416 protein-coding genes, 6 tRNA genes, 1 other RNA gene and 10 pseudogenes (2 of these 433 only partly in view) are annotated in these 454,039 nt (G+C 64.9%); 220 read left to right on the top strand and 213 right to left on the bottom strand.

Annotation, left to right across the window (positions count from 1 at the left end; genetic code table 11):
- From ACYQ0R_RS03050 to ACYQ0R_RS03035, 4 genes are all read right to left on the bottom strand, one after another.
- On the bottom strand, positions 1-1,433 hold the 5' portion of the coding sequence (locus ACYQ0R_RS03050) for a MutS-related protein (RefSeq protein ID WP_459820869.1). The gene continues 355 nt to the left of window position 1, outside the view; 1,433 of the gene's 1,788 nt are visible here — the first part of the coding sequence; it begins with the start codon at positions 1,431-1,433; its stop codon lies off the left edge, out of view.
- A gap of 92 nt (positions 1,434-1,525) precedes the next feature.
- The gene (locus ACYQ0R_RS03045; protein WP_459820868.1) at positions 1,526-2,005 is read right to left on the bottom strand and encodes a DUF6691 family protein; all 480 of its coding nucleotides are present in this window, start codon (positions 2,003-2,005) and stop codon (positions 1,526-1,528) included.
- Positions 2,002-2,490, bottom strand: coding sequence for a YeeE/YedE family protein (locus tag ACYQ0R_RS03040; RefSeq protein ID WP_459820867.1), 489 nt, complete (start codon positions 2,488-2,490; stop codon positions 2,002-2,004). The genes ACYQ0R_RS03045 and ACYQ0R_RS03040 overlap by 4 nt, the downstream gene beginning before the upstream one ends.
- A gap of 292 nt (positions 2,491-2,782) precedes the next feature.
- Entirely contained in the window at positions 2,783-3,895 is a 1,113-nt protein-coding gene (locus ACYQ0R_RS03035) for an aminotransferase class V-fold PLP-dependent enzyme (RefSeq protein WP_459820866.1), read from the bottom strand.
- Between the two features lie 85 nt (positions 3,896-3,980).
- Between ACYQ0R_RS03035 and ACYQ0R_RS03030 the strand changes: the two genes are divergently transcribed.
- From ACYQ0R_RS03030 to gdhB, 3 genes are all read left to right on the top strand, one after another.
- Positions 3,981-6,941 carry a bacterio-opsin activator domain-containing protein gene (locus ACYQ0R_RS03030; RefSeq protein ID WP_459820865.1) on the top strand — a complete coding sequence of 987 codons (2,961 nt, stop codon included), beginning with the start codon at positions 3,981-3,983 and terminating at the stop codon, positions 6,939-6,941.
- A gap of 116 nt (positions 6,942-7,057) precedes the next feature.
- Positions 7,058-7,207 (top strand): rubrerythrin-like domain-containing protein, encoded by a 150-nt coding sequence (locus ACYQ0R_RS03025; protein ID WP_459820864.1) that lies wholly within the window; start codon positions 7,058-7,060, stop codon positions 7,205-7,207.
- On the top strand, positions 7,207-8,547 hold the full coding sequence (gene gdhB, locus ACYQ0R_RS03020; RefSeq protein ID WP_459820863.1) for a glutamate dehydrogenase GdhB: 1,341 nt from the start codon (positions 7,207-7,209) through the stop codon (positions 8,545-8,547). The genes ACYQ0R_RS03025 and gdhB overlap by 1 nt, the downstream gene beginning before the upstream one ends.
- 25 nt (positions 8,548-8,572) lie before the next feature.
- On the opposite strand, the gene ACYQ0R_RS03015 is transcribed toward gdhB, so the two are convergent.
- A complete protein-coding gene (locus ACYQ0R_RS03015) occupies positions 8,573-9,550 on the bottom strand; it encodes a DUF5787 family protein (protein ID WP_459820862.1) in 978 nt (325 codons plus the stop codon).
- A gap of 80 nt (positions 9,551-9,630) precedes the next feature.
- Between ACYQ0R_RS03015 and ACYQ0R_RS03010 the strand changes: the two genes are divergently transcribed.
- Positions 9,631-10,494: a transcriptional regulator TbsP domain-containing protein gene (locus ACYQ0R_RS03010; protein WP_459820861.1), complete on the top strand. Its 864-nt coding sequence runs from the start codon at positions 9,631-9,633 to the stop codon at positions 10,492-10,494.
- 28 nt (positions 10,495-10,522) lie between these two features.
- Here the strand turns inward: ACYQ0R_RS03010 and ACYQ0R_RS03005 are convergent, their stop codons facing one another.
- Positions 10,523-11,872 (bottom strand): alkaline phosphatase family protein, encoded by a 1,350-nt coding sequence (locus ACYQ0R_RS03005; protein ID WP_459820860.1) that lies wholly within the window; start codon positions 11,870-11,872, stop codon positions 10,523-10,525.
- Between the two features lie 165 nt (positions 11,873-12,037).
- Here ACYQ0R_RS03005 and ACYQ0R_RS03000 point away from each other — a divergent pair, with 165 nt between their 5' ends.
- Positions 12,038-12,952 (top strand): PhzF family phenazine biosynthesis protein, encoded by a 915-nt coding sequence (locus tag ACYQ0R_RS03000; protein ID WP_459820859.1) that lies wholly within the window; start codon positions 12,038-12,040, stop codon positions 12,950-12,952.
- Between the two features lie 73 nt (positions 12,953-13,025).
- Complete coding sequence (locus tag ACYQ0R_RS02995; RefSeq protein WP_459820858.1) at positions 13,026-13,220, top strand: DUF7333 family protein; 195 nt, start codon at positions 13,026-13,028, stop codon at positions 13,218-13,220.
- Positions 13,221-13,289: 69 nt separating this feature from the next.
- Here the strand turns inward: ACYQ0R_RS02995 and ACYQ0R_RS02990 are convergent, their stop codons facing one another.
- The gene (locus tag ACYQ0R_RS02990; RefSeq protein ID WP_459820857.1) at positions 13,290-13,907 is read right to left on the bottom strand and encodes a CDP-alcohol phosphatidyltransferase family protein; all 618 of its coding nucleotides are present in this window, start codon (positions 13,905-13,907) and stop codon (positions 13,290-13,292) included.
- 205 nt (positions 13,908-14,112) lie between these two features.
- Between ACYQ0R_RS02990 and ACYQ0R_RS02985 the strand changes: the two genes are divergently transcribed.
- Positions 14,113-15,918 (top strand): flippase activity-associated protein Agl23, encoded by a 1,806-nt coding sequence (locus ACYQ0R_RS02985; protein WP_459820856.1) that lies wholly within the window; start codon positions 14,113-14,115, stop codon positions 15,916-15,918.
- 14 nt (positions 15,919-15,932) lie between these two features.
- Here ACYQ0R_RS02985 and ACYQ0R_RS02980 read toward each other — a convergent pair whose 3' ends face one another.
- Together ACYQ0R_RS02980 and ACYQ0R_RS02975 are read right to left on the bottom strand one after the other, a co-directional pair.
- Positions 15,933-16,853: a DMT family transporter gene (locus ACYQ0R_RS02980; RefSeq protein WP_459820855.1), complete on the bottom strand. Its 921-nt coding sequence runs from the start codon at positions 16,851-16,853 to the stop codon at positions 15,933-15,935.
- 128 nt (positions 16,854-16,981) lie between these two features.
- Entirely contained in the window at positions 16,982-17,647 is a 666-nt protein-coding gene (locus tag ACYQ0R_RS02975; RefSeq protein ID WP_459820854.1) for an ArsR/SmtB family transcription factor, read from the bottom strand.
- A gap of 113 nt (positions 17,648-17,760) precedes the next feature.
- On the opposite strand from ACYQ0R_RS02975, the gene gpmI reads away from it, so the two are divergent.
- Both gpmI and dpsA read left to right on the top strand, forming a co-directional pair.
- Positions 17,761-19,275: a 2,3-bisphosphoglycerate-independent phosphoglycerate mutase gene (gpmI, locus tag ACYQ0R_RS02970; RefSeq protein ID WP_459820853.1), complete on the top strand. Its 1,515-nt coding sequence runs from the start codon at positions 17,761-17,763 to the stop codon at positions 19,273-19,275.
- Positions 19,276-19,449: 174 nt separating this feature from the next.
- On the top strand, positions 19,450-19,989 hold the full coding sequence (gene dpsA, locus ACYQ0R_RS02965) for a DNA starvation/stationary phase protection protein DpsA (protein ID WP_459820852.1): 540 nt from the start codon (positions 19,450-19,452) through the stop codon (positions 19,987-19,989).
- A 64-nt stretch (positions 19,990-20,053) separates the two neighbouring features.
- Here the strand turns inward: dpsA and ACYQ0R_RS02960 are convergent, their stop codons facing one another.
- From ACYQ0R_RS02960 to ACYQ0R_RS02950, 3 genes are all read right to left on the bottom strand, one after another.
- Positions 20,054-20,290: an H/ACA ribonucleoprotein complex subunit GAR1 gene (locus tag ACYQ0R_RS02960; RefSeq protein WP_459820851.1), complete on the bottom strand. Its 237-nt coding sequence runs from the start codon at positions 20,288-20,290 to the stop codon at positions 20,054-20,056.
- A gap of 2 nt (positions 20,291-20,292) precedes the next feature.
- On the bottom strand, positions 20,293-20,571 hold the full coding sequence (gene srp19 / locus ACYQ0R_RS02955; RefSeq protein WP_459820850.1) for a signal recognition particle subunit SRP19: 279 nt from the start codon (positions 20,569-20,571) through the stop codon (positions 20,293-20,295).
- Between the two features lie 100 nt (positions 20,572-20,671).
- Positions 20,672-21,793 (bottom strand): PGF-CTERM-anchored ABC transporter substrate-binding protein, encoded by a 1,122-nt coding sequence (locus ACYQ0R_RS02950; protein ID WP_459820849.1) that lies wholly within the window; start codon positions 21,791-21,793, stop codon positions 20,672-20,674.
- 62 nt (positions 21,794-21,855) lie between these two features.
- On the opposite strand from ACYQ0R_RS02950, the gene btuC reads away from it, so the two are divergent.
- From btuC to ACYQ0R_RS02930, 4 genes are all read left to right on the top strand, one after another.
- Entirely contained in the window at positions 21,856-22,998 is a 1,143-nt protein-coding gene (gene btuC / locus ACYQ0R_RS02945) for a vitamin B12 ABC transporter permease BtuC (RefSeq protein WP_459820848.1), read from the top strand.
- Positions 22,995-24,242 carry a heme ABC transporter ATP-binding protein gene (locus ACYQ0R_RS02940; protein ID WP_459820847.1) on the top strand — a complete coding sequence of 416 codons (1,248 nt, stop codon included), beginning with the start codon at positions 22,995-22,997 and terminating at the stop codon, positions 24,240-24,242. The genes btuC and ACYQ0R_RS02940 overlap by 4 nt, the downstream gene beginning before the upstream one ends.
- Before the next feature lie 82 nt (positions 24,243-24,324).
- Positions 24,325-25,377, top strand: a complete 1,053-nt coding sequence (locus tag ACYQ0R_RS02935; protein ID WP_459820846.1) for a presenilin family intramembrane aspartyl protease PSH — start codon at positions 24,325-24,327, stop codon at positions 25,375-25,377.
- 148 nt (positions 25,378-25,525) lie between these two features.
- The gene (locus ACYQ0R_RS02930) at positions 25,526-26,635 is read left to right on the top strand and encodes an AI-2E family transporter (RefSeq protein ID WP_459820845.1); all 1,110 of its coding nucleotides are present in this window, start codon (positions 25,526-25,528) and stop codon (positions 26,633-26,635) included.
- 17 nt (positions 26,636-26,652) lie between these two features.
- Here the strand turns inward: ACYQ0R_RS02930 and ACYQ0R_RS02925 are convergent, their stop codons facing one another.
- Both ACYQ0R_RS02925 and ACYQ0R_RS02920 read right to left on the bottom strand, forming a co-directional pair.
- A complete protein-coding gene (locus ACYQ0R_RS02925; RefSeq protein WP_459820844.1) occupies positions 26,653-27,474 on the bottom strand; it encodes an HD domain-containing protein in 822 nt (273 codons plus the stop codon).
- Between the two features lie 153 nt (positions 27,475-27,627).
- Positions 27,628-28,488, bottom strand: a complete 861-nt coding sequence (locus ACYQ0R_RS02920; RefSeq protein ID WP_459820843.1) for a hypothetical protein — start codon at positions 28,486-28,488, stop codon at positions 27,628-27,630.
- 452 nt (positions 28,489-28,940) lie between these two features.
- Here ACYQ0R_RS02920 and ACYQ0R_RS02915 point away from each other — a divergent pair, with 452 nt between their 5' ends.
- Positions 28,941-30,032, top strand: a complete 1,092-nt coding sequence (locus ACYQ0R_RS02915; protein ID WP_459820842.1) for an iron-sulfur cluster assembly protein — start codon at positions 28,941-28,943, stop codon at positions 30,030-30,032.
- 43 nt (positions 30,033-30,075) lie between these two features.
- Here the strand turns inward: ACYQ0R_RS02915 and ACYQ0R_RS02910 are convergent, their stop codons facing one another.
- Positions 30,076-30,444: a DUF7522 family protein gene (locus ACYQ0R_RS02910; protein ID WP_459820841.1), complete on the bottom strand. Its 369-nt coding sequence runs from the start codon at positions 30,442-30,444 to the stop codon at positions 30,076-30,078.
- A 124-nt stretch (positions 30,445-30,568) separates the two neighbouring features.
- On the opposite strand from ACYQ0R_RS02910, the gene ACYQ0R_RS02905 reads away from it, so the two are divergent.
- From ACYQ0R_RS02905 to speB, 4 genes are all read left to right on the top strand, one after another.
- Entirely contained in the window at positions 30,569-31,174 is a 606-nt protein-coding gene (locus tag ACYQ0R_RS02905; RefSeq protein ID WP_459820840.1) for a GNAT family N-acetyltransferase, read from the top strand.
- 63 nt (positions 31,175-31,237) lie between these two features.
- A complete protein-coding gene (locus ACYQ0R_RS02900; protein WP_459820839.1) occupies positions 31,238-33,004 on the top strand; it encodes a thiamine pyrophosphate-binding protein in 1,767 nt (588 codons plus the stop codon).
- A gap of 131 nt (positions 33,005-33,135) precedes the next feature.
- Entirely contained in the window at positions 33,136-33,513 is a 378-nt protein-coding gene (locus ACYQ0R_RS02895) for a translation initiation factor IF-5A (protein WP_459820838.1), read from the top strand.
- Between the two features lie 3 nt (positions 33,514-33,516).
- Positions 33,517-34,338, top strand: a complete 822-nt coding sequence (gene speB, locus ACYQ0R_RS02890; RefSeq protein ID WP_459820837.1) for an agmatinase — start codon at positions 33,517-33,519, stop codon at positions 34,336-34,338.
- A 23-nt stretch (positions 34,339-34,361) separates the two neighbouring features.
- Here speB and ACYQ0R_RS02885 read toward each other — a convergent pair whose 3' ends face one another.
- Together ACYQ0R_RS02885 and ACYQ0R_RS02880 are read right to left on the bottom strand one after the other, a co-directional pair.
- Positions 34,362-34,628: a hypothetical protein gene (locus ACYQ0R_RS02885; protein ID WP_459820836.1), complete on the bottom strand. Its 267-nt coding sequence runs from the start codon at positions 34,626-34,628 to the stop codon at positions 34,362-34,364.
- Positions 34,629-34,691: 63 nt separating this feature from the next.
- The gene (locus ACYQ0R_RS02880) at positions 34,692-36,251 is read right to left on the bottom strand and encodes an amidohydrolase (protein WP_459820835.1); all 1,560 of its coding nucleotides are present in this window, start codon (positions 36,249-36,251) and stop codon (positions 34,692-34,694) included.
- 229 nt (positions 36,252-36,480) lie between these two features.
- Between ACYQ0R_RS02880 and ACYQ0R_RS02875 the strand changes: the two genes are divergently transcribed.
- Both ACYQ0R_RS02875 and ACYQ0R_RS02870 read left to right on the top strand, forming a co-directional pair.
- A complete protein-coding gene (locus ACYQ0R_RS02875; RefSeq protein ID WP_459820834.1) occupies positions 36,481-37,146 on the top strand; it encodes a DUF7114 family protein in 666 nt (221 codons plus the stop codon).
- Positions 37,147-37,251: 105 nt separating this feature from the next.
- A tRNA-Thr gene (locus ACYQ0R_RS02870) sits at positions 37,252-37,323 on the top strand.
- A 145-nt stretch (positions 37,324-37,468) separates the two neighbouring features.
- Here the strand turns inward: ACYQ0R_RS02870 and ACYQ0R_RS02865 are convergent.
- From ACYQ0R_RS02865 to ACYQ0R_RS02840, 6 genes and pseudogenes are all read right to left on the bottom strand, one after another.
- Positions 37,469-38,083: a hypothetical protein gene (locus tag ACYQ0R_RS02865; RefSeq protein WP_459820833.1), complete on the bottom strand. Its 615-nt coding sequence runs from the start codon at positions 38,081-38,083 to the stop codon at positions 37,469-37,471.
- A gap of 62 nt (positions 38,084-38,145) precedes the next feature.
- The gene (tnpC, locus tag ACYQ0R_RS02860; RefSeq protein ID WP_459820832.1) at positions 38,146-39,600 is read right to left on the bottom strand and encodes an IS66 family transposase; all 1,455 of its coding nucleotides are present in this window, start codon (positions 39,598-39,600) and stop codon (positions 38,146-38,148) included.
- 102 nt (positions 39,601-39,702) lie between these two features.
- On the bottom strand, positions 39,703-41,199 hold the full coding sequence (locus ACYQ0R_RS02855) for a tripartite tricarboxylate transporter permease (protein WP_459820831.1): 1,497 nt from the start codon (positions 41,197-41,199) through the stop codon (positions 39,703-39,705).
- On the bottom strand, positions 41,199-41,774 hold the full coding sequence (locus tag ACYQ0R_RS02850) for a tripartite tricarboxylate transporter TctB family protein (protein WP_459820830.1): 576 nt from the start codon (positions 41,772-41,774) through the stop codon (positions 41,199-41,201). Before ACYQ0R_RS02850 ends, ACYQ0R_RS02855 begins: the two co-directional genes overlap by 1 nt.
- Before the next feature lie 183 nt (positions 41,775-41,957).
- Positions 41,958-42,998, bottom strand: coding sequence for a Bug family tripartite tricarboxylate transporter substrate binding protein (locus ACYQ0R_RS02845; protein ID WP_459820829.1), 1,041 nt, complete (start codon positions 42,996-42,998; stop codon positions 41,958-41,960).
- 503 nt (positions 42,999-43,501) lie between these two features.
- Positions 43,502-44,530: pseudogene (locus ACYQ0R_RS02840) on the bottom strand (IS630 family transposase); the annotation flags it as partial.
- A 50-nt stretch (positions 44,531-44,580) separates the two neighbouring features.
- On the opposite strand from ACYQ0R_RS02840, the gene ACYQ0R_RS02835 reads away from it, so the two are divergent.
- The 3 genes from ACYQ0R_RS02835 (at position 44,581) to ACYQ0R_RS02825 (ending at position 48,533) form a co-directional block, all read left to right on the top strand.
- The gene (locus tag ACYQ0R_RS02835) at positions 44,581-45,804 is read left to right on the top strand and encodes an IS701 family transposase (protein ID WP_459820828.1); all 1,224 of its coding nucleotides are present in this window, start codon (positions 44,581-44,583) and stop codon (positions 45,802-45,804) included.
- A gap of 369 nt (positions 45,805-46,173) precedes the next feature.
- The gene (gene tcuA / locus ACYQ0R_RS02830) at positions 46,174-47,589 is read left to right on the top strand and encodes an FAD-dependent tricarballylate dehydrogenase TcuA (protein ID WP_459820827.1); all 1,416 of its coding nucleotides are present in this window, start codon (positions 46,174-46,176) and stop codon (positions 47,587-47,589) included.
- A gap of 119 nt (positions 47,590-47,708) precedes the next feature.
- On the top strand, positions 47,709-48,533 hold the full coding sequence (locus ACYQ0R_RS02825) for an IS5 family transposase (RefSeq protein ID WP_459820826.1): 825 nt from the start codon (positions 47,709-47,711) through the stop codon (positions 48,531-48,533).
- A gap of 23 nt (positions 48,534-48,556) precedes the next feature.
- On the opposite strand, the gene ACYQ0R_RS02820 is transcribed toward ACYQ0R_RS02825, so the two are convergent.
- The 3 genes from ACYQ0R_RS02820 to ACYQ0R_RS02810 form a co-directional block, all read right to left on the bottom strand.
- A complete protein-coding gene (locus tag ACYQ0R_RS02820) occupies positions 48,557-49,780 on the bottom strand; it encodes an IS701-like element ISHala1 family transposase (protein ID WP_459820825.1) in 1,224 nt (407 codons plus the stop codon).
- A 68-nt stretch (positions 49,781-49,848) separates the two neighbouring features.
- Positions 49,849-50,388, bottom strand: coding sequence for a hypothetical protein (locus ACYQ0R_RS02815; RefSeq protein ID WP_459820824.1), 540 nt, complete (start codon positions 50,386-50,388; stop codon positions 49,849-49,851).
- A gap of 498 nt (positions 50,389-50,886) precedes the next feature.
- The gene (locus ACYQ0R_RS02810; protein WP_459820823.1) at positions 50,887-52,482 is read right to left on the bottom strand and encodes a transposase; all 1,596 of its coding nucleotides are present in this window, start codon (positions 52,480-52,482) and stop codon (positions 50,887-50,889) included.
- 102 nt (positions 52,483-52,584) lie between these two features.
- On the opposite strand from ACYQ0R_RS02810, the gene ACYQ0R_RS02805 reads away from it, so the two are divergent.
- The 3 genes from ACYQ0R_RS02805 (at position 52,585) to ACYQ0R_RS02795 (ending at position 56,031) form a co-directional block, all read left to right on the top strand.
- The gene (locus tag ACYQ0R_RS02805; RefSeq protein ID WP_459820822.1) at positions 52,585-53,550 is read left to right on the top strand and encodes an IS1595 family transposase; all 966 of its coding nucleotides are present in this window, start codon (positions 52,585-52,587) and stop codon (positions 53,548-53,550) included.
- A 223-nt stretch (positions 53,551-53,773) separates the two neighbouring features.
- Positions 53,774-55,228: an IS66 family transposase gene (tnpC, locus tag ACYQ0R_RS02800; protein ID WP_459820405.1), complete on the top strand. Its 1,455-nt coding sequence runs from the start codon at positions 53,774-53,776 to the stop codon at positions 55,226-55,228.
- Positions 55,229-55,452: 224 nt separating this feature from the next.
- Positions 55,453-56,031: a hypothetical protein gene (locus ACYQ0R_RS02795; RefSeq protein WP_459820821.1), complete on the top strand. Its 579-nt coding sequence runs from the start codon at positions 55,453-55,455 to the stop codon at positions 56,029-56,031.
- Between the two features lie 55 nt (positions 56,032-56,086).
- Here the strand turns inward: ACYQ0R_RS02795 and ACYQ0R_RS02790 are convergent, their stop codons facing one another.
- The 3 genes from ACYQ0R_RS02790 to ACYQ0R_RS02780 all read right to left on the bottom strand — a co-directional run bounded on the left by ACYQ0R_RS02790 (position 56,087) and on the right by ACYQ0R_RS02780 (position 59,721).
- Positions 56,087-57,334, bottom strand: a complete 1,248-nt coding sequence (locus ACYQ0R_RS02790; protein ID WP_459820820.1) for a site-specific integrase — start codon at positions 57,332-57,334, stop codon at positions 56,087-56,089.
- 507 nt (positions 57,335-57,841) lie between these two features.
- Positions 57,842-58,657, bottom strand: coding sequence for an IS5 family transposase (locus ACYQ0R_RS02785; protein ID WP_459820819.1), 816 nt, complete (start codon positions 58,655-58,657; stop codon positions 57,842-57,844).
- A gap of 41 nt (positions 58,658-58,698) precedes the next feature.
- On the bottom strand, positions 58,699-59,721 hold the full coding sequence (locus ACYQ0R_RS02780; RefSeq protein ID WP_459820818.1) for an SWIM zinc finger family protein: 1,023 nt from the start codon (positions 59,719-59,721) through the stop codon (positions 58,699-58,701).
- A 188-nt stretch (positions 59,722-59,909) separates the two neighbouring features.
- Between ACYQ0R_RS02780 and ACYQ0R_RS02775 the strand changes: the two genes are divergently transcribed.
- Together ACYQ0R_RS02775 and ACYQ0R_RS02770 are read left to right on the top strand one after the other, a co-directional pair.
- Positions 59,910-60,569: a DUF6498-containing protein gene (locus tag ACYQ0R_RS02775; protein ID WP_459820817.1), complete on the top strand. Its 660-nt coding sequence runs from the start codon at positions 59,910-59,912 to the stop codon at positions 60,567-60,569.
- Positions 60,570-60,885: 316 nt separating this feature from the next.
- A complete protein-coding gene (locus tag ACYQ0R_RS02770) occupies positions 60,886-61,101 on the top strand; it encodes a helix-turn-helix transcriptional regulator (protein ID WP_459820816.1) in 216 nt (71 codons plus the stop codon).
- A 391-nt stretch (positions 61,102-61,492) separates the two neighbouring features.
- Here the strand turns inward: ACYQ0R_RS02770 and ACYQ0R_RS02765 are convergent, their stop codons facing one another.
- From ACYQ0R_RS02765 to ACYQ0R_RS02750, 4 genes are all read right to left on the bottom strand, one after another.
- Complete coding sequence (locus ACYQ0R_RS02765; RefSeq protein WP_459820815.1) at positions 61,493-63,691, bottom strand: restriction endonuclease; 2,199 nt, start codon at positions 63,689-63,691, stop codon at positions 61,493-61,495.
- A gap of 274 nt (positions 63,692-63,965) precedes the next feature.
- The gene (locus ACYQ0R_RS02760; RefSeq protein WP_459820814.1) at positions 63,966-65,111 is read right to left on the bottom strand and encodes an ISH3 family transposase; all 1,146 of its coding nucleotides are present in this window, start codon (positions 65,109-65,111) and stop codon (positions 63,966-63,968) included.
- Positions 65,112-65,132: 21 nt separating this feature from the next.
- The gene (locus tag ACYQ0R_RS02755; protein WP_459820813.1) at positions 65,133-65,420 is read right to left on the bottom strand and encodes a hypothetical protein; all 288 of its coding nucleotides are present in this window, start codon (positions 65,418-65,420) and stop codon (positions 65,133-65,135) included.
- A 95-nt stretch (positions 65,421-65,515) separates the two neighbouring features.
- Positions 65,516-65,971, bottom strand: coding sequence for a hypothetical protein (locus tag ACYQ0R_RS02750; protein WP_459820812.1), 456 nt, complete (start codon positions 65,969-65,971; stop codon positions 65,516-65,518).
- 226 nt (positions 65,972-66,197) lie between these two features.
- On the opposite strand from ACYQ0R_RS02750, the gene ACYQ0R_RS02745 reads away from it, so the two are divergent.
- Together ACYQ0R_RS02745 and ACYQ0R_RS02740 are read left to right on the top strand one after the other, a co-directional pair.
- Positions 66,198-66,656 carry a hypothetical protein gene (locus ACYQ0R_RS02745; RefSeq protein WP_459820811.1) on the top strand — a complete coding sequence of 153 codons (459 nt, stop codon included), beginning with the start codon at positions 66,198-66,200 and terminating at the stop codon, positions 66,654-66,656.
- A 460-nt stretch (positions 66,657-67,116) separates the two neighbouring features.
- Positions 67,117-67,608, top strand: coding sequence for a CBS domain-containing protein (locus ACYQ0R_RS02740; protein WP_459825647.1), 492 nt, complete (start codon positions 67,117-67,119; stop codon positions 67,606-67,608).
- Positions 67,609-67,647: 39 nt separating this feature from the next.
- Here ACYQ0R_RS02740 and ACYQ0R_RS02735 read toward each other — a convergent pair whose 3' ends face one another.
- The 3 genes from ACYQ0R_RS02735 to ACYQ0R_RS02725 all read right to left on the bottom strand — a co-directional run bounded on the left by ACYQ0R_RS02735 (position 67,648) and on the right by ACYQ0R_RS02725 (position 71,449).
- Complete coding sequence (locus tag ACYQ0R_RS02735; protein WP_459820810.1) at positions 67,648-68,607, bottom strand: zinc-dependent metalloprotease; 960 nt, start codon at positions 68,605-68,607, stop codon at positions 67,648-67,650.
- A 97-nt stretch (positions 68,608-68,704) separates the two neighbouring features.
- Entirely contained in the window at positions 68,705-68,989 is a 285-nt protein-coding gene (locus ACYQ0R_RS02730) for a hypothetical protein (protein WP_459820809.1), read from the bottom strand.
- Between the two features lie 72 nt (positions 68,990-69,061).
- A complete protein-coding gene (locus tag ACYQ0R_RS02725) occupies positions 69,062-71,449 on the bottom strand; it encodes a DEAD/DEAH box helicase (protein ID WP_459820808.1) in 2,388 nt (795 codons plus the stop codon).
- A 553-nt stretch (positions 71,450-72,002) separates the two neighbouring features.
- On the opposite strand from ACYQ0R_RS02725, the gene ACYQ0R_RS02720 reads away from it, so the two are divergent.
- From ACYQ0R_RS02720 to ACYQ0R_RS02685, 8 genes are all read left to right on the top strand, one after another.
- A complete protein-coding gene (locus ACYQ0R_RS02720; protein WP_459820807.1) occupies positions 72,003-72,587 on the top strand; it encodes a helix-turn-helix domain-containing protein in 585 nt (194 codons plus the stop codon).
- A gap of 225 nt (positions 72,588-72,812) precedes the next feature.
- A complete protein-coding gene (gene extH, locus ACYQ0R_RS02715) occupies positions 72,813-74,138 on the top strand; it encodes a selenite/tellurite reduction operon rhodanese-like protein ExtH (RefSeq protein ID WP_459820806.1) in 1,326 nt (441 codons plus the stop codon).
- 324 nt (positions 74,139-74,462) lie between these two features.
- Positions 74,463-74,690 (top strand): 4Fe-4S ferredoxin N-terminal domain-containing protein, encoded by a 228-nt coding sequence (locus ACYQ0R_RS02710; RefSeq protein ID WP_459820805.1) that lies wholly within the window; start codon positions 74,463-74,465, stop codon positions 74,688-74,690.
- On the top strand, positions 74,683-76,971 hold the full coding sequence (locus ACYQ0R_RS02705) for a molybdopterin-dependent oxidoreductase (RefSeq protein ID WP_459820804.1): 2,289 nt from the start codon (positions 74,683-74,685) through the stop codon (positions 76,969-76,971). Before ACYQ0R_RS02710 ends, ACYQ0R_RS02705 begins: the two co-directional genes overlap by 8 nt.
- A gap of 2 nt (positions 76,972-76,973) precedes the next feature.
- Entirely contained in the window at positions 76,974-77,675 is a 702-nt protein-coding gene (locus tag ACYQ0R_RS02700; protein ID WP_459820803.1) for a 4Fe-4S dicluster domain-containing protein, read from the top strand.
- A gap of 5 nt (positions 77,676-77,680) precedes the next feature.
- Positions 77,681-78,751, top strand: a complete 1,071-nt coding sequence (locus tag ACYQ0R_RS02695) for a dehydrogenase (RefSeq protein ID WP_459820802.1) — start codon at positions 77,681-77,683, stop codon at positions 78,749-78,751.
- Positions 78,748-79,440 (top strand): TorD/DmsD family molecular chaperone, encoded by a 693-nt coding sequence (locus tag ACYQ0R_RS02690; RefSeq protein WP_459820801.1) that lies wholly within the window; start codon positions 78,748-78,750, stop codon positions 79,438-79,440. The genes ACYQ0R_RS02695 and ACYQ0R_RS02690 overlap by 4 nt, the downstream gene beginning before the upstream one ends.
- A complete protein-coding gene (locus tag ACYQ0R_RS02685; protein WP_459820800.1) occupies positions 79,430-79,813 on the top strand; it encodes a helix-turn-helix domain-containing protein in 384 nt (127 codons plus the stop codon). The genes ACYQ0R_RS02690 and ACYQ0R_RS02685 overlap by 11 nt, the downstream gene beginning before the upstream one ends.
- Positions 79,814-79,875: 62 nt before the next feature.
- Here the strand turns inward: ACYQ0R_RS02685 and ACYQ0R_RS02680 are convergent, their stop codons facing one another.
- From ACYQ0R_RS02680 to dacZ, 3 genes are all read right to left on the bottom strand, one after another.
- A complete protein-coding gene (locus tag ACYQ0R_RS02680) occupies positions 79,876-80,880 on the bottom strand; it encodes an arsenic resistance protein (RefSeq protein ID WP_459820799.1) in 1,005 nt (334 codons plus the stop codon).
- A gap of 187 nt (positions 80,881-81,067) precedes the next feature.
- Positions 81,068-81,859, bottom strand: coding sequence for a mechanosensitive ion channel family protein (locus ACYQ0R_RS02675; protein WP_459820798.1), 792 nt, complete (start codon positions 81,857-81,859; stop codon positions 81,068-81,070).
- On the bottom strand, positions 81,859-82,668 hold the full coding sequence (dacZ, locus tag ACYQ0R_RS02670; protein WP_459820797.1) for a diadenylate cyclase DacZ: 810 nt from the start codon (positions 82,666-82,668) through the stop codon (positions 81,859-81,861). The genes ACYQ0R_RS02675 and dacZ overlap by 1 nt, the downstream gene beginning before the upstream one ends.
- Before the next feature lie 125 nt (positions 82,669-82,793).
- Here dacZ and ACYQ0R_RS02665 point away from each other — a divergent pair, with 125 nt between their 5' ends.
- Positions 82,794-83,237, top strand: a complete 444-nt coding sequence (locus ACYQ0R_RS02665; RefSeq protein WP_459820796.1) for a DUF5799 family protein — start codon at positions 82,794-82,796, stop codon at positions 83,235-83,237.
- 19 nt (positions 83,238-83,256) lie between these two features.
- Here the strand turns inward: ACYQ0R_RS02665 and ACYQ0R_RS02660 are convergent, their stop codons facing one another.
- Positions 83,257-83,406 carry a DUF7557 family protein gene (locus tag ACYQ0R_RS02660; protein WP_459820795.1) on the bottom strand — a complete coding sequence of 50 codons (150 nt, stop codon included), beginning with the start codon at positions 83,404-83,406 and terminating at the stop codon, positions 83,257-83,259.
- A 268-nt stretch (positions 83,407-83,674) separates the two neighbouring features.
- Between ACYQ0R_RS02660 and trkA the strand changes: the two genes are divergently transcribed.
- The 10 genes from trkA (at position 83,675) to ACYQ0R_RS02610 (ending at position 92,611) form a co-directional block, all read left to right on the top strand.
- A complete protein-coding gene (trkA, locus tag ACYQ0R_RS02655) occupies positions 83,675-85,012 on the top strand; it encodes a Trk system potassium transporter TrkA (protein ID WP_459820794.1) in 1,338 nt (445 codons plus the stop codon).
- A gap of 1 nt (position 85,013) precedes the next feature.
- Positions 85,014-86,540 (top strand): TrkH family potassium uptake protein, encoded by a 1,527-nt coding sequence (locus ACYQ0R_RS02650; protein WP_459820793.1) that lies wholly within the window; start codon positions 85,014-85,016, stop codon positions 86,538-86,540.
- Positions 86,541-86,602: 62 nt separating this feature from the next.
- Positions 86,603-87,388, top strand: a complete 786-nt coding sequence (locus ACYQ0R_RS02645) for a CBS domain-containing protein (protein WP_459820792.1) — start codon at positions 86,603-86,605, stop codon at positions 87,386-87,388.
- 106 nt (positions 87,389-87,494) lie between these two features.
- Positions 87,495-88,409 carry an NOP5/NOP56 family protein gene (locus tag ACYQ0R_RS02640; protein WP_459820791.1) on the top strand — a complete coding sequence of 305 codons (915 nt, stop codon included), beginning with the start codon at positions 87,495-87,497 and terminating at the stop codon, positions 88,407-88,409.
- Positions 88,402-89,043, top strand: a complete 642-nt coding sequence (locus ACYQ0R_RS02635; RefSeq protein ID WP_459820790.1) for a fibrillarin-like rRNA/tRNA 2'-O-methyltransferase — start codon at positions 88,402-88,404, stop codon at positions 89,041-89,043. The genes ACYQ0R_RS02640 and ACYQ0R_RS02635 overlap by 8 nt, the downstream gene beginning before the upstream one ends.
- Positions 89,044-89,143: 100 nt before the next feature.
- Positions 89,144-90,223 (top strand): glutamate--cysteine ligase, encoded by a 1,080-nt coding sequence (locus ACYQ0R_RS02630; protein ID WP_459820789.1) that lies wholly within the window; start codon positions 89,144-89,146, stop codon positions 90,221-90,223.
- A gap of 93 nt (positions 90,224-90,316) precedes the next feature.
- On the top strand, positions 90,317-91,000 hold the full coding sequence (locus ACYQ0R_RS02625) for an ArsR family transcriptional regulator (RefSeq protein WP_459820788.1): 684 nt from the start codon (positions 90,317-90,319) through the stop codon (positions 90,998-91,000).
- A gap of 131 nt (positions 91,001-91,131) precedes the next feature.
- Positions 91,132-91,626 (top strand): phosphopantetheine adenylyltransferase, encoded by a 495-nt coding sequence (locus tag ACYQ0R_RS02620; RefSeq protein ID WP_459820787.1) that lies wholly within the window; start codon positions 91,132-91,134, stop codon positions 91,624-91,626.
- Positions 91,623-92,039 carry a hypothetical protein gene (locus ACYQ0R_RS02615; protein ID WP_459820786.1) on the top strand — a complete coding sequence of 139 codons (417 nt, stop codon included), beginning with the start codon at positions 91,623-91,625 and terminating at the stop codon, positions 92,037-92,039. The genes ACYQ0R_RS02620 and ACYQ0R_RS02615 overlap by 4 nt, the downstream gene beginning before the upstream one ends.
- A gap of 170 nt (positions 92,040-92,209) precedes the next feature.
- Positions 92,210-92,611, top strand: a complete 402-nt coding sequence (locus ACYQ0R_RS02610; protein WP_459820785.1) for a helix-turn-helix domain-containing protein — start codon at positions 92,210-92,212, stop codon at positions 92,609-92,611.
- Between the two features lie 60 nt (positions 92,612-92,671).
- Here the strand turns inward: ACYQ0R_RS02610 and ACYQ0R_RS02605 are convergent, their stop codons facing one another.
- The 3 genes from ACYQ0R_RS02605 to ACYQ0R_RS02595 all read right to left on the bottom strand — a co-directional run bounded on the left by ACYQ0R_RS02605 (position 92,672) and on the right by ACYQ0R_RS02595 (position 94,481).
- The gene (locus tag ACYQ0R_RS02605) at positions 92,672-93,340 is read right to left on the bottom strand and encodes a helix-turn-helix domain-containing protein (RefSeq protein ID WP_459820784.1); all 669 of its coding nucleotides are present in this window, start codon (positions 93,338-93,340) and stop codon (positions 92,672-92,674) included.
- Positions 93,341-93,798: 458 nt separating this feature from the next.
- Positions 93,799-94,071 carry a DUF7111 family protein gene (locus tag ACYQ0R_RS02600; protein WP_459820783.1) on the bottom strand — a complete coding sequence of 91 codons (273 nt, stop codon included), beginning with the start codon at positions 94,069-94,071 and terminating at the stop codon, positions 93,799-93,801.
- A 56-nt stretch (positions 94,072-94,127) separates the two neighbouring features.
- The gene (locus tag ACYQ0R_RS02595) at positions 94,128-94,481 is read right to left on the bottom strand and encodes a hypothetical protein (RefSeq protein WP_459820782.1); all 354 of its coding nucleotides are present in this window, start codon (positions 94,479-94,481) and stop codon (positions 94,128-94,130) included.
- A gap of 212 nt (positions 94,482-94,693) precedes the next feature.
- On the opposite strand from ACYQ0R_RS02595, the gene ACYQ0R_RS02590 reads away from it, so the two are divergent.
- From ACYQ0R_RS02590 to ACYQ0R_RS02575, 4 genes are all read left to right on the top strand, one after another.
- Positions 94,694-95,260 (top strand): DUF7110 family protein, encoded by a 567-nt coding sequence (locus ACYQ0R_RS02590; RefSeq protein ID WP_459820781.1) that lies wholly within the window; start codon positions 94,694-94,696, stop codon positions 95,258-95,260.
- A 114-nt stretch (positions 95,261-95,374) separates the two neighbouring features.
- A complete protein-coding gene (locus ACYQ0R_RS02585) occupies positions 95,375-95,548 on the top strand; it encodes a hypothetical protein (RefSeq protein ID WP_459820780.1) in 174 nt (57 codons plus the stop codon).
- Between the two features lie 187 nt (positions 95,549-95,735).
- On the top strand, positions 95,736-97,079 hold the full coding sequence (locus ACYQ0R_RS02580; protein ID WP_459820779.1) for an MFS transporter: 1,344 nt from the start codon (positions 95,736-95,738) through the stop codon (positions 97,077-97,079).
- 100 nt (positions 97,080-97,179) lie between these two features.
- Positions 97,180-97,896 (top strand): diphthine--ammonia ligase, encoded by a 717-nt coding sequence (locus tag ACYQ0R_RS02575; protein ID WP_459820778.1) that lies wholly within the window; start codon positions 97,180-97,182, stop codon positions 97,894-97,896.
- A gap of 37 nt (positions 97,897-97,933) precedes the next feature.
- On the opposite strand, the gene ACYQ0R_RS02570 is transcribed toward ACYQ0R_RS02575, so the two are convergent.
- Positions 97,934-102,661 (bottom strand): DUF7997 domain-containing protein, encoded by a 4,728-nt coding sequence (locus ACYQ0R_RS02570; protein WP_459820777.1) that lies wholly within the window; start codon positions 102,659-102,661, stop codon positions 97,934-97,936.
- Positions 102,662-102,822: 161 nt separating this feature from the next.
- On the opposite strand from ACYQ0R_RS02570, the gene malA reads away from it, so the two are divergent.
- The 3 genes from malA (at position 102,823) to ACYQ0R_RS02555 (ending at position 108,523) form a co-directional block, all read left to right on the top strand.
- Positions 102,823-104,889, top strand: a complete 2,067-nt coding sequence (gene malA, locus ACYQ0R_RS02565) for an alpha-amylase MalA (protein WP_459820776.1) — start codon at positions 102,823-102,825, stop codon at positions 104,887-104,889.
- A gap of 3 nt (positions 104,890-104,892) precedes the next feature.
- Complete coding sequence (gene gghA / locus ACYQ0R_RS02560) at positions 104,893-107,490, top strand: glucosylglycerol hydrolase (protein WP_459820775.1); 2,598 nt, start codon at positions 104,893-104,895, stop codon at positions 107,488-107,490.
- Positions 107,491-107,608: 118 nt separating this feature from the next.
- The gene (locus ACYQ0R_RS02555; RefSeq protein WP_459820774.1) at positions 107,609-108,523 is read left to right on the top strand and encodes a DUF4013 domain-containing protein; all 915 of its coding nucleotides are present in this window, start codon (positions 107,609-107,611) and stop codon (positions 108,521-108,523) included.
- 11 nt (positions 108,524-108,534) lie between these two features.
- On the opposite strand, the gene ACYQ0R_RS02550 is transcribed toward ACYQ0R_RS02555, so the two are convergent.
- The 4 genes from ACYQ0R_RS02550 to cobN all read right to left on the bottom strand — a co-directional run bounded on the left by ACYQ0R_RS02550 (position 108,535) and on the right by cobN (position 114,943).
- Positions 108,535-109,428 (bottom strand): bifunctional methylenetetrahydrofolate dehydrogenase/methenyltetrahydrofolate cyclohydrolase, encoded by an 894-nt coding sequence (locus ACYQ0R_RS02550; protein WP_459820773.1) that lies wholly within the window; start codon positions 109,426-109,428, stop codon positions 108,535-108,537.
- 115 nt (positions 109,429-109,543) lie between these two features.
- On the bottom strand, positions 109,544-110,338 hold the full coding sequence (locus ACYQ0R_RS02545; protein ID WP_459820772.1) for a cobalt-precorrin-7 (C(5))-methyltransferase: 795 nt from the start codon (positions 110,336-110,338) through the stop codon (positions 109,544-109,546).
- On the bottom strand, positions 110,335-111,087 hold the full coding sequence (locus ACYQ0R_RS02540; protein WP_459820771.1) for a precorrin-8X methylmutase: 753 nt from the start codon (positions 111,085-111,087) through the stop codon (positions 110,335-110,337). The genes ACYQ0R_RS02545 and ACYQ0R_RS02540 overlap by 4 nt, the downstream gene beginning before the upstream one ends.
- A complete protein-coding gene (cobN, locus tag ACYQ0R_RS02535) occupies positions 111,080-114,943 on the bottom strand; it encodes a cobaltochelatase subunit CobN (protein WP_459820770.1) in 3,864 nt (1,287 codons plus the stop codon). The genes ACYQ0R_RS02540 and cobN overlap by 8 nt, the downstream gene beginning before the upstream one ends.
- A gap of 48 nt (positions 114,944-114,991) precedes the next feature.
- On the opposite strand from cobN, the gene ACYQ0R_RS02530 reads away from it, so the two are divergent.
- Positions 114,992-117,133 (top strand): ATP-binding protein, encoded by a 2,142-nt coding sequence (locus ACYQ0R_RS02530; protein WP_459820769.1) that lies wholly within the window; start codon positions 114,992-114,994, stop codon positions 117,131-117,133.
- A 28-nt stretch (positions 117,134-117,161) separates the two neighbouring features.
- Here ACYQ0R_RS02530 and cobJ read toward each other — a convergent pair whose 3' ends face one another.
- The 6 genes from cobJ to cbiT are packed head-to-tail and all read right to left on the bottom strand — an operon-like array spanning position 117,162 to position 122,044.
- Positions 117,162-118,088 (bottom strand): precorrin-3B C(17)-methyltransferase, encoded by a 927-nt coding sequence (cobJ, locus tag ACYQ0R_RS02525; protein WP_459820768.1) that lies wholly within the window; start codon positions 118,086-118,088, stop codon positions 117,162-117,164.
- A 5-nt stretch (positions 118,089-118,093) separates the two neighbouring features.
- Positions 118,094-118,981, bottom strand: coding sequence for a precorrin-3B C(17)-methyltransferase (locus tag ACYQ0R_RS02520; protein WP_459820767.1), 888 nt, complete (start codon positions 118,979-118,981; stop codon positions 118,094-118,096).
- On the bottom strand, positions 118,978-119,940 hold the full coding sequence (gene cbiG / locus ACYQ0R_RS02515; protein ID WP_459820766.1) for a cobalt-precorrin 5A hydrolase: 963 nt from the start codon (positions 119,938-119,940) through the stop codon (positions 118,978-118,980). The genes ACYQ0R_RS02520 and cbiG overlap by 4 nt, the downstream gene beginning before the upstream one ends.
- Positions 119,941-120,759 carry a cobalt-precorrin-4/precorrin-4 C(11)-methyltransferase gene (locus ACYQ0R_RS02510; protein WP_459820765.1) on the bottom strand — a complete coding sequence of 273 codons (819 nt, stop codon included), beginning with the start codon at positions 120,757-120,759 and terminating at the stop codon, positions 119,941-119,943.
- Positions 120,756-121,490, bottom strand: coding sequence for a cobalt-factor II C(20)-methyltransferase (locus ACYQ0R_RS02505; RefSeq protein WP_459820764.1), 735 nt, complete (start codon positions 121,488-121,490; stop codon positions 120,756-120,758). The genes ACYQ0R_RS02510 and ACYQ0R_RS02505 overlap by 4 nt, the downstream gene beginning before the upstream one ends.
- Entirely contained in the window at positions 121,487-122,044 is a 558-nt protein-coding gene (cbiT, locus tag ACYQ0R_RS02500; protein WP_459820763.1) for a precorrin-6Y C5,15-methyltransferase (decarboxylating) subunit CbiT, read from the bottom strand. Before cbiT ends, ACYQ0R_RS02505 begins: the two co-directional genes overlap by 4 nt.
- 271 nt (positions 122,045-122,315) lie before the next feature.
- On the opposite strand from cbiT, the gene ACYQ0R_RS02495 reads away from it, so the two are divergent.
- Positions 122,316-122,876, top strand: a complete 561-nt coding sequence (locus tag ACYQ0R_RS02495) for a DUF420 domain-containing protein (RefSeq protein WP_459820762.1) — start codon at positions 122,316-122,318, stop codon at positions 122,874-122,876.
- A gap of 29 nt (positions 122,877-122,905) precedes the next feature.
- Here the strand turns inward: ACYQ0R_RS02495 and purF are convergent, their stop codons facing one another.
- The 4 genes from purF to ACYQ0R_RS02475 all read right to left on the bottom strand — a co-directional run bounded on the left by purF (position 122,906) and on the right by ACYQ0R_RS02475 (position 128,619).
- Positions 122,906-124,408 carry an amidophosphoribosyltransferase gene (gene purF / locus ACYQ0R_RS02490; RefSeq protein WP_459820761.1) on the bottom strand — a complete coding sequence of 501 codons (1,503 nt, stop codon included), beginning with the start codon at positions 124,406-124,408 and terminating at the stop codon, positions 122,906-122,908.
- Positions 124,409-124,571: 163 nt separating this feature from the next.
- Positions 124,572-124,955, bottom strand: coding sequence for a DUF5820 family protein (locus tag ACYQ0R_RS02485; protein ID WP_459820760.1), 384 nt, complete (start codon positions 124,953-124,955; stop codon positions 124,572-124,574).
- A 158-nt stretch (positions 124,956-125,113) separates the two neighbouring features.
- On the bottom strand, positions 125,114-127,366 hold the full coding sequence (locus ACYQ0R_RS02480) for an NADP-dependent malic enzyme (RefSeq protein ID WP_459820759.1): 2,253 nt from the start codon (positions 127,364-127,366) through the stop codon (positions 125,114-125,116).
- A 200-nt stretch (positions 127,367-127,566) separates the two neighbouring features.
- On the bottom strand, positions 127,567-128,619 hold the full coding sequence (locus tag ACYQ0R_RS02475; RefSeq protein ID WP_459820758.1) for a DUF7544 domain-containing protein: 1,053 nt from the start codon (positions 128,617-128,619) through the stop codon (positions 127,567-127,569).
- Positions 128,620-128,724: 105 nt separating this feature from the next.
- Between ACYQ0R_RS02475 and ACYQ0R_RS02470 the strand changes: the two genes are divergently transcribed.
- From ACYQ0R_RS02470 to ACYQ0R_RS02460, 3 genes and pseudogenes are all read left to right on the top strand, one after another.
- A complete protein-coding gene (locus ACYQ0R_RS02470; RefSeq protein WP_459820757.1) occupies positions 128,725-129,543 on the top strand; it encodes a DUF7117 family protein in 819 nt (272 codons plus the stop codon).
- Between the two features lie 87 nt (positions 129,544-129,630).
- Positions 129,631-129,858: a DUF7385 family protein gene (locus tag ACYQ0R_RS02465; RefSeq protein ID WP_459820756.1), complete on the top strand. Its 228-nt coding sequence runs from the start codon at positions 129,631-129,633 to the stop codon at positions 129,856-129,858.
- A 33-nt stretch (positions 129,859-129,891) separates the two neighbouring features.
- Positions 129,892-130,065: pseudogene (locus ACYQ0R_RS02460) on the top strand (IS6 family transposase); the annotation flags it as partial.
- A 225-nt stretch (positions 130,066-130,290) separates the two neighbouring features.
- On the opposite strand, the gene ACYQ0R_RS02455 reads toward ACYQ0R_RS02460, so the two are convergent.
- Positions 130,291-131,436 (bottom strand): ISH3 family transposase, encoded by a 1,146-nt coding sequence (locus tag ACYQ0R_RS02455; RefSeq protein WP_459820755.1) that lies wholly within the window; start codon positions 131,434-131,436, stop codon positions 130,291-130,293.
- Between the two features lie 157 nt (positions 131,437-131,593).
- Here ACYQ0R_RS02455 and ACYQ0R_RS02450 point away from each other — a divergent pair, with 157 nt between their 5' ends.
- The 6 genes from ACYQ0R_RS02450 (at position 131,594) to ACYQ0R_RS02425 (ending at position 138,823) form a co-directional block, all read left to right on the top strand.
- On the top strand, positions 131,594-133,435 hold the full coding sequence (locus ACYQ0R_RS02450) for a site-2 protease family protein (protein ID WP_459820754.1): 1,842 nt from the start codon (positions 131,594-131,596) through the stop codon (positions 133,433-133,435).
- Between the two features lie 96 nt (positions 133,436-133,531).
- The gene (locus ACYQ0R_RS02445; protein ID WP_459820753.1) at positions 133,532-134,830 is read left to right on the top strand and encodes a molybdopterin molybdotransferase MoeA; all 1,299 of its coding nucleotides are present in this window, start codon (positions 133,532-133,534) and stop codon (positions 134,828-134,830) included.
- Positions 134,827-136,758, top strand: a complete 1,932-nt coding sequence (locus tag ACYQ0R_RS02440; protein WP_459820752.1) for a molybdopterin biosynthesis protein — start codon at positions 134,827-134,829, stop codon at positions 136,756-136,758. Before ACYQ0R_RS02445 ends, ACYQ0R_RS02440 begins: the two co-directional genes overlap by 4 nt.
- A gap of 196 nt (positions 136,759-136,954) precedes the next feature.
- A complete protein-coding gene (locus ACYQ0R_RS02435; RefSeq protein ID WP_459820751.1) occupies positions 136,955-137,512 on the top strand; it encodes a hypothetical protein in 558 nt (185 codons plus the stop codon).
- 94 nt (positions 137,513-137,606) lie between these two features.
- The gene (locus ACYQ0R_RS02430) at positions 137,607-138,032 is read left to right on the top strand and encodes a universal stress protein (RefSeq protein WP_459820750.1); all 426 of its coding nucleotides are present in this window, start codon (positions 137,607-137,609) and stop codon (positions 138,030-138,032) included.
- A gap of 20 nt (positions 138,033-138,052) precedes the next feature.
- Positions 138,053-138,823 (top strand): MBL fold metallo-hydrolase, encoded by a 771-nt coding sequence (locus ACYQ0R_RS02425; protein ID WP_459820749.1) that lies wholly within the window; start codon positions 138,053-138,055, stop codon positions 138,821-138,823.
- 72 nt (positions 138,824-138,895) lie between these two features.
- Here ACYQ0R_RS02425 and ACYQ0R_RS02420 read toward each other — a convergent pair whose 3' ends face one another.
- On the bottom strand, positions 138,896-139,981 hold the full coding sequence (locus ACYQ0R_RS02420) for a hybrid sensor histidine kinase/response regulator (protein ID WP_459820748.1): 1,086 nt from the start codon (positions 139,979-139,981) through the stop codon (positions 138,896-138,898).
- A gap of 173 nt (positions 139,982-140,154) precedes the next feature.
- On the opposite strand from ACYQ0R_RS02420, the gene ileS reads away from it, so the two are divergent.
- The 3 genes from ileS (at position 140,155) to ACYQ0R_RS02405 (ending at position 144,433) form a co-directional block, all read left to right on the top strand.
- Complete coding sequence (gene ileS, locus ACYQ0R_RS02415; RefSeq protein ID WP_459820747.1) at positions 140,155-143,301, top strand: isoleucine--tRNA ligase; 3,147 nt, start codon at positions 140,155-140,157, stop codon at positions 143,299-143,301.
- 201 nt (positions 143,302-143,502) lie between these two features.
- Positions 143,503-143,973, top strand: a complete 471-nt coding sequence (locus ACYQ0R_RS02410) for a GNAT family N-acetyltransferase (RefSeq protein WP_459820746.1) — start codon at positions 143,503-143,505, stop codon at positions 143,971-143,973.
- Positions 143,974-144,103: 130 nt separating this feature from the next.
- The gene (locus tag ACYQ0R_RS02405; RefSeq protein WP_459820745.1) at positions 144,104-144,433 is read left to right on the top strand and encodes a 4Fe-4S dicluster domain-containing protein; all 330 of its coding nucleotides are present in this window, start codon (positions 144,104-144,106) and stop codon (positions 144,431-144,433) included.
- Between the two features lie 36 nt (positions 144,434-144,469).
- Here the strand turns inward: ACYQ0R_RS02405 and ACYQ0R_RS02400 are convergent, their stop codons facing one another.
- The gene (locus ACYQ0R_RS02400) at positions 144,470-145,747 is read right to left on the bottom strand and encodes an RNA-guided endonuclease InsQ/TnpB family protein (RefSeq protein ID WP_459820744.1); all 1,278 of its coding nucleotides are present in this window, start codon (positions 145,745-145,747) and stop codon (positions 144,470-144,472) included.
- 464 nt (positions 145,748-146,211) lie between these two features.
- On the opposite strand from ACYQ0R_RS02400, the gene ACYQ0R_RS02395 reads away from it, so the two are divergent.
- Positions 146,212-147,195: a prepilin peptidase gene (locus ACYQ0R_RS02395; RefSeq protein ID WP_459820743.1), complete on the top strand. Its 984-nt coding sequence runs from the start codon at positions 146,212-146,214 to the stop codon at positions 147,193-147,195.
- Here ACYQ0R_RS02395 and ACYQ0R_RS02390 read toward each other — a convergent pair.
- Positions 147,169-148,440 (bottom strand): M20 family metallopeptidase, encoded by a 1,272-nt coding sequence (locus tag ACYQ0R_RS02390; protein WP_459820742.1) that lies wholly within the window; start codon positions 148,438-148,440, stop codon positions 147,169-147,171. The two genes, ACYQ0R_RS02395 and ACYQ0R_RS02390, sit on opposite strands and share 27 nt — an antisense overlap.
- Before the next feature lie 326 nt (positions 148,441-148,766).
- On the opposite strand from ACYQ0R_RS02390, the gene trxA reads away from it, so the two are divergent.
- On the top strand, positions 148,767-149,111 hold the full coding sequence (trxA, locus tag ACYQ0R_RS02385) for a thioredoxin (protein WP_459820741.1): 345 nt from the start codon (positions 148,767-148,769) through the stop codon (positions 149,109-149,111).
- Positions 149,112-149,228: 117 nt separating this feature from the next.
- Here the strand turns inward: trxA and ACYQ0R_RS02380 are convergent, their stop codons facing one another.
- Together ACYQ0R_RS02380 and ACYQ0R_RS02375 are read right to left on the bottom strand one after the other, a co-directional pair.
- A complete protein-coding gene (locus ACYQ0R_RS02380; RefSeq protein WP_459820740.1) occupies positions 149,229-150,815 on the bottom strand; it encodes an HTTM domain-containing protein in 1,587 nt (528 codons plus the stop codon).
- Between the two features lie 56 nt (positions 150,816-150,871).
- Complete coding sequence (locus ACYQ0R_RS02375; protein ID WP_459820739.1) at positions 150,872-151,360, bottom strand: DUF7979 domain-containing protein; 489 nt, start codon at positions 151,358-151,360, stop codon at positions 150,872-150,874.
- Between the two features lie 76 nt (positions 151,361-151,436).
- Here ACYQ0R_RS02375 and ACYQ0R_RS02370 point away from each other — a divergent pair, with 76 nt between their 5' ends.
- Positions 151,437-152,141, top strand: a complete 705-nt coding sequence (locus ACYQ0R_RS02370; protein WP_459820738.1) for an SDR family oxidoreductase — start codon at positions 151,437-151,439, stop codon at positions 152,139-152,141.
- 27 nt (positions 152,142-152,168) lie between these two features.
- Here ACYQ0R_RS02370 and ACYQ0R_RS02365 read toward each other — a convergent pair whose 3' ends face one another.
- Positions 152,169-152,309 (bottom strand): hypothetical protein, encoded by a 141-nt coding sequence (locus tag ACYQ0R_RS02365; protein ID WP_459820737.1) that lies wholly within the window; start codon positions 152,307-152,309, stop codon positions 152,169-152,171.
- A 155-nt stretch (positions 152,310-152,464) separates the two neighbouring features.
- Here ACYQ0R_RS02365 and ACYQ0R_RS02360 point away from each other — a divergent pair, with 155 nt between their 5' ends.
- Positions 152,465-153,385 (top strand): HFX_2341 family transcriptional regulator, encoded by a 921-nt coding sequence (locus ACYQ0R_RS02360; protein WP_459820736.1) that lies wholly within the window; start codon positions 152,465-152,467, stop codon positions 153,383-153,385.
- 45 nt (positions 153,386-153,430) lie between these two features.
- On the opposite strand, the gene ACYQ0R_RS02355 is transcribed toward ACYQ0R_RS02360, so the two are convergent.
- A complete protein-coding gene (locus ACYQ0R_RS02355) occupies positions 153,431-154,762 on the bottom strand; it encodes a 5'-deoxyadenosine deaminase (RefSeq protein ID WP_459820735.1) in 1,332 nt (443 codons plus the stop codon).
- Positions 154,763-154,964: 202 nt separating this feature from the next.
- Here ACYQ0R_RS02355 and ACYQ0R_RS02350 point away from each other — a divergent pair, with 202 nt between their 5' ends.
- A complete protein-coding gene (locus ACYQ0R_RS02350) occupies positions 154,965-155,609 on the top strand; it encodes a non-canonical purine NTP pyrophosphatase (RefSeq protein ID WP_459825645.1) in 645 nt (214 codons plus the stop codon).
- Between the two features lie 158 nt (positions 155,610-155,767).
- Here ACYQ0R_RS02350 and ACYQ0R_RS02345 read toward each other — a convergent pair.
- The 7 genes and pseudogenes from ACYQ0R_RS02345 to ACYQ0R_RS02315 form a co-directional block, all read right to left on the bottom strand.
- Positions 155,768-156,235: pseudogene (locus ACYQ0R_RS02345) on the bottom strand (DUF7384 family protein); the annotation flags it as partial.
- A gap of 17 nt (positions 156,236-156,252) precedes the next feature.
- The gene (locus ACYQ0R_RS02340; RefSeq protein WP_459820734.1) at positions 156,253-156,396 is read right to left on the bottom strand and encodes a hypothetical protein; all 144 of its coding nucleotides are present in this window, start codon (positions 156,394-156,396) and stop codon (positions 156,253-156,255) included.
- 9 nt (positions 156,397-156,405) lie between these two features.
- Positions 156,406-157,467: a putative sulfate/molybdate transporter gene (locus ACYQ0R_RS02335; protein ID WP_459825643.1), complete on the bottom strand. Its 1,062-nt coding sequence runs from the start codon at positions 157,465-157,467 to the stop codon at positions 156,406-156,408.
- Between the two features lie 180 nt (positions 157,468-157,647).
- Positions 157,648-158,379 (bottom strand): fumarylacetoacetate hydrolase family protein, encoded by a 732-nt coding sequence (locus ACYQ0R_RS02330; RefSeq protein ID WP_459820733.1) that lies wholly within the window; start codon positions 158,377-158,379, stop codon positions 157,648-157,650.
- Positions 158,380-158,436: 57 nt separating this feature from the next.
- Complete coding sequence (locus tag ACYQ0R_RS02325) at positions 158,437-158,907, bottom strand: DUF8048 family protein (protein WP_459820732.1); 471 nt, start codon at positions 158,905-158,907, stop codon at positions 158,437-158,439.
- A complete protein-coding gene (locus ACYQ0R_RS02320; RefSeq protein ID WP_459820731.1) occupies positions 158,907-159,230 on the bottom strand; it encodes a MoaD-like domain-containing protein in 324 nt (107 codons plus the stop codon). Before ACYQ0R_RS02320 ends, ACYQ0R_RS02325 begins: the two co-directional genes overlap by 1 nt.
- The gene (locus ACYQ0R_RS02315; protein ID WP_459820730.1) at positions 159,223-159,507 is read right to left on the bottom strand and encodes a ubiquitin-like small modifier protein 1; all 285 of its coding nucleotides are present in this window, start codon (positions 159,505-159,507) and stop codon (positions 159,223-159,225) included. The genes ACYQ0R_RS02320 and ACYQ0R_RS02315 overlap by 8 nt, the downstream gene beginning before the upstream one ends.
- Before the next feature lie 162 nt (positions 159,508-159,669).
- Between ACYQ0R_RS02315 and ACYQ0R_RS02310 the strand changes: the two genes are divergently transcribed.
- Both ACYQ0R_RS02310 and ACYQ0R_RS02305 read left to right on the top strand, forming a co-directional pair.
- Positions 159,670-160,410 (top strand): SDR family oxidoreductase, encoded by a 741-nt coding sequence (locus ACYQ0R_RS02310; RefSeq protein WP_459820729.1) that lies wholly within the window; start codon positions 159,670-159,672, stop codon positions 160,408-160,410.
- A 320-nt stretch (positions 160,411-160,730) separates the two neighbouring features.
- Entirely contained in the window at positions 160,731-163,124 is a 2,394-nt protein-coding gene (locus ACYQ0R_RS02305) for an amino acid permease (protein ID WP_459820728.1), read from the top strand.
- Between the two features lie 83 nt (positions 163,125-163,207).
- On the opposite strand, the gene ACYQ0R_RS02300 is transcribed toward ACYQ0R_RS02305, so the two are convergent.
- On the bottom strand, positions 163,208-163,369 hold the full coding sequence (locus ACYQ0R_RS02300) for a hypothetical protein (protein ID WP_459820727.1): 162 nt from the start codon (positions 163,367-163,369) through the stop codon (positions 163,208-163,210).
- Positions 163,370-163,754: 385 nt separating this feature from the next.
- On the opposite strand from ACYQ0R_RS02300, the gene ACYQ0R_RS02295 reads away from it, so the two are divergent.
- A complete protein-coding gene (locus ACYQ0R_RS02295; RefSeq protein WP_459820726.1) occupies positions 163,755-164,771 on the top strand; it encodes a sulfurtransferase in 1,017 nt (338 codons plus the stop codon).
- Between the two features lie 152 nt (positions 164,772-164,923).
- On the opposite strand, the gene ACYQ0R_RS02290 is transcribed toward ACYQ0R_RS02295, so the two are convergent.
- Positions 164,924-166,516, bottom strand: a complete 1,593-nt coding sequence (locus ACYQ0R_RS02290) for an MATE family efflux transporter (RefSeq protein ID WP_459820725.1) — start codon at positions 166,514-166,516, stop codon at positions 164,924-164,926.
- A gap of 54 nt (positions 166,517-166,570) precedes the next feature.
- Entirely contained in the window at positions 166,571-167,530 is a 960-nt protein-coding gene (locus ACYQ0R_RS02285; protein ID WP_459820724.1) for a mechanosensitive ion channel family protein, read from the bottom strand.
- 94 nt (positions 167,531-167,624) lie between these two features.
- Here ACYQ0R_RS02285 and ACYQ0R_RS02280 point away from each other — a divergent pair, with 94 nt between their 5' ends.
- The 8 genes from ACYQ0R_RS02280 to ACYQ0R_RS02245 all read left to right on the top strand — a co-directional run bounded on the left by ACYQ0R_RS02280 (position 167,625) and on the right by ACYQ0R_RS02245 (position 174,169).
- Positions 167,625-168,365, top strand: coding sequence for a proteasome assembly chaperone family protein (locus ACYQ0R_RS02280; RefSeq protein WP_459820723.1), 741 nt, complete (start codon positions 167,625-167,627; stop codon positions 168,363-168,365).
- 64 nt (positions 168,366-168,429) lie between these two features.
- A complete protein-coding gene (trmB, locus tag ACYQ0R_RS02275) occupies positions 168,430-169,479 on the top strand; it encodes an HTH-type sugar sensing transcriptional regulator TrmB (protein WP_459820722.1) in 1,050 nt (349 codons plus the stop codon).
- A 128-nt stretch (positions 169,480-169,607) separates the two neighbouring features.
- Positions 169,608-171,209, top strand: a complete 1,602-nt coding sequence (locus tag ACYQ0R_RS02270; RefSeq protein WP_459820721.1) for a PAS domain-containing protein — start codon at positions 169,608-169,610, stop codon at positions 171,207-171,209.
- 198 nt (positions 171,210-171,407) lie between these two features.
- Entirely contained in the window at positions 171,408-172,079 is a 672-nt protein-coding gene (locus ACYQ0R_RS02265) for a helix-turn-helix domain-containing protein (protein WP_459820720.1), read from the top strand.
- Positions 172,079-172,606 carry a molybdopterin-dependent oxidoreductase gene (locus ACYQ0R_RS02260; protein WP_459820719.1) on the top strand — a complete coding sequence of 176 codons (528 nt, stop codon included), beginning with the start codon at positions 172,079-172,081 and terminating at the stop codon, positions 172,604-172,606. The genes ACYQ0R_RS02265 and ACYQ0R_RS02260 overlap by 1 nt, the downstream gene beginning before the upstream one ends.
- Complete coding sequence (gene mobA / locus ACYQ0R_RS02255) at positions 172,606-173,229, top strand: molybdenum cofactor guanylyltransferase (RefSeq protein ID WP_459820718.1); 624 nt, start codon at positions 172,606-172,608, stop codon at positions 173,227-173,229. Before ACYQ0R_RS02260 ends, mobA begins: the two co-directional genes overlap by 1 nt.
- Positions 173,226-173,756, top strand: a complete 531-nt coding sequence (mobB, locus tag ACYQ0R_RS02250) for a molybdopterin-guanine dinucleotide biosynthesis protein B (RefSeq protein WP_459820717.1) — start codon at positions 173,226-173,228, stop codon at positions 173,754-173,756. The genes mobA and mobB overlap by 4 nt, the downstream gene beginning before the upstream one ends.
- 92 nt (positions 173,757-173,848) lie before the next feature.
- Positions 173,849-174,169: a hypothetical protein gene (locus ACYQ0R_RS02245; protein ID WP_459820716.1), complete on the top strand. Its 321-nt coding sequence runs from the start codon at positions 173,849-173,851 to the stop codon at positions 174,167-174,169.
- 25 nt (positions 174,170-174,194) lie between these two features.
- Here ACYQ0R_RS02245 and ACYQ0R_RS02240 read toward each other — a convergent pair whose 3' ends face one another.
- The gene (locus ACYQ0R_RS02240; RefSeq protein WP_459820715.1) at positions 174,195-174,959 is read right to left on the bottom strand and encodes an SDR family NAD(P)-dependent oxidoreductase; all 765 of its coding nucleotides are present in this window, start codon (positions 174,957-174,959) and stop codon (positions 174,195-174,197) included.
- Between the two features lie 139 nt (positions 174,960-175,098).
- Between ACYQ0R_RS02240 and ACYQ0R_RS02235 the strand changes: the two genes are divergently transcribed.
- The 4 genes from ACYQ0R_RS02235 to ACYQ0R_RS02220 all read left to right on the top strand — a co-directional run bounded on the left by ACYQ0R_RS02235 (position 175,099) and on the right by ACYQ0R_RS02220 (position 179,278).
- On the top strand, positions 175,099-176,283 hold the full coding sequence (locus tag ACYQ0R_RS02235) for a PAS domain-containing response regulator (RefSeq protein ID WP_459820714.1): 1,185 nt from the start codon (positions 175,099-175,101) through the stop codon (positions 176,281-176,283).
- Between the two features lie 109 nt (positions 176,284-176,392).
- Positions 176,393-177,196 (top strand): PGF-CTERM sorting domain-containing protein, encoded by an 804-nt coding sequence (locus ACYQ0R_RS02230; protein ID WP_459820713.1) that lies wholly within the window; start codon positions 176,393-176,395, stop codon positions 177,194-177,196.
- A gap of 93 nt (positions 177,197-177,289) precedes the next feature.
- Positions 177,290-178,381, top strand: coding sequence for a COG1361 family protein (locus ACYQ0R_RS02225; protein ID WP_459820712.1), 1,092 nt, complete (start codon positions 177,290-177,292; stop codon positions 178,379-178,381).
- A 186-nt stretch (positions 178,382-178,567) separates the two neighbouring features.
- On the top strand, positions 178,568-179,278 hold the full coding sequence (locus tag ACYQ0R_RS02220; RefSeq protein WP_459820711.1) for a DUF47 domain-containing protein: 711 nt from the start codon (positions 178,568-178,570) through the stop codon (positions 179,276-179,278).
- 37 nt (positions 179,279-179,315) lie between these two features.
- Here the strand turns inward: ACYQ0R_RS02220 and ACYQ0R_RS02215 are convergent.
- Positions 179,316-179,400, bottom strand: a tRNA-Leu gene (locus ACYQ0R_RS02215).
- 120 nt (positions 179,401-179,520) lie between these two features.
- Between ACYQ0R_RS02215 and ACYQ0R_RS02210 the strand changes: the two genes are divergently transcribed.
- Both ACYQ0R_RS02210 and ACYQ0R_RS02205 read left to right on the top strand, forming a co-directional pair.
- Positions 179,521-179,829, top strand: coding sequence for a transcription initiation factor IIB family protein (locus ACYQ0R_RS02210; RefSeq protein WP_459820710.1), 309 nt, complete (start codon positions 179,521-179,523; stop codon positions 179,827-179,829).
- A 99-nt stretch (positions 179,830-179,928) separates the two neighbouring features.
- Complete coding sequence (locus ACYQ0R_RS02205) at positions 179,929-180,354, top strand: universal stress protein (protein WP_459820709.1); 426 nt, start codon at positions 179,929-179,931, stop codon at positions 180,352-180,354.
- A gap of 20 nt (positions 180,355-180,374) precedes the next feature.
- Here ACYQ0R_RS02205 and msrB read toward each other — a convergent pair whose 3' ends face one another.
- Positions 180,375-180,782, bottom strand: a complete 408-nt coding sequence (msrB, locus tag ACYQ0R_RS02200) for a peptide-methionine (R)-S-oxide reductase MsrB (protein ID WP_459820708.1) — start codon at positions 180,780-180,782, stop codon at positions 180,375-180,377.
- A gap of 113 nt (positions 180,783-180,895) precedes the next feature.
- Positions 180,896-181,426: a PUA domain-containing protein gene (locus ACYQ0R_RS02195; protein WP_459820707.1), complete on the bottom strand. Its 531-nt coding sequence runs from the start codon at positions 181,424-181,426 to the stop codon at positions 180,896-180,898.
- Positions 181,427-181,589: 163 nt separating this feature from the next.
- Between ACYQ0R_RS02195 and ACYQ0R_RS02190 the strand changes: the two genes are divergently transcribed.
- On the top strand, positions 181,590-181,973 hold the full coding sequence (locus ACYQ0R_RS02190; protein ID WP_459820706.1) for a TlpA family protein disulfide reductase: 384 nt from the start codon (positions 181,590-181,592) through the stop codon (positions 181,971-181,973).
- A gap of 28 nt (positions 181,974-182,001) precedes the next feature.
- Here the strand turns inward: ACYQ0R_RS02190 and ACYQ0R_RS02185 are convergent, their stop codons facing one another.
- The 3 genes from ACYQ0R_RS02185 to ACYQ0R_RS02175 all read right to left on the bottom strand — a co-directional run bounded on the left by ACYQ0R_RS02185 (position 182,002) and on the right by ACYQ0R_RS02175 (position 184,878).
- Positions 182,002-182,418 carry a hypothetical protein gene (locus ACYQ0R_RS02185; protein WP_459820705.1) on the bottom strand — a complete coding sequence of 139 codons (417 nt, stop codon included), beginning with the start codon at positions 182,416-182,418 and terminating at the stop codon, positions 182,002-182,004.
- A gap of 198 nt (positions 182,419-182,616) precedes the next feature.
- On the bottom strand, positions 182,617-183,870 hold the full coding sequence (locus tag ACYQ0R_RS02180; RefSeq protein WP_459820704.1) for a Glu/Leu/Phe/Val family dehydrogenase: 1,254 nt from the start codon (positions 183,868-183,870) through the stop codon (positions 182,617-182,619).
- Positions 183,871-184,017: 147 nt separating this feature from the next.
- On the bottom strand, positions 184,018-184,878 hold the full coding sequence (locus ACYQ0R_RS02175; RefSeq protein WP_459820703.1) for an HpcH/HpaI aldolase/citrate lyase family protein: 861 nt from the start codon (positions 184,876-184,878) through the stop codon (positions 184,018-184,020).
- Positions 184,879-185,029: 151 nt separating this feature from the next.
- On the opposite strand from ACYQ0R_RS02175, the gene ACYQ0R_RS02170 reads away from it, so the two are divergent.
- A complete protein-coding gene (locus tag ACYQ0R_RS02170; RefSeq protein WP_459820702.1) occupies positions 185,030-185,512 on the top strand; it encodes a MaoC family dehydratase in 483 nt (160 codons plus the stop codon).
- Positions 185,513-185,563: 51 nt separating this feature from the next.
- On the opposite strand, the gene cyaB is transcribed toward ACYQ0R_RS02170, so the two are convergent.
- Positions 185,564-186,154 (bottom strand): class IV adenylate cyclase, encoded by a 591-nt coding sequence (gene cyaB, locus ACYQ0R_RS02165; RefSeq protein WP_459820701.1) that lies wholly within the window; start codon positions 186,152-186,154, stop codon positions 185,564-185,566.
- 214 nt (positions 186,155-186,368) lie between these two features.
- Between cyaB and ACYQ0R_RS02160 the strand changes: the two genes are divergently transcribed.
- The gene (locus ACYQ0R_RS02160; RefSeq protein WP_459820700.1) at positions 186,369-187,313 is read left to right on the top strand and encodes an FKBP-type peptidyl-prolyl cis-trans isomerase; all 945 of its coding nucleotides are present in this window, start codon (positions 186,369-186,371) and stop codon (positions 187,311-187,313) included.
- A 65-nt stretch (positions 187,314-187,378) separates the two neighbouring features.
- Positions 187,379-187,651, top strand: a complete 273-nt coding sequence (locus tag ACYQ0R_RS02155) for a DUF8049 family protein (RefSeq protein WP_459820699.1) — start codon at positions 187,379-187,381, stop codon at positions 187,649-187,651.
- Between the two features lie 7 nt (positions 187,652-187,658).
- Here the strand turns inward: ACYQ0R_RS02155 and ACYQ0R_RS02150 are convergent, their stop codons facing one another.
- From ACYQ0R_RS02150 to ACYQ0R_RS02135, 4 genes are read right to left on the bottom strand one after another with little or no spacing between them, the layout of a single operon-like run.
- Positions 187,659-188,291: an RAD55 family ATPase gene (locus ACYQ0R_RS02150; protein ID WP_459820698.1), complete on the bottom strand. Its 633-nt coding sequence runs from the start codon at positions 188,289-188,291 to the stop codon at positions 187,659-187,661.
- Between the two features lie 4 nt (positions 188,292-188,295).
- Positions 188,296-189,027: a MinD/ParA family ATP-binding protein gene (locus ACYQ0R_RS02145; protein WP_459820697.1), complete on the bottom strand. Its 732-nt coding sequence runs from the start codon at positions 189,025-189,027 to the stop codon at positions 188,296-188,298.
- Between the two features lie 52 nt (positions 189,028-189,079).
- Positions 189,080-189,454 (bottom strand): YlbF/YmcA family competence regulator, encoded by a 375-nt coding sequence (locus ACYQ0R_RS02140; RefSeq protein WP_459820696.1) that lies wholly within the window; start codon positions 189,452-189,454, stop codon positions 189,080-189,082.
- Between the two features lie 55 nt (positions 189,455-189,509).
- On the bottom strand, positions 189,510-190,163 hold the full coding sequence (locus tag ACYQ0R_RS02135; protein WP_459820695.1) for an alpha/beta hydrolase: 654 nt from the start codon (positions 190,161-190,163) through the stop codon (positions 189,510-189,512).
- A gap of 144 nt (positions 190,164-190,307) precedes the next feature.
- Here ACYQ0R_RS02135 and dph2 point away from each other — a divergent pair, with 144 nt between their 5' ends.
- Both dph2 and ACYQ0R_RS02125 read left to right on the top strand, forming a co-directional pair.
- On the top strand, positions 190,308-191,351 hold the full coding sequence (dph2, locus tag ACYQ0R_RS02130) for a diphthamide biosynthesis enzyme Dph2 (protein WP_459820694.1): 1,044 nt from the start codon (positions 190,308-190,310) through the stop codon (positions 191,349-191,351).
- Positions 191,352-191,451: 100 nt separating this feature from the next.
- Complete coding sequence (locus ACYQ0R_RS02125; RefSeq protein ID WP_459820693.1) at positions 191,452-192,222, top strand: DUF8173 domain-containing protein; 771 nt, start codon at positions 191,452-191,454, stop codon at positions 192,220-192,222.
- A gap of 8 nt (positions 192,223-192,230) precedes the next feature.
- On the opposite strand, the gene ACYQ0R_RS02120 is transcribed toward ACYQ0R_RS02125, so the two are convergent.
- The gene (locus ACYQ0R_RS02120; protein WP_488193300.1) at positions 192,231-192,758 is read right to left on the bottom strand and encodes a TIGR00725 family protein; all 528 of its coding nucleotides are present in this window, start codon (positions 192,756-192,758) and stop codon (positions 192,231-192,233) included.
- A 32-nt stretch (positions 192,759-192,790) separates the two neighbouring features.
- On the opposite strand from ACYQ0R_RS02120, the gene ACYQ0R_RS02115 reads away from it, so the two are divergent.
- Genes ACYQ0R_RS02115 through ACYQ0R_RS02105 form a run of 3 tightly spaced genes read left to right on the top strand, consistent with a single transcriptional unit; the run spans position 192,791 to position 196,606 of the window.
- Positions 192,791-193,978: an MFS transporter gene (locus tag ACYQ0R_RS02115; protein ID WP_459820691.1), complete on the top strand. Its 1,188-nt coding sequence runs from the start codon at positions 192,791-192,793 to the stop codon at positions 193,976-193,978.
- A gap of 46 nt (positions 193,979-194,024) precedes the next feature.
- Positions 194,025-196,430 (top strand): ATP-dependent DNA helicase, encoded by a 2,406-nt coding sequence (locus ACYQ0R_RS02110; protein ID WP_459820690.1) that lies wholly within the window; start codon positions 194,025-194,027, stop codon positions 196,428-196,430.
- Positions 196,431-196,459: 29 nt separating this feature from the next.
- Positions 196,460-196,606, top strand: a complete 147-nt coding sequence (locus tag ACYQ0R_RS02105) for a hypothetical protein (RefSeq protein ID WP_459820689.1) — start codon at positions 196,460-196,462, stop codon at positions 196,604-196,606.
- 146 nt (positions 196,607-196,752) lie between these two features.
- On the opposite strand, the gene ACYQ0R_RS02100 is transcribed toward ACYQ0R_RS02105, so the two are convergent.
- Positions 196,753-198,069, bottom strand: coding sequence for an RNA-guided endonuclease InsQ/TnpB family protein (locus ACYQ0R_RS02100; RefSeq protein WP_459820688.1), 1,317 nt, complete (start codon positions 198,067-198,069; stop codon positions 196,753-196,755).
- Positions 198,070-198,072: 3 nt separating this feature from the next.
- Entirely contained in the window at positions 198,073-198,213 is a 141-nt protein-coding gene (locus ACYQ0R_RS02095; protein ID WP_152663333.1) for a DUF2080 family transposase-associated protein, read from the bottom strand.
- A gap of 246 nt (positions 198,214-198,459) precedes the next feature.
- On the opposite strand from ACYQ0R_RS02095, the pseudogene ACYQ0R_RS02090 reads away from it, so the two are divergent.
- From ACYQ0R_RS02090 to ffs, 3 genes and pseudogenes are all read left to right on the top strand, one after another.
- Positions 198,460-199,206 (top strand): annotated as a pseudogene (locus ACYQ0R_RS02090) (inositol monophosphatase family protein); the annotation flags it as partial.
- Positions 199,207-199,328: 122 nt separating this feature from the next.
- Positions 199,329-199,745, top strand: coding sequence for a DUF7548 family protein (locus tag ACYQ0R_RS02085; RefSeq protein ID WP_459820687.1), 417 nt, complete (start codon positions 199,329-199,331; stop codon positions 199,743-199,745).
- A 79-nt stretch (positions 199,746-199,824) separates the two neighbouring features.
- Positions 199,825-200,136: signal recognition particle sRNA (gene ffs / locus ACYQ0R_RS02080), an RNA gene on the top strand.
- A 62-nt stretch (positions 200,137-200,198) separates the two neighbouring features.
- Here ffs and ACYQ0R_RS02075 read toward each other — a convergent pair.
- Positions 200,199-200,645, bottom strand: a complete 447-nt coding sequence (locus ACYQ0R_RS02075; RefSeq protein ID WP_459820686.1) for a bis(5'-nucleosyl)-tetraphosphatase — start codon at positions 200,643-200,645, stop codon at positions 200,199-200,201.
- Positions 200,646-200,898: 253 nt separating this feature from the next.
- Between ACYQ0R_RS02075 and ACYQ0R_RS02070 the strand changes: the two genes are divergently transcribed.
- Positions 200,899-201,231 carry a 30S ribosomal protein S10 gene (locus tag ACYQ0R_RS02070; RefSeq protein ID WP_459820685.1) on the top strand — a complete coding sequence of 111 codons (333 nt, stop codon included), beginning with the start codon at positions 200,899-200,901 and terminating at the stop codon, positions 201,229-201,231.
- A 9-nt stretch (positions 201,232-201,240) separates the two neighbouring features.
- Here ACYQ0R_RS02070 and ACYQ0R_RS02065 read toward each other — a convergent pair whose 3' ends face one another.
- Positions 201,241-203,241, bottom strand: a complete 2,001-nt coding sequence (locus tag ACYQ0R_RS02065) for a heavy metal translocating P-type ATPase (RefSeq protein ID WP_459820684.1) — start codon at positions 203,239-203,241, stop codon at positions 201,241-201,243.
- Between the two features lie 138 nt (positions 203,242-203,379).
- On the opposite strand from ACYQ0R_RS02065, the gene ACYQ0R_RS02060 reads away from it, so the two are divergent.
- Positions 203,380-203,452 (top strand) — tRNA-His (locus tag ACYQ0R_RS02060).
- 51 nt (positions 203,453-203,503) lie between these two features.
- Here ACYQ0R_RS02060 and ACYQ0R_RS02055 read toward each other — a convergent pair.
- Positions 203,504-204,673 (bottom strand): CobW family GTP-binding protein, encoded by a 1,170-nt coding sequence (locus ACYQ0R_RS02055; protein ID WP_459820683.1) that lies wholly within the window; start codon positions 204,671-204,673, stop codon positions 203,504-203,506.
- A 66-nt stretch (positions 204,674-204,739) separates the two neighbouring features.
- Positions 204,740-207,808 carry an FAD-binding and (Fe-S)-binding domain-containing protein gene (locus ACYQ0R_RS02050; RefSeq protein ID WP_459820682.1) on the bottom strand — a complete coding sequence of 1,023 codons (3,069 nt, stop codon included), beginning with the start codon at positions 207,806-207,808 and terminating at the stop codon, positions 204,740-204,742.
- A gap of 128 nt (positions 207,809-207,936) precedes the next feature.
- Between ACYQ0R_RS02050 and rqcH the strand changes: the two genes are divergently transcribed.
- Complete coding sequence (rqcH, locus tag ACYQ0R_RS02045; protein WP_459820681.1) at positions 207,937-210,096, top strand: ribosome rescue protein RqcH; 2,160 nt, start codon at positions 207,937-207,939, stop codon at positions 210,094-210,096.
- Positions 210,097-210,121: 25 nt separating this feature from the next.
- Here rqcH and ACYQ0R_RS02040 read toward each other — a convergent pair whose 3' ends face one another.
- The 5 genes and pseudogenes from ACYQ0R_RS02040 to ACYQ0R_RS02020 form a co-directional block, all read right to left on the bottom strand.
- Positions 210,122-211,141 carry an acetamidase/formamidase family protein gene (locus ACYQ0R_RS02040; protein WP_459820680.1) on the bottom strand — a complete coding sequence of 340 codons (1,020 nt, stop codon included), beginning with the start codon at positions 211,139-211,141 and terminating at the stop codon, positions 210,122-210,124.
- Between the two features lie 365 nt (positions 211,142-211,506).
- Positions 211,507-211,710 (bottom strand): annotated as a pseudogene (locus ACYQ0R_RS02035) (helix-turn-helix domain-containing protein); the annotation flags it as partial.
- Between the two features lie 70 nt (positions 211,711-211,780).
- Positions 211,781-213,367 carry a replication factor C large subunit gene (locus tag ACYQ0R_RS02030; RefSeq protein WP_459820679.1) on the bottom strand — a complete coding sequence of 529 codons (1,587 nt, stop codon included), beginning with the start codon at positions 213,365-213,367 and terminating at the stop codon, positions 211,781-211,783.
- A gap of 148 nt (positions 213,368-213,515) precedes the next feature.
- The gene (locus ACYQ0R_RS02025; protein ID WP_459820678.1) at positions 213,516-215,972 is read right to left on the bottom strand and encodes an efflux RND transporter permease subunit; all 2,457 of its coding nucleotides are present in this window, start codon (positions 215,970-215,972) and stop codon (positions 213,516-213,518) included.
- 311 nt (positions 215,973-216,283) lie between these two features.
- Positions 216,284-218,098 carry a cobyric acid synthase gene (locus ACYQ0R_RS02020; RefSeq protein WP_459820677.1) on the bottom strand — a complete coding sequence of 605 codons (1,815 nt, stop codon included), beginning with the start codon at positions 218,096-218,098 and terminating at the stop codon, positions 216,284-216,286.
- Between the two features lie 245 nt (positions 218,099-218,343).
- Here ACYQ0R_RS02020 and ACYQ0R_RS02015 point away from each other — a divergent pair, with 245 nt between their 5' ends.
- The 6 genes from ACYQ0R_RS02015 to ACYQ0R_RS01990 all read left to right on the top strand — a co-directional run bounded on the left by ACYQ0R_RS02015 (position 218,344) and on the right by ACYQ0R_RS01990 (position 224,881).
- Positions 218,344-221,280, top strand: coding sequence for a molybdopterin oxidoreductase family protein (locus tag ACYQ0R_RS02015; protein ID WP_459820676.1), 2,937 nt, complete (start codon positions 218,344-218,346; stop codon positions 221,278-221,280).
- Positions 221,281-221,286: 6 nt separating this feature from the next.
- Positions 221,287-221,841, top strand: coding sequence for a 4Fe-4S dicluster domain-containing protein (locus tag ACYQ0R_RS02010; protein ID WP_459820675.1), 555 nt, complete (start codon positions 221,287-221,289; stop codon positions 221,839-221,841).
- Positions 221,842-221,909: 68 nt separating this feature from the next.
- Complete coding sequence (locus ACYQ0R_RS02005) at positions 221,910-222,299, top strand: hypothetical protein (protein WP_459820674.1); 390 nt, start codon at positions 221,910-221,912, stop codon at positions 222,297-222,299.
- Positions 222,299-223,342 carry a cytochrome b/b6 domain-containing protein gene (locus ACYQ0R_RS02000; RefSeq protein WP_459820673.1) on the top strand — a complete coding sequence of 348 codons (1,044 nt, stop codon included), beginning with the start codon at positions 222,299-222,301 and terminating at the stop codon, positions 223,340-223,342. Before ACYQ0R_RS02005 ends, ACYQ0R_RS02000 begins: the two co-directional genes overlap by 1 nt.
- Entirely contained in the window at positions 223,339-224,007 is a 669-nt protein-coding gene (locus ACYQ0R_RS01995) for a TorD/DmsD family molecular chaperone (RefSeq protein ID WP_459820672.1), read from the top strand. Before ACYQ0R_RS02000 ends, ACYQ0R_RS01995 begins: the two co-directional genes overlap by 4 nt.
- Positions 224,008-224,080: 73 nt before the next feature.
- Entirely contained in the window at positions 224,081-224,881 is an 801-nt protein-coding gene (locus ACYQ0R_RS01990) for a helix-turn-helix domain-containing protein (RefSeq protein WP_459820671.1), read from the top strand.
- Positions 224,882-224,949: 68 nt separating this feature from the next.
- On the opposite strand, the gene ACYQ0R_RS01985 is transcribed toward ACYQ0R_RS01990, so the two are convergent.
- Positions 224,950-227,508: a receiver/sensor box histidine kinase gene (locus ACYQ0R_RS01985; RefSeq protein ID WP_459820670.1), complete on the bottom strand. Its 2,559-nt coding sequence runs from the start codon at positions 227,506-227,508 to the stop codon at positions 224,950-224,952.
- Between the two features lie 117 nt (positions 227,509-227,625).
- Here ACYQ0R_RS01985 and ACYQ0R_RS01980 point away from each other — a divergent pair, with 117 nt between their 5' ends.
- Entirely contained in the window at positions 227,626-227,967 is a 342-nt protein-coding gene (locus ACYQ0R_RS01980) for a carboxymuconolactone decarboxylase family protein (RefSeq protein WP_459820669.1), read from the top strand.
- 16 nt (positions 227,968-227,983) lie between these two features.
- Here ACYQ0R_RS01980 and ACYQ0R_RS01975 read toward each other — a convergent pair whose 3' ends face one another.
- Positions 227,984-229,531, bottom strand: a complete 1,548-nt coding sequence (locus ACYQ0R_RS01975; RefSeq protein WP_459820668.1) for a carboxypeptidase M32 — start codon at positions 229,529-229,531, stop codon at positions 227,984-227,986.
- Positions 229,532-229,856: 325 nt separating this feature from the next.
- Here ACYQ0R_RS01975 and ACYQ0R_RS01970 point away from each other — a divergent pair.
- Positions 229,857-230,150 (top strand): annotated as a pseudogene (locus tag ACYQ0R_RS01970) (zinc ribbon domain-containing protein); the annotation flags it as partial.
- Between the two features lie 323 nt (positions 230,151-230,473).
- On the opposite strand, the gene ACYQ0R_RS01965 reads toward ACYQ0R_RS01970, so the two are convergent.
- Positions 230,474-231,646, bottom strand: coding sequence for a sensor histidine kinase (locus ACYQ0R_RS01965; protein ID WP_459820667.1), 1,173 nt, complete (start codon positions 231,644-231,646; stop codon positions 230,474-230,476).
- Between the two features lie 184 nt (positions 231,647-231,830).
- Here ACYQ0R_RS01965 and ACYQ0R_RS01960 point away from each other — a divergent pair, with 184 nt between their 5' ends.
- Positions 231,831-232,910: a zinc-dependent alcohol dehydrogenase family protein gene (locus ACYQ0R_RS01960; RefSeq protein WP_459820666.1), complete on the top strand. Its 1,080-nt coding sequence runs from the start codon at positions 231,831-231,833 to the stop codon at positions 232,908-232,910.
- Here the strand turns inward: ACYQ0R_RS01960 and ACYQ0R_RS01955 are convergent.
- The 8 genes from ACYQ0R_RS01955 to ACYQ0R_RS01920 form a co-directional block, all read right to left on the bottom strand.
- On the bottom strand, positions 232,907-233,833 hold the full coding sequence (locus tag ACYQ0R_RS01955) for an amino acid ABC transporter permease (protein WP_459820665.1): 927 nt from the start codon (positions 233,831-233,833) through the stop codon (positions 232,907-232,909). The genes ACYQ0R_RS01960 and ACYQ0R_RS01955 overlap by 4 nt on opposite strands.
- The gene (locus ACYQ0R_RS01950) at positions 233,833-234,579 is read right to left on the bottom strand and encodes an amino acid ABC transporter ATP-binding protein (protein ID WP_459820664.1); all 747 of its coding nucleotides are present in this window, start codon (positions 234,577-234,579) and stop codon (positions 233,833-233,835) included. The genes ACYQ0R_RS01955 and ACYQ0R_RS01950 overlap by 1 nt, the downstream gene beginning before the upstream one ends.
- On the bottom strand, positions 234,576-235,427 hold the full coding sequence (locus ACYQ0R_RS01945; RefSeq protein WP_459820663.1) for an amino acid ABC transporter permease: 852 nt from the start codon (positions 235,425-235,427) through the stop codon (positions 234,576-234,578). Before ACYQ0R_RS01945 ends, ACYQ0R_RS01950 begins: the two co-directional genes overlap by 4 nt.
- Positions 235,428-236,222 (bottom strand): basic amino acid ABC transporter substrate-binding protein, encoded by a 795-nt coding sequence (locus ACYQ0R_RS01940; RefSeq protein WP_459820662.1) that lies wholly within the window; start codon positions 236,220-236,222, stop codon positions 235,428-235,430.
- A gap of 236 nt (positions 236,223-236,458) precedes the next feature.
- Positions 236,459-237,307 (bottom strand): COX15/CtaA family protein, encoded by an 849-nt coding sequence (locus tag ACYQ0R_RS01935; protein WP_459825641.1) that lies wholly within the window; start codon positions 237,305-237,307, stop codon positions 236,459-236,461.
- 159 nt (positions 237,308-237,466) lie between these two features.
- The gene (locus tag ACYQ0R_RS01930) at positions 237,467-237,922 is read right to left on the bottom strand and encodes a DUF5814 domain-containing protein (protein ID WP_459820661.1); all 456 of its coding nucleotides are present in this window, start codon (positions 237,920-237,922) and stop codon (positions 237,467-237,469) included.
- A gap of 138 nt (positions 237,923-238,060) precedes the next feature.
- Positions 238,061-240,217 (bottom strand): DUF7527 domain-containing protein, encoded by a 2,157-nt coding sequence (locus tag ACYQ0R_RS01925; RefSeq protein WP_459820660.1) that lies wholly within the window; start codon positions 240,215-240,217, stop codon positions 238,061-238,063.
- 167 nt (positions 240,218-240,384) lie between these two features.
- Positions 240,385-240,888 carry a winged helix-turn-helix transcriptional regulator gene (locus ACYQ0R_RS01920; RefSeq protein WP_459825639.1) on the bottom strand — a complete coding sequence of 168 codons (504 nt, stop codon included), beginning with the start codon at positions 240,886-240,888 and terminating at the stop codon, positions 240,385-240,387.
- A gap of 266 nt (positions 240,889-241,154) precedes the next feature.
- Between ACYQ0R_RS01920 and ACYQ0R_RS01915 the strand changes: the two genes are divergently transcribed.
- Entirely contained in the window at positions 241,155-241,466 is a 312-nt protein-coding gene (locus tag ACYQ0R_RS01915; protein ID WP_459825637.1) for a DUF7471 family protein, read from the top strand.
- 1,791 nt (positions 241,467-243,257) lie between these two features.
- Positions 243,258-245,654, top strand: a complete 2,397-nt coding sequence (locus tag ACYQ0R_RS01910) for an APC family permease (RefSeq protein WP_459820659.1) — start codon at positions 243,258-243,260, stop codon at positions 245,652-245,654.
- 69 nt (positions 245,655-245,723) lie between these two features.
- On the opposite strand, the gene ACYQ0R_RS01905 is transcribed toward ACYQ0R_RS01910, so the two are convergent.
- A complete protein-coding gene (locus tag ACYQ0R_RS01905) occupies positions 245,724-246,128 on the bottom strand; it encodes a helix-turn-helix domain-containing protein (RefSeq protein ID WP_459820658.1) in 405 nt (134 codons plus the stop codon).
- A gap of 208 nt (positions 246,129-246,336) precedes the next feature.
- Here ACYQ0R_RS01905 and ACYQ0R_RS01900 point away from each other — a divergent pair, with 208 nt between their 5' ends.
- Complete coding sequence (locus ACYQ0R_RS01900; RefSeq protein ID WP_459820657.1) at positions 246,337-246,765, top strand: thioredoxin family protein; 429 nt, start codon at positions 246,337-246,339, stop codon at positions 246,763-246,765.
- 48 nt (positions 246,766-246,813) lie between these two features.
- Here ACYQ0R_RS01900 and ACYQ0R_RS01895 read toward each other — a convergent pair whose 3' ends face one another.
- Complete coding sequence (locus ACYQ0R_RS01895; protein ID WP_459820656.1) at positions 246,814-247,560, bottom strand: competence/damage-inducible protein A; 747 nt, start codon at positions 247,558-247,560, stop codon at positions 246,814-246,816.
- A 148-nt stretch (positions 247,561-247,708) separates the two neighbouring features.
- Between ACYQ0R_RS01895 and ACYQ0R_RS01890 the strand changes: the two genes are divergently transcribed.
- The 3 genes from ACYQ0R_RS01890 to ACYQ0R_RS01880 all read left to right on the top strand — a co-directional run bounded on the left by ACYQ0R_RS01890 (position 247,709) and on the right by ACYQ0R_RS01880 (position 249,735).
- Complete coding sequence (locus tag ACYQ0R_RS01890; protein ID WP_459820655.1) at positions 247,709-248,779, top strand: NAD(P)/FAD-dependent oxidoreductase; 1,071 nt, start codon at positions 247,709-247,711, stop codon at positions 248,777-248,779.
- Between the two features lie 117 nt (positions 248,780-248,896).
- Positions 248,897-249,391, top strand: a complete 495-nt coding sequence (locus ACYQ0R_RS01885) for a hypothetical protein (RefSeq protein WP_459820654.1) — start codon at positions 248,897-248,899, stop codon at positions 249,389-249,391.
- Between the two features lie 53 nt (positions 249,392-249,444).
- Complete coding sequence (locus ACYQ0R_RS01880) at positions 249,445-249,735, top strand: DUF8072 family protein (protein ID WP_459820653.1); 291 nt, start codon at positions 249,445-249,447, stop codon at positions 249,733-249,735.
- Between the two features lie 78 nt (positions 249,736-249,813).
- Here the strand turns inward: ACYQ0R_RS01880 and ACYQ0R_RS01875 are convergent, their stop codons facing one another.
- Together ACYQ0R_RS01875 and ACYQ0R_RS01870 are read right to left on the bottom strand one after the other, a co-directional pair.
- Positions 249,814-250,905: an aminopeptidase gene (locus tag ACYQ0R_RS01875; protein WP_459820652.1), complete on the bottom strand. Its 1,092-nt coding sequence runs from the start codon at positions 250,903-250,905 to the stop codon at positions 249,814-249,816.
- A gap of 75 nt (positions 250,906-250,980) precedes the next feature.
- Positions 250,981-251,592: a LysE family translocator gene (locus ACYQ0R_RS01870; RefSeq protein WP_459820651.1), complete on the bottom strand. Its 612-nt coding sequence runs from the start codon at positions 251,590-251,592 to the stop codon at positions 250,981-250,983.
- Positions 251,593-251,730: 138 nt separating this feature from the next.
- Here ACYQ0R_RS01870 and ACYQ0R_RS01865 point away from each other — a divergent pair, with 138 nt between their 5' ends.
- Positions 251,731-252,552 carry a DUF63 family protein gene (locus ACYQ0R_RS01865; RefSeq protein WP_459820650.1) on the top strand — a complete coding sequence of 274 codons (822 nt, stop codon included), beginning with the start codon at positions 251,731-251,733 and terminating at the stop codon, positions 252,550-252,552.
- A gap of 13 nt (positions 252,553-252,565) precedes the next feature.
- Here the strand turns inward: ACYQ0R_RS01865 and ACYQ0R_RS01860 are convergent, their stop codons facing one another.
- Entirely contained in the window at positions 252,566-253,084 is a 519-nt protein-coding gene (locus ACYQ0R_RS01860; RefSeq protein ID WP_459820649.1) for a hypothetical protein, read from the bottom strand.
- A gap of 388 nt (positions 253,085-253,472) precedes the next feature.
- Between ACYQ0R_RS01860 and idi the strand changes: the two genes are divergently transcribed.
- The 6 genes from idi to ACYQ0R_RS01830 all read left to right on the top strand — a co-directional run bounded on the left by idi (position 253,473) and on the right by ACYQ0R_RS01830 (position 257,251).
- Positions 253,473-254,075, top strand: coding sequence for an isopentenyl-diphosphate Delta-isomerase (gene idi / locus ACYQ0R_RS01855; protein WP_459820648.1), 603 nt, complete (start codon positions 253,473-253,475; stop codon positions 254,073-254,075).
- Positions 254,076-254,114: 39 nt separating this feature from the next.
- A complete protein-coding gene (locus ACYQ0R_RS01850; RefSeq protein WP_459820647.1) occupies positions 254,115-254,870 on the top strand; it encodes a DUF2064 domain-containing protein in 756 nt (251 codons plus the stop codon).
- 103 nt (positions 254,871-254,973) lie between these two features.
- A tRNA-Ser gene (locus ACYQ0R_RS01845) sits at positions 254,974-255,057 on the top strand.
- 226 nt (positions 255,058-255,283) lie between these two features.
- Positions 255,284-255,883, top strand: coding sequence for a superoxide dismutase [Mn] (gene sod, locus ACYQ0R_RS01840; protein ID WP_459820646.1), 600 nt, complete (start codon positions 255,284-255,286; stop codon positions 255,881-255,883).
- A 100-nt stretch (positions 255,884-255,983) separates the two neighbouring features.
- Positions 255,984-256,280, top strand: a complete 297-nt coding sequence (locus ACYQ0R_RS01835) for a DUF5827 family protein (RefSeq protein ID WP_459820645.1) — start codon at positions 255,984-255,986, stop codon at positions 256,278-256,280.
- Entirely contained in the window at positions 256,277-257,251 is a 975-nt protein-coding gene (locus ACYQ0R_RS01830; protein WP_459820644.1) for an ATPase, read from the top strand. Before ACYQ0R_RS01835 ends, ACYQ0R_RS01830 begins: the two co-directional genes overlap by 4 nt.
- A 1-nt stretch (position 257,252) precedes the next feature.
- Here ACYQ0R_RS01830 and ACYQ0R_RS01825 read toward each other — a convergent pair whose 3' ends face one another.
- The gene (locus tag ACYQ0R_RS01825) at positions 257,253-258,152 is read right to left on the bottom strand and encodes an ATP-grasp domain-containing protein (protein ID WP_459820643.1); all 900 of its coding nucleotides are present in this window, start codon (positions 258,150-258,152) and stop codon (positions 257,253-257,255) included.
- Positions 258,153-258,252: 100 nt separating this feature from the next.
- Here ACYQ0R_RS01825 and ACYQ0R_RS01820 point away from each other — a divergent pair, with 100 nt between their 5' ends.
- The 6 genes from ACYQ0R_RS01820 (at position 258,253) to ACYQ0R_RS01795 (ending at position 265,001) form a co-directional block, all read left to right on the top strand.
- Positions 258,253-258,798 carry an NUDIX hydrolase gene (locus ACYQ0R_RS01820; protein ID WP_459820642.1) on the top strand — a complete coding sequence of 182 codons (546 nt, stop codon included), beginning with the start codon at positions 258,253-258,255 and terminating at the stop codon, positions 258,796-258,798.
- Between the two features lie 426 nt (positions 258,799-259,224).
- Positions 259,225-260,679 carry an IS66 family transposase gene (gene tnpC / locus ACYQ0R_RS01815; RefSeq protein WP_459820641.1) on the top strand — a complete coding sequence of 485 codons (1,455 nt, stop codon included), beginning with the start codon at positions 259,225-259,227 and terminating at the stop codon, positions 260,677-260,679.
- A 297-nt stretch (positions 260,680-260,976) separates the two neighbouring features.
- On the top strand, positions 260,977-262,032 hold the full coding sequence (locus ACYQ0R_RS01810) for a CPBP family intramembrane glutamic endopeptidase (RefSeq protein WP_459820640.1): 1,056 nt from the start codon (positions 260,977-260,979) through the stop codon (positions 262,030-262,032).
- A gap of 211 nt (positions 262,033-262,243) precedes the next feature.
- On the top strand, positions 262,244-263,260 hold the full coding sequence (locus ACYQ0R_RS01805; RefSeq protein ID WP_459820639.1) for an ABC transporter substrate-binding protein: 1,017 nt from the start codon (positions 262,244-262,246) through the stop codon (positions 263,258-263,260).
- Positions 263,260-264,135 (top strand): ABC transporter permease, encoded by an 876-nt coding sequence (locus ACYQ0R_RS01800; protein ID WP_459820638.1) that lies wholly within the window; start codon positions 263,260-263,262, stop codon positions 264,133-264,135. The genes ACYQ0R_RS01805 and ACYQ0R_RS01800 overlap by 1 nt, the downstream gene beginning before the upstream one ends.
- An 11-nt stretch (positions 264,136-264,146) precedes the next feature.
- Positions 264,147-265,001, top strand: coding sequence for an ABC transporter ATP-binding protein (locus tag ACYQ0R_RS01795; RefSeq protein WP_459820637.1), 855 nt, complete (start codon positions 264,147-264,149; stop codon positions 264,999-265,001).
- Positions 265,002-265,186: 185 nt separating this feature from the next.
- On the opposite strand, the gene ACYQ0R_RS01790 is transcribed toward ACYQ0R_RS01795, so the two are convergent.
- From ACYQ0R_RS01790 to ACYQ0R_RS01765, 6 genes are all read right to left on the bottom strand, one after another.
- Positions 265,187-265,378 carry a hypothetical protein gene (locus ACYQ0R_RS01790; protein WP_459820636.1) on the bottom strand — a complete coding sequence of 64 codons (192 nt, stop codon included), beginning with the start codon at positions 265,376-265,378 and terminating at the stop codon, positions 265,187-265,189.
- 3 nt (positions 265,379-265,381) lie between these two features.
- Positions 265,382-265,618: an Rdx family protein gene (locus tag ACYQ0R_RS01785; protein WP_459820635.1), complete on the bottom strand. Its 237-nt coding sequence runs from the start codon at positions 265,616-265,618 to the stop codon at positions 265,382-265,384.
- Positions 265,619-265,730: 112 nt separating this feature from the next.
- Positions 265,731-266,450, bottom strand: a complete 720-nt coding sequence (locus ACYQ0R_RS01780) for a DUF7546 family protein (protein WP_459820634.1) — start codon at positions 266,448-266,450, stop codon at positions 265,731-265,733.
- Positions 266,447-267,805, bottom strand: coding sequence for a heme o synthase (locus ACYQ0R_RS01775; RefSeq protein ID WP_459825635.1), 1,359 nt, complete (start codon positions 267,803-267,805; stop codon positions 266,447-266,449). Before ACYQ0R_RS01775 ends, ACYQ0R_RS01780 begins: the two co-directional genes overlap by 4 nt.
- 97 nt (positions 267,806-267,902) lie before the next feature.
- Entirely contained in the window at positions 267,903-268,340 is a 438-nt protein-coding gene (locus ACYQ0R_RS01770; protein WP_459820633.1) for an FAD synthase family protein, read from the bottom strand.
- Positions 268,337-268,927 (bottom strand): Mov34/MPN/PAD-1 family protein, encoded by a 591-nt coding sequence (locus tag ACYQ0R_RS01765; RefSeq protein WP_459820632.1) that lies wholly within the window; start codon positions 268,925-268,927, stop codon positions 268,337-268,339. Before ACYQ0R_RS01765 ends, ACYQ0R_RS01770 begins: the two co-directional genes overlap by 4 nt.
- A 145-nt stretch (positions 268,928-269,072) precedes the next feature.
- On the opposite strand from ACYQ0R_RS01765, the gene han reads away from it, so the two are divergent.
- Positions 269,073-271,019, top strand: coding sequence for a Hef-associated nuclease (han, locus tag ACYQ0R_RS01760; protein ID WP_459820631.1), 1,947 nt, complete (start codon positions 269,073-269,075; stop codon positions 271,017-271,019).
- Between the two features lie 96 nt (positions 271,020-271,115).
- On the opposite strand, the gene ACYQ0R_RS01755 is transcribed toward han, so the two are convergent.
- Positions 271,116-273,149, bottom strand: a complete 2,034-nt coding sequence (locus tag ACYQ0R_RS01755) for an AMP-dependent synthetase/ligase (protein WP_459820630.1) — start codon at positions 273,147-273,149, stop codon at positions 271,116-271,118.
- A 213-nt stretch (positions 273,150-273,362) separates the two neighbouring features.
- Here ACYQ0R_RS01755 and ACYQ0R_RS01750 point away from each other — a divergent pair, with 213 nt between their 5' ends.
- Positions 273,363-274,625 carry an RNA-guided endonuclease InsQ/TnpB family protein gene (locus ACYQ0R_RS01750; protein ID WP_459820629.1) on the top strand — a complete coding sequence of 421 codons (1,263 nt, stop codon included), beginning with the start codon at positions 273,363-273,365 and terminating at the stop codon, positions 274,623-274,625.
- A 51-nt stretch (positions 274,626-274,676) separates the two neighbouring features.
- Here ACYQ0R_RS01750 and fer read toward each other — a convergent pair whose 3' ends face one another.
- Positions 274,677-275,333 carry a ferredoxin Fer gene (gene fer / locus ACYQ0R_RS01745; RefSeq protein WP_459820628.1) on the bottom strand — a complete coding sequence of 219 codons (657 nt, stop codon included), beginning with the start codon at positions 275,331-275,333 and terminating at the stop codon, positions 274,677-274,679.
- Positions 275,334-275,525: 192 nt separating this feature from the next.
- Positions 275,526-276,083 (bottom strand): diadenylate cyclase, encoded by a 558-nt coding sequence (locus ACYQ0R_RS01740; protein ID WP_459820627.1) that lies wholly within the window; start codon positions 276,081-276,083, stop codon positions 275,526-275,528.
- A gap of 188 nt (positions 276,084-276,271) precedes the next feature.
- Between ACYQ0R_RS01740 and ACYQ0R_RS01735 the strand changes: the two genes are divergently transcribed.
- Entirely contained in the window at positions 276,272-276,700 is a 429-nt protein-coding gene (locus ACYQ0R_RS01735; protein ID WP_459820626.1) for a hypothetical protein, read from the top strand.
- Positions 276,701-276,761: 61 nt separating this feature from the next.
- Here the strand turns inward: ACYQ0R_RS01735 and ACYQ0R_RS01730 are convergent, their stop codons facing one another.
- Positions 276,762-277,022: a hypothetical protein gene (locus tag ACYQ0R_RS01730; RefSeq protein WP_459820625.1), complete on the bottom strand. Its 261-nt coding sequence runs from the start codon at positions 277,020-277,022 to the stop codon at positions 276,762-276,764.
- Positions 277,023-277,049: 27 nt separating this feature from the next.
- On the opposite strand from ACYQ0R_RS01730, the gene ACYQ0R_RS01725 reads away from it, so the two are divergent.
- Together ACYQ0R_RS01725 and ACYQ0R_RS01720 are read left to right on the top strand one after the other, a co-directional pair.
- Complete coding sequence (locus tag ACYQ0R_RS01725) at positions 277,050-278,150, top strand: potassium channel family protein (RefSeq protein ID WP_459820624.1); 1,101 nt, start codon at positions 277,050-277,052, stop codon at positions 278,148-278,150.
- Between the two features lie 114 nt (positions 278,151-278,264).
- Positions 278,265-279,941: an acyl-CoA mutase large subunit family protein gene (locus ACYQ0R_RS01720; protein ID WP_459820623.1), complete on the top strand. Its 1,677-nt coding sequence runs from the start codon at positions 278,265-278,267 to the stop codon at positions 279,939-279,941.
- A 62-nt stretch (positions 279,942-280,003) separates the two neighbouring features.
- Here ACYQ0R_RS01720 and ACYQ0R_RS01715 read toward each other — a convergent pair.
- The 4 genes and pseudogenes from ACYQ0R_RS01715 to ACYQ0R_RS01700 all read right to left on the bottom strand — a co-directional run.
- Positions 280,004-280,177, bottom strand: a pseudogene (locus ACYQ0R_RS01715) (ferredoxin); the annotation flags it as partial.
- A 52-nt stretch (positions 280,178-280,229) separates the two neighbouring features.
- The gene (locus tag ACYQ0R_RS01710) at positions 280,230-281,135 is read right to left on the bottom strand and encodes a mechanosensitive ion channel family protein (protein WP_459820622.1); all 906 of its coding nucleotides are present in this window, start codon (positions 281,133-281,135) and stop codon (positions 280,230-280,232) included.
- Positions 281,135-281,380: a YhbY family RNA-binding protein gene (locus ACYQ0R_RS01705; RefSeq protein WP_459820621.1), complete on the bottom strand. Its 246-nt coding sequence runs from the start codon at positions 281,378-281,380 to the stop codon at positions 281,135-281,137. Before ACYQ0R_RS01705 ends, ACYQ0R_RS01710 begins: the two co-directional genes overlap by 1 nt.
- A gap of 66 nt (positions 281,381-281,446) precedes the next feature.
- Positions 281,447-283,966, bottom strand: coding sequence for a DUF2298 domain-containing protein (locus ACYQ0R_RS01700; RefSeq protein WP_459820620.1), 2,520 nt, complete (start codon positions 283,964-283,966; stop codon positions 281,447-281,449).
- 119 nt (positions 283,967-284,085) lie between these two features.
- On the opposite strand from ACYQ0R_RS01700, the gene ACYQ0R_RS01695 reads away from it, so the two are divergent.
- The 7 genes from ACYQ0R_RS01695 to ACYQ0R_RS01665 all read left to right on the top strand — a co-directional run bounded on the left by ACYQ0R_RS01695 (position 284,086) and on the right by ACYQ0R_RS01665 (position 292,145).
- The gene (locus ACYQ0R_RS01695; RefSeq protein WP_459820619.1) at positions 284,086-284,550 is read left to right on the top strand and encodes a universal stress protein; all 465 of its coding nucleotides are present in this window, start codon (positions 284,086-284,088) and stop codon (positions 284,548-284,550) included.
- 61 nt (positions 284,551-284,611) lie between these two features.
- A complete protein-coding gene (locus tag ACYQ0R_RS01690; RefSeq protein WP_459820618.1) occupies positions 284,612-285,442 on the top strand; it encodes a glycosyltransferase in 831 nt (276 codons plus the stop codon).
- A 22-nt stretch (positions 285,443-285,464) separates the two neighbouring features.
- Positions 285,465-285,920: a GtrA family protein gene (locus tag ACYQ0R_RS01685; RefSeq protein ID WP_459820617.1), complete on the top strand. Its 456-nt coding sequence runs from the start codon at positions 285,465-285,467 to the stop codon at positions 285,918-285,920.
- A 107-nt stretch (positions 285,921-286,027) separates the two neighbouring features.
- A tRNA-Met gene (locus ACYQ0R_RS01680) sits at positions 286,028-286,102 on the top strand.
- A 92-nt stretch (positions 286,103-286,194) separates the two neighbouring features.
- Positions 286,195-287,745 carry a hypothetical protein gene (locus ACYQ0R_RS01675; RefSeq protein ID WP_459820616.1) on the top strand — a complete coding sequence of 517 codons (1,551 nt, stop codon included), beginning with the start codon at positions 286,195-286,197 and terminating at the stop codon, positions 287,743-287,745.
- A 75-nt stretch (positions 287,746-287,820) separates the two neighbouring features.
- Positions 287,821-290,868, top strand: coding sequence for an FAD-binding and (Fe-S)-binding domain-containing protein (locus ACYQ0R_RS01670; protein ID WP_459820615.1), 3,048 nt, complete (start codon positions 287,821-287,823; stop codon positions 290,866-290,868).
- A gap of 107 nt (positions 290,869-290,975) precedes the next feature.
- Positions 290,976-292,145 (top strand): hypothetical protein, encoded by a 1,170-nt coding sequence (locus tag ACYQ0R_RS01665; RefSeq protein ID WP_459820614.1) that lies wholly within the window; start codon positions 290,976-290,978, stop codon positions 292,143-292,145.
- A 28-nt stretch (positions 292,146-292,173) separates the two neighbouring features.
- Here the strand turns inward: ACYQ0R_RS01665 and ACYQ0R_RS01660 are convergent, their stop codons facing one another.
- Positions 292,174-292,395 (bottom strand): hypothetical protein, encoded by a 222-nt coding sequence (locus tag ACYQ0R_RS01660; RefSeq protein ID WP_459820613.1) that lies wholly within the window; start codon positions 292,393-292,395, stop codon positions 292,174-292,176.
- Between the two features lie 170 nt (positions 292,396-292,565).
- On the opposite strand from ACYQ0R_RS01660, the gene ACYQ0R_RS01655 reads away from it, so the two are divergent.
- The gene (locus ACYQ0R_RS01655; RefSeq protein ID WP_459820612.1) at positions 292,566-293,825 is read left to right on the top strand and encodes an FG-GAP-like repeat-containing protein; all 1,260 of its coding nucleotides are present in this window, start codon (positions 292,566-292,568) and stop codon (positions 293,823-293,825) included.
- Between the two features lie 45 nt (positions 293,826-293,870).
- Here ACYQ0R_RS01655 and aspS read toward each other — a convergent pair whose 3' ends face one another.
- The 8 genes from aspS to ACYQ0R_RS01615 all read right to left on the bottom strand — a co-directional run bounded on the left by aspS (position 293,871) and on the right by ACYQ0R_RS01615 (position 304,018).
- A complete protein-coding gene (aspS, locus tag ACYQ0R_RS01650) occupies positions 293,871-295,175 on the bottom strand; it encodes an aspartate--tRNA(Asn) ligase (RefSeq protein WP_459820611.1) in 1,305 nt (434 codons plus the stop codon).
- Between the two features lie 134 nt (positions 295,176-295,309).
- Positions 295,310-296,710, bottom strand: coding sequence for an ABC transporter ATP-binding protein (locus ACYQ0R_RS01645; RefSeq protein WP_459820610.1), 1,401 nt, complete (start codon positions 296,708-296,710; stop codon positions 295,310-295,312).
- Positions 296,703-297,941 (bottom strand): ABC transporter ATP-binding protein, encoded by a 1,239-nt coding sequence (locus ACYQ0R_RS01640; RefSeq protein WP_459820609.1) that lies wholly within the window; start codon positions 297,939-297,941, stop codon positions 296,703-296,705. Before ACYQ0R_RS01640 ends, ACYQ0R_RS01645 begins: the two co-directional genes overlap by 8 nt.
- 1 nt (position 297,942) lies before the next feature.
- The gene (locus ACYQ0R_RS01635) at positions 297,943-298,947 is read right to left on the bottom strand and encodes an ABC transporter permease (protein ID WP_459820608.1); all 1,005 of its coding nucleotides are present in this window, start codon (positions 298,945-298,947) and stop codon (positions 297,943-297,945) included.
- 28 nt (positions 298,948-298,975) lie between these two features.
- Positions 298,976-300,043 carry an ABC transporter permease gene (locus ACYQ0R_RS01630; RefSeq protein WP_459820607.1) on the bottom strand — a complete coding sequence of 356 codons (1,068 nt, stop codon included), beginning with the start codon at positions 300,041-300,043 and terminating at the stop codon, positions 298,976-298,978.
- Between the two features lie 292 nt (positions 300,044-300,335).
- Positions 300,336-301,991, bottom strand: coding sequence for an ABC transporter substrate-binding protein (locus ACYQ0R_RS01625; protein WP_459820606.1), 1,656 nt, complete (start codon positions 301,989-301,991; stop codon positions 300,336-300,338).
- A gap of 408 nt (positions 301,992-302,399) precedes the next feature.
- Entirely contained in the window at positions 302,400-303,704 is a 1,305-nt protein-coding gene (locus ACYQ0R_RS01620) for a M28 family peptidase (RefSeq protein ID WP_459820605.1), read from the bottom strand.
- 160 nt (positions 303,705-303,864) lie between these two features.
- A tRNA-Met gene (locus ACYQ0R_RS01615) sits at positions 303,865-304,018 on the bottom strand.
- Between the two features lie 260 nt (positions 304,019-304,278).
- On the opposite strand from ACYQ0R_RS01615, the gene ACYQ0R_RS01610 reads away from it, so the two are divergent.
- Positions 304,279-305,430, top strand: a complete 1,152-nt coding sequence (locus ACYQ0R_RS01610; protein WP_459820604.1) for a DUF7115 domain-containing protein — start codon at positions 304,279-304,281, stop codon at positions 305,428-305,430.
- 64 nt (positions 305,431-305,494) lie between these two features.
- On the opposite strand, the gene ACYQ0R_RS01605 is transcribed toward ACYQ0R_RS01610, so the two are convergent.
- Positions 305,495-305,884, bottom strand: a complete 390-nt coding sequence (locus ACYQ0R_RS01605) for a DUF5830 family protein (protein ID WP_459820603.1) — start codon at positions 305,882-305,884, stop codon at positions 305,495-305,497.
- A gap of 107 nt (positions 305,885-305,991) precedes the next feature.
- Between ACYQ0R_RS01605 and ACYQ0R_RS01600 the strand changes: the two genes are divergently transcribed.
- The gene (locus tag ACYQ0R_RS01600; RefSeq protein WP_459820602.1) at positions 305,992-306,660 is read left to right on the top strand and encodes a TVP38/TMEM64 family protein; all 669 of its coding nucleotides are present in this window, start codon (positions 305,992-305,994) and stop codon (positions 306,658-306,660) included.
- 69 nt (positions 306,661-306,729) lie between these two features.
- On the opposite strand, the gene ACYQ0R_RS01595 is transcribed toward ACYQ0R_RS01600, so the two are convergent.
- From ACYQ0R_RS01595 to ACYQ0R_RS01565, 7 genes are all read right to left on the bottom strand, one after another.
- Complete coding sequence (locus ACYQ0R_RS01595) at positions 306,730-308,403, bottom strand: ABC1 kinase family protein (protein WP_459820601.1); 1,674 nt, start codon at positions 308,401-308,403, stop codon at positions 306,730-306,732.
- A 3-nt stretch (positions 308,404-308,406) separates the two neighbouring features.
- A complete protein-coding gene (locus ACYQ0R_RS01590; protein WP_459820600.1) occupies positions 308,407-308,856 on the bottom strand; it encodes an Hsp20/alpha crystallin family protein in 450 nt (149 codons plus the stop codon).
- 87 nt (positions 308,857-308,943) lie between these two features.
- Positions 308,944-309,669, bottom strand: a complete 726-nt coding sequence (locus tag ACYQ0R_RS01585) for a DUF2391 domain-containing protein (RefSeq protein ID WP_459820599.1) — start codon at positions 309,667-309,669, stop codon at positions 308,944-308,946.
- Between the two features lie 297 nt (positions 309,670-309,966).
- Positions 309,967-310,737: an alpha/beta fold hydrolase gene (locus ACYQ0R_RS01580; protein WP_459820598.1), complete on the bottom strand. Its 771-nt coding sequence runs from the start codon at positions 310,735-310,737 to the stop codon at positions 309,967-309,969.
- 86 nt (positions 310,738-310,823) lie between these two features.
- Positions 310,824-311,222, bottom strand: coding sequence for a DUF5778 family protein (locus tag ACYQ0R_RS01575; protein WP_459820597.1), 399 nt, complete (start codon positions 311,220-311,222; stop codon positions 310,824-310,826).
- Between the two features lie 39 nt (positions 311,223-311,261).
- Positions 311,262-313,538, bottom strand: a complete 2,277-nt coding sequence (locus ACYQ0R_RS01570) for a CDC48 family AAA ATPase (RefSeq protein WP_459820596.1) — start codon at positions 313,536-313,538, stop codon at positions 311,262-311,264.
- A complete protein-coding gene (locus tag ACYQ0R_RS01565) occupies positions 313,535-313,780 on the bottom strand; it encodes an Hsp20/alpha crystallin family protein (RefSeq protein ID WP_459820595.1) in 246 nt (81 codons plus the stop codon). Before ACYQ0R_RS01565 ends, ACYQ0R_RS01570 begins: the two co-directional genes overlap by 4 nt.
- Positions 313,781-314,006: 226 nt before the next feature.
- Here ACYQ0R_RS01565 and ACYQ0R_RS01560 point away from each other — a divergent pair, with 226 nt between their 5' ends.
- The 4 genes from ACYQ0R_RS01560 (at position 314,007) to ACYQ0R_RS01545 (ending at position 317,370) form a co-directional block, all read left to right on the top strand.
- The gene (locus ACYQ0R_RS01560; RefSeq protein WP_459820594.1) at positions 314,007-315,023 is read left to right on the top strand and encodes a beta-ribofuranosylaminobenzene 5'-phosphate synthase family protein; all 1,017 of its coding nucleotides are present in this window, start codon (positions 314,007-314,009) and stop codon (positions 315,021-315,023) included.
- A 168-nt stretch (positions 315,024-315,191) separates the two neighbouring features.
- Entirely contained in the window at positions 315,192-316,028 is an 837-nt protein-coding gene (locus ACYQ0R_RS01555; RefSeq protein WP_459820593.1) for an RAD55 family ATPase, read from the top strand.
- A gap of 86 nt (positions 316,029-316,114) precedes the next feature.
- A complete protein-coding gene (locus ACYQ0R_RS01550; protein ID WP_459820592.1) occupies positions 316,115-316,924 on the top strand; it encodes a hypothetical protein in 810 nt (269 codons plus the stop codon).
- Positions 316,921-317,370: a DUF8135 domain-containing protein gene (locus ACYQ0R_RS01545; protein WP_459820591.1), complete on the top strand. Its 450-nt coding sequence runs from the start codon at positions 316,921-316,923 to the stop codon at positions 317,368-317,370. Before ACYQ0R_RS01550 ends, ACYQ0R_RS01545 begins: the two co-directional genes overlap by 4 nt.
- 181 nt (positions 317,371-317,551) lie before the next feature.
- On the opposite strand, the gene ACYQ0R_RS01540 is transcribed toward ACYQ0R_RS01545, so the two are convergent.
- Complete coding sequence (locus ACYQ0R_RS01540; protein ID WP_459820589.1) at positions 317,552-317,986, bottom strand: hypothetical protein; 435 nt, start codon at positions 317,984-317,986, stop codon at positions 317,552-317,554.
- 369 nt (positions 317,987-318,355) lie between these two features.
- Between ACYQ0R_RS01540 and ACYQ0R_RS01535 the strand changes: the two genes are divergently transcribed.
- From ACYQ0R_RS01535 to ACYQ0R_RS01520, 4 genes are all read left to right on the top strand, one after another.
- Positions 318,356-318,589 (top strand): hypothetical protein, encoded by a 234-nt coding sequence (locus ACYQ0R_RS01535; RefSeq protein ID WP_459820588.1) that lies wholly within the window; start codon positions 318,356-318,358, stop codon positions 318,587-318,589.
- 36 nt (positions 318,590-318,625) lie between these two features.
- Positions 318,626-318,955, top strand: a complete 330-nt coding sequence (locus ACYQ0R_RS01530; protein ID WP_459820586.1) for a transcription factor S — start codon at positions 318,626-318,628, stop codon at positions 318,953-318,955.
- 66 nt (positions 318,956-319,021) lie between these two features.
- Positions 319,022-320,860 carry a radical SAM protein gene (locus ACYQ0R_RS01525; protein WP_459820584.1) on the top strand — a complete coding sequence of 613 codons (1,839 nt, stop codon included), beginning with the start codon at positions 319,022-319,024 and terminating at the stop codon, positions 320,858-320,860.
- Positions 320,861-320,869: 9 nt separating this feature from the next.
- Positions 320,870-321,664, top strand: coding sequence for an MBL fold metallo-hydrolase (locus ACYQ0R_RS01520; protein ID WP_459820582.1), 795 nt, complete (start codon positions 320,870-320,872; stop codon positions 321,662-321,664).
- Positions 321,665-321,730: 66 nt separating this feature from the next.
- On the opposite strand, the gene ACYQ0R_RS01515 is transcribed toward ACYQ0R_RS01520, so the two are convergent.
- The 7 genes from ACYQ0R_RS01515 to ACYQ0R_RS01485 all read right to left on the bottom strand — a co-directional run bounded on the left by ACYQ0R_RS01515 (position 321,731) and on the right by ACYQ0R_RS01485 (position 327,319).
- Positions 321,731-322,543 (bottom strand): adenosylcobinamide amidohydrolase, encoded by an 813-nt coding sequence (locus ACYQ0R_RS01515; protein WP_459820580.1) that lies wholly within the window; start codon positions 322,541-322,543, stop codon positions 321,731-321,733.
- Positions 322,540-323,547 carry a threonine-phosphate decarboxylase gene (locus ACYQ0R_RS01510; RefSeq protein WP_459820578.1) on the bottom strand — a complete coding sequence of 336 codons (1,008 nt, stop codon included), beginning with the start codon at positions 323,545-323,547 and terminating at the stop codon, positions 322,540-322,542. Before ACYQ0R_RS01510 ends, ACYQ0R_RS01515 begins: the two co-directional genes overlap by 4 nt.
- 149 nt (positions 323,548-323,696) lie before the next feature.
- Positions 323,697-324,383, bottom strand: a complete 687-nt coding sequence (locus ACYQ0R_RS01505; RefSeq protein WP_459820576.1) for an NTP transferase domain-containing protein — start codon at positions 324,381-324,383, stop codon at positions 323,697-323,699.
- A complete protein-coding gene (gene cobS / locus ACYQ0R_RS01500) occupies positions 324,368-325,201 on the bottom strand; it encodes an adenosylcobinamide-GDP ribazoletransferase (protein ID WP_459820574.1) in 834 nt (277 codons plus the stop codon). The genes ACYQ0R_RS01505 and cobS overlap by 16 nt, the downstream gene beginning before the upstream one ends.
- Positions 325,198-326,142 (bottom strand): adenosylcobinamide-phosphate synthase CbiB, encoded by a 945-nt coding sequence (cbiB, locus tag ACYQ0R_RS01495; protein WP_459820572.1) that lies wholly within the window; start codon positions 326,140-326,142, stop codon positions 325,198-325,200. The genes cobS and cbiB overlap by 4 nt, the downstream gene beginning before the upstream one ends.
- On the bottom strand, positions 326,139-326,759 hold the full coding sequence (locus tag ACYQ0R_RS01490) for an HAD family hydrolase (RefSeq protein ID WP_459820571.1): 621 nt from the start codon (positions 326,757-326,759) through the stop codon (positions 326,139-326,141). The genes cbiB and ACYQ0R_RS01490 overlap by 4 nt, the downstream gene beginning before the upstream one ends.
- Before the next feature lie 74 nt (positions 326,760-326,833).
- Positions 326,834-327,319 (bottom strand): DUF7321 family protein, encoded by a 486-nt coding sequence (locus ACYQ0R_RS01485; protein ID WP_459820569.1) that lies wholly within the window; start codon positions 327,317-327,319, stop codon positions 326,834-326,836.
- Between the two features lie 103 nt (positions 327,320-327,422).
- Between ACYQ0R_RS01485 and ACYQ0R_RS01480 the strand changes: the two genes are divergently transcribed.
- From ACYQ0R_RS01480 to ACYQ0R_RS01440, 9 genes are all read left to right on the top strand, one after another.
- A complete protein-coding gene (locus ACYQ0R_RS01480) occupies positions 327,423-328,286 on the top strand; it encodes a DUF7319 domain-containing protein (protein ID WP_459820567.1) in 864 nt (287 codons plus the stop codon).
- Between the two features lie 97 nt (positions 328,287-328,383).
- Positions 328,384-329,034, top strand: a complete 651-nt coding sequence (locus ACYQ0R_RS01475; protein WP_459820565.1) for a halocyanin domain-containing protein — start codon at positions 328,384-328,386, stop codon at positions 329,032-329,034.
- Complete coding sequence (locus tag ACYQ0R_RS01470) at positions 329,031-329,420, top strand: DUF7318 family protein (RefSeq protein ID WP_459820564.1); 390 nt, start codon at positions 329,031-329,033, stop codon at positions 329,418-329,420. The genes ACYQ0R_RS01475 and ACYQ0R_RS01470 overlap by 4 nt, the downstream gene beginning before the upstream one ends.
- Positions 329,421-329,427: 7 nt before the next feature.
- Positions 329,428-330,237 carry a cytochrome b gene (locus ACYQ0R_RS01465; RefSeq protein ID WP_459820563.1) on the top strand — a complete coding sequence of 270 codons (810 nt, stop codon included), beginning with the start codon at positions 329,428-329,430 and terminating at the stop codon, positions 330,235-330,237.
- Positions 330,238-330,241: 4 nt separating this feature from the next.
- Positions 330,242-331,090: a cytochrome b family protein gene (locus ACYQ0R_RS01460; RefSeq protein WP_459820562.1), complete on the top strand. Its 849-nt coding sequence runs from the start codon at positions 330,242-330,244 to the stop codon at positions 331,088-331,090.
- Positions 331,091-331,148: 58 nt separating this feature from the next.
- Positions 331,149-331,580, top strand: coding sequence for a DUF7315 family membrane protein (locus ACYQ0R_RS01455; protein WP_459820561.1), 432 nt, complete (start codon positions 331,149-331,151; stop codon positions 331,578-331,580).
- 4 nt (positions 331,581-331,584) lie between these two features.
- A complete protein-coding gene (locus tag ACYQ0R_RS01450; protein ID WP_459820560.1) occupies positions 331,585-331,863 on the top strand; it encodes a DUF7314 family protein in 279 nt (92 codons plus the stop codon).
- A 139-nt stretch (positions 331,864-332,002) separates the two neighbouring features.
- Entirely contained in the window at positions 332,003-333,049 is a 1,047-nt protein-coding gene (locus ACYQ0R_RS01445; RefSeq protein ID WP_459820559.1) for an ABC transporter ATP-binding protein, read from the top strand.
- A complete protein-coding gene (locus tag ACYQ0R_RS01440; protein ID WP_459820558.1) occupies positions 333,046-333,801 on the top strand; it encodes an ABC transporter permease in 756 nt (251 codons plus the stop codon). The genes ACYQ0R_RS01445 and ACYQ0R_RS01440 overlap by 4 nt, the downstream gene beginning before the upstream one ends.
- Before the next feature lie 61 nt (positions 333,802-333,862).
- On the opposite strand, the gene ACYQ0R_RS01435 is transcribed toward ACYQ0R_RS01440, so the two are convergent.
- The 3 genes from ACYQ0R_RS01435 to ACYQ0R_RS01425 all read right to left on the bottom strand — a co-directional run bounded on the left by ACYQ0R_RS01435 (position 333,863) and on the right by ACYQ0R_RS01425 (position 338,170).
- Complete coding sequence (locus ACYQ0R_RS01435; RefSeq protein WP_459820557.1) at positions 333,863-335,101, bottom strand: RNA-guided endonuclease InsQ/TnpB family protein; 1,239 nt, start codon at positions 335,099-335,101, stop codon at positions 333,863-333,865.
- 5 nt (positions 335,102-335,106) lie between these two features.
- Positions 335,107-335,235 (bottom strand): AbrB/MazE/SpoVT family DNA-binding domain-containing protein, encoded by a 129-nt coding sequence (locus ACYQ0R_RS01430; protein WP_411799027.1) that lies wholly within the window; start codon positions 335,233-335,235, stop codon positions 335,107-335,109.
- 136 nt (positions 335,236-335,371) lie between these two features.
- The gene (locus ACYQ0R_RS01425) at positions 335,372-338,170 is read right to left on the bottom strand and encodes an ATP-dependent helicase (protein WP_459820556.1); all 2,799 of its coding nucleotides are present in this window, start codon (positions 338,168-338,170) and stop codon (positions 335,372-335,374) included.
- 123 nt (positions 338,171-338,293) lie between these two features.
- Here ACYQ0R_RS01425 and cmk point away from each other — a divergent pair, with 123 nt between their 5' ends.
- Together cmk and ACYQ0R_RS01415 are read left to right on the top strand one after the other, a co-directional pair.
- Positions 338,294-338,908, top strand: coding sequence for a (d)CMP kinase (cmk, locus tag ACYQ0R_RS01420; RefSeq protein ID WP_459820555.1), 615 nt, complete (start codon positions 338,294-338,296; stop codon positions 338,906-338,908).
- Between the two features lie 95 nt (positions 338,909-339,003).
- A complete protein-coding gene (locus ACYQ0R_RS01415; RefSeq protein WP_459820554.1) occupies positions 339,004-340,338 on the top strand; it encodes a HEAT repeat domain-containing protein in 1,335 nt (444 codons plus the stop codon).
- A 986-nt stretch (positions 340,339-341,324) separates the two neighbouring features.
- On the opposite strand, the gene ACYQ0R_RS01410 is transcribed toward ACYQ0R_RS01415, so the two are convergent.
- The 3 genes from ACYQ0R_RS01410 to ACYQ0R_RS01400 all read right to left on the bottom strand — a co-directional run bounded on the left by ACYQ0R_RS01410 (position 341,325) and on the right by ACYQ0R_RS01400 (position 342,863).
- Positions 341,325-341,534 (bottom strand): DUF7979 domain-containing protein, encoded by a 210-nt coding sequence (locus ACYQ0R_RS01410; RefSeq protein ID WP_459820553.1) that lies wholly within the window; start codon positions 341,532-341,534, stop codon positions 341,325-341,327.
- A gap of 112 nt (positions 341,535-341,646) precedes the next feature.
- The gene (gene moaA, locus ACYQ0R_RS01405; protein ID WP_459820552.1) at positions 341,647-342,642 is read right to left on the bottom strand and encodes a GTP 3',8-cyclase MoaA; all 996 of its coding nucleotides are present in this window, start codon (positions 342,640-342,642) and stop codon (positions 341,647-341,649) included.
- Between the two features lie 98 nt (positions 342,643-342,740).
- A complete protein-coding gene (locus ACYQ0R_RS01400; protein ID WP_459820551.1) occupies positions 342,741-342,863 on the bottom strand; it encodes a hypothetical protein in 123 nt (40 codons plus the stop codon).
- 57 nt (positions 342,864-342,920) lie between these two features.
- Between ACYQ0R_RS01400 and ACYQ0R_RS01395 the strand changes: the two genes are divergently transcribed.
- The 6 genes and pseudogenes from ACYQ0R_RS01395 to ACYQ0R_RS01370 all read left to right on the top strand — a co-directional run bounded on the left by ACYQ0R_RS01395 (position 342,921) and on the right by ACYQ0R_RS01370 (position 346,982).
- The gene (locus ACYQ0R_RS01395) at positions 342,921-344,708 is read left to right on the top strand and encodes a DNA polymerase/3'-5' exonuclease PolX (RefSeq protein ID WP_459820550.1); all 1,788 of its coding nucleotides are present in this window, start codon (positions 342,921-342,923) and stop codon (positions 344,706-344,708) included.
- 16 nt (positions 344,709-344,724) lie between these two features.
- Positions 344,725-345,142, top strand: a pseudogene (locus tag ACYQ0R_RS01390) (Mut7-C RNAse domain-containing protein); the annotation flags it as partial.
- A gap of 76 nt (positions 345,143-345,218) precedes the next feature.
- Positions 345,219-345,425, top strand: coding sequence for a ubiquitin-like small modifier protein SAMP2 (gene samp2 / locus ACYQ0R_RS01385; protein ID WP_459820549.1), 207 nt, complete (start codon positions 345,219-345,221; stop codon positions 345,423-345,425).
- A complete protein-coding gene (locus ACYQ0R_RS01380; RefSeq protein ID WP_459820548.1) occupies positions 345,422-345,958 on the top strand; it encodes a redoxin domain-containing protein in 537 nt (178 codons plus the stop codon). Before samp2 ends, ACYQ0R_RS01380 begins: the two co-directional genes overlap by 4 nt.
- On the top strand, positions 345,955-346,458 hold the full coding sequence (locus tag ACYQ0R_RS01375; protein ID WP_459820547.1) for a GNAT family N-acetyltransferase: 504 nt from the start codon (positions 345,955-345,957) through the stop codon (positions 346,456-346,458). Before ACYQ0R_RS01380 ends, ACYQ0R_RS01375 begins: the two co-directional genes overlap by 4 nt.
- 92 nt (positions 346,459-346,550) lie before the next feature.
- Complete coding sequence (locus ACYQ0R_RS01370) at positions 346,551-346,982, top strand: universal stress protein (RefSeq protein ID WP_459820545.1); 432 nt, start codon at positions 346,551-346,553, stop codon at positions 346,980-346,982.
- 56 nt (positions 346,983-347,038) lie between these two features.
- On the opposite strand, the gene ACYQ0R_RS01365 is transcribed toward ACYQ0R_RS01370, so the two are convergent.
- Positions 347,039-347,581 carry a GNAT family N-acetyltransferase gene (locus ACYQ0R_RS01365; RefSeq protein WP_459820544.1) on the bottom strand — a complete coding sequence of 181 codons (543 nt, stop codon included), beginning with the start codon at positions 347,579-347,581 and terminating at the stop codon, positions 347,039-347,041.
- On the bottom strand, positions 347,578-347,946 hold the full coding sequence (locus ACYQ0R_RS01360; RefSeq protein ID WP_459820543.1) for a universal stress protein: 369 nt from the start codon (positions 347,944-347,946) through the stop codon (positions 347,578-347,580). Before ACYQ0R_RS01360 ends, ACYQ0R_RS01365 begins: the two co-directional genes overlap by 4 nt.
- A 108-nt stretch (positions 347,947-348,054) precedes the next feature.
- Between ACYQ0R_RS01360 and ACYQ0R_RS01355 the strand changes: the two genes are divergently transcribed.
- Entirely contained in the window at positions 348,055-348,702 is a 648-nt protein-coding gene (locus ACYQ0R_RS01355) for a DUF5806 family protein (RefSeq protein WP_459820542.1), read from the top strand.
- Positions 348,703-348,804: 102 nt separating this feature from the next.
- Here the strand turns inward: ACYQ0R_RS01355 and ACYQ0R_RS01350 are convergent, their stop codons facing one another.
- The 4 genes from ACYQ0R_RS01350 to ACYQ0R_RS01335 form a co-directional block, all read right to left on the bottom strand.
- Positions 348,805-349,665 (bottom strand): hypothetical protein, encoded by an 861-nt coding sequence (locus tag ACYQ0R_RS01350; protein WP_459820541.1) that lies wholly within the window; start codon positions 349,663-349,665, stop codon positions 348,805-348,807.
- A 232-nt stretch (positions 349,666-349,897) separates the two neighbouring features.
- Positions 349,898-351,616: an aldehyde ferredoxin oxidoreductase family protein gene (locus ACYQ0R_RS01345; RefSeq protein WP_459820540.1), complete on the bottom strand. Its 1,719-nt coding sequence runs from the start codon at positions 351,614-351,616 to the stop codon at positions 349,898-349,900.
- A gap of 44 nt (positions 351,617-351,660) precedes the next feature.
- A complete protein-coding gene (locus ACYQ0R_RS01340) occupies positions 351,661-353,226 on the bottom strand; it encodes a phospholipase D-like domain-containing protein (protein WP_459825633.1) in 1,566 nt (521 codons plus the stop codon).
- Between the two features lie 1,447 nt (positions 353,227-354,673).
- Positions 354,674-355,528, bottom strand: a complete 855-nt coding sequence (locus tag ACYQ0R_RS01335) for a lipoate--protein ligase family protein (protein WP_459825631.1) — start codon at positions 355,526-355,528, stop codon at positions 354,674-354,676.
- Between the two features lie 265 nt (positions 355,529-355,793).
- Between ACYQ0R_RS01335 and ACYQ0R_RS01330 the strand changes: the two genes are divergently transcribed.
- Positions 355,794-357,038, top strand: a complete 1,245-nt coding sequence (locus tag ACYQ0R_RS01330) for an alpha-hydroxy-acid oxidizing protein (protein WP_459820539.1) — start codon at positions 355,794-355,796, stop codon at positions 357,036-357,038.
- A 104-nt stretch (positions 357,039-357,142) separates the two neighbouring features.
- Positions 357,143-358,555, top strand: a complete 1,413-nt coding sequence (locus ACYQ0R_RS01325; RefSeq protein ID WP_459820538.1) for an Nramp family divalent metal transporter — start codon at positions 357,143-357,145, stop codon at positions 358,553-358,555.
- 37 nt (positions 358,556-358,592) lie between these two features.
- Here ACYQ0R_RS01325 and ACYQ0R_RS01320 read toward each other — a convergent pair whose 3' ends face one another.
- The 3 genes from ACYQ0R_RS01320 to ACYQ0R_RS01310 all read right to left on the bottom strand — a co-directional run bounded on the left by ACYQ0R_RS01320 (position 358,593) and on the right by ACYQ0R_RS01310 (position 362,405).
- Positions 358,593-359,975 carry an FAD-binding oxidoreductase gene (locus ACYQ0R_RS01320; protein WP_459820537.1) on the bottom strand — a complete coding sequence of 461 codons (1,383 nt, stop codon included), beginning with the start codon at positions 359,973-359,975 and terminating at the stop codon, positions 358,593-358,595.
- A 77-nt stretch (positions 359,976-360,052) separates the two neighbouring features.
- Positions 360,053-361,414: a 3-phosphoshikimate 1-carboxyvinyltransferase gene (aroA, locus tag ACYQ0R_RS01315; protein WP_459820535.1), complete on the bottom strand. Its 1,362-nt coding sequence runs from the start codon at positions 361,412-361,414 to the stop codon at positions 360,053-360,055.
- Positions 361,415-361,493: 79 nt separating this feature from the next.
- A complete protein-coding gene (locus ACYQ0R_RS01310; protein ID WP_459820534.1) occupies positions 361,494-362,405 on the bottom strand; it encodes a ZIP family metal transporter in 912 nt (303 codons plus the stop codon).
- A gap of 146 nt (positions 362,406-362,551) precedes the next feature.
- Here ACYQ0R_RS01310 and gyrB point away from each other — a divergent pair, with 146 nt between their 5' ends.
- From gyrB to ACYQ0R_RS01295, 3 genes are all read left to right on the top strand, one after another.
- Positions 362,552-364,468, top strand: coding sequence for a DNA topoisomerase (ATP-hydrolyzing) subunit B (gene gyrB, locus ACYQ0R_RS01305; protein WP_459820533.1), 1,917 nt, complete (start codon positions 362,552-362,554; stop codon positions 364,466-364,468).
- Entirely contained in the window at positions 364,465-366,930 is a 2,466-nt protein-coding gene (gene gyrA / locus ACYQ0R_RS01300; protein ID WP_459820532.1) for a DNA gyrase subunit A, read from the top strand. The genes gyrB and gyrA overlap by 4 nt, the downstream gene beginning before the upstream one ends.
- A gap of 78 nt (positions 366,931-367,008) precedes the next feature.
- Entirely contained in the window at positions 367,009-369,045 is a 2,037-nt protein-coding gene (locus ACYQ0R_RS01295) for an AMP-binding protein (RefSeq protein WP_459820531.1), read from the top strand.
- A gap of 88 nt (positions 369,046-369,133) precedes the next feature.
- Here ACYQ0R_RS01295 and dnaJ read toward each other — a convergent pair whose 3' ends face one another.
- The 3 genes from dnaJ to tpiA all read right to left on the bottom strand — a co-directional run bounded on the left by dnaJ (position 369,134) and on the right by tpiA (position 373,326).
- A complete protein-coding gene (gene dnaJ, locus ACYQ0R_RS01290) occupies positions 369,134-370,291 on the bottom strand; it encodes a molecular chaperone DnaJ (protein ID WP_459820530.1) in 1,158 nt (385 codons plus the stop codon).
- 216 nt (positions 370,292-370,507) lie between these two features.
- Entirely contained in the window at positions 370,508-372,442 is a 1,935-nt protein-coding gene (dnaK, locus tag ACYQ0R_RS01285) for a molecular chaperone DnaK (protein ID WP_459820529.1), read from the bottom strand.
- Positions 372,443-372,681: 239 nt separating this feature from the next.
- Complete coding sequence (tpiA, locus tag ACYQ0R_RS01280) at positions 372,682-373,326, bottom strand: triose-phosphate isomerase (protein ID WP_459820527.1); 645 nt, start codon at positions 373,324-373,326, stop codon at positions 372,682-372,684.
- Positions 373,327-373,506: 180 nt separating this feature from the next.
- Here tpiA and ACYQ0R_RS01275 point away from each other — a divergent pair, with 180 nt between their 5' ends.
- On the top strand, positions 373,507-374,283 hold the full coding sequence (locus ACYQ0R_RS01275; protein ID WP_459820526.1) for a DICT sensory domain-containing protein: 777 nt from the start codon (positions 373,507-373,509) through the stop codon (positions 374,281-374,283).
- Positions 374,284-374,444: 161 nt separating this feature from the next.
- On the opposite strand, the gene ACYQ0R_RS01270 is transcribed toward ACYQ0R_RS01275, so the two are convergent.
- The 3 genes from ACYQ0R_RS01270 to ACYQ0R_RS01260 form a co-directional block, all read right to left on the bottom strand.
- The gene (locus tag ACYQ0R_RS01270) at positions 374,445-374,768 is read right to left on the bottom strand and encodes a transcription factor S (RefSeq protein WP_459820525.1); all 324 of its coding nucleotides are present in this window, start codon (positions 374,766-374,768) and stop codon (positions 374,445-374,447) included.
- 114 nt (positions 374,769-374,882) lie between these two features.
- Positions 374,883-375,104 (bottom strand): DUF5789 family protein, encoded by a 222-nt coding sequence (locus tag ACYQ0R_RS01265; protein ID WP_459825629.1) that lies wholly within the window; start codon positions 375,102-375,104, stop codon positions 374,883-374,885.
- Between the two features lie 66 nt (positions 375,105-375,170).
- Positions 375,171-375,449, bottom strand: a complete 279-nt coding sequence (locus ACYQ0R_RS01260) for a transcriptional regulator (RefSeq protein WP_459820524.1) — start codon at positions 375,447-375,449, stop codon at positions 375,171-375,173.
- A gap of 125 nt (positions 375,450-375,574) precedes the next feature.
- On the opposite strand from ACYQ0R_RS01260, the gene ACYQ0R_RS01255 reads away from it, so the two are divergent.
- The gene (locus tag ACYQ0R_RS01255) at positions 375,575-376,549 is read left to right on the top strand and encodes a nucleotidyltransferase family protein (RefSeq protein ID WP_459820523.1); all 975 of its coding nucleotides are present in this window, start codon (positions 375,575-375,577) and stop codon (positions 376,547-376,549) included.
- A 17-nt stretch (positions 376,550-376,566) separates the two neighbouring features.
- Here ACYQ0R_RS01255 and ACYQ0R_RS01250 read toward each other — a convergent pair whose 3' ends face one another.
- The 7 genes from ACYQ0R_RS01250 to ACYQ0R_RS01220 all read right to left on the bottom strand — a co-directional run bounded on the left by ACYQ0R_RS01250 (position 376,567) and on the right by ACYQ0R_RS01220 (position 384,116).
- Entirely contained in the window at positions 376,567-379,008 is a 2,442-nt protein-coding gene (locus ACYQ0R_RS01250) for an efflux RND transporter permease subunit (RefSeq protein WP_459820522.1), read from the bottom strand.
- 30 nt (positions 379,009-379,038) lie between these two features.
- A complete protein-coding gene (locus ACYQ0R_RS01245; protein WP_459820521.1) occupies positions 379,039-379,554 on the bottom strand; it encodes a macro domain-containing protein in 516 nt (171 codons plus the stop codon).
- A gap of 120 nt (positions 379,555-379,674) precedes the next feature.
- Positions 379,675-379,938, bottom strand: a complete 264-nt coding sequence (locus ACYQ0R_RS01240) for a DUF8145 family protein (RefSeq protein WP_459820520.1) — start codon at positions 379,936-379,938, stop codon at positions 379,675-379,677.
- 5 nt (positions 379,939-379,943) lie between these two features.
- Positions 379,944-380,699 carry a hypothetical protein gene (locus ACYQ0R_RS01235; RefSeq protein ID WP_459820519.1) on the bottom strand — a complete coding sequence of 252 codons (756 nt, stop codon included), beginning with the start codon at positions 380,697-380,699 and terminating at the stop codon, positions 379,944-379,946.
- Positions 380,700-380,784: 85 nt separating this feature from the next.
- A complete protein-coding gene (gene lrpA1 / locus ACYQ0R_RS01230; RefSeq protein ID WP_459820518.1) occupies positions 380,785-381,213 on the bottom strand; it encodes an HTH-type transcriptional regulator LrpA1 in 429 nt (142 codons plus the stop codon).
- A 66-nt stretch (positions 381,214-381,279) separates the two neighbouring features.
- The gene (locus ACYQ0R_RS01225) at positions 381,280-382,218 is read right to left on the bottom strand and encodes a thiamine pyrophosphate-dependent enzyme (protein WP_459820517.1); all 939 of its coding nucleotides are present in this window, start codon (positions 382,216-382,218) and stop codon (positions 381,280-381,282) included.
- 2 nt (positions 382,219-382,220) lie between these two features.
- Positions 382,221-384,116, bottom strand: a complete 1,896-nt coding sequence (locus ACYQ0R_RS01220; RefSeq protein ID WP_459820516.1) for a 2-oxoacid:acceptor oxidoreductase subunit alpha — start codon at positions 384,114-384,116, stop codon at positions 382,221-382,223.
- A 280-nt stretch (positions 384,117-384,396) separates the two neighbouring features.
- Between ACYQ0R_RS01220 and dph5 the strand changes: the two genes are divergently transcribed.
- The 3 genes from dph5 (at position 384,397) to ACYQ0R_RS01205 (ending at position 386,108) form a co-directional block, all read left to right on the top strand.
- Entirely contained in the window at positions 384,397-385,188 is a 792-nt protein-coding gene (gene dph5, locus ACYQ0R_RS01215; protein WP_459820515.1) for a diphthine synthase, read from the top strand.
- A 94-nt stretch (positions 385,189-385,282) separates the two neighbouring features.
- Positions 385,283-385,666 carry a CBS domain-containing protein gene (locus ACYQ0R_RS01210; RefSeq protein ID WP_459820514.1) on the top strand — a complete coding sequence of 128 codons (384 nt, stop codon included), beginning with the start codon at positions 385,283-385,285 and terminating at the stop codon, positions 385,664-385,666.
- A gap of 67 nt (positions 385,667-385,733) precedes the next feature.
- Complete coding sequence (locus ACYQ0R_RS01205; RefSeq protein WP_459820512.1) at positions 385,734-386,108, top strand: CBS domain-containing protein; 375 nt, start codon at positions 385,734-385,736, stop codon at positions 386,106-386,108.
- A gap of 51 nt (positions 386,109-386,159) precedes the next feature.
- Here the strand turns inward: ACYQ0R_RS01205 and ACYQ0R_RS01200 are convergent, their stop codons facing one another.
- On the bottom strand, positions 386,160-387,407 hold the full coding sequence (locus ACYQ0R_RS01200; protein WP_459825627.1) for an MgtC/SapB family protein: 1,248 nt from the start codon (positions 387,405-387,407) through the stop codon (positions 386,160-386,162).
- A 1,303-nt stretch (positions 387,408-388,710) separates the two neighbouring features.
- The gene (gene artA / locus ACYQ0R_RS01195; protein WP_459820511.1) at positions 388,711-389,673 is read right to left on the bottom strand and encodes an archaeosortase A; all 963 of its coding nucleotides are present in this window, start codon (positions 389,671-389,673) and stop codon (positions 388,711-388,713) included.
- Between the two features lie 197 nt (positions 389,674-389,870).
- Here artA and ACYQ0R_RS01190 point away from each other — a divergent pair, with 197 nt between their 5' ends.
- Entirely contained in the window at positions 389,871-391,469 is a 1,599-nt protein-coding gene (locus ACYQ0R_RS01190; protein ID WP_459820510.1) for a glutamate-cysteine ligase family protein, read from the top strand.
- 58 nt (positions 391,470-391,527) lie between these two features.
- Positions 391,528-392,001 (top strand): hypothetical protein, encoded by a 474-nt coding sequence (locus ACYQ0R_RS01185; protein ID WP_459820508.1) that lies wholly within the window; start codon positions 391,528-391,530, stop codon positions 391,999-392,001.
- 115 nt (positions 392,002-392,116) lie between these two features.
- On the opposite strand, the gene ACYQ0R_RS01180 is transcribed toward ACYQ0R_RS01185, so the two are convergent.
- Together ACYQ0R_RS01180 and ACYQ0R_RS01175 are read right to left on the bottom strand one after the other, a co-directional pair.
- Complete coding sequence (locus ACYQ0R_RS01180) at positions 392,117-394,573, bottom strand: efflux RND transporter permease subunit (protein WP_459820506.1); 2,457 nt, start codon at positions 394,571-394,573, stop codon at positions 392,117-392,119.
- Positions 394,574-396,274 carry a COG1361 S-layer family protein gene (locus tag ACYQ0R_RS01175; protein ID WP_459820505.1) on the bottom strand — a complete coding sequence of 567 codons (1,701 nt, stop codon included), beginning with the start codon at positions 396,272-396,274 and terminating at the stop codon, positions 394,574-394,576.
- A 189-nt stretch (positions 396,275-396,463) separates the two neighbouring features.
- Here ACYQ0R_RS01175 and ACYQ0R_RS01170 point away from each other — a divergent pair, with 189 nt between their 5' ends.
- Positions 396,464-397,087, top strand: coding sequence for a TetR/AcrR family transcriptional regulator (locus ACYQ0R_RS01170; protein ID WP_459820504.1), 624 nt, complete (start codon positions 396,464-396,466; stop codon positions 397,085-397,087).
- A 105-nt stretch (positions 397,088-397,192) separates the two neighbouring features.
- Here ACYQ0R_RS01170 and ACYQ0R_RS01165 read toward each other — a convergent pair whose 3' ends face one another.
- Positions 397,193-398,476, bottom strand: coding sequence for a PGF-CTERM sorting domain-containing protein (locus ACYQ0R_RS01165; RefSeq protein ID WP_459820502.1), 1,284 nt, complete (start codon positions 398,474-398,476; stop codon positions 397,193-397,195).
- A 205-nt stretch (positions 398,477-398,681) separates the two neighbouring features.
- Here ACYQ0R_RS01165 and ACYQ0R_RS01160 point away from each other — a divergent pair, with 205 nt between their 5' ends.
- The 4 genes from ACYQ0R_RS01160 to ACYQ0R_RS01145 all read left to right on the top strand — a co-directional run bounded on the left by ACYQ0R_RS01160 (position 398,682) and on the right by ACYQ0R_RS01145 (position 400,875).
- On the top strand, positions 398,682-399,167 hold the full coding sequence (locus ACYQ0R_RS01160; protein WP_459820501.1) for a hypothetical protein: 486 nt from the start codon (positions 398,682-398,684) through the stop codon (positions 399,165-399,167).
- Between the two features lie 130 nt (positions 399,168-399,297).
- Complete coding sequence (locus tag ACYQ0R_RS01155; protein WP_459820500.1) at positions 399,298-399,765, top strand: DUF8159 domain-containing protein; 468 nt, start codon at positions 399,298-399,300, stop codon at positions 399,763-399,765.
- A 108-nt stretch (positions 399,766-399,873) separates the two neighbouring features.
- Complete coding sequence (locus ACYQ0R_RS01150) at positions 399,874-400,488, top strand: hypothetical protein (protein ID WP_459820499.1); 615 nt, start codon at positions 399,874-399,876, stop codon at positions 400,486-400,488.
- 192 nt (positions 400,489-400,680) lie between these two features.
- The gene (locus ACYQ0R_RS01145) at positions 400,681-400,875 is read left to right on the top strand and encodes a hypothetical protein (protein ID WP_459820498.1); all 195 of its coding nucleotides are present in this window, start codon (positions 400,681-400,683) and stop codon (positions 400,873-400,875) included.
- A gap of 42 nt (positions 400,876-400,917) precedes the next feature.
- On the opposite strand, the gene ACYQ0R_RS01140 is transcribed toward ACYQ0R_RS01145, so the two are convergent.
- The 3 genes from ACYQ0R_RS01140 to ACYQ0R_RS01130 form a co-directional block, all read right to left on the bottom strand.
- Positions 400,918-404,580 carry a BGTF surface domain-containing protein gene (locus tag ACYQ0R_RS01140; RefSeq protein WP_459820497.1) on the bottom strand — a complete coding sequence of 1,221 codons (3,663 nt, stop codon included), beginning with the start codon at positions 404,578-404,580 and terminating at the stop codon, positions 400,918-400,920.
- 764 nt (positions 404,581-405,344) lie between these two features.
- A complete protein-coding gene (locus ACYQ0R_RS01135) occupies positions 405,345-405,839 on the bottom strand; it encodes a type IV pilin domain-containing protein (protein WP_459820496.1) in 495 nt (164 codons plus the stop codon).
- Between the two features lie 559 nt (positions 405,840-406,398).
- Positions 406,399-407,919 (bottom strand): hypothetical protein, encoded by a 1,521-nt coding sequence (locus ACYQ0R_RS01130; RefSeq protein WP_459820495.1) that lies wholly within the window; start codon positions 407,917-407,919, stop codon positions 406,399-406,401.
- A gap of 2,510 nt (positions 407,920-410,429) precedes the next feature.
- Here ACYQ0R_RS01130 and citZ point away from each other — a divergent pair.
- On the top strand, positions 410,430-411,581 hold the full coding sequence (citZ, locus tag ACYQ0R_RS01125) for a citrate synthase (protein ID WP_459820494.1): 1,152 nt from the start codon (positions 410,430-410,432) through the stop codon (positions 411,579-411,581).
- On the opposite strand, the gene ACYQ0R_RS01120 is transcribed toward citZ, so the two are convergent.
- A complete protein-coding gene (locus ACYQ0R_RS01120; protein ID WP_459820493.1) occupies positions 411,533-411,805 on the bottom strand; it encodes a hypothetical protein in 273 nt (90 codons plus the stop codon). The genes citZ and ACYQ0R_RS01120 overlap by 49 nt on opposite strands.
- A 187-nt stretch (positions 411,806-411,992) precedes the next feature.
- Between ACYQ0R_RS01120 and ACYQ0R_RS01115 the strand changes: the two genes are divergently transcribed.
- The 4 genes from ACYQ0R_RS01115 to ACYQ0R_RS01100 all read left to right on the top strand — a co-directional run bounded on the left by ACYQ0R_RS01115 (position 411,993) and on the right by ACYQ0R_RS01100 (position 413,448).
- Positions 411,993-412,166, top strand: coding sequence for a hypothetical protein (locus tag ACYQ0R_RS01115; protein ID WP_459825806.1), 174 nt, complete (start codon positions 411,993-411,995; stop codon positions 412,164-412,166).
- Complete coding sequence (locus tag ACYQ0R_RS01110) at positions 412,120-412,482, top strand: PGF-CTERM sorting domain-containing protein (protein ID WP_459820492.1); 363 nt, start codon at positions 412,120-412,122, stop codon at positions 412,480-412,482. The genes ACYQ0R_RS01115 and ACYQ0R_RS01110 overlap by 47 nt, the downstream gene beginning before the upstream one ends.
- 232 nt (positions 412,483-412,714) lie before the next feature.
- Positions 412,715-412,963 (top strand): UPF0175 family protein, encoded by a 249-nt coding sequence (locus ACYQ0R_RS01105; protein ID WP_459820491.1) that lies wholly within the window; start codon positions 412,715-412,717, stop codon positions 412,961-412,963.
- On the top strand, positions 412,960-413,448 hold the full coding sequence (locus ACYQ0R_RS01100) for a PIN domain-containing protein (protein ID WP_459820490.1): 489 nt from the start codon (positions 412,960-412,962) through the stop codon (positions 413,446-413,448). The genes ACYQ0R_RS01105 and ACYQ0R_RS01100 overlap by 4 nt, the downstream gene beginning before the upstream one ends.
- On the opposite strand, the pseudogene ACYQ0R_RS01095 reads toward ACYQ0R_RS01100, so the two are convergent.
- Positions 413,445-413,669: pseudogene (locus ACYQ0R_RS01095) on the bottom strand (creatininase family protein); the annotation flags it as partial. The gene ACYQ0R_RS01100 and the pseudogene ACYQ0R_RS01095 sit on opposite strands and share 4 nt — an antisense overlap.
- 207 nt (positions 413,670-413,876) lie before the next feature.
- On the opposite strand from ACYQ0R_RS01095, the gene ACYQ0R_RS01090 reads away from it, so the two are divergent.
- The 7 genes from ACYQ0R_RS01090 to ACYQ0R_RS01060 all read left to right on the top strand — a co-directional run bounded on the left by ACYQ0R_RS01090 (position 413,877) and on the right by ACYQ0R_RS01060 (position 420,218).
- Complete coding sequence (locus tag ACYQ0R_RS01090) at positions 413,877-414,359, top strand: helix-hairpin-helix domain-containing protein (RefSeq protein ID WP_459820489.1); 483 nt, start codon at positions 413,877-413,879, stop codon at positions 414,357-414,359.
- An 81-nt stretch (positions 414,360-414,440) separates the two neighbouring features.
- On the top strand, positions 414,441-416,195 hold the full coding sequence (locus tag ACYQ0R_RS01085) for an anthranilate synthase component I family protein (protein ID WP_459820488.1): 1,755 nt from the start codon (positions 414,441-414,443) through the stop codon (positions 416,193-416,195).
- The gene (locus ACYQ0R_RS01080; protein WP_459820487.1) at positions 416,188-416,835 is read left to right on the top strand and encodes an anthranilate synthase component II; all 648 of its coding nucleotides are present in this window, start codon (positions 416,188-416,190) and stop codon (positions 416,833-416,835) included. The genes ACYQ0R_RS01085 and ACYQ0R_RS01080 overlap by 8 nt, the downstream gene beginning before the upstream one ends.
- Entirely contained in the window at positions 416,825-417,889 is a 1,065-nt protein-coding gene (locus ACYQ0R_RS01075) for an aminotransferase class IV (protein WP_459820486.1), read from the top strand. Before ACYQ0R_RS01080 ends, ACYQ0R_RS01075 begins: the two co-directional genes overlap by 11 nt.
- A gap of 25 nt (positions 417,890-417,914) precedes the next feature.
- Positions 417,915-418,340, top strand: a complete 426-nt coding sequence (locus tag ACYQ0R_RS01070) for a hypothetical protein (RefSeq protein ID WP_459820485.1) — start codon at positions 417,915-417,917, stop codon at positions 418,338-418,340.
- 84 nt (positions 418,341-418,424) lie between these two features.
- A complete protein-coding gene (locus ACYQ0R_RS01065; protein WP_459820484.1) occupies positions 418,425-418,859 on the top strand; it encodes a universal stress protein in 435 nt (144 codons plus the stop codon).
- Between the two features lie 156 nt (positions 418,860-419,015).
- On the top strand, positions 419,016-420,218 hold the full coding sequence (locus tag ACYQ0R_RS01060) for a methionine adenosyltransferase (RefSeq protein ID WP_459820483.1): 1,203 nt from the start codon (positions 419,016-419,018) through the stop codon (positions 420,216-420,218).
- 142 nt (positions 420,219-420,360) lie between these two features.
- On the opposite strand, the gene ACYQ0R_RS01055 is transcribed toward ACYQ0R_RS01060, so the two are convergent.
- Positions 420,361-420,558, bottom strand: a complete 198-nt coding sequence (locus ACYQ0R_RS01055) for a hypothetical protein (protein ID WP_459820482.1) — start codon at positions 420,556-420,558, stop codon at positions 420,361-420,363.
- A 115-nt stretch (positions 420,559-420,673) separates the two neighbouring features.
- On the opposite strand from ACYQ0R_RS01055, the gene ACYQ0R_RS01050 reads away from it, so the two are divergent.
- Together ACYQ0R_RS01050 and ACYQ0R_RS01045 are read left to right on the top strand one after the other, a co-directional pair.
- On the top strand, positions 420,674-421,072 hold the full coding sequence (locus ACYQ0R_RS01050) for a hypothetical protein (protein ID WP_459820481.1): 399 nt from the start codon (positions 420,674-420,676) through the stop codon (positions 421,070-421,072).
- A 38-nt stretch (positions 421,073-421,110) separates the two neighbouring features.
- Positions 421,111-421,671, top strand: a complete 561-nt coding sequence (locus ACYQ0R_RS01045) for a thioredoxin family protein (protein WP_459820480.1) — start codon at positions 421,111-421,113, stop codon at positions 421,669-421,671.
- A gap of 42 nt (positions 421,672-421,713) precedes the next feature.
- Here ACYQ0R_RS01045 and ACYQ0R_RS01040 read toward each other — a convergent pair whose 3' ends face one another.
- Positions 421,714-422,010, bottom strand: coding sequence for a DUF7565 family protein (locus ACYQ0R_RS01040; protein WP_459820479.1), 297 nt, complete (start codon positions 422,008-422,010; stop codon positions 421,714-421,716).
- Between the two features lie 153 nt (positions 422,011-422,163).
- Between ACYQ0R_RS01040 and ACYQ0R_RS01035 the strand changes: the two genes are divergently transcribed.
- The gene (locus tag ACYQ0R_RS01035) at positions 422,164-422,955 is read left to right on the top strand and encodes a PHP-associated domain-containing protein (RefSeq protein WP_459820478.1); all 792 of its coding nucleotides are present in this window, start codon (positions 422,164-422,166) and stop codon (positions 422,953-422,955) included.
- A gap of 63 nt (positions 422,956-423,018) precedes the next feature.
- On the opposite strand, the gene ACYQ0R_RS01030 is transcribed toward ACYQ0R_RS01035, so the two are convergent.
- From ACYQ0R_RS01030 to ACYQ0R_RS01020, 3 genes are all read right to left on the bottom strand, one after another.
- Entirely contained in the window at positions 423,019-424,386 is a 1,368-nt protein-coding gene (locus ACYQ0R_RS01030) for an MFS transporter (protein ID WP_459820476.1), read from the bottom strand.
- 205 nt (positions 424,387-424,591) lie between these two features.
- Positions 424,592-425,014, bottom strand: a complete 423-nt coding sequence (locus ACYQ0R_RS01025; RefSeq protein WP_459820474.1) for an OsmC family protein — start codon at positions 425,012-425,014, stop codon at positions 424,592-424,594.
- Between the two features lie 92 nt (positions 425,015-425,106).
- Entirely contained in the window at positions 425,107-425,700 is a 594-nt protein-coding gene (locus ACYQ0R_RS01020; RefSeq protein ID WP_459820473.1) for a cadmium resistance transporter, read from the bottom strand.
- A 139-nt stretch (positions 425,701-425,839) separates the two neighbouring features.
- Between ACYQ0R_RS01020 and ACYQ0R_RS01015 the strand changes: the two genes are divergently transcribed.
- Positions 425,840-427,225: a glycerate kinase type-2 family protein gene (locus ACYQ0R_RS01015; RefSeq protein WP_459820472.1), complete on the top strand. Its 1,386-nt coding sequence runs from the start codon at positions 425,840-425,842 to the stop codon at positions 427,223-427,225.
- 163 nt (positions 427,226-427,388) lie between these two features.
- Here the strand turns inward: ACYQ0R_RS01015 and ACYQ0R_RS01010 are convergent, their stop codons facing one another.
- Both ACYQ0R_RS01010 and ACYQ0R_RS01005 read right to left on the bottom strand, forming a co-directional pair.
- Positions 427,389-427,787, bottom strand: coding sequence for an OsmC family protein (locus ACYQ0R_RS01010; RefSeq protein WP_459820471.1), 399 nt, complete (start codon positions 427,785-427,787; stop codon positions 427,389-427,391).
- Positions 427,788-427,933: 146 nt separating this feature from the next.
- Positions 427,934-428,659 carry a metal-dependent hydrolase gene (locus ACYQ0R_RS01005; RefSeq protein WP_459820470.1) on the bottom strand — a complete coding sequence of 242 codons (726 nt, stop codon included), beginning with the start codon at positions 428,657-428,659 and terminating at the stop codon, positions 427,934-427,936.
- Positions 428,660-428,806: 147 nt separating this feature from the next.
- On the opposite strand from ACYQ0R_RS01005, the gene ACYQ0R_RS01000 reads away from it, so the two are divergent.
- The 3 genes from ACYQ0R_RS01000 (at position 428,807) to ACYQ0R_RS00990 (ending at position 431,907) form a co-directional block, all read left to right on the top strand.
- On the top strand, positions 428,807-430,030 hold the full coding sequence (locus ACYQ0R_RS01000) for a sensor histidine kinase (RefSeq protein WP_459820469.1): 1,224 nt from the start codon (positions 428,807-428,809) through the stop codon (positions 430,028-430,030).
- Positions 430,031-430,624: 594 nt separating this feature from the next.
- On the top strand, positions 430,625-431,368 hold the full coding sequence (locus ACYQ0R_RS00995; protein ID WP_459820468.1) for a fumarylacetoacetate hydrolase family protein: 744 nt from the start codon (positions 430,625-430,627) through the stop codon (positions 431,366-431,368).
- Positions 431,369-431,442: 74 nt separating this feature from the next.
- On the top strand, positions 431,443-431,907 hold the full coding sequence (locus ACYQ0R_RS00990; protein ID WP_459820467.1) for a hypothetical protein: 465 nt from the start codon (positions 431,443-431,445) through the stop codon (positions 431,905-431,907).
- A gap of 1,313 nt (positions 431,908-433,220) precedes the next feature.
- Here ACYQ0R_RS00990 and ACYQ0R_RS00985 read toward each other — a convergent pair.
- From ACYQ0R_RS00985 to ACYQ0R_RS00975, 3 genes are all read right to left on the bottom strand, one after another.
- Positions 433,221-434,384: an acyl-CoA dehydrogenase family protein gene (locus tag ACYQ0R_RS00985; protein ID WP_459820466.1), complete on the bottom strand. Its 1,164-nt coding sequence runs from the start codon at positions 434,382-434,384 to the stop codon at positions 433,221-433,223.
- 154 nt (positions 434,385-434,538) lie between these two features.
- The gene (locus ACYQ0R_RS00980; protein WP_459820465.1) at positions 434,539-435,525 is read right to left on the bottom strand and encodes a branched-chain amino acid ABC transporter permease; all 987 of its coding nucleotides are present in this window, start codon (positions 435,523-435,525) and stop codon (positions 434,539-434,541) included.
- Positions 435,522-436,379, bottom strand: a complete 858-nt coding sequence (locus tag ACYQ0R_RS00975) for a branched-chain amino acid ABC transporter permease (RefSeq protein ID WP_459820464.1) — start codon at positions 436,377-436,379, stop codon at positions 435,522-435,524. Before ACYQ0R_RS00975 ends, ACYQ0R_RS00980 begins: the two co-directional genes overlap by 4 nt.
- A 135-nt stretch (positions 436,380-436,514) precedes the next feature.
- On the opposite strand from ACYQ0R_RS00975, the gene ACYQ0R_RS00970 reads away from it, so the two are divergent.
- On the top strand, positions 436,515-437,444 hold the full coding sequence (locus tag ACYQ0R_RS00970; protein WP_459820463.1) for an ABC transporter ATP-binding protein: 930 nt from the start codon (positions 436,515-436,517) through the stop codon (positions 437,442-437,444).
- A complete protein-coding gene (locus tag ACYQ0R_RS00965; RefSeq protein WP_459820462.1) occupies positions 437,441-438,136 on the top strand; it encodes an ABC transporter ATP-binding protein in 696 nt (231 codons plus the stop codon). Before ACYQ0R_RS00970 ends, ACYQ0R_RS00965 begins: the two co-directional genes overlap by 4 nt.
- 965 nt (positions 438,137-439,101) lie before the next feature.
- On the opposite strand, the gene ACYQ0R_RS00960 is transcribed toward ACYQ0R_RS00965, so the two are convergent.
- The 4 genes from ACYQ0R_RS00960 to alaS all read right to left on the bottom strand — a co-directional run bounded on the left by ACYQ0R_RS00960 (position 439,102) and on the right by alaS (position 445,039).
- Positions 439,102-440,343: an ABC transporter substrate-binding protein gene (locus tag ACYQ0R_RS00960; RefSeq protein ID WP_459820461.1), complete on the bottom strand. Its 1,242-nt coding sequence runs from the start codon at positions 440,341-440,343 to the stop codon at positions 439,102-439,104.
- A 199-nt stretch (positions 440,344-440,542) separates the two neighbouring features.
- Entirely contained in the window at positions 440,543-441,256 is a 714-nt protein-coding gene (locus ACYQ0R_RS00955) for a type 1 glutamine amidotransferase (protein ID WP_459820460.1), read from the bottom strand.
- A 155-nt stretch (positions 441,257-441,411) separates the two neighbouring features.
- On the bottom strand, positions 441,412-442,248 hold the full coding sequence (locus ACYQ0R_RS00950; protein ID WP_459820458.1) for an alpha/beta fold hydrolase: 837 nt from the start codon (positions 442,246-442,248) through the stop codon (positions 441,412-441,414).
- Between the two features lie 13 nt (positions 442,249-442,261).
- On the bottom strand, positions 442,262-445,039 hold the full coding sequence (gene alaS / locus ACYQ0R_RS00945) for an alanine--tRNA ligase (RefSeq protein WP_459820457.1): 2,778 nt from the start codon (positions 445,037-445,039) through the stop codon (positions 442,262-442,264).
- A 127-nt stretch (positions 445,040-445,166) separates the two neighbouring features.
- Here alaS and ACYQ0R_RS00940 point away from each other — a divergent pair, with 127 nt between their 5' ends.
- The 3 genes from ACYQ0R_RS00940 to ACYQ0R_RS00930 all read left to right on the top strand — a co-directional run bounded on the left by ACYQ0R_RS00940 (position 445,167) and on the right by ACYQ0R_RS00930 (position 448,194).
- Positions 445,167-445,322, top strand: coding sequence for a DUF2080 family transposase-associated protein (locus ACYQ0R_RS00940; RefSeq protein ID WP_459820456.1), 156 nt, complete (start codon positions 445,167-445,169; stop codon positions 445,320-445,322).
- A 201-nt stretch (positions 445,323-445,523) separates the two neighbouring features.
- Positions 445,524-447,509 (top strand): ATP-binding protein, encoded by a 1,986-nt coding sequence (locus ACYQ0R_RS00935; RefSeq protein ID WP_459820455.1) that lies wholly within the window; start codon positions 445,524-445,526, stop codon positions 447,507-447,509.
- 130 nt (positions 447,510-447,639) lie between these two features.
- Positions 447,640-448,194: a GMP synthase subunit A gene (locus tag ACYQ0R_RS00930; protein ID WP_459820454.1), complete on the top strand. Its 555-nt coding sequence runs from the start codon at positions 447,640-447,642 to the stop codon at positions 448,192-448,194.
- Positions 448,195-448,241: 47 nt separating this feature from the next.
- On the opposite strand, the gene ACYQ0R_RS00925 is transcribed toward ACYQ0R_RS00930, so the two are convergent.
- Both ACYQ0R_RS00925 and ACYQ0R_RS00920 read right to left on the bottom strand, forming a co-directional pair.
- Entirely contained in the window at positions 448,242-448,706 is a 465-nt protein-coding gene (locus ACYQ0R_RS00925) for an MFS transporter (protein ID WP_459820452.1), read from the bottom strand.
- Positions 448,707-448,714: 8 nt separating this feature from the next.
- On the bottom strand, positions 448,715-450,115 hold the full coding sequence (locus tag ACYQ0R_RS00920; RefSeq protein WP_459820451.1) for an RNA-guided endonuclease TnpB family protein: 1,401 nt from the start codon (positions 450,113-450,115) through the stop codon (positions 448,715-448,717).
- Between the two features lie 123 nt (positions 450,116-450,238).
- Between ACYQ0R_RS00920 and ACYQ0R_RS00915 the strand changes: the two are divergent.
- Positions 450,239-450,556: pseudogene (locus ACYQ0R_RS00915) on the top strand (PIN domain-containing protein); the annotation flags it as partial.
- Positions 450,557-450,681: 125 nt separating this feature from the next.
- Here ACYQ0R_RS00915 and ACYQ0R_RS00910 read toward each other — a convergent pair.
- Together ACYQ0R_RS00910 and ACYQ0R_RS00905 are read right to left on the bottom strand one after the other, a co-directional pair.
- On the bottom strand, positions 450,682-452,502 hold the full coding sequence (locus tag ACYQ0R_RS00910) for a ribosome biogenesis/translation initiation ATPase RLI (RefSeq protein ID WP_459820450.1): 1,821 nt from the start codon (positions 452,500-452,502) through the stop codon (positions 450,682-450,684).
- Positions 452,503-452,808 carry an EMC6-like membrane protein gene (locus ACYQ0R_RS00905; RefSeq protein WP_459820449.1) on the bottom strand — a complete coding sequence of 102 codons (306 nt, stop codon included), beginning with the start codon at positions 452,806-452,808 and terminating at the stop codon, positions 452,503-452,505.
- A gap of 264 nt (positions 452,809-453,072) precedes the next feature.
- On the opposite strand from ACYQ0R_RS00905, the gene ACYQ0R_RS00900 reads away from it, so the two are divergent.
- Positions 453,073-453,351, top strand: a complete 279-nt coding sequence (locus tag ACYQ0R_RS00900; RefSeq protein ID WP_459820448.1) for an ArsR family transcriptional regulator — start codon at positions 453,073-453,075, stop codon at positions 453,349-453,351.
- Positions 453,352-453,442: 91 nt separating this feature from the next.
- Here the strand turns inward: ACYQ0R_RS00900 and ACYQ0R_RS00895 are convergent, their stop codons facing one another.
- Positions 453,443-453,751 (bottom strand): DUF7536 family protein, encoded by a 309-nt coding sequence (locus ACYQ0R_RS00895; protein WP_459820447.1) that lies wholly within the window; start codon positions 453,749-453,751, stop codon positions 453,443-453,445.
- Between the two features lie 172 nt (positions 453,752-453,923).
- Between ACYQ0R_RS00895 and ACYQ0R_RS00890 the strand changes: the two genes are divergently transcribed.
- Positions 453,924-454,039: the 5' end (the start) of a C-terminal binding protein gene (locus ACYQ0R_RS00890; protein ID WP_459820446.1), read on the top strand. 859 nt of this gene lie beyond the right edge of the window; only the first 116 of its 975 coding nucleotides appear in the window; it begins with the start codon at positions 453,924-453,926; its stop codon lies off the right edge, out of view.

Below are 454,039 nucleotides of genomic sequence, written 5' to 3'. Positions count from 1 at the left end.
TCAGTGATCGCCTCGAACTCGTCGACGAGCATGAGCGTTCGTCCCTCCTCGACGAGCGGCGGGACGACGGATTTCAGCGTCGACTCCAGTACGCCCGCGTTGAACGAGGCGTGACGGCGGTGGAAGACGATCCGGTCGAACCAACCGACCTCGGCGTCGTCGGCGGGTACGGGAAGCCCCATCGACGCCAGAAGTGCGACCGAACACAGCGTCTCGAGGAGCGTCGTCTTGCCGCCCGAGTTCGCGCCGGTAAGGACGCTCACGCGCTGGCCGGACGGGGGCGTTACGGCATCGGCGCGCTCGGAGCGTTCCGAGATCCCGTGCGTGCCGACCCCGTACGACACCGGCTGGACCTCCCCGTCGACGAACAGTGCCCGTGCATTCCTGACGGCGATCCCGTCGTCGACGAGCCGCGGCCGCGTGAGATCGTGCTCGGCCGCGAACCGTCCGAGAGAGAGCTGGAAGGCGATGTCGGAGACGGCGTCGACAGCGCGGTCGACGTCGCCGTCCGTGTCGCCGACTCGGTCGCGAAGCTCCTCGGCGACCGCCTTCTCCCGCTTGGTTACGGACGCGTCGAGGTCGGCGACGAGCGTGCGGAGCGTTCCGGAGACGAAATCGGCAGCGTCGACGGCCTCGTCAGGAGTCGAAGATCGGATGGTAGCCGGATCGATTCCCGCCTCCGTCGCGACGTGGTCGACGACGCCGCTTTTGAACGCCTCGAAGTCACGAACCGAGCCGTCTCGGACGCTGTCGATCACGTCGAACGCCGAGCTCTCGAGCGCTTTAGCGGCCTCGAGTCGGTCTCGCCGTCGGTCGAGCTCCTCGTCGGCTCCCTCGACGACGACGATCTCCGCGGTGTCTCCGTCGACCGGCCCGCGGATCGCGGCCAGCGCGTCGGCGGTGTCACGGAGGGCGTCGCCATCCAGTCCGTCGAGCGCCTCGAACGTGTCTCCCTGGAACCCAGCCTCCCGGAGCGCGATCGCGGCCTCCACGGCTGCCCGATCGGTCCCACCGGCCGCGTCGTAGTCGGCGAAGGCATCGAGCAGCGTCTCGCGGTCTGCCTCATCGAGACGCTCCCACGCAGTCCGGGCCGCGAGCACGTCATCGAGCCGGGCGTCGATCGCTTCGCGGTCGGACAGCGGCGTCAACACGCGAATCCGGTCGCCCGCATGCTCGGTAACGGCGTAGCTCGCTGCCAGCGTCAGCAGTTCGTCGTACACCGACCGGGTGTCGCCGGTCGCGAGCACGTCGACGCTCGCTTCGCCGTTCGCCCGCCGAAGAATTCGCGTCGCGCGTCCTCGCGAGAGTCCCGCGTCGACGAGGGTCCGAACGTCGGCGGCCTCGATCGCATCGATCGCGCGCTCGACGCCGAGAGTCTCGCGCAGCGTCTCGCTCGTTTTCGGGCCGATCCCCCAGTAATCCTCGAGTCGCATACGGGCCCGTGTCCGCGAGCCACCTTTGCGCTTTCGTCGGAGGGATGACTGATGCGTTGTCTCGACGGGAGGGGACGGAGCGGTGTTACGATTCAGTCGGCCGGAGCGGGAGCGGTCGAGTCGACGCGTCGCTCGCGGAGGTATCCGTGGAAGTATGCGCCGACGAACATCCCGGCGACGCCGTAGAGGATGACGACGTTGCCGATCCCGAGGCTCGCGTACGCCGCACCCGGACAGATCCCGGACAGTCCCCATCCCACACCGAACACGCCGCCGCCGAGAATCACGTCGCGATCCATCGACTTCAGGCGGCGTCCGAACCGCTTTCCGGTCAGTGGTGCCGATCTCCCGGACAGCGTGAGCGCCCAGAACGAGACGGCGACGACAACGCTCGCGCCGCCCATCACGAACAGGAGTCCGAGATCCCGAAGCTGGAGAAACTCGATGACGATCTCCGGACGCGCCATCTGGCTCACAGCCAGCCCAGCGCCGAACACCGATCCGCCGAGGAAGACGAGCGGAAGGAACAGCGGATGGCTCTCGTGGTCCGCAACGACGCCGCCACCGCTCATGGCCGAACCCCCGCGGCCATCACCAGCTGTGCGACGCCGATCGCGACGAGCATGAACGTGGCGACGTTGACGAGGGATGCCCGTGAGGCGGACCCGACGCCGCAGACGCCGTGCCCGGACGTACACCCCTTCCCGAGCCGGGTACCGACGCCGATGAGGATCCCGCCGAGGAACAGCCGCCACGGCTGTACCTCCGTGGTCCAGCCGAACTCGCCGGTCGCCACCGAGTAGACGGCGGCCCCGAACACGATCCCGAGCGTGAACACGACCCGCCAATCCCGGGACGAGACGAACCGCGGCTGCTGGAAGCGCCGAAGCTTCGAGCCGTACGACAGCGTCGACTCGAGGAACGTGCTCGCACCGGCGTGGATGCCGGTCCCCACGTAGATGATCGCGGTGCCGAGTCCGATGAGCAGTCCGCCGAGGAGATAGTGGTCCCACCCCCTGGGGAACAGCGCCTCGGCGAGCAGCGTGATCTCGTTCATACGGGCTCTGTGCGTCGCGTCCGGGAAAACGCTCCGCTCACAACCGATGTTGCCGGGCTCGATGACGGGATCCGGTGCGGTGACGGGCACGGACCGCGTCCGAGCCGGCGGCGTCTGCGGTCGATACGAGCCAACCAAGCGAGATGGCTGACAGGCGACACCCGTGTCGGCGTTCACGCGGCGACGTGTCGCACACCCGCTGCCCGCCGCGCGGTGGTCGTATCAGGTCACGGCGGACCTGGCCCCGGCATCGTATATAAGGGTTGCACCGTTCGACGGTAGCCGATCGTCGTCAATCGATCGTCGACAGCGCGTCGAGGACGGCGTCGATCTCCGCTTCGGTCGAGACCGCGTGGACCGAGACGCGGATCGCCTCCGGATGCGGCAGCGACCGGACCACGATGTCGCGGTCTGCGAGCCGGTCGACGGCGTGTTCGGGGTCGTCAGCGGCGATCGTCACGAGCCCGGAGTGGAACTCCCGCGGGCTCAACAGGCGGTCGTCGTCGAGACCGGATTTGAGTCGGTCGGTCAACGAGGCGATCCGAGACTCGATCTCGTCGATACCGACCTCCTCGACGATGTCGAGCGACTCCGCGAGCCCGACGTGTGCGGTAGGCGTCGTGCTGCCGACCTCGAACCGGCGTGCGCCCGGTTTATACGTGATCGACTCCGCGGTCGGCGTCTCGACGCTTCGGTAGCCGATCGCGCCGGGCACGAGATCGGCGGCGGAGTCGCGGTCGACGTAGAGGAACCCGGCACCCCACGGACCGAGAGGCCACTTGTGACCGGCGGCCGCGACGGCGTCCGCGTCCCACTCGGCGACGTCCATCGCCCGATGGCCCGGTAGCTGGACGGCGTCGACGAGCGTGAACGCGCCCGCGTCGGACGCGATCTCGACGAGCTCTCGAACCGGAAGGCAGGTCCCGTGCGTCCACGTGATCGCGCTGAAGCAGACGAGTCTGGCGTCCGCGACGGCGTCGGCGAACGCGTCGATGTCGATTCGGCCGCGGTCGGTCTCGATCACGCGGACCTCGACGCCTTCGCGTTCGAGCCGTTGCCACGGCAGGACCCCGGCGGGATGTTCGAGGTCGGTCCGGACGACGACGTCGCCCGGCTCCCAGTCGATCGCGGCGGCGATCCGGTTTATTCCGTCGGTCGTGCTCTCGGTCAGGGCGATCTCGTCGGGGTTGGCACCGACGAACGACGCGACCCGCTCGCGCACCCGATCGTACGTCTCGAACGCGCGCTCGTAGGGGCCTTTTGACACGGGGTCGTACTCGTGGTCGGCCAGAAACGACGACGCGGCCTCGACGACGCGTGTCGGACTCGGACCGTGCGCCCCGAAGTTGAGATACGTCGCGTCCTGTAACCCCGGCGTCTCCGCCCGGAGGTCGAGTGGATCCATGATTCGGATCGGGCGGACCGGGACCAAAAACGTCCCGACGACGACGGCCGACACGCTCAACCGGCTGAGGATCGAAGCGTCGTCAATGGATATCGGTGATGCGACGCCACGCGACGACATAGACGTGTTGGTCGTCGGCCCCGACGACCTGGCGACGTCGCTTTCGGAGGCGAGTCGGGAGGACTCGTGCTCGGAGTCGACGTCGCCGAGCGTCGTTCGCTCCGTGGAGGAGGTCTCCGAGGCGCTCGCGGCGATCGACGACCGACTCCCCGATGTCGTGGTCGCGGCGTACGATCTCGGCCCGGATTCGGAAACCGGGCTGACGCTGCTCCGGTCGGTTCGTGACCGCGAGGAAGCCGTTCCGTTCGTGCTGTGTTCGACGGCCGGTGACGACCGCGTCGCAAGCGACGCCGTCTCGGCCGGCGTCGACGAGTTCGTCGTCGCCGACGAGCTGATGGCCAACGGGCTCGACTTCGAGACGCTCCGTGACGCGATCGGGCGGGCGCTCGACCGCGGGCGGAGACGGAGCGAACGTGAGCGGTCGGCGCGCGGGTTCGAGGCGGTGTTTCATGACGACCGATCCGCGACGCTGATGCTCGCTCCGTCGGGTACGGTTCAGCGCGCCAATCGGACCGCACGCGATCTCCTCGACAGCGGCGACGCGTCCATCCGAGGTACGAACGGGGATGTCGCCGACGGTCCGTCGTCCGAGTCCGGGCGACCGGTCCCGTTCTGGGAGCTGCCGTGTTGGACGGACGATGTCGTCCGGCGAGACGTGCGGACCACCATCGAGGACGCGATGGACGGGCGTACCGGAAAGGTGGTCGTCGAGCATGGTGGCGGGGACGAGGACGAGGACACTCGCGTGACGGAGCTGTCGGTCCGGCCGGCGCTGGACGGGCGTGGCGGGGTCGACGGTGTCGTCGTCGATGCGGTCGACATCACCGACCGCGTTCGCCTCGAGCGGGAGCTCAGACGGTCCGAGGAGCTTCACCGCGTCACCCTCAACAACATGACGGATACGGTCCTGATCACGAACGAGGCGGGCGAGTACACGTACGTCTGCCCGAACGTGAACTTCATCTTCGGCTACACGGCCGAGGAGATCCGCGAACTCGGCACGATCGACGCGCTGCTCGGCGAGGAGCTGTTCGACCGCGAGGAGCTCGCCGAACGCGGCGTGTTGAAGAACATCGAGTGCACTGCGACCGACAAGGCGGGACGCGAGCACAGCCTGCTCGTGAACGTCCGCGAGGTGTCGATCCAGGACGGGACGCTGCTGTACAGCTGTCGGGACGTCACGAAACGGAAACAGCGTGAGGACGCGCTGGCGACGCTGCAAGGTACCGCTCGGGAGTTTCTCTATGCGGAAACCGAAAACGGGATCGCGGAGCGCGTCGTCCGGGACACGTCGGACGTCGTCGGTATCGACGCGGCCGCGATACACCTGTTCGACGAGGAGTCGAACGTGCTTCGCCCGGCTGCATCGACGCGGGAGATGGAGCGTCAACACGGGCCGCTCTCCCCGGTCGGCATCGACGAGGAGACGCTTCCGGGGTACGCGTTCGTCGCCGACGAACCCCTGTTTTACGGCGACGTCCACGGGGCGGAGCGACTGTCGAACCCCTCGACCGGCCTCGCCAGTCTCGCGTGTGTTCCGCTCGGTGACCACGGGGTGTTTCTCGCCGGGTCGTCGTCCGCGGACGCGTTCGACGAGGTTGCACGCGAGCTGGTCGATCTGCTGGCGGCGACTGCCGAGGCGGCGCTCGATCGGGTCGCTCGCGAGGCCCGGCTTCGGAGCCAGGAGCGGGAGCTGCAGTGGCGCAACAGTCAGCTGTCGGCGTTGAATCGGATCAACGAGACGATCCGGGAGGTCGACCGCGCGCTCGTTCGTGCCGAGACGCGCGAGGAGATCGACCACGCGGTCTGTGACCTGCTCACTGCCGCCGACCGGTTTTCGTTCGCGTGGATCGGTGCCCCCGACGCCGCGGGGGAGGTCGTCGAGCCGCGGGCGTGGGCGGGCGACGGACGCGGCTATCTCGACGAGCGATCGATCCCGATCGCGGCCGACCGGGTCGAGCCCGCGGGTCGAGCGCTCGCGACCGGCGACGTGACGACGATCTCGAACGTCGGACGCGACCTTCGCGAGGCGGCGTGGCGAACCGACGCGCTCGCACGCGATTTCCTCTCCGTGTCGAGCATTCCGCTCGTGTACAACGACGTCTCCTACGGTGTGTTGACCGTGTACGGCGACTCACAGAGCGCGCTTGACGACACCTCGAAGGCGGTGTTGGCCGAGCTCGGCGAGACGATCGCCTCGGCGATAAGCGCGGTCGAACGGACGAACGCGCTGGTGTCGACGTCGATGACGCGAGTCGAGTTCGCCGTCGGGGATCCGACGTTCGTTCTCACGCGACTCGCCCGCGACGCGGACTGTACGCTAACGTACCAGGGCGGAGTGCAGCGGACGCCGGACGGAACTGGGGTGTTCGTCACCGTCGACGACGCCTCGGTCGACGCGGTTGCGGACGTCGCGGCCTCGCTAGTCGACGTCGAGTCGGTCCAGCAGATCGCGGCCGACGCGAACGGCGGCGTCCTCCGGCTCCAGCTCTCGCGGCCGTTTCTGGCGACGAATCTGGCGGACCACGGGGCGGTGTTCCGGAGCGCATCCGCCACGCCGGAGACGACGACGATCACCGTCGACGTCCCGGGTAGCGTCGACGTCCGTCACGTCACCTCGGTCGTTCGGCAGTCGTTCGACGGCGTCGAACTGCGCTCGAAGCGGAGTCACGACCGCGTCCCCGACCGAACCACTCGCTCGCGGTTCCTCGAGGCACTCACGCCGAGACAGATGGAGGTGGTTCAGACTGCCTACTACGGCGGATTCTTCGACGCGCCGCGACGGAACACCGGTGAGGAGGTGGCAGAGATGCTCGATATCTCCTCGACTGCGTTCTACGATCACGTCAGATCCGCCCAGAGCAAGCTGTTCAGCGTGCTTTTCGAGGAGAACGCCGCCATGGTAGAGACCGCCAAGCAGGGTTGATTATCAAACCCTCTTGGTGCATTGGGGTTCGTCATCGAACCGTTCAGCATTACCTTATACACCTTTTACTCCTAGGCGAGCACGTCCGCCGACGTGACGTCGCTCGCTTTCGAACCATGATGGACCTACCCACCGACCTCGAGACGGCCGACACGACACCGTACGAGTGTTTCGACTGTGCGACGATCGTTGACGAGGCGGACCACCCGGGAGCGTGCCCGAACTGCGGCGGGACGATGCGAAACCGAAGTCTCCCGATCGAGTGATGACGAGCACGAGCGGCGCGATCCACGACGATAGCGGCAGCACTGACTCGACCGACGACGATCCGGACGCGACCGAGGATCGGAGTGACGCCGAGCCGACCGAGACGGCGCTGGAGACCGCACAACGGCAGCTGTACAGCGTCGCCGACCGGATCGACATCGATCCGAACGTCGTCGAGCGGCTCGCCGAGCCGAAGCGCGTCCACGAAGTGGCGGTCCCGGTCGAACTCGACGATGGCTCCGTGGAGGTGTTCACGGGATATCGCGCACAACACGACTCCGTCCGCGGACCGTACAAGGGTGGAATCCGGTATCATCCGGAGGTGACGCGGGACGAATGCGTCGGGCTCGGCATGTGGATGACCTGGAAGTGTGCCGTGATGGATATCCCGTTCGGCGGCGCGAAAGGCGGCGTGGCGGTTGATCCGAAGTCTCTCAGCGACGACGAGCGGGAGCGGCTCACCCGGCGGTTCACACAGGAGCTTCGGGACGTGATCGGACCGAACACGGATATCCCGGCACCGGACATGGGGACGGATCCGCAGACGATGGCGTGGCTGATGGACGCGTACTCGATGCAGGAGGGCGAGACGACGCCCGGCGTCGTCACCGGGAAGCCGCCGTCCGTCGGCGGTAGCGAGGGACGGGACGCGGCCCCGGGCCGCAGCGTCGCCATCATCACGAGACGGGCGGTGGAGTACTACGACGACGGGCTCGAGGGCACCTCAATCGCCGTGCAGGGATACGGGAGCGTGGGTGCGAACGCGGCCCGCCTGCTCGACGACTGGGGCGCGAACGTCGTCGCGGTCAGCGACGTGAACGGCGGAGTGTACGATCCCGACGGACTGGAGACGCGATCGATCCCCTCACACGACGAGGAGCCCGAGGCCGTGATGCGACAGGACGCGCCGCGAACGGTGACGAACGACGAGCTTCTCGAACTCGACGTTGACGTCCTCGTCCCGGCCGCGATCGGCAACGTGGTGACACGCGAGAACGCGAGCGACATCCAAGCCGCGCTCGTCGTCGAGGGTGCGAACGGCCCGACGACGAGTCGCGCGGACGAGATCCTCGCCGACCGGGGGATCCCGGTGATCCCGGACGTTCTGGCGAACGCGGGGGGCGTGACGGTGAGCTACTTCGAGTGGCTTCAAGACATTAACCGACGGTCGTGGTCGCTGGAACGCGTCAACGAGGAGCTCGAAAGCGAGATGGACGGCGCATGGGAGACGGTCCGTGAAGCGTACGAGACCCACGAGGGAACGTGGCGGGACGCCGCCTACGTCGTCGCGCTGTCACGGATCGCCGACGCACACGAGGCACGAGGTCTCTGGCCCTAGCTGGGCCGTCACGTTTCGACGCGGATCACTTCTCGAACGTTCGCTCCCGCCTGCGACGTCGCTCCAGAAGTCGCCTGATCCCGGCACCCGGTCCGCCCGCTATCGGCCACCCGTTGGTTCGCCAGCCGGGCGGTTCGGGCGCAAACGACGGACAGGAGCCGGCACACTCCCGGGCGGTCGGGACCTTCTCTTTGGCCGCGCAGTACGGGACCAGCCCGCGTCCGTTCCGCCGAAGCTCGAACGACCGACAGTCCGGTCGCATCGTCTCGTGGAACGACCGCCACCCCTTTCCGTAGGCCCGCTCGGCGATCTCGAGGCGACGTGTGACGACGCCGGGCTCGCGCTCCGTGGGTGCGAGACTGCTCGGGAGCCAGTGGACCCGAGCGCCGCCAGCGTCGACGCCGTCGGTGAAATCGGTGGTGAGGACGCCCGCCTCCACGGGCACCGTGTGGAGGAGTGCGGGTTCGACGGCGTCGCCGGTCGTCTCGGTGGCGAGCCACACCTCGTCCGCGAGGGCAACGTCGATGTCGTGTGTCAGCTGGTCGGCGAGCGCGTCGGCCGCGCTCGCGTCGAGGTCCGGCTTGTTCTCGATGGCGACGATCCGGCGAACCCAGTCCGGATACGGTCGTCTCCGCCGGAGCTCGATCCGGTTTCCCCGTCGACGCTTCTCGATCAGGTCGCGTCCGTCCGCGCGATGGACCGCTTGCCTGACGTGACGCCACGGGTAGCCCGGGTGCGGCAGCGCGTCGCGGTACCATTCCCACTCCGCGGGAGCATGGCGAACCACGTGAAGGAGATCGGAGTCGAGGGCGCGCTCGCCGAACGCGCAACGGCGCGAGAACGCTTCGGGATCGATTTCGATCACGACCGTATCCCAGCGTCGGCGTTTGGTCCCGAGCTGTCTGGAGACGACGACCGGACGAGGCCCCTCCGTGGGATGCCACGCCAGCTCGGCGTACCGGCAGACGGTCAGCTCGTAGCCGAACTCTGCGTCCGGGGTCACGGTCGTCGTACGCGCCGCCGACCTAAAAGACGGACTGATCGACCGCGGATTTAACCACCGACGGGTTCACTCTCATCGTCATGGAGACGACGGCGGAGCTTCCGCTGGCATCGGGTGCCGTTTCGCTCGGCGAGCTCGCCGATCCGCTGGTCGTCGACCCCGATCCGTGGCTTCTCGAAACGGTCGTGTTGGCGCTTGAAGACGTCGATCCGTCGCTCGCCGATCCGGGACTGGACGAGCTCCGATCTGCCGCAGCCGCTGACGTGCCCCCGTGGTCGGCGGTCGACGCGCACCCAACCGTCTCCGTCCTCGTACGCGAGGAGGTGTTCGAGAGGCTTATTGACGGCTTTCACGAGGCGAGCCGCGTCGCGGCGCTCGTGGACGCGGCGCTGCTCGCCCCGCTCCGGCTCGACACGCCGCAACCGAACGCCGTCGTCGCCGGGCGGGACGAGGGGTTCGCGGTCGTCGAGACGCCGAACGGTCGACTGGCAGTCGGCTCGGACGCAAGCCTCCGACGGCGATACGCCGAGACACGAGCGGAGGCCGACCCCGTTCGAATCCCAGCACCGAGCCGACATCGGCTGTACGCGGCGTTTTTCGACCGCTGTGGGCGCGAGATGGCCGACGACGTGGTGCGTGCGCTCGACGCGTCGCCCGACCCCCACGCCGACGTCGTCGGCCCCCGGATCCGTGCGTACCTCGTCGGCGCGCGGCACGAGCGTTTCGACCACACCGTTCGTCGGGCCTGCGAGGACGCCGGAATCGGGAGTTCGGCGACGTTCACCGGTGTGAAACGTCGACTCGTCGACGCCGACGTCGTGACGACCGACCGGGTCGGCCAGCCAGTCGGGCGACCCCGAAAACGACTACGGGTGTGCAGTTCGGTCGAGGCGACATCGATGTCGGCGTTGTTGGCACGGACGCGGGAGCTGCTCGACGACTGAGAGACCTCCACGGACGGCTGCAAAGCGGTCAGATGAGACTCGCGCCGTCGACGTCCGTCCGACCGTAGTCGACGTCGAGTAGCGTCAGCAGAGTCGGTGCCACGTCGAGCAGATCGGCATCCTCGACGGTCGCATCCGGATGATCCACGAACAGCGCCGCGTTATCGAACGTGTGCATCCCGGTTCGGGGGCCGTCGGGATCGAACACCGTTTCGTGGGGTTTGAAGCCGGATTTGAGGTCGAACCCGTCGTTCGGGACGGCGACGAGGTCGGGCGCGATCTCGTCGTGATCGCCACGGAAGACGTCCTCCCGCTCGACCACGCGTCTGATGACGGAGCGACCGTTCGGCCCCTCCATCGACTCCAGTTCGGCTTTCAGTTCGGCGCGGACCTCGTCGTACTCCGCTTCGGGGACCGCGCCGCGCGGCTCGCGCCCCTCGAGGTTGAGATAGAACCGACCCGGCATGAGCGAGTACGCCCGGGTGTCGTCGTCGATGTCGGCGAGTGCGGCGTGGTCGTCATCGGTTTCGTAGGAGAGCCACCCCTCCTGCTCGAGCCACTCGTTGCAGTAGACGTCGTATGTGAGCGTCGTGAACCCGTGTGGAGAGCCGACGACCAGCGTAACGTCGTCCGGCAGCGCCCGTCGGATCTCGCCGATCCGATCGTCGAGCGTCTCGTAGAACTCGAGGAACGCGTCGCGGTACTGACCGTCCTCGACGTACTCGCGCCACAGGAAGTGGTTGACCCGGTCGGGCGTCGTGAACACGCCGACGAACAGCTCCCAGTCGTCGCGTTTTACGTATCGCTCGAACGCCGCCGCCCGGCGGTCGAGCGTCCGGTGTGCGTGGTCGAGAAACGCCGACTTATCCGACTGATGACCGAGCTTCGCGTTGACGTCGAGGACGTATCCGGACTCATCGAGGTACGATCGGAGCTCCTCCGGATGTGCCGCCTCGTCGACGCCGGGTGCCAACACGCCGGAGACCATCCGCTGGACGTCCCGCTGTGGCGGGAACGTCACCGGGACGTTCATCACCGTTGCGTCGAGCCCGGCGTCGGTCGCCCGGTCCCACACGCGGCTGGCCTGAACGTCTCGTCCCATCGGCACGTACGTGTCGTACGAGCCGACTTCGCGGTCCTGGAATCCGTACACGCCCGTCTCGCCCGGGTTGACGCCGCTCGTGAGCGCCGGCCAGCAGGCGCTGGAATCCGGCGGAATGATGCTGTCGATCGCGCCGCTAGAGCCCGTCTCGGCGATCGTCGTCAGCGTCGAGAACGTCTCCGGCTCCTTCCGGACGAGGTCGTACGGGACGCCGTCGATCCCGATGAACGCGACCCGTGGCGTGTCGTCGCCTCGTAACCGGTCGAATAGCCCCATACCACCCCTTCCGGTGTAGAGCCCAAAAGAGTTGACATCCGATCTATCGGCTGTACGCTCGTTCCCGACCGCACTCGAATCGCGTGGCCGGTCGGTTCGGACCGGTGGGAACGTCCGACCGTTTCTCTCGGGTAGGCTTTTGGGTCCGGGTCGAGAGAAGACGGTATGGAAACGCGACGCGCGCTGCTCGTCGACGCGTTCACCGACGAGCCGCTCGCCGGCAACGTCGCCGGCGTCGTACCGAACGCCGAGGGGCTGAGCGACGACCAGATGGAACGGATCGCCGCGGAGCTCGGCGCGTCCGAGACCGCCTTTCTCACCGAGTCGTCGGCGGGTAGCGACGCCGACCGACGGATCCGGTACTTCTCCCCGACGACGGAGGTCGACCTCTGTGGCCACGCCACGATCGCGAGCTACGCGACGCTCGTCGCCGACGACGCGCTCGCGCCCGGCGAGGAGACGCTGGAGACGAACGTCGGGGAGCTGACGGTCACCGCCGACGACGACGGCACGGTCTGGATGCGTCAGCAGCCGCCGACCGTTAGACGTGTCGACGTCGAGCACGGCCGGCTCGGTGCGGCGCTCGGGGTCGATCCCGCTGCGCTGCGGGACGTCGGCGCGGACCTTCCGGCGGCGGTCGCGTCGACCGGGCTGCCGTTTCTCATCGTTCCCGTCAACTTCCTCGAGCGGCTCGGGGAGGCCGATCCGGAGACGGACGCCGTCGTGGCGCTGTCGGAGGAGTTCGACGTTGCGGGGGTGTATGCGTTCACCTTCGACGCGCTGGACGCCGATGCCACCCTTCACGGACGTGCGTTCGTCCCGGCGCTGGGCGTCGACGAGGACCCCGTGACGGGAACCGCAAGCGGGGCGTGTGCCGCCTATCTCCGTGAGGTCGCCGCCTTCGACGGCGAGTTTCCCGAGGAGCTACGGCTCGAACAGGGGCACTTCCTCGACAGGCCGGGGTCGGTCCGGGTGCGGCTCGACGGCGACGACGTCCGGGTCGGCGGCCGGGCGACCGTCTCGCTCGACGGCGAGATCCGGATCCCCGACGCGGACGACGACGACCTGATAGTCGCGTGAGCGACCGGTGCACTGCCCCGGAGCCGTCCCGGACCGAACGCCTTACGACTCCGGAACACCGATCCGCGATCGTATGGAGTTCGACTTTCCACGCGCCGCCGGTCTGCTCGTACTCGTGATCGCAGTCGGTCTCGCGGGTCTCGTCGGGAGCGGCATGATGGTGCTCGAAACGACGCTGATGATGGTTGCACCGTCGATGATCGCGTTCGGTGCAGTGGCGTTTTTCCTCGGCGTGAAACATGGTGAGTACCGGTCGACTCACGGCTGAGTAGGCTTCACGCCGGCGTTCGGGCGGGATCGGCCAGCCAGCCCCCGGTGTGTTTTTTCTACGTTGCGGTCAGTGCTCGGTGAGTTCGCGCCACGACCAGACGAACCGCTGGAGCGCGGTGACGTGTGTAAAAACGGCGAGCACGACGAGCGTCGCGTCGACGAGGTCGAGCCCGTACAGAAGCGTCGGGTTCGCGACGGCGGCGACCGCACAGACGACACCGACGAGCACGAGGATGTCGGCCCGCCCGAGCAGCCCGCCGTAGATCCGGCCGAGTCCGAGCGCGTCGCCCTGCGTACCGAGATACGCCGTGAGCAGCACGCCGGTGAGCGCGAGCATGCCGAGCTCGTACTGGTCGGCACCGATCGCGAGGCCGCCCAGGATCAACACGTCGCCGTAGCGGTCGAGAACGTGATCGAGGAAGTCGCCAGCGTCGGTCGCGGTGTCGGTCGCGCGAGCCAGTGCGCCATCGAGCACGTCAAGAAACCCGGTAAATAAGACGAGCGCCGACGCGAGCAGGTACCACGACTGGCTCGATCCGGCGACGACGAGCACGTAGCCGGCGGCCGCGGCGGTGACCACCGAGGTGACCGTGATCGCGTTTGCCGAGATGCCGAGCCGCCTCGCAGCCGAGACGAACGGACCGATCGCCTTGTTGGACAGCGGACGGAGTTTGTCGAGCGTCATGGCTGCTCTCGGAGCTTGTCGAGCGTCATCGCTGCTCTCGGAGCTTGTCGAGCGTCATCGTTTGCATGCCCGTCCATCGACTCCGCTTCCGTCGTCCGTCGGCTGCCATTCGTGCTGGAGTGTACTGCCGTGCGTCTTATACCCGGCGGGATCGGGACCGTGGCGAACGAAAAGAGTTGTATCTCCCCGCCCGCATCGACACGTCATGTCGCGGTCCCCACTGCGGAGTCGTCTCCGATCGGCCGCATCCCGTGGTTCGCCGGACGCCCGGCTCCTGTTTGCCGTGACGACCGTTTCGCTCGTCGCGCTCGTCGTCCGCCTGTGGGAACTCGGCGAGCGAGTGTTCCACTGGGACGAGGGGCGGGTCGGGTACTGGACGCTCCGGTACGCCGAGACGGGCGAGTTCGCGTACGATCCGATCATCCACGGGCCGTTCCTCCGTATCGTCAACGCGACCGTCTTCGGCATGCTGCCACCGACCGATGCGACCGCACGGCTCGTCGTCGCCGTGGTCGGCGGGCTGTTACCCCTCGCAGCGTGGCTGTTTCGTGAGCATCTCGACCGGGTCGAGGTCGTCGCACTGGCGACGCTGCTCGCGGCGAACCCCCTCCTCGTGTACTACTCGCGATTCATGCGTAACGACGTGCTCGTCGGCGCGTTCGCGTTCGTCGCGCTCGGGTTCGCCGTTCGAGCGCTCGACACGCGACGGGTTCGGTATCTGTATCCGAGCGCCGCGTTTCTCGCCCTGTCACTGTCGACGAAGGCGAACACGCTGTTGTACGTCCTGTGTTTCGCCGGTGCGGCGGTGTTGGTGGCGGATCACCGGCTCGTTCGGCGCGTTCGGGATGGGGACTCGCTCACGCACGCGCTTCGGTCGTGGGCGTCGAGCGTTCGCGACGCGGCTCGTACACTCTCCGGCGACCGATCGGCGGTCCTCGTGCTCCCCGGTCACGCTATCGGGCTTGCGGCCACGTTTCTCGCCGTGGTCGTGTTCCTGTATGCCCCGCGTCCGTTGCTGTACACCGCGTTGGGGACGCCCTCGCTGTGGGGTGAGCTCGTCCACGAGGCGACCGTCGGATCGGCTCGTGCACTCGTCGACCTCTGGATCACGGGCGACATGCAGGATAACCCGTATCTCGAGTATCTCGGCCACGAGCTGGAGACGCTGGCGCACGGGGCGGCAGTCGTCTGCGTCTTCGCGCTCGTCGGATTCGTCGTCGACGGATACGGCCGACGCGGGGACGATGTGGACGACGGTCGGGTATCGAACGTGCCGTCGGGACGGTCGCGCGCGCTCGTCGCGTTCGCGAGCTACTGGGCGCTAGCGAGCCTCGTCGGCTACCCGGCTGCGACCGACATCAACGCCCCGTGGTCGGCGGTCCACGTCGTGCTCCCGCTGACGATTCCCGCCGCGGTCGGGGTCGCCTACGTGGCCCGCGAGGCGGTCGCCGCGGTCGATCGGGCGGACCGCCGGACGACGATCGCGGCCAGCGCCGTCCTGCTCGTCGCGGTCGCGGGCGTCGTCGCGCCGACGGCGCTGTACTGGAACTCCGCGGATCCCGACCACACGGAGGTGGTGCAGTGGTCACAGCCGCACAACGACCTCCGCGAGTCGCTCGACGACGCGGAGTCCGTCATCGCTACGGCCGACCGCGACGTCGACGTGCTGTTCGTCGGCGCGGACATCGACAGCCGTGACGGATCCTTTTATATCGAGGACGAGACGGCCGCGGAGACGAAAGGTGCGCCGGGCGGCTGGTACGACCGACTGCCGCTGCCGTGGTACTTCGAGCGGGCGGACGCGTCCGTCGACAGCGTGCCCCCCGACGCCGACCACGCCGAGGCGCTCGCGGATCCGCCGCCGGTCGTCGTCGCCCACGCCGACAATCGCTCCGCAGTCGACCCACATCTCGACGGCTACGTCGACCGCGAACACGACCTCCGGCTCTGGTCGTTCCGGGTCGTCGTGTACGTCGACGCCGAGGCGCTCGCGACCGTCGAACGCGACTGAAACGGTTAAAACAGTCAGGACACGAGCCCGCGACGCCGGAGCTCATCCCTGAGAGCCGACCGCTTCACGAGCACGAACCCGACGCAGATGAGGAGGAATCCGGCGATCGTCGTGAGCGTGATCCCCTCGTTTAAAAATATCCAGCCGGAGAGCGCGGCGAAAATCGGTGCGACGTAGGAGACGAGATTGATCTCGATCGGGCCCAGTCGGTCGAGGAGATCGAAGTAGATGAGAAAGCCGACCGCGCTGGCCGCGATCGCGAGATACGCCAGTGCCAGCAGCGCCTCGGTCGTCCAGACGATCTCGTCGATCGACTCCCCGACGCCGACCGCGATGGCGTGCATGATGAGCGCGCCGACGACCATCGACCACGCCTCCATCGTCTCTATCGGCAGCTCCGCCTCGACGGCCCGGGTGAGGACGCTCCCGAGGGCGAACGCGGCGGCCGCAAGGAACACGAGGAACTTCGCGACGGTTCCGTCGCCGGTCAGGTTTGACGGATCCGGCGCGGCCAACACCGTCGCTCCGGCGAGTCCGACGAGTAGGCCGATCACGCCGACGAGCGTGAGCCGCTCGGACGGGAGAAACGCTCGCGCGAACACCGTCGTGAGCACCGGGGAGAGACTCACGATCACGGCAGCGATCGCGCTCGTCACTGCGGGGTCGCTCTCGCCGACGAAGAGGAACACGTGGTACGCCGCGATTAGCAGCGTCGCCCCGACCGCGACGAGCGTCCACTCGCTCCGGCCGCGTGGGATCGGGTCGTCGACGACGTGCCACGCGTATACGAGCATTATCACACCGGCGATATCGTACCGAAGGGCCGCGAAAAGCACCGGCGGAAAGTACTCCAGCCCGGCGTTGATCGCCATGAACGCGGAGCCCCACACCGCAGCGAGGACGAGGAACAGCGCGAGGTTCCGGTAGCGGGTCACGGGAACACTCCGACGGGTGCGGTTCAAAAACTTCCGAAACCGGTCGGTCTCGTGGGGGAGTCGGTTCCGTGGGGGAGTCGGTTCCGTGGGGGAGTCGGTTCCGTGGAGGAGTCGGTTCCGTAGGGGAGTCACCGAACAGCGTACCCGTCACCGTCTCGACGAATGACGCCGACATCGGAGAGACGTTCTAGCGCGTCGGCGACGCTGTCTTCCGGGGCACCGACCTCGTCGGCGACCGACCGTGGAGTCCCATCGGTTTCGGCCAGTGCGGCGAGGACGGCGGCGAAAAACCGGCTGTCGACCTCCGTCCCGAGCCGTTCGTCGATCGCGGCCAGCGTGTCCTCGACCCGACCGTGGACCCATCGCTGAGCCAGCGAGAGCTCGCGGTCGATCTCCTGTAGCCGACCGTACTCGGCAGCTAGCTCGGCGATATCGTCCGGTGGCTCGGGATCCGAACAGGGAGGACCGTCGATCGAGATGTGTGGACAGCGTCCGGACATATCGAGGCTGCTTTTCGCCGGATACGCGCTCTTGGCACCGAAGCCGTACGGTGAAACGCTCACCTCCAGCCGGAGACTGCGCGTGATCCGGAAGTACTTCCGGCGCTTGTCGTCCGTCGTCGACTCGATCAGTCCGGCTTCCTCCAGCTTCCGAAGGTGGTCGATCACCGCCTTCGGGCTCACGTCGAGGTACTCCGAAATCTCCGTCACGTAACACGGTTTGTGGGCGAGAAGCCGGAGAATTCGCCGCCGGTTCTCGTTCCCGAGGAGATCCAGCAGTACCGCGGAGTCCATTAACGTGTGGTTAGCGTCCGATACGTAAAAGGCTGACTTCACGAATCGCGCGAAGCAAAGTCACGAATCGCGCGAAGCAAAGAGTAGTTACCTTGCGCCGGGAACGGAGACGTATGCGCACCGCACTTATCGTTCTCGACGGATGGGGCCTCGGCGACCACGATCGACGCGACGCGGTGAAAGCCGCCGACACGTCGACGTTTGACGCCGCCGCCGATCGAGGCGCGCATGGACGACTCGTCGTTCACGGGCGGCGGGTCGGACTGCCGGACGGACAGATGGGGAACTCCGAGGTCGGGCATCTGAACATCGGCGCGGGGCGCGTGGTCAAGCAGGCGTACACACGGATCACGGACACGCTCGTCGACGGCTCGTTCGTCGACAACGACGCGATCGCCGGTGCCTTCGAGCACGCCGCCGACCACGACGGTCGCGTACACTTCATGGGACTCGTCTCCGACGGGGGGGTCCACTCCGATCTCGCGCACCTCAAGGCGCTCATCGACGCGGCGGCCGAGGTCGGCGTTCCCGCTACCACGCACGCGTTCACCGATGGCCGTGACACCGCCCCGGAGATCGCTGACGAGTTCCTCGCCGAGCTGAGCGAGCACGCGGCCGACCGGGGAACCGACGACGTCTCGACGGTGATGGGTCGGTACGTCGCGATGGACCGGGACGAGAACTGGGACCGGACGAAACGGGCGTACGACGCGATCGTCGACCGCGAAGCCCCGAACACGGCCGCAACCGCCGAGGCAGCGGCACGCGAGGCGCACGCCCGCGGCGAGACCGACGAGTTCATCGAGCCGACGCTCGTCGAGGGCGGCGAGCCGCTTCGCGACGGCGATGCGGTCGTCTTTTTCAACTTCCGTGCTGACCGCGTCCGCCAGCTCGTTCGGGTGCTGTCGGAAACGCGACCGGAATGGGCGTTCGACGTCGACGCGCCGGACGTGAAGCTGGTAACGATGACGGCGTACGACGAGACGTTCGAGTTCGACGTCGCGTTCCCGCCGGAGATTCCGGTCAACACGATCGGCGAGGTGGTCTCGGAGGTGGGGCTCACACAGCTCCGGATCGCCGAGTCCGAGAAGTACCCCCACGTCACCTACTTTCTCAACGGCGGTCGCGAGGTGAAGTTCCCCGGCGAGCGCCGCGAGATCGTGAAAAGCCCCGACGTGGCGACGTACGACCACAAACCGGAGATGTCGGCACTCGAGGTGACCGACACCGCCATCGACGTGATCGAGAGCGACGATCCGGATCTGCTCGTGTTGAACTACGCGAACCCGGATATGGTCGGGCATACGGGCGATTTCGAGGCGGCCGTGGCGGCCGTCGAAACTGTCGACGACCAGCTCGACCGTCTCCTCGACGCCGTCGCAGCTGCTGGAGGCCACGCGGTGGTCACGGCGGACCACGGCAATGCGGACGACATGGGCACGGTGGACGACCCACACACCGCGCACACGTACAATCCGGTCCCGTTCGTGTACGTGACGCCCGACGGCGACGCTGGCGGCCGCTCGATCCGAGCCGACGGCTCCCTGTGTGACGTCGCGCCGACGTTGCTCGAACTCATGGAGATCGACAAGCCGTCCGAGATGACCGGCGAGTCGCTACTTCGGTAAACGGACGATCATCGGCACGCGAACGACCCCGAGCGCGTTCCGGTTCCGGCACAGGATGTCAAGCTAGCGATCGTGCGATGTGGTACCAATATATAAAAATATTTTTCGAGTTTAGAAACTCTTGTTTTGTTCGTAACAACGCTTAAGTGGAATGCAGCCGAACGTAGGGATGCAATGAGTACCCAGAAGCACGCCCGTCAGCAGTACGGTGACGTTCACGAGAGCGAGGCGATCCGGATCCCCGAGGAGAAAGCCGAGCAGCTCGTCGACGCGCTCAACACGGATCTCGCGGCGACGTACGTGCTGTACCACCAGATCAAAAAGCACCACTGGCTCGTCGAGGGCGCGGAGTTCCTCGACATCCACGAGTATCTCGGCGAGGTCGCTGCCGATCTCGAGGAGGGTGCGGACGTCATCGCGGAGCGTGCGCAGGCGCTCGGCGGCGTCCCGCTCTCGGGCGGCGCGAACTACGAGGAGCACGCTCCGGTCAGTCCGGAGGGGAAGGACGCGTACGACATCCGGACGTCGCTGGAAAACGACCTGGAGATGTTCGGTGACATCACGGAGACGCTACGCGAGCATATCCAGCTTGCGAGCAGCCTCGGCGACTACACGACCGAGGAGCAGCTGCGTGACGTGCTCGAGACCGTCGAGGAACACGGCCACCACCTCGAGCACTACCTCGAGGACGACACCCTCGTCCAGCTCGAGTAGACGCGCTCGCTGACGCCGTCGTCTCTCGTCTCACCGCCCTTTCTTTTATAAAGACCGGATCGGATCATCGAGCGTACAGCTTCCCACCCATAAGCGACGCGAGCGTGATACCATCGGCGGGTGTCACGGCGACGTACGGGCGCTCGACCGGTCCGAACACGTCGACCACGCGACCGACCGTCGAGAGCGACTCGTCGACGACCATCAGCCCGATCTCGGGTGGCTCGCTCTCGTTCTCGGCGTCGACGCGGGCGATCGCGAGCCCCTGTGCGGTCCTGACGACCGTTCCAACGCGCCGCATCGTCACTCCCGAATGAGTCCGAGATACGCGGCGATCGCCTGGACGAGGTCGTTTTTCGCGGTGTCCTCGGTACCCTGGACGACGACCGCGCCGCGCGGTTCGAACTCCCGTGAGTACGTCTTCTCGCGCTCTATCACCGCGTCGTAGCCGACCTGCTGGACCGCCTTCGCGATCTCGTCGACGGTCGGGTCCTCGACCGCGAGATCCGTCGGCACGCGACGACCCTCCGACCGGGAGCACTCCGCGTCGAAGTAGGCGGGATACACGACGTTCTCGACCATACCGACACAGCGAGCGCGCGGGGTAAGGTCGTTTCGACTGCGGGACGAAACGCGAGATGGGCCACGAGTGGATCGACGGAAGCGAGCGGCTTCGTCGCTGCTACCGCTCTCGACGAGCCGTCGTTGCGGCGGCGAGCGTCGCGAGCAGCGCGGCGACGATCGCGGTCACGACGCCGAATCCGGGCGCCTCGTCGTCGACTGCGTCGTCCTCGGCGTCCTCGGCGTCGGTGTCGTCCGCGTCGTCGGTCTCGTCACTCTCCGGAGTGTCATCCGACTCCGCGGCGGCGTTGTACTCCTCGACCGCGTCGGCGAGCGTCGCGGTCGACTCGACCACGCTGATCGGTGCGGGCTGGTTGAGGTAATGCACCTGCATCACGACCGCGTTCCGCTCCTGTCCGGCGGTCGTCCGCACGTACGGCTCCTCGTCGAGTATCGGTGCATCGGGATCGGTGACGAGGATCAGCTCGGGATCCATCCCGATGACGACCTCGCCGGAGAGCTGTGGGTACCCCTCGTGTTCGGCAGCCGCGACGTTTTCGACCCCGCCGATCGTCATGATCTCGTCGATGAACGTGTTGCCGGCGGCGACGAATCCGGACCCGAGCGGATACAGCGCGGCCGGTCGATCGATGTCGGCGGTCCTGTCCTCGACGGCCTCGACCTCCTCGTACATCCACTCGTTCGTCTCGGCGGCGGCCTCGCACTCGCCCGTCAACAGCCCGATCCGCTCGGTTTTGTGCGCGATGTCGTCGATGTCGGTCGCTTCGGGGAAATGGTAGACGGTCTCGCCGGCGTTGCGAAGCGGCTCGACGTCCTCCGCGGAGGCGTTGGGTGCCAACACCAGATCCGGCTCGGTGTCGACGACTCGCTCCACGTCGATCCCGAACTCGGCGGAGACGTCGGTCTTCTCGTCGGCCCCCTCGAGATACATCGCGAACTGCGTGACGCCGACGACCCGGTCCCGCGCGCCGATCGCCCACAGCGTCTGCGCGGCCGACGGGTTCGTCGTCGTGATCCGCTCGGGCGGCCCCTCGAGCGTTATCTCCTCGCCGGTCGCGTCCGTGACGGTGATCGGAAACTCGCACTGTTCGGCGGTGTCGGCCGCCGCAGGGGCGTCGACCGCGGCCGTCGACGGTCCGGATCCCGCCGCAACCCCCGCGAACCCGCCGACGAAGGCGGTCACGACGAGCACCGCGACGACGACTCCTGAACTGTTTCGCATCGCAAAGATGGCCGTGCCCGTCCAATAAGTATTTATCTACTACAAGTTTTGTTGGTAACCGAATGGGAGCGACCGCGAGAGCGACGGCGTGGTCCGCCGGGTTAGCCGCGCTGCTCGTCGCCGTCGTGGTCGTCAGCGCCGGGATCGGGCCAGTCCGGATCCCGCCGGGAGAGGTGCTAAAGGTGGCGTTGAACGCGCTCGTCGTACCTGCGGGAGTCGAGACCGGCTCTCGGGAGGCAGGTGCGCTGTTCGTGCCGACGCTGGATATCGTCTACCGGTCGCCGTTCTCGTTCCCGGTCGATGACGTCCACCATCGGATCGTGATGTACGTCCGGCTGCCGCGGATCCTGCTCGCGGCGGTCGTCGGCTTCGCGCTCGCGGCCGCCGGCACCGTCATGCAGGGGTTTTTCAGGAACCCGATGGCCGACCCGTCGATAATCGGCGTCTCCTCGGGCGCGGCCGTCGGCGCGGTCGCGTTCATCGTGTTCCCGGTGGCGCTGTCGACGACGCTCGCTCTTCCGGTCGTCGGCGCGGTCAACGTGGGGCTCTCGCACGGCGCGGGAGTGAGTATCTTCGCGTTCGTCGGCGCGGTGACGGCGGCGTTCGGCGTGTACGCCATCGCGACGCGCCACGGTCGGACGCCGGTTGCGACGCTGCTTCTCGCCGGCGTCGCCGTGCAGACGTTCCTCGGCGCGGTGATCTCGTACCTCCAGCTACAGGCCGGGGAGTCGCTCCGCCGGATCGTCGCGTGGCTGATGGGCCATCTCTCGGCCGCCTCATGGAGCGACGTGACGGTGACGGTGCTCATCGTCCCGCCGCTTTTCATCATCCTCCTCGCGTACGCTCGCGATCTCAACGTCCTCCTCCTCGGTGAAGAGGAGGCACAGGGGCTCGGGATCGAGGTCGAACGGACCAAGCGGATCCTGCTCGCAGCCTCCTCGTTGATCACTGCCGCCGGGGTGGCGTTTGCGGGCGTCATCGGCTTCGTCGGCCTGATCGTTCCACATATGCTCCGACTCGTCGTCGGCCCCGACCACCGCGTTCTGCTGCCGACCGCCGCTCTCGCCGGTGGCTCCTTTCTCGTCGCTGCCGACACGCTCGCCCGGTCGGGAAGCGCGGAGCTTCCGGTGGGAGTCGTCACCGCCGCAGTCGGCGCACCCTTCTTCATCTACCTGCTTACGAAACGTGAGGTGCACGAGCTGTGAGCACCGACGATACCCCCAACACGGACGCCGGAGAGGAGACGCCCGGCGACGGGAATGGGCCGAAAGCCGGCACCCACGCTGGCGGACAAACGCCGGTGATACGCGTTCGAGATCTCTCCGTCTCGTTCGGCGAGCTGTCGGTGCTGTCCGGCGTCGACGTCGACGTTGCGTCGGGAACGCTCGTCGGGCTCGTCGGCCCGAACGGGGCGGGGAAAACGACTCTGCTGCGGGCGATCAAGGGGACGCTGACTCCGGATGCGGGCGAGGTTCGGCTGGCCGGTGATCCGGTGTCGGAGCTGTCCGCAAAGCGCACGGGTCGACGCGTCGCAAGCGTGCCACAGGAGACGAGTCTCTCGTTCGACTTTCCCGTTCGGAACGTCGTCGAGATGGGGCGAACGCCCCACGTCGACCGCTTCGGGAGTCACGACGGCGACGACGCGGCGGCGGTTCGAGCGGCGATGGCCGCCGCGGACGTCGAGCAGTTCGCCGACCGTCCGATCACGGAGCTGTCTGGCGGTGAGCGTGGCCGCGTCCTGCTGGCTCGGGCGCTCGCACAGGAGACGCCGGCGCTCCTGCTCGACGAGCCGACGGCGAGCCTCGACGTGAACCACGCGATCCGGACGCTGGAACTCGTGCGCGAGCGCGTCGTCGAGGGGAAAGCCGCCGTCGCCGCGATTCACGACCTCGAGATGGCGGCGCGATACTGTGACGAGATCGTTCTGCTCGCCGACGGCGAGGTCAGCGCTGCCGGACCGCCGGAGGCCGTGTTGACGGCACGAAGCCTCAAAACGGCGTTCGACGCCGAGGCGTTCGTCGGTCGCAACCCAACGACCGGTCGTCCGACCGTGACGTCGTTCCCCGCCACTGACGCCGCGGCGCGACGAGTCCACGTCATCGGCACCGGCCCGGATGCGGCCCGCGCGATCGGTCGGCTTTCGGCCGCCGGACACACGCTCTCCGTGGGCGTCGTTCCCGAGGGAGACGTTGCGGCGCGAGCGGGAGACGCAGCCGAAGCGACCGTCGTCACCGTGCCGCCGTTCGAGCGCGTTGGATCCGGGTCCGAGGCGGTGTCTCGCGCTCGCGAGCTTGCGACGGCCGCCGACGTGACCGTGGCCGTCGGCGATGTCGCGACCCCGAACCGTGCCGTCCTCGACGGATGCACGGCGATCGTTTCGGTCGATATCGACACGGAGGCCGATGTCGATCGACTGCTCGACGACGTGGCGTCCGCTCCGGACGGTTGACGCGACGGGCTTCGATCCGCGATGTTCGTGGTCGCGGAGAAAGCGCAAGGACGAAACCCCCCGTTCGCCTACGGATACACAGATGCTCCCCCGTGAGTACCGCGGCGTTGCGTTCGCGGTCGCGCTGTTCGTCGTGGTGCAGATCGGTGCTCTCGCGCTGGTTCCGGAGTTCGCCGAGAGCGGCTACCAGCCGGTCGATGACCCGCAGGACCCGACGAACAGTCTGATCTACATCGCCGCCATTCTCGTCATGACGGGGCTCATGCTGGCGGCGTTCCGATACGAGTTCGACTGGGCGATCCGGCTCCTGATCGTCGGCGTTTCCGGCTGGCTCGCGTGGTACGTGTTCGCTGCGGTGCTTCCGCCGCTTCTCGCTGCAATTCCGGCCGTCGCCGTCGCTGTCGGGTTGCTGGTCCATCCGGAGTGGTACGTCATCGACGCTGCCGGCGTGTTGATGGGCGCCGGCGCTGCTGGCCTGTTCGGGATCACCTTCGGAATTTTACCCGCGTTGATCCTGCTCGTCTTCCTCGCGGTGTACGACGCGATCTCGGTGTACGGAACCGAGCACATGCTGTCGCTTGCCGAGGGCGTCATGGATCTCAACATTCCGGTGGTGCTCGTCATCCCACTGTCGCTGTCGTACTCGCTGCTCGACGACGATTTCTCCGGTGCTGCCGACGTTCACGAGACCGAGGCGCAGACGGTGGACGATACGATGGCTGGCGCGGCGAGTGACACACCGGACCGGGGAGAAGCCGACCCGACGGCTAGTGTGGAGGACGATACAGGAAGCGATCGGGAAGACGACGCGGCTCCTCCCGAGGACGGCTCCCGTGACGCCTTCTTTATCGGTCTCGGCGACGCGGTCATTCCCGCAGTGTTGGTCGCCAGCGCGGCGACGTTCTCGCCCGCGCCAAGCCTCTCAGTGCCGCTCATCGGGATCAACCTTCCCGCGCTGCTTGCCATGGGCGGCACGGTTCTGGGACTGCTCGTGCTCATGAGCTGGGTGATGAAGGGACGTGCCCACGCCGGACTCCCCTTGTTAAACGGCGGCGCGATCGGCGGATATCTCCTGGGCTCCGTCGTTGCGGGCGTGCCGCTCGTCGACGCGTTCGGACTAACGCCGCTACTGTAGCGGTCTCGTCCCTTGGCGGGCCGTTTTTGTCGCGGTCTCGTCTCCTCAAGCCCTGGCACGGCCTCGGCGACGGTCGTCGTCGAGGTGACGCTCGGATCGGAGCCTCTTTCGGGGCAAAGTTGAAGCCGGGCCACCAAGACGGGCCTTCATGGACGAGAAGCGTTTCGTCATCGCCCTCTTCGGACTGGCAGTCGCCGGAATCACCGGCTACATCGCCTACCGATTCGTCGCCCCGCTGACGGTCGCGGTGTTCCTGTACTACTCCACGCGACGGTTCTACCACGGCCTCGAACGGTTCCGGCTCCCCGCACGGATCCGCGCGGCGGCCGCCATCTCGCTCATCGGCGTCCCGCTGATCGGGCTGTTGAGCTACACGGTCGTGCTGATCGTACTCGAGGCGCGACGCTTCATCGACCAGTATCCCGTAGCCGAGACGGTGGGTGCCGAGGAGGCGTGGATCCAGGGGTTGGCGGATCTCACTGACCCCACGTTCGAAGGCCTGATCGAGACGTATCGCTCCGGCGACTTCGACCCGCTCATCGAACTCCTCGCCGAGCACGCGGCGCTTTTGACGAACACGGTGACCGGGTTCGCGCTCAACGCACTCATCGCCGTGATCGTTACCTACTACCTGCTTCTCGACGGCTCACGCTTCCACGACTGGCTGCTCTCGTTCGACGACGAGGCTATCGTCAGGGAGTATTTAGAAGCGGCCGACGCGGAGCTCGAGGCCGTCCTCTACGGGAATCTGCTCAACGTCATCGCCATCTCGCTCATCGCGGTCGTGACGTACACCGCGTACAATCTCGCCGTCCCGACTGCAGCACAGGTTCCGTATCCCGCGCTTGCGGGTGCGCTCACCGGGATCGCGAGTCTGATCCCGGTCGTCGGCATGAAAGTCGTCTACTTCCCGCTGGCGGCGGCCGCGGCGACGCCGATCGTCCTCGATAACGAACTCGGACTACTCGTGTACGTCGCGGGCTTTCTCGCGGTCGTGGTCGTGGTCGTCGATACGATTCCGGATATCGTTCTCCGGCCGTACTTCAGCGGCAAAACCACCCACGTCGGGCTGCTGATGTTGGCGTACGTGTTCGGCCCGGTCGTCTTCGGCTTTCACGGGCTCTTTCTCGCGCCGATCGTGTTGGTGATCGCGCTCACGTTCGCCGACACGGCGCTGCCGCGACTACTCGGAGTCGACCGCGAGAGCGACACCCGGCGCGTGCCGCCGGCTCAGCGCCGACTCGACGAGTTTCGCTGACGACGCGAGCAAGGCGGCTACAGCTCGATCCGCTCGACGATCGAGTCGTCCCCGTTCTCCTTGCTGTTGATGGCGACGATACGAACCTCCTGTTCGAGCAGGGAGCCGTCGACCTTGGCTTTGAGAAGCGAGTCGACCTGATACACGCCCGCGGCGTTCAACATCCTGATCTCCACGCTGACCGGCGATCGCTCGCCTTCACACAGGAGGACCTGCTCTATCGCCTGCGAGGAGACGGTGTTGATCCCGCGTCCTCCCTTCTCGTAGGGTACCCGCGAGCGACCGCGCTCCATGTCGAGTCCGTCGGCGATCCGGATGACGCCCGCCTCGCGGGTGAGGGGTTGTTCTTCGGTGTGATGACAGAGGATCGCGTGTAACACCTCCGACTTTATCCGGACTCGCTTGGCCGTGTCGTAGAACTCCTCGAGCAGCCGATCGAGGATGTCCGCCGCCAGCGGCAGCGAGTAGTACGAGTGGTCGTCGCGGTGAACGACGTGGCCGATGTCGTGCAGCGTCGCCGCCAGCGCGATGATCACCGGCTCGTCGGCCTCGTCCAGCCCCTGATCGCGTGCGCCGTTAAACTCGACGCCGCCGCGTTTCAACAGTTCGTACAGACGAAGTGCGCGGTCACGGACGATCTCGATGTGTTTCGTTCCGTGGTCGTTGTACCCCTTCCGAGTGACCGCGTTCACGTTCTGCGCCTCCAGATACGTCGTGATCTCCTCGTCGGCCGTGATCGACTCTAAGACGGCGTTGAGCCGCTCGTCGGGAAACGGGTGGTCCGCGCTCGGATCGTACTCGCGACGTTCGACGTGCGCATCGTCCGCTGGTTCGGTCATCGTGCCGCGAGGACGCGTGCCGGACGTAAAAACGTGCGCCGTCGGTGCCGGAATGTGACTCGCGTGGTGGCCTCACTCGGGGGCGGTGTAGCCTCACTCGGGCCGGTGTAGCCTCACTCGGGCCGGTGTAGCCTCACTCGGGCCGGTGTAGCCTCACTCGGGCCGGTGTATCTTCCCCTCGCGCGCATCGGCATCCTTGCGGCGGAGCGCGGCTGCGGCGTTGCTGGCGTCGTAGCCGAACAGGACGTCTTTCGCGTACGTCTCGGCGACTTCGGTCGCGTGGATCAGCTCGTCGACGTCGACGTCGACGGCGTACAGCTCCAAGGAGAACGGGGTGTCCGGGGGTGCGCCGTGGACGTCGTAGTCGCCGCCGAGCAGCGACCGAAACCCGCGAGCGATGGATTCGAGCCAGTAGGTGGTTCCGTACGCCGTATCGTACACGGGGACGACGAACTCGTCGACGTGCTCCGTGAGGCGATCGATGTCGAGTCCCGACCGTTCACACAGGTGGCCGGGGTACGGGTCGGGGTACAGCGTCAGCAGCGTGCGTCCGGGGATCCGGTCGCTGGCGTCGGCGACGAACTCGGTGATGACGTCGGCTCGCCACGCGGTGCGGTCGTCGTGGTCGCTCTCCGTAAACAGCCGTTCACAGCGGTCGCAGCGGCAGAACCCCTCCCGCGGAAACCCGACATCGTCGAGTCGGACGTCGTCTGCCTCCGCGGCGCAGTCCTCGATGATCTCGAGGAGCCCCCGTCGGTACTCGGGATGGGTCGGACAGATGTACGCCCAGTCGAAGTACTCGCGATCGCGTGTCGCGGGCTCGCCGCGCTCGTCGACCGGAACGAGCTCCGGGTTCTCGCCCGCGGCCGCGTTGTCCCCGAAACACGACACCATGTTCACGGCGTTCGGAAGCGGTGCCGCGGCCCGTCCCGTGACGTCTTTCACCTCGTAGAAGCCGACGTCGAACGGATCCATCTCCACCTCGTCGGCGTTGCGCGTGACGACCCCGTACATACGAGCCGCTAGGGAGGTAGACGGGTAAAAATTCGGGTGTTGCGGATCGACTCTGCTCGGTGTACAAGCGGTACAAGGCGACTGCCCCGGGGCTTGACCCCGGGGTGCGTTCACGTGCTCCGCTACTCGACTTCGACCGGCTGTTTGTCACCGGCAAACAGGAAGTACGCGACGACGACGAGCGCCAGTACGACGACGAGTTTCGCTTTCGTGCTCATATCGGATCATGTGCTCGGAACCGGCTAAAATCTACCGACCAACTTCGGTCGCGCACCTGGATCCGTCCACCTCGTTCGTGCGGTTCGTTCGACTCGTTCGTGCAGTCGCTCCGACATGCTCTCAGCGGGCACCCTCGACCCGCTTCCCTCCGACGATCTTCATCTTTTAACATTCTGGATATTGGAGCCGAACGGGGATACGGACGGAAGACAAGATGTTCGTATTGACCACCCATGTCAGACGCGCCACAGCCCCCGACTGCAGGGTGTCGGATCTCCGACCCTCGGGTCACGGACGGGATCGGGCCCCCGACGTGTGACGAACTGTACGCCCAGCTTCGAACGGTCGACGACCCCGTCCTCGGCGACGACATCGTGTCGCTCGGGCTCGTCGACGACGTGAGCGTCGACCGCGACCTGATCGTCGTCGAGATGGGGTTGTACGCACCGTACGCGCCGAACGAAAGACGGATCGTCGAGGATGTCCACGAGGCGTTGCGCTTCTTCGACCGGGAGATCGTTACGGTCGTTGGGACACGCGGACGGGCACGTGCCCGGCGTGGGCGACTTCCGAGCATCAGAAACGTCGTTCCGTTCGTTGGTCGCGGGGGTGCGGTCGACGTCTCGACGGTGACGGTCAACGTGGCGTTCGCGCTCTCCCGGATCGGTGCCCGCGTCGGCGTGCTCGCACTGGGTGACGGGGTCAGCGACGACGTGGCGGACGGAGCCGTGACGGACGCCTCGGTCACGTCGGGGACGCCGGCGACGGTGTACGGCGTGTCAGTCGCGAGGGCGTCGACGATCGAGCGGGCTGCACGCGACATCGAATGGGGCGGGCTGGACTACCTGTTCGTCGCCGTCCAGTCCGACGAAAGCGAACTCCGAACCGCGCGTTCCGACCGTCTCTCGACGACGGGCCCGGTCGTGGTCGCGGCGTCAACGAGATCGGCCCGGGAATCGCAACCGGTGTCCTCGGAATCGAGTACGTCGACCGCGAACGGATGGGAACGCCCCGACCGAGCGGATGGATGGGTGCGGCCGCCGCTCGGCGTCATCGAGATGTCGAACGGTACGGGTTGTGAGGAGACGGACCGGCGCGTCGAGCATCTCGGCGGTGAGCGACTCACCGATGGGTCGAAGCTTCCCGTGTTCGGTCACATCCCTGATCTGGCAGCTATCGATACGGAGTACGGGACGCCGGTCGTCTGGGCCGACCACGAGTTCTCGACGATGTTCGACTCGCTTGCGTCGGGCATTGCGGATGCGATAGGTGCACGCGCGCGCAGAGCACACGGTAATCGGGTCCGAAGCGGCGGCGATCACTAGCCGTTCGCTCCGAACCGGCCGTCACTCGTCCTCGAACCGACGCTCACTCCCACTCGAAAAGCAGCGACGTCACCGCAGCCGCCGGATCGATCCCGTCAGCATCGGCCGAGATCACCACGCTTCCGTCCGTTTCACCGTCGACGGGGAGGTGTACGACGGCGACCTCGTCGTAGATCCTGATCCCGGTGCGATACGCTCCGAACGGCGTTCGCTGGCCACCGGACTCGACGACCGAAGAGAGCACTCCAGCTTTTCGCTCCAGCGTGTCCGGATCCGCGTCCGCCTCCACGTCGTCCCGAAAGAACAGCGGTTCGACGCCCTCGTCGGTCGAGACGACGATCGCACGAAGCGAATCCGGCTGCCGGTCAAGCAGCTCTTGGACCGGACGGGGAAGTGTTTCAGTCGATGTCATCGGAGTAGTCCTCGTTCCGGACACGCGAGTACGCTGGGCTGTATTATGCTCTTTTTTACTGTCGATTCTCAGAAACTGATACCGCGACTCGGTACATAAGTTCCGGGCTCTCCAACGATCGCGTATGAGCGACCCGACCGGCGTGGGGTGTGACGGCTGGAACAGCTCCGAATGCGTGGGCACGGAGCACTGTCCCCCTCGCTGTCCTCGGTTCGTCGACAAACACGGCGCGCGATGGACGCTCCGTCCGGCACGCGACGGGGATCGTGACCGACTCGACGAGATGTACGAGGCGTTCGGTGTTCGCGACCGCGCTCAGGGCGTGCCGCCGGCGGTCGACCACCGTCGTCGGTCGTGGATCGACACGCTGCTTTCGGACGGCACCAACGTAGTCGCGGCTGGTCGGGACCGGCTCGTGGGGCACGTGGTGTACACGGCGACCGACGATCCGCGACCGGAGCTCGCGGTGTTCGTCCATCCGGAGTTTCAGGGGCGGGGGATCGGAACGGAGCTGTGTCGGCACGCAGTCGCGGCAGCGTCGGAACACGGCAGGAAGGCGCTCGAACTCCACGTCGAGGCTTCGAACCGTACCGCCCTTTCGGTGTATCGCCGGATCGGGTTCACCGTGGTCGACCGCGACGGCGACATCCGCATGGAGCTCCCGCTCGAAGAGCCGGTGACGGAAGCGGTTCGTCTGCCGCCCGCGAAGCGCCGAGCTCCGTCGCCCTGACCGCCCGCTCACGGGGAACGCCACGGCCGAAGCTTTCAACATCGTGTCCGGCAAGCGCCGACTATGGATGACACGGATCCGGAAACGAGTGTCGACAGCGCCGAACACCGGCATCTTGACGGTCACGAGCGCCCCTCCGTCGCCGAGGCGGTTGTCGACCGTCTTCTTGACGCCGGGATCGACACGGTGTTCGGGATTCCCGGTAAGCAGACGCTTCCGTTGAATCGGGCGCTTGCCGACCGTGACGCGGAGTTCATCGTTGCTCGTCACGAGACGGCCGTCACCCACCAGGCATGGGGGTACGCCGAGACGAGCCAGCCGGGAGCGATGGCCGCGACGGTGGTCGTGCCGGGCCCGGGCGACATGAACGCGATGAACGGACTGAAGAACGCGCTCAACGACGCAGTCCCGATGGTCCACCTCGCGGTCGAAACAGAACGTGACGTTCGCGGCGGGGACGGGATCCACGAGACACCGCCGGAGACGTACGACACCGTGGTGAAAAGGAACGTTCTGGTCGAGTCGCCGGCGGGCGCAGTCGCCGCCGTGAGCGAGGCGATCCGGACCGCTCGCGAACACCCGCAGGGACCGGTTCGGATCGGTATCCCGAAGGACGTGCTCGCGAGCCGGACGCCGCAGGCGGCTCCCGCCGAGCGATCCGTGCGGACGCCCCCCACCCCCTCGGCGTCTGCCGTGACCCGAGCAAGCGAGCTGCTGTCCGTGGCGGAGACCCCTGTCGTGCTCGCCGGTGGCGGCGTTCGACGATCGGGCGCGACCGAGCGACTTCGTCGCGTGGCCGAGCACCTCGACGCCCCGGTGGTCACGACGTATAAGGGAAAGGGGTCGATTCCGGAGTCGCATCCGCTGTCCGCCGGCGTGCTCTGTGGCGGGGCAAGCTCCGAGCTTCGCGGACTGCTCGCGGCGTCGGACGTGGGACTCGTCGTCGGCTCCGACCTCGACGCGGTCGCGACGTCGACGTGGTCCGTGGCGCTCCCCGAGTCGCTGATCCACGTGACGCTCGAGGCCGACGACATCGGGTTCGGCTACGACACCGACCTCGGTGTCGTCTCCGACGCCGACCGATTCCTGTCGGCGCTTCTCGACGAGCTGCCGAGCGGACGCCCCGACCCGGACGTCGAGCGCTCCGACCCGGACGACGGGCACGCCTCGACGGACGGCGTATCCCGGGCACGTTCGGTTCGGGTGGCGGACCGCGAGCGGTTCGAGGCGCTCGCGGCAGACCGCGACGCTGACACACCCCTGCGGTCCGTCGAAGTCGTTCGGGAGGTTCGGTCGGTCATCCCCGACGAGGCGATCGTCACGGCCGACGCGGGCGGATTCAGAATCTGGACGCTCGTGGCGTTCGAGGCGATGGGGCCGCGGTCGTACGTCAATCCGGGCTCGTGGGCGACGATGGGGACCGGCGTTCCGTCCGCGATCGGGGCTGCGCTCGCGAATTCCGACCGACCGATCGTGGCGCTCACCGGCGACGGCGGACTCATGATGTGTGTCCACGAACTCCACACGTTGGCGACCGAGAGACTCGACGTCACGGTCGTCGCCCTGAACAACGACGACTACGCGATCATCAGCGAGGAGGCCGAGCGGTCGTACGGATTCGAGACCGGTGCGTACGGCTGGGATGAGTCGGGACTCAACCTCGTCGCGGTCGCTGAGGGGATGGGCGTTTCCGGTGAGCGCGTCCGTGACCGCGACGAGCTCGGTGATGCGGTCGCTGCCGCCGTCGCCCATGACGGCCCCGCCCTCGTCGAGGTGATCACGGATCCCAACGAGCCGCAGGCGAGCGAGTGGATGACACCGTCCGAGTGAGCTGCCGGGACGAGCGCGGGTGGCTCGGCGAGCGCTACCGGATCCCCGACCGGTCGGCGTCTCCGACGACATCGTTTCTCCTCCGACGACGTTCCAAACCGTTTATACCTGCCCCGCGGGAAAACGGTGATATGCCGCGAGAGCAGAAGCAGGTTCGCGAACTACAGGAGGGAAGCTACGTCATGATGGACGACGCCCCCTGCAAGATCAACCACTACAGCACCGCCAAACCCGGGAAACACGGGAGTGCGAAGGCCCGGATCGAGGGGAAGGGCGTGTTCGACGACAGGAAACGCTCGCTCTCGCAACCGGTCGACGCGAAGGTGTGGGTGCCGATCATCCAACGGAAACAGGGACAGGTCGTCTCCGTCTCCGGAAACGACGCACAGGTGATGGACTTGGACACGTACGAGACGTTTACCATGCGCATCCCCGAGGAAGAGGAGTTCTCCTCGGACGACAACATCGAGTACCTCGAGTACGAGGGTCAGCGAAAAGTCGTCGGATAGTCGATGTTTCCGGGAGCGACGGCGGACCGCGCGGCTGCTTCCTACGTGGTCGTCGGCGCTCCGCTCGACGCCACGACCACGTTTCAGCCGGGTACCCGGTTCGGGCCGGACCGGATCCGGCGGTTTTCACGCACGTACGACGACTACGACCACCGGACGGAGACGTTCTTCTCCGAACTCGGCGTCCACGACGCCGGTGACGTCCATCCGTGGGACGACGTGCCGGCGTATCTCGATCATCTCGCCGCGGAGGTCCGGAGCATCGTCCTCGACGACGCCGTTCCACTCCTCGTCGGTGGAGAACACACGATCACGTACGCCGGCGTCGAGGCGACTGCTCCCGACGTTCTCGTCGTCTGTGACGCGCACCTCGACCTCAGGGAGGAGTACGACGGCAATCGGTGGAATCACGCCTGCGTGACTCGACGCGCGCTCGATGTCGTCGACCGCGTCGTCGTCGTGGGGGCACGGACCGGCTCCCCGGCGGAGTGGGAACGAGTTGCCGACGCGGACGTGGAGGTCGTCGCGCCGGGGGACGCTCACGGCTGGCTCGACGGGCTCGACGCCGACACGTTCGCCGGGGAGTCCGTGTACTGCTCCGTCGATGTTGACGGTCTCGACCCGGGGTTTGCTCCCGGAACTGGGACGATGGAGCCGTTCGGACTATCGCCTCGGGAGGTCCGTGATCTGGTGCGGACGGTCGCACCCCACGCGGACGGCTTCGACGTCGTGGAGGTGAACGACCGCGACGACGGACAGGCCGCCGCAGTCGCCGGAAAACTTCTCAGGGAGTTCGTTCGACATCGGGCGGCGGTAGCCGGTTGAGACCGGCGGGCCGGTGATCGTACTCACTGTGGGTCGGATCGAGCCAGCTCCGCGAGCCGCCGCCGTGCAGCCGATACCGCCTCCATCGAATCGATCCACTCGCCGGGGTTCGTACACCAGATACGGTCGCCCTCGACGCTGACACAGAATATCGACTCCGACGACGGCGACAGCACCACGTCGTCGACGTCGGACCGATCGCCGAGGTGCGCGTCGATCAGCCGCCGTGCCGTTTCAGCTTCGGTCCAGAGGCGCTTACCCGTCGCGTACTCGACCGCTATCTCTGCCATACGCGCACGTTGGAACTACATGATTAATAACTACTGTATTGTGGCAGTGCTTGCGAGCTACGGTCACCGACCGTCGTAGACGATCTCCCCGCCGACCACGGTCATCGACACGTCGATCTCTCGGATTCGCTCCGGGTGCTCCCACGGAGACTCCGCGAGAGCGACGAGGTCAGCGTCCGTTCCGGTCTCGATCGTTCCACGTCGGTCCTCGTCGAAGCCGGCGTACGCCGCGCCGGTCGTGTACGCCTCGATCGCTTCGCTCACCGTGAGTCGCTGGGACTCGTCCGGCGCGTTGACGGCGTGATGCACGCCGAGCAGAGGGTCCATCGGCATGCCGTCGGAGCCGAACGCGAGCTTGACGCCCGCATCGAGCATGTCTCGGAAGCGGTTCGTCTCCGTCCGGCGGTCGTCGAGTCGCGAGTCGTACAATCCCCCCTCGTCGGCCCACTTGTGGAAGTTCGGCTGCACGCTCGCAACGACGCCCATATCGGCGATACGGTCGATCGCCTCGTCGGTGGCGAGCTCGACGTGTTCGATCCGATGCCGGGCGTCGCCCGGGTCGTCGACTGCGGCACGATCGTAGGCGTCGAGTACGGCGTCGACCGCCTCGTCGCCGATCGCATGGGCGGTGAACTGGAACCCGTTCGTGGTTGCGTCCGTAACCATGTTCCGCAGCTCGTCCGGAGCGACCACCCACCGACCGGTTTCGTCGGGTCGGTCCGCATACGGTTCGGAGAGCTTCGCTGTGTGACCACCGATCGTTCCGTCGGTGTACGACTTGATCGCTCCGGTTTCGACGAGCTCGGAGCCGGCGTTCGTTCGGAGCCCGACCTCGTTCAACGCGTCGAGGTGGTCGCTCCAGTAGTTGAGCCGGACCCGTGCGGTGAGCTCACCCTCGCGGTCGAGGTCGCGGTACACGCCGGGTGCCTCCGAGCCTCGAACCATATCGTGGAATCCGGTGACTCCCTTCCGCGCACAGTCCGCGAGCGCGGCCTCGACGAGCTCCCGAGTGTTCCGACGACCGGGCTCGACGGCCTCGTAGATCGGGTCGATCGCCGTCTCCAGCAGAACGCCCGTCGGTTCGCCGCTCTCGTCGGTCGGCACGGTTCCGTCCGGTTCCGCGGCGAGGGCGTCCGCGAACCGATCGAGAACGACGGAGTCCACCGTGGCGACGTGCATGTCCTCTCGGAACGCCGCAACCGGACGGTCGGTGGGGACGCGGTCGAGGTCCGCACGCGTCAGATAGCGCTCGTCCTCCCAGGTCGACTCGTCGTAGCCGTAGCCGAGCACCCACGCGTCCCGTGTCTCCTCCAGCTCCGCCGCGCGGTCGGTCAACAGATCGACCGCCGCTTCGGGGGAGTCGGCGGCCGAGAGATCCGCGTGCACGAGGTATCGGCCCACGGTCGTCAGGTGCGTGTGTGCGTCGATAAACCCCGGCAGCAACACCCGACCGTCGAGGTCGACGACATCGGTGTCGACGCCGGCGAGAAACGTGACGTCGTACGTCGACCCGACGCGGACGATCCGACCGTCCCGAACCGCGACCGCCTCGTACGTCTCGTCGGGACCCGTTACCGTGTGGACCTCGGCGTTCACGAACACCGTGTCCGCGGCTTCACTCATATCTCTCGTCGCGGCCGGAGCGCGGTTAACCGTTCGGGAATCGGTCGTCGTGCAGGGTCGGTGGCGGCGGTTGTCGTTCGGCTGCTCGTCGCTCGGGCGAGAGTCGGGATCGGACCCGATTGTCGCCCCCGATCGTTGCCTCCGATCGTCGCCGTCACGGCTGCGGATCGTGGGTGATCCCTCCGTCGTTTCCAAAGGTCTTTGCCCCTGCCGGCGCTACGCTGACGTAATGGACGATGCCGCGCGGGCGCGTGAGGCCGCACGCGATGCGCTCGTGGATGTCGAACCCGAGCAACTGCGTGCAGCCATCGACGAGCGACTGCTTGACGCGGCGGTGACACCCGGCGTCCTGTCGCTCGTCACCGCCCGTGCTCTCGAAGCGACCGTACCGACCGAGCAGGTGGTCGACCGTGCTGCCGGAGTGCAGCTGATATACGAGGGGCTCCGGCTCACCCGCCGGCTAGCACACGAGGAGCCGTGGGCGACCGCCGCAACTCACGACGCCGACATCGACGCGGACATGGAGATGCTCGCCGCCGACGTGCTCGTCTCCCGCGGATTCTCGCTTCTGGCGTGTACCGACGCCGCGGCAGCCGCCGTCGACGTCGTCCGTGCGTTCGGTCGCGACCAGACGATCCGGAGTCGGGAAACCGTCGACCCCGAAACGGCCACGGCGCTCGACCGCAACCTGGAGGTCGACGCGCTCGAGCTCGCCGTGATCGCCGGCACCACCGCGGTCGGCGGCGACCCCCCCGAGGAGCTGTTGGCGTACGCTCGCGAGCTCGCGGCCGACTACGGTGGGGAGTTCCCGCCGCCGGGTCGAGCGCTCCCCGAGACGACCGCCGATCGAATCGCCGACATCTCGGAGCGGACCGTGAGCGCGACCGATCGATAACTCCGTTACGGGACGCCGTCTCTTCCCGTCGCTGGCGTGCGTATTCGTCTCGTGACGGACCCGGATCGAAACCCCTAAAGTCGGCTCCGGTCAACGAACGAACGCGCCTGGGTAGCTTAGCGGTAAAGCGCGTCCTTGGTAAGGACGAGAGCCCGGGTTCAAATCCCGGCCTAGGCTTATAACATTTCCTTCAAATCCTAGAACGACATTCAGTTACCGACTCTCCGTACATTGTTCTCCGACATTCTCCGTTGTATAATATTTCTGTCTTGTTTGACGATCTCTTGTACAGAGCGGTCTTTGTTCAACAGATCATCCAGATTCAATTCAAGTCATTACTTTCGATGTAAGTGGCTGAGATTCTGGCTGCGACTCTGTATATGTCTAATAGTAGTGTTGAGGCTAGTTTGTAGTCGTTTGCACCGTATCTGATTTGTCCGTGTGCTACACGATTTCTAATGTTTTGGCCTGAGGTGTTGGTATATCTGTACTGAAGATATTTTCCGAAGTTCAGACTGACATCTTCTTCGATCAGTCCGAACAAGCCACCTAACCCTTTTTGCTGGTAGACGTTTCCTTGGTTTTTGGTTGGTGCTTTACCCATCTCTTCGTAGACGTTTGCTGTAACACTCTCTAACCGAGGTATTGCCAAGTGAATTGCTTCGGCGTATTTTTCTTCGAAAAAGTTGATGAGCGCGTCTGTGAGGAACGCTTCATCATGTATCGAGATTCCCGGAATTAGTGAGAGCACGGTGTAGAAATCAGCTTCAAATAACAGATTTTCGTCGATAAGACGTTGAAGAGCTACGGCCAACGTATGATTTGCAACTCTCATACTCCCGATGTAACCGGACGGTGCTCGTTCACCATCTTGTTCAATTCCTGGTTCGAAACCTACAGAATCGCCTTCTGGTGAAATCACGTTACGGGACATCATATTAGCTGCCGGGTAGTTGGATAGCAAGACAAAGATACACCGCACAGTGATGCCTCTCGTCCTTACCGAAGTTCTCTCCCACCCAGAATTGACTGGAGCTGTTCAGGTGGATCAAGTCCTCGTCGTTTCCACGTCGCCAACATCGTTGTTATTGTCTCGTGAATCTGGACCCCTTCTGCCGAACGCAGGGTCCGAAACATCTTCCGAAGGACTACTTGCTCGCGCAGAGCCCGCTCTGCGCGATTATTCGTTGAATCAACACCCCGTTCGGTCACGAACGTCAGCCAGTGACCCAAGCCATTGCTGATCTTCTTGATCAGCTGCTGAACCTCTTGGGCCTCGTAACCTTCCCTCACCAGGCCCTCCAAGTGTAAGGATGCTTCCGCCCGCTTCTGCTCGCGGGCGGAAGCGGACGGATCTCCTTCGACGAACGTCGTTAGATCGTCGTGGAGTGCGTGCAACTCTTCAGACAGCCGCTCTGCTTCCTCGTACCGTTCAGCGACGTACTCAGCCTCCCGCAACAGGTGCGCCCAGCACCGCTGCAGTTTCGTGTGATAACTCGAATACGCCGACCAGCCGTCACAACTGAGCGTCGAGTCCTCGGCGAATTCCTCGCCGAGGACGTCTTCTAAGACTCCACTTCCTCGGCTTTCATCAACCCAAAACAGCACTTCGTCATCAGTGACGAACGTCCACGCCCAGTGTTGTTCTCCATCGACCGGAAAGCCTGTTTCATCGCAGTAGACGACCTCACTCTCCCGAATCTTCTCTTTGACATCCTCGTAAGCGGGTCGCAGACCGGCTGCGACCCGCTTAGTCAAGTTGTAGATCGTCCGGTGAGAGATCGGAAGGTCGAAGTCCCAGTCAAACAGCTCGGCCTGTTTCCGGTTCGGCAGTCGTTGATGGAACCGACCGAGAGCGGTTTGGGCCATGATATTTGGCCCAAACCGCCCCTTTTCGGGACAGTCAGGATGCTCAGCAACAACCTCGTTACCACAAGAACAGTGGTGTTTGCCGAGCTTGTACTCGGTAACAGTGGTTGGAACAGGAAGCGGTACGTCAATAATAGTCCGTGAAACGTAGCTATCAGGGCTAGAGAGGATTTGCTCACAGTCTGGACAGAATCCCTGATCAACGAGGATCGTCTCTTCTGGTTCAGGTGCTGTTCGAGTTGTTCCCTCGTGACCTTCGCTGCGTCCAGGCGATGAGTCGCTGGCGGCGTCAGAGTCGCCGCCAGCGTCGTCTTCATCAGGTTCTTGGTCTTCGTCCTCGGTTTGGTCGTCATCGCCTGGTGAATTAGCCGCACCACCCTGTCTACTGGGTGGTGTGTTTGGATTTTCGTACTGCTTGAGGCGAGCCTCAAGCTGTTCGATCTTCTGTTGTTGTGCAGTAATCTGGCGTCGCAGCAGCTGGTTCTCAAGCTTCTTGACTACGAGCTGCTGGCGGAGTAGCGAACTGTCGTCGGTGCGGATCACGGAATCTGTCGATTCCGTTGATCCGCGACTCCCCAGCGACACAGTAATTCAGCAGTAGTGAACGATCTATGAGACTGCTACGAAATCGTCTCGACATGGAACTGCTATCCAACTACTCCCATGATAATCAGGAGATTATAAATATCATCTAAGATAGTTATCGACTTTGTTTAGTGCAATTCTAATATAAGGTCCTCCAACAATGAGGAAGATAATAACAACCAAAAATAGCGGTAACGGTTCTGAGACAAATATCATGGGGGACCCGTCAGAAATCCTTAGTGCTCGTGCTAAGTTTTCTTCGGCAATAGGGCCTAGGACAATTCCTAAAATGAATGCTATTATCGAATAATTATGGACCTTCATAAAGTAACCGATGAAGCCTAAAATACCGATCGCAAACACATCTATCCAGTTATAATTGAGGGTGAAGCCACCCATCATAGCTAGCCCTATTACTAATGGTATAATTATTGCGGTGTCTATTTTCGTTATGTACCCTAGATATACAATAAAAACTATCCCTCCTACTAGTATAAGCAATCCGGCGATAATTAGCGCTATGTATACTGCATAGGTAATTTGAAGATTATCCGCGAAGAGATCAGGACCTGGTTGCAACCCGTGCATTATTAGTCCACCCAATAACACGGCTGTAGATGCACTTCCTGGGATCCCGAATGACATCGTCGGGATCAATGAGCCTCCAACTGTACCATTATTGGCAGCTTCAGATGCGACTAGACCTTCTGGATTACCGGATCCGAAAGAATCGGCATTTTCGGAAGAGCGCATTGCTTCTGTATATGATATGAAGTTCGAGACAGACGCTCCTGCACCCGGAACAGATCCGATAAATCCACCAATACTAGCAGATTTTACTAATAGTATTGGTCTTGAGATTACTTCCCGTATTCCTTTGGTTCGACTGCCTTTTAGTTTGGAGGTACCACTCGCAATACCACCAGACTGTCCTGCTAATGCAATCATTTCACCGATAGCAAAGATACCAATCAATGCAGCGACGAAGTCGAGACCATCATAGAGACCTGGTACTCCAAACGTGAAACGGTGAGTAGGCGCTGCCGGTGCCATTCCAATAGTCGTAAGTGCTAATCCAAAAAAGCCTGCAGTCAACCCTTTTACCATTGAACCCCGGCTTACAACAGTAATCATTGCTAAACCTAATAAAGCAATTAAAAAGTATTCCACAGTACCAATTATTAGTACAACCTCTATTAATAGAGGGGACAGCAGTATTAATAATACAAACACAAGTATTCCCCCTAGAGATGAGGCCGTAGCCGAAAGTGCCAGAGCAGTTATTGCCGATCCTTGCTTTGCCATTGGGTACCCATCAAATGTAGATGCCGCTGCGGATGCTGTTCCTGGAACGTTAAGCAATATTGCGGCTATTGCCCCGCCGTACATACCCCCACCATAGATCGTTGTGAGGAATATTATTGCATCTGCGCTGTTGAGGGGTAATGTGAGTGGAAGAACAATTGCCATTCCTAAGGTAGGCCCAATACCAGGAGCTGCTCCTAATATAGTTCCAATTATTAGTCCAAGGACTAGCCAGAACGGTGTTGGCCAACTTAACACAATGCCTAATGCATTGCTTAGTGGCTCTACAACCATTAGCCCATCACCCACTCATGAACCATTCCAATATCAAATCGAACGTAGACTAATTCCATGAATAGATAGGGTATTATGAATCCAGCAATAGTGAGTGGAATTATTATTTTCCAAGGCTGCTTGAACCAGTATAAGTAGATTCCTATCATTATGGGAGTTATCCATAAAAAGCCAAACATATAACTAAGAGTTGGATAGGTTATGATAGTTGCCGACACAACAATTTTATCATCCACCCCATAGCGAGTGGAAGAACCATTTTCTTGCTCATCCAACGCAGGTTCTTGATTTTCTATTTCATCGTCTAGCTCTCCATCACTAATGTCCTTAGGAGAATCAAGTAATTCGATTCCACTTGGTAATTTATTTCGGAAGCCACTGGGCATATATTCCTGAAGGAACAAAAAAGTGGACCCGAGTAAAACAGCTGCTCCTGTATATTTGGGAAATGTGGCCACAGACCCTGGAGATAAAGAAAAGGATTTAATGAACATATATCCTCCAATGGCCCCCATTAAGGTTAGTAGCGCCTTCTCTGATAGGTCTTTTTGGTGATTTTCCCTATGCTCAGTCATTGCTGATTACCTGGATATTGGTTGTTGACCAGTATGAACTATTCGTGAAAACTGTACGCCCGTCCACACGGAAATTTAAACTTTCCATTCTGCTTAAACCACAATTCTGCTGTTAACTTTCCATTCTGCTTAAACCACAATTCTGCTGTTAATTGGTCCTCTATTTGATTTATTCAATATTTATTAATCACCAACAACACGTTCTCTGAAGTCGTCCATATCTAACCGTTCAGGCATTTCTTCAACAGGTCCCTGAAGCGCATCATCCGCTACGTCTGGTCCACCATATTCAATGGCAGTACCGCTCTCTTCTGCCCATTCTTGGTAATCTGGATCTTGTAGGGCCTCTTCTACTGCTTCTGTTAAAAATTCAATTTTATCTTGCTCAACCCCTTCTGGGAAAAACATACATCGAGATAGACGTGACGCCCATGTTAACGAGTCCTCAATCTGGTCGTACTCATAGGAAGATGGAACATCAGGGAGGATAGGTGAAGGCGGGTCAGGTTCGGATGGCCCCGTTGCTATGGGATCAATATCACCGGAATCAATAAACCCTCGAGCAGCGTCTGCTGTAGCGATACCGGCTGGTACTTCTCCACTAGCTATTGCTTCAGCCGTAGGGCCACCTCCGTCATATGGTATGAATTCATCGTATTCAAGGCCAAAGTCGTTGAGTATTTCAGCTGTGATGTGGGTACTACCTCCTAAACTATCTCCTGCAAAGAGTTCAAATTCGCCACTTTCATACCTACTAAAAAGATCATCTAAATCTTCAACATCATGGTCGGCATGAGCATGAATTACTTGTGCCGAATAAGTGTACATCGCGATTCCCTGGAGCGAAGTGATATCGAATCCAGGATCGTCTACAACTGCCGTTGAGACTGTTCCCGGTGGATTAAAGCCACCAAAAGTATAACCATCAGGATCTGCTCGCACTAGTTCTTCAGTTCCCCTCATAGACCCACCTCCAGGAATGTTGTCGATCTCAATGTCTTGTCCAATTACATCGGACAAGGCAGGGGCAAGCTGGCGCATTATTGTGTCCGTTCCACCGCCTTGACTGAAGGGGATAATGAACCGCAATGGTTGATTAGGATACTCACCTTCCCCACCACCGCCGAGACATCCAGCCAAGCCGACCGCTGCACCTGCTGCTGAAGTCTTCAAGAATTGTCGCCGTTTCCTACTCACTACTGTGAGGTTGTCTTTCTCTGTCATCCTTCATCCCAACAGTATGATTTATCATTTATAAAGATTTCGTTATCGACACTTATTCGATTTTGCATATGGTGTGAGAGCCATAGCAAGGGTTGCATGACATTCCTTTCGCTCCCTGAGGTCGAGTTATCACTACGTCGTGAAGCTGTTAATTAGAGCGTTTACTTGCTGTGAATGTGCGTATAGGGAGTGAAGTCTAACTCATAGATTCAGGGCGCGTATAGTCAGATATGATGAAATATGGTGGAAAGTTAGTCGGTGCCGGCGAGGAGCAGTTTCGCGAGCAACTGGGCACGGAGCGTGGTCCCAAAGAGATTAAGCGTCTTGTGGCGGAGCTCAAATACAAATCAGGCCTTCCACCAGCCAAAATCCAGGATCAGTACCTCACAAAGCGTTACCAGCTAATTCGATCTGAGTCTCCCAGTTTCGTCCTGACGAGTCATCACGAGTAGGGTGAAGTACGCTGATCGAAGAGGGACTGTCGCTGTCGGCGGCAATAGTACCTAGCGTAACTTCTGAAGGTATCCACCAAGAAACTCGTCAATCCATGAGGCTGCAAAACTCAGCCGAGTCGTAAGTTCCTCAAAGAGCTTAGTGAGGAGAGCGCGGTATTCTGCCGCGCTCTCCACGATCAACGGCGATGCTTCCCATTTGAGGCTTTTCCAGACCTGCTCGATTGGGTTGAGGTCAGGCGAGCCAACTGGGAGAAACACGAGATCAATGCCCAGTTGATGGGCTCGCCTACGCGTGTACTCACACACATGCGACGAAAAGTTGTCCAAGACGAGCAGAATCCGTTGGCCCGGATTCTGCTCGCGGATTCCTTCGAGACAGCCACAGATCCGTTCTTTCTCTTGATTGGCCGGAAACTGAATGACACTCTCACCAGAGAGTGCGTAGAACCCGACCGCTGGTTCGTCTAGCTTCACCAGCGGTCGGGTGATATGTGGATCATCCACCGTGTAGAGCCGCTGTGAGTTGTCCCATGGTTGGGGATGCGACGTATCGAGAAATCCAAGGACAGTTCCGCCGTCCGTACAGATTTCCTCGTCAACGACCCACCCTTCTTCGTCATCTCCTTCGCGTTGGTTGTGCGGCTCATCAGCCCCCTCGTCGAACGCGTCGCCGACGCGTTCGTCGAGAATCTCTTCGGCGTTCTCTGGACGTGATGGACGCTTTGTCCGTGGAATCGCGTAGGAGAGACCGAGATCTTCGAGGAACGTACTCAGGTATACCGGATGAAATTCTACGTCGAATTCCTCGTTGATGAGATGCTGAATTTCCTGTTTCTTCCACGGCTGCCCGTCACGAAGTAGTTCCAAGAGGCGTTCTTGTTGGTCCTCGCCGAGCTTCGGGGGCCTGCCGCCCCCGAAGTTCGGCATCAGCAGTCCGAGGCCGCCCTTGTTCCATCGTCGAGCCCAACGCGTTCCTGTCGCGGAGGACTTACCGACGTCATCGGCAGCGTCCTCCAGCGTTGCTCCCTTGTAGACTCGTTTGATGAAGATCAGCCGCTCAGTGAGTTTCTCATCACTCAGCTTTGAACGTTGAAGTAGGATCGTGACATAGGCGGTAGCGAACACGGATGATGCCGATTACGGACTTCTTGTCGTGCACGCGTGTATTCGACGAGTTCGAGTCGCTGTCACCCGCACAACGTCAGCACGCGAAAACCTACGCCACAGGTCTTGTTGCGGCCAGCAACAAGACCGTGGCAGGCATCGCACGCGAAGTCCTTCCAGCTGGAGACAAACGCGCTCTCAACAAGTTCCTCACCGAGTACGACTGGGACGAACAGCAATTTAACCACGAACGCCTCGAAGAACTCCAAAAACACGGCGAAACACGTTGGTCGAAGGATGGGTACATCATCCTCGACGACACGATCACCGAGAAAGCCGGGGACGAAGTCCCCGGCGTCGGACACTTCTATGATCACGCCGAAGGTGACACTGTCTGGGGCCAAGACCTCATCTACGCCTTCTACGCTGACGACAAAACTGCCTACCCACTTACTTTCCGCCTCTACGAAAAACAGGACGAAGATGACCAAAACCACGCCACCAAGTACGATCTCGCCCGTGAGATCGTCACCGAACTCGAAGACAAGGTAGGTGTCCCGGCGGACACCTACCTCTTCGACTCGTGGTTCGCTCACGATTCTGCCCTCGTCGAACACATCGAATCCTACGGCAACGACTGGATCGGCCCGCTCCGGAGCAACCGACAGGTAACCTACGCCGGCGAAGAGATCAGCGTCGATGCGCTGGCAGAGCGCATCGACACCGTCGAGCGTGATGTTGAGGACGAGACCTACCACATCTGGACGAAGAAGCTTCCCGTCTCCCAACTGGGAGACGTGAAGCTGGTCATCGCCGAGAAAGAAACTGACGAAGACGAAGAGAACCCGGTCAAATACCTCGCCACGAACAAGATCGACGCACCGACCGAACACGTGATCCGCTCCTACGGAATGCGATGGCGCATCGAGACGTTCTTCGAGGACTCGAAGCAGGATCTCGGCCTAGGAGACTGCGAGATGCAGACTGACGAAGGTGCCAGTCGGCACTGGCACCTTCTGATGGCTGCCTACAGTCTCGTTCGTCTTGATCCCGATTCGAGCGCCTTGGGGACGGTTCGCTCGAAAGCGTCATCGCTTCGAGCGAACCTCGAACATTCCCTGAAAGAAGCCGTTTACAACCTGCTCTCGTGGGTTCGAGACAACGATGATCGTGGCGTCGATGACCTCATGGAAGAGATCGATCACCTCTTCGTTCACTCAACAGCCGACGCTAACGTTCAAAGCTGAGTCATCAGTAGACTCCGCAAGAAGTCGGTCGAGATCGTCCTCACTGAGGTGATGGACGATCTCTTTACGGCGATCTCTAGGCATACTCTCATATCAGATGCCACCTTCATAACTTCCCTTGACCACTATCGGAGGTCGCTGCGTGGGAGGCTGAGCGCAATGAGTTGGATGCCACGATCAATTGGCAATTCACGAACGAGGACGCTCGAACGAAACTACACCGACTCTATCCAACTATTGAGGAGGCCCAGAACTAGTCACTCGACGGTTGGGACGGTACTAGACAGTGTCTTAGGAGATAATATCCGACTGGGGTAAATTTATTATGTTCGGATCACTCCGTTTATTTACTGGAGTCAGTAATCGCAAATGACAGCTACTGAATCGTACGACATCGTCGTCGTGGGCTGTGGAATCGCTGGAATTACCGCCGGGCTTCGTGCAGCAGAACGAGATCTCTCCGTTGCAATACTCGAGAAGGCTCCGAAGAAACACCGTGGTGGTCATACACAATTCACTGAATCATTCCGTATTCCGACCGAAGACATCGAACTAGAGCAAGACGTTGAGTTTAACGTTGAGGATTATTCAGCCTCTGATTTCTATTCGGACATAATGAAGGTCACTCACTACCGCGCAGATGAGGATCTCGCGGAAGTCGTAACTCAAGAAGCCGCTGAAACGTTTGAGTGGCTTACCGCCCAGGGAATGGAGTGGGAGTACCAAGCCCCCCATCCAGGATACACAGCGGGCCGGGTTTGGCTGGATGGAGAAGAGATGATCGACGAGCTTGTCGACGTGCTTGAGGACAAGGGTGTCGACATCTACTACAACGCGGAGGCTAGGGGAGTCAATCGCGACGACAACGGCAGAGTTGACAGTGTTACAGTCTTCCTTGACGGACAGCGCACAGAGTTTGAGGCTGGAGCAACGATCCTTGCCGCTGGGGACTATGGTTCAAGTAAAGAGAAGCGAACCCGCTACTACGGCCCTGGATACGGTAATATGAAGGTTCGCGGAAGCCGGTACAATACAGGGGAGGTTATTGATGCAGCCATAGATGCTGGCGCTAAGTCCGATGGCGAGTGGGGGGATGCACACATGGCACTGATCGACGCTGGCTCGCCTGATGTTGAGGGCGGCATCACTCGCATCGACGGATATCAATATGGGCTCATCCTAAACCACGATGGAGAGCGGTTTGTGGACGAAGGTGAAGATTCACGAGCACATACGTATGCAAAGTTCGGTCAGCGAATATTTGAGCAGCCCTACCATGAGGCCTTCATTATAGTTGACTCAAAAGTTGTCGATGATGTAGCTCATATGGGTCCATCAAGAGCGATTACCGCTGACTCGATCGAGAGTCTTATTCATCGACTCGACATTGAAAATGTTGAGCAAGCAGTCGAGACAGTCGAGGAATATAACGATGCATGCGATCCAGACGCCGCGGAGCAATATGAGCCCGAGGTTCTGGACGGGAATTCCACCGATGGACTTGCTCTCCCTAAATCTAACTGGGCACTTCCACTCGACGAACCACCGTATACGGGGTATCCGGTTACCGGAGGAATGACCTTTGCTTTCGGTGGAATTGCGATCACGTCTGATGCAGAGGTTCTAGATACAACTGACTCTATCATCCCCGGACTTTATGGGGCCGGCAATGTGACTGGAGGTCTATTCTATAATAACTATCCGGGAGGAACTGGGCTGACGAATGCTGCCGTCTTTGGAAAAGTCGCCGCCGAAAGCGCAGTCGAGTATATTCTTTCTAAATAATCGGCTGTGGCGAATCGCCATCGGACGTTAGAATTGAGAGCATAGTGCTCTGTTGAAGAGCGATCTAATCAGCTGATATCACGGGTTAGAAGGGTGAAGTCGAGGAAATCGAGGTTGATATGGAAATCGACATCCTCGACTTCGTTGAGCAGTGTCGAGACCTAGCTAAACAAGCGTTGGGGAAGCACGCGGGCGAGCCCGCCAGCGGCGGGTTCGCCCGCTGGGTACACGTCGTTTTGCACTGTTTTCGGCTCGAAGAGGGCCATAGCTACCGTGAAACGCCGAACCGGCTGAAGTACATGTCTGAGGTTCGTGACGTACTTGACCTCGATCAGGACGAGCTGCCGGATTACAGCACGATTTACAAGTCGTTCGATCGGCTGAAAATGTGGGTGTGGCGGGCGTTGCTGCGCGTTTCAGCGCAGCAACACCCGCAATCTGGGCACGTCGCTCTCGACAGTACGTTCTTTGATCGACGCGCTGCTTCATCGTACTACCGTCAGAGATCCGGGAATAACGTCCAGACACTGAAAGTGACCACATTAACCGATGTAGAGTCTCTCGCAGTTCTTGACGTCCATATTTCGGCCCGGTGGAAGCATGATACGAAGACAGGGCCGCAGGTCGTCCGCCGAAACGCGGACGACCTGCTTTCCGTGGCGGCTGACAAAGCCTTCCACAACTGGCACACCAAATACGAGTTCTACGCACTCGGTGTCGAACCACTGATCTTACAGCGTGGATCGAGATCACTCACGACAGGGGATAATGCGCTCATCCGGACAAAAGGCTACGCTCAGCGCTGGATGGCGGAAACTTCGTACTCGACGACGAAGCGCTCGCTCGGCGATGCCGTGCGAGCGCTGGGCTGGTATCGACAGTTCCGTGAAATCGTCCTCATGTTCGCCATCATCAACATAGAAAAGCTCTGTGAGCCACTCTAACCCTCATTCAGCAGCTATTCAACTCAGCTTTGCACGTTAGCGTCAGCGGTTGAGTGAACGAAGAGGTGGTCGATCTCGGTCATCAAGTCATCGATACCGCGATCATCGTTGTCTCGAACCCACGAGAGAAGGTTGTAGACGGCTTCCTTCAGGGAGTGTTCGAGGTTCGCTCGAAGCGATGACGCCTTCGAGCGAACAGTCCCCAAGGCGCTCGACTCAGGATCAAGACGAACGAGACTGTAGGCAGCCATCAGAAGGTGCCAGTGCCGACTGGCACCTTCGTCGGTCTGCATCTCGCAGTCTCCAAAGCCGAGATCCTGCTTCGAGTCCTCGAAGAACGTCTCGATGCGCCAGCGCATCCCGTAAGAGCGGATCACGTGCTCGGTCGGTGCGTCGATTTTGTTCGTAGCGAGGTACTTGACCGGATTCTCTTCGTCTTCATCGGTCTCTTTCTCGGCGATAACCAGCTTCACGTCTCCCAGCTGGGAGACGGGAAGCTTCTTCGTCCAGATGTGGTAGGTATCGTCCTCGATGTTGCGCTCGACGGTGTCGATGCGCTCTGCCAGCGCATCGACGCTTAGCTCTTCTCCGCCGTAGGTCACCTGTCGATTGCTCCGGAGCGGGCCGATCCAGTCCTTGCCGTAGGATTCGATGTGTTCAACGAGACCAGAATCGTGAGCGAACCACGAGTCGAAGAGGTAGGTGTCCGCAGGCACACCTACCTCTTCTTCGAGTTCGGTGACGATCTCGCGGGCGAGATCGTACTTGGTGTCGTGGTCTTGGTCATCTTCGTCCTGTTTTTCGTAGAGGCGGAAAGTGAGTGGGTAGGCGGTTTTATCGTCGGCGTAGAAGGCGTAGATGAGGTCTTGGCCCCAGACAGTGTCACCTTCAGCGTGATCGTAGAAGTGGCCGACGCCGGGGACTTCGTCCCCGGCTTTCTCGGTGATCGTGTCGTCGAGGATGATGTAACCACCCTGTGACCAGCGCGTTTCACCGTGTTTTTGGAGTTCTTCGAGGCGTTCGTGGTTGAATTGCTGTTCGTCCCAGTCGTACTCGGTGAAGAACTTGTTGAGGGCGCGTTTGCCCTTGGCTGGAAGGACTTCGCGTGCGATGCCTGCCACGGTCTTGTTGCTGGCCGCAACAAGACCGGTGGCGTAGGTTTTCGCGTGATGGCGCTGGGCTGGAGACAGCGACTCGAACTCGTCGAACACACGCGTACACGACAAGAACTCCGTAATCGGCATCATCCGTCCTTGCCACCGCCTACGTCATGCACCTACTTCAACGTGCAAAGCTGAGTATTCAACAAAGGAGGTTATTCTTCTTCTGCATCTACAGAAACATCAGCATTGATGACTATCTCACCTTTGAATTGCTGCGTCTCTTCCCGGTCTTCTGCGTTGACACGGATTCCTATGCACTTACAGACACCGACTTCGAGGCGAAACGCATCGTCGATGCTATCGACACGACTCTGTTCCCTTTCGTCTTCTTCGTAGAACCAGAGTCGGTCCCTGTCCTCATCGTCATCGTCTGAGAGTCCGAGATCGTCTTCCGCTTCGATCCAGACGCCTACGTCCTCTTTGCCCTGGTTACAGATCTCGAACACGTTATCGAACCAGGTGACGTTATCTGCCGGCGGTTCGCCCTCGATTTTGAGGTTATCGTCGAACTCGACGTCAATCTCACCTTCGAACGCCTCCGCATCCAATTCTGGACATTCCCCCAACCCGAGGAGGGCGTCCGAATCATCGGCGATTTTGATATTCGTCTCTTGGCGGGTAGTAATCCTCGAGAACGCACCAGATCCGACAAGGGACACGCTCCCGAACGCCCCCGTTCCGAGTCCAGCCACGAGCGTTCTCCGTTTCATTGGACGCGACGAATGTACGGAAATATGGTTGTCACGTTTCGACGCATATCTCGAGTCATCGCTATCGATCCCCTTGTGTATGCGTTGACTGCAGAAATGGTAGGAATTCCCTAGATACGCTGCTTCGACACGGCGATCAGATCATCGCTTTGCAACCGGCCCAGGATCAACTACCTGCCGAGCTGAAGGACAGTATTTGATGACTGAATGTCCGTTTACGAATACGCTCTCTCAATCATGGGGTTCATAGTAAATTACCCTGTTGCACGTTCAATCTTAGTTCGCCAGAGGGGAGCAGGTTCCCGCCAGACTCCACTTTCTCGGCTGAATTAGCTCGATGAAGGACGAATTCTTGATGGATCACAATTACACAGCCAGTTGATTGCCCCGATTGATCGGGCCTCAGTCAAGAAATACAGCCGCCTGAGAGCGATGCCTCTCAGGCGGCGAACCCTGGTTTTCGGACAGGTGGGTTGCCGATCAAATGAGCCGTCCTGGCGAGCGTATCAGCCCCGGTTTTCCCTGCCGCTTTGCGGTGAGAGACGCTGCGACGAGTGCAACCGCTGAAAGAACGACGTGCGTCTCAACATTGTCTTCCTTGCGTGCCCGCACGCGATCAAGGCCGGTGAAAGATTTCAGCCGCGAGAAGACCCGCTCGACACCTGCTCGCAGGTGTCGATGCATTCGTTCTTTGATCGCCTGGAAAATGTAGGTCTCCTCGACGCTACCGGCCTCAACGCCGTACTCAGAGAGTTGCTCTTGTGGGAGTCGCTCCAGAGCATCGTAGGGACTCTCGATCTCCTCTCCGTGTTCCTCGAAGAGCTCTTTGATTTCCTCCTTGATCGTCGCTAACGGCGACGATCTGCGGGGATTAATCGACGTCAGGAACGGACAATTGAGCCGGTCTTGGCAGAACTCACGGTTGGCCTGACTATCGAAGCCGGCATCAGCCAGTGCCGCTTGGAGTTCGTCGGTATCGTACCGCTCATCGAACTCCTCGATGAGTGGTTCAAACGCCGCAGTATCGTTCCGTTTGCCGGTCTCCATCGTGATGGCGACCGGCAACTCGGTTGCGGCATCGACGACAAGAAACACCTTGTACCCGTAGAATGATCCTTCGTGTTTCCCCCAACTCGCCCCTTCAACGTCGCCGTTTTCGATCTCTTCGCGTGTGTTTGCCCAGGCGGCAATGTGGGTTCCGTCGATGATGATGAACTCTCCGGCGTGGTCGTGATCATCGAGCAACTCACCACACATCGACTGGAGGCAGTCACGGAGTTCGTCCGGTTGGAGATCGTCGAAGGCCCGCCAGAGGGATGTCCCGTCGGGGACATCCTCTGGCTCGACGTAGTCCAGTGCCTCCCTGAAGGAGTGATTCCGACGAATACGGCGTTCGAGGGCGTCGAACGAGTCGCCCTCGAACTGTCGAAGAACGAGCGCAGCTGCTCGTTCGGGAGGAATTGACTGGATTTGTGAGAGAGCGACCGAGAGGAACGTAGCGACGAGTTCGTCACGGTAGAGGTAGCCGTCTTCGGTTGGTTCTTCGGGCGTGACGTCGGTCGGTTGGTCGGTCTGACGTTGTGACAGCTGGTCGTCCCGTCGGGACGGCCAGCTGTGGAGGTAGAGAGTGGTGTTTTGCCAATCAACGGCATGAACCTCTTGTTCTTCAGCGAGCTTACGAAGTGGACGGTAGCAGCGACGACCGAGAAGATCGTGGGCTTCGGCTGGCGTGAGTCCGGATGGACGCCTGAATGCGAGGTGTTTGAGCGTCGATTTGGTGTCTTCTTTGCGGTGGAAGACGGCGACGCCGTCATCCACCTCGGGTCGCCAGAACCCGTCATGAGTAGCGCGGTGACCGACAACGTGTTTGGTAGCGACGTATCCGCCGTTGTGGTTCAGCGAGGTGTAGAAGGAGTCTTCAGAAGCGATCTGATCAATATACCACGCTGGCACCTCGGTGCCAGCGCGGAGTTGTTCCTTCGAAGCAACCTCACCGTGGGTGCGGAGGAACTCACGACCAGCAGTCTTATGAGGCGTTGCTGTGTTTTCACTCGTGTCGGATCTAGTACTGGACATACTATCGATCCGACTTCTAGTCTAGTTAAAGTGACTGGCTCTTGCCGAACTGAGTGAAACAGCACCCTGAGAATTACAGCATCCCGCCGTGCGCTAGTTGCTATGTGCAAGCGGACAGCCTTCGGCGGGATGCTACAGGATCTTGTTGAGCTCACCTCAATAGTGTTGCGCCCAGAGCCGCTCGATGCGGAGATCGAGCGGCGCTGTAAGCAAGCTTGGGAAGAAGCTCCCTGTCCGGAATGTGGTGAAACCGCCATCCAGAGCGGGGACGACAGTCCCCGACTCTGGTGTCGAAACTGCCGCTACGGCTTTACCTACACACGCAACACTCCCTTCGAAGGACGTACTCTCACACCCGGAGAGGTCGTCATCGCGTTCGTTCTCTACGCTGATACACTCCTCAGCATCAACCAGGTCGCTCGGCTCTTTGAAGCGGTCTACGATACCGTTCACACGACAATTCGAGAGGTAGAAGCCGCTTTCGAGCGCGGCTTCTACCTCGTCTTCGAACGCATCCAACACACCATCGACGGCCCAACACAGATCGACGAAACCGGTCACAAGTGCTCGGGCTACAAGGGACAGACGCCGCCGCGGGACGGGCTCTCCCGCGGCGGCTCTGGAAAGAAGGGACGATCACGGTGGAAGGGTGCCCCCGGTGATACCATGACGTTGATCGGTGCCTGTCGTGACGTGCTCCGCGTCATCCGCCCTGAACGAGGAGCTCAACCAGAGGAACTCAAGCCGGCACTTGACGAGGTCGAGATCCTTTCTGGGAAGCTTGACGAAGTCTGGCACGACGGGTGGCGCGGGTACGCGCCACTCGTCTACGAAGACGAGCAAACGGTTGTCCACTCCGAAGAGTTTGTCACTGATGAGGGCGTTCACATCAACCAGGTCGAATGCCTCTGGTCACTCGTCAATCCGTGGCTACGGAAGTTCCGCGGCCTCTCAAAGCAGGGCTTGGAGCAGTCCGTCCGAACCTACGGGTTCGTACGGACATTAAACCTCGCTGGAGCACCGCTACACGGCCTTCTTGACTGCTTCGTCCTCGACGTGTTTCACTGAGTTATGCAAGAGCCAAGTGACTATTTTAGACGCTAGTGACTACACCGCGATAGGTCGGAGCTAATTTCGAAACCGTGCAACGGGCTATCAAATCTCATAGAATCGCATACAAAGAGACTGTGTGACTTTTCTAGTTCAATGACCCAAACGTAGTTGGATAGCAGTTCCATGTCGAGACGATTTCGTAGCAGTCTCATAGATCGTTCACTACTGCTGAATTACTGTGTCGCTGGGGAGTCGCGGATCAACGGAATCGACAGATTCCGTGATCCGCACCGACGACAGTTCGCTACTCCGCCAGCAGCTCGTAGTCAAGAAGCTTGAGAACCAGCTGCTGCGACGCCAGATTACTGCACAACAACAGAAGATCGAACAGCTTGAGGCTCGCCTCAAGCAGTACGAAAATCCAAACACACCACCCAGTAGACAGGGTGGTGCGGCTAATTCATCAGGCGATGACGACCAAACCGAGGACGAAGACCAAGAACCTGATGAAGACGACGCTGGCGGCGACTCTGACGCCGCCAGCGACTCATCGCCTGGACGCAGCGAAGGTCACGAGGGAACAACTCGAACAGCACCTGAACCAGAAGAGACGATCCTCGTTGATCAGGGATTCTGTCCAGACTGTGAGCAAATCCTCTCTAGCCCTGATAGCTACGTTTCACGGACTATTATTGACGTACCGCTTCCTGTTCCAACCACTGTTACCGAGTACAAGCTCGGTAAACACCACTGTTCTTGTGGTAACGAGGTTGTTGCTGAGCATCCTGACTGTCCCGAAAAGGGGCGGTTTGGGCCAAATATCATGGCCCAAACCGCTCTCGGTCGGTTCCATCAACGACTGCCGAACCGGAAACAGGCCGAGCTGTTTGACTGGGACTTCGACCTTCCGATCTCTCACCGGACGATCTACAACTTGACTAAGCGGGTCGCAGCCGGTCTGCGACCCGCTTACGAGGATGTCAAAGAGAAGATTCGGGAGAGTGAGGTCGTCTACTGCGATGAAACAGGCTTTCCGGTCGATGGAGAACAACACTGGGCGTGGACGTTCGTCACTGATGACGAAGTGCTGTTTTGGGTTGATGAAAGCCGAGGAAGTGGAGTCTTAGAAGACGTCCTCGGCGAGGAATTCGCCGAGGACTCGACGCTCAGTTGTGACGGCTGGTCGGCGTATTCGAGTTATCACACGAAACTGCAGCGGTGCTGGGCGCACCTGTTGCGGGAGGCTGAGTACGTCGCTGAACGGTACGAGGAAGCAGAGCGGCTGTCTGAAGAGTTGCACGCACTCCACGACGATCTAACGACGTTCGTCGAAGGAGATCCGTCCGCTTCCGCCCGCGAGCAGAAGCGGGCGGAAGCATCCTTACACCTGGAGGGCCTGGTGAGGGAAGGTTACGAGGCCCAAGAGGTTCAGCAGCTGATCAAGAAGATCAGCAATGGCTTGGGTCACTGGCTGACGTTCGTGACCGAACGGGGTGTTGATTCAACGAATAATCGCGCAGAGCGGGCTCTGCGCGAGCAAGTAGTCCTTCGGAAGATGTTTCGGACCCTGCGTTCGGCAGAAGGGGTCCAGATTCACGAGACAATAACAACGATGTTGGCGACGTGGAAACGACGAGGACTTGATCCACCTGAACAGCTCCAGTCAATTCTGGGTGGGAGAGAACTTCGGTAAGGACGAGAGGCATCACTGTGCGGTGTATCTTTGTCTTGCTATCCAACTACCATAGAAACACTCTAATCACATATAGAATTGTTGCTCAAGCGAGTAGAGATGCTGGCTTATCAGCTTCAAGATACCTCATTAACCACATACTAAAAAAGTGTGATCTTGTTCCCTTGAATTCTGTACAGCCAAATTCTGATCAAACAAATAAGACGGAGATTGGGGCAGAATATATGAACAAATTAGAAGAAAAGTTGGGACCAGAGGTCAATCAGTTGGATCAGTTAGATGAATCAAAGTCTGTTGATGAGCGCAAACGTGAGTTAGAAGACGATATAGAAATAGATATCCATCAGTTAGATGGGATAGAGCCAATTAATAAGTATATAAAAGAAATAAAAGAAAATACGAAAATATGTGATATAGAAAATCTCTTAGAAATAGTTGAACAGAGCCTCTACCAATTAGAATTTTTAAAATCAAATGCTGATGAAGTATTGGATAAAACCTATACCAAAAGAAAAGCCCTTTCTCCCGATGATCTAAACAAGGATGAGTCTGGAGACGCTATGCACGATGCTATGATCCTTGCAGGTGAAAAAGAGTATTCTTATATTTGGAAAGATTATCCCTTGGTTGAAGGTTCATCTTCTAGTGGATGGGAGACAACAGCATTGGGTGATCTCGTAGGAGCTATTCGGCACCAAAATCAATATGAAGCACCAGAGGTACTCCATCGATACGCTCTTGACGATGAATCATCAGTAGAACAAGCAATTATCGCAAATGCTATAAAAGAAATAAACATCTAATAATCTCACTAATTTCAGGATCGATGATCCAGCAGTCGTTTTGAGATTTAAACGGCTACTCGACAGCTTCTGTGAAGCTTGCGGCGGCATCAATCAAATCTGCATTCCCTCCAAGAGCTTCGATTAGAGGCTCCATCTCTTCCATCGATTCGAGCAAGTCCGGATATTCTTGGGCGATTTTAAGCAGATTACGTCGCTGCTCTTCCTCTGTCTCCTCAATTTCTCGTACTGCGTCGTGTTCCAGCGCTTGTCGACACCAGACGCAGAACGCTTCATCTGCCGGCGTCTCTCGATGGCATCGCGGACACTCGATTGGTGCGTGTAATTCAGGATCATCGTCTTCGACTTCTTTCCCGTGAAGTTGGGCGTATTTATCGTCTACTTCACCACCAAACTTTGCGACGTAGTGGGCTGTCGCTTCACTTCCCCGTTTGCGACCCTGTCGATCTTCGATGAACGCTTGGGGCATATCCTGGCGTGCCAGATATGTTGCGTTTGACTTGCGGAAGTTCGTTGGTGTAGCCGGTTTTGTCACGCCTGCTCGGTCAGCAGCATCTTTGAATGCGTTGTTGAATGACCGATAGCTAATCGACTCGGGCTCGTCCAGTTTTGACCAGAGCGGAGCATCTGGGTCATCCGGTGCAGGATGTTCATTCAGCCATCGGTTGAGATATGGAACAGACGGAATGAGCGGTACTGACCGTTCCCCGCGTCGCCCATCGACTCGAAGCTGCAAGCCGTATTGATGATCGGAGACGTCGCCGACAGTCGGATCCTGGAGTTCTCCGCTTCGTGCACCTGTATCGAATGCAACTGCGATCAGTGCTTTATCCCGTGGATTACGAGCCTCTTCAATCATCGGCTTCACATCGTCCTTCCACTCGAGCATGTCTGCCGGATCAGGGCGGGGATCGTGACTGTTACTTGTCCCAGACGGGATCCAACTGATCGTGTCCGGCTTCTCCTCGACGTCTCCTTCTGTAACGTTGCCGGCGAATACACGAAGAGCGTCGCGGTAGTCCGCGTTCGTCCATTCGTTTTCGTAGTTGCGATTAATCCAGAGGACGATCTCTTCTGCTTCTTTTCGCTCTTCTAGTGCCTTTTCTAAGCTACAGCCTGATTCTTCGATGATGCGTACACAGCGTCCGATAAGATCTCGATGACGGAGCTCGGAATACTCCGACTGTTTCAGTTCCATCTCTCTGCTGAACTCCATCAAGAGTTCGGCATCGGTTTCGGAAATCTCATCTGATTCCTCAATTCGCTGATGAAGATTCTCAATTTGATTTCGGGAGTCTGTCATCGTTGAACCTTGGTTCCTCTAAATACCTATTTTATACGTAGGCTATTGAAGGTATGGTTCAAAGCCCGGCCTAGGCTCTCTTTCCCCGTTACGTCCGGTTATTACACTGTTCTTCGCGGATGTAAGAATGACCCGCACTCAAGGACGAGCACCCGGGTGTAATGGACGCACCCCTACGACGTACAGCGATTACAGGAAAAGATCAGGCTCTTTAGATAACGCATTTAAAAGTTTGCTACAAACTAGACTAGATCTAGATAGGGAGATTCGATGAGTATGTCGCCTGAAGACGAAATGTCCTGTTGATCGCAAGACGGCATAGGGGCGGGGTCAGTAATTCGGCGAGCCATGGCGTTAGAAGCGGTATTCTGGATACAGAAGATGCAGTAGCGGTGGCTAAAGGTGGCTGTCGAAGAGTCAGAACTATGGTAGCTAGCGATCTTGTTCTGATGACGACGGCGATACCTCTCCCGGATACGTCCGGAGAAGGGGAGCAGGCGGCGAGCCCTAACTCGCCGCCTGCGTGAGGTTATGCACGATGCACTTCCGCGTGAGCTCCCGGAACTGGCCGTGCCAAGTCCGGGAGCGTAGTTTCTCGCCGTCGTCTTCCTTCAACTGCGAGAAGCCCGTTTCACTCATCCACCGCTGGTTGTAGTCCTCGTTCATCCGGGCGTTGTGAGCCTTCTGAAGCGGTGTCTGCTCTCTGTGTTTGATCAACGGTCGCGTCGAGTTGGAGCGACACTCCTCGCGGAGCTCACCCCACGAGTAGTTCGCATCAGCGGACAGGACCCGCAGGTCTTCCGCGTTCCGGCGGAAGACCTGCATCCCGATATGGCCGTCCCACGCCTTCTGCGTGGTGAAATGAACGTCTTTGATCGCTAGTGAGTTCACGTCGATCAAGATCGTCGTCTTCATCGACTGGAACGAGTAGTTCGCGCGGTCGCGGTAGTGGTAGCTGGTCTGATCGCGTTGGAAGCCACTGGCGTCGATTGCAGCTTCACCGCTCCAGCCCGCCTGCTCCGCCGAAGCGCGGAGCAGGCGGCGGAGTTCACGCATCTGGTACTCTTTCTCCCAGCGACAGAGGGTCGTATGGTCTGGCGAGGCTTCGAGATTCAGTTCCTCACGGATGGCGAGAGAATCGTTAAACCACGCTTCGGTCTCGCGGAAGCTTTTGTCGAGTTCAGCGTGCATGAGAATCAAGGCGATCTGAACCCACTCGGCGAACCCGCTGTCGCCGTCCGGCGCAGCGGGTTCGTCTGGGTTATCAGCGTGCTGTTTAGCAAGGTGCTTACACTTCTTCACCAGCGGTCGTTTCGACCTCATACCGCAAGACAGCGTCCAATTCCTCCGTCAATTTCACGAAATCACTCGCAGACCGACTGCACAGTCCGCTGATCGGACCCGCAACAAGGCATGTCTTCTTGAACGTCGTCCTGAGTCGTCCCCGTCGAAGAACCGACCGATGCTTCGAGGGCCTCTGGCTCAAGGTCGACACCCGAAACGTGTGCGTCCAACAGTTCGAGCCAGTATTCGAGATCCGCCCTCGTCGTACAGATTGCCCGTAATGCCTCGTCGTAGTCCTCGCTGGCAAAGCCGTAGTCTGCCTCGATGAATTCCTCGAAGAGATATTCGATGTGCGGTCGCTTTTCTGGGTGTCCATACCCTTGTTCGGTGATCGTCTCAGCGTACTCCTCAATAGCACGGTTCAATTCGCGACCGTAGTGCCCGCTACTGTCGTCGATTCGATTCATGTTTTCGCGGATTGCCTCCGCCAGCGCACGGTAGATATCGGTCGCTGTGCCAATGTTCCCACGGCCTCGGTGCATTTCCGCCAGGTCGTGATACTGGGAAAAGTCGATACGAGTATCGTATTCGATCATGCCACCACGACCGGCTGCATCCTCGAACAGACAGTCGATTTCTTGTTTGTAATCGTAGACCGTCTTGCCTGGCTCTTCACCAGCAAATGCGACGAAGCGATCACGGATATCACGGTCGTCCGCGATGAGGTCGAGGAGAAAAGTCCGAAGCTCGTCGTCAGGCGTCCGATCGGTCAGGGCTTCAACATCGACCGTCTCGGAGCTGTCTGATGAAGTGGTTGTCTCAGCAGTTGACTCGGATGAGCGATCTTCGACGGCCAAGAGTACAGCGACGATGTGCTTGCAATCCCCAGCATAGTCGTAGGGACAACTACAGACGGTCCGAATCGTGTCGTCGTCGATGTCGATTGAGATATCGTAATCGCGAGATCCACGAACGATTGCAGTAATGTCTCCGCCCTCGACCTCCAGTTTCTGAATCCTATCCTCCTCGTAGTACTTGACCCCCCGTTCGAAGGACTGTTCCGTACAGAGCGAACGAATATCCGATCGGGTCGGGTACTCCATTCCTGGGCTATCTTTTCCTATGAAAGAGCGTGGCATAGAAACCTTCGCACGGTAGATCCATCCAACTTTTGTCAAAAATATCGTGCAAGATGGAACGCGCGAGTGTGGCATATCTCGAGCTATGGTGTTCTCTGTAGTGGTCAGTCAAATCCACAAAATTAACTCCCCCACCACTGTCACGATTACGCGTGCATCCGTCGTGGAAACGAGCAGAGTGGTCGTTCGTCGGGGTACTCCTGGCAAACCTCGCATCGCTGGCCGTGATTTGGTGGTCCGACTGGCAAGTCCATGCACTCCTGATAGCCTACTGGCTTGAGGCTGGTGTTGTCGGGGGTATCTACGTTCAAAAGATTTCCCGAGCAGAGGGAACCGATGACCCCGAGTCCATTCGGGCGTTTTGGAATATTGCTGGCGAGCCCCCTCGTTCGTACATCGGCAAGCCGAAAGGAGACATTCTGGGCGCGCTCCTTGAGCAGTACGTAGTCATTTGGCTCCTGCTGGGTTTGTTTGTGGCTGGTCCGCTCGTTGGTGCTCTAGAGATCGAGCCTGCGAGTCCACTTACCGTGGTTCTCATCGCCGTTAGCCTCGTTGTCTCCCACATCTATTCATACTGGGCCGAGTATCTCGGCAACCGAGAGTACGAACGCCGCGGCCCTGTCTCGTTGCTGGTCGAACCGGCGGCCCGGTTCGTGGCGCTGTTTGGTGTGGTCTTTATTGGGGGACTCACCGCCAACCTCACCCAAGAACCGCTTGGCGTGGTCGTCGTTCTGATCTTTTTCAAGACCTGTGCCGATCTGTTCCAGCACCGCCGCGAGCGAAAACGGGTGCTGCGGACTCATGAACACTAGCTGTTCAGTCTCCGCCACATACGCAGTCAACCATCTAGGCCTCACAAATTCCAGCAGGGATGAGTAAACGACGAGATTGCTGAATACATCCTCTATATCTTGCACGGCAATTTCAACATATCCGTTGTCTGCCCTTCTGGAAAGTAGGAGGGTCTACGCTAAGCTCTATCAGTAATTCGAAGTGTCGAGGGGTACTCGACATCGTCTGGCGTTACGCGAAGGTATATGTCAATCAAAGCAAGACATTCACAGCATCTATACTCCTAAGTGAATATGAAAAGAGGTCAAATACAGGACTGTTGAAGACTCACGTACGATGGACGATCTCATTGGATTCCAGCGCGACCTGCTGTACGTCATCGCAGGTGCCGATCAGCCGTCGGGTCAGGGCGTCAAGGAGGAGATCGAGACAGACTACAACGCCGAAATCAATCACGGGCGACTGTACCCAAATCTCGATACTCTGGTCAACAAGGAACTGATCGAAACGAAAAGCAGCGCGAGTTCCCCGCCCCACCGTGGGCGGGGGTGAAGCGCGTCCGCTCGGCTACGTCCCTGTTTTAAGTATCGGGACGCCCTACTACAGTATGGAACCCACGTTATCGGCCTCGCAAAACCCGCGCACCCACTTCGGGGTAAGACGCGGTGCGCCGGGCCTGTGTCGCGCCCTCGTGAAGGGGCGGACGCCCACGGACACACCCGCCACGGCTGCAACAGACGACCTCTGTTGCGGTGGCACTCCCGGTGTGTTCGGGTGTTACCGGTTCCACGCGAGTCCCCCACAGGGACGAGCGCGGGCGGAATTAAATTCGCCACCGGTCGTTTCGCTGGCTCCACGCCAGAGACCACGGCGAAGCCACGGGCCACCGCGCCCGTGGTACTTCACTGTCGTCTTCGTCCATATTCGTAGGGATTTGTGAGCCTTATACGATCGAGTCGTGTTCCGGACCGATCTGTTCGGAGAGATCGTTGAGCTGTTGTTCGTCGGCTTCCGTCAATAGCTGAACGCCGTATTCGTCTTCGAGGCGTTCGATCTCTTGGAAACACTCGTATGCCGTCTCATGATTGTCGCGGTCTATGTAGTATTCTCCCTGTTTTCGGAGAACCTTCGCAACGCCAGCTTTGCCGTCGTACCATGGGAGCAACTCGAAGTAGAGTTCCTTGGCTCGGTCGAGATGCTCGAGCATTGCCTCCTCGTCTGACCTTTCAAGCGCCTTCGCAATCGACCAGTGTGTATCTGCCAGCTGCTGAGCAACTTCCTTGCGATCGCGTTCATCGTCAATTGCTTCGTATCGCTCCTGTAATCGGTCGATTGCCGTTCGCAGATCCGACAGGTCGTCGCTTTCGAGGAGATGATCGATATGATCCTCCCCACGCAGCCGGGTACTCTCCCAGACGACTTCTCCGTCGACATCGATCGCATAGAGAGGTTCGCTGCCGTGATCGTCCTGCAGCAAGAGCTGCCACTCGTTGTTTTCCAGTTCGAAGGCAATTGATTGCTTGAGGCCCTGAAGATTTTCGTGTTTAGCTTGGAGTTGACCGGCATCGACGTCGAACACGTACGTGCTGCAGTCAGGATTGTAGGTCGTCGCTGCAGCGAAGTTCCCATCAGGAGTGATCGCGCAGTCGGCAACGTTGGCGTTGAAATAATGGGTGAGTTGCTCTTCGCTGTTGGGTTCGAAGACGGTGATCTTCCCGGATTGTTCGTCGGGATCGAGGCCCTCGATGACGATCGCTCGGCCTGTGTTCGCGATTTCTGCATCGACCGGATCCGCAAGCTGTTCCGAAAATCGGAGCCCGTCCTCGTCGTAGACGAACAGTCGATACTGGTTGCCATCCATACTTCGCCCGTACGCAACCGTCCAAGCGTGATCCGGCGACCACGTCACCTCGCAGGTATACCGTTCGTCCTCGTAGCCGATCGTCCTGATCTCGTCGTCTTCTTGGGCTTGATGAGACTCGTTTTGAGTAGCGGCTGGTTCCTGCTCAGGTGTAGGACCGGTTTCGGTCGCGCTTTCCGGAGCTGAGGGAGATGTCGTTTTGGACTCGGGATCGGTCTCGGCGGTAGATTGGTTGGCCGCAGCCGTCGTAGTCGACTCGGTCAGCGAGGACGAGCGACGTCGCCGTTGCCACAGGTAGATCGCTCCGGCGAACAGTGCGACGAACCAGAGTAGTGCGCCAATCACGTAGGCCCACGTGTAATTCGGCCAGTCGACCTGATCAGGAATCGACTTGACGTCTTTGTAGATCGCGACTGGAAGGAGAATCCACGATCCCAGAAAGAGGAGACCCCACAGTGCATCTGGGAGGAGTTCGGGACCACCGTCTATGATGAGGACAAGCCAGCCGACTGTCGCTACGGCGGTCGCCTTGTGCCAGCCTGTCGACGGAATCAGAGCCGATTCTGTGGCCTCGGACTCCGTCTCGGAACTTGACGTTCCCGACGCCGATGCCGGAGTTGGCTGATCTGGAGCCGGTTCTTCTACTTCTTCTTCTTCTTCGACGATCTCGATGAAATCGAGGTATTTGGCAACGAGATCCGCTGCTTCGGCATCGTTGAGCAGTTCGATGAGATCATCTCCATTGACGAGTTTGACGTTCAGCCGATCGGCTAGTTCTCGAGCCTGACCGGTGAATTCGTTTGTCGTCACGATCACGACCTTGTCGACGCCCGAGTACTGGTTTTTGAGGCTGGCGTACTGCTGAACTTCAGGCGATCCGACGGTCGTGTTCGGACCGTAGCGTTTGGCCTGGATCAGTGTGGTTTGCTCGTAGGGGCGCTGCTTTCTGGCGATGACGTCGACGCCCTTGTCAGCGGCTTCCGCGGATACCTCCGTCTTCCAGCCCAGCCGCTCCCAGATGTCTGCGACGAAGTGCTCAAAGTCGTAGGCATCCATCTGTTGCAGAACAGATTTCAGCTGCGCCGGGTCGTCGATCGTAGTACCATCGGCAGGGAACGCAGAAGGGTCCATATTCGAGGAGACCGCTTCCGGCCCACGCTCTTCAACGGCTTTGTCAGGTTCAACTGGCTGAGAATCGTCGTTTGAGCCAGAATCCCGCATCGCTTTGCGGAGGTGTCGATAGACCTCCCGGTAGAGCATATACCGCAGGAGGCGTTTCATATCTGAATATTATTGACCACTGATTGGTTAGCTTTTTCCATAAGGCATCGATTCACGGGGTCAAAAGTTCAGTCGATCACATCAGAAGGCCCACGACTCCGTCCAGTAGCCGCTAAATCGTTGCCCTCGGCCCCTCGATAGTCTTCGGAAGGATGGAGCGGCTGAATTCTGGCGTTGCTCGGCTGTCGAGGCGTTAGTCAGTCGCTGTCGGCGGCGGTCAGCCGCCGACGCGACAGCGTCGCCACTCACGACCGCTGTCCAGATCGGTGGACAGCTACCGGAAGAACCGGTCGTCGAGTGGTTGGTTCGCTGGGACAGCCCTGCGTACGCCCAGGGCTGTCCAGGCCGCTCGCAGTACCATCTCACGGAACTCCGTGAATGACCACTCCCAGAGGCGTCGCCCCCCTCGGCGGGGCGACGCCACGTACTTCCAGTGGAGATACCGCCAACTGTTCTGGAACAGCAGGCTCACCACAAACATCACCAGCCGCAGGCCAGCGTCTTGAGAACTGGTGAACGCGAGGCTCTGTTTGGCTAACCGATAGCTCGATTCGATGCCGAAACGCTTGCTGTAGTGTTCTCGGGCATCGCGTGGCGTGTCGATGAACGGCGCGTCAGCGGCGTAGCCGTGACGCGCCACTCCGTGTTCATCGTACCGCCCCTGCTGGTACACACAACCGATGAACACGGGGAACGTTACCTTGCCGGCGAGATCGTGTTCGATCTCGCGGCTCCAACCTCTGCTGAGTTCGTCTTGAATCGTCTCGCCCCACTTGACGATCGGCATAACGTAGGCGTAGTTGTGCGCGTACAGCAGTCCGAGACAGGTGCTGTTGTAGAAGCCGCGATCAAGGTAGACGGCCTTGACGGCGTGGTCAAGGCCGTCGAGCAGTTCGAGAAACTCAGCGAGGACATCGCTAGTGGTATCGCCAGCGACCAGCTGGCGAACCGCCAGCGTGTAGCGCTTGTTACGTACCCGCGCGTACAGTGTCGCATAGGCGTGAAACGCAGTTGTTCCTCGTTTCGCTTGCGAGAAGTACAGCGCCTCCGTCTCGTCCTCGTCACCGTAGTAGGGATCAAGGTGGAGGTCTACGCAGACCTCCACCGGTCGATCCGGGAGTGTCTCGAGGGCATCTCGTTGTAGGAGCGTGTCTCCAACCGCCTCAACCGAGTCAAGCTCAAACTGCTCAGTGAGATGTCCCCGGACGGTGTTGGCGTGTGGCGAGTCGTCGGTCGTTTCGCAGACGTGGTTGATTGAGGTCCCGCCGGCGCTGGCGCCGGCGAGGACCTCGTACAGTTTCTCTGTCGTGACCTCGACGTCCTCACCGAGATCTATCGCAAGCTCTTCGTCAAGGCTGTTGACGACAAAATTAAGCAGGTGCTCTTCCTCTAACTCGTTGTCTGCTTCGGGTTGTTGCACATCTTCCCAAAGCAGACACTTTCACTCAAACCCGATGTGATCGACTGATCCACCATCTTTGTTGTCGTGGTAGGTTTCGATTTCACCGAGTGCCTTGTCAACGATGAGTTGAGTGGTGTTGTTGACGTGGTTGGCGTTGGCAACAACAGTCGATTTGATGTCACCCCACCCCCATCCTTGTCGATCAAGCCGATTGGTTTCGTTGCGGATACGGCGGGCTTCAAAACAGCCCGTTTGCAGATCGTCTCCGCTCCCCGTTCCAATGTCCAATCCGAACGAGAGAGTGTGGGTGAGTTTGGACGACTGCACTGTAATCTAGTATGGTTTGCTATCTGTTAAAAGTTCGTGATGTGATGCGCTTCACCCTCGACCACGGTGGGTCGGGGTACTCGCGCTGTTTTCTTTTATAAATACACGGTCGGCGGTAGCGCTTGCATTCGATCCTGTAACGCCTCGTGGATCTCGGCGAAGGCGGCCACTCCCTGTGATGATTTCCATGCCGCAAACGGGTCCGACAGGTCCTCGGCGACTGCCGCCACCGACGCGTGATCCCGAGCGGCTTCATCGGGGGCTCCGATGTTTGACGCCCGGAAATACCCCGCAAGCTCCTTGGTGAGCCGTGCGTATGCATCCTCGTCCCATTCAATGCGGCTGACAAACCGCTCAAGTTCCGTCTCCGGATCCTCACACGTTGCCGCCGAGACGATTTCGACGATCGTCCGCTGTCGCAACGATCCGTCCCCCAGCGCCGCACGCGAGCCATGATGAGCTGACAGGACTGCTCGCGCGATCTCCTCAATCGAGGTGTATTCCGCCGCCTGTGACGCCGGCACGCCGGCCGCCACCAGCGACCGCTTCACATTTCGTTCCGCAATTGACCCTGCCGTCACGCACAGCCGGCCCGACCGATCCCCGAGTTCATGCGGTGTCCCTGCTTCCCACCGCCGAATCAGGAACCGATCTAGCCGCTCACCGCGGACCACAACCATGCGAACATCATCCAGTCCGGGACGGAATGATACTTTGCATTTTCACGGTGTCTCCTCACCTCAGGCTATTAGCATCTCCAGTACGATCTCACAAATGATGCGGTGGGCGCTGATCGTGGTGGTCGTGGTCCTGCTCGGGGCATACATGCTCGGTCCCGGAGCCATGCTTACTGCTGGCAGCGAGGTGGATATCGACACCGTCTCAGGAGACACCGAGCAGATCGATCTCGCGGTTGAGGAGATCAGGCCGTGCGGACCTAGTTGTGGGACGGGGACGATCCAACTCACGAACACTGGCCCGGAACCGGCAACGAACGTCTCGATTAGGACTAGTGTGTATGCCGGCCAAGAGATTGATGGACCACAGCTCTGGACGGACACCACAGTCGTCACCGATATCGCGGCTGGTGAGACGGTCAGCCAATCCAAACGAGCCACGTGGGACGAAGACACCGTCGGGCTCGTCCGGAGCACAAACGGATGGGTCACATTTGAACTGATTGTGCGCACCGACGAGTCGACGGTGCGATTCAGTGGGACGGAACGAGTTGGTTGATCCGGAGCGAGTCGCGTTCGTGTATTCTCGTTGCGATGAACAGCGACGGTCCCGATGCGGCCCGGCTTCGTGTCTGCGTTCGACCGCGTGTCTGGGTTCGACCCCGTGTATAGGTTCATTCCGCGTGTGGGTTCGATCGCCGCGATCGAACGCCTCCTCAACTCGAACACACGTTCCCCACAGTCGTATCGGGAGTACTGAGGACTATTGTCCTCGAATCTCCGCGGTGAACGCTGGGTATACATAGCGCGGTCACTCCCGGCCCTGTATGTCAGACGATGACAGTCGACGAGTGGATGAACCCGAGCATTGCTGCCGGGGAATGACCGGCGTCTCGGGGGTGGCAAGTCCGGCAGGCCAGTGGGTCGGCGTGCGCTGGCAGACGTGGCGGGCGTGCGTGCGCTGGCAGACATCCGAGCGTGCCGTAACGACTACGGCACCCGGCGGCGACGAGTCACGTATGCAGGCTCGTGATCTGATGGTGACCGACGTGAAGACGGTTGCTCCCGACGACGACGTGTCGACGGTGTTCAAGCGGTTCGCCCGTCACCCGTTCAGCGGCTTCCCCGTCGTGGAGGAAGGGCTCGTGGTCGGTGTGGTAACGGAGTCGGACCTCGTCGACCTGTTCGAGCCGGACGACGAGACGCTGTGGATCCCGATCGGTCTCCCCCCGTTCGTCGACACCCTCACGTATCAGGTGAAGCCGCCGTGGACCGACCTTGATATCGGCGTCGACTTGGTCCGCAACGCGGGCCGACCGGTTTCCGACGTGATGAGCACGGACGTCGAAACGGTCACTCCTGACGCCGACATCGACGAGGTGTTCGGTCTGCTCGCGAGCGACGACCCGAACATCAACCGGGTTCCGGTCGTCGATGAAGAGGGTCAGCTCGTGGGTATCATCGCTCGACAGGACGTGATCAAAGCGGTCCGCGACCGCCGGATCGAGTAGCCAGTGGCCCCCCGGCTACGGAAAGCTCCCCGGAAGTTGCTAGGGGTCAACGCGGATCAGCCACGTCTCGGGGTGGTCGAGCTCCGCGTTCGTGGGCAGATACTCGGGACGTTTCCAGACGGCACTCGCCGCGTCGAGCCCGCGAGCGTCCGCGACGTGCTCGAAGAACGCCGCGCCACGCTCGTACTGTCGGCGCTTGAGGTCGAGACCGAGCAGCCGGCGCATGAGTCGCTCGACCGGCGTTCCGCCGCTGCGACGCTCGTCGAGTTTGCGACGGAGATCATCGTACTCGTCGTCGAACGCGCGGTCCATCAGTAGCTCCGCGTACCCCTCGACTGCCGTCATCGCGACCTGAAGATCCACGAACGCCTCACGATCGAGCCCGCCGCCCACGATCGTGTGGACGCTCTCCTCGAGCCGGGACTCGAGATATCCGGGGAGCCACGGAGCCGCCCCGAACTCGGCTGCGTGTGTCACCTCGTGGAAGGCGATCCATCTGCGAAACCGCGGATACTCGACCCGTAACTCCGTCGCGGCGGCGACGATGTTCGGATGGACGAAGTAGAGTCCGTGTTCGGAGTCCGGCTCGTTCGCCAACAGCAGCGGGTCGTACTGGCCGAGCACGTTCCGCGCAAGAAAGCCGAGCGTCATCGCCATCGATCCGGTGTTGACGACCCGCGAGACGTCCGGCATCGCCGGAGTCGCCACCTCCTCGATCGGTCCCATCACGTTCTCGAACGTCGTCAGACTGGCGTCGATCCAGTGGTGTCGGTTCTGGATCTCGACGGCGTCGGGGACGTCGAACTCGATCCCCGAAACGTCCCGAACCCGCGTTCGAGCGTCTCGGACGTCGGCCGCGTACCCCTCTCGGTCGGCCGTAGTGAGGTCGATCGACCCCGGCTCGGTGCTTGCCTTCGCGGCCTCCGCGGCACGATCCCAGTCGACGACGCCCGTGCCGGACGCCTCGGAGATCGCGCGGAGACTTCGAAGTACGTTCATATGTGATCGAGGCGTGCCGGCCTCAAATCGCTTGTGTCCCCCCAACGACGACACGGTCGAGCACGAGACGGCGCTCGCGGAACGTGTCCCGGAACGATCAGTACTCGGCGAGCTCGTCGAGCTCGGCCGCCGCCTCGAGGTCGGTATCCCCGAGGAGCTTCCACGCGATGACGGCGAGCGCAACGACGACTGCGACGAGGAGCATCGCCCCACCCACCGCGCGTCCGAGAGCGCATCCGGAGTCGCCGTCGTCCGGCCCGGACGCTGCGGCCGCCTCGTGGTCGTCGCTCTCGTCGGCTGCCGTTCCGAACGTCTTCGAGCCGAGCTGGACGCTCGCTTCGTCGAAATGGATCTCGAGGAGCGTCAGCGATCGTTCAGTCATACGTCGACGTTCGCCGGCCAGCCGCTTAATGCTGCGGGGGATCCGCGCGCCGCGTGCCGGCAATCCGTGGATTCAATCGTGGACGGTAGACGTCTTCGCATCGTCGGTCCCGCCTTCCACGTCCGTCAACGCCTCCAGCAGGTGAACCGCCGGCGCCTTCGCGAGGGGCTCGTTCGCGTTCCCGCAGTGGGGTGACTGGACGCAGGCCGGACAGCCGTCCGTACAATCACAGCCGTCTATCAGGCGGGCCGTCCGGCCGATCAGCTCCTCGATTCGCTCGTGGCCCCGCCGGGTGAGCCCGACGCCGCCGGGGTAGCCGTCGTACACGAACACTGCAGGACCGTCGGTGTGTGGGTGGTACGGCGTCGAGAGCCCGCCGACGTCAGCGCGGTCACACAGGAGGTGGAACGGGAAAAGCGAGATGAGCCCGTGTTCGGCGGCGTGGATCCCGCCGTTGAACGCGTGTTCCCCGGCTCCGTCACCGTCGCACATCGACCGCATCGCAGCCTCGATCCCCTCTGGAACCGGGATGTAGAGCGCTCGCGTCCGGAGCGTCGTCTCCGGCAGATCCAGCGAGGACTCACCAAGCGACTCGCCGGTCGCCGCGTCCTTCCGAACGAACCCCGTGATCTGCTCGGTGACCGTCACGTCGGCGAACCGGATCGGCGTATCCGGTCGTCCGGCGAGGCTCCGCTCGTCGAGATCAGCGTTCACCACGACGTCCTTCTCGGAGAGCACCTGTGTGTAGTAGTCCGCCCACGACGACTGGAGGTGCGCGACATCGCGGTCGAGATCCAGTTCGGTCACCTCGTACGTGCGCCCCTGCTGATGGTAGATCGCACCCGGGTGTGCGTCGCGGAGCGCGTCTGCGAACCCGAGCGAGGCCACCGTCTCGTTCGAGGAGCGGTCCCGCAGGTCGATCTCGCGCTCCTCGGCGGTTCGGAGGCTCATCTCGTGTTGGGGGCTCGCTGCACCGTCGAACGTCCACCGCATCCCGCTCGCCGTGCTCCGCTGGTCCAGCCGCCCCTCCTCAGTCAGGTCGGCGACGACCGCCGGAAACGAGTCGCCGAAACGGCTCCGGTCGTCCGGCGACAGCCAGCTCTCGTCGGCGGCACACGCGACGTGACGGGCGAGCAGTCGGTCGTTCTCCGGGTCGCAGATCGCGTCCTCCGGCGGTGCATCGAAGAAATCGTCCGGATGGTTCATCAGGTACTGGTCGAGCTGGTCCTCACCGGCGACCATCACGACGAGCGCCGGGTCGTCGCCGCGGCCCGCGCGCCCAGCCCGCTGGTGCGCCGACATCCGCGTGCCGGGATAGCCGTCGAGGATCACCGCGTCGAGCCCGCCGACGTCGACGCCGAGCTCCAGCGCGTTCGTCGACCAGACGCCACGCAGCTCGCCCGCGTGCAGCTGCGATTCGATCTCCCGGCGCGTCTCGTTCGACAGCGCCGCCTGATACGCCCCCACGTTCGCAGCGAGCTCGTTGTGCCCCCGCTCGCGGAGTTCGCCGGCGCTGTCGGTGGCGTACTGCTCGGCCGTCTGTCGGGCCCGCGTAAACGTGAGCGTCTGCCGGCCGGACGCAACGAGGTCGACGAACAGCCGCTTGCTCTCGGTGTGACTCGAGCGGCGTCGGCCGCTCCCTCGCTCCCGCCAGTCGTCGTCGTACTCCGGCGGGTTCCACAACACCCAGTCGCGGGGCCCGTGGCCGGAGGTGTCCTCGTCGACGAGCGCGATCCGCTCCGGGTCGCGGCCGGTGACCGTCGCGGCGTGGTCGACGGGGTTGTTGATCGTCGCCGAGCAGCAGACGAACTGCGGGTCGGCGTCGAACCGCTCGCAGGTACGCGCGAGTCGCCGGAGCGTCAACGCGACCTGCGAGCCGAACACGCCGCGGTAGGTGTGGATCTCGTCGATGACGACGTACTCCAGCGAGGCGAAGAACCACTCCCACAGCCGTCCGGCGTACGGCAACAGCGCGTAATGGAGCATATCCGGATTCGACAGAAGCACCGTGGGTCGGCGGTCGCGAACGTCGCGTTTCTCCGCTCGCGAGAGTCGTCCGGTGTACGAGTCGACGGAGACGCGGCTCCCGAAGCCGAGCCCGCGAGCGAGTTCGGAGAGCGTCTCCTCCTGGTCGGCGATCAGCGCGTTCTGCGGACCGATGTACAGCGTCCGTCCGCCGTGGTCCATCGCGGCCTCGAACGCGGGAATCGTGTACGCGAGGGATTTGCCGCTCGCGGTCGCCGTGGCGAGCACCACGTCGTCGCCGTCGCGGAGCGCCGTGATCGCCTCGGCCTGATGGCGATACGGCCGATCGACCCCTCGGTCGGCGAGCGCGCTTGCGAGCCGAGCGTCGACGTCGACGTCCGCAAACTCCGGATCGCGTGCTGGGATGCGTCTGTGCGCCGCGATCTGTCCCTCGTAGTACGGGCGGCTGCGAAGCCAGTCGATGACGTCGTCCACGGTTCCGGAAAGGGCGGCAACGGCTAACAGATTGTGGTCGTCGGGTGGGAGGGTGTCGTCGCGACGACCGCAGGGGAGGAAGGCGGTCGTCCCGACCACGACGGGAGACAGGGTCGCTCACGAGTGCCGGTCGAGGACGGCTGTCACCACGATGGATGGGTGTCGTTCCGTCGCCGGTGTGAAACCGGCACGTGGACGAATGGCCTGTACGAGCACAAACGTTTGCCTCAGTATGACGGCTGTTTACGTACCCGAGTGCTCGACTCGCACGAGCGCCGAGAAGAGCTCACACGAGGATTTCTCACACACTGACAACCGAAGCGCAGTCGTCCGGTCCCGTTCCTACTCGTTGAGAATCCGTCGTTCACTTATCCTTCCCGGAGCCGTATCTGTCGCCAGGCAGATGGCGAACCACGGCACCGCGATATCCGACGAGGAAACGGCCGCTGACCCCCGCACGAGTCACGACACCGGATCGTCATCGGAGTCGACGATCGCGGAGGCTTGCACCAGGTTGGAACGATCGCCGTATCAAGATCGTGGTGTCCGAGCGGTGCTGGAGGTCGAGCGCGGCGGCTTCTGTCCGATGGACGAGTTCGAGGGGAACGTGCTCGACGTCGACGTTCGATACCAGATGGGGCAGTGTCTCGCGGAGGTCGAGCTGCTCGAGTGCGGCGAGACCAGCTCGTCGACGAAGCAGTTCTCCTCGCCGATCTGCGAGCACTGTCCGGGGATCGTGTTCTCACGCTACGGCTGTATCCCTCGCTTCTTAGAGACCGGCGAGGGCTCGTTCGTGGTCGAGACGCGGATCGACGACGTCGACACGCTCTCGACGATCGTCAACGAGATCCGACAGCGCTGCGCGAGCGTCACCGTCCGGTCGCTCACCTCGACCGAGGGTCCGGACGGGGTGGAGTCGTGTTCGGTGGATCTCACCTCGCTGACGCCGAAACAGCGCGAGGCGGTCTCGATCGCGCAGGACTGCGGCCACTACGATCCGGACTCGGACACGTCGCTTTCCGACGTCGCCGCGGAGCTCGACATCTCGACGTCGGCGCTCTCCCAGCGTCTCCAGCGCGCGGAGGGCAACGTCTTCAGACAGCTGAACTGCGAGTGTAGCTGCTGGCAGGACTCCTGACGAGGCTGCGACGTCGCAGTGGCGTATATAACATTCTAAACCGCCGTCGTCGCGGCCGGGAAGACGAAGAACCGCAGAAACCGACGCTCGCTGCACTGAACCCGCGTTTCTCTCGCACCCGGCGCTTCAGTGTCGATCACTGAGTCCGGATAGCGTATATAAAACCTTAATCGGTCCCGAGCATCTCCTATGGCCGGACGGAATAAACGTCTACCTGTGAGAGATATGAACGACGACTCCCACATGGACCGACTTAGCCTCAACCGCCGGTCGGTGCTCGCGGCGACCAGCATCGGTATCGGAGCCGCAGTCGCCGGCTGTGCCGACGACGAGCCGGAACCCGAGCCTGAAGAGGAGCCGGAGCCCGAAGAGGAGGAGCCCGAAGAAGAGGAACCCGAGCCCGAAGAGGAACAAGAGGAGGAGCTTCCGGACCCACAGGCGACCGAGAACGCCCTCATCGAGCCCGCGACGCTCAAAGAGTGGCAGGACGCGGGTCTCGTAAACAAAGAGGACGTGGACGGTGAGGACCGCGTCGTCATCCTGCGCGTCGACGACTGGTACGTCGACGCGGATCAGGAAGCAGAAATTCAGTCGTTCGAGGAGGGTCACGTTCCGGGGGCCGTCCCGATCGAGGCGGACGATATCCACGCGATGCGGCTCGAGGGGCTCGCCGAGGCCGCTCCGCTCGTCGCCACGGGCGACCAGATGGACGCCGTGATGGACAAAGCCGGCGTCTGTCCCGAAACGACGGTCGTCGTCTCGGGGTCCAGTCCGCTCCGGACCGCACGCGTGTACTGGACGCTGCGCTACTGGGGATTCCCCAGAGAGCGCGTCAAACTCCTCAACGGCGGCTACCACGCCTACGGCGAGGAGTACGGTCTCGAGGAGGGCGAGTTCGACCCCGGCGTCACCGCCGACGCCGACTTCAGCGTCCAGGCGAACGACGAGCTGAACAACGACCTCCGCCTCGGCGTCGCACAGATGATCCAGCGCGTCGACAACCTGAACGACGGGGAAAGCGACGACGTGATCCTCGAAAACCGCACCCACCCGCAGCCGGACATAATGATCTCGAACGCTGTCTGGGACGACGCGACCGCCACCCACGGCCACGATCACTACCGCGGGATGTACGACGACACCGCGACGTGGCTCGATCCCGACGAGGTCGAAGCTCACTACGACGAGCTCGGCGTTGGCCCCGACGACACCGTTCTCACCTACTGTGGGAGCGGCTACCGCGCCACCAAGAGCTTCTTCGCACTCGACGGGATCCTCGAGTACGACGACGTGATGGTGTACGACGGCTCCTACAGCAGGCAGTGGATCCAGTACGCGGGCGACGAGGTGCCCGACGAGTGGCGCGTCGACATGCACGACCGTACCGATGGCGACGAGGAGTGGGCCGACATCGAGGTCGCCGTCGACGAGATCCCCGACCTCGAGTCCGCGGAAGCCAACCAGGTCGAAGCCGAGGACATCGGCTACATGGGAGGCGAGATCGAGGAGGGCGACGGCGAGGACGGCGAAGGCGGCGACTGGGGCTGCTAATCGCTTCCCACTCCGGCCGCGGCGACCGACGTTCGACGGATCCCGTCGGAGTCTCGAAAGAAGCGCCGATGGTGGATCCCGAACGGTCCTCGAACGTTCGGCCATCTTCTGTCGGATCAGTATTTAAATCATTAAATCCGCTTCGCGAACGCGCGAAAATCGAGAGCGGCGGTGTTAGGCCCTAAAACCCGGAATGTATGGTTCTTTACGGATCTCCCTTCGTTCGGTGTTCGTACCAACGCACGTGGGGTGGTTATAAAACCTTCATCGGTCCCGAGTGTCGGCTATGGGGATCGGTCCCCTTGTTAGATATGTGAGCTACTGATGTCCCGAAACGACAAACTGGATCCGTTGGAAACGCTCGAATCGCTCGACACCGAGCCGGAACCGAGCGAGTACGATCAGGAGCTCGGCCGCGAGGTGGGCGAGGCCGCGATGCGCGTCGCGAACGGGGAGCTCTCCGAGGAGGAGTTCCACGAGCAGTACCACGAACGCTTCAAAGCCGAGTTCGGCGACGACTACGTCGCGCCAGGAGGGATCGACGATGAGTAGCGACCAGGGTGGCGGACTGAGCCTCTCCCGTCGGACGCTGTTGAAAACCACCGGTGCGGCCGCGGGAGTCGCGGGACTGAGCGGCTGTACCGACCTCATCGAGGGGGACACCGACCGCGACCTCAACCGCCTCGGTGACGCGGAGGTCGCGTTCGGGAACTGCTGGATGTGCTGTCACGACTGTAGCCAGAAGGCGTTCGTCAACGACGGAACCGTCGTGGACATCACGGGCGTCGACGGCAACCCACGAGGAAGCGCCGGCGCGGGCACCGAAGGAACCCTGTGTCCGAAGGGGCTGAACCAGCTCGATAAGACGCACGACCCCGACCGGATCAAACAGCCGTACATCCGCGAGGACGGCGAGCTTCGCGAGGCGTCGTGGGAGGAGGCGTTCGAGTACACCGCCGAACGATTGGAGGAGTTCGACGAGGAACACGGTGCGGAGACGTTCCTCGACGCCGGGAGCTGGGCTGAAACCCCCATCTTCCGCAACATCTGGCGGGACCTGTACGGCACGCCGGAGCGGATCGGTCGCGGCGTCCACGTCTGTGCCGGTCCGACGTTCGTCGCGGGCGGCATGATGGGCGTCGGCTCGAACAACCGGATGCCCGACTACCAGAACTCCGAGTACATCATCGCCTGGGGGCGAAACATGATGGAGGCGTTCGCCGGACAGTTCGAGCCGAAAGGCGTGCTCGAGGCGATCGACAACAACGACGCGACGCTCGTCACGATCGACCCCCAACACACCGAGACCGCCCAGAAATCCGATAAGTGGCTCCCGATCAAGCCGCGGACGGACGGCGCGCTCGCGCTGGCGATGGCGCACGTCATCATCGAGGAGGAGCTGTACGACGAGGAGTTCGTCGAGAACCACACGTACGGGTTCGAGGCGTACCGCGAGGCGGTCGAGGACAAAACCCCCGAGTGGGCCGCCGAGATCACCGGCCTCGACGCCGACGACATCCGGGAGGTCGCGATCGGCTTCGCCGAGGCAGCGCCGCAGGCGGGGATCAGCATCTGGACCGGCGTCGCACAGGTCGGTAACGGCTGGAAGAACGCCCAGAACATCACCGCGCTGAACGGGCTCGTCGGCAACATCGACCGTCCCGGCGGACTCCGGATGTGGCAGTCCGCGGAGCTCGCGGACCCGTTCGAGGTGCGGGACATCGACCTGCCGAACAACGCGGAGGGGAAGACCCCGGCGCTCCAGCAGTACGACGAGTATTCGGAGTACCCGGCACGCCACATCGAGGGGATCGCCCACAACCTCGTACCCGATATGGTCGAGAACGGCCACATCAACGGCATCTACTGCCACCACGACATGCCGTTGAAGGACGGCAACGCGCAGGGCTGGCTCGATGCCATCGAGGAGATGGATCTGGTCATCGCCGTCGACGCGTACTGGAACGGGGTCACCCGGAACGCGGACGTGGTGTTCGCGGACGCGACGCAGCTCGAGAAGGATACGGTGAACAACGGTAGCTGGAACGCCTACAGCGACAAGACGTGGGTGACCGGCGGGCAGGCCGCCGTCGAGCCGCAGTTCAACACGAAGCCGGACTACGACATCCTCGTCGGGGTCGCCGAGGCGATGGGCTGGGGCGAGTACTTCCCGTGGGACGACGCCGAGGAGTTCATCGACGACCAGCTCTCGATCCACGACCTCACGCTCGCGGAGCTCAGCAGTGGCGAGAAGAACTACGAGCTGATAGACGAGTACCCGTACGAGCAGTGGGGTGACGACTACGAGTTCCAGTTCGATCTCGACCGGATCCCGCCGCTCGTGCAGGCGGCAGAGGAGGCCGGGATGGACACCGCTCCCGAGTGGATCCCGCCGGGAACGTACGGCGACGAGCTGAGCGACGAGTACCCGCTCAACTTCTTCGACACGCGAGCCGTGTACTTCTCGCACGGCAGCGACCAGGCGCTCGACCGACTGCTCCAGAAGTACGCCGAGCGACACGATCTCGAGGGCGAGGAGTACCGCGGGAACTACCTCGTGATGAACCCGCGGGACGCCGAACCGCGCGGGATCGAGAGCGGCGACACGGTTCGACTCGAATCCGAGACCGGAAGCGGCGAGCTGATGGCGTACGTGAGCGAGCGAACCCAGCCCGGCTTCATCACGTCGGAGTACGGGTTCGGCGAGGGGTCGCTCCGACCCGACGACGAGGGGATGAACACGATGTTACTACACGACAAACAGATGGATCCGATCACGGGACAGCCCGACAGACACGTCGCTTCCGACGTTACGAAGGTGGGAGGTGACTGACGATGGGAGAACAGTGGATGTTCTACTTCGACCCGAACCGGTGTATCGGCTGTCACGCCTGTTCGATCTCGTGTAGTCAGCGACACAACCGCGACGCCGACGCCGACGACTGGCGGACGGTGACCCACCTCAGCAGGGGGGAGTACCCCGACTTCGAGGAGGTGCCGGTGTCGATGTCGTGTATGCACTGTCACGACGCGCCGTGTGAGAAGGTGTGTCCGCCGGACGCGATCGAAAAGCGCGAAGAGGACGGCATCGTCACCGTCGACCGGGACCTCTGTATCGGCTGTCACTACTGTGCGTGGGCGTGTCCGTACGGCGCGCCGACGTACGGCGAGGAGGGGCTCATGTCGAAATGTAACATGTGTCTCGGCGAGGGGCCCGGAAGCGGACACGGGAAGCCGGCGAAACGGAAGCCGGAGGACGGCGGCGCCAAACCCTCGTGTGTCGACAACTGCGTCGGCGACGCGATCAAGGCCGGTCCGGTGACTGACGTGATGGAGGAGGCGTCCGAGTCGGCGGCACAGCGGTTCAGGAACGGCGCATACGACTCACGCGTTATCGTGGAGCCGATGGACGAGGACGCGACCGCGTCGCTGGGCGAGGCCGGCGATGCGGCGGCGGACGCCAGCGGCACCGACGCGACCGCCTCGGTCGACGGGGGCGGCGTCGATGGGCGTGAGTCCGACTGGCTCAACGGGTGATCACGATGACGACCGCACTCATCGCACTGGAGACGTTCGTCGGGTTCCGGTGGCTCCCGGCCGACTACTGGGATCTGTCGATCCCGGTGTATCTCTACCTCGCGGCGCTCGCCGGGGGTGCGTATCTCACGGGCGCGTCCGCCTGCTTCATTCGGTCGTGGCGGGGGTCCGGAGCCTGCTGTTTGGAGTCGGAGATCGCCCGGTGGGGGTTCCTGATCTCGGTGTTCAGCGCCGCGGGCGCGGGACTGGCCGTGATATCACACCTCGCGGTGGTGTACCGAGCGCTGCTGTTTCCGGTGTATCTCACCAACTTCAGCTCGTGGATCACGATCGGGACGTGGATCCTCGTGATCCTGTCGGTGCTCGCCACGGTGTGTCTGGTGCTCCAGCTGTTCGGCGAGTCCGCGGCGGCCGACGACGGTGCGAGCCTCTGGCCGCGAGTCATCGTCGCGAAGCTGGGGATCCTCGGAACGGTCGACCGACTCGTCGACCGGGTTCGCCCGCCGATGGCGGGGTTCGCGGCGCTACACGTGCTCGGGAGCCTCTTCGCGCTGGCGACGATCTACACGGGATTCGAGCTGTCGATCGTCGAGACGGTGCCGCTGTGGAACGAGCCGGCGATCGTTCCGGCGCTGTTCCTGACCAGCGGCGTCGCAGCCGGGATCGGCCTCACGCTCGCGGTCACGATGCTGTTCGAGCGGGAGATCGGTCCGGTGTTCGGTGGCTACGCGGTCGCCGTCGGCGTGCTCTCCGGCGTGAGCTTGCTGATCGCGGGGTACGGCTGGACGCTCCTCGCCGGAAGCGAGGCGCCGGCCGCGAGCGCCTCCTACGGCGCGCTGACGAGCGGCACGCTGGCGATCGGCGTCTGGGTCGTCGTCATCGGCCTGGTGTTGGCACTGCTGGCCGGCATCGCGTTCGGCGTCGCCGCGGTCGCGGGACGGCTACCCGAGCCCGTCGAGCGAGCCGGCGGCCCGATACTGATCGGTTCCTTCGGGCTCCTCACGGTGAGCGGGCTCGTGATGCGGATCCTGTTCCTGCTCGCGGCCGAACAGCACCCGGTGGTGGTCGTCGCATGACGGCCGCCGAACGCGAGGCGGTCGCGACGGACGGACTCGGCGAGGACGACGTCGCCGACGAACCTGCCGGCGGTGACCTTGCAGACGAGGAACCCCCTCTCGAGGCGCTCGCGGAGCTGCACACGCTGCTCGCGCGGTGTTTCGAGCAGCCGAGCGACGAGACGTCCGAGGCGCTCCGGTCCGGCGCGGTGGTGGAGCACATTCGGGAGCGAGCCGACGGCCTGGAGATCGACCTCGACCGGCCCGAGCTTCCGGACCGCCCGAGTGAGGCGTATCTCCGGACGTTCGAGGGGTTCGAGGGTGGCGGGTACGCACCGCCCGCGGAGTCGGTTTACAAGCCGTGGTGGGACGGGACCGACCGCGGTATCCTCTCGGGTCCGCCCGCACACGACATGGAGCGCCGATACGAGGCGGTCGGGATCGAGACGCCCGACGCGTATCCGGCGGACCACGTCGCGCTCGAACTGGAGTACGCGAGTCTTCTGTTGGAGCGCGGGGCCGACGCGGAGTACGTCGCGTTCGCCGAGACACATCTCGACTGGATGCCGGCGCTCCGCGAACGCATCGAACGGACCAGCGACGTGGCGCTCCACCGGTGGGCGGCTCGGACGCTCGAAACCGTCGTGCAGCGATCGGTGACGGCTCTCGAAGGAGGTGCGGATGGGGGTGACGCCACGGATGAGCAGTAGCTCGTCGTGTGAGGTCGACCCGTCGGAGCAGGGGCGCGGCGGCGAGGTTCGAATGAGTCTCTCGGTGTCCGACCCCGAAGCCGCTCGCGACCTGCTCGTGTGTCTCGGGGACAACGCCGGGATCTCACTGTCGATCGACTGCGTGACGCAGGAGGGGTCGCCGCCGTGCGTGATCACGGTCGACGACCTGTCGGAGCAGCAGCTCGAGACGGCCGAAGTCGCCGTCGAGCGGGGCTATTACGAGAAGCCCCGGGAAGCGTCGCTCTCCGAGCTCGCCGAGGAGTTCGACGTGTCGAACTCGGCGGTGTCACAGCGGCTGAGCAACGTCGAGCGGAAGCTCGTTCGCTCACTCGTCGAGTCGTGCCGGGTTTGAGTGGGTCGGCACACCGACCCACCGATCCACCGTTTTCGGCTTGCCAGCTCCCGATGACGACGTTATAACACCGACGAGATCGCCTCTCGAAGACTCAGTCCTTCGTCGACGACGTCGCGCCGGTAGTGCATATAAAAGGCTCCGAGCGGCGGCTGGAGCACGTACGCAAGCGCGATGGGGAGGACCGCCGTCTGCGGTATCGTCGGCGAGGCGACGACGACCGCCACCGCGATCGAGAGGTTTCGCATGCTCGTCGCGTACACGAGCGCGACCCCGCTGGCGGTGTCGAGCAGGAGCCGTCCCAGCGCCGCGCCGACGGCGAGGATCGCCGCATAAAACAGCACGAGCGGGACGACAGTGAGCGCGGAGGCGATCGGGTCCGCGAGGATGCTCTCCGAGCGCATCGCCATCGCGATGAACACGATGAGCATCACGCCGAACGAGCTGAGGCCGCCGAACGTCGGTTTGAGCCGCTTGAACCCCTGCTGTCCGTAGCGGCGGAGCAGCCCTCTGCGCGTGAGATTGCCCGCGACCATGGGGACGACGACGATCAGCGCCAGCTGGCGGTACAGCGCGCTCGGATCGAAGCCGACCTCCGCCGGAATCAACGCGGCGAGGTACGCCGGCAGAACGGCGACGGCGACGAGGAGGTTGACGGCCATCGCCACGAGCGCGGACTCGAGGTCGCCGTTCGCGAGCCCCGTCCACGCCGCGGTCATCCCCGATGTCGGGATCAGCGCGATGAAGTATAAACCGATCGCGTAGCCCACGTTGCCGTCGAAAAACAGTCGTGCGAGCCCGACCGCAACCAGCGGCGCGATCCCGAAGTTCACGACGAGACTCAAAAACACCGTTCCCGCGTGGCTTCTGACGTTCACGACCTCCTTGAGGTCGATGTTGATCATCATCGGATAGATCATGAGGAACAACACCGGGAGGACCGCGGCCTGGAGGGCGCTTTCGGCCTCGGCACCGACGACCTGCCCGAACGCGAGTCCGGCCACGAGCGACCCGAGAACGACGTAGATCAGGTTCGATTTGATCGCCGTGAGAAACGCTCGTATCATGTTGGTTTAAATTGGAATATACGTACAAGACTATTTCGGTCCCGAACGGGGCCACGGACGGAGCTCTCTGGCGGAGTCGAAACGGCCGCTACGACACGCCGTCGTAGACCGTCGGTGGAGCCGCCGTCGTGGGTCGTCGGTGGAGCCGCCGTCGTGGGTCGTCCGTGGGGCCGGCGCCGGCGAGTGGTCACTCCCGGATGCGGACGATTCCGTCGCGAAACACCACGTGGTTCGGCACGACGTGCTCTTCGCCGTCGGTTTCGATGTGTGTGACGAACAGGTCGACCTCCTGGACGATCCCGCGCCGGTTCGCCACCTTCACCTCGTCGCCGATCCCGTACGGCTGCCGCAACAGGAGAAACACGCCCGCGGCGGCCGACGCGAGCAGATCCTTCGTCGCCAGCGCGGTGAACAGCACGACTGCGAACGCGTACGCCGCGAGCAGCACGACGAGCGCCAGCGTCTCGATGCCGATCTGTCCGAGCGCGATGAGCACCGCGACGTAGACGACGCTGTACTTGACGAGCGGCGGGAAGAGTCCGCTTTCGGGGAGCTTGACGCCGCGGAGCCGCTCGGCGACGAGCAGCTCGACTTTGTCGCCGAGCACGACGCCGACGATCAACACGAGAGCGGCGACGAACAGCTTGGGGAGAAAGGTGGCGACGTCCGACCAGAACAGATCGACGTACTCGACGTTCGCAACTGTCAACGCGACGATGATCGTGACGCCGGCGATGAAGTATCCCGATAGCTTCGCGACGATGCTGACCGTCGAAGTGCCGAACTCCCGGGCGGTCCGCTCGAACGCGGTCCCCTCGATCGCTTCGGGCACGCCTGCCCGTCGCAACAGCCGCCGGTTCACCACCACGACGAGATACGCCAGTAACAGCCCGACGATGAGAACGAACAGGGCGAGCCAGATTCGGTCCGGGACGGGATCCAGAAGCTCCGAAAGTCGGGAGACGGTCTGCGGCGTCATCAGTACTCCTCCGGATCGATCTCCATGATGAGTGCACCGCGTTTAAACGCCCGGACGAGCCCGTCGGACTCCGACAACACGATCGCCGTCGCGTTCGTGTCGCGGGTGATCGCACCGCCGGCCATATGGCGAGCACCGAGTCCTTTCGGGATGTCGACGCCCTCGGCGGCCGGCTCGAGATACCGATACGCGGAGACGATCTTCCCGGAGTCGGAGATGACGAACGCGCCGTCGAGCCGCGAGAACTCCTTTAACATCACGTTGACGATCGGATCGCCGACGTGGACGTGTGACTTCTCGAACGGGTTGTAGCTCAGGGGCCGCGATTTGTTCATCACCTTTCCTGCGTCGCCGACGACGAACAGCGCGCCCACCGGCTTCCCTTTCTGTCCCTTCTTGCCGAGCTCGATCGCGACCTCGAACACGTCGCGGATCACGCCGGGGTCCGCTCGGGAGTTGACGAACAGATCGTAGATCCCCGTATGTAACGCGTCGTCGACCGAAACGCGAACGACGGCGTCGGTCTCACCGTCGAAGACCGACGCGACACAGACGACCGAATCGCCCTCGGCGACGAGATCGCCGTCGATCGCACCCTCGATCCCGAACCGAATCCGGTCGCGGACGTTCTCGAACTGGAGCGGCAGCTCGACGAACGTCTCCGCGTTGACGTCGTTGTCGGGTGCGACGACGACGACGTCCGTCTCGTCCGCAGTGAACCGCTCGTGGAACGAGCCGGTCGGCGAGAACAGGAACACCGCGTCCGCATCGTCGACGAGGTCGGCGAGATGATCGGTGAGAGACGCCATCGGTACGTACGGCAACTCCCGGCGTCCCTATAGACGTTGCGTCGGCGTCACGCGGACGTCCGACGCGCCGCAGTGGTGGTCCGGTGCAGGAACGGCCTTTTTATTCTCACCCGCCAACGTCCGGTATGAGCGATTGGACGGACGCGATCGTCGGAGAGCGGATGGCCGTCGACAGACAGTTCAACGACCGGCTGGCGTCATCCCGGTTTTCGAGCCAGGAGTGGGGGTTGATCATGACCGCGGCGGAGTTCGAGATCGAGAACGCGGACGACCCGGACGCGGCGCGGATCGTGGCAGACACGTCGAACCTGCCCGCGATCATGCCCGAACTGGAGAACGTCCGGTCACAGGTCGCCGCGATGGGCAGTGCGCCGGGTGGCGAGAGCGGCTCCTCAGGCGGCGTGCTCGACTCGATCAGGGACGCGATCGGACTCGGGGGCGGCGATGGCCCGGACGACGAGGAGCTGGAGGCGGCCGAGCGGCTCCTCCAGGAGTACGCCGACGAACTACAGCGTCATCTCGAGGACGCCGGAAAATGGGAGCAGGTGCGCGTTTCCTATCAGGAGTAAACCGGAGGGAGTGGCGTGCTCACTCCCATTCGCTTCCGCGGAACAGCGCCAGCTCGCCGGCTTCGTAGATGTTGATCAGCTCGTTCACGATCTCGTCGTACTCCTCGTCGTCGATCCGAAGCGCGTCGAGCCGCTCGACCGTCTCCTCGTCGAGGTGTATCTGGGGCATGCGTGGTAGTTCTCGGTCCCGGGTAAAAAACCCGCTGACCGATCGCACCGCTTCGTCCCGTCGTCGTCACCGATCGAGATCCACGACGACCGCTCCCGACGGAGTCCTCTCACGCCTCTGTCCCGGAAGCCGGGCCCGGCCCCTCGTGTCCGGCGTGCACGACTCCGCACGTCGGCCTCGGTGATCCGTTGGCATCGGTGATCCGTTGGCTGCAACCGTCCGCACCCCGATAGTAACCCACTTTACGCTCCCGTGACTCGTGGAGACCATGCATGTGGTCATCATCGGCGCTGGCGAGGTCGGAACGGCGATCGCCGCCAATCTCGCGTCCGACCACGAGGTCGTCGTCGTCGATATCGACCCGAACACCGCGGAGCGACTCAAGTTCGAGTTCGACGTGCTCACGCTGGCCGGCGACGGCACGACGACCGCGACGCTGGAGGCGGCCGACGTCCCGAACTCGGACATGGTCATCGCCTGCACCGATGACGACCGGACGAACCTCGTCGCCTGCGGCACCGCGAAGACGCTCGGCGACGCGTTCACGATCGCGCGGACGAAAAACACCGAGTACCTCCGGACGTGGGAGCGGGACGAGACCGCCTACGGCGTCGACTTCATGGTGTGTACGGATCTCCTCACCGCGGAGAACATCGTTCGCGTCATCGGGCTCCCGGCGGCCATCGACGTCGACCCGTTCGCCGGCGGGATCGTTCAGATGGTCGAGTTCGAGGTCGGCTCGGAGAGTCCGGTCGCCGGCCAGACCGTCGCGGAGGCCGACCGGTTCGAGTCGCTCACGTTCGCCGGCCTGTTCAGGGACGGTGAGATGATCCTCGCTGCCGGCGACACCGTGATCGAGGCGGGCGACCGGGCGGTCGTCATCGGCAGTCCGGAGAGCGTCCAGGCGTTCGCGATGGACATCGCTCCCGAGACGACGCCGGACAGCGCCGACGAGATCGTCGTCGTGGGCGGTAGCGAGATCGGGTATCAGTCCGCACGCCTCCTCGAGGAACGTGGGCTGAAACCACGGCTCATCGAGGAGGACGGGGATCGGGCCCGCTGGCTGGCCGAGAAGCTCCCGAACACGGTCGTGATGGAACACGACGCGACCGACACGGAGTTTCTCTCACGCGAACACGTCGACGAGGCGGACATCGTCGTCGCGGCGCTCGAGTCCGACGAGAAGAACCTCCTCGTGTCGGTTCTCGCGAAGCGGCTGGGCGTCGATCGGGTCGTCGCCGTCGTCGACAGCTCCGACTACGTCACCGTGTTCGAGGAGATCGGCATCGACGTCGCGGTCAACCCGCGGACGGTCACCGCCGAGGAGATCACGCGGTTCACCTTCGAGAGCACCGCGGAGAACATCGCGGTGCTGGAGAACGACCAGGCCGAAGTCCTCGAGCTCGAACTCGCCGCCGACTGCGCGCTCGTCGGGCGGCCGATCAGCGAGTTGGTCGAGGAGATCGACGCGAAGTTCGTGGTCGGCGCGATCACGAGGGACAGAGAGCTCGTCACACCCCGTGGGGACACGGTGCTTCGCCCGGGCGACCACATCGTCGTCTTCGTCGAGTCGGCGTTCGTGAGCGAGCTCGCGTCGATGGCCTGAGATGCTCGGCGTGAGCGACCGGCTCGACGGGATCCGCATCCGCGTCCGTTGGCGCGCGAGCAGCGACCTCACCGGCACCGTGCTCACGTATCTCGCGGGACCGCTCGCGTTCCCCCTCCTGCTGGCGGTGTACTACGGGGAGTCGGTGCTCCCGTTCGTCGCGGCGATCGCGGTCACCCTCGCGCTGGGCGGCGGGCTCCGGTACGTCGGGGACGCCGAGGCGGATCTGGGCCCGCGCGAGGCGTTCCTCGCGGTCGCGCTGATCTGGCTGCTCGTCGCCGCCGTGGGCGCGATCCCGTTCGTCGTCGCCGGCGTCGGAACGATCGCACATCCCGTCAACGCGATGTTCGAGGCGATGAGCGGACTGACGACGACCGGCGCGACCGTGCTCGAGGACTTTTCCGTCCACTCGCGGTCGGTCATGATGTGGCGGCAGGTGATCCAGTGGCTCGGCGGGCTCGGCATCCTGATCCTGGCGACCGCGGTGCTCTCCGAGCTCGGCGTCGGTGGCGCACAGCTGATGGAGTCGGAGACACAGACCCGCGACCTCAACAAGCTCACGCCGAAGATATCGGAGACCGCGCGGCTCCTCTGGGGACTGTACGTCGGTATCACGCTGCTCGCGGTCGGCGTCTACTTCGCGCTGGGGCTCGCGCTCGACCCGCGCATGGACCTGTACAACGCGGTCGCACACGCGTTCACCTCGGTCGCGACCGCCGGCTTCTCCCCGGAGCCGCTGAGCGTCGGCGCGTTCCACCCAGTCATCCAGTGGGCGGTGATCCCCTTTATGATCGTGGGGTCGACGAGCTTCGTCCTGCTGTACTTCTTCATCAACGGCGATCCGGAACGGCTGCTCCGCAACGAGGAGTTCCACTTCTATCTCGGCGCGCTGGCCGCGATCTCCGGGATCGTCGCGCTGTCGCTGTTTTTTGATCCGGGCACGGAGTTCGGGTTCGAGGAAACGGTCCGTCACGCGCTGTTCAACGTCGCCTCCCTCGTGACGACGACCGGCTACGCGAGCACGGATTTCGAGCTGTGGTCACCCGCGGCCAAGAACATGCTGTTTCTCAGCATGTTCATCGGTGGGATGGTCGGGTCGACCACCTGCTCGATAAAATCGCTCCGGTGGCTCGTCGCGCTGAAGGCGTTCCGGCGGAACCTGTTCACCAGCGTGCATCCGGACGCCGTGCGACCCGTTCGCGTGTCCGGGTCACCGGTGGACGAGGAAGTGATCCGCGACATCTACGCGTACCTGCTTTTGAGCATCATCATCTTCTTTCTGCTCACCGTCTTCGTCGTCGTCGACGCGGCTCGCGTCGGGATCAGCGTCTCCGAGTTCGAGGCGATGGGTGCGGCTGCCTCGACGTTTTTAAACATCGGTCCGGCGTTCGGCGACGCGGGACCGTACGGTACGTACGCCTCCTTCCCGCTGAGCACGCGGGCCGTCATGATCGTGTTGATGTGGATCGGGCGGATCGAGATCATCCCCGTGCTCGTGCTGTTCACGAAAGCGTTCTGGACGTCGTAGGCGGTCGAAACCGGGCGACGCCTCCCACCTCTTTTTAAGACGCCGTCACCTACGTCGGTGACATGAGCGGCAAACCGACCGTCAAGGAGTATATGACCCGCGAGGTCGAGACGGTCTCGCCGGACGACACCGTCGGCGAGGTCTCCGCGCGGATGATCGAAAGCGCCGGTCACAACGGGTTTCCCGTCACGAGCGGTCGGACGGTCGAGGGGTTCGTGTCGGCTCGTGATCTCCTCGGTGCCGAAGACGAGGACGCGCCGGTGTTCACCGTGATGTCCGCGGAGCTGGTCGTCGCGCATCCGGAGATGAAGATAACGGACGCGGCTCGCGTCATCTTACGCTCCGGGATCCAGAAGCTCCCCGTCGTCGACGACGCGGACAACCTCGTCGGGATCATCTCGAACACCGACGTCGTTCGGTCACAGATCGAGCGGGCGACGCCCGGAAAGGTGGGAAAGCTGATGCGGACGCTCGAGCAGATCCACGGCGTCGAGATCGAGGAGGAGCGGCGCGAGATCCGCCTCGACAAGCTCACGCCGACACAGGCGCGGGTGTACGCCGACGAGCTCGAGGGGCGACAGTACGAACTGGAGCGTGGGCTCGCCGAACCGCTCGTCGTCATCGACAACGGCGGGAAGCTGTATCTCGCCGACGGCCACCATCGCGTGATGGCCGCCCACGAGATGGGGCTGGCGGAGATGGATGCGTACGTTATCATACCGAACAGTCCGGTAGAGCTCGGGATGGCGAAGACTGCCGAGAAGGAGGATCTCTCCCAGATAGCCGATATCGAGATCGTCGACTACGCGCGACACCCGCTCGTGGAGACGACGAAGCGATTACAGTGAACGGTATTTTTCAGCCAGACATATCTTTCCCTAGGACGGCGAACGTCCACGCATGAGTCAGAACCCGGTCGGGACGTCTTTATATACCCGGCTGTAACTTTGCGGCATGACCGACGACAGCCGCGGGACGGAGGCCGGATGGTTCGCGGGCGTCGACCCGGACGACCCGGCGTCCGGCGCGACCGCGGTCCAGGAGGGAACCGCCGACTCGCCGCGGGACTGGCCGCGACTCGCCGTCGAGAGCGGCTTCACAGCGGACGAGCAGGAGTACTACGATCGGCTCCGCGAGGCGACGACGACCGCGACTCGGGAGGCGGTTCGCGAACGCGAGCGGGCCGACGACCGACAGCTGATCCACGCGATCCGCGCCGTGGACGACTGTGAACGAACCGCAAACGAGCTGGCAGAACGCGCCGCGGAGTGGGCGGGCGGACTGTTCGACGACGCGTCGCCGGGGATCGACGGTGCACGCGAGGTCGCGCGGCGGGAGCCCGAGACTGACGCGGAGCGGCGGGCGGTGTCGCTTTCGACCCGCGTCGTCGACCTCGCCGACGAGCGCGACGAGCTGGCGGCGTACGTCGAGCGCGTCGCGCCGGCGGTTGCTCCCAACCTCTCTGCGATGGCCGGCCCGGAGCTCGCCGCGCGGCTCATCGATCTCGCCGGGGGGCTGGAGTCGTTGGCGAAGAAGCCGTCGGGAACGGTGCAGCTGCTCGGCGCGGAGGACGCGCTGTTCGCACATCTCTCCGGCCGGGCTCCCTCTCCGAAACACGGCGTCATCTACACGCACGAGTTCGTCCGCAACACCCGCACAGAGGATCGCGGTTCGGCTGCGCGCGCGTTCGCCGGCAAGCTGACGCTTGCGGCCCGGGTCGACCACTACTCCGGAACGTTCCGCGAGGAGCTGCACGAGGATCTCCGCGAGCGGATGGCAACGATCCGAGCGCGCGCGGAGACTCACTCCGACGGTGCGGACGCTGCCGGCGCGGACGATGACGGCACGACGGGGGTCGGCGATGAGTGAGCAACCTCCCCTCCCGGACGGCGTGGAGCACCGCGAGTTCGACGGGGAAGCGCGACTCGCGACGCGTGGCGAGCCGGTTTACGGCGAGCCGACGGACGGTGCGTGGCGAGCGTGGAACCCGGATCGATCGAAGCTGGGCGGCATGCTGGAACTCGGCTTCGACACCGGCCTCTCCGGCGGGGAGACGGCTCTGTATCTGGGCGCTGCCGCAGGGACGACCGTGAGCCACGTCGCCGACTTCGCCGGTCCGACGTACGCGATCGAGTTCGCGCCACGGCCCGCACGCGACCTGCTCGCGGCAGCCGAATCGCGCGAGCAGCTGTTTCCGCTGTTGAAGGACGCCCGCAAGCCGGAGACGTACGCCCACGTCGTCGAGAGCGACGTCGACGTCGTCGTCCAGGACGTCGCCACGCGCGGGCAGGCCGCCGTTGCGGTTCGGAACGCTCGATTCCTCGCCGACGATGGGCGACTCCTGCTGGCGGTGAAAGCGCGAAGCGAGGACGTGACCGCCGACCCGGACTCGGTGTTCGATCGCGTCCTCGACGAGCTTCGGAGTCGTTACGAGATTCTCGACACCGGACGACTCGACCGCTACCACGAGGACCATCTCGGCGTCGTGGCGACGCCCCGATGAGCGCTCTCCGGGGGAGGACGTCGTCGGCCGCACGGATCGATACCGACACGCGCGTCCGGCTTCACACCTTATAAGAACGGCCGGGGGTTATGGGGGTGTAATGGAACTCGGTTCGCGGGACGCCTTCGAGCGCATGGGGACGCTCGGTATCGAGGAGGAGTTTTTCATCGTCGACGCCGACGGGCGTCCGACCTCCGGAACCGACGATCTGGTGTACGGCAGCGAACCGCCGGACGCGGTTCCAAACGGGTTCGACCACGAGCTTTTTAAATGCACCATCGAAGCGCAGGTCCCCAGACTGTCGGGCCCCGAGGAGGCTCCGGAGGCGATCGCGGCGGTTCGGGAGGCGCTCGTCGACCACGCTGCCGACCACGGGTACGGGATCGCCTCGGCCGGACTTCACCCGGCCGCGAAATGGCGCGAGCTCGACCACGCCCAGAAACCCCGCTACCGGTCACAGCTCGATCGTATACAGTACCCACAGCACCGAAACACGACGTCCGGACTCCACGTCCACGTCGGCATCGACGACGCTGATAAGGCCGTGTGGATCGCGAACGAACTCCGGTGGTACAGTCCGATTCTGCTCGCACTGTCGGCGAACTCGCCGTTCTGGAACGGGTTCGACACTGGGCTCGCATCCGCCCGAGCGAAGGTGTTCGAGAACCTACCGAACACCGGGATGCCGTCCGCATTCGACGATTTCGAGGCGTTCCAGCGGTTCGAGCGGCGCATGTTGGAACACGGCTCCATCGAGGACCGCGGTGAACTCTGGTTCGACGTGCGCCCACACACGGCCCACGGCACCGTCGAGGTCCGGGCCCCGGACGCACAGGCCGATCCGGACGTGACGCTGGCGTTCGTGGAGTACGTACACGCGCTCGTCGTCGACCTCGCGGAACGCTACGAGAACGACGAGTCGACGCCGACGCTTCGCCGCGAACTGTTGGACGAAAACAAGTGGCGCGCGATCCGGCACGGCCACGACGCCTCGTTCGTCACCCGGGACGGTGAGGACACGGTATCGCTCGGCGAGGTCGTCGCGTCCGAGACCGACCGACTCGGCGTCGATCGCCTGTCCGCGGTGTACGACGGGGAAAGCGGCAGCGCGCGACAGCGCCGGATCCGCGACGCCGAGGGGATGGACGCGCTGTGTGCGGACCTGTTGGTCTCGCCGTGACGGCGTTCGCGTTCGCGCTCGCGCCCGCCCTGGGTTTCGTTGGCTCGAAGACGACGAGAAACCCTTTTGAGCACGCGGAGCCCAGTGTCCGACATGACTGTCGACGACGAGAGCGAGGAGGACTCTCCCACGGAGCGGACTCGCGAGGAGCTCCGAAAAACCAAGGAGCGACTGGGAGAGGGAGCCGACAAGGCGGTCAAGGGGTTCGACGATAACGTCGTTGACCTCCTCTCGTGGCTGCTGGATACGGAAACGAGAGCCCGGATCTACGTGTTTCTCCGCGAACACCCGAACAGCACCAGCGAGGAAGTGGCGGACGGGACGGGGCTGTACCCAAGCACCGTCCGCGAGGCGCTTGCCGAACTTCACGACGAGGAGAAACTCGAACGGCGCAAGCGGGAGGCGAGCGGAGCCGGCAACAACCCGTACGAGTACGAGGCGATCGCGCCGAGCGAACTCGTGCAACGCGTCGTCGGCGACGTGCAACAGGAGTTGAACGCAGTGTTCAACCTCGACCGCCGTCTCGGTGGTGAGTCGCCCGAGGGAGATGCGGAGCCCGTACAGATCTCGGTCGACGGTGTCGACTCCGAGTCGTCCGTCGATGACGAGGCTGGCTCCGAAGACGACGAGGCTGGCTCCGAAGACGACGAGGCTGGCTCCGAAGACGACGAGGCTGGCTCCGAAGACGACGAGGCTGGCTCCGAAGACGACGAGGCTGGCTCCGAAGACGACGATGACGTCCCGGATGGCGAGTCGACCGCCGACTCGCGGGAGTGAGCCGTCAGCGGTACGTCCACTCGTAGCTCGGTGCGAGAGAACACACCTGTACTCCGGCCCGAACGTGGAGACGTTTCGCGTATCGCGTCGGCTTCGGGACGTTTTAAGGGTTTGCCACCGGACCGGTAGGTATGAACGTCGCGCTGGGTGGCACGTTCGATCCGATCCACGACGGCCACCGGAAGCTGTTCGAGCGGGCATTCGAGATCGGCGACGTCACCGTGGGCCTCACGTCCGATGAGCTCGCTCCGCGGACTCGTCACGTGGAGCGGTACGTTCGCCCGTTCGACGCCCGAAAGCGCGATCTCGAAGTGGAGCTGCAGTCGTTCGCGGAGACGTACGACCGTGAGTTCGAGGTGCGTCGGCTCGACGAGCCGACCGGTATCGCCGTCGAGCCACAGTTCGATGCGCTCATCGTCTCGCCGGAGACGAAGGAGGGTGGCAAGCGCATCAACGAGATACGGACGAACCGAGGCCACGACCCGCTCGAGATCGTCGTGGTCGATCACGTTCCCGCCGCGGACGGCGAACGGATCTCCTCGACGCGCATCGTCAGCGGCGAGATCGACGAACACGGAAACCTCACCCCCGACCGTGAGGGACGGGGGGCGACCCGACCGGAATGACGAGTCTCAACGCGACGCTGGTCGGCGAGTCCGGATTCGAGCGAGCGACCGTCTGGTGTGCGGTCGGGTTCGCGCTTACCGCCGCGGCGTTCGAGGCTGCCGCCCGCTTCGGTGCGCCGCCGACAGACTGGCTCCTCGTTGTCTGTGTGTCGCTCACGGCGGTCGCGGCGATCGCCTTTGCACGAATCGGTGGGGGCGTCGGTCCCACCGTGCTGCTCGCCTTCGGTCCGTTCGCGGGAGCACTGGTCGGCCCGTTTGTTGGGGCGCTGATCGGCCCGTTTGACACCGTGCCCGCCGTAGCGTCACCGCTCGAGTCCTTCGGGATCGCCGTCCTTGCAGCCACCGCGGCCGGCGTGGCGAGCTATCTGATCGGGCGGGCGCTCGCGTCGTCCGAACGGGCCGCGTTGAGTTAGCGGCAAATCCGGTCGGAGTCAGTTGACCGAATAGCTCGTCGTTGAGGACGGTTCGGCCGGCGCTCGCTCCGTCGGTGAGTTCTAAAGGGGTTTATATTACAGCCCGAACCGTTTGCCCGTCCGTCTCGAAGCTGTACTCGGTTGAGACGACAGACCCCGCCAACAGAACGATGATCGACGACCCGGACATGGACCACACTGACGAGACGTACACCATCACCGTCGACGCCGGAGCTGCGGGTGGCATAGGCGACGTGCTCAAAGCGATCGCGAGCATCGACGGGACCGATCTCGCGATCCGCGACGTCCGGACGTTGGACGGGGAGACGGTGACCGTCGACACGAGCGTGTTAACCGACGTTCAACGCGAGACGCTGGTTCGTGCGGTCGAGGCCGGCTACTACTCGACGCCGCGAGCAGTGAGTCTGGACTCCCTCGCGGATGAGTTCGACGTCTCGAAGTCGGCGGTGTCACAGCGACTCAGAAAGGCGGAAGCGACGATCGCACAGCGGGTCGTGAGCGAGATCGCGCCGGATCGGTCGGGGAACCACGCAACCGACGGCGTCGAGTAGCGGCCGTCGAGTAGCGGCCGCCGTACACGTTTTCACGGTCGCCGTTTGTATCGAGCTGTGCTACCGCGTTCCGACGGTGGATTCGAGTTCGTACAGCTGTTCGATGAGCGTCGACTCCGCGGCCGTGAGCCGTTGGGAGACCGCCGAACGCGACACGTCCAGTCGTGCCGCGAGATCGCTGAGGTCGGCATCTCTCGGCGTCTCGTAGTACCCCTCCTCGAAGGCGACCTCGATCGCCTCCCGCTGTTTGTCCGTGATCGATTCGGCATCGAGGGTGATCTGTCGTCGAGACCGAGATGACTCGGTGCGTGCGATGCTCCGAAGTTCGACGGTCGCGCCGCGATCCCTGAGCGCCTCGATGATCGACGAGAGCACCGCTCTCGACGGAAGCGAGACGGACACAACTACCTCTCCTCTCGAGACGGCCTCGACGGACGAGACACAGTCGTGCTCGCAGAACACCGGACAGATACAGCCGTCCTCCAGCCGCTTGCCGACCATGCGCGTTCCGGACGACGTTTCGACGGTCGCCCGGCATTCACAGGCGCCCCCGCAAGACCCGTCGGGACAGACGAGATCGTGGGCGACGACGGTCCGCTCGCGGTTGTCGCCGCTGAGGGGACACGAGTGGCCGCTGCGCGGCTGCACGCGAAGCTCTGCCCGAAGTCCCTCGCGGTCGTCGGTGCGCGGCTCCGCGAGCGAGCCGGAGGCGCAGTGTGTCGACGTCATACCATCCCGTTCGACTTCGACCGTTTAGTAAACGCCGTGGTTTTTCAGATCGCTGGAATCACGCCGCTAACGCGAGTAAAGCGGCTCTCAACAGCTGAGGACCACTCGAAGAAACCCTTCAACTGTCCACACCCGTCATATCATTGAAATTGGCGTCCGCAGGTGGACGCCGTCTCGGTCCGTGAACCCTTGTGCGAGCACGTCGATCGGCCCTCCGAACCCGTCGACGCCGTCTCACTCCCACCCGACCGAACCCGAGCGTGTCGGCTGCGTGACGTCCCCATCGACGCCACGCGCCGTCGTACGGTCGGGACGGGGAATGAGACGATCGATGGTAGGGCCGTTCGTAGCCTAACGCTTCGCCTGCAATATACGTTCGATTAAAACCGTGCGGTCGGTTCGTCCGCCCTGGGACCGAATTCGGATCGGCGCGGGCGGAGTCAGCAGCAGCGCCGCCGTCAGATTCCCATATCGGTGGCGGCATCGGGCACGGGGAGGTCGGCGACGGCGACGTCCAGCAGCTCCGCGGCGTGGTCGAGCGCCATGTCGAACCCGTAGTACCGCTCCAGCTCATCACCGTCGGGCCCGGTCCGCACTTTCAACATCGCGTACCCGTCGGCGTTCTGTGCAACCGTTGCAGTGCGACCGTCAACCGAGAAGGTGAGGCGGCGCTCGTCGTCGGTTTCCTCGTATCGGACCGCGACGTCGGACGTCCGTGACGTGTCCGTCATACTTCCCGTAAGCGTCGGAGCCTGTCGAATGTATCGGTTCGGGCAGGAGCGTGAGCCTAGACGAACGGGACGCCGACGGCGTCAGTGACGCCAGCGAGCGGCAGGATGGAGAGAACGAGGATCGCCGACGCCCACGCGATGAACCCGATGATCCCGGCGTGCAGCCATGACGTCCCGTACCGGCGTCGGATCACCCATATCCACGCGATCAGCGGAACGAACTCGCCGACGAGCGGGATCCACGAGAGGAGTAGTTCCGAGAGCCCCCACACGATCGCGCCGACCAGCGCGGTGAACACGGCGTGTCCGTACGCCTTGGTTCCGGTGACGACGCTCGCGGCGATGAAGATCGCGAGCCCGCCGACGAGGAGACTGACGACGAACGCGACGAGCGACCCGATGAGGCTCATGCCGGATGCGTGCGGCCGAACGGACTTGAGACTACTGACCGATCGGGTCGGTCTCGGTTCTCGCGGTCACGGAAAACGGCTGACCTAACCACGATCCAAGCTCGGATATCGAAGGACAGCCCATATAAGCCTACGCCTCCTAGATGGGGTAGGTGCAGTCGCTCCCGCCCGGGTCGCGACGATCGGTTCGGTTCCACCAATCCCTATCAACAATGTCAGGCCGCGTGTTCCGACTTCACTCGACGCTCGAACTGCCCCTCGAAGACGTAGAGACGTACTTCGATGAAGACCCAGATCTCCCGCCCGAGATCGACGATATCGATATCACGCGTCGAAACAACACCCTCATTATCAAGGCGCTCTCGGACGACGAGAGCATCAGCAAGTACACGCCGACGGCCCAGTTGAAGGCGTCGGTGACGGAGACGCGGGTGTACGAGGAGGAGCCGCCGCGGGCGGGTGGCCCTCAGTGGATGGACGACGAGGAAGAGGAGATCCCATCGGAGCTCGTCGAGTTCGCCTGTTTTAAAGGCGATCGCGAAACCGTCCTGCAGAACACCGCGCTCCAGTATCCGATGTTCCTCGTGTTGCGCGAGCTGGCACTGCTCGCCGAGAAGGGAACGCTGACCGCGATCACGGAGGCCGACGGCGATCTCGAGGCGACGCGGATCGTGGAGGGTGAGCCGCGCCCGGCCAGCGTCGAAGTCGTCGAGAGCCCACAGGGCGCCGGTGACGGCGACGGCGGCGTGAACTGGCGAGACAACAAGTTCATCAGTTAACTTCGTCCGGCAGCGTTCGTTTTGGAGCCGTCACCACCGTTTCCACGTCGAGCGCGTCGACTCCCCGTTTTCCGGGAGCGTCATCCATTCGGCTTCCGACGGCAACCGTTCGATATGCGACGATCCATCGAGGTGGCTACGCCCGGACTTCTCGCCGCGGCGATCGCGGTGACGTTGTTGATGCAGATCGACGCCTCCCCCGTTCCCGCCATTATGGCGGCGCTGGGGGCGGCCATACCGGTTTCGATGCTGTACGCGATACTCACGTACGACGAATCCACGCCGTAGTCGAGGACGACGAATCCACGCCGTAGTCGAGGACGACGAATCCACGCCGTAGTCGGAACGGAGTCCACGACGATCCCCCGTCGCCCGCGAACACTCGACGGTCCTCCGACGGGCGGATCGGGGTGTTCGGGGAAAAGACGACCGGTTTGGACATACAAATACGTCTTAACGATGAGGTGCTGAACGAATGAACTCTCCGCTGAGCGGCTTCCGAGACCTCTCGGAGCCCCGGAACGTGACGCTCATCAGCGCGACACACGGCGTCAACGAGTTCTTCTCGATCGCCATCCCGCCGATCATCCCGTTTCTCGTGGCGGATCTCGACATCACGTACACGCAGGGCGGGCTGCTGTTGACCGTGTTTTTCGTGATGTACTCCGTGTTTCAGCTTCCGGCCGGCGTGGTCGCGGACCGCGTCGGGAAGAAACGGCTCCTCGTCGCCGGACTGGTCGGCATGGTCGCGGGGATCTATCTCGCCGCGATGGCGACGAGCTACGAGGCGCTGGTCGCGTCACAGATCGTCGCCGGGATCAGTGGAAGTACGTACCATCCGACGGGGATGTCGTTGATAAGTGACTTCGAAACCGATACGACAGAGGGGAAAGCGATGGGCGTGTTCGGCTTCTTCGGGATGGTCGGCGTCGCCGGCGCACCGCTCGTTATCGGCGGGCTCGCCGGCGTGCTCGACTGGCGGTTCGGCCTCGCCGTCGCCGCCACGCTCGGACTGGCGTTCACGATCGTGTTCGCCGTGCTGTTTGCCGACCCCGACCGGGACGACGGAAGGTCAGAAGACGAGGCGGACACCGACGAGACACGACTCGAGGACCACGGGAACCGGCCTGACGGCACCGACAACCGCGGATCCTCCACCGGCGCTGCCGGGACGTCGGCGCCTCGAGGGACGCGGCTCTCGCGGCTCCGCGAGCGGGTCGTGGAGGTGCTTCGAGTACCATTGACGCTCACGGTGGTGCTGCTTCTCGCGATGACCGTTCTCGTCTCCCTGCAGACGCGGGCGATCATGACGTTCACGACGTCGTACGTCGCCGACACGACCGGCGGTACCGCGACGGTCGGGAACGCGGTGTTTTTCACCATGCTCGTCGCCGGCAGCGTCTCGTCGCTGTGGGCGGGAAGCCTCGCCGACCGAGTACACCGCGGCGCGCTCGGCGTGGGGGTGTCGGTCGCGACGGCCGCACTGCTCGTCGTGACGTATCTCCTCGTTAGCGGAAGCGGCGCGCTCCCGCAGAATCTGCTCATCGGCGCGCTCATGGTGTTGTTCCTGTTCATCGGGCTGGCGATGTACGCCTGTGTGCCCGTTAAAAACGCGATCATCTCCTCGGAGGCCGAACGCGAGTTCAGCGGGAGCCTGTTCGGGCTGACACAGACATCGTCGGCGATCGGGAGCGCAGTCGGGCCCGCACTGTTCGGATACCTCGCGACCGCATTCGGCATGGAGATCGCATATCCGCTCATCGGTGGGGTGAGCCTGCTGATCGGTGCCGTGTTCCTGTTGCTCTCGCGTGGCGAGTGAACCTCGCGCCAGCATCGATCGTCGTACGGTTTCCGCCGATTCGATCCGTAGACACTGGGAGACCGGAGCCGATTTACCCGACGCTCCCGTCGTCTCTCTAATGACTGGCGACTGGGTGAGTCTCTTTTCAGGCGGGAAGGACTCCTCGTGGGCGCTGTACCGGGCGCTCGAGGCGGATCTGAACGTCTCCCGACTCCTCACGGTCCACCCCGAAGGCGACTCGTACATGTACCACACGCCGGCGACACGGCTCGCCGGACTCGCAGCCGAGAGCGTCGGGATCGAGCTGACGGAGGTCGAACCTGGCGAGCTCGGCGCCGACGATGTCGACGACTCGGGACAGCAGGGTGACGCCGAGCTCGAGCCGATGGAGGCAGCGCTCCGGGAGATCGCCGCCGAGGACGAGATCGATCTCGCCGGCGTAACCGCCGGCGCCGTCGAAAGCGCGTTTCAGACCGACCGGATCCGGGGGATGTGTGACCGACTCGGGATCGACCTCTTCGCGCCGCTGTGGCAGGCCGATCCGGTGGAGCTCGCGGAGGCGATGTTCGACGCCGAGTTCGAGATCCTCATCGTCCAGGTCGCCGCCTACGGACTCGACGAGTCGTGGGTGGGTCGTCGATACGACGCTGCGGCACTGTCCGAACTGCTCGACCTTCGCGCGGAGTACGGCGTCCATCCTCTCGGCGAGGGCGGGGAGTTCGAGACGTTCGTGGTCGACGGCCCGCATATGGACCGACGGATCGACGTGACGTACGACGCCGTCTGGGAGGGCGACCGCGGCCACCTCGTGGTGACCGACGCCGCACTGGAGTGAGCTGTCGGCGGCGACCGGATGAGGAGTCGAGCGACTCTCACACGAACAGTCGCTCGACTGCCGTGCCGGCCGTTTCGATGTCGTCGTCGCCGACCGCCGCGACGACGAGAACGTCCGCGTCGAACGCGGCGTCGAGCGATACGGAGAACTCCTCGTCGGTCGGCTCCGCGAGCCACGACCCGTTCGCGGCGTGGACGGCGACGCGAGCGCCGTTCGTCGTCCCGGAGACGACGAGTCGGTCGCCGGTGTACTCGATACTGGCATCAAGCTCCGGGCCGGTCGATCGGTCGCGCTCGACGTACCGCTCGCGGACGACTGCGGGCGTCTCGATCGGCTCTCCGGCGTCGATCCCGTGTGCAAGTCGGATGAAGCCGGCCATCGACCACGCGAGCGGCGTCGCCCCGCCGGTTCCCTCGCCGAACTCCCAGCCGTACTCGGTCGGATGCTCACGGTCCCACACCTGCTCGGGAAGCATCCGTCCGGAGTTACCGAATCCGGCCATCGTCTCGAGTAGCCTCTCCGGCTCCATTGCGGGCTCGTCCGTCCCGCCGAAGCCGTCGTCGCCATCGGCACGAGCCCGAAGCTCGTACTCCCCGCGCTCACCGGTAAAGATGGGCCAGAGCCGCCCCTTCCCGTTGCCGGCACCCGCCCACGGACCGCCGGGGTCCCTGCGCTGGAGTTCGCCGTACGCGTCGCCGACGTACCGATACCACGCTGGACCGTGCGGCGTGTCCACGCGGATCGACTCGTCGACGATCTCGACGGAGTTCCGCACGACCGGATCGTCAGCCGGCTTGATCCCGAGCCGGACGAGCTCGAGGAACCCGCCGTCGACGATCTCCCGCTCGTCGTACGTCGGTCCATCGTTCGCGATCGTCCGCGGGCGGCCGGATTCGGGGTCGCCGTGGGCCGTAATCCGGAGGTAGTATGGCGTCTCGGTGTGACGTTCACTGCCCGTCTCCGTGGCACACCACTCCTCGACGCGCTCGGTCCACTCGTCGGCGAGCGCGAGCCACGCGATCGCGTCGGCGCGAAGCGCGTCCGGATCGAGGTCGCTCCCCGTCGACGAGGTGTCGTCGGTCTCCGTCGTCGGGATGTCGTCGGACCCGCTCTCCGACGTTGCCTCGCCGCCGTCCGCTGCGGCCCCCGAGGCGGTGTCGACCCGGTCGGCTTCCGCGAGCGCGAGCGACGCCGCACACGTCAGCCCGGCGATCTCCGCGGCGATGCTCGACGGCGAGTAGCCGCTCTCCTCCTCCCAGCGCTCCTGGGCCGTCTCGGGACCGTTCGTGGCGACGTAGCTCGTCGACTTTCGCACGTGGTCGTACGTGTACGCCGCCTTGGACAGCGTCACGCCGCGCCTGTGGAGGTCCCACGCCATCACGGCCGGATACGCGATGTTGTCCATCTGCTCGCCACCCCACCGCGTGCGACCGTCGATGTACGTGTTCTGCGGGAGGAACCCGTTCTCGTCCTGTTGGGTGGTGTACAGGTACGTCAGCGCGTCGGCGGCGCGCTCGGTCTCGCCGACCTCGACGAGCGCCGTAAACACCTGATACAGGTCGCGAGACCAGACGAAGTTGTATCCGTATCCGCGGTCCTCCACGGCGTGTTCCGTCTCACCCCACGGCACCGACGGGCTCGCGATCCCCGCGCCGTCGTGGCGCTTGTCCTCGACGGCGGCGAGCGTCATCAACGCGAATCGGTACTGGGTTTCGAGGTCGGTGTCGCCGGCGACGGCGTCGGGAAGCGGCCGCCCGGCGAGCCACTCCCGCCACGTCTCGACGTAGGCGTCCCGAACGGCGTCGAATCCCCGCGCGATCGCGCCTTCGGCCTCGCCGAGCGCGGCCGCGGTGTCGGCCCGTTCGGCGAACCCGATCGCGACCGTGTTCGACACCGACCGACCGCTCCCGACGAGCCCGGTCAACACCACGTTTCCGGTGGCCTCCGCGGATCCCTCGACGCGTTCGCCGGTCGCGAACAGCGTCTCGAGCGCGTCGCTTTCGGCGCCCATCGCGCTCGCCCACGAGAACCTGTCGTCGCTCGTCATCGCGAGCGCGACCTCGAACGGGTCACCGTCGTCGTCGACCAGCTTTCCGGGATGTCTGTTCATGTGCTCGTTGCGCGCGAGGAGGTGGTAGCCGTCCTCGCCGACGCGGAGACCGTAGTCTTCGACGCCGACGTTCGCGATCGTCGTGTCGACGACCGCGTACACGTCGTACTCGCGACACCCCTCGAAGGAGACGTCCGCGAGGATCGCGTCGCCGTCGGTGTTGACCGCGTACTCCACGGTCAGCGTCCACTCGTGGCCGTGGCCGTCGCCCGTCTCCCGGATCGTCTGCGTGTACGCCAGCGCGTCGTCGACGCTCGGCTCGGTCGTCCGCTCGATCGTCTCCGTCGCGGTCACGTGGCTCGTCTCGTCGAACGTTCGGATCGTGTACTCCGTCTCCGGATCCGTTACGAGGAACTCGAACGTACGGAGGTTCATCACGTCGATCCGCGGGAACCGCGCTTCCGTCAACGCCCCCTCGGTCAGCGTGAACCAGACGGGAACCGGGTCGGCGTCCTCGTGGTCGGCGGGCGTGCCGACGCCGAACTTCCGACCAGTCGTCCAGTTGGGCGCGGCCTCCGGCGTGGTCGGCTCGTCGTGGGGGACGGGAAGCGCGCCGTATCGAGCGAGCGTCGCCGTCGTCGTGAGTCGTAGCGCGTGCGACCAGCCGAGCGGGGTCGCGCTGTCGAGCTCGCCCGTGTCGAACGCCTGTTCCGCGAGCAGTCCGACGTGGTTCGTCAGGTCACCGTCCGGCCCACACAGGGCGTACAGCTCGCGGGCCTCCGCGAACAGATCGCCACCGTCCTCGCCACGGCTCGCGAGGAGTCCGCCCATTTCGGCGGCCGCCTCGGCCCCGAGCAGCGTTGCGACCGACCACACCTTCGCGCCGCCCTGCTCCGCGGTCCGCCAGTCGTCGCCGACGAACCGGACGAGCCCTTCCACGTCCGAGCTCTCGCGGCGAAGCTCCTCGATCGAGGTCTCGACGTGCGTCGCGACTCGGGAGACCAGCGTCGAGACGCGGTCCGGCTCCGACACGCTGGACCCATCCGCTTCCATCCGCTCCTCGACGAGGGCGACGTACTCCGTCACCGCGTTCACGAGCCCGAACGTGCTAGCATCGGCGCGTTCGTCGACGACCACGTCGCCGTCGGAGCGCTGCGGGAACCGTTTCGCGTCGGGGATCCACCGGTCCAGCAACCCCCCGACGGCGTCGTCGGCCGCCGCAGCCGCACTCGCACGAAGATCGTCGGCGACGGGCGCGCGAGCAACCGCCGAGAACGCCCGTAGATACGTCGCCGCCGTGTGCGTGAATCGCCCGTGTGCGTTCTCCCAGCAGTTCTGGCACCGCCGCGGAAGCCCGTCGGACTCCGTCGTCGACTGAAGGAAGGCGACCGCGTCGGCTATCGTCTCGTCGATCCGCGCTTCCCGTGCTGCCGACAGATCGGTCGTGCGTCTGAGTCGGGCGAGGAACGTCACGACCGCCGCCGGCTGGTCGAGCTGATCGTCGGGGCCGGGCTCGGTGCGTGCTCCCTCGATCCGCGAGTTCGCCCAGCCGGGCGCGATCTCCCCGGAGTCGGCCCACACTCGGTGCGGCCAGCCTCCCTCGGCGTCCTGCGTGCGACACAGGAACTCGGCGGCTGCGACCAGCTCCTCGCGGACGTCGAGGCCGAGCTCCTCGCTGGCCGACAGCAGGGCGTTCGACACCTCGGCATCGTCACGGAACCACGTGTACCCGTAGCCGCCCGTCGTCGAATAAAACGGGTCGAACTCGGGCCCGGCGATTCGTGCTCCCGACTCGGCGGTGAGCAGATCGAGGCTCCGGAGATCGCTCGCGATCAGGCTCCGTCTCGGCGTTCCCTCGGGCACCGTCGGCGCGCGCTCGGACGCGGCAGCACGCAGGTCGTCGGCGGTCGAATACGTCGTTGCGACTCGCGAGACCGCGTCGATCCGATCGGCTCGCTCGACCGACTCGTCGAGGTCGGCGGCGGAAGCGTCGTCGAGCACCGCGCGGCTCGCGAGCGTCACCCGCTCGATGCGGCCGTCCCGCTCGAACGGAGCGTTGACGATGACCTCGCCGGTGAGGTGGGAGTCCTCCCGCTCGTCGATCTCTCCGCGGCGCGGGAACGGGTCGTGCCCCTCGCCGAGCAGCTCCGCGATCGTGTCCTGGCGTCGGCCGTGGGCGGCCGAGAGCCCCGTCGACGCGGTCAGAAAGTCGTGCTCGCGGCGATGGAACGCCTCGATCACGTCGCCGCCGTTCGGGCCGGCCTCCTCGTGGACGAGGTTGCCGACGCGTCCCTCGACCATCTCGGGTGCGAACGCACAGGCGACGACGAGCTCGGCGTCGGCGGGCGGCGCACCGCGGAGTTCGACGTGTGTGACGTGGGCGTCACCGACGGTGAGGTCGAACTGGTGTACCGTGAATCGTCCGGCGTCGTACTCCGTCTCGACGAGTGGCGTCTCGCCGTCGTAGTGCTGTCGGGTCGCGTCCAGCTCGTCGAACCATCTGACGGTCCCGCTCCCGTCGAGGCCGAGCCGTAGCCAGTCGATTCCGCCGACGCCGGACAGCGGATACGAACAGTCGTGTAACGTTCCGTTCGGACCGACGTACACGAGTCGCCCGTCGTCGCCGGCGAACGCCCCACCGGTCGTCGGACGCTCGGCGGGGAATCGCTCCCCGTTTCGACGTCTGTGTTCCGTGAGGGCGGTTCGCAGTCTCATGCTCGTTCCGCCGTGCTCCGTGATAAAAGCCTTGGCGGAGTCGGCGAACTGACAGGGACGAAATAGAGTTGACGGGGAGAGGTGGAGTTGACGGGCTGACTGGGAGAGGTGGCGTCGGCCGGGAGAGCAAAACCGAAGGTGCTTGATGCATACGGTGTGGTATGCACCATCCCGGACCACCGCGATTTCTCGCCACCGGCGAGACGACCAGCATCGCCCCACGGGACCCGGATCCGGAAGCGGCCTACGAGTGGCGAGTCGTCGACGCGCCGCCCGGCAGCGAGGCGACGGTCGGAGTCGAGCCAGTCACCGAGTTTACCCCCGACGTTCCGGGCCGATACACCCTGGGACTCTCCGCGCCGGACGGCGACCATCTCCTCACGATCCGCGCGTTCGACGTCACCTACGAGGGCGCCGACGTCGCGGGCGGTAGCGGCACCGCGATCCGAACCCGAGACGCCGGACATGGAGAGATCGACTACGCCGATGCGCAGCCACACGAAGAGACGGGTCCGCCCCGCGTCCGCCTCGACGCCGCCGTCGACGCCGACGGTGAGAAGCTGCGTGTAACCGCGACCGCGAGACCGAATCCGGATTCGGGGCTCGATGCCGCCGACCTCGACGTGACGTTTCTCGTCGACGATCGCGACGTCGCGGCCGCCGTCGCGGAGGGGCGGACGAACCCGCGGGACGCGCTCGAAACGTCGCTGACTGCCGACGGGGCGACGCTTCGGCTCCCGACCGATGTCGTCGCCGACCGGCTTCGCGTGCACGCCGTCTCGACGGCCCGCGATCCGGACGGAACGTGCCGGTTCAGCGTCGCCGACTCGATCGCGATCGACCGCCTCGAGGAGCCCGGTGACGCCCGCGCCTCGGCCTCCCCGACCGCTGCGAGATTCGAGACGGTACGGCTCAACCAGCCGCCGGAGTGGACCGAGGACGCGCGGGTGTACGAGGTGTACGTTCGGACGTTTGCCGGCGATGCCGGCGACGGGGAGACGTTCGACGCGATCGCCGATCGGGTCCCGGAGCTCGCAGACCTCGGCGTCGACACGCTGTGGCTCACCCCCGTGCTCCAGCACGACGGAAAGCCACACGGGTACAACATCACGGACTTCTTCGACGTCGCAGACGACCTCGGTGATCGGGCCGACTACGAGGCGCTGATCGAGACGGCACACGACCACGGACTGCGCGTGTTGTTCGATTTCGTCGCGAATCACACCGCCCGAGACCACGAGTGGTTCGAGGACGCCTACGGAGATCCGGCGTCGCCGTACCGCGACCGCTACGAGTGGCAGGAGTCCGGCGAGCCGGGGACGTACTTCGACTGGGAGCTTATCGCCAACCTGAACCACGCAAACCTCTCGGTACGACGGTTCCTGCTCGACGTCGTCGACGAGTGGGCACCGCTCGTCGACGGTTTCCGATGTGATATGGCGTGGGCGGTCCCGGACGCCTTCTGGCGGGAGCTGCGGGACCGCGTGAAAGCGATCGATCCCGAGTTCCTGCTGATGGACGAGACGATCCCGTACATCCCCGACTTCCACGAGGGGATGTTCGACATCCACTTCGACGCGACGCTGTACTTCCAGCTACGACAGGTGGGTCGTGGGGTGGCGTCGGCGGAGTCGATGCTCGACGCGATCAACCAGCGGGCACGAGTCGGCTTCCCGGAGCACGCCGGCTTCCTCCAGTACATCGAGAACCACGATGAGACGCGGTACCGCGTCGAGTGCGGCGACGCGGCCGCGGCGGCCGCGGGGGCCGCGACGATCACCCTACCGGGCGTGCCGATGGTGTACGCCGGCCAGGAGATCGGCCAGCGCGGCCGACGCGACGAGATCGTATGGGACCACGCCCGCGAGGAGGTGCGCGAGCGCTACGAGCGACTGCTCGCGACTCGCGCGGACCACTCCGCGCTCGGGCCGGCTGGCGACCTCCACCGTGTCGACTACCACGTCGCCAGCGGCGACCTCACCGAACGACCGATCGAGGCTGACGGCGAGGTCGTCCATCCGGACGACGTCGTCGCGTTCGTCCGCGAGGACGATACGGAGACGCTCGTCGTCGTGCTCAACTTCGCGCCGGGCGAGGCGGCGGTCGCGGTCGACGTCGATCACGCCGACTGGAACGTCGTCACCGGCGAGGACTGCGTCGTCACCGACGGCGACGGCACCGACCGTATCCTGGCCGACGACGTCGCGATCGTCTCAGTCCGCCAGTAACCGATGTCGGACGGTTCCCCTCGTTCACCGTCGCGATCCCCCTCGCGGCTCCCGAGGCACACGGCCGAGCTCGTGCAGCACGCGCGGAGCGACCGGGAGGACGCAGCCGACGAGTTCGACGCGGCGAAACGGATCGCGACTCGGCTCGGCGCACGGCCCATCCGGCCCGAAGGTGCCGATCCTGCCGACACCGTCCCGGAGGGTGTCGCGTTCGGCTTCTGGACGCCTGACGTCGTCGACGCCGGCGTCCCCGCCACGAACGTCAAACTCGAGCTGTTCGCGCCGACGCGCCGAGTCGACCCCGGACGCGACGACCTCCGTGAACTCGAGTTCCGCGTCGATCGGCTGTCCGTCGTGCGCGACGGCGCGTTCCACTGGATCGCCGCCGAGGACGTTCGGGTCGGCACCCGCGACCGCCTCGGGGCGTTGTATCAGCTGGTGTACGAGCAGCCTGACGGCGAGTGGGAGACGGTCCGTGATCCGGTGCCGTACTCCGTTCCGTTCGGCACGTTCGCGCCCGCGGAGGTGTACGACTGGCCGCGGCTCGACGCGACGCGTCCGGACCGCGATCACTTCGAGTCGCTCGGAACCGGATCGGAGTCACTCCCGACGTCATCGGACGACGGGCTTCCCCGGGTCGATCCCGCGACGAGCATGCTTGAAATCCATCCGGGCACGTCGACCGCGGAGGGGTCGCTCGCCGCGCTCGCACAGCGGTTCCGCGAGATCGGCGAGAAGCTCCGCGCCAACGAGCCACTTGACCCCCACGAACGTAACTACGCCGGCTACGACGCCGTTCAGCTGATGCCCGTCGAGCCGCTTACGCAGGCGTACGACAGACAGTGGTACTGGCGGCCCGGCGGGACGTACGAGCGGACGGCGGACGACGCCAGTCCGGAGCCCGCAGTCGACGCCGACCCGATCGATCCGGTTTCGGCGTTCGATCGCGACCGCGACGCCGAAACCGTCACGGTCGGTGTAACCCGACCCGACCAGACGAACTGGGGATACGATGTCGTCGTGAGCGGATTCTCGGCCGCGAATCCGGCCATTCTGGAAACTGGTCGCCCGGACGAGCTAGTCGAGTTCATCGCGGCGTGTCACGCGATGCCCGACCCGGTCCGGGTCGTGTTCGACGTCGCGCTCGGCCACGCGGACACTGCCGCCGAGGGGCTCCTCCCGTCGCCGTTTTTCGAGGGGCCCGGGATGTACGGCCTCCATCTGAACTACCGGCAGCCGGTGGTCCGGGCGATCCTGCTGGAGCTGCAGCGACGGAAGATGAACTTCGGCGCGGACGGGATCCGCGTCGACGGCGCACAGGATTTCACGTATCACGACCCGGAGACGGGGGAGGACGTTCACGACGACGCGTTCCTCGCGGAGATGGACGCGGTGACACAGACCGTAGCGGGCACGGAGTATCGCCCGTGGATGATCTACGAGGACGGCCGTCCGTGGCCACGGGAAGACTGGGAGCTCGCGTCGACGTACCGGACGCTGATCGACCAGCATCCGCACGCGTTCCAGTGGTCGCCGGTCACGTTCGCGCACAACAAGCCCGCGTTGTTGACGTTCTGGGCCACGAAGTGGTGGCGGATGCGCGAGGTCGGCGAGTTCGGGAGCCAGTGGATCACCGGCGTTGCGAACCACGACACACTCAGACGAGGGTCACAGGTGGAGGTGACCGACGACTGGAGCGGCGCACTCATCAATCCGCACCTCGCGGATTCGCCGCCGGAGACGCTCCGCGAGGCGTACGATAGTCCGGCCGCGATCGTCTGGTTTCACGTCGCGATGCCGGGCGTTCCGATGGACTTCCTGCACGCGAACCACCGTGCGCCGTGGGGGTTCGTGCGAGACACCGACCCCATGTGGAACGTGAAAGTCGTCGCCGAGGAGGCCCCGTGGATCGACTGGCATATTCCGGCTGGATCGTTCGCCGCCGGCGACGAGTTCCCCCGGCTGAAGGCACTCGGGTTCGAGACACGAGCGGAGCTGAAGCGGTTCGCGCGGACGCTCGCCTCGCTCGTCGACGCCACCGACTACGACGTCGACCTGATCGCCGAACTCCTCTCCGTGCAGGGGACGCCGCTGGGCGACGAGATCGACGCGACGGACCTCCAGCGGTTCTCGTTCGCGTGGACCGCGGACGTGAGCGAGTATATGAATCTCACCAACTGGCTCGACGACCAAGACGACGACCGTACCGCGTTCGACCGGAGGGTACGCGAGTTCCGACAGGCGCGTCCGTGGCTCCGAGACGACGTCGATCCCGACGCCGGCGAGGCGTTCGGCTATCGCCATCCCACCGATGGAACGGTTCTCTACTACGCGCTCCGCCGGGGTCCCGACGGCGACGAGGACCTCCTCGTCGCCTGTAACGTGGAGGGGACGCCGGTCGACGTCGACGTCGCGGGACTGCTCGGCGAGATGGACGTCGATCACGGCCGGAGCGACACCACTTCCGCCGACGCCGACTCGTCCGACTGGACGGTCGCGATCGCGGCGCCGACTCTCGATGCCGAGCCGGGATCGGACACCACGTCGGTGACGCTGGCGAACCCGGAGGCGATCGTGTGGCGTCGCCGGACGGCGGAGTAGCCGCATCGACGCGAGCGGTCGTCCGGGCCGACGCAAGATGTCGTCCGGAACACGGATCTCACTGACGGTCCCCACGGCATAACTATATATGCGTGTTGCGTCGTTCCCCGCAGGATATATGACAACAGATCAAGGATCCCCCGGCAGTTCGGGGGACACGGAGGAGCAGGCGGACTCAGGAGAGCCAACCGACTCGGGAGAGTCGGTGGACCGGGGAGAGTCGGCGGACCGGGCAGCGCCGACCGACACGGGGGTGCGGACGGATCGAGCCGATCCGGTCGACCGACAGGACCCGATCGAGAGCGAGTACGACGGGGTTATCGGCGAGATAGAGCGGGCGATCAGATACCCCGCCGAGGGCGACGAGTTCGTGAAAACGATCCTCATCGGTGGACTGCTCTCGCTGTTCTCCGTTCTCATCGTGCCGCTGTTCCTGCTCGCGGGCTACGTCGTCCACGTGCTCGATCGCACCGCCGACGGCGACGAGACGCCGCCGACGTTCGACGAGTGGGGAGAGCTGGCGGTCACTGGCATCAAGGCGGTCGTCATCGGGTTCGCCTACACGCTCGTTCCGGCGATCGTGGGCGGGCTGATCGTCCTCGTCGGGATCGTCGGTATCGGTGCCGGAGGGGACGGAGCGCTGGCCGGCCTCGGCGTGCTCGGCATCCTGGTCGGCGGGTTCGTCTGGTTCGCGCTCGCGATCGTGGTCGCGTATCTGCTCCCGGCGGCGGTGGCGAACTTCGCTCAAGAGCGCTCCATCGGCTCCGGGTTCGACGTCGCGAGACTGAAAACCATCTGGCTCTCGCGGTCGTACGCCATCGCGTGGGGGACGATGGTCCTCGTGCTGGTGATCGGCGGGTTCGTCGCCGCGATCCTCAACGTCGTCCCGGTTCTCGGGACGATCGTCGGCGCGTTCGTCGGCTTCCACTTCGGGATCGCCGCCTACTCCGTCATCGGTCGATCGTGGCACGAGTTCCCCGTCGACGGCGGCGTCGAACAGGAGACGACGGTTTCGAGCGTCGCGGGACGGTAAGCCGGTCCCAGCTACGGGAGCTCGACGTCGACGTCGTGCTGGAGGCCGGCCGCCTTCACCGTGTTATAAAGGAGCATCGCGCGGGTCATCGGGCCGACGCCGCCGGGGACGGGAGTGATCGCGCCCGCGACCTCGCTGGCGGAGTCGTAGTCGACGTCGCCCACGAGCTCGTACCCTTTCTCGGTGTCCGCGTCGACCTTGTTGACGCCGACGTCGATCACCGTCGCGCCCTCCGCGATCATCGAGCCGTCGATGAACTCCGGGAGCCCGGCGGCCGCGATCACGATGTCGGCGTCGCCGACCTTCGCCTCGAGGTCTCGCGTCCGGGAGTGACAGACGGTCGTCGTCGCGTTGCCCGTTGGAGCCTTCTGGATCAGCAGATTCGCCATCGGCTTGCCGACGATATCCGAGCGACCGACGACGACCGCGTCGGCACCCTCGGTCTCGACGTCGTACGCGTCGAGCAGCTTCTGGACGCCGTGCGGAGTGCAGGGTTTAAACCGGGCGTCGCCCGCGACGAGGCGCCCGACGTTCTCCGGGTGGAACCCGTCGACGTCCTTTTCAGGGACGATCCGCCGGAGCACCTCTCGCTTGTCGACGTGGTCCGGAACGGGAAGCTGGACGAGGATCCCGCTGACGTCCTCGCGCTCGTTGAGCTCGTCGATCGTGTCGAACAGCTCGGCGGCGGGTGCGTCGGCGTCGATCTCGACGTGGATCCCCTCGATGCCGACCTCCTCGCAGTCGCGTTGTTTCATCGAGACGTACGTCTCGCTGGCGGGATCGTCGCTCATCAGGACGGTTGCCAGTCCCGGTTCGACGCCCGCGTCCACCAGCGTGTCGACGCAGTCGGCGACACCCGATCGGATCTCCGCCGCGACCGCCTCGCCGTCGATGATCTCGGCCATATCGAAAGCTGCGACGCGGCCGCTTATAAAGAATTTCGGAACGCGAGTCGACACCGTGCGTCCGGCCGGATCCCCTCGGACTCCGGCGGTTCCGATGCGGGGGTGCCGCGAACTCTCAGCCGACCGTCACCTCTCGACGAACCGCAAGCACCACCATGTCCGAAAACGGCGTCTCGTCTCGGCTGTCGCCACCGGCGTGCTCGGACAGCCCCGTAAGCGTAAACCGATGCACGATCTCGTCGTCGTGCGTGAGATTTTCGAGCACGAGCGCGTCGAGATCGGGGTCAGCACCACGCTCGAGCAGGAACTGTGCGATCTCCCCCGGCATGAGATCGTACGGACGAGGCAGCACGAGCAGATGACGCTTGCCGACGGCGTTGGCGAGTCGAGACAGCTCTTCCGAGACGTCACCGCTTTTATGCAGCGTGACGAACTCGGACTCCTCGATCGGCGTCCGAGCGCGACTCGCCGCCATCTGGACCGAGGAGATTCCGGGGATCACCCGCATGGGACGTTCCGGATCCGCGCGTTCGACGGCGTCCTGCACCTTCCCGACGAACTGGTAGCCGGAGTGGTTGGGGTCGCCCATCGCGACGGCAGTTCCGGATTCGCCGCCCGCGACTCGCCGGCCGAACTCCTCGAGGGCCTCGGCTTCGTCTTTGTACCCACAGGTCAACAGGTCGGCACCGGTCCGATCGGCGATACACTCGACGACGGTGGTAAAGCCGACGACGACGTCCGCCTTTCGGATGGCTCGCTCCCCCCGGGGGGTCAAGTACTCCGGGTTCCCCGGCCCGATGCCGACGACGTACACCGGGTCGTCCGTTTCCTCGTCGATATCGGACTCCGCTCGCTCGGCCGCGAACGTCGCCGGATCGGGACCGGAATCGAGGTCGTACTCACCGCTCATCTCTCCCTCCGGTCCCCTCTTCGCTCGTCTGCCGTGTGGTCGAGTTCGAGTTTCCCCGTCCGGACGTCTTTTGCGACGTGGATCAGCTCGTTGGTCAGCGCGGCCGCGAGGCCGCTGCCGCCGCGCCGGCCGACGTTCGTGATCGCAGGGATGTCGTACGTCTCGCTGACCTCGCGGATCCGCTGACGGCTCTCTTCGGCCTTGACGAATCCGACGGGGGTCGCGACGATAACGGCCGGTCGAGTGCCGTTTTCGATACAGTCGGCGAGTGCAAAGGCGGCCGTCGGGGCGTTGCCGACCGTCGCGATCGAACCATCGTACATCGAGTTTCCGTCGAGTTCGAGTACCCCCGCAGCCGTCCGGGTGATCCCGGTTTCCTTTGCGAGCTCTCCGCCGTGGCCGATCGCCTTGTGGTTGTCACAGTCGTGGCCCCGGCTAGTGATCCCCGCTTGAGACATCGTGATGTCCGTGACGATGTTCGCCTCCTCGAGAACGGCTCGTGCACCTGCTCGAACGGGTGCGTCCTCGTCGTCCCCGAGATGGTCTTCGCCCGTTAGCCGAAGCAAATGCTGGAACTCGATGTCTCCCATCGAGTGGACCGACTTCTGTCTGATACGGTCGGCAAGCGTCTCGTCGGGGACGAACTGCCGGACGATCTCCATGCTCGTTTCGGCGATGTTCATCGCTTCGCGTGTCGTCGCCCCCAGATCCGCGTAGTCGTCCTCGTGTTCGCCGTCCGTGTCAGTCATCGATTGTCACCCCTTCAGCCTCGTTCGTGGTTCGGGCTTCCAACTCGCCCTCGACGGACAGGTTGATGTCCCGGAGTCCGTCCTCGATCGCTTCGCTCGCATCCCAGAGGTCCCGGTCGATGGCCTCGAGTAACGTCGCCGTGATGGACTCGAGAGCCCACGGGTTCACCTCGGTCATCCACTCCTGACGATCCTCGTCGAAGGCGTACGCCTCGGCGACGTCCTCCCAGAGCCGGTCGCTGATGACGCCCGTCGTGGCGTCCCACCCTAGCGTGACCTCGACCGTCGTCGAGAGGTCGCCCGCACCCTTGTAACCGTGTTCCTCCATCGACTCGAGCCAGTCCGGATTGAGTACGCGAGCACGCATCGACTTGCGAACCTTCTCCTCGTTGGTGTACACCGCCACGTCGTCGGGATCGGACGAGTCGCCGACGTAGGCGGCTGGCCGCTCGCCGGATACCTCCGCCACCGCCGAAACGAAGCCGCCATGGAAGGCGTACCAGTCCGAGGAGTCGAACTCGTCCTGTTCCATCGTGTCCTCGAGCTTGACCGTCGCCTCGACGCTCGACAGTCGTCGCTCGAAGGAGTCGTGAGCGTCAGCAACCCGACCGCGCGATCCCATCGCGTAGCCGCCCCACTGGGTGTAGACACGCGCGAGATCCGACCGATCCTCCCAGTTCCCTTCGTCGACGGCCTTGTTCGTCCCGGCACCGTAACCGCCGGGTTTCGTGGTGAACACACGGTCCATGACCGCATTTCGGGCCTCCTCGTCCCCGAGACTCTCCTCGCCGGCGAGTTTCTCCGCTTCTTTCTCGACGTGTTTTTTTACGTAGTTCATCTCGTGAGGCTCGTCGAGACCGACCACTGCGTCCACGGCGTCGTGGATGACGCCCGCCGCGGTGGGGAAGGCGTCCCGGAAGAGTCCCGAGACGCGGGTCGTCACGTCGATCCGCGGTCGTCCGAGTTCGTCCAGTGGTATGGGATCCACGTCGTCGATCCGGCCCGCGTCGGTCCAGACCGGTCGGACGCCCATCGTCGCGAGCACCTGGGCGATGGTCTCCCCGCGGGTGCGGATCGTGGGGGTTCCCCAGGCGACGACGCCGATCTCTTCGGGGTACTCCCCGTTTTCGTCCCGGTGGCGTTCGAGGACGCCTCCGGCGACCTCGCGACCGACCTGCCAGGCGGATTTCGCCGGCACTTTGCGGGGATCGAGCGTGTAGAAGTTCCGCGCGGTCGGCAGCAGATCGACGCCGCCGCGGGTCGGTGCACCCGATCCGCCCGGCGGAACGTACTCGCCCGCAAGGGCGTCCGCCGTTCGCGGAACTTCGTCCGCTGCTCCGAGGACACGCGGGACGGCTTCTTTACAGATGAACGCCAGCACTTTCCGCAGGTCGTCGTGTGCGCCCGGTTTCGCACGTGCGTCGCCGATCGTTTCGAGGTCGACGATGAGGAGGTTGAGATTCACTTCGTCGCCGGGACCACCGTCGCGTTCCGAGCGCGGAACGTCGAACTCGTGGTCGGCCAGCGTCTCGATCAACTCGATGCTTTGCTCGTACACGACGTCGGCGGCCTCGGCGTAGGTCATGCCCAGGTCCACGTCGTAGGCGCCCGGCGAGGAGAGCATGGTCTCGTAGTCGACCCCGAGCGCGCCCGCAACGCTCTCACGGAGGCTCGGCGCGCCGGGGTTTTCCAATCTGGTCAGCGCGACCAGATACTCGACCAGCCGCTCGCCCTTCGGAGGTTCGCTCATCGTGTGCAGGCCCATCCGGATCTGGGTAGTTTTGACGTCGGTGAGGTACTCGTGGATCCGCTCGACCAGTTCGTCGATGTCGACCTCGCCGCCGTCGACCTCGTCGCCGTTTCCCGCGTCGCGTAGCGTCCTGCTCTCGTTGCTGGTGCCAGCGATGCCGAGTTCGACTGCCAGGTCGAGCTCCTCGACCGTCTCCCGCAGAAGGGTTTCGAGGTGTTCACCGTCGTCGGTTCGGGCGTCTTCCAGCCCGGCCCGACGGTACTCACTCGCCAGCTCCTCGAGTTCGGCCAGGTCGTCGTAGGTCCCCGCCGCCCGCATGACCGGCGTGAGGTAGTCGACGACGGCGGCGTAGGAGCGGCGTTTCGCCTGGGTCCCTTCGCCGGGGTTGTTGACGATGTAGGGGTAGACGTTCGGGAGGTCGGAGAGGAGGGCGTCGGGGGCGCTCTCGCCGTTTAAGCCGACCGTTTTCCCGGGAAGCCACTCGACGCTGCCGTGAGTCCCCAGATGGACGACGGCGTCTGCCTCGTACTGCTCGCGTAGCCAGGCGTAGAAGGCGTAGTAGTCGTGTGGGGGCTGCAGATCGGAGTCGTGGTACACCTTCGAGGGGTCAATTCCGAATCCGCGAGGGGGCTGGACGGTCACTAAAACGTTACCACACTCCATGCCGGGGATGGCGAACGGTCGTCCCGGCGGTTCGCCCCACTCCTCGACGACGTGCTCCCGGAACCGCTCGTCAGCCCTGTCGAACCACTCGGCGTACTGCTCCGGTGGGACTACGTCGACGCTCAACTCGCGGACGTCGTCGGGGGCGACCCATCGGTCATCGAGGGTGAGTTGTGCGGACAGCGCCTCGATCAACGCCCGTCCGTCCTCCGGCCGATTCTCGAGGTCGTAGCCGCGAGCTTCGAGCTCGTTCAACAGGTTGATCGTGCTCTCTGGAGTGTCCAGTCCGAAGGCGGTGCCGATACCGTCGTCGCTTGGCGGATAGTTGTGGAGGACGACGGCGACCCGTTTCTCCTCGTTGGGAGTGTGTCGAAGCTGCGCCCAGTTGACCGCCAGGGCGGCGATGTGGTCGACGCGGTCCTCGATCGGCAGGTGCTGTTCGGGCGCGCTGCCGACGCCGGCCGCATCGTCCATGCGCTCTTTGCCGCTGATGGGGTGAGTGATGACGGTGCCGTCGAACTCCGGGAGCGCCACCGAGAGAGCGAGCTCGAACCCCATCACGCCCGTGTCGCTCGCCTCGTAGCGCGACCGGGAACGCATCGTCGTGATCGCCTGGAGGACGGGGACGCCCAGCTCCTCGAGGAAGATCCTCTTCGTCCCACCCTCGTCGCTTGCCGATCGGCCGCGCTCGCTCATCCCCAGCGAGAACATGAAGCTACTCACGACGGCGTCGACGGTCGGTCCGTCCTCGTTGCTGAACCAGTTGCTCGCGACCCACTCGGCGTTCTGCTGGCCCTTCTCGTCGGTCGCGGGGTTACAGAAGGCGGGAAGGACGTTCACGCCCTTCGCCTCGAGTGTCCGGACGAGCGCGTCGACGTACCGGGTGTTGGCGTGGGTCCAGTGGGACTCGTAGAACCAGATGCCCACCGTCGGCTTCCCGTCGTCGTGGGTCTCGAGTAGCTCCTCGTACCCGACGGCTGGATGGTCCGGATGGTAGACACCCTCCGTCGGCAGGGAGACGGGGTCGTCGACGTTCCCGTCGTAGTCGCCGTACACTGCGGCGAGATACCGACAGCAGTGCTCCAGGTTGACTACGCCACCACGCTCCACGTACTCGTACACCTGCTCGCGGTCCGTCTCGGAAACCGTGGTGTCCTCAAGTGCGTAGGCACCGCCGGTCGCTTTCACGACCAGCGGGACGCCAGCGTCGGCGAGTCGGTCGGTCGCCAGATCGTACCCCGGCATGCTGTCTTCGCCTCCGTGAAGCCAGAAGACGGCGGCGTCGGCCGACTCGAGGGCAGCAAGAAAAGCCTCGAGTTCGGTCTCGTCTTCGAGATCGCTCTCGGAGCGAACCACCAGGTCGATCCCCTCGAGTCGGGTCGCGGCCTCCTGCAGTGCGCCCAACTCGTTTTCCGTCGCAGTGTATACCCCGATCGTCGACATCGATGGTAAAGCATTATTTCGGTAGTTCAAATAAGATTTCACATCGACATGGAGCGTCATCGAACGCCGTTTCCGGCGATCGTCGGACAGGACGAACTGAAGCGAGCGCTGTTGGCCGTCGCAGCCAACGACGCCCTCGACGGGCTGCTCGTCCAGGGGGAGAAAGGGACCGCCAAATCGACGGCCGTGCGCGGGCTCGTGGACCTGTTGCCCGAACAGGACGCAGTCGCGGACTGTCCTTACGGCTGCCCGCCCGACGACCCCGGTCGGCAGTGTGCGGAGTGTCGGTCCCATGACCCCACGGAGCTCGCGGTCGAGACCCGTCCCGTTCCGCTGGTGACGCTTCCGCTCGGGGCCACTCGCGAGCGCGTCGTCGGGACCCTGTCGGTGGCCGATGCGCTCGAGGGCGAGGCCGAGTTCGATCCCGGCCTGCTCGCTCGCGCCCACCGTGGCATCCTCTACGTCGACGAGGTGAATCTGCTCGAGGATCACCTCGTGGACGTTATCCTCGATGCGGCCGCAGGCGGCGTCAATCGTGTCGAACGCGACGGCGTAAGCATCGAACATCCGGCCGAGTTCACGCTCGTGGGAACGATGAATCCCGAGGAAGGCGACCTGCGCCCACAGCTTCGGGACCGCTTTGCACTGCAGGCAACCGTCGCCGGCTGTCGTGACCCCGAGGACCGGATCGAGGTCATCGACCGCGCACTCGAGCGAAAGGCGGACCCGGAGCAGTTCGTCGACGAGTACGACGGCGAGACGGCCGCCCTCGCCGAGGAGGTACTCGAGGCTCAGCAGTTGCTCGAGGACGTGTCCCTCCCCGCCGATTTCAAACGCGACATCGCCGAACTGTGTCTCGAGGCCGGCGTCGACGGACACCGTGCCGACATCGCAATCGCCCGCACTGCCCGAACGCTGGCCGCCCTGGACGGCAGAGGGAAGGTGATCCAGACCGACCTCACTGAGGCCGCCCGTCTCGCGCTCCCCCACCGCCTCGAGAGCCGCCCGTTCGAGGACGCCCCGGACCCGGACGACGTCCTCGAGGATCATTTCGACCACGGCGACTCGGGGAACGACCACGGCGACTCTGGGAACGACCACGGCGACTCTGGGAACGAGGACCGCGACTCGGGGAACGAGGACCGCGACTCTGGGAACGAGGACCGCGACTCGGGGAACGGGGAGGCGGACGAGGCCGATGGGACGGCGACGGTCGACGACGATGGCAACGGTGGCGACGACGGCTCCGGAAGCGGGGGTGGGGAGTCGAGCGGGTCCTCGAAAAACGTCCCCGCTGACGGCGGCAGCACGGGTGACGACCGGCCGGAGGGTGGTGAGGACTCCCCGGATCGAGATGACGACGAACCGGAGGCGACACCGCTCCTCCCTGGCCAGCGACGGGCCGAGATCGGCAATGCGGGAAGCCCGCCGGTCGAAGACGTCGAGTCGGAGACGGCCGCCTTGAGTGAGGGTTCTCGGGCGCGAGTCGAGCCCTCCGACAGGGGCCGTGGCGCACGGGTGCGGACCGAACGCGCAACCGCTGACGAGGCCGTCGACGCAGCCGCTTCGATCCGGGCCGCCGCGGCAGACGGCCGAACGCACGTCGCAGCGGACGACCTTCGCAAATCAGTCAGACGGTCTCGAGCGGGCACCCTGATCGTCTTCGTCGTCGACGCCAGTGCCTCGATGCGTCCGGCGATGGCCGACGCCAAGGGGACGGTGATGTCCCTCTTACAGGACGCCTACGAACGACGCGATGAGGTGGCGTTCGTGGCCGTCGCCGGCGAACAAGCCGAGATCGTCCTGCCGCCGACTGACAGCGTGACCCTCGCTGCCCGCCATCTGAAGGAGCTTCCCACGGGCGACCGGACGCCGCTTCCTTCGGGCCTCGCGGAAGCCACCCGGCTCGTGACTCGAGCCGACGCTGACGCGAGTCTCGTGGTCGTCGTGACCGACGGCCGGGCGAACGTCGCCGAGGGGAGTCCAACGGCGAAGACACGGGAGGCGGCCCGACGGCTGGCTCGAGCCGACTGCGAGACCGTCGTCGTCGACGCGAGCGACGACGGCGACCGGACGGGACTGATCGGCGTCCTTGCGAGCGAGACCGGTAGTCGGCGCATTCCGCTTTCGGAGCTGTCTGCTGAACGGGTCGCCGAAACGGCGGCGACGGCTAGGGACGACGAGCGTTGACCTCGAAAACGAGCTCGCAGACGGAGTCTCAGTAGTCGTATTTCGTCTCGTAGCCACGGGGAGTGACCATCCGATCGTCCCAGACGTATGTTTCCTCGTTGCCGACGACGACCGTCGTCGTCATATCGATGATCTCGCTTTCACCTAGCGCATCGAGCTCGCCGAGTTCGGTGATCATCACCTGCTCGTCTTCGCGACCGGCACCGTGGACGATTCCCACGGGCGTGTCCGGGTCACGGTGGGTAAGGAGGATCTCACAGCACTTCTCGAAGTTCTCCCGGCGCTTGCGGCTCCAGGGGTTGTAGATCGTGATGATGAAACTCTCCTTGGCCACGGCGTGAAGCCGGGACTCGATCTCGGACATCGGTACGAGGTGGTCCGACAGCGAGACCGAGACGGTGTCGTTGACGAGGGGTGCGCCGAGACGGGCCGCACACGACTGTGCGGCGGGGACGCCCGGAACGACCTCGAAGTCAACCATCGAAGCCGTCGCACCCTTCGATTCGAGGATCTCGAGAACCAGTCCCGCGAGCGCGTACACGTTCGGGTCGCCACTGCCGACGATCGCCACGTCGTTGCCCGCGAGCGCGCGGTCGACCGATTCCTCCGTACGCGACACTTCGCCACACATCGGCGTGTCGTACACGTCGTCGGTCTCATCGATTATCTCGTCCGGGATGAGGTCGACGTAGGTCGTGTAGCCGACGATGTGGTCGGCCGCAAGCAGCGTATCTTTCGCACGCTGGGTCATCCCGTCCGGGTGGCCGGGACCGAGACCGACGGCGATCAGCTGGCCGGGTTCGGCGTCGAACTCGTCGACGGTCGCGCCGACTTTCTTCTCGATGCGTGCCCTCTTTCCCGAAGCTCCACACTGCGAGTCGGAGCTCTCGCCGTCGTCGGTTGTTCCTCCATGCTTCGGAGTCGATTCGTCGGAGTCGGTGGTGGTGTCAGTCATGATAGTTAGAACTCGCCGACGTCACGCCCGCCGCGCGGGGTGACCAGGTACGTTCGGTCGTCGTTGCTCCAGGTCTTTGTCTCGCAGTTGCCGATGATGAGCGAGCTGCCCATCCCGGAGACGTCCTTCTCGTGATTCGCGGCGTCGCCCAGCGTCGTGACGACGTGACTTTCGCCGATCCGCCCGGCGTCTTCTCGCCCCGCGTCGTTGACGATCGCCACGTATGCGTCGTCCATGCGCTCCTCGCGGACGATATCGACAGCTTTCTCGTAGTTTCGCCAGCAGTTATATAAGACGATCACGAAGTCGGCGGCCGCCGCGGCGCGCAGCTTCTCCTCGATCTCGTCCCAGCCTCGCCACTTGTCGGACAGCGAGACGGTACAGAAATCGTTGCAAAGCGGTGCACCGACCATCGCAGACCCGCCGAGAGCGGCGGTCACGCCGGGGACGATCTCGATCGGGACGTCCGACGCCTCCTCCTCGTCGGCTATCAGGAAGAGAAGGTCAGATTTGCCGTAGACGGAGGGGTCGCCACCGGAGACGTGGGCGACGTCCTCGCCCGCACGAACGCGCTCGAACGCCTCTTTTGCCAGCTCGATCTGTCGTCCCATCGACGAGCGAACGATCCGTTGTTCGTGGCCGTCCGCGCGGGTCACGAACCCGCGGTCGTCAATCGCATCCTCAGGCGGTAACGTTCCGTCCTCGCGGAGGAACGCCTGATAGAGGCTCGAGGCGATCACGCAGTCGGCCGTCTCGATGACGCCCCTGGCACGCTTGGTCATGTGATCGGGCAGGCCGGGGCCGATACCGACGACGTAGAGAGTACCGTACTCCTCCGGCGTCCCCGTCGCGTCGGTGTCGTCAGCCGTATCAGCGTCGTCGGCTCCGCTCATCGGCCGATCGCCACCGTTACCTCGCCCTCATAGCCGACCTTCTCGAGCACGAGTTCATGCTCACGGCCGCCGGCGATCGCCGACGCCTCGGAGACGCCCGGCCAGCCGAGCAACTCCCTGGATCTCGAAGGGGTCGGCCCCTCGTGTTCAAGTAGAGTCTCCTTCTCGAAGGCGACGACGCCGAAGCCGAGTTCCTCTGCTGCCTCGAGTAGTCCCTCCTCGTCTTCCTTCCGGGTCGCCGTCGCGACGAACTCGACGTCCTCGATATCGTACTCCGTCTGCTCGAGGGCGGTTTTCCAGGCTGCCAGAAACGTCTCTTTCTGCGCTCCGGAGACGCTCCCGGTACCGATGACGACGCCATTGTCAGCGTTGCGCTTGAGAACCGTCACGTCGTCGCCGACGAGCACCGCCCTCGGGCCGTCGAGTCGCGCGACGGGACCGAGTTCGTCGTCGAGGACGGCGAGGTTCGTCGCAACCGTCGAGCTACCGTTGACGACGTGGAGATCCATCGCCTTCGCGCGGGCCTCGACACCCTGCTTACCCGCCGCCTCGCTCGCGGTGGTCATCGCCGGGATCGCGCCCATCGTCGCCAGATCCTTCGCGACCTGGTTCGCACCGTGATGCCCTCCCATGATCGGGATCGCCCAGGTCAGTTCCTCGTCGGCGACGACGATCGCCGGGTCGTCCCACTTGTCCTCGAGCAGATGGGCGGTTTTTCGAATCGCGATGCCACTCGCCATCAGTCCGACGAAACAGTCGTACTCGGCCCAATGCTCCTCGAAGACGTCAGCGTGGTAGCTGATGGCGTCCACCGTGTCGTACCGATCGCCGAGGCCGCCGGCGATCGCTTCTGCGGCGTTCATCTTTCGCTCGAACGCGATGATAGCGACCGCTTCGGCGGCCTCCCCGTCCGAGTCGGGCGTCTTACGCTGCCTCCCATCGATGTCGTCGGTACTCATTCAGTCGGACCCCTTCTCGTCTCCCTCGGCGTTGCTCGCACTCCGGCTCGCCCAGTCCCCGTACAGGTACGAGCGCTCGTACCCCGCGCCCGTGACGGCCTCGCCGATCAGGACCAGTGCGGAAGCACGGTACCCGGCCGCTTCGACGGCGTCAGCGATCGTTGCGATCGTTCCCGTGATGACGTCCTCGTCGGGCCAGGAGGCGTGATACACGACCGCGACCGGCGTCTCCGGATCGTGACCGTCCTCGAGCAACCGGTCCATCGTGTCACGAACGGAGTGAGTGCCCAGGTAGATGCAGGTCGTCACGTCTCCCATCCCGACGAACTCGCTGATGTGGTCTTCCTCCTCGCTCAGAGTCTTTCCCTGCGGGCGGGTGAACGCCACGTGGTTGGCGGCCTCGTTCAGCGTCAACTGGGTACCGAGAGCCGCACTCGCCGCGAACGAGGACGTGACGCCGGGAACGACGTACGTCGGCACGTTCTCGGCCTCCAAGGCGTCCATCTGCTCGAGTGCAGCGCCGTAGATGGCGGGGTCGCCACTGTGGAGGCGAACCACCGAGCGTCCCGCGTGGTAGGCATCAGCCATGAGCGGAATCAGCTCCTCCAGATCCTTTCCGGCGGAGTCGACCTGTCTGGCATCCGCACAGTACGCCTCGAGGAGTGCGCTGTTGACCAACGAGCCGGCATGGACCACGAGATCGGCGTCTTCGAGCAGTCGTTTGCCCGTAACCGTCAGCAGACCCGGGTCACCCGGGCCGGCTCCGATGAACGGGACCCCCTCGCGGACGTCGCCCGCGGTGTAGTTCTCGTCGGTCATGTGGAACCTTCCGATTCGACGGTGATCTCCGTGTCAGCGTCCTCGTCGACGTGAAAATTCGCCGTCGCGAGCTGGCACTCGAGCCCCTCTCGCTCCGCATACGCGAGCGTGTAATAGTCGCGTTCCTCCAAGTCGGTTGGGTCATCCGTGACGAGCGTCTCGCCCCGTTCCATAAACAGCCGACGACCGAAGCGGACCTCGTAGCCCGCCTCGGTCAGTTTCTCGTGGGTGGTCAGTGCGTCAGTAACCTTGAACAGAACCAACCTATCGGGCCCCGTGGGCGCCGACCCGTTGGCCGCCTCGCGCAACGCGAGACCGGTACCCGACTCGATTTCGACACCCAACGCCGTGGTGAACGCGGTCATCGCGCTTACCCCGGGGATCACCTCGAGATCCACGTCGGGATGGAACGTGTCGAGAGTGCGACGAAGATGACCGAACGTCGAATAGACGTTGGGATCACCCAGCGTGACGAACGCCACGTCCTGCTCGCGAGCCCGTTCGGCCACTTCCTCGGCGGCCTCCTTCCACGCACTCCGAAGTGCCTCTGGGTCCCGGGTCATCGGAAACTCCAGCTCTCCGATCGTCGACTCCTCGACGTGTTCGAGCGCCACCGACCGGGAGAGCCGCCCCGGGGAGTAGACGGTCTCGACGCTCTCCAGGACCCGCTTCCCTTTAACCGTCACCAGGGAGGCATCGCCCGGGCCGAGGCCGACGCCGTAGACGGTCACGCCAACCCACCCCCTTCACCGCGGCCAACGATCACGTAGACCGGATTCCGTGCGTCGAAGCTCGTCGCGCCGGCGAGCTCGTATCCGTGGCTTACCTGCAACCGGACGACCTCCTCAAGGATACCGCGCTCCCGGAACGCTTCAACGGCACGGCCGGCGACTTCGAGACGGGCGGCGTTCATCACGATGCGTTCGATCCCCGCCTCCACGGCGACGTCGAGTACGGCCTCAAAGTTTCGGCTCCCGCCGAGAAACATGGCATCCGCCTCCTCGGGGATCCCCTCGGGCGCTTCGGCTGCACGGACGCCCACTTCCGCGTCGTACTCGTTCGCGGCGAGATTCTTTTTTGTGATTTCTAATCGCTGCGGGTCGCGCTCGATGGCAGTTACGTGTCGAACGCGGTGGGCCGCCTCGATGCTGACCGAACCAGTACAGGAACCGACGTCGACGAAGTGGTCCGTCGGCTCCAACGCGAGCTTTTCGAGCGTCACTGCCCGGACTTCCGGCTTCGTCGGTCCGGCCGTCGCGTCGTGTGGCAAAGCTACCTCGGGCATTACGGGCACTCTCCGACCGCTGCGTAAAAACAATTTTGTTTGTGATACAAAAAGCAAGATTTCACTCTCGGCGACACTGGTGTCATGGAAGATCGGACTCTTCGATTCTTGCCGATGTCGTCATCCCACGCTATCCACGTCGTCATCCCACGCTGTCCACGTCGTCATCCCACGCTATCCACGTCGTCATCTCACGCCGTGCGTTGGGATCGAGGCCACGAAGCGCGACCGTATCGCCAACCGTTATGGTCGCGCGCTCGGAGATCCACGTATGCAGAACTGGGCCCGTGAGAACGTTCCCCTCCTCACCGCCGTCCTCTCGGTCGTGTCGCTCGCACTCGTGTTCGGTGCCGTCGGCGGCGTCATTCCGAGCAGCCTGCTACCCCGTGCGAGCGACGACGTGCTCGCCGCGATCCCACACTTCAACGCCGCGGTCTCCGCGGCCGCGATCGTCACGATCGTCGCCGGCTGGCGGGCGATCGGTCGCGGGGACGTTCGCCGTCATCGGGCGTTGATGCTCACGTCGTTCGCGCTGTTCGCGGCGTTTCTCGTCGCGTACCTCTACCGACTCACTCTCGTCGGCACCGCCGAGTTCCCCGGTCCGGAGACGGTGTACACGTTCGTCTACCTCCCGTTTCTCGCAGTCCATATCCTGCTCGCGATCCTCTGTGTGCCGTTCGTGTTCTACGCGCTCCTGCTTGCGGCGACCCGTCCGTACGAGGAGCTGTACCACACGCGACACGCACAGGCCGGCTCCGTCGCGGCCGTCCTCTGGCTGATCTCCTTCGCGATGGGGATCGGCGTGTACCTGATGCTCCATCACGTGTTCTGAGTCGGTCGGTCGAGTTCGACGGATCCCCGTCAGTCGTCGGCCGGTGCGGGGCCGGCTTCGGGCCGGTCGACCTCGCGGTCGGTCGCTTCTCCCTCGACATCGTAGGGATACTCGCCGGTTACACACCCCAGACAGAGGTCCGCACGGCTCGCGTCGAGCGCCTCCGCGACCGCGTCGATCGACAGGTACGCGAGTGAGTCCGCCTCGACGGCGTCACGGATCTCTTCGGTCGACTTGTCGGCGGCAATGAGTTCCTCGCGCGTCGCCATGTCGATGCCGAAGTAACACGGCGCGACGATCGCCGGAGCCCCGATCCGCAGGTGAACCTCCTCCGCACCGGCCTCGCGAACGAGGTCGACGAGCTGTGTCGAGGTCGTTCCACGCACGATGGAGTCGTCGATGATCGTGACGGTTTTTCCTTCGACGGTCGACCGGATCGGGTTGAGCTTCAGCCGGACTGCGCGTTCGCGCTCGTCCTGGGTCGGCATGATAAACGTCCGACCGACGTATCGATTCTTCATCAACCCCTCAGCGAACTCGACGCCGACGTCACCGTCCGCTCGCGGGTCGCCGTCGGCAGTCGTCTCGTTCGCGGCGTCCGCGTAGCCGGACGCGAACGCGCGTCCGGAGTCGGGGACGGGCATTACGACGTCGGTCTCGACGCCCGACTCCTCCCACAGCTTCCGACCGAGGTTCCGGCGCACCTCGTACACGAGATTCTCGTCGATTACCGAGTCGGGCCGTGCGAAGTACACGTGCTCAAAAAAGCAGTGGGCAGTCGAGGGGGATTCGACGAGCTGGTACGTGTCGTATCCAGCTCCGTCCGGATCGAGCACGACCAACTCGCCGGGTCGAACGTCTCGAATCAGCTCTCCGTCGAGCGTGTCGATCGCGGCCGACTCGCTCGCGAGTACGTAGCCGTCCTCCAGCTTTCCAAGACACAGCGGACGGTTTCCGAGGGGGTCTCGAACCCCGAGGACGGTGTCGTCGTGGGTTATCGTCAGCGAGTAGGAGCCGTGGATGCGCTGCATCGTGTGTTTGACCGCGCGAACGAGATCCTCCTCGAGGAGGTTACGCGCGAGGTCGTGGGCGATCACCTCGGTGTCGCCGTCGGAGGTGAACGCGTGGCCGGACGCCGCCAGCTCCGAGCGAACCTCGTCGGCGTTGACGAGGTTCCCGTTGTGTGAAAGTCCCAGCGATCCGGACTTAAACGAGACGGAGAACGGCTGTGCACAGCTTTTATCCAGGCTGCCGGCCGTCGGATACCGTACGTGACCGATCCCGGTCGAGCCCGACAGCGTCTCCAGATCCCCGGGCTCGAACGCGTCCCCGACGAGTCCGCGTTCGACGTGGCTATGCTGTTGAAACCCGTCGTGCGTGACGATGCCAGCTGACTCTTGACCGCGATGTTGCAGCGCGTACAGCGCGTAGTACAACGGCCGTGCAGCCGCCCGGTCCGTGAGCGAGACGCCGACGACGCCGCATTTCTCACGCGGCGCGTCGTCGACGCGTTGATCCCCACCGGAGTCCATACGATCAGATCGGCAGGGGTCGATAAAAACCCTCGTGTTCGTGGTTTGAATAGGGTGTAGTTTCAACTATTTATGCAAGAATATGTATATTCGACGGTGCATCGGTCGTTCCCCCGATGCAACTGCGACTACGCCGAGATCCACTCCCGGAACGCCCTCAGATTCACCCGTCTCCGGTGAGTTCGTCCAACCGCTCGAAGTACGCATCTCGTGGCACCTGATACGCGGCGCGATACTCCACGTCACCCTCGACGAACCGGGCTGCAATATCGACCGCGGCATCGACCGCTACCGACCGCTCGTCGTACGTCTCGGCGGCCGCCTCGATCTCGGGTTCCAAGAAGAGCACGACGTGCCATTCCTCGGTAACGTACTGGCCGGCTCCCGGTCGTGCTCGGCGTGAGCCGTTCGTCAGGTAGATCGTCGGAAGACACTCCGGTGGAAGCCGGTCATCGTTGAACACGTCGGGACGGAACACGAGGATCGTCCGCCCCTCGGGCTCCTCGTTCCATATCTCCCACCCGTCCGGCAGCGCCTCGAAGCTCATGGTGTCGTTCGGTCGCCGACGCTTGAAAACGTCGCGCTCCGCGAGCGACCGACCAACTACCAGCCGTTATCTCCCTCGCGGGAGTGGTACGCAGGGCCGTCCTGACGCACTGAACAGCGGGCCGGGTCGGTGTGTGAGGTACCGGATCCTGCCGATCGCTACTCCTGGGCGTCGACGACCGCGACGCCGGCGAGGTTGACGATGTCTTTCACCTCGTCGCCTCGCTGGAGGACGTGAACTGGCTCATCCATGCCGACGAGCATTGGTCCGATCGCCTCTGCGCCGCCGAGCCGCTGGAGCAGCTTGTAGCCGATGTTGCCGGCGTCGAGATTCGGGAAGATGAGCACGTTCGCGGCCTCATCGAGCTCCGCGAACTCGTACGTTCCCTCCAGAATATCCTCGACGACGGCCGTGTCGGCCTGCATCTCGCCATCAACGGCGAAATCGATATCGGGATCGTTGTGGAGGATCTCGACCGCCTCCCGCGGCTTGCGCGTCCCGGCGTTGTCGACGCTGCCGAAGTTGGAATACGACAACATTGCGGCGCGTGGCTCCACGTTGAACCGTCGTGCGAGCCCCGCCGTGTGTCGAGTGATCTCCGCGAGCGTCTCCGCGCTCGGATTCTGGTTGACCGTCGTGTCCGCACAGAACACCACGCGGTTTTTGAACGTCAGCATGTACACGCCGGCGACGGTGTCGGTGTCCGCGGTCGAACCGATCACCTCGAGCGGCGGGCGGAGTGCCGACGGGTAGTGGTGCGTCAATCCGGTCAACATCGCGTCGGCGTCGCCGGTTCGCACCATCACGCTTCCCAGATAGTTCGTGTCGTGTTCGACGAGGTCGGCCGCCTCACGGCGCGTGACCCCCTTCCGTTTGCGGAGTTCGTGGAGCTTCTCGCCGTACACGGAGACGTCCCGTTCGGAGGGGTCGACGATCTCCGGCGTGAACGAGAGCCCGAGCTGCTCGGCGGTCCGTCGTATCTCCGTCTCGTCACCGAGCAACACGGGCTCCGCGATCTCCTCTTCCGCGAGCTGGTAGGCGGCGCGGATCATCTTCTCGTCGGTTCCCTCCGCGAGCGCGATCCGTTTGGGATCGCTTTTCGCCTTGTTCAACACGACCCGCATCATCTCGCGGGACTTGCCGAGCCGGGCTTCGAGACGCTCGCGGTACTGCATGAGATCGATGCTCGTTCGAGCGCAGCCGGACTCCATCGCCGCCTGCGCGACCTTCGGCGCAACCTCGAACAGCACGCGGGGATCCAGCGGCTTCGGGATCACGTAGTCGGGACCGAACTGGAGCGGATCGTCGCCGTACGCCTTCACGACGGCGTCTGGGACGTCCTTGCGCGCGAGCTCCGCCAACGCCTCCGCGGCGGCAGCTTTCATCTCCTCGTTGATCTCGGTTGCCCGCACGTCCAGCGCGCCTCGGAAGAGGAACGGGAACCCGAGCACGTTGTTCACCATGTTCGGGTAGTCGGAGCGCCCGGTCGCCATAATAACGGTGTCCTTACGGGCCCGTTTTGCGTCCTCGTAGGTGATCTCCGGGTCGGGGTTCGCCATCGCGAAGATGATCGGGTCGTCGGCCATCGACCGCACCATCTCCTGGGAGACGATTCCGCCAACCGAGAGGCCGACGAACACGTCCGCCCCCTCCATCGCGTCCGCGAGGTCGCCACCCTCGACGTCGCGGGCGAACTCTCGTTTGTACTCGTTGACCTCACCGGCGTCCGCGCGCGCCTCGGTGATGATCCCCGAGGAGTCACACAGCGTGATGTGCTCCCGTTTCGCGCCGAGCGAGACGTAGAACCGTGCGGTCGCCAGCGCGGACGCACCCGCTCCGGAGAAGACGATGTCGAGCTCCGACAGCTCCTTGTCGGCTATCTCGGCCGCGTTCATCAGCGCCGCGCCGGAGATGATCGCGGTGCCATGCTGGTCGTCGTGGAACACCGGAATCTCCATCTCCTCGCGGAGTCGCTCCTCGATCTCGAAACACTCGGGTGCCTTGATATCCTCCAGGTTGATGCCGCCGAACGTGGGCTCCATCGCGGAGACGGCCTCACAGAACGGCTCGACGTCGTCGATGTCGAGTTCGACGTCGAACACGTCGATGTCGGCAAACCGCTTGAACAGGACGCCTTTTCCCTCCATCACCGGCTTTGACGCCTGCGCGCCGATGTCGCCGAGCCCAAGCACGGCCGATCCGTTGGAGACGACCGCGACGAGGTTCCCCTTTGCGGTGTACTCGAACGCCCTGTCCGGGCTTTCCGCGATGTCGCGACACGGTGCGGCGACACCGGGAGAGTACGCCAGCGAGAGGTCACGCTGGGTGTTCGTCGGCTTCGTTGTCGAGATCTCGATCTTCCCCGGCGGCTCCTGGCGGTGATACTCCCGCGCGTCGTCATCCAGTCCCATGTGCTACCGCTTTCACGAAGAGGGTAAAAAGCTGTTCGACCTGTCGATCTGACGGTTCGACGGATGTCGATCCGTGTCGTGCCGTCCGTCGACTCGGCACGCCGTGCCCGATCGTGTCCGATTCGTCCGCGGTCGCATCGTCCGATTCGGGAGCGGCGAGGGAGGTGTCAGCAACTGTGTGACGTCGGAGTGCGGAATCATCAGCCGTTGCCGTCGCGAGCGGACTCCCTCGACGGGGGCTCGGGGGAGACTCCCTCGTCCACGGACGGGTCGATCTCGGACGCGAGTAGCGCAAGGTTCGCGTCGATGCCGCCGAGCGTTGACACCTCGTAGGCGATCAGGTACGTCCGCGTGAGCAGTCGGATCGGAAGCAACACCACGAGCAGCGCGAGAAGGGTGAGGATCACCACCGCGAGTATCACGGCGAGTCCGGTCGTCGTCCCGGTGAGTGCAGTCATCCCGCCGAAGGCCCCGGCCGCGACGAGCAGCACGAGGGCTGCGAGCACGACGGCGATGCCGCCGACGAACAGCACGACGACGCTCTCGGCGATGGAGATTCCGAGCGCGAGAAAGAAGTGAACCAGGAGATAGACGAGGAAATCGGTCCACGACGCGCGGAGCGTCCCCCAGAATCGACGCCAGGCGGCGAACACCCCGTCGTTCCGGAGCACCATCACCGGCACGACGAACTCGTACGTCAGCCGTGCGATGAGTAGCCCGACGACCACGAGGGCGACCGCGACACCAGCCGCACCGATCAGCGCGCCGGTCGACAGCGCGTCGAACGACACCGCACCGCGCTCGCTCGCCAGCGCGGCGAGTGCGAACGGGCCGCCGAGCAACAGTCCGACGAGTAGCGAGAAGCCGAACAGTCCGACAGCCTGCCGGAGCCGGCGTTTGAACGGGCTGCGGAGCCGAACGTCGTTCGTTCGCAGCGCGTCATAAAAGACGAGCCGGAGGGTAAGCGAGACGACCGCAACGAGCACGGTAACGACGGTCATGGCGACCGTGAGCCCGATCAGCACGTCCGTCCCGACGCCGACCTCGGTCGCGAGCGCGGTGAAGTCGGTTATTCCTGCGGTTCCCGTCTCGACGGTCGGAACCGGCGGTACGGAGACGCTCGTGCTCACTCCGGCACCCATACACAGCACGAGCAGAATGAGCTTCGTCCACCGGACGACGCTGAACGGGAACAGGAACCGACGAGTGGCACCGACGGCGTCGTCGACGGCATCGACGGCGTGCCAGGTCATACGTCCGCGTTCTTCGGGATCGCTTAAATATCATCACCTCACGACGGCGTTGCAGGCGGGACGCAGACGCAGCGTTTTACCGCGAACGCGACGAACGTCGTCGACATGAAGATCCGTGGCGAACGGGAGTGTCGCGACTGCGGGGCCCGCTGGTCGTACTACGAGACCGGTAGCGTCGCCTGCCCTGATTGCGAGAGCCTCCGGAGCGTCGGCGTCGACGACCGAACGGCTCACACGGACTCCCCCGCCACGTTGGACGTGAGTTCCCATCGCGAGGCGGTCAGCGACGCGGACGGACGGCTTCCGTCGGAAAGCGTGGACGGGCTGAAACGCGAGCTCCGCGAGTACGTCCGGAAGCGGGGGTTCATCCGCGGCGGTGAGCTCCGCCCGCTCGACGATACGTACCTGACCGCGCAGGAACTCCTCGAGGCGGCCGACGCGTTCGACCGGTTGATCGATCCGACGGATTCGGACCGGGAGTATCTGCTCGCGCTACTTGCCGGCGTCGAAGCGGGCGATCGACCACCCGCGGCCGCGGTTCCGGAGTCGCTCCGCGAGGCACGCGGCATGGCTGCCGCGAGCGCTGTCGACGCATACCGAACGGACCTCCTTTCGTTCCTCGACGAGCTCGATACCGCGGGCACCGGAGCCTCTGGCGATGACGAATCCGCGACCGGGTCCGCTCCGCCGGTTACGGTCGAAGGGGAGAACCCGGCCGCGCGGATCGCTCCCGCACGTGCGGCGCTCGAGCGACTCCGCGACCGCACGAAGCGTGTGGAGGCGCTCCACGGTGACGTCGACCCCGAGGTCGCAGACGGGATCGTCGACGCCGCTGACGCGATCGGCGAGTACGTTCGGACGGGAACGGAAGCGTCGCTCGCGACCGCGCGAGCCCGTATCGACGACAGCAGTTCACACTCGTGAATGTCAGTTCACGCTCGTGAGACGCCGATTCCCGCTCGTGAGAGCTGGAGGGGTATATTCAACACCGGGCGGAAAGAGCGACCGCGTATGACCGGGTTCGACGTGCACGATCACCGCCACGCGCTGAAACAGCTTCGTGACACCGGAGAGACGCGTCTCTGGGAGAATCGGAAGTCGATTCCCTGCCCCGCCTGCGGCGAGCCGTTCGACCGCCTGTTCACCACTCGGAAGCGGTCGACGCGGTTCCCCGACAACGACGGCGCGCCGTTCTGTCTGGTGCGCGACGACGACGCGATCCATCTGTTTCGACATTGAACGTCCGCATCGAGTGGTGAGTTGCCCGTTCGACTGCCGCGAGTTCGCTTCAACGCTCGCGTCCGCGAACGGATCGCCTGGATAGCGTTGTCGTTTGTGGAGCGAGATCCGACGCCGCGCTGGGCGATTGAAGTAGGGATCCGCTGTCACTTGGCCGGTATGTCACTACGTGAGGTACGTACGCATCTCGACGGTTTGGATCGATCAGTCGCGTCGCTATCCATACCCAGTCGATCACATCAGAAGGCCCACGACTCCGTCCAGTAGCCGCTAAATCGTTGTCCTCGGCCCCTCGATAGTCTTCGGAAGGATGGAGCGGCTGAATTCTGGCGTTGCTCGGCTGTCGAGGCGTTAGTCAGTCGCTGTCGGCGGCAGATCGCCGCCGACGCGACAGCGTCGCCACTCACGACCGCTGTCCGGATTGGTGGACAGCTACCGGAAGAACCGGTCGTCGAGTGGTTGATTCGCTGGGACAGCCCTGCGGACACCTAGAGCTGTCCAAGCGGCCCGCAGTACCATTTCACAGAACTCCGTGAACGACCAGTCCCAGAGGCGTCGCCCCCCTCGGCGGGGCGACGCCACGTACTTCCAGTGGAGATACCGCCAACTGTTCTGGAACAGCAGGCTCACCACAAACATCACCAGCCGCAGGCCAGCGTCTTGAGAACTGGTGAACGCGAGGCTCTGTTTGGCTAACCGATAGCTCGATTCGATGCCGAAACGCTTGCTGTAGTGTTCTCGGGCATCGCGTGGCGTGTCGATGAACGGCGCGTCAGCGGCGTAGCCGTGACGCGCCACTCCGTGTTCATCGTACCGCCCCTGCTGGTACACACAATCGATGAACACGGGAAACGTTACCTTGCCAGCGAGATCGTGTTCGATCTCGCGGCTCCAACCTCTGCTGAGTTCGTCTTGAATCGTCTCGCCCCACTTGACGATCGGCATAACGTAGGCGTAGTTGTGCGCGTACAGCAGCCCGAGACAGGTGCTGTTGTAGAAGCCGCGATCAAGGTAGACGGCCTTGACGCCGAGGTCAAGGCCGTCGAGCAGTTCGAGAAACTCAGCGAGGACATCGCTGGTGGTATCGCCAGCGACCAGCTGGCGAACCGCCAGCGTGTAGCGCTTGTTACGTACCCGCGCGTACAGTGTCGCATAGGCGTGAAACGCAGTTGTTCCTCGTTTCGCTTGCGAGAAGTACAGCGCCTCCGTCTCGTCCTCGTCACCGTAGTAGGGATCAAGGTGGAGGTCTACGCAGACCTCCACCGGTCGATCCGGGAGTGTCTCGAGGGCATCTCGTTGTAGGAGCGTGTCTCCAACCGCCTCAACCGAGTCAAGCTCAAACTGCTCAGTGAGATGTCCCCGGACGGTGTTGGCGTGTGGCGAGTCGTCGGTCGTTTCGCAGACGTGGTTGATCGAGGTCCCGCCGGCGCTGGCGCCGGCGAGGACCTCGTACAACGTCTCTGTCGTGACCTCGATGTCCTCACCGAGATCTATCGCAAGCTCTTCGTCAAGGCTGTTGACGACAAAATTAAGCAGGTGCTCTTCCTCTATCTCGCTGTCTGCTTCGGTAGGTTTCACACTTTTGCCAAGCAGACACTTTCACTCAAATCCGATGTGATCGACTGATACCTGGGTTCATAAACTGAATGCGCGTGGCGTTTGGCGTTCGCACGCACTCCCGGATCGGTTCGGCGAACCGAACGCCTTACACACGGCCAACGCCAACCGATGTGCAATGAGTACCCTGCTGTGGATCCTGACGGGGATCCTCGCGTACACCGCGGCCACGATGTGGCTCCGGAATCGGGGGGTTCTCCCCGACTCCGTCCGTGTCTCCGGGCCGCTCACGACGGTTCACACACGCCGCGGTCGAGCGTTTCTCGACCGGATCTCCGCCCCGAAGCGGTTCTGGCGCGCGGTCGCGAACCTCGGTCTGGGCGGAGCCTTGGTCGCGATGGTCGGCTCGTTTCTGCTGATCGTCACCTCCGGCCTCTCGGCGCTCGCCGCCCCCCAACCCGCCGCCGTCCAGCAGCCGCAGAACTTCCTCATCATCCCCGGCGTCAACGAGTTCCTCCCGCTCGAAGTCGCCGCCGAGATCGTGGTTGGACTGGCGATCGCGATGGTCGTTCACGAGGGCGCACACGGCCTGCTGTGCCGGGTCGAAGGGATCGATATCGAGTCGATGGGGCTCGTTTTCTTCGCGCTGATCCCCGTCGGTGCGTTCGTCGAGCCCAACGAGGAGACGACGAAGGAGGCGTCGCGGGGCGCTCGTGCCCGGATGTTCGCGGCCGGCGTCACCGCGAACACGCTGTTGACGATCGTCGTGTTCGCGCTGCTTTTCGGCCCCGTGGTTGGCGCGATCTCCGTTGCGCCGGGCTACGCCGTCGGCGAGGTAAACCCCGGCTCACCCGCCGACGCAGCCGACATCGCCGACGGGGACCGACTGGTAGCGGTGGACGGTGACCCCGTCGACACCGCCGCCGCGTTCGAGTCGGCGATCGCCGACGCTGGAACCGACGTGACGGTGACGATCGACGACGGTGACGCCGAACGGGAGGTGGACGTCGCCCGCGAGCTCCAGATCGTCGGCTCTGCCGGCGGCAACCAGCTCGGCGTCACGATAACCGACGAGCCGGTGACTATCCAGGCGGTCGATGGAGAGCCGATCCGAACCGAGACCGAGTTCTTCGAAGCCGTCGGTGACGACGAGCGAGCCACGGTCTCGACGGACGCCCACGAGGTCGATCCCGACATCGAAACGGGCGAGGTCGAGATCCCGATCGGCGCGTACATCGTCGGTATTCAGGAGGACGGCCCGATCCACGAGGCGGGCGCGCCACTCGCGGAGCCGCTCACGATCGTCGAGGTCGACGGCGACCGGATCCGGGACGACGACGAGCTCTCGGCGACGCTGCAAACTCAGGAGCCGGGCGACACCGTCGAGGTCGTCGCCTACACCGTCGACGACGAGCGCGTGAGCTACGACGTCGAACTCGACCCGCACCCGAACCGCGAGGGCGGCTTCGTCGGCGTCAACATCTTCCCCGGAACGAGCGGGCTCGCGCTCGACGACTTCGGCGTCGACGAGTACCCCGCGGGGGCGTACCTCGAACTGCTCGGCGGCGACGGTGGTGAGAGCAGCCTCAACGGCGTCCCGGTCGGGGGTCTCGTCGACTCCCCGCTCGGACTCGTGTTCGTCGCGCTGATCCTTCCGCTCGGGAGTCTGTTCGGGCTGCCGTACAACTTCGCCGGCTTCACCGGAGTGGTGACGAACTTCTACGTCGTCGACGGTGGGCTCGCGGTGCTCGGCGGCGGGGCGTTCCTCCTCGCGAACGTGCTGTTTTGGACCGGTTGGATCAACATCCAGCTCGCGCTTTTCAACTGCCTGCCGGCGTTCCCGCTCGACGGCGGACGGATCCTCAGGATGGCCGCGGAGGCCGTCACAAGTCGTCTCCCGATCAGCGACCGCCACGCCGCCGTTCGAACCGTCACCGTCTCCTCCGGCGTCATCATGCTCGTCGGACTGGTCACGATGATCTTCGGCAACCAGATCATGGCCGCGCTCGGGGTCATCTGACTGTCCGGAGCATCGATCGAGGCGACGGCGGATGAACACCGACCCGGCACCGCCGGGAGAGCGGGCTTTTTCCACCCGGAGCGGCTACGACTCTCCATGAGTCACGACAGACGCGAAGCCGGGTTCAAGCGTCGGACCCGCGTCGACGACGCGCTCGCGACGCTGCTCGATGCTGCGGAGCCGCACGGCCGGACCGAGACGGTACGGGTCGCCGATGCCGACGGGCGCGTCGTTGCCGAGCCGATCGACGCGCCAGCGCCGGTCCCGAACTACGACCGCGCGGCCATGGATGGATACGCCGTGCGCGCCGCCGACACGTTCGGTGCATCGGACCGCTCGCCAGCCGTGCTCCGGCAAACCGACCGCGACGGACCAGTCGGACCGAGCGAGGCGGCACGGGTCCACACCGGAAGCGACGTGCCCGAGGGCGCGGACGCGGTGGTGATGATAGAGCAGATCGAGGAGGTCGGCGATGAGGTGGAGACGTTCGACGCCGTCGCGGAAGGAGAAAACGTCGGCGACGCCGGCGAGGACGTGGCCGAGGGACAGCGGCTGTACGAACCGGGCCACGTGCTCCGACCGTCCGATCTCGGACTGCTCAAGTCGGTCGGGCTCCGGGAGCTGTCGGCGTACGCTCCGCCGCAGGTCGCCGTGATCCCGACCGGCGAGGAGCTCGTACAGGCCGACCCGGACCCGGGCGAGGTGATCGAGACGAACGGGCTCACCGTCTCGCGACTCGTCGAGCGATGGGGTGGAGAAAGCCGATACCGGGACGTCGTAACCGACGACGAGGCGGAGCTGGCCGCAGCCATCGAACACGACCTCGACGCCGACGTCGTCGTGACGACCGGCGGCTCCTCCGTCGGCGAGCGCGACCTGCTTCCCGAGGTCGTCGACGAGCTCGGCGAGGTGCTCGTGCACGGCGTCGCGCTCAAACCCGGCCACCCGGTCTGTCTCGGCGTGGCCGACGGCACGCCGATCGTCTCGCTGCCCGGCTACCCGGTCGCGTGTATCGTCAACGCCGCCCAGTTCCTTCGACCGGTCCAGAAACTCGTCGGCGGCACGGCGGCGGAGCCGTTCCCGGTTCGCCGGGCACGGCTCGATCGGAAGATCCCGAGCGAGCCCGGCACGCGGACGTTCGCGCGCGTCAAACTCGATCCGGCCGACGCCGATAGCGACGAGTCGGGAGCGTCGACCGAGAACGCCAGTTCGTCGAACGGCGGGCCGGACGGCAATGCTGACCCGCCGTTCGTCGCGACCCCCACGCGTGCGAGCGGCTCGGGCGTGCTCTCGAGCGTCGCGCTCGCGGCCGGCTGGGTCGTCGTCCCGGAGCCACGGGAGGGGCTCGACGCCGGCGAGCTCGTCGACGTCGAGCTGTGGGAGGTGACGGAATGAGCGACCGGAAGGAGTTTCGGGATCTGGTGGAGCCCGCGGCGGTTCACGAGGCGATCGAATCGCTCGATCTCTCCGCAGAGCCGGAGTCGGTCCCGCTTACGGATGCCCGTGGCCGGGTGCTCGCCGAGCGGATCGACGCCGCTATCGACGTCCCGGGATTCGACCGCGCTTCGATGGACGGGTACGCGGTCCGCGCCCGGGACACGTTCGGAGCCGACGAGGCCGATCCCGCCGAACTCGACCTCGTCGGTGCGGTCCACGCGGGTGCGGCCCCGGACGTGACGGTCGAGCCCGGGACGTGTGCGGAGATCTCCACGGGGGCCGTGATGCCGGACGGAGCCGATGCGGTGGTGATGGTCGAGCGGACCGACGAGCGTCGGGACGCTAGTTCCGAGGCCGCGGAGCCGGCCGACCGGATCGCGATCCGTACCTCGGTTGCGCCCGGCGACCACGTGATGGTCGCGGGCGCCGACATCGCTGCTGGGGCCCGCGCGCTCGGGCCCGGAACCCGGCTGACGCCCCGCGAGATCGGCTTGCTCTCCGCGCTGGGCGTCGAGGCGGTGCCGGTCCGCGGGAAGCCGACGGTCGGGATCGTCTCCACCGGCGACGAACTGGTCAGGCCGGGTGAGGAGCTCGCGTCCGAACGCGGAGAGATATACGACGTCAACTCGACGACGATCGCCGCAGGGGTCGCGGAGGCCGGCGGCGACCCGGTGTTGTATCCACACGCGGGCGACGACTACGCCGAGATGGAGCGACTGCTCCGGCGAGCCGCCGACGAGTGTGACCTCGTGTTGTCGTCGGGTTCGACATCCGCCAGCGCGGTCGACGTCATCTACCGCGTGATCGAGGAGCGCGGCGAGCTGCTTGTCCACGGCGTCGCGGTGAAACCCGGGAAGCCGATGCTGGTCGGCCGACTCGACCGCGAGGACGGCGAGGAGTCGGCGTACGTCGGCCTTCCCGGCTACCCCGTCTCCGCGCTCACGATCTTTCGGACGTTCGTCGCGCCCGCGATCCGGGAAGCCGCCGGCGTGCCGGAGCCCCGGACCGCGACCGTCGAGGGGCGGATGGCCATCAGAGAGCGGTACGGCGAGGGACGACTTCGGCTGATGCCGGTCGGTCTCCTGGAGGTGAGCGACGCCGAGCTGCCGGTCGTCTACCCGGTCGATAAGGGCTCGGGCGCGACGACGAGTCTGGTCGAGGCTGATGGGGTCGTCGCGGTCGATCCGGACACGGAGTATCTCGACGTCGACGAACGGGTTACGGTGCGGCTGTTCTCCCCCGAGGTCCGTCCCCCGACGCTGCTCGGCGTCGGCGAGGACGACCCGACGATCAATCGCGTGCTCGACCGGCTTGAGAACCCCCGGTATCTCCCGGTGGGCTCGCGGGAGGGCCTGCGTCGGCTCCGCGACGGCGTCCCGGACGTCGCCGTCACCGCCGGTCCCGTCGACCGCGACGTCGACGCGGTCATCCTCGGGAGCTTCGATCGCGAGTGGGGGCTCGTCGTCCCCGCCGACAACCCGGACGACGTTAGCGGGGTGGCCGACCTCGTCGACGACGAGATCAGATTCGTGAATCGGTCGACCGACTCCGGGCTGCGTCGAAGCTTCGATGAGCTGCTCGCGGAGCTTGCCGAGGACCGGGCGACGTCCCGTGGCGCGCTTGCGGAACGGATCGACGGGTACGAGCTGACGGTCAGGGCGTTCGAGAGCCCCGCGCGAAAGGTGATGGGTGGGGCAGCCGATGTCGGTCTCGGGCTTCGCGAGACGGCCGATCGGCTCGACTGCGGCTTCGTCTCGCTCGGCAAGCAGTCGGTCGTCGTCCACGCCGCGCCCGATCGGGTCACCCGCGAGTCGGTCGCGGAGCTGGCAGCCGAACTCGACGGGTCGTCGGACGCGGGCACCGAGCCGGGCGACGGCCCGATGTAAGTGGTTTGGGCTCCAGCGCCTGGCGTGAGCCGGGACGTTCTCGTCTGACTGCGGAGTTCGACTTCGACGTCCCTTTCGTCAACTCCGAGCCAATGTCACTGCGGGAGCGGTCGCGACCAGTCTCCACTTATATCGCCGATTACGAAGGGAGAGACATGCACCAGTGTGAGACGGACCGATCGGGTGATTGGGCTCGATGACGGAACTCGAAATCGACTACGGCACGCACGACCACGTGCAGGACATCGTCGAACGGTTGCGGTACTGCGCGGAGTGTATCAGCATCGGGTTCGACGGCTGGGACGAGCCACACGTAAAGGGACCGGGGCTCTACTTCGCCGTCGTCGCGGACAGGGATTACGGCTCCTACGCGGACCCGATGGGAGATAACCGCTGGCCACGAGATGTCTGTGCGTCGGCGTTCGACGAGGACGCACTCGTCGAGGCGGCTCGTCCGGTCAGCGTCGAACAGGACGGTGGGATCGTCGTCGCCGTCGACGGGGAGATCGAGTCCCAGATGGTCCGGTTCAGGGATCTCGGCACGCGGAGCTGGGAGTCCGATCTCGTCGGCGATGTCGAGTACGAGCCGTGGATGGGGTCACGACATATGAGCGCGATCGAAACGTCGATCCGTCCGGAGGTAGTCGCAACGGTCACTCTCGGCGAGGAGACCGGTCGCGTGACCGTGTTCCACGACGGCGAGGCGGATAGCCAACTGCGGTCCGAAGTCGGCGACCCGTGGCGAGGCGAGTGACCGTCGCCGGTTCGCTGGGGCCGAGTGTCGCGATCGATGTAGCATCCTCTCCGCGAGCCGTACGGTTAACATCCTGCCGCGTGAACGGTGACCCATGTACGATCACGTACTCGTGCCGACCGACGGCAGCGAAGCCGTGGAGCGAGCACTCGATCACGCGATCCGCCTGGCGACGGACCACGACGCGACGATACACGCGCTGTACGTCGTCGACCGACGGATCGCGACCGCGAACTCCGGCGATCTCCACGACGAGATCATCGCCGACCTCGAATCACAGGGTGACGACGCGACCGCGGCGGTCGCCGAACGGGCGAGCGACGCGGGCCTCGCCGTCGAAACCGCGGTGTGTCACGGCACCCCCGACAGGGAGATCGTCGAGTACGCCGACGAGGAAGGGATCGACGTGATCGTGATGAGTCCGGAAGGGAAGTCCCCGCGGGAGCGGATACAGGCGCTCGGAAGCGTCTCGGACCGGGTTACCGACGACGCGACGGTTCCCGTGTTCCTTATCAAGTGATCGATCGAGACGCCGCCACCATGGAACTCACCGTTCTGGGATCCGGGAGCGCGATGGCAGTCCCGGACCGTGCACAGGCCGGATACCTGCTGTCCGACGAGGACAGACACCTCCTCGTCGACTGCGGCAGCGGGGTTCTGCAGCGACTCGCCGCGACGGACCCCGGCTACGAGGGAGTGTCGACCGTGCTCGTGACCCACCATCATCTGGACCACGTCGCGGACGTGCTCCCCCTGTTGAAAGCGCGCTGGCTCGCGGGCGAGGAGCATCTCGAACTGGTCGGTCCGTCCGGAACGAAGTCGCTGATCGACGGACTGCTCGACGTCCACGAGTACCTCGACGGGCGCGTCGACCTCGCGGTGCGAGAGGTGTCGCCCGCGCGGCCGTTCACCGTGGCCGGCTTCGAGGTGGCCGCTCGCGAGGTCCGTCACTCCATGCCGGCGTGTCACGCCTATCGGTTTGCGCCGCCGAGCGAGGATGTCGAGCCGACCGACGGGCCGCTGACGCTCTCGGGCGACACCGAAGCGTTCGCCGGGCTCGCAGCGTTCGCCGACGGCAGCGACCTGCTGGTTCACGACTGCTCGTTTCCCGACGACGTCGACGTGTCGAATCATCCGACGCCGACGAGCCTCGGCGAGTCGCTTTCGGGAGTCGACATCGACACGCTGGTGTTGTCACACCTGTATCCACACACCGCCGGGCGAGAGCGGGAGATGGTCGAAAGCGTTCGCCGTGCGGGGTTCGACGGCGACGTGGAGGTCGCCCGCGATGGACTCTCCGTCGAACTGTAACAGTTGTTGGCAACGTGATCGAGTACAAGAGATCCCAACCGGTCCAAGCAGTTTTGCGGAGCCGGACCGGTCTCATGCGGGTTCGACACCCGTGATCTCGAACCGCGCGCCGCCGCCCCGACTCTCCGTGACGGCAATATCCCAGTCGTGTGCGGTCGCGATTTCACGCACGATGTTGAGACCGTACCCGGTACCGTCCTCGTCGGTCGTGTAGCCGACCTCGAACACGCGGTCGCGGTGCTGTTCCGGGATTCCGGGGCCATCGTCGGCGACGTGAAACCCCGACGCAAGGCTGTCGTCGGCGCGGGTCGCGGTGTATATCGGTGCCACGTCGCCGACCGTGATCGTCACGTCCTCACCGCCGTGGGTGACCGCGTTGGTGAACAGGTTCGCCAGGAGCTGTCGCAGCCGACTCGGATGAGCGTTGATCCGCTGGTCGGTCTCGACGACGAGCGTCGCATCGCCCGTTGCGGCCGTCGCCCAACAGCGCTCGCTGATCGTCCGAAGTTCGACGGGCTCGAGCCGTTCGGGTCGCTCACCCTGTTTTGCGAGCGTCACCAGGTCCTCAAGCAGGTCGATCGAGCGGTCGATCGCGTCCGTCGCGATGTCGACGTGGTCGCTTTGCCGCTCGGTCCCTTCGAGGTCGAGCCGTCCCTTCGCGACGTTGAGCGGGTTCCGGAGGTCGTGTGAGATCCCGCTGACGAACTGGTCGAGGCGTCGCTGCTGACGTTCGGCCTCCGACATCACCCGGCTCGCCGCCACGGCGTTCGCGATCCGGTTGGTCACCATCCGGCTCCAGCTCCCGTCCGGCTTCGTCGCCACGAAATCCGTCACCCCGGCCGACAGCGCCCCCTCGATGATCTCGTCGTCGAGTGCACGATCGCCGGACGCGTCCACCGCAAGCAGACAGGGGAGGGTCGACCGATTCTCTCGAACGGACCTGAGGAACTCGATGCCGGTGCCGTCCGGAATGTCACGTGCGGCGACGACGCAGTCGAACTCGCGGTGACGAAGCAGGCGATGGCCCGCATCGACGGTGTCGACGACGTCGACGACGAACCGATCGTCATGGTCGATCGATCCACCCGTGTCCGAGCCGGCGGACTGATGGCCGACCGATAGCACGCGGATCGGACCGGAGACGTTTCGACTGTCCATACGTCCGTACAGCCGCGATCCGAGCGGAAGGGTATATAACATTCGCCCGTACCGTTGAGAACCCCGATGACCCCGTCGTTTCCGATCGTGGACATCTTACCGTTCCATCGAGCCTGCCGTAGCCGCCCGCCGACTCCGCCGTATTCAAATACGCGGGGACGGAGTCACAGTGTATGGAGCAGATCGATGACCAGTACACCCCCGCGGACGTCGAGTCCACGGTCCAGGCGTACTGGGACGACGCTGACGCCTACGAGTCGGCACGGGAGGCGCACGCCGACGACCCGCCGTTCTTCTTCGTCGACGGGCCGCCGTACACCTCCGGCCAGATGCACCTCGGCACCGCGTGGAACAAGGCGCTGAAGGATGCCGTCATCCGGCATAAACGGATGACCGGCCATCGCGTCACCGACCGGCCGGGCTACGACATGCATGGCCTGCCGATCGAGGTCAAAGTCGAGGAGAAGCTCGGCTTCGAGAACAAAGGCGACATCGAGGCGTACGGAATGGAGGCGTTCATCGAGGAGTGTAAACGCTTCGCGGAGGAGAACCGCGAGGCGATGGACGAGGATTTCCAGTCGATCGGCGTCTGGATGGACTGGGCGGATCCGTATAAAACAGTCTCACCCGAGTACATGGAGGCTGCGTGGTGGGCGTTCTCCGAGGTGGCGGAAAACGGACTCGTCGAACAGGGGAAACGCTCGATCTCGCAGTGTCCCCGATGTGAGACCGGGATCGCGAACAACGAAGTTGAGTACGAACACGTCGAGGATCCGTCGATCTACGTGAAGTTCCCCCTCGCCGACCGTGAGGGCAGTCTCGTCATCTGGACGACGACCCCGTGGACGATCCCCGCAAACACGTTCGTCGCCGTCGACGAGGATCTCACGTATCAGGCCGTTCGCGCCGAGACGACCGGGGAGTCGGAGCTGTTGTACGTCGCCGAACCCTGTGTCGAGGACGTCCTCTCCGAGGGGCGATACGAGGAGTACGAGGTCGAAGCTGAGCTGTCGGGCGCGGAACTTGTCGGCTGGGCGTACGACCACCCGCTTGCGGATCACCTCGCCGAATATCCCGACTTCGAGGGAGCCGGCGAGGTGTACGCCGCCGAGTACGTCGAGGCCGACCGCACCGGGCTCGTCCACTCCGCACCCGGTCACGGGGAGGAGGACTTCCAGCGCGGGACGGAGCTCGGACTGGACATCTTCTGTCCGGTCGAGCCAAACGGCGAGTTCACGGCGGCAGCGGGCGAGTACGCCGGCGAGTTCGTCCGCGACGCCAACGAGGCGATCATCGAGGATCTGGTCGAGGACGGTCACATGCTCGCGCACGGGACGATCGACCACAGCTACGGCCACTGCTGGCGCTGTGATACGGGGATCGTCCAGCTCGTCACCGACCAGTGGTTCATCTCGATCACGGACGTCAAAGAGGAGCTCTTGGAGAACATGGAGGGGTCGGAGTGGTATCCGCAGTGGGCCCGCGACAACCGATTCCGTGACTTCATCGAGGACGCGCCGGACTGGAACGTCTCCCGGCAGCGATACTGGGGGATTCCGATCCCGATCTGGGTTCCGGAGGATGCAGAACCCGGGAGCCTCGACGAGGAGATGATCGTGATCGGCACTCGCGAGGAGCTGGCCGAGCGCGTCGATCAGACGGTCGATCCGGAGTCGATCGACCTCCACCGTCCCTCCGTGGACGACCTGACGATCACGGAGGAGGGGACGACGTATCGACGCGTCGAGGACGTGTTCGACGTCTGGCTCGACTCCTCGGTCGCCAGCTGGGGAACGCTGGGCTACCCGGGCGAAACGGACGAGCACGAGGAGCTGTGGCCCGCAGACCTCATCATCGAGGCGCACGACCAGACTCGCGGCTGGTTCTGGTCACAGCTCGGGATGGGGACCGCGGCGGTCGGCGAGGTGCCCTACGAGCAGGTGCTGATGCACGGGTTCGCCAACGACAGCGAGGGGCGCAAGATGTCGAAGTCGGTCGGGAACATCGTCACACCCGACGAGGCGATCGAACGCGCCGGCCGTGACCCGCTCCGGACGTACCTCCTCTCCCACGACCAGCAGGGCGTCGATCTGGCGTTCGAGTGGGACGGCCTCGGCGAGATCCAAGGGAAGCTCAACATCCTCTGGAACGTGTTTCGGTTCCCGCTCGAGTACATGGAGCTCGACGGGTACGACCCCGCGGCGGCGACTCTCGACGACGGGGAACTCGAGGTCGTGGACCGCTGGGTGCTCTCGCGGCTCCAGTCGGTCGAGCGGGAGATTGCCGATGCGTGGGACGAGTACCGCGTCAGCGACGCCGTCAACGCGCTGATCGAGTTCGTCACGCAGGATGTCTCCCGATTCTACGTGAAGGCGGTGCGCGACCGAATGTGGGAGGAGTCGGACTCCGCGTCGAAACGCGGCGCGTACGCGACGCTCGCGACGGTGCTCGACGAGGTGATCCGGCTGCTCGCGCCGATCGCTCCGTACGTCACCGAGCGAATGTACCGGACGCTCGACGGCTCCGCGACGACGGTCCACGAGCTGTCGTACCCCGAGCCGGACGAACGGCTACTGGACCCCGAGCTCGAACGCGACGTGGCCGTCCTGCGCGACGTCGAGGAGGCGGCCGCGAACGCTCGCCAGCAGGCCGGCCGGAAGCTCCGATGGCCCGTACCGCGCGTGGTCGTCGAGACCGACGACGACGGGGTTGCCGAAGCGGTCGGAAACCTCGAATCGCTGATCCTCGACCGCGTGAACGCTCGCGAGCTGTCGGTGACGGAGACGTTCGACGAGCTCGTCGAGACTGCGGAGCCGCGGATGGCGGAGATCGGTCCGGCGTTCGGCGCGGACGCACAAACGGTGATGGAGGCCGTCGAGGGGGTGACTCGCGAGACCGTCGAGGCCGGAATCGACGTCGACGGCGAGACGGTCGAGCTCGACGACTCCATGGTCGAGTACGTCGCGGAGCCCCCCGAACACGTCTCGGGAGCCGAGTTCGACGGCGGTACGGTGTACGTCGACACGTCCCTGACGCCCGAGATCGAATCGGAGGGGTACGCCCGCGACGTGATCCGCCGAACTCAGGAGATGCGTAAGGAACTCGACCTCGACGTCGAGGCGCGGATCCGCGTCGGCGTCGCGGTCGACGACGACCGGGTTGCGGCGTTCGTCGACGAGCATGCGGACCTGATCGCCGGAGAGGTCCGCGCGGACGCCTGGCTCGACGATCCGACCGACGTGGATGAAGCGACAGGGCTGCTCGAGACGTGGGACGTCGAGGACGTCGCGGTCACCATCGGGATCGAACCGGTTGCGTAGCGGCCCTCCAGCCGGGCGTAATGGTACCTGCCAGCCGGGCGTAATGGTTGGCCACCTGTCGAGCACGACGAGCATCCGTGGTCGACGCGGGGGACGTGTCGTGGCCGAACGTTGACTCGAACCCGAGTGCTCGTTTCCACCGACGGCGTCGAGGTTGCCATTCCCGTAAGCTATACACGGCTGCTGTGTTTCCTCTCGTGTATGCGAGTCCGACCGGCGCGTCCCGGCGACGCCGAGGCGCTACGGGCGGCGGTCTCACGAGCGCGCGAGACCACCGTGTTCGACGATATTGGGGCACCGTTACTCGACGTCTCAGCTGCGGGAGTCCGCGAGGCGGCCTCCGAGGCGGACTGCTGTTATCTCGTCGAGGACGACGATGCTCCGATCGGACTGGCGATAGCTCATCCGGACGACGACGGTACCGAGGCCGAACTGCTCGCGCTGTGGGTCCACCCCGAATACGTCGGCGACGACATCGAGAACCGACTACTGGAACGCGTGGCGTCGTCGCTGTCGGAGCGGGATGTCGAACGGCTTCGAGCGACTATCGAGCGCGATCAGCCGAGCTCACGCGAGTTCTACCGGGCACACGGGTTCAGCCACCGCGAAGTCGTCACGAACCGCGGCGGCTCCGAACTGGTCGTCGTCGCCCCGGTGGAGTCGTTCCTGTAGCCGTGGTGTCCGAAGTCGATCGGTTGTCGTGATAGGTCGGCTGTCGTGGTGGATCGATCACGGCGCCGTCCGGTGCGGCCGCGTCCTCGTCGTCGAATTTATAAGTCCCGAAACGAGTGATACGTTACCGATGGCCATCGACCCGAACTTCGAGGAGAACAGAGAACAGGTGGACGAAGAACACAACGTCGCGGTGTGGGGTCCGGTCGATCCGCCGGAGGAGCTCGGCATTCGCGGCACCCACGTCGCGGTCGACTTCGACATCTGTCTCGCCGACGGTGCGTGTCTTGAGGACTGTCCAGTCGACGTGTTCGAGTGGGTCGACACGCCGGGGCATCCCGAATCGGAGATCAAGGCGAACCCGACGAACGAGGACCAGTGTATCGACTGCATGCTCTGTGTCGACGTCTGTCCGGTGGACGCGATCGACGTCGACCCCGGCCGAGCCGGACGGATCTGAGGCGTTCACGATTGCCCGCGGGTAAACTACCCCACCCTACTCGCTCACGGCTTCGCCGTTCGCTTCGTTGAGGGTGGGGCTTTCGCGTGGACTCCCGCTCTGGCCGGAATCTCCGGCAGGGGGGTCATATCCTCCGTTCGCGTTCAACGTCCCGCGATTCAAGCGCACGCCTACGGGTGCGCCTCCGTCGTCCCCAGTTTGGTTACGGCGGAGATACCGCAAGCCGATGTTCTTGGCGGCGTTGTAGTCGGCGTGGTTCTCGTAGCCGCATTTCAGACACTCGAAGTCCTCGCCGTCGCGGTTGTCAGGGTGGGTGAACCCACAGTGTGAGCAACGGCGTGACGTATTCTCTGGGTCCACCTGATCCACGTCGATACCGTGGAGTTCGGCCTTGTATTCGACGTACTCGTACAACCGCTCGAACGCCCACTTGTGCCCCCACGAGGCACCGGAGAGGCGGTCGCGGATGCCGGTCAACTCCTCGAAGGCGATGACCGTACAACCGTTTTCGGCGGCTTCCTCAATGATACCGTTCGCAATCCGGTGGAGCATCATCTTGAACCGACCCGTCTCCTTGCGACCGACCGCTTGGATGTTCTCGTGAGCGTGACGCGAGCCACACTGCTGGAGTGAGCCCCGACGCTTCTCGTACTCGCGCCGCCAGTGGTCGAACTCGTCGCCCGACCAGAACGTGCCCGTCGAAGTGACCGCGAGTTGGTTCACACCGAGGTCAACGCCGAGGACTGTGCTGTGCTCGGTCGTTGCCTGCTTCGGCGTGTGCGACTCCATCTCCGCCTTTGTGCGGAGATGAAGGAACCACTCACCATCTCTGTGGTGCAGTTCTGCGCCCGTCACCTCGTAGTCGTCGTTGTCGAGATACCGGCTGTGGGGTGTGTCGCGGTCGCCGTCTGGTAGGACGTACTCGACTTCGATGCGTCCGTCTATCGTGGCGAGGGAAACGTGGTCGTCGTGGAACGTCGCACACCGCTTGTCGTAGACAACGGTCGGCTTCGAGAAGTGTGGTTTGCCAGCATACTCACCTTGCTTCCAACGAGCAACGACGCCCTGTACGGCGTCGGCGGCCTTGTTGCGGGCGTTCTGGACGAGATTCGCGTGTAACCGGGTCCGGTCGCGCACGTCGTCGTAGGTTTCCGCCTGCAACTGGGCCTTGCTCGTGGTCTTGTAGGTGCCTTGCCAAGCGTGGTCAACGACGTAGTTGGCAGCCCATAGAAACTCATCGACTGTCTCGCGGAGAAGTGCGGCGTCGTCGCCGTCCACGTCGAGTTTCACCGGGACAGTACGCCGCACCTCCATACGTCAGATGTATGGTTGGTAGTTTATCAACGTTGGGGAGAAAGGGCGGCAACAGTCCGTGGTGTGTTTCGGGGTTGTCGGCTTCTGCGCGCGGGCCGCAGGCCCGCTCGCACGGCCCGAGGCGCGGAGCGCCTCGCTGTCCTCTCCGGCCTACTCGCGTCGTCCTTCCGACTGTCGTCGGAAGTCCTCGCTCTCTCCTCACGGGCCATAGGCCCGTTCGGATGGTCAGCGGGACCGACGGTCCCGCACGACTTAAGGCCGGAGGCTCCGCCTCGAAACTGCTGACGGGCCGCGTCGTCTTCCGAACCGTGCGTCCACCGATTCACACGTCCGCCCGTCCCGGAGCGACCACGGCGTCCACGTCGCCACTCCCGCAGGACCCGGCCGGTCGCGGATGCTGAGAGGTCAACAGGACCGAGAGCCGAACCCAAACCCCTAATTCCCTCGCACTCGCGGATGCGAGTATGCTGGCAACGCTGTCGGATCTCCTGCGGCTGCTCGTCGTTCCCGTGTTCGCGTGGGCGGCCCTCCGCGACATCCGAACGCGAAGGCTTCCGAACCGAATCTGGCCGCCGATCTACGCGTTCGGACTGCTGCTTCTCGTCTGGGAGATCGTTCGACTGTGGCCGATCGCCGGACTCCACGGTCGACTGTTCGTCGTCCAAGCCGCCGTGAGCCTGCTGTTCGTTGCGCCGCTCGGCTACGCGTTCTGGTATTTCGGCGCGTTCGGGGGTGCCGACGCGAAGGCGCTGATCGCGATCGCCGTCGTCTTTCCGACGTTCCCGACGTACGCCGTCGGTTCGACGGTGTTCCCGCTCGTGGTGACGGATCTGGGCGTGTTCTCGCTGACGATCCTCACGAACACCGTGCTGATCGGGGGAGCCTACCCGCTCGCGCTCGGGGCGTACAACCTCGCAAACGGCGAGATCGCTCCAGTCGCGCCGCTCGCCAGACCGGTGGCGACCCCCTCGCTCATCGATCGGCACGGGATGCTGTTCGAGAACACGGACGGGACGACGCGTAACGGCCTCGATCTCGACGCCCTCCGGATGTACCTCCGATGGCGAGGTGTCACCCTTGCAGACCTCCGTGCGGAGCCGGGTCGTCTCCGCGATCCGGCCACCGTCACCGAGACGTTCGCGCCGACTGACGGCGGTACTCACGTCGGCCCGCGGACGGACGGTGGGGTCCACGACACCGGCCCGGACGAGGAACCGTTCGACGATCCGTGGGCGGCCGAACGATTCCTCGCGGAGATCGACGGCACTGCCTACGGCACCGACCCCGAGACGCTTCGCGAGGGGCTCACGGTCGTGGCGACTCGGGACGAGGTGTGGGTGTCGCCGGGGCTTCCGTTCGTCGTGCCGATGTTTCTCGGAATTGTCGTCTCGTTGACGTACGGTGACGTGCTGTTCGCGGGGTTAGCTGCCGTCGGCCTCGTGACGTGACCGCTCGGCGAGCCAGACTGCCGGCAGGCGAGCGTACAGTTCGGCGTTCCGCGTGAGCGCCTCCAGGGTCGTGTACTCGTCGACCGCGTGAACCGTGTCGGTTCCGAACGCGAATTCGACGGTCGGAACCCCCGCGTTCCGGAACGTCTTCGCGTCGCCACCGCCCGTCGCACTCCGGCGATAGATCCGGTCGCCGATCGCCTCGGAAGCGGTCGCCGCGACCGCCTCGACGATCGGCTCGTCGACCGGTTCGTAGGTGCCAACCGACCAGCTCACCTCGGCGATCGAGACGCCGTCGTGCTCGTCGAGACAGTCGCGAACGTCCGCAAGCACGTCGCTCGTGTCGACTCCGGCAGTCAGCCGAACGTCCAGCCGTGCGGTCGCGTCGCTCGGAACGGTGTTTATCGCCTCGCCGCCCTCGAACGTTCCGAGGTTGACGCTTGGCTGCTCGAACAGCTCGCGCGCCGCCGCGCCCATCGTCGGCTCATAGTATTCGACCGACTCCTCGACGATCCGTTCGATCTCAGGGTCGAGCGACAAGCGTCGTCGCGAGAGCCGTCGTCGAACGGTTCCGACGGCCTCCCAGAGCCGGTCGATGGCATTGTCACCGAGCATCGGGCGGGAGCCGTGCGCGGCGGTTCCGGTGGCGCGGAGCGTCAGCCAGATGCTGCCACGGTCGGCGACCGTGACGGAGTGGCGACCGCCGGCACACGTCGTCTCGCCGATGACGCAGGCATCGGCGTCGAGATCGTCGAGCACGCCGCGCTCCTCGAGCGCAGACACGCCGGCCGATCCGCCCGTCTCCTCGTCGCTCACGAACGCGAACGCGAGCGAAACCGGCGGCGTAACGTCGCGCTCGACGAACGTCTCCGCCGCGTGTAACATCGCGGCCAGCGGCCCTTTCATGTCGGTCGCGCCCCGTCCGTACAGCCGGTCGCCGTCGCGCTCACCGAGCGGGTCGCGACGCCACTCGTCGGCGTCGAACGGCACCGTGTCCAGATGCCCGTTGTACAGCAGCGTTCGGTCCGTTTCGCCCGGAAGCGTCGCGAGCACGTTCGGCTTCGCGGGGTCCGTGGCCACGCGCTCCGTCTGTACGCCGAGTTCCGAGAAGAACCCCTCCACACGGTCGGCGAGGGCGCGTGTGTCGCCCGGCGGATTCCGCGTGTCGATCGCGATCAGCTCCGCCGCCAGATCGAGCACCCGCTGGCCGGAAACCGACGAGACGACGGGGGCGACCGAGCTCATGACCGTCGCACGCCCGATCGACCCTCTCGACGACTCGACCGAGTGCCCCGTCGTGGTCGACGTCGATGCATACGTGAACCCACACCCGCGACCAACTTAACTGTTGGCCCAGTATTTCTCACTGTTTACAACATACGTCTCTGCAGTCCGCGGAGACACGACCGTTTATATTTCCCGCCACACACTAGAATTGGCGTTATCCGACGTATTAGCCGTTGTACGAGATGTTCGCCGAAACGAACCGGGTGTCGGGTGGGAGTTAGGATTGTGATTAATACACAATACTTCCAAAACCCTTATCCGTCGTCGCCGTGAAGAACGTGGTGATGAGTTCCCACGAAGACCCCGTCCCGTCGGAGCCGATCCATCTGGGTGGGGAAGCCGAGCTCGAAGAGCTAGTATCGTCGTACGACGTCGTTTTAGTCGACTTCTACGCTGACTGGTGTGGTCCGTGTCAGATGATGGAGCCGACGATAGAGACCCTCGCAGCCGAGACCGACGCCGCCGTGGTGAAAGTCGACGTCGACGAGTTCCAGGCGTTGGCCGCGGAGTACGGAGTCCGCGGCGTTCCGACGCTGATCGTCTTTTCCGATGGCGAGATGGAGGAGCGGCTCGTCGGCGCACAGTCCGAGGACGTACTGACGAACGCCGTCGAGAGTCACGCGGCGTAAGCCGCCAAGGGATCGCTTCGGCCCGCCAAGGGATCGCTTCGGCCCGCCAAGGGATCGCTTCGACTCGCCGGTCGATCGAACGAAGCCGACGTCGCAGTGCTACCGACTGCCGACGGTTCAGCCGTCCGGTGGCGCGATCGTCGTCGGATTCGCTCCGTCACAGCCGTGTCGCGAGAGCAGGTGTTCGCTCCGGTCTCGAGCGTCCGGATCATCTATCGTCTCCCACGTGATGTTCTCGTCGACCGCATACATGTTGATGTGCGTGAGCGACGCACCCGACTCGGTCTCATACGTCGCACACAGGTGTGCAGCGAGGTGGTCGCCGACCGCGCCGTCGACGCTCCGAAGCGACCCCATGTAGAACCGCTCCCTGTACGTCCCGTGTTGTCGCTGAAGCTCTTCGTAGGGTCGCTCGTAGGTGAGCTCCCTGTCGTTTCGCGCGTCGACCGCCTCGCCGTTGACCGTCCGCGCGGGGAACACGTAGTAGCGGTCCGAGGTCCGGGGATTCGGCGCGAAGATCGACCAGTCGGTCTGGAACTCGACGAGCGCCGCCCCGCCGGCCGACAGCTCCGCCTCAGGCGTGTCGTCGGCAACGACACCGACCGACGAAAGCGACGCCGTCACGGCGACCGCGACCACCGCGACCGCGACGACGGCGGCGACGTACTCGTAACGTGGACGGTCAGCCACGAAACGTTCTCCGACCGCCAGACGCCGTGCTGGCGAGAGGGTCGGTCGGGGAACTCGCTCCGCGGCGCGGTGTGTTCGCTCACGAACACCGGCGGCCCGGTCTCGACTCCCGTCCAACGCTGCCAGCGGCCCGAACGCGAGTCGCCGTCGGAGTGCGTCGATATCCCGCCACGCCGACGGCTGGTAAAACAGCAGGAGCCCGGCGAGACAGACGTACGAGAACGCGCCGATCCGGACGGTCACCGCCATCGAGAGATGGGCGATCATGAACGCTGCGACGAGCAGATGTCTGGGTCGGTCACGGAGCGCGAGCAACAGCCACGATCCGAGCAGCATGCCGAACCACGTGAGTCCGCCGAGCTGCAGCAGCGTCGGCGACGCCCGCAGCACATCGCCGAACAGGAACGTCATCTCGTCGATTCCGAGGACCAGCGCGGCCGCCTCGCCGCTCCACCACAGCTCGGAGGCGGTCTTGTGGTAGCCGTTGACCGCGTACATCGTCACCATCTGCGCGAGGATGAGCGCCGTTGTGACGCCCGCGACCGCTTCCCGTCGTGGCCGGTCGGCTGCGACGGCGTCGACGGACCAGCGCTCGCCGAGCGGCAGAAAAATCGCCAGAAACAGCAACGTCGTGAACAGCGTGTCGGCGAAGCTCGTGACGAACGGGTTGCGGAGGTCGAGCGAAACGACGAGCACGAACGCGATCACCGTCGCGATCCGGGTGTAATAGCCGAGCGCGAGTGCGACACCGACGATCCCGGTGAGCGCGAACAGGACGGCGGTCGCTTCGGGCGTCGGTGCGAGCGCGTACACTGAGTATCCGGCCATCGGCTCCGCAGCGACGGCGAGTTCGTGCGGTACGACGCCGTCGTCGGTGTAAAAAAACGTCAGATTACGCGAGCGCGCCAGCACGTCGGCGACGATCAGGACGCCGGCGAGCATCCGGAACAGCGCGAGCGACCGGGTGTCGATCAGGATCCGACTGCGAACGAGCGCGCGGAGCCGAGTCGTCATCGTAAGTGGTCTCCTACACTCTCCGGAGATGATATATGCGTTGCGTCCGGAGGATGTCAACGCGATCCGGACGGTGAGTCACGCATCGCGACCGCGACGGCCGCGATCACTGCGAGGAATCCGACGAGGAAGGCGGCTGGCTGGACGACGACCCGTTGAGCGACGACGGCGTCCGAGTCGCGCTCGACGGTTCGGGTCCAGAACTCGTAGCGGTCTCCGTCGTGTGACACCACGAGCAGCCCGTCGCCGAGCGACGGTTCGGTCGGGTACGAGACTGATTCGGCTCGCTCGTCAGGGTCCTCGACGACGAACCCGGCCTCCTCCGCGTCGAGCGCGCGCTCGAACGCCTCGCGAGCGTCCGGATCGAGATCCGTGGCCGGCACGACATCGGATGCATCGACGGGAGGTGAGTCCGGCCCGACCGGCTGGACGGCGTGCGTGTACACCGGCGTCGACTCACCCACGGTGACCGGGAGGTACAGCGGGTTCGCCATGAGGGCAATCCCGACGACCAGCAGGGACGCGGCGAGGAGCCGACCGTGCATGGGTCGGCTTCATCGGGGACCAGCAAGAGGCTTTCCGCTGCTGTGGGTTTATCACCGTTGCGTGCCATGATGTCACATGAACGTTCAGTTCGAGTTCGAGGGCGACGTAGCAGTAGTGACCGGCGCGTCCGGTGCGCTCGGCAGCGCGACCGTCGAGGCGTTCGCGAACGCCGGCGCGACGGTCGCTGCGGCCGATCTCCGGCCGCCGGAGGACGACGACGCCTTGCTCGATCCTGCGCACACGGCGTCGTTCCACGAGGCGGACCTCACCGACGAGGATGACGTCGAGCGAGTTGTCGACGAGGTCGTGGCTGCTCACGGCGGGCTCGATCACCTGATAAACATCGCGGGGACGTGGCGCGGCGGCGACCCGATCCACGAGACGGACGCGGACCTGTTCGACTTCCTGTTCGACGTGAACCTGAAAACGATGTTTCTGGCGAGCAAACACGCCGTCCCGCAGCTCCGCGAAACCGAGGGGACGGTCGTCTCCGTCTCCGCGCGCTCCTCGCTGTCGGGTGGCACCGGCGATGGGATCTATCGTGCGAGCAAGGCGGGTGTACGACTCCTGACGGAGACGCTGGCCGAGGAGAACCGCGGCGTCGTGCGGGCGAACGCCGTGATGCCGAGCGTGCTCGATACGCCGATGAACCGAGAGATGATGACGCCGAGTGACGACTGGGTCGATCCGGCCGACGTCGCGGAGACGATACTGCTGCTCTGCTCGGACGCCGCGAGCGTGACGAGCGGCGCGGCCGTTCCCGTGTACGGCGAGGCGTGAGCCGGACTCTCGGCGGAACTCGAGGCGTCAGCGACCCGATCGGCCCCGTTCGGGATCGTACTCGCAGGCCCCGTTCTCACACCCGCGCCCCTCGACGCTCCGGTCGATGAGCCACCGGTGCAGCCGGGTCAGCACTCCGGCGTCGTCCGTATTGTTTTTCGTACCCATTACTATACAATACATCTGAGACAACAAAACTCGTTCGGTGACACGTGCGGTCTCCAGGCGTGGTCCGGTGTCGGTTCTGCCTGGTGCTCCGGTGTTTTATTATCGGCATCGCGGTGATCTGGTGTTTTTTTAAGCGGCGTCGCCACGTTTCGCGTATGCAGACGCATATCGTGCCGGTCGGCTTCGACTACGACCGGCTGATCGCCCCGCTCATCCGGGATCAGTTCGACGTCGACCGGGTAATTCTGCTCGAGGGGTCGGTCGGGAGCGAGGCGAACGTCGAATACTCCCGAAACATCGCTCGGAAGCTCGAGCAGGACTTCCGGAACCTCCTCGGTGCGGAAACCGTTCGCGAGCGCCTGCCGGACGTGTACGACTACGACGCAGCGTTCGAGCGGGCGTTCGACCTCATCAACGCCGAACTCGATGCGGGAGACGACGAGCGCGAGGTGTGGGTCAACGTCTGCTCGATGCCCCGCCCCGTCTCCTTCGCGTTCGCGACAGCCGCCCATTCGATCATGGTCGAACGCCAGGCGGACAGAGACCGGATCCACACGTACTACACTGCTCCCGAGAAGTACCTCGAAACCGAGCTCGCCGAGGAGCTCCGCGCGAATCGGGACCTCCTCCGGACGCTACGGACCGACGGCGACATCGACGACGACCGCGTCGCCGAGCGCCTCGAGACGACGACGGAGCTGCTCTCGGAGTTCGACGAGCGCGGCACGACGATCGGAGCCAAGCGGATCGGCGAGAGCCACATCGTCGAGCTGCCGGTCGCCTCCTTCCAGAACGTCAAACCGTTCGAGGAGCTCGTGCTGTTCACGCTCGGCGAGCACGGGGAGTTCGAGTCCGTCTCCGAGCTCGCCGAAACGCTCGCGGCCGAGCTCAACGAGGAGTACACCGACTCGTTCCGGTCGAAGGTTATCTACAACGTCGACCGCCTCGGTCCGGGCGGGAAGGGGTACATCGAACAGGAGTCACACGGGAAATCACACCGGACGACGCTGTCCCGGATCGGCGAGCTGTGGGTCCGGGCGCACGGTGGCGAGGATATCGACCTCGCACGCCGGTAGGTGGCCGCGCCGCCCGGCCCGTCCGGCAGCTGTGCAGCGATCGAGTCACCTGCCTCGTGCCGGCAGCTCGACCCCGGCCTCCTCGAGCACGCGTTCCGCGTGACGGGTCGCCCGCGACCGAACCGTCTCGACGTCGATGCCGACGTGTTCGCCGTCGTCGTATCTGATCGCCCCATCGACCATACTGAACACGACATCGTCGCCGTGGGCGGCGTACACGAGATGTGACAGCGGGTCGTGCACTGGGGTCGCCCGCGTTCGATCGGTCGTGAGGCCGATCACGTCGGCTCGATACCCCGGCTCGAGCCGTCCGATGCGGTCGAATCCCGCGGCGCGTGCGCCGCCAATCGTCGCCATCTCGAGAACGCTCTCGGCCGGCAGCCGGGTCGGGTCTCGAGCGTCGACTTTGCCGAGCAGGCTCGCCTGCCGCATCTCGGTGAACGGGTCGAGCGTGTTGTTACACGGCGGACCGTCGTTGCCGAGCGCGACCGTGATCCCGCGTTCCAGATAGTCGTGGATCGGCGCGGTCCCGGAGCCGAGCTTCATGTTCGAGGAGGGACAGTGCGTGACGACCGTCCCCGATTCGGCGAGAATTTCGCGCTCGCGCTCGTCGGTGTGGACGCAGTGTGCGAGGGTGACGTCCGGACCCGTCAGCCCGACCTCGTCGAGCCAACGAACGTTCCGCATGCCGGTGTCGGCCTCCACCGTCTCGATCTCGTCGACGTTCTCGCTCGCGTGCGTGTGGATCCTGACGCCGTCGTACGCGTCGGCCAGCTCTCGGCACCCGCGGAGACACGCCTCGGTGCAGGTGACCGCAAAGCGCGGCGTCACCGCGTATCGAACCCGACCGTTCGCGGCGCCGTGGTACTCGCGAATGAGCGACTCGGTTTCGGCAAGCCCGGTCGCGGTGTCCTCCTCGAGACCGTCGGGTGAGGACCGGTCCATCAGCACCTTCCCGAGTCGCGCGCGGATGCCGGTGTCGATCGCCGCCTCGAACGCCTCCGAGGCGTGGTTCACGGAAAGGTGATCGAGCACGGTCGTCGTCCCCGACTCCAGACACTCGAGGTAGCCGAGCGTCGCGGCCGCCCGCATCGCGTCGGCGTCCATCGCGGACTCCATCGGCAACACGGCGTCGAACAGCCAGTCAAGCAGTGGCTTGTCGTCGGCGATCCCCCGGCCGAGCGACTGGACCGAGTGGATGTGTCCCCCCACGAGTCCGGGCGCGACGAGATCGAACGTTCGCGACTCGTGGTCGGGGTGCGTTTCGCGGAGCTCCGAGGCGTCGCCGACCGCGGCAACCCGATCCGCGTCGACGATGACTGCTCCGTCTTCGATAACCGTCTCCGAGTCGACGATGACCGTTCCGGCGATCAACATCTCCGTCCGTTCCTGTCGGTCGATTCTTAAGAACGTGTCCGTTCGATAGCTCTCTTACACCACCGCCGTTTTCTCACACCATCGCCGTTTTCTCATCGTCTCCGTTCCGCCATCGTTTCTTCCTCGAAGTCGATCGATGATAAAAGAGCGTGTCGTCGCCCGCTATCGACGCCTATTCGTGGCGGCCACCCGGATGAGCATCATGCTCAGATACGTGACGACCAACGCGGGGAAGCTGCGCGAGGCCGAGAGCTATCTCCGAGACGGCTCGGTCTCACAGCTCGATTTTGACTATCCTGAGATCCAGGCTGACGAGCTCGGGCCGATAGCGGCACGCGGCGCTCGAGAGGCGTATCGGGAGGCCGGCGAACCCGTCATCGTCGACGACGCCGGACTGTTCATCGAAGCGCTCGACGGATTCCCCGGTCCCTACTCCTCGTACGTCGAGGAGACGCTCGGCATCGAGCGCGTGTGGCACGTCGCGCGCGATCTGGACGACCGGCGAGCCGCCTTCCGATGTACACTCGCGTACTGTGACGGCGAGTCGTTCGCGGCCAGTCCGGACCCGGTCGACCGCGGCGATCGGGCCGCCGCGGCCGCGACGGGACCCGAAGACGACAGTTCCGTGTCACGGAACACTACCGACGAAACTCTCCCGGTCAAACTGTTTGAGGGATACGTTCCGGGACGGATCGTCGCCCCGCGGGGAGACGGCGGCTTCGGCTACGATCCGATCTTCGAGCACGGCGACGAGACGTTCGCGGAGATGAGCACGGAACGGAAAAATGCCGTCTCACATCGTGGCCGGGCGCTCGAGAAGTTCGCCGAGTGGTACGCGGATCGATAGCTGAGGACGGTCGCTATCGCTATCGCTTCGGGATCGCGAGCCGTGTCGCCCGTGTGCCCTTATGAACCGAGTCCGTATATCCCCGTCCAGGGGACACACGCTACCCACCGCCGAACGCACCAGACGATGACTCCGACATCGTGACAGCTACCGACCGTTCACGAACGGGGATCCCGGTCCGGTCCCGGATACTCTCCGTCCTCGATCTCCGGATACAGTCGTTCGGGGTCGAAAACAGTGGCGAACGCTCGCGGCTCACGAACGCTGACCTGCATTCGACCACGGAGTCCGGCGGCAGCGGCCGGTCCGGTCAACTCGCTATCGAGGCTGATCACGTGCATCGCACCACCGTGATACGCCGAGGCGAGCGCGGGATGGTCGCCCGCAGGGTGGTCGACGGGCTCCCGCCAACTTTCTAGTTTCGTCCGCCAGGCCGCGGCCAGCGACGGATCGGTCAGCGTCGCGATCACGGCCTCCGCGTCGTCCAGGAGCGCGTCGCTCGCGACGAGCGTGGTCCACGAGTGGCGACGAAGGGAGTCAAGCGCGTTCCGTGCGTCTCCCCCGACCAGTAGATCAGCAGCGAGCACGTCGGCGTCGGCGACGACCCGAGCGGGGCTCGGGGACCGTGGAGCAGTGTCAATGGTCATTCGTCGGTCTCCTCCTTCGACCGACGCGTAGCCAGCGTCCGCCGAATTGCGGCCTCATCGACGTCGTAGGTGGCCGCCCGGTCGAACAGCTCCGCGAACGTTACGTCGGGCCCGCTCGTCGCGTCCTCTCCGAGCTTCATGTGAGACGCTCATCCGCGCCGCATATCGGTGTTACGGAGCCCGTGATCGAGGAGGGCTCCGAGGAGGAACGCGACCCCAACGTTGGTGAGGGCGCCGAGCACCCCAACTCCGATCGTCAGCAGCTGATCGTCGCTTCGGAGCGCCACGCGGGCCAACTCGACACCGACGACACAGAGCAGCACGCCGAGCATCGCCATGGGAAACGCGACGACGACTCCGGCGACAAGCGCCAGTCCGATGTACGCCACTCCGAGGATCACGTTCGCACCACCCGTCCGTGCCCCGAACGCGTGCTTTCCGGCGAGGCCGCCGCTTCCGTGACACATCGGGAGCCCCCCTATCGGCACCGCCGCGAGGGTCATCGCTCCCATGCTCTCAGCGAGCCGATCCGCGGAGACATCCCTGTCGAAGAGATCCGAACACAACAGGGCGGTCGCAACCGCCGCGTTACCGATAGTCATGGCCAGCTGGGCAGCGACGCCCTCGAGCGCACCGCGTGTGAACGATGGACTACCGCTGGCGAACGAGGTGAACTCGGGCAGCGTCGGTGTTGGAACCCCAGTGGTCCACGCGGCGACGATACCCCCAAGCGACAGGACGATCAGGGTTCCCGCATCGCGATACCCGGCAAGCGCGACGACGCCGACGAGGCCGGCAGCCACGAGCGCGGGAATCGGCCGACGGACCGCGAGTTCGATCCCCGTGATCAAAAGCAGGAGCCCGACCGCGAGTTGGATCCCCCGGACCACGGGGAGCCCGACCGCACGCTCTATTGCGCCGACGATGCCGAGACGACCGGCAACGAGCAGCACCACGCCAGCGATCAGTCCTGCAGCAACGAGTTCACCCATCGATATCGTTCCGGCGATCGCCAGCCCGGCGAGGGCTTTCATTGGCTCGACGGAGAGCGGGATCCCGTACACGACACCCCAGAGGATCTGGAACACGCCGAACGCGACGAGGGTATGTGCAAGCGACAGGGGCGTCAACAGCGCAAGCGAGACGACAATTGGAAGAACTGTAATCGAATCCCCTAACGCTCCGGTCATCTCGTCGAAGCCGAACTCCATACCGTATTCGAACGAGATCTGTCGTAGCGCCACGTAACGCCCATCTAGACACAGATGGAAAGGCGTTTTCAGTAATCGTATGTGGGATCTCCGAACCGGCGAGAAACTATGTTTAGTTACTCTCGGAGTTCAGCCACGCTGGCCTTCGAATGGGCTGTGACGCGCTGCCGCGGACGTGCGTCACCGCTCCCCCGTCGACGGCTCGGCGACCGTGTTAACAAGGGTACCGATCCCCTCGTAGGTGATCGAAATGCGGTCACCCGGCTCGATCAGTCCGGGGTTCGCGGGACTTCCGAACGCTACACAGTCGCCCGGTTCGAAGGTGAATCGCTTCGAGAGGTACGCGATGGTCTCCCTGGGGCCGAACAGCAGTAGTTCGGTGTTCGCGTCCTGTCTCGTCTCGCCGGAGACAGTCGTCCTGATGTCGAGGTCGGTCGGGTCGACATCGGTTTCGATCCACGGCCCGAGCGGCGCGGAGCCGTCGAACGCCTTGCGCTCGGTCAGCCCCTTCTGGTCGAGCGCGTCCACGTCGTTGAGGATCGTGTATCCTCGGACGACATCCGGCACGTCGGCCGGATCGAGCTCACGACACCGCTCGCCGATCACGGCGACGAGCTCACCGGCGTACGTGAGCTCGTCGGTCCACTCGGGGTACGGAATCGACTCGCCGTCCGCAAGGAGGCTCGTCGGAGGCTTGAGGAAGAACTTCGGCTCGTCGGGGCGCTCGTACTCCATCTGTTCGAGCGTCTCCGCGTAGTTTCGTCCGATGCAGTACAGCGCCGTCGGTTCACACGGCGGAAGCAGTCGCCCGTCGCGGCCGACGTCGTAGCGTCCGTCGTCGGTTACTACCGCACCGTCCTCGTAGCGTCCGGCAACCGGACCGTCCGGCGTAAGCAGGCGTGCGAGTCGCATGGCTCTTTCACCCTCCGGTGAGGGGAAAAGCGCGTCGGTGGATATGTGGGGGACGGCTCACCGCGGAGGAGCGTCCTCGGAGTCGACGTCAGCGCTCTCGGAGAGGCCAGTGTCCGTTCCGGAATCGTCGGCATCCGTCCCGATCACGACGCCCGTACGGATCTCGAGTGCGACGTCGAACTCCTCGCGACGGTCCTCCGCCGAGCCGACGCGTTCGAGCGCCGCCTCGTGGGCACGCTCGACTGCGTCGCGCTCGCGGGCAGAGAGACCGAGTCTCGTTCCGAGGCGTTCCCAGTGGCCACGCTCGACGAGGAACGTCTCTCGATCCGGTTCGGCGGCGACGCGTTCGTACTGCCGCCGATACTCGTCGATCCGCGGCCCGAGGTCCGATTGGACGCGGGCCAACAGATCCGGGAGATCGTCCGCCGGAACGCTTGCGAGCGCAGCCGCCTTGAGAAACGCGGTTCCGTCGATCGGATGCTCCGAGTCATCGGAGTCGCTCCCGTCGGAAGCGTCGTCGCGGGTCATTAGCCTCCGGCGCGCATCGCCTTCAGTGTGAAATCGGCGATCAGTTCGTCGAGCACCTCCGGCTCGCCGGCGAACGACACCGTCACCTCAGTGAGCGTGATCGACCCGGCTACGGCTACCGTTTCGGCGGAAAGCGTCGCTCGCCAGCCGTCGCCGTCGACCCGAGTCGCCGCCGACGGGTCGTCGGTCCCGACGAGTTCACCGCCGAGATTCCGAAGGTAGTGTGCCGTCAGACGGCGGGAGACCCCCCGGTAATCTCGCTGCTCCCGGACCCACCCCTCCTCGAGGGGAGGCGACGCCGCTTCGTGGTCAGGATCACTCATGACCGCCCGCGACCGGGGGAAAGATCGAGAGCTGGTCTCCGTCATCGATCGCAGTGTCGAGGCCGTCCATGTGTAACACCTCGCGGCCGTTCTTCAGGACGCTGATCTGCGGTGCCAACTCGCCGTCGGCGATGAGCTGGTCCGCGAGCCCGTCGTACTTCCCCTCCAGCGATCGGAGCACGTCACCGACCGTCGCGTCGTCGTCGACTTCGTAGGGAATCGTCTTGCCGCCGACCGCCTCCCTGAACGTCGCAAAGAACCGAAGTTCCAGTTCCATACCCGAGCGTCGGGTCGAAGCGTCTTAAAAAAGGCGACGCCGAGCGTCCGCGATGCACACGAGGCCGGATGACCGTCGTCGACCCTCCGAAACGGTATCGGCGACCGCTGTCAACGGTGCGAGCGATGCTCTCTTGATAGGTCGTGCTTTTGTACGTCGTGTATGGAAACGCTCGATGACACGACCGCCGTACTCACCGGCGCAAGTTCGGGGATCGGCGAAGCGGCGGCACACGCGTTAGCCACACGTGGAGCGGACCTGACGCTCGTGGCCCGCCGGGAGCACCGTCTCGAAACGATCGCGACCGCGCTTCACGAGGAGTACGGCGTCGACGTGCTCGTTCACGTCGGCGACGTCCGCGACCGGGACACCTCCGATACAGCGGTCGAGCGCACGAACGCCCGTTTCGGTGGCGTCGATGTCGTCGTCGCAAACGCCGGCGTGGGTCGCGGCGGCGACGTGGCGACGATGACCGACGAGGAGTACCGGACGATGCAGGAGACGAACGTCGACGGGACGTTCTACCTCACGCGCGCGGCGCTCCCGGCACTCGTCGCGAGCAACGGCACGCTGGTGGTCGTCGGGAGCTTCGCCGGGAAGTTCCCTCGACCGTTCAACCCGGTGTACGCGGCGACGAAACACTGGGTCCGGGGGTTCGCCAACAGCGTCGCCGCACAGTACGGCGACGAGGGACTCGCTGTCTCGGTCATCAATCCCTCCGAAGTTCGCACCGAGTTCGGCAGCGAGGACGGCGACCCGTTCACGGAGCGGTTCGAGCCGGGAGCAGTCACCGAACCCGAGGAGGTCGCCGAAGCGGTCGCGTTCGCGGTCGAGAGCGACCCGTCGGTCCCACAGGAGATCGATCTGTATCGCCGCGACAAGTTCACTGACACGCTCTCGTGAGAGAAGCGTCGACGTCCTCACGTTCGGTGCCCGCCACACGATCCGACTGGTCGACGGATGTCGAGGAGTCACGGCCCCGACTCCACGTCCGAGGAACGGTGTTCGATATGTGTAATTAATAATCGTTGTGTTTTTCGCAGACGAACGTTTTTTATCGCTTTCCCGCACACGGGTAGCCATGATGGCCGCGCGTACGGTCGACGGGTTCACGCGCTCGGTCCTCCAGTCGGCTCGGTAAACGAGCGACGTTTCTCAACCATGTACACCATACACAGAGTCAATCGGTACACATCGACACGACGCGAGAGGGGTGAGGTCACGTGAGCGACGAGGAGCTCGCGAAGGATCTCGGTCTCGTCTCCGCGATGACGATCGGCATCGGCACGATGATCGGCGCCGGGATCTTCGTGCTTCCCGGCGTCGCGGCACAGGAGGCGGGGCCGATCGTCGTCGTCTCCTTCCTCGCTGGTGGGGTGATAGCGATGGTGAACGCGCTGTCCGTCTCCGAACTCGGCACCGCGATGCCGAAAGCCGGTGGCGGCTACTACTACGTCAACCGCGCGCTCGGCCCGATGTTCGGATCCATCGCCGGGCTCGGTGACTGGCTCGGGCTCGCATTCGCGTCGGCGTTCTACTCCATCGGATTCGGTCAGTACCTCGTCTCCATGCTCGGCGACGTCACTTTCGCTATCCCCGCCGTAGGGACGATCGCGCTCATACCGTCTATCGGTCCGCTCAACCAGATCCAGATGGGGGCGCTGCTCGCGGGCGTGCTTTTCGTCGCGGTGAACTACATCGGCGCGAAAGAGACCGGCGGGATCCAGACGGTGATCGTCACGATCCTGCTCGTCATCCTCGGCGCGTTCGCGCTCGCCGGCTGGTTCTCGTTCGACTACGGAACGCTCGTCGGCGAGGGCGGCTGGGCACCGACGCCCGAGGGGTACGGCGCGATCCTCCCGGCGACGGCGCTCGTGTTCGTCTCCTTTTTGGGGTATGCGAAGATCGCGACGGTCGCGGAGGAGCTGAAGAACCCCGGACGCAACCTCCCGATCGCGATCATCGGATCGGTCGGACTCGTCACCGTACTCTACGGGATCCTCGTGACGATCATGCTCGGTGTCGTCCCGTGGACGGAGCTCGACCTCAACGCCCCCGTCGCACAGGCTGCGGCGATAGCGTTTCCCGACCAGTTCCTCGGGATCGGCGGATTCGCGGCGGCAGCGGCGACGATCATGACGGTCGGTGCGCTCCTCGCGACCGCCTCCTCCGCGAACGCCTCGATCCTCTCGTCGGCCCGGATCAACTTCGCGATGGGACGGGACGAGATCGTCACCAACTGGCTCAACGAGATCCACCCGCGCTACACCACGCCGTACCGGTCGATCCTGCTCACCGGCGGGATGATCGTCTTTTTCATCATCCTGCTCGGCCAGGACCTCGCGATCCTCGCGCAGGCGGCATCGGTGCTCCACCTGATCGTGTACGCGCTGATGAACGCGGCGCTCATCGTGTTCCGCGAGGCCGACGTTCCCGAGTACGATCCGGATTTCACCGTCCCGCTGTATCCGATCACACCCATCGCCGGAATCGTGTTATCGCTCGGCTTGATCGGGTTTATGAGCCCGGTCGAGATCGCCCTCTCTGCCGCGTTCGTCGTCGGTGCGGTGCTGTGGTACTTCCTGTACGCTCGCGGCGAGACGACTCATCAGGGGTTCCTCGGGCAGTACATCCTCGACCGGGCGGACGAGATGCCGGAGTCGGCGGTGTCGGCTGCGGAGTCGGTCCAGCCGGACAAGACGGACTACCGGGTGATGGTGCCGCTCGCAAACCCCCGGACGGAGGGCGAGCTGATCGAGTTAGCGTCGATCATGGCGAAGGCGAACGACGGCGTGGTCGACGCGGTCCACATCGTCTCCGTCCCGGACCAGACGCCGCTGTACGCCGGAGCCGAACACGTCGAGCGGATCGACGCTGAGTCACAGCGCCTGCTCGATTCCGCACGGGAGAACGCCCAGACGTTCGGCGTCGACGTCGAGACGCGGACAGTGATCTCACACAAGTCGTTCGAGGAGATCTTCGGTGCCGCCGATAGCGGTGACGCGGATCTCGTCGTTATGGGATGGGCGAACCAACCGTTCTGGTCGTCCGGTACGGTCACGCGCGGACTCGACGAGCTCACTCGCGAACTGCCGTGTGACTTCCTGGTGTTGAAAGATCGTGGATTCGATCCACAGCACGTGCTCGTTCCGACGGCCGGTGGAAGCGACTCGGACCTCTCGGCGGAGGTCGCCAGAACGCTTCGCGACGGTCGGGGATCGGACGTGGAGCTGCTGTACGTCGTCGACGGCGACGAGAAACGTGCCGCCGGCGCGGAGTTCCTCGGAAGTTGGGCACAAGAACACGATCTCGGCGACGCCGAACTCACCGTCGACACCGGCGGCGACGTCGAGCGAGCCATCGGCCGCCACTCTCGTGACTCGTCTATGGTAATCGTGGGCGCGACGGAGCGTGGACTGCTCTCACGGCTGTTCAGCGGGTCGCTCGTGTACGACATCGTCAACCGTGTCGACTCCTCGGTGCTTTTGTGTGAGCGACCCGACAAGCGGTCGCTGTGGCAGCGCCTCTTTAGCGCCGGCTCGGCGGCGAACAGAGAGGATGATGCGGTCACTAGCGAGGAGGACGTGGCCGCAAACAGAAGCAACACGGACCGCTAGTCGGGCCAGCGATCCGCCGGCTTCGACGATCGCGGGTCACACGCCACGAGGCGTCTGCCGGCAACGCACGCAAAAAGAGACGTTCAGCGCTCGAGATCGACCGTGACGTCCGTGGCGATCCACGCGTCCGTGTTCCCCTCCTCGACGAACACGATTCTGCCCGGCGACGTTCGACTCGTCGCCACGCAGGGGCGTTCATCAGCGGTGTCGGCCGAGTCAGCTTCGATCCCGTCGCCGGTACTCATATATCGTGATATCGGCGGTGCTTGCTCATATAGGTTTCGGCCAGCCTAAACTGCTGGGAGCAGGATCGGGGTTCCCGACGGCGACCGTGTCCTGCCGTGGCGAACGCTAGCGTGGCACGACCGGTACTGTGCGGCGAATCCGCAGCAATCGGTTGTCGGTGTCTCCGGCTGGGTCCTAACGGTCTCGGTCGAAAGCTCCCAGTCGCCCGCAAGTTTTACGCGTGTCGGGGATTCCGCGATCCACCGGCCAGTGTCGGCTTGACTCGGGTTCTCGCCGGATATGCGTCCGTTTACTCGGGCGAGGAGCGCTCCCGTGCGTCGTGGACGACGGTCGAACGAGCCGCCGATAACAGGGTTTTGAGGGTCCCACCCGTTGGGTTCACCAATGAGGGAAGAAACGAGTTCGACGTCGGTGAGTCGGCGAGGGTTCCTCGCGACTGCAGGAGCAACGATCGCGGCTGCGACCGCCGGCTGCGCCGGGATCGCGGACGGAGAGACGGAGCAGCCGGACGCGTACACGACGCCAGCGGCGGCGACGTACGACGGGGTCGTCGACAGCCAGTGGCTGAGCGAGAACCTCGATGACGTGGCGCTGCTCGACGTCCGCGACGAGACCGCGTTCGAGGAGGCCCGGATTCCGGGTGCACACCACTTCTCGAACGAGAACATGCTCAGGAGTCACACCGAGGAAACGGGCGACGGCTTCGAGGCGTCGCCGGACGCTATCGCGTGGCTCCTCGAGAACGCCGGGATCGCTCCCGACGACGACGTCGTCGTGTACGGAGCGGAGTCGAACCTCTGGGAGACGTACGCGATCTACACGCTGAACGCCATCGGGCACGAAGGGCAGGTTTCGCTGCTCGACGGCGGATACGAGGTCTGGACGTCTGGCGACGGAGAGACGGTGTCGGAGCCGCCGGAGACGCCGGTGACGTCGTACGAGCCGGAGATCGACACCGACATCGTCGCCACACGCGAGTTCGTCGCCGATCACGTCGATGAGGACGGCGCGACGGTGCCGATCCTGGACATGCGGACCCCGGAGGAGTACCACGGGATAGACGAGCGCGACGGCACCGAACGGTTCGGTCACGTCAGAGGGGCGACCAACCTCAACTTCCCACAGAGCATCGACGGCGAAGCCGGTCGACTGCGGACACCCGAGGAGCTCGAGACCCTGTGGATCGACGACGCCGAACTCTCACCCGACGAGACGACGATCGTGTACTGTCAGACGGCGGTGCGCGCGTCGGTGGGCTGGTTCGTCCTCGAGGAGCTCGGCTGGGAGGACGTGCGCAACTACGAGGGGAGCTGGGCCGATTGGGGTACCCTCGCGAACGAGAACGGCTACTACTACACGACCGGCGAGGGAACCGGAACCGTCGTCGACACGTTCGCCTAGCAGGTCGCGGAGCGGTCCGATCCCCCGTCGGCGCTCCGAGCCGACGGCAACCTGATCGGCGTCTTCGGATCCCCCGGATACGTCCCGGTCCCGGTGTAGCGACCTTCGATCGGTTTTTGTTTTGATCTGTTCCACTCCCGAACGGACGGGTATCAGTTCTCACCCGCGCTCTCACCGGGCGTCGCGGCGTCGACACCCGATCCCGGCTCGTCGATGTACCGCTCAGTCCACGTGCCGCGGGCGAACCACGCCACTGCAACGATCGCGCCGAGGACGTTCCCGAGCGCCATTCCGACCCAGATCCCGGTCGCGCCCCAGCCGGCGACGAACACGAGATATCCCACGCTCGCGACCCGGCCGACCCAGAGCGTGAGCATGGAGATCACCATCGCAGTCTTCGTGTTTCCGGCACCGCGGAACCCGCCGAGAATCACCTGCGTCACGCCGATGAACGCGAACTCGACCGACCGGATCCGCACGTACTCGACGGCGTAAGCGATCGTCGCCGGCGCGTCCGGCACGTCGCCGAGGAACGCGCCGACGATCGGCTCCGTGAACGCGACCGCGACCACGGCGACGAGGAGCATCACGCCCGCCCCGGTCCCGGCAGCGAGTTTCACCGCCCGCGCGGCTCGGTCCGCTCGATTCGCGCCGAGATTCTGTCCGACCACCGTGTCGATCGCCCGCCCAAGTCCCATCGCGGGGAGGAAGACGAGCGAGATGAGTCGGTTTCCGAGCCCGTAGGCGGCGACGACCGGCGGCGAGAACGTGACGACCATCGCGGTGAGCGTGATCATCGCCATCGCGCTCGTCGTCTGCTCGACGCTGGAGGGCAGCCCGAGACGAACGATATCCTCGATGAACTCGAGGTCCGGCTTGAGATGCGCGAGCGTGACCGCGGGACCGACACCGGTCGCGAACAACAGCCAGAGACCGACCGCGGTCGCGACGCCGCGGGAGACGATCGTCGCGAGCGCCGCGCCCTCGATCCCGTAGCCGGCGAACCCAGTGGCGGCGAACAGCGCGGCCTCGACGGCGACGGGTTCGAGCGCGGCCACGCCGGGTACGGCGGCGAGCCAGTCGAACACCGGGTTGTCGGTGAACCCGAAGATGAGAAACGGATCGAGCACGACGTTCAACAGAACCGAGAGGAACATCACCGCCATCGGCGTTCGCGTGTCGCCGTAGCCGCGCATCAGCGCGGAGAACACGAAGAAGCCGAACATCAGCGGAATTCCGAGGAAGAGAATCTCCATGTAGTCCGCGGCGAGAGGAATCACGCTTGCGGCGGTGTCAGGATCGCTCGGAAGTAGCTCCAGCGCGGGACGAGTGTAGAAGTAGCCGCCGACGCCGATGAACACCGATAACACGCCGACCGCGGTTATCGTCTGTCCGGCGACGAGCCCGGCCGACTCGTCACCCTTCGCCCCCGTGTACTGCGCGACGAGGATCGCTCCCGCAGTCGTGAACCCACCGGCGACGGCGATGAGCAGGAAGATGAGGGGAAACGCGAGGCTAATCGCACCGACCGCCTCCGCCGAGAGCCGACCGAGGTACAGCGTGTCGACGACGTTGTACGTTACCTGCAACAGCTGAATGACGATGATCGGCCACGCGAGATGAAACAGCGGCCGGATGAGACTCCCGTCGGTGATCGATTTCGTGTCCGTGTCGTCGGAGTCCGGCCGATCGTCGGCGCCCGACGGCTCTTCGGAGGAGGGGTCACTGGAGGGCTCGTCCGTCACTGTCTTATAAACCGCTCCCGCCGGTCATCAGCGTTCCGATAGCGTGAAATCGCGTCACACGGAGCGGTTCGTATCGTCGGGGTCAGCACTGGCGGTCGCGTCGTCGGGAGGGCCCTCGGAACCGACGCCGACGCGAGCGACGCCGGAGGTGTCGTCGAAGACCAGATGGCGATGCGGATACGCCATCTCCACGTCGGCGTCCGCGAGAAGTTCACGGATCCGCGTGTTCACGTCCGATTGAACCTTTCCGAGCTTGTACGGCTTCTTTACCCAGTAGCGGAGCCGGAGCAGCACCCCGTCGTCGCCGAACTCGTGGATTCGACAGTCCGGACTCGCGTTGTAGCGGGCGACGCCGATCCGGATGTCGGGCCCGCCGTCGATGACGGCCTCGCAGTCGCGGGCGGCCCGTTCCACGAGCCGACGCCCCCTCGAAACGTCGCTTTCGTAGGTGACGAGCACGTCGATCGTCTGTCTACTCCGCTCGTCCTCCGCGGAGTAGTTGATCACGTCCCGGTCCCGCATGTTTCCGTTCGGAATGACGAGAAACGTGTTGTCGAGAGTGAATATCTTCGTGTACCGGATCGTGATGTCGTCGACGAACCCCTGTGTCCCGTCGTCGAGCTCGATCATGTCGCCGATCTCGTACGGCTGGTCGGCGAGGATGAACACGCCGTTGATGAAGTTTCCGATGAGCGGCGCGAGGATGATCCCGACCACGGCGGAGAGCACGGTCCCGATGAGCAGCACGTCGGTGAACCGGACGCCGACGGCCCACAGCGCGAACAGCAGCGCGCCGACGATCGTCCCGGCCCTGATTCCGCGGATCACCGTCTGTGCGACGCTCTGGCGGGCGAACCTGCGCGCGACCGGGCGTCCGAGGAGTCGGACGAGGACGTTCGAGAGGACGACCCCGACGGCGACCACGAGAAGGACGAAAAGCACTAGGGTTCCGGGGATCCCCGCGAGCCACGGCACCCAGTCGTACAGCGGAATCGTCCCCTCCGTCTGCACCATGGGCTATCCGCGTCCCCCACCCGAAAAAGCGTTTCCTCCCGTGTCCGTCCACCCGCAGGGGAAACGCTAACTCTCACCCGGGCGAACGTCGTGTATGTTCGGCATGCTTCACAAGACTCCCTCGTTTGACGTTACACACGAGTCCTCGCCGAGCGAGGTGCTCGTTGCGGGGTTTTCCGCGTACGGGCTCGCCGGTCTCACGGCGGTCGACTATCTCGTCACCCAGCTCGAACTGACGGAGACCGGCCACGTTCGAGCCGAGGGAGTTCCCTCTATCACGCCGTTCGAGCAGGGGCGTCCACGTCACCCGAACCGTCTGTACTCGCGTCCAGATCTCGACGTGACCGTGCTCGTCGGCGAGCAGTTCGTGCCGTCCGTGCTCGGCGAGGCGCTCGCGGGCTCGATCCTGGAGTGGACCGAGACCGCCGGCGTGGCCGAGGTCGTCGTTCTCGCCGGCGTTCCGTTCCCGCACGGTCAGGAGGGGCACCGAAGCTTCTACGTTGCAACCGACGACTTTCGCGGGCGACGGCTCGCCGACGCCGATGTCGAGCCGATGCCCGGTGGATTTCTCGATGGGATGAACGCAACGCTTCTGGAACGCGGTATGGACTCCCCGCTCGGCGTCGGACTGTTCGTCACGCCAGTGCACGCTCGCGCCCCGGATGTCGAGGCGGCGGTGCGGCTCGTCGAAACCGTTACCGACGTGTACGACCTCAGCGTCGACCCCGACCCGCTGTCGGCGTTCGCCGACGAGGTCGGGCGCTACTACGAGGACCTCGCGGAGCGGATAGCGGAACGCGAGCCGGAGGGAACGTACGACCGGATGTACATGTAACCGAAACAGTGTGCAACTCGCGTTATAGTAAAACCCTATATCCAGTGAGTGTGTTGGATCCGATATGGCAGATGACCTCCGCGCGACGCTGGATTACGTCGGGGACCGGTTCAATCTCGGGGAGTACGAGATCGACGCGTACCTCGCGGTGTTAGAACACGGCGAACTGACCGCAAGCGACATCGCCGACAGCACCGACATACCACAACCACGCGTGTACGACACGGTTCGGAGCCTCTCTGACCGGGGGCTCGTCGAACTCCGGGAGTCACGGCCGATGAAGATCGTCGCGGTCGACCCGGAGGAGGCGTTCGGGGATCTTCGGTCCTCGTTCTCGGAGATGGTCGACGAACTGGAGGCTCGGTACACGGCTCCCACCCGGGAGACGGAGGCGGTGTCGCTCGTGAAATCCCGATCGACGATCCTCCGGTATATCGAGGAGGTGATAAACGGTGCGGAGTACGAGCTGGCCGTCTCGCTGACGCCCGAGCTGCTTCGTCGTTTCCGCGAGGACCTCACGCGAAAGATAACCGAGGGCGTCAGCATCGAACTGCTCGTCACACCCGCCTCGCGAGCCCCGAACCCGGCGGAGTTCGACTATCTCGAAGTCGCGACGATCGCCCGCGCTCGACGCGGGATCACGACGCCCGTCCTCGCGGTCGGTGACGGAGAGTACTCCGTGTATGCCACGCAGGACGCGCTGCGTGACGACCGCGAGCGCTACGGCGTCATCTTCAACCGCTCCGCGCTCGGCTTCCTCGTCTCCGGGTTCTTCGGAACCGTCCTCTGGACGACCGCGGAGACGTTGGCCGCGGACGGTACATCTCGCCCGTTCCCTCGCCGGTACGCCTCGATCCGTCGCGCGGTGAAAGACGTCATGGAGATGGACGGCGAGTGCTACGCGACCGTCGAGGGACGGGATATCGAGACCGGGAAATCCGTCACGGTGAGCGGTCGCGTCGTCGACGTTGCTTTTAAAGACACCGAGGAGGTGGCGTCGCTCGTCGTCGAAACCGACGCCGGCCCGGTCGAGATCGGCGGTCGCGTGGCCGCGCTGGAGGATATCGAGGGGCAGGAGATCGTGATCGGCCGCAACGAGCCGCCGAACCTGTGAGCATCGTTCGATCCTTCAGCTGATAAAGACAGTTCACCATATTTCCGTCGCGTTAACTTAGAGAATGCGGCGCTCGAGTTCACTACGCCAGTTTAATATATCCTAGTTACGGAGAGTCGTGATAGTGTATGTCTATATCGGGCAATATTCGGACGCTACACGTCGACGACGATCCGTCTCTTGGCGATCTCACGGCGGATTTTCTTGAACGTGAGCGGGACGATCTTGAGGTCGTTACCGAAATGCGACCATCCGAAGCGATCGATCGACTCGAACGAGAGACGGATTCGATCGATTGTATCGTCAGCGATTACGAGATGCCCGGAATGGATGGCTTGGAGTTTCTTGAAGCTGTCAGAGAGATTGATGAGGAGCTGCCGTTTATCCTGTTTACTGGAAAAGGTAGCGAAGAGATTGCAGCCGAGGCTATCACCGCAGGTGTTACCGATTACCTCCAAAAAGGTGGCACCGAACAGTACGTCGTCCTCGCCAACCGCGTTGTTAACAGTGTCGAGCAGTACAAGGCAGCACAGATCGAACGACGACTTCGTACGCTGTCCGAAGAGACCGACGATATGCTGTGGATGTTCTCCGCAGACTGGGAGACGCTCCTCTTCGTGAACTCTGCAGTGGAAGACGTTCTCGGGGTTTCCCGATCACAACTGTCCGACGACCCCCGGCAACTTTTCGAATCGATCCACCCCGACGACAGACGGACGCTTGAACGCGCGTTAGATCGACTCTCGAATGGAGAACCCATCGACCTCGAACACCGTGTGGTGCGGGACGACAACCACCGGTGGGTGTGGGTGCAGGCGAAGCCGCTCTTTGACGATCGGGAGTCGGTCGATCGGGTCGTCGGCCTCACTCGCGATATCACCGAGCGGAAAGAGCGAGAGCTCCATCTCCAGAAAGCACAGGAAGTGGGAAACCTCGGCTGGTGGAAAAAGGAGATCCCATCCGATCAGATCTACTGGTCCGAACAAGTCGTGAAGATGTGGGATGCCAACGGACAGGGACGAACACTCGATCACGACCGGTTCTTGGAGTATCTCCATCCCGACGATCAAGAGCCCGTCAACGAGGCATGGAAAGCCGCCTTAGCGGGTGAACAGTACGATATCGAACATCGGATCATCACTGGATCCGGCGATCTCCGATGGATGCGGGAAAAAGCCGAATTCGAGTACGACGAAGATGGGTCTCCTATCAGAGCAGTGGGGGTCGTTCAGGACATAACCGAACGGAAAGAGCGTGAACGCGAGCTGCAACGAGCCCGTGAGCGATATCAGTCGTTGTTCGAGAATAACCCCCTCCTCCTCTGGGAAGAGGATTTTTCCGCCGCGAAGGCGTACGCGGAGCAACTCGCGGATCGTACCGACGACTTCGAGACGTACTTGGCGGAACATCCGGAGGAGCTCCGTCGAATACTGGAGAAAATAGACGTGATCGACGTCAACCAGAACGCCGTCGACTACTATCGTGCCGACACGAAAGACGACCTCCTCGAGAACATCTGTCGACTGCAAACCGACGAGTCGATGGAGACGAACGGGCGAATGTGGAGTGCGATCGTCGAAGGAGAGACGGAGTTTAGCGGAGAAACGGTCGCAAAACGGTTCGATGGGACGATCAGACGACAACTAATTGATATGAAGGTGCCGGAAGCGTACGCCGACGACTACTCCCGTGTGTATATTACAGCAACGGACATCACCGACCACGAGTGACTCGAAGCGGCGCTCCGTCCGCCCGGGAGACGAACCGGTTCGTCTATTTAAAACACGAAACGAATGAAGGGATATCCAGAGGGGGGAGCGATTCGTTCGTCGATCCGTGATGAACGCCGACGCCGTCTCCGGTTCGTCCCCGTCGAGAACCCCAGTTGAGGCCATCGGCCACGCCCGGACGCCTCCGGGGGGATACCGATGACGTGGGTCCAGTTCCGTCTCGGACTCCCGGACGGTTCGTGGATCGCCGACGTGTCACGCGCGAATCCGCGGACGACGTATCGGATCCTCGGCGTCGTCACCGACGACGGGGTTGGCTACACGCTGCTTTCGGTCGCGGGACCGGGAACGGACACGGTCGACGATCTCCGCGACCACGACGCCGTCGACCGCGTCGAGACGCTCGGCACCGGCGAGTTCGAGACCACCCTTCACGTCACCGCCGAGACGCCACGCTTCTTCGACGCGGCCCGCCGTTCCGGACTCCCGATCGAGCCGCCGATCGAGGTCGTCGACGGCGGCGCCGAGCTCGAAGTCGCCGGTGACCACGAGCGCATCTCGGCGCTCGGCCGCCGGCTCGCGTCCCTCGATGTCACGTTCGACGTGGAGCTCGTCGGTCGCTACGACGCCGCCACTCGCGTGCTCACGGACACCCAGCGAGAGCTCGTGTTGGCGGCGATCGACGCCGGCTACTACGACACCCCGAGGCGGTGTACGCTGACGGAGCTTGCCGAGCGAGAGGGTATCGCCAAATCGACCTGCAGCGAGACGCTCCAGCGCGCCGAAGAACGATTGATGAAACGGTTTATCGACGGCCTCCCGCACGACGAGCGAACTGAATCCGACGCGACACGGGAGGTGTTCGCGTGATGCCGCCTGCATCGGGGACCGACCGTGATGCCGACGACCTGCTCGACGATCTTGAGACCGTCCGGGAGCGATGCGGATCGGTTACGACCGCGTGCGAGTACGAGTGTCACTCCGGAGAAACGTTCGGCGGGCGGTGGCGCGGGGTGGCTCTCGCGGACCTGCTGGCGTCGGCCGATCCGGAAACGACGCACGTCCGCGCCGTCTCGGCCGATGGGTACTGCGTTCCCGTCCCGGTTGCGGTCGCGCTCGAAGCGATCGTCGCGACCGAACGACTCGACGATCCGCCGTCGGCGGATGACGGCGATGCGGCGACTGCCACCGAGACCGACGATGGCGGCCCGGGGCTCCCGCGGCTCGTCGGCGAGGCCATCGAGGGGTCGTGGACGGTCCGCGACATCGTCCGCCTCGAGGCCGTTTCGCTCCCCGCGAACGCGGATACCGAACCGTGTTACGTCGACGATCTCGCCGACGCGCTCGACGAGTCGTCTCCGTCCAGCGACGACGACCGAACGGAGGTGGTCGGCTGATGGTGCTCGACGCGACGCCGGTCGTCGTCGCCGGCGGTCGATCACGCCGATTCGGCGAGCAGGACAAGCTCGTCACCGAACTGAACGGGCAGCCGCTCATCGACCGTGCGGCTGCGGCGGCGGCGCGCGCCACGCGACGGGATCCGGTCGTCGCCACGCGCGGTGGGGGGCATGCCGACCGGCTCGCCGACGCGATCACCGGCGTCAGACCGTCGTTCGTCCACGACGATCCGGCGTACGAGGGGCCAGTCGCTGGCGTCGCGGCCGCGCTCGATGCGGTCGACACGCCATGGGTGTTCGTCTGCGGCGGCGACATGCCGTGGCTCTCCCCGCGGGCGATCAGACTCCTCGGTGAGCGTGCCGAGCGACTCTCCCCCGCCGGCGTCGTTCCGCTCTCGGACGGTCGTCCGGAGCCGCTGCACGGCGTCTACCGAGTTGCGGAGCTCCAGCGAGCGGTCGATGACGCCTGTCCTCGAACGAGCCTCCGCGGCATCGTCGAGCGGCTTTCCCCGCTCGTCACCGTCCCCGCGACACACGCTGACGACTCGCTCCGCGGTTCGCTTGCCGACGTCGACGAACACGCGGATCTCTTAACTCCCGACGTCGCCACGATCAGTCGATGACAGATGAGGGCTCTCCCTCGGAACCGTCGAACCGGTCGCCCACACTCGCGGTCGTTCGCGTCACCGGGCCGAGCGACGCCGGCAAGACCACGCTCGTCGAGCGGCTGATCGCGGAGCTACGCGGCGAGCGTACCGTCGGGACGGTCAAGTCGATCCATCACGAGATCGAGCCCGACACGCCCGGAACTGACACCCATCGTCATCGGACTGCGGGTGCGGCGTCGGTCGTAGGGATCACGCCGACGCTCTCGTTCGAGGTGTCGCCGATCGGTGACGCCCCGGGAGTCGGAGATGCTGACGCGATCAAGCGCGACGCCCTGTACGCGACGCTTCGTCGGTTCGCCGACCGCGACTACGATCTGGTTCTTCTCGAGGGGTTCTCGGGAACGCCGTTTCCGACGATACGCTTCGGCGTGTCGCCCGACGACTCGGCGGGCAACGTGATCGCGACCGACGACGACGGGTTCGCGGAGATCCTCGCCGCGGTGCGAAACGTGGAGCCGACGACGCTCGCGGCCGATCGGTAATCCGCTTCGGTAGGGATCGCGGTCGACCGGTACTCCGGCGGCTCGCTCCCGGGCGTCGCATCGTTTTTGTCCGTACCCGGTGTAACGCCGGTATGAAAACCGTTCTCCTGCTTGTCGTCGGACTCCTCGGCGTCGTCGAGCTGCTCGTGCCGAACTGGGTGGTCAGACTGTTCACGCGCGTCGCGTATCGGAACGCTGCGGATGCCGAGGCGCGCGAATGGCTCCACGTCGTCGCTCGGATCGAGGGGGCGATCCTCGTCGTCGTCGCGCTCGTCGGACTGTTTCGGTCCGCTCGAACGTCGGAGAGCCAGGAACACACGTCGGAGAGCCGGGAACACACGTCGGAGAGCCGGGAACACACGTCGGAAAGCCGGGAGGCGACTGGCGCGTCGGCTGCACCGACGAACAAATAGCGAGTATCGTCCGTCGCCCGGCCGTTCACGCACTCGCCGTGAGGCCACCGTCGACGACGAGGTTGTGTCCCGTGACGTACGACGCCTCGTCGCTCGCGAGGAACAGCGCCACGTCGGCGACGTCCTCCGGCAGCCCATCTCGCTGTAGCGGGATGGTCCCCGTCATCGTCCCGGCAACCTCCTCGTCTTCGGTCGTCATCGCCGTTTCGATCACGCCCGGATTGATCGCGTTCACCCGGATCCCATCGGGGCCGAGCTCCATCGCGAGCTCCCGGGTCAGGTTGGCGACGCCGCCCTTCGAGGCACAGTACAACGACGAGTCGTCGAATCCGTTGAGTCCCGCGATGGAGGACAGGTTGACGATCGCGCCGCCGTCCTCCTGCTCGCGCATTACTTCGGCAGCGAGCTTGCTCCCGAACAGCACGCCTTTGAGGTTGATGTCCATCAGCGTGTCGTAGTCCTCCTCGTCGACGTCCGTGACAGGCTGCATACCCGGGAACACGCCCGCGTTGTTGACCATGACGTCGAGAGCGCCGAACGTCTCGACGGTTTCATCGACCGCGTTCTGTAGCGCGTCGACGTCGCTGACGTCGGTTTCGACGAACAGCGCCTCACCGCCGCGCTGCTCGATGAGTTCGTGGGTCGGTGTGCCGTCCTCCCGCGGCTCCTCACGAACGTCTGCAACCGTGACGCGCGCTCCCTCGTCGGCGAACGTGAGCGCGATCTCACGGCCGTTTCCTGACGATCCTCCCGTGACCAGTGCGACCGCTCCCTCCAGTCGTTCAGTCATGACTCCACGTTGCTGGTACGGTCGCCCAGATGATCAATCTCGTGTATTTATATAACGGTCTTTTATTATACACTGTTTCTTTTCATTCCCCGAAAGCACCCGTAAAAACATATGGCTGGATGGAAAACGTTGTCAGCGTATGCGAACGTCCGATCGACGATCGAGCTCCGAGGTGGTCGAAAAGCGTCGGATCCTCCACGTCGACGACGATCCGGCGTTCGTCGACCTCACGACAGCGTATCTCGATCGGATCGACGGATCGATCGACGTCACCTCCGAGACCAGCGCGTCCGCTGCGCTGGAGCAGCTCGCCGACGAACGGTTCGACTGCGTGGTGAGCGACTACGACATGCCCGAGATGAACGGGCTCGAGTTCCTCGAACGGGTCCGCGATCGGGACGTGGACGTGCCGTTCGTGCTGTTCACCGGGAAAGGGAGCGAGGAGATCGCGAGCGAAGCGATCTCCGCGGGCGCAACCGACTACATTCAAAAGGAACCGGGCAGCGACCAGTTTACCGTCCTCGCGAATCGGGTCAGAAACGCCATCGACCAGCACCGGTCGAAGCGAGCACTCGCAGCGAGCCAGGAGCGACTCTCACGGTTCATCGACCAGTCGCCGCTCGGGACGATCGAGTACGACGACCGATTCCGGATCGTGCGGGTGAACGCGGCGGCCGAGTCGATCCTCGGGTACGACGCGTCGGAGCTCGTGGGTGGGACGTGGATGCCGATCGTTCCTGACGACGAGGCGCGGACGGTCGCGGAGGTCGAGCGACAGCTGCTCGACAACAAAGGCGGGTTCCGGAGCGTTAACGAGAACGTTCGGGCCGACGGCGAGCGGATCCGCTGTTCGTGGCACAATCAGGTCGTCACCGACGATGCGGGAGACGTGATAACCATCTTCTCGCAGTTCGAGGATATTACCGACCGGGAGGCAAGAAAGCGGGAGCTGGAGCGGACGAACGCGGTCCTGTCGACCGTGTTCGACTCGCTCTCGGCGGGCGTCCTCGCGGAGGACGCCGACCGTTGCGTGCTCACCATGAATCAGCAGCTGTACGAGATGCTCGATCTCGAGGGATCGCCTTCGGAGGCGGTCGGCCGCGACTGCGAACGGTTCGCCGTCGAGGTCAGTCAGCTGTTTGCCGACCCGGATGGGTTCGTCGAGCGGATCAACGAGGTCGTCGCTGCGCGCGAGCCGGTCACGAACGAGCGGATCGAACTGGCCGACGGCAAACGATTGCGGCGAACGTACCACCCGATCGACTTGCCCGACGGGGAGGGTCACCTGTGGGTGTATCAGCACGTGACGAGCGATGCGGTGTGATTCGTTCTCCTCGACCCAACAGCTTGACACCGAGGGACACAGCGGTTTTCCACCGAACATGTTCCGATCGAGGATAATTTTATACTTTTGTATCGTAGCATGCTGATCTATGTCGGGTGGTACTGAACCAGACACTGCTGGTTGGTATAGACGGAAACTACTGCAAACTTCAGCGGTTGGCGTACTCACCGGAACGGCCATCGGTGTCGGGTCAACGCCGGTCTCGGCGCAGGACGACGACACCGACGAAGATGATGACGCTTCGGGTGATGAGACCAACGACGAGGAGGAAGCGGAGACCGACGACGAGGAGGAAGCGGAGACCGACGATGACGAAGAGCCTGACGACGACTCCGACGACGATGCGGAAACGGCATGTGATGGCGCTCCCAGTATGAGCCGGACGAGTGTCACCACGCCACACAGTCGGATCACGAGCGAGGATCCGGCCGTGGTCGAGGCCAACTTCCGGCCGGATCAGATGATCCCGGATGACTGCACCATCATCGTCGATCTCGAGTTCAGCTTCACTGACGCGGGCTTTCAGTGGGGTGGCGGCGCGGAGTGGGACCAGGCCACCACGGACCTCGTCGTGGGAACCTTCGAGGTACGGCCCGGAGAGATCCGCGACATCCGCGCTGAGCTCCACACGCAAGGTGCCGAAGCCGGTGACAGCGTCACCGTCGTCGCGGACTACGAACTCTGGTTCGAGGGCAATCCGGAGGAGTCCGTCCAACAGAGCGGCATCAGACACACCATCGACGTCGAGGCACCGAACCCGGCTCCGGACGATCCGGACGACCCGGACGAAAGCATCTTCAGCGCCCCCGGATTCGGCGCTCCGAGTGCCCTCGCAGGGATCGGCGGCGCTGCGTACGCACTCAAAGCTAGGCTGACCGGCGACGGTGAGTAGTCGCGCTTGTGATTCCACAGTGGAGATGCACACACACGCCACCGACAACGAAACGACTGCTGTGACGACCTCTCGTCACCGCGGTCGCGTCTCGTGGTCCAGTTGGATCCGTACGAGAGGCTCTGCTACTCGATGGAGGGCGGCACGGGCGATGCCGATTCGCTCAGCTACCACCCCGGTCAAATAATGAGTACTCGGCTGCACCAGGGGCTGTTGATAGCTCTCGTGGTACTCCTGCTGTGCGGGTTTGCGGTGGGAGGAGCGGGGGGATCCGAGGAGACCTCCGAAAACGTCACTCAGACCGACGAGGAGCTCGTTATCGACACCGATTGGGTGAACATCAATCTCCAGACCCAGCGGACGACCGTGGAGCCAGGTGAGACGGTCCAGCTGAGCCATTCGGCTGCAAATCTCCATCCCGAAGACGAGTTAACGGTCCAGCTCGTTCTCGAGGCTCCAAGCGGTGCCGACGTGTCGGGAACCGGCGACATCGACAGCGGAACCGCGGGTCAGTTCATCACCACAACGGAGCTGGACCCCGGAGCACTCGAAGAACAACGGATAACCATCGATCTGCTCGAACCGGGCGAGTACGAACTAACCGGGCAGGCGATCTACTACTTTGGCGACGATCCTGACGACGGTCGGACGGTGGAAATATCGCTGCCCATAGAGAAGCAACCGCCGCCGCCGACGGCCACCGAGAGGATCACCGACGTCACGACCGGACTGCTACTGGCAGTTCCAAACCATCAGAGCTCGCTGGCCGAGGAGCTGGAAGCCCGGGCAGCCGGCGTGGACACCGACATGATCCTCGGGATCTATGCCGGCGGCGTCATTGCAGTGGCCCTCCTCCTCGTCGTGGTGCTCTCTCCGGTCATCCAGCTGCTCACGGGTCGTAGCATCGCCAGAAACATCCGCAGGTATCCGGGAGGAATGGGTATCGGGGAGAGTAACCTCGGGACGTTTATCATGCTGATCGGGTTCGCGCTGTTCATGATCGACGCGACGTCCATCGCCGGCGAAGGGGCCGGAACCATCTGGTCGGCTCAGGTCCTTTCGGCCCTGATAGTACTCTCTCCGTTCGTGATCGTCGTCAGCCTCCTCATCCTGACCAAAGCACGCATTGTCGGGGCCGTCGTGCAGGCCAAATCCCTCCTGTTCGAACGGTTACTCGATCGATGAGAGGTGGGAGCAGCCGAATCACGCCGGGAGTTCCACGCCGAGAGTGCACCCGTCTATCGGGGTCGGCGGGCAGTCGTCGTAGGCGGCTTCGAACTCCCCCGGCTCCACACACCCGTCCTCGAGCTTCCTTTGCCGGTTTGAGGTGCCGAACGAACGGTTTTTCGGTCACCGCCGATACGTACGAACGTGACTACCGACACCGATTTCGGCGCGTCCTTGGAATCCAGAACCGCCGCGTACTGCGATCGGCTCGGCGATTGTGCCGCGCTGTTGCCGGAGCTGTTCGACCACTACGCGAACGACGGCGACTACCGAGACACCGTCGAGCGCATCGAGTCGATCGAAAGTGAGTGTGATCAGCGTCGGCGGTCGATCACGGCAGCGATCACGAACGCCGATGCGAAGGAGATCGGGCTGTTGAACACCAGAATCAACCACAACCAGTCCGCACTGATAGACTTCGTAAACGAACTCGACGTGGTCGCGAACCACACCGAGCGGATCGCCCAGGAGCTTGAGATGATGCAGCCGGACCCGGACGCCGCAGCGTTCGAGCGACTCGCCGCGATGGCCGATCCGATCGTCGAGATGACCGACGTGCTGTCGGACGTCACCGAGCGGTTCATCCACGGGCTGGCCCGGAGCGATGCCACGGAGACGCTCACGGACGGTATCGAAGCGATCCGGGAACTCGAAAGCCGCTGTGACGAGCTTCGGAACGACGCCATCACGACCGCTTTCGAAACCGGCGTCGACCAACCGCTGGTCTATCGTGAACTCGCCGTGCTGCTCGACGAACTCGCGAACACGATGGAGGATCTAACCGACCGGATCATCATCATCACGAGCGAGGAGTCCGGCATCATCACGGAAGTCGATCCTGACGTCGACGCGTAGCCGTCCGGACGCCGACGTATAGCCGCCCGGATGTCGATGCGCGGGACCGGATTCGAACCGGCGGACCCCTACGGGACAGCGTCCTAAGCGCTGCGCCTTTGGCCTGGCTCGGCAACCCGCGCGCATCCTCTCGTAGACGAAACCGACTCAAGAACCTAACGAACCGACGCGGTCGCGGACACGCCGGATCGTCGTGTGCACGCCGCGCGAGCCTTTTATACCTCGACGGGCAACCACCGAACATGTATCGGGCGAGCGACCGGGTCGACAACGCCGAATGGGTCGATCGGATCGACGACGCCCGGGAGTCGCTAGATCTCGACGACGAGGCGTTCACGACTGCGACGGATCTGTTCCTCTCTGCGGTCCCCGACGAGGAGCGATCAAAACCTGCGGCTGCGGCCGCAAGCCTCTACGCCGCCGCCCTGATAACCGGTCAGGAGCGAGCGCAGGCCACAGTCGCCGACGCGATGGACGTCTCCCGTCTCTCCGTTCAAAAACGGTGGAAACCGATCCTCGACGACGCCGGCTTCTCGCCACCGACGTGGTAGCCCATCATATTGCCCGAACTTCCGGGCTGGAGCCGCCACAACCTGGCATCATAGGGGGGAGGGTTTTTACCAATCCGATGTGAACTGCAACATGTAATCATGTCGAGGACTATTCTGGTTCCGATGGACGGTTCCGAATCGGCCGAAGAGGCGCTTACGTACGCCATCGAAAACGATCCGGACGCGGATATCGTGGTCACCCACGTCATCGATGTCACGGCCGTGACGACGGCTGCCGGTCCTGCCGTCGTCCTGGATGACAAGGTCGCGGAGGCGGCCGAAGCACACGCGAAAAACGTCTTCGAGCGCGCACACGAGCTCGCGGACGCCGCCGGTCACGAGGGGGATCTGGACACGGCGATGGACGAGGGGGATCCCGCCGCCGCGATCGTCTCCCGAGCCGAGAATGTCGACGCGGTCGTCATGGGTAGCCAAGGACGAGATGGAGCGGCGCGACTCCTGCTCGGCAGCGTCGCGGAGACGGTCGTCCGCCGTGCGTCCGTACCGGTGACGGTCGTCCGGTGAGGACCGTTCGGTCTCGACGACTACTCCGCGTCGAACTCCATCGCGACGGAGTTGATACAGAAGCGATCCCCGGTCGGCTCGGGACCGTCATCGAACACGTGTCCGAGATGTGAGTCACAGCTCGCACAGCGCACCTCCGTGCGGCGCATCCCGTGGCTGGTGTCGAGCGTCGTCGTCACTGCGTCCTCCTCGGCTGCATAAAAGGCGGGCCAGCCGCAGCCGGAGTCATACTTCGTCTCCGAGTCAAACAGCGTTTCGCCGCAGGCGGCACACCGATACGTCCCGTCAGCCTTGTGGTCGACGTACTCCCCGGAGAAGCGCGCTTCCGTGCCGCTCTCACGAAGGATCCGATACTCCTCGTCCGAGAGTCGCGCTCGCCACTCCGCGTCGGTCAGCTCCGCCGGATCCGCGGGTTCACCCTCGCTCATACGAGCTCTTCGGGACGAACGGATAAGCCGGTTGTGCCGCGGACAGGTGTGGGAGTGCGAACTGTCGACGCCTCGTTTGCATTCGGCCCGTCGGGACGGTCACGGAGCGGACGCTACGACGGGTGTTCGGCGTCGTCCGTCCGTCCGACACCGCTTCGGACCATAACGGCGACTCCGGAGTCGAACGCGAGCGCCTCCGCGCCGGAGAGTTCGGCTCGGCCGACCGCAAAGAGCTCGTCGTCGTCGTTCACGACGAGCACCTCGTCGCCGGGTCGGATCCCGTCGTCGGCCACCGTCACGAACTTCGCGAACGCGTTCCGGCCGTCGCGGACGAACGGCTCACTCTCCTCACCGACGACCACCCGACGCGCCGGTGCCGGAAACGCGGACAGGAGCCGCAGCCCCCCCGTGATCCCCAGGGTGAACCGCCCGTCGGTTCCGTACGAGGCGATCCGGTCCCCCTCGGCGCTGCCCGGCGTGTCGTCGACGTCGCCCGCGATGATCTGTCTGGGGCGCCCGCCGCTCGACCGCCGGATCGTCGTCGACCCTTCCGACGGGAACAGCGCCGCGCCGGCGCCGGCACCGAACTGGTAGTCGGCACCGGTCCGGAGATCGGCGAGGGTGTCGCTTTCGGCGTCGCTCATACGCCGCCTATCGCCGGGAGCCGCAAAGCGGTTGCGACACGGAGTGCCGGACGAGTCACGGAGTGCCGGACGAGTCACGGATCCGCACGCTCCGGTCTCGCTCGTGGTGCGAGCCGTTGCCACCGACGCGCTTGTTAAAAGGATTCGCGACGTACCGGCGGCCATGACGCTGGAAACGCTCGCGCCGGATCCGGAAATCGACGAGGAGACGTTCGACGAGGACGTTCTCGCGGCGCTCGACGGCGACTACGTGTACAAGGTGTGGGGTGGCGACTGGTGTGGCGACTGTCAGGCGCAGCTACCGCGGTTCGGCGCGGCGCTTGCGGCCGCCGGCATCCCGGACGACCGGATCGAACAGTACCCGGTTACGAAGGGGGAGAACGGCAAGGACGGACCCGGCGTCGACGAGTACGGGATCGAACTGATTCCAACGGTCGTCGTCGAGGCGGCGGACGGAACGCAGCTCGCGCGATTCGTCGAGGACGCGGACGTCCCGATAGCGACGTTCCTCGCGCAGGAGCTGTCGGACGTCGAAGCGACTGCCTGACGATCGCATCCCGACGCGTCGCTTGGAGTTATCGCATCTCGGCCGGGAGTGCGCTGCCACGTCGGTCGAACAGACGCGTCCACCGCTCGATGCGGTCGAGCGCGAACGAGAGTCCGTCGGACAGCGACGACCGACGGACCGGAAGCTCTCGACGGGTACCGGAGCTGCGGTCGAGATGGTAGAACTGCACCGGGCCGGTCGGGTCGAGGTTCGACTCGGGGACGACGACGAGCTCCTGTCGGGTCCGGTCGTGTCTGAACACGAGGACGTCGGTGAGCGTGTCGTTTCCGTACAACACGATATCGGAGCGGACGCTCCAGCCGGGTGGAACGCGGCTCGCGAGCGCCTCGCGGTCGGCCGCGTTCCGCATCGTCTCGGCATCACGAACGGCGTCGAGGTCATGCACACCGGAAGGGGCGATCCGTTCGATCAGTCGCGAGACCACGTTTACTCCCTCTGATAGCTGTGACGCCACGCTCGCGTCTGCCGATTCGTGGCGTCGGAGACGAGCCGTCTCTCCCCGGCTCGCGGGACTTTCACCGAGTTAGTACGACCAGCCATGTGTGAGGGTATCATTTCTAATCGAATATATGTGTCGGTTGGTAGCTGTCGCCACATCACGATAGCACCCTATTACGTCAGCTCAGGGCCAATTACCGCCCTGTTCGTACGCGTCGGCGACTCGCTCGATCGCGACGACGTATGCGGCGGTGCGGAGGTTCGGCAGGTCGTGAGTCTCGTAGGCGTCGACGATTCCACCGAACGCGTCCGTGATCAGTCGTTCGAGCTCCTCGTTGACGCGCTCTTCCGTCCAGTGGAAGCGCTGTCGGTTCTGGACCCACTCGAAGTAGGAGACGGTGACGCCGCCGGAGTTCGCGAAGATGTCGGGGACGACCCACACGTCCCGGTCGGCCAGTACCTCGTCGGCGCGGGGCGTGAGTGGACCGTTCGCCGCCTCGGCGATCACGTCCGCCCGAACCTCCGCCGCAAGGTCCCCGTCGATCGCGTTCTCGAGCGCTGCCGGCACGAGCAGATCGACGTCGAGCGTCAGCAGCTCCTCGTTGGTGAGAATGTCGGCGTCTCCGTAGCCCGAAACGCTTCCCGTTTCGGCTTTGTGCGCCTTCACTGCTCGTGTGTCGATCCCATCGGAATCGTAGATGCCGCACGAAGAGTCGGAGACGGCAACCACCTCGGCTCCGAGATCCTCGAGGAGGTAGGCCGCGACCGAGCCGGCGTTCCCGTATCCCTGCACGGCGACGGTTTTTCCCTCGATGCTGTCGCCGATCCAGTCGAACGTCTCCCGTGCCGCAAGCGCCGTGGACCGTCCGGTCGCCTCCACGCGTCCCTCGCTACCGCCCGAGTCGAGCGCCTTTCCCGTGATGACGCCGGGAGCCGTCGTGTTCTCTAACGTCTCGTAGGTGTCTTTGATCCAGTTCATCTCCCGTTGGCCCGTGTTAACATCGGGTGCGGGGATATCCCTATCCTCGCCGATCAGGGGTCGAAGCTCGGTCGCGAACGCGCGGGTGACGCGTTCGAGCTCCGTCTCGGAGTACTCCGTCGGATCGATGACGATGCCGCCTTTGCCGCCGCCGTATGGAATGTCAACCACTGCACACTTGTACACCATCCACCCCGACAGCGCCTTCACTTCGTCCCGGCTGACGGCCGGGTGATACCGGATACCGCCTTTATATGGACCGCGGTCGCCGTTGAACTGTGACCGGTAGGCTCGGACCGTCTCCAGCGTGCCGTCGTCGCGCTCGAACGTCAAGTTCATCTCCAACACCCGCTCGGGGTTTTTCAGGCGCTCGATCACGTCGTCGCCGGCGTCGACGTGCGCGGCGGCGTCGTCGATCTGCTCCTGTAAGCTTTCGAACGGGTTGATATCTCTTGTCATACTCGTAATCGTCAGGGCCGGTTGGTTAACTGTGTCGAAATCCGGAACTCCCGGGTTCATCCGTGGCTACCTCGCGGTGCGGATCTTGGCTCGCGGCGACGGTCGCCCCTCGCAAGGCCGGTTTCGAGTACACCAATGACCGCCAGTTTACGGATCGAGTCCGGCCGCTCGCGCCCGCTCGAGGACACGCTTCGCCTGTGCGATCAGTGGCGCGTCGATCATCTCGCCGTCGACCTCGAACACGCCGCGTCCGTCCGCGTCCGCCGTCTCGGTGGCGTCGAGAACGGTCGTGGCCCACTCGATCCGGTCGGGATCGGGCGTGTACGCCTCGTTGATAACCGGAACCTGTGCGGGATGGATCGCCATCTTCCCGTCGTAGCCGAGCGACACGGCGGCCCGCGCCTGATCGCGGAGCTCCGCCTCGTCGTCGAAGTCGGTAACCACCGTGTCGATCGCGTCGACATCGGCAGCGCTCGCCGCGAGCACGACGTGTTGGCGGGCATGAGAGAGCTCCTCGCCGGAGGTCGACCGGACGGCGCCGACGTCGGCAGCGAGATCTTCCGCCCCGAAAAGCACCGCTGCAGTCGAATCGGCCTCGGCGATTTCGCGCGCTGACAACACACCGCGTGCGGTCTCCACGAGGCAGAACACTGCCACGTCGAGGTCGCGTTCCGCGCACATCCCGGCCACCGTCTCGATGCGCTTTTCGGTTTCGACTTTCGGCAACAGGACGGCGTCGAGTCGACGAGCGTCGTCACCGACGGCGTCGGCGAGCGCATCGAGATCGGCACCGACCGTCGACGCCGTGAGACGGACGCACACCTCGGCAGCCGGGTCGAACTCGGGGTCAGCGAGGACGTCGCTTACGGCATCCCGCGCCTCCGCTTTCCGGGACGGTGCGACGGCGTCCTCCAGGTCGAAACAGACGACGTCAGCACCCGAACCGGGCGCTTTTCGCAGCAGTTCCGGTCTGTCGCCCGGCGAGAACAGCAGGCTTCGGCGTGGCATGTTCGCACCCTGCGTCGGTGTCGACTTAAGCATCCGCGTTGGAGAATCGTCGACCGCTAACGACCGTCGAAAGACCGCGGTTCGCCACCGAGTCGTCGCGCGGTGCGGCGGTCGCCGACAGGTTTTTTAGCTACCTCCGGGAGACCCGGACGTGACTGGCCTGTACTACGAGGAGTTCGAGGTCGGCGAGCGGATCGATCACGAGCGACGGCGGACGGTAAGCGAGTCGGACAACCAGCGGTTCTGCGATATGACGATGAACCAGCAGCCGCTGCATCTCGACGAGGCGTTCGCGACCGGGACACCGTTCGGCGAGCGGATCGTCAACGGGCTGTACACGATGTCGCTGGCGGTCGGTCTTTCGATCCCGGAGACGACCGACGGGACGATCGTCGCGAACCTTTCGTACGACTCCGTCGAACACCCGAACCCGGTCGTCCACGGGGATACGATCCGCGCACGGTCGACGGTCACGGAGAAACGGGAGACGAGCGACGGGGACCGAGGCGTCGTCACGATGCACGTCGAAGCGTTCGTCGTCAACACCGAGGACACAGACGCCGACGGCGACACGCTCGTCTGTGAGTTCGATCGGACCGTTCTCTCCGTTAAAAAGCCGGACGAGCAGTCGTGAACGGATGCGGCTCCGGGAACCACGACGAGCGGTCGGAGCGACCGGCTGGCGTCAGTTCGTCGCGTCGCGGTCGTCCGTCGAAGCCAGTAGCAGTCCGAGATACGACGTTCGAACCTGGGTATCGGCATCGAGCCCGATCCGGTCGAGAGCGGCGACCGCCTCCTCGCGAGCCGTCTCGATCGCCGACTCGTCGTCCACTGCACGCTCGATCTCGACGAACTCGCCGACACCCTCGACGACATCGAGCGTCACGGTGAACCCCGCAAACGTCCAGAACTCGCGTCGCTTCCGCACCGTCGCAGCGGGATCGAACCCGAGTCCCGCGAGGACGCCCTCGACGGCGTCGCCGTCGTCGACGACCGTCTCGTGTTCGCTCCGAGTTTTCGAGTCGGCGTCGAGCAGCGGCCCCTTATACGTGAGCTTCGTCGTCGGCTCCTCGACCGGCTCCGAATCGATCCCATCGACGAGCGGTGACTCGTATCTGAGCCGAAGCGCCTCGTCGGTCTCGGCGAACTCCCGATGCGGCGCGTCGTAGTACACGTCCCGCTGGCTCCGGGCATCGACGGGCTCCGCGTCCGTCTCGCGGAGTCGCCGTCGAACCGCGTCGACGTCGGCGGGCACCTTGATCTCGACTTCGTACATACTCGCTCGTCACGGTGGGGATTGAAAAAGATCGTCGAGAGCAGCGTCGGCTCTCGGAGATCCTCGTCGGCCCGGGTTAGTCTCGTTCACCGGAGCACTCCTTACCGACTCGTTCGGCGTGTTACTCGAGGACACGGCCCCACGCCGAACCGTTCGCCTTAAGGGTGGAACGGGAACCGTGCGCCTTAAGGGTGCAACGGGAGATGTTTCGTGCATGAGCGATCAGGAGCAGGCCGACGCGGCAGCTGACGCCGAACAGGCCGACACCGACGACACGACGGAATCGGAGACGACCGGCCTGCAGGACGGGGATTTCGTCCGTATCGCGTACACGATCCGAACGACCGACGACGGGCAGGTCATCGACACGACCGACCAGGACGTTGCCGAGGAGTCCGAGATCGACGTCGACGAGTACGAGTTCGAGCCGCGCGTGATCGCGGTCGGTGCCGGCCACGTGTTCCCCTCCGTCGACGAGGCGCTCGTCGGTGCGGAGGTCGACGACGAGGGAACCATCGACGTCCCCGCCGAGGACGCTTTCGGCGAGTACGATCCCGAAGAGGTCGAGACCGTCAAGGCCGACAAGATCCCAGAGGACAGTCGCTACCCCGGCGCACAGGTCCAGATCGACAATCGCCAGGGCCACCTCGAAACGATCATCGGGGGTCGCGCCCGCGTCGATTTCAACCACCCGCTGGCCGGTGAAGACCTCGAGTACGAGTACGAGATCCTCGAGATCATCGAGGACCGCGAGGAGAAGGCGGCCGGTATGCTGGGGATGTACTTACAGGAGGCTCCCGACGTCCGCATCGAGACCGAAACCGAGGAGGAGGAGGAGACGGTCACCGAGGACGACGACGGCGAGGAGGTCGTCGAAACCGAAGAGGTCGAGACGGACGTTCTCTACATCACGGCGACTCCCGGCATGCAGATGAACCAGCAGTGGATGTTCCAGAAACAGCAGATCGCACAGGACCTGATGGGCCGTCTCGATCTCGACCGCGTCATCGTCGAGGAAGTCATCGACGGCGGCGGCATGGGCGGTATGGGCGGCATGATGGGCGGTATGGGCGGTCCCGGCGGAGCCGACATCGAGGAAGCGCTCGAGGACGTCGACGTCGACGCCGACGAGATCCTCGACGAGATCGACGAGGAGTAGACGGCTTACCTCCGTCCCCGACGACGAACCGATCCTTTTGAACTGTCGCGCTCCCACCGACCGGTATGGAGATCGAACGAGCCCGCGAGGACGTGCTCGTCGCAGGAGCGGCCGCGGCGACCACGGTCGCGGTCGCGGCGCTGTCCGGAGTAACGGTCGCCGTCGACGTGGGTCCCCTCGCGACGCTCTCACCGGTGGTCGTCTACTTTGCGTACCTGTTCACGCGGAAGGGCGGGCCGTACGGCCCGTGGGACAACCCGCGCAACTGGGCTATCGGCGCCGTCCTGATCGGCGTCGTGGTCCTTGCGGTCGCCATCGTCGACCCGACCGCGGCGTGACCCGCGGCTAGGCGATGTCCCGGCTGGTGTCGACGGTCACGGAGTCGGTGAGCTTCAGCTTTAACGTTTCCTCGAGCGCCGCGCCGCCGCGGACCTTCGAGATCGCGAGGCGGTTGATGATCTCCGTGCCGGCGGTCGTCGTCCGCAGGTCGAACACGACGTCGGCGACCTGCTGGGAAATGACCCGATTGTCGACGTCTCCGTCGTGTTTCAGCGCGTGTAACACCGCGATGCTATCGGTTTCGCGAACTCGTTCCCTGAGATCGTCGAGAAACCGCCGATACGCCGCGGAGTCCGCCGGCTCCGCACGTTCCAGTGGACCGACCGAGTCGACGATCAGCGTCGATCGCTCCGCCATCGACGCGAGCTGTGCAGACGCGTCCTGGATCGGAGCGTCGTCGTCGATCCGCAGCACGGTCGGGTCACCGACTGCGGTCGTCGACCGCTCGAACCCGTCCTCGACGGCTGCCGCTGACCGAACGGTCGTGAGATACAGCGTCTCGCGGACGGTGGTGAACGTGTTCAAGAACAGCTCCGACTGGCTCGCCGGATCGGCCGTCAACACGACGACGCTCCCTGCGGGGAGACCGCCGTTGAGTTGGCGATCCAGCACCGACACGCCGGTTGCGAGCCGCTCCATACGCTCACCTGTTGTCCGTGCGGCTTTGGCTCTGTCGATACGGCGAGGCTCCGGTCCCGGAAGCGGCCGGTAGTGAGTCAGCCACCTCACCGTACGCCGCCCGGACCGCTCTGTCAGCAAGCGGAGTCGGCGGGGCGGACGGGACCGTGCCGAGAACCGGACAGTCGAACACCTCCGCGAGACGGTTTGGAGCCGACTCCGTCCGTATCACGACGACGCCGAGCGGCGGACAGTCGAGCGCTCGTGCCATCGCCGCCGTTTTTACCGTGTCGCGTAACGCCGCCGGCCGTAACGGTGTGACGAGTATCGAACGGTCGGCGGCCCGAAGCGGAGCGGCCGCGTCAGGTGACGCGCCGGCCGGACAGTCGGCGAGAACGGTCACCGCCGAAGAGTCGATCTGACCGTCGACCGCCCGAACGGCCTCGCGGTCGAGTCGCCGAAGGAGCTCGTGGGCGTCGTGGGCGCCGGGATCGTCCGGAGCCGCCAGAACGGTCGGTCCCGGAGTTCGTGTGTCGACCGAGCCGTCGGTGCCTACGGCGTCGACGATCGTCGGACGACGCATCCGTCCGCTTCCCTCACCGGTCGTGTTCGCGAGCCGTGCGAGATTCGGGAGGTCCCAGTCGGCGTCGACGGCGACGACGCCGTCAGCCCGGTCGCTACGCACGAGCGCCCGGGCTACCCCGAGCGTTGTGGTCGTTTTCCCGCTTCCACCCTTGCCTCCGGCGACGGCGATCACGATGTCGGTTGGCCGCTGCTCGGAATATAAACAGTTGGTTCGTCGGACGCAACTACTCCTGACAGCAGCCGCCCGCTTCACCGCCGAAGTCGACGTCGAGCGGCTCCGAGATGGCTTCGTTTACCGCCTCGAGCGTGTCGTTCAGCTCCGCTTGGGCGTCGAGAAAGTCGCTCATAACCGGCATCGAGTGAAGCTCCTGTTGGGCGCTCTGGACTCGCTGCAGGTCCGACTGTGTCGCCTCGCCGGTTCGACGCGCCTCCATGAACTTCGCGCGGAGCTCCTCGAACTCGTCGATCCGGCGCTGGACCGCCTCGTCGCGCTGGACGGCTTCGCGAGCCTCCTCGAAGCGTTCGTACTCCGGCGTTCGCGCGATCCGCTCGCCGAGTTCGCGACCGAGCTCCTCGATGGACACCTGTTCCGCGCTCATACACTCGATCCGGGCTAGAGCGGTTTTAACCTGCCGGAGCCGGCGGTGGATACGCTCACTCGAGACGTGCCTCGACGAACGCGACGACGTCACCGAGCTCCGCCGGGCCGATTCCGTGACCGGTCGGATACGTCTCGTAGGTGACGTCGGCACCGACGGCCTCCAGTCGGGACGCGGCGGAGCTCGCGCGCGACTCGGGGATCACTCTATCGCCCGATCCCGCCCCGACGAACACGGGTTTCCCCTCGATCCCCGGCGGCGAACGCTCCGCGTGTGCGTCCGCGAGGTAGCCATGGAGTGCGACGACCCACGCGTATCGGTCCGGCTCCTCTAACAGCAACGAGAGGCTCGATATCGCCCCCTGGCTGAACCCGAGGAGGCCGATCCGATCCGGATCGAGGTCGTAGGCGTCGACGGCGGCGTCGATCGATTCGGTCACGAGGTCGAGACTCCGCCGGAATCCCTCGGGCTCCGGCTGGCTCTCGTGGAGTCCGCCGGCCGAGAGGTCGAGGTCGTACCACGTGTAGCCGCCCTGAAGCGGCTCCGGAGCACGGAGACTGACCACGTGGAGCTCGTCCGGCAGCTCGCTTGCGACCGGCAGGAGATCCTGCTCGTCGGCACCGCGGCCGTGCAACACGAACACGGCCGGACCGTGCTCATCCCCGCCGTCGGGCGCGACGTGGACGTGTTCGAGCGGAAGCGTCGACATACCCCCAGTTGAGCGGCTCCCGGGTTGTGTCTGTCGACTGCGGCAGCGTCCGGCGCTGCGGTTCCGGTCGTCTCGGTGTTCCGGTCGTTTCGCGTCCGTTCCCGAACGGGTCGTTTAACCGTACTGGGACGCAATCGAGGCTGTATGAGTCGCGGGTCCACGGAGGGTGACCTCACGAAGACGGGCATGTCCCTGAAACACGACCGGGAGTGGGACTACGAGCTGGAGCGGATCGTCGACGCCATCGAGGAGCGGGACGCAACGAAGGTCGGGCTGCAGTTCCCCGAGGGGCTCAAACGGCGCGGGCCGAGCGTCGCCGACGACCTCCGCGAGGCTGCTCCCGACGAGGTCACGTTTATGATCTCCGGGCAGCCCTGCTACGGGGCCTGCGACCTCGACACCTACCTGATGCGTCGAACCGACGTGTTCGTCCATTTCGGTCACACGCCGATGAAGGAGTCCGACAGCATCATCTACGTTCCGCTGTTCTCGAACGTCGACCCGTTCCCGATCATGGCGGACGCGCTCGCCGAGCTGGCGGCCCCCGACGACGACTCCGACGTCGGACTCGTCACCACGGCACAGCATATGAACCGCTTCGAGGAAATGACCGACTGGCTCGAGGACCGCGGCTACGAGGTCCACACGCGCCGTGGCGACGACCGTCTCACGAAGGAGGGGCAGGTGCTCGGCTGCAACTACGCCTCCGCGGACATTCCCGCCGAGCAAGTGTTGTACGTCGGCGGCGGAAAGTTCCATCCGGTTGGCCTCGCGATGGAACACCCAGACAAGCGCGTCGTCATCGCCGATCCCGTCAACAACGTCGTGAAGATCGCCGAACACGACCAGTTCCTCAAACAGCGGTACGCCGCAGTCCACAAGGCGATGGACGCCGAGAAATGGGGTGTCATCTTCTGTACGAAGATCGGTCAGGGTCGGTGGGAGCAGGCGCAGGAGATCGTCGAGAACAACGAGAACGCGTACCTGATCACGATGGACGAGGTGACGCCGGACCGGCTGCGGAACTTCGATATGGACGCGTTCGTCAACACGGGGTGTCCGCGGATCACGACCGACGACGGGCCGCGGTTCCACAAGCCGATGTTGACCCCCGGCGAGTACCGCGCCGCGATAGGGGAGAAGCCGCTCGACTCCATCGAGTTCGACACGTTCCACGACACCTGGTAACGCAGTCCGGGATCGTCGACCGTCGGCATACGGCGGGCGTCGGCATACGGCGACCGTCGGAATGGGGAAAACGTTTCACGAATCGACCTGATCGCAGCGTATGGTCCCTCCACACGACGCCGGCCTCGAAGGCCTCCTCACCGGAGCGCACCCCGATCTCCTCGCCGGAGCGTCTTTCGACCTCCTCCGTCTCGCGACCGTCCAGCCGCCTCGGCAGACGGCCGGTGACCTCCTCGTCGGTGCGACGGTCGAGTTCGTCTTCAGTGCCGTCGTCCTGAGCGTTATCGGCGCGATCGTGATGGCGATCGCGCCCGAGTTCACCTCGGAGGGTGTCGCGTACGTCCACGAACACCCGGGAGAGGCGTTCGTGTACGGCGTCATCGCCTACGTCGCGCTGATCGCGGCGACGATACTGCTCGCGATCACGATCGTCGGCTTGCTCGTCGTGATACCCGGGTTGATCCTCGTCGCGGTCCTCGGCTTGGGCGCGACCACGGTCGCGATCGTGTCGCTTGGCGGATGGCTCCTGTCGGCGTTCGACGGTCGATCGGTGACGGCGTCCGGCACAGCGCTCGTCGCCGGCGCGGTCGCGTGGGCGGTGGTCGATCTCGTTCCGGTGCTGGGCGGACTCGTCACGTTCGTTCTCAGCGCGATGGGGTTCGGCTACCTCGCACTGTACCTCGTCAACGGCCGGTCCGACCGCTACTACGGCTCGCTCGGCGAGGCGTCCGACGAGACGGACGACCGCTCCGCGTACGACCGATACGATCCCCGACGCGAACACGGCGACCGGCGCGACGACGTCGCGCGCGAGCAGGGGGACGTTGCTCGCGACGAGACCGACGACGGCGACTCCCGGTCGGATCGGTGACCCCTGCCTCACTCGACTCGCCGCTCAACGTACGCGACCGCTTCGGCGGGGGAGTCGACCGGCGTCACGCCGTCGACCTCGTGGGTGTCGAGGCCGGCCACCGGTCGGTCGTGTGCGAGCGCGAGACCGATCTCCGAGAGCGTACCGTACGACCCGTCGACGGCGACCGCGGCGTCACCGTTCATGACGACGATGGCGTTTCGGGCGTGGCCGAGCCCGGTTGCGATCGGCGTCGTCACGTACGGGTTGGCGTCGAAGCGTCGGTCGGTCGGGAGGATTCCGATCGTCTCACCGTCCGCATTCCGCGCACCCCGACACACGGCCTCCATCACACCGCCCAGCCCGCCGCAGACGACTGTGTGGCCACGGGTTGCGAGCCGCTCGCCCAGTTCCTCGGCGACTGCCGCGGTCTCCGGCGGAACGCTGCTTCCCCCGATGACGCTGACGCGCATGCGTCGTCTCGGAGAGGAACCGACAAAAAACGGCCGGACGACGGGTCGGCGCGTGTTCGGCGAGGGTCGGCCGCAGGTTCGCAACCCTTGTCACGACGGGCAGCCGAAACCGACGCGTGACGCGTCGGCTCTTCGGAACCCTCTGCGGGCTCGTCTTCCTCGTGAACCTCGGCCGGGTCGGGTTTGCACCGCTCGTGCCGACCATCAGCGCCGAGTTCGCCGCCAGCACCGCGGTCGTCGGCTCGGTGACGACGCTCGTGTGGGTCGGCTCCGCACTCCCCCGGATCCCGGTCGGCTACCTCCTCACGCGGGTGCCGCGCCACCACGTCGTGCTCGGATCCGGCGTCGCGCTCGCCGCCGCCGCCGTGTTTACCGGCTCGGCAGACTCCGTCCGCGCACTGCAGGTCGGCGCTCTGTGTTTAGGACTCGCATCGGGCGCGTACTTCGTCGCCGCCGTCCCACTCATCGCCGAGCTGTTTCCGAGCGGACGCGGCCGCGCGATCGGGATCCACGGCACGGCGAGCCAGCTCGCTGCCGTCGTCGCGCCCGGCGTGGTCGTCGCGGTCCTCCTCGTCGCCGGGTGGGGTGCCGTCTTCCACCTGCTCGCGGTCGGCGCGATGATCGTCACGGCGATACTGTTCGTCGTCATCCGACGAAATCCGCTTCCCGAATCCGCCGGAGCGGACAGGAACTTTCGCTCGGCGCTCGCGTTCTGGCCGCTGATCCTCGTCGGCGTCGCCGTCGTCGCCGTGCCGGGATTCGTCTGGCAGGGCGTATTTAACTTCTACGTGACGTATCTCATCGGAGTGAAAAGCGTCTCAGAACCCGTCGCGAACGCGCTTCTCACCGTTATCTTCGCGGCCGGACTCCCCGCGTTCTGGTTCGGCGGGCGACTCGCCGACCGACTCCCGCACATCCCGTATCTGCTCGGGATCATGGTGTCGTTCGCCGCCGCGCTCGTGGTGCTCGTCGTTGCCGAGGGCGTCGTCGCGCTCGTGGCCGTGACCGTGCTGCTCGGCGTCGTGATCCACGCGCTGTTTCCGGCCATCGACACGTTCATGCTCGAGTCGCTGCCCGCCGACAACCGCGCGAGCGTGTACGCGGTGTTCAGCGGCGTTGCGATGTTCCTCGAGGCGACCGGCAGCGGCGCGGTCGGGTTCGCCGCCGACCGCGCGAGCTTCGACGCCGCATTCGTCGTCGGAGCGGCCGGCGTCGTCGTCGTCGCCGCCATCGTGGGAGCGATCCATGCCGCTGGACGACTCCCGGGCGGGACGCGGTCTCGTGGAGACGACGGGGGAGCGTGACGCGCCCTCTGAAGGTTTAAACCCGGTGAGGAACAACTCCGGCGTAGTGACCGACGCGCCGCCGTGGGCCGATATCTTCGGCCACGAGGAGCCGTATCCCGAACAGGCGGACGGTATCGACGCCGCGATAGATGTCGCCGATGACGGCGGCTTCCTCGCGCTGGAGGGAGCCTGCGGAACCGGCAAGACGATGCTCGCGCTGACGGCCGGGCTCGACCGGGTGCGCGACCCGGACTCACCGTTCGAGCGCGTGTTCGTCCTCACAAGCGTGAAACAGCAGCTTCGTCAGTTCGAGACGGATCTCGCGACGATCAACGAGAACCTCCCGGCGGAGTACGCCCCGATCTCCGGGCTCACCCTCGTCGGCAAGGCGGATGTCTGCCCGTATGCCAGACAGCGTCGTGCCGGAATCGACCGTAAAAACGTGTACGAGCGGTGCGAGGGACTCCGAGAGCGGACGCGGCAGCTCGTCGGCGAGGACGGGCCGACGACCACGTCGACGCTCGTGAGCGAGGCACGGAGCCAGCAGATCGGCCTCACCGACTCCGCGACATCACGGAGCGACGGCTCCGGATCGGGTGCGCCCCCGCGAGGAGGATCCGACGCTGGCGGAGCGGACGGCGACCGAGGAGCCACCGAGTATCTGACCGTCGACGGCGAGCCGACACCGTACCGGCCGGACACGGAGGAGTTTCGGGAGACGGAGTTTTGCCCGTTTTACGCGGGGTTTCTCGACGATCTCCCGGACGAGGGTGATCCGGCGGAAGCGGTCCCGTTCGATCTCACCGACCGCGGGCACGTCGACGCGACGGAGCTCGTCCGACTCGCTGCCGGTCACGGGAGCTGTCCCCACTCGATCATGGGTGCGCTCGTCCCGGAGGTCGAGGTCGTTATCGGGAACTACTACCACGCGTTCGATCCGACGACGACGGCGACGTTCACCGGCGCGCTGCTCGACGAGTCGACGTTCGTCGTCTGTGACGAGGCGCACATGCTCGAACCGCGCGTGCGGGATCTCGTCAGCGACGGGGTCGCCGATGCAAGCCTCCGTGACGCGGAAACCGAGATAACGCGTCTCGTCCAGCCGCTGGAGTTCGAGCGCGACGGAGCCGAGTCGGACGATGCGGAAACCGTCCGCGGCGAGCTCGCGGACAGCGACGTCACGCTCGAGGAGCTGAAGCGCCTCCGAACGTTCATCGTCGACCTCCGAGATGAGCTCGACCGGCGCGTGACCGCACACCTCGACCGGGAACGGCCCGACTGGCGGGCGGCGATGAGCAAACTCGACGACGCGGAGATCCCCCTTCGAGACCCCAAGCAGCCGGCAGAAGACGAGATCACGACGTGGGCGAAACGCGAGGGGTACCGTGACCGCGTCTGGGCGCGTGCGCCTGCGGTTGGATCGGTCGTCAAACGCGTGCTGGACTCGCTGGAGGACGAGGACAAACAGCGCGCCGCGCCGGGCGTCGGGATGACGCTCAACGCCTGGTACCGGGAGGACCACGAGGAGTTCTTCCGCGCGATCGACCTCGAACGGACGTTCGACGACACGGAGCCGCCGGACTCGTGGCGACGGGCGTACAACGCGAGCCTCGCGCTGTACAACTGTCTGCCGAGCGAGCCGATCGGTCAGCGGCTCGGCGAGTTCGGCGGTGGGGTGTTGATGAGTGCCACTCTGGAGCCGATGGACGTGTTCCGGGAAGTGACCGGACTGGACCGACTCGAGTCGGTTGGCCGACCGGTCGCCGAGCGAACGTACGGGCTCACGTTCCCGGAGAAGAACCGGGCGAGCTTCGCGGTGGACGTCCCGAAGTTCACCCACGAGAACCGCGGTGTGCCCGGCGAACGAAACGAGACGCGGATCGCCCACCTCGACGCAATCGCCGAGATCGCGAACCGCGACGGCAACGTCCTCGTGGGTGCGCCGAACTACGCCGAGGCGACGTGGGTCGCCGACGAGCTCGGGAAGCGGATAGACAAGCCGGTGCTGATCGACGAGTCGTCCGGAGATCGGGAGACGGAGGCCCTCAAGGAGACGTTCTTTGCCGGCAGCGGGAAGGTGCTCGTCACCAGCCTCCGTGGAACGCTGACGGAGGGTGTCGACTACCGTGGCGACCGTCTCGCGGCGGCGGTCGTCTGCGGCGTTCCGATCATCAACACCGCCCGTCCGCGAACCCGCGCGGTCGTGACCGCGTACGACGAGCGGTTCGATTCCGGATTCGAGACGGCCCTTACGGTGCCGGCGGTGCGGAAGGCGAGACAGGCGGTCGGCCGGGTCATCCGTGGCCCCGAGGAGCATGGCGTTCGCGTGTTGCTCGACGCCCGCTACGCTCGCGACTCGTGGAACGGTGTTCGGGAGTACCTTCCAGCACACGAACGCGAGGAGTTCCAGCCGGTGAGTCCGGATATGCTTGGGTTCGCGCTCGAGCGGTTCGAGTCGTCGATCCGGTAACTACCTCCCTCCGGCGACACCATCGCGGTATGACCGCAACCACCTGTTCGTTTCACGTCGTCTGTCGACAGTGTCGGACCGAACGGCTTCTCGACTCGGCCGCCGAGGCGAAACGGGTTGCCGACGACCACGCAGCGAAGACGGGCCACGTCGTGGTGTACGACCGGATCGACTGAGGCGGGATCCGAAACGTTTCCTCCCGACGGACGGTGCGGGGCGTATGGACGATACGGCGCTCCTCGATGCGCTTCGACTCGCAGCCCGGGAGGGGGCGGACGTCGCGCTCGATAGGTTCAGAAGCGATCTAGACGTGGAGAGTGAACTACCCCTGCCTACTCGCCGCCGTTGGCGTCTCCTTGAGGCAGGGGCTTCCTGTTTCAACGACGCGCTTTGCAGACACAACCGCAGTGTCCACAGGGAGCGCAGTCTCCACAGGCGTTGACGAATCGCTCCGCGATTCGTTCGCACACCAGAAATCTTCGATTTCTGGGGACGTTCCTTCGGAGTGACCCACTCCTAGATTGGTGAGACCGCGAGAAAGAATGTTCCACGCTGCGTTTGCGTCCCTGTCTGCCTCGAAGCCACAGGCAGGACAGGAGTGCTCACGCACCCAAAGTGGTTTGTCGGTTTCGACGCCACACTGAGCGCACTCTTTGGTGGTTCCTTCGGGTTCCACGTCCACGAAGTGCGTGCCTTCACGTTTGCACTTGTATTCGAGCAACGAGAGGAACGTTCGCCACGCCGCCGATGCGGTGTTGCGGCTGTTCGACGGCGATTCTAGCATTCCTTTCACGTCAAGGTCTTCGACGGCCACCAAGTCGTATTCCCGAGCATAGTAGTTCGACAATTTATGCAGGAAGTCACGCCGCTTGCGCTTGATTTGTTGGTGACACTCGGCTACCGTCTGCCGTTGTTTCTCCCAGTTGTTCGACCCATGCTCTTTGCGCGAGAGGTTCCGCTGCTCTCGTTCAAGCCTGTCGCGTTCCTCCGAAAGGTCGAGTGAACCAACTGCCGTGCCGTCAGTGTCGTGGGCATACTTCAGAACCCCCACGTCGATGCCAACCATCTCGTCGGCGTCGATCTCCGCCAGCGACGGTTTGGGCGGTTCCTCTTTGTCGTCAACGGCGAAGGAGGCATACCACTCCCCGGTTGGTTCTTTCTTGAGCGTGGCTTCTTTGACTGTTTCATCGTCGGGAATGTCTCGGTGGCACTCTATTGGAATATCCGCGAGTTTCGACAGTGAGAGCACAGTCTGACCGTTCTTCTTGTCGAACTCGAAGCCAGACTGGACGTATGTGAAACTGCGGAAGTCTCTGGGAGCTTTCCAGTTTAGACTCCCGACGTTGTAGCCCTTGTCTTTCAGTTCACCGAGTGCCGTGATACTGTCTTCGATCCGCATGACAGCGGCCTGTGTAACCGTTGAATACAGGTCGTTCAATTCGTCCCACCACCCTTTGAGGTCAGTGAGTTGATCGCGGACTTGTCGCACTCGTTGGTTGAGTGTACCCTCTGATTCGGGAATTTTGTTAAACTCCCTGAGAGCGTGGTTGTAAAGTTGCCTACAGGTGTCTCGGTGGTAATCCAACAACTCACGCTGTTCGGTGGTTGGCTTGAGCCGGAACCTGTAGGCGTAGTGCATCGGTTACTCGGTTGGTTCTGACGTTCGGACGATCTTCACGTCTGCGCCACGCCAGTCTTTGGGAACGAGGACGTGTGCGCCGTTGCCGGTGGCTTTTACCTCGCCTTCGATGACTTCGTGGCCTTCAATTTCGTGTCTATCCATCACCTATGTTTAGACATTGTTTCAACATAAACGTATCGGTTCGTGGGCCTGTGGGCCAGCAACAAGCAGGCGCATGATAGATGATGACGGCGGTGTATCCCCTCCCTACTGCGTCCTCAGAAATCTTCGATTTCTGATGTGCGAACGAGAGCTTGCTCTCGTTAACGCTACTCGGCCTTCGGCCTGCGTTGCTCCTTGAGGAAGGGGGCTTACCGCCTGTAATCAGCTAAAACCGGCCGGTTCGACCGCGTGACGCGGATCGACCGGGCGGTGCAGCGTCGCGTTTCGGAGTCGCTATCGAGCGCCGCACCGGACGTGCCGGTCGTCGGCGAGGAGGCGGACGCGCGAAAGGACGTTCCGGACGCCGGTCTCGCGTGGGTCGTCGATCCGATCGACGGGACGAACAACTACGTCGCGGGCGGCGTGGTTTGGGCGGTCGCGGTCGCGGCGACGCGTGACGGCGATCCGGTCGCTGCGGTGACCCACCTTCCCGTCATCGGCGAGACGTACACCGTCGGCGCGGTGAGTGACGCCGCCGAGCGTGCTGACGCGTCGATAACCGAATTCGACGGGGACGCCGAAGCGAGTCCCGTCGCCAGACGGAACGGGGAGCCGATCCATGTGAGCGACGCCGACGAGCCGTCCTCGTTCACGGTCAATCCGATCTTCGGGTTTTCCGACCGACACCGACGTCGTCATCGACGGGCGGTGGAGACGATTTTCGAGACGTTCGGCGACTACCGTCGCGTCGGCTGTGCACAGGCCGCGCTCGCAGCCGTCGCGAGCGGAGAACTGGAGGCCGCGGTGTCGACGGTCCGGCTCAACCCGTGGGACACGGTCGGCGGAGCTCGCCTTATCAGGGCTGCCGGCGGCCGAGTAACCGACGTCCACGGTGACCGCTGGGTGCCGGGAGCGACGGGGGTCGTCGCCACGAACGGGACCGCACACGACCGCGTGGTGGAGGCGCTCGACGGCGACTCGACGCACCGATGATGCGGGTCGTGCCGTCCGGTGAGGGGTTCTCGGATCGGCGGCGTCTCGTCGGTGAGTGACGTTCGGTGGGGAGTACGCGACGGATCCGGTCCTTTTACCGCGCCGCCGGCCGGACCGTCAGTATGGACGTCCGCGACCTGGCTCGGCGAGTCGGAATCGGGGCCTCGATCGTCACCGTGCTCGTGCTCGTCGCGCCGTACGTACTGATATCCGAACAGCAGGACCTGCTTATCGCCTACTACGCGGCGGGACCGGTCGGTGCCGGCGGCGTCGGTCTGTTCGCGCTGCTCAGCGCGGTCGTGTTCGCCTCAATCGAGCGCGGAAACGTGGATCCGGGAACGCTCGCGGGGGTCGTCGTCGTGCTCGGGATCGCGACGTTTCTGCTCGCGGTCGTCTGGGAGGTCGCGATCGATCCGACAGTTCGGTTCGGGTTCCCGGCCGAGTACCGCTGGCTGGAGTGGCATTCGATCGCCGTCATCATAACGTCGCTTCCGATCCCCGTCTGTGCCGGGATCTACGCGCAAGACCTGCTCGGCTAGCCGGGGGAGCGTTGCTCACGAATCGCCGATTCGCGTGGGTCGTGAACGAAAGGCCCTTATGTGCCACTCGTGTACCTCAAAACGGACTAGGTCGGGCGGTTAGGCCCCGCTCGCAACCCGTGAGGAAGTCTTCAGCGGGGACCGAACACCGGGCACGTCCGGTCAGACCGGAGCGGGCCTCGGGAGCCAACGTGGAAGCCTCGTCCGACGGGGACAGCGGTCCACGGCGCTCGCTCGCAGGAGCGATACGTCGTGGTTCGGCGGCGACAACGGGTCAGGCGCGGAAGCGAGCAGCCCATCGCCGGACGCCCGTCGCTCGTCGGGTCGCGGGGTGGAGAAGGCAACCGAGATACCCCGTTCCGGAACGCCGGGCAACCCCGCTCGTCCACCATTCATACCCGTTTCATCACGCCGAAAGCGATCGCTTTGACCGGCGGTTCCACCATCTGACCGTCAGATGTACTCTCCGGTCTCCTCGTCTTTCAACTCGTCCAGATACTCGTGTGCCTCCTCGAAGATCTCTCGGGGACCGTCCTGAGTGATGGTGTTCACCGCCTGTTCGTAGTCTCGCCACTGGAGGTCGCGGTGCTCCTTCGACAGCTCCGCGCTCGCCTCGAACGAACGGGCGATGAACAGATGCACCGTCTTGTGGATCGTCTTGCCGTTCGCCTCGAACACGTAGTCGTACTCCTCGCGGAAGCCGTCGATCAGCCGGAAGTTCTCGATTCCGGCCTCCTCCGACACCTCCCGTATAGCCGTCTGCTGGAGCTCCTCGTCCCCCTCGACCCCGCCTTTGGGGAACTCCCAGTCCCCCGGTCGGCTTTTGAGGAGCAAATACTCCCGTTCGCCGCGGGTGTCGCGGAAGAGGATGGCTCCAGCGCTTGTCGCTTCGACCGTCATTAGCGTCAGGTAAGCGACCCCCCGTAAAGAGGGTGTCGGACTCGTCGGTTCCTCGCTTGTTTCCGGTGCTCTCGTCCGATCTGCGGGCTCGCATCGCGTGAAATGTACGATCGAACAAACGATCCATTGCTCCGACGTCGAGCAGGACCCGCTGCTCCGACGCTGCTGTCGCTCGTGTCATCCCCTCGCAGTCGGCGTCCCGGTAGATGCGTTTTTACCCCTCGAACGACCATCAGCGAACGACCCCCCAGCCATGACCTTCGTTACGAAACTCTCGTTCTCCTCCGGCGACCGCGACGTCCTCGCGGAGACGGTCGAGGAGCTCAAATCCACGCTCGAACGCAAGGGTGCGGAGTGTAAGGGCCCGCACGCCGATCCATCGGAACGGATTCGCGTACCGCTTTATAAACACCTACGCGAAGGGGAGGCGTTTGATCCGTGGAGCTACACGGTGTACAAGCGCTCGATGGAGATCCACGGCTCCGACGAGATCGCCCGTTCGATCGTGGACCGGGAGTTTCCGGATTCCATCCACGTCGAGGTCGAGGTCGACCGGAAGAAGCCGCTCGGTCACCGTCGAGACTGATCGCCGCGGTCACCCGTCGAAGCCGAGCAGGCGCAGCCCGATAAGCGAAACGAGCACGGTCGATCCCTCGTGGCCGATCACCGCGACCGGGAGGGGGATCCCCGCGGTAAGGATCGCGACGATCATGATCGCGATCGCTCCGAACGCGATCGCGAAGTTCGTGTACAGCGTCCGTCGCGTCGCTCGGCTCAGCGCCAGCGCGTAGGGGAGTTTTTCGAGGTCGTCGGACATGAGAACGACGTCCGCCGTCTCGAGGGCGACGTCCGTCCCCGCACCACCCATGCCGACGCTAACGTCCGCGGTTGCGAGTGCGGGCGCGTCGTTGACGCCGTCCCCGACCATCGCGACGGCCTCGTACTCCGTCTGAAGCGCTTCGATCCGGTCGACCTTCCGTTCGGGAAGCAGCTCCGCGTACACCTCGTCGATCCCGACCTCGTCGGCGATGTACTCCGCGACACGCTCGTTGTCGCCGGTTAACATCACCACCCGCTCGACGCCGTGATCGCGGAGTTGCTGGATCGTCTCCGCGGCGTTCTCCCGGATCGTGTCGGTGAACGCCAGCCATCCGAGCACGGTCAGCCCGTCGGCGGTCTCCTCCGCGACGAGAACGCTCGTCTTCCCGTTCGACTCGAGCCGCCGGAGCGCGCGGACTCCCTGGTCGTGCCCGTCGATCCGTGCGTCGGCGGTCACCGTCTCGAAGTATCGCCGATTGCCGATGTGGACCGTCCGCCCCCGGATCGTGGCGTGAACGCCTTTCCCGACGACGGCCTGAAACTCGTCCGCGTTCGGCACGTCGAGTCCCCGCTCCTCGGCCGCGTCGACGGTCGCCTCCGCCAGGTGATGTTCCGATCGCGACTGCACGGCGGCGGCCACCGCGAGCAGTCGGTCGGCGGTGACCGACGGACCGTCGATCACCGAGTCGGCGTCCACCCTGACTCCGGGTCGAGGCGAGGCATCGGTGAGTCGCGTGTTCCCCTCCGTCAGCGTACCCGTCTTGTCGAACGCGACCGCGTCGACGTCGGCCGCCGTCTCGACGTACTCTCCACCTTTAAACAGCACGCCCCGGCGAGCTCCGGCGGTGATCGCCGACAGCACGGCTGCGGGCGTGGAGATGATGACCGCACAGGGGGATGCGGCGACCATCAGCGTCATCGCACGATAAAACGTCGACTCGAACGGGTGTGCGAGGAGAACGTACGGGACCGCGATCGCGACCGCCGTCATCGCGAGCACGCCGAGCACGTACGGCTGTTCCAATCGGTCGATGAGCCGCTGGGTCGGCGCGCGCTTGCTTTGAGCCTCCTCGACGAGATGGATCAGGCGGGAGATCGCGGACTCGTGGGCCTTGCGGGTCACGCGGATCTCGAGGCTCCCGGTTTCGTTTATCGTCCCGCCGAACACCTCGTCGCCCGGCTCCTTCGGCACCGGGACCGACTCGCCGGTGAGCGAGGACTGGTCGACGGAGCTCTCCCCGTCGACGACGACACCGTCGAGCGGCAGTCGGTCGCCCGGGCGGACGACGAACACGTCGTCGACGTCGACCTCCTCGATCGGGACGATCTCCTCGTCGCCGTTTTCGCGAAGCACTCGCGCGGACTCCGGTCGCATCTCCATCAGCGATTCGATGGCGGTCCGGGATCGTCCGATCGCGTACTCCTCGAGCACCGTCGACAGCGAGAACAGGAACAGCAGCATCGCACCCTCGAACGGCGCACCGATGAGCAGCGCGCCAGTGGCGGCGAGGATCATCAGCAGGTCGATCTCGATGGCCGGCTCGCGGAGCGCCTCGATGCTGTCTTTGAGTCCGTACCAGCCGCCGAAGACGTACGCGACCGCATAGCTGACGTCCACGACCGTCCCGGGTGCGCCGAACCAGCTCCCGAGGAGACCGCTCATCATGCCGACGAACGTGAGGACGACGAATGCGGCACGTCGCCGGAGCAGCGATCGGTCTATTGTCGGCTCCGATCCGGAGATATCCTCTCGATCAAGAGCCGATTGCTCCGCCATGTCAGATCGTTTCGTCTCCGCGGGAATGACTATTTGGATCACGGATCGGCGCGGAGTCATCCGGTTCGACACGCAGTGACACGCCCGAACCAGAGTCGTAACGGTTATCCGTGAAAACGGGGTACGTGACGATGCGTGTCCGGGTTAGGGTAGTGGACTATCCTTCAGCCTTGTGGAGGCTGAGACGCGGGTTCAATTCTCGCACCCGGACCTTTGTACGCCGACCGAACCGGTGCCCGGTCGAGAGCCGTTATGACATCGTTCACAGGGGGAACGCCGCGTCCGCCGCCTCCATCGTCTGCTTCCCGCTCTCGTTGCCGTCGACGAGCAGCTCACCGAGCTCCGCGCGGAGCCGGGGCTCGTCCATCTCCTGACCGATAAACACGAGTCGCGTTCGTCGCTCGTCGCGGTCCCCCCACTCGCCGATCGGTCCGGCCTGCACCGACGGGCCCGCCTGACTCACGCCGATGACATCGTCCGTCCCGGCGACGTGTGCGACGCCCTTCGCGCGGACGATCGACCCGTCCCAGTCGTCGAGCCACGCCGCAAGCGACTCGGGGTCGAACGGTGACTCCGACCGGTAGACGAACGACTCGACGCCGTGAGCGGCCGCCGCACCCTCGGGATGGGCATGGTCGTGACCGGCGTGGTCGCCATCGTCATCGTGGTCGTGACTGACGTGGTCGCCATCGCGCTCCCCGGCGGCCTCCGTTTCGACGATCGCTTGCTTCCAGCCGGCGGAGCGCTTGGCGGTCTCGAAGTCGAACCGGCCGGTGTCGAGCACCTCGTCGGGATCGACCGCCGAGTACGTCGTCCGGATCCGTTTGGCTCGGGGGCCGAGCCGCTCGGCGACGGTTTCGATACGGTCGAGCACGTCGTCGGGAACCATATCCGTCTTGTTCAACACGAGCACGTCACAGAACTCGATCCCCTCGACGAGCACGTCGGCGAGCGGACGCTCCGAGTCCGGCTCCGCCTCCCCCGGAAGATTCTCGCCGGCGTCGAACTCCTTCCAGAACCCGTACGTGTCGAGCACGGTCACCATCGTGTCCAGACGGAACCGCTCGGTCGGGTCGACGTCGGAGCTTTCGGTCCCTTCGGTAAACGCTCGTGCGACGGGGATCGGCTCGGAGATCCCGGACGATTCGACGAGCAGGTAGTCGAACTCCCGCGACGCCGCCAGCTCCGTCGCCTCCGTGAGCAGATCGTCCTGTAGCCGACAACAGATGCAGCCGTTCGAGAGGTCGATCACGCCCTCCTCCTCGTTCTCGCGTGCAACGAGCTCTGCGTCGACGTTCACCTCGCCCATATCGTTGAGGATCACGGCGATTCGCCTGTCACCCGGATTCGAGAGCAGGTGATTGACCATCGTCGTCTTGCCAGCGCCGAGATAGCCGCTGAGCACGGTGACTGGGATCCGGTCGTCCGTCATGGTACGGATCGACGCCGCGAGGAGGTATCAAACGATCGATCGGGTTGATTCTGCCGGGATGGCGACTCAGTCGAGCGCCGCCGCGAGCTTCTCGACCGGGTGTGGCGGCTCACGCACCTCGCCGTCGCGACCCTTCAGTTGGCTTCGACACGACGCGCCGGGGGCGATGACGACATCGCCGTCGCTTGCGTCGACCTGGTCGAACAGGATCCGACCGATCGCCTTGCTCATCGAGTAGTGCTCGGACTCGTAGCCGAACGAGCCGGCCATCCCACAACAGGTCGAGTCGAGCGGGTCGACGCCGTAGCCCGCTCGACGGAGTACGCCGACCGCGTGGTGGTCCTTCTTGGTCGCCTTCTGGTGGCAGTGCCCGTGGTACGTGAGCCGCTCGCCGGGTGCGTCGAACCTGAGCGTCTCGTCGAGACGGTGCACGTCGACGTACTCCAGTATGCCGTACGTGTTGGCTGCGACCGCAGTGACGTCCTCGTCCGGCACGTCGCTCGCGTCGCCGGCGAGCACGTCGAGATAGTCGGACTGGAGCATGACGGCGTCGGAGGGCTCGACGACGACGACGTCCCAGCCGGTGTCGACGTCAGGTGCGAGCGTCTCGACGGTGTCGCGTGCGATGGCCCGAGTCTCGTCGACGAGGCCCTTCGAGTACGCCGGGCGACCGCTTCCCTCGACGTCCGCGATCCGGACGTGACAGTTCGCGGCCTCTAACACCCGTACCGCCGCTTTGCCCGCTCCGGGGTTCGTGTACGTCGTATACACGTCCGGGAACAGCATGACGTCGCGGTCGGCCTCCTCACGCGGAACCAGTGGCCCTCCGCGTGCCGCGAACCAGTCGGTCAGACTCTCCGAGCGGAACGACGGGAGTTCACGCTCGCTCGCGATCCCGAGCGTCTTTTCGAGCAGGAGCCGCACGCCGGGAACCTTCGGGGCGACGTTCGAGAGAGGCGCGAACGTCGAGCCGAGCGGTGCGAGCGACTCGAACTTCCCGAACAGCTTCGTCCGCAGGCTCGCGCCGTGTTCCTCGTGATACGCGTGCTCGACCTCGGTTTTCAGCTTTGCCATGTCGACCTCGCTCGGACAGTCCATCGCACAGCCCTTGCAGCCGATACATAGATCCATCACTTCCGTGACAAACTCCTCGTCGGTCGGATCCGCCGGCAGGTCTCCGGACATCGCACCGCGCAGCATGTTCGCCCGGCCGCGCGTCGTCTGGATCTCCTCTTCGGCTGCGCGATACGTCGGACACATCACGCCGCCGGTGGTCTCCTGTGGTCCGCGACAGCCGCCACAGCCGTGACAGAGCTCCACCATCCCCTGTAACCCGTTCTCGTTGTTCCACGACAGCGCGGGGTCGAGACCAAACTCGAGGTCGTACTCCGGATCGAACCGGAGGTGTTCGCGCATGTCGAACTCCCCGCAGACGTTGCCGGGGTTAAGCAGCCAGTCGGGGTCGAACGCCGTCTTGAGCTCGCGGAACGTCTTCCACAGGTCGTCGCCGTACAGCTTCCGGTTCCACTGGGTTCGCGCCCGTCCGTCGCCGTGTTCGCCGGAGACGGAGCCGCCGAGTCGGACGACGGCGTCGGTGACTCGGTCGGCGATGTCGACCATCGCGTCGACGCCGTCGACGTCTTTCGTGTTGATCAGCGGTCGAACGTGTAACACGCCGGGACCGGCGTGTGCGTAAAACGTCGCGAACGTCCCGTTGTCCTCGAGTATCTCCTGGAACTCCTTCGTGTACTCCGGGAGATGCTCCGGCGGGATCGCACAGTCCTCGATAAAGGAGATGTGCTTCTCGTCGGAGGTTCGCGACAGCAGGATCGGGAGGCCCGACTTCCGCATCTTCCAGAACCGGTCGCGCTCGTCCGGGTCGTGTGCCTCCATCGCCGCGAACGCGCGCCGGGGCTGGTCGGTCGTCTCGGCGGCTCCTGCGGACGGCTCAGCCGCGGGCTGGGAGCCGTCTGCGAGCGTCCCGCCCGCACGGTCCGCGATCAGGTCCGCGACCTTGCGTCGCCCCTCCTCGTCGCTGTCGGCATAGAACTCGACGAGCAACACGGAGTCGGTTCCGTCCGGCAACGTGCCGACGAGTTCGCCGAACTCGGCGGTGTCGGCGGCGAGTCCGAGCAGCACGTCGTCCATCACCTCGACCGCGGCCGGATCGTGTTCGAGGGTGGGAGCGACGTCCTCCATCGCGTCGAGCAGATCCTCGTACGCCAGCAGCGCCACCGCCTTCGTCTCGGGAATGTCGACGAGCGACACGGTCGCTTCCGTCACCGTCGCGAGCGTTCCCTCGCTTCCGGCGAGCAGTCGACCGAGGTTGACGGTGCCTTCCTCACCGAACTCGCCGCGATACTCCGCGAGCAGCCGGTCGAGGTTGTAGCCGGAGACGTTCCGTTTGAGCTCCGGGAATCGCTCGTCGATCGCGTCCGCCTCCTCGTCGATGATCCGAACGACCTCGGCGTGGACCCGGTCGAGGAGGTCGTCGCTGTCCGGGTCGGCGGACTCGCGAAGCTCCTCGACGGCGACGTCGCCGAACGTCGCCACGGCGCCGTCCGCGAGCACGACCTCCAGCTCCTCGACGTAGTGGTCCGTTTTTCCGTACTTCAGCGAGTGCGAGCCGGTGGAGTTGTTGCCGATCGCGCCGCCGATCGCGGATTTGTCGCGCCACGCCGGGTCGGGTGCGAACTTGAGTCCGTGCGGCTCCGCCGCCGCGTTGAGGTCGCCGACGTACGCACCCGACTGGAGCGTGGCGGTCGCCGCTTCCGGATCGATCGAGCGGATCGCGTCCATCGAGTGCGTGGTGTCGAGCACGACCGCCTCGTTCACCGTCTGGCCCGCGAGTGACGTGCCGCCGCCACGCGGGAGCACCGGAACCCCCTCCGCATAACAGTACTCGTGTACCGTCGCGACGTCGGCCGTCGACTCCGGAAACACGACGCCGATCGGCGTCGCCTCGTATGCGGAGGCGTCCGTCGCGTACAGGCGCCGGGAGTATTCGTCGAACCGAACGTCGCCGTCGACTCGGCGATCAAGCGCGTCGACGAGATCGGGGCGGTTCACGTCACCGCCCGTGTAATCGAAGTCGCTTCGATCCCGGGGGTCGGAATCCGGCGTGTGTGTGGCCATGGGTGTGCGTGGCGCTTGGAGGTTGAAAAGCTCCCGAACCGTGCACGGACTGGGAGTCGTTCGTGTCACTCGCGTCGATCTCGCCGTCACAACGACACGTCTTTTTCCGGCCCGCGTGTGTGCCCGGTATGGACCCGAAGCGGGAGCTGTCGAGCATCGACCTCCGTGCGCTCGTCACCGAGTTCGGTCGGTACGAGGGCGCGAAAGTCGACAAGGCGTACCTGTACGACGACGACTTGCTCCGGCTGAAGCTCCGGGATTTCGACCACGGCCGCGTCGAGCTCATGATCGAGGTCGGCGACGTGAAACGCGCTCACGTCGCAGACCCCGAACACGTCGCCGACGCGCCGGGACGACCCCCGAACTTCGCGAAGATGCTTCGTAACCGGCTGTCGGGCGCGGATTTCGCTGGCGTCTCCCAGTACGAGTTCGACCGAATCCTCACCTTCGAGTTCGAGCGTGGCGACGAGAACACGACGGTGGTCGCGGAGCTTTTCGGCAAGGGGAACGTCGCCGTGCTCGACGAGACGGGAGAGGTCGTCGGCTCGCTGTCGACCGTGCGGCTCAAATCCCGGACCGTCGCACCCGGAGCCCAGTACGAGTACCCCTCCTCCCGGCTCAATCCGCTCGAGGTGAGCTTCGACGCGTTCAGCCGCCACATGAACGACTCCGACAGCGACGTGGTGCGGACGCTGGCGACGCAGCTCAACCTCGGCGGGCTGTACGCAGAGGAGGTGTGTGCCAGAGCGAGCATCGAAAAGGAGACGCCGATCGACGAGGCAACCGAGACGGAGTATCGGGCCCTCCACGACGCGATCGCCCGGATCGCGGAGCGACTCCGCTCCGGCGAGTTCGAGCCGCGGGTGTACGTGGAGACCGACGACGCTGACGCCGACGCCGGATCCGGTCGCGTCGTCGACGCCGGATCCGGTCGCGTCGTCGACGTCACTCCGTTCCCACTGTCGGAACGCGAGGGGGTGCCGAGCGTCGGGTTCGACTCGTTTAACGCCGCAGTCGACGAGTACTTTTATCGGCTGGAGCGCGCCGTCGATGGCGACGAGCCGGTCGACCCGGAGCCGACCCGCCCCGACTTCGAGGCGGAGATCGCCAAGCAAAAGCGGATCATCGAACAGCAGCGGGGAGCGATAGAGGGATTCGAAGAGCAGGCCGAAACGGAACGGGAGCGCGCGGAGCTGCTGTACGCCAACTACGACCTCGTCGACGAGGTGCTCTCGACCGTGCAAGAGGCCCGGCAGAACGACGTCTCGTGGGCCGAGATCCGGGAGACGCTCGAAGCCGGCGCGGAGCGCGGGATTCCGGCCGCCGAGGCGGTGGTGAACGTCGACAGCGAGGCAGGAACCGTTACGGTTGCTCTCGACGACGCCGAGGTCGAACTCGACGCGTCGGCCGGCGTCGAGGTGAACGCCGACCGGCTGTATCAGGAGGCAAAGCGGATCGAGGAAAAAAAGGCGGGTGCAAAGGAGGCGATCGAGTCGACCAGAGCGGAGCTGGAGGCGGTCAAAGAGCGGAAGCAAGCGTGGGAGGCGGAAGACGAGGGCGACGAGATGGAAGCCGAGGACGAGGAGACGGATCCCGACATCGATTGGCTCTCCCGGTCGTCGATCCCGATCCGCAGTCCGGACGACTGGTACGAGCGGTTTCGGTGGTTCCACACCTCTGACGGGTATCTGGTGATCGGCGGGCGGAACGCCGACCAGAACGAGGAGCTGGTGAAAAAGTACATGGGCAACCACGACCGCTTCTTCCACACGCAGGCACACGGCGGTCCAGTCACCCTGTTGAAGGCGGCTGGGCCCTCGGAGTCGGCAGATCCCGTCGACTGGGCGGAGTCGACGCTCCGGGAGGCTGCGCAGTTCGCGGTCTCGTACTCCTCCGACTGGAAGGACGGTCGCGGCGCGGGTGACGCGTACATGGTCGAGCCGGACCAGGTGTCGAAAACGCCGGAAAGCGGCGAGTACATCGAGAAAGGAAGCTTCGTGATCCGCGGTGAACGGAGGTACTTCGAGGGCGTTCCCTGCCGAGTCGCGGTCGGCGTCCAGTGTGAGCCGGTGACGAGAGCGATCGGCGGACCGCCGTCCGCGATCCGTGACCGCGCGGAAACCACCGTTACCGTCGAGCCGGGGATGTACGCCCAAAACGACGCCGCGATGATGGTGTACCGGGAGCTGAAACAGCGGTTCGCGGACCAGTCGTTCGTCCGAAAGGTGGCGAGCGCCGACCAGCTACAGGAGTTCCTGCCGCCGGGCGGCTCCGAGATCGTCGACTGAGGAAGCGCCGCGAATGCGCCGCCAGTTAGCGTTCCGGGAAGATGCTTTTCGGGATGTACGCGGAGACGGTCCAGTTCGGCGCGTCGACGACCTCGCTTATTTTTAGATCCATCGCGGCCGAACAGAGGATGTACGCCTCACCCCGCGTCAGATCCCGGGTGTCGGCGAGGTGGTCGATCATATGTTTCGTCGCCTTCTTCGTCGCATCCATCAGGTCATCGGAGATCCCGGTCGTTCCGTACATCGGCTCGTCGTGGCCCGTCGGCGTAAACGGTCCCGTCGTCTCGAACTGCGGCTGCTCGATCGACATGTCCGTGCGGACCGAAAACCGGGCCGTAACGAACATCGGGGCTTCGATCCCGGTGACACACACCTCGCCGTCACCCTGCGCGGCGTGACAGTCCGCCGTCGAGAACAGCCCGCCGTCGACCTCGACCGGTAGGTACACGGTCGAACCAGCAGTCATGTGTTTGACGTCCATGTTGCCTCCGGTCGACCGCGGCGGGAGGGTGTCGTGTTCGCCGTCGTCGCCGGGGGCGACGCCGATCACGCCCGGGAACGGATCGAGCGGGACCTCGATCCCGTTGGTGAAGCGTCCGACGTCGCCCTGCAGGTCCCAGATGTGGACGCCCGCGTCCGGGAACTCCTCGGGAAGCAGCCCAAGTCCCATGTCGCCGGGGAGATAGCCGGTGTACCCCCACCCTTTATGTTGGAGATCGAGCAGTTCGACTTCGAGGACGTCGCCCGGCTCCGCGCCCTCCACTGCAACCGGCCCCGTCAGCGGATGCACCGGATCGAAGCTCACGTCCGCGAAGTCGTCGACCGTCGACTCCACGTCGAGCTGGCGATCGACCGCGTCGCGGCACTCGAAGCGTACGACGTCGCCGTCCTCGACGGTAAGCACCGGGTCCAACGAGTTGTCCCACACCCGGTGGATGTTCTCCTCGGCAGCCGAGAGCCGGTGGTCGACGACGTAGTCGTTCGCCGCGTCGTCAGTGCTGTCGATGTCTCCGGTCGTGTCGTCCGCACGTTCGTAATGTGGCATTCGCAACCACGTCGCATGTTGACGCCCGATGGCTTAAAACACCCGTCGAGGGCGTCGGCGGTCGGTCGGACGACGGGTGGTTACAGCGGCAGCGAGGCGAAAGCCCACCCCTTCAGGGCTGTCTCTTACCCACAAGTTCACCGAGACCCAAACAGACGTTTTCAGACGCTGTCGGACCTGATCTGTACTCGATAGATCGAGATGAGGAGCGATTCGGGCGGTGATATCGGCGGTTGGGAGTTGCTGAATGCGGATAAACGAGATCGACAAAATCGCTTCATGAGGGCATTACGTCTGTAGATATCGGTATTTTCAGCCGAGTTCATCGATCTCGGTAGCGACTTGATTTGTGGGTAAGAGACAGGGCTGGAGACGCGGGCGTAGAGGGCAACTTGGTCGCGGGGGCGAGCATCACCAGCGAGGCGCAGGAGTTCGCGGTGTGGGATGCGTTGGTCGCCGCCGGGTGTACGGGTGTGGTCGAGGTCGCCGTTTCGGCACCATCGTTTGACGGTTTCGGGGTGGACGCCGAGTTCCTCCGCGAACTCGCCGATAACGTACGACCGTGGCATCGTCTTGTTGCTAATTGTTTCTTATTACTGCTTAAAATTCGGAATTCAGAAACAGTTACAAACCCCGCCGTCACAGGAAGTCGCTGAGTCCAGCCTGCCCGTCGTCCTCGTCGGATGTTGACTCCGTCTCGGGATCCGACTCCGTCGCTGCATCCGATTCCGTCGCTGCATCCGATTCCGTCGCTGCATCCGAACCCGTCGCTTGCGTCGGCATCGACGCTGACTCGTCGGTAGTCGCAGTTCGGCTCGACGCGTCATCGGCTCCGGATCGGCCAGCTTCCGCATCGGCCGGATCCGCTCCCGCTGTGTCGGCATCGTCTCCCGGGTCAGGCGATCTGGCGGCGAACGCCCCGTCGGCGTGGGCTTCGACGCGCTCCTCCCGACGCGCTCGTGCGTCCTCGACGATCGATTCGACCTTGTTCGTCGACTCGCCGGAGCCGGTGACGAAAGCGACGCCGGCCTCGTCGAGATCGTACGCCGCCGCCATCTCGACGGTAAGCTCTCGGGGCTTGCAGTGGTGCGTCACTGTCGAGAGAAACGGCAGTATCTCGCGCCGAGCCGTCTTCATGCTACAGCCGCTTGCGGCGGCGATCTGTTGAACGACCTCGTCGGCGGTGGCGTCGGAGGAGGGCCAGAACTGCGGGCGTCCGTATCTCGTCCACCCCCCTTTCGTACCGTCGCGCGCGGCCGCCACGCCCGCCGCAGCGTTGTCGGTCGCGTACCGCCAATACGTGTAGTTCTGTGTCGCGCGCACGCGACCGAGCCATCGATCCGCGTTCGCGAGAACGTCGTAGGCACGGGTCGCCTCCATCGGATCGTACACGTCGAGCATGTTGTCCTCGATCCACTTCGTCAGGTCGTCCGGGGTTTCATCGACTGCGTACGCCGACTGCAGGGCCTCCTCCGCGGACTCCTCTTTGAGCACCGCATCGAGGAACGGAAAGATACCCATCGCCTTATCGCGGTCCCCGGTGACGATGTCCGCCAACGTGATGGCGTCGCGTCCCTCGGTGGCGGCCTGGAGATCGTTGACCGCGCCACGGAGATCACCGCGATTGCGCTCGGCGATGCGTTCCAGCGCGTCCGACTCGAACTCAATATCCTCTTTCCGACAGATATCCCGGAGAACGGGAACGATCGACCGTGCGGAGACGTCACGAAACTCGATATCCTGACACGCGTTTCGGAGCCCACGCGAGATGTCGTAGAACTCGTTGGCGATGAGCACGATCGGCTGCCCCGACTCCTTGACGAGTTGCGTTATTGCCGACGCTCCGCCGCGGTCGTAGTTACCGTGGATGTTGTCCGCCTCGTCGAGAATGACGAGCTGTCTGGAGGCGGTGTCACCGCCGTGAGCGCCCCCGCCAGCCGCGCTCCCGCCGAGCGTGGCGTTGCGCGCGGCACGCCCTGCGAACCGTTCGATAACGTCGGCGGTCCGCTGGTCGGAGGCGTTGAGCTCGACGGTCTCCCAGCCCATGTCGTTCGCGAGCGCGTGAGCCGCACTCGTCTTCCCGACCCCCGGACTGCCGTGAAGAATCACTGCCTCGCCGTGATCGTCCCACGAGCGCGCCCAGTCCGCGAACGCGTCCCGAGCCTTGTCGTTCCCGCGGACCTCCGAGAGTGTGCTCGGGCGGTACTTCTCGGTCCAGTCGGCCATTACCGGAGATTGGCGCGTCCGTCGTTTAGTGGTTCCGAAGCGTCCCATCGGAACGTAGCCTGACACCACAGTTCCGGGGCGGCAATCCGACCTGTGTCGCGTGCGAGCGACGAATGGACCGCCGTGAACCGATCCGCACCCGAGTCGCTCATCCCGCCGGATCGGGGGCGATGAACCGGTCCCACAGAAACAGCGCGGGCGGGAGCGCAACGATGGATCCCACGAACGAGTACACTACGCTCAACCCGATCAACAGGCCAAAATCGCCAAGAACGGGCGTGATCGCGAGCGTAAGCGCGCCGGTGCCGATCGAAGTCGTAAGCATGCTTCCGGTGAGCGCGCCGCCGGTCGTCGCCAGCGTCGTCGTGAGCGCGCCCGTCACCTCGGCTCGTTCGTTGTATTCGTCGATGAAGCGATGCATAAAGTGAACAGTGTAATCGATCCCGATGCCGATCGAAAAGGAGAGCAGTAGCGCAGTGACGGCGTTCAGCGGCATATCGAGCAGCCGCATCGTTCCGAGAAGACAGGCGATCGCCAGCGCGATCGGGAACACGTTGATGACGCCGAGCCACGGCCGTCCGTCGAGGCCCCCGTAGATGAGTACGAGGACGATGGTCGAAAGCACGAGCGCGAGCACCATCCCCTGAATCGCCGACTCGAAGATCAGCTCGGTGATCTCGTGGTAGAGGATCGGCATCCCGGTGGCGGTGGCGGAGTGTCGGAAGGCGTCGGCATGATCGGCCGCATCCGCCGCGATCTCATCGAGCGTGGCGTCCGCATCGATGGAGTACTCGATCCGCGTGGCGCGACGGTCGTCGGTCAGATGCCGTTCGGCTTGCGGTCCTGCCGGTGACGCGAACAGCTCGTCGTAGATCAGTCCGAGGTTGCGGTCGGGGACCCCGTCACCGCTCCGGTCGTTGCGCGCGACGAGTGCGGCGAACTCGGGATCCTGTTCGGCGTAGGAGTCGATCACGGTCACGATGCTCCGTGCGTCGGTTCCCCCCTCCGGACCGACGGCCAACGTCTCCGGCGGATCGTCGTCGGGTGCGTCCAACGCCGCGAGCGCGTGCCCCTCTTCGAGGTGACCTTCCACGTATATCGTGACCGTCTGGTCCTGACTGACCGCAAATCGGTCCTCAAGCAGGTTGAGCGTCTCAGTGGCGACGTACTCGTCGGGAGCCAGCGGCTCCGGAATGTGGTCGACGTACCACGCTTCCTCCTCCGGCGGGAGGAAATCCTCATCCTCGAACGTGGTGTCGACGCCGGTTCCATACGCCCCCATCCCGATCCCGAGAATCAACAGACAGACGATCAGGACGGCCGGAGCGCGTCCGCCGAGATCCGCCGAGATGGATAGCGTGCGACCGAGCGAGGACTCCTCGGAGGCGATCGGCGTCGAGTCGAACTCCGGGAGCCCGTACTGCTCCCGGTATCGGTCGACGCGAAGTTTTATCGCCGGCAGGAACCCGCCGAAGATGAAGAACGTGAAGACGATGCCGACGGCAGCCGCCAGCCCCAGCTCTCGCATCGGACCGAGCTCGGCGAAGACGTTCGATCCGAAGCCGAACACTGCGGTGACGGTGACGATAAAGAACGCGACCGTAAGCTGCGTGATCGCGATGCGCATCGCCGGAATCGACTCACGACCGCGGACCTTCTCCTCGCGGTATCGATTGATGCTGTGGATCCCGAAATCGACGCCGACCGCCAACAGCAGCACCGGGACGACGAGCATCTCCTGTCCGATCGATATCCCCGCGTGTCCGAGGAAGCCGAACGTCCAGATGAGCGTCATCACGAGCGCGACCAATCCCAACAGCAGATCGAACGGGTCCCGATAGGCGACGGCGAGAAATCCCAACAGCAGCGCTCCGACCACCGGCATGACCATTACGAACGAGTCGCCGATGATATCCGCAAGCTCCGACTCGACGATGTCGCTCCCGAACGCGCGGAGGCTCGCCGGCTCGTCATCGGCGATCGAATCGATCGTCGTGATGATCCGCTCCATCTCGTCCTCGCCGATGTCGGTCGGAGCGTCATGGGAGATCACCGTTACCGACGCTGACGCCGACGCCTGACGATGGTTGTAATCGTCGGAGATCAACACCGAGAACTCGGACGTGGTACTGGCCTCGCGGACCGCCCGTCGGACCTCAGTCTCCGTTGCGCGCTCGACCGCTCGACGTTGTTCGGCTGGAGTCGCAGCCGTGGGGTCAAGCGTCCGTGCGACCATCGTTGGTGGACCGCTCGCGGACTCCATCCGCAGCTCCTGTCTGTCGTCGACGCGCTCGAGGAGACGGAGAACGTGGACCAGCTCCTCCCTAGTGAGGACGTCGGTGCCGTCATGAATCAGCTGTGTCGATCGGTCGTCGGCCGCAAACGGCTGCTCGAACTCCTCCTCGACGGCGTCTTGGACCTCCCTGACCTCGAGTCCCTCCGAGTATCGATCGCCGAGCTCCGTTTCGGTTTCGACGGCGGGGATCCCGGCGGCAAAAAACGTAGTGACGACGAGAAACAGCAGAATGACGGCTCGCGGGTTCGAGACGACGAGTTCGGTGAACCTCGAGACTCCCCCGTCGACACGCCCGCGCGGCTCGGTCATCGGTGCGACTGTGTACCCTCCGACGGAGCGCCTGCGTGCAGCCGTATGGAGAACAGTGCCGCTCCGTCACTCGGATGGAAGGTGATCGCACTGACCGGTCGGAACGGTCGACCTCGATGGTGTAAACGGCGGCGTAACATGACACACGAGTGAATATCCAAGCACCGAGGCAAAAGTCCTTTTCACGTCGTTCGAGAATCGAAGACTCTCGTGAGCACGCACTCGGATCCTACAGCTCCGTGCGACCCTCCCGTCGCTCGTAGCTATCTTGATACAGCGAGAGAATCCCGCCGTTCACGACCGGGAGGGTGTCATTCACATGCACTGTCGTCGTCACCGGTCGGTAGCTCCAACGCGGCGAGATCCACGTGGTCGTAGAGGAGATCAGCGGCGCGGTCGTACGGCGTGGAGCCATCAGAGCCCGCCCGCTCGGACGATCCTTTGGACGGGGGCTCTACGCCCGCGCGATCCTGTAGCTCACGGATGAATGCCCGCCGAACGGGCTCGTTCTCGAACAGTCCGTGGAGGTACGTTCCTACCACTCGGTCGGTCGCCGCACCGAGTTCGACGCCCGAGCGATCCCCCTCGGATTTCACCCTCGAGCTGTCCCCGCCGTCGTCCGGATTGATAAACGGCGTCGAGAGCGTCGCGTCCGTGTCGCTTGCGACGCGCGTCTCTCCCATGTGGATCTCGTAGCCGGCCACCGGAACTATCTCGGTCTCGGCGTGCTCTCCGGAGCTGCTCTCGCCGAGTCCGTATAGGGGGCTAGCCGCGTCCGGATCGACCGCCAGCTCGGTCGCGACGACCCGCTTGTCGGCGTCGAACGTCGTCTCGACGGGGAGGAGCCCGAATCCATCGACGACGTCGGACACGTCCGGATCTGCGCTCTCGACGGCGGCGTTCGCGATTCGTTCGCCGAGCAGCTGGTACCCCCCACAGAGTCCGACGACGGGGCCGTCGAACGCGCGGAGCATCTCGTCGAACCCGGCCTCTCGACACGCGAGCAGATCGTCGACCGTGTTTTTCGTGCCCGGCAGCACGACCGCGTCCGTCCCGCTCAGATCGTCGTCCAGCGGAACGTAGATGATTCGGACGCCCGGCTCGGCAGCCAGTGGTTCGAGGTCGGTCGCGTTCGAGATCCGCGGGAGTCGCGGCACGGCGACGGCGACCGCGCGATCGTCCGGAACGCCGTCGTCCGCGCCGTAAACCGCGCGCTCGCCCGCCGCGGGAAGCGCCACGCTGTCCTCCTCGGGAAGCCCGGGGTCGTCGTACGGGACTACGCCGAGAACGGGAACGCCGGTTCGCTCCTCGAACGCGTCGACGCCGTCGGCTAGGAGCGCAGCATCGCCACGGAACTTGGTGATGACCGCGCCGACGACCCGGTTCCGGAGGTCGTCGGGGAGCAGCTCGAGCGTGCCGACGAGCGAGGCGAACACCCCGCCGCGTTCGATGTCGGCAACGAGGAGGATCGCCGCGTCGGAAAAGCGGACCGTCTCCACGTTCGCGAGGTCGCGGTCGTGGAGGTTGATCTCGGCGATCGACCCCGCCCCCTCCGCGATCACGACGTCGTGAGCGGCGGCCAGCCGGTCGTAGGCGGCTTCGGCGGCATCGCGCGCGTCGTGCCAGTGGTTCGCGTAGTAGTCGCCCGCGGCGTAGTGTGTGACCGCCTCGCCGTCCACGACCAGCTGGCTCTCGCCCTCGCCGCGAGGTTTCAGGAGAACGGGGTTGTGGTCCGTCTCCGGCCGCACGCGCGCTGCCCGTGCCTGCACGTACTGGGAGACGCCGATCTCGCCGTATCCGGAACCTTCGCTCTCGCCGGGTTCGCTGGCGTCGCTCTCGCCGGATTCGCTGGCGTCGCTCTCGCCGGGTTCGTTGGCGTCGCTCTCGCCGGGTTCGTTGGCGTCGCTGAACGTCGACGGGTAGGGCTCCGCGCCGGCGGCGCTTGGCTCGGCGACGGTCGTCGACTTCGGCACCGCCCGCGCGTTGTTCGACATGTTTTGCGCTTTAAACGGTGCGACGTCGACGCCACGGTCCGCGAGCAGTCGGCAGACGCCCGTGACGACCGTCGATTTCCCGACGTGCGAGGCGGTTCCGGCCACCAACAGGGTCGGTGTCTCGTTCGACATAACTCCCTAAATATGAGCGTACGTTCCCATCACAACGGTGCGGCTTGCCTTTATCGATCCGCCGACCGGGGCGTTCAGTTGGTGTCATATCGATATCATACATTGGATATGTGGTATGATATCACCTGAATAGGGAGTGAACATCATCGAAGTCGAGTGTCACATTTCCTATGATTGGCTTATTATAAAGGGCCACTATATTTGCACGGATCACTCAGGGAGTTGAGTCGATTATGATCGTTTGCATGAGCCAGAACACCGGGAGTAGCAGCCTCGGCCGGCGAGGGTTTCTCAAAGCGGGGGCGGCGGCGACGCTTGCGGCGGGCGTCGGCAGCCGCACGCTGGTCGAGGATGCGCAGTCAGCGACGGACGACGCCGACGACGAGACGGACACCGAACTGGTCAAAACGATCTGTTCCCACTGCGCGGTCGGCTGCGGGCTCAAGATGGAGGTCGAAAACGACGCCATCGTCGGGCAGGAGCCCTGGGAGGACCACCCGGTCAATCAGGGTGGGCTCTGCTCGAAGGGCGCGAGCCTGAGCCAGACCGTCAACTCCCCGAACCGACTGAAAGAGCCGATGAAAAAGGAGGGCGGGGAGTGGGTCCGCCTCGACTGGGACGAGGCGATGTCGGAGGTCGCCGAGGAGCTCTCGCGGATCCGCGAGGAGTACGGCCCCGACAGCACGATGTGGATGGGGTCGGCGAAGATCTCCAACGAGGAGGCGTATCTGTTCCGCAAACTCGCCGCCTTCTACGGCACGAACAACGTCGATCATCAGGCACGCATCTGCCACTCCACGACGGTCGCCGGGCTCGCGAACACGTGGGGGTTCGGCGCGATGACACAGTCCGCCAACGACGTGCAACACGCCGACGCCAACCTGATCATCGGGCACAACCCCGCGGAGTCACACCCGGTGATGATGCGGTACATCCAGCAGGCGCGAGACGACGGCGGCGAGGTGATCGTCGCGGAGCCGCGGGCGTCGAAAACCGCGGCGCACGCCGACGACTACGTCCAGTTTCGTCCCGGCACCGACATCGCGTTCATCAACGGGCTGTTGTACCACATCGTCTACACCCTCGAGGCGCACGACGAAGCGTTCCTCTCCGAACGCGTGTACGGCTGGGAGGAGGTGAAAGAGACGATCGCCGACTACGACCCCGAAACCGTCTCCGACATCACCTGGGTCGATCCGGCGGAGATCGAGACCGTCGCCGAGACGCTCGTCGAGGCCGACGTCAGCACCGTCGAGTGGTCGATGGGGTCGACCCAGCACACGGTCGGTACGCAGAACATCCGCTCGTACGCCCTGTTGAACCTGGCGCTCGGCCACACCGGCCAGCCGGGCGGCGGCAACAACCCCGTTCGCGGCCACGACAACGTGCAGGGCGCGACGGACATGTGTATCCTCTCGCACACGCTACCGGGGTACTACGGGCTCGACCGCGGGGCGTGGGAGCACTGGACGAACGTCTGGAGCGAGTCCGCCGGAACCAGCGGCACGGTGAGCTACGAGGAGATGCGGGACCGCTTCGCCTCCCAAGAGCTCATGGAGAAAAACGGCCTCACCGTCAGCCGCTGGTTCGAGGGCGCGCTCGACGACGAGCAGCGAAAGGGTGACCTGTATCAGCCCGAGCAGGTGAAAGCCGTCGTCGTCTGGGGCCACTCGCTGAACTCCATCAGCGAGATGAAGCGGGTGAAAGAGTCGATGGAGAACGTCGAGCTCGTCGTCGGCATCGACCCGTTCCCGGGGCTTCACAGCTCGCTGCCCGAGCGTGAAGACGGGATCGTGCTGCTCCCGGCGGCGACGAACCAGGAGAGTCGCGGCTCGGTTACCGCCACGAACCGCTCGGTCCAGTGGCGCTACCAGCCCGTCACGCCGCGACACAACTCCCGGCACGACTTCGACATCCTCACCGAGCTGGCCGACCGGCTCGGCTTCGGCGAACACTTCGATTACGACGAGATCGAGGAGGTGCTCGAGGAGATCAACCTCGGCACCCGCTCGATCGGGATGATCGGTCAGACCCCCGAGCGGATCAAAGCCCACATGGAGAACAGCCACGTCTTCCGCAGCGAGGACCTCAAAGCCGAGGTCACGGACGACCACGAGCTCGCGGGCGAGTACTTCGGACTCCCGTGGCCCTGCTGGCACGACGACCACCCGGGCACGCCGATCCTCTACCGCGACGAACTCCATCCCGCGGAGGGCGGGCTCGACTTCCGCGCCCGCTGGGGTACCGAGGCCCCCGACGGGGAGACGCTGCTCCGTGACCAGTACGAGCCCGACTGGTACGACGGGGTCATCGAGGGCGTCCCGCAGTATCCGGGGTACGCCACGGAGCTGCCCGACGGCGGCGACCCCGCGGCGGCGACGACGCCGATCGAGTACGCGCTGAGCGAGAACCACTCGCCGTACGACGCCGCACAGGCCCTCGCCGCCGACGGCGCCGACGTCGACCCCGAGGAGTTCGCCGAGTTCACCAACGAACAGCCCGATCCGCCGACGGGGAGAGGCCGCGCTCGGGCGTCCACGTGGAACCTCCCCGACGAGACGCCGGTTCACCGCGAGCCGGTGGAGACGCCGCGGCCGGATCTCATCGACGAGTATCCGAACTACGACGTCCAAGAGGACTTCTACCGGCTCGACCTCGACAACCGTGGCAATCAGGAGTCGTTCCGGAACCTCGTCGACGAGTTCCCACTCGTGTTGACGAGCGGCCGGCAGGTCGAACACCAGGGCGGCGGCTACGTCACCCGGAACACGGTCGGCACGGCGAACCGGGAGCCGATGATGTACGTGGAGATCAACCCACGGGTCGCCAACGAACACGGGCTCGACACCGGCGACTGGGTGTGGGTCCGGACGGAGCCGGGGAGCATGCTGGTTCAGGCCCGCGTTACCGAGCGGGTCAACGAGGAGGAGGCGTTCATGCCGTTCCACTGGACCGGCCTGTTCGAGGGCGAAGATATCACCGACCGCTATCCGGACGGGACGGAGCCGATGGTGATCGGCGACTCCGTCAACATCGGGACATCGGTCGGCTACGACGTCGTCACGAACATGCAGGCGACGAAGGCCACGCTGTGTGGCCTCGAACCCGCGGACCCAGCGGAGGTCCCGGAGCTGCCCGAGGAGCAACGTGCCTACCAGCGCCAGCGCGGCTACACGCGGTGATCATCAATGAGTGGAACGCCACGAGTCATTCCGAACCTCGACGCATGTATCGACTGCGGGGCCTGTGAGGTCGCCTGTAACCGGACGTGGGACCTCCCCCAGGACAGCAACCGGATCCGTGTGGTCACACACAACGAGGGCGAACAGGGCGGCCGGTTCAACGAGGGCGAGACGAACGTCCCGATGTCGTGTTACCACTGCGAGGAGGCCCCCTGTATGGACGTCTGTCCGACCGACGCGCTGTACAAGGACGAAGAAGGGCTCGTCCAGATAACCAAAGAGGACTGCATCGGCTGTTCGTACTGTGCGTGGTCCTGTCCGTTCGGCGCGCCACAGTTCCCCGAAGAGGGCGAGTCGACGGGTGATGCGGGACCGATGGACAAATGCGACCTGTGTAAACCCCGGCTCGACGAGGGGAAAGACCCCGCGTGCGTCTCCGAGTGTCCGACCGACGCGCTCGTGTACGGAAAACCCTCTGAGATCTCCGCGGAGGTCCGGGAGAACCGCACGGGCGACCTGTTCAAAGGCGACCTCGCGGGGGTCGTGTTCGGCGATGACTGACGGCGCCCGAACCCGCCGAAACGAGTTCGTCGACCGCGCGGTCGGCGATCCACATCGGAGGTGATCCCATGGCGACGGACCACACGACGACACACGAGGAAGCCGACACGGTACCGGAGCGCTCAGACACGACACACGACGGGTCCGGCGGCGGAGCCAACGTGCTCTACGAGTACCGGGTCCACGTCGCCGCCGCGCTCACGGTCGCGATAGTCGCGGCGCTTCTGTGGGGGCTCGAGTCGATCGCCGTCCCGCTCGCGGAGGCCCCGGTACTCCGTGAGACCGGCGGTGCGGCGGCCGCCGGCGGACCGATGGCGTACAACATGTACGAGGGGCTCTGGCTCGCCGTCAGAGCGCTGCTCGGCCTGTACATCGCCGGGGTCGCGATGCTCATCTCGCTCCTCGCGCTCGCGAGCTGGCGGGAACTGGCTGCCGACGGTGAGGGAGGTGACCGCTGATGGCGACTGAAACCCCGACACGAACGGAGAGCGGAGCCGTCCTCGAGCGGTTCTCCGGCGTGCAGGTGTACGTCCACGGGCTGATAGCGCTCAGCATCTTCGTGTTGTACCTGACGGGGCTTCCGTTGACGTTCAACGACCAGCTCGGCTGGTTGTTCGCGGTCGTCGGCCACGCGAACGTGATCCTCGTCCACGTGATCGCGGGCGTCGTGATGATCGGTGTCGGCACGTTTTATCTACTGTACCTCCTGTTGACGGCCGGGCTGTCTCGGCGGAGTCTGCCCGTCCTGCCGACGGGTTCGGACGTGCGGGAGGCGGTCGCGTACGTGAAGTATCTCGCCGGTCGCGGCGAGCAGCCGGCGGCGGGCAAGTACACGTGGCTCCAGAAAGCCGAGGTGTTCGTGCTCGCCGTCGAGCTCGTCTTACTCAGCATCACGGGGCTGCTGTTGTGGTACCGCGGGATCTTCGTCTCGCCGGAGTTCCGCGCGGTTCTCGGCGACCATCAGGCGCTGGCGGACACGCTGCTTCTGATCGTGCGCGACGTCCACGTCGTGATCGCGATGACGGCGCTGATGGGGATCTCCTTCCACCTCTACATGGTGAACGTGAAAGAGAAGTTCCCGTTCAACGACGGGATGTTCTCGGGAACCGTCTCGGCCGAACGCGCCGCCCACGAGTGGGAGGCGTGGGCCGACGACCACGGCGTCGCTGACGCGGACGACCACGGCGTCGCTGACGCGGACGACCACGGCGGAGCCGGAGGCTCGGCGACTGCGACCCCGTCACGGCGCGTCCTCGTCGGCGTGACGCTGACGCTTTTGTCCTTCTTCGCCGTCGTGTTGCTCGCGACGCTTTTCGCGTCCGTGCTGTCACCGCTTCCGACTCGCGAGTACCTCCTCGCGCTTCCGTTCGACCCGCTCGCACACGGCGTGCCGGCGATCGTCTTCTTCGTGGGGCTGAACGTCGCCATCCTCGTGATCCTCGCGGGGAGTGTCGCGATCTGTTACGGTCTCGCGAACCGACTCCGAGGTGCGTATCAATGACGAACACCGAGATCAACCCGTCCATGACTGACGACGAATCGAAGGCCGGCGGGCCGAGTCGCACCCCGGACGAGACGATCGGCGCGCTGTACGAGTTCTGTGCGGGGGTGATCGCGGACCCGCCGGACGCCGACGCGATCGATCGGCTCCTCGACGCCCCGCTCCCCGGTTCGCGTGACGCGCCGAACGAGTCGCTCGAGCGAGGGTTCGAGCGGCTCGACGCGTGGCGGCGAGCGGTCGACGACCCGGAAGCGGAAGCGGATCGACTCGCGGTGGAACACACGCGGCTGTTCGTCGGCCCGCGACCGGCCCTGCAGGTCCACGAATCGTACTACGCCGAGGAGTACCTCGGCGAGCCGCTTGCGAGAGTCCGCGGCACGTTGGACGCCGTCGAGGTAGATCCGGCCGCGGATCTTCGAGAGGAGGCCGACCACGCCGCAGTCGAGCTGTCCGCGCTCGCGACGCTCTCGCACCGCGCGGCCCGATCGGAACATGCCGCCCCCGACGCGACGCTGTTCCTGCGGGAACACGGCTGGTGGCTCCCGTCGCTCGCAAGCGACCTCGAGGACGCGAGCGGTGGCCAGTTCTACGCTGGCGTGGCGGCGCTCGTTGACGGACTCGTCCGGCTCGATGCCGAGAGACGGGGCGTGTCGCTCGAGGGGTGATACAGCGTCCACGCGTTCCCGTTTCGTGAGGAGGGTGGAGGTGTTTATGAGCCTGAATCAACCATATTCCGATATGGGACGGATCGTTCGCGCGGAGATAGTGATCCACGACGTGGAGACGTGCCCCGTCGCGAACGCCGCGAAACGGGCACACTCGTCGGTTACCGGGGTCGCGAGAACGACCATCGGTGACACCGTCGTCGAGGAGTTCAGCGTCGTCGACGACGGGTCTGTGGAGGAGACTGCGAACGGGCCGGCGGTGGAGGACGCGGACGGGTCGGTGGAGGACGCGGACGGGTCGGTGGAGGACGCGGACGGGTCGGTGGAGGACGCGGACGGGTCGGTGGAGGACGCGGACGGGCCGGTGGAGGACGCGGACGGGCCGGTGGAGGACGCGGACGGGTCGGTGGAGGAGGTGTTCTCGACGCGTGGCGAGACGGTGTACAGGTTCGAACACTCCAAGCTGGACGACTGTATCTGTGAGACCATCGAGGAGCACGGCGTCCCGGTCCGAGAGACGACGTTCGAGAACGGCGATCTCGTCGCGGTGTTTCACGCGACCGTCGAGACGGTCGGGGATGTCGTGGACGACCTATCGGAAATCGGCGTTGACGTCTCGGTCCAGCGGCTCGTTACTCCCGAGGGGGAGTCGGGAGGCGATCTCGTGCTCGTCGACCGATCCGAGCTTACCGACCGGCAGCTGGAGGTGCTGGAGACGGCCCACCGGATGGGGTACTTCGATCCTTCCGGCGGGGCGAACGCAAGCGACGTCGCCGAGGAGTTCGATCTGGCCCTGTCGACGGTCACGCAACATCTCTCGGCGGCACAAGGCAAACTTCTCGACGCGGTGATTGCGTCATCGAATTCGGAGTGAACCGGCTCGGGATCAAGCCTCGGGACAGTGATCCATACCGCCGACGGAACCGACGAACGAACACAGTTTCAGCGTCGGGCGGATCCGTGAGACTCCGTCCGGAACTCGAACCGTGCACCGCCGGCATCGCTCTCCGAGAGCTCGGTCGACCAGTCGTGTGCGTCCGCGATGGCGGCGACGATCGACAGTCCGAATCCCGTCCCTCCGTGTGAATCCGTGTATCCGAACTCGAACACCTCCGACCGTCGCTCCGCTGGAATCCCCTGTCCGTCGTCTTCGACGTAAAATCCCTCGCCGTCCGGAAGGCCACCGACGGTCACCGTGATCGCGTCGGCGGCATCGTCAGCACCGTTCCCGCCGTCGGCTCCGCTCGTAGTGTCTTCGTCGTGGCGGTCATCAGCGGCGGCGTGTTCCGCGGCGTTTCGAAACAGGTTCTCGAACAGCTGTCTGAGGCGGGTGGGGTCCGCGTGGATCGTCGCGTCGGTCCCCACGCGAAGGTCCGCGGCGTCGGTTTCGACCGTCTCCCAGCAGCGCTCGGCGAACGAACTGAGTTCGACCGGCTCGGTATCAGTGACGGTATCGTCTTCGCGTGCGAGCGTGAGCAGGTCGTCGATCAACTCCTCCATCCGGTCGTGGGCCCGTTCGATCGCCGCGTGATGTTCGGAGTCGCACTCCTCGGTTGCCAGCCGGAGCCGTCCCTGGGCGACCGTGAGCGGGCTTCTGAGATCGTGACTCAGCACGTCCGCGAACCGCTCGAGACGAGCGTTCTGCTGCTCCAGTTCGTCCCGCTGTCGCCGTAGTTCGGCCTTCCGGTCGTTCGCGGCCATCACCGTCTCGACGGTCGTCGCGAGAATCCGCGCGAGCGAGATGTCAGTGTCGTCGAACGCGTCCGGCTCCATCTCGCCCACGGAGAGCGTCCCGTACTCCCCGATCGGAAGGATCATCAGGCTGCGAAGCGCGGTGCCGGAGTCGAGGGCTCGTGTCGACTCGATGTCGTCGTAGACGGCCACCTCGCCGCGCTCGTACGCCCGCCAGTTGAGGGATCCACCGTCCGGAGTGAACACCTCCCGGGGCGGCAGATACTCACTGACACGGTCACCCTCCGCGACCGGAACAAGCCCGCCGGCCTCCTCGTCGTACAGACGAACGAGGGTGATCGTGAACTCGAGAATCTCCTCGGCGGCCGTGACGGTGCGCTCCGCTACCTCCTGTTCCGTCTCCGAGGCGATCAGGTCCTGCGTGGCCTCATGGAGTCGACTCAGCCGGCGCTCGCGCTCGCGGCGCTTCCGTTCCTGGTCGACGCGGTTCAGCGCGGTCGTGAGCGTCCGTGCCAGTATCTCCGCGAGCGCCTCGTCCGTGTCGGTGAACGCCTTCGGCTCGGGTGCCGACACGATGAACACGCCGTGGTCCCCGATCGGGTGGATGATGACGCTTCCGGCGGGGCTCTCCTCGCGGATCCGGTCTTCGTCGTCGACGTCGTCAACACGTCTCGGCTCGCCGCTCTCGAACACCTCCCAGACGAACGCATCCCGCGTCCCGGGCGGCGCGTCCCGGTCGTAGCTTGGCGGGGTGTCGAACGCCTCCGTTCCGCTTTCCGTCATCACGGCAGGACCCAGCCGGTCGCCGTCCTCGCTGCGGATGTGGACGCCGCTCAGTCGCGCACCCATCACCCGCTCCGCGGCATCGACAGCGACGCGAGCCGTTTCCCGTTTCGTCGTGGTGAACGCCAGCTCCCGTAGCTGGGTCCGGAGCTCGTCCACCCGCCGCTCCCGCTCGATTCGCTCTGTCACGTCCTGAAACGTCGAGATCACCCGCCGGATCCCTCCCGAGTCGTCGGCGACGACCCGGTGATGCCACTCACAGGAGACCGTCTCGCCCGTCGCCGTCACGTTTCGGTTGACGAGCGTGACGCGAGACTCGCCCTCACGGAGACGGTCGACCGTCTGCTGGACCCGGTCGATCTCGTCGTCGGGAACGATCCTCGTCCATCGCTCGCCTATCAGACGCTCCCGATCGTAGCCAAGGATTCGTTCGGCCGCCGCGTTGACCCGGTCGAACTCCAGCGACTCGGTCCACACCACCGCACCGACCGGGAGCCGATCGAACGGCGTCACGTCCCGGTTGTCGACCGCGTCGACGATACGATCGACGAGACCGTCACCGTCCGGACCATCCGACGTCGCCGTCTCGACGTCGGACACGTCCCCTATCGTCGCCCCGGACACGTAATCCGTCGCCCCGAACACGTAATCCGTCGCCCCGGACACGTAATCCGTCGCCCCGTGACGAACCGCCATCGTCGCGACGCGCTCGGAGCCGGAGCGGGGCGCGAGCACGAACGGAAGGTCCCCCCAGCGCTCTCGGACGGCTCGGAGAAGGTCGATCCCGGTCCCATCGGGCAGCTCGTGCCGTGCCACCACGCAGTCGACAGCGTTCGCCTCCAGCGTTTCGAGCGCTGCCGACACCGACCCGGCCGTCGTAACGTCGAGGGGACCGACACGTTCTCCGGGGGAATGGCGTCCGTCCTGAACGTCATCGTCCCGGTTCTTCCGATCTGCCGCCGGATCGAGACCCGGTCGATCCCGATCGTCGTCGTCGACGGACAGCACGCGGATCGGGAACTCCATGCATACGCTCACAACGACCCGCCGCAAAACAGTTTGGATGACGACGAGTTCAGCGACTCCGTGTCAACGTGGCTCCTCCAGGAAACCTTTCGTACCAGCAGTGATGACTAAGACGTGATGACGGAAAATGAAAACCTGGAACTTCCCGAGGAGATGTCCACACAACCGACCGAACTCGCCAAAGCTCACCCCGACGTGTGGAACTCCTATGCAGCACTGGGCGAGGCGTGTGCTGAGGCGGGGCCACTCGATGATGAGACGCGACGGCTGGTGAAGCTCGCGCTCGCGATCGCCAGTGAGTCCGAAGGGGCGACACACTCGCACGCCCGACGAGCGCTCGACGACGGCGTCTCTCCCGAGATGCTCGAGCAGGTTGCCGTCCTCGCGATCCCGACCATCGGGTTCCCGAAAGCGGTGGCCGGACTGAGCTGGATCGACGACGTTACTGACGACGCGTAACGGATCCTTCGGTCCGTTACGAGACGGAGTCGATCTCGTACAACTCGCCGTACTTGGCGTCGACGTACTCGAGGAACGCGTCCGCCTCGAGCGGCTCGCCAGTCGCACGCTCGACGAGCTCGTTCGTCTCGTACCGCGCGCCGTGTGCGTGCACGCGGTCCGCGAGCCACTCGTGCAGCGGCTCGAACTCGCCGTCGGCGATCCGTGCGTCGAGGTCGTCGATCTCGGCGTCGGCGGCATCGTACAGCTGTGCGGCCATAACCGATCCGAGCGAGTAGGTGGGGAAGTAGCCGAAGTTGCCGTGGCTCCAGTGGATATCCTGTAAGCATCCCTCGGCGTCGGTTTCCGGGCGGATTCCGAGGTACTCCTCGTACTTGTCGTTCCACGTTTCGGGGACGTCCTCGACGGCGAGGTCACCACGGATCAGGTCGCGCTCGATCTCGAAGCGGACGACGATGTGGAGGTGATAGGTGAGCTCGTCGGCTTCGACGCGGATGAGGTTGTCCTCGTACACCTGATTGACAGCCTCGTAGGCGTCCTCGACGGTCGCGTCCGCGGTCTCGGGGAACCGGTCCTGGAACCGAGACAGGAACAGCTCCCAGAACGCCCGACTCCGTCCAACGTGGTTCTCCCAGAGCCGAGACTGCGACTCGTGAACGGAGAGGTCACGCGACTCGCCGAGTGGCGTTCCCCAGTGCTCCTGCGGGAGTCCGAGGCTGTACTGGGCGTGGCCGAACTCGTGGATCGTCGAACCGAGCGCGCCGAGCGGGTCGGACTCGTCGAACCGGGTCGTCACCCGACAGTCGAACTGGTTGCCGGAGGTGAACGGATGCGAGGAGACGTCGAGACGGCCCCGAGAGAAGTCGTAGCCGAGCAGCTCCAGCGCCTCGCGGGCGAGCGCCTCCTGTTCGGCTTCGGGGAACTCGCCGGCAAAGGTGTCGACTGCGAGCTCTCGATCGGAGTCGCGGATCGCGTCGATCATGGGCACGAGCGTCTCACGGAGCGCCTCGAGGATCGCCTCCGCGCGGTCGATCGAGAGGCACGGCTCGTACTCCTCGAACAGCACCTCGTACGGGTCCCGGTCCGGGTCGACGTGGTCGGCGTACTTGCGTTTGAGTTCGACGTGTTTCTCGAGGTACGGCGCGAACGTTTCGAACTCGTCGTCGGCTTTCGCCTCCTCCCACGCGGCGAGCGCCTCGGAGCTGGTTTCCGAGATCTCCTCGACGAGTTCGACCGGAACGGCGTCCGCTCGTTCGTACTCCCGACGGATCTCCCGGACGACTGCCGCCTGCTCGTCGGTCAGGTCTACGCCGTCCAGCTCATCGAGCAGCTCGCCGGTCTCCTCGTCGGTGAGGAGCTCGTGTCGGAGCGACGAGAGCGTCGAGAGCTGTTTCGATCGGGCTGGCGTACCGCCCTCCGGCATCATCACCTGCTGGTCCCAGCTGAGCACGCCCGCGGCACTGCCGACCGCGTTCCAGCGGCGAGCGCGATCGAGGAGGCTTCCGTACGCATCCGGCGCATCCGCCGCATCCGCCGAGTCGGACTCCGTGGACTCCGTTGACATACCCTGATCTTCGTCGCGCGGCTTAAGAAGGGTCCGAACGCGGTCGTTTCCGGGCGGACCGTACTACGAAACCAATGTTGACCTCCTCCCACGGCTGAAGCCCTGTCTCTTACCCACAAATCAAGTCGCTACCGAGATCGATGAACTCGGCTGAAAATACCGATATCTACAGATGTAATGCCCTCATGAAGCGATTTTGTCGATCTCGTTTATCCGCATTCAGCAACTCCCAACCGCCGATATCACCGCCCGAATCGCTCCTCATCTCGATCTATCGAGTACAGATCAGGTCCGACAGCGTCTGAAAACGTCTGTTTGGGTCTCGGTGAACTTATGGGTAAAAGATAGGTCTCCGCCGTCGGGTGAAGGCGGGTTGTCGTGGGAGCTGTCGAGTTGGGCGCGGCGCGAGATCATCGAGAAGATCGAGTACCGCTGCAAGTACGTCGGCGTGGAAGTGAAGCGGGTGTTTCCACGGGGGACGAGTCGCGTGTGCCCGCGGTGTGGGTCGCCCGGGCATACGTGCAAGTCGCCTGATCACGATGAGGAAGTGTGGTGGGGCGGGCACTTCCGGTGCGACAACGCTCGATGTGGATTCGAAGGCGACCGGGATTACGTCGCGGCAGTGAACGTGGCCCGCGTGTTCTTCAGCGCGACGGATGGGTTGGATCACGGTTTTACGTCCTCCTACACGGGGGATTGCGAAACCGTGCCAGCCCGCCGTTCCGCTGGCACGCGGCTCACGTTCGGGCATGGCGTTGTTGCCTACAAGCCCGAACAGGCAGGGGCGACCGCTGGTGGTGGGTCGGCCCGCGTGGCGCCCGCCGTCGCCCTGCCAGAGTCGAATTCGGATGGTAGTGATGGGTGTGGCCCAACCACCCGCCAGTACACCCAATTCCAACGGGTCACTGCGGAAAATAGGAACGGTGACGCAACTCGGACGGGCTACCTGTCGGCCCGGAGCCCGCTGCCCGGCAGCGTCGGTGTCGTCTTCGTTTCCGTCGAGACGATGTCGACGCCGCTGAGCTCGAATCGTGCACCGCCGGCCTGGCTCTCGGTGACATCCACGGACCAGCCGTGTGCCTCAGCGATCCGTTCGACGATCGCGAGGCCGAATCCGGTTCCGTCCTGGGTCGTGGTGTGGCCCGGGTCGAACACGCGTTCGCGAACGTCCGGGTCGATACCCGGTCCGTCGTCCGCGACGTAGAACCCCGTACCGTCGGCGAGCATCCCGACTTCGATCTGCGGTTCGTCGGCGCCGTGTTCGTTCGCGTTCCGAAACAGGTTCTCGATCACCTGCCGGACGCGGCCGCGGTCACACTCGATCCGAGGGAGCGGATCCGTCACGTGGAGATCGGCCGCTGCCTCACCGCCGACCGTGCCCCACGCTCTGTCGACCACCGTACGGAGGTCGGTTTCGCTGGTTTCTTCGACCGTTTGGCCTTCCCGGGCGAGCGCGAGGAGATCGCCGATGAGTTCGTCCATCCGTCCGAGCGCGTCCTGTGCCCGAGCGATCCGTTCGGTTGCGGCGTCGCCGTCGAGGTCGGCCGCCACTTCGAGATTTCCGACGGCTACCGACAGCGGATTTCGAAGATCGTGCGAGACGACGCTCGCGAACTCCTCGAGTCGCTCTCGCTGGATCTCCAACTGCCGTTCTCGCTCGACGCGCTCTCCAGCAAGAAAGAGATATCCGACGACGTCACCGCGGCCCCCACCAGCGACGGTGGTGTTGCTTGCGCCGTCAGGATCGACGTGGTCCGGGTTTGCGGAGTCGTTGGGGTCCGTGTCCGTATTTGCGGAGTCGTTGGAGTCCGTGTTCGTGGAGTCGCCGGTGTTTGAATCGGCAGCAGCGGCGTCGACGAATCGTCCACGTTCGTGAATCCACGTCTCATCGTCCGTGACGAGACGGTACGCTACGTCTACCCGTCGTTGATCGTCGTGGAGCGCGCTCCGAAGCCGCTCCCGATCCTCGTGATGGACGGCGTCGAGCCACGATGAACGACCGAGTTCCCCGACCGGAATCGGTAGTTCGTTCGACGACTCGACGACCAGCCGGTCGGCGGCACCATTCGGACGCCGGTACGCGACTCCCGGACGATGATCGTTCCCACGGGGCATATGTTGCCTAGAGTCGTGGCCTCAGATAAGTCTTATTTATTTTATAATTCTCCGGCGTAGTTTTATCTGCTCGTCCGATGAACACACGGATCGGTCCTGGTGACACCGCGCAAGCATGGTGTCTTGGGTGGTCGAACAGTCGTCCTCCCGTCACCACTTTGTGCTCGTCGTGTGATGTGAGCGTATGCGCGCAGCCGTCCTTCGCTCGCACGGGGAACCGCTTGCGGTCACTGACGTGCCGGAGCCCGACCCGGGACCGGACGGGGTCGTCGTTCGAGTCGACGCCTGTGGCGTCTGCCGGAGCGACTGGCACGCCTGGAAGGGGCACGGCGAGTGGGCGAACGACCACGTACCGACTGGACAGGTGCTCGGCCACGAGCCTGCTGGCGAAGTCGTCGATGTCGGCGAACGCGTCGATCGGTTCTCGGTCGGCGATCCGGTCGTCGTCCCGTTCTCTCTCGGCGACGGCACCTGTCGGTCCTGTCGGCGGGGACACGGTAACGTGTGTGCGAACGGGCGAGCCCTCGGATTCGAGTCCGACGCGCCGGGTGCGTTCGCCGAACTCGTCGGCGTGCCGGCAGCCGACTACAATCTCGTCACGCGCCCCGACTGGCTCTCGCCCCGGGACGCCGCGGCGCTCGGCTGTCGGTATATGACCGCGTATCACTCGCTCGTCGAGCGTGCCGACCTCGACGGCGGCGACTTGCTCGCGGTCCACGGCTGCGGCGGCGTCGGCCTCTCAGCCGTCCAGCTCGGGACCGCACTCGGTGCCACCGTCGTCGCGATCGACGTCGACGACGACGCGCTCGCACGCGCCGTCGAGGTCGGTGCGGACCGCACGGTGAATCCAACGGAACTCGATCCGAGCGGTCACGACGTCCCGGAACGAGTTCGATCGGTCGCCGGTGGGGGCGTCGACGTCTCAGTCGACGCGCTGGGGATCGCCGAGACGTGTCGGAACTCGGTTCGTTCGGTCCGGCCTCGTGGGGTCCACGTCCAGATCGGTCTGACGACCGACGCGGAGCGCGGCGAGGTGTCGCTACCGACCGACTGGATGACCCGCTGGGAGGTGTCGTTCGTCGGCTCCCGCGGCATGCCGCCGACGAGCTACGACGACCTGTTTTCGCTCATCGAAGCGTCCGAGATCGATCCCGGCGACCTCGTCGGTCGAGAGCTTGCGCTCTCGGAGGTGTCCGACCGGCTCGCCGCGATGGACGAGTACGACAGCCGGGGTGTCGAGGTCGTCACCGAGTTCCACGGCTAGCGTTCCCGCTCCGCGCCGAGTCCGGGGATCGCGACGGCGTCTTCGACCCGACCCATCAGCTTCGAGGCCGTGAGCACCAGAGCGAGGTACGCGAGACCGGTCACCGCGAAGATGACGGTGTACCGGAACGTGTTCGACGCGATCTGGAACGCCCGGTAGTACAGCTCCGGAACGGTGATGAACGCCGCCAGCGAGGAGTATTTGATCAGGTAGACGAACTCGTTCGTCCACGAGGGGATCGCGTACCGGAGCCCCTGCGGTAACACGACGTAGTAGATCGTCTCCACCTTCGAGAGGCCGATGGCGCGCCCCGCCGTGATCTGTCCCTCCTCGACGCTTTCTAAGGCTCCGCGGATATACTCCGCCTGATACGCGGCGCCGTTGAGCGTGAATCCGACGATGGCGACCCAGACGACGTTTCTGGGGAACACCCCCGACAGCGCCGCCGGAACGTACTGGCTCAAGTTCAGTCCGTAGTGGAGCACGAACAGCTGTGCGAGAAGCGGTGTTCCCCGGAGCAGCTCCGTGTACGTCAACGAGGCGTACGCCGTGTACCGCCCGTACACGCGAGCGACCGACAACGGCACTGCGATGAAGAACCCGACCACGAGACTCACGAGCGTGATGACGATCGTGAGCCACATGCCGCGGGCGATATCCGGCGAGATCTCCACCGCGAACGCGACGTCGTTCGCGTACGCCGCGAGCCCCGGCAGCGTCGCGAGGACGGTCTCGACTGCAGCCGGCGAGACGAACGGGTCGCCGACGGGAACGACCACGCCGCCGAGCCAGCGGTTGAGCCAGCTTGCGACCAGCCACGTCCAGAACAGCGCGCCCGCAGCGAGCAGGAGGACGCGGCCCGCGGAGAGCTTCGACTCGGCCGCACGCTCGCGGATCGTGGCCGGTCTCGTCGCGCTCGCCATCAGTCGTGTCCCGCGATGCGTTCGAGGAAGCGGCCGGTCCGCTCCCGTTCCGGGCGTTCGAAGAGCTGTTCAGGCGGTCCCCGTTCGATCACGTGTCCGCCGTCGAGGAAGACGATCTCGTCGGCGACGGCTCGTGCGAAACTCATCTCGTGTGTGACGACGAGCATCGTCATTCCATCCGCAACGAGGTCGTGCATCACCTCGAGCACCTCGCCGATCAGCTCGGGATCGAGCGCGCTCGTCGGTTCGTCGAACAGCATGAGCTTCGGTTCCATCGCCAGCGCCCGAGCGATCCCGACTCGCTGCTTTTGGCCACCCGACAGCTCCGCCGGATACGACGCCGTCTGATCGCTCAGCCCGACGCGGTCAAGCTGCTCGCGGGCTCGCGCCTTTGCGTCAGAGTCCGACAGCCCGAGCACGCGCTGCGGCCCGAGCGCGACGTTCTGGAGGGCGGGAAGATGTGCGAACAGGTTGAAGTCCTGAAACACCATCCCGACCTCACGCCGAAGCTCGTTTACGTCCGTCTCCGGTCCGGTGATCTCCTCCCCGTCGAGATGGATCGTTCCTTCCTGAACTTCGGTCAGCCGATTCACACAGCGGAGCATCGTCGACTTGCCGGAGCCGGACGGGCCGATGAGCACGGAGACGTCTCCACGGTCCATCTCGAAGGAGACGTCGTGAAGCACCTGTTCGTCGCCGTACCATTTCGAGACGTCGACTGCACGAAGGAACTCGCCGTCACTCATGCGGACTCACTCCCTGGAATGGCGTAGTGGTCACCGAGACGGTCGAGCGCGCGGTTCGTCGCGAACGTGAGGATGAAGTATATCGCACTGATGAAGATGATCACTTCGAGCACCGCCGTCGTCCGCTCGACGAACAGGTCGTATCCACGCGTCAAAAGCTCCGCGAGACCGATGGCGAAAACGATGCTCGTGTCTTTTAACACGATGGTGAACTCGTTCTGGAATCCCGGGATCGATCGACGGAGCGCCTGGGGCACCGCGACGTGTCTGACCGCCTCGAACTGCGACATGCCGAGCGCTCGTGCCGCCTCCAGCTGTCCGTCGTCGACGCTCCCGAGCGACGCCCGGAAGATCTGGCTCTGGTACGCCGCGCTTCGCAGTCCCAACCCCAGTATGCCCGACATGACCGCACCGGAGATCGAGTAGAATCCGAGGTTCACCTGCGGGACGCCGATCACGAAGAACATCACGACGAGGATGACGACGATCGGCGTCCCTCGCAGTACCACTCCGACCGTCTCAACGAGCCGCTTGAGGTACCCGTCGCCGTACACCTCTATCGCGCCCGCCGGGAAGCCGACGATGAACCCCAGCAGGATCGACGCCACGGTCAGTCCGATGGTGAGCACCAACCCCCCGGCGAGATAGTCGGCGTTCCGGAACACGAACGCCCAGTCGTCGAGGTCGCCGACGAGGGGAACGACTGCCGACGCGATGGCGTCAGTGACGATCGTCGACGCGATGGCGTCAGTGACGATCGTCGACGCGATGGCGTCAGTGACGGCGTTCGGGTGCGCGGAGACGATGCTGTCGGCCGCGGCGAGTACGGCCCCCGCCGTTGCGGACATCTACTCCTGCCCGAACCAGCGGTCGGTGATCTCGGCGTACGTGTTCTCCTCTTGCACGGCGGCGAGACCGTCGTTGAGCGCCTCGCGGAGGTCGTCGTCCGCCTGACGAACCCCGAATCCGAACTCCTCGCCGGTCTCCTCGATGAACGCGATCTCCACGTCGCGCTGTGCGGCGAACGTCTCCGCGACCGGCAGGTCGATGACGACCGCGTCGATGTTCTCGTTTTCGAGGTCTTCGACCGCGAACACGTAGTTGCCGTACGAGGAGTAGTCGTCCTCGTCGATGATACCCGCATCGATCAGGTTCTGCTGTGCCTGGTCGGCGCCGGTCGTCCCGGACTGTGCGCCGACCCGCCGGCCCTCGAAGTCGTCCCAGCCGGCCGGCTGGAACTCGCCGCCGTCGCGAACGAGCACCGCTTGGTCCGATTCCCAGTACGGATCCGAAAAGGAGATCGTCTCCTGCCGGTCCGGGTTGATCGTCATCGCGGCGGCGATAACGTCGATCTGGTCGCTCGTGAGCGCAGGGATAAGCCCGTCGAACTCGTACTCGTCCCACTCTCCGAGCTCGTACTCCGTCTCTGCGACGACCGCTTCGAGCAGGTCGATGTCGAACCCGATCAGTTCGCCGTCCTCGCGCATCTCGAACGGCGGGAACCCGGGAGCGGTTCCCGGCGTGATCTCCTCGCTGTCGTCGCCGAGACAGCCGGCGATGCCGGTCAGCCCGACGACGCTCGACGCGCCAGTTACCTTCAGGTACGTCCGCCGACTGATGTCGGTCTCGATGTGGCGTGACATACACGTGGGAGGTGCAGCGTCGGTTTTAAGCTTTCCTCACGAAGACGAGGAGTTCACGATTCTGTCCGTTCCACCCGCAAAGCTACCGATTCGATCACTGTAACTTCACAAATCGATCGTGATGGATGGCGGCTCCGGACGCTCCTTTCGAGAACACTGATGTCGGATCCCGTCACCGAAACGGTGCTGTCGGATCCCGTCACCGAGCTGTCCACACTGCCGCACCGTCCGGCGGCTCACGCTCCGCCAGTCGGGATCGGCATCGACCGGCTCTCGGACTGCCGCCGTACGACCCACATGGCACCCACCGCGAGCGCGACGGCTCCGCCGAGCGCGACGAGGTTCACTCGCTGCCAGAACGACGTGTACAACACGAGGTCACGACCCAAAAGCAGGGTTGTCACGAGCAGGGCCATCGATCCACCGGCAAGGAGCCGCGTCGTCCGCGCCGTCGCCGCGTCGATCCCGGCGTAGTTCCCGCGAGTTGCCTCCGTCGCGAACACGAGCGTCGCGAGGAGCCCGAGATGGGCGGTCAGTCCGGCAACGTAGAACCACGCCTGCGCACCCGGCGAGTACGTCAGGAACGGCACCGCCCGCGAGAGGACGACACTCCCGACGAGTCCGGCGAGCGCGATGGCCAGCGCGACCCCAAGTAGCCGCGTCGTTCCACCCCGGTCGCCCGGATCGCGCCCCCACAGCGTCGCCAACCCCAGGAGCGTGAAGATGATCAGCGCGACAATCAGGTGTGCGGCGTGTGTCGAGACGGTGTAGCCGTCGGGAACGAGCCCCCCGATCGTCACCGTGATCGCGCCGACGGTGATCTGGACCGGGAGTACGACGACGGCGAGCGTCGCGGCCAGGCGCGTCCGCCGGTCGAACGATCCGAGCCACGTCCACGCCGCGACCCCGATGATCAGAAAGCCGGTTATCATCGCCCACACGCGGTGGAACCATTCGATGAAGTCAGGGTTGATCGTTAACGCGGGGATGAGCTGGTCCGAACAGAGGGGCCACTGCGCCTCACACGCCAGTCCGGAGCCGGTCGCAGCCGTGTACACGCCGATGGCGAAAAGCGTCAGCGTCATTCCCGTCGTCGCCGCCGCGTACCGTCGAAAGGTCAGCCACGCGGGTCGAACACTCATTTGCACGTGTTCAGGTTTCAGCGTATTTAGACCGTTCGACCGATCCGGACGCACGGGAAGCCGGCCGGCACACGGCAGCCACGCTGGAGTTCCATCGAACTGCTACCCGGTCAGTTGCCTTCGAGCCCGCCGCGCTTTCGTTGCCATCTCCTCGTTCCCCTCGACGTCGGCGAGGGTCTCCACCGCCTCGAGCTTCCGGACTGCGTCGTCGAGAAACGACCGCACGTCACCGGTGTACGCGTACACCATGTACTCGTCCGTCATCACGTCGACGATCGCCTGTGGACCGAGCCCCTCGGCACGGAGCTCGAGTACGTACCGGATGAACTTCTCCTCCGGACAGCCGCAGTAGGGGTTCGAATCACAATCACAGTCGAGAAAATCCTCGGCGAAATCGAGGATCCGGTCACGAGTCGTCGAATCGAGCTTCGAGAGACCGTCACCTGTGAACAGCAGATCGAGGGTCGCTCCCGAGAACGCTCCCTTCGGAACGTTCGTCTCGAGCTGCGAGGAGAGCTGCCGGTGGTTCTTGACGTAGATCTTATCCGTGAACGCCACGCGTGTCGATTCGTACGTCGTCGTCAGTTAAAAGAACACGGTGACGGTCGCGATGGGACCGGCACGCAAGCAGCTAGAACGCTCACCGCTGCAGGTTAACGAAGGGACCTCACACCACCGGAACGCAAAAAAGAGGCCTCACAGCTCAGGAACGGTAACGTGGAACCCTCCGTCACGGGATTCGACGAGACAGAGATGGTAGCCGCGCTTGCGCGAGAGCTTCACGAAGCTCTTTCGCTTCGATCGACCGAACAGCCCACCGCCGACCGCGTCGCTCGCGGTCTCCAGCGCACCGGGCTCGAAGAAGCTTGCCGTCACCGCGAACGCCCCTGCGAACGAGTCGTTCGACTCCGCGATGTCGCCACCGTGTGCCACGAGCGACTCGAGGGTATCCTTCTCGGTCGGATCGCGTCCGTCGTTCAACTCGGCGATGAAAAGCGGGTTCCCCATCCGGTCGCGCAAGACGAGATCGAACGTACGCTGTTCGCGGTTCTCCGATCCTCCCTCTCGGGTGATCACCGACACCGAGCCGTCGATCTCCGCGCGGTCGATCTCCGGAAGCGCGTCGTACAGATCGCGGAGGGCGCTTTCGTTCCCCGTTGAGCTCACCTCGAACGGGAGTTCCTGAACGAGCCATCGAGTGAACGTGTACTCCAACGTCCCGTGGAGAAACTCCTCGAACGCAACGCCGTCGACGGCCACACCGCCGCTGTCGAACCCCGTGTGGTGTTCGATCCGGAGGTTGTCCTCGAGCGCTTCCGAGTCCACATCGCCGTCGTGGACGTCGTCCAGCGTCACACCCCCTTTCGAGTCGTATCTGATGAAGAGGTTGGTCTGACTCCGCGCCTCTGCCGCCGAAAGGCTCCGTGCTGCGTTACCGTCCCCCGGGCGAGCCGCGGCGAGCTCCTCTCGCGTCCGTTCGAGCTCCGACTCGAGTTCGGCCATTTCGGATTCGAGCCCGTCGATCTCCGACTCCAGCGTCTTGACCTCCGACTGGAGACGGTCACGTTCCGCGGCGAGCTCGTCGCGCTCCTCGGCCAACGAGTCGCGGTCCGACTCGGCCGCAGACAGCGCTGACTCCGTCTCCTCGAGCTCCGTTTTGAGCCGCTGGAGCTCTCGGTTCAGTTCGCTCCGCTGGACCGAGGACCGCTCCGACACGGCCGACGTCCCGGCGGACTGCCCGGTCGATCTGGGCTCCGGGGAGTTGCGTCCCTCGTTCGTCGTTCTGCGTGGACCGTTCGACCGCGAGTCTGGCCGTTCGCTGGCTTCGGACGGATCGAGCGCCGGGATCGATTTCGCCTCCCGCCACTCCGCTTCCTCCGAGAACACGTCGTCGTCAGCCGCCGCTTCCGCCACCGTGTGCTCGCTGTCGGAAGCCGACTCGGCAGCTGACTCGGCGGCCGACTCGGACGCGGACGCGACCGTCCCGTGAGACGTCGTGGTCCCGTCTCGGGGTGGTTCGCTTCGAGCCGTTCCGTTGGCGGACGAACCGTTTTCGTCCGATCCGCTCTCGTCGGGACTGGCGTCCGAGCCAGTGTCCGCGACCTCGTCCGTGTCCGCTGCAATACCCGTTTCGGGTTCGTGGTCCGGATCCGATTCGACATCGCGGTCCGAACTCGCTTCGGCGGTCGATCCGGATTCGTCCCCAGTGACTGGTTCGGGCCCGCCTTCGGTTGCCGGTTCGGATCCGTCTCCAGTCGCGTCGTCATCGGCAGCTGGATCCGTTTCGTCGTCGTCAGCGACGGTGCTCGGTTGCGGTTCGGGGATCTCGCGGACGTCGAGATCGACCTCGTACACGGAGTAGATACCGACCTCGTCGTCGGCGAGATCGAACGCGTCCTCACCCGTCTCTACTCGTCGGGAGTTCCCGACGAACGCCGCGGCCCGTGACTCGCCGGCCGTGTATGTGACGTAGTAGTCACCGGAGAGGACGTTCTCCGAGAGCTCAACGTAGCCGGTGAACCCCCCCTCAGAGAGCTTTCGGTCCGCCTCCGACAGCGGCGTGTCGTTCGTGTAGTACTGTGCTCGCTTCTCGCCGCCACGCTCCTGCATCGCGAAAAGCAGCGGAAGCACCTCCTCCGGGGACTTATATACGGTCCCCGAGGCGTCGGCGAACGCGTCGAGCTCGGCGTCGACCGTCCCGACGACGCGGCCGTTCAGCATGAACAGCCATCCCGTTCCGTTCGTCGCCGCCCCTGAGAACCCCCGATCCGCGAGACGTCGGAGTCCGGCAAACCCGTCGGAGAAGCTCCGGTCGTCCCACTCGGTGATCTCCTCGATACGCTGGGCGTCCATTACTGGGTGTAGTTCGCCGGAGACGACGCAAATACTTTCCGGAGCGTAGGACGGCCGTCTGACGCGGTAAGGAGCCGGACACGACGGCACGAGATCGGCTTCCGGGGCGAGGCGGCACGGGCTCTGCCGTGACTACGGTGGCTGCTTCAGTCGTTGCGTGTCGACGCTCACTCGAACAGCCGATCGACGGTCCGGATAAACCGATCGACGACCCGATCCGGAAGCGACGGCGACACCGTATCGAGAAGCGCCGCCGTCCGGTCCGGATCCGCCAACGTGACCGTCATCGGCTCCGTTTCGGAGCGGTCGATAACGCCGTCCTCGGCGAGCTTCCCGACGTGATACGCGACCGTGCTTCGGGCGACGTCCAGTTCGTCCGCGAGGTCGACGGGGCGCATCGGCCCGTCCGCGTGGAGACGGACGACGATCCCGCGTGCCGTCTCCCGACGAAGGTACGCGATCGCCGTCCGTTCCCACGGGTCGAACTCCGGTGCGAAGTAGTGGGTTCGCCCGCCGATCTCCTCGATGACGACGTCGCCGTTCCGGGACAGCCGACGAAGATGGTACTGGGTCTGCCCGGTCGCGAGGTCGAGATCGCGGCCGATCCGGCTGAAGTGAACGCCGGGAGTGTCGTACACGTGTCTGCGGATCCGGTCACGAGTCGTCGACATTCGATGGATATCCGTTTGTTCCCCGGCGTAAAACGTCTCTCGGATCCGTTCCATCCCGAGCCGCGTGCCGTCGTGCCGATCGCGCCCCTCGAGCCGACGGCCGAACGGGGATGATTTCATAACGGTTCCCTGCACAGGGTCGAACACGTGTGAGTTCCGAGTCTCTCGATCGAGTCGACGACGTCGTCGGAGCACTCGCTGCCGCCGTCAGTGAGAGCCCCGTCGCGACCGCGAACCGGCCGGGCTGGTGGGGCGTCGAAGGGTCGATCCCGCTGCTAGTCGTCGTCATCGTCGCCGGAATCGGCACCGGGCTTCTGTTCGCGGTGAGTCTTCTTGCGTACCACCGGCGACGGAGCAGACAGTATCTTCTTATCAGCGTCGCCGTCGGCGCACTCTGGCTACGGTCGGTCATCGGGGCGGCTACCGTCCTCGGCTACGTGCCGATGCCCGTTCACCACTTCATCGAGCACAGTTTGGATTTCCTCATCGCCGCGCTGGTGTTGTACGCCGTGTACGCCAACGCACCCGGCACGCTCTCCGGGCGGATCGACACTGGCTCCGACGAGATCGACGAGTAGTAGCCGCTCGCATCGAACGTCTCACGGCTTGTGATCTGCGTTCCCGTACAGACTCACGCGGCCGGACAGTCCACCGACCTTGCTTCCGACCTTCGTTGACGGTGTCTTCACCAATCTGACCCAACGGCCGGAGCAGATATGTGAATCTCTTCAGATTTCATAAACGGAGGGGTAATGATCCAATTTCTGTACTGTTCAGTTCTGTATCATCGAGGGCGTCATGGAATAGTTCACAAACCTACAGAAGAATTGCACAGTGCCGATATCGCAGCGATCGATCTCGGGCGTATATTGCGCATACGAGAATCGATGTGTGGTTTATAAAGGTGTATTCAGCGTGGTGAGGAGTGGTATATAAGTGAGCGGTGGAGCAGAGACCGACTTGGAAGCCCCAGCCGCGACGGCTCGCGCGGCTCGCTGCGCGCTTCAGTCGCTCACTTCGCTCGCTCCTTGCAGTGCTTGCTTCGCCGGGCGTCGCCCTCGCGACTGCCCCTTCCAGTCCCGCCCCGCACCGCAGCCTCGGACCACCCCAGCCTCGACCGGAGGGGCCGCCGGAACCGCTCGGCGGCCCCTCCGGTCTCCCTCGCGCGCTCGCTCACGGGCCTGCGGCCCGCTCGCGGCGCGCGCCACCGCAACCACAAGCAAAACATTGTTCGTTTATCAGGCGACTGCGGGCGGTCGGCGCGCGCCTCCGAGCGGGCCGCAGGCCCGTGAGCGAGCGCGTGCGAGGGAAGCGGCGGCGAGCGCGGAACGCGCGAGCCGCCGACGAGGCTGGGGAGGCGTGAGGTGCGGTTGCGGTGCGGTCGGGTGGGGTTGAAAGGGGCAGCCGTGATCCCCGCGAGCGGAGCGAGCGGGGGCTCGGGAGACGCAGTCTCCCGGTGGGGCGACGCCCGCCGCTGTAAGCACCACAGGGAGCGAGCACCGCGAGCGACCGAGGAGCGCAGCAAGGCGCGCGAGCCGTCGCGGCTGGGGCTTTCAGATCGTTCGTCGCGGAGCTATCGCTCCCGCGACTCACTTATAAACCAAATCCGATCCCCTTACATGATTCCTTATAAACAACCCAGTCACCCTAATAAGAGACGTACGCCCGGTATCGATCACGAAGCAGGCTCGTTCGCACGAGTGATTCGGGTGTGATATTATGACACAAACACCATGAAAGTAGTTTTGCAACACTCTATCTTGACATCCTCCTCCGCGTAAACGCGGAGGAATCCTGAGCGTTGGAGATTTCAGGTTTGCAGTTCCACCGAACCTCAGTACGGTGAGACTCCGTGTGAGGTTCACGGACTGTGGCGGGTGGGACTGCTGGGAGTGCCAAGCCCCCGGTACTCCTATCCTCCATCGTATATGGACTCCCGAAGTTGTTTTTGCCTTGGGGAGTCCGGCAGATCTCGACGGACTTGGAGTTACTTTCTGTGGTGCCTACAGCAGTCGGGCACTGCATCGGTTCATTATAGGAACCGACCGTTCACCTGACTGGTTCCGATTACTGTCTTATTGCTTGGGGCGGACAGGCCGCCATCGTAGGACTGGCGGGAATCGCTCCGTTCCCAGCCTGATTCCTACCGATACGTAGGATTGCCTGTCAGTTCAAGCTACGGATTGCCAAATCTCAGTGTGGCTATTGCAGCGTGGATTGCTTCCGAGTTGTCGGATTCATCCTGCGGCTGAAGCCGCAGGTATTCTCCTTGATTCTTTATAATCTCTAATGAATGGCTGACCAGTTAGGTAGGAGGTAAACCAACGTTCAGGACATACACCCTAACAGGTCTATCAGGTGTTATCGACGTGCCAACAGGATTAAAGCGTGATTTAGGACTGCTTTCGACGATGGCGATCGCCATCGGGGCGATGGTCGGATCGGGAATTTTCATTCTGCCGGGCGTGGCGTACGTGACGGTGGACGGGCCGGCGGTGGTGTTGGCGTTTCTGCTGGCGGGAGTGTTGGTGTTGCCGGCGGCGTTTTCCGCTTCCGAGATGGCGACCGCGATGCCCGAGGACGGCGGATCGTACGTGTACGTCGAGCGGGGGATGGGGCCGTTGCTCGGAACGATCGCCGGTATCGGTAACTGGTTCATGCTCTCGTTTAAAGGCGCGCTCGCGCTGATCGGCGGCGTCCCCTATCTCGTGTTCGTCGCTCCCGGCATCGCCGAGTACATCCTCCCCATCGCCGTCCTCCTCGCCGTGTTTTTCACCCTCATCAACGTCGTCAGCACCAAAAGCGCCGGCAGCCTCCAGTTCGCCATCGTCGGTGTGATGATCGTTGCGCTCGCGTGGTTCATCCTCGGCGGTATCCCCGACGTCTCACCCGAACGAACCGCGGGCGCGTTCAACTACGGGTCGGGTGGACTGGTCGCGGCGACCGCGCTGGTGTTCATCTCGTACGCCGGCGTGATCAAGATCGCCGCGGTGGCCGAGGAGGTCAAAGACCCCGGCACGACGATCCCCCGAGCGATGGTCGGCTCGCTTCTGTTGACGACCGGGCTGTACGTCGCGGTCGTGTACGTCGCCGTCGGCGTCGTCGACATCGACGCCGCCATCGCCGCCGGCGAACTCCAGTCCGACGGAGAAGGACCGATCATGGCTCTGGCGGCCGACGCCACGCTCGGCCAAGCCGGTACCGTCGCCGTCGTCGGCGCGGCGCTGTTAGCGTTGGCATCGACGGCGAACGCGGGGCTGTTGTCGGCGTCGCGGTTCCCGTTCGCAATGGCGCGTGACGGACTGGCTCCGGGTGCGTTCGAGCGAGTGAGCGAGCGGTTCAACACGCCCGTGCTCGCGGTCTCGCTGTCGGGGGCGGTGATCGTCGTGTTGATCGTGTTCTTCCCGATCGACCAGGTGGCAAAGTTCGGCAGCGCGTTCCAGATCATCGTGTTCATTCTGGTGAATCTCGCGCTGATCGGCTTCCGAGAGGGAGCGGTCGACGATTACAGCCCCGAGTTCACCTCGCCGCTGTACCCGTGGATGCAGATCTTCGGGATGGCCAGCGGCTTCGTCGTGCTCACCCAGGTCGGCACCGTCCCCTTCGCCGGTGCCGCCCTCATCACCGCCGTCTCTGCCGTCTACTTCTACGTGTACGTCCGACCGCGGATCGACCGCGAGGGTGCCGCACGGACCGAAGTCCGCCGGAACGTCGGCGAAACCGCCGTCGAGCGCACCCGCGAGCTGTTCGCCGAAGGCCGCCGCTACGACTCGCTCGTCGCTATTACCGAACGAACGCCGGTGCCGACGCGGATCGATATGCTCCGGATCGGGATGGACTTATCCGCGCTCCGAGAAGGCTCGGTGCAGGTTGCGACGTTCAAGAAACTCCCCCACCGCGTGTTCACTGCCGGCGACACGACTTCGAGACACGACGAGCCGCCCGAGTGGGCGCTCGAGGCGGAACCGCTCCCGGGAGTCAGAGACGACGCCGACGTGACGAACGCCGACGGAACGACTGACGGCGGCGTCTCACGGCCGGACGAGGAGAGTGCTGCAGGGCTCGACGGCGATGCCTCGACCGTCGGGACAGGACCCGACAGATCCGGCCGACCGAACCGAAGGCGGACTCCCCAAGTCGATTTCCGGACGATCCGGACGGAGGAGGTGGGGTCGGCGATAGTGGAGTTTGCGGCGTTCGAGGATATGGATTTCATTCTGTTGGAGCGCCGGGTGGAGGAGTTACACGAGCTGTACGGTGAGGGGCTCAACGAGCACGTGTTGAAAAACGCGCCGTGTGGGGTGTTGCTGGTGGAGGATCGCGGATTCGAGGGGGCCGACGAGATAGCGGTGGCGACGAGTCGAGGGGTGTACGATCCGGAGAAACTGTTGGTGGCGGACGCGATCGCCGAGGAGACGGGAGCGACGCTGACGCTGCTGCAGACGGTTCCCGAGGGCGCGCCCGACGAGCGGAAGCGAGCAGTCCAACAGTACCACGACGAACTGCGGCGGGTACTGACGGTGACCGCGGACTCACGGATCCTCGAGACGGACGACCGCGTCGAGGGGCTCGCACAGTACGCGAACGCGGCCGACCTGCTGGTCACGACGACCGAACGGCGCGGGCTCCGCGGTGCGGTGTTCGGCCGCCCCGGCGACCGACTCGTCGACACCGTCGACATCACCGCCATCATGGTCCAGCCAGCCGACCAACGACAGACCGGCCTGATCCAGCGCGTGCTCCTCGACCGCCTCTTCGGCGGCTAACTCGTTTCGGAGCCGATTTTGAGCGCGTCGCTATCGCGAACCCGACCGATTTCGCAAAACCGGGCGGAGCTAGCTTCGCGAGGCGGAGTGGTTGGTTTCGATACCCCCGTACTCCGACTCGAACTCTCGAATGAGCTGTCCCATTCTTGCGTACCAGTCGTTGAGGGTTCGCCGCATCTCGTTGGCGATCTCTTCGGGGTCTGCGGGATAGTACACGTGGTAGTAGCCGCCCGAATCGTAGTTCACCTGTTCCTTCCGAACGAAGCCGTCCTGAAGCAGCCGCTGGATCGACCGGTACGCCGTCGACCGCTCACGATCGACGCGGTCGGCGACTTCGTCGACGGTCAACGGCTCGTCGCTCTCGACCAGCGCAGCGAAACACTCCCGGTCCAACTGCTTGAGACCATAGATACACTCCAGTAATCCCTCACACACCAGCTCCTGTTGGAGCTGTTCGGTCAGTGGGTCCTGCATGGATTACATGTATCTTCGGTTCCCGGCGATATAATAATTGTGAATATTGTGCATTACTATAAAAATTTGTCTCAAACCGCCGGCTCACCGAGGACGGTATGTGAACACGCAGTTCTACCCATGTCTCCGACGGTGTGCAACGTATAACCAAGTAGAATTGCGGTTCGCATGCACAACTATTATTTGCTATCGGTGCGTAGTAACGTCCATGACCGCCACGGATGACGAGCGGCAGCGGATCCGAGAACGAAAGAAACGGGAGCTCCGTCAGCAGCTCGAAAACGGTACCGAGTCGGCGGACGCTTCGGAACCCGGCACGCCGACCGAACCGATCCATATCGAGGGACGGGACCATCTTAACCGGGTCGTCGAGACGCACTCGGTCGTGCTCGTCGACTGCTACGCCGACTGGTGTGGTCCCTGCCAGATGCTCGAGCCGACGATCGAGGAGCTTGCGGCCGAAAGCGACGCCGCGGTCGCGAAAGTCGACGTCGACGCACATCCGGGACTCGCTCAGCAGTTGGGCGTTCGCGGCGTTCCGACGCTGGTCCTGTACGCGGACGGCGAGGCGGTGGAGCGAACGAGCGGCGTACAGGACAAAGCGACGCTTCAGGCGCTCATCGGCCGGTACGCGTGAGCACCTCCGGGCATTCGCAGCGGAGTCAACCGCCGAATAGCCGACTCCTCACCAGTTTCGGGAGACGGGTGTCTCGCTCGCGTCGGTAGCGTCTTTGAGCCACTCGACGGCCGCATCCAGCGCGTCAGTCTCGACCCCTGTCAGCTTCAGTCGGTTGTGCTTCTCCGATCGATCAGGATAACAACCGACGGATACGTCGAAGCGATCGCCCGCCTCCGCGAGCGCGGGAACGATATCGGCCTCGGGCTCGACGGTGTAGAGAAACCGTGACCGTCGGTCGCCGACGAACTCCTCGGCGACATTCCCGAACATCGCCTTCAGCTCGTCCGGAATACCCGGCATGACGTACACTCCGTCGATCTCACAGCCCGGTGCGAGCCCGGCGTCGTTGAGAAGCGGTCTAGCACCCGCCGGGATAGCCGCCTCGGCGTCGACGTCGATCTCCAGGTCACCGGCATGATTCGGAACTCGCTCGCGGATCCGTGCGAGCCGGTGCTCGACGTGGTTCCGTGTCAGCTCCGTCGCGACCATCGCGCGGTCGAACGCGTCGGCGACCGCCTCCATCGTCACGTCGTCCGGCGTACCGCCGATCCCGCCGGTGACGATCACGGCATCGAACGCGGCACCGTACTCCGTGACGTGGCTGGCGATGAGCTCCCGGTCGTCCGGTAGCGAGAGGATTCGTCCCACGGCGACCCCCCTGTCGTCCAGCTGGGACGCCAACCAGTTTGCGTTCGTGTTCACCGTGTCGCCCGCGAGAAGCTCGTCCCCGACCGTGATCAGTGCGGCGTCCATCGACCCACCGTTGGGACGGCTCGCTGATAGGCGTATCCACGCCGCCCGTGGGGGTCCCGAGAGTCGGCGAACGGAGCTCGTCGGACGAGCGGTTACCGTCCGTGCACGGACGGATCCGTTTAAACCGACGCAGCACCTGTTCCGGATAATGGGTGCGACCGACGACGAGTACGAGATCGCGGTAGTTGGCGGTGGGCCGGCAGGACTCACCACCGCACTGTACGGCGCTCGACTGGGACACGAAACGGTGCTCATCGACCGGGGCGGTGGCCGTGCGGCCATGATGGCCGACACGCACAACGTGATCGGCGTTACCGAGGAGGTGTCCGGAAACGAGCTCCTCGCGACGGGGCGCGAGCAGGTGCAGTCGTACGGCGGCACCTTCGAACGCGGATTCGTAACTGACGTGGTGGCGACCGACGACGACCGATTCCGTCTGTCGACCAACGACATCGATATTCTCGCCGATCACGTCGTGCTCGCCACCGGTTTCTCCGACGAGCGCCCGGATCCACCCCTGCCGCGAAACGCGAAGGGACTCCACTGGTGTCTCCACTGTGACGCGTACATGTTCGTCGACGAGCCGGTGTACGTGATGGGTCACGGGGAGGCGGCCGCCCACGTGGCGATGATCATGCTGAATCTGACGGACGATGTCGACCTGTTGACCCGCGGCGTGGAGCCGACGTGGAGCGACGCGACCGCGGAGCAGCTCGCGTCCCATCCCGTCGACGTGATCCACGAGGAGGTTGCGGGCGTCACGAACGACCCCGACTCCGGCTGGCTCGAGGCGCTGGAGTTCGAGGATGGTGCTCGCCGCGAGTATCGTGGCGGGTTCCCGATGTACGGCTCCGACTACAACACCACGCTCGCGGAGGGGTTAGGCTGTGATCTCACTGCCGACGGCGAGATCGACGTCGACGACCACGGCCGTACCAGCGTCGACGGCGTGTTCGCCGTCGGCGACGTGACCCCCGGCCACAATCAGGTACCGGTCGCTATGGGACAGGGCGCGAAGGCCGGCATCGCGATCCACAAGTCGCTTCGCGAATTCCCCCGCTCGACCGAGGAGCTCGCCCGGAACGGCCCCGTCGACTCCGCGGAGGTCCCGGCGATCTCGCCGTCGCTCATGGCGACCGCGGTCGCTCACCACGGGCACGCGGGGGGCCCACGGTCGGAATCACAGGCCGAGTCGGACGTCGACCAGCCGCCGTCGTGAGAGTGTGCGTCCGTTGGTGAGCAATGCGTGTGTCAGTTGACGAGCAATGCGTGTGTCAGTTGACGAGCAAGGTCTTTGTCAGTTGAACACATGGTGTAACACGTAAGCGGTGCGATCATGATCCCGGAGTGGTTTCCGTCACTGATTCTGTTCACCATGCCAGCGAGCATCGTCGGATATGCGGTTGGACGAGTTCACATTCGGCATCTCGCGTTCCATGGTGGCGAGTCGAAGTACCCCGACCCGATCCCGGAAACCGTCGAGGCGTATCGCGAACTCCACTACGTCGAAGAGCTGCAACGTACCTCGTTCGGCGCGATGCTGGTAGTTCTCGTGACTGCCAACCTCGCGCTGTCGGCGGCCACGGTCGGGATGATCGTCGGGTACTTTGGTGTCGGGTACTACTTTGCGACGAAAGTTATTCGTGGACTTGCTGGCGTCGACGGGGCGGACGAGCCGCAGATATTCGACACCGACGGAGCTACCCGGACGCAGACTCCCGATGGAACGTCACCGGAAGCGACTGAAGCCGTCGACGACGCGAGTCGCAACGAGAGCGAGCTCGTCGAGGATTCGAGCGAGGGTGCAGACGACACCGTCGACGATCCGTAACGCCGGACCCGACATCCCACGACGCTTTTGTCCCCCGCGGTCGGAACGGCGATATGGCCGATCTCCATCCGATCGCGAAGCGGATCCACAACGTGCAGCCTCGACCGGTCCGTCTGGAGCTTGACTCCGGCGACACCGGCGTGTACGAGTTCTCTTCGACGGAGTTCTTCCAACGGGAGTTCCGCGGGGAGGGAGTCCGTGTCGACGACGACGTCGACGCCGAGTACCGACTGATCACCTCGGAGGACGGCGAGCGCGTGCTGCTCGGTCGCTCCGTCCCCGACGAGGAGGGTTGGTCGATGGTGGGTGCGATCATCTCGGCGGAGCAGGCAGAGGAAGCGTGAGGACTTCGACGAAGCGGGCAGCGGAGCCGTGAGCGTCTCGGCGGGCAAACGCTCCTGGAACTCGCCCTCGCAAGTTGTTTACAGTTCGTCCTCGAATCCATCCTCGAACACGAACGTTCCGTCACGCTGGACGACATCACCGTCGACCTCGATGATGGAGTCCTCGCTCATGTCGACGATCATGTCGACGTGTTCGGCCGACTCGTTGCGCTCGTTCTCCTCGCCGACCGTCTCCGGATAAGCGGTGCCGACCGCCATGTGGACGGTGTCGCCCATCTTCTCGTCGAACAGCATGTTGTACGTGAAGCGGTCGATCTGGCGGTTCATCCCGATCCCGAGCTCGCCAAGGTATCGCGACCCCTCGTCGGTGTCGAGGATCCCGGACAACAGCTCCTCGTTGCGTTCGGCCGAGTGGGAAACGACCCGCCCCTCCTCAAACCGGAGCCGCGCACCCTCGATCTCGCGTCCGTATCGATACAACGGCAGGTCGAAGTACACCTCACCGTCGACGCTGTCCCGAACCGGCGCGGTGAACACCTCCCCGCCGGGGAGGTTCGCCTCGCCGTAATCGTTGAGCGCCTCGTTGCCGGCGACGCGCATCGTTACGTCAGTCTCCTCGCCCGAGCGGATCCGGACCTCGTCGGCGTCGTCGAGGATCTCGACCAGCTCCGCCTGGAACTCGCGTTGCGCGTCCCAGTCGAGCGACACCGCGTCCCACACGAAGTTCTCGTACGCTTCCGTACTCATTCCCGCGAGCTGGGCGTGTCCGGCGGTCGGGAACTGGGTGAGACACCACGTCTTCGACAGTCGTTCGCGTTTCACCTCCTCCATCGCGCGGTTGTACGCGGCGTTCGTCTCGGGAGCGACGTCGGCGTCCTCGGTGACGTTCGCGCCACCACGGGCGATGACGAACACGTCCGTCTCCTCGTAGAGGGCGAGTCGATGGCTCGGCTCCTCGAACTCGGTGGCGGCCCGTTTGAACGCCCGATCGGCGGATTTCGAGTAGTTGAGATAGACGGGGTTCGCGCCGCGGTCACCACAGATCTCGTGGAGCGCGACCGCGAGATCCTCGGCCTCCTTCGGGAGCTGGATGACGACGTTATCGCCGGCCTCGATGCCGGTGGAGTGGTTAGCGATGATCTCCGCGTGCTCTCGGATGCGTGCGTCCATACGGATCCCTCTCGTCCCGTCGAATTACCGCTTTTGGAACCGGCGGCGAGCGACGACCGGGGACGCACCCCGCCGTCAGGAGACGAACAGCCACACGCCGAGCGCGACGAGCAGCGTTCCGGCGATCCGGTCGAGCGCTCGCCCGGTCCGCTCCGACTGAAGGAGCGTCGCGGCTCCGCCGGCGGCGACCGCGACGCCGCCGAGATACAGCGCTGTGAGACCTGCGTACGTCGCTCCGAGAAACGCGATCGTCCCGCTCCCACCGCTTGGCGGGACGAATCCGGGAAGGAACGCGAGGAAGAACAGCGCCACCTGCGGGTTGAGCGCGTTGACGGTGAACCCCTCGCGGACGCCGCCGCGAGCGACCGTCGTCTCCTCGTCGCCGGCCGACCACAACGTGTTGACGCCGAGATAACAGAGGTAGATCGCTCCCGCCGTTCGGACGACCGACTCGGCACCGGGCACGCTGCGGTACAGCGCCGCGACGCCAACCGTGACGAGCACGGTGTGAAACAAGATACCGAGCGTGACGCCGAGCGCCGCTCGAACACCCTGCGTCCGCGTTTCGAGCCCTCGGGCGAGGACGAACAGCGTGTCGGGTCCCGGCGTCAGGATGAGCGCCACGGCCGCGAGGACGAACAGGGCGTATCGAGAAGGCTCGATCAGCAGCGACGCGGCGACGGTCATCGGTCGCGGTACTGCCGGCGAGCGGTTAAATCCACGGGCATCGGACCCTGCGGTCCGCTCCCACGAGCGCGGACGTAGCGATCGTATCCGTGGCCACATCCCGAAACGCTTTCACCGCGAGCGCGCTCCCATCCGGCAATGCTCGAACGCGTTCCGCTGTTACCGTCCGGAACGACGCTTCCTCCCCTCCCGTATCTCGTCGGCGTGCTTCTCGCGATCGGGGTCGTCGTCGCGGCGCTCCGTCGTCGACCGCCGCGGGTGACGGAGCGGCACGTGCTCGCGCTCGCGCCGTGGATGGTGCTCGGTTCCGTGCTCCACGTTCTCTACGTGCTCGACACGCTGCCGTCGGCGCTCGCGCCGCTTGCCGGCTCGCCGACCGTGTACGCGACCGTCGCGGTGCTCGCCGGAGCGACGTGGCTGCTCGTCGAGTCGGGACCGATCGAAGACGGTCGAGTGCCGTGGCTGCTCGCGACGGTCGGGACGGTCCTCGTCGTTCCGGTCGTCGCGATCGCCGCACTCGACGGCGTCTCCCGGCCGGGTGTCGTCTGGTCGACGGTCGCGCTCCTCCTCACGGTGCCGGTCGCCGCCGCGACGTGGATCGGGCTCACGCGGGCGGCCCCGGCGACCGCCGTTACCGGAGCCGTCGGCGCGCTCGCCGTGTTCGGTCACGCGCTCGATGGCGTCTCGACGGCGGTCGGGGTGAGTCAACTGGGGTTCGGCGAGCGGACGCCGCTTTCCCGTGCCATCCTCGAACTCGGCGGCGTACCGCCAGTTCCGGTGGTTGGCGAAGGATGGGTGTTTCTCCTCGTCAAGTTGGGCGTCGCGAGCGGGGTCGTCTGGTTGTTCGCGGAGTACGTCCGTGAGGAGCCCGTCGAGGGGTACCTCCTGCTCGGGTTCGTCGCCGCGGTCGGGCTCGGTCCCGCCGCACACAACCTGCTTTTGTTCTCGGTTGCGGCGTGAGCGACGATGAACGCTACTTCGCGTCGCTCGTGAACGTCGTCGTGTCGGGTCGGGGTCCGATCCCGGTTCCGGTCATGGGGACGGCGTCAAAACACGGCTCGCCCGTCGAGGAGCGACACGAGTCGTGTGGCGTGCTCGGCGTCGACGCGTCAGTCCCGAGCGTGTCAGGGGAGTCGCCGCCGCTCGTGGCGTCCCTCTGACACGGGTCCGGGTGGGTCTCCGATCGCGCCGTCGAGAGATCCGTCGGTCGGGTGTGAGTACGTTGGGAGGTCCGTCGGTCGTCCGTCGACGGCTCGGGAGACCGGGTCGACGCGGGAGGACGCGTCGGCTCTGTCGTCAGCAGGGAGTCGGGCGCGGAGCCGGTCGTCGATGTGGCCGTCCGTTCCGACGGACGTGGTGGGGCGTCGGGGGCGCTCCCGCTCGCGCAGGTCGCTTCGGGCGGGTAGCTGTTCGTTCGGGCAGTGGTCGTATCTGTCGTGGTCGTTTCGATGTCGGTCGTCTCGTGTCGGGTCGGCGTTGTGTCAGGCTTCATTGGATCGTTGGATTGGTGGTCTCGGGTCGGGTCCGAATCGTGTCGGGTCGGCGTTCATGGACGATTCCGCGACGTGGGTGATGGTCCGATCGACTGCGAGTACGTGTACGGGCATTGCGACTGGAGAGAGCGAAACGGCGCTAATAAAGTTAACGAATGATAATGATAATATTAGATAATGTCCTTAAATGGCCCGTGGTAACAGTCGACACGAACGGAGTCGCGCCCGGGCTCGGACCTCGTCGGCACTCGCACCAGTTATAAGCGAGTTCTCGCTGCCCGCGGGCGTCGAACCGCCGGCGAGGACGCCGCATCCGTCAGTATACTCCTGTCACGCTCCCGGCGGCGTATCGGGAGCTTATTAGTCCCCGTGACCGAGAGTCGTCACATGAGCACTGAGGACGCCGACGCTCCCGACACGGATCCGACGGGGAGCGCTGACGACGCCGACGCTGACCACGAGAACGCCTTACAGGACGTCATCGCCGTCGATCCCGACGACAACCCCCAGGGAACGGTGAATCGACTGGACGCACACACCGGCGACGGGATCCGTCACCGCGCGTTCACCTGTCTCGTGTTCGACACCGAGGGACGAATTCTCCTCGCACAGCGAGCCCCCACGAAACGCCTGTGGGACGGCCACTGGGACGGTACGGTCGCCTCCCACCCCGTCGAGGGGCAGTCACAGGAGGCGGCCACCGAAAAGCGGCTGGAGGAGGAGCTCGGGATCACGCCCGACCAGTACGGCGACGTGGCGCTCACCGACCGGTTCGAGTACAAGCGCTACTACCCGAACGAGGGCGTCGAGTGGGAGGTGTGTGCCGTGTTGAAGGTCACTCTCGAGGACACTTCGCTCGATCCCGACGACGAGGAGATCGGCGGCATGCTATGGGCGGACTACGAGCACCTCCACGAGAACCCCGCGCTGTACCGCCAGCTTCGACTCTGTCCGTGGTTCGAGATCGCGATGCGCCGCGACTTCGCGTAAAACCACGGGTTGAAGGTCGTTCCGCGACCATCCGTTCGTATGACTATCGTCGTGTTGCTGGCCGACCCGCCTCGTGAGGGACTCGTTGGGACCGAACTCGCGGCGTCGACATCGCTGTCGTCCGCCGAGAGCGCGGCACTGTACGAGGCGCTGTTCAGGGACGTGGTCAGCGCGGTCGATCGCTCCGGCGGCGACCTGCTCGTCAACTATCCCGACGAGGAGGATCTCCCCGCCGAGCATCGTACCGACACGTCGCCGGAAGCGTCGCTCCGGGCGCTCGTCGCCGACACGCTCGGCGGCACGGAAGACGTTCGATTCGAGCGACAGGTTGGCTCGACGTTCGACGCCCGCGCGGGCAACACGGTTACCCACCTGCTCCGCGAGGAGGGGGCCGACTCCGTCGCCGTCGTCACCCCGACCGCACCGCTTCTCTCCCGGACCGTCATCGATGCCGCGGCAATGAAGCTACGGACCAACGAGATGGTCCTCGGCCCCTCGACCCGCGGGCGGACGTACTACGCCGGCTTCACGGAGCCGATCGATTTCGAGGGGGCGTTCGACGCGCCGGCGCTGTCGACGCTGGCCGACCGCGGCCGGGGGGCGGGGCTCGACGTGGAGTTCGTCGAGTCACAGCCGTCGCTCGAAACCGGCGACGACCTTCTCGACGTCGTTCCCCAGCTGCGTTCGCGGATCGATGCCGAGCGGATCGTCCCCGAACACCTCGCGACGTTCGTACACGAGCGCGGACTCGATGTCGTGAGCGAGGACGGCGAGCTGCAGCTCGTTCGGGAGTGAGACGGCTCGCGAGTCGTTGCTAGGGGTGTCGGTGCAGGTTCGTTGGCTCATTCGGCTCTCGACCGACACCCATTAGTCGGACGGCACCGACGTGTCGAACTGTGGTGGGATGGCAGAGTGGCCTATTGCGCCGGTCTTGAAAACCGGTAGCCTCACGGCTTCCTGGGTTCAAATCCCAGTCCCACCGTCAGCGCGCGGCGCAGGTCGCGCCGCTCGCATTACCGTAACTGTATGCAGTTACATCCATGGTGTGTCTGATGACGACGCCGTCCGACGGTTTCGCCCCGGAACCACAAGCCAACCGGTCGCGTCTCACGAAACCCGGTAACGCTCACGTCAGGTGTCGCATGCCACCGTGACACACATTATCTTTAACATCGATCCGACCGATAGAACGTGTAGGTGATACAGGTATGAGCTACGAACTCGATCCGCTTCCGTACGATTACGACGCGCTGGAACCGCACATCTCCGAGCAGGTGCTGACGTGGCATCACGACACCCACCATCAGGGGTACGTGAACGGCTGGAACGCGGCCGAGGAGACGCTCGCCGAGAACCGCGAGGAGGGAGATTTCTCCTCGTCGGGCGGCGCGCTCCGAAACGTGACGCACAACGGTTCGGGACACGTGCTCCACGACCTGTTCTGGCAGAACATGAGCCCCGAAGGCGGCGACGAGCCGGAAGGCGCGCTCGCCGACCGCATCGAGGAGGACTTCGGCTCGTACGACGCCTGGAAAGGCGAGTTCGAGGCGGCGGCCTCCGCGGCCAGCGGTTGGGCGCTTCTGGTGTACGACAGCTTCTCGAACCAGCTCCGTAACGTCGTGGTCGACAAACACGACCAGGGCGCGCTCTGGGGGAGCCACCCGATCCTCGCGCTGGACGTCTGGGAGCACTCCTACTACCACGACTACGGTCCGGCTCGTGGCGAGTTCGTCGACAACTTCTTCGAGGTCGTCGACTGGGAGGAGCCGTCCGACCGCTACGAGCAGGCCGTCGAGCTGTTCGAGTAACCCGACTCGTCCGCCCGCCGCAGCTCGAACGCGTCGAACCCCGCATTTTTCGCCGAAGCCGACCGACACCGTTTACGGAGCGACGCGTCTACCCTCGCGCATGCCTGAACCGAAGTCGACGTTCGCGGAGACGTTCCCCTGTGAGTTTTACACGCCAGCGGAGCTTCTCGACCCCGACCTGATGTACACTATCCCGGAGATCGCTCGGCTGCTACAGGGGCTCGAGCCGGATGCCGAGATCGACGCCGACACCGAGGCGGTGCTCGTCGACTGGGCGGTGCCGTGGGTGATGGTGAACGCCGAGGATCTCGTGATCGCAGAGCCGCTGGAGACGGACGGCCCCGGCTACTACGGCGTCGCACCGCACGCAACCGATCCGACCGACGGTGACGAGTGACCGGGGACGAGAGACCGGTCCCGGGGCGTGGTCACGATCCCCGGGCGACCCCCACATTCCTCGTCGCCGGTGGCGACCGGGTCGATGCGGGAAAGACGACGTTTTCAGTGGGGCTGCTGGCCAGACTTGCGGAGCGTCACGGCGACGCGGTCGGCGTGAAACCGCGCGCGGGCAACGACCACTGGTTCGACCACGACGACTATCGCGCCGCGACCGAGACGGGCCGTCTGTACGGGAAGGACGCTCGCCGTCTCGCCGCGGCGAGCACGCGACCGCTCCCGGCCGCCTCGGCGGATTCGCGACCCGAGGGTTCACATCCCGACGCGGGCGTACCTGCGATGACGCCGGAGCTCACCACGCCCGAGTCGATCAATCCGATCCATCGTCTCTGGCGACCGACACCCGGACGAACCGGCATGCTGGGCGACGCCGACAGGACGTTCCTCTGTGACCGGGTCACGACCCAGGATGGGTCGCAGTTCGTCGTCAACGGGGCTGCCGAGAGCGAGGGACTGCTCCCCGCTGAACTGCGTGAGAGGCTTCCGCTTGCGGACGCGACTCGCGTACCCGACGTTCCATCGTTCAACGACGTGATGGCGAGGACGTACGTTCCCGCACTCGAGCGCCTCGCCGAGCGCGTCACGGCCGCTGCCGTCCCCGTCGTCGTCGAATCGTACGCGGACGTCGCCGTACCACTCGAGATCCATGTTGACGCGGTCGCCGTCGTCGAGCCTGGTCGGGCTCGGCTGTACGCCGGCGACCGATACCTAAAAGCGCGAGCCGTCGTTTCCGGCAGCGCTCGGGAGGGAACGATGGAGGAGCACACCGACGCCGTTACCGAGATGATCGAGCCGCTTGCGACCGTGGAGCTCCCGGCGCTCGACGAGGAGACGCGCTCCGGTCCGGACCGCGTCGCGAGCGCGTACGAGCCGGCGTATGCGGCGCTCACGGAGCACTGCCGGGACGAGTAGCTCACTGCCCCTCGGCGGTCCGTTTGATAAGTGCCCCGAGTCGGTCGTAGAAGTCGGGGACGTACTTCGTTTCGTGATCGATGGTCGGACGCGCGTTCGTCTCGTTGACGAGGATCCGGTCGTCGGTTTCGAGAAGGTCGACGCCGAGATAGTCGATGCCGAGCGCCTCGGCAGTCCGCTCCGCGAGATCGCGAGCGTGGTCGTCGAGCTCGACGCCCGTGGCGTCCGCGCCGCGGTGGACGTTGTGTTTCCATCGTCCCTCCGCGAGCGCATCGTCCGGCAGCTCCCGGCGAACCGCTCCTGCGTACTCGCCGTCGACGACCATGGCTCGATAGTCCCGTGCATCGGGGAGGAACTCCTGAATCAGATACGACTTGTCGCCGGTCGCACGGTAGTCGTGGACGAGATCCAGATAATCGATGATGCCGAGAAGCGAGTCGAGGTCCATCGCCTTTGCGACGCCGACGCCGCGAGTCGTCGAGTTGGGTTTGACGACCACCGGGAACGAGAACGCATCGACGGCGTCGGTCACGGCTGCATCGTCGACGGGGTTCGATATCATGGTGGTTTTCGGAACGGGCACCCCGGCCACATCGAGCGTCGCGAGAACGCCAGCTTTGTTTCGCGAGACCACGACCGCGTCGCGACCGTTCACCCACGGGATCGAGAGCCGTGCGTCGATCGTCGCCCCCTCCATGAGCCGCGAGGGATACACGAATCCAACGTCGAACTCGTCCGTGCAGGCTGCGGATCGGCGGCCCTTTTCCCCGGAACTGCCCGCTGAGACGCGGATCGACCGCTGTTTCGCTCGCAGGTGTCGGGCCTCGATTCCGCGCGCTGCAAGCGGCTCACGGATGCGGTCGAGCGTCTCGGCGGCGGTCGTCACGGCGAGACGGAGCATATCCGTCAGTGGGGATGCATCGAGTAAAACTCACGGGACCACATCCGCGGCGGCGGTTCGTCCTCGACAGACCTTTTCGCCCGTGCGGCGAGTCGATCGTATGGACGACCTCGTTTGGGAGACGACCGGCACCGAGATCGACTACCGCTGTCCCGGGTTCGACGTTCGGCGCGATGACGTCCGGTTCCCTGACGGCACGGACGGGGAGTTTCATTACGTCGAGGAGCCGCCCGCCGTGGTCGTGTTGCCGTTCACCCCGGCCGGCGACGTGGTCGTCATCGACGAGTGGCGGCAGGCAGTCGGCCGGCTCAACCGAGGACTCCCCGCCGGAACCGTCGAGCCAGACGACGCGGACGACCTCGAGCGCGCGGCCGCTCGCGAACTCGGCGAGGAGACCGGCTACGTGGCCGACGCCTTCGAGCACCTCATCAGCGTCGAGCCGGCGAACGGACTGCTCGATGCCGTTCATCATCATTTCGTCGCCACGGGATGTGAACCGACCGCCGATCGGAATCTCGACCACAACGAGTCGATCGCGGTCGACGTCGTTCCGTACGACCAGCTTCTCGCGGAGGTCGTCGACGGCGAGCGGCCGGACGGTCGGACCGTCACGGCCGTGACGCAGTACGAACTCACCCGGCGGTGAATCCATCGAGATGGGCCGGTTGACATCCTCCTCCGCGTAAACGCGGAGGAATCCTGAGCGTTGGAGATTTCAGGTTTACAGTTCCACCGAACCCCAGTACGGTGGGAATCCGTACGGGGTTCACGGGCTGTAGCGGATGGGACTGCTGGGAGTGCCAAGCCCCCGGTACTCCTATCCTCTATCGTGTTCGGACTCCCAGAGTTGTTTGTGCCTCGGGGAGTCCGGCAGATTTCGACGGACTTGGAGTTACTTTCTGTGGTACGTACAGCAGTCGGACACTGCATCGGTTCATTGTAGGAACCGACCGTTCACCCGACTGGTTCCGATTACTGTCTCATTGCTTGGGGCGGACGTAGTTGGATAGCAGTTCCATGTCGAGACGATTTCGTAGCAGTCTCATAGATCGTTCACTACTGCTGAATTACTGTGTCGCTGGGGAGTCGCGGATCAACGGAATCGACAGATTCCGTGATCCGCACCGACGACAGTTCGCTACTCCGCCAGCAGCTCGTAGTCAAGAAGCTTGAGAACCGGCTGCTGCGACGCCAGATTACTGCACAACAACAGAAGATCGAACAGCTTGAGGCTCGCCTCAAGCAGTACGAAAATCCAAACACACCACCCAGTAGACAGGGTGGTGCGGCTAATTCACCAGGCGATGACGACCAAACCGAGGACGAAGACCAAGAACCTGATGAAGACGACGCTGGCGGCGACTCTGACGCCGCCAGCGACTCATCGCCTGGACGCAGCGAAGGTCACGAGGGAACAACTCGAACAGCACCTGAACCAGAAGAGACGATCCTCGTTGATCAGGGATTCTGTCCAGACTGTGAGCAAATCCTCTCTAGCCCTGATAGCTACGTTTCACGGACTATTATTGACGTACCGCTTCCTGTTCCAACCACTGTTACCGAGTACAAGCTCGGCAAACACCACTGTTCTTGTGGTAACGAGGTTGTTGCTGAGCATCCTGACTGTCCCGAAAAGGGGCGGTTTGGGCCAAATATCATGGCCCAAACCGCTCTCGGTCGGTTCCATCAACGACTGCCGAACCGGAAACAGGCCGAGCTGTTTGACTGGGACTTCGACCTTCCGATCTCTCACCGGACGATCTACAACTTGACTAAGCGGGTCGCAGCCGGTCTGCGACCCGCTTACGAGGATGTCAAAGAGAAGATTCGGGAGAGTGAGGTCGTCTACTGCGATGAAACAGGCTTTCCGGTCGATGGAGAACAACACTGGGCGTGGACGTTCGTCACTGATGACGAAGTGCTGTTTTGGGTTGATGAAAGCCGAGGAAGTGGAGTCTTAGAAGACGTCCTCGGCGAGGAATTCGCCGAGGACTCGACGCTCAGTTGTGACGGCTGGTCGGCGTATTCGAGTTATCACACGAAACTGCAGCGGTGCTGGGCGCACCTGTTGCGGGAGGCTGAGTACGTCGCTGAACGGTACGAGGAAGCAGAGCGGCTGTCTGAAGAGTTGCACGCACTCCACGACGATCTAACGACGTTCGTCGAAGGAGATCCGTCCGCTTCCGCCCGCGAGCAGAAGCGGGCGGAAGCATCCTTACACCTGGAGGGCCTGGTGAGGGAAGGTTACGAGGCCCAAGAGGTTCAGCAGCTGATCAAGAAGATCAGCAATGGCTTGGGTCACTGGCTGACGTTCGTGACCGAACGGGGTGTTGATTCAACGAATAATCGCGCAGAGCGGGCTCTGCGCGAGCAAGTAGTCCTTCGGAAGATGTTTCGGACCCTGCGTTCGGCAGAAGGGGTCCAGATTCACGAGACAATAACAACGATGTTGGCGACGTGGAAACGACGAGGACTTGATCCACCTGAACAGCTCCAGTCAATTCTGGGTGGGAGAGAACTTCGGTAAGGACGAGAGGCATCACTGTGCGGTGTATCTTTGTCTTGCTATCCAACTACGGGCGGACAGGCCGCCATCGTAGGACTGATCGGAATCGCTCTATTTCCGGTCTAATTCCTGTCTGTATATAGGGCTGCCTGTCACTTTAAGCCACGGATTGTCAAATCTCCGATCGGCTATCACTACGTGGACAAGCTCAGAATTGTCGGATTCATCCTGCGGCTGAAGCCGCAGGTATTCTCCTTGATACTCTATAATCCACCGCGACGAACAGTCCTTTGAGCGCGGGCGTCCTACGAGAGGATAATGACCGACCGATCCGACGACCCACCCGGCCCTCCCGACGATTCGACCGGCCCCTCCGACGACCCATCCGGCCCCTCCGACGAGTCGACCGGCCCCTCCGACGAGTCGACCGGCCCCTCCGACGAGCCGGAGCCGGACGACGAGTTCGTCTGGAGCGATGCGGTCGAAGACGACCGGTCCGCCGCCGCGGTTTCGGCGGACGACGCACCGGCCGAGGAGCCCCGCGACGTGTCCGCTGGACTCCCCGACGATGCATCCGCCGAGACGCCTGGCGGCGCGGACGACAGAGGGCGGCCGATCGTCGCGCTCGCGGTGGCGGTCGCGCTCGGGCTGCTCGGTCCGCTGATCGCGCTCGCCGGTGGGATCGGCGTGTTCGCGCTCGATGCGGTGTTCGAGCTCGGGTTTATCGCGAATATTCTCCTGACGCTGTTCGTGGGCCAGTACGTCGCGTTCGCGGGTCTCGCGGTGGCGTACCTTGCGTGGCGTGGCTTCGACCGCTCCGGGATCGTCTCGTATCTCGGGGTTCGCTGGCCGAGCCTGACGGAGGTGGGGATCGTGATCGGCGGCTGGGTCGTGATCCTCGTCTCGGTGATGGGGATCTCGTTCGTGATCCAGCTGATCGGCGTCGAGACGGCCGCGAACCAGAGCGCCGAAGTCGCGCTTGCGAACCCCGCCGTCATTCCCCTGTTCATCGCCGCCTCGTTCCTCGTGATCGGTCCGTGCGAGGAAATTCTGTACCGCGGCGTCGTTCAGGGCCGGCTCCGGGAGTCGATGTCGGCCGCCCCCGCCATCGTGATCGCTTCTGCGGTGTTCGCGTTCGTCCACGTGATGGCGCTGACCGGCGGCATCACGGGTCGGCTCACGACCGTGGCGATCCTGTTTTTCCCCAGTCTCGTCTTCGGCATCGTGTACGAGTACACCGAGAACATCGTCGTCCCGTCGCTGCTACACGGGCTCCACAACGCGGTGATCTTCACCCTGCTTTATATTTCGGTCGTGTACGCGGACGAGTTCGAGGAGTTCGCCGAGATGAGCACGCTGCTGTTCGGGATCTGATCGAGTTCTGTGTCGACCGGGAGGCTGTTGTCGTCGTCACGGACGCCGGCAACGTTCGCCACCGTCCCGGATTGTGCGCCTCATGAGGAACGGCCGACAAGCCGCCGGAGACGCCGAATGAATCCAGTTTGACGGACTCAGGAGCGTATTCGCTACGGTCCAGGATTACCCGTGACGCCGCCGTATTGATGTCGGAGCCGTACACTTTGGTATGCAGACGAACGGAGCGACGACGTCACGGCGATCGTTTCTCACGGCCGCAGGCGGTGCAGCGACCGTCGGACTCGCGGGCTGTCTCGGCGGCGGGGCGACCCTCGACGAGCTGACGGTCGCACACATGCCGATATATCCGGACCTCCAGTGGTACGTCATGGAAGGAGAGGGGTATTTTTCCGAGATCGACGCCGAGATAGCCGGCGAGGAGTTCACTGACGGCCCAGCGATCGTGCAGGCGTTCGCCGGGGGTGACATCGACGTCGCGATGTTCGGCATCGTGCCGGCGATGATCGTCATCGACCGCGGGCTCGCCGCGCAGGTGACCGCGGCGAACATCCGGGAGCCGATGGGGATCATGGCCGAGGAGTCGTTCCACGAGACGTTCGAGAGCCACGGCGGCGAGGCGTTCGAGCGCTTTGCCGACGACCACGGTCGCCCGTTCCGGTTCGGTACGTTCCCGCAGGGAAGCGTTCCCGACGTTCTCTTACGCTTCTGGCTGGAGGATATGGGCGTCACGCCCGGCGAGCACGTCGAGATAATCGAGATAAACGGTGCGAGCGCGGTGTGGCAGGCGATCGCGAACGACGAGATAGACGGGACATCGATCATGGAGCCGGTGCCGACGATCGCCGACGAGGAGGGGTCATCGGTCCGGATGCTCCGGACGGCCGCCGACATCCTTCCCGGGCAACCCGCCGCAGTCACGCTGATGAGCGACGCGGTGCGCGACTCGCCGCTGGCCAGCCAGTTCGTCGAACAGCACGTCCGGGCCACCGAGTTCATCGACGCGAATCCGGACGAGACGGCGCGGCACGTTGAAGAGGGGATCGGGATGCCGGCCGACCGCGCGCGTCGGGCGCTCGACTCGCCGCTGTTGAACTTCATCACCGACCCCAACGAGATCGTCGAAGCGACGCAGGTGTTCTCCGAGTTCGCGAACCGCAACGGCCAGATAGACGACCAGCTCGCAACCGAGACGATATTCGATCTGTCGGTGTACGACTCCCTGTAATGGCGATCGAGATCGACGACGGGTTCGACGATGACGCGGTCGGCGACGATGACGCGGTCGGCGACGATGACGCGGTCGGCGACGATGACGCGGTCGGCGACGATGACGCGGTCGGCAACGCGTGGCGACGCCTCGATCCGACCCGCGCACTGCGGGGCGTCCTCGGCATCGCGGGGTTCCTCGTCGTCTGGCATCTGGCGGCGCTCACCCAGCCCCCGTTCGTGTTGCCGTCTCCGGTCGCGGTCGCGGAGACGTTCGCCGCGGAGCTCGCGTCCGGCGAGATGACGACGGCGCTCGGTCAGAGCGTTCGTCACTGGATTCCCGGCACGGTCGTCGGGACCCTGCTCGGCGTCGTTTCCGGCGTCCTGCTTGGCTGGAATCGGACGCTCGACGACGTGAGCGCGCCGATAGTTCGGCTGCTCCGGCCCGTTCCGCCGCTTGCGCTTATCGGCTTCGCGATCGCGTGGTTCGGGATCAACCACGCCGGTGCCGCGTTCATCATCGCGGTTGGCGCGTTCTGGATCAACTTCTACGCCGCCTACGGCGCCGTCGAGGGCGTTTCCGCGGATCTCCTCGACGTCGGTCGGACGCTCGGCGTCCGGTCCGATCTCGACATGCTTCGGTCGGTCGTCGTGCCCGCGTCGCTCCCCGAGATCATGACCGGGATACGGACGGGTCTCGGCCGCTGCTGGATGCTCGTCGTCGCCTCGGAGATCTTCGGCGTGCCCGGCGTCGGCCGTCGCATCCTGCGGGCGAGCAACAACCTGCTCGTCGACGAGGTGATCGCGTACATCCTCGTGTTGAGCCTGATGTATCTGGTCGTCGACGTGGCGTTCCGCGCGGTCCAACGGAGGGTGTTAGTGTGGCGGGCGTGAACGACGATACGATGACGGAGTCCGAACCCGAGTCAGCGACGGCCCGGAAAACCGACTCGACGACGATCCGGAAAACCGACTCGGCGACGACTCGGAGTTCGGAAGGAACCGACGATGGCCGCTCCGGCGTCGTCGTCGACGGGGTCGGGAAGACGTATTACGGCGGCGAGCCCGTCCGCGCGCTCGACGACGTGACGTTCTCCGTCGCCGACGGGGAGTTCGTCTGTCTGGTCGGTCCCTCCGGCTGCGGGAAGACGACCCTGTTCCGCGTGATCGCCGGATTAATCGACGCCACCGACGGCCAGGTTCTGTTGAACGGCACGCCGGTCACCGGGCCGACGACCGAGATGGGCGTCGTGTTCCAGGAGTACCACCTGTTTCCGTGGCGCACCGTCGCCGGAAACGTTGCGTTCGGCCTCGAACGAATCGGCCTGAGCGACACCGAACGCGCGGATCGAGTCGAGGAGATGCTCGAACTCGTCGGGCTCGCCGACTTCCGGGACGCGTACCCGAAATCGCTCTCCGGCGGGATGAAACAGCGCGTCGCCATCGCGCGAGCGCTCGCGGTCGACCCCCATCTGCTTCTGATGGACGAGCCGTTCGGCGCGGTCGACGCACAGACTCGCGAGATGCTCCAGCGGGAGCTGCTCGACGTCTGGTCGTCGACGGGCAAAACCGTCCTGTTCGTCACGCACGACGTCGACGAGGCGGTGACGCTCGCGGACCGGATCGTCGTGATGGCCGCCGAGCCTGGTCGCGTCCGCGAGGTCGTCGACGTCGACGTCGACCGACCGAGACGGCGCGACGATCCGGCGTTCGGCGACCACGTAGCGCGGATCCGCGAGCTGATCGGTGCCACGCGATAGACGGACCGGACGGATCGGAGCGTTAGGCCGGATGGAACGAGACGTCCGAGCACCGACTACCTGGCGGCCGCGTCACGAAGCTTCGGCTACTCGTCTACGGCCGCGTCACGAAGCTTCGGCTACTCGTCTACGGCCGCGTCACGAAGCTTCGGCTACTCGTCTACGGCCGCGTCACGAAGCTTCGGCTACTCGTCTACGGCCGCGTCACGAAGCTCCGACAGATGGGTCCGGATCACCGAGAGCGTTGCGTCCGCGTCGGCGTACCCCTGGTCGTACTCCTCGAGTGCCGTGTCGGTGTCGTCGAGGAATCGGACGACCGCGTCCTCGAGGTCGGATCGCTTTCCGCGGCTCGGGTCATCGTCAGCGTCCGCACCCATCGTTCATGCCTCCACGTACGGTTTCACCGCCCGCACGATGGCGTCGACGTCGAACTCGTCTTCGGTCTTGTCGAAGACGACGTCGCCGTCAGCACGGACGACGAACACCCCGTCGTCGCCGGTCACGAGCGCGACCTCGTCGACCCGTTCCCCGAACTGTGTGAGGACCGCCTCGGCGACGTCCTGAGCGCGGTTCAACATGCCACACGGTACGCAGTACTCGATCTCGACGCGTGTCATGCGTCGACCGTTGACGCTACCGTCGGTTAAACCTCCGCACGCGACGTCCGGGGCGTCCCGGGCGTCCGGGGCGTCCGGCCGTCGAGCGAGTGTCCGCGATCCCCGTCGCGACCTATCCAAACCGTTCGAATCCGGGACGCCAGTACAAAAGGGCGACCGTGAGCAGGAACACGGCCGTCGAGAGGTCGTAGGAGGCGTCGAGCGCGGTCGCCGCGAGGATGCCCGTCCCGCCGAACACCGCGGAGCCGATCATCGCGAGGATCGGCAGCGTACAGGAGATACACGAGAACAGGCCGACGATCCCCGCGACGACCGATCCGGACGCCTCGAGAACGGCGACGTACACGAGCTTCGCTAACGCGAGGTAGCCGAGCAGATACGCCGGCATCACGATGACGGTCAGATACTCGCCGGCGTACACGAACGCCGGTCCCCATCCAGGGGGGAGCCACGCGACCCGGGCGTCGACCGCCCGCTCCGGCACGCCGGTCGCGACGAGCCCGGCGAAGAACGCGAGCAGCGCGAAGTAGCCGGCAGCGATCCCGAGCGCCCGGCGCCGCGTCTCGAAATCGTAGCCGCGAGGGATCGGGGCCTTATATAAGACGAGCGCGGAGACGTTCACCCAGACTAGCCCGTAGATGACGTATCTCGGCGTCGACGGAAACGAGCCGAGCGCAGCGTAGTACGCGACGACGAGAACGGCCTGCACGTTCAACAGCAGTGCTGTGACACCTACCGTACGGAGCTCCGGCGTCGCCGCACCGACGCGTCGACCGATCTCCCTGAGACCATCGACGATCGCACGGTCGCTCGATCCGGCGTCGGTGCTCATACGAGAAGGGCGTCGAAGAGGACGGCGAAAAGCAGCAGCCCGAGGTACGCGTTCGACGCGTGGAACGCCCGGAACGCGGCTGTCTCCGTCTGTTCGTAGTGGAGCCGTATCACCGCCCAGAGGAACACGGCACCGAGCGCGACCCCGACGGCCGCGTACAGCCCGCCGAGCGGCTCCGCGACGACCGCGAGCACGGCAGCGGCGACGAGCGTCGCCCCCAGATACCAGACGATGTGCCTGCGGGTTGCCGTCTCACCGTGCACCACCGGCATCATCGGGAAGCCGCCACGCTCGTAGTCGGAGCGATACGCCAGCGCGAGGTTATAAAAGTGCGCCGGCGTCCACAGGAAGATGACGAGCGCGAGCAACACTCCCCCGCTGCCGATCGTCCCGGTGACCGCTGCCCAGCCGATCAGCGCCGGAAGCGCACCGGCTGCGCCGCCGAGCACCGTGTTCTGGACCGTGTTCGGCTTGAGGATGAGCGTGTACACGATGCTGTAAAACAGGATCGCGACGAGCCCGAGCGCGGCAGTCAGCGGGTTGATACTCCAGAACAGCGCGAGCGAGGCGGCGGTCAGGAGGAGCCCGAACACGATGGCGTTCGGCACCGGAACGAGGTCGGTCGCCAGCGGCCGGTCGCTGGTTCGCTGCATCCGCTTGTCGACATCGCGTTCGAGCACGTGGTTGAACGTCCCGGACGCGCCGATCGCAAGGGAGCCCCCGACGAGCGTCGCGGCGACCGCGTACGGCGTGAACCCGGGGCCGCCCGCGAGCGCCATCGCGGCCGCCGCGACGAGACACAGCAGCCACATCAGCCGCGGCTTCATCAGCCGGAAGTACGCGCCAGCAGTCGCCCGCAGGCGCGGAAGCGCCGCTTCCGGGATCGCCGGTTCGGGGGCCTCCTCCGCCGGCGGAAGATCGTCGGCACCGGGGTCGAACGACTCCGGGGCGTCGTCGGGCTCGCCGGTCTCGGATTCGAGCCGCCACGCGAGCGCCGCGAGGACGCCGCCGAAGATCGCGACGCCGACGACGAGATGTGCGGAGCCGACCGACGGCGGAAGCTGCCCGACCGCGACGAGGGCGCCGAGCCCGGCCTGTACCGGAAACAGCAGGAGCGCGACCGTGAGCGCGACGCGAACGCGGCGACTCACGTCACCCATCCAGGCGAGAGCGGCAGAGACGACGACGAGAACGCCGACGGCCATCGCTATCGCCCGGTGACCGAGCGCGATCCAGCCGGCGAGTTCGGTCGGGAGCGCGTAGCCGCCCCCACAGGCGGGCCACCCCGAACATGCGGCCGTGGCCTCCGTTAGCGACGTCGTCGTCCCGACGACGAGCAGGAGGTACGCCCCCATGACCGTCGTCGCGAGGACCGCTGGAAATCGATCGATCGACACTACAAACGAGTACGGTATCGTCCCATATAGATGCCGCGCTTCTCCGTACCCCGATTCAGTCTCCGGGTCCGCGTCGCCGGACGATCCGGTCGATGATGTCGCCGGTCGACAGCAGTTCGTCCGCGTGGCGGGGGTTGCGCCCGGTTGCCCGCTCGACGCGACACTCGATCCCCCGGTCGGCGAGCGCCGTCTCGATCGCAGTCTCGTCGTGATGCTGGTCGAACCCCAACACGATCACGTCCGGGTCGATCGCCTCTATCGGCGTGAAGATGTCCTCTGGATGGCCGAGTCGCGCCTCGTCGACGACCTCGAGCGCCTCCACCATGTCGCGGCGCTGCTTCCCGTCGAGGATCGGTGCCGGTTTGTGGGTGACGTTATCGTCGCGGGCGACGATGACGTGGAGCTCGTCGCCGTAGCTCGCTGCGTCGGAGAGGTAGTGAACGTGTCCGGGGTGTAGCAGGTCGAAGGTTCCCTGCGCGACGACCCTCGTCATCTGAGCCACGAGAGGAACCTACCGTCGTTCTCATCGTCGTCGCGTTCGTCACCGTGTCTCGTGTGTCGGTCGTCGTCCGGTCGGACGACTCCCTGGTCGTACCCCTCCTCGACGAGTTCGCGGTCGATGTCCTCCTGGGTAAAATCGAAGAAATGCTCGTCGGGCACCTCGACGTCGAGGACGTCGATCGTCGTCGGCTTCCCCTCGTTGTCGAACGCCTTCCAGTCGCCCCAGCCGTACGGCGCGCCGACGATGATGTGGACCTCGCCCTGTCCGAACGTGGCGAGGTCGGCCGAGCTCGGACGCAACGCTCCGTTAGGATGCGAATGAACCGATCCGACCGACCGCATGTCGTTCGGCTTCATGTGCGACCGAACGGTGGCGCTCACCGGGTTCGACTCCGTGCCGGGAATGACGAGGACGTCCGTGATGACCTGTCCCTGTCGGTCGATGTTCAGCTTTCTCGCATCGTCCGCGCGGAGGAACCCCATATACTCGTCAGGGTGGGTCTCCTCGCTCGCCTCGAGGATGAACTCCAATGTCTCTCGAGCGATCCCGAGGAGCTCGTCCGACCGGAACAGTCGCATGTCCGAACGAAGTCCCCGTCACCTCATATGGGTTCCGGACCGTCGGCGGGGCGACGGCGGCTCCACGTTTTTGCGCCGCTGCCGCGGTCGCCTCCCGTGGGCGCGATAGAACAGGCTTAACACCGGCCGTTACCGAACGAAGTACATGAGCGAACAGACCGCCGGGGATTCCGGCACGCGGAGCGATTCGAGCTCCGAACCCGAGGCCATCACGGCCGAGGGGACGACCGACGACCGACCGGTCGTCCACGATTTGGCACCCGACTGCACCCTCGAGGACGTCGAAACGGACGAACTGTATCACGCAGAGGTGAACGGCGTCGTCGACTACGGCGTGTTCGTCGACGTCTCGGATGCCGTCTCGGGGCTCGTTCACGAGTCGAACTTGGAGAGCGAGTACGACGTCGGCGACAGAGTGATCGTCCGACTCACCGAGGTGAAAGAGAACGGCGACATCGCCTTCGACGACGTGACTCCGTCGACGTACCGGACGGAACCCGTCGAACACGAGCCGACCATCTCGCGCGTTCGCGGTCTCTCGCCGGGCGACGAGGTCACCGTCGAGGGGGAGGTCGTTCAGGCGAAACAGACGGGCGGTCCGACGATCTTCGGCGTCGCCGACGCGTCTGGCGTCGTCTCCTGTGCCGCGTTCGAGGAGGCCGGCGTTCGCGCGTATCCGAGCGTCGAGGTCGGCGACATGGTCCACGTCGCGGGCACCGTGGAGACGCGCGAGGACGCGCTCCAGCTCGAGGTCGACTCCCTCGAGACCCTCTCGGGCGACCGCGCGGCCGAGGCCCGTGAGCGCTACGAAACCGCACTCGACGAGCGCGCCGAGCCGGCCGACATCGACCCCCTCGTCGAGTGGGAAGCGTTCGAGTCGATCCACGACGAACTCCGTGAGCTGGCCCGACTACTCCGTCGCACCGTGCTCGCCGGGCGACCGATCCGCGTCCGCCACCACGCGGACGGCGACGGGATGTGCGCGGCGATCCCCGTCCAGATCGCGCTCGAGGAGTTCATCCGGGAGCTCCACGAGGACCCGAACGCTCCACAACATCTGTTCAAGCGACTGCCGAGCAAGGCACCGTTCTACGAGATGGAAGACGTCACGCGCGACCTCAACTTTGCGCTGGAGGGACGCGCTCGACACGGACAGAAGCTCCCGTTCCTGCTGATGCTCGACAACGGGTCGACGGAGGAGGACGTTCCGGCCTACGAGAACCTCGCCCACTACGACATCCCAATCGCCGTCGTCGACCACCACCATCCGGATCCGGACGCGGTCGGCGGACTGCTCGACGCCCACGTCAATCCGTACCTTCACGACGAGGACTACCGGGTCACGACCGGGATGATGTGTGTCGAGCTCGCCCGACTGATCGACCCGTCGCTCTCCGCGGAGCTCGAACACGTTCCGGCGGTCGCGGGCCTGTCGGACCGCTCGAAAGCCGAGGTGATGGACGAGTACGTCTCGCTCGCCGCCGAGGCCGGCTACGACGAGGCGGAGCTGCTCGATATCGGCGAGGCGCTCGACTACGCGGCCCACTGGCTCCGCTACTCGGAGGGGAAGACGCTCGTCAACGATGCGTTGAACGTCGGCTGTGACGATCCGGAGCGTCACGAGGAGCTCGTGGAGTTTCTCTCCGAACGTGCCGCACGCGACGTCGAAACGCAGCTCGATGCGGTCGACGAACACGTCGAACACGAGCGACTCGCCTCGGGCGCACACCTCTACCGGATCGATCTTGACGAGTACGCCCACCGGTTCACCTACCCCGCACCAGGGAAGACGACCGGCGAGCTCCACGACACGAGGGTACGAGAGACCGGCGATCCGGTGATCACCATCGGCTACGGACCGGATTTCGCGGTGCTTCGTTCGGACGGCGTGCGTCTCGACATCCCCACGATGGTGACCGAGCTGAACGAGGAGCTGCCCGAGGCGGGCGTCTCCGGCGGCGGACACCTCGTCGTCGGCTCGATCAAGTTCGTGAAAGGTCGCCGTCGCTCCGTGATCGAGACGCTCGTCGAAAAGATGGCCGACGCTGAGATCGACGAGACGCTGTCATCTTCGACCGTCCGCGACGACTGAGTCCCCATCCTTCGCGACCACCGAGATCCAATCGTTCGCGACTGCTCGTGACGAGCGCCCGGTGCTCGCCAGCACGGTCGTCGGTTCCTCGGTCCGCTACTCTGCTTGCTCGTATATCATCTCGACGTCGTCCGCGAAGCGTTCGAGGATGTTCCGTCGCTTCTTTTTCATCGTCGGCGTAAGCAGGTCGTTCTCCTCGGAGAACTCCTCGGGGACGAGCCTGAACCGCTTGATCCGCTCGTACGGCTCGAACCCCTCGTTGACGCGGTCGACCTCCTCCGCTATGCGGTCGTGGACGCGGTCGTCGCGACAGATCGCCGCCCGATCATCCGGGAGATCGATCCCGCGTGTCTCCGCCCACTCCTCGACGCGCTCGAAGCTCGGCACGATCAGCGCGGAGACGAACTTCCGCCCGTCGCCGATCACGACGCACTGTTCGACGAACTCGTTGGCCGCGAAGCGGTCCTCGATCGGACCGGGAGCGACGTTCTTTCCCGTCGAGAGCACGAGCAGCTGTTTCGCCCGCTCGCGGAACGAGACGTACCCGTCCGGTCGGAGCTGGACGATATCACCGGTACGGAGCCACGGATCCTCGGGGTCGCCGTCACGCTCGTCCGGCGGCGTTCCGGCGACGACGGCCTCCTCGGGCAGTCTGTCCACCTCGGTGAACGCCTCCGCGGTGGCATCGGGGCGATTCCAGTAGCCGTCGGTTACCTGGGGGCCGCGGACGAGCAACTCGCCGACGTCGCCGGAGACCTCCGCTACCTCATCGCCGGCAAGCGTCACGTCGATCGCGATCTCGGTGTCGACGACCGGCGGACCGATCGTCCCGACGCGAGGCTCTTCCGGCGGATTCACGCAGATCACGGGTGACGTCTCGGTGAGTCCGTACCCCTCGAGGATCGGCAGATCCATCGCGTGATACAGCGCACACAGCTCCGCCGACAGCGACCCGCCGCCGGAGATAAAGAAGTCGACGTTGCCGCCGATCGCCTCCCGAACCGACGAGAAGACGAGCGTGTCCGCGACCGCGCGTTTCGCGTCGAGGATCACCCCAGGGTCGTCGGTTTCGTGATGCGTCCGGCCGACCTCAACCGCCCACTCGAAGATTCGTCGCTTCACCGGCGACTCGCTCGCCTGCTTCCGTATCGCATCGTACAGCTTCTCGTACACACGCGGGACGCTCGTCGTTACCGTCGGACGAACGAGTCCGAAATCCTCCCTGAGCGTATCCGGACTTTCGGCGTAGCCGACCGTCGCGCCCGCCGCGAACATCATGTAATGGCCAGCCAGCCGCTCGAACACGTGCGCCAGTGGAAGAAACGAGAGGGTCGTCGACGCCGGCGAGATCCCGGGGACGTCGTCGTCGCGGTCGGGCCGATCGCCGAACCGCTTGTAACACTGGTTGAGATTCTCTCGGAAGTTGGCGTGTGTGAGCTTCACCCCTTTCGGCTTCCCGGTCGTTCCCGAGGTGTAGATGAGACTCGCGAGGTCGCCGACGTCCGTCTCCGCGAGCCACGACTCGTAGGCGTCCGGGTCGAACGCCGCCGCGCCACGGTCGTGAAGCTCACCCAGCGTGAACACGTCAGGGGCGTCGTCGTCCAGTGCGTCCGCATCGACATCGTCGAGCGTCACGATCGCTTCCAGCTCGTGGTCGAGATCGCCGTGGACGGCGACGACCTCGTCGAGCAGGTCACGGTTCTCCGCGACCACGACGGTCGCTTCCGGATCCTCGAGCAGATACGTGAGTTGGCTCGGCGACGAGGAGGAGTACACCGTCGTCACCACCGCCCCGGCCGCGAGCGCCGCGAAGTCGGCGTGTGCCCACTCCATGCGGGTGTTCGCGTAGATGGCGACGCGCGTCCCGTGATCGACGCCGACATCGCGGAACCCCGCCGCGAGGCTCCGGACGATGTCGCGCATCGTAGCGTACGTCACGTCGCCGTACTCGTCGGTCGGCACCGATGGCACGACCCCCTCCGTCACCAACGACCGGTCGTAGATCCCCCCCTTATACTGCTGTGCGACCCTGTCGGCGTTGCGTTCGGCGGTTCGCTCGAACGTTCGGGGCAGCGTCTCGGACGCCACCACGTCGTCAGCGAACTCGCGTTCGACCTCCTCCCACTCCATGTCGGCCCCACCCCCCGAACCCTAATAAACGATCGGGTAGTTGTTCGTTTCCACGTTTCTCATCGTTTACAGCGGTATCGAGGCGAAAGCCCATCGGCTTTAGCCGTGGGATGAAGCCGACAACTGGGAATCTCTCCACGCTTGTAGGCACGGTTGGATATTCCACGTCGAAATACCAAAAAATTTATGTAAGTAAAAGTACTATGACTACATATGTCGAATCAGGTCATCACTCGGACACTCAAAGCGAGTATCCGCAACCACTCGCAGGTCTGTGACGACCTCGATTCGCATGGCTTTGCCGCGTCGAAATTGTGGAACGTCGGGCGATGGACAATCTCGCGTGTCTGGGACGCTATCGGCCACATTCCAGATGCAGACGAACTCTGTTCGTACCTCAAGACTCACGAACGCTATGCAGACCTACACAGCCAATCTAGTCAGCGAGTTCTTCAGGAACTCGGTGAGGCGTTCATCTCGTGGTACGAACAAGACGACCCAGACGCCAATCCACCCGGCTACCGCAAACACGGCGACGACCACCCACGCTCGACAGTGACGTGGAAACATCAGGGCTTCAAACTCGATACCCAGTACAACCGTGTCCGTCTCTCGAAAGGCACGAACATGAAAGAGTCGCGCTACGCCGCTGACTACATCCTCTGTGAATACACACTCCAAACAGACGATCAGATGCTTGACGCCGTTGAAAGCGTCCAGACGGTGCGTGCTGTCTGGACTGGCGAGCAGTGGGAGCTCCATTTCGTCTGCAAGATGCGGGGTGAAACGCCTGAGACACCAGGTGAGAAGACCGCAGGTGTTGACCTTGGTATCTGCAACACGGCAGCTGTCTCTGTCGGTGACGAGACACTGCTGTATCCCGGCAACGCCCTGAAAGAAGACGCCCACTACTTCCGACAGCGGGAATACGAGACGGAGGGGAAAAATGGGCCAAGCGACCACGCAGAGTGGACCAGACAGAAGAAATCCCGGCGACAAGAACACTTCCTGCACGCTCTGTCGAAAGACATTGTTGAGCAGTGTGCTGACCGAGGTGTTGGGACAATTGCAGTCGGCCATCCGAAGAACATCCGTGAGGATGAAGACTGGGGACGACACGGCAACAAACGCCTGCACGACTGGGCGTTTGAAACACTACTCAGCCACATCGAGTACAAAGCCCAAGAACGCGGTATCGACGTAGAGCGTGTAGACGAAGCAGGGTTGAAAACGTCGAAAACCTGTTGTGAGTGTGGAACGGAAGCTGACTCGAATCGAGTCGAACGTGGCCTGTACGTGTGTGAGAATTGCGAGTTGGTCGCCAATAGCGACCTGAACGCGGCAGAGAATATGCGAGCGACGGTAACTCCGAATCCGACACAGGATAGGAGTAACGGCTGCTTGGCTCAGCCTTCGGTACGCCTGTTCGACAAATCCACGGGGCGAGTAGCCCCACAAGAACAGGTCGTTCCGTGAACCGTAATATCCCAGCGTGGGAATCCCACGGCTTCAGCCGTGTGGAGGAAGTCAATTTGTCCGCGCTCTCGCGAACGGACCGGGCGGCAACATCAGCTCCTCGAGTTCGGGACGCTGTTTGACGTTGAACACGACCTGTAGTTCGTCGGTGAGCGGATAGCCGTTACACGACAGCCGAAAGCCGCGTTCGGACAGCTCCTCGGGAAGGATATGGTTCGTCGGCTGTGAGAGCTCGCCCTCGGCGATGTACACCGCGCAGTTTGCGCAGGCACCGCCCCGACACGAGAACGGCCACGCGAACCCGCGGTTCTCGGCGGCTTCAAGCAGGCTCTCGGTGGGTTCGGCGAGCAGCCGACCGTAGTCGTCGGTCGCGAGGTCGGCACGGGACGCTTTCGCGAACAGGTCGTCATCGTCGAGCTCCCAGCCGTAATCCGCAACCACGGCGTAATCGAGAAACTCGACGCGGACCGACGACGCCTCCCCGGTCCCCGCGTCGCCGGTATCGAGGTCGATATCGGCGGCGGGCTCGTCATCACCGTTGGGGTCCCGCTCTTTGAGCTGGCTGTACGCGCGCCGGACGAGCTGGAACTCCTCGGTGCTTCCCCCCTGATCGGGGTGGACCTCCTTGATCCGCTCGCGGTACGCCCGCCGGATCGTCGTCTGGTCGGCATCGGTGTCGACGCCGAGCACCTCGAACGGGGAGACCATTCGATACCCACGCTATGCGACGGAGCATCATAAACGGCTCTCAACGTCCCGGAGTCTGCCGGGACTCGTGGCTCCACTACTACGGAGAGAACTGTTAACTATCCGCGTACTTGGGAGGGGGGGGACGGCTCGATACACGTTGCGTGAGAGTGCACCAATTCGAAACGCGAGCGACCGATATGTGGGGAGTAGCTACGCTTCTGGCCGCCACCGACCGCCGATCTCCTCACGCGGATAATCCTGATACGTGCCGTCGAGATACGTCGTAACGCGACCGTCCTCCTCGCTCAGCGTGATCGCCCACAGAACGTTCTCACGAAGCGACGTTTCCAGCGCGCTCATGTGTTTGGTTCCCATCCAGTCGGGATAACTGAGCTGTGTAACCTCCGGGACCTCGTTTGGACTGGGGCTCCGAACCCGAACCATCTGTTTTTGAATCGTTCCATCCCCGGTCACGATGATCGCTCCGTCCCGGCTGAACGCGACGTCTTCAGCGACTTGTTTGAACTTTTCCGAGGAGTCGGAGGCGAGCTTGCAGCGGTCGGTCGGCCAGACGTTCTCCCCCAGCGAGTCGGTGTACGTCTCGAAATCCGTTTCGGCCACGATCAAAAAATACAGGCTGGGACCGCTCACGTACTTCTCGTCCCACCTGTCGAAGGAGATGCTCAGAGACTCGGAGACGTATCTGATCCGGTCCATGAGATCCTGACTGGTTGCGTACTTGCTCAACACTTGGTCGAGTTCATCCATGAGAGTCGGTTCAACCCGCTGTAGACACCGGAACAGCTTAAATCCCCTCTCGACCACGGTTGCGCTCGGACGCTCCCGGCCCAATCGGTACGACGTGTCGGCTGGCCGGTCTGCGGCACTCGTTGCGACTCTACATCCTTTGTGACTCAGTAACATACATTACTGATCAGCCGTATGATCCGTGTAGAATGGGCGTTGTGGACGATCTGCGTAACGGAATGGTAGCGGACAGCGATCCCGACCTCTACGTCGTCGAGGAAACACAAATCGAGGGCGACACCGACGCCGCGGCCATCGAGCCGAGACGGCTCCGCGAGATGATCAGGGAGTATCCCGAGGCGTGCCGTGTGTTCAGGATCACGAACGGACGGGGGTATGACCACTCGGTATCGGCCGACGATGCCTACACGCGGGCTGAACACTCCGGACGGATCGAAACGGACGCTCGCTCGGCAGCCGACGCCATCACCGACGAGTGTTCGCGGTGTTCGGTTCGTCTCGACACGTCCGACCCGCAGTTGGCCGCTGTTGAGAGCGCGACCACGCGCCTGGAAGTCGAGATCGACGACGCCATCGTTCGGTGGGTGCCGCCAGTCAACGACCCACGAAACGGCTGACATCGCACCACGATACCGAACGCGACGACTCAGTTGACCGGATCGTTTCGAAAAACCAGAACTAATGCGTTTCCGGTTGTAGCCGCGTTCTATGGTCGATCTCTCCGACGACCGTCGACAACGGACGCGCCTGCGTCGACGGCTCGTCTTGGGTGTTTTTGGGCTCGTCGGCGTCGTCATCGCTTACGCAGTCACCTACCACTAGGCCGTCATCAGTATCGCGGGCGTCGAGGATCGCTCGCCGATCAAATCCTTGCAGGTCGTCATCGAGGCTCTTACGACCGCCGGGTTCGGCGGTGACACCGGTCTCTGGCGCGATCACAGTCTGCTCGCTCTCATGGTGCTTGTGATGAATCTCACCGGGGTGCTGGTCGTCTTTCTCGCAATTCCTCTCTTCGGCGTTCCGCTGTTGCGGAATGCGCTCGACGGGACGCCGCCGATAACGAGCTATCTCCGGGACCACGTCATCATCTGTGGCTACTCCGGCGCCGACGACGTGCTGATAGACGAGCTTGAGACTGCCGAGATTCCGTATCTGATCGTGGAGTCCGATCCCGACCTGGTCGAACAGCTCCTTGCGGCCGACATCCCAGCGATACAGGGTGATGCCGAACGCGTCGGGACGCTGAAAAACGCCAACGCCGAACACGCGACCGCGCTCGTTGCGGACCTCGACGATGAAACCAATCCGACGGTTATTCTTTCGGCGAAGCGAGTCAATCCTTCGATGCAGATCGTCAGCGTCGTCCAGACGCGCGAGGCGGCCCCCCACCACGAGTACGCCGGCGCGGACGACGTCGTCATCTCGAAGGAGAGTCTTGGCGAAAGCTTCGCCAACCGGTCGATAAAGACGGTTTCCGAGCGGTTCCAGACGGCCGTCGGCGCCGACGCGGATCTCGAGCTCGACGAGTATCTGGTCGAGGAAAACAGCAGTTTCGTCGGACGGACGATCGAGGAGATCGACGTGCTGGGTGGCGACGTGACCGTGATAGGCGGCTGGTTCGGTCCCCGGTTTCTCATCTCCCCGTCGCCGAGGACGACGATCCCGAAAAACAGCATTCTTCTCCTCACCGACGAGCGAGGCCGACTCGAGAGGACCGACCTCCGCAAGCTCCCGCCACACACCGGCCACCCATCCCGAGTCGTCGTCTGTGGATACGGCGACGTCGGGAGTGCGACTGCCAGACGGCTCACGGAGGAGAACGTCGACGTGACGGTCGTCGATGCCAGTCCGGGCGAATCGATCGACGTCGTGGGTGATATCACGGAACGCGACACGCTCGAGCGAGCGGCCATCGAGAACACCAGATCGCTGGTGCTGGCGGTGGACGACGACGCGGCAGCGATCTACACGGCACTGCTCGTGAAGCATCTGCAGCCCGACGTCGAACTCATCGCACGAGCGAACGATCCGGAGAGCGTCTGGAAGCTGTACGTTCGAGCGGAGTGACGAGCTCGTCGTTGCCGGAACCGACGAGGCGATAGAGCGGTTCCAACAGTACGTTGACGTGTCCTCCACGCCGCGACCTTCGGATTTAAGTTCCGCTCGGGCCGAGGATCGATAATGTTCGACCCCGAGGAACTCGAGGCGATTCGGGAGGCGAAAGCGACGTGGGAGGCGGAGACCTACGGCGCGACCGTCGACCGGTTCGGCGAGCGTCTCGAGGAGTTCACCACGGACACCGGCGGGCAGACCGTCGACCCGTTATATACACCCGCCGATCTCGACGACCACGACTACCGCGCGGACGTCGGCTTCCCGGGCGAGGAGCCGTACACCCGCGGCGTCTACTCGACGATGCACCGCGGTCGGCTGTGGACGATGCGACAGTACGCCGGCATGGGTACCGCGGCCGAGACGAACGAGCGATTCAACTATCTCATCGACCAGGGCTCCTCGGGCCTCTCGATGGCGTTCGACCTCCCGACACAGATGGGGTACGACTCCGACGCGGCGATGGCGGAAGGCGAAGTCGGGCGGTCGGGCGTCGCCATCGACACGCTCGCCGATTTCGAGACGGTGTTCGACGGGATCCCGCTCGACGAGGTGTCGACGTCGATGACGATCAACGCACCCGCGGCGGTGTTGCTGGCGATGTACGTCGCGATGGGCGACGAGCAGGGCGTCGATCGTGGCGAACTCCGCGGGACGATCCAGAACGACATCATGAAAGAGTACATCGCGCGGAACCTCTACATCTACCCGCCGGAGCCGTCGCTGCGGCTGATCACGGACGTCTTCGAGTTCTGTGCGTCCGAGACGCCGAAGTTCAACACGATCTCCATCTCCGGCTACCACATCCGTGAAGCGGGCTCGACGGCCGCACAGGAGGTGGCGTTCACGCTGGCGAACGGGATAGAGTACGTGGAGGCCGCCGTCGACGCCGGCCTCGACGTCGACGAGTTCGCCCCGCAGCTCTCATTCTTTTTTAATGCTCACAACGACGTGTTCGAGGAGGCCGCGAAGTTTCGCGCCGCTCGCCGCCTGTGGGCGCGGATCATGGACGAGCGGTTCGGCGCGGAGAACCCGGCGGCGAAACAGCTCAAGTTCCACACCCAGACGGGCGGCTCCACGCTCACCGCCCAGCAGATCGACAACAACGTCGTGCGCGTGGCGTATCAGGCCATGGCGGCCGTTCTCGGCGGAACACAGAGCCTCCACACGAACGGGAAAGACGAGGCGCTCGCGCTCCCGACCGAGCAGTCGGTCAGAACCGCGCTCCGCACACAGCAGATCCTCGCACACGAGTCCGGTGCCGCGAACACGATCGACCCGCTCGCGGGATCGTACTACGTCGAGAGCCTCACGGACGGTGTCGAGGCGGACGCACGGGAGATCCTGTCCGAGATCGACCGGCGTGGCGGCGCGCTGGCGGCCGTCGAGAGCCAGTGGGTCCAGCGGCAGATACAGGACGTCGCTTTCGAGCGCCAGCGGGAGATCGAGGAGGGTGACCGGATCGTCGTCGGCGTCAACGCCTTCGAGGTCGACGAGGAGCCCGAGATGGATCTGGAGGAGGTCGATCCCGATCAGGAGGCCGCCCAGCGGGAGCGGCTGGAGGCGATCAAAGCCGACCGCGACGACGACGCGGTCGATGACGCGCTCGCGTCGGTCCGATCGGCCGCCCGCGGGACCGAGAACCTGCTCCCGCCGATCATCGAGGCCGTGAAGACGTACGCGACCGTCCAAGAGATAAGCGACGTCCTCCGTGAGGAGTTCGGGGAGTATAGCCCTGACCGGTAGTACCGAACGGAGGCCGGGGGGCCGGACAGCCACGAGGGGCGTGCGCGCCGCGTTCGCTCTCGTCACTCCCTGCCGGACCGGCGGGGCAGCAGCTGTCCCCAGACGAGTTTATCGACGAGCCGTACCGTCAGTGGTCGGTCGACGGTGATCCGACAGGACAGACGGGGGTAGCCGAACCGTTCCGCGGCCGCGTCGTGCCAGTGGTCCGGCTCCGGCGCGGGGTCGATGCGGAACGTGGGTCATGGGTCCTGATTCGTGTGTCGGCCGCGGGCGTCGCCTGCGTCGCGGTCAGGCCTCGCTTCCGAACGTCGAGGGCTCCTGCCACGCATCACGGCCCGCAACGGTGCGCTGCGGGAACGGGATCGTGATGTCCTCCTCGTCGAACCGCTGTTTCACCGACTGCACGTACTCCGCGCGGATCTTCACGAAGTCCGCTCGTGAGGGGTCGGAGATCCAGAACCGTGACTGGAGCCCGACGTACGAGTCCGCGAGCTCGTTCAGCCGCACGGACGGCGCCGGATCCTCGAGGATCTCGGAGTGTTCGTTCGCCTCCTCGACGATGATGTCGGTCGCCGCCTCGATGTCGTCGTCGTAGTCGATCCCGAAGACGAACTTGAGTCGGAGCGTCCCCTTCGCGACCGGGTTCTTCACGACACCGCTTGTCAACGCGTGGTTCGGCACCGTCAACAGCTCGTTGTCGAACGTCCGGACTCGCGTGACTCGGAAGGAGATGTCCTCGACGATGCCGGAGTTGCCGTCCCACTCGACCCAGTCGCCGATCTTGAACGGCCTGTCGGTGTAGATGAACACGCCCGCGACGAAGTTCCGGATCACGTCCTGTAAGGCGAAGCCGACTGCCAACGTCGCGGCCGCGGCGATCGTCGCCAGCGACCGCAGGAAGTCGTCGTAGCCGGCCGCACCGAACGCGACGGTTAACCCGGCGAACAGCACCAGAAACGTCGCGATCTTGTTGAGCGGACGGCGCGCGTGCTCTTCGAGTCCTTGGCGTTCGAGCAGTCGCTCGACCAGCGGATTGACGACCGACTTGTTGAGCAGGTACACCGCGACGATGACGATGAGAAACACCGCGGCCGACACGACGAGTCCCGCAGCTGGACCGAGAAACGGCTCGAGGAGCTCCTCGGCGGGCGCGACCTGTGCGGCCGACGGGTCGGACGCATGCGCCCCGGACATCAGTGGAGCACCGCCGTGTTCCCGCGCGTCTCGATCAGCTCGGCGTCGACCGCCTCGGCAAGCTCGGCCGCCAGCTCGTCAGTTGAGGTCCCGCCGCGAGCCGCGCGGAGGAACTTGACTTTCACGAGCTTTCGGTCGTCCAACTGGTCGGCGAGCTCGTCGACGACGGCGTCGACGCCGCTTTTGCCGACCCAGACCGTGACGTCGAGGTCGTGTGCTTCCTTGCGAAGCTGCTGGTCGCTCATACGTCGAGAACACGCTCGTCCGCATTGAAGCTTGAGATGCCGACCGGCCCGGTCCGGTCCGCGGCGTCAGTCGATCCGATAGATCCTGACCGCGTCGTTCTCGAAGACGACCTCGCCGTGCGCCTCGAAGGTGACCTCACCGTATCTGGCCTCCTCGGTCGGACCGACCCAGACGTAGTCGACGTCGTACGCGTCGAGAACCCCAGCGCTGTCGTCTCCCGTCGCCCCGCTGCCGTCCGGCCGGCCGCCGGCGTACGCGCGGTCGACGTCGGCGACCCGGTCGTAGTACGCCTCCTCGCCGCGATAGCCGACCTGGTGGGCCCATCCCGCGACCGTCGGCACGCCGGTCAGGCTGGCGGCCGGGTTCGCTCGCCAGTCGTACATGCCGGGCACTGACGGGTCGGCCGCGAGCCCCTCGGGAGAGCGGCTGGCTCCCGGCGCCTCCAGAAGGACGTCCTCGTGTGTTGCCGTCTCGTCCAGCCACGCGATCGCCGCGGCCTCCTCGGGGTGGTCCGTCTCGGCGAACGCGGTCGCGTGGAGCGTCCCCGCGTCGTACCGGTCGAAATGCTCGGCGAGTGCGAGCCCCGCGTACGGAGCCGACAGGACGAGAAGCGCGACGACGACCAGTCGCGCGACGGTCACGCCCGCCGGGAGGCGGTCCCGAAGCGCGGCCACACGACGGGCGACCAGCGTCTCGGCGTGGGTCCGATCGAGGGCCGTCTCCCGTCCGGAGGATCCACCGTCTCGCGAGGCTCGCCCGGCGAACCCGCCATCCCACAGCTCCGCGAGGACGACCCCGAGAGCAACCCCCCAGATGACCCACACCTGAAAGTACACCTTGAACACCGTGTTGAGCCGCCCGGGACCGGCGGCCTCGACGACGTAGACGAGCTCGACGAGACCCACGAGTCCCGCACCGCCGATCAGGAGTGCGGTCTCGTAGCCGACGTCCCGGTCGAGCCGGAGCGCAACCCAGCCGAGTGCGAGCAGCGGCACGACGACCGCGACCGCGTGGAAGCCGGTGAGAAGCGCGACGGCGACGACCGCGGCGACGCCGAAAAGAAGCGGGAGCCGGCCGGCGTCGGACTGGCGCTCCCCGACTCGGTCGCCGAGGCGGCCGACGAGGTATGCGCCGAACCCCGCGACGAAGACTCCGTGAACGATGAGCAGCTCGAGCAGTCCGGAGCGGTCGGCGGCGTCCAGCAGCGCGGGCTCCTGTCCGGTCGACGCGCCGAGGAAGAACGGCGCACCGATCAGGAAGCCGACGCCGCCCGCGACTGCAGTCACCGCGAGTGCGCCCCCGGTCCGCCCGACCTCGGTCGTGAGAGGTCCCGTTCCGAACCGGTCCCGGATCGCGGTCGCGGCGGCTCGGCCCCACGGAAAAAGCGGGAGCGGCGCGGCGGGCGCGAACGTCAGCGCCAGCCAGAGCAGCCCGAACACGGTCGGGAAATCCCACGTGTGTATCACGATCTGGGTCCCGCCGAGAACGGGGATGACGCCGAACACCAGCAGTCGTCGGCGACGGAGCTCCGCGGCCGGCGTGAGCCAGTACGCGTACGCGACCGCCGCGGCGAGCAGCAGGAACGGTGCACCGGTCATGTGTGCGTGCAGGTCGCCGTTGAGGAAGCCGAACAGCGGGAACTCGTTTATCGTCCCGTCGATCACGCGGCTCGAATCCCAGTAGAAGAACCCGTCCACGCCCGCACGGAGGTCGGCTGCCGAGAGCCGGCCGACTGCCATGGCTTCGGCGAACCGGTCGCCGAGCGCACCGGGGATCACTCCCGCGACGGCCTGCACCGCCGTGACGAGGTTACCGGCGAGCCCGACGAGGAAGGCGGCCGCGACGCCCGCACGAAGTCCGTGAGCGTGCGACGGAGGCGTCGGCTCCACTGAAGCGTTCGACGAGGGAGTCGGCTCTGCTGCCGTCTCCCGCTTGCGAGCGCGACCGGCAGCGATCCCGCGTGCGAGCTCGAACGCGCCGGCGACGAGGCAGGCGTAGAAGCCGGCGAGCGCGAGATTGTAGGCGAACGGAGGATCGGTTCCCGTCAAAAGCGCCACCATCCCGGCCGCGAGGTGACCGCCGTAGTAGTAGTTCAACGACTCGCCCGCGAACCAGAAATCGTATACCGGAACAACGTCCGCCCGCAGCACCGCCCGGAGCAGGCCGTAGTCGAGGAACTTCTCGCCGGCCGTCGGAGTGACCGCCGGGTCGGCGCTCCGGACCGCCGCAACGAGAAGGAACGCTCCGGCGAACACGACCGCGGAGGCGGCGACCTCGCGACGGTCGACCCGCCCGATCCCATCCGCGAGCCGGAGCTCGCGGCGGTTACACAGCGCGTCCCGGTCGAGTCCGAGGACGGCGGATGCGACTGCGAGCGCCACGAGCGCCACCCACAGCGTTGGCCGACCGAATCCGATCCGGCCGACCCAGTAGCCGACGACGACGAGGGCGGCGAGCGCGACGGTGGGCGCGAGTCCAGCTCCCTTGCCGGGGAGCGTCCGGAACAGGCGAGCAGTGAGTGGGAACGCGAGCGCGGAGAGCGCGGCGAACGCGAGGAGCCACCAGACGACTAGCCCGTACTCCATGCGTGAGGCACACGACCCCGCAACTATACCGCTTCGGGTTCTGGTCGGGCGGGCGAGTGCGGAGAGTTCGGACGCCGGTCCGCTTCGAGATTTATATACTCGGCCGACATGGCCCCCGTATGGTCGTCATTGCGGCAGTCGATCGGTCGGACCGCTCACGGAACGTGGTTCACGAGGCCGTGTCACTGGGAGCCGCCTTCGAAGAGCCCGTCCACGTCGTTCACTCGATGACTCGGTCGAAGTTCGTCGACATCGGCGTTCGCAGTGCCGAGGCCGGGAAAACCGTCGATATCGACGACGTCCGCGACGCGGCCGAGGCTGTCGCCAACGACGCGGTGGAGAACGCCGATATTGACGTGGATGCCGGAGAGACGGCGGACCCGCCGGTCGAGACCGTCGGAATGCTCGGTGACCCCGAGGAAGCGATCGTCGATTACGCGGAGCGCCAGGACGCACGGTACGTCGTTGTACTCGGTCGGACGGAGCCGCTGGCGGCGAAAGCGCTGTTCGGGAGCGTGGCCCAATCGATCCTGCGGCACGCTCCCTGCTCGGTCGTCACCCCGTCAGTCGGCGGATCGAACTGACATCGTCGCCTGCGGCCGCCGAGTCACACTGCTTTTTACCCGCCGAGACGGACGCCCTTGCATGTCGATCGGGATCGTCGTACCCGCGTTCCGGCCGGACGTCGACGCGTTGCGCGCGTACGTCCGCGAACTCGACGCGGAGCTCGATCCCGAGACGATCCGGATCGAGATCGACGATCCGGAGCCGACCGTCATCGAGTCGCTCGCCGATCTGCCGGCCACGGTGAACGCGGTGTCGGGCCGTCGCGGGAAGGGCGCGGCGGTGACCGCCGGGTTCGAGGCGCTCGACGCTGACGTGCTCGCGTTCGTCGACGCCGACGGCGCGACGCCCGTCTCGTCGGTGGTGAGAGTCGTCGACCCCGTCGCGCGGGGTGAAACGCCGGTCGCGGTCGGCTCGCGCCGCCATCCGGAGTCGACGGTCACCTCCCATCAGGGGCATCTCCGTCGGCTGCTCGGCGACGGGTTCGCGTGGCTCGCACGTCGGGTTGTTGGCGGGTTCGGAGCGCGGCTGTACGACTACCAGTGTGGCGCGAAGGCGCTGTCCGCGGAGGTCTGGCGTGCCGTGCGTACCCATATCCGTGAGCCGGGATTCGCGTGGGACCTCGAACTGCTCGCGATCGCCGGCGCGAGCGACTTCGAGATGCGGGAGGTGCCGATCGCGTGGGAGGATAAGCCAGGGTCGACGGTCGCGCCGGTCCGGGACACGCTGTCGATGTTCGCCGGACTCGTTCGGGCTCGCCATCGCGCAGGCGTCGTCGCCGGAAGCCGACTACACGCGTCGCTCGACATCGATCCCGGCCCGTCGCTCGTCGAGGAGTCCGTAAGCGCGGATGTCGACGGGGCGACCGACAGGAGTGTCGACCGTTCGACGGACGCACGGAGTCGACGATGAAACCGATAAACGGGGGTACGCAGTGAACGGCATTCTCGACGAGCTGGCGACCGGTCGTCGGCTCGGGAAGTTCGCGTCGGTCGGGCTGGTCGGAGCGGCCGTTGATCTGTCGCTCTCGACGACGATGACGCTCGCGGGAGTAGTCTCCCCGGTGATCGCGAAGCTGATCGGAGCGGAAGCGGCGATCGTGACGATGTTTCTCATCAACGATCGATGGACGTTCCCGGCGTACGGCTCGGACCGACTCCGCGCGAGGCTACACCGACTACTTCGGTCGAACATCGTCCGGTCCGGCGGGCTCGCCGTGCAGCTGATCGTCGTCTTCCTGCTTACGCGACAGGATGTCGTTATTACGGTCGCCGGGACGAACGTCTGGGACGCGCTCACGATGCCGATCGCGATCGGCGCCGCGTTCGTCATTAACTACGTCGCCGAGAGCCTGTTCACGTGGCGTGTTGCCTCCGGCGACGATCCGTGACATCCTCCGTACCCTTCGGCACACCACTTTATAAACGAACGCGGGAGGAACTCGCATACGTGAGACGGATCAGAACCCTTATCCGTGAAACGGGATTTTGCTAACATAGCGGGATGGGATAGCCAGGAGATTCCGCCGGGCTCATAACCCGGAGATCGGTAGTTCAAATCTACCTCCCGCTACTTCTCACCGGTTCCGTCACACCGACGCGGACTGCGACGTTCGACCGGAACGCATACTTTACGTATGGTGGGGAGTAACATGTGAAGAATTAATGTTCACTGCTTCACCCAGGACGGTCGAGGCGCTCGAAGAGGAGGTTGCGGAGTTCGCGGATCCTCCAGAGGAACTCGACGATGACGACATGGCACGACTGGTCGACGCGCTCGTGGCGCTGGCGGACGGCTACGGCAGTCGCGGTGATTTTGCGGCCGAACGCCGCGTGTTGGAGCGGCTGGATCGCCTTCACGAGGCGTATCCGACGACCGACGTCGATATTCATCTCGCCGTGGCCCGGGCGAACGCCGCCGCAGTCGACGACCGGGCGACCGTTCGCGGCTTCGAGGTCGATCCGTCGCGGATCGACGACCACCGCGAGGCGATCGAGCGGCTCTACGACGAGCGACCGGAGCCGACGATCGCCGTTCCGCTCGCGAGAGCGACCGCCGAAACGATCCACGCGTGCGGACGGGCCGAACTGCCGGACCGGATCGAGCCGCTAGTCGACCGGCTCGAGACGCTCTACGACTCCCACGAGGAGGCGGACGTTGCGGCCGGCGTCGCCCGCGGATACGCCCACGCGGAGCGGTATCGCGCAGGCAGCGCGGCTCGCGACGGCGACGAAACCCACGAAGCTCGCGACGGCGACGAAACCCACGAGGAGGCCGGGTATCTCGGTCGTGCCGAGGAGCTCCATCGCGCTCATCCGGACCGGGATGTCGCGGTCGGACTCGCGGGCGTGTTGGCCGGGCGGACGAACGCCGATGCGGCAGCGGGTGACCTCGAGGCGCTCGAGGGACGGATCGCCCGGATCGACGCCATCGCCGACCGTCACCCGGCCGCGGAACGCGAGGTCCTCAGGTGGCTCCCGATCGCGACCGCGAACGCGACCCGGGCGAGCTTCGACCGAGCCGACGAGGAGCGAATCGAACGGTGGGTCGTGCGGACGAGGACGCTCCACGATCGCCTCGACACGCCGACGAGTGCGACGTGGGCGGCGGTCGCGACGTTCTTTTCGGCTCGCGCATCGTTCTTTGCCGCCGACATGGAGACCGGGATGGAGGAGCTCGAGGAGCTACGGACGCTGGAGACAGCACACGACGCCCCCGTCTTCGAGCACTGGCTCGGTCTGTCGCTGTTCGACGCCGCCAGGGCCGCCGTCGAGACCCGTCACGACGAGCGTGCTCGAGAGCTCGCCGACGAGCTGGCGGCCTACGCCGTCGGTCACAGGGATCAAGAGCGGATCGAGGCCGGCCTCGATGCCTTACGCTCTCACGCCCCGGCAGTGTTTCCGACGGACGCATCCGACACCGACTCCGTCGAGGTACCGATAGCCGGCGCGGAGACCGCCACCGACTCGGTCGCCGACGGTGCTCGCACGGGCTCGGCGGTGGACGAACCCGAAACCAGATCGGACGATTCGGGCGGCTCGTGTGGCTCCGGCGGCTGTGGCGGCTGCACGCCCGAGGCTGCCGAGCCGGCCAGTCTCCCGGCCCTCGCCGCCGGCGCGGCGCTTCTCGCCATCGTCGTCGCGTCGGTCGCGTACGCCGGGTACCGACTGCTACGGCTCGCCGGCTCGTCCTTCCGGTCGGCCGACCGACGGTGATCGCTTGTCGTCCGCTTCGCGTCAACCTCAACATTCATTCACACATCGCCCGAAGGGCACGGTAGGAGCTCGCACATGAGCACGCCAACTTCACCGGCTTCGGCCGACCCGGCTGCCGATCCACGCGCCAACTACGACTACCGGAGCGAGGATATCGACGAGCCCGGGCTCGTTTCCGACCTCTCGGCACTCATCGAGGGAGACGTACGCTTCGACAGCTACACGCGGAACCTGTTTGCGACCGACGCCAGCGCGTACCACCAGCTACCGATCGGCGTCGTCGTTCCCGAATCGACCGCCGATGTACAGGCGGTCATGAGCTACTGCGCGGAACACGAGATTCCCGTGCTCCCTCGTGGCGGTGGAACGAGCCTCGCGGGGCAGACGGTCAACGAGGCGGTCGTGCTGGACTTCAAAAAGCGGCTTAACTCGATCGTCGACGTCGACCCCGAGACACGCACGGCGACCGCTCAGCCCGGCATCACGCTCGCGCGGCTCAACGGCCATCTCAGCGAGCACGATCTGAAATACGCCCCCGACCCCGCGTGGGGCGATAAGAGCGTTCTCGGTGGGTGTATCGGCAACAACACGACGGGTGCCCACTCGCTGAAGTACGAGAAGGCCGACGGCTACCTCGAGTCCGTCGAAGTCGTTCTTGCCGACGGGACGGTCACGACGTTCGACTGGATGCCCGTCGAGGAGCTCCACGAACGAGCGGCTGACGCCACCGACGAGGACGGCATCGAAGCGCAGGTCTACCGGGTCGTCTCCGACGTGCTCCGAAACAAGACGGAGGCGATCGAGGAGAAGTACCCCGACCTCATGCGCAACGTCTCGGGGTACAACTTCGACAAGCTGCTCGAGGACGCCGAGGAGCGCGGGGAGGTCAACGTAGGACGACTGCTCGCCGGCAGCGAGGGGACGCTCGGGATCGTCACCGAGGCGACCGTCTCGCTCGAGCCCGTCCCCGCCGAAACCTCCGTCGTCATGCTGACCTACGACGACGTGATTTCGGCGATGCGCGACGTTGCGCCGATCCTCGAACACGACCCCGCCGCGGTCGAGGTCATGGACGACACCCTCCTGGATCTGGCCCGCGACACCGCGGAGTTCGAAAGCGTCGTCGACATCCTCCCGGACGGGACCGACTCGACGCTTCTCGTCGAGTTCTACGCCGACTCGGTTGCAGACGGCAAACGGAAGGTCGCGGATCTGCTTGCTGACCGGTTGCCGGAGTACGAAGCGGAGCTCGAACCGACCCAGCGCGGCGAGCGACTGGCCGCGGCTGGCACAGACCGAAACGCGGTCGATGCATTGGAGGCGTACGAGCCCGACCGGCAGGCGAAGTTCTGGAAGATGCGGAAGGCGGGGCTGCCGATCCTGCTTTCGCGCACCGGCGACGAGAAGCACTGGCCGTTCGTCGAGGACACGGCGGTGCCCGCGGAGAACCTGCCGGAGTACGTCGCCGACATCCAGGCGCTGTTCCACGAACACGACACCTTCGCGTCGTACTACGCTCACGCGGGTCCCGGCGTGTTACATATTCGGCCGCTGTTGAATCTCAAGTCGGAGGACGGCGTCGAGACCATGCTCGAGATCTCGGATGCGATCACCGATCTCGTCATCGAGTACGGTGGCAGCGTCTCGGGCGAACACGGTGATGGCCGCGCGCGGACGACGTGGAACCGCAAGCTGTACGGCGACGAGCTGTGGACGGCGTTTCAGGAGCTCAAGGCCGCCTTCGACCCGCAGGGGTTGCTGAATCCCGGCAACGTCTGTGGTGACTCCGACCCGACCGAAAACCTCCGATACGATCGGAACTACGCGTTCGACGCCGGCTTCGAGCCGGAGCTCAACTGGGATACCGAGAACGGATTTCAGGGGATGGTCGAACTCTGTCACGGCTGTGCGGGCTGTGAGGGGCATCAGGACACGACGGGGTCGATCATGTGTCCGACCTACCGCGCAACCGAAAACGAAGAGATCACTTCGACCCGCGGCCGGGCCAACATGCTCCGACGGTCGATGAGCGGCGACCTTCCCGAAGACGTCTTCTCGGACGAGTTCGTCCACGAGGTGCTCGACCTCTGTATCGGCTGTAAGGGGTGTAAGCGCGACTGTCCAAGCGGCGTCGACCTCGCGAAGCTGAAAACCGAGGTGAAACACGAGTACCATCAACGCGAGGGAGTACCGTTCCGAGATAAGCTGTTCGCGAACGTCGAGACGCTTTACAGCCTCGGAAGCAGCTTTGCGCCCGTCTCGAACTGGGTCGCGAAGCTACCGGGAAGCGGCCTCGTGATGGAGAAGGCGCTCGGGATCGCCCGCGAGCGCGACTTGCCGACGTTCGAGCGTAACACGCTGCAAAAGTGGGATCGCTCGCGGACGCCGGCGGTCAGCGAGGCGGACGCCGAGCGCAAGGCGCTGCTCATCGCCGATCCGTACACCAACTACACGGCTCCGGAGGTCGGCAAGGCCGCAGTTCGCGTGCTCGAAGCTGCCGGCGTCTACGTGGAGATTCCGAGCGACGTGACCGACAGCGGCCGTCCGGCACACTCGAAGAGCCTCGTCGACCGGTCACGAGCGACCGCCGAACGAAACGTCGAAGCGCTCGCGCCGCGGGTCGAGGAGGGGTTCGACGTCGTGAGCGTCGAACCCAGCGACGCAGTGATGTACCAGGTCGACTATCTCGACCTTCTTACCGGGCCGGACGTCGAGTCGGTCGCCGGCAACGCCTACAGCGTGATGGAGTATCTCGACACCTTCGGGCTCGACCGTGCGATCGACACCGACGCGACCGAGACGCTCTCGTATCACGGCCACTGTCACCAGACTGCGGCGAGCCGGGAACACCACGCCGTCGGCGTGCTCCGCCGGGCCGGCTACGAGGTCGACGTGCTCGACACCACCTGCTGTGGCATGGCCGGGTCGTTCGGCTACGAGGCCGAGCATTACTCGATGAGTCAGGCCATCGGCAACCTCCTGTTCGATGCGGTCGACGAGTCGCCCGCAGTCGAAGTCGTTGCCCCCGGCACTTCCTGTCGCTCACAGCTCAAAGACTACGAGAAGCAACACGGGACGCCACCCCATCCGATCGAAAAGCTGGCCGACGCGCTCGCGGAGTGAAACGTCGGCCGAGGTAGGTGGGAAAGCGACCGTCCCGGCTCTCCCTACCGTCTTTGACACCTCCTCGTTTCCCCTACCTTCTTTGACTCCCCCATCGAGGGGATCGCATGAACGAGGCGGCCGTGTTCGACCACGTCGTGACCGAACTCGACGAGCGAAACTACGACCCGCTCGTGCACGTGCCGGACGCCCACGCTGACGCGTACACGGACGTTCTCGACCGCTGTCGCCGACACGAGATAACCATTCGCGGCCGGTATCCGGACGTGATCGGGTTCACGAACACGAACCGCGTGTTCGCCATCGAGGTGAAAGGCTCCAGCGGGCTCCTCCGTGGCATCGGACAGGCGCTCACCTACCAGCAGGGAGCACACGTCTCGTACTTGGCCGGGTACGAGCCGTCGGTCGCCACGCACACGCCGCTCCTTCGCTCGAAGGGGGTCGGCGTCATCGGCGTACACGATGAGGGCGTCGCCTCGTGGAGCGCGCCACCGACCGCCGAGTCGACGGCGGAGGTTGCGGATATCGAGGGACAGCTCTCGGTCCGGCTCCGTGGCTCCGCGTTCGGAGGCGACGTTACCACGCTCTCGCTCGCGCAGCCGCTCAACTACCTCGCGCCGGTCGTCGCGATCGACCGACACGGTCCCCTCGAACGCGACGCGCTCGTGGACGTGCTCGCCGACGAGTACGGCTTCGGGGCGGGGAGTGCCGCGAGTGCGAGCGCCCGAACGCTCGGACTCCTCACGTCGGATACACCGCGTCGATTGACCGACCAGGGCGAACTCTCCGCGACGGTGCTCCGGGGCTACGGCGTCGAGGGACTGGACGACCTGCGCCTTCTCAAGGAGGACGTTCGTGGGAGCACGGTCGTGGCGGTCCACCGGCCGCTCGCGATCCTGCTCCGAAACGCGTTCGCCCGGCATCCGGAGTTCGGACTGCTGCTGGAGGCGCTACGGAAGGAGGGACCGCGCATCCACTTTCCGGACCTCCTCGAGCGGCTCGTGCACGAGTATCCGAACGTCTTTTTGAGTGCGTTCTGTACGACTCGCGGGGCCGACCGCGCCCGGGAGCTGATCGAGCGAGGCGAGACGGAACGAGTTCACTCGGACCCGTCCGTCTGGCGGCAGGTGATCCGGAACAACGTTCTGTTCAACTTCGTCCAGCAGCTCAAACACGTCGGCGTGCTTTCGCCGGAGACCCGCAGCCACAGCGCTGCGATCGCGGAGTACGACCCGGACGAGAAACCGTGGATACTCGGCGACGATATCGGCCGATAGATACTGGAGTATCGCCGATTCCCGGCGGCTACTCCAGTCCGTAGTCGCTCAGGGAGTGGTAGTGTTTCCAGTATCCGGTGACCGCCTCGAGGGCGAACGTGAGTTCTCCGTCCGCAAGCTCCAGCGTCACCTGCTCCGACTCGATCGTCGCGTCGTGCAGGTGCAGCTCCAGGGGAGTCTCGAACTCCTCGACGTTCACCATCAGTTCACCCGTCTTTTCGAGTTCGGATTGCAGCGTGTCGGCGTCCATGGCTACAGGAAGACGTTCTGCTTCTCGAGGTATAAATCGGGCGTGGATTCTTAAGCACTGACAGCAGCACCGAACACCTCCGGCAGTGTCGGCCACTCCGACGACTCACGGCGTGGTCCTCTTCCACCGTATCCGACAGGGGTATGTTCACGACGGTCCAACCGTGCGTAATGGATCGGCGCGTGCTGTTCGCCGCTGTGATACTGTTCGCCGGCGGGGCCACCGGCGTCGGTGTCGCGGCCTTCGCGTTCGTCGGCCTCGATGATGCGACTGCCGAGACGGAGATCCTCTGGCAGTCCACTCCGGCAAACGGTGACGACGGAAGCGGCGCAGTCGTCGCAACGGTCGACGGCGACCCGGCAGTGGTCCAACCCGCCGTCGAGGGCGACGACCCGGTGCTTCGGGCGATCGGCCCAGATGGTGACCGTCCGTGGACGACACCACTACCCGCCGGAGCCGTCGGCGAGATCAGCGACCTCGCGAGCGGCGAGCTCGACGGTGATCCGGTCGTCGCGTTCACCACCGGTGCCGGCGAACTGGTGGCCATCAGCGCCGATGACGGAAGCGAACGATTCGTGATCTCGCTCGCAAGCACCGGTGGCGTACCCCCTGCGTTCGGCGACGTCACGGGTGACGGGCAGACCGACCTCGCGGCCGTCGATGTCGACGGCGGTGTCCGAGTCGTCGACGCCCACGGCGACGTCCGATTCGAGACCGACCTCGACGGAGCCGTCTCGTTGCGCCCCCTCATCGTTGATGGCGAGGGGTCCGCCGCCGACGATGAAGCAGACGAATCAGCCGGTCCGAACGACGGATCGGACACGACGGCCGGCGCGCTTGCGGGATCCGGGCTCGCCGTTCTCACCGATCGGTCGGAGGGACAGACAGTCACGACCGTTGACGGCGGCGGCGACGTCGTCTGGACCGAACCGACGGCGTCGATCGTGCTGAGCTGGAACGCCGCCGACACGACGAGTGGCGGCGTCGTCGCGCTCGGCGGTGCCGACGGGACCCTGACGACGCTGGAGACGACCGACGGGTCGCTGCGGTACACCGTCGGCCTCCAGGACGTTCCGGTCAACGTCGGCGGCGGGGACGCGGGGCGGATCCACGTCGCCGGCACCGGCGACATCTGGGCCGTCGACATGCTCGACGGTGAGGTCGTATGGAAACAGCAGTACGGCGGCGAAACCAGAGTGAACGCGCCAACGGCCGGCGATCTCACCGGCGATGGAACGCTCGAGATCATCGTCGTCAACCGCGAGGGTGAGCTGCTCGGAATGAATCGTAACGGGGAGCCGGTGGCTCGGGGTGGTATCGGCGAAGCGATCGTGTACGCACGCCCGCTGGCGGCGGATCTCACCGGAGACGGGAGAGACGAAGTTGTCGTCGTTACCGAGGATGGAACGGCGATCGCGGTCGCGACGTAGCGGCCGCACGGGAGTCGACACGGCGATACGCGAGCGGTGCCGTCGTCAGGGCTCCAGCCGGTTCGGATCGCGCGGGAACATGATCGCTTCCTTGATGTTGTCGAGACCAGCGACCTTCTGGAGCAGACGGTCGATCCCGAGTCCGTAGCCGCCGTGCGGCGGCGTGCCGAAGCTGAGCGCCTCCAGATAGAACTCGAAGTTCGCCTCCTCGACGCCCTCCTCGGCCATCACGTCGCGCATGATCTCGACGTCGTGCTGGCGCTGACCACCCGAGGAGAGCTCCTGACCTTTATAAATGAGGTCGAACTTACGGGAGGCGATATCGTCGCCGTCGACGTCCTGCATGTAGTAGAACTTCTCGTCGGGATAGCCGACGACGAAGAACGCGGGATGTCCCTGCTCCTCGAAATGTTCGCCGAGGAGCTTCTCACCTTTCGTGTCCAGGTCGGTCGGGTCGTCCGGGACGTGGTCGTACTCCGTTTCGAGAATCCCGAGCGCCTCATCGAACGTGATGCGTGGGAAGTCGTCCTCGGGGACCGCCAGGTCGATATCGAGCACGTCGAGTTCGCGTTCGGCGTCCTCTGCAACCGCGCGCAACGCGTACCGTAGCGACTCCTCCTGGACGTCCATCACGTCGTGGTGGTCGTCGATGTACGCTAACTCGACGTCGAACATCGCGATCTCCGAGACGTGTCGCGAGGTCGCGAAGTCCTCCGCGCGGAACGCGGTGCCGTTCTCGTACACCGCGTCGTAGCCGGCCGCCATCAGGATCTGTTTGTACAGCTGCGGGCTCTGTGAAAGGAACGCGTCCTTGTTGTAATAGAGGATCGGAAACAGCTCCGCGCCGCCCTCCGCGCCGCCCTTCGAGATCCGGGGCGTTTTGATGTCGACGAACCCTTCCTCGTCGAACCACTCCTCCATCGCGCTCATGAGCTTCGAGCGCAGCGTGAACACCGCGATCACCTCCGGCTTTCGGAGGTCGAGTCCGCGGTTGTCGAGTCGGGTCGAGAGGTCGACGTCGACATCCTTCGAGATCTCGAGCGGCAGCGGGGAGTCCGCCTCGTCGAGCACCTCGTACTCGGTCGGCGCGATCTCGACGCCGCCGGGAGCTTGGTCGCTTTCGATCGGCTCGCCGACGATCCGAACGACGTACTCCGCGCCGACGTCCTGGACCGCCTCGAACAGCTCCGGCTCCCGTTCCTCCTTGAACACGACCTGAATCAGGCCCTCGCGATCACGGACGATGAGGAACACGAGTCCACCCAAGTCGCGGATCTCGTGAACGTGGCCGGCGATGGCGACCTCCTCGGCGTCCGGTTCGACTTCCGACGTATGGATTCGCTCGATCATAGCAGTGGCGTGAGTTGTACACAACTCGCCGCGCGCCCATCATAGGCCTGTCGTCTCGGGCCCGACGCGACGGGAAAACGATCGACCGATCGCTCCACGGTGGATCTCGAGCGTCGGCCCCCAACGAGCCTCGATCAGTCCGCAGTGGACTCCGCCGGATCGGACTCGTCCGAGCCCTCCGCTACCACCCCGGCAGCGTCGACGTTCGACGGCTCCTCGCCGCGACGCCACGACTCTGCGGCCGCGGCGATCCGCTCGGGCTGCGCCTCGAGATGACACGCGACCGGGTGGTCGTCGTCCGGAAGCTCCGGCTCGACGACCTCACAGACGGATTCGTACCGGTCGCGAAGGAGATCGGCGGCGACGTCGTACTCCTCGGTGGACAGCGCCGTCAACGCCTCCTCGATGACGGCGTCGTCGCGTCCATCAGGGTCGTGTGCCAACAAGTCTTCGCGGGCCGCGCGCACGAACGCCGCCGTGTCGGTCCGGTCGTCGCCCGCCGCCTGATCCCAGTAGAAATCGACGTCCACGTCGCCGCGCTCGACGCGATCGCGGAGCTCCATGATCTCTCGATACGCCGACTGTGGGACGTCGATCCCGTCCGGCTGGATCACCGCTGGACAACGAGTGCGGAACGAACAGCCGGACGGCGGGTCCCGCGGCGAGGGAACGTCGCCGCGAAGCGCCGACACCTCCCGGCTCCGCTCGTCGACGTCCGCCCGCGGGACGCTCTCCAGTAGCGCCTCCGTGTACGGATGATCCGGGTCGTCGAAGATCTCCTCGGTCGGCCCGACCTCGACGAGCTTTCCGAGATACATCACCGCCACGCGGTCACAGATGTGTCTCACGACCGAGAGGTCGTGGGCGATGAACAGGTACGTCAGATCCAGCTCCGTCTGCATGTCCGCGAGCAGGTTCAACACCTGCGCCTGGACGGAGACGTCGAGCGCCGACACCGGCTCGTCGAGGACGACGAACTCCGGCTCCAGCGCGACGGCCCGGGCGAACCCGATCCGCTGGCGCTGTCCCCCGGAGAACTCGTGCGGGTAGCGGTCCGCCTGATCGGCCGACAGCCCGACCGATTCGAGCAGCTCCGCCGCGCGCTCTCGGCGGGAGTCGTCGGTCCCGACGCCCTGCGACTCCAGCGGCTCGCGGATGATCTCACCGGCGGTCATCCGCGGATCGAGACTGGAGAACGGGTCCTGAAACATCACCTGTGCGCGCCTGCGGAAATCCATCAGCTCGTCGCCGGAGAGATCGAAGACGGGAGCCCCGTCGAACCGAACCGTCCCGCCGGTCGGCTCACGGAGCCGCATCAGCGTTTCCGCACACGTCGACTTGCCGCAGCCCGACTCGCCGACGATCCCCAGCGTCTCGCCGGGATACACGTCGAAGGAGACGCCGTCGACGGCTCGCACGGCGACCGGGTCGTGTCCGAAGAGGCGGTCCAGCAGCGTGTCTCGCTCGTAGTAGTACTTCTCCAGATCCCGCACTTCCACGAGCGGATCGCGGTCCGTGATGTCGTCGTCAGTCATTCGTGGTCACCTCGTGTCCCTCGCCTGCGACCCCGGATTCGGTCTCGGGCGGGCCATCCGCGGACTGCCCCGCGTCGAAGAACGCGTCTCCGAGCGCCGTCGCCGGATCGTACTCGCCGGACGCGAGCACGCATCTCGCAGTGTGGGCGTCGCTCACCTCCCGTTCTCCCGGTTTCTCGAGACACGCCTCCATCGCCTTCGGACAGCGGTCGGCGAAGTAACAGCGGTCGGGCATGTTCGCGTCGATGAGATCCGGCACGTTCCCCTCGATCGGCTGCAGCCGCCGCCCCGGCTCCTCGAGATCGGGGATGGAACCGAGCAGTCCCTCGGTGTACGGATGGACCGGATTTCGGAACACGTCCTCCAGCGTCCCCCGTTCCACGATCTCGCCGGCATACATCACGCCGACGCGGTCACACATCCGGGCAACGACGCCGAGGTCGTGAGTGATGAGAAGGATGCTCATGCCGAGCTCCGCCTGTAGCTCACGAAGGAGATTGAGGATCTGTGCCTGTATCGTGACATCGAGTGCCGTCGTCGGCTCGTCGGCGATGAGCACGTCCGGCTCGCCGGCGAGCGCTTGCGCGATCATCGCCCGCTGTAACATGCCGCCCGAGAACTCGTGGGGGTACTCCGTGGCCCGCTCGGCCGGATCGGGAATCCCGACGAGCTCGAGCAGCTCGACCGCGCGGTCGCGGCTCGCATCGCCGATGAACCGCTTGCTCGGCAGAACCATGCCGGTGACGTACGAGCGCAGTCCGTACTCCTCCGTGCGCGACCGGGTGGAGCGTGGGTTCGCGCTCGCGCGCCGCTGCACCTCGACGGCTTCGGCGATCTGCTCGCCGACCGTGAGCGAGGGGTTGAAGCTCGACATCGGATCCTGGAAGATCATCGAAAAGGACGGGCCACGGAGCGCGCGGCGGCGATCCTCGTCGAGCTCCAGCACGTCGACGAACTCGCCGTCGACCGCCGCCGGATTCGTCTCGCGGAGCTCGTCTGCAAGCTCCGGATGGCGGTACTCGATCGTCCCCGCCGTGATCTCGCCGGGAGACTCGACGAGGTCCATCACCGACAGCGCGGTGACGCTCTTGCCGGAGCCGCTCTCGCCGACGATGCCGACCACTTCGCCGCGGTCGACGGTAAGATCGACGCCCGACACCGCGTTCACCTGTCCCTGTTTCGTGAAAAAGCGCGTCGTGAGATTCTCGATCCGGAGTAGTGTGTCGTTCATCTCAGGCACCTCGCTCGCTCCCCTCGATGTTCGGGTCGAGGGCGTCCCGGAACCAGTCACCGATGAGGTTCACGCTGATCACGGCCAGCATGATACCGACACCGGGCAGGATCGATATCCACGGTCGCGTGCGGAGCACGTCCTGTCCCTGTTCGATCTCGTACCCCCACGACAGCGTCGTTCCGGAAAACCCGAGATACGCCAACGACGCCTCGAGAAGGATGATGACGGCCACTTGTATCGTCGCCAGGACGATGATCGGGGTGAGACTGTTCGGCAACACGTGGCGCAACAGGATCGTCCGGTCGTCGGTGCCGAAGCTCCGAGCGGCTTTCACGTACTCCTCGTTCCGGAGCGACAGCGCCTCGCCGCGTGCAACCCGGGCGAACCACACCCAGATCACAAGCGCGGCGACGACCGTTACCGTGCCCGGTATCGGTATCGCCTCCGGCATCCCCTCGGCGAGCCCGGCCCACACGATCGGGTCGGGTACGTACACCGGCGATTCGCCGAACACCCCGATGAGCGCCAGCGCGAGCACGAGCGCGGGGAACGCGAGCATCGTGTCCGCGACGCGCATCAACGCGTCGTCGATCCGCCCGCCGTAGTAGCCGGCCGTGAGCCCGATCGGAACGCCGATCACCACCGCCAACGCGGTCGCGAGCAACCCGACGATGAGAGACACCCGTGCACCGTACACGAACCGCGAGTAGACGTCCTGTCCGACGGTGTTCGTGCCTAACACGTGCTCGGTCGTCGGCTCGACGGTTACGTCGACGATCTCGCCTCCCTGTGCGATCTGCGTGTCGTACTCGTGGCCGAGTGGCGGATACGCCGATCCCGTCTCCTCGTCGTAGTGCCCCGTCCGCGTCGGATCGTGGGTCGCGAGCAGCGGGGCGAACATCGCCATGAGAAGGATCGATACGAGCAGAAGGACGCCGACCTTCGGGAGGAGGCTCTCGCGGAACGTCTCGGCGAGGTTCGATCTGACTCTGTCGGATATCATTCGTCGGTCACCTCGAGTTCGGCGGACCTCATTCGTCGGTCACCTGCGGGTTGAGAACCGCGTACAGCGTGTCGACACAGATGTTGATCGTCACGAACGCGATGGCGATGAACACGACGATCCCCTGCATCAGCGGCCAGTCACGCGCATCCAGCGCGTCGATCAGCCGAAGGCCGAGCCCGGGCCAGTTGAACACCGTCTCGGTGATCACCGCGCCGCCGAGCAGCGTCCCCATCTGGAGCCCCAGCACGGTGATGATCGGGATCATCGTGTTCCGGAGCACGTGCTTGTAGCGCACGAGATCCTCCGAGAGCCCCTTCGCTCGGGTCGCGGTCACGTACGGCTTCCCGAGCTCGTCGACCATCCCGCTCCGCGTGAGGCGGGTGATAAGCGCCGTGAAGTACGTTCCGAGCGTGATCGCGGGAAGCGTGATGTGGCGGAGCCACGTCCCCATCTCGGTCACCGAGCCGTGTAACGCCAGCGCGATGACCGCCTCGTGGAAGCCGACGGCCCGTCTGCCGGTCGGGAAGCTGAAGAAGTCGACGCCGAGGCTCGTCGGGTACGGAACGCCGGCAGACGCCCACGTGTACGTGAACGTCGGGTACGGGATCCCGAACCAGACGCCGAAAAGCAGGATGAGCATCAGTCCGAGCCAGAAGTTCGGCGTGCTGATGCCGAGCAGCGAGAACAGCGTTGCGCCGTAGTCGGACGGCTCGTTCCGGCGCGTTGCCGAGATCACGCCGAGCGGGATCGCGATGACGATCGCGACGATCGTCGCGGCCACCGCGAGCTCGACCGTCGCCGGAACCCGTTCTATCACCATCGCTTCCACCTCGCGGCTCGAGCGCCACGAGTAGCCGAAGTCGCCGACGAGGATCCCCTGTACGTAGTCGAGATACTGCACGTGTATCGGCTCGTCGAGCCCCTCCTGCTCCCGGACGCGACGGATCGTCTCCTCGGTCGCGCCCTCGCCCAACATCAGGGTCGCCGGATCCCCGGGGGAGACCGCCCGCAGTCCGAACATGATCGTTATCACACCCCAGATGACGAACACTGCCTGTAGCGTTCGCCGAACCAGGAACTTTGCCATCGACATCTGGATCTATTGTCGGAAATCTCGCGTGGATTATTACGCTTTCGTCACGTCGCCGGTCTCCGGCATCGTCGGTTGCGTCGACGACACCGTACCGCCCGTTCGGACTGCCCGACCGACTCGGACGAGGAGACGAACCCGGTCGGCTGACGGATCGCGCGGAGGATGCATCCGATCGCGCGGCGACGGGACCCGGGAGGTCGTCCGGCGAAGCCGGAAACTGATTCCGCTGGACCTGCGAGGCCGGTTCGATTCGATCGGGACTCGGTTCCGATTGCGTCGAGTCGCAGTCCGTTCAGGTGTCCATTCCCCAGATGTACACCGTCTCGTCCTCCCGCGGCTGCCACTGGATGCGGTCGTTGACGCCGTAGATGCTCTCCTGGGTGTGCAAGAAGACGAACGGGGCCTTCTCGTGGGCGATCCGGTTCACCTCCTCGAGCTGTTCGCGGCGCTCGTCGGGGTCCTGAATCTGCTGGCTCTCATCGATCGCGTCGCTAAGCTCCTCGTCCTCGAACGTCCGAGTTCCGGAGTCGAGGCTGAAGAAGCCCTGCACGCCGTAGTCCGTATCTCCGGTGATCGTCCCCCAGCCGATCATATAAAATGGGATCTCGATCACGTCGGGGTCGACGCCGGCGGAGTTGGCGTCGGAGACGACGCCGAAGTCGACGACGTTCACCTCGCAGTCGACGTTGTCGAGCTGGTCGATCTGGTCGGCCGCGGTCTCGCCGATCGCCGCGTCGTTGAGGTATCGGCCCTGCGGAACGGTGAGCTCGATCTCGACGCCGCCGTAGCCGCTGTCCTCGACGAGGCTCTCCGCCATCCCGATATCCTGCTCGTACGGCTCGATGTCGGGGTTGAACCCGTTGATGCCGGGCGCGACGGGCTGGCCGCGCGCCTCGCCGAAGCCGCTGAGCACGGTTTCGACGATCCCCTGGTTGTCGACCGCGTAGTTCATCGCCTGCCGGAACTCCAGGCTATCGAACGGCTCGACGGTGTTTTTCATCGGCAGGAAGATGTTCCGGAAGCTCGTCACCTGGCGGATCGCCACGTCGTCGGCGTTCTGGACCGTTGCGACGTCCTCGGGGAGGACGTTGATGGTCACGTCCGTCTCGCCGGTTTCGAGCGCGTTGACGCGACCGCTGGACTCGCCGTCCGCGTTGAACGTCACGCGCTCGAACGGCGGCTCGGGCCCCCAGTAGTCGTCGAACGCCTCGAGGACGACCTCCTCGCCCGAGGTGAACTCGACGACCTCGTACGGGCCGGTGCCGTTGAAGTCCTCGGGGTCGGCGCCCGAGATCGACTCGCCGGGCTGGTCCGCATCGTGGTTGTCGATCGCCCAGTCGCGGTTGATCGCCCGGGCGTAGTTGCCGAACTCGAACTCCGCGAGTCCGGGTGCCGCCCCGTACATTACCTCCAACGTCGTGTCGTCGAGCGCCTCCGCACCCTCGATCGAGCCGAGCCCGAACGCGCCGATGTCGCTCACGACACCTTTGTCGTCGTCGACAGTTCGGTTGATCGTCCACGCGACGTCTTCGGCGGTGAGCTGGTCACCGTTGTGGAACACCACGTCGTCGCGAAGCCGCAGTTCGGTAGCGCCATCGCCGAGGATCTCCCACTCCTCGACCACGCGGGGGAAGATCCCCTCACCGGGGTCGAAATCGAACAACGGCTCGTAGATGTGATCCAGCACGTCGAAGTAGTCGCCGGTGATGTGATCGAGCGGGTCGATCGTGTCCGGGAACTGCGACAGCGTGATCGTTATCTCGTCGAGCGTATCCGGATCGTCGGTGTCGTCGGTGTCGTCGGTGTCGTCGGTGTCGTCGGTGTCGTCGGTGTCGTCGGGAGCTTCTTCTTCGGCACAGCCTGCCAGTCCGACCACTCCGGCGGTGGCTGCGAGACCGGTCGTTTGGAGGACTTTTCTGCGTCGGATCGTGCTGCGATCCTGTGGCATGGATACGTGTATGGACACCCTTGATATAAATGCTGGTATCCTGACATCGGTTAATCAACCGAACAACTGTGTGCATCAGCGTATCATTCTGGATTTTCGTGTTCGAATCGAACGTTGTACGGGATCACCCTCTGGGTATCTCCACACCTAGTTTCCGGTGAATGACCCCGGGCGTGACTACTGTGAACAATCCGCTAGATGCTCCTACCCGAACGGTCCTCGGTGCGGATCCGCGTATGTGCTCCCCGATGCGTTTCACGCCAACAATACACACACACATTGCCGCAGTTTTATCGAGCCTCCCGACGGGCAAGCGCACGTTGAGCAGTGACGAAACGACGACCGACTCGAACGAGGCGGGGCCGACCCAGCGTACGGGCCGGCTCGAAAGACGCAGAATCCGATATCCTAGTACGGCCAGTCGCCGATGACTTTCATCCCCTTAGCCTTGTTCTCGTCTTCCAGCGCTTGGGCGATCTCCGCCGTCGGCTTGTGCGCAACGCTCACGTCCTCGCGGGCGAGATCAACGGCGATGTCCGCGACGAGCATCGCGTGGTTTCGGATGTCGCGCGTGTCCACCTTGTCGTAGGTGTCGGCCTGGGTGTGTCCCCAGCCGCGTCCCGCGTTGCCCGTGACGCTCCTGAACTGTACGCCGGGGACGCCGCGGTTGACGAACGGCCAGTGGTCGCTGTGAGGACTCAGCCGAGGCACCACCTCGATAGGGACGTCGAGGCGCTCGCTCGTCCGGTCGCCCGCCGCACCGATCTCCGAAAAGCGATTCGTGACTATCCGCAGGTCACGAGCGCGCCCGGAGCCGTCGTTGTTGAGAACTGCCTTCACGGAGTCGAGGTCGACGTGCTCGGCGAGATACGTCGATCCGACCAGCCCAACCTCCTCGCTGCCGAACGCGACGAAGCGGACTTTCGTCTCCAGCTCCTCCTCGCGGGCTGTAAGCGCAGCGGCCGTCTGGACCAGTACAGCCGTCCCCGCGCCGTTGTCCAAGGCTCCCTCCGCGATATCGTGACCGTCAACGTGACTGGTCACCAACAGCTCCTCGTCGGTGTCGGGACCCAATGCCGCGTGGACGTTCTGGCTGGTCGCGTCGTGTACGTCGCAGTCGACGCGGACCGTCACCGGATCGCCCTCGTGCCGCCGCGAGAGGCGCTCACCGTCTTCTTTGCTCAGACCGACGGCGGGGATGTCGCCGATCGGTGACTCCGCGGTGCCGACGCTGCCCGTGGGCGGGAGCTGACCGGGAACGTGGTTCCGGAACAGGAACGCCTTGGCTCCGTTCTCGACGGCGTAGTAGTACTTCTCCCGCCGGTGGATGAATCGGTCATGGTAGTCCGGCACGTCTGTGTCGACGACGACCACTGATCCCTCGATGTCGGCCGACTCGAACGCTTCCGGAAGGCCGGCGCCGAGGTCGACCAACTCCGCGGTCACCTCACCAGCCGGCCCACGCGGGAGTGCAACACTGTCGAACGTATCGGTGCCAGCGATGACACTGCTCGATTCGCGGGTCCAGCCTTGGATATCGTACTCCGACAGGCGTGCATCCCGTGTGCCGACGGCGTCCAGCGCATCGCGGACCGCCTCCGCACCTATGCGTTCGCCGTCACTTCCCGCCATTCGGTTGCCGATGTCGACCAGTTGCTCGTGGACGGACGGGCCGGCATCGCTCGTCATCGCTGCCGCAAGCCAGTGACTCACACTGCACCGGTCGCGTTTCGAGTAGCTAAAATCCAGCGGTGCGTTCATTCGTCAACCGGCGGGCAGCATCCGACCGTCGAGAACGCGGACACACGCGCTCACGCCGACGGGACTCGTCACTCGGGGCGAGAGTAGTTACGCAGAGACACAAAACGGGAGATGGCCGGGGTGGGCTCCGAACCCACGATCTCCGCATGTCCCAGGTCCGAGGCTCGGCGGAGCCACGGGAAGGACGCGGACGCTTCCAAGGCGTCACCGCACCGAATCTCCGAACCCTATGAGTGCGGCGCTATGTCCAGCTAAGCCACCCGGCCTCAGTACATCGTACCGCGATGATACTCTTTAAGCTTCTCATACGCCCCCACGGTGAGATCCGATCGCACACCGCAACTCCGATCGCACACCGCAACTCCGATCGCACACCGCAACTCCGATCGCACACCGCAACCACCGAAGCTGGGGCGGCGTCGGGCCACACTGGGAGTATCGATGCGGATCCCCACGATGACTGCGGGTTCGAAACGTGAGAAACGGACCCCGCGGATTTATCACGAGCGCGCCGGATACTCGCCGTATGAGCCTTCCCGAACTACTTGCGGGGGCGGTCGACGACGAGGACGTCGTGGCGAGAGTCCCGCTCGGCGGCGACGACCTGCTCGCCGTGACGCCGACGCGGACGCTCGTGTATCGGGCAGACGGTCTGCTCTCCGGAGAGGCGGTCGAAGAATACCCACACGATGTCGAGCGCGTCGAGGTGTCCGAGGGGCGACGCAAGGCGAAGCTCACGCTTGGCTACGGACTGGACGGCGAGGAGACGATCACGCTTCCCGCGAAGCGGCTCGAGGACGCACTACACCCCGTGCTGGCCGGAATCCTCTCCGGACGAAACGTCACGGAAACCGGCGAGTCGGTCCACCGAACGTTTAGATTCTCGGAACTCACGCTGGTCGTTACGAGCCATCGACTCGTAAAGCACATCGGGCCGGCAGTCTGGGACGAGGAGTTCGAGGAGTTCCCGTACGCCGACCTGACTGATCTCGACTTCGAGGAAGGGACCGTCGCCACCGCGGTCGTGCTCACGCACGCCGGGCGCTCGGAACGGTTCAAGGCTCCAAACGAGTCCGCGCGCGCAGTCAAGGAGTCACTTACCGACGCCGTCTGTGAGTTCCACGACGTCGACAGTCTCGAGGAGTTCCGGATCGCAGTCGCCGAAACGACGAGCGAGACGGACGACGAAGCGACTGACTCCACCGACTTCGGGGACGGCCCGGATCCGTTGTCCACGTCTCCGGTTGCCGACGCCGAATCCGAGGCACTGAACTCGCCGACCGCAGGCGACGAGCACGCCTCGGACACCGCAGCAGCTGGGGACGCGGGAACCGACGGAATGACCGTCGCGGAGGCCGCAACCGGAGAGGTCGAACCGGCCGATCCGCTCACTGGCGAACCCGGAACGGAGGGAGCAACGAGCACCGCGGATGACGGCGCAGCAGCTCCCGAATCCGGGGCCGTTACGGACACCGGCGATGTCGACGGTGGAGGGGCTAGGGGGGGTCAACACGACGCCTTCGAGGGGTCACCGTTCGAGAGCGCCGGCCTCAAAGAAGAGGACGTGGCTTCGGAGATCGCGGCGCTGCGAAGTACGCTCGAAGCACAGTCGGAGCGTCTCGATCGCCAGGCCGAACTCATCGAACAGCTGATCGACGAGCTTCGTCGCGGGCGATAGCAGGACACCACGAACTTCGCTGCGGCCGATCGCCTCAACCGACTCGGCACCGTCACGGTCGTGCTCATCCGTGAGTTCCGGCGTCGCGCCCCGTCACCTTCCGAATACACGAAGAGCCGAACGGCCCTAACTCACCGGCCTCAAGCCGAACGAAGTGACCGGTCGAGATGCTCGAGCCACAGCGACGACACTCGAACTCGCCGTCACGGGTGATGACCTGTTCGTCGAAATCGACGTAGGTGCCTCCTCGACGGACCTGAAGGCGGCCGCCGGATCGCTCGATGACGCCGCGCTTCTCGGCCAGATCGAGTATCTCCCGGGTCAGCGACGGGCTCGTCGTCACCGTCTCGATCCGGTCTATCGCCTTCGGGAGCGGGAGCGTGTCGTGCTCGAGATGGGCGAGCAGCTCGACGCCAAGCTCCCGTTTCTCCGCTCGACTCCGCGACTCCGTCACGATCGGTGGAAGGTAGTCAGCTGGCTTAAATTGACGGGAGTCCGGCCCGTAGTCGCCTCGAGACCCTCTCCCAAAAGGCGTTTATCGTCCGCGGACGCACGACGACCGTGAACCGTCGGTACGTCGGACTCGGATCGGTTCTCGCTGTCGTCGTCATCGCTGCGTGGCTCTCGTCGCCGGCAGCCGGCGTCCGAGCTTTGGAGTGGCTGGCGGCGGACCCGCTTCGATTCGCAGTGGTGCTGGTGGTCCTCTCGGCCGTGCGTCCGTTCCTCGCGTGGCCGACGACGCTCGTCGCCATCGCGGTCGGGTACGGTTACGGCTGGGTCGGCGTTCCGTTCGGCGTCGTGCTGTTGACGTTCACGGCGCTGCCGCCGTACTCTCTCGCCCGTGTCGGCCGGGCCGAGCCCTCATCCGGCGGGGGGTTCGGCGAACGGATATCGGAGACCGGCGAGCGATTCGTTGGCGTCGCCGGCGGGATGCGAACGGTTGCGGCTACGCGACTCTTCCCGCTTCCCTCGGACGCGATCTCGATCGGGGCCGGCGTCGCCGGCGTGCGCCTCCGGCCGTTTCTGGTCGGGACCGCAGCGGGCGAGTTCCCGTGGGTGATCGCGGGCGTCGCGGTCGGGGTTTCGGTCGACAGACTCGCGAGTGGCGACCTTTCCGCGCTCGATCCCGCGCTGTTCGTCGGAATGGCCGGCGTCGCCGCACTGCTGCTCGCCGGGCCGTTTTATCGTGCATATCTTCGACGCCGACGCACGTCACCGGAGCCGCGGTGAACTCGTCAGTCCGGATCGAGTTTCGGTCTTCGACTGGGCCGAGCCAGCGCCTGCTCGCGGGGGTCGTACTCACTCTTCCCGTCGCTTTTTCATCCCCTGTCGGGTGAACTGCGGTTTCGCGCGGATGCCGCGCTTCTTTCGGAACGACCGGTACAGCCCGACCGCCAGCGGTGCGGCGAGCGCCAACACGACGAGCGCCAGCCGCCACTCCTCGGCGAACGAGTAGAGGATCGTCGCGGAGAGCACGCCGACGGCGAGCAGCACGGAGTAGGCGATCCGCATCGCGAGCTTATCCAGCACCTCCGTCTCGTCGTCGAGCGTGACGTTGACGTGAACGTCGCCGCGGTTGGCGCGGTCGAAGAACTCGTCGGCCTTCGGTGGCACGGTGAACAACGCCTCGGCCGTGCGCTGTGCCTGTCGACCGGCGTCCTCCGCGACGTCTCGGGCGGTCTGTTCGTAGTACCCTTGCTCCCGCAGGTAGTCGGTCGCCGTGGCGATGAAGTCGAACTCCGGATCGAGCGTAACGCATACGCCCTCCACGACCGTCGCGACCCGCAACACTAACGCAAGATTCCTCGGGAGTCGAAGGGGGAACTCGTATATCGTCGACTCCACCTGCTCGATGATCTGATTCACCCGGTACTGTTCGATATCCTCTCCCCGGGCGTCGGCGATAGCCAACTCCATCACGTCGCCCATCACGTCTCGGTCGGCCTCCGGCGAGAGCGTCCCCATTGCGATCAGCGTATCCAGGATCGCGTCGATATCCTGTCGGGCGACGGCGACGTAGAAGTCGACGATCTTCTCCTGGATGAACGGGTCGACCCGTCCGGACATCCCGAAGTCGTAGAAGATCACGACCCCGTCATCGTCGACGGCGAGGTTACCCGGATGCGGGTCGGCGTGGAACACCCCGTCGTCGACGATCATCTGGAGGTACACCCGCTGAAGCGTCTCGGCGACCTCTGTCCGATCGAGGCCCGCGGCGTCGAGCTCGTCGATCCGGCTGATCTTCGTCCCGCCGATATACTCCATCGTGAGAACCCGGGGACCGGAGACCGACTCGTAGGCAGTCGGAATTCGAATCCGGTCGTTACCGGCGAAGTTGCCGCGGATCTCCTCCAGCATCTCCCGCTCGCGCCGGTAATCCATCTCCTCTCGGATCGTTTTCGCGAACTCGTCGGAGAGGTTCTCCAAGGAGAACGCCCGTCCGCCGCCGATAAACCGGCGAACGATCGGGAGTGACCACCGTATCGCCCGGAGGTCGGCCTCGACGAGCTCCTCGATTCCGGGCCGCCGGATCTTGACGGCGACGTCGTTGCCGTCGTAGCGGGCCGTGTACACTTGGCCGAGGCTGGCACCGCTGATGGGGTCTCGGTCGAACTCGTCGAACGTCTCGTCGACCGGTCCGAGCTCCTCCTCGATGACGAGCTTCGACTCCTCCCACGGCGCGGGAGGCACGTCATCCTGAAGCCCTTCGAGAACGTCGATGTACGCCGGCGGGAGGATGTCGGGTCGCGTCGACAGCAGCTGACCGAGTTTGATGAACGTCGGACCGAGCGTGAGCAGGATGTCGAGGAGGATGTCCGCACGCTCGCGCTGGGTCGCCTCGTCGACCTCACGGCCCGGACCGAACAGGAAGAACCGCTTTCGGTCCCGCCAGTAGGCGACGATCAGCGGAGAGAAGCGCCGGATGACGACGAGGAACCGCCAGTATGCACGAAGGTGGACCAGCGTCACCACCCGTTAGGCGTCGGCTCCATTGCCGCCCTCCGTCCCATCGCGGCCACGTCCGCCGTCACCGTGGCCACGTCGGCCGTCATCACGCTCATCATCCCCATCGGCATCGTCGATCGGGATGGTACGGGAGTCGCCGGCGACCAGTTTCGGAAGCGTCACTTCGAGAACGCCACGTTCCATCTCGGCGTCGGCGGCGTCGCCGTCCGCGTCCGGGGGAAGCGGCAGTTCGGCGTCGAGAAACAGCGGTCGATCCTCGCGAACGTACCGGAACCCGTCGGGCGTCGTTTTCGCCCGTCGGGCCTCGATAACGAGGCGACCATCCTCCGCGAGCACCTCCGTGGTCTCGGCGGTCGCTCCCGGGAGGTCGACGACGAGGACGTACGCATCGTCGGATTCGAGCAGGTCCGCAAACACCGCGTCCGGGAGATCCCGGAGCGCGTCTCGCAGCGCTGACATACGAAGGCGTTGGGTTTCCGCGGCGAAAAAGGTGTGGTAACGAGCGCGAAAACGGCCGCTTTCCGACCATCCCCCGTGTGCCGAGGATCAGTCGTCTCGAAGCGACTCGCCGACGTCGTCGATCCGATCACCGATCCGTCGACCGGTCGACTCTCCGGGAAGGATATCACCGAGCCCGGCTCCGAACGCCGCGGCAGCCCAGATCACCGTCACTCGGCCGAACCGTTCGACCGTGGTCGGATCGCCCTCGTGGAGACGGCCCCACATGAACATCAGCGAGAACGCCACCAGAAACGAGATACCGAGCACCGCCACGAGCCGGCCCGGAACGACGCCGAAGATCGGGTTCTCTATCCGAACGTCCCGAAAGTCGGCGTAGTACAGCAGTCCAGCGGTCATCACCACGACGAAGGCGACGTTGGCGACGAGAAAGATAGGGACGGGACCGACCGTGGTCGCCACGAGGAACTCGGCGATATCGAAGACGCCGTCCTCGACCAGAAGCGGTAGAGAAAATATCACGGCACCGACGAACGATTCGGCGACGTCGCGGGTGGTGTACTTGCTGATACGAGTCGTGAACGCCTTGCTTCCCGGCATCCGCTCCACCATGGCGATCGTCTGTTTCACCGTCCGACGCTCGACGTCGTCGTCGACGACCGACTCCAGCGCGTTGAGCTTCGCGAGGAGATCCTCGATATCCGGATCGGCTGGACCGCCGCTCACGAGGGTCTGGTCCGCAGCTGACGGGTCATCCCCGGTCGCTTCGGCGTGTTCCTCCGGCGCGTCATTCGCGCGCTCGTTTCCGGTCATGGCCGACGCGTGGCCCCGGGAATATATAAACGGTGGCGCTCACGAAAACGTGATCCGCCCGCAGTCGGTAGGAAACGTCGCGACCGGATCATTTATGTGTTGAGGCATGGTAACATGCACCACGAGGTGAGTCACCCAGACATCGAACACGCGCCTCACGCGAAAACGATCCGAACGGATGGCATAGGTGAGAGCGTTCGCCGACGCTCAACCAAGTGACCCGGTTGCACCACCCGCATCCTCCTGCACCACCCGCATACCCCCCGACTGCCGCCGCTTTTACACGTATGAACTGATTTAAACCCGAGCCAGAAACTCAGCGGTTGCGGCGTTGAACGCAGTCGGCCGTTCCACCATCACGAGATGCGCGGCGTCAGCAACGATTGCGCGGGTGCAGCCGTCGATCCGCTCTGCAAGGTGGTCGTGATATCGCGGCGGCGTCAGCTTGTCGTGCTCGCCGACGATCGCGAGAGCGGGGAGATCGATCTCCCCCAGTCGATCCCGGACATCGAACCGGTGACACGTCCGGAAATCCCGTTCCGTCACCGCGCGACCGGTGTCGTACATCGCGTTCATCGAGAGTTCGACGTACTCGTCCGCCGCGTCGTGGAACAGTCGATCGTCGTCATGGAGGAACTCGACCGCGTGGTCGAAGTCGGTCGCAAGCCAGTCGAGCAGGTCCCGTAGCACGGCGAGTTTCGCGCCGGTGCCCGCGAGGACGAGGCCGTCGAGGTCCACGTCGCGTTCGAGTGCGACCCACATCGCGACCGCGCCGCCGAGCGAACTGCCGCACAGCACCGTCGCGTCGGTGGCCCCGATGACGGCGACGACGTCGTCCGCGTACGCCTCAAGCGTCTCCGGACCCGGCGCCGCGTCGATGTCGTCGCTATCGCCGTGGCCTGACAGATCGACTGCCGCCACGGGGAAGCGGTCCGCCAGTCGGGCCTGCGCCTTCCACACCGCCTTCGTCCCTCCGCTCCCGTGAACACAACACACGGTCGGTCCGTCACCCCCGTGGTCGGAGCGCCGATACGCAGTCTCGCGCCCGTGATGTGTGACCCGTCCCATACCCGATGTTACCCGCGTCACACATATAAATCGTCACACGAAAACGACGCTGCAATGGACGCGAGGCCTGAGACGGAGACGGGAGCCTAGGGAACCTGGGTTACCCGGTCGACGTCGTCGAGCTCCTGCAGATCGCTCGCGAGCGCCTCCTGGTCGACGTCCGCCTCGTAGTAGAACACCAGATCGAACGTCCCCTCGCGGAGCAGCTGCTGGCACTCCCAGACGAACTCCTCGTCGTCGAGGGTGAGACCCTGAAACTGATTCGACGAGAAGTCGGTGTCGTCGTTGCCGGCCTCGATGTACGTCTCACCCTTCTCCGCGTGGTCGGCGATGACCTCGTTCGCAGCGACCGTCAGGTCGTGCATCTCGAGGTCCTCCTGTCCGGTAAGACCGGTGTGAAGGATACAGCCGACGAGCTCGATCTCGCCCGGCTCGAGCAGCGCCTTCGTGCGCTCGTACAGATCCGCATCGAGTGTCTCGCTCATGCGTCCGCGTTCACACCGGACCGATAAACGAATGACGATTCACTGGAACGCCGTGCCGGGGTCCGCCTCGTGGGGACGATCGACTTCGGAGCGTTTGAACTGGCGTTCGATCTCCTCGTAGCGCTCGCGAGTCTCCTGAGTGACGCTCGCGTTCACCTCGTCGAGGGCGTCCTCGAAGTGGGCCATCGTCACGCGGACGTTACCCACCGACTCGCCGACCTCCTCCCTCGAGACGCTGCCGATGAACTCCCGCGAGGCGTTCATCGACGCCTCGCGGGCGACCGCCTCGATGTCGGCCCCGACGTACCCCTCCGTCTTGCGGGCAAGCGTGTCGAGGTCGACGTCGTCCGCCAGCGGCTTATCGCGCGTGTGGACCTCGAGGATCTTCCGACGCGCGTCCTCGTCGGGGACGGGCACGTGAACGTGCCTGTCGAGCCGACCCGGACGGAGCAGCGCGGAGTCCATGAGATCCGGGCGGTTCGTCGTCGCGATGACGACCACGTCCTCAAGCGATTCGAGACCGTCGAGCTCCGTGAGCAGCTGGGAGACGACCCGCTCGCCGACGCCGGAGTCGGTGGTGTTCCCGCCGCGCTCGGCCGCGATCGAATCGATCTCGTCGAAGAACACGATCGTCGGCGCGTTCTCGCGAGCCTTGCTGAACACCTCGCGGACGCCCTTCTCGGACTCACCCACGAACTTGTTCAGCAGCTCCGGTCCTTTAATCGAGATGAAGTTCGACTCCGCCTCGTTGGCGACCGCCTTCGCGAGCAGCGTCTTCCCGGTGCCCGGCGGCCCGTACATCAACACGCCCTTGGCGGCCTGCATGTCGAGCTCTTCGAACACCTCGGGGTACTCCAGCGGCCACTGGATCGTTTCACGCAGCCGTTCTTTGGTGTCCTCGAGGCCGCCGACGTCGGTCCACGTTACGTCGGGCACCTCGACGAACACCTCACGGAGCGCGGAGGGTTCGATCCCTTTTAACGCCTCCTTGAAGTCGTTCTCCGTGACCTGGATCGAGTTCAGCACGTCGGCGTCGATCTCCTCGCTCTCCAGATCGAGATCGGGGCGGATCCGACGGAGCGCGTGCATCGCCGACTCCTTCGCGAGCGACTCCAGGTCAGCCCCGACGAAGCCGTGGGTGTTCTCCGCGTACTCGTCGAGATCTATCCCGTCGACCAGCGGCATGTTCCGCGTATGGACCTGCAGGATCTCCTTTCGACCGTCACGGTCGGGGACGCCGACCTCGATCTCGCGGTCGAACCGTCCGCCGCGTCTGAGCGCGGGGTCGATGGCGTCGACCCGGTTCGTCGCACCGATGACGACGACTTCGCCGCGCTCCTCGAGCCCGTCCATCAGCGAGAGCAACTGGGCCACGACGCGGCGTTCCACGTCGCCGCCCGCCTCCTCCCGTTTGGGAGCGATCGAGTCGAGCTCGTCCATGAACACGATCGCGGGAGCCTCCTCGGTGGCCTCCTCGAACACGTCACGGAGCTGCTCCTCGCTTTCACCGTAGTACTTCGACATGATCTCCGGACCGGAGATCGTGTGGAAGCTGGCGTCGATCTCGTTGGCGACGGCCTTGGCGATCAGCGTCTTCCCGGTGCCCGGCGGTCCGTGCAGCAGCACGCCTTTCGGCGGATCGATGCCGAGCCGCTTGAAAAGCTCCGGATGCCGCATCGGCAGCTCGATCATCTCGCGAACCTGCTCGAGCTCGTCGTCGAGCCCGCCGATATCTTCGTAGGTCACGTCCGGGGTGGCCTCCCCGGCGGCATCCGCCTGTGGGCCGGCCCCGTCCATGATCTCCTCGGCAGGCTTCTCGGAGATCTCGATCTCCGTGGAGTCGGTGACGACGACGGTGCCAGTCGGTGACGTCGACGCGATCTTCAGCGGCACCGCCTGCGACTGTCCGCCCATGAACCCGAATCCGAGCGGGAGCTGGACGTTCTGTCCCTCGGTAACGGGCTGGCCGCCGAGTTCACGGCGGATCAGCGCATCGATGTTGCCGCGGATTCCCAGACGCTGTGGCAACGCGATCGTGATCCGCTCGGCGGGCTCGACGTCGACCGGTTCGATCGTCACACGGTCGTCGATCCCGACGCCCGCCTCCTGGCGGAGCTTCCCGTCGATACGTACGACGCCGCTGCCGTCGTCCTCCGGATAGCCGGGCCAGACGCGGGCTATCGCCGCACCCTCCTGGCCGGCCACGCGGATGAAGTCGCCGCCCGAGAGATCGAGCTCCTCGGCGGCAACGCGGTCGATCGCGGCGAGCCGGCGACCAGCATCCTTCTGTTTTAGGGGTTTGACCGTGAGTTTCATCGTTCACCTTCGATGGTGAGTACGCCGTTGGTCACTGAAACGCTATCGACCGAGCCGGGAAGCTCGAACTCCGACTCCACCGGCTCGTCACCCCCTTCGATCACGACGATCGCCGTGTCGCCGACGGTGTCGACGCTGATCGTCTCGTCATCGACGCCGACGTCGGCGGCGACGACCCACCCGTCCTCGTAGTCGTAGCGGCGAAACAGCGCGTCGCCGCCGGTCTGTTGCGTGAGTCTCATCGTATTCCTAACCCCAAGTTAGGCGAGTAAGTATTTAAATCTGTTGTTAAAAATCGCATGACGTGAGGCATCAGTGTTCGAGCGGTAGTGTTGTGGTTCACATCCGTGGGCGTCGCTCCCCGGCGGTGACCGAGCCGTCGCACGGGACTCTTCCGCCAGGACCACTGGCAAACGCCGCCAGCGTCGCGACTCCTTTGTGTCACCCGACCCAAATCGGGAACAGAGTATGGCCCGCGTCAGCGCGAGCGCCCGCCTCCACTTCGGGTTCATGAACCTTAGCCTCTCCCACGAGCGCCTGTACGGAGCGTTCGGCGTCGCGCTCACGGAACCGCGCGTGGTCGTCAAAGCATTCCCGAACGATTCAGTCGTCGTCAGCGACGAGAACGATTCAGTCGTAAACAGCGACGTCGAGGACGATCGGAGAGAGCTGACCGACGTTGAGGAGTACGCCAAGCGCGCGTGTGACCTGATCGAACTCCCCGGAGCGCGTGTTACGGTGGTCGAGGCGCTTCCGCGACACGCGGGGCTCGGAAGCGGAACGCAGCTGGCTGCGGCGACGCTCGCCGCGATCGCTCGCGCGCACGGTCTGGATCCTCGTGTCCGCGAGCGTGCCCCGGAGCTCGGACGGGGCGGTCGCTCGGGGATCGGCGTGGCGGCGTTCGAGCGGGGAGGATTCGTGCTCGACTCCGGACATCCGACCGCGAGATTCACCACGTCCCGTCCGGCCGACGGCAACTGGACGGTACCGTCAGTCGCGGCGCGTCACGACGTGCCGAACGACTGGCGGTTCCTGCTCGTCCGCCCTGATGCGGAGCCGGGTCGTAACGGCGGCGGAGAGGATGCCGCGATGCGTACCGCAGTCGAGCGCGCGGATCCGAAGCTCGCCGACCGGATCGCCGGGATCGTGACCCGTCGCGTGCTTCCGGCTATCGCGGAGGGGCGTGCTGAAGCGTTCGGATCGGCGGTCGCCGAAGTGGGTCGGCTCAACGGTGCCTGGTACGCCGACGAGCAGGGCGGTGTGTATCGCCCGCCGGTCGGTGATATCGTCGCATCGCTTGAGAGCTCGCCGGCGGTGTTCGGGGTGGGGCAGTCGTCGTGGGGACCGACAGTCTACGGCATCACGAACGCCGACCACGCCGCGGCGGCCCGAGACGCGGGCGAGGCGGCACTCGATGCGGCCGGCGTCTCCGGAACGGTCGACGTGGTCCGCGGAACGAACGACGGTGCACGGGTAACGGAGTGACGGCCGGGTTCGGTCCGGAGGAAGCGTCGTCCCGGTCTCCGAAAGATCGCCCCGGTCACCGAAAGATCGTCTCTGCATTCGGGTCAGTCCGCCTACCTGACGGAACGAGCCGTTCCTGCGAGTCGGCCGAGCAACAACACTAAGCGGTGAGCCCACTCGATACGAGGTATGTCGAGTGTTCCGTTCGGGGTTGCCCGGCTGGACTCGCTGCTCGGTGGCGGCGCACCGCCCGGCAACGTCGTGCTGCTCGCGGGACAGTCAGGTGCTGGCGCGCGGGAGTTTCTGTACACGAGCGCGGCAACGAACGCGCTCGCACACGCTGACGAGGAGCTGTTCGACCTCTACTACGGCGACCTCGCTGATGGAGCGGCGGTCCCCCCGGCGATCCACTACCTTTCGTTCACCGCCGATTCCGACACCATCACCCGGGAGATGCAGTACACGATGGCCGCGGAGATCGTCGACGCCGCGGTTTCGGAGATCGAGTTTTGCGACCTCTCGCCCGAGTTCTTCCAGCGGAGTCCGGTCCCACGCGAGTGGTATCACGGCCGGACGGTCTCGCTTGCGGAGCTCGGGGAGCGAGAACGACACGAGGACGTGTTGACCGCGCTCGGCAACTACCTCACCGAACACGCCGAGGGGAATCTGGTCTGTATCGACTCCGTGACCGATCTCGTCTCCTCCGTGTCCGACGATCTGGAGTGGCCGGACATCGCGATGGTGATGAAGGGACTCAAGAAGGCAGCCTACCGATGGGGTGGACTGATACTCGTGTTGGTCAACGAGGAGGCGCTGACGGACCGAGAGTTCGGAGTGCTGATGGACGCGGCGGGGGGGACGTTTCGGTTCGCCTGGGAGAGCGGCGGATCGAAACGTGACCGAACCATGGTCGTCCGCGAGTTTCGCGGCGTTCTCTCCCGGCTCGAGGAGGAGAACATCGTCCGGTTCGAAACGGAGATCCACGAGGGCGGGTTCGACATCAGCGACGTTCGGAAGATCCGATGACACACGGTGAGTATCGGTTCGGAGAACCGCGCGGTAGATTACTTAAGTGACGGGGAACTACGTCTCCACGATGCGGGTGACTCGTCGTGACTGACTCCGAAACGACGGAGGAGGCTCCACACACCGCCGACGGAGACTCGCGTCTCCCGGATGAGGACCTACGGCTTCCCGACGAGGTGGCCGGTCTCACCGCGGATGTCGAAGCGTTGACTGCGGATGTCGAAGCGTTGACTGCGGACGTCGAAGCGTTGACTGCGGATGTCGAAGCGTTGAGTACTGACGTCAAAGCGTTGAGCACCGACATCGAGGGAGCAACTGCCGATGTCGACGAGAAGATCGAGGATCTTCGTGAGCGACTCGTCAAACTGTACCGTGACGTCCAACGGAAGGCGTCGGTCGACCACGGTCACCCCGAGTTGGCGGACGCGATCGCCGAGCTAGAAGCCGAGCTCGCGGAGCGCGACGAGCGGTTCGCGGCCACCGACGAGAAGGTTAGCGACCTCACGGCCGGTGTCGAGGAGGCTCGAACGGAGCGCGAGGAGCTGTCAGGGAAGCTGTCGAAAGTCGCGAACGCAGCCGTTCGTATCCAGCGCCGGCTCGATCCGATAGAGCGGTACGTTGCAGATCGACGGCGACTCGCCGAACTCACGGCCGAGGCAAATCGGAGCGGCGTGAAAAGCGCCGACTGTGAGGCGTGTGGCGACACGGTGCGACTCTCGTTGCTGTCGACGCCCGCGTGTCCGCACTGTAACCGTCAGTTCCGAAGCCTCGATCCGAACACTGGGTTCTTCGGGCGTTCGACGCTCCTCGTCGGAGACCCGCCTGCGATCGAGGGTGACGTCGCCGCGAACGAGGCCGAAGAGGCAGTCGACCCCGGCGAGGGGGCGGAGCGATGAGCGAGGACGACTCGACGAGCAACGACTCGATACACGACGCCGTGAGAACTGACGACCTGAAAAGCGATTCAGATCCGTTCAGCGAACTCGACGTCGGTGACGATGGCGATGAGTCGATCGACGAGGTGTTCGACCAGGTCGAAGTCGACGAGGTGTTCGACGAGGAGCTGTGGGCGGCACTCGAAGAGGAGAGTACGGTTGGTGGCGGACCGGACTCGGTCGAACCGGGGCCGGACGCTGCGCGGGAAGTCGACACCGACCACGACGACCACATCGTCGATAAACGTGAGTACTGCCAGCGCTGTCCGTACTTCGCTGACCCGCCGGACACTGCCTGTACCCACGAAGCAGGACGGATCGTCGAGGTAGTCGACACCGACGAGTTCCGCGTTCGCGGCTGTCCGATGGTTTCCGAGACCGGTCCGCAGTTCGACACCGGTCCCTGAAACCGGCGATCCACTCGACGCCATTTCACCCACTTCACCAAAACGAGACGGAGGCCCCGCCGACAGTAGTTGCCGAACCAAAACGGGTCCGTAACACTGCTTCGACGTTGCTGTTCCCCAAGCTGGATTTCGAGGTCAAACGGTGCGGCAAGTACACGAGAGAGGATTTTTATCTACCACGTCAATCGAGGTCCGACACACCGGCAGTCGGGTCGACCGGTGGCGACTCCTCGAGCGAGGATGCCTCGATGACGTCGATGCCGTTCGCCTCCCAGATCTCCGCCGCGTTTCGCATGCCGATCGGCACGTTGAGCCCGACTTTATCGAGGTGGCTGGCCGGATGTTCGACCGGACACAGCTCGAAGTGCGGACAGACGACGAACCCGTCCGGGTGGGTGAACCCCCGAACGTGGGTCTGCCAGAACCGTCCCTCACGGTCGCGCGATTCGATGCGACGCATGTTGAGCACCTCCTTGACGCGCTGGCGGTCCGCATCGAGAAGCTGGTACGGGTGTGCGCCCTCGAGACGGAAGAACCGCCGACGGATCTGCTCTTGGAACCCGTGCTGGAGACGCGTCCACGGCAGGCGTGCCATGAAGCGGCCGATCCGACTCATCGGTCGGCGTCAGCCCCGGATCCCGGCTCCACCTCGAGACGGGCCCCGCCGTTCGTTTCGGCGTCCCTCTCTCGACGCCCCCGTCGGTGCACTCGGCCTCGACGGCCCCGTCGGTGCACTCGGCCTCGACGGCCGCTACCTACGCCAGCTCCGTCGTTCGATGAACGCCCGAAACCAGCGGGACTCCACCGGCGCTCCCGAGACGTCTTCCGTGGGACGGGGACGTGACAGTAGAGATATGCGATCGGGTAGCACCTGCCGATCACCGTCCACAGCCGGTCGATCCGAGTGGCCAGCCAGTGTCAGTCATGGTCTTGGATACGGTTATTACACGCTTAAAACCGCGTTCTCGACGAAGACACTCGCCTGATGGTTGCTTTCCTCGCAAACCGAGCGAACTCACAGAGCAAGCGGCTCCACGACCGCATCCAGAACCGGCTCGGCGGCGCGTTCGACGGCGTTCGACGACGACGTGCGGAACCGCGCGAAACGGGCCCGTACCCGGTCGTCGCCGACGTGAACCCACGACAACTCCTCGGGGAGGACAGAGAGGGATCAGCTCTCTCGAGCGACCCCGTGGTATCCGTCTCGATGGTTCCGTAGATTCGTATAAAAGGATGGAAGTCGTACCCCGTTCGTATGCAGTTCTGTGATGACTGCGGTTCGATGATGGTCTCACGCGACGGAGAGATGGTGTGTCAAAACGACGACTGCGGCGCGACGACGGCACGGGACGAGGAGCTTGCTGCACGCTTCGAGTCGACTGAGGAGCAGACCGGAGATGAGGTGATCGAAACCGAGGAGGGCGCGAACTTCGAGGGGAAGCCGACTGCGGACGACGTCGTCTGTGAGAAATGTGAACACGGTGAGGCGTGGTACACGATCAAACAGACCGGAGCGGCCGACGAACCGCCAACACGATTTTTCAAATGCAAACAGTGTGGCCACCGCTGGAGAGGATACAGCTAAGCCGCCGATCACGCCCGGGCCGGCATCCGCACGCTTTTCCCGTCCCGGCCGATTAGATGGGTCAACATGACCGATCCGTCCGTGTCGGGAGGGTCGCGCCCGGCGGACCCGAACGACCTCTCCGTCACCATCGTCGACGGCTACGTCGACGAGCCGGCACACTTCGGCGTACCGCCGTACATCTCGACGTACCCGCGGTACACGGGCGGCGCGCTCGTCGACGCTGGCGTCCCCGAGACGTCGATCACCTACCACACGATCGACGAGCTTCGTGCGGACCGGGACAAACATGCGGACGTCGCCGACGCGGACCTGTTCGTCTACGTCGGCGGAATGACCGTTCCCGGGAAGTACGTCGGTGGGACGCCCGCGGAGCCCGACGAGGTTCGTGAGCTCGGCTGGACGGCCGACGGCGTGACGCTACTCGGCGGCCCGGTTCGGTTCGGCGTCGGCGAGGAGAACGCGGGCGCACAGGAGACCGAACGCGACGACCTCGACTACGACTTCGTCGCGAAAGGCGACGTGGAGGCGGCCGCCCACGACCTCGTCGCCAGCGGTCTTGAGGGGTTCGGCGACCGCATGCGGGACAACGCGGAGGTCGACCGTTGGGCCGCGGCTGGAGCGTTCGTCGTCGAACAGCATCCGAACCACCCCGACTACCTCATCTGCGAGATGGAGACCTCACGCGGCTGTGCGTACCGCTGTTCGTTCTGCACCGAACCGCTGTACGGGGATCCGGCGTTCCGAACCGCCCGGTCCGTCGTCGATGAAGTCGACGCGCTCTCCGACCGCGGCGTGTCACACTTCCGGCTCGGCAGACAGGCGGATATTCTCGCGTTCGGCGGCGACGGCGAGGCGCCAAACCCGGACGCACTCCGGGAACTGTACGGCGGGATCCGCGAGGCCGCACCCGATCTCGAAACGCTCCACCTCGACAACATGAACCCCGTAACGATTACGGAGTACCCGGAAGCCTCACGCGAGGCGATCCGCGTGATCGCCGAGCACAACACGCCCGGCGACACCGCGGCGTTCGGTCTCGAATCCGCGGATCCGGTCGTACAGGAGGAGAACAACCTCCTCGTTACCGCCGATGAGTGTCTCGAGGCCGTCCGCGTCGTCAACGAGGAGGGTGGCTGGCGTCCCGGGGACGAGCCCGATGCGGATGGACTCCGTCGCGGTCCCTCGACGGGGCCGGACGTCTCACCGCGACTCCCGAAGCTGCTCCCCGGGATCAATCTCGTGCACGGGCTCGCGGGGGAGCGGCCGGAGACGTACGAGCACAACAAGCGGTTCCTCCAGCGCGTGTACGACGAGGGGCTGATGCTCCGCCGGATCAACGTCCGACAGGTGATGGCGTTCGCTGGCACGGAGATGGCCGAAACCGGCGCGGCGATCGCGAAGGAGCACCGGGAGCAGTTCGGCGCGTACAAACGCGAGGTGCGCGAGACGATCGACAACCCGATGCTCCAGCGCGTCGTCCCGCCGGGAACCGTCCTCCCAGACGTGCATCTTGAGTATCACCAGGACGGGAAGACGTTCGGTCGGCAGCTCGGTACGTACGCCCTCCTCGTCGCCGTCCCGGGCGAACGCGAACTCGGCACCGCAATCGACGTGGCGATCACCGATCACGGGTATCGGTCCGTGACGGGCGTCCCCTACCCGCTCGACGTCAACGCCGCCTCGATGGACGAGCTGACGGCTATACCCGGTATCAACCGACGGACGGCCGGCGACGTGATCGTCGGTCGTCCGTACGAATCCGTCTCCGATGTCGACGTCGGTGTCGCTGACCTCTCCCGGTACGCCGTCGTCGACGACACCACTGTGCCGATTCCGGGTCGAGATCGGGGCGGCTCAGGTCCCGGCCCGGACCCGAACTCGACGCTCGGGCGGAGCGATTGACGGCACACGATGAACGACGACCCGACCGTCCCGATCACGCGATTCCCGATCGACGTCGACACCCGCGGGCCAGGCGGGACGACGAACGCGTACCTCGTCGACGGGCTGCTCGTCGATCCCGCGGCCCGGGTCCCCGAGATCGATACAACGGACGTGGACGCGGTCGCGGTGACACACACGCATCCTGACCACGTGGGCGGCGTCGCCGACTACGCGACCGACGCAGACGCGACGGTGTACGCTCACGCCGACCACGCCGACCGATTCCGCGAGGCGACTGGCGTCGATCCGGATAAAACCGTCAGCGACGGCGAGCGTGTCGGCGACCGGAACGTCAGCGTGCTGGAGACGCCCGGTCACGCGACAGACCACGTCGCGTTCGCCGTCGGCGAGTCCGGGGCGAGAACCGATCGGGACGCGCTTGTCGGCGACCTCGCGGTCGCGGAGGGGAGCGTCGTCGTCGGAACTGACGGCGACCTCCGCGCATATCTCGACAGTCTCGAGCGCGTCCGTGACGCGGGATTCCGGCGGCTGTATCCGGGTCATGGACCCGCGATCGAGGATCCGGTCACGACGTGCCAGCGGTTGATCGACCACCGCCTCGACCGTGAGGCGTCGGTTCTCGCGGCGGTCGAAGACGGTGCCGAGACCGTCGACGACGTGGTCGACGCCGCCTACGAGAAGGATCTGACCGGCGTCGAGGATCTCGCTCGCGTCACCGTGATGGCCCATCTCGAAAAGCTCGTTGCGGACGGTCGGATCGATGGAACGTGGGCCGACCGGAGGCGCTCCGACGGGCCGTGACCGACGGGCCGTGACCGACGGACCGTAACCGACGGGCCGTGACCGACGGGCCGTGACCGACGGACGCTAGGGATCTGTATCGTCGGCGTCGGTAGGGGGTGCGACGCGCGAGACGACTGATCTCTCGTCAGTGACGATGCCGTGGTCGGCATCATCCACGGCGTCCGGGATCGTCGCGTCCCCGTCGCTGTACCGCGACCCGAGCGACCCGAGCGTCGCGTCGCGGACGCAGGTTCGGGTTGCCGCCCCGAGCCGGGTCGCCGCCCCCGAGAACCTCGCATGCTCGCCGGAGGGGTCGGTCGCGACGACGATAGCGTCGCTCGTCGTTCCAGGAAAGCCGGTCGTCGCGAGCAGCGTCGCCGCTTTCGCCTCCGCGACGATCGCGACGAGGTTCGCGAGCGCGCCCGGCGCGAGATCCCGATTCGTCCCAACCACGAGGTTCACGGTGCCGGGTGGCCGGTGGGGTGAATCGTCAGTTGCTTTTGTCTCCGTTTCGGCAGCGTCCTCGGAGTCGGCCGGAGCAGCGTCGAAGTCGGCCCGCGATGCGTCGACATCGACCGGCAGCGCCGCCGGATTGGAGAGTCCTGCGGTCGCGACGACCGCCACGCCGTCGAGACGGGCTACTCTGGCGTGGCGCTGGGCGACGCCGGTGAGGAGGGCCGGGGCCGCCGGATCGGTCGGGAACCCGGCGTCCGAGAGCCGTTCATCGACGTACGACCGGAGGTCACGAACGCCGGCATCACCCCATCCGTCGGGAACGGTGACGTTGTACGCGGCGTCGGCCTCGCGGACGCCGCCGTCGAAGCCAGTCGAGAGGAACAGACCCCCGCGGAGCCGGCACCGACAGACGTCGTCCGCGAGGTCGACCCGGAGACTCATACGTCGAGCGCGGAGAGCAGGCGGTCGTTCTCGTCCGGTCTGCGGACCGCGGTTCGAACGTGGTTGTCGAGCCCCGTGAACGTCCGGGCGTCGCGGATCGCGACGCCGCCCTGCCGAGCAGCGTCCAGCACGTCACAGGGGTCGTCCTCGCCCACGTCGATGAGCAGGAACGGAGCGTCAGACGGGAACAGTTCCCACCGGGAAGCGAGACGCTCTCGGAGCCGTTCGCGCTCGCTTGCGACCCGCTGACGGGTCCGAACGACGAACTCCTCGTTGCGAAGACAGTGCGTCCCAACGTCACACGCCGGGGTCGACATCCCCCACGCCGGCCGACAGACGTCGAGTCGATCCCGCGTTCGACCGACCGCCACGAGGAACCCCGCTCGAAGGCCGGGAAGCCCGAACACTTTGGTAAGCGATCGGGCGACGACGACGCCGGGCTCGCCAGCGATCGATCGTCGGGGCGTGAAGTCGAGAAACGCCTCGTCGACGAACAGCGTCGCTCCCGCCGATCGACAGCGCTCGGCGAGGTCGCGAAGCGGCCCGATATCGACCGCTTCGCCGGTCGGGTTGTTCGGCCGACAGACGACAACCATCTCGTGGCCGGCCGGGTCGACGTCCGCGATCCGGTCGTGATCGACGCCGACCGTCTCACCACCCTGAATCCGGACTTCGTGAGCATACTCGCCGAACGACGGCTCCGGCACGACCACGGTCGATCCGGCGTCGACGACCATCGAGAACAGCAGCCGGATCCCCGCCATCGCGCCCGCGGTCGGGATCACTTCCGTCGGATCACAGTCGACGTAGTCGGACGCGGCGGCCCGAAACTCCCCGTAATCGTCCGCGGGATACCGACGGGCCCCGCCGAGGGCCGCGTCGTACACGGCCGTCACCCCGGGAGGCGTTTCCGGGTTCGTGTTCGCGCTGAAGTCGATCACGTGCGGATCGCTCGTTCCGCCGTGTCGGACGCGACTCGCAGTATCCAGCGCGTGTGGGTCCATATGTGCATGACATATCGACGAGCCTACTAAAACGCTCGTCATGGCACGATCCTGAAACGTCTGTCATGTTTGGGGAAGATGAGTGCGCAGTGGCAAGTCGTACCGATCCGGACCGAGACGCGAGTGACCGTCGGGTTGCGTGCATCGATTCACTCCGACGCGATCCGTCGGGCGAGAGCGAGGTCACGCGGCCGGTTCACGTTGATCGCGAGCGACTTGCTCCGCCGGACGACGACCGTGTCTTCGCCCGACCCAACGACGTTCAAACCGGTCGGAGCGACGTCGTTCCCGTCGTGTGTAACGGACGTATCGACGCTTGCACCCAGTGTCCGCTTCAGCGACACCGGCACACAGATGGAGACGGAGTCAACGAGTCCTCGGTCGTTCGCCGTGTGAGCCGACCCGCAATCATCGTCGGAACCGACCGCTGCCTCGATCACATCCGCAACGTCACGTGTACGGAGCAACGGAAGGTCGGCGGTAACCGTGAGCGCCGGCCCGTCGACCGCATCGAGCCCGCGGTTCAGGTCGTCCACGTACCCCTCGCCGGAGCCGACGACGACGTTGGAGACGAGTCGTGCCGGTTCTAGCTCCCCCGCGGACAGCTCCTCCATCGTCGCCGTCGTCGACGGCGTGTGCGGCGAGCTCACCGCCACGACGCGCCGGATCCGACTCCGGGCGATCGCGTCGAGAACGCGGTGGACCATCGGCCGACCGTCGACCGGTACGAGCGGCTTCTCGGTTTCCGTGCCGAGCCGCGTGCCTCGACCGCCACAGAGCAGCACCGCGTCCGTGATCCCGGGCTCCGACGGGCGGGTGGCTACAGGATCGCCCACACGACCACCCCCGCGTGAAGCGCGACTGCTCGTCCGATCTCGTTCGTCGCACCGAGCACGTCGCCGCTGATCCCACCGAGCCACGGACGGACGCGGACGAGGAGTAGCGCGGCGACGGCCGGTCCTGCGAGAAGCGCGGCCACGAGCGCCGGAAACGCCCCCGTCGGTGGAGCAAGAAGCACCGTCACGGACAACAGCGCGACGGGCACGAACGAGCGCGGTCCGATATCGTCCGCGACTGCCGATCCGAGCCCTTCGTGGGCGGACGAGCCGAAACACGCCAACAGCGCCATCCCCGCCTTCGCGCCGACCTCCGCGGCGAGGACGATCCGGAATGCGGCGGTGCCCGTGACGCTTCCGCCGCCTCCACCGACGAACCCCGTCGCGAGCGCCAGCGCACCGAGCGTCGTCACGAGCAGCGTCACCGCAAGCGCCAGCGCGCCACCGACACCGAGTGCGGCATCCCGCAACAGTTCGACCCGGCGGTCCGGATCGTGTGCCGCGACGGCGTCGCCGAGATCCGCGAGACCGTCAGCGTGGGTGATACCACCGAGGAGGTACACGGCGAGGAGATACAGCGCCGCGGCAGTCCACGCGGACGGCGCGAGAAAGGCGAGTCCGGCGACCCCACCGATGACCGCACCGACGACCGGAAACGTCCACGGCGACCGGCGGAACGCGTGCCAGTCCGACCCGTCCCCTCCCGGAACCGGAATCCGTGTCAGAAACGTGATCGCGCCCCGAAGGGCGGGAATCGGACTGGCGGGCGGCAGTCGTGTGTCGTCGGATGCTGATGGATCGGTCACGTCGTCGGTCATGCCGCGATCACCAACATTACCGTTGTGCCGACGCCGAGCCAGCCGGCTCGAGAGACGATCCGGATCCCCTCGCGAGCCTCGGCCGCGGTCGGGAGCCGTCGATCCGGTGCCAGCACGTACGCGCCGGGCTTCTCGAGCCGGACTCCAAGAACGGTCGCCAACGTCGCCATCGGCCATCCGGAGTTTGGCGACGACGGAACGCTTGCGGCCTCGCGAGCCCGGCACAGCGTTCGTCGGACACACCGTGGCGTGCCGACGACCGCGATCAGCAGCGCGGCTGCGCGGGCGGGTACCCACATGATGGCGTCGTCGAGTCTGGCGGCTGCCCAGCCCAGTCGACGATCACGGTATCCGAGCATCGAATCGAGAGTGTTGACGGCTTTAATCCACGCCGCGGCACCCGCAGCGCCTCCGACCACGAGCGGTATCGGTGCACCGACGGCGGCCGCGAGAATCGCGACCGCTGCGAACGCGAAAAGCGGCGCGAGCAGTCCGTCAGCGAGGTTCTCGGCCGCGCTCTCGACGGCTGCGGACCGGAGCTGTGCCGGCGAGAGGCCGGATGGATCCCGGCCGGCGAGTGCGCGAAGTTCGTGGCGAGCCGACGCCAGATCCGTCGCAACGAGATCGATTACGTTGGTCGCGACGTCGACGAGCATCCGCCGGCTCGAACTGACGAAGAGGACGGTCGCCGCAACGAGCAGGGAAAGTCGCGGATCGATCCGACCGCTAAACCAGACGACGAGCGCCGCCACGCTCGCAAACGACAGCGGAACGACGACCGCGACCGCGACGCCGACCGCGCGCGACTCCGGGAGCCGGTCGTCGAGACGATGAACGACGCTCCCCAGCCACGCCACGGGATGGAGCCGTCGGGGCGGCTCGGAAAACGTCCGGTCGAGTGCGGCGGCGAGCACGATGGCACCCCCCGCCGCGAGGCTCACGGCTCGGCCTCCAGCTCGGCTTCCAGCGTCTCGAGGGGCGTGTTCGTCACGTCGATGAATCGCCCCCCGACGTCGACGACGCCGCCATCGGCCGTCACGTCGTCACCGACGTGGGTGAGCGCGGCGGGCTCGACGCCGAGCGCGTTTGCGATCGCCTCGAACGCCTTCGCGTGTGGCTTCCGCCAGCCGCAGCCGACGCTCGTCACGGTCGCGTCGAACTCGCCGCGGAGGTTCGACCGGATCAGCGCGCGCGGAACAAGCTCCGGAACCGCACAGTTCGAGAGCAGCCCCACCGGGCCGCGCTTGCCGGCCGCTCGAACGGCCTCCAACGCGCCCTCCCGTCGGGTGACTACCGGGTCAAAGGCGGCGACGACCGCGTGTCTGGCCGCGTTCTCCGATACCTCGATGCCCCGGGAGTCGAGCGCGCGAGCGACGTGGGCCGGGAGCGGCGTCTCCGCACCAGCCGGCGCGTCGACGTGGATCTCGCCGTACGCGACGTGCCAGTCGTCGGGGACATCGATACCCCGTGATTCCAGCTGTCTGGCGACGGCCTCCGCCGGGTCCGACGGGTACTCGACCTCGACGAGCGTGCCGAACAGATCGAACGTAACTGCCACGATGGCTCATGCTACGTGGAAAACGGGATTGAAGCTGTCGGTCCACGCAGCGTCCCACCAAGCCCTCACGACGATCAAACGATCATCGGAACGAGATGCAGCGTGTAGAACCGGTACAGCCCGGACAGCCACGCGCAGAGCCACAGAACCATGAACCCGACGACGCCGACACGAAGCCGGCTCCGCCAGTGGCCCATGTTCTCGTGGAGCTCGTCGATGTCCGCGTCCGGGTCGTGGTACGCGTCGGCGTTCCATTTCGCCTGAAAGATACGGACGATCCCCGTCAGCGCGAACACCAGAAGCGCGTACGCTTGGATTCCGAAGAACGCGTGGATCACCGCATCGCCGGTCATCTGCCCGAGAATCCGTGGAAGCATCCATGTCACGAGCGGTACGGTCGTGAGAACGAGTCCGACAGTGACGTATTTGAGATGATGTGTGAGCACTGACCACGACACCGTTTCGGCGTCGATCATGATCCACGCACCGTACAACAGGAACGGCAAGCTCGCGGTCACCGACAGCGCCGCGATCGCCGCGATGACCGACTCGTCGACCATGCACAGTCGTACGGGCCGTAGCGCGTAAAACTCCCCGATCCGAGATGCACGCCCGACGGGTCGGACCAAAACGGTTACCCTCCGGGGACCGTACGTTCGAGCGATGGACGACGCCTCGACGCGTTCGGACGACCCCGTCGACGCGCGGAGCGGCTCCTCCATGGAGGAGATGGACGCCGACCTCGACGAGCTTCGGAAACGGGTCGAAGCCGAGTACGACTTCGACGAGTTCGGCCCGTCCGACATGGCCCGGATGAGCGCGGACGAGTGGGACGCCGTCTTCGACCCCGAGACGTGGATCACCGGTGACGAACTGCTCGACCGCGTCGAAGCAGAACTGAAAACGCGGATCGCGAGCCGTGAGCTGTTCGGGATCCTCGAGCGCGTCCGCGAGGACGGCACCGAGCGCGTGCTCGTCTACTCCGACGAGGGGTACGCGATGGTCGGCCCGGACGGGTCGGTGGCCGGTCAGGGAACCGTGCGACGAGACGTCGAACCGGTGATCGCGCTCGCGGCGATGGAGAGCTACGACGTCCCGGAGCCGCCGGATGACTGGTCGCTGCCGCATCCCGACACGGTGCCGGAAGGATCCGGCGAGTTCGGCAACCTCATGATGCAGATCGTCGCCGCAGTCCAGCTCGTCGCCGGCGCGGCGCTGCTCGGCGCGTGGATCTTCCTCGGTGTGGAGACGATCATCGCGCCGGCGATCGCCATCCTGTTTCTTTTCGTCGGGGTGTTTCTGTTCGCGATGGTTGCGAACGCCCGACTCTCCGACCGCTTCCGAGCGGAGGAGTACCGAAACCGGCTCCGGACGCTCCGTGAGATGGAGACGCGTCCGGAGTTCGTCCCGGTCGACGACGGCGCTTCGGAGGGCCGAGGACCACCTCTTGGTGACGAGCCGAGCCAACCGACGACTGACGCCGAGCGGACGCCGCCGGACGCTGACGCACACGAGCCCGACTCCTGAAACGTCGAATATCGGCCGACTCAGGGGAGTTACGCTGTACCCATCGACCGTCGTTAGTCGGTGGGTTTAAGCGCGACCCGTCCTGACGGTGTGTTGTATGAAACGGCGGGAATTCGTGCGAACGGCCGGCGGTGCCACCGCCGCGGTCGCCGCCACGACCGCAGCGACCGGTACGGTCGCGGCCGAGGAAGGCCCCGACTTCGAGGGCTACCTCGACGGCGTCGACGGAGGCATACGGGACCTCCGCGGCCAGGACGAGGTCGTCGTCGACGTCGGCGCGGAAGGAAACGGCGGGAACCTCGCGTTCTCGCCGGCCGGAATCTGGATAGACGAGGGAACGACGGTTCGCTGGGTGTGGACCGGCGAGGGCGGCGCACACAACGTCGTCGTCGACGAGGAGAACGCGGACTTCGACAACGAACACTCGTTCGACAGCGGGGATCCGCTCGACGAGGAGGGGTACGAGTACGAGCACACCTTCGAGGAGGGCGGTCGAAGCGGCTACGTCTGTACACCCCACCGCGGCGTCAACATGTTCGGGGCGGTCGCCGTCGGCGACGACGTGCCGGTGCTCGAGGCCGGGCCGGACGACGGCTGGCCGGAGGACCCCGGCCAGTGGGGCGTGCCGATCCACGCCCACTGGGTCGGCGTCGCGTCGGTGTTCGGCATCGTGTTGACGTTCGTGTTCACGTTCTACATGCTCAAGTACGGTGAGTCGGCTCACACCGGCCACGGAGGGAACCAATGAGCTCCGGCGGCTCCTCGTACGGCGACATCCATCGGTACGAGCCGGCCCGCGAGAGCACGGCGGCCGCCATCGCCATCGTGCTACTCACGATCATCGAGGTCGTGTTCGTGTTCCTGTTCGTCTACGGGTTGATGTTCGGCTGGGCGACGACGGAGTTCGGCAACATGTACATGGGCGCGCTACTCGCGCTGATCTTCATCGACCTCAGCTTCATCCTGCTGTTGTACCGTAAGGAGTTCCTCCCGGACGTGATGATAGTGAAGAAACGCCGGCGCAAGTGGGAGGACCTGTACGTCCGCGAGGAGGACAAAGACGGCGTTGAACTGGAAGGGGGCAACGCCTGGGAGACGGTGAAGCGCGCGGTGTACCCCTACTACAAGCGGTGATATCTCAATGAGTCTGAAAAAACGTGACGAGATGGACCACAACGCGTGGCTCAAAAATCAGGATCTGACGGTCATCGAGACCGCGTTCCTCACCACGCTCATCTGGCTGGACAAGCGCCTCCGCATCGTCGACTACCTCGAGCTGCTGGAGACGATGTACTACCGTGCGAACCTCCAGATGCCGAAGAGCCACACCGAACAGTACGATCTGGACAACAAGTTCTGGTACTGGTACCCCCTGTACTCGCTCGGATCGCTGTCGATCATCGCGTACCTGGTCGCGGCGGTCTCGGGCGCGCTGCTTGGGTTCTACTACTCGCCGTCGACCGCGGGTGCCGTGGCACAGGGCGACCCGACGGCCGCGTACGACTCAGTGGTCGAGATCATGCAGGACGTGCAGTTCGGGTTCATGCTCCGGTCGATCCACCGTTGGTCCGCCCAGTTCATGGTGGCGGCGGTGTTCCTGCATATGCTGCGGGTGTACTTCACCGGCTCCTACAAGGAGCCCCGAGAGGTCAACTGGATCCTCGGCATCGTGCTCATCGGCCTGACGCTGCTTTTCGGCTTCTCCGGCTACGTCCTGCCGTGGAAGCAGCTGTCGTTCTGGGCGGCACAGATCGGCGTCGAAATGGCGCTCGCGACGCCCCTCGTGGGCGAGTGGGCGGCACAGCTACTGTTCGGCGGATTCACGCTCGGGCAGGCGACGCTCGTGAGAATGTACATCCTGCACGTGTTCATCCTGCCGTTCGTGGTGACGGCGCTCATCGCGCTCCACGTCGGCATCGTCTGGGTGCAGGGGATCGCGGAGCCGCACTAAGCCAATGACCGACGACAACCACACTACGACCGACTCGCCCGGTGACGAGCGGGCACGCACCGACGGCGGAACCGACGAGCAAGCACGCACCGACGGCGGAACCGACGACTCGCCGCGCACGGACGGCGGCGCGCCAGCGACGATCCCGCCGGACGACGAGACGCCCACGTGGAGCGAGCGGAAGGAGCGCTCACAGGGGCTCTCTCAGCTCACGTATCAGTACTTCGAGCGGGCTCGCCGCGAGGACGAGGACCTCCGTACGGAGTCGACGTACGTCGAGCGCGACGTGTTGGGCTTTCCGACGTGGCCCCACGAGACGATTCGAAACCTCGCGATCACGAGCTTCTTCGTCGGGATCATGCTGCTCGTCTCAGCAGTTCTGCCGCCGCATTTCGGTGCGCCGGCGAATCCCGGATCAACGCCGGCTATCATCCTGCCCGACTGGTACCTCTACTGGTCGTTCGGCCTGTTACACCTCGACCCGATCAATCCCGAGATCGCGCTGCTGGGCGGCGAGAAGATCGTCTCCGACGAGCTGTACGGGCTCCTCGCCCACGGCGTCGTGTTCGGGATCATCACGCTCGTTCCGTTCCTGAACAAGGGGAGTGCTCGCCGGCCGGTCGAGCAGCCGTTCTGGGCGGCCGTCGGCGTCGCCGGCGTGATCTTCTCGGTCACGATCGGCATCCTCGCCATCCAGAATCTCGTGCCGATGGAGCTCGAACTGCTGATCAACCTCGTGTTCCTGCTGCCGGTCCTCGGCGGGGTGATCACGTACGCCGTGTTGAAGACGATGCGAGAGGGGTACATGTACGACCTCAACCGGCGGTACTACATGCTCCGCCCGCCGAAGTAGGACGAACGGTACCGCCGCTTCGCGTCCGCCGTTTTCGACCGCACTCGATCCCAATCCGATGTCGAACTCAGACACGCACGACGATTTTCAGGCCGTCGACGAGACCGGCGATCCGATCGCGACTGACGACACCGACGACCCGCGAAACGAGCCCGTCGGACCGCGGATCGGACCGGACGGGCGAGAGATCGTCGTTCCGTTGCGGCTGTACAAGACGGTCGTCGTGTTCTCGACGCTCGTTGCCGTCGCAACGTACTTCGTCGGCTTTACGCTCATCGACGCGGCGACGCTGCAGATCAGCTTCGTCCGGACGACGATCGTGTTCCTTTTGGAGGCGTTCGGGCTCGGGCTCGCGGAGGACGTCGTGACGGCGCTTCTGGCGATCGCCGGCGTCGCCTCGATCCTGCTCGGAACGGCGATATACGTGCTCGGAACGCGGTTTCGAGCCCAGGGAATGGGAAAGGCTCAAGAGGACTCCGGCGAAGAGTAATCCAATGGCAGACGAGTTCATGAAGGGCCTCGCCCTGTTCACCCTCGGGGGGCTCGGGTGGCTCACGTTCGCGGGCTGGTACCGTACGCCGAGCTTCTATCAAGTCGACCAGCTGTTCGCCGACCCGCGGGCCGCACAGAGCGTCTACGAGGAGATCGGGATCCTCGCCGGGGACGTGTTCTTCTGGCTCATGATCATCGGTGCGCTCACCTTCTGGGTGCTGGTCCCTGCGAGCCGTGAGCTTCGCGAGATGCTCTCCGAGGACGCCGACGCTGCGAACTGACCGATCCGGACAGTGTCCGGCGCAGCCGTGGCCGCGCCGTCGCCGTCGGGAGACGACCCGACCCCGATCGCTTGTCGGAACGCCGGCCCGCCCGTACTGAAAAGGAACCCTTAGGCCCGCCCGGATGCACGGATCGGGTATGCAGCATACGGCGGTCGCTGACGAGGGACCGAGCGTCCCAGACGGCGACGGCGCGGCTATCGTCGCCGACGGCGTGCGACGGTCGTACGGCGATGTCGATGCGGTCGATGGCGTCGACCTCATCGTCAACCCCGGGGAGGTGTTCGGACTCATCGGCCCGAACGGAGCCGGCAAGACGACGCTGGTGCGTGCGCTCACCGGAACCACAGCGTTCGAGGGAACGGTCCGCGTGTTCGGAGCGGATCCGCGGGCGGTCGATCCGGCCCGAGTCGGGCTACTGCCCCAGTCGTTCGACCCGCCAGCGCGGCTCACCGCCCGCGAGCTCGTGGCGTACTACGGCGGGCTGTACGACGACGCCCGAGACGTCGACGGCGTACTCCGTGATGTCGGGATGGCGGACGACGCGGACGCGTGGTACGAGACGCTGTCGGGGGGACAAAAGCGTCGGACCTGCGTCGCGACCGCGCTCGTGAACGACCCGGATCTCCTCTTTCTGGACGAGCCGACGACGGGGATCGATCCGGCGGGACGGCGAGCGCTGCATCGGTTGATCGAACGGCTGGCGGAAAGCGGGACGACCGTGTTTCTTACGAGTCACGCCATGGACGAGGTGGAACGGCTGGCCGACCGTGTCGCGTTGCTGCGTGACGGCCGCATCGTCGCGAGCGGGGCCCCCGACGCACTTATTAGCGAACACGGTGGGCGGCCGCGACTGGACGTTTCGCTTTCGCGTCCCCCGAGCTGCGAGGCGGTGGATCGGCTCTCGGCGCGCGTGGATGTCGACGCCACGGACGGCGGACTGCGGTTCGTCGGGGTGCGGCCGGAGGAGATCGGAGGTGCAGTCGACGCGTTGGAGGGCGTCGGGCTCACGTTCGAGTCGCTGACGTGGAGCGAGCCATCCCTCGAGGACGTGTATCTTCGCCTCACCGGCGAGGAGTACACGCCACGAGGCGAGCAGGACGAGGGTGCCGGACGGACCGAATCCGACGGCGGCGAGACCGTGCGGAGGGAAGCGTCCGCGAACACGGCGGAGGATGACGAATGAGCCGTATCGGTCGCATCCGCGCGGAGACGATCGCCTCCGCTCGCTCGTTCCTCCGCCGGCGAACGGCGGTGTTTTTCACCTTCTTTTTCCCCGTTATTCTCGTCGTCATCTTCGGTGCCCTGGTTCGGACACAGCCCACGGGGGGCGGGCTGTTCGCCGAGCCCGCAGGGTACTACATTCCCGGCTACCTCGCGGTCGTCGTGCTGTTCACCCCGCTCTCGCGCGTCGGCTCCGAGATCGCTCGGCACCGTGACGGAGGGCGGTTCGAGAAGCTCGCGACGACCCCGCTGACTCGAACGGAGTGGCTCGTCGCCCACACGCTCGTGAACGTTGCGATCATCGGGGCTGCGAGTCTGTTGATTCTCGGGCTCGTTCTTGCGGTGACGGACGCGACGCTTCCGGTGACGCCGGCGCTGGCGGCGCTGCCACTGTTCGTCGCGATCGGCGTCGCGCTGTTTTGCGGGTTCGGTGCCGTGTTGGGAGCGCTTGCGGACTCTCAGGACGGCGTGATAGCGGCGAGCAACACCGTCGCGCTGCCGCTGCTTTTTCTCTCGGAGACGTTCGTGCCACCCGAACTGCTTCCCGGGTGGTTTCTCCCGGCGGTCGCAGCCTCGCCGTTGACGTACTTCGCCCGTGGAACCAGGGCGATCACCTACGAGCCGGGCGCGTGGATCGGTGACCTCGCCGTGCTCTCCGCACTCGCCGTCGCCTTTCTCACGGTTGGCGCGTACGCGATTCCCCGGACCGACTGATCCGCACCGAGCCGGCACACACGAGGCAACCGCCGTTCGCCGACGTGAACGCACCCCGGGGTCAAGCCCCGGGGCTTCCTGCTTCAACGACGCGCTTTGCATTCACAGCCTCTCGCTGAGGTGTGAACGTAGGGAGCGCAGTCTGCACAGGCGTTGATTCGGAGCGTCCCACCCCTAACTGCTTCAATCCACGATAAAGAATATTCTTCGCCGCGTTCAGATCGCGGTCCTCGGTATGGCCGCACGCCGGACAGGAGTGTTCACGTACCCAGATTGGCTTGGCTGTCTCGACGCCACAAACTGAACACTCTTTGCTCGTTCCGTCTGGATCAACTGGTTCAACGTGTGTACCGTGTAGGTCAGCTTTGTACTCCAGCAACTCGATAAACCCTGACCACGCAGCGTCCTGCTTGTTTTTCGCGTTCTGGCTCGTTTCCAGCATCGGCTTCACATCCAAGTCTTCGACAGCCACAACGTCGTACTCTTTGACGAGCCACGTCGTCAACTTGTGCTGGAAATCTTCGACCTTCCGCTTGATTGCTCGTTTTGCTTGGGCTACTTTTCGGCGTTGCTCGCCCCAATTGTTGGAGCCGTGTTCTTTCCGGGCGAGTTTCCGCTGTTCGCGTGCATAGCGGTCGTACTCGTCGGACAGGTCGAGCGTATCCACAGACAGGTTTTCCGAGGTGTGGATGTAGCTGGTGATGCCGAGGTCAACACCCACGCAGTCTTCGGGTTCAATCTCACTGAGTGGCGGTTTCTCTGGCGTCTCTTCGACGGTGATCACGAGTGAGACGTACCACTTACCGGTTGTCTCTTTTTTGAGGATTACCTCGTCAATGTCGTCTGCTGGTGGTACGTCGCGTTCTGCCCGAATCTTAAACCAGCCAATCTTTTCGAGTCGGAGTCGTACGAATCGGTCGTCGCCCGTGTTGTGATCCACGTTGAAGCGACTGGATTGATTGTACGACACCGACCGAAATTCCCCTGCACCTTGCCATTTGAGCCGCCCAACACCGTAGCCTTCGTTTCGCCGTTCTTGGAGCGTGTCAAGATCGCTGTGAATTTGGCTGATAGCTTGTTGAGCTGCGTGTTGAGAGGGTTCGGCAAACGTCGGCCACTGGTTTGCCCATTGTTTGAGTTTGCTGTGTTGGTCGTAGTCAGATGGCCGGTCGTTGTAGTTACTGCCGTAGTAGTCCCGCACGGCATGGTTACGAATCTGCCGGAGGATGTCGATCTGGTGCCACGCTTCGCTTGCCACGTCGTCGGGCAGGTATGCACGGAAGCGAAGCGTGTGTTTCATCGTTGTTAGTCGAGTTTTTCAACAGTGAGTTGTAGCTGGTCGCCTTCTTCCAGATCAAGTCCTTCGCGGACCTCTTCTGGGATTGTGACTTGTCCGCGTTCTCTGAGTTTCGGGTAGCATTCCATCGAACTCATTGCTATTTATTCATACTCAATTGTATTAAGGATTGTGTATTGTCGGCTTCAACCCCGGGGTCAAGCCCCGGGGCAGTCGCCTTGTACCGCTTGTACACCGGCTCGTCTGTGACGCGGAGGCGTGGTGTTCCGGCGTTCACGGGTCGAGATCGCCCTCGATCTCGTTCGTCACCCGCTCGTGGAACTCCCGGAGTACGGCCAACTCGTCGTCGGCCAGAACGACGTCCGAGTCGACGAGCGTCGCGAGCCCGAACGCGAGCGGCGTCGGGGAGTCGACGGTGTGGTCGACGATCGCAAGCTCGCCAGCCTCGATCCGCGACAGCACGTCCACGATCCCGTCGACGTCGAGCTTCTCCTCTAACAGCTCGCGGTACGTTTCCTCCGTCACGGCGAACTCCTCGAGATCGTGGGCGAACGACAGCAGCATCTCCGCGGACACCTGCTGTTCGGCCGCACTCTTCTCGTACCCCTTATACCGTTTCAGGATCAGCAGCGACCGCCCGGCGTTGATCCGGAAGTAGCGCTGCAGGAGATCGGTCCCACGGAGCGCGTCCCGGAGGTCGGCACGGACGGTCGACGGATCGAGCCGTCGTAAAACGCCGGCAACGTCCGGCTTTCGATTGAGCGGCACCGAGATGCTGAACCCGTTGTCGGCGACCGCGACCGCGACGTTGGTGGTGGTTCGCGCCGCACACTCGGCAGCCACGAGTCTGGAGAGCCCGTCGTTGAACCGCCGACCGTAGTTCGAGTGCACGTAGTATCGCCGCTTGTACGCGCTCCGGTCGAGCTCCTCCTCGACGACGAGTCGGTCCGGCGTCGACACCGACTTCACGCCGGCGTACCGTCGCTGTTCGTCGAACATCCGCGTGATCGCGCGTACCGCGTTCTCGTCGAGGGGGAGCTCTCGAAGCCACTCGCGGACCGCCGGCGGTCCGTCCGCAGTCAACCGGTCGAGCAGCTCGGCACGAAACCGTAACACTTCGCGGCCGAGGTCGGCGGACAGCGGGAGCCGCTCGGCGTACCACGATGGAACGGTCGGACGCTCGCTCGTCCGGTCGACGTACACCTTCGAGCCGCGCCGATAGCGGAACGAGAACCGCTCGCCGCCGAGCGCGAACGTATCGCCCGGCTCCAGCGTGTCGAGGTACGTTTCGTCGAGCGTTCCGACCCACTCGTCGTCCCGGGTAAACACGTCACAGGTGAACGAGTCGGGTATCGTCCCGACGTTCGTCATGTAGATGACTCGGGCCAGTCGGCCGCGTTTACCGACGAGCGTCTCGCCGACGGGAAACGTCTCGTGATGGTGGTCGCCGCCGGGCGGGTCGTTCTCGTCGCGCCACACCTTCGCGTACACGTTCTTCTCCTCCAGGCCGTCGTACTCCGCCGTGAGATAACACAGGAGCCGCTCGTACGCCTCCTCGTCGAACGCACGGTACGGGTACGCCCGTCGGAGCACCTCCCGAATCTCGCGGTCCGGTCGGACACGATTGATCGCCATGCCGTACACGTGCTGTGCGGCGACATCAGCGGCGTTCTCGGGGAGAAACACCCGATCGATGAACCCCTCCTCGGCCCGCGCAAGCATCGTCGCACATTCGACGAGCTCGTCGCGGTCGAGCGCGAACACGCGCCCCTCGACCGTCGCTCCTGGGCGGTGTCCTGCGCGACCGACTCGCTGGAGCAGCGCCGCGACGGACTTCGGCGAGCCGATCTGGACGACGAGATCGAGGTGTGGCATATCGATCCCGAGCTCGAGGCTCGTCGACGTGGTGACGACGTCGAGGGTGCCGGCTTTGAGCCCCTCCTCGACGCGCGTCCGCTGCTCCGCGCCGAGGCTCCCGTGGTGGCAACCGGAGTTCGACTCGTCGTACTCGTACCGCTCCCTGAGGTCTCTGAGGACGCGTTCCGCCCCCGAGCGGGAGTTGGTGAACACGAGCGTGTTCGTATGCTCGCGGATCAGCTCGTCGAGCGCCTCGTAGAAGCGGTCGGTGACGACAGAACGCGGGGTGTGTACCAGATCCGCCGCCGGCGTCCGGAGCTCGAGGTCGAACTCCCGAACGAACCGCGTGTCGACCAGCTCACAGTCGCGGGGCTCGAATCCGTCGGCGTCACCGACGGAGCCGGAAACGCGTTCGCGGCCGACGAGGAAGTCGGCGATCTCGTCGAGCGGTTCGACGGTCGCGGAACAGCCGATTCGAGTCGGTGAGTCGTCGACGAGCTCCTCGAGTCGCTCCAGCGAGACGGCGAGATGGGTGCCGCGCTTGTTCGCGGCGAGCGCGTGGATCTCGTCGACGACGACGTACTCGACCGTCTCGAGCTTCGTTCTGAACTTCGGGGCGTTGAGCAGGATCGCCAACGTCTCGGGAGTTGTGTTGAGGACGTGTGGCGGCTCCTCGAGCATCGCTTGTCGGTCCGCGTCGCTCGTGTCGCCGTGGCGGATCGCCTGCCGAACGTCCGGATCGTAACCCGCGTCGGACAGCTCCGCCGCGATCCCCGACAACGGCGTGTCGAGGTTTCGGGTAATGTCGTTCGCGAGCGACTTCAGCGGCGAGACGTACAGACAGTAGACGGAATCGTCCAGTTCCCCCGCAGTCTCCCGCTCGAACAGGTCGGCGAGGATCGCCGTGAACGCCGACAGCGTCTTTCCGCTTCCGGTTGGCGCGGCAACGAGACAGTTCCGCCCCGCGTCGATCCGGGGGATCGCCTCGCGCTGTGGCGGGGTGAAAAACCCGCCGTTCTCCGCGACGTGTGCGCCGAACTCGCGAACCCACCAGCGACGAACCGCCGGCGAGAGCGTCTCGAGAACGTCGCCGTCGGCTATCGGAACCGTCTCCGGATCGAACCCGAGATCGCGGTCGGCCGCGAGCGGTCCGCTGTCGGTTGCAAGCGATCGGAGCAGTGCTCGCGGCGTGGCGTCGCCGTGGCGTGCCGTCACTGGATCGACCGTGGGGTCGCGGGCCCAAATCGGTTGTGTGGGTCGCCCGATCCGTACCGACAACCGTCCGATTTTTGTGCTGATCGCCCGGTTTATCCGAACGGGTGTCGTTCGACCAGCCGTATGACGGGCTACGCGGAGCCGGCGGACCGAAGCATCGACACGAATCTCTTTGTCACCGTCTCCGGGCCGCCGGGCTGCGGGGCGACGACCCTGACGGAGCGGCTCGCGGGGGCGATGGACTGCGGTTACGTCTCGGGCGGCGAGCTGTTCCGCGAGATCGCCGAGGAGCGGGACATGAGCCTCTCACAGCTGATCGCAAAGACGAGCGAGTCGGAGGAGATCGACCGCGCGCTCGACCGGCGGCTGCGCCGGATCGCCGAGCAGTGGGGGACGGCCAACAACGCGTTCGTGCTCGAATCTCGGCTTGCCGGGTGGATCGCGGGCAACCGGGCGGACGTCAGGATCTGGCTCGACGCGCCCGAAGACGTGCGCGCGGACCGAACGCTTGACCGCGAGGAGATGACCTCCGAGATGCAGGTTCGGGAGGTGATCGAGGCGAAACGCTACGAGTCGTACTACGGCATCGACCTCAGCGACCGGTCGATCTACGACCTCACGATAAACACCGGCCGGTGGGACCCCGAGTCGACGGTCGAACTGGTGTTGACCGCGATCGATCGCTACGACGTCCAGCACGATGAGGGTGCGTTCGAGACGCCCGAGTTCGATATCTGACCGTCGGACAGCTTCCTCGATCGAGGGTGTCGCGGTCGTGGGGGCCGCCACGAAGGGAAACGACTTAATGGACTACGCGCGCAGATTCAACGTATATGAGCAACGGCGACGACGCGGAGGACGCCCCCGAGGAGGCGGACGCCGCGGACGAGACGGCCGCACCGGCCCGCCCCGAGGAGGCAACCGAGGAGTCGCTAACGGAGTATCTCGACGAGATCGAAGCGCTTCTGGACGACGCCGAGACTGAGGCCGATCTCGATGACGTCGACGCGCTACTCGACGACGCCGAGGACGCCCTCTCCGAGGCCGACCTCCCGGAGCCGGACGAGGACGACGAGGATGCCGACGATCCCCGCGCGGATCTGGAAGACCGGATCGGCGACCTTCGGGACGGCGTCGAGGAGAACCGCGGTCCGTACGCCGAGGATGTCGTCGACGAGATCGAGACCGCAACGGCGACGGTCGAGGAGACGGAGTGGACCGCGGACGGGATCGACGACGTGGCGGAGGCAGTCGAGTCGTTCGCGGCCGACGTCGGGGAGGTGCTCGACGTCGACGTGAGTCTCGATGGCGACGAGATCGAAGCGCTGGTGGCCGCGCTCGAAGCGGTCGCGGACGGCGTTGGCGACGCGGGGCTCGACCCCGACGCCGACGCGGATGCGATCGCCACGCTCCTCGAGGCGACGGATGCGCTCGACGGCGATCTCGACGACGCAGAGGAGTGGGACGACCTGGAGACGCACGAGCAGCTCCGCGCGCAAGGGTACTACGACGTGCTCGGCCATTACAAGGACTTCCCCGTCGAGTGGGCCGCACTGAAAGAACACGAACAGCGCGGCAACGTCGATATGGTGTTGCTCGCGCTCGACTCCCTGCAGTCGGACTTCATGGAGCGTCACTGTCTGGAAGCGCTCGAACGGATGGGAAAGCGGGCACACACCGAGGACGCGGTCGAGGAGATGATCGGCCGCGCTGGCAAGCGTGACGAGTTCGCGATCCGGATCCTCGGCAAGATGGCAGCCGAGGACGCGGTCGAGACGCTTCTCGACTACGTGGACGAGGACTCGAACCCGGGACTCCAGAAGGCGACGTTCAAGGCGCTCGGCGAGATCGGCGCGGAGGAGGCGGTCCAGCCGATAGCGAACAAGCTGGCGGGCGACGACGAGGAGATCGAGCCGCTCGTCCGCCCACATGCCGCACGCGCGCTCGGACTGATCGGCGACACGCGGGCGGTCGCGCCGCTCGTGGACGTGCTCGAAACGGACGACTCTGACGACGTCAGAGCGGCCGCCGGATGGGCACTCCGTCAGATCGGCACCCAGGAGGCGATAGAACCCGTCGCGGAGTACGGCGACGAGCGTTCGTTTATGATCCAGACCGAGGCCGAGAAAGCGGCGGAGACGCTCGATGCGGCCGCACCCTCCGCATAGAATACTTGGCATGGTGTCCACCATGATCGCATACCTGAATCACTCGCGTGACGCTGCGTGGTTCGTGATCGATGTCGGGCGTACGTCGCTCACGAGGGTGGATGGGTGGTTTATAAGCGATACCGTGGAGGGGTTGGTGTTCATTTATAAGTGAGTCGCGAGAGCGATAGCTCCGCGACGAACGATCCGAAAGCCCCAGCCGCGACGGCTCGCGCGCCTTGCTGCGCTCCTCGGTCGCTCACTGCGTTCACTCCCTGCGGTGCTTACTGCGGCGGGCGTCGCCCCACCGGGAGACTGCGTCTCCCGAGCCCCCGCTCGCTCCGCTCGCGGGGATCACGGCTGCCCCTTTCAACCCCACCCGACCGCACCGCAACCGCACCTCACGCCTCCCCAGCCTCGTCGGCGGCTCGCGCGTTCCGCGCTCGCCGCCGCCTCCCTCGCACGCGCTCCTCGCGCCCTAGAAAGGGCGCTCGGAGGCGCGCGCCGACCGCCCGCAGTCGCCTGATAAACGAACAATGTTTTGCTTGTGGTTGCGGTGGCGCGCGCCGCGAGCGGGCCGCAGGCCCGTGAGCGAGCGCGCGAGGGAGACCGGAGGGGCCGCCGAGCGGTTCCGGCGGCCCCTCCGGTCGAGGCTGGGGTGGTCCGAGGCTGCGGTGCGGTCGGGTGGGACTGGAAGGGGCAGCCGCGAGGGCGACGCACGGCGACGAAAGCACTGCAGGGAGCGAAGCGACCGAAGCGCGCAGCGAGCCGCGCGAGCCGTCGCGGCTGGGGCTTCCGAGGGAGTCTCCTCTCCACCGCTCACTTATATATCGCTCTTCTCCACATCGAGTGAGCCTTTATAACCATCTACTCGAACTCACACTGCACAATATACGCCCGAGATCGAGCACGACACACGCGACGTCGCACGGCTGATCCGGGCACGCGATCGTGGAATCCACACCATAACAAGGATTCTATAATATCCCGCCAACACAACCTACAACCTACCGCGACCGGACGCGGTAGTAGTCGGTGAATTTCACCACGTCGCCATCCTCGAGATCCGCGGCTTGGGAAACCGTCCGAGGCCGCCCGGCCGCCTTGCAAACGGCGTTTTGTGTCTCCTCCGAGAGCTCGTCGAAGTGGTGGATCCGGGCTTCCGGCGGTGGTGTTCCGGTTCGACGCAGTCGCATTCGCGGCTCCGATACTGACATGTGACACCATATAACATGAAAAATCATAAAAGCTCCGCCGCCCAGCGAGATGTGTCGTATACAACGAGTTTTGAATATCCGGTATCCGACGGAGTCACCAGCGACCGTACAGCTACACCGGCGCTTTGAGATACTTCTCGTTGATCTCGTACTCGCCGTCACCGTTCTCGACCAGGTACTCCCCGTAGTACGGCACCCGATTCGCGACGACCGTCTCGAACGTTTCGGCGATCTCCTCGCGGCTCATCTCGCCCATCGACTGCAGGTCGTCGTTGCGATTGAGACACCCCTTTAGATACCCCTCGTGGGTCACGCGAACGCGACCGCAGCTGGCACAGAACTCCTCGTTTTCGACCGGATCGACGATCTCGACCATGCCGCCGCCGGAGCCGTCGGCGTCGGTGCCGATGAAGTACCGTTTTCTGTCGTGCATCTCGCGACGTTCGACGCGATCGGCCTTCTCTTCGAGCCAGTCGTGGACGCGTCCGATGTCGATGTTCCACTCCGGCCGTCCAGTGAGCTCGGGCATGTACTCGATGAGCTGCAGCTGTAACCCCTCGTTTTCGGCGACGTGGTCGACCATCTCCTCGACGTATCCGGCGGTGTGGGTGAACACGACCATGTTGAGCTTCACCGGGTCGAGTCCGGCATCGACGGCCGATCGCACTCCCTCGAGTACCTGCTCGTACGCTCCCGACTTGGTCACCGCCGCGAAGTCGTCCGGATCGAGTGCGTCCTGTGACACGTTGACGCGGTCGAGGCCGGCGGCTCGAAGATCCGCTGCTCGACCGGGGAGGAACGTCCCGTTCGTCGTCATCGACACCTCCATCGAGTCGGGGGTTCTTCGGACGATCTCTTCCAGGTCCTCGCGGAGCATCGGCTCGCCGCCGGTGAACTTCACCTTTCGTACGCCGTACTCCTCGACGACCTCCAGGAATCTGACGACGTCATCCGTTCCCATCTCGTCTTCACCCGGCTCCATCGGACCCCGCGTGTCGCCTAGTCCCTCGTTGTGACAGTAGATACAGTCGAAGTTACAACGATCGGTGAGAGACACCCGAACTCCCGTCACCTCCCGACCGAACTCGTCCGCGAGTGGGCCGCTCATAACAGAAGGAAGCACACATGTGTGCTTAAATAACCGGGTCGTTCGCGCATCTACGTAACCGCTGAAGATTACTACGTTCAGTTGCCGAAATACGTCGGTTAAAAGGATTCGGCTCGAATACACACCTTCGATCGCGCGGGTTCGTTCGGGAACGAGCGCTCCGCGAGGAACACGACCACGACCACGTCGGTGATCCCTGGCGAGTCGGCCGTCGGTGACATCGGTCGAAACGTCAGTCGGACCCACATATAAGGGACGTCGAGCCGAACGAGCGTGTAATGAGTCGAAATGACGAGGTGGCGGCGCTGTTAGAGGAGTTCGCCGACCGCCTCGAGGCGACGGGCGTCGAGTACAAGCCGACCGCCTACCGGCGCGCGGCCGAAAACGTTCGCGACCACCCCGCGCCAGTCGAGAACCTCGCCGGCGAAGGAGAGGCGGCCGTCGCCGAGATCGACCGCGTCGGCGATGCGATCGCGTCGAAGATCGTCGAGTACTTCGAGACCGGTGCCGTCGAGGAGCTGAGTGAGCTCCGCGCCGAGCTCCCCGTCGACATCGACGCGCTCACCGCCGTCGAGGGCGTCGGCCCGAAAACCGTCGGAACGCTGTACCGCGAGCTGGAGATCACGACGCTCGACGAGCTCGAAACCGCCGCGGAGGCCAACGAGATACGCGAGATCAAGGGGTTCGGTAAGAAGACTGAGGCGAACATCCTCGACAACATCCCGTTCGCTCGCGAAGCGCGGAAGCGGACCCGTCTCGGCGACGCTCGCCCGATCGCGGACGCGGCGCTGTCGTACCTTACCGACGTCGACGGCGTCGTGGACGTCGAGGTGTGCGGCTCGATCCGTCGGTGGAAGGATACGATCGGCGACGTCGACGTGCTCGTCGCGAGCGATGATGGGGAAGCGGTGGTGGCGGCGTTCACCGACTGGTCCGACGCGGACGCGACGATCGAGGCCGGGACGGGCAAAGCGAGCGTCCGAACCGACGGTGTCCGCGTCGATCTCCGCGTCGTCGACGAGACGGAGTTCGGCGCGGCGCTTCAGTACTTCACCGGGTCGAAAGCGCACAACGTCGCGGTCCGTAACCGCGCGATCGACCGCGGCCTGAAAGTGAACGAGTACGGAGTGTTCGAGGTCGGCGACGGTGACGCAGGCGAACCTGGCGACGGCGACGCAGACGAACCTGCATCGGACGCGCCTGAGCGCGCTGGCGTTCGGGTTGCGGGCGAAACCGAACGGGGGGTGTACGAGGCGCTCGGGATGGCGTGGGTGCCGCCCGAGCTCCGCGAGAACGCTGGGGAGATCGAGGCTGCAGCCGATGACGCGCTCCCGACGCTCGTCGAGACCGACGACGTTGCGGGTGATCTCCACACCCACACGGACTGGTCTGACGGAAGCTACACGATCGCCGAGATGGTCGCCGCCGCGGCCGAACGTGGATACACGTATCACGCCGTCACGGATCATGCGGCTGGTCCCGGGATCTTCGGGAACACCGGGCTCGACGAGATGGCGATCGCGTCGCAGGCGGACGCCGTTGCCGAGGTCGCAGCGGAAGCCGACATCGAGGTGTTCCACGGTATCGAGGCGAACATCGACGCTGATGGCGCGATCACTACCGACGACGACACGCTAGCCGATCTGGACATCGTCGTCGCGTCGCCACACTCCGCGCTCGACGCGGACGCCAACGCCGCCACCGAACGGCTCGTTCGCGCCGTCGAGCATCCGCACGTCGACGTGCTCGGCCACCCGACCGGCCGCATCCTCAACAGCCGTGAGGGGCTCGCGCCGGATTTCGAGACCGTCGCGGCGGCGGCCGCCGCTGCCGGAACCGCCATCGAGGTGAACGCCAACCCGGCGCGACTCGACGCGCACGGTGAGGCGGTTCGCGCCGCTATCGACGCGGGCGCGTCGATCGCGATAAACACCGACGCCCACTCCCCCCGTGAGTTCGACAACGTCCGATACGGCGTCCACACCGCCCGGCGTGGCTGGGCCGAACGAGCCGACGTGCTCAACACGTGGGGCGTCGAGAAGCTCCGCGCGTTTCTGGACGACTGACGGAGGTGCCACCGAGATGTCCGATGAACGCCGGACGACAGATGATCCAGCGGCGACGGATGATCCAGCGGCGACGGACGGCTCCGATGCACCGCCTCGTCCTCGGGTCCTCGTCGACGCGATGTGTGGATCGCTCGCCAGACACCTCCGTATCTGTGGATACGACGCCGCCTACGCGTTGGATCGGGAGATCGAGGCCGACGGGCGGCTGCGCGCGGTCGCGGACGACGAAGACCGAGTCCTGATCACGCGCGACCGCGAGCTTGCGGCCGCCACCGACGACGCCGTGTTGGTGACCGAGCTGGACGTGCTCGACCAGCTTTACGAGGTGGCTGCGTCCGGGTTACCGGTCGATCCCCGCTGAGCCCCGAAGATGTGGGGCCTGTAACGGGCGGCTGGACCGCGTGGACGAACCGCCGACCGACGGTCGACCCCGTGCGTGGCGGACGCTGCGGAGGACAACGGGGTCGGATCGAGCGATTAACCCGGATCGGCGGCGTACGGGTCGACATGCACGTGACGGTCGACGTGGTCGGCGGCGACGAACACGACTGCGTCGTCGACGACGACGCGACGTATGCCGACCTGATCCGCGCGGTCGGTTTCCACCCGCAGGAGGCGTCGATCCTCGTCGACGGCTCGCCGGTCCCCGGTGACGGAGCGGTCGACGCCGAGCGCGTCGCGCTGCTTCGGCTAATAAAAGGAGGGTCGGCGTGACGAAAGCGGGAACCGACGGCCGGCCGGAAGCCACGGACGAATCCTCGGGAGCGCCGACGACTGCGGCGGCGGAGTTCACGCTTCAGAACGGCGGTCCCGGTCCGGATCCGCTCACGCTCTCCGAGCTTGACGCCGTCATGGCAGTCCTCCTCTTCCATCGTGACCATTTCAGCGGGAACTGCCGCCGGCAGGCCCTCCGGATGGCACGTCAGCTTGACGCGTTTCGCGCGCGCGATGTCGCCGTCGTCTCGGTGCTTCCGGAGTCGAAAGCTCGCGCCGCGGCGTGGGCCGAGGCACGCGAGACGCCCCTGCCGACGCTCGCCGACCCCGACGGTGAGGTCGCCGATATGTACGACCAGCCGACGCGGTTCGGACGCCTCGGACGTCGGATCGACCTGATCGGACGGCTTCCGCTCGTGGTGCTCGTAGATCTTCGGGACGATCCAGCGGAACTGTGGCGATACGCCGGCGAGTCGGCCGCGGACTGGCCCGACATCGACGTGCTTCTCCGGGAGGTCGAGAAGTTCGCGTGACAGACGGGAGGGATCGCTCGCGGGCGACGCCACCGGGACCGGCCGAACCTCCGGACGGAATCTCCGTCGAGGCGCCGGCGGGCGACGACCGACTCGACGTGCTCCGAGTGCTCGACGCCGCGATGCTTTCGGTCGACGCCGACGGTCTCGCCGACCGGATCGATGCCGGTGACGTGTTCGTCGCCCGCGCCGAGCGAACCGAAGCAGTCGTCGGGGCGCTCGTCACGAGCCGGCCGGAGCCGGGTCGTCTGCACGTGACTGCGCTTGCGGTCCGACGCGAACGTCGCGGTCGCGGGATCGGATCCGCACTCGTCGCCGACGCGGTTGCCCACGCGGTCCGCCATCCCCGGATACAGCGGGTGACAGCGGCGTTCGACTCCTCGATCGAGCGGTTCTATACCGACCTCGGATTTGAAATTGACCCACACAGCGGCGACGACGTCGTGGCGGATGGCGACGATCGACGATGGGGCGTTCTGCGGGTGGATACGACCGAGTGAGCGGCGCTCGTCGGGCAGCCGGACGGATGTGCCGTGTGTTTCCAATTCACACGAAGGTGAACGTTTTTTCGGCGGGGGTCGTAGCGGCACGTATGCGCTACATAGTCGCCACCGATGGCTCCGATGAATCGGACGATGCGGTCGAGTACGCCGCCACGCAGGCGGCCGCGTTCGACGCCACACTCGAGGTCGTTCACGTGCTCACGCCCGAAACGGAGTTCATCAACGGCGAACTCGTGTTACCGGGCGACGACCAGTCGATCGAACTCGGCGAACGAGCGCTCGATAACGCCCGAGAGCTGGCCACCGAGACCGCCGAGAATCTTGACGGCGACGTGAACGTCGAGACGGAACTGCTCGCCGGGCGGCCCGCCGAACGGATCGCCGCCTACGCAGACGAAACCGGAGCCGACGCGATCTTCATCGGTCACCGTGGGCTCTCCGAGGAACACGAGCAGGTGGTCGGGAGCGTCGCGAAAAGCGTCGTCGGAAAGGCAAACGTTCCTGTCACCGTAATCCGGTAGTCGCGACCGACGGATCCGGCGAGCGTTTTATCTCGTATGCCGGAGAGTGGTCCGGGCTACGTCGAATCGTTGAGCCGGAGCGACATCTCCATCTCGAAGCTCTCCGCACCCGTCGTCTCGAACCCGATCTTTTTGTACAGCGCCACTGCCGCGCGGTTCCATCGCTCGACGGTGAGCCAGACTTTGGCAACTCCCTCCGCCTGTCCGTAGCCGAGCAGCCCGCGAATGAGTTTGGTTCCGATCCCAGCCTCCTGATACTCCTGATGGACGAATATCGCGAGTTCGTACACGTCCTCCTCGTCGGGGACCAGCGTCGCGTGGCCCGCAACCTCGTCGCCACACCACGCGAGCACGTTGAGGCAGTCCGCATCGAGGATCGACTCGAGCCACCCGCGGATTCGCGCTTTGCCGCCCGGCGGAATCCCCTGTGCGCGGTCGGCAGGGTCGAACGCCTCGTACATGTCGACGAGTGCCTCGTACGTCTCTTCGGAGCCGTCGTACGCCCGTATCTCGACGGTTCGGCCCTCTCGATCGGTGAACTCCGTTGGCGGGTCGGGGAACGTTCCCGCGACCGTGTCGGGGAATCTCCGATCGGTCATCTGACCAGTGTCACCGACGTCGTGGCGTTCAACAGCACGAACTCGGCGATCGTTCCGATCGTTATCTTCCCCATCGGGCTCCGCTGGCCGCCGCCCAACACGATCTCGTCGAATCCCTCGCTTTCGGCGATATCGACGATCCGGCTTCCGGGGTCGCCCTCGATCCGCCGTATCTCCGCGTCGATCCCCGCAGCCTCGACGGCCTGCTCGGCCTCCGCAACGAGTTGCTCCGGCGACCGTTCGGAGTCCGGATTGTCGACAACCGCGATCGTCAAGTCGTCGCCGGCGGCCGCGGCCCGATCGACCGTCCGCTCGAGCGCATGCAGCGAGTCCGCGCTGCCGCCGATCCCGCAGAGTACCTTCATGACATCCACGTCCACCGGCGAGGTAAAAAAGGGTTCTCACGTCGACAACGACCGGAGGACGGCAATCGCACCGACAACCCTTTTGTTCGACCGGAAGTTGGATCGCGCATGGACGATCGGTCCGGCTCCGCCACCGACCCAAGCGATCCTGCGAGTGCGGACGATCACGTCGAACCGAACGACACCACCGATTCGGACGACGCGACCGCTGAAGCGGACGACGAGATCCCCCCCGACGTCAGAAAGTACGAACGATTCAAGAAGATGGACGGCGCTCGCTACGAGCGCGTCAACGAGTTCCTTCGAGACCGGACGTACGTCACCGCCCGCGAATGGGCGATCGCGCGGCTCTGCGCGGACTTCCGGACCGAGACCGGCGTCGAAATGACGAAGATCGGTGAGAACCTTCCCGAACTCGTCCCGTTTATGACCGATACGTACACCCCACAGGCGGTCAACCAGGCCAGATACTCCTTCGAAGAGAAGGTGACGAAATCGGGAGCAACGTTCCTCTACGGGGCAATGTCCGGATTCTTCACCGCCGAAGATCTGGACGAGATGATGTACGAGGCGACGGAGGTCGCGAAGTTCCTCCTCGAGGTCGAGGGCGTCGATCTCGCCGTCGCCGACGAACTGGACGCCGAAGATCGTATCAGCGAAGTGATGAGAGAGGTCCGTGAATCCTCCGCGACGCTCCGCGGCGAGGAGGTCCGCTGCCCGGAGTGTGGGCACGTCCACGAACCTGCCGAGGAGTAGCCGATGGACGAGTTCGCGGCCGTACTCGACGCCGTTTCGGACGCGGCGTCGACGTGGTCGACTGAGCCCGCGGTGGCGAGGCGCGAGAAACGACGACCCGGGTCAGAGATGCTCGAACGCCGGGAGTATCCGTGTTGACAGTCCGTCCGGACTCAACAACACGTCCACGTTCGACTCCCGATCCACACCCGGCAGTTCGACGTCCGCGCGACCTTCACCGATCACGCCGTTCTCCTCGAACCGCGCCACCATCCGGTACGTACCGGGTGCGGTCGCCATCGGCGCGACGACGACTGCGGACTCCGGGCCGGCCGCGACGCCAACCTCGCTCACCGGGGTTCCGTCGCCGCCGTCCGAGACGACGGTTACCGTCACTTCGCCGGGATGGTCCGTGACGTTTACCACCCGAACGCCGAAGGGCGGATCGACGGTGTCGCCGCCATCATCCGTCTCGCCAGTTCCGCGTTCGTCACTGCCGGTCTCGTCATCGGTGCTCCCGTCACTGCCAGTCTCACTCCCGGCCGTCTCACCACCGCCCACCCCGTCGTTGACAGCCCGTGCTCGCACGCGCTCGATATCGAGTCGCGTAGTCGACCCGTTCGTGACACGATACGGGATGAGCGCGGAGTACAGTTCACTCACGTCGCGCTCGCCGTCTCGATCACGATGGATCGTCCCGGCGTGTTGAGTCGTCACGTGGAACCCACCGTTGGCCTCGTAATCGAGCGTGGCGACCGTCTCGACGCTGATCTCCGTCGCTCCCGACTCGACGTGATAGTTGTGAATCCGCGTCTCCTCATACGTGGCCACGTAGTCGGTGACCGACTCGGGGGTGAGCTCCTCCGGACGCTCGGGAAACTCACGCATCGAGATGCCCGGATCGGAGCCGCCGAGGCTCCCGACACAGCCGGCGAAACCACCGACTGCGACGCTAACGGCGGACAGAAACGAACGGCGTCGCATATCGATCGGTTCCCGGGAATCGGCATGAAAGCCGCGAAGGCACAAACGCGAGTTTTCGTTATCGGTCGAAGCTCCGCCTTTTGTATCGGTCGAAGCTCCGCCTTTTGTATCGGTCGAAGCTCCGCCTTTTGTATCGGTCGAAGCTCCGCCTTTTGTATCGGTCGAAGCTCCGCCTTTTGTATCTGAATTCAAGGCGACAACCTCGGGGCTTGACCCCGGGGTAGTTTACCGGTCAGTCGTCCGCGTTTGCGACTGCGGGGACTGATCCGTCGTCGTACCCGGGCACCGTCCCGTCATCGTTCCAGCCACGAAGACCGTAGTACTCCGAGAGTGCCTCCTCGAACCCGTGGATCGCGTCCGCGTACGGGACCGTGTCGTCAGCGCGGTCAAACCCGCGAGCGTTGTTGAACGCCCGCTCGAGCTCGACGACGCGGCCTCCCAGCGTGAGCAACTCCTCGTACTCCGCGTCGAGCAGTCGGGCGAGCCGGCCATCGGTTATCGTTCCGCGCGAGAACTTGCAGATCACGGCCGAATCGAGGACGGCGTTCCGATTCTCCTTGTCGACGAGTTTCGGCGGTTTCCCTTCCAGCCCGCTGGGGTCGAGCGCGTCTTCCTTGTCGACGAGCGGGTACTCGTACGGGTAGAACTCGCCGTACATATGGTCCGCCCCGCGGTTCGCCGTCGCGAACGCGAGCCCCTGGCCGTTGAGCTTGCGGCCGTCGTGTCCGGCGAACGCCATCCCTTTTACAGTCCAGTCCTCGGCGCCGAACTCCTCGTGTGCTCTGTGAACTCCCTCCGCGAGCTTGCCGCCGACGCCGTCACGATACGCGATCTGCTCGACGAGGGACTGAACCAACTCCGCGTTGCCGAACTCGTCTTCGGACGCAAGAAACATCGAGACGACGTCGCCACAGGAGATCGTATCCATCCCGAGCTCATCACACAGTTGGTTCGCGCCCATCACGTCGACGATGTCGTCGACGCCTGCGTTCGATCCGAACGCCATGACGGTCTCGAACTCCGGTCCCTCGGTCTCGATCCCCCGTTCCTCGTCGCGCGTGGGGAGCTTGCAGGCGAACGCACACTGTGAGCACGTTCCTTTCTTGTACTTTTTCTCCTCGACGCGGTCACCGGAGATCCCCTCGACGTCCTCGAACGACTGTTCGGAGAAGTAGTAGGATGGAAGCGCGTCGACCTCGTTGGCTAGCTCCGTCACGCTCGTCGTTCCTTGCCGTTTCATGATATGATCTGCGGTCGCCGCCTCGCGATGGACGTCTCCCGCGTCGTCCGGCCACGCGATGTCGATATCGGCGTCGGCATCTCCGTCGAACGTCACCAGCTTCACGCCCTTCGAGCCGAGCACCGCGCCGAGTCCTCCCCGGCCAAACGCGCGGGTCTCGGAGGTCATGATCGACGCGAACCGGACGGCGTTCTCGCCGGCCGGGCCGATGCAGGCAACGTTCTCCGCATCGAGTCCGGACGCCGTGTCGACGTGTTCGGTGACTGCCGGTACCGTCGCCTCGGCGAGCTCCGGCACGGGTTCGAACTCGACGGTTGCGGAGCCGTCGTCGTCGATCTCCCGTACGTGCACCGCGAGAAGCTCCTCGCTCGCTCCGATGAACTCGACGGCCGCGTAGCCGGCACCGGTGAAGTTCCGCGAAAGGAACCCGCCCGCGTTCGAGGAGAGCAGCCCGTTCGTCAACGGCGAGAGTGCCGTCGCCGCCATCCTGCCGGTGTACGACGTCGTCGAGTACTGCATCGGCCCCGTCGAGAGGTACAGCCGATTCTCCGGCCCGAGTGGGTCCGCGTCGAACGGGATACGGTCGTACGCGAGTCGGGTGTTGAGTCCGCGACCGCCGACGTACGATGTCAGCACGTCGTCGATCGGTTCGGTCGATGCCGATCGGTCGGAGAGATCGATTCGCAACAGCGGTCCCCGTGCGTGTCTCATACGATAGGTATTCGTGGACACGGCGATAAAGGTCAGGGCTGCGGTCACGCGGTCGGTTCATCGATCAGTCCCCCGGATCCGACGAATCGCACCTCGCGCCGGGCAACGACGCCGGCCACACAGAGAGCGACCCCCAGTCCGACGAGCAGCGTGACCGGGAGCTGTCGTCCGCCACCGTGCCAGTCCGCGGCGTACGCTCGGGCGTAGAAGTCGGCGACGTGAGCGCTTTCGACGGCGAACAACACCTCCCTGTTGTCGGTCGCCGCCACCTCGTTCCAGTTGAGACTCCCGACCACGACCGCGTCGTCGATGATGAGTCCCTTCGCATGCACCTTCTCGAACCGTCCGCGCGGTTCGGCGATCCGTACCTCGACCGGGTCGTCATCGAGCGCTCGGGCGAGCTCCCGATTGCGATCGCGGTCGTACCACGCACCCGACAACAGGAGATGGGTGTCGACACCGCGGTCGGCGGCTCGACGGAGCGCACGAACGATCCGGCCGTCGGAGCCGTCGGTTCTGGGAACGACGGCGAGCACGCGTCGATCCGCCTCGTCGATCCGCTCGACGATCCGATCCTCCGCGTTCCCCGGTGCGGTGAGGAGTTCGACATCCGCGACGTGCTGCTCGGGCGGATCGAACCGGGTCGGATACGTGCCGTTCGCGCTCCCCGACTCGTGGAACTCCGTCTCCTCGCGGAACGCGGCCCACGAGCGTGTGTCCGGCGCTCGGGCGTCGCTCTCGAACAGCGCGGCGAGCTCGTCGGCGATCCGGGGGTCGGTCGTTGCAACTCCCCATCCACGGTTCGACCGACCGCCGGTTCCCGACGCCTTCCAGTTCTCCGTAAGTACGACACCCCGGTCGTCCGCAACTGCGTACTTCGCATGATGAAACCGGAATCGATCGGGGTCGCCGTCGAGCACCACCACCTCGACGCCGGCGTCGTCGAGCCGGTCTGCGACCGCCGCCCCGCGCTCCGGAAACCCGCCCACCGGTGTGCCCTCAACCAGCACGCGGACGGTCACGCCTCGGTCCTCGGCGTCGATAAGCAGCTCCACGACTCGCTCGGACTCTATCGTGTAGCCCGCGACTAGCAGTCGCTCCTCGGCCCCTTTGAGCCGGTCGATCGGCGGATCGGGACTGTCAGGGAGGACGAACGGCGTCACCGATGCGTCGTCGATCCGAACCGGGCCCCGTGGAACGTATCCGTCCGGACGCCACTCGTCCCAGTCGACACGCCAGCGGTGCCCCTCGCGAACACGGTCGTACGCGACTACATCGACGACGTCTCCATCGCGTCGAAGCTCGATGCGGTCGCCTGCGGCCGAGAGCGGAAAGTGATCGTCCAGTCGGCGGATCTCGACGTCGTCGACGTGTGAACGCGTTCGGTTCGGTGCCATCGACAGCGCCACCGTCCCCGTCGCATTCTCGGGGATCGATGCCTCGTGGTGGCCGTCGTGTAACGACCAGTTTCCCGACTCCGGGAGCTCGACGACGAGATACTCGCCGTGATTTCCCTCCGCGGTCGGATTCGGATACAGTTCGACGATGCTTGCGGACGATGCTGACCGGTTCGTGACGGTGTGGTCCTCGTCGGGTGTGACGCCAGCGATCGGGTCGCCGCGTCCATCGACAACGACTGAGACGTCGCTCGTATCCGAGCCGTCGACTGCCGCGACAGAACCCGTTGCGCCGAGAACCGTCGTCGCTACGAGGACGGTACCGATCGCGGTCGCTACGAGGACGGTACCGATCGCGGTCGCTAGCTGACCGGTGTCGATCGCGGTCTCGAACGGTCGTGAGCGCACGGAGCGTCTGGCCGCGCTTTCATTCAAAAGTGTACGGACAACGGAGGGATCGATATGAGATGCGTTCCGCTGCCGGCCGATCGCTAGAGTTGTCCGAACGGGAGGGTGTCATAGAACAGTGCACACCGACATATGAATCGCTCAGTGTAGCCATCCCGGTGAGTGATCTCGGGCGTATATTGCGCATACGAGAATCGATGTGTGGTTTATAAAGGTGTATTCAGCGCGGTGAGGAGTGGTATATAAGTGAGCGGTGGAGCAGAGATCGACTTGGAAGCCCCAGCCGCGACGGCTCGCGCGGCTCGCTGCGCGCTTCAGTCGCTCACTTCGCTCGCTCCTTGCAGTGCTTGCTTCGCCGGGCTTCGCCCTCGCGACTGCCCCTTCCAGTCCCGCCCCGCACCGCAGCCTCGGACCACCCCAGCCTCGACCGGAGGGGCCGCCGGAACCGCTCGGCGGCCCCCTCCGGTCTCCCTCGCGCGCTCGCTCACGGCTTCGCCGTTCGCATCCGAGGGCTCCCTCCGGTCGCCCTCGCGACTCGCGGGCCGCTGGCCCGCTCGCGGCGCGCGCCACCGCAACCACACCGCAGAGCATGATTTATATATCAGGTGACGGCGGGCGGTCGGCGCGCGCCTCCGAGCGCTCTGGAAAGAGCGCGAGGAGCGCGTGCGAGGGAGGCGGCGGCGAGCGCGGAACGCGCGAGCCGCCGACGAGGCTGGGGAGGCGCGAGGTGCGGTCGCGGTGCGGTCGGGTGGGGTTGAAAGGGGCAGCCGGGAGGCGGGCGCAGGCGACACAAGCACTGCAGGGAGCGAACGACGTGAGCGACCGAAGCGCGCAGCAAGCGTGCGCCCGCCTCCCGGCTGGGGCTTTCAGATCGTTCGTCGCGGAGCTATCGCTCCCGCGACTCACTTATAAACAGCCGAAAATCCTACCACACACTCACTTATAAACCACCCATCCACCCTCGTGAGCGACGTACGCCCGACATCGATCACGAAGCAGGCTCGTTCTGGCGGTCGATTCGGGTGCATATCAGTCAACTGCCTCGGAGGCAAGTGGTTCGAGACGCTTCGCGTCTCGTCATCACGGAAATCGGAGATTTCAGTACGACCCCGAGGTATCCGTCTTGCTTCGTGATGAACAACTGTCATGCCAATGGCGCTATGCCACCACGATCACGCACGGCCGGAGGCGGGTCCGGCGCGGGGATCAGCAGACGATCGCTGCGGGAGCATCGAGTCCGGTGTGAGTCGCGCTACCGCTCGTCGCCGTGGCGGCTCCGGACCCAGTCGTCGTCGCGGTACTTCGTTGCGACCAGCTCTCGGGCGCGGTCGATCTCTTCGTCGGTCCACGTGCCGTCCCGGTCGAGCGTCGCGTCCGGGTTCGTCTCGACCCACGCCGCCAGCGACGCCTCGACCGCTCCCACTGCCGCCGCGCGGTCGACGTCGGCGAGCTCGTCGATCCCGACGACTCGCTGCTCGAACGCCTCGGCGGTGACCGGCGGGTCGGCGAACGTCCCGAGATGGCGTGTGGCGTCGACGGCGTAGCTGAGCGAGCCGTGCTGGATCACCGCGTCGCGCTTGCGGTACTGGGCGTTCCCGGCGATCTTGCGACCCGAGCCGGGCTCCGCGTCCGAGCCGGGCTCCGCGTCCGAGCCGGGCTCCGCGTCCGAGCCGAGCTCCTCGTCCGTGCTCGCCCGGGCGACCATATCGTGGGCGGGATGCAGTTCGCGCAGGTAACAGGTGGGGTGATACAGCTCGGAGACGGTCGTGTCGACGTAGTCGACGTCGAGTCCGAGCGCGTCGAACGCGTCGAGGATCGGCCGACACAGCAGGTGGTAGCAGTCGAGCAGCTCGCCGGGCACCTTGCCCGCGGGAATCGCGATCGAGTAGGCGATGTCGCCGTGGGCGTCGTGGTAGATCCCGCCGCCGCCGGTCTGTCGGCGAGTGATGTCGATCCCCTCCCGTTCGCAGAACGCCCAGTCGACGGTGTCGGTGTCCTGTCCGTAGCCGAGCGACAGACAGCTGGGCTCCCAGCCGTACACCCGCACGGTCGACGGACCGCCCGCGGCGGCCGTCTCTGCCGCGACCTCGTCGAGCGCCATCTGCATCGGTCCGGGTCGGCGCTCCTCGCGGATCAGCCGCCACTCGCCGCCCGGCGCTGCCGCCCGGTCGGTGACGGTCCCGGATCGCCCGTCCGCCGCGTCCGTCTCGTCCGTCCCGTCCGCCGCGTCCAGCGACGTCTCCGTTGCATCCTCCGATCCGGTCATACCGAGGGGTGAGTTCGGCCGATGGAAAGCGATTGCGCTCCACGGTCACGAGACCGAACACCGCGACGATCCGAAGTTACAAGGATGTTTCCTCACGCGTGAGCGTATGGGCCGAAACGACGACGAGCCGGAGTCGACGGCACCGGAGTCATCCCAGTCGTTCGCCGCCAAGCGGTACGAGGCGGCGTTCGCCGGGAAAGGGACGAACCTGCCAGTGCGGATCGAAGCGCTTCGCGAGGCGGCGTTAGCGGAGCTCGACGAGGACACTGCCGCGTTTCTTGCTGGCGGGGCAGGCGGCGATCGGACACTGGATCACAACCGTCGCGGTTTCGAGCGCTGGCGGATCGTCCCGCGACCCCTCAGGGACGTCGAGGAGCGCGATCACGAGGTGAACGTCCTCGGAACGACGCTTCCGGCTCCGATCGCGCTCGCGCCGGTCGGTATCCAGGCGCGATATGCCGAGGACGGGGAGCTGGCGACCGCCCGCGCCGCGGCGTCACACGGCGTACCGCTGGTCGCGAGCGCCGTCAGCTCACGAACCCTGGAGGCGATCGCCGACGAGACGGGGGACGCCCCGGCGTGGTTCCAGCTGTACGCCAGCACTGACGACGCGGTCGTGGGGAGCTTCGTCGATCGGGCGGAGGCGGCCGGCTACGACGCGCTCGTGGTGACCGTCGACGCGCCGCTTATGGGGTGGCGCGAACGAACGATCGACCGTGAGTCGCTCCCGTTTTTCAACGGGCAGGGGATCGCGAACTACCTGGCCGACCCCGCGTTTCGGGATCGGCTCGACGATCCACCAGAACTGAACGAAGCGGGGGATGTGGAGACGGCGGTCGGCGAGGCAGCGATCCGGGAGTTCGCGGCCCAGTTCGGTCGCCCGAGCCTCGACTGGAACGACCTCGAGCGGATCGCCGAGCGGACCGACCTTCCGGTGGTGATCAAGGGGCTTCTCCACCCCGATGACGCCGCCGAAGCGGTAGAGCGGGGGTTCGACGGGGTCGTCGTCTCGAACCACGGTGGTCGACAGGTGGACAACGCGATAGCGTCGATCGACGCGCTTCCCCGTGTCGTGGACGCGGTCGACGACCGGATCCCGGTCCTGTTCGACAGCGGCGTCCGTCGCGGTTCCGACGCGTTCGTCGCGCTGGCGCTGGGTGCCGACGCCGTGCTGCTCGGCCGACCGTATCTCTACGGACTCGCGATCGACGGAGAAGCGGGGGTCCGGGCGGTCCTCGCGAACTTTCTCGGCGACCTCGATGCGACGCTCGCGCTCGCCGGCTACGACTCGTGGCGACGGGTCGACGAGACGGCCCTCCAACCGACGTCACCGTCCGACCGACGTCGGTGATCGCCACCGTCCGACCGACGTCGGTGATCGCCACCGTCCGCGGTTCGCGAGCCGATTCGATATGCAAACGCTGATAGGCACGGTGTCGTATGTACTGAAATATTATGTCTAATCCTGCAGGAGGGGGGCCGCGATCGGACGGCGGCGACGCGACTCCACATGTGGTGAGCGACGCGGAGCTCGAGTATCCAAGCGGCGACTGGTCGGGGTTCTTCAAGAACCACTTCGGGCCATCGATGCTGTGGGCGCTGATCAGTATCGGCGGGAGTCATATCGTGCTTGGACCGACGATGGGGGCGACGTTCGGGCTGTTCGCCCTCTGGATATTCGCGTTCATCTATCTCGCGAAGTACGGGGCGTGGGAGCTCGGCATCCGGTACAACTACGGCGTCGGCGGGAATCCGGTCGAGGCGTACGACCAGCTCCCCGGGCCGAAAAACTGGATGCAGTGGTACACCGTCGTGGTCTTTGCGGTGTTTTACATCGGGATCACGAGCGGCGTCGGAATGTCGACGGCGGCGTTGATCGCCCCGCTGGTTCCGCTGTCGGTTCCACAGCTGTTCGTGGTGCTCGTCGGCGGAGCGGGACTGCTCGTGTTTTTCACTCGGTATAGCCTCCTCGAAAAGATACTCGTCGTGTTCACGGTCGCGCTCGGCGCGCTCTTAGTGCTCGGGGTGTTCGTGGGCCCGCCCTCGCCGGACGTCACGGCCGGGACGCTGCTGTCGATCGACCTCTCCGGCGAGCGGTTGGTCGTCTTCGTCGCGCTGTTCGCCGCGGCGGCCGGGTTCGCACCGACTGGGTTCTCGACGAGCGTGCTGATCGGCAGCTGGAGCATGGCGAAGGGTGAAGGTGCCGGCCAGCTCCGGGAGTCGGGTGCCGACCCGACCGACGAGCGCTACCACGACTACATTCGGGCGTGGATCAAAACCGGGCGGCGCGATTTCAACATCGGCTACGCGTTCAGCTTCGTTCTCGTCGCTGCGATGATCATCCTCGCCTCGAACGTGCTGTTCCCGGAGCCGGTGGAGGACGCGAACTTCGCGTTTGCGGTCAGTCAGGTGCTCTCCGAATCGTTCGGCGACTGGGCGCAGTGGGCGATGATCGTCGGCTCGTTCGCGGCGCTGTACTCGACCGTGATCACGCTGCTCGACGGCGCATCGCGAGCCTCGGGTGACGTGCTGCCGATGGCGATGGATCGGGACCTCGACAGCGAGCTCGTTCGTCGAGCCGTGCTGGCGATCATGGTCGTCGTCAGCAGCACCGTCGTGCTCCTGCTCGGGAACGTGCCAGTGACGTTCGTCGTGGCGATCGCCGCGATCCTCGCCGTCACGGAGATCCTGTTTTACCCGGCGAACTGGTACGTCGTGAAGGAGAACCTTCCGGAGCCGTTCCAGCCGTCGAGGACGTGGATCGCCTACTACGTACTCAGTCTGATCACCGTCGTGGTCTTCGGAATCTTGGGCGCGCTCGCGCAGTTCGATCTCGTCCCGGTGCTCGTCGACGCGCTGACTTCCTGAGTCGGCGACCGCTGATACATTCGCAAGCCGGCGGCGGTCAGTCGGACTGGTCGGGAAGGATCTTTCCGGGGTTGAGCGTGTTCGTGGGGTCGAGCGCTCGCTTGACCGCCCGCATGGCCGCCACGCTCGCCTCGCCGTGTTCCCGCACGAGATAGTCGCGTTTTCCGAGACCGATCCCGTGCTCGCCGGTGACCGTACCGCCGACGTCGAGAACGTGGTCGATGATCGCCTCCTGGGCGGCAGCGCTCCGCTCCAGCTCGTCGGGGTCGTCCTCGTCGACGAGGACGATGTAGTGGACGTTCCCGTCCCCGGCATGGCCGAAACACGGGATAGAGAGGTCGTACTCTTCGGCGAGACGTTTGACGCGGGTGACCGTCGAGCCGTACTCGCTGATCGGGACGGTCACGTCGCCCGGGTGGCCGATATCGCGGTCCGGGTCCGACGCTCGGATCGCGACCGCGAGCTCCCGTCTGGCACGCCAGAGATCGGCCATCTCCTCCTCGTCGGCCATCTCGAACCGCTCGACGCCGTGTTCGGCGAAGATCCCTTCACAGAACGCGACCTCGTCGTCGACGCCGTGTTCCGCGTGGAACTCGAGGAACACCATCGGAACGTCCGGCAGCGACTCGCCGGTGTACGCGTTGGAGATCCGTGCCGAGTCACGGTCGATCAGCTCGATCTTTGCGACGTCGACGCCGGACTGCACGGCGTCGGCGACCGCGTCCGCAGCGTCGTCCAGCTCCGAAAACAGCGCGCGTCCCCCACGGACCTGTCGAGGACGCCCCGCGAGCTCCAGCGTGGCGCGAGTCACCACGGCGAGTGTGCCCTCGCTGCCGACGATCAGGTCCCGGAGGTTGTACCCGGAAGACGTTTTGCTGGCTTTCGAGCCAGCGGTGATCACCGAGCCGTCGGCGAGGACGGCTTCGAGCTCGAGCACCCAGTCGGCGATCTCTCCGTACTTGACCGTCCCCATTCCGCTTGCGGCGTTGGCTATCATCCCACCGATGGTCGAGATATCCCCCGATGACGGGAGCGGCGGGAAAAAGAGCCCGTGGTCCCCCGCTGCGTCGTCGATCGCATCGCCAAGCACCCCGGGTTCGACGTCGATCTGGTGGTCCGCCGGTCGGATCTCGAGGACGGAGTCCATCCGCGTGAGATCCATGCTGATTCCGCCGTGAACCGGAATCGGGTTCCCCTCGATGCTCGTTCCCGCGGCGTACGGCGTCACCGGCAGTTCGCGCCGGGTTGCGGCCTCGAGCGTCGCCGAGACCTCCTCCGTGCTCGCCGGCCAGACGACGACGTCGGGTTCGGTCCCGTGGTCGGTTCCCCAATCGGTCGCGCGCTCGGCTCGCGCCGACTCGTGCGACGACACTCGATCGGGAGACATGATGGCCTCCAGAAATCCGACATCCCGGAGCATACGTCGTCGAGTCCACGAGCACCAATAACTGTTCTGACCCGGGGTCGGGCGAACACTACCCGAATCTATCGACCTGCTCACTCCTCGCGGTCGATCCGCGCGCCGAGGTCGTGGAGCGTGGCGAAGAAATCGGGGAAGGAGACGTCGACGTGCTCGCCGCCGCGGATCGTCGTCGTCCCGTCGGCGACCAGCCCGGCGACCGCCAGCGACATCACGATCCGGTGGTCCGCTCGGCCGTCGACGGTCGCGCCGATGAGGTCGCTCTCGGAGCCGTGAATCGTCAACACGTCCGGCTCCTCGGTCGTCTCCGCACCGAGCCGCTCGAGCTCCTCGGCCATCGCGGCCACCCGGTCGGTCTCCTTGTACCGCACGTGCTCGCAGTTGACGATCCGCGTGTCACCCTCGGCGACAGCGCCGAGCGCCGCGATCGTGGGAAGCAGGTCAGGCGTGTCGCCGACGTCGACCTCGATCCCGGACAGTGAGGAGCGTCCGACCGTGATGACGCCGTCCTCGCGGTCCCACTCGATGTTCGCCCCCATCCGCTCGGCGATCCCGACGATCGCGGAGTCGCCTTGCGCGCTCGGACGCGCTCCGCGGATCCGCACCGAGTCGTCCGGATGGGCCGCGACAGCGCCCGCGGCGACGAGATACGAGATCGACGAGAAGTCGCCCGGCACCTCGTACTCGCCGCCCGGCGGCTCGTACGTCTGCCCGCCGGGCACGGAGAAGCCGGTCGCGCCCGCCGCGCCGTGATCGGAACCAGCTGCTTCGTGCGCTGCGTCTGCCGTCTCGTCGTGTATCGGCATCGCCTCGATGCCGAACGCCTCGAGCAGTTCGAGGGTGATGTCGACGTACGGCGCGGATTTCAGCTCCGTCGTCAGCGCCACGTCGATCCCCGTCTCCGTGACCGCGCCGGCCATGAGGAGGGCAGTGACGTACTGTGAGGAGACGTCGCCCGGGATCGCCACCTCGCCGCCGGAGAGCGGGCCGAACACGACCAGCGGGGCCTGCCCGTTTCCGCGCGTCGACTCGGCCCTGACGCCGAGGTCGGACAGCGCCTCGAGCAGCGGTCCTTGCGGTCGCGACCGGAGCGAGGCGTCACCGGTGAGCACGGTGCCGCCGTCCGCGAGCGCGGCGGTCGCCGTGACGAGCCGGGTCGTCGTACCGGAGTTCGCACAGTCGATCACGTCGTCCGGCACGTCGGGGCGGCCGTCGAACCCGTCGACGACGAACGCGTCGGCGTCACGGTCCCGTTCGACGTCGCCGCCGAAGGCGGTCACCGCGCGAGCGGTCGCTTTCGTGTCCGCGGAGACGAGCGGCGAGCGGACGGTCGCACCCTCGCCGTAGCCGGCCGCCAGCAGCGCGCGGTGCGTGTAGCTCTTCGAGGGAGGCGCGCGGACCGCCCCGCGCACGTCGGAGTTGGTAACGTGGACGTCCATACTACCCCGTGTCACACGAGAACGTAAGTCGGTACCGGAGCGACGTCGGTGGTCCCCGACCCCGCGGTGGCGTTCGACGTCACACGATGAGCGCCTCGTCGACGACGACGATCAGCACGAAGCCGAGCAGAAACGCCGTCGTCGCCGCGTCGGCGTGGCCGTGGCCGTGCGAGGAGGGGATCATCTCGCGGAACACGACCGCGAGCATCGCGCCTGCCGCGAACCCGGCGGCGATCGGGAACAGCCCGGACGCAAGCGAGACGAGGTAGAAGCCGAACGTCGCGGCGACGACCTGCGGGACGAAGCCGGACAGCGTCGTGTACAGCAGCACGCGCCCGCGGCTCATCCCCGTCTCACCCATCGGGACGGCGAACGCGAACCCGTCGGGCACGTTCTGGAGCCCGATCACGACCGCGAGCAGCAGCGCCACCTCCTCGAACCCCGACGCGAACGCGACGCCCATCGCCAGTCCCTCCGGCCCGTTGTGAAGGGTGATCGCTCCGCCGACGAGCACCGCCCGGCGGAGCCGACCGTCGCGGTCCGCTCGATCGTCACGGTCCGCTTGCTCGTCGCGGTCCGCTCGATCGTCGGGATTGAACCCCTCGGCGGGAGCGGGGGCGTCGGCGGGAGCAGCCGTGTCGGCAGGCGCCGATTCGAGGCCCATCTCCACAACGTCCGCGTTGGTCGCCCCACCCTCCGCGACCCAGTCGAGGTACGCGGCCTGCACGTGCGGGATCATGCGATTCCCGACGAGCAGCGCGAGCCCGCCGAGAGCGATGCCGACCATCACCGTCGCGAGTCCGCCGTCCTCCATCCCCGGGAGGATCAGCCCGAACACGCTCGCACCGACCATGATCCCGGCGGCGAGCCCGAGCCCCGCGTCGTACGTTCGGTGGCTCACGCGGGCCCGGGCGAACACCGGTACCGCGCCGAGCCCGGTCGCGAGCCCCGCCGCACCCGTGATCACCAGCACGGTCGCGATATCCGTCATGCGGGTCGGTCGCGCCGTGTGAAAATATAACCCGGGGACGGCGGCTCGGGCACTCTGGGGACGGCGGCTCGGGTATTCTTTACGACCGTCACGCGCGCGCGTGCGCCGGGTTTATAACCCGCCATCGACTAACTCGAATACGTTCTATGCCAGAGGAGAGTGAGTACGGTGCGGGCCAGATCCAAGTGCTGGAGGGCCTGCAGGCCGTGCGTAAACGTCCGGCGATGTATATCGGATCCACGGACGACCGTGGACTCCATCATCTCGTCTACGAGGTCGTCGACAACTCCATCGACGAGGCGCTCGCGGGCCACTGCGACGAGATCGAAGTGACGATCCACGACGACGGCTCCGTGGGCGTCCACGACGACGGCCGCGGGATCCCCGTCGACACCCACGAGAAGTACGACAGACCGGCGTTGGAAGTGATCCTGACCGTGCTGCACGCTGGTGGGAAGTTCGACTCGAAGTCGTACCAGGTGTCCGGCGGTCTCCACGGCGTCGGCGTCAGCGTGGTCAACGCGCTCGCCGAGCGGCTCGAGGTCGCGGTGAAACGCGACGGCGGCGTCTACCGCCACCGGTTCGAGCGCGGCGAGCCCGACGAGGACGGGTTCGAGCGCGTCCGCGACATGGAGCCGGGCGAGAACACCGGCACCCACATCCGATTTTGGCCCGACGACGAGATCTTCGAGACGGACGAGTTCTCCTTTTCGACGCTCGCGAACCGACTCCGCGAGCTGGCGTTTCTCAACTCCGGCGTCGAGATCACCCTCCGCGACGAGCGCGACGGCGAGTCCGAGACGTTCCTGTACGACGGCGGCATCCGGGAGTTCGTCACGTATCTCAACGAGACCCGGACGCCGATCCACGACGAGGTGATCTACTTCGCCGACGAGGCCGACGACGTCCACGTCGAGGTCGCGATGCAGGCGACGGAGGAGCTGCAAGGCTCCGTCCACGCGTTCGCGAACAACATCAACACCCGCGAGGGCGGAACCCATCTCACCGGGTTCAAAACGGCGCTCACCCGGGTCATCAACGACTACGCGAACGAGCACGGGCTCGTCGACGACCTCGACGCGAACCTCAAAGGCGAGGACGTCCGCGAGGGGCTCACCGCAGTCATCTCCGTCAAACACCCCGACCCGCAGTTCGAGGGGCAGACGAAGACGAAGCTCGGCAACAGCGAGGTCCGCGGGATCGTCGAGTCCGCGACCCACGGGAAGCTCGGCACCTTCTTGGAGGAACACCCGGGGACTGCACGCAAGCTCGTCCACAAGGCCGCCGAGGCAGCCAGAGCGCGCAAGGCCGCCAAGAAGGCCGAGGAGCTCACCCGCCGGAAGTCCGCGCTGGAGTCGACGGCGTTGCCCGGCAAGCTCGCCGACTGTCAGACCCGCGACCCCGCGGAGGCGGAGCTGTTCGTGGTGGAAGGCGACAGCGCCGGCGGAAGTGCAAAGCAGGGCCGGAACCGCGAGAATCAGGCGATCCTCCCGTTGAAAGGGAAGATCCTCAACGTCGAGAAACACCGCCTCGACCGCATCCTGGAGAACGACGAGATCCGCGCGCTGATCACCGCGATCGGCGCGGGGATCGGCGAGGAGTTCGACCTCGACGAGGTCCGGTACAACAAGGTGATCCTCCTCGTCGACGCCGACGTCGACGGCGCACACATCCGGACGCTGCTTTTGACCCTGTTGTATCGTCACATGAAGCCGCTGATCGAGGCGGGGTACGTGTACGCCGCCCAACCTCCCCTGTACCGGATCCGGAAGGGGTCGGAGACGTACGACGCGATGACCGAGGCGGAACGCGACCGCATCATCGCCGAGAAGTGTGACGGCGAGCCGGACCAGATACAGCGGTTCAAAGGGCTCGGCGAGATGAACCCCGACCAGCTGTGGAACACGACGATGGACCCGGAGAACCGTATTCTCAAGCGCATCACGATAGACGACGCCGCGGCGGCCGACCGTATGTTCAGCGTGTTGATGGGTGATGCGGTCGAGCCGCGAAAACAGTTCATCAAAGAGCACGCGACGGAGGCCGAGTGGGTGGACATATGAGCTCGGAGCTGCCGAACCCCGACGACGTCGGTGCTGCACAGGTGACGAACGCGCGCATCGAGGACGAGATGGAGCAGTCGTACATCGACTACGCGATGTCCGTCATCGCGGGGCGTGCGCTCCCGGACGTCCGCGACGGGCTCAAGCCGGTCCACCGCCGGATCCTGTACGCGATGCAGGAGGCGGGCGTCACCTCGCGGTCCGCCCACCGCAAGTCCTCCTCGATCGTGGGGGAGACGATGGGTGATTACCACCCGCACGGCGACAGCGCGATCTACGACGCTCTCGCGCGGATGGCCCAGGACTTCTCGATGCGGTACCCCCTCGTCGACGGGCAGGGGAACTTCGGCTCGGTCGACGGCGACCCGCCCGCGGCGATGCGGTACACCGAGGCGCGGATGTCGCCGATCGCGGAGGAGCTGCTGGCCGACATCGAGCGCGACACCGTCGACTTCCAGTCGAACTACGACGACCGGCTCACCGAGCCGGAGGTGTTGCCAGCGGCGTTCCCGAACCTGCTCGTTAACGGCTCGTCGGGGATCGCCGTCGGGATGTCGACGAACATTCCGCCACACAACCTCGGGGAGGTGATCGACGCCACGGTCGAGCTGATCGAGAACCCCGACTGCACCGTCGAGGACCTGATGGAGCACGTGAAGGGGCCGGATTTCCCGACCGGCGCGAACATCGTCGGACGGAACGCGGTGCACAAGGCGTACAAAACCGGTCGGGGTCGCGTCCGCGTCCGCGCGGAGTTCGAGGTCGACGAGGAGGCGGGCCGGATCGTGATCACGGAGCTGCCGTTCCAGCAGAACAAGTCTCGCCTCGTCGAGCGGATCGCCGACGACGTCAACGAGGGCGCGATCGAGGGGATCCGCGACTTGCGTGATGAGTCCGACCGAGACGGGATCCGCGTCGTCGTCGATCTGAAACGGGGCGCGATGCCGGAGGTCGTGAAAAACCAGCTGCTGGAGAGCCACCTCGAGCGCACGTTCGGCGTGATCAACCTCGCGTTAGTCGACGGCGCGCCACAGGTGCTGGATTTAAAAGAGACGCTCGAACACTACGTCGAGCATCGTCGCGAGGTCGTCCGTCGGCGCTCGGAACACGAGCTCGACGAGCGCGAGGAGCGTGCACACATCCTCGAGGGGCGGCTGAAGGCGTTAGAAAACGTCGACGACGTCGTCGAGACGATCCGGAACTCCGAGGATCGCGACGCGGCGAAAACGGCGCTCGAGGCGGCGTTCGAGTTCTCCGAGGCGCAGGCGGCACATATCGTGCGGATGCAGCTGGGCTCGCTCACGTCGATGGAGACCGCCGAGATCGAATCCGAGTACACGGACGTCACCGACCGCATCGAGCGACTGGAGACGATCCTCGACGACACGGACGAGCTCGACGCGGTGATAATCGAGGAGCTCGAGGCGGTACGAGACGAGTACGACGACGAACGCCGGACGAGCTTCATCGAGGACACCGGAACGGTCACCCACGAGGATCTGGTCCCCGAGGAGGAGTGCGTCGTCGTGATGAGCGAGGACGACTACATCAAGCGGATGCCGCTGGAGACGTTCCGGGCACAGAACCGTGGCGGCAAGGGGATCATCGGAACGGATCTGAAGGAGGGTGACCGCGTCTCCTCGGTGTTTCAGGCGAACTCCCACGACTATCTGCTCGTGTTCACCAACCACGGGCAGATCTACCAGCTGAAAACGTACGAGATCCCGGAGATGTCCCGAACCGCCCGCGGGAAGTCCGCAGTGAACCTCCTCGATCTCAACGACGGTGAAGAGATCGAGGCGGTCGTCAACACGGACGACTTCTCGGACGACGAGTACCTCACGATGGTCACCCGCGACGGGTACATCAAGCGGACCGCCGCCGGGGAGTTCGAGAACATTCGGTCGACGGGGATCCGCGCGCTCAGCCTCGGCGAGGGCGACGAGCTCGTCGACGTCGAGGTGACGGACGGCGAGACGGACATCGTCATCGGGAGCCGGGACGGGATGGCGATCCGATTCGACGAGTCGGAGGTGCGCGCGATGGGTCGTACCGCCCGCGGCGTGTACGGCATCGACCTTCGGGAGGGAGACGCGGTCGCCGGCGTCGCCGCGATCGACGAGGAGCGTCACAACTGGGTGTTGACCGTCACCGAGAACGGCTACGGGAAGCGCTCCGACCTCGACGAGTATCGACCCCAGTCCAGAAACGGCATGGGGCTCGTCGACATCAAGACGGGCGACCGAAACGGCGCGGTCGTCGCGGTCGAGGCGGTGACGTACGGCGACCACCTGCTCGCGATGAGCGCCAACGGACAGATCATGCGGACCCGGGTCGAGGAGATATCGACGGTCGGCCGCAACACGATGGGCGTGATCGTGATGGACGTCGAGCCCGGCGACGAGGTCGCCTGCGTCGACGTCGTGCCCGAGGCCGACGTCGAGATCGACGACGCGAACTGACCGTCCGCACGGAGACGTCGTTCGCGCGGTGTCCATCAGGAAAGTTACTTACGATTCCCGGCGAAACGCTCCGTCGAGATGGACGAACACGAGGCGATAGACCAGATCGCCCACGAGGCGATGGACGAGATCGTCCACGAGCCGGACCCGGCGGTCGCGGCGGAGACGAACGTCGCCGCGTTCATGCGCGAGTACGGCATCGACGACTACGACGAGCTGATCCGGCGAACCACCTCGTCGGTCGAGGGGGAGCCGGCGTCGGGCGTCGACTGGTTCTGGGACGAGCTGGTCGAGTATCTGGGTATCGAGTTCGACACCGAGTACGAGACGGTTCGAGACGATAGCGAGGGGCCACAGTTCACGGAGTGGTATCCGGGCGGCGAGCTCAACGTCGCACACAACGTCGTCGACCGCCACGCCGCCGTCGACTCGCCGACACGGAACCGTGTCGCGCTGATCTGGGAGGGGGAGCCCGGCGACGTACGGGAGGTGACGTTTCACGAACTGCACCGCGAGAGCAACCGCGTGGCGAACTACCTCGAGTCCGTCGGGGTCGACGCCGGAGATACGGTCGGCCTGTACATGCCGATGGTGCCGGAGGTGGTGTCGATCCTGTACGGCTGTCTGAAGGTCGGCGCGATCGCGGTGCCGATCTTCTCGGGATTCGGCACCGAGGCGACGGCGACCCGGATCGACGACGCGGCGCCGTCCGTGCTGTTCACCGGCGACGGGTTTTATCGTCGAGGAGAGGAACTCCGGCTGAAGGACGATGCCGACGCCGCCATCGAGGCGGCCGGACACGTCGAACGCACGGTCGTGTACGACCGGTTGGGCGCGACGCCCGGAGGGGATGCCGCGGAGCCGGTTCCATGGACCGCCGATCGCGACGCCACGTGGACGGAGGCGGTGCGGACGCAGTCGAGTGAGTACGACACCAAACGACTCCCCTCGGACCAGGAATCGCTGCTGTTGTACTCCTCGGGGACGACCGGGACTCCGAAGGGGATCGTCCACACGCACGCAGGCGTTCTGTTGCAGTGTGCAAAGGAGATCCACTTCGGCTTCGACCAGCAACCCGCCGACCGGTTCTTCTGGGTGTCCGATATCGGCTGGATGATGGGACCGTGGACGTTGATCGGCAATCACGCGTTCGGGGGGACGGTCGTGATGTACGAGGGCGCACCGGACCACCCTACCCCCGACCGCTTCTGGCAGATGATCGACCGCCACGAGATCACGCAGTTCGGCGTCTCTCCCACCGCGATACGCGCGCTGCGCAAACACGGCGACCAGTGGGTAGAGGGCCACGACCTCTCCTCGCTGCGGATCCTCGGCTCGACGGGCGAGCCGTGGGACCCGGAGTCGTGGCGGTGGTTCTACGAGACGGTCGGCGGCGGCGAGTGTCCGATAATCAATATTTCTGGAGGAACGGAGATCTGCGGCTGTTTTTTGATGCCGATGCCGACCCAGCCGCTCAAGCCGTGTACGCTCGGGGGGCCGGGACTTGGCATGGACATCGACATCGTCGACGCCGACGGGAGCTCCGTGCGCGAGTCGGGCGAGCGTGGCTATCTCGTCGCGCGCGACTCCTGTCCGTCGATGACGAAGAGTCTCTGGTCGGGTGATGAGCGCTATCTCGAGGAGTACTGGTCGACGTGGGAGGATCTGTGGGACCACGGCGATTTCGCCCAGAAGGACGCGGACGGGTTCTGGTTCCTGCACGGCCGCGCCGACGACGCGTTGAACGTTGCGGGTCGGAAGGTGGGGCCGGCGGAGATCGAGGGGGTTCTCATCGACCACGACGCGGTGAACCAGGCGGCTGCGGTCGGCGTTCCGGACGACACCACCGGCACGGCCGTCGTCGCGTACGTCGTGTTGGAGCCGGGATCGGAGCCGAGCGACGAGCTCCGCGGGGAGCTCCGCGAGCTGGTCGGCAACGAGCACGGCAAGCCGTTCCGTCCACGGGAGCTGTTGTTCGTCGACGCGTTCCCGAAGACGCAGTCGGGAAAGATCATCCGTCGGGCGATCGAGGCGGTCCATCGCGGCGAGGACCCCGGCGATCTCTCCTCGATGGAGAACCCCGAAGTCCTCGACGAACTCCGGAACGCGCACTGACCGCGTCTCCGATCGAGACCGCGCCGCGAAATCGCGCCACGAAATCGCGACGCGAAATCGCGACGCGATCGGCGCAGGTGTGTGGCCGTCAGAAGGAGCTTTTCAGCTTCTCGAAGAAGCCGCCGCCGACATCGATCTCCTCGCCGCCGGCCTCCGCGAACGCTTCCAGCGCCGCACGCTGTTCCTCGTTGAGGCTCTCCGGGACGACCACGGCGACTTTGACGTACAGGTCACCGCGGCCGCGCCGACGGAGTCGAGGCATTCCCTTCCCTTTCAGCCGGAACGTCTCGCCGCTCTGGGTGCCAGAGGGGACGTCCATCTCCACGGTGCCGTCGACCGTCTCCACCTCGATCGTGTCGCCGAACACGGCCTGCGGGAACGAGACCGCTTCGGTCACGCGGAGGTCGTCGCCGTCCCGCTCGAAACGATCGCCGATGTCGACGTCGACCTCGATCAGCAGGTCGCCGTTCGGGCCGCCGTTCTCGCCGGGTGCGCCCTCACGCTCCATCCGCAGCGTCTGGCCGGACTGAATGCCGGCCGGGATCTCAACGGAGAGCGTCGCCTCCTCACGGACGACGCCGTCGCCGCCACAGTCGGAACACGTCTCGCTGTAGATCTCGCCGTCACCCTCACATCGGGGACACGTCGACGTCTGCTGGACGCGTCCCAGCGGCGTCTGCTGGACCTGTCGAACCTGGCCCTGCCCGTTACACTGCGGACAAGTTCTGGCGTCCGCGCTGGGGGGATGGCCCGCCCCGTCGCAGGTGTCACAGGTCGTCGGCCTGGTGAGCGTCACCTCCTTGGTCGCCCCCTCGAACGCCTCCTCGAGGTCGACCGTGAGACCCGTTCGGAGGTCACGTCCTTGCCGAGGGCGGTCGCCGCGACCACCACCACCACCACCACCGCCGAAGAACTGGTTGAAGATGTCCTCGAAGCCGCCGGCACCGCCACCCATGCCGCCGCCGAACGGACCGCCGGCACCAGCGCCGCCGGGACCGTCGCCGGTCGCACCGCGTTTGTCCGCCTCGGTGAACCGGTCGTGGCCGAGCTGGTCGTACTGGCGACGCTTCTGCTCGTCGGTCAACACCTCCTTCGCCTTCTGGATCTTTTTGAACTTCTCCTCGGCGTTTTCGGCGTCGCTGACGTCGGGATGATACTCGGCGGCCTTCTTGCGATAGGCCCGTTTGATCTCCTCCTCGTCGGCGTCGCGTGAGACGCCGAGAACGTCGTAGAAATCCTCGCTCATGCGTTGGTCGTTGTAGTGGGGTAGTTCGTCCGCTCGGTTAAAAACCCCGTCCGACGGTCACGGACGGTACGTGATCGCGCCTCGGTTCATTGCTGTCCGTCAGTCCCGGGGCAGGGGTCCTCGAACGTCTCGCGTTACGGTCCGCGTTCGCACGCTCATCGCTCCGACCGTGCGCGTCCTCGTCGGTCGTGTTACTCGTCGTCCTCGTCGGTCGTGTTACTCGTCGTCCTCGTCGTCGACGTCCTCGAAGTCGGCGTCGACGTACTCCTCGTCGTCCCCGCCGGTCGCATCGCCGGCTCCCGGGCCGCCGGCTGCACCGCCCATGCCGCCGGGACCGCCGGCGCCGCCCATGCCGCCGGGACCCGCACCGCCGGGACCGCCAGCGCCACCCGGGCCGGCCTGTGCGGCCTGCTCCTGGTACATCTGCTTGCCGATCTCCTGAAGCTGCTCGGTGAGCGCCTCGGTAACCGACTTGATCTCCTCGGTCTCGGCGTCGTCGTCCTCCAGCGTCTCCTCGACGTCCTCGATCGCCGCCTCGATCTCGTCGACGAGGTCGCCGTCGAGGTCGTCCTCGTTCTCCTCGAGCAGAGTCTCGGCGCGCTGGATCGTCGACTCGGCCTCGTTGCGGGCCTCGATGCGCTCACGCCGGGCCTCGTCCTCCTCGGCGTGCTTCTCGGCTTCCTCCTGCATCTGCTCGATCTCCTCGTCGGAGAGCCCGACGCCGCCCTCGATCGTGATCGACTCGGCGTTGCCGGAGCCCTGATCTTCGGCCTCGACGTTGACGATACCGTTCTCGTCGATGTTGAACGACACCTCGATCTGCGGGGTTCCGGCGGGCGCCGGCGGGATCCCCGACAGCTGGAACGCGCCGAGCAGCTCGTTCTCCTCGGCGATCTCGCGTTCGCCCTGGAACACGCGGACGTTGACGGAGGTCTGGTTGTCCGCCGCGGTGGTGAACACCTTCGACTCCTCGGTCGGGATCGTCGTGTTCTTCTCGATGAGTCGCTCGAACAGCCCGCCTTTCACCTCGATGCCGAGCGACAGCGGCGTGACGTCGAGTAGGACGATGTCGTCGACATCGCCCGACAGGACGCCGCCCTGCACGGCCGCGCCGAGCGCGACCGCCTCGTCGGGGTTGACGTTCTTCTTGGGCTCCTGGCCCGCCAGCTCCTCGACTTTCTCCTGAACCTGCGGCATCCGCGTCGAGCCGCCGACGAGGATCACCTCGTCGATGTCGTCGGTCGAGTAGCCGGCGTCGGAGAGCGCCTGCTCCGTCGGGCCGACCGTGCGTTCGAGCAGGTCCGCGGTGAGGCTCTCGAACGTCGCTCGCGTGATCGACTGCTCGAGGTGGACCGGGCCGCTGTCGGTCGCGGTGATGAACGGAAGATTCACCGTCGTCTCCTTTTTGTTCGACAGCTCGATTTTCGCCTCCTCGGCGGCGTCTTTCAGGCGCTGAAGCGCCTGTCGGTCCTCACGGAGATCGATCCCGTGATCGTTTTCGAACTCCTCGGCGATGTGGTCGATGAGCGCCTCGTCCCAGTCGTCGCCGCCGAGGTCGTTATCGCCGTTGGTCGCGACGACCTCGTAAACGCCGCCGCCGAGGTCCAGCACGGACACGTCGAACGTGCCGCCGCCGAGGTCGTACACCAGAACGGTCTGGTCCGACTCGTCGTCGAGGCCGTACGCCATCGACGCCGCGGTCGGCTCGTTGACGATACGCTCGACGTCGAAGCCGGCGATCTCGCCCGCGTCCTTCGTCGCCTGCCGCTGCTTGTCGTTGAAGTAGGCGGGCACCGTGATCACCGCCCTCTCGACGTCGTCGCCGAGATACTCCTCGGCGTCGCGTTTGATCTTCTGGAGGATCATCGCCGAGATCTGCTCCGGCGTGTACTCCTCGTCGTCTATGTCGACCGTGTACTCTTCGCCCATGTGCCGTTTGATCGACTGTACCGTGCGGTCGGGGTTCTGGACCGCCTGGTTTTTCGCCGGCTTCCCGACCAGCCGTTCGCCGTCGTCGGAGAACGCGACGACCGACGGCGTCGTCCGGTCTCCTTCCGCGTTCGCGATGATCTCGGGCTCGTCGCCTTCCATCACGGCGAACGCCGAGTTGGTGGTACCGAGGTCGATACCGAGGATCTTGTTGCTCGCCATCTTGCCAGATCCTATCGGCTTGCGTCGGTTAAAGGTTACTAGATACGGCCGAGAAGCCGTGAGAGCGAACTGCGTGCAGTCTTGCGATTTTCGTCATTGGGAGGGACTCCCGTCCGGAGTATTTATATGGATCCGCAAAGCAAGCGACGAGTCAGCGCTCCGGGCGTCACAGTTAACGAAGCGATCGGGAGTTCTCCGGTCGAAAGGACACCGACGCAGACACCCAAGAGGACACCGACTCAGACGCCCGAGACGAGGTCCTCGAGCGCCGCCTCGGGGTCGTCGGCCTTGGCGACGCCGGAGGCAAGCAGGATGCCGGTCGCGCCGAGTTCGCCGGCGGCGTCGACGTCCGCACCGGTCGAGACGCCGGCTCCACAGAACACGTCGACGTCGGGGTCGACCGCGTCGGCGGCCGCGACCGCGTCCTCGACGATGCCGGGGTCGGCGGTGGAGACGGAGACGTCCCCGCCGATCAGTTCGGGGGGTTCGACCGCGACCGCGTCGGGGCCGAGCGCGGCGGCCGCACCGACCTGCGTCGGGTTGTTCGCACAGACGATCGTCTCGAGGCCGGCGCGCTCGGCGGCGCTGACGGAGCCGTCGATGTCGGCGAGCTTCAGCCGCTTCTCGGAGTGGTTGATAAGCGCCCCCGTCGCACCGTTGTCGGCGACGGCCTCCGCCAGCGTCGAGCCCGTGTGCGAGCCGTGGGCGTTCGGCGAGACGTGCTGGGCCCACGTCTCGACGTCCGTCGCCGCGACGCGCGCGAGGTCGGCCGCCTGCGGTGCGACCGCGATCCGGACGCCGGACGCGTCGGCGACGTCGCGAGCGGCGGTCGCGACTTCGATCGGATCACACGGGTACGCCTTGAGGTTCACCAGGATGAACATACCTCACTACGGGAGCCGAGCGGGCAAATAGCTTCATACTCCGGTCGACCGAGTCGGAGAGACACGGGAAGGGTGCCGACGAACGGGGACGACTCGCGGCGACGAACGGGGACGACTCGCGGCGACGGACGCGTTTCGGGGGTAGTTCCATATGCCTCCGGGGAGTGGTTCGAACAAGGAATGTCGCTCATCGAAATGATCGCCGGGGTGGAGGCGAGCGAAGCCACGTTGACGGTGTTCAACGCGGATCCGGAGGTTCAAGAGTCGCTCAGGGACCACTTCGCCGACCGGAACGTACGGATCGTCGCCGAGGAGACGGCACAGGGCCCAGCGGAGTTCGCCGTGCTCTCGCAGGACGGCGCGTTCGAAACGGCGGTCGCGGTCGACGACCTCCTCCCGTACCGAAGCGACGCGGCGAGCGAGGCTGCGAGCGACGAGGCGTCCGAGGGGGCCCGCCCGTCGGAGCTGCGAACCGGCCGTCCCGTGCTGGACCGGCTGGACGAGACGCTGTTTACCTCCTACTCGAAACCGGAGATGGTTGCGGCCTCCCGCGAGATCGAGGACCGTGCGTGGCGCGTCGGCAACGGCGAACTACACGCCGGGTTCCAGACGCTCGACGTGCTCGCCGGCGAGAGCCAGACGTACGACCAGCTCGCCGGACGGGAGAGTCTCGACGTGTACGCGTACGCCGCGGCCGAGGGTGATCTCCCGAAGGCCGAACACTACACGGTCCGAGTCGAGGAGACGCCGGAGATCAGGGAGACGTGGTTCGTCGCGTACGATGGCGGCGGGTTCGACGATGCCAAATGCGTCCTCCTCGCCGAGGAGCGCGAGCCCGGACGGTTCTACGGGTTCTGGAGCTACGACCCCGACACGGTCGACCGGGTGATCGACTACCTCACGAACCGATACGGCTCCGGCGAGCCCACCGACGAGGACGGAAGCAGAGTGGCGTGAGACCGTCGGCAGGCGGCTCCGTTTTTGCGAGTGCGGTCGCGGTCGTCGTCGCGTTAGTGGTCGTCCTCCCGCCACTCACGTCAGTGGTCGTCCTCCCGCCACTCACGTCAGTGGTCGTCCTCCCGCCACTCACGTCAGTGGTCGTCCTCCCGCCACTCACGTCAGTGGTCGTCCTCCCGCCACTTGTGTTCGCACGCGGTACAGACGAAAAATCGCGTTTCGGACTCGTCGGCCGAGCGGATCTGTTGCATGTACCAGTACGCCTCGTCGTTGCCACACTCGGGACAGTGCGCGGTCGTTTTCGGGAGTCCCTTATCTTCGGCGTCGCTCACGTCGACGATCTCCGACTCCTCCTGTGACTCCGTGAGCCAGGCGTCCGCCTCGTCGTCATCGCGCCCGGTCTCGTACCCACAGGAGTCGCACACCCAGTGGTCTTCGCCCTCGCCGGATTTCATCATCGAACCGCATTCGTCGCAAAACTTCATGGCGGAACCTACCGCGGATCGTATTTAAGCGGCGGGATCCGGTCGCCGACCAAACCGCCGCACGCACTCCCCAGACGGTCACGCGTTGCCGCCGCGTCACGCGTTGCCGCCGCGTCACGCGTTGCCGTCCGACTGTCCGGGCTCACCGACGGCCGCCACGGGGATGACGTTCTGCAGGGCGACGTACAGATCCGCGGCGCTCTCGAACCGCTCCTGGTCGACTCCTGCGATCAGCTCTCCGAGATCGTCCTCGCCGTCCGCGTACAGCACTCGCGTGTCCGTGTACGCAGCCACAAGGTCGGACTGCGACGCCCGCGAACCGAGATGGACGGCCACCGATTTGCTGTTGAGACAGCCGCGCGCTCCGGCGGCACACCGGGCACGGACCACACGGCAGCGGTCTCACTCGATCAGAAACGTCGGCTCGTCGATCCGCTCGCTTCGACAGTCGGGACACCGTGACGGGTAGTTGATCGGGTCGTCGAAGCCGTCGAACCCACAGTCGCGGCACGCAGGCGGGGCGACGAGGAACGTCTCGTCCTCGCCGACCGACCGGGAGACGTGTTCGAGATGATCGTACACGACGTGGGTCGGCAGCGACAGCGCCTCCCCGAGTTGGCTTGCGGTCGCCGCATCCGTCCGAAGACGGTCCGCAATGCGCTGGCGGGTCGTCGGTTCCATACCGTCGTCTCGGGCGGCACGGATAAAACGGCGACGGCTACGATATCGAAGGAACGACTCCACCGACGGAACGAGGAGTCGTCACGGGCACAAGAAGTATAGTGCAGGCGGGCGGGGGTACACCCATGAAGGCAGTAGTCCTTGCCGGTGGATACGCGACGCGACTCTGGCCGATCACGAAGCACCGACCGAAGATGTTCCTGCCGGTCGGAGAGAACACGGTCATCGACGAGATCTTCGCCGATCTGGAGGCGGACGACCGCGTCGATGAGGTGTTCGTCTCGACCAACGAGAAGTTCGAGGAGTCGTTCGAGGCGTACCTCGCCGACAGCCCGTTCGAGAAGCCGACGCTGTCGATCGAGGAGACCGTCGAGGAGGACGAGAAGTTCGGCGTCGTCGGCGCGCTCGCCCAGCTCGTCGACCGCGAGGAAGTCGACGACGACCTGATCGTCGTCGCCGGCGACAACATGATCAGCTTCGATCTCGGGGAGTTCGCCGACTTCTTCGAGCGGAAGGGGACACCGGCGCTTGCCGCCTACGACGTCGGCTCCAGGGAGCGCGCGAAGTCGTACGGGCTCGTCCAGCTCGACGGCGACCAGGTGATCGACTTTCAGGAGAAACCCGACGACCCGAAGAGCACGCTCGTCTCCATCGCCTGTTACGCGTTCCCGGCCGAGACGCTGCCCGACCTGTCGACGTATCTGGACGAGGGTGAAAACCCCGACGAGCCGGGCTGGTTCATCCAGTGGCTCCAGGCGAAGCAGGCGGTCCACGCGTTCACGTTCGACGGCGCATGGTTCGACATCGGCACGCCGGCGAGCTATCTCGACGCCGTCGAGTACGCGTTAGACGGCGGCACGCTCGTCGACGACGACGCGACCGTCGAGAACGCCGAACTCGGCGATGTCGTCCACGTAATGGCGGGTGCGGAAGTGACCGACACGACGCTCGACCGCTCCGTCGTCTTCCCGAACGCGACGATCACCGACAGCGAACTCCGAACCACCATCGTCGACCAGGAGGCGACGCTCGAAGGAGTCGATCTCGCCGGGTCGCTGATCGGCGAACACACGAGCATCACCGACGGCGACTCGTTCTAGCCGGCGGCTTGCGAGTGTCACCGGTCGTACTCCGCCCACACGAGCAAGGCGGGTGGAAGCGCCACGATCGCCATCACATACGAGTACACGACGCTCGTCGCCAACAACAGGCCAAAGTCGCCGAGTACCTGCGAGATGGACAGCATCAGCGCGCCGGTGCCAAGCGCCGTCGTCAGCATACTTCCGGTCAGCGCCCCGCCAGTCCCGGTGAGCGTCGTCCGCAGAGCCGCCGTCGGCTCCACGGCATCACCGTACTCGTCGATGAAGCGGTGCGTAATATGGACCGAGTAGGCAACGCCGACACCGATCGTAATCGAAAGCAGCGATCCCGTCAGGGCATTCAACGGAAGCCCCGCAGCCCGCATCGTCGCGACAAGCAGCGCCACTGTCACGATGATCGGAAAGAGATTCACAAGCCCCAACAGGGGACGCCCCTCGACGACACCATAGACAACAACTAAAAACATCGAGGTGGCGAGGATCGCAATGACCAGGCTCTGAATCGCGGACTCGAACAGCACGTCCGTCACCGCCTGAAATACGATCACTTGACCGGTTGGCGTCGCATCGTACCGGAACGTCTCTGCGAAATCGCGTGCGTCCTCGCGCACCAGTTCGGGGTCCGCATCACCTTCGACGCTGTACTCGATCTGGACGGCGCGCCGATCCTCGGTGATGTACCGTTCCGCACCGGATCCGGCGGCGGCAAACAGCTCGGCATATATCCGGTTCAAGTTCCGATCGGGTACGCCCGTGCCACGTCGATCGTTGCGCTCAACGAGAGCGCCGAACGCCGGATCGACGCTTGCCTGTCGCTCGATAACCGTCACGATACTGTCCCGGTCGGCCGCCCCGTCGACGGTGACAAACGTGTCAGGAGGGTTTTGATTCGTTCGGCGGAGCGACTCAAGCGCGTGCGCTTCGCTGAAGGGCCCCTCGACGTATATCGTTACGGAATCGTCCTGGGTCGCCTCGAAGTTCTCCTCGAGGAAGCTAATACGTTGGCTCACCCGGTACTCTCCGGGAGCAAACGGCTCCGGAAGCTCGGTCACGTACGCCGGCAGTTCTTCGGGTGGAAGGAAGTCGTCCGTATCGAACGTCTGATCGACGCCCTGACCGTAGGCGGCCGCCCCGACCCCGACCAGCACGAACAGCACGACGAGGATGACCGGTGCGACTCGGGCAACGCTGACGCTCCCCGAGAGGAGTCGTCCCAACGGCGATCCCTCGCTGGCGATCGGTTTGGTGCCGAATCGAGGGATACCGATCCGGTCGCGGGAGGTGTCGATAGCGATCTTTGCAGCGGGCAGAAACACGCCGAATAGAATAAACGTGAAAACGATGCCGATAGCGGCGACGATACCGAAGTTCCGCGTCGGAGTGAGCGGGCTGATGATGTTTGCCCCGAACCCGAACGCGGTGGTCGCCGCAACGATGAAAAACGCGACGACGAGCTGATCGGAGCCTCGGCGCATCGCGGGTAACGGTTCGTATCCCTGCTGTCGCTCCTCTCGGTAACGATTTACGGCGTGAATACCGAAATCGACCCCAACGGCCAGCAGGATGATCGGCACCGAGATCATCTGCTGGTTGAACGGTATCCCGGCGTACCCCATGAACCCGAACGTCCAGATCAGCGTGATAACCAGCGCCACCAGTCCCAACAGGAGATCGAACGGGTCCCGATACGCGACCATCAGGAACAGCAGTATCATACCGACAACGACCGGGACGACGATCGTCAGGGAGTCACCGATCACCTGACCGGATTCAGCACTCAGAATGCCGCCGCCGAAGATGCGCAGATCCCCGTCGGTGTCCTCGGCGATCGTTTCCAGTTCGAGTTGGATCGCTTCGAGCGTCTCTCCGTCAGAACCATCGGGGATGTCGTGAGAAATGACGGTTATTGATGCCGTTGCAGACGGGTCCGTCGGATTGAACCCATCGGAAAGCGTTTGTGAGAACTGTGGCTGGTCACTCACGTCACGGATCGCTTGACGAACCTCGGTGGGTGTGGCCCGCTCCACGGCCCGGCGCTGTTCGCTGGGCGTCTGAGCCGTCGGGTCAAGCTCCGAAGCGACGACCTGGGCGGGACCGACAGCGTCTTCGACACGCAGGTGACTCCGCTGCTCGGCGAACTCGACGAACCGAAGAACACGAAGGAACTCCTCGCGGGTGAGGACGTTTCCGCCGACGTGGATGACCTGTGTCGTATCGGCCTGCTGAGTGGCAAACGGGTCCCCGAACTCCTCGTTGATGGCTTCAAACGCTTCCTGTTCGGGAACGTCCTCAGCAAATCCTTCAGTCTCGTCCTCTTCAGTAGTGATCTGGGGGATCCCACCCGCGAAAACGGCCGTCAGAAGAAGCACCGCGACGACGATCGCGACCGGCCGATCGAGAACAACGGTGTTCGCCCTGTTAATATACTGATTAACGTCGATGCGATCGCTCGATATCATGCGTCGGGTGCTTCCGTATCGATCCGGCGTTCATCCGCGAGCGTCCGTGAACTCGGACGCCGCCTCCCGAACCGTCTCGACTTCCGAATCGGAGTAGGCGATGAATCTGACGTCGGAGAGGTGTTCTGGCTCGAACTCGTCGATCTCCGCGGCGATTATCCGTGCGCCCTCCGCGAGGTCGAAGCCGGCGACGCCGCAGCCGAGCGCGGGGATCACGAGTGACTCACAGCCCCGATCGTCGGCCGCCTCGAGTGCGTTCCGCGTGGCGGCCCGGATGCTCTCGGCGGTCGCCCGTCCGTCACCGTCGTGGGGCATCGCCGCGGCGTGGACGACGACGTCGGCGTCGAGCTCGAACGCGTCGGTCACCGCGATCTCGCCGAGCTCGACCGGTCCCTTCTCCATCGCCGCCTCGTTGATCGGCCCGCCAGCGCCGCGACGAAGCGCACCGGCGACTCCGGACCCCATCCGCAGGCTCGTGCCGGCGGCGTTCACCAGCGCGTCAGCGGACTGTGCTGCGATATCTCCCTGTACGACGCTGAACTGCATACACGGCCGTACGAGCGCATTTATCAAATCCTTTGGGTAGTATAAGCAGCAGTTTTGAGGGCTGATGGTTTGAGAGCCGGATCGTTTGGGGGCTGGACGTGTCGACGACGCGAACGGCACTCACTCGGGAGTGTCCCCGACGTCGGCGTGTGTGTGGTGATAGCAGTCGAGGTGTGCGTCACCGTCGTCGTCTGAATCCTCGTCTCGATCCACGTCATCGTCCGAATTTTCGTTTCCATCCACGCCAACCGGATGAAAACACACTCGTGCGTACCGATCGTTCTCGCGGAGGGCGACGACGAACCCGCCGGCGTGACGCGAAACTGATTCGTAGATGTCACCGCAAGCGGGACACCGATCCGGCGGGTCGGCGGGCACGTCCACGGCGGTCACTCCGAGAGGTTCGGCGGAGCGGTCCGTCGGGGTTCCGGCACCGTAGACGGGCCGCCAGCGTCCGAGTCGGGGACGACGGCGAGATCACCGCGAGCAGCGGTCCCCTCCGCGGGGCGCTCCGAACCGGCGAGCACCGTCGCGCCGCCGCAAAGAAGCGGCGCGAGGAGACCGGCGACGACCGAGCCCGGATCGGAAAACGTCGTCCGGACGACGACCCGTGAGGACGCGTCGAGACCGAACGTCTCGCCGACCCCGCGAGCGGCGTCGAGCGCATCGCCGTGGCTGACGGTTGCGTCGCCGCACACGAGGACGGCGTCCGCCGGGTCGACATCGGACGGCGGAGTGCCGGGATTTTCGCTCCACAGCTGCGCCTCCCAGTGGGTCGTTTCGGGTCGGGTCGGCTTCCCGCCGAAGACGGCGAGGTTCGTCCCGGGCGAGGGGTCGGCGTCAGCCTCGTCGGCGACGGCCGTCAGTACGACCCGATCGCCGGCGCGCAGTCCCGGACCGGGATCGAACCGGACGCGGGCACCGAGCCGCGCCGCGCCGAGGAATGCGAGCGCGGTGTGGAACTCGGGCTCCGGCGCGACCGCTACCGTCGCCCCCTCGCGTGCGCCGAGATGGCGGAGCACGTTCGCCGCCTTGTACGCGTTCGTTATCACGTCGCGGTAGCTTCGCTCGCTGTCGTTCCGAGTGACGAGCGCGGGGTTGCGACTGCGACGCTCGCGTGCCAACAGGTCGCCGACGACATCCATGCGTGACGCTCGGGGCGACCACGAGTTAAAAACCTCGGCCGGCGTCGGGAGCGAAGCCACGTCTCGGCGCGAACGGGCGCACCGATTATTTCAGTCGCTCCTGGAGGAACGAGGGGTGTGCGGCAGTGACGCCGTCGATCGTCAGCAGCTTCTCGGAGATGACGTCACCGAGCTCGTCGCCGTCGCCGGCGCGCACCTCCGCCATCAGCATGTGATCGCCCGAGGAGGTGTACAACGCCTCGATCTCCGGCAGGTCCTTGAGCGCACGAGTTGCCTCGACGTACTGTCCGGAGTCGACGTCCATCCCCACCAGCGCGATCGACTGCGAAGAGAGCTTCTTGGGATCGACCTCGGCGGTGTATCCGACGATGACGCCCTCGTCCTCGAGCTGATTGATGTACTTTCGAACCGTGGGCTTCGAGACATCGGCCCGGTCGGCGATCTCAGCACAGGACGCCTGCGCATCCTCCTCTAACACCGACAGGATCCGTTCCGCCGTCGATACGGTACTCATACGTAGCTGTTTGTCGCCACAGAAAAAATACCTTGCGAAGACACAAAGGCGGTTCCGAGACCCGGATCAGGCGTGTTTGTCCAGGAACGTATCGTACGAGCGCTCCCACTCGTACTCGTCGTCCCAGTAGCGCTCCGCGAGCGGCTCCTCGGGCATCTCGCCGATGGCACGCTTCTCCTGGCCGTAGGAGGGACGGTCCTCGTCGACGTAGTAGCGACCGGTGAGCACCTCACCCTCGTGGATCGCCTCCTCGGTCTGCCGCATCATCTCGGCGGCCTCGACGCGGTCCGTCGGATCGAACTCGTAGTCGTCCGACTCGTTGACGTCGATGTACGGGACGTACTGCCGGGCGTCCTTGTTCCAGGTCGGACACTGCGTGAGGAAGTCGACGTGCGCGAACCCGTCGTGTTCGATCGCCTCGATGAGGATCTCCTTCGCCTGATTCGGGTTCACCGCGGCCGTGCGAGCGACGTACGACGCGCCGGCGTTGAGCGCCATCGAGAGGGGCTTCAGCGGCTCCTTCGCGCTACCTGCGGGCTGCGTCTTCGATTTGTGACCCTTCGGACTCGTTGGCGATGTCTGTCCCTTCGTGAGCCCGAAGATCTCGTTGTTGAAGACGATGTACGTCATATCGTGATTCTCGCGGGCGGTGTGGATGAAGTGGTTCCCGCCGATCCCGTAGCCGTCGCCATCGCCGCCGGCGGCGATCACTTCCAGATCGGGGTTCGCGAGCTTCGCCGCGCGAGCCACGGGCAGCGACCGCCCGTGGATCGTGTGGAAGCCGTACGTGTCGAGGTAGCTGTTCAGCTTTCCGGAACAGCCGATCCCCGTACACAGAAGCGTCTCGTCCGGAGAGCGGCCGACCTCCGGAAGCGCCTGTTTCAACGCCTTCAGAACGCTGAAGTCACCACAGCCCGGACACCACGTCGGCTGCGGCTCGACGCCGGGCGTGTACTCGTCTCCGTCTAGCTCCCGTTCCTCGTTGATCGCTGAGAATGCACTCATTGTTAATCACCTGCGGCTTTGACGAACGTCGTCTGTTCGTCGGGAACGTCGGGCTCGCCCTCAACGATGACGGCCTCGAAGCCGTCGACGATCTCGGCGGGCTCGAACGGATTCCCGTTGTACTTCAGCAGACTCGACAGCTTCTCCCCGTACTGACCGAGGTTCTTCTGGACGAGTCCACGGAACTGTGCGGAGGCGGTCATCTCGACGACGAGAACCTCGTCGACGCCGCGGATGAACTCCTCGACCTCCTCGGCCGCGAACGGCAGCATCTCCGAGACGCCGAGCGACTGCACGGAGTGGCCCGCGTCGTTGAGGCGGTCGACCGCCTCCTCGACGGTGCCCTGCTGGCTGCCGAACGTCAGGATACCGTAGTCCGCGTCGTCGGGACCGCGGTAGGAAGCCGTCTCCTCCGAGTCGAGGTCCGCGCGGATCGCGTCGAGCTTCTCCAGCCGACGGTCGACCTGCGCGCGACGGTTGTCCTCGTCCTCGCAGATGTGGCCGGTCGGGTCGTGCTCGTTACCCGTCGCAAGGTAGCGGCCGCCCGTCTGGCCGGGCAGCGAACGCGGCGGGACGCCGTCCTCGACGTCGTGCTGGAAGCGGTGAAACTTGCCGTCTTCGGAGTGGGGCTCCTCGGCGAGCTCCGCCTCCGACAGCGTGTTTCCGAGCGTCGGGTTCGGCTCGCGGTCGAAGTGGCTTTTCGGGACGTTCATCAACTCGCCGCCGAGCTTCTGGTCGTACAGCAGGATCGTCGGGATCTGGTACTCGTAGGCGAGCCGGAACGCGAGCCGCGACTGCTCGTACGCCTCCTCGACGGTCCCGGGCGCGAGCACGACGCGCTGGGAGTCTCCCTGGGACGTGTAGAGGACGTGTTCGAGGTCTGACTGCTCCGGTTTGGTCGGCAGGCCGGTCGACGGTCCCGCACGCATCGCCTCGACGAGGACGACCGGCGTCTCGGTCATCTCCGCGAGACCGAGCGGCTCGGACATCAGCGCGAAGCCGCCGCCCGAGGAGCCGGACATCGCCTTCACGCCGGCGTGGGAAGCACCGACCGCGAGCGCGGCCGCAGCGATCTCGTCTTCGACCTGCTCGGAGATCCCGTCCAGCTTCGTGAGGTGTTTCGTCATGAGGGTGAACACCTCGGTCCACGGCGTCATGGGATAGCCGGCGATGAACCGGCACCCCTCGTCGACCGCGCCGTAGGAGATGGCGTCCGAGCCGGACATCAACAGCTGTTGCTCGTCGTGTTCGCCGGTCGGGACGGAGACGTCCGGTTCGTCGACGTCGTACTCCTCGCGGACCATGTCGTAAGCGGTCTGGAGGATCTCGAGGTTCGGATCGAGGATCTTCTCCGGCATCGCGTCGCGCATGAGCTCCTGGACGTTGTCGAGCTCCATGCCGATCAGCGCGCAGGTCGCGCCGATGCCGGCCGTGTTCCGCATGACCTCGCGGCCCTGCTCGCGGGCGAGTCCGCGAAGGTCGAGCGGATACACGTGCCAGTCGTTCTCCTCGGCACGCTCCTCGAAGTTCGGGATCTCGGAGGCGTCGAGCAGCCCCGAGTCGTACACGATGACGCCGCCCTCGCGGAGCTCGTCGAGGTTCTCCGAGAGCGGTTTGATCTCCTCGTTCCCGTATACGGCCTCCTCGGACGGGTTTCGGGCGAACGAGTCGCCGAGCGCCAAGAGGAAGTTGAAGCCGTCACCACGGGACGTCACCGGGTCCGAGTCCGCGCGAATCTCCGTGTACGTGTGGCCGCCACGGATTCGCGACGGATAGTGCCGATGCGTGAACACGTTCAACCCCGATCGCATCAGGGCTTTTGCGAAGTTCTGGCTGGTGGAAGCGATCCCGTCACCGGATCCTCCCGAGATCCGCCAGATGAGTTCTTCGTCAGTCATAGTATGGGTCTGGGCCTTCCTCAGGCCTAGTAGATGAAAGTTACGTCGGTCGCCTCTTAGGGTTTGCTATGGATTCGCAAGGATCGATGATGAACGATACGGCGACGGCGAGGCGTTCGAACCCGGCGGCAGCCCTGCGTCTGCCCCGCCAGCGGGACGTTCTGCCGTCGCCGTGGCGTGCATCCCGCTCCGGTGGTCGGGCGGTCGCGCTCCGGTGGTCGGGCGGTCGCGCTCGGCGGCCGACCGCGCCTTTTTAGCCACCGGCCCGCCGAGCGGCGATATGCTCACGTTCATCGGACTCGGGCTGTACGACGAGCGGTCGATAACCGTCGAGGGACGGGACGCCGTCCGGGCGGCCGACCGCGTCTTCGCGGAGTTTTATACGAGTCGACTGGTCGGTGCGGACGTCGAGGATCTGGAGACGTACCACGGCGTCGATATCGAGGTGCGGCCTCGGGAGGGCGTCGAGCAGGATCCGGAGCCGATCCTCGCGGCCGCGGAGGCCGGCGACGCCGCATTTCTCACCGCGGGTGATACGATGATCTCGACGACCCACACCGATCTCCGGCTCCGTGCCGAGGAGCGCGGCATCGACACCCGCGTGATCCACGGCGTCACCGCTCAGTCGGCCGCCTCGAGTCTCACGGGTCTCCAGAACTACCGGTTCGGGAAGGCGGTCACGCTCCCGTTTCCGTACGCACACGGCGGTGACGACGTTCCCGCAAGCGTGCGCGAGACGATCGACGCGAACCGTGAACGCGGCCTCCACACCGTCGTCTACCTCGACATCAAGGTCGGCACCGGTCCGTCGGGTCCGGATCCCGACCACGAGGAGTACATGACCGCCGACCGTGCCGCCGCGCTGCTCGCCGAGGGGTGGCGCGACGCGCTCGCGGTCGCCGTCGCACGCGCGGGGTCGCCGGACGCGGTCGTCGCCGCCGACCGACTCTCGGCGCTCGCGACCCGCGAGTTCGGCGACCCGCTCCATCTGCTCGTGATCCCCGGCGAGTTGCATCACGTCGAGGCCGACGCACTCGCGGGTATCGCCGACGCGCCAGCGGAGCTACTGTAGCTCTCGATCCCCATCACCGACCACGTCGAGGGCGTCGCAGTCGAGCGATCCGCTACCCGTCCATTCATATACGTGTAGAGTGTGATCAAGAATCATGTCAGACGTACCCATTGATCGGATCATGTCCACGGAGCTGGTGACAGTCGACGACGACGCCGTCGTGGCGACGGCGGCACAGCGGATGCTCGCTGAGGGGGTCGGGTCCGTGCTCGTCGTCAACGAGGCGGATCGGCTGCGAGGGTTTTTGACCGCGACTGATTTCGTCCGACTCGTCTACGAGAACGACCCGGAGGACGAGACGCCGATCGGGGAGTGTATGACGACCGACGTGTTGACCGCGAGCCCGGACGACACCGCCGAGGATCTCGAGACGCTGATCACCTCCGGATACACCCATTTTCCCGTGACCGACGACGACGGCAAGGTTGTCGGCGTGGTGTCGACGACGGATCTGACCGAACACGTCGCCACAGCGTGACCGCGTGTGCGGGGCCGCGGTGAGTTCGACCGGAAGAGCAAAGAGTCGCGCTAGCACGGATCGGTGTATGGATCCGGACGACAGGACGCGCGTTCACGAGGTAATGTCGACCCCACTCGAGACGATCGACCCGCACGCGTCGCTTCGCGACGCGGCACGGCGGATGCACGACAGCGACATCAGCGCGCTCGTCGTCACGACGAGCCGCCGTGCGATCGTCACCCAGAGCGACGTTATCAGTGCGGTCGCAAACGGGCTGGACCCGAACGAAACCTCAGTCAGCGACGTGATGACCGAGGACGTCGAGACCGTGACTCCCGATCTCTTAATGGAGGAGGTAGCCGCGATGATGACGATGTACGGCGTGAAACATCTCCCGGTCGTCGAGGACGACTACGTCGGCATGGTCTCCTCGACCGACGTCGCCGCCCACCTCTCGTAGCGGCACAACGCCGCGACATTGCGAGTGTCCCTACCGATCGCGAGCGGGGGCTCACAACAACAGCAGCGGTGCGCCGACCGCGACGCCGACCGCGATGAGGACCAGGTTCCAGATCAGCACGGGTCGCACGAGATCGCGCGTGATGCTGGCGGCGAACACCGTCTTGACAAGGATGCTCGCGGCCGTCCCGGCGACGACGCCGGCGACCGCGGTGTCGACCTCGATCTGTCCGGTGCCGAGCAGCGAGACCGCGGTCGTCGTCGCGGTGCCCGAGGAGACGAGTCCGGCGAGAAACGCGGTGGCGACGAATCCGCCCGCGCCGAACGTCCGCTCGGCAGCGACGGAGACTAACAGGACGAGCAAAAACAGCGCACCGAACGTCAGCGCGTTCCGGAGACTGAACGGGGAGGTGAGATCCGCCTGCAGCTCCGCGCGCCAGTCGCTTCGCCAGACGGCGATCGCGACGCCCGTGGCCGCGATCGCACCGAGCGGCGCGCCGACGATGAGCGCGGCCTCCGGAACGAACGCCGCGACGATGACCGCGTTACGGACCGCCATCGCGGCGTTCGCGAGGAGGATCGATCCGACCGCGATGCCGAGTAGATCCGTGTGCCCCTTCGCCCGTTTTGCCATCTCCGCGACGACTGCCGTCGAGTTGACGAGTCCGCCGAAGAACCCGGTAACTGCGTAGCCGCGGCTCTGGTACTTCTTTACCAGCACGTAGTTGACGAAACCGATCGCGCTAATGGCGATCACGAGCGCCCAGATCAGCCGGGGCTGGATCGCGTCCCACGGGTCGATCGTTTCCGCGGGCAACAGCGGGTAGATCACGAACGCGAGAATGGTGAACTCCACCGCGCTACGCATCTCCTCTCTGGAGAGACCCCACGCGAACTGGTGAAGCTCGCGTTTCAACACTAAAAGCAGCGAGGAGAGCACGGCGACGGTCACCGCCTCGATGAAGAAGTCGTTCGCGACGAGCGCGCCGAGTCCGTACGCGACCAGCAGCGAGACGGACGTCGTCAACGACAACCCCTCGACCGCCTCGACGACGAAGCTCTGTACCGCTAGCAACACTGCGGTTGCGATGATCAACACGCCACCGACGATCAACAGCCCGTCGCTGCCGAGGATCGAGAACACTGCCGCGAGCAGGCTAACGAGCGCGAACGTCCGGATCCCCGCCGGTTTCTGTGACCATTCGCGTTCGAGTCCGAGAAACATCCCCAGAAGCGTCGCCGCCACGAGTCGCGCGACGTCCGTCTCGAGATACACCATCGGCTCGAAGCCGGCGAGCATCCCGGCGGACCTACCGAGCGCGACGATGGAGGTACCGAGTGCGACGATGGAGGTACCGAGTGCGACGACGGAGGTACCGAACGTCATTGGATCTCACCACCGAGCGTCACGGCAAACCCATCTCCGAACGTCACGGCAAACCCGCCCTCGAGTGCGGCGACCGATCCGCAGCGTGATCCGCGTGGCGGCGTCATACCTCAACCGACGTGTCCGGCGACGGCTATAGTTTGCTATGTGTTATGGTAGTATGGAACGCTTGGCATGATGTCCACCATGATCGCATACCCGAATCACCCGTACGACGCTAGGTGCTGCGTGCTCGATCTCGGGCGTACGTCGCTCACGAGGGTGGATGGGTGGTTTATAAGCGATACCGTGGAGGGGTTGGTGTTCATTTATAAGTGAGTCGCGAGAGCGATAGCTCCGCGACGAACGATCCGAAAGCCCCAGCCGCGACGGCTCGCGCGCCTTGCTGCGCTCCTCGGTCGCTCGCGGTGCTCGCTCCCTGTGGTGCTTACTGCGGCGGGCGTCGCCCCACCGGGAGACTGCGTCTCCCGAGCCCCCGCTCGCTCCGCTCGCGGGGATCGCGGCTGCCCCTTTCGATCCCACCCGACCGCAGCCGCACAGCACCTCACGCCTCCCCAGCCTCGTCGGCGGCTCGCGCGTTCCGCGCTCGCCGCCGCCTCCCTCGCACGCGCTCCTCGCGCCCTAGAAAGGGCGCTCGGAGGCGCGCGCCGACCGCCCGCAGTCGCCTGATAAACGAACAATGTTTTGCTTGTGGTTGCGGTGGCGCGCGCCGCGAGCGGGCCGCAGGCCCGTGAGCGAGCGCGCGAGGGAGACCGGAGGGGCCGCCGAGCGGTTCCGGCGGCCCCTCCGGTCGAGGCTGGGGTGGTCCGAGGCTGCGGTGCGGGGCGGGACTGGAAGGGGCAGTCGCGAGGGCGACGCACGGCGACGCAAGGACCGCAAGGAGCGAACGCAGTGAGCGACTGAGGACCGCAGCGAGCCGCGCGAGCCGTCGCGGCTGGGGCTTCCAAGTCGGTCTCTGCTCCACCGCTCACTTATATACCACTCCTCACCGCGCTGAATACACCTTTATAAACCACACATCGATTCTCGTATGCGCAATATACGCCCGAGATCACTCACTGGGATGGCTGCAATGTACAGTTCCCGTATGAGTGTGAACCGGTCTATGACATCTTCAGATATGGCTACACACATCTCCGTGAAGTACCTCGGGGTCAAGCCCCGAGGCACTCTGCCTGTTAGTTCTGTAGATCCTGCCGATCGGTCGCGAGCGTGCTCACCGGTTCGTCGGCTCGCGTGGAAGGTCAAGCGACTCCGTGAGGTTGTGCTCCTCGCCGGTGATGATGTAGAGGACGTCCTCCAGGACGACGACGAGTTCTGGGAGTTCGCGGGCGACCAGGTAGGTGATCCCGATCAGCGCGACGACCGCGAGCAGCTGGCTGATGATCCGGTCGGAGACGAGAAAGGAGACGCGGTACGGGTCGGTCGCGCCGAACATCGCCAACACGAGGTCGGGCTGCCAGTGCATGTACTGGTTGCCCGCAACGATGGAGATGAACGCCGTCCGGATGATGTTGAGGACGTAGATGAGCGGGATCGAGACGGCGAGCGCGCGGAGCTTGCGCGAGAGGGGCGCGTTCACCGCCGCGATCAGACCGCCGAAGATCGCCATGCTACCGAGGCCGGTACACGCGAGCACGACGTGGATCCGAACGGTGTGGCCGTCGTCGAGGATCCACTCGTAGGCGGCGTCGTACCCCTCGCGGCTGGTGACGCGTTCGGGGGCGTAGCCGAGCAGGTCGATCAACAGCCCGGTGTGGGTGGCGACCACCTCGATGAGCACCTGTCGCGGCTCCGGGAGCGCGAGTCCGGCGACCGAGATGGCGGGGATCGTCTCGAACGGCAGATAGATGAAAAGCATCAGCGCCACCGCACGAGTGAGAACGAAAAGCGACGCGCGACCGTTGTACAGTAGGTAGCCCGCGTACGCGCTCGCCGGCGCGCCGGCAAGTGCGAGGATCGCCTCCACGTAGCTCTGGTGTTCGAAGGCGAAGAACGGCACCATCGTGAGCCAGAACAGCCCGAACAGCCCCCACGTGCCGGCGGCGAGGGTGCGTCCTGCGGCGTGGCCGCGATGGTCGAGCACCCACGCGACCGCAAAGAGGAGCGCGACGAGCCACGCGAAAGTGAACGTGTCCGGGAGCGCGGCTAGCGGAGCGAACGCGCTCGCTGTACTCATACCGAGTCGGTCGGGTTTCGCCGGATAAAGCCCTTGTCGTTGTCTGCGGAGCATGCCGGGGCTCCGGTGGAGATGGCTCGAGTGCCGGACGGAAGCAGCGATAACACTCGCGGAGCGATCCGCCACGAAGAGCCGGAGAATCCCACGCTGCCGACCGGAACGCGTTTCCCGAGGCAGTCGAATGTGGTGAACGACTGATGAGCAGCGAGCTAGAACGAACGAGCAGGCTCGTGCGACGATCGCTCGATCCGGAGACGGTGCCCGTCTTCGAGGATCGGTTGGAAAGCCAGGCCGAGTGGCTCCGAACGGCCATCGAGGAGGGTCGGATGAACAACGACGACTTCGCGGTCGGGCTGGAGCTGGAGCTGTACGCCGTCACGGCCGACGGAGCGACGGCGACGACGGATCGAGCCGCGGACGCCGGTGGCCCCCACCTCGCGCCGTTGCCCGATTCGGTGTTCGAGACGACGGGCGTAAACAAAGAGCTCGGCGTTCACAACGCCGAGATCAACACGGAGCCGACCCTGCTGTCCGATGGTGGGCTGGCGGCGCAGGCGACCGCGATCCGGGACCGAACCGAGGCGGCTCGCGCCGCGGCTCGAACCCACGAGCGTGAGTTGGTGCTCGACTCCATATGGACGCTCGCGCCCGAGGAGGGAGCCGTCGAGTATCTCTCCTCGACCACGAGCCACGACGGCGTCGTATTCGCGGAGCACATGCGCCAGGCCCCTCGGTACGTCGCGCTCGATAACCACGTGCTCGAGTACGCCGACGACGGTCCGGTCCCGCTGTCGGTGCCGGGCGCCGACCACGGGTTCCCGACGATCCTCTTCGAATCGCTCGCCACGTCGATCCAGCCACATCTCCAGGTCCCGACTGCGGCCGAACTCCCGGCGTACTACAACACGGCGATCCGCACGCTCGCTCCGACGCTTGCGCTGTCCGTGAACTCACCGTTTCTCCCGGGAGCGCTGTACAACGAGGTCGACGATCCCGAGACGCTCGTCGAGGAGACACACGACGAACTCCGGATCGCGATCTTCGAGCAGTCGGTCAACCACACGCCGAACGCGAAAGTGCGCGTCCCGCGAGACATCGAGACCGCTACTGACGTGGTCGACCGCGTCCGCGAGGACGACCGTTGCGCGCCGTTTCTTCGGGAGTGGGTCGACGATGAGTCGGACCGCGAGACGCTCGCGGATCGGATCTGGGAGTTCGATCATAAACGGGGCACGTACTGGCGGTGGCTACGCTGTGTGATCGGTGGCGCGCGTATCGGGCCGGGCAACGACGAGCAGTCGCTCCGTATCGAGTATCGGCCGATTCCGTGTCAACCGACCGTCACCGACGTGGTCGGCATGCAGGCGCTGGTCGTGGGGCTGATCCACGGGCTGGTGACGGCCGATCACCCGATCACCGAACTCCCGTGGGAGGTCGCGGAGTCGAACTTCTACAGCGCCGCCGAGGCGGGAATACACGCCGAACTCGACTGGATAACTGCGGACGGGACACGAACGACGGACCGAGACCGGATCTTCGCGGACGTGTTCAGCCACGCTCGCAGCGGGCTGAGCGCAGTCGGCGTTCCCGCCGACGATATCGAGCGGTACCTGTCACCGATCGAGGAACGCTGGTCGCTCCGGACCACCCCCAGCGACTGGAAGCGGGCTCGCGTTCGGAACGCCCTCGAGGACGGAGCGGAACTGGAGACGGCGATCGCCGAAATGCAGCGAGAGTACCTGCGACACAGTCTTACAGCCGACTCCTTCGTCGAGTGGCTCCCGTCGACGGAGTGATCCGCCTCGAAAGATGCTGAAACGACAGTAACAAAAGTGTCTCTCCCATGATCGGTGTATGATCGAAACACCTCGCCGGCAACTGCTGGCGGCCGCCGCAACCGGGACAACGCTCACCACCGCCGGCTGTAGCGCCCTCGAAGAGGAGGGGGCCGAGGAGACCGATGACGGCGCGGCCGAGGAGACCGACGGGGACGACACACCTGCCGATGCTGCGGCGGCCGCGATCGCCGTCGACGTCGAGGAGGAGCTACAGGCTGCACAGGCCGAGATACAGCAGCGACTGGAGGAAGGAGAGATCGACCAGGAGGAGGCGCAGACCGAACTGCAGGAAGCACAGATGGAGGTGCTGTCGGAGACGATCGGCGAGATCGAAGCGGACGCGGCGGACATCGACGGGCTGGCCGTCGCCGATACGAACGCACAACTCGGACTCGTGCTCGTCGACGGCGACGCGAGGGCCGTGCTCGATCAGCTCGATTCCGAGTACGTTGCCGCGCTGCTCCCTGCCGATGAGTTTCAGGCGGCTTGAACAGTCAACCGAAGTTCACCGGGAATCCACATCGTTCTCGCGACAGGCGCGTGGGATATACGGGAGCCGACGCGACGTGACGTGACATCCTCCGCGCCGTGAACGGCGCGGCTGCTCACCGCGCGGCGGTCCCGTTCGTGTAGCGGTCCCACAGGAACAGCGCGGGCGGGAGCGCGATGACGGCCCCGACGAACGAGTAGACCACGCTCGTCGCCATCAGGAAGCCGAAGTCGCCAAGGACGGGCGTGATCGCGAGCGCGAGCGCGCCGGTGCCAAGCGACGTCGTGAGCATGCTCCCGGTGAGCGCGCCGCCGGTTCCGGAGAGGGTCGTCCGCAGCGACGCGTACGTGTCAGGGGTGTCGTTGTACTCGTCGATGAACCGCGCGGTGATATGCACCGAGTAAGCGATCCCGATCCCGATCGCGATCGAGAGGATCGTGGCGGTCAACGCGTTCAGCGGCATCCCGAGATAGCGCATGGTGCCGATCAACGATGCGACCGCGATCGCGATCGGGAACACGTTCACCACGCCGAGTAACGGTCGTCCCTCGATCACCCAGTAGGCAACCACGAGGAACACCGCCGTGAGCCCCAGCGCGAGTGTCAGCCCCTGAATGGCCGACTCGAAGATGAGGTCGGTGATGACGTCGAAGATGATTATCTGGCCGGTGGCGATCGCGGCGTATCGGTACTGTTCGGCGTGTTGGGCACCGTCGGCGGCGACCTCGTCCTGTGTTGCACCCGCCTCGACGATGTACTCGACCTGTGCGCCACGCCGGTCGTCGGTGAGGTAACGTTCCGCCTGCGGCCCCGCCTCCGAGGCGAGCAGCTCGTCGTACACCCGATCGAGGTTTCGGTCCGGGATCCCGTTACCGCTTCGGTCGTTGCGGGCGACGAGCGCCGCGAACTCCTCGTCGTTTTCTGCGTGTGATCGGATGACGGTGACGATGCTCGTCGCATCCGCCCGTCCACCGGGGCCGACCGCGAGCGTGCCCGGCGGATCGTCGTCGGGTGCTGCAAGCGCCTCCAGAGCGTGATCCTGTTCGAACGGCCCCTCGACGAATATCGTTATCGACTCGTCTTGATTCGCCTCGAACCGGTCCTCGAGGAGGTTGATCGTCGACGTTACCGTGTACTCACCGGGCGCGAACGGCTCCGGAATGTGTTCGACGTACCACGCTTCCTCCTCGGGGGGCAGGAAGTCCTCCTCGTCGAAGGTGGTGTCGACGCCGGTGCCGTACGCGCCGAGCGCGCCGCCGAAAAGCACCAACGCGACGACGAACGCCAGCGGGGCTCGCCGGCCGACGGTCGCGGAGACGGCGAGGACCCGGCCGAGCGCCGACTCCTCGGTGGCGATCGGCGTCGAGTTGAACTCCGGAACGCCGTACCGTTCCCGGATGCGATCGACCTCGAGTTTCAGCGCCGGGAGGAACAGCCCGAAAATCAGGAACGTGAACACGATCCCGACCGCGGAGGCGATCCCGAGATTCCGGATCGGATCGAGCTCGGAGACGACGTTCGCGCCGAATCCGAACACCGCGGTGACGGTGACGATGATGAACGCGATCGCGAGCTGGTTGGCGGCGATCCGCATCGACGGAATCGGAGCGATCCCTTTCACCGTCTCCTCGCGATACCGGTTGATGATGTGGATCCCGAAGTCTATCCCTACCGCCAGCAGCAACACGGGGACGGCGATCAGCTGCTGGTCGAACGGGATCCCGGAGAAGCCGAGGAAGCCGAACGTCCAGATGATCGTCATCAACAGCGCGAACAGTCCGAGCGCCATATCTATCGGGTCGCGATAGGCGACCGCAAGGAAGCCGAACAGCAACACGACGACCACGGGCATGACGATGGCGAGCGAGTCGCCGATGATCTCGCCGAACTCGTCGTTGATGATCCCGGACCCGAACGCTCGGAGGTCGGCGGGCTCATCGCTGGCGAGGTCGTCGACCGTCGTCTGGATCTCGGTCAGGTCGTCACTGTCGAACCCTTGCGGGACGTCGTGAGAGATCACGGTGATCGACGCCGACGCGGACGCCTGATTCTCGTTGAAGTCGTCGGAGACGATGGCAGTGAACTGCGGGCGCTCGCTCGCGTGCCGCACTGCAGCCCGGACCTCGGAGTCCGTCGAGCGCTCGACGGCGCGACGCATCTCCGCGGGCGTCTCTGCGGTCGGATCGAGCGTCCGTGCGACGATCGTCGCCGGGCCGTTCGCGGCGTCGTATCTGAGCTCCTCTCGGTCGTCGACCCGCTCTAACACCCGGAGGGTGTAGAGCAGCTCACCCCGCGTCAACACGTCGTTACCCGAGTGAATGAGCTGTGTCGTCTCCTCGCCCGCCTCGAACGGGTCCTCGAACTCCTCGTTGATCGCCTCCAGCGCTTCCTGCTCGGGGAGATCCTCGGTGAAGCCGCCGGTGGCGTCCGTCTCCGTCTCGACGGCCGACATCCCGCCGGCGAACACTGCCGTAACGACGAGGAACGCAACCACGACCGTCTTCGGTCGCGAAACGACCGCTTCGTTCACCTCGTGGGTGAGATCCTCGATCCGATCGTCGAGTCCACCCATCTATTCCTCACGACGATAGTAGTAGTAGCCGCCGCCCGCAGCCACGACGACGAGCACGCCGACGACGAGCAGCCACGGGAACCCGTCCTCGGCGTCGACGACGGTTATCGCGACGCGCGTCGTGTCGGACAGCTGGCTGTTCCCGCGCTCGTCGTCGTACCGGAAGTCGAAGGAGATCGGGTACGTCTTTGCGGTCGCGCCGGAGTCCGCCTCGAGCTCGAACGTCATCGTCGTGGTCTCACCGGGATCGAGCTCCTCGACGAACGCCTCGTCGTCGTCGCTGTCGAGCGGATCGTTTGCGAACAGGCGGGCTTCCACGTCCGAGGCGGTCTCGTCGAGGTTGTTCGTCACCTCGACGTCAAACTCGATCGTCTCGCCAGCCGTGATCTCGCGGTCGACGACCTCGAGCAGGAACTGGTCGCGTTGCGGCTCGACGTCGAACAGCAGCTCGACGTCCTCGTACGCGCGGCGCTCGAAGTCGGCGTTGCGGTAGAGAACGGTCACGTCGGCGGTCCGGGAAACGGGCTCGGCCTCGCCGCCGATCTCGATCGGGAGTCGGAACTCCGCGGACTCGCCGGGCGCGAGCGTACCGACCGCGACCGACTGCTCGATCGGGATGACGTTCGGCGACTCCTCGGCGTACTGTACGACGACGTTTTGCGCCTCGGTCGGACCCTCGTTGGTCACCGTGCCGTACACGTCGCCGTCCTCGCCGACGCGGAGATCGGACTCGATATCGTCGATACTGAACCGCTGCTCGTCGAGCGGCGTCACTGCACCACGGATCCCTTCGTCGACCCGCAGGATGTTGTCGGCGTTTCTGAACGTGACGTTGCCGCCAATGGTGTAATCACGGAGCGGCGAGCCGTCAGCGATCGTCGTCTCATACCGGACCGTCTCCGACTCGCCGGGTTCAAGCTCGTCGATTCGAGCACTGTCACCGGGGAGATCCGCCTCACCGAGGAAGAGGCCGTCGCTCTGCGCGCTCAGTCCAACGTCGATGTCGGTGGCTGCGTCCGAACCGGTGTTCTCGAGTTCCGCTTCGAGCGTCCCGGTGTCGCCGATCTGTGCGTCGGTGGTCGCGTTCGTGATCGCGAATCGCGCCTCGTCGCGCACCTCGACTTCGACCGTCTCCGTCACGGTGCGCGAGCGGTCTTGTGTGACGCCGCCACCCTGCTGGAACGTGTGTGAGTACTTCAGCTCGACGTCGACGTCGTACGTGCCCTCGGGGGTGTCCTCGGGGACGTCGATCGCGAGCGTCACCGGACGAGGCTCGTTCTCGGTGACCGACCCGACCGCCGCCTGCCCGGTCATCACGGTCAGGGGGCTGTCCGCGTCCGCCTCGGCGCGGACGTTGCGCGCGGTGGTGACGACCTCGCGCAGTTCGGAGCTGCCGAAGCTGAGCGAACCGTCGTTGGAGATCTGGATCTCCACCTCGTTCGTGCTACCCGGGGTGACGTACCGCGCCGGAGAGTGCACGTCGAGGTCTGGCGAGCCGCGGACGGTCGGCGGTCGTTGTTGTTGCGCGATCGCGTCGCCGGCGGCGGACGCGTCGAGCGACTGCTGAGCGGACGCGTCGAGCGACTGCTGGGCGGGTGACTGACTCGCGCCGAACGCCGGGCCGGTAACGGCGAGTAGCCCGACGCCGACGAGGAGAAACGTCACTGCGAGAAGAACGCCGAGACGAGGGAGACGCGTCATCCGTTACCCCCACAGACGGACGGGAGCGGCTTCGGAGAGCAACGATACGGGAAACGACTGCGGGAGTACTGGCGTCGCATTCACGTGACGAATAAGAATCCACGAATAGATAATATTTACGTTCGTGGATGCCGTATCCCCTTGTATGAGGCGCGAGCGCGCAATCGAACACGAGTCGCTCCGGGGCGTATGAGTCGGTTTAGCGAGGCGGAGCGGGAGCGCATTCGGTCGGCGCTGGTCGAGGCGGGCCGCGAGCTGTTCGCCCAGTTTGGCTTCGATCGGACGCGGATCAGCGATATCACCGAGGCGGTCGATATCGGGACGAGCACGTTCTATCAGTTCTTCGACTCGAAAGAGGCGCTGTACGTCGAGGTGCTCTGTGTCGAGCGCGACCGGCTGCTGGCGGAGATCGACGAGGCGGTGAGCGAGGCGGAGTCGCCCCGCGAGGAGCTCCGGACGATGCTAGAGACGCTCCTGCAGGAGGTCCGGTCGAACCGGCTGATATCTCGGCTGATCATCGACGACGAGATCCGCGGAATACAGGAGCGATTCGCGGAGTCGGACTCGGCGGCGGACGACGACCACCACAGGACGGAGCTGTCGTACGCAAAACAGTGGGCCGAGCTCGAGGAGTTCCGGTTCGACGACCCCGCGGTCGTCCGCAGCATGATCCGGTCGCTTATCTTCATCACGCGGGCGCGCGACCGGTCGGTCGCCGGCCCCGATCAGGACGTCCCGTACGAGGCGATCGAGGCAGCGATCGTCGACGTCGTCGTCGCCGGATTCTTCGACGACGGCTCCGCCAGCTCGTGATCTCGTCGCGAGCGATGCGGCAGCGAAAAATCCGTGAGTGATGGACCGATCCGGTCGGGATCGGTGGGTGAAACTCGTGGGTGACGGTCCGTCGTCGGAGCGGCGTTAGCTCCGGCGGCGGGTCGCGAGCAGCGCGGCGGCGACGAGCGCGACGAGTGCGACGACGGCACCGAAGCCGGGCGTGTCGTCGTCGGTGTCAGCGTCGTCAGCGTCGTCGGGAGTCGGCGTCTCGTCCGGCGTGGGCGTCTCGTCCGGGGTGGGCGTCTCCTCCGGGGTGGGCGTCTCCTCGGGCGTCTCGGGTGCCTCGACGACCAGCTCGCCGGCGACGCTGGCGTTCGCGGTGTGGATCGAGTGGACGTACGTGCCGGGGTCGGCAGGCGCGTCGACCTCGAACGACACCGACGCGGTGTCGTCACGGTCGAGCGTCAGCTCCTCGGTGGCGACGGGGTCGTCGTCGATGCGGAGCTCGACGGTCTGGGTGGCCTCGGTGCCGCCGATGTTCGTCACCGTCGCGGAGACGGAGAGGGTGTCACCGGGGGCCGCCGTGGCGGCGGCGGGGTCGAGCGCGGTCACGTTGAAGAACGCGGGATCGGGCTCCGTCGCGGGCGGGTCGGCGTCATCGTCGCCGACGGGTGCGCCGGAGGTGACGCCGGTGTCGGTCACCTCGAAGGTGAAACTGTAGCTGCCGGCGTCGATCTCGGTGAAGTCGGCGGTGAGCGAGCCGTCGCGGAGCCCTCGGACGACGAGGACGTCGTCGGCGGCGTGGGCGTCGTGGACGACGCCGTCGACCGCGAACGGCTGGCGGTCGGCGTGGGGATCGGGGTTGTCGGCGGCACCGCCCTCGCGGAACAGCGACTCGAGATCCTCGTAGTCGAGACCGTCGGCGCTGACGTTGAGGTTGTAGCTGGCGCGGTTCGAGCGAATTTCGAGATCGACGTCGTCATCGGCGGTGGTGATCCGGTCTTGGCCCCACTCGACGCGGAGCGACTGCCTGGTCACCTCGATCGGGCGGGCATCGGTCTCGTCAACGAGGTCCGTGGCAACGCCATCAGCGTCAAAACGGAGCACTTGTGAACGGTCGTCGCCGGAGACGAGCACGTACTCGCCGTGGAGCGCGTCAGTCGACAGCGTCAGCGAGCGGTCGTCGTCGAGTCCGTACTCCCGGACGAACGAGCCGGCACGATCGTCGCTGCGGTCGTACGTCCGGAGTTCGACGGTGTCGACATCGGTCACGGACTCGGGAACGGCGAGCCCGAGGGTCTGCCCTTGGAAATAAAGCGAACCGGAGGTGAACGTCGCATCGACGCCGCCGCGCTCGACGGCGGGAGGTGTAGCCTGCGTGGCGGGTGCCGCCCCCGCGAGCGGGATCGCGACGACGGACAGGATCATGATCGTCGCGAGCAGAAGGGCTCGGACGGTTGTCGAGGGTGTAGATCGGGATCGCATCTCTGCGGGCAGAAACGAGGCGAGCACTTAAGAACTGAGTGGTGAGCGAGATGATCGCAGGCTCGGGGGGGGAGTGCGGACTGCGCGGTACGGCGGTTGGCGACGACCCGATCGGAACCGATTTCCCACGGGTCATTCGTGTTCGGATATGGAACGACGCGACGTCGTGGCGGCGGTCGGCGCGCTCGCGACATCGGCGCTTGCCGGGTGTGCAGACGAGGAGGGGGCGGAATCCGGTGCGGACGACGAGGAGCCGGAGCCGGCCGGAGGTCAGGTGGGCGGCACCGACGCCGGGACGGACGAGGTGCACGAGGGGATCCAGGCGATCAACGACGCGATCACGGTGATCGACGACGAGCTCGGCGTGGAGTCGGGCGGCGTGGACTCAGGGTATATGTGGGTCGAGTTTCACACCTCCGGCGAGCTGCTGGAGGACCTGGAGGTCGTTGGCGGGGCGTACGCCGGCGCGGTCGAGCAGGGACTGGAGTGGAAAGCCGAGGCGACGGCGGTGCGATCGGAGACGTCCGTTCCCGAGTACGACGTCACGATCCGGCCCGAGTGGGCACAGCAGCTCGTCGACGAGGAGATCTCCGGACAGGAGTATCTCGAACGGATCGAGGAGACGATCGACTGACGCGCTCGTACGCGGCGCTCACGCCACGGGGCGGTGGCGACGCGGTGGGAGCCGCCGCGGTGGGAGCCGCCGGGCCCACACGGATGCGGGCGATCGGAAGCGATTTCCGGCGCGTCGCCCGTGTTCGGGTATGCATCGACGCGACGTCGTGGCGGCGGTCGGCGCGCTCGCGACATCGGCGCTCGCCGGGTGCGCGGACGAGGAGCCGGACGGGCCGGTCGCCGACGACGCGGACCCGACCGAGGACGACGCCGACGACGACGCGGACTCGCCCGAGGCCGTCGAGGCGTTCCACAACGCGATCACGGTGATCGACGACGAGCTCGGCGTGGAGGCGAGTGGCGTGGAGTCGGCGTTCGTGTGGGTCGATTTTTACACCTCGGGTGAGCTGCTGGAGGACCTGCAGGTCGTTGGCGGGGCGTACGCCGGCGCGGTCGACCAGGGGCTCGACCGGACGCTCGACGCGATCGCGGTACAGGAGGACGCGCCGGTCGAGGAGTACGTCGTCACCGTCGAGCCCGAGTGGGCACAGCAGTTCGTCGACGAGGAGATCTCCGGACAGGAGTATCTCGAACGGATCGAGGAGACGCTCGAATAGTAGCATCGACGACTCCGTATCGATCGTTCGGATCGTCGTATCGCCGGAAATCGGATACGAGAGTCGTCTAGACACGAGTTTTATATCCTCGCTGGTCGATCATTAGATATGGCCTCGCGCAGAGAACTCCTCGTTGCCACCGGGATCGCGATCGGTCTCGCGGGCTGTTCCGACGACGCAGATCCGGGGGACGACGAGGCTGGCGAAGCGAACGGAGAACCGCCGCGGGACGGGGTGCAGCTCGGTGACGTGCTGTTGCAGGGAACCGACGGCGACGAGCCGCACAGCGTCCAGATCGCCGTGGAGGGCGACACGGGCGTCGTCCATCTGGACACGTACTCGGTCGAGCCCGGAGAGCCCGCGGTGCACGTCCACCGGGAGTGGGACGACAGCTACACCGAGTACATGATTAACGTTCGCGTCGACGGGCAGGACCGCCGGACGATCGACGTGCTCGAGCTGACGGACCGCGTCGGCGGGTGTGCCGACGTGCTCGTTCTCCTCGACGCCGATGGATCGGTGAGCGTGTGGGATCGGTCGTGTGCGGAACCACGGCCCGATCCGGACGCGGACGACGCGGACGACGCGGACGATGAGGACGGGGACGCGGACGACGCGGACGACGAGGACGATCCGGACGGAGACGCGGACGACGAGGACGACGCTGAAGCCGATGACGGGGACGCCGCGAACGATGACGGAGAGGGAGCGAACGAGTCGTAACAGTTGTTGGCAATGTGATCTACTTTATTCAGTCTGACCGACCTGGACACTGCGGAATCCTTGCCGGTCATTGTTCGTTTGTCAGTGCTCCGACTTCGGCTTTTCTATCTGTTTTTGACGTTCGTTTCATCTGGAGTGACGGGCTTCACTCGAAGCTCTCCGAAGCCGTACTTCGAGTGGTTCCCGACGCGGGTGAGTCCGGACATCGCGGTCGGCACGCCGGCAAAAAGCGTGAAAGTCAAACCGGGCTGGGAGTCGGTTGCTGCCGATCCGGGTCCGCTGCCGGACAACCGGGAGGATCGGCGGACGCAGCTGTGGCTCGTCGGTGTGAGTCGGATAAAGAAAAACCGCGAACGGGGGCCGGCCCGCGTGGGCCGGTGGTGTTAGCCTGGGTCGCCGGGCGCGTCTCGGGACTCGCTGGCGTCCGTGTTAGGGACGGCGGCGGGTCGCGAGCAGCGCGGCGGCGATGAGCGCGACGAGGGCGACGACAGCGCCGAAGCCGGGCGTGTCATCGTCAGTGTCGTCGGGCGTGTCCTCAGGGGTGTCCTCAGGGGTGTCCTCAGGCGTGTCCTCAGGCGTGTCCTCAGGCGTGTCCTCAGGCGTGTCCTCAGGCGTGTCCTCAGGCGTGTCCTCAGGCGTGTCCTCCTCGTCGTCGATGGCCTCTACGATCTCACCGGACGCTTCCGGCCGGTCGTCCGGCCAGTTGCCGCGGAGGGTGAGGTCGTAGGTGTCACCGACGTTCGTGTCGCTCAGGTCGAACGTGCCGGTCACGTCCTCGTCCTGAGTGACTTCGAGGTCGGACTCAGTGATGATGAACGAGGGGCGAGTGTCGCCGGACGAACGGACGCGCATGTCGACCTCGCTGGCCGGCGCGATGTTCGTTTCGGCGGTGAACTCGAACTCCTCGTCAGCGGTCGCGTTGTACGGGTCCTCGACGAACTCGCCAACGCGTTCCTCGACGTCGTACGTGCGATCGGTTACCTCGAAGAGGTCGTCGAGGTCATCGTCATCATCTCCGTCGAACTCGAGGAGCCAGTTGTCCTCAACGCGGAAGTTCGTGTTGAACTCGTAGTCATCCTCATCGTCGAGGACGCGGTCGGACTGGAACGGAGCGTTACCGTCGCTGTTCCAGTTGTCCGTTTCGACCGCCAGGAAGACGTCACTGACGCCTTCCTCGACGATCACGTCGAGTTCGTCGTCAAGCTGGTCGTTCTGGACGCGGAGACGCTCGACGTTCGGACCGGCGCTGTCACGCGTCTCACGGAGGCGAACGCGAGCCGCACGCTCGCTTTCACCATCGGCGTCGTTCTTTGCGTGGAACAGCGTCCACTCATCCTGATCGAGACCGTCAGCATCGGAGTCGACGAGTGCTTCTAGGCCAGCGGTTTCGTCCGCGTAGTAGAACATCCCGTCGAGACCGGTGCCGCCGAGTTCGTGGATCAGGACGTCGTCCTGCGCGACGAGGTCGCGCTCGGTGACGTTACCTGCCTCGGCACCCGCGGCGACATCGCTCGGGTCGTCGAGGTCGTCGTAGGTGTCTTCAGAGGCAGTCCAGACGCCCATGTCGGCCTCGGTGCGCTGATCAATGAGCAGCGAACCGACGTCGTCCGGGTTGTCAACTGCCTCCCAGAACTCGTCTTCCTCTGCGAGGACGGACATGTCGTAGTCACCGTCGCTCAAGAGGAACTCGAGCGCGTTGGTGGTGATGTACTCGCCCTCGGATTCAGCGTCGTCTCCGAACTGGTTGGAGTCGACACTGATCTCGGCGTCTTCGTCAGCGTCGTCTTCATCGACCCAGACCACGTCGTCGACGGAGACGACCTGCTCGTATCCTTCGTCTTCGAGGTCACCGAGGTCGATGTCTCCGGAGAGACCCTCGTCGTCAATGATCTCCTCAGCAGTGACGACGTTGTCGTCGCCGTCAACGAACAGACCGGTCGTGCCGGCCGTGTACGTGTTGAAGTAGAGCGTGATCTCGTCAGTCTCCTCGTTGAACTCCTCGATGGAGACGTTTAGCTGGTAGCCGAAGTCGTCTTCCTCACCGATGACGAGCGCACCATTGCTCGCGGCCTCGTTGGCTTCGAGCGTGATGGATGCGATGCCACCCTGCGAGGTTTCGACCGTGCTGTCGACGAACTCGATCTCGGCGTCGTCGACGTCTTCGACGGTGATCTCGGCGGTGTCCTCAGCGTCCGTGTCGAAGGACTCGAAGAGGAACTCGTATTCACCGTCATCGATGTCGGTGAAGTTGGTTTCCTCCTCGCGGTCGTTGATCCGGAACATTCCGACCTTCTCGTCGGAGTCGAGGTCGCCGTCCTCACCATCCTGGTAGAGGAAGACGTTGAAGTCACCGTACGTTTCAAACGGCGGATCAGCGTTGCGGAGCTCGTCGTCAACAGTGCTGGCCTCAACGGCATTACTTTCAGCATCGTCGAAGTCCTCGCCGTCGGCGAGAATGCCGAACAGCTCCTCGTTGTCGAGGTCACCGTCAGCACTGACGTTCAGCGTGTAGCGGTTGCGGTTGGAGTCGATCTCCAGGTCGGTGAACGCGTCACTGCCGGAGTCGGCGACTTCGTCGTCATCGAACTCGGCGTCGAGGTCCATGATGCCGACCTCGAACGTGTTCGCGCGGACTTCCTGCAGGTTACCGCCGCGCAGGAAGTAGTCGCCAGTGTCGAGGTCGCCCGTCTCGATCAGGACGACCAGGTCATCCTCTTCGACGCCTTCGAACTGGTTGACGAAGTCGTTGTCGCCCTCATCTTCGGCTTCGACGACTTCGAGTTCCTCAATGTTGCTGGAGGACTCGATTTCGTTACTGTCGAACGAGGTCACCTCACGGAGACGGACTTCGTCGCCGTCGCCGAGGCCGACATCGTCATCGAGTATGGCCAGAGTGTCCTGACCCTGGTAGGCGAAGTCGCTCGGGGTGTACTCGACCTGCGGGTCATCTTCAACCTCCTCACCAACAGCAATTTCATCTTCAACGAAGCTAGCCGTTCCAGTGTCGTCAGTCTCGACATCGATTGCAATGTCGTACGTATCTTCACTGGCCGGGAGCGTGTGATCGTCGAGCGAGATAGTCTCCGTCTCGCCCGAAGTGATGGTCTCGTCGGGATCAGTGGTTACCTCGGTCGTACCGATGGCAACTCTGATCTCACCAGAGTTAACAGTGATGTCATCGGGACCGTTATTAGTCACGTCGATGACGAGGTTGTCTAGCGTCTCACCAGCGTCAGCTTCGGCAGGGTAATTGTTGCTCTGCTCGATGTCCCACGTGGCAGTAAAGTCGTCCTGAACGCCAACGAAGTCACCGTCGTCAGCAACAGAGACGACTTCTTCATCTGCAGCACCACCAGTTTGGGCACCATCGAAGTGCACGTTGACCCAGAGGTCGTTTTCTTGCACATCGAGGTCACCGTCAAGATTGAACTCCGCCTCAGAGACGTCTCCCGAGACGTCGGTCGTATCTAGTACGGTGCCAGGTGTATCATCGGATGCTAGTGCATCTTCACTGACAGATAGCGTGTAATCATCACCGTTTCCGTCAGCGAAGTTGGCATCCAGATTGACGGTCAGCGTCGAGAGGGTATCACTTTCTTCAAGCGTGAAGTCATCGACAGATACGCTTGCGGTGACGATCTGAGCATCATCAGTGGATGCAACAACTTCACTGAGCGTGTCGGAGCTAAGCTCACCGTCATCATCTGACTCAGTGGAGATGTCATCCGGATCAATCAGGTGTGCCTGATGATCACCTGGGTCAGCTCCCTCCACGTTGACGGCGACGTTCTGCTCGTCGTCACCATCAACAGGGTCTGAGACGCCAACAATGGCGTCACCCTCTTCAGGATCGTCGTTTTGATTCTGCGGTTCAGTGACGACCACCACAAGGCCGTCAGCGCTCTCTACGTCTTCGACGAGGATCTCGCCATCAGCGTTGATGGCCTGATCCTCAAAGTCAGCCTCCACAGATTGCGCCGCGGCAGTCCCGGCAAAGCCGGCAAAGCCAACGGCGACCATGGAGAGGACCATGATGACGCTGAAGAAGACCGCATTGGCCTTCTTGCGTGTTTCGTTATTATCGCGTGTCATGTTTTGTTGTGTTCTGGTCTGCATCTGCGACATCCGCATTCGTCCGACCGTCACCGCGTCCGATCAGCACTCGGGCAACCTGCATCGCCGGCATGGGTCAGGTCGGAGTAACCCGCGCAGCCGTGTCGCGTCGGCATTCTCCGTCACGGGTAGGCATCGAACACTACAGAGCATTGCTATAAATACTTTGTGTGATTCGAGAATCGTGCGAACCGTTCCCAACCGGCGCGAGAGGGCCTCAGACGGCCGTTTTCGATCGGACGAGCGTCAGACGCCACCGTCACCACCGGGTAGCGAAACGAATGTCCCTCGAACTCTCAATGACCCGTCCAGAGTATCCGACAGCATCGCTACCGACTGCTCTGCCGTTCTAAGCAAACCGCCGATCGATCTCCGCCGCGCTCCCTCGCGTACGCGCCCAGCCGCAATCACACACAGAGGGGTCGATCCGCGACCGCCACCGACGCGACCGGGCAGATTACCGTCCGATCCGTCGCGCGCGCGGCATCGTCGAGTGTCGTCGCCACGATCGGTGTCCGCGTCGCGATCCAGCCCGGCGGCGACGTCGCTGCATCGCAGCAGTGGGGTGAGTACGGAAGCGTACGCGAGGGCGACTCAATGCGGATCGACACGACCGGGTCGAACAGGTCGATCGTCGTCGTCCACGTCGGCCCGGACGGTGACGAGGAGGTGCCCCTCCGGACCGCGGCATCGACGTCTCTCGGCGGCTGATCGTACAAGTGATATAAAACTCGGAAGCCGAGTTAGGCTATCGTCGACGGTTGGCCGACCGCATTACCGCTCGGCTTGTGGACGATCGTTACTGTAATGTCATCGCTAGGATCGATTCCATCAATGTCGTTCGATTCTGAATCCATGTCTTCACCGCCCAGGTCGAAATTCTCTTCGTTCTCGGGATCAATAGTGATCGTGCCTGTATCAGCTGTTCGCCAATCACCTGCTGCGGATATTTCCGCTAAGTCGAACTCAGTACTTTCATCTCCTACATCCACAACAACGCGAAGGTCACTCAGCTCGATATCCTGACCGCCGGTTTTCGTCACTTCGATGGTATTGTCGTCGACATCGTCGATCGAGAACGTTGCTTGCGGCGCACTGTCGCCGACCTGATCGCCGAGTCCGAGCACGAACGTGCCGATCACGGCCGCCAAAATCACGGTGATCGCGACCATAAGTATAACCCCTATAACGGGGCTGACGGCCCGTTCGTCCCCCTGAAATGCTGTGTTGATGTTCATTGTTTTCGGTTTCCAACGAGGCTACCACGAAGATCAGCGACACCCGCGTACGGAGAGACCTGTGGCTGTGGGAACGATCTCTCGTACGCCGTCGCCGCGTGCTACCCTCGCCCGACCTTCGGTGTAGCCGTTGGTGTATGTGCAACTCCCCTTCCGCTCTGTATAAACACACCGCCGCAATTATTTATCCTGAGAATAACCGGCGCAAGATACACTGGTCGAAGATCATCGGCGCGTGCAGGCGTACGCCGCCACGCACCCGGATTCGGGGCTGGCTCGACGCGGTCCCGACAGTCGTGCGGAACACCCCCAAGCCGATCCACCAAACCGAAATCATTAGAATCGTGCCGGACGGACCAGCGCGTATGTCCGAGGAGACGAACGTCGACGTCGAGGTCGAAGTCGAAGTGGAGGTCGATCCGGACGAACTGGAGGCTGACGAGATCGAGGCTGACGAAAGCTGATCGAAGAGGCCACGACACAGCGCGGCACGTCCACGGTCGAGACGGTCACTCGGCCGATCCCCGTTTCTCGACGGAGCGTCCCTCCCAGCCCGCACTCACCGCCGGAGTCGCTCGTCCAGCCACGCGCGGAGCCCCGGCGGACCGTATCGCCACGCCAGCCCCGCGACGCCCGCCCCGAACACGAGAACGACCGCCACGACCCCAAGCGTCTCGTCGACGCCCCACGACTGCGGATCGAGCAGCCACGCCGCCCGCGTCCGCTCGTCGCCGGTGTCCCCCGACGCCTCCGCCAGCGTCGTCTCCCCGTCGTCGTCCGCCCCGGGCAACAGACCGCTGTCGACCCCCTCGCCCGGCGCGAGAACGTCGACGTTCGGCCCCCCGTCGCGGTCGTCACCCGCGGTGTCGCCGCCCGGATCGTCACCGTCCGCGTCGTCGGCGTCGTCCGCGTCCTCCGCGTCCTCCGCGTCGTCCGCGTCCTCCGCGTCCTCCGCGTCGTCGTCCGATCCACCGGTTGATCCGCCTGCTGCGCCTCCGCCGCCGGTCGATCCACCGCCGCCGGTCGATCCACCGCCGCCGCCGCCGCCGCCACTGCTGCCGCCGCCGCTCGCTCCGTCGTCGTCTCCGGAGCCATCCCCGCCGTCCCCGTCTTCCGTGCCCGCGTACGTGATCGTCGTCGAGACGCTGTCGGGGTCGTCCTCGTCGGTCGCGTGGAGATCGCCACCGCGCAGTCGCTCGTCCTCGACCCGGAACCGCACCGTGAGCTCGTCGCCGACCGCGGGCTCACCCCCGTCGAACGCCATCGCCGACTGCTCGAACGCCGCGTACCTGACCCCCTCCCCCGTCGCCACCGTCGTCGCCTCCGCGAACGACGGAGCCGTGAGATTGGCGCGCACCGGATCGTCGCCGTCCCCGCCGGCACCGCCATCCGCCCGCACCGACAGCGACACCCCCTCCCGCGTCGCGAGCTGGTCGAGTCGGTCGATCGACGGTCCGGTCGCGACGAGCCCGTCGAGCCCGGAGGCGTCGATCGCGTACACGACCGTGTCAGCGTCGGTGACCTCCGTCGCCTCGGTCAGGTCCCCGTCCGCGATCGCCGACGCGACCGCCTCCGCAGTCGCCAACTCCCCCGGCTCCATCTCCGTCGTCGTGTACACCGTGACGCCGTCCGTCTCGCGTGCGCCCAGCTCCAGCGTCGCAGTCGCGTCCACGTCCGCGCCCGGTGCCGGCGCAGCCGTCACCTCGTACGACCCCGGATCGAGGACGCCCCCATCCGGCGGATCGCGATCCCGCACGCCGACCGTCGCCGGCCCCTCGACGACCCGCACCGACTCCGCCACGAGATCGTCCTCTCCGACCGCATACGTGTTGAGCCGCACCGTCGCCGGCTCCCCCGCCGACAGATCGACATCGAACGCCCCCTCGTAGTCGCCGTCCGTTGCCGTCAGCCGGAGTTGGGCGGTGTCGGTTGGATCAGTCGTGTTAAATCCGATTTCGACGAGATCACCGACTTCCTGAGTAGAAGTCTGATTCAGTAGATCCACGTCCAGCTCAGGTCGATCAGCAACCGAAAAGGATCGCGAGACAGTAACACCCGAATCGAGATCGATGGCCTCCATCGTGTATTCGCCCGGTTCCAGTGAGTCAAACTCAATCTGGGAATCACCCTCGGCATCAAGTAAGATGTTCTCATCGGAAACGATATCGCCGTCCTCAGTTCGAACGACAACAAGGACTTCTCGGTCAGACTGAGCACTTGATATAGTTCCGGAAATAGATTCGTACTCGTATAAACTGATATCAGTCAAGTCAAGGGCCAGGTTCAGATCGTCCAGTTCAAACGATGTAGAAGATGAGAATACGTCGCTTGTGACCGTGTATTCCCCTAATTCGTCCTCCGCTGTATCGTATAATGCAATCTGACTGGTGGTACCTGAAAGGACGTGTGCATCTCTGTCTTGATGCGAGATGTCAACTGCAAATTCCTCAGGGGAGTCATGTATAACAGCCAAGGTGCTCCCTTGATATGCTGTTGTGGTAGATTGTTCGGAGACAGTCGCACCAGCGTACTTGATGTCTCGACTCTCCGAGGAGATCCGCTCTCCTTCTCCTTCAGGATGGATATTCTGTAACTCTAAGCTATCAATAAGCGGGAAGACGCCATCCTTTATTTCCGTGCTCCCGGTGAATTCACGCGTGTCAATCACGATCTGACCGTTATTATGATCATATAGGTCGTTATCCTCGCTTAAGTCAACGGAGTGAACATGTCCGGGAGACGTCTCAATCAAAACGGTCCCTAGCGACTTGTCAATGGGAATATTGAAACCGACTTCAATAGATCCTTGATATCCATCAGACGCATAATGTATAGGTCCACTTTGCACAGATACGTCTCCGTCCACCAACCCGGCCGAGATCTCAATATCTCGTTTCGACTCGTCCCAGTTGCCTGATTTATAAACAGATCTCAATTCTACACCATATTCTCCCTCTTCAGAGGGGTGGGAAACCCCAGAGTAAGAGAAAGAGATTGTGTCCCCCTCAGATAAATCAAGAGATTGCTCAGTGTTCGATAGATCAATAGTCACAGTATTTTCAGTGGACTTAACATCTACATGTTGCTGATCGACTTCTACACTCTCCGTTTCACTCTGTACGGATAGCTCATCTAACGAATCAACGTCGGAAAGATTACCATTACCGTCGGTAAACAGGTCGTTGTATGCAACGTCAATGCTTTTTAATACGTCGTCGGACCCTACAGAGTTGTTCGTGATTGAGAAGTGATATAGGTGTGTTGAGTTTTCAGCATCCGCATACTCAGGAGTCGGATCAGCGCGCTCGATCCAGAGAGTTCCTCGCTGCGGTGCTTGGACGGTAGCCAAGTCGCCACCGTGGAAGACATCATCAGTAGGATCTTCGTCGCTAGGATGGAGAGATGCAATAAGCTCCGTATCATCATCAAGGCGACTAATATCGACTGAGACATCTCCCTCTTCCGCTTGAGTGTATCCCAGTTTGGTAGCAGCAGCGCCAGTGTCATCAGTCTCCCAAATCGCGACACTGTCACTATCGGGATCATTAAGTCGAACATCGGTGAGTGTAATGGAATCCTCTTCCGCATTGTATGCGTCATCACTGATCCGAGCAGTAGCTTCAGAGTTTACGCTGAATTGTGAATAGGCAAAGGTAGTCCCCTGCTGAATAGTGTACTCAATCTCATTGTTTATTCGCTCGAGAGAACTGTCAACAGTGCTGACGCCAGTAGTATCAAGATTTGAGATAGTTATATCGACATTCTCTGTGCTATCTAAAGCAGAAGCTTGAATGATAATTGTCGCATCCGAAGAGTCGTGATTTTCAATTCTGACTTCTTCTTCAGTCGCGGACTGGCCAGTTATATCGTAGGCGGATGGATCATCGTCGAAGACAGCACCTGCCTCAACCAACTCTCCGACTTCAACAGTAATCGGTTCCTCTTCGTCCCAGAGCTGGATATCCTCGATGGTCTGTGTCTGGCTTGAGCCAACAGTAACGTCTTCGATGCCTCCAACACCGGTAATGCTGCCGGACACCACCGGGGCACCGAAACTGAACGCAAGGAGAACGAGGAGGGTGATCATCGCGGACAGCGCGACACGAGCCGGTCGACCGGTCGAGAGCACGAAAGCCATGGGTCGAATCACGAGCCACCCACGGTGCCGCCGCGCGCCAACAGATATGCTGCTGACAGGTACGACGACGACCGTGGGAAGGCGCTGTCAGTACGCAATCAACACGACTGGTAAATGCATTATGATTCCGTGAACTTACCGTGAAATGAACTGTCCGGGCGCGTGAAATTCGGTCGACGACCGCGTGCGCCCGTCCGGGGCGTGTTCGAGATCGCCGCCGAGCACGCCGCAGCCCCGCCGGATCGAGGACGCGACGAGCAGTCGTCTCGATCCGAACCCCCGCCGCGACACCCGCGACCTGTTTGCGACCGAAAACCATCGACGACGGATCGTCGCCGAACCACCCTGTTCACCGAGAAAACGACGTTCGACGCCCGCCAGTACGACGATTATCGATACGTAATCATCTCGAAAGATAACACTTTTTGGACGGTGGTAGAAACCGATCGAGTATGTCTGACGAGCTAAAGCGGGGGTTAGAGGGTGTACTCGTCGCGGAGTCCGGACTGAGCCACGTCGACGGGGAGGCCGGAAAACTCGTATACCGCGGCTACGACATCGACGACCTCGCACACGAGGCGAGCTACGAGGAGGTGTTGTACCTCCTCTGGAACGGCGAGCTCCCCACGCGGTCGGAGCTCGACTCGTTCGCCGCCGCGCTCGACGCCGAACACGACGTCCACGAGGACGTCCTCGAAACCGTGACCGAGCTCGCCGACGCGGGCGAGGAGCCGATGGCCGCGCTCCGCACCGCGACGTCGATGCTGTCCGCGTACGACCCCGAGGCCGACGCCGACCCCGAGGACCGCGAGGCCGCGGTCCACAAGGGCCGCCGCATCACCGCGAAGATGCCCACGGTGCTGGCCGCCTTCGAGCGCGCCCGCCAGGGGAAAGAGCCGGTCGATCCCGACCCCGAGCTCTCTCACGCCGCCAACTTCCTGTACATGCTCACGGGCACCGAGCCCGACGCCGTGAGCGAGGAGACGTTCGACATGGCGCTGACGCTACACGCCGACCACGGGCTCAACGCCTCCACGTTCACCGCGATGGTGATCGGCTCCACGATGGCCGACGTCTACTCCGGCGTCGTCGGCGGCATCGGCGCGCTCTCCGGCCCGCTCCACGGCGGCGCGAACCAGGACGTGATGGAGGTGCTGTTCGAGGTCGACGACTCCGATAAAGACCCCGTCGAGTGGGTCCGGGACGCCCGCGACGACGGCCGCCGCATCCCCGGGTTCGGCCACCGCGTGTACAAGGTGAAAGACCCCCGCGCACACATCCTCGAGGAGAAGCTGCGCGATCTCTCGGAGTCGTCGGGGAACACGAAGTGGCTCGAGTACACCACCGCCATCGAGCAGTACCTCACCGAGGAGGAGGGGCTCGTCGAGAAGGGGATCGCCCCCAACGTCGACTTCTACTCCGGCTCCGTCTACGACCACCTCGGCATCCCGATGGACCTGTACACGCCCATCTTCGCGATGAGCCGCGCCGGCGGCTGGATCGCCCACATGCTCGAGTACCAGGAGGAGAACCGCCTCATCCGCCCGCGCGCCCGCTACACCGGCGCGACCGACGCCGAGTTCGTCCCGATCGACGATCGATAACGTCCCCGCACGGCCATACCGGGTTCCAGCTCGGGTTCCTGCGCCTGCCGATCGGTGACGTCCTGAACGAGCCCTCTGACGGTCGCGTCGCCGTCGGGCGCGAGCTCGAACACGCCGAGTCGCCCGAGCGCCTCCGCCTCGGTAAAGTAGGTTCGTAAGCGTTCGAGCTCGTCGACACGCGCGCGACGTTCGAGGTGTTCACGGACGAACGAGACATCGTTCACCGTCTCGACCGATGATGTCGGTCCGGATGTTACGGCCGTTGACCCGACCGACGGTGACGAACTCCCGCACGGTACCGACGAAGTCGTCTTCGAATTCACTTACGAGGAGCGCGGCTGGGGCGTTCCCCCAGCCCCAGCGGATCAGAACGGTACGCCAGGTGCGTACCTCATCGTTGATGGGTTGTCAGTGACTCAGGAGTCGGCCTTCGAAGTCGATGGAGACGCCAACACTGTCACCTACGAGTTTACTCCCGAGTCGCATGATCAAGTGACTACGGAGCTGTACGTGACTGACGATGGCGGTTTCACGATGAATGAAACGGTCACGATCAACTTTGCATCCTCGCCGGAAAGCGGATGAGTCGGAACCGACTGACGGGTCAACTTCATCGGGTGGCTCGTCTTCGTCGGGTGGCTCGTCTGCCGATTCGACAGCGCCCGAAGCCGACGATGGGGCCGATGAAGAGGGCAGCCCGGAGCCGGCGGAGCCCGAAGCCGACGATGAGGCCGTCGAGGAGACAGATTCCGAGTCGGGCGAATCGCAGCCAGCCCCGGAGACTGATGAGCCGGTAACCGAGGAGGCAGAAACGAACGACTCGATCCCCGGATTCGGGCTAGTCGTCGGGGTTGTCGGACTCCTGACCTTTGCCGTGATCGTGGTACGCAGACGAAAGTAGCGTCAACCGCCCCGGGATCAAACCCCGAGGACGTCGCGTTGCGTCGTGATACAGCAGGCGGGTGGGTCCCGGATGTGACCGGTGTCGGCAATCGTCCGTTGGACGAGTTGCGATCGCCTCGCCCGCCTCCGCGGTGGCGTGTCGCGGGTCGCTGAGGACGCCGTTGTCCGTGATCGATCGGGCGAACTCCTCGGCGGTTTCTTATAAGTGGCGTGCCGACATACGGATGGCTATGAGCAGTATCGAGGTTCCACCGGAGGTTCTGGACGCGATCGCAGCACCACCGGACGAACGCGAACCGATCGTCCGGCAGGAGCTGGCCGTGTCGCTGTATCGCGAGGGATATCTATCGTTCGGCAAAGCTCGAGAACTGGCCGGACTCTCGAAGGCCGATTTTCATCGGCTGCTCGGTGATCGGAACGTTGAGCGGCACTACACAGAGGATGATCTCGCCATCGACGTCGACTACGCTCGCGAATGACCGTCGTCTCGAACACGTCCCCCTTGCTCAATCTCGCGCTGATCGGCAGACTGTCGTTGATCGAGATGCAGTTCGAACAGGTCGAGGTACCGACAGCAGTGTGGGAAGAGCTCACTGCGGGGCAAGAAGGTGTTGACCGTCTTGAAGCGGTTCGAGATCGAGGCGGGATCCAAGTCGTCTCGCCCGAACCGACCGATCTCCTGACCGAGTTCGAACGGGAACTCGATCGCGGCGAGGCTGCAGCACTCGCCTACGCCACCGATATCGACGCAGAACGTGTGCTGCTCGATGAACGAGAAGGTCGTGCAGCGGCGAGGCGACACGACGTGCCCGTCACTGGTGTGATCGGGATACTCCTTCGTGCCTCCCGAGAAGGCGAGATCGATCTCCGCACCGAACTGGATGCGCTCCGCGAAGCTGGATTCTGGATCTCAGACGCCCTCTATGAGCGCGCGCTCGCAATAGATGAAGAAGACCGTGGTTAGCGCTCCGCCTCGATCCGTTCGACGTACGCCGCCGTGATTCGGACGAGGATCGCCTCGCCCGCCTCCGCGGTGGCGTGTTGCGGGTCGCCGAGGACGCCGTTGTCCGTGATCGCGCGGAAGCCCTCGCTGAACAGCCGGGCCGTGGACACCGGGCCCTCCCGGCCGGGTTCGAGCTGGTCGGTTCGGATGAGGCCCTCGGCGACGGCGAGGACGATCGCGGTGACGGTCTGTCGGAGCGCCTGTTCGAACCGGCGGAGCTGCCGTTCGCGGTCGCTGAGGTCCGCAACGTCTCTCGCAGTTCGAGCGACTGCTGACGGCGCACCAGAAGCGAGTAGAGCCGCCCCGTGCGCTCGCGGTCGGCTGAGCCCGACCGGAGACACGCGTGCGGTCGCCGACTTTTAAATATCCGTCACTCCTATCCGGTGGTAATGGCGCTATTACAGACGATCAAGGAGCTGCTCGGGTTCGGCAGCGGCGAGTCCGAACGCGACGAGACGGAGACGACGGTGACCGTCGAACGGGAGCTTGACGAGCAGGTCGAGGCGGAGCCGGAAGCGGAACGCGACGACGAGGCCGAACCCGGCGACGACGAGGTCGAACCCGGCGACGACGAGGCCGAACCCGGCGACGACGAGGCCGAACCCGGCGACGACGAGGTCGAACCCGGCGATACCGAACCGGACGCTGACGACGGATCCGGGGAGGAGCGTGGAGTCGGCGACGACGGATCCGACGGGGAGTCGGTGGAACGCATCAAGGGTATCGGTCCGGCGTACGGTGACCGGCTCGCGGAGGCGGGGATCGAAACGGTCGATCAGCTCGCGGCGGCGGATCCGGCCGAGGTCGCCGAGCGAGCGAGCGTCGGCGAGGGTCGTGCGGCGACGTGGATCGACCGCGCCAAGGAGTGCTGAGGTCGGACGAGCGTGGAGCCGACAAACGACACGGAGCCGACCGATCGGAATCGTTTCAGCGCCGCCGGCACATCCGCTAGCATGACCGACGCCGCCCACACTGACCGGAGCCGGTTTCGCGAGGTCGCCGCGGCCGCCGCCGACGGCGCTCGCGTCCCCGTGGAGCTGCGAACCGTCGTCGACGACCCGTTCGACGCGTACCGCCGCGCCCGCGACGGGGCGGGCGGATTCTTTTATGAAACCACCGGCGGCCAGTCCGGCTGGGGCTACTTCGGCGTCGATCCGTTCGAGCGGCTGCGCGTCTCGGACGACGCAGCCGTCGCGGATCCGGACGCCGTTGCCGGCGAAAGCCCGACGGGCGACTACCGTCGAGCGACGCCGACGCTCGAGGCGCTCGACGGCGTCCTCGATGGGGAGCGGATCGCCAGAGGTGACTGTGATGTCCCGTACCCCTGCGGCGCGTTCGGCTGGCTCTCCTACGACGTCGCCCGCGAGCTCGAGTCGTTCCCGCCGTCGCCGCCGGAGGGGCCCGGCGCGGCGGACGACCGTGGTCTGCCGCGGCTCCAGATCGGACTGTTCGACCGGGTCGCCGCGTGGGAGTGTCCGACCGGCGCGAGCGGTACGAGCAGTGCTGCCGATGCGGACGATTCGGCCAGTGCTGCCGATGCGGACGATTCGGCCAGTGCTGCCGATGCGGACGATTCGGCCAGTGGTGTCGGTGCGGACGATTCGGCCAGTGGTGTCGATGCGGATGACGGCGTCACGCTCCGGATCACCGCCTGTCCGCCGGTCCCCGCTGATCTCTCCGATCCGGAAGACGACGCGGAGGGACTCGATGCGCTGTACGACGCGGCGCTCGCCCGCGCCGAGGCGCTTCGGGAGCGGATCCGGACTGGTGATCCGGCGGCTGAACCGGCACCCGCGTCCGGCTCGGAAGCGACGTTCGAGAGCGACGTTGGACGCGAGGCGTACGCCGACGCGGTGCGTCGAGTGAAAGCGTACGTCCGCGACGGCGATACGTTTCAGGCGAACGTCTCCCAGCGGCTGCAAGCGCCCGCGGCGGTCCACCCGGTCGAGGCGTACGACGCGCTTCGGAACGTCAACCCGGCACCGTACTCCGGGCTGGTCGAGTTCGGCCTCGGCGGTCGCGGGGCCGACCTCGTGAGCGCGAGTCCCGAACTCCTCTTGGAGCGAGTTCCGACCCCCGACCCCGATCGGGGTGCGCGACTCGTCACGGAGCCGATCGCCGGGACTCGTCCTCGCGGGGAGACGCCCGCGGAGGACGACGCGCTCGAGGCCGAGCTCACCGGCGACGAGAAGGAGCGCGCCGAACACGCGATGCTCGTCGATCTCGAGCGCAACGACCTCGGGAAGGTGTCGCGGTTCGGCACCGTCGACGTCCCCGAGTACAGACGCGTCGACCGCTACTCCGAGGTGATGCATCTCGTGAGCGTCGTCGAGGGGGAGGCGCGACCGGACGTGAGCCTCTCGGATGCGATCGCCGCCTGCTTCCCCGGCGGGACGATCACGGGGGCTCCGAAACCCCGGACGATGGAGATCATCGACGAGCTCGAGGAGACCCGGCGCGGTCCGTACACCGGATCGATGCTCGCGGTCGGGTTCGACGGTCGCGCCACGTTGAACATCGTCATCCGGACCCTCGTCCGACACGCTGACGAGTACCACCTTCGAGTCGGCGCGGGGATCGTCCACGACTCCGAGCCCGACGCGGAGTACGACGAGACGCTCGCGAAGGCGCGGGCGCTGATCACCGCGATCGACGACGCGCTGGAGGCCGGAGATATGGCCGTCGAGGGGGTGTCCGACGATGCGTGAACGAACTGACGGGTCGGACGCCGACCCCGACTGGCAGCCCGGCGCGGGTGCGTCCGACGCCCGGATCCTCGTCGTCGACAACTACGACTCGTTCGCGTACAACCTCGTCCAGTACGTCGGCGAGGCCGCGGGCGCGGTGACGGTCCGCCGGAACGACGCAGTCGATCTGGCCGACGTCCGCCGGATCGATCCCGACGGCGTCGTCGTCTCGCCCGGCCCCGGGACGCCGCAGGAGGCGGGCGTCTCGATCGACGCGTTCGAGCTCGAACGCCCCGTCTTCGGCGTCTGCCTCGGCCACCAAGCGATGTGTGCGAACGTCGGCTCGGCGGTCGGGCACGCCCCCGACGTGGTCCACGGCAAACCGTCACGCATCTCTCACGACGGCGAGGGGGTGTTCACGGGGCTTCCCGACCGGATCGAGGTCGGTCGGTACCACTCGTTGTGCGTCGAGCGCGACGATATTCCCGACGAGCTGGTCGAAACCGCCCGCACGGAGGACGAACGCGAGGTCGTGATGGGCGTCCGTCATCGCGATCGCCCCCACGTCGGCGTGCAGTTCCACCCGGAGAGCATCCTCACGCCGGTTGGAAAACGGATGGTCCGGAACTTCATCGAGCTGTGTGAGCGATATGACGGCTGAACGTGACGCCCCGGGCGATCGACTGTACCACGTCGGCGACGAACTGGTTCCCGCAGAGCAGGCGACCGTCTCCGTCGAGGACCGCGGGTTCGCCTACGGTGACGCCGCCTTCGAGACGATGCGGGCGTACGGCGGCGAGGTGTTCCGCTGGGACGCACACGCCGACCGGCTCGCGGACACCTGCGAGACCCTCGCGCTGGACCATGGGCTCTCCGACGGCGACCTGCAACGGCGGATCGACGAGACGCTCGCCGCGAACGATCTGGCGGACGCGTACGTGAAACTCTCGATCACACGTGGAAAACAGCCCGGAACGCTCGACCCACAGCCGGAGGTCGATCCGACGGTGGTCGTGATCGCGAAACCGCTGCCGCGCGGCGGAATCGGCTCCGAACCCGTTTTCGACGGTCCCGCCACGATCCAGACGACCAAGACGCGAAAGCCATCCACGCGAGCGTTGCCCGCCGGGGCGAAGACGCACAACTACCTCAACGGGATTCTCGCGCGTTTGGAGCTTCGGGTCACCGGCGCGGACGAGGCACTCATGCTCGATCCCGAGGGGTACGTTGCAGAAGGTGCGACCTCGAATCTCTTTTTCGTCGACGGAGCGGCGGTCAAAACACCGTCCCTCGAGGGACCGATACTTCCGGGGATCACCCGGCGAACGGTGATCGAACTCGCCGAGACGGAGGGGATTCCCGTCGAGGAAGGGCGCTACACCCCCGACGAGATACGTGAGGCCGACGAGGTGTTTCTCACGAACTCGACGTGGGAGATCCGGCCGGTGTCGACCGTCGATGGAATCGACGTCGGCGGTGGCGGTGATGACGGCGGTGGCGGTGATGACGGCGGTGGCGGTGACGACGGCGGTGGCGGTGATGACGGCGGTGGCGGTGACGACGGCGGTGGCGGTGATGACGGCGGTGGCGACGCGGGTGGTACCGAGTCCGCCGACCGCACGACTGCGGCCGGTCCCCTCACGGAACTGCTCTCCCGTCTGTACGACCGGCGGGTTGCGGAGCGCCACTATCGTTCGGACGGGGGAAACACCTAATCCCCCCACGGTGCGATATCGAACGATGACCGACGTCGACGACTCGGTGTCGCTCCGGCGGGCCGCCGCCCTCTGGACGGCGCTGTATCTCGGCGTCTCCGGGGGACTGTACGTCCTGTTCGGCACCGTCGACGCCCTCCCCGCGACGACGGGGTTGGTGACCGTGTCGCTCGGGCTCGGTGCGGTCGTCACCGGCGTCGCGCTGCTTGCAGTCGTCGCGGACAGGCTCCTCTTCGACCGCGACCCCGATGATACACTTACGCGACAGTCGGTGTGGGTGCTCGTCCTGATCGTCGCCACCACGGGAGCGACCGCCTTCTTCCTCGCGAGCACGACGCTGCTGCCCGGCACCGCGGTCGTACTCGGCGTCTCGGTCGCCGTTCCCGCGACGATGCTGCTTTTCGCCCTCGTCAACGTGTTTCGGCATCGATCGCTGGAACACGGCGCATGAACGCGATCGAACGCCCGAGAAATCATAACGAACGATACTGAAGATTAATGTATCACCTGTGCGTACTTTCAACTGGGTGTCAACATGTACCAGACGATTCTGGCGCCGATCGACGGGAGCGATGCGGCTTTCGAGGCCGCTCGGCACGCGATAGCGATCGCCGAGGACGGTAACGGGTCGGTTCACGTACTGTTCGTCATCGAGCCGAAACCCTCGTACACGCGGTTCGGAGTCGGTGGACTGCAGGGCGAGGAGGTGATGAGCGAGCACCGAGCGTTCGCCGAGCAGTCGGTTGAGGAAGTCGCCGAGGTCGCGGCGGAACGGGGTGTCGACTGCACGACCGGGGTCAAAACCGGCACCCCGTACGACGTGATAGTCACACACGCCGACACGATCGATGCCGATGCGATCGTGATGGGACGGCACGGCTACGACTGGGGTGGCATCGAGGAGAAGATACTCGGCAGCACCACCGAACGGGTGCTCAAACGCACCGAGGTGCCGGTGATAACCGCATGACATCCGCCGCGCCGGAAACGGCGTAGCGAGTCGCCCCGCCGGATGGGTCGTCCTCGATCGTGTGGGGACCATCAACCATTTGATAACCAACAGTAATTAATATTTCTCGGGAGGTTTCCGCAAGTTATACTGCCACCGGGAAGGTACGAGCACGCAATGAGTCGGAACATTCAGGTCAGTCGTCTCGACCGGCAGGCGGTCGAGGACCAGGAGGTCGAGATCGTCGAGCGGAAGGGTATCGGACACCCGGACTCGATCAGCGACGGACTCGCCGAGGCGGTTTCGCGTGCGCTCTCGCAGCTCTACTTGGACCGCGTCGGGAAAGTCCTCCACTACAACACCGACGAGACGCAGCTCGTCGCCGGACGTGCCGCGCCCGCGTTCGGCGGTGGCGAGGTCGTCGAGCCGATCTACCTGCTCATCGTCGGCCGCGCCACGAAAGAGTACGATGGGACCCAGCTTCCCGTCGACTCCACCGCGCTGGCGGCCGCCCGCGAGTACCTACAGGAGGCGATCCCCGAACTGGAGTACGGCACCGACGTCATCGTCGACGTCAAGCTCGGCGAGGGGTCCGGCGACCTGCAGGACGTGTTCGGCGAGGAGACCCAGCAGGTGCCGATGGCGAACGACACCTCCTTCGGCGTCGGTCACGCGCCGCTCACGGAGACGGAAACGATCGTGTACGAGGCGGAGCGCGAACTCAACACCACCTACTACGAGGACCATCCGGAGCTCGGCCCCGACGTGAAGATCATGGGCAAACGCGAGGGCGATCGGATCGACATCACGGTGGCTGCCGCGATGGTCGACCGACACATCGAGAACCTCGACGAGTACGACGACGCCGTCTGCGACGTTCGCGAGTTCGTCACGGATCTCGCCGAGGATCGGACCGACAGGGGGGTGAGCGTCGAGGTCAACACCGCCGACGACTACGAGGAGGGGTCGATCTACCTCACCGTCACCGGCACCTCCGCGGAGCAGGGTGACGACGGCTCCGTCGGCCGCGGCAACCGTGCGAACGGACTCATCACGCCGAACCGCCCGATGTCCATGGAGGCGACGTCTGGCAAAAACCCCGTCAACCACATCGGGAAGATCTACAACCTGCTGTCGACGCAGATCGCCGAGTCAGTCACCGCCGAGGTCGACGGGATCCGCGACCTCCAAGTCCGGCTGCTCTCCCAGATCGGGCGGCCGATCGACGAGCCGCACGTCGCGGACGCACAGATCGTCACCGAGGAGGGTGTCGACCTCGAGGCGATCGAACCGGAGATCGTCGAGATCGTCGACAGAGAACTCGCCGACGTCTCCGAGGTCACGCGACGGGTGATCGAGGGCGACGTCTCGACGTTCTGAACGGCCCCGTCCCGGTTCGTCGCCGTCGGTGCTACACCGATCCGCCGGCCGCGTAGTCGCCGTCGGTGCTACACCGATCCGCCGGCCGCGTAGTCGCCGTCGGTGCTACACCGATCCGCCGGCCGCGTAGTCGCCGTCGGTGCTACACCGATCCGCCGGCCGCGTAGTCGACGACGGCGCTCGAGGCGACGTATCCGATACCCCCGACGATCACGCCCGCAGCGACCGCCACGGGGATCTCGCCGGCGAGAACGAACGCGAGGACGAACGCGACCATGCCGACCGCGTTCGCACACATCACCCGGAGCGTCCAGTACCGCCGGTCCGTCATCGACGACATGTCCGCTCGTTCGTGGAGGGTACTTATAAATACTCGAGAGGAGGCGTCCGGCCGTCGGACGGTCCACACCGTGGACGTACGGAGGTTTATCATCGATATCGGCTCCAACCTTCGTATGCGTCCTGACGACGATGTCGCCGTGAGCCGGGAGCGCACCCATGACGGTCGCCGTACGCGTGCGGCCAATGCCGGTCGCGATGGTAGAGTGGTCGTGCTTGGCGCGGTCGCCGTGCTGCTCGCGCTGGCCGCCGTGGTCGGGACACGTGTGGGAACGGAAACGTTGCGTATGCTCGGGACCGTAGCCGTCGAGTCGAGCGACCCCGCTCCGTTATGGTCCGGGACGAGATCGCTCCATCGACTGGATGGTCTCGGGCGGAGTGGACCCCATCTCGTCGCTGTCGGAGTCACGGCCCGGCTGCTCCGTGACGCGTCGGTTCTCGCCGGTGGGGCCGCCCTCGCTCTCGGCTGCTGGGTGGGTGTCATCGGCGCGGTTCGCGTACTGGGACGACGATGACGGAACGTCTTTTGGCCGTGCCCGTGATATCTTCCGGTATGGTCCTGATGGAGTCCGACTCGGAGCTCGACCGGGGTGACGCCGCGCCGGCGTTCGAGCTTCCCGGCACCGACGGCGAGACGTACACGCTCGAATCGTTCGCGGTCGACGCGCTCCTCGTCGTGTTTACCTGTAACCACTGCCCGTACGCGAAAGCGAAGTTCGACTTGCTGAACGAACTCGCCGCGGAGTACGACGATCTCGCCGTCGTCGGCATCAACCCGAACGACGCCGACGAGAAGCCTGACGACTCCTTCGAGGCGATGCGCGAGTACGTCGCGGACGGCACGATCGCGTACGACGCGTACCTTCGCGATGAGCGCGCAGCGATCGCCGACGCGTACGGCGCGGTGTGTACCCCAGATCCGTTCCTGTTCGGTCGTGCGGACGGAGAGTGGCGGCTCCGCTATCACGGACGGCTGGACGACGCGCTCAGCCCCGACGAGGAGCCGACGAAGCTGTACATCCGCGATGCGGTGGACGCCGTGCTCGCCGGCGAGGACGTCGATATACCCGACCGACCGTCCCGGGGATGTTCGATCAAGTGGCCGGACGAGTAGCCGGACGGCGGCAGAATCGGCGGGTCTGACCGCGTCGGCGGGTCAGACCGCGTCGTCGAGTCGCTCAACGATCGCCTGCAAGTCGGCTTCGGATTCGACGTCGCGTTTCACCTCCTCGCGGCGACGGACTGCCTCGGAGTCGGCGTCGTACGCGCGGACGTACTCGGCACGCGTGTGTTCGTCGAACGCGTGCCGGATCGCGAAGTAGCCGTCGGGGACGATCGTTCCACACACCTTACACTCGTGACGCTGGTGTTCACGGGTCTGATGGACGACGACGGACTCGACGTCGTCGAAGGAGGCGTCACAGCCGCCGATACCGCACGTCCACGGAGACATGGTCCACGATTTCCGTCGAGACGGGTTAACCGTTTTCCCCGTGACGGCGATTCCGGACCCAACTGGTCGGGTGGAATCGGCCGCCCGAATCCGTTCGGCCGCATCGACCGGCGCGAACGACACGCCTTTGCTCGGTCACACGTACGTTCGACCGTGACCCGACCACGGACCCGCGTCGACGCGCACATAAAAGTGATCGACGCAGACGTCGTCGCCCTCGCGAAGGAACGCGGGATGGACGCGGTCGTGTACGCGCCACATTTCACGCGACTTCCGACGATCCGGCGGCGCGCGGCGCGCTTTTCGGACGAGGAGCTCACGGTCGTTCCCGCACGCGAGGTGTTTACCGGTGACTGGGGTAATCGTCGCCATCTGCTGGCGCTCGGACTGACGGAGCCGGTCCCGGATTACATCACCTTCGAGGGCGCGATGAACGAGTTCGATAGGCAGGGTGCGGCCGTGCTCGTTCCCCATCCGGCGTTCGCGACCGTCTCGCTGACGCGCCCGGAGATCGAGGCACACGCCGCCCGTCTGGACGCGATCGAGACGTACAACACGAAGCTGCTTCCACACCAGAACGCCCGGGCACAGCGCATCGCACGCGAGCTGGAGCTGCCGGCGTTCGGCTCGTCGTACGCACACCTCTCGGGAACGGTCGGTGAGGCGTGGACCGCGTTCGACGAGCGGCTGGACGACGCCGAGGCGATCGTCGACGCGTTCCGGGAGGGCCACCCGCGAACGGTCGTTCATCGAGGCGGCAATGGGCATCAGCTCCGTGGACTCGTCGAGTACGCGCATCTCGCGTACGAGAACACCTGGAAGAAGGTTGATCGCATGTTTCTCTCCGGGGAGGAGCCCACGCTCCCGACGAACGTGGCATACGAGGGGCGGTTCGACGACGTCAGCATCTACACCGGGAAGCTCTCCGACTATCGGCCGCGCTGACGCGCTCACGACGCGGGACGACGACGAAGCGACGACGAGTGCTACCGCGGAGGCGGAGTCGTCTCAGTCGTCGTCGGCAGTCGGCCGCGGGTTCGTTCCGTCGGGCGCGGCGACGAGCCAGCCGTCGGAGGTCGCACGCTCCGCGACGCTCGGCTGGAACACCCATGCCGACAGCGCGAGGATCGGGATCATCGTCGCGCCCACGACCGCGTAGCCCACGTGGAGGTTCGGCAGGAACGGCGCGGCGAACACCAGCGGATAGACGACGCCGCCGACGGTGCCGACGCCGCCCACTATCCCCGCGACCGTCCCGGAGTTGTTCGGGAACATCGCGGGCACCTGCGCGAAGATCGCTCCCTCGGAGAACGCACACCCGAGGCCGACGAAGAAACCGGCGACGACGGCGACGTAGATGCTCCCGGTGAGGCCGGCCGCGGTCATTCCGAACATCGACAGCGTGACGAACGCGAGCGTGGTGAACGTCCACTGTTCGCGGTAGCGTCCCTCGAACCACGGGAGTATATCCGTCTCGTTGCGGGCGACCACGTCGCTGACGTAGCCGCCGATGGGGCGAAGCAGTCCGGCCGCGATGGAGAACGTCGCCGCGAACGTCGCCGCGATCACGAGGTCGCTCTCGCCGAACCCCTCGCGGTAGTACGTTCCGAGCCAGCCGTTCATCGCGAGTTCGAGGCCGAACGTCATCACGTACGCGACCGAGAGCACGACCGCGCCGTAGCGGGTGCCGACGTACAGCCACTGTCCAATTCCGACGTTTTCGCGTGTCGCGCGTCGTTTCGCTTCGCTTTTGGCGGGCTGGCCGAGAACGAAATACCCGATCCCGACGAGGATCGCCAGCGCACCCGTATAAAAGAACGCCGCACGCCAGTTGGAGGAGGTGGCTAGGAACGCGCTCCCGAACAGCGGATCGGCGTAGCCGTCACCGAAGATCCGCGGAAGCGTAAAGTACGCACCGAGCCCCGCGCCAGCGTTGCCGACGCCGGCGAAGATCCCCTCGGCGAGCCCGAGCTGCTCCTCTTCGAACCACTCCGCGACGTGCTGGATCCCGATGACGAACGTGATCCCAGCGAGCGACGCGACGATCCGCGAGCCGACGAACAGCTCGTACGTCGTTGCGAACGCGCTCAGGATCGAGAACACGCCGACGACGACGAGCGTGATCCCACCGGTGACGTCGGCTCCGTACCGGTCGGTCAACGGGCCGATGAGGATCCGTCCCAGCGGGACGGCGACGATCGCCGCACTGGAGACGATCCCCAGCTGTGTGACCGACAACCCGAACTCGTCCGCTATCTCGCCGGTGTACGGCGCAAACGAGAACCAGATAACGAACCCGAGATTGAACAGTACCGTCGCCAAAATCAACATCCGCCATTTCCCGTGGATGAGCGTGCGCCACGCTGCGGAGGCCATTCTGCACCATGATACGAGAAACCCGAACAATAATGTTCCGAATACCTAGTTATACATGGTAAATTAGTAGCGTATCTTGGTAGCAGTTCAAAAAAACGGTTGCAATTTATAAATGAGTTAATAGTTAACACCGGCGTTGATGCCGACGCAGCAATGCTGGGGATCCGCGGTACGAACTCGGCTGAGAACGTCTCGCCAGTCGTCGCTACACGGACGCCGCGGTGACGTCCAGCGGCGTCTCGTGTTCCACGTTGTCGGTGACCGGACAGCGGCGCTTGACGGCTGCGAGCCACTCGTCGACGGTCGCCTGGTCGGCGTCGGTGTCGACGTCGATCTCGACCGTCAGCCCCTGCAGACCGGCCCGATTGTCGGACTCCTCGCCACGGTACAGCGAGTAATCGAGATCGCCTACCACGGACATGGAGAGTTCGTCGATCGACAGCTCCATCTCACGTGCCACCATGGTTCCGGTCGAGTTCAGACAGGCGAGCGTGCTGCCGACGAAAAACTCCACGGGGTTGACGTCCTTTCCGACGACGAACTCCGCGTCGCCCGTGTCGATCCGCGTTCGCTTCGGACTGATACGCTCGGCCGTCATCTCGTACGTCGTCGGGTCGGAGTCGCTCATGTACATCGGACGTTCGCGCCATGGCCGGTTAAGTATTGTTCAATACTCACAAGTTGATGGGCACGCCGGAGCTGCGGTGTTCGGTCTCACGGCTACGCGAGCACGGAGCCCGTTGCCAGCACGTACAGGCCGACGAGCACCAGTACAACCGGGACGAGAAGCGTGTCGACCCAGTCAGGAACGCCGCGGTCGACGGTCCGGCGAGCGATCAGTAGTGAGAGTCCGAACACGACCGCGGCCGCAACGGTGTACGCGATGACGACGAGACCGATCTCTCCGGGCGCCAATCCGACGAGAAACGGGATGTAGACGGCGAGATTCTCCCCGTTGAGTCCGATAGCGGTTACCGACACCACACCGACCCGTCCCGCGGACCCGGGTCGCAACTGTAACACGTCGGTGTCCGGGTCGTCGGGTTCCCGACCCAGCGCCCACCGGCCGATCCCCCAGAGTCCGAGTCCGAGCGGAACCACACCGAGGAGAAACGTCCACGGCTGCAGCCACTCGGTGGCGGCGAGGGCGAGCGTGACGGCGACTCCCATTCCGACGGCGAAGCCCACGTAGTGGCCGACGAGCACCTCGACCGGACGGTAGTCGTCGTCGATCAGGAACGCGACGAGGACGACGAGCTTGTCGACGTTCGTGGCGGCGAACAGCGCCAGCGCCACGGCGAGCAACGCGTCCACGCGTTGGCGTTCACGACGGGCCGATAATATCCTTTCTCTCCACCGATCGCTGGGTCGACCGGACCGGCTGAACACCGCAGCGACCGGACCGGCCGATATCCGCGATGGATACATACCCTGACCCGCAAAAACGGGTCCCATGGTCGAGATACCGATCGAGGGACGGGACGCACTCGCCCACACGCCCGCACACCACGTCGCGCTCGACTGTCTCGCTGACGGGATCGCTGCCGCCCATCCCGAGCGACTCGTCGCGGAAGCGATCGCAGTCGAGGACGGCGTACTCACCGTGTCGCCGGTCACCGGCTCCGCGGACCGCGGATCGCCGACCGACTACGACCTCGACGCGTACGACGATGTCGTCCTCCTCGGCGGCGGCAACGCGGCGGGGACGCTCGCGGCCGCGCTCGAAGTCACACTCGGCGACCGACTCTCCGGCGGCGCCGTCGTCACCGACGATCCGTCCGAGACGGAGCGCGTCGAGGCGTTGGCCGGCGACCATCCGCTTCCGAGCGAGCGCGGCGTCGCGCATACGCGCCGCATCCTCGAGCGGGCGGCCGCCGCGGACGACGACGTGCTGGTGATCGCGGCGATCACGGGCGGGGCGAGCGCTCTGCTTGCGGCTCCCGCGCCGTCGCTATCGCTTTTCGATCTCCGGATGGTCACCCGAGAGCTGCTCTCGTCGGGCGCGTCGATCGACGAGATCAACGCCGTCAGGAAACACTGCTCGGCGATCAAGGGCGGTCAGCTCGCACGGGCGGCCGAGCCGGCGACGGTCGTCACCCTCGCCGTGAGCGACGTCGTCGGCGACGACTGCAGCGTTATTGGAAGCGGTCCGACCGTCCCCGACCCCTCGGCGTACGCCGACGCTCTCGCCGTGATCGACCGCTACGACCTCGAGGTTCCCGACTCCGTTCGCGAGCACCTGCGAGCCGGTGTGGCGGGCGACCGGTCCGAGACGCCGACCGCGTCCGATCCGGCGTTCGACCGAACGAGCACGCACGTGATCGGGAGCGGTCGAACCGCACTCGCCGCGGCGCGAGCGACGGCCGCGGAGCACGGGTACACGTCATTGGTGCTTGCGTCCGGCGTCCGCGGCGAGGCCCGCGAGTCGGCGCTCACACACGTCGCGATCGCCGAGGAGTGTCGTGCCACCGGCTCACCGGCTGTACCGCCGGCAGTGCTGCTCTCCGGCGGAGAGACGACGGTGACGCTCACCGACGACTCTGGCGCGGGTGGCCCGAACCAGGAGTTCGCGGCGAGCGCCGCGGTCGCACTCGCGGACGCCGACGCAGACGGGATCGTCGTCGCCAGCGTCGACACCGACGGGATCGACGGGTCGACCGATGTCGCCGGTGCGATCGTCGACGACACCACGCTGTCGGCGTCCGACGGCCGTGACGCGCTCGACCGCAACGACACGTACGCAGCGCTGAGCGACGCGGGAGCGATCGTCCGGACCGGCCCCACCGGGACCAACGTCAACGACCTTCGGGTTATCGTCATCACGAGAACCGATCGCTGAGGGGCACCTCCCTGCCGGCTCCCATCGCTTCGACGATGGATCGAACGATCAAAAACCAGTGGGTGACGACGATCGAAGTGTCAGTGCACGGCGGTGGACCCGCTCTCTCACCGCACGTCACATCGCTGCCGGTTCAGAACGCGCCGGTTCAGAACGCGCCGGTTCAGAACGCGCCGCCGTGGACGCTGATCTCGGCCTGGAGCGCCTCGCGGACGGCGGCGTGGACGTGGCAGATCCCCTCGGCACGCTCGACGATCTCGTCGAATGCGTCGTCGTCGAGGTCGGCCTCGACGTGGAGATCGAATCGGATCGCTTCGAGGTCGTCGTCATCGTCGAGGTCGGCGCTCGCGTCGATCTGGAGCGTCCCGAGGTCGTCCTCGCCGCGCTGGCTCGCCCCGACCCGAACCGCCGGGAGGAAACAGGAGGCGTACGTCGCGACGAGCGCGGCGTTCGGGTTCGGTCCCGTCTCGTCGGTCGCGTCGATCTGGAGGTCGAAGTCGCCGACCTGGCTCGTACAGGCGTATCCCTCCTCACACACGGTGGACGTCTCGATATCGGACATGAGTACCGGTACATTCGTCGCCGTGATGCTAAACCTTGTTATCGAGTTCGGTGGCCGTAACGTAAAACGGTTACACACCGTGCTGGACCGCGGTTCTCCGTAAAAATGCGGGATCGATATCGGTGCTGTTCAGGTATCGATGCCGTTCACGGATCGAGCGTGTACGTCTCGTCGCCCTCGAGGACGACGGGTTCGGCGGCGGCACCGGCCGCTTTCACCTCGGAGACGAACTCGTCGGTGTCGATCTCGATCGGCGGGAACGTGTCGTAATGCATCGGGAACACGACGTCTGCGCCCACCCAGTCGGCGGCGATGCCGGCCCCCGCGGGACCCATGGTGAAGTGGTCGCCCGCCGGGAGCGCGGCCGCGTCGGGCTCGAGGTACGGCGCGATCACGTCGACCATCTCGGACATGAGCCCGGTGTCGCCGGCGTGGTAGAACGCCGTGCAGTCGGCGTCGAGCTCCTGGGTTGGTTTTTTATCACCGATCACGAAGCCGGCCGGCATCCCGGCCGAGGTGCCGTACCCGGTCTCGATCCCGTTCGAGTGGTCCGCACGGACCATGGTCACCCACGCGTCGCCACACTCGACGGTGCCGCCGATGTTCATCCCCATGCCGCCGACGGCGTCCTCGTGACCGAAGTTCTCCTGGACGTAGCTCGTCAGTTCGGGGGTCGCCACGAGCGTCGCGTCCTCGTAGCGGTCGGCATCAGCGATGTGGTCCGCGTGGCCGTGTGTCAACAGCAGATAGTCCGGCTCCAGCGCATCCGGATCGACGTCGGTCTTCGGGTTGTCGAAGAACGGGTCGATCAGCAGCTCGGTGTCTTCGACGACGACGTGCCACGTGGAGTGGCCGTGCCAAGTGAGCTCCATGGTTCGATCGGCCCATCTCGACCCACGATATTAAAAGTCGACACAAACCATTCGGGTAGCGGCCGGTCCGGCGCAAAACCTTCCCACGACCTACACGCTTACAATACGATGGGCCGTTCGTACTGTCGTGACGGTGGGGGACATCCGATGATTCGTGACGGGAGCGGAGATCCGCTAGCCGACGAGCGGCTCATGGAGGATCAATCACCCAGTGGCCAGTCCACGAAGGAGCGATCGACTGGCAAGTCTGCGGAGACGGCGTCGATCGTCGACCGGCCGGAAAACCGCTATCGCCACCTCATCGAACACGTGCAAGACGCCGTCGTCGAGTTCGAATTCGTCGACGACACGCCGATTGTCAGGGAGATCAACGAGGCGTTCACCGACATCTTCGGCTACGAACTCGACGTGATCCGTGGTGAACCGCTCAACGAGTGGATCGTTCCCGAGTGGAAACGTGGGGAGGCGGCGGACCTCGACACGAACACGGTGATCGGCGAGATCAACTATCGGCAGGTCACGCGAAAAACGGCGACCGGGCTCCGAGAGTTCCTCTACCGAGGCATCCCGTACGAACAGTCCGAAACGAACGCCGGTGGATTTGCGGTGTATACGGATCTCACGGAGATATCACAGAACGAACGGCAACTGACGGTTCTCAACCGGATTTTGCGACACAACCTCCGAAACAACGCGAACGTCGTCGCTGGGAACGTGACGCGATTGCTCGCCGAGCTCTCCGAGCCGGATCCGACGGCGATCGACACGGCGGCGACGATCGAGCGCGCCGCACACGAGCTCGAACGCCTCGCCGAGGAGGCGGGACACATCCACCACGTGCTTCAGCAGTCGGCGGACGAGACCACGTCGATCGATCCAGCGCCGCTGGTTCGGTCGGTGGTCGACGAACATCGGCAGGACTCGCCGAGGGCCACGATCGACGTCGACCTCGCCCGCTCCGAGCGGGTGTTTGCCGATAGCCATCTCCGATACGCGCTCGACAGCCTGGTCGACAACGCGATCGAGCACAATCCAAACCCCTCACCCCGGGTTCGCGTCCGCATCGATCGGCTCGGCGGCGCGTCCGACCCGGACGCCGACGCCGCGGTCGAGGATCGTCGACATCACGAATCCGCCGACTGGGTGGTGATCCATGTTGAGGACGATGGGCCCATGATACCTCTCAACGAACGCGACGTGATCCGCGACGGATCGGCAATCACCCCGACCCATCACGGGAGCGGGCTGGGGCTGTGGCTGACGGAACTGACCGTCGAGACGTTCGGCGGCGAGCTTCAGTTCGACACGAGCGAACTCGGCGGAAACGACGTTTCCATCCGGCTGCGACGACACGACGGACGACGCGAGTAACCGACCCCTCCCTACTTCGCTCGGTCTGACGACCTCGCTCGTTGAGGGTTCCGTCAGACGAGGTCTGACGACGTGCAGGCTTGCGCCTGCACTGGGGCCTTGATGTGGGACTCGCCTTCTGTTGTCGTCGGGGAGGAAGGTCGTTCCTCGCCCGTACCGAACGACCTTCGGGGTCGGCATCCCCACCATTCGGGGGCCGGGCTACTGCGGCCCGTGATACCGGCGACTTGTGCGACGGTATCACTGGATATTGGTACGGCGGCCCCCCGAAAAAGTGTATTGGATAGCGAGTCAGATGGCAGAAGCCACAGTGGCTGTTTCCCAGCATGTCGGCTTCTGCTCACGGGCCGCAGGCCCGTTCGGATGGTCAGCGGGACCGACGGTCCCGCACGACTTGAGGCCGGGGGCTCCACCTCGAAAGATGCTGAACGACATCGCTACGTCACGTCCGTTGGTATAGCTGCCACGGTGCGTTTTTCCTTCGATTTCCCTGCTCTCCCCGCTTTCCCCGCTTTTCGTCGAGCCCAACCGCGCTTTTCGACCGGCGTCGACGGTTCGGCACCTCTTTGTACGGAGCCGCCCGATCGGTCGGGCATGCATCACGTACGCTTCCGCGACCCGGCAGGCTCCGTTCGCGAGGGTAGTTACGATCCCGACAGCGGCACCGTCGCGTTCGGCGACGACGAGTACGCGCTCGATGACGACGCGATCGACGTGTTGCCACCGGCGGAGCCGACGAAGATCGTCTGTGTCGGACGCAACTACGCGGACCACGCCGCCGAGATGGGTAACGAGGTCCCCGACCGACCGCTGCTGTTTTTAAAGCCCCCGAACGCGCTGTCGAGTCACGGCGACACGGTGACGGTGCCGGCCGGGAAAGATCGGATCGACTGGGAGGCGGAGATCGCGGTCGTCATCGGCGAACAGTGTAAAGACGTCGACGCGGCCGACGCGATGGACGTCGTCGCCGGCTTCACCTGCATGGACGACGTCTCGAACCGCGACGACCAGAACGAGGAACAGAACTGGGTGCGCGGCAAGGCGTTCGACAACGCCGCGCCGCTCGGACCCGTCCTCGCGACGCCCGACGAGGTGCCCGCGGACGCGAACGTGGAGCTCCGCGTGAACGGCGAGACGAAACAGTCCGGTAGCCGCGACCAGTTCATCTTCGACGTTCCGACGCTGATCGAAGAGATCACGACGTATCTCACGCTGGAGGCGGGAGACGTGATCGCGACCGGCACTCCGGACGGCGTCGGCGCACTCTCGGACGGCGATACGGTCGAAATCGAGGTCGAGGGCGTCGGGACGCTCGAACACGACGTTCGAGTGCCATAGCACGTATCCTGACGATCACGCGACACAATCCGTGACCGCAACCAAAATACGGCTCCGCCGTTTCCGTTCGGTCGATGACCGACGCCCCTCGTGGACTCCGGATCGCTGCGGGGATGCTTGCGGTCGCCGTCGCCGGGCTCCACGCCTACTGGGCGCTGCCGCGTCTGACGGCGCAGCTGTCCGTGTGGCAGTTTCCGGATCCGCGGCCGGTCGCCTTCCTTCTCGCCACCGCCGCGATCCTGATGGGGATCCTGCTCGTGGTGCAGGGGTTCGACCCGCTTCCGGTGTACGTCGGCGGGATCGCGCTGCTGCTCGTCTTTCTCGGCGGCTACGTCGCGTGGCACACGGTGCTGGAACACGGCGCGTTCTGGCCCGGCCGACACGCCCACGGCCACGGCGACGCTTCCGCGGTCGCGGTCGTCGTCGATCATCTCCGCGCGGACCGCCTCGAACTGGCGTCGAAACTCACCGAGGCCGCACTGCTCGCCGTGCTCGCCGCGCTAACGGCGATCGAACTCGGGTCGAGCGAGTCTCAGTAGTCCGATTCGCAGGCGGGCAAGGGCCATATAGCTTTGTCATGGTGTGTGTCCCATGCTCGTCTCCCCGACTCGAACGTGCGACGCTGCGTGGATCGTGATCGATACCGGGCGTACGTCGCTCACGAGGGTGGATGGTTGGTTTATAAGTGAGTGTGTGGTAGGATTGTCGGTTGTTTATAAGTGAGTCGCGGGAGCGATAGCTCCGCGACGAACGATCTGAAAGCCCCAGCCGCGACGGCTCGCGCGCCTTGCTGCGCTCCTCGGTCGCTCGCGGTGCTCGCTCCCTGTGGTGCTTACTGCGGCGGGCGTCGCCCTCGCGACTGCCCCTTTCAACCCCACCCGACCGCACCGCAACCGCACCTCACGCCTCCCCAGCCTCGCGGTTCGCGCTCTCCGAGCGCTCACCGCGTCCCTCGCGCGCGCTTGCTCGCGGCTTCGCCGCTCGCGTTCGAGGGCTTCCGTTGGTCGCCCTCGCGCCTCGCGCTCTTTTCAGAGCGCTCGGAGGCACGCGCCGACCGCCCGCAGTCACCTGATAACCGAACAATGCTCTGCTTGTGGTTGCGGTGGCGCGCGCCGCGAGCGGGCCTTCGGCCCGTGAGCGAGCGCGCGAGGGAGACCGGAGGAGGCCGCCGAGCGGTCCCGGCGGCCTCCTCCGGTCGAGGCTGGGGCGGTCCGAGGCTGCGGTGCGGTGCGGGGTGGGACTGGAAGGGGCAGCCGCGAGGGCGAAGCACGGCGACGTAAGGACCGCAAGGAGCGAACGCAGTGAGCGACTGAGGACCGCAGCGAGAGTCCCGCGAGCGGAGCGAGCGGGAGCTCGGAAGACGCAGCATCGAGCGCAGCGAGATGACCGTCTTCCGGTGCGCGCGAGCCGTCGCGGCTGGGGCTTCCAAGTCGGTCTCTGCTCCACCGCTCACTTATATACCACTCCTCACCGCGCTGAATACACCTTTATAAACCACTCATCGATTCTCGTATGCACAATATACGCCCGACATCGATCGCCGCGATGGCTGTACTGAGCGATCGACAGGAGCGACCGACCAGGTATGTCGGATTCTCAGTACGACTGAAGTCGAGGGCTTCCTCCTTGCAGTTCTGTGAATCGATCTGTGATGTTTATCAGGAATACCACCTGTTAAAAGGCACGAGACGCCCGCATGCCGGTCCCGAGCCGGTTTACCCCGCGGCGGGACGCACCGATACGCGGCAGTACGCACCGATACGCGGCGGGACGCACCGATACGCGTCGGGACGCACCGATACGCGGCGGGACGCACCGATACGCGGCGGGACGCACCGATACGCGGCGGCACTCACTGATACGCGGCGATCCCGGTCAGATCCTCGCCGAGGATCAGCGTGTGGATGTCGTGGGTTCCCTCGTACGTGTAGACGGTTTCGAGGTTCGCCATGTGCCGCATCGGCGAGTAGTCGGTCGTGATCCCGTTGCCGCCGAGCATCTCGCGGGCGATCCGCGACTGGTCACGCGCCATCCGGACGTTGTTCCGCTTCGCCATCGACACGTGCTGCGGGCGGAGGTCGCCGCGCTCTTTCAGCTCCGCGAGCCGGTAGGCCAGCAGCTGGCTCGTCGTGATCTGCGTCGCCATCTCCGCGAGCTTCTCTTGTTGGAGCTGGAACCGCGCGATCGGCCCACCGAACTGGTCGCGGTCGGTCGTGTACTCCCGCGCCGTCTCGAAGCAGTCTCGCGCCGCCCCGATCGCTCCCCACGCGATCCCGTACCGCGCCTGCGTGAGACACGACAGCGGGCCCTTCATGCCTTCGACGCCGGGCAACACGTTCTCCGCGGGGACGCGGACGTCCTGTAAACTGATCTCGCCGGTGATCGACGCCCGCAACGAGAGCTTCTCTTTGATCTCGTTCGTCGTCACCCCGTCGCGGTCCGTCTCCACGAGGAACCCGCGAACCGGGTCGTCCTCGACGGAGACGTCTCGCGCCCACACGACCGCGACGTCGGCGATGGGCGAGTTCGTGATCCACGTTTTCGAGCCGTTGAGCACGTACTCGTCGCCATCCTGCTCGGCGCGCGTCTCCATCGCCGAAGGGTTCGAGCCGTGTTCCGGCTCCGTCAGGCCGAAACACCCCACTTTCTCGCCGCGCCCGAGGTCGGGGAGCCACCGCTCCTTCTGTTCGTCGCTGCCGTACGCGTGGATCGGGTACATCACGAGCGCGCCCTGGACGCTCGCCATCGACCGCAGCCCGGAGTCACACGCTTCCAGCTCCTGCATCAACAGACCGTACGCCGTCTCGGAGACGTCCGGAAGGCCGTACCCGTCCAGGTTGGGGGCGTAAAACCCCAGTTCTCCCATCTCGGGGATCAGTTCCGTCGGAAACGTCCCCGCCTCGAAATGGTCGCCGATGTCGTCACGGACCTGCTCGTCGACGAACCGGCGGGCGGTGTCGCGGATCAGTCGTTCCTCCTCGTCCAGATCGCCTTCGAGCCCAACGTAGTCGAGCATGGTTGATCGTGGGATTCGTCGGAACAAAAGCGATTCGGGACGCCCGCCGCCGAGCCGGCGAACACGTTCGGTGATCCGGTGTGATCGTCGAACAGGGGCCGCGACGAGGCCCCAACGACCCGGCAGAGGTCCGCGGCTCGAATCGCTCGTACGGTCAGGACGCGTCCCCGCCGTCGCCGAGACGCTCGTCGTACAGCTCGCGCGCCTTCGGGACGATCCCCTGCCGGAACGAGAGGAACAGAACGACGAGTAAGACGCCGAGGAACGCGGTTCGCCACTGGCCGATCTCGCCGAGCAGCTCGTCGAGGACCACCACCACCCCCGCGCCGACGACGGGACCGAGCAGCGTCCGGGAGCCTCCAAGCACGAGCATCACCAACACGAGGACGTCGACCGCCTGAAACGCGAACGTCGACGGCAGCACGTACCCCTCGGCGTGGACGTACATGGGACCGACTGCGCCGATCAGTCCGGCCGCGAGAAAGCCCGCGAACACCTTCGTCCGGACGACGCCGACCCCAGCCGCCTCGGCCGCGACGGGGTCCTGTCGAACCGTCTCGAAGGCGATCCCCCACCGCGAGGACTGCAGCCGGCTGTAGCCGACGAGCGCCGCGAGCAGCGTCCCGAGCAGGACGTACGCGAAGACGACCCGCTCGCCGAGTCCGACCGCGTCAGCGATCGGCGCGACCGACAGCCCCGAGAACGGGAACCCGGTGCTCCCGCCGGTCACCGACCGCGCGCCGACGAACACCTCCATGGCCGCGAGCTGCAGCGACAGCGTGAGGATCGCTAACACGATCACCGTCATCCCCCGTCTGGCGGCGACGTAGCTCACGGTCGCGCCGAGCGCGCCCGCGGCGAGCGCGCCGATCGGGAGGGTCAGCCACGCCGTCACGCCGACCGCCTCGGCGAGCAGCGCGGTCGTGTACGCCCCGATCCCGGCCAGCGCGCCCACGAAGAGGAACAGCTGGTCGGTGTGTGCGAACGCGACGTTGAGCGCGACGGTAAGCGTCGCGAACACGAGAAACGTCGCCAGAATCCGGAGCTGGTAGGTCGCCCCGCCCGCGGCCGCAAGCAGGGGCAGCGGCGCGATCAGCGCGGCGACGACGGCGATCCGTTTCGCGTCGGCGGCGGGGATCACGATATCTCCTCCGGGCGCGCGACAAGCACCGCGACGGCGACGGCGAACAGCAGCACGTTCGCGAGGTACGCGCCCACGAGGAAGTTCGCGAACGTGATCACAACGCCGAGGCCGACCCCGGCGGCGACGGTACCGCGAAGGTCGCGCACGCCGCCGACGATGGCAACGATGATGGCGAAGACGGTGAGCTCGAAGCCGGCCGCGACGGTGATATCGGAGCTGGCAGCACGGAGCAGTCCGGCGACGCCCGCCAGCGCCACACTGAGCACGAACACCAGCGTGCGGATCCGCCGCGGGTTCACCCCGCAAAGCAGCGCGCCCGTCTCGTCGTGGACGACCGTTCGCGTCGCCGTCCCCAGCCGCGTCCGGTCGAGAAAGCCGAACAGCCCCGCGAGCAGCGGCGCGGCGACGGCGACGGTGAGCAGCGTCGATCCGCGCACCCCCACCCCAGCCAGCTCGACGCCGGGCACGCCGTGTGCCAGCGAGTAGGTGAGCGGGAAGTACACGTACAGGACGCCGTCGATCGCGATCGCGAGGCCGAGCGTGACGAAGATGCCGAGCACGATCCGCTCCTCGCCGGTCGACCGGTACACGCTCGAGAGGAGGGTTCGGTCGACGGCGAGCCCGAGGACGGCGACCGTGCCGACCGCCGCGACGGCGCCGACGGCGACGGAGCCGACCGCGCTCGCGACCGTCGTCGCGACTATCGCCGCGATCACGGCGAAGCTGCCGAGCGCGAGGTTCAACACGTTTCCGAGCCCGAACACGAGCGTGATCGCGGCTCCGAGCAGGGCAAAGGAGAGACCGCGGGCCACGCCGTCGATCGCGAGCTCGACCCCGACTGTGACGACCATCCGTTCTCGATCGAGGGTGCATCCGGAGCGTTAATTCTCCTTCGATACGCGACCACTGAGCACCGAACGACGACACCGGTGTACGAACGTGTACAGCAGCGAAAGGAATTAGTCATCGGAGCCGCGAGTGGCTGTATGCTCGAAGTCGACGGGATCACGCGGACGTACGGCGGCTTGACCGCCGTCGACGACGTCGGATTCACCGTCGACGCCGGGGAGATCGTCGGCGTCATCGGTCCGAACGGAGCGGGGAAGACGACGCTTTTCAACGCGATCACCGGCGTCGACGCTCCGGACGCCGGGCGCGTCAGCCTCCGTGGTGAGGATCTCACCGACGCGCGACCGAACGCGGCGTGTCGGGCCGGCGTCGCTCGGACCTTCCAGTCCGTCCGGACGTTCGACGAGTCGACGGTTCGCGAGAACGTGCTTGCGGGCGCGCTGTTCGGTGGCCAACGGCGCGACCGCGACGCGGCGGCGCGCGCGACAGAGAAGGCGCTCGAGCTGGTCGGACTCGCCACGGACGCCGACCGCCACACGAGCGACCTCCCGATAGCGGCCCGCAAGCGGGTCGAGCTCGCTCGGGCGCTCGCGACCGACCCCGACGTGCTGCTGCTCGACGAGATCGGCAGCGGCCTCACGCCGGTCGAGATCGACGACCTCACCGACACGATCCGTCGGATCCGCGACGAGCGCGGCGTCGCCGTCGTCTGGATCGAACACGTCACCGACGCGCTGTTCCGCGGCGCCGACCGCGTGCTCGTGTTGGAGAACGGCTCGCTCATCGCCGAGGGCACGCCGGCCGAGATCCGCGCGAACGACCGCGTCGCCGAGGCGTACCTCGGCGGAGGCGACGACGACCCCGCGGCCGACCCCACCCTGGACGCGCCGGCCACTCCGGACGCGCCGGCCACCTCGGCGGAGCCAGCGACGACCGACTCGGCCGCGGCTGCAGACCCGGCCGTCACGGCTGCGGCGACGGACGGTGGCGATCCGACGACCGCCGACGAGCACGCGACGAGGGGAGACGCGAGCCCGCCGCGCCCCGACGACGAGGCCACACGGTGATACGGGTCGAGAACGTCGACGTCGCCTACGGCGACCTTCAGGTGTTGTGGGACGTCTCGCTCTCGGTTCGCGGGTCGGACGGCGTCGTCGCTCTCGTCGGCCCGAACGGGGCCGGGAAGTCGACGCTCCTGCGGGCGATCTCCGGATTGGTCCCCGTCGCCGACGGACGCATCGAGCTGTTCGGCGAGGAGGTCGCCGGCCTCAGTCCCGACGAGATCGTCCGACGAGGGTTCGTGCAGGTGCCGGAGGAGCGGCACCTGTTCGACGGGATGACGGTCGGCGAGAACCTTCGGATGGGCGCGTACACCCGCGATCGGAGCTCTCAGGAACGGCTGGAGGAGGTGTACGACCTCTTTCCGGTGCTTGCCGAGCGCGTCGACCAGGAAGCGGGAACGCTATCGGGCGGCGAACAGCAGATGCTCGCGATCGGTCGCGCGCTGATGGCCGAGCCGGAGGTGTTGGCGCTCGACGAGCTGTCGGTCGGACTCGCCCCGCAGCTCGCGAGACGGACGTTCGAGACGGTCGAGGAGCTGAGCGAGGAGCTGACCGTCCTGCTCGTCGAACAACACGTCGACGAGGCGCTCGCGCTCGCCGACCGCGGCTACGTCCTCGAGAACGGCCGGATCGCGGTTTCGGGAACCGGCGATGAGCTGCTCGAGAGCGACCGCGTTCGCTCGGCGTATCTCGGTTGAAGGCGTTCGCGTCACGCCGACGTACTTGATATCGGGCGTACGTCGCTCACGAGGGGGGATGAGGGGTTTATACGTGATTGCGTGATGGATCTGGAGGTGATTTATAAGTGAGTCGCGGGAGCGATAGCTCCGCGACGAACGATCTGAAAGCCCCAGCCGCGACGGCTCGCGCGCCTTGCTGCGCTCCTCGGTCGCTCGCGGTGCTCGCTCCCTGTGGTGCTTACAGCGGCGGGCGTCGCCCTCGCGGCTGCCCCTTTCAACCCCACCCGACCGCACCGCAACCGCACCTCGCGCCTCCCCAGCCTCGTCGGCGGCTCGCGCGTTCCGCGCTCGCCGCCGCCTCCCTCGCACGCGCTCCTCGCGCTCTTTCCAGAGCGCTCGGAGGCGCGCGCCGACCGCCCGCCGTCACCTGATAACCGAACAATGCTCTGCGGTGTGGTTGCGGTGGCGCGCGCCGCGAGCGGGCCAGCGGCCCGCGAGTCGCGAGGGCGACCGGAGGGAGCCCTCGGATGCGAACGGCGAAGCCGTGAGCGAGCGCGCGAGGGAGACCGGAGGGGCCGCCGAGCGGTTCCGGCGGCCCCTCCGGTCGAGGCTGGGGTGGTCCGAGGCTGCGGTGCGGGGCGGGACTGGAAGGGGCAGCCGCGAGGGCGACGCACGGCGACGTAAGGACCGCAAGGAGCGAACGCAGTGAGCGACTGAGGACCGCAGCGAGCCGCGCGAGCCGTCGCGGCTGGGGCTTCCAAGTCGGTCTCCCCTCCATCGCTCACTTATATACCACTCTTTCCCGCACCGAGTACGCCTTTATAAACAACGCACCGATTCTACTATGCGCAATATACGCCCGGTATCGAGCGCTTGACTACCGTGATCGGCATGGAGCGACCCACGATAGCGGTAGTACGAGACGACGTGTTCCCGGCCTTGTCCGGCACGACGAGACCCCTCAAGGCGGTTCGAGACGCCACCTACTCGATGAACGCGTGCTCGTCGGGATCGAACCCGTCGAGCGGCGTGGAGCGGAACGTCTCCGTGAGCCGCCAGTCACCGTCCGGGAAGTAGTCGGGCGGTCCCGTCTCGAACCCGCTGAGCATGTGACTGAGCCCGTCGATCTCCCCCCACTCCGTGTACCGGATCGGGTTCGCAAACACCGTGTCGAACTCGATGTCGCGGAGCTCGTCGGCGATGGCGACCGGATCCGGCTCGCCGGCCGCCTCCGCGGCCGCGGCGATCAGCTTGCCGGTGACGTAGCCGTACGCCTCGTGGGTGTCGAACCGCTCGCCGCGCTCGTCGGCAAACTGCTCTGCGACCGTCGCGAACGCCTCACTGTACGGGTCGCTGACGTGCAGGTGTAAAAAGCCCGCCGTCGCGTTCTCGCCGAGTCCGCTGTTGAGCACGCCGGGCGGGAGACCGGCACCGGTCGTCAACTCGGGGTCCAGTCCGAGCTCGATCGCCTGATTGTGGATCGCGATCGACCCCGGCGGATGCCCCGTCGCAACCAGCAGCTCGAGGTCGTCCGGGAGATCGCGAAGGAACGGCGTGAAATCGTCCTCGCCGACCGGCGCGGTCGCGGTCGTCAGGTCGACGCCGTCGGGCACCAACGCCTCGAGACTCTCCGCCAGCGTGTTCCCCCATTCGTAGTCACCGATGATCGCCCCGACCGTCTCGTAGCCGCGGTCCTCGATCAGCTCGATCTGCGGACGCACGTCGGTGACGGCGGGCTGTGAGCCCATCCGGAACGTGTAGCGGGTGTCCTTCGGGAGGATCCGATGTGAACCCGCCATATGCAACACGAGCGGCACCTGTAGCTCCTCGGCGGTCTGGCGGGTGACGAGCCCCACGTCGCTGGACACCGGCCCGGTGATTGCCAGCGCGCCCTCGCTCTCGACGAACCGCCGGAACACGGTGTCGGCTTCGCCCGCGTCGCTGCCCGTATCCGTCGTCTCCACCTCGACCTCGCGCCCGAGGACGCCCCCGTCGTCGTTCAGCTCGTCGACCGCGAACTCGAGACCCGCCTCGTGGGCCTGTCCCCACGCGGCGAACCCGCCGGAAAGTGGCTGGAGCGCTCCGATCGTGAACGTGTCGCCATCGTCTCCGAGACAGCCGGCCAGCGCGGTCGTCCCCAGCGTCGCCGCCCCGCTCGTGCGGAGAAACGAGCGCCTGTCGACGGTGCGTCCGACCGCCCGGTCGGTCTCGTATGCGTCCGTCATGGCACTCGATCGGGGTTCGTGCGATTAGTAGCTGTCGGAAGCGTGCATCGATGTACAGATCCGACCACTGGAGAAGAGATCCGGTCGGTGGGATGGAGGCGAATACCGACAACCAGCCGATCGACGAAAGGCGACGACGAAAGGCGACGACGAAAGGCGACGACGAAACGCGACGACGAAAGGCGACGAAAGGCGGCTGTCAGTCCGCAGTCGCCGTCCCGGCGGACCGCTCCGTTTTCAGCCTGCGGGCGTACGCGGCGAAGTTGTCGAAGATCGACTTCGCCTCGCAGGCGTCGGCGTACCGTTCCGACGATATCTCCGCAAGCACCGCATCGACGCGAGCGTCGCCGATCCGGTCGCGTTTCCCCTCGGTCACCTCGCGGGCGGTCCGGACGTCGTACTCCGGATGGAACTGGACGCCCCAGCAGTGTCCCTTTCGGAACGCGTGGACGCCGTAATCGTTCTCGGCGAGCAGCGTCGCCCCCGGCGGCAGGTCGACGACCGTGTCACCGTGCGTGGTGAACACGGTGAACTCCTCGCTCACGTCCGCGAACAGCTCGTCGCCGCGGTGTCGAACCGTGTTGTAGCCGATCTCGAACTCGTCCATTCCGGCGACGCGACCGCCGAGCGCCTCCGCGAGCGCCTGATGGCCGTAACAGACGCCGAGGATCGGCACGCCGTCGGCTGCCGCGTCCGCGATGTACTCGATGAGCGGGGGGATCCACGGCTCGTCCCAGTACACCGACGACCGCGAGCCGGTGACGACGATGCCGTCGAACTCGGTGTGGTCGGGGAGCTGTCCGTCGGTCGCGTCGAACTCGACGAGGTCTGCTGCGAGCTCCCGCCGGAAGTTCCGACGAGTGTTCGCGCCCTCGTGGGACGCGTTGAGCAGGGCGAAGCGGAGGCGCGTCATGGAGAGGGAAACGAGAGAGAGCCTCAAAACGGTTGCGCCGCCGCGAAACGCTACCGGCATCCCGTGCGACGAAACGAAAACGAACGACCAGCCTCAACGAGTATAACGGATCGAACGATCGGGAGTGGTCGGAACGACGCGACGGGAGCCGACCATCACCCGACCGGATCGCTCGCGTGCTCGGCGAGCCAGCCGACGATCGCGTCGTTGACCGCGGCGGACGCCTCGATCCCGACGAAGTGGCGCGCATCGCCGATCACGACCGACTCGCCGCGGGGGAGTCCCGCCGCGAGCGACTCGCCGGCCGTGATCGGACACACGGTGTCCTCGCCGCCGTGGACGACGAGCGCCGGCGTCGTCGCCTCGTACAGCCGGTCCGACCGGTCGAACGCCTCGACGGCGGCGCGGTGCGCCTCGAACACCGCGGGCGTGGCGTCCTCCACGAGCCGCCACTCCGTGATCCGCGAGAGCGCGTCGGGGTGCCGCTGCCGGAACCCCTCCGACAGCAGTCCGGTGAGCGACCCCTCCACGGCCTGTGGGTTCGAGGGGTCCGCCCACACGCCTGCGGGGTTGTACGCGTCGCCCGACGGCGGCGTCCCGACGAGCACGAGGCTGGCCGGACGGGTCGACGCCATCCCGTATGCGAGCGCTACCATCCCGCCGAGCCCGTAGCCGACGAGATGCGCGTTGCGGATCCCCTCCGCGGCACACACCGCGTCGACGTCGCTGGCGAGCGCCTCGACGGTGTACGGGCCGGGCGGCGCGTCCGACCGACCGACGCCGCGCGTCTCCGGCGTGATGACCGTGTGCGGGCCCGCCAGCGCGGCGTGTTGCCAGCCGAACTGCCACGCGCCGAGCCCGACGTCGCCACAGAACACGACCGCCTCGTCAACGTCGCTGGCGGTGCCGGACTCGGCGTCGTTCGCATCGCTCGCCCCGGGGCCGTCCACCTCGTATCGGATCGACACGTCGCCGTTGGTCGCGTACGGCACGGACGGACCCCCGTCAGGCCTCCTGCAGGCTCTTCAGTACGTCGGGCGCGGAGTCCAGCGCGTCGTCGAGGCGGTCGACGTCCGGCCCGCCACCCTGCGCGAAATCCGGCGGTCCGCCGCCGCCGCCGCCGACCCGCGAGGCGAGCTCGGAGACGACCTGGCCCGCGTTGAGCTCGACGCCGTCAGGCACGCCGACGACGAAGCTCGCGGAGCCGTCCGCGCCGCTGCCGACGACCGCCACCTTCCCGTCCTCGACGTGGGCGTTGGCGGTCGCGCGGAGCTCGTCGGCGTCGCCGTCGAGCCGCTGGATCACTGCCGTGACGCCGTCGACGTCGACCGACTCGGCATCAGCGCCGCCCGAGGCGCGCGCCTCCGCGAGGTCGGCTTTCAGCGACTCGATCTCCTTGCCGCGCGCCTTCCACTCCTCGAAGAACCGCTCGGCGGTCTCGGGAACGTCCAGCGGGTCGACGTCGAGCGCTTCGGCGGCGTCGGCGAGCGCGTCCTCGGTCCGCTGGGTCGCCTCGATCGCCGCCTCGCCCGCAGCGAAGACGATCCGCTCGACGCCGTCCTGAACCGGCTCGGTTTTCAACACCTTGACCGCGCCGATGTCGCCGGTGCGCGCGACGTGGGTGCCGCCGCACGCCTGCACGTCCTCCTCGCCGACGTGGATCAGGCGGACGTTCGTTCCCGGCGGGACGCCGCCCTGATACAGGTCGAAGCCGTGTTCCGCCTCCGCCTCGTGGCGATTGGGCCACTCCTGACGAACCGGGAGGTTCTCGCGAACGAGCTCGTTTGCGACCCGCTCTATCGCCTTGGTCTCCGCCCGGGAGATCCGGTCGTAGTGGCGAACGTCCAGCCGCGAGGAGCCGAGCCCCTTCTGTGCGCCGGCCTGTCGGACGTGGTCGCCGAGCACCTCGCGGGCGGCGTGACCGATGAGGTGCGTCGCGGTGTGGTGTTGCCGGAGCCGGTCGCGTCGCTCACCGTCGACCTGCCCACGGACGAACTCGCCTTTGCCCGGGTCCGCGTCCGTCTCGTGGAGCACGACCCCGTCGACCTCCTGGACGTCGACCACGTCGACGGTCGTCTCGCCGACCGAGAGCGTCCCCCGGTCGGCCGGCTGGCCGCCGCCTTCGGGGTAGAACATCGTCTGGTCCAACACGACGTCGTAGCCGTCCTCGCGCTCGAACACGTCGAGAACGACCGCCTCGAACTCCGTCCGGCCCTGGTCGTCGTAGTACAGCTTCTCCGTGTCGGGGAGGTCGCCGAGCCGCTCGTCGCGCTCGGTCTCGGAGTCCGCCCCGCCGATCTGCTCGTGGCGGTCGGCGACGAGCGCGTAGAAGTCGTCCGGAACGTCGACGTCGGCCCCGCGCTCGTCGGCGATCTCCGCGACCATGTCCGGCTGGATCCCGTGGGAGTCGTACAGCTCCAGCAGCTCTGCGGTCGGGATCGGCTCGCCGGTGCCCGCGTACTCGTCGGCGAGCTGCTCGACCTTGCGGGTGCCGCGCTCCAGCGTCTTGCGGTACTTGCGCTCCTCGGTGCGGACGATCTCGCGGATCGTGTCCCGGTTCTCGTAGCCGAGCCGCTCGGCCTGCATGTCGACGAGCTCGTCGAGCGGGGCGTCGACGCCGACGTCGTCGACGAGCCGCTTCGTCCGGCGGAGCACCATCCGCGCCAGATACCCCGTCCCGACGTTCGAGGGGACGATGCCGTCGCCGAACATGTACGCCAGCGTCCGGGAGTGGTCGGCGATCGCGTAGATCGACTCGAGCGGTGCGACCAGCTCCCGGAGTCGATCGACGTCGACGTCGAGTTTCGCCGCGATGTCGCCGCGGGCGTTCTCGACGTCGTCGACGTCGTCGATGTCCATCCGCCCGGCGAGCCTGGCGGCGCGGTGGACGATCCGCTCTTCCTCGTCGGTGTAGTCGATTCCCGCGTTCTCCTTCAGGAACTCGATCGCGTCGGGATAGATCGCCTCGTACACCGTCGCAGTCCCCTGGCTCATCCACGTCCATCGCTCCAGCCCGTAGCCGGTGTCGACGATGTACGTGTCCATGAACGAGTACGTGTTCCCGTCTTTCATCTCGTACTCGCCGTCCGGGTCCTGCTCCATACACATGAAGACGAGCGTCGCCAGCTCGGCTCCCTTATAAATGACTTCGATCGCGGGGCCGGCGTTGCCGCCGCCGACCCACGGGTCCTCGATGTAGGTGACTTCCTCGAGATCCGCGCCGAGGTGCTCGAACAGCTCGTCGCAGTACGCCACCGTCTCGTCTTTCCAGTACACCTCGCCCTCGTAGGCGTACTCCTCGTCGGCGTCCTCGCGCGTGTTGAACGCGTGATGGGCCATCATCTCGAACGCCATCGTGTGTCGGCCCGTCTTGCCGACGTTATCGATGTCCTGCATCCGGATGCAGGGCTGGGAGATGGTGAGGGGGTTCGCCGGGGGTGGCGTCTGCCCGGACGTGACGAGCGGCTGGAAGTCGTAGATCGACGCCTGCGTGAGCAGCACGTCGTCACGCCAGCGGTTCGCCGCGACCGGATACGGCTCGATCCGCTCGTGGTCGTGCTCCTCGAAGAACGAAAGGAACGCCTCGCGCATCTCGGTGAGGCTGTACGACTCGGGGAACCCGGGATCGTCGATGAAGCTGTAATCCTCACACGGCGGCTCTCCGCACAGTTCGCGGTCGGGGTCGCGCGTCCAGAAATACGCCCCACAGGAGGGGCACTCCTTGCGATCGAACCCCTCCTCCTCGAAGTAATCGAGGCGGTACTCCGCTTCGAGATCGCTCATTACCATGTTCTGACCCGTGTTCGTCTAAAAGGGTTGCGTAACTTTTACGAAATTCAGTATCAATTGGTGGTATTCAGTTGTCTTTCCAACCGGAACGGTTAACCATATGTATAACATATAGAGCAGTATGGGAGATAGATACGAAATTGAAGGAGAAGAGATCGTTGAACGCGAAGTGAAGCCGTTCGGGAGTGGCGGCGCACACGTCACCGCCCCGAAAGACTGGATCGGCGCAAACGTCAAACTCGTCCGCACAACAGAACCAGACCACGACGACGAATGACACAGCTCACCGAACAGTTCTACATCCCGGACGAGCATCAGAACGGTTCCGGGCCTGCTCGAACGTCGATCACGGCATCGGATCACCTCGATCCCGTCGCATCCGTCCGTCCAACTCACACACTCTCATCGGTCACGGAGCCACGATCCCCCGACTCGGTCGGAAGGATTATTTGGATGCTCGCCGTTGACGCACCAACTCGTGGCCGATGTAGCTGCCGACGATCGAACCGTGGTCGTGCTCTCTCACGACTGGAACGCCGTCGGCGACGGGCAAGCGCACGAGCCACACCCCCGTCACAGCTCCGCGGCTGACACGGCCGAGAGCCGGTCCACAGGGGACGCGTCGACCGAGATCCACAGCCCCGACGACGTCACGGATACGACACTCATTGCTGCCGACGCCGTCGTGATTACGACTCCGGACGGCCTCGAACGGGTACGGGGTGCGACGCCGAGCACGCCGATAGTCGCGCTGACGGATCACCCGTCCGCGTCGGTCGCAGTCGATCCCATCGTCGACGCGTGGGCATCCGATCTCGACGGGGTCGACGACCGGATCCGGTGGCTGCTCGCTCGTCGCGAGGCGGGAGCCCATCGCGACGTCGCGGAGCGCCCATCGCTGATGGAACGGCTACACGCCGGAACGACCCATCTCGCGGGCGTCAGGTCGACCGAGGAGGTGTACAGTGCGACGGTCGGGATCATCGAGGAGGTGTTCGATGTCGACCACGGCGTCGTCGGAGTCGTCGACGGCAAGTGGGTCGAGCCCGTCGCGGGGTCGTCGACGCCGGTGACGGGCGAGTACACGCGGGTCCGCCGCGGATCGGGCGTGGCAGGCACGGTCGTCGAGACCGGCGAGTCGCGGATCGACGCCCGACTCGATCACGACGCGTACGGCTCCGCGCTGACCGTCCCGATCGACTCGGAGCGCGTGCTACAGGCGGTGTCGACGGAGCCGGCTGCGTTCGACGAGATAGATCGGACGCTGGGCGAGCTCCTCGCCTCCCACGTGGAGGAAACGATCAACCGGCTGCGGATCGACGAAGCGCTCCGGTCGGAGCGGGACCGGATGCTCGCACTGTTCGAGAACATCCCGGACGCGGCCGTCGAGTACGACTACGTCGACGGGGAGCCGTACGTCCAACGAGTGAACTCCGCGTTCGAGGAGACGTTCGGCTACGATGCCGACAGGATCATCGGCGAGTCGGTGGACGAGTACATCGTTCCGCCGGACGACGAGATCTCCGCGGAGGCCGAGGAGCTCAACGAGCTGCTCCGGAAGGGCGAGAACGTTCGCCGGGAGGTGACTCGGCGCACGACACGGGGGGACCGACACTTCATCGTCCACGTGATCCCGATCCATCTCGACGCGGAGAACGCGTCCGGGTTCGCGGTCTACACCGACATCACGGAGCGACGCGAGCGGGAGGCGACGCTCCGCCGACAGAACGAGCGGCTCGACGAGTTCTCCGCGATCGTCTCACACGACCTGCGGAACCCGCTGTCGATCGCCGACGGCTACCTCGAACTCGCGCGCGAGACGGGAGAGACGGCACATCTCGAGCGCGTCGGCGACGCGCTCGACCGGATGGACGAGCTCGTGAGCGACCTGCTTTCGCTTGCTCGCGAGGGACGGATGGTCGGCGAGACGCGTCCGGAGTCGCTCGAATCGACCGCCCGGGAGGCGTGGCAGAGCGTCACCACCGACGACGCCGAACTCGTCATTGAGTCGGACCGGACGTGCGAGATCGACCCGAACCGCGTTCGGGAGCTGTTCGAGAATCTGTTTCGGAACAGCGTGGAACACGGTTCCACTGGCAGCCGGACTGCGTCCGGCGACAGCGTGGAACACGGGTCCACTGGCAGCCGGACTGCGTCCGGCGACAGCGTGGAACACGGGTCCACTGGCAGCCGGACTGCGTCCGGCGACAACCTCACAATCCGCGTCGGTGCCATGGATCTCAGGTCCGCCGGCGGGTGGGGGTTCTACGTCGAGGACGACGGCACGGGGTTCGACGACGAGGCGCTGGATGCCCTGTTCGAGAGCGGCTACACGACCGCGCCGAACGGAACCGGGCTCGGACTCGCGATCGTGAGACACATCGCGGAGGCGCACGGCTGGGACGTCCGTGCGATGACCGGCGAGTCCGGCGGCGCACGCTTCGAGTTCCGAATCGAGCCGTAGCGATCCGGGACGCGCAGCCGAACGCGGCTGATCCACGAATGTGGGTTAAATGAAGGTCGAGGCGGAGTGATACGACACGTTCCTGCGTTGTTTCCGAGCAGTTTTTGTGTGACACCGGCCAATCGGAGCCATGACCCGCATCGTCGTGCTCGATCTACACGGCCAGTTCACCCACCTCGAACGTCGCGCACTCCGCGATATGGGCGTCGACACGGAGCTCATCGACGCCAACACCCCGGCGACGGAGGTCGAGGCGGACGGCGTCGTCCTCTCCGGTGGCCCTGACATCGACCGCATCGGCAACGCTCCCGACTACCTCGATCTGGACGTGCCGGTGTTCGGCATCTGTCTCGGCATGCAGGTGATCGCGGCAGAGCTCGGCGGTCGCGTCGGCGGCGGCGACTACGGCGGCTACGCCGACGTCGACGTCGAGATCCTCGAGGAGACGGACCCGCTGGTCGGGTCGCTCGCACCCGAGATCCGCGTGTGGGCCTCGCACGCGGACGAGGTGAAGGAGCTTCCCGACGGGTTCACGCGAACCGCGACGTCGGACGTCTGTGGGATCGAGGCGATGTCGAACGTCGACGAGGACCTATACGGCGTCCAGTGGCACCCCGAAGTGGCCCACACCGAGCGCGGCGAGGAGCTGTTCGAGAACTTCGTCGCGATCTGCGAGTCGGCGTAGTACTGGTGACGAGCGGGACTTCTCACGACACCAATCGGTCGAGCATTTCACAACGCCGTCGACGTCGTCTCCTCCGCGGACGGATCGTCGGGCAGCCGTCGAGCGAGGAGGGCGACGATCCCCGCACCGGCGACGACGATGCCGCCCGCGACGGCGAAGACGACCGTGTAGCCGAACGTCGAGAGCCAGCCGCCGAGCAGCCCGCCGACGCCGCCGCCGACCGCGACGAGCGCGCCGTACATGCCGAGCGCTTCCCCGCGGATCGCGTCGGGCGTCAGCGCCGTCACGATCGTCGCGGCGCTCACCGCGATGACGGCCCACGTCAACCCGATCAGGAGGAAAAGCAGCGTGAATCCGCCGACGCCGACCGTCGTCGCTCCGAGCGAGACGCCGAGCACGGCGACGGCCGGAAACGCGAGTCCGCGGGCGAACAGGCCACCAACGTGAGCACGAAACAGTCCTTGACCTCCTCCCCGCGCTGAAGCGCGAGGATTCCTCCGTGGGTAATCCACCCAGTCGATTACCCCGGCTGTGAACTTGCGGGTTTGCTGACGCTGGGTTGGTCAGGCGAACGCGACTGTTCCACAAAATCGGCGGGTATCCAGTCGTGTTCGTTCCACTGCCAGTACGCCCCATCCGTGGGTGCGTCCCTGCCGCGTTCAACAGACAGGGCAGCGGGCCGGGCCATCGGCCCCACTTCAGACTGCAACATATTCCACGCCCCGATCACATCGCTGTGTCCCTCGAGACCGCAGTCATGACACCGGAACGCGTCACCGTCACGCGTCACATCGCTACTCCCGCACTCGGGACACTCACTGCTTGAGTCCTTCTCACTGACTTCCTCAACGCTGATCCCAACGTCACCGAACGTCAACTCGATCCGCTCAAGCAACTCTCGGTGAGACCAGAATGCGTGCGTCTTCTCGTTGACATCCGCATTCCAGTGTGTGTCCAACACGTCCGTGAGATCGCCGATGTACACCGTGTCGGCGTTTTGCGAAAGTAGCCAGTCGGCAGCGTGTTTCACGGCCGCATCCCGGCTGTGATCGCGTGTTCGAGACCGCACGTCGTACAACCGTTTGATCCGACTACTCGTGTAGGTATCTTCTGGGAGTTCCGATTGGAGTGTGGCGATCCGCTCGGAGTAGCTCTGGAACTGCTTGAACTCTGGCCGAGCGTGATACACGGCTGTCTCGCCGGTTTCGGTGACAACAGCCAGCGTGTTGTTTGCGCCGACGTCGATGGCAGCTGACCGGGTCGTGTTCTCGGAGTCGAGTGTATGAGTGAATGCGTCCTGTCGCTGTTGACGGAGATCGTCTGGGTGAATGCGAACAGGATGCTGGACACGAAGTTGGTCTGCGTGTTCGTCGTAGATGAGCTCTAATCGACTGTCATCACCGTCCCACTGTGGATTTCCACAAACCTCGAGTGTGATGCGTTCGTTGTGCTCGAAGTCGTACCGGTCTTCGAGCACGTCACCGACGCCAAATTCGAGCGTACTCGTGTGTTCGTCCCCGTCGAACGTGTACAGGTCGTTGCGGACGAGCCCATGCAGTTCATACCCCTCGTCACGATTGCCCCAGTAGCCCGGTGGCTCGGGCTTGGTCTGGACGGTCTGGTCGGAGTCGTCGTGGTATTTCTCGAGGAGTCTGAAGTGGCTTCGCCACGCTTCGCTGTTCTTCCGGGCGATCTGTTGGCACGTTGCTTTCCCAAGGACGGGAGCGTACTCGTCGTACAAGTCGGTGTACTCAGCATCCCACACGTCGCCGTCTTCGGCAAAGTACTGCTGTCGGCGTCGGTAGGTGATCTGATTCCAGAGAGGAGCATGGGCGGCCAACCAGTCGAACAGACACTGCCGGTACCGCTCGGTGGCGGCATCGGCGACGAGTGTGTTCGTCCGCTGTGGTTGGTCGCTCATACGCATACATTAGTGACAGGCTGATGTAAAGATTGGGATTACAGAGTGTCGTTGTCCAGCGGTTGTGAGTGTGTCATGTCGGATTCATCCACGCCGTGAACGGCGAGGCTTTCTCCTCGATTCTCCGTAATTCTCGATTACGTGCTCGCGGAGACATTGAACGGACTCACGACACACGCCGGTCACGACGCGGCGACGGATTTTCTTGACCGAGTTGAAGAGAACACACGGTTCCACGTCGACTCCCTGACAGCAGATACGTTCGCCACGGCGAAGGCACTCTTTCGGCAACACGAACGATTCTCATTCGTCGACGCCTGTATTGTCGCATATATGCAAACGGAGGGGCTCGGATACCTCTATGCGTTCGATGACGACTTCGATACTGCCGTGGACGTCTACCGCCTCACGACGGCGATCAATCCCTACCAACCGGAGTGACATATCGTTGGATCAATAGCTGTTTTACCAACTTGGGCAAGAGTCCCGGTTCACATCGATCCCGCACTTCGTCGCCCGGTGATCTCGATCGGATCGAGCACGTACCAGTCGAACTCGACGGTCGACTACGGCGCGTAGTAGTACTCCCCGTCCCGTTTCTGCTGGCGATCCTTCTGGGAATCGGGTTTGTTGATCCGGGGGCGACCCGTCCGCTCGTCGCGGCGGAACGTGATGTCGAGGTCGGCGAGGAACTCGTTCATCCCCTCGCGCATCTCCTGTGGCGGGGTGGCGTGACCGCGCTCGGCCGGTTCACCGTCGAACACCATCAGCCGGTCGGCGAGAAGGTCGATCATGTAGATGTCGTGGTCGATAACCATCACGGTCGCGTCGTGGTTCTCCGCGTACCGGCGGATCGCGGTCGTCGCCCGAACGCGCTGTTCGACGTCGAGGTGCGCGGACGGCTCGTCGAGCAGATACAGGTCGGCGTCCTCGGAGAGAGTGGCCGCGATGGCGACGCGCTGGCGCTCCCCGCCCGACAGATCGGTCAGGTTCTGCTCCATGATCCGCTCGAGCTGGAGCGGTTGGGCGACCTCCGTGTTCCAGTACGAGGAGCCGAACTCGTCGGTGATCGACGAGAGGAACGCGTCGACGCGGATCGGCTGGTCGATCTCGATGTACTGCGGCTTGTAGGCGATGTCGAGCTCGACGTCGAGCTCGCCCGTATCCGGCTCGAGGGATCCGGCGAAGAGCTTCGCCAGCGTCGATTTGCCGATCCCGTTGGGGCCGACGATGCCGAGCACCTCCGACTCGTGGATCGCGCCGCCGTCGACGTGCAGCTCGAACTCACCGTCGCCGTACGACTTCGAGAACGCCGGATACTCCACGAGCGGCGTCCCCTTCGAGGAGACGCGCGGTGCGTGCTCCTCGAAAGTGATCGCCGACGGACGGATCCGCATGTTCTCATTGTCGAGGTAGCCTTTGAGGTACTCGTTGATCCCGTTACGAACGGATTTCGGGTCGGTGATCACGCCGTACGCACCCGGCTCACCGTACGCGACGTGGAGGGTGTCCGCGAGCAGATCGAGGATGGCCAGGTCGTGTTCGACGACGAGCATCGAGCGGTCGGCGTCGTCGTTCGCCAGCTCCTGGATCAGACGGGCAGCGACCATCCGCTGGCCGATGTCGAGGTACGGCGTGATCTCGTCGAGAAAGTAGAAGTCGGCGTCGCGGGCGAGACACGCCGCGATGGCGACGCGCTGGAGTTCGCCGCCGGAGATCGAGTCGATATCCTGGTCCATCACCGGGCGGATGTTCAGACGGTCGATGAGGTCGTCGAGCGCGCCTCGTTCGTCCGTTCGTTCGAGCAGGTCGCGGGTGTTCCCGTCGAACTGCTTGGGGATCTGGTCGACGTACTGCGGTTTGCGGGCGACCGTCACGTCGGCGGCCTCCAGCGCCTCGAGGTAGTTCTGCAGTCCGGTGCCGCGGAAGCGGTCGAGCACCGGCTCCCAGTCGGGATCGTCGGCCTCGTGCTCGCCGAGGTTCGGGATCATCTCGCCGGCGAGCGCGTGGACCGCGGTCGATTTCCCGATCCCGTTGGGGCCGAGGATCCCGGTGACGTTGCCGGGCTCCGGGGTGGGGAGCCCGTACAGCGCGAACGCGTTCTCGCCGTACCGGTGGACGGGGTCCTCCTCCAGCTCGGACGGGAGGTTGATGATCTCGATCGCGTCGAACGGGCATTTCTCGACGCAGATCCCGCAGGTCTCGCCGAGACAGATCTCCTCGGAGATCCGGATCTGGTCGGGGTCGCCTTCGACCGTGTCCTCGCCGCGCTCGGTGATACACTCCTTGCCCGTTCGGTTCGGCGGGCAGTAGTTCGCACACTCGTAGCTGCAGCGGTCGGGCTGACAGCGGTCCAGATCCACGACGGCGATACTGTCGTCGGCCATCTACAGCGTCACCGCCGAGGTGAGAAGGATCGTGTAGCTGATAAACCACAGCGTGAACGTCATAAACGCCACGTAGAGGTTGTCCTTTACGCCGAACTCTCCCACACCGATGAGTTTGTACACCGGGTACTGGGCGAGCACGAACACCCCCATCACCAGTACCGCCATCGTCTCGGTGGCGTCCGCGGGGGCGGTCCCAACGTAGACGGCCGACACGACGCCGGCGGCGATCCCCGCCAGACAGCAGATCGTGGTGACGACCACGCTCCGAGTATGGCCCGTGATCCGCGGCGACTCGTCGCTCATACGTACGTCTCGGCGATCGCCCGTGAAAAGGTGTTCGTTCCGTCGAGACCGATCCAGTGGCAAGCGTTCCGGGAGTGCCGACCGCGTTGGTCGACCATCCTGCGCGCGAGCCACGACGCTGACTGACTGGTCAGTTTGGGCGTCGCTTCCCGGAGATATTATCCTGTTTTCTCCGGGTATACCGGATAATACTTCCGGTAGATTCGGCGAAACCACCCATGGTCCATCAACATTTATGACTGTGTGTGGTTTCGATCCGTACCGATGGCTGGAACACAAAAGGAGAGTCTTGACGACCTCCCACCGAGCGCCAAACTCGTCTTCAAGGTGCTCGAGTACAACGGGCCGCTGACCCAGAAGGGGATCGTACAGGAGTCGATGCTGTCCGCCCGGACCGTCCGATATGCGCTCGAGCGGTTGGAAGGGATCGACGTCGTCGACGAGGACGTCTACTTCGCCGACGCGCGACAGAATCTCTATCGGCTCACCGAGCCCGCCCAGGAGTTCACCGAGGAGTCGGAAGCCTCCTGTACCGCCGACTGACGCAGGATCGACCAACGACCACCTCCCGACCGCACCGTCGGCTAACTGTACCGCCGCCCGATCGAACCGGCGACGAACGTGCCGCGGTCGATCACTCCCGCTCCGCGGTCGATATCTCTCGTCCTCTCCGCACGGCCGTCGCGACCGTGAGCACGATCGCGATCAGCAGCGCGAACGTCGCGGCCAACACGGCTGCCAACAGCAGGAACCACAGATCCGGGCCGAACAGCGGATACTCGCGAACTTCCGTCAGCGGGCCGAGAAGCTCGAACGTCCGAACGAGGTACAACACGAGTGCGAGCAGAACGCCGGCAACGATCCCGACGCGAACGTTTCGGTAAAACTCCAGCGACTCGAGCAGTACGAGCATCGGCGGTTTACTCGGATCGTCGTCGCTCACACGCGGGCGTACTCGCCGGGGGCGCAAAGACGCATCGAAGCAGGACCGACGACGTTCCTCGCGAAGCAGGACCGACCACGATCTTCGGGGATGTTAACGATCGAAAACCGACGTTTCGAGGCCTGTATCGCAGAGTAACAGCACTCAAGTGGTTGCGTTCGCTAGGAGCGGCATGGCCCGTGTTCTACTGTCGGAGTTTCCGATGATCGATCCTGATATCTACCGCGATCGTCTCCGCGACGCCGTCGACGGGCCGGTCGACGTCGACGTGGCGGAGCTCGGTACCAC

It is taken from the genome of Halorubrum luteum, from assembly GCF_054652935.1.
Note: the sequence above shows the minus strand (reverse complement) of the source record. Positions and strands in the feature narration are given on the sequence as shown.

Coding starts and splice junctions, on each gene's coding strand:
- ACYQ0R_RS03010 (WP_459820861.1), top strand. CDS start 9,631: ATGGAGACGACGGCGGAGCTTCCGCTGGCATCGGGTGCCGTTTCGCTC.
- ACYQ0R_RS01475 (WP_459820565.1), top strand. CDS start 328,384: ATGAAACGGCGGGAATTCGTGCGAACGGCCGGCGGTGCCACCGCCGCG.
- ACYQ0R_RS01330 (WP_459820539.1), top strand. CDS start 355,794: ATGGGCCGAAACGACGACGAGCCGGAGTCGACGGCACCGGAGTCATCC.
- ACYQ0R_RS02355 (WP_459820735.1), bottom strand. CDS start 154,762: ATGTTGATCGCCGGAACGGTCATCGTCGACTCGGAGACGGTTATCGAA.
- ACYQ0R_RS02210 (WP_459820710.1), top strand. CDS start 179,521: ATGTATCGGGCGAGCGACCGGGTCGACAACGCCGAATGGGTCGATCGG.
- ACYQ0R_RS02065 (WP_459820684.1), bottom strand. CDS start 203,241: ATGGCGGAGCAATCGGCTCTTGATCGAGAGGATATCTCCGGATCGGAG.
- ACYQ0R_RS01625 (WP_459820606.1), bottom strand. CDS start 301,991: ATGCCACAGGATCGCAGCACGATCCGACGCAGAAAAGTCCTCCAAACG.
- ACYQ0R_RS02405 (WP_459820745.1), top strand. CDS start 144,104: ATGGCCATCGACCCGAACTTCGAGGAGAACAGAGAACAGGTGGACGAA.
- ACYQ0R_RS01100 (WP_459820490.1), top strand. CDS start 412,960: ATGACCGTCGTCTCGAACACGTCCCCCTTGCTCAATCTCGCGCTGATC.
- ACYQ0R_RS01130 (WP_459820495.1), bottom strand. CDS start 407,919: ATGGAGGCCATCGATCTCGATTCGGGTGTTACTGTCTCGCGATCCTTT.
- ACYQ0R_RS01485 (WP_459820569.1), bottom strand. CDS start 327,319: ATGGTCGACGAGTCGGTCATCGCGGCGATCGCGGCGCTGTCGGTGACC.
- ACYQ0R_RS01590 (WP_459820600.1), bottom strand. CDS start 308,856: ATGTCAGCGCTGCGAGACGCGCTCCGGGATCTCCCGGACGCGGTGTTT.
- ACYQ0R_RS01015 (WP_459820472.1), top strand. CDS start 425,840: ATGGTCGAGATACCGATCGAGGGACGGGACGCACTCGCCCACACGCCC.
- ACYQ0R_RS01025 (WP_459820474.1), bottom strand. CDS start 425,014: ATGAGCGACTCCGACCCGACGACGTACGAGATGACGGCCGAGCGTATC.
- ACYQ0R_RS01110 (WP_459820492.1), top strand. CDS start 412,120: ATGAAACGGTCACGATCAACTTTGCATCCTCGCCGGAAAGCGGATGAG.
- cbiG (WP_459820766.1), bottom strand. CDS start 119,940: ATGAGTACCGACGACATCGATGGGAGGCAGCGTAAGACGCCCGACTCG.
- ACYQ0R_RS01395 (WP_459820550.1), top strand. CDS start 342,921: ATGAGTCGAAATGACGAGGTGGCGGCGCTGTTAGAGGAGTTCGCCGAC.
- ACYQ0R_RS01775 (WP_459825635.1), bottom strand. CDS start 267,805: ATGGGGGCGTACCTCCTGCTCGTCGTCGGGACGACGACGTCGCTAACG.
- ACYQ0R_RS01585 (WP_459820599.1), bottom strand. CDS start 309,669: ATGACCGGAAACGAGCGCGCGAATGACGCGCCGGAGGAACACGCCGAA.
- ACYQ0R_RS02605 (WP_459820784.1), bottom strand. CDS start 93,340: ATGACGTCGACACACTGCGCCTCCGGCTCGCTCGCGGAGCCGCGCACC.
- ACYQ0R_RS02295 (WP_459820726.1), top strand. CDS start 163,755: ATGAGGGAAGAAACGAGTTCGACGTCGGTGAGTCGGCGAGGGTTCCTC.
- ACYQ0R_RS01350 (WP_459820541.1), bottom strand. CDS start 349,665: ATGCGACGCCGTTCGTTTCTGTCCGCCGTTAGCGTCGCAGTCGGTGGT.
- ACYQ0R_RS01580 (WP_459820598.1), bottom strand. CDS start 310,737: ATGGGACGGGTCACACATCACGGGCGCGAGACTGCGTATCGGCGCTCC.
- cobS (WP_459820574.1), bottom strand. CDS start 325,201: ATGACCGACGACGTGACCGATCCATCAGCATCCGACGACACACGACTG.
- ACYQ0R_RS01675 (WP_459820616.1), top strand. CDS start 286,195: ATGTTCACTGCTTCACCCAGGACGGTCGAGGCGCTCGAAGAGGAGGTT.
- ACYQ0R_RS01940 (WP_459820662.1), bottom strand. CDS start 236,222: ATGTCACGCCACATCGAGACCGACATCAGTCGGCGGACGTACCTGAAG.
- ACYQ0R_RS01400 (WP_459820551.1), bottom strand. CDS start 342,863: ATGTCACCGACGGCCGACTCGCCAGGGATCACCGACGTGGTCGTGGTC.
- ACYQ0R_RS02025 (WP_459820678.1), bottom strand. CDS start 215,972: ATGACCGAGCCGCGCGGGCGTGTCGACGGGGGAGTCTCGAGGTTCACC.
- ACYQ0R_RS01200 (WP_459825627.1), bottom strand. CDS start 387,407: ATGCTCGCCGGCTTCGAGCCGATGGTGTATCTCGAGACGGACGTCGCG.
- ACYQ0R_RS02680 (WP_459820799.1), bottom strand. CDS start 80,880: ATGATACGAGCGTTTCTCACGGCGATCAAATCGAACCTGATCTACGTC.
- ACYQ0R_RS01565 (WP_459820595.1), bottom strand. CDS start 313,780: ATGAGACTCACGCAACAGACCGGCGGCGACGCGCTGTTTCGCCGCTAC.
- dph2 (WP_459820694.1), top strand. CDS start 190,308: ATGAGTCGCGGGTCCACGGAGGGTGACCTCACGAAGACGGGCATGTCC.
- ACYQ0R_RS01045 (WP_459820480.1), top strand. CDS start 421,111: ATGGTCCTGATGGAGTCCGACTCGGAGCTCGACCGGGGTGACGCCGCG.
- alaS (WP_459820457.1), bottom strand. CDS start 445,039: ATGAGCGATCTCGAAGCGGAGTACCGCCTCGATTACTTCGAGGAGGAG.
- ACYQ0R_RS02285 (WP_459820724.1), bottom strand. CDS start 167,530: ATGGTGCAGACGGAGGGGACGATTCCGCTGTACGACTGGGTGCCGTGG.
- ACYQ0R_RS01785 (WP_459820635.1), bottom strand. CDS start 265,618: ATGACACGCGTCGAGATCGAGTACTGCGTACCGTGTGGCATGTTGAAC.
- ACYQ0R_RS01105 (WP_459820491.1), top strand. CDS start 412,715: ATGAGCAGTATCGAGGTTCCACCGGAGGTTCTGGACGCGATCGCAGCA.
- cyaB (WP_459820701.1), bottom strand. CDS start 186,154: ATGTACGAAGTCGAGATCAAGGTGCCCGCCGACGTCGACGCGGTTCGA.
- ACYQ0R_RS01545 (WP_459820591.1), top strand. CDS start 316,921: ATGAGCGAGGACGACTCGACGAGCAACGACTCGATACACGACGCCGTG.
- ACYQ0R_RS01720 (WP_459820623.1), top strand. CDS start 278,265: ATGTTCGACCCCGAGGAACTCGAGGCGATTCGGGAGGCGAAAGCGACG.
- ACYQ0R_RS02280 (WP_459820723.1), top strand. CDS start 167,625: ATGTTCGGCATGCTTCACAAGACTCCCTCGTTTGACGTTACACACGAG.
- ACYQ0R_RS02070 (WP_459820685.1), top strand. CDS start 200,899: ATGACCTTCGTTACGAAACTCTCGTTCTCCTCCGGCGACCGCGACGTC.
- ACYQ0R_RS01725 (WP_459820624.1), top strand. CDS start 277,050: ATGAATCTCACCGGGGTGCTGGTCGTCTTTCTCGCAATTCCTCTCTTC.
- msrB (WP_459820708.1), bottom strand. CDS start 180,782: ATGAGCGAGGGTGAACCCGCGGATCCGGCGGAGCTGACCGACGCGGAG.
- ACYQ0R_RS00990 (WP_459820467.1), top strand. CDS start 431,443: ATGACCGACGCCCCTCGTGGACTCCGGATCGCTGCGGGGATGCTTGCG.
- ACYQ0R_RS01690 (WP_459820618.1), top strand. CDS start 284,612: ATGTCGATCGGGATCGTCGTACCCGCGTTCCGGCCGGACGTCGACGCG.
- ACYQ0R_RS01065 (WP_459820484.1), top strand. CDS start 418,425: ATGTACCAGACGATTCTGGCGCCGATCGACGGGAGCGATGCGGCTTTC.
- ACYQ0R_RS03035 (WP_459820866.1), bottom strand. CDS start 3,895: ATGGATCCACTCGACCTCCGGGCGGAGACGCCGGGGTTACAGGACGCG.
- ACYQ0R_RS01440 (WP_459820558.1), top strand. CDS start 333,046: ATGAGCCGTATCGGTCGCATCCGCGCGGAGACGATCGCCTCCGCTCGC.
- ACYQ0R_RS02470 (WP_459820757.1), top strand. CDS start 128,725: ATGAAGATCCGTGGCGAACGGGAGTGTCGCGACTGCGGGGCCCGCTGG.
- ileS (WP_459820747.1), top strand. CDS start 140,155: ATGGAGCAGATCGATGACCAGTACACCCCCGCGGACGTCGAGTCCACG.
- ACYQ0R_RS01525 (WP_459820584.1), top strand. CDS start 319,022: ATGACCGATCCGTCCGTGTCGGGAGGGTCGCGCCCGGCGGACCCGAAC.
- ACYQ0R_RS02920 (WP_459820843.1), bottom strand. CDS start 28,488: ATGTACGGGGTCGTCACGCGCAACGCCGACGAGGTGGAGATGGATCCG.
- ACYQ0R_RS01870 (WP_459820651.1), bottom strand. CDS start 251,592: ATGACCGTCGCCGCGTCGCTGCTGATCGAGCCTTCTCGATACGCCCTG.
- ACYQ0R_RS01805 (WP_459820639.1), top strand. CDS start 262,244: ATGCAGACGAACGGAGCGACGACGTCACGGCGATCGTTTCTCACGGCC.
- ACYQ0R_RS03045 (WP_459820868.1), bottom strand. CDS start 2,005: ATGAGCGGTGGCGGCGTCGTTGCGGACCACGAGAGCCATCCGCTGTTC.
- ACYQ0R_RS02785 (WP_459820819.1), bottom strand. CDS start 58,657: ATGAGGTCGAAACGACCGCTGGTGAAGAAGTGTAAGCACCTTGCTAAA.
- ACYQ0R_RS01935 (WP_459825641.1), bottom strand. CDS start 237,307: ATGACGCTGACGCTTTTCGCCATCGGCGTGTACACGGCTGCGACCGGC.
- ACYQ0R_RS01665 (WP_459820614.1), top strand. CDS start 290,976: ATGAACGAGGCGGCCGTGTTCGACCACGTCGTGACCGAACTCGACGAG.
- ACYQ0R_RS01835 (WP_459820645.1), top strand. CDS start 255,984: ATGCCTGAACCGAAGTCGACGTTCGCGGAGACGTTCCCCTGTGAGTTT.
- ACYQ0R_RS01185 (WP_459820508.1), top strand. CDS start 391,528: ATGATCGAAACACCTCGCCGGCAACTGCTGGCGGCCGCCGCAACCGGG.
- artA (WP_459820511.1), bottom strand. CDS start 389,673: ATGAGTACAGCGAGCGCGTTCGCTCCGCTAGCCGCGCTCCCGGACACG.
- ACYQ0R_RS01850 (WP_459820647.1), top strand. CDS start 254,115: ATGACTATCGTCGTGTTGCTGGCCGACCCGCCTCGTGAGGGACTCGTT.
- ACYQ0R_RS02610 (WP_459820785.1), top strand. CDS start 92,210: ATGATCGACGACCCGGACATGGACCACACTGACGAGACGTACACCATC.
- ACYQ0R_RS01880 (WP_459820653.1), top strand. CDS start 249,445: ATGGCCGATCTCCATCCGATCGCGAAGCGGATCCACAACGTGCAGCCT.
- moaA (WP_459820552.1), bottom strand. CDS start 342,642: ATGAGCGGCCCACTCGCGGACGAGTTCGGTCGGGAGGTGACGGGAGTT.
- ACYQ0R_RS01885 (WP_459820654.1), top strand. CDS start 248,897: ATGATCCCGGAGTGGTTTCCGTCACTGATTCTGTTCACCATGCCAGCG.
- ACYQ0R_RS01465 (WP_459820563.1), top strand. CDS start 329,428: ATGAGTCTGAAAAAACGTGACGAGATGGACCACAACGCGTGGCTCAAA.
- ACYQ0R_RS01695 (WP_459820619.1), top strand. CDS start 284,086: ATGGTCGTCATTGCGGCAGTCGATCGGTCGGACCGCTCACGGAACGTG.
- ACYQ0R_RS02805 (WP_459820822.1), top strand. CDS start 52,585: ATGTGCAAGCGGACAGCCTTCGGCGGGATGCTACAGGATCTTGTTGAG.
- ACYQ0R_RS02910 (WP_459820841.1), bottom strand. CDS start 30,444: ATGACATCGACTGAAACACTTCCCCGTCCGGTCCAAGAGCTGCTTGAC.
- ACYQ0R_RS02425 (WP_459820749.1), top strand. CDS start 138,053: ATGGAACTCACCGTTCTGGGATCCGGGAGCGCGATGGCAGTCCCGGAC.
- ACYQ0R_RS02015 (WP_459820676.1), top strand. CDS start 218,344: ATGAGCCAGAACACCGGGAGTAGCAGCCTCGGCCGGCGAGGGTTTCTC.
- ACYQ0R_RS03025 (WP_459820864.1), top strand. CDS start 7,058: ATGATGGACCTACCCACCGACCTCGAGACGGCCGACACGACACCGTAC.
- ACYQ0R_RS01365 (WP_459820544.1), bottom strand. CDS start 347,581: ATGACCGATCGGAGATTCCCCGACACGGTCGCGGGAACGTTCCCCGAC.
- ACYQ0R_RS01160 (WP_459820501.1), top strand. CDS start 398,682: ATGGAACGACGCGACGTCGTGGCGGCGGTCGGCGCGCTCGCGACATCG.
- ACYQ0R_RS01135 (WP_459820496.1), bottom strand. CDS start 405,839: ATGAACATCAACACAGCATTTCAGGGGGACGAACGGGCCGTCAGCCCC.
- ACYQ0R_RS01235 (WP_459820519.1), bottom strand. CDS start 380,699: ATGGATGTCGTCGGCGACCTGTTGGCACGCGAGCGTCGCAGTCGCAAC.
- ACYQ0R_RS03005 (WP_459820860.1), bottom strand. CDS start 11,872: ATGGGGCTATTCGACCGGTTACGAGGCGACGACACGCCACGGGTCGCG.
- ACYQ0R_RS01810 (WP_459820640.1), top strand. CDS start 260,977: ATGACCGACCGATCCGACGACCCACCCGGCCCTCCCGACGATTCGACC.
- ACYQ0R_RS01860 (WP_459820649.1), bottom strand. CDS start 253,084: ATGAAGCCTGACACAACGCCGACCCGACACGAGACGACCGACATCGAA.
- ACYQ0R_RS02160 (WP_459820700.1), top strand. CDS start 186,369: ATGAGCGATCAGGAGCAGGCCGACGCGGCAGCTGACGCCGAACAGGCC.
- trxA (WP_459820741.1), top strand. CDS start 148,767: ATGAGTTCCCACGAAGACCCCGTCCCGTCGGAGCCGATCCATCTGGGT.
- ACYQ0R_RS01875 (WP_459820652.1), bottom strand. CDS start 250,905: ATGGACGCACGCATCCGAGAGCACGCGGAGATCATCGCTAACCACTCC.
- ACYQ0R_RS02900 (WP_459820839.1), top strand. CDS start 31,238: ATGGATGACACGGATCCGGAAACGAGTGTCGACAGCGCCGAACACCGG.
- ACYQ0R_RS02270 (WP_459820721.1), top strand. CDS start 169,608: ATGTCTATATCGGGCAATATTCGGACGCTACACGTCGACGACGATCCG.
- ACYQ0R_RS02190 (WP_459820706.1), top strand. CDS start 181,590: ATGACGCTGGAAACGCTCGCGCCGGATCCGGAAATCGACGAGGAGACG.
- ACYQ0R_RS01085 (WP_459820488.1), top strand. CDS start 414,441: ATGACCGACGCCGCCCACACTGACCGGAGCCGGTTTCGCGAGGTCGCC.
- ACYQ0R_RS02990 (WP_459820857.1), bottom strand. CDS start 13,907: ATGACGCTCGACAAACTCCGTCCGCTGTCCAACAAGGCGATCGGTCCG.
- ACYQ0R_RS01770 (WP_459820633.1), bottom strand. CDS start 268,340: ATGACGAGGGTCGTCGCGCAGGGAACCTTCGACCTGCTACACCCCGGA.
- ACYQ0R_RS01655 (WP_459820612.1), top strand. CDS start 292,566: ATGGATCGGCGCGTGCTGTTCGCCGCTGTGATACTGTTCGCCGGCGGG.
- ACYQ0R_RS01270 (WP_459820525.1), bottom strand. CDS start 374,768: ATGAAGTTTTGCGACGAATGCGGTTCGATGATGAAATCCGGCGAGGGC.
- dnaK (WP_459820529.1), bottom strand. CDS start 372,442: ATGGCGAGCAACAAGATCCTCGGTATCGACCTCGGTACCACCAACTCG.
- ACYQ0R_RS02630 (WP_459820789.1), top strand. CDS start 89,144: ATGGAACTCGGTTCGCGGGACGCCTTCGAGCGCATGGGGACGCTCGGT.
- ACYQ0R_RS02855 (WP_459820831.1), bottom strand. CDS start 41,199: ATGGTTGTAGAGCCACTAAGCAATGCATTAGGCATTGTGTTAAGTTGG.
- ACYQ0R_RS02125 (WP_459820693.1), top strand. CDS start 191,452: ATGGTCCCTCCACACGACGCCGGCCTCGAAGGCCTCCTCACCGGAGCG.
- ACYQ0R_RS01800 (WP_459820638.1), top strand. CDS start 263,260: ATGGCGATCGAGATCGACGACGGGTTCGACGATGACGCGGTCGGCGAC.
- ACYQ0R_RS02395 (WP_459820743.1), top strand. CDS start 146,212: ATGCTGGCAACGCTGTCGGATCTCCTGCGGCTGCTCGTCGTTCCCGTG.
- ACYQ0R_RS00985 (WP_459820466.1), bottom strand. CDS start 434,384: ATGCTCGACTACGTTGGGCTCGAAGGCGATCTGGACGAGGAGGAACGA.
- gghA (WP_459820775.1), top strand. CDS start 104,893: ATGTCGGACGGTTCCCCTCGTTCACCGTCGCGATCCCCCTCGCGGCTC.
- ACYQ0R_RS01535 (WP_459820588.1), top strand. CDS start 318,356: ATGGTTGCTTTCCTCGCAAACCGAGCGAACTCACAGAGCAAGCGGCTC.
- mobB (WP_459820717.1), top strand. CDS start 173,226: ATGACAGATGAGGGCTCTCCCTCGGAACCGTCGAACCGGTCGCCCACA.
- ACYQ0R_RS01640 (WP_459820609.1), bottom strand. CDS start 297,941: ATGAACGACACACTACTCCGGATCGAGAATCTCACGACGCGCTTTTTC.
- ACYQ0R_RS02585 (WP_459820780.1), top strand. CDS start 95,375: ATGCGACGATCCATCGAGGTGGCTACGCCCGGACTTCTCGCCGCGGCG.
- ACYQ0R_RS01960 (WP_459820666.1), top strand. CDS start 231,831: ATGCGCGCAGCCGTCCTTCGCTCGCACGGGGAACCGCTTGCGGTCACT.
- tpiA (WP_459820527.1), bottom strand. CDS start 373,326: ATGTTCATCCTGGTGAACCTCAAGGCGTACCCGTGTGATCCGATCGAA.
- ACYQ0R_RS01480 (WP_459820567.1), top strand. CDS start 327,423: ATGGACGACGCCTCGACGCGTTCGGACGACCCCGTCGACGCGCGGAGC.
- ACYQ0R_RS01345 (WP_459820540.1), bottom strand. CDS start 351,616: ATGAGACACGCACGGGGACCGCTGTTGCGAATCGATCTCTCCGACCGA.
- ACYQ0R_RS02685 (WP_459820800.1), top strand. CDS start 79,430: ATGAGCAGTAGCTCGTCGTGTGAGGTCGACCCGTCGGAGCAGGGGCGC.
- ACYQ0R_RS02000 (WP_459820673.1), top strand. CDS start 222,299: ATGGCGACTGAAACCCCGACACGAACGGAGAGCGGAGCCGTCCTCGAG.
- ACYQ0R_RS02550 (WP_459820773.1), bottom strand. CDS start 109,428: ATGGCCGAGATCATCGACGGCGAGGCGGTCGCGGCGGAGATCCGATCG.
- ACYQ0R_RS01865 (WP_459820650.1), top strand. CDS start 251,731: ATGCTCGAACGCGTTCCGCTGTTACCGTCCGGAACGACGCTTCCTCCC.
- ACYQ0R_RS02260 (WP_459820719.1), top strand. CDS start 172,079: ATGCCGCCTGCATCGGGGACCGACCGTGATGCCGACGACCTGCTCGAC.
- ACYQ0R_RS01250 (WP_459820522.1), bottom strand. CDS start 379,008: ATGATATCGAGCGATCGCATCGACGTTAATCAGTATATTAACAGGGCG.
- ACYQ0R_RS02790 (WP_459820820.1), bottom strand. CDS start 57,334: ATGACAGACTCCCGAAATCAAATTGAGAATCTTCATCAGCGAATTGAG.
- ACYQ0R_RS01410 (WP_459820553.1), bottom strand. CDS start 341,534: ATGTCAGTATCGGAGCCGCGAATGCGACTGCGTCGAACCGGAACACCA.
- ACYQ0R_RS01175 (WP_459820505.1), bottom strand. CDS start 396,274: ATGACGCGTCTCCCTCGTCTCGGCGTTCTTCTCGCAGTGACGTTTCTC.
- ACYQ0R_RS02265 (WP_459820720.1), top strand. CDS start 171,408: ATGACGTGGGTCCAGTTCCGTCTCGGACTCCCGGACGGTTCGTGGATC.
- ACYQ0R_RS02590 (WP_459820781.1), top strand. CDS start 94,694: ATGTCAGGCCGCGTGTTCCGACTTCACTCGACGCTCGAACTGCCCCTC.
- rqcH (WP_459820681.1), top strand. CDS start 207,937: ATGGACCCGAAGCGGGAGCTGTCGAGCATCGACCTCCGTGCGCTCGTC.
- ACYQ0R_RS02040 (WP_459820680.1), bottom strand. CDS start 211,141: ATGCCACATTACGAACGTGCGGACGACACGACCGGAGACATCGACAGC.
- ACYQ0R_RS01950 (WP_459820664.1), bottom strand. CDS start 234,579: ATGAGTGACGGCGAGTTCCTTCGTGCAGTCGACGTCTCGAAATGGTAC.
- ACYQ0R_RS01990 (WP_459820671.1), top strand. CDS start 224,081: ATGGGACGGATCGTTCGCGCGGAGATAGTGATCCACGACGTGGAGACG.
- ACYQ0R_RS01275 (WP_459820526.1), top strand. CDS start 373,507: ATGTCGCTCATCGAAATGATCGCCGGGGTGGAGGCGAGCGAAGCCACG.
- ACYQ0R_RS01660 (WP_459820613.1), bottom strand. CDS start 292,395: ATGGACGCCGACACGCTGCAATCCGAACTCGAAAAGACGGGTGAACTG.
- gyrB (WP_459820533.1), top strand. CDS start 362,552: ATGCCAGAGGAGAGTGAGTACGGTGCGGGCCAGATCCAAGTGCTGGAG.
- extH (WP_459820806.1), top strand. CDS start 72,813: ATGAACGACGACTCCCACATGGACCGACTTAGCCTCAACCGCCGGTCG.
- ACYQ0R_RS02390 (WP_459820742.1), bottom strand. CDS start 148,440: ATGAGCTCGGTCGCCCCCGTCGTCTCGTCGGTTTCCGGCCAGCGGGTG.
- ACYQ0R_RS02600 (WP_459820783.1), bottom strand. CDS start 94,071: ATGACGGACACGTCACGGACGTCCGACGTCGCGGTCCGATACGAGGAA.
- ACYQ0R_RS02440 (WP_459820752.1), top strand. CDS start 134,827: ATGAGCGACCGGAAGGAGTTTCGGGATCTGGTGGAGCCCGCGGCGGTT.
- ACYQ0R_RS01245 (WP_459820521.1), bottom strand. CDS start 379,554: ATGCAGTTCAGCGTCGTACAGGGAGATATCGCAGCACAGTCCGCTGAC.
- ACYQ0R_RS02645 (WP_459820792.1), top strand. CDS start 86,603: ATGAGCGGCAAACCGACCGTCAAGGAGTATATGACCCGCGAGGTCGAG.
- ACYQ0R_RS02245 (WP_459820716.1), top strand. CDS start 173,849: ATGAAAACCGTTCTCCTGCTTGTCGTCGGACTCCTCGGCGTCGTCGAG.
- mobA (WP_459820718.1), top strand. CDS start 172,606: ATGGTGCTCGACGCGACGCCGGTCGTCGTCGCCGGCGGTCGATCACGC.
- ACYQ0R_RS01515 (WP_459820580.1), bottom strand. CDS start 322,543: ATGAGTCTCCGGGTCGACCTCGCGGACGACGTCTGTCGGTGCCGGCTC.
- ACYQ0R_RS01820 (WP_459820642.1), top strand. CDS start 258,253: ATGGACGACCTCGTTTGGGAGACGACCGGCACCGAGATCGACTACCGC.
- ACYQ0R_RS02735 (WP_459820810.1), bottom strand. CDS start 68,607: ATGAACGTACTTCGAAGTCTCCGCGCGATCTCCGAGGCGTCCGGCACG.
- ACYQ0R_RS02350 (WP_459825645.1), top strand. CDS start 154,965: ATGCTCAGATACGTGACGACCAACGCGGGGAAGCTGCGCGAGGCCGAG.
- ACYQ0R_RS02845 (WP_459820829.1), bottom strand. CDS start 42,998: ATGACAGAGAAAGACAACCTCACAGTAGTGAGTAGGAAACGGCGACAA.
- ACYQ0R_RS02005 (WP_459820674.1), top strand. CDS start 221,910: ATGGCGACGGACCACACGACGACACACGAGGAAGCCGACACGGTACCG.
- ACYQ0R_RS01205 (WP_459820512.1), top strand. CDS start 385,734: ATGGATCCGGACGACAGGACGCGCGTTCACGAGGTAATGTCGACCCCA.
- ACYQ0R_RS01825 (WP_459820643.1), bottom strand. CDS start 258,152: ATGCTCCGTCTCGCCGTGACGACCGCCGCCGAGACGCTCGACCGCATC.
- ACYQ0R_RS01460 (WP_459820562.1), top strand. CDS start 330,242: ATGACCGACGACAACCACACTACGACCGACTCGCCCGGTGACGAGCGG.
- dpsA (WP_459820852.1), top strand. CDS start 19,450: ATGAGTACCCAGAAGCACGCCCGTCAGCAGTACGGTGACGTTCACGAG.
- ACYQ0R_RS02950 (WP_459820849.1), bottom strand. CDS start 21,793: ATGCGAAACAGTTCAGGAGTCGTCGTCGCGGTGCTCGTCGTGACCGCC.
- ACYQ0R_RS01965 (WP_459820667.1), bottom strand. CDS start 231,646: ATGCCCCGTGGGAACGATCATCGTCCGGGAGTCGCGTACCGGCGTCCG.
- ACYQ0R_RS02765 (WP_459820815.1), bottom strand. CDS start 63,691: ATGAAACGCCTCCTGCGGTATATGCTCTACCGGGAGGTCTATCGACAC.
- ACYQ0R_RS01925 (WP_459820660.1), bottom strand. CDS start 240,217: ATGGACGCCCAGCGTATCGAGGAGATCACCGAGTGGGACGACCGGAGC.
- ACYQ0R_RS02675 (WP_459820798.1), bottom strand. CDS start 81,859: ATGACGCCGCAGACCGTCTCCCGACTTTCGGAGCTTCTGGATCCCGTC.
- speB (WP_459820837.1), top strand. CDS start 33,517: ATGTTTCCGGGAGCGACGGCGGACCGCGCGGCTGCTTCCTACGTGGTC.
- ACYQ0R_RS02030 (WP_459820679.1), bottom strand. CDS start 213,367: ATGGCCGACTGGACCGAGAAGTACCGCCCGAGCACACTCTCGGAGGTC.
- ACYQ0R_RS01370 (WP_459820545.1), top strand. CDS start 346,551: ATGCGCTACATAGTCGCCACCGATGGCTCCGATGAATCGGACGATGCG.
- ACYQ0R_RS01560 (WP_459820594.1), top strand. CDS start 314,007: ATGGCCCGCGTCAGCGCGAGCGCCCGCCTCCACTTCGGGTTCATGAAC.
- ACYQ0R_RS02320 (WP_459820731.1), bottom strand. CDS start 159,230: ATGAGTGATCCTGACCACGAAGCGGCGTCGCCTCCCCTCGAGGAGGGG.
- ACYQ0R_RS02135 (WP_459820695.1), bottom strand. CDS start 190,163: ATGTCGACGCTTCCGCTCGAACACGTCCACGTCGCGCCCGACGGCGGG.
- ACYQ0R_RS02740 (WP_459825647.1), top strand. CDS start 67,117: ATGCAGGCTCGTGATCTGATGGTGACCGACGTGAAGACGGTTGCTCCC.
- ACYQ0R_RS01050 (WP_459820481.1), top strand. CDS start 420,674: ATGCGTCCTGACGACGATGTCGCCGTGAGCCGGGAGCGCACCCATGAC.
- ACYQ0R_RS01780 (WP_459820634.1), bottom strand. CDS start 266,450: ATGAGCACCGACGCCGGATCGAGCGACCGTGCGATCGTCGATGGTCTC.
- ACYQ0R_RS02075 (WP_459820686.1), bottom strand. CDS start 200,645: ATGACGGTCGAAGCGACAAGCGCTGGAGCCATCCTCTTCCGCGACACC.
- ACYQ0R_RS02700 (WP_459820803.1), top strand. CDS start 76,974: ATGGGAGAACAGTGGATGTTCTACTTCGACCCGAACCGGTGTATCGGC.
- ACYQ0R_RS02875 (WP_459820834.1), top strand. CDS start 36,481: ATGGACGATGCCGCGCGGGCGCGTGAGGCCGCACGCGATGCGCTCGTG.
- malA (WP_459820776.1), top strand. CDS start 102,823: ATGCACCATCCCGGACCACCGCGATTTCTCGCCACCGGCGAGACGACC.
- tcuA (WP_459820827.1), top strand. CDS start 46,174: ATGACAGCTACTGAATCGTACGACATCGTCGTCGTGGGCTGTGGAATC.
- ACYQ0R_RS01325 (WP_459820538.1), top strand. CDS start 357,143: ATGTCTAATCCTGCAGGAGGGGGGCCGCGATCGGACGGCGGCGACGCG.
- ACYQ0R_RS01435 (WP_459820557.1), bottom strand. CDS start 335,101: ATGAAACACACGCTTCGCTTCCGTGCATACCTGCCCGACGACGTGGCA.
- ACYQ0R_RS02205 (WP_459820709.1), top strand. CDS start 179,929: ATGTCGAGGACTATTCTGGTTCCGATGGACGGTTCCGAATCGGCCGAA.
- ACYQ0R_RS00955 (WP_459820460.1), bottom strand. CDS start 441,256: ATGACGCGCCTCCGCTTCGCCCTGCTCAACGCGTCCCACGAGGGCGCG.
- ACYQ0R_RS00920 (WP_459820451.1), bottom strand. CDS start 450,115: ATGAGCGACCAACCACAGCGGACGAACACACTCGTCGCCGATGCCGCC.
- trmB (WP_459820722.1), top strand. CDS start 168,430: ATGGCAGATGACCTCCGCGCGACGCTGGATTACGTCGGGGACCGGTTC.
- sod (WP_459820646.1), top strand. CDS start 255,284: ATGAGCTACGAACTCGATCCGCTTCCGTACGATTACGACGCGCTGGAA.
- ACYQ0R_RS01705 (WP_459820621.1), bottom strand. CDS start 281,380: ATGAGCGACCAGCAGCTTCGCAAGGAAGCACACGACCTCGACGTCACG.
- ACYQ0R_RS02230 (WP_459820713.1), top strand. CDS start 176,393: ATGTCGGGTGGTACTGAACCAGACACTGCTGGTTGGTATAGACGGAAA.
- ACYQ0R_RS01575 (WP_459820597.1), bottom strand. CDS start 311,222: ATGAGCGAGACACTCGATGCGGATCTGTACGAGCGCACGAAGGCGCTG.
- ACYQ0R_RS02625 (WP_459820788.1), top strand. CDS start 90,317: ATGACTGTCGACGACGAGAGCGAGGAGGACTCTCCCACGGAGCGGACT.
- ACYQ0R_RS01450 (WP_459820560.1), top strand. CDS start 331,585: ATGGCAGACGAGTTCATGAAGGGCCTCGCCCTGTTCACCCTCGGGGGG.
- ACYQ0R_RS02820 (WP_459820825.1), bottom strand. CDS start 49,780: ATGATGCCGATTACGGAGTTCTTGTCGTGTACGCGTGTGTTCGACGAG.
- ACYQ0R_RS02195 (WP_459820707.1), bottom strand. CDS start 181,426: ATGAGCGACGCCGAAAGCGACACCCTCGCCGATCTCCGGACCGGTGCC.
- ACYQ0R_RS02095 (WP_152663333.1), bottom strand. CDS start 198,213: ATGGATAGACACGAAATTGAAGGCCACGAAGTCATCGAAGGCGAGGTA.
- ACYQ0R_RS01170 (WP_459820504.1), top strand. CDS start 396,464: ATGAGTCGGTTTAGCGAGGCGGAGCGGGAGCGCATTCGGTCGGCGCTG.
- ACYQ0R_RS02155 (WP_459820699.1), top strand. CDS start 187,379: ATGGAGATCGAACGAGCCCGCGAGGACGTGCTCGTCGCAGGAGCGGCC.
- ACYQ0R_RS02865 (WP_459820833.1), bottom strand. CDS start 38,083: ATGATGTCCCGTAACGTGATTTCACCAGAAGGCGATTCTGTAGGTTTC.
- ACYQ0R_RS01260 (WP_459820524.1), bottom strand. CDS start 375,449: ATGGAACCGACGACCCGCCAGCGCATTGCGGACCGTCTTCGGACGGAT.
- samp2 (WP_459820549.1), top strand. CDS start 345,219: ATGCACGTGACGGTCGACGTGGTCGGCGGCGACGAACACGACTGCGTC.
- ACYQ0R_RS02235 (WP_459820714.1), top strand. CDS start 175,099: ATGCGAACGTCCGATCGACGATCGAGCTCCGAGGTGGTCGAAAAGCGT.
- gpmI (WP_459820853.1), top strand. CDS start 17,761: ATGCGCACCGCACTTATCGTTCTCGACGGATGGGGCCTCGGCGACCAC.
- ACYQ0R_RS02085 (WP_459820687.1), top strand. CDS start 199,329: ATGGACGTCCGCGACCTGGCTCGGCGAGTCGGAATCGGGGCCTCGATC.
- cbiT (WP_459820763.1), bottom strand. CDS start 122,044: ATGCCCGAGGTAGCTTTGCCACACGACGCGACGGCCGGACCGACGAAG.
- ACYQ0R_RS00975 (WP_459820464.1), bottom strand. CDS start 436,379: ATGGTCGTCACAGTCGGGGTCGAGCTCGCGATCGACGGCGTGGCCCGC.
- ACYQ0R_RS02050 (WP_459820682.1), bottom strand. CDS start 207,808: ATGGCCACACACACGCCGGATTCCGACCCCCGGGATCGAAGCGACTTC.
- ACYQ0R_RS01985 (WP_459820670.1), bottom strand. CDS start 227,508: ATGGAGTTCCCGATCCGCGTGCTGTCCGTCGACGACGACGATCGGGAT.
- ACYQ0R_RS00940 (WP_459820456.1), top strand. CDS start 445,167: ATGGGAGATAGATACGAAATTGAAGGAGAAGAGATCGTTGAACGCGAA.
- ACYQ0R_RS02475 (WP_459820758.1), bottom strand. CDS start 128,619: ATGACCTGGCACGCCGTCGATGCCGTCGACGACGCCGTCGGTGCCACT.
- ACYQ0R_RS02995 (WP_459820858.1), top strand. CDS start 13,026: ATGGAGTTCGACTTTCCACGCGCCGCCGGTCTGCTCGTACTCGTGATC.
- ACYQ0R_RS01510 (WP_459820578.1), bottom strand. CDS start 323,547: ATGGACCCACACGCGCTGGATACTGCGAGTCGCGTCCGACACGGCGGA.
- ACYQ0R_RS01795 (WP_459820637.1), top strand. CDS start 264,147: ATGACGGAGTCCGAACCCGAGTCAGCGACGGCCCGGAAAACCGACTCG.
- ACYQ0R_RS02905 (WP_459820840.1), top strand. CDS start 30,569: ATGAGCGACCCGACCGGCGTGGGGTGTGACGGCTGGAACAGCTCCGAA.
- ACYQ0R_RS02710 (WP_459820805.1), top strand. CDS start 74,463: ATGTCCCGAAACGACAAACTGGATCCGTTGGAAACGCTCGAATCGCTC.
- aspS (WP_459820611.1), bottom strand. CDS start 295,175: ATGATCGAGCGAATCCATACGTCGGAAGTCGAACCGGACGCCGAGGAG.
- ACYQ0R_RS01905 (WP_459820658.1), bottom strand. CDS start 246,128: ATGCAGGACCCACTGACCGAACAGCTCCAACAGGAGCTGGTGTGTGAG.
- ACYQ0R_RS00910 (WP_459820450.1), bottom strand. CDS start 452,502: ATGGCCGACGACAGTATCGCCGTCGTGGATCTGGACCGCTGTCAGCCC.
- ACYQ0R_RS01150 (WP_459820499.1), top strand. CDS start 399,874: ATGGCCTCGCGCAGAGAACTCCTCGTTGCCACCGGGATCGCGATCGGT.
- ACYQ0R_RS02575 (WP_459820778.1), top strand. CDS start 97,180: ATGACTGGCGACTGGGTGAGTCTCTTTTCAGGCGGGAAGGACTCCTCG.
- ACYQ0R_RS02380 (WP_459820740.1), bottom strand. CDS start 150,815: ATGACGACTCGGCTCCGCGCGCTCGTTCGCAGTCGGATCCTGATCGAC.
- ACYQ0R_RS02330 (WP_459820733.1), bottom strand. CDS start 158,379: ATGCGACTCGCACGCCTGCTTACGCCGGACGGTCCGGTTGCCGGACGC.
- trkA (WP_459820794.1), top strand. CDS start 83,675: ATGCATGTGGTCATCATCGGCGCTGGCGAGGTCGGAACGGCGATCGCC.
- ACYQ0R_RS01455 (WP_459820561.1), top strand. CDS start 331,149: ATGTCGAACTCAGACACGCACGACGATTTTCAGGCCGTCGACGAGACC.
- ACYQ0R_RS02540 (WP_459820771.1), bottom strand. CDS start 111,087: ATGACTGACACGGACGGCGAACACGAGGACGACTACGCGGATCTGGGG.
- ACYQ0R_RS01750 (WP_459820629.1), top strand. CDS start 273,363: ATGTCGAATCAGGTCATCACTCGGACACTCAAAGCGAGTATCCGCAAC.
- ACYQ0R_RS01040 (WP_459820479.1), bottom strand. CDS start 422,010: ATGTCTCCGTGGACGTGCGGTATCGGCGGCTGTGACGCCTCCTTCGAC.
- ACYQ0R_RS01755 (WP_459820630.1), bottom strand. CDS start 273,149: ATGGAGTGGGAGGAGGTCGAACGCGAGTTCGCTGACGACGTGGTGGCG.
- ACYQ0R_RS01710 (WP_459820622.1), bottom strand. CDS start 281,135: ATGTCCGGGGCGCATGCGTCCGACCCGTCGGCCGCACAGGTCGCGCCC.
- ACYQ0R_RS02410 (WP_459820746.1), top strand. CDS start 143,503: ATGCGAGTCCGACCGGCGCGTCCCGGCGACGCCGAGGCGCTACGGGCG.
- ACYQ0R_RS02780 (WP_459820818.1), bottom strand. CDS start 59,721: ATGGAGTACCCGACCCGATCGGATATTCGTTCGCTCTGTACGGAACAG.
- ACYQ0R_RS01975 (WP_459820668.1), bottom strand. CDS start 229,531: ATGTCAACGGAGTCCACGGAGTCCGACTCGGCGGATGCGGCGGATGCG.
- ACYQ0R_RS02495 (WP_459820762.1), top strand. CDS start 122,316: ATGCAGAACTGGGCCCGTGAGAACGTTCCCCTCCTCACCGCCGTCCTC.
- ACYQ0R_RS01360 (WP_459820543.1), bottom strand. CDS start 347,946: ATGAAGGTACTCTGCGGGATCGGCGGCAGCGCGGACTCGCTGCATGCG.
- ACYQ0R_RS02430 (WP_459820750.1), top strand. CDS start 137,607: ATGTACGATCACGTACTCGTGCCGACCGACGGCAGCGAAGCCGTGGAG.
- ACYQ0R_RS01075 (WP_459820486.1), top strand. CDS start 416,825: ATGACGGCTGAACGTGACGCCCCGGGCGATCGACTGTACCACGTCGGC.
- ACYQ0R_RS02335 (WP_459825643.1), bottom strand. CDS start 157,467: ATGGAGTTCGGCTTCGACGAGATGACCGGAGCGTTAGGGGATTCGATT.
- ACYQ0R_RS01190 (WP_459820510.1), top strand. CDS start 389,871: ATGAGCAGCGAGCTAGAACGAACGAGCAGGCTCGTGCGACGATCGCTC.
- ACYQ0R_RS01295 (WP_459820531.1), top strand. CDS start 367,009: ATGGACGAACACGAGGCGATAGACCAGATCGCCCACGAGGCGATGGAC.
- ACYQ0R_RS02520 (WP_459820767.1), bottom strand. CDS start 118,981: ATGAGCGGAGCCGACGACGCTGATACGGCTGACGACACCGACGCGACG.
- ACYQ0R_RS01530 (WP_459820586.1), top strand. CDS start 318,626: ATGCAGTTCTGTGATGACTGCGGTTCGATGATGGTCTCACGCGACGGA.
- ACYQ0R_RS02480 (WP_459820759.1), bottom strand. CDS start 127,366: ATGGGACTGGATGACGACGCGCGGGAGTATCACCGCCAGGAGCCGCCG.
- ACYQ0R_RS02745 (WP_459820811.1), top strand. CDS start 66,198: ATGCGGTGGGCGCTGATCGTGGTGGTCGTGGTCCTGCTCGGGGCATAC.
- ACYQ0R_RS02925 (WP_459820844.1), bottom strand. CDS start 27,474: ATGACCGAACCAGCGGACGATGCGCACGTCGAACGTCGCGAGTACGAT.
- ACYQ0R_RS02705 (WP_459820804.1), top strand. CDS start 74,683: ATGAGTAGCGACCAGGGTGGCGGACTGAGCCTCTCCCGTCGGACGCTG.
- ACYQ0R_RS02835 (WP_459820828.1), top strand. CDS start 44,581: ATGATGCCGATTACGGACTTCTTGTCGTGCACGCGTGTATTCGACGAG.
- fer (WP_459820628.1), bottom strand. CDS start 275,333: ATGGTCTCCCCGTTCGAGGTGCTCGGCGTCGACACCGATGCCGACCAG.
- ACYQ0R_RS02650 (WP_459820793.1), top strand. CDS start 85,014: ATGCTCGGCGTGAGCGACCGGCTCGACGGGATCCGCATCCGCGTCCGT.
- ACYQ0R_RS02375 (WP_459820739.1), bottom strand. CDS start 151,360: ATGCACGGTCGGCTCCTCGCCGCGTCCCTGCTGGTCGTCGGGATTGCC.
- ACYQ0R_RS01000 (WP_459820469.1), top strand. CDS start 428,807: ATGATTCGTGACGGGAGCGGAGATCCGCTAGCCGACGAGCGGCTCATG.
- dph5 (WP_459820515.1), top strand. CDS start 384,397: ATGCTCACGTTCATCGGACTCGGGCTGTACGACGAGCGGTCGATAACC.
- ACYQ0R_RS02175 (WP_459820703.1), bottom strand. CDS start 184,878: ATGCCACGCCGAAGCCTGCTGTTCTCGCCGGGCGACAGACCGGAACTG.
- ACYQ0R_RS01555 (WP_459820593.1), top strand. CDS start 315,192: ATGTCGAGTGTTCCGTTCGGGGTTGCCCGGCTGGACTCGCTGCTCGGT.
- ACYQ0R_RS01430 (WP_411799027.1), bottom strand. CDS start 335,235: ATGAGTTCGATGGAATGCTACCCGAAACTCAGAGAACGCGGACAAGTC.
- ACYQ0R_RS02635 (WP_459820790.1), top strand. CDS start 88,402: ATGAGTGAGCAACCTCCCCTCCCGGACGGCGTGGAGCACCGCGAGTTC.
- purF (WP_459820761.1), bottom strand. CDS start 124,408: ATGGACTCCGGTGGGGATCAACGCGTCGACGACGCGCCGCGTGAGAAA.
- ACYQ0R_RS01570 (WP_459820596.1), bottom strand. CDS start 313,538: ATGAAACTCACGGTCAAACCCCTAAAACAGAAGGATGCTGGTCGCCGG.
- ACYQ0R_RS01470 (WP_459820564.1), top strand. CDS start 329,031: ATGAGCTCCGGCGGCTCCTCGTACGGCGACATCCATCGGTACGAGCCG.
- ACYQ0R_RS01610 (WP_459820604.1), top strand. CDS start 304,279: ATGAGCCTTCCCGAACTACTTGCGGGGGCGGTCGACGACGAGGACGTC.
- ACYQ0R_RS02615 (WP_459820786.1), top strand. CDS start 91,623: ATGACGAGTCTCAACGCGACGCTGGTCGGCGAGTCCGGATTCGAGCGA.
- ACYQ0R_RS02665 (WP_459820796.1), top strand. CDS start 82,794: ATGAGCGATTGGACGGACGCGATCGTCGGAGAGCGGATGGCCGTCGAC.
- aroA (WP_459820535.1), bottom strand. CDS start 361,414: ATGGACGTCCACGTTACCAACTCCGACGTGCGCGGGGCGGTCCGCGCG.
- ACYQ0R_RS02795 (WP_459820821.1), top strand. CDS start 55,453: ATGAACAAATTAGAAGAAAAGTTGGGACCAGAGGTCAATCAGTTGGAT.
- ACYQ0R_RS00930 (WP_459820454.1), top strand. CDS start 447,640: ATGACCCGCATCGTCGTGCTCGATCTACACGGCCAGTTCACCCACCTC.
- ACYQ0R_RS02020 (WP_459820677.1), bottom strand. CDS start 218,098: ATGTCGAACGAGACACCGACCCTGTTGGTGGCCGGAACCGCCTCGCAC.
- ACYQ0R_RS02690 (WP_459820801.1), top strand. CDS start 78,748: ATGACGGCCGCCGAACGCGAGGCGGTCGCGACGGACGGACTCGGCGAG.
- ACYQ0R_RS01790 (WP_459820636.1), bottom strand. CDS start 265,378: ATGGGTGCGGACGCTGACGATGACCCGAGCCGCGGAAAGCGATCCGAC.
- ACYQ0R_RS01140 (WP_459820497.1), bottom strand. CDS start 404,580: ATGACACGCGATAATAACGAAACACGCAAGAAGGCCAATGCGGTCTTC.
- ACYQ0R_RS01630 (WP_459820607.1), bottom strand. CDS start 300,043: ATGTCGATGGCAAAGTTCCTGGTTCGGCGAACGCTACAGGCAGTGTTC.
- ACYQ0R_RS02435 (WP_459820751.1), top strand. CDS start 136,955: ATGACGGAACTCGAAATCGACTACGGCACGCACGACCACGTGCAGGAC.
- cmk (WP_459820555.1), top strand. CDS start 338,294: ATGACGGGCTACGCGGAGCCGGCGGACCGAAGCATCGACACGAATCTC.
- ACYQ0R_RS01220 (WP_459820516.1), bottom strand. CDS start 384,116: ATGACTGACGAAGAACTCATCTGGCGGATCTCGGGAGGATCCGGTGAC.
- ACYQ0R_RS00995 (WP_459820468.1), top strand. CDS start 430,625: ATGCATCACGTACGCTTCCGCGACCCGGCAGGCTCCGTTCGCGAGGGT.
- ACYQ0R_RS02960 (WP_459820851.1), bottom strand. CDS start 20,290: ATGCGGCGCGTTGGAACGGTCGTCAGGACCGCACAGGGGCTCGCGATC.
- ACYQ0R_RS01080 (WP_459820487.1), top strand. CDS start 416,188: ATGCGTGAACGAACTGACGGGTCGGACGCCGACCCCGACTGGCAGCCC.
- ACYQ0R_RS02420 (WP_459820748.1), bottom strand. CDS start 139,981: ATGGACAGTCGAAACGTCTCCGGTCCGATCCGCGTGCTATCGGTCGGC.
- srp19 (WP_459820850.1), bottom strand. CDS start 20,571: ATGGTCGAGAACGTCGTGTATCCCGCCTACTTCGACGCGGAGTGCTCC.
- ACYQ0R_RS02140 (WP_459820696.1), bottom strand. CDS start 189,454: ATGAGCGCGGAACAGGTGTCCATCGAGGAGCTCGGTCGCGAACTCGGC.
- ACYQ0R_RS02315 (WP_459820730.1), bottom strand. CDS start 159,507: ATGGAACTGGAACTTCGGTTCTTTGCGACGTTCAGGGAGGCGGTCGGC.
- ACYQ0R_RS01010 (WP_459820471.1), bottom strand. CDS start 427,787: ATGTCCGATATCGAGACGTCCACCGTGTGTGAGGAGGGATACGCCTGT.
- ACYQ0R_RS01890 (WP_459820655.1), top strand. CDS start 247,709: ATGGGTGCGACCGACGACGAGTACGAGATCGCGGTAGTTGGCGGTGGG.
- cobJ (WP_459820768.1), bottom strand. CDS start 118,088: ATGACTGACACCACCACCGACTCCGACGAATCGACTCCGAAGCATGGA.
- ACYQ0R_RS00960 (WP_459820461.1), bottom strand. CDS start 440,343: ATGACGGACGCATACGAGACCGACCGGGCGGTCGGACGCACCGTCGAC.
- ACYQ0R_RS02985 (WP_459820856.1), top strand. CDS start 14,113: ATGTCGCGGTCCCCACTGCGGAGTCGTCTCCGATCGGCCGCATCCCGT.
- ACYQ0R_RS02660 (WP_459820795.1), bottom strand. CDS start 83,406: ATGCCCCAGATACACCTCGACGAGGAGACGGTCGAGCGGCTCGACGCG.
- ACYQ0R_RS02555 (WP_459820774.1), top strand. CDS start 107,609: ATGACAACAGATCAAGGATCCCCCGGCAGTTCGGGGGACACGGAGGAG.
- ACYQ0R_RS02810 (WP_459820823.1), bottom strand. CDS start 52,482: ATGTCCAGTACTAGATCCGACACGAGTGAAAACACAGCAACGCCTCAT.
- ACYQ0R_RS02360 (WP_459820736.1), top strand. CDS start 152,465: ATGCAGACGCATATCGTGCCGGTCGGCTTCGACTACGACCGGCTGATC.
- ACYQ0R_RS02595 (WP_459820782.1), bottom strand. CDS start 94,481: ATGAGCCTCATCGGGTCGCTCGTCGCGTTCGTCGTCAGTCTCCTCGTC.
- ACYQ0R_RS02770 (WP_459820816.1), top strand. CDS start 60,886: ATGGACGATCTCATTGGATTCCAGCGCGACCTGCTGTACGTCATCGCA.
- ACYQ0R_RS02930 (WP_459820845.1), top strand. CDS start 25,526: ATGGACGAGAAGCGTTTCGTCATCGCCCTCTTCGGACTGGCAGTCGCC.
- ACYQ0R_RS02580 (WP_459820779.1), top strand. CDS start 95,736: ATGAACTCTCCGCTGAGCGGCTTCCGAGACCTCTCGGAGCCCCGGAAC.
- ACYQ0R_RS02885 (WP_459820836.1), bottom strand. CDS start 34,628: ATGGCAGAGATAGCGGTCGAGTACGCGACGGGTAAGCGCCTCTGGACC.
- ACYQ0R_RS01895 (WP_459820656.1), bottom strand. CDS start 247,560: ATGGACGCCGCACTGATCACGGTCGGGGACGAGCTTCTCGCGGGCGAC.
- ACYQ0R_RS02400 (WP_459820744.1), bottom strand. CDS start 145,747: ATGGAGGTGCGGCGTACTGTCCCGGTGAAACTCGACGTGGACGGCGAC.
- ACYQ0R_RS02695 (WP_459820802.1), top strand. CDS start 77,681: ATGACGACCGCACTCATCGCACTGGAGACGTTCGTCGGGTTCCGGTGG.
- ACYQ0R_RS01255 (WP_459820523.1), top strand. CDS start 375,575: ATGAAGGCAGTAGTCCTTGCCGGTGGATACGCGACGCGACTCTGGCCG.
- ACYQ0R_RS02545 (WP_459820772.1), bottom strand. CDS start 110,338: ATGAGCGGTGAGTACGACCTCGATTCCGGTCCCGATCCGGCGACGTTC.
- ACYQ0R_RS01520 (WP_459820582.1), top strand. CDS start 320,870: ATGAACGACGACCCGACCGTCCCGATCACGCGATTCCCGATCGACGTC.
- ACYQ0R_RS03040 (WP_459820867.1), bottom strand. CDS start 2,490: ATGAACGAGATCACGCTGCTCGCCGAGGCGCTGTTCCCCAGGGGGTGG.
- ACYQ0R_RS00970 (WP_459820463.1), top strand. CDS start 436,515: ATGCTCGAAGTCGACGGGATCACGCGGACGTACGGCGGCTTGACCGCC.
- ACYQ0R_RS00900 (WP_459820448.1), top strand. CDS start 453,073: ATGGCTGGAACACAAAAGGAGAGTCTTGACGACCTCCCACCGAGCGCC.
- ACYQ0R_RS00905 (WP_459820449.1), bottom strand. CDS start 452,808: ATGAGCGACGAGTCGCCGCGGATCACGGGCCATACTCGGAGCGTGGTC.
- ACYQ0R_RS02620 (WP_459820787.1), top strand. CDS start 91,132: ATGAACGTCGCGCTGGGTGGCACGTTCGATCCGATCCACGACGGCCAC.
- ACYQ0R_RS03030 (WP_459820865.1), top strand. CDS start 3,981: ATGGATATCGGTGATGCGACGCCACGCGACGACATAGACGTGTTGGTC.
- ACYQ0R_RS02465 (WP_459820756.1), top strand. CDS start 129,631: ATGACCGGGTTCGACGTGCACGATCACCGCCACGCGCTGAAACAGCTT.
- ACYQ0R_RS02445 (WP_459820753.1), top strand. CDS start 133,532: ATGAGTCACGACAGACGCGAAGCCGGGTTCAAGCGTCGGACCCGCGTC.
- ACYQ0R_RS01900 (WP_459820657.1), top strand. CDS start 246,337: ATGACCGCCACGGATGACGAGCGGCAGCGGATCCGAGAACGAAAGAAA.
- ACYQ0R_RS01155 (WP_459820500.1), top strand. CDS start 399,298: ATGCATCGACGCGACGTCGTGGCGGCGGTCGGCGCGCTCGCGACATCG.
- ACYQ0R_RS02570 (WP_459820777.1), bottom strand. CDS start 102,661: ATGAGACTGCGAACCGCCCTCACGGAACACAGACGTCGAAACGGGGAG.
- ACYQ0R_RS02105 (WP_459820689.1), top strand. CDS start 196,460: ATGACCGCAACCACCTGTTCGTTTCACGTCGTCTGTCGACAGTGTCGG.
- ACYQ0R_RS02300 (WP_459820727.1), bottom strand. CDS start 163,369: ATGAGTACCGGCGACGGGATCGAAGCTGACTCGGCCGACACCGCTGAT.
- ACYQ0R_RS01765 (WP_459820632.1), bottom strand. CDS start 268,927: ATGCGACTGTTCCGGTCGGACGAGCTCCTCGGGATCGCTCGAGAGACA.
- citZ (WP_459820494.1), top strand. CDS start 410,430: ATGTCTGACGAGCTAAAGCGGGGGTTAGAGGGTGTACTCGTCGCGGAG.
- ACYQ0R_RS02530 (WP_459820769.1), top strand. CDS start 114,992: ATGGAGCGTCATCGAACGCCGTTTCCGGCGATCGTCGGACAGGACGAA.
- ACYQ0R_RS01955 (WP_459820665.1), bottom strand. CDS start 233,833: ATGGCGAGCGCGACGAGACCGGCCACGATCCGCGAGCGTGCGGCCGAG.
- ACYQ0R_RS01980 (WP_459820669.1), top strand. CDS start 227,626: ATGACGGAAAATGAAAACCTGGAACTTCCCGAGGAGATGTCCACACAA.
- ACYQ0R_RS01945 (WP_459820663.1), bottom strand. CDS start 235,427: ATGTCCGCAACGGCGGGGGCCGTACTCGCCGCGGCCGACAGCATCGTC.
- ACYQ0R_RS02340 (WP_459820734.1), bottom strand. CDS start 156,396: ATGAAGCTCGGAGAGGACGCGACGAGCGGGCCCGACGTAACGTTCGCG.
- ACYQ0R_RS02975 (WP_459820854.1), bottom strand. CDS start 17,647: ATGGACTCCGCGGTACTGCTGGATCTCCTCGGGAACGAGAACCGGCGG.
- ACYQ0R_RS01310 (WP_459820534.1), bottom strand. CDS start 362,405: ATGACGGATATCGCGACCGTGCTGGTGATCACGGGTGCGGCGGGGCTC.
- gdhB (WP_459820863.1), top strand. CDS start 7,207: ATGACGAGCACGAGCGGCGCGATCCACGACGATAGCGGCAGCACTGAC.
- ACYQ0R_RS03000 (WP_459820859.1), top strand. CDS start 12,038: ATGGAAACGCGACGCGCGCTGCTCGTCGACGCGTTCACCGACGAGCCG.
- ACYQ0R_RS02825 (WP_459820826.1), top strand. CDS start 47,709: ATGGAAATCGACATCCTCGACTTCGTTGAGCAGTGTCGAGACCTAGCT.
- ACYQ0R_RS02850 (WP_459820830.1), bottom strand. CDS start 41,774: ATGACTGAGCATAGGGAAAATCACCAAAAAGACCTATCAGAGAAGGCG.
- ACYQ0R_RS01090 (WP_459820489.1), top strand. CDS start 413,877: ATGGCGCTATTACAGACGATCAAGGAGCTGCTCGGGTTCGGCAGCGGC.
- ACYQ0R_RS02240 (WP_459820715.1), bottom strand. CDS start 174,959: ATGACTGAACGACTGGAGGGAGCGGTCGCACTGGTCACGGGAGGATCG.
- ACYQ0R_RS01335 (WP_459825631.1), bottom strand. CDS start 355,528: ATGCAGATGGCGCTCGACGAGGTCGCGGCAGAGACGGCCGCCGCGGGC.
- ACYQ0R_RS01670 (WP_459820615.1), top strand. CDS start 287,821: ATGAGCACGCCAACTTCACCGGCTTCGGCCGACCCGGCTGCCGATCCA.
- ACYQ0R_RS02915 (WP_459820842.1), top strand. CDS start 28,941: ATGTCAGACGCGCCACAGCCCCCGACTGCAGGGTGTCGGATCTCCGAC.
- ACYQ0R_RS01355 (WP_459820542.1), top strand. CDS start 348,055: ATGGACGATCGGTCCGGCTCCGCCACCGACCCAAGCGATCCTGCGAGT.
- ACYQ0R_RS02895 (WP_459820838.1), top strand. CDS start 33,136: ATGCCGCGAGAGCAGAAGCAGGTTCGCGAACTACAGGAGGGAAGCTAC.
- ACYQ0R_RS01030 (WP_459820476.1), bottom strand. CDS start 424,386: ATGGCCTCCGCAGCGTGGCGCACGCTCATCCACGGGAAATGGCGGATG.
- cobN (WP_459820770.1), bottom strand. CDS start 114,943: ATGTCGACGATCGGGGTATACACTGCGACGGAAAACGAGTTGGGCGCA.
- ACYQ0R_RS01645 (WP_459820610.1), bottom strand. CDS start 296,710: ATGACTGACGACGACATCACGGACCGCGATCCGCTCGTGGAAGTGCGG.
- ACYQ0R_RS02010 (WP_459820675.1), top strand. CDS start 221,287: ATGAGTGGAACGCCACGAGTCATTCCGAACCTCGACGCATGTATCGAC.
- ACYQ0R_RS01180 (WP_459820506.1), bottom strand. CDS start 394,573: ATGGGTGGACTCGACGATCGGATCGAGGATCTCACCCACGAGGTGAAC.
- ACYQ0R_RS01700 (WP_459820620.1), bottom strand. CDS start 283,966: ATGGAGTACGGGCTAGTCGTCTGGTGGCTCCTCGCGTTCGCCGCGCTC.
- ACYQ0R_RS01320 (WP_459820537.1), bottom strand. CDS start 359,975: ATGCTCCGGGATGTCGGATTTCTGGAGGCCATCATGTCTCCCGATCGA.
- ACYQ0R_RS02880 (WP_459820835.1), bottom strand. CDS start 36,251: ATGAGTGAAGCCGCGGACACGGTGTTCGTGAACGCCGAGGTCCACACG.
- ACYQ0R_RS01540 (WP_459820589.1), bottom strand. CDS start 317,986: ATGAGTCGGATCGGCCGCTTCATGGCACGCCTGCCGTGGACGCGTCTC.
- lrpA1 (WP_459820518.1), bottom strand. CDS start 381,213: ATGAGTACCGTATCGACGGCGGAACGGATCCTGTCGGTGTTAGAGGAG.
- ACYQ0R_RS02365 (WP_459820737.1), bottom strand. CDS start 152,309: ATGGGTACGAAAAACAATACGGACGACGCCGGAGTGCTGACCCGGCTG.
- ACYQ0R_RS02485 (WP_459820760.1), bottom strand. CDS start 124,955: ATGAGCTTCGAGGCGCTGCCGGACGGGTGGGAGATATGGAACGAGGAG.
- ACYQ0R_RS01060 (WP_459820483.1), top strand. CDS start 419,016: ATGAGTCGGAACATTCAGGTCAGTCGTCTCGACCGGCAGGCGGTCGAG.
- ACYQ0R_RS02310 (WP_459820729.1), top strand. CDS start 159,670: ATGGAAACGCTCGATGACACGACCGCCGTACTCACCGGCGCAAGTTCG.
- dacZ (WP_459820797.1), bottom strand. CDS start 82,668: ATGGCGTCTCTCACCGATCATCTCGCCGACCTCGTCGACGATGCGGAC.
- ACYQ0R_RS01225 (WP_459820517.1), bottom strand. CDS start 382,218: ATGAGTGCATTCTCAGCGATCAACGAGGAACGGGAGCTAGACGGAGAC.
- ACYQ0R_RS01740 (WP_459820627.1), bottom strand. CDS start 276,083: ATGGATGAACTCGACCAAGTGTTGAGCAAGTACGCAACCAGTCAGGAT.
- ACYQ0R_RS01005 (WP_459820470.1), bottom strand. CDS start 428,659: ATGGAGCTCACTTGGCACGGCCACTCCACGTGGCACGTCGTCGTCGAA.
- ACYQ0R_RS02510 (WP_459820765.1), bottom strand. CDS start 120,759: ATGACCGACGAGAACTACACCGCGGGCGACGTCCGCGAGGGGGTCCCG.
- ACYQ0R_RS02370 (WP_459820738.1), top strand. CDS start 151,437: ATGAACGTTCAGTTCGAGTTCGAGGGCGACGTAGCAGTAGTGACCGGC.
- ACYQ0R_RS02055 (WP_459820683.1), bottom strand. CDS start 204,673: ATGACGGACGACCGGATCCCAGTCACCGTGCTCAGCGGCTATCTCGGC.
- ACYQ0R_RS02150 (WP_459820698.1), bottom strand. CDS start 188,291: ATGGAGCGGCTCGCAACCGGCGTGTCGGTGCTGGATCGCCAACTCAAC.
- ACYQ0R_RS01735 (WP_459820626.1), top strand. CDS start 276,272: ATGGGCGTTGTGGACGATCTGCGTAACGGAATGGTAGCGGACAGCGAT.
- ACYQ0R_RS02100 (WP_459820688.1), bottom strand. CDS start 198,069: ATGCACTACGCCTACAGGTTCCGGCTCAAGCCAACCACCGAACAGCGT.
- han (WP_459820631.1), top strand. CDS start 269,073: ATGAGCGAACAGACCGCCGGGGATTCCGGCACGCGGAGCGATTCGAGC.
- ACYQ0R_RS02180 (WP_459820704.1), bottom strand. CDS start 183,870: ATGACAAGAGATATCAACCCGTTCGAAAGCTTACAGGAGCAGATCGAC.
- ACYQ0R_RS01210 (WP_459820514.1), top strand. CDS start 385,283: ATGTCAGACGTACCCATTGATCGGATCATGTCCACGGAGCTGGTGACA.
- ACYQ0R_RS01445 (WP_459820559.1), top strand. CDS start 332,003: ATGCAGCATACGGCGGTCGCTGACGAGGGACCGAGCGTCCCAGACGGC.
- ACYQ0R_RS02935 (WP_459820846.1), top strand. CDS start 24,325: ATGCTCCCCCGTGAGTACCGCGGCGTTGCGTTCGCGGTCGCGCTGTTC.
- ACYQ0R_RS01995 (WP_459820672.1), top strand. CDS start 223,339: ATGACGAACACCGAGATCAACCCGTCCATGACTGACGACGAATCGAAG.
- ACYQ0R_RS01165 (WP_459820502.1), bottom strand. CDS start 398,476: ATGATCCTGTCCGTCGTCGCGATCCCGCTCGCGGGGGCGGCACCCGCC.
- ACYQ0R_RS02325 (WP_459820732.1), bottom strand. CDS start 158,907: ATGACCCGCGACGACGCTTCCGACGGGAGCGACTCCGATGACTCGGAG.
- ACYQ0R_RS02730 (WP_459820809.1), bottom strand. CDS start 68,989: ATGACTGAACGATCGCTGACGCTCCTCGAGATCCATTTCGACGAAGCG.
- gyrA (WP_459820532.1), top strand. CDS start 364,465: ATGAGCTCGGAGCTGCCGAACCCCGACGACGTCGGTGCTGCACAGGTG.
- btuC (WP_459820848.1), top strand. CDS start 21,856: ATGGGAGCGACCGCGAGAGCGACGGCGTGGTCCGCCGGGTTAGCCGCG.
- ACYQ0R_RS01055 (WP_459820482.1), bottom strand. CDS start 420,558: ATGTCGTCGATGACGGACCGGCGGTACTGGACGCTCCGGGTGATGTGT.
- ACYQ0R_RS01415 (WP_459820554.1), top strand. CDS start 339,004: ATGAGCAACGGCGACGACGCGGAGGACGCCCCCGAGGAGGCGGACGCC.
- ACYQ0R_RS02450 (WP_459820754.1), top strand. CDS start 131,594: ATGAGTACCCTGCTGTGGATCCTGACGGGGATCCTCGCGTACACCGCG.
- dnaJ (WP_459820530.1), bottom strand. CDS start 370,291: ATGAGCGAGGATTTCTACGACGTTCTCGGCGTCTCACGCGACGCCGAC.
- ACYQ0R_RS01635 (WP_459820608.1), bottom strand. CDS start 298,947: ATGATATCCGACAGAGTCAGATCGAACCTCGCCGAGACGTTCCGCGAG.
- ACYQ0R_RS02640 (WP_459820791.1), top strand. CDS start 87,495: ATGACCGACGACAGCCGCGGGACGGAGGCCGGATGGTTCGCGGGCGTC.
- ACYQ0R_RS01920 (WP_459825639.1), bottom strand. CDS start 240,888: ATGTCGACGACTCGTGACCGGATCCGCAGACACGTGTACGACACTCCC.
- ACYQ0R_RS01070 (WP_459820485.1), top strand. CDS start 417,915: ATGACCGACGTCGACGACTCGGTGTCGCTCCGGCGGGCCGCCGCCCTC.
- idi (WP_459820648.1), top strand. CDS start 253,473: ATGAGCACTGAGGACGCCGACGCTCCCGACACGGATCCGACGGGGAGC.